396 protein-coding genes, 13 tRNA genes, 1 pseudogene and 1 riboswitch (2 of these 411 only partly in view) are annotated in these 461,373 nt (G+C 57.0%); of the genes and pseudogenes, 242 read left to right on the forward strand and 168 right to left on the reverse strand.

The window, feature by feature from the left end:
- The 21 genes from trmJ to U5A05_RS04955 form a co-directional block, all read left to right on the forward strand.
- A protein-coding gene (gene trmJ, locus U5A05_RS04855; RefSeq protein ID WP_261741053.1) for a tRNA (cytosine(32)/uridine(32)-2'-O)-methyltransferase TrmJ crosses the window boundary here: on the forward strand, positions 1–126 show its final stretch. It extends 645 nt beyond the left edge of the window; the window shows 126 of its 771 coding nt (coding positions 646–771); its start codon lies beyond the left edge, outside the window; it ends in the stop codon at positions 124–126.
- Positions 127–128: 2 nt separating this feature from the next.
- Entirely contained in the window at positions 129–905 is a 777-nt protein-coding gene (gene cysE, locus U5A05_RS04860; RefSeq protein ID WP_261741054.1) for a serine O-acetyltransferase, read from the forward strand.
- Positions 906–1,183: 278 nt separating this feature from the next.
- Complete coding sequence (iscR, locus tag U5A05_RS04865; RefSeq protein WP_261741055.1) at positions 1,184–1,675, forward strand: Fe-S cluster assembly transcriptional regulator IscR; 492 nt, start codon at positions 1,184–1,186, stop codon at positions 1,673–1,675.
- A gap of 49 nt (positions 1,676–1,724) precedes the next feature.
- Complete coding sequence (locus U5A05_RS04870) at positions 1,725–2,939, forward strand: IscS subfamily cysteine desulfurase (protein ID WP_261741056.1); 1,215 nt, start codon at positions 1,725–1,727, stop codon at positions 2,937–2,939.
- A 95-nt stretch (positions 2,940–3,034) separates the two neighbouring features.
- On the forward strand, positions 3,035–3,421 hold the full coding sequence (gene iscU, locus U5A05_RS04875) for a Fe-S cluster assembly scaffold IscU (RefSeq protein ID WP_261741057.1): 387 nt from the start codon (positions 3,035–3,037) through the stop codon (positions 3,419–3,421).
- Between the two features lie 66 nt (positions 3,422–3,487).
- Positions 3,488–3,811, forward strand: a complete 324-nt coding sequence (gene iscA, locus U5A05_RS04880) for an iron-sulfur cluster assembly protein IscA (RefSeq protein ID WP_048359112.1) — start codon at positions 3,488–3,490, stop codon at positions 3,809–3,811.
- 8 nt (positions 3,812–3,819) lie between these two features.
- Entirely contained in the window at positions 3,820–4,341 is a 522-nt protein-coding gene (hscB, locus tag U5A05_RS04885) for a co-chaperone HscB (protein ID WP_261742377.1), read from the forward strand.
- Between the two features lie 50 nt (positions 4,342–4,391).
- Entirely contained in the window at positions 4,392–6,254 is a 1,863-nt protein-coding gene (gene hscA / locus U5A05_RS04890; protein WP_321835868.1) for a Fe-S protein assembly chaperone HscA, read from the forward strand.
- Between the two features lie 3 nt (positions 6,255–6,257).
- On the forward strand, positions 6,258–6,599 hold the full coding sequence (fdx, locus tag U5A05_RS04895; RefSeq protein ID WP_003443365.1) for an ISC system 2Fe-2S type ferredoxin: 342 nt from the start codon (positions 6,258–6,260) through the stop codon (positions 6,597–6,599).
- 59 nt (positions 6,600–6,658) lie between these two features.
- A complete protein-coding gene (gene iscX, locus U5A05_RS04900) occupies positions 6,659–6,859 on the forward strand; it encodes a Fe-S cluster assembly protein IscX (protein ID WP_016779607.1) in 201 nt (66 codons plus the stop codon).
- Between the two features lie 94 nt (positions 6,860–6,953).
- Entirely contained in the window at positions 6,954–7,379 is a 426-nt protein-coding gene (gene ndk / locus U5A05_RS04905) for a nucleoside-diphosphate kinase (RefSeq protein WP_003443361.1), read from the forward strand.
- 28 nt (positions 7,380–7,407) lie between these two features.
- Positions 7,408–8,556 carry a dual-specificity RNA methyltransferase RlmN gene (gene rlmN / locus U5A05_RS04910; protein ID WP_261741059.1) on the forward strand — a complete coding sequence of 383 codons (1,149 nt, stop codon included), beginning with the start codon at positions 7,408–7,410 and terminating at the stop codon, positions 8,554–8,556.
- A gap of 12 nt (positions 8,557–8,568) precedes the next feature.
- On the forward strand, positions 8,569–9,327 hold the full coding sequence (pilW, locus tag U5A05_RS04915) for a type IV pilus biogenesis/stability protein PilW (RefSeq protein WP_321835869.1): 759 nt from the start codon (positions 8,569–8,571) through the stop codon (positions 9,325–9,327).
- Positions 9,327–10,304, forward strand: a complete 978-nt coding sequence (locus tag U5A05_RS04920) for a RodZ family helix-turn-helix domain-containing protein (protein ID WP_321835870.1) — start codon at positions 9,327–9,329, stop codon at positions 10,302–10,304. Before pilW ends, U5A05_RS04920 begins: the two co-directional genes overlap by 1 nt.
- Positions 10,305–10,307: 3 nt before the next feature.
- Positions 10,308–11,417 carry a flavodoxin-dependent (E)-4-hydroxy-3-methylbut-2-enyl-diphosphate synthase gene (gene ispG / locus U5A05_RS04925; RefSeq protein WP_048359105.1) on the forward strand — a complete coding sequence of 370 codons (1,110 nt, stop codon included), beginning with the start codon at positions 10,308–10,310 and terminating at the stop codon, positions 11,415–11,417.
- Between the two features lie 22 nt (positions 11,418–11,439).
- Entirely contained in the window at positions 11,440–12,729 is a 1,290-nt protein-coding gene (hisS, locus tag U5A05_RS04930; protein WP_261741062.1) for a histidine--tRNA ligase, read from the forward strand.
- Positions 12,730–12,769: 40 nt separating this feature from the next.
- Positions 12,770–13,411 carry a YfgM family protein gene (locus U5A05_RS04935; protein ID WP_261741063.1) on the forward strand — a complete coding sequence of 214 codons (642 nt, stop codon included), beginning with the start codon at positions 12,770–12,772 and terminating at the stop codon, positions 13,409–13,411.
- On the forward strand, positions 13,404–14,555 hold the full coding sequence (bamB, locus tag U5A05_RS04940; protein ID WP_261741064.1) for an outer membrane protein assembly factor BamB: 1,152 nt from the start codon (positions 13,404–13,406) through the stop codon (positions 14,553–14,555). Before U5A05_RS04935 ends, bamB begins: the two co-directional genes overlap by 8 nt.
- A gap of 136 nt (positions 14,556–14,691) precedes the next feature.
- Positions 14,692–16,161, forward strand: coding sequence for a ribosome biogenesis GTPase Der (gene der / locus U5A05_RS04945; protein WP_261741065.1), 1,470 nt, complete (start codon positions 14,692–14,694; stop codon positions 16,159–16,161).
- A gap of 123 nt (positions 16,162–16,284) precedes the next feature.
- The gene (locus tag U5A05_RS04950; protein ID WP_261741066.1) at positions 16,285–17,433 is read left to right on the forward strand and encodes a pyridoxal phosphate-dependent aminotransferase; all 1,149 of its coding nucleotides are present in this window, start codon (positions 16,285–16,287) and stop codon (positions 17,431–17,433) included.
- Entirely contained in the window at positions 17,421–18,212 is a 792-nt protein-coding gene (locus U5A05_RS04955) for an amidohydrolase (protein ID WP_261741067.1), read from the forward strand. Before U5A05_RS04950 ends, U5A05_RS04955 begins: the two co-directional genes overlap by 13 nt.
- A gap of 234 nt (positions 18,213–18,446) precedes the next feature.
- Here U5A05_RS04955 and leuA read toward each other — a convergent pair whose 3' ends face one another.
- Positions 18,447–20,126: a 2-isopropylmalate synthase gene (gene leuA, locus U5A05_RS04960; protein WP_261741068.1), complete on the reverse strand. Its 1,680-nt coding sequence runs from the start codon at positions 20,124–20,126 to the stop codon at positions 18,447–18,449.
- A gap of 579 nt (positions 20,127–20,705) precedes the next feature.
- Here leuA and U5A05_RS04965 point away from each other — a divergent pair.
- The 6 genes from U5A05_RS04965 to U5A05_RS04990 all read left to right on the forward strand — a co-directional run bounded on the left by U5A05_RS04965 (position 20,706) and on the right by U5A05_RS04990 (position 27,931).
- The gene (locus U5A05_RS04965) at positions 20,706–21,467 is read left to right on the forward strand and encodes a hypothetical protein (protein WP_261741069.1); all 762 of its coding nucleotides are present in this window, start codon (positions 20,706–20,708) and stop codon (positions 21,465–21,467) included.
- Positions 21,468–21,529: 62 nt separating this feature from the next.
- On the forward strand, positions 21,530–22,054 hold the full coding sequence (locus U5A05_RS04970; RefSeq protein ID WP_261741070.1) for a fimbrial protein: 525 nt from the start codon (positions 21,530–21,532) through the stop codon (positions 22,052–22,054).
- A gap of 147 nt (positions 22,055–22,201) precedes the next feature.
- Positions 22,202–24,709 carry a TcfC E-set like domain-containing protein gene (locus U5A05_RS04975; protein WP_395246865.1) on the forward strand — a complete coding sequence of 836 codons (2,508 nt, stop codon included), beginning with the start codon at positions 22,202–22,204 and terminating at the stop codon, positions 24,707–24,709.
- Between the two features lie 79 nt (positions 24,710–24,788).
- Complete coding sequence (locus tag U5A05_RS04980; RefSeq protein ID WP_321835872.1) at positions 24,789–26,063, forward strand: hypothetical protein; 1,275 nt, start codon at positions 24,789–24,791, stop codon at positions 26,061–26,063.
- Between the two features lie 528 nt (positions 26,064–26,591).
- Positions 26,592–27,410, forward strand: a complete 819-nt coding sequence (locus U5A05_RS04985; protein WP_261741073.1) for a transcriptional regulator — start codon at positions 26,592–26,594, stop codon at positions 27,408–27,410.
- Positions 27,410–27,931: a hypothetical protein gene (locus U5A05_RS04990; protein ID WP_321835873.1), complete on the forward strand. Its 522-nt coding sequence runs from the start codon at positions 27,410–27,412 to the stop codon at positions 27,929–27,931. Before U5A05_RS04985 ends, U5A05_RS04990 begins: the two co-directional genes overlap by 1 nt.
- Here U5A05_RS04990 and U5A05_RS04995 read toward each other — a convergent pair.
- Both U5A05_RS04995 and xseA read right to left on the reverse strand, forming a co-directional pair.
- Positions 27,928–28,752: a M23 family metallopeptidase gene (locus U5A05_RS04995; RefSeq protein ID WP_261741075.1), complete on the reverse strand. Its 825-nt coding sequence runs from the start codon at positions 28,750–28,752 to the stop codon at positions 27,928–27,930. The genes U5A05_RS04990 and U5A05_RS04995 overlap by 4 nt on opposite strands.
- A gap of 3 nt (positions 28,753–28,755) precedes the next feature.
- On the reverse strand, positions 28,756–30,135 hold the full coding sequence (gene xseA / locus U5A05_RS05000) for an exodeoxyribonuclease VII large subunit (protein ID WP_321835874.1): 1,380 nt from the start codon (positions 30,133–30,135) through the stop codon (positions 28,756–28,758).
- An 80-nt stretch (positions 30,136–30,215) separates the two neighbouring features.
- On the opposite strand from xseA, the gene U5A05_RS05005 reads away from it, so the two are divergent.
- The 5 genes from U5A05_RS05005 (at position 30,216) to U5A05_RS05025 (ending at position 36,470) form a co-directional block, all read left to right on the forward strand.
- Positions 30,216–30,962, forward strand: a complete 747-nt coding sequence (locus tag U5A05_RS05005) for a sulfite exporter TauE/SafE family protein (RefSeq protein ID WP_261741077.1) — start codon at positions 30,216–30,218, stop codon at positions 30,960–30,962.
- Positions 30,963–31,029: 67 nt separating this feature from the next.
- Complete coding sequence (locus U5A05_RS05010; protein WP_261741078.1) at positions 31,030–31,578, forward strand: sugar ABC transporter ATPase; 549 nt, start codon at positions 31,030–31,032, stop codon at positions 31,576–31,578.
- 216 nt (positions 31,579–31,794) lie between these two features.
- Positions 31,795–33,264, forward strand: coding sequence for an IMP dehydrogenase (gene guaB / locus U5A05_RS05015; protein ID WP_261741079.1), 1,470 nt, complete (start codon positions 31,795–31,797; stop codon positions 33,262–33,264).
- A 103-nt stretch (positions 33,265–33,367) separates the two neighbouring features.
- A complete protein-coding gene (gene guaA, locus U5A05_RS05020) occupies positions 33,368–34,945 on the forward strand; it encodes a glutamine-hydrolyzing GMP synthase (RefSeq protein ID WP_048359089.1) in 1,578 nt (525 codons plus the stop codon).
- 307 nt (positions 34,946–35,252) lie between these two features.
- Positions 35,253–36,470, forward strand: coding sequence for a tyrosine-type recombinase/integrase (locus tag U5A05_RS05025; RefSeq protein ID WP_003443327.1), 1,218 nt, complete (start codon positions 35,253–35,255; stop codon positions 36,468–36,470).
- Between the two features lie 23 nt (positions 36,471–36,493).
- Here U5A05_RS05025 and U5A05_RS05030 read toward each other — a convergent pair whose 3' ends face one another.
- Positions 36,494–37,324 (reverse strand): helix-turn-helix domain-containing protein, encoded by an 831-nt coding sequence (locus U5A05_RS05030; RefSeq protein WP_003443326.1) that lies wholly within the window; start codon positions 37,322–37,324, stop codon positions 36,494–36,496.
- A gap of 109 nt (positions 37,325–37,433) precedes the next feature.
- Between U5A05_RS05030 and U5A05_RS05035 the strand changes: the two genes are divergently transcribed.
- Positions 37,434–37,661 (forward strand): helix-turn-helix transcriptional regulator, encoded by a 228-nt coding sequence (locus U5A05_RS05035; RefSeq protein ID WP_003443325.1) that lies wholly within the window; start codon positions 37,434–37,436, stop codon positions 37,659–37,661.
- A gap of 108 nt (positions 37,662–37,769) precedes the next feature.
- Entirely contained in the window at positions 37,770–38,882 is a 1,113-nt protein-coding gene (locus U5A05_RS05040) for a replication initiator protein A (protein WP_003443324.1), read from the forward strand.
- A 153-nt stretch (positions 38,883–39,035) separates the two neighbouring features.
- Here the strand turns inward: U5A05_RS05040 and U5A05_RS05045 are convergent, their stop codons facing one another.
- From U5A05_RS05045 to U5A05_RS24245, 5 genes are all read right to left on the reverse strand, one after another.
- Positions 39,036–40,013, reverse strand: a complete 978-nt coding sequence (locus U5A05_RS05045; RefSeq protein WP_106117532.1) for an IS5 family transposase — start codon at positions 40,011–40,013, stop codon at positions 39,036–39,038.
- Positions 40,014–40,732: 719 nt separating this feature from the next.
- Positions 40,733–41,047, reverse strand: a complete 315-nt coding sequence (locus U5A05_RS05050) for a hypothetical protein (RefSeq protein ID WP_047282256.1) — start codon at positions 41,045–41,047, stop codon at positions 40,733–40,735.
- Positions 41,044–42,717 (reverse strand): P-type conjugative transfer protein TrbL, encoded by a 1,674-nt coding sequence (gene trbL / locus U5A05_RS05055; protein ID WP_003443313.1) that lies wholly within the window; start codon positions 42,715–42,717, stop codon positions 41,044–41,046. Before trbL ends, U5A05_RS05050 begins: the two co-directional genes overlap by 4 nt.
- A 195-nt stretch (positions 42,718–42,912) precedes the next feature.
- Positions 42,913–43,653: a P-type conjugative transfer protein TrbJ gene (trbJ, locus tag U5A05_RS05060; RefSeq protein ID WP_003443308.1), complete on the reverse strand. Its 741-nt coding sequence runs from the start codon at positions 43,651–43,653 to the stop codon at positions 42,913–42,915.
- The gene (locus U5A05_RS24245) at positions 43,650–43,883 is read right to left on the reverse strand and encodes a TraK family protein (RefSeq protein ID WP_003443306.1); all 234 of its coding nucleotides are present in this window, start codon (positions 43,881–43,883) and stop codon (positions 43,650–43,652) included. Before U5A05_RS24245 ends, trbJ begins: the two co-directional genes overlap by 4 nt.
- A 373-nt stretch (positions 43,884–44,256) precedes the next feature.
- On the opposite strand from U5A05_RS24245, the gene U5A05_RS05065 reads away from it, so the two are divergent.
- Both U5A05_RS05065 and U5A05_RS05070 read left to right on the forward strand, forming a co-directional pair.
- Positions 44,257–44,631: a plasmid mobilization protein gene (locus tag U5A05_RS05065; RefSeq protein WP_095036014.1), complete on the forward strand. Its 375-nt coding sequence runs from the start codon at positions 44,257–44,259 to the stop codon at positions 44,629–44,631.
- Positions 44,632–44,732: 101 nt separating this feature from the next.
- Positions 44,733–49,612, forward strand: a pseudogene (locus tag U5A05_RS05070) (DEAD/DEAH box helicase).
- Between the two features lie 1,147 nt (positions 49,613–50,759).
- On the opposite strand, the gene U5A05_RS05075 reads toward U5A05_RS05070, so the two are convergent.
- The gene (locus tag U5A05_RS05075) at positions 50,760–51,635 is read right to left on the reverse strand and encodes a LysR family transcriptional regulator (protein WP_010655639.1); all 876 of its coding nucleotides are present in this window, start codon (positions 51,633–51,635) and stop codon (positions 50,760–50,762) included.
- Between the two features lie 132 nt (positions 51,636–51,767).
- On the opposite strand from U5A05_RS05075, the gene lldD reads away from it, so the two are divergent.
- The 3 genes from lldD (at position 51,768) to U5A05_RS05090 (ending at position 55,412) form a co-directional block, all read left to right on the forward strand.
- Positions 51,768–52,907 (forward strand): FMN-dependent L-lactate dehydrogenase LldD, encoded by a 1,140-nt coding sequence (gene lldD, locus U5A05_RS05080; protein ID WP_003443295.1) that lies wholly within the window; start codon positions 51,768–51,770, stop codon positions 52,905–52,907.
- A gap of 13 nt (positions 52,908–52,920) precedes the next feature.
- Positions 52,921–53,949, forward strand: coding sequence for an FUSC family protein (locus U5A05_RS05085; protein WP_003443292.1), 1,029 nt, complete (start codon positions 52,921–52,923; stop codon positions 53,947–53,949).
- 806 nt (positions 53,950–54,755) lie between these two features.
- Positions 54,756–55,412 carry a serine protease gene (locus U5A05_RS05090; RefSeq protein ID WP_321835875.1) on the forward strand — a complete coding sequence of 219 codons (657 nt, stop codon included), beginning with the start codon at positions 54,756–54,758 and terminating at the stop codon, positions 55,410–55,412.
- A gap of 68 nt (positions 55,413–55,480) precedes the next feature.
- On the opposite strand, the gene treR is transcribed toward U5A05_RS05090, so the two are convergent.
- Positions 55,481–56,185: a trehalose operon repressor gene (treR, locus tag U5A05_RS05095; protein ID WP_261741081.1), complete on the reverse strand. Its 705-nt coding sequence runs from the start codon at positions 56,183–56,185 to the stop codon at positions 55,481–55,483.
- Between the two features lie 207 nt (positions 56,186–56,392).
- On the opposite strand from treR, the gene treP reads away from it, so the two are divergent.
- The 7 genes from treP (at position 56,393) to tadA (ending at position 65,665) form a co-directional block, all read left to right on the forward strand.
- On the forward strand, positions 56,393–57,835 hold the full coding sequence (treP, locus tag U5A05_RS05100) for a PTS system trehalose-specific EIIBC component (protein WP_261741082.1): 1,443 nt from the start codon (positions 56,393–56,395) through the stop codon (positions 57,833–57,835).
- A gap of 31 nt (positions 57,836–57,866) precedes the next feature.
- Positions 57,867–59,510, forward strand: a complete 1,644-nt coding sequence (gene treC, locus U5A05_RS05105; RefSeq protein WP_321835876.1) for an alpha,alpha-phosphotrehalase — start codon at positions 57,867–57,869, stop codon at positions 59,508–59,510.
- Between the two features lie 78 nt (positions 59,511–59,588).
- Positions 59,589–60,812 carry a maltoporin gene (locus tag U5A05_RS05110; RefSeq protein WP_321835877.1) on the forward strand — a complete coding sequence of 408 codons (1,224 nt, stop codon included), beginning with the start codon at positions 59,589–59,591 and terminating at the stop codon, positions 60,810–60,812.
- Positions 60,813–60,871: 59 nt separating this feature from the next.
- Complete coding sequence (gene ptsP / locus U5A05_RS05115; RefSeq protein ID WP_321835878.1) at positions 60,872–63,397, forward strand: phosphoenolpyruvate--protein phosphotransferase; 2,526 nt, start codon at positions 60,872–60,874, stop codon at positions 63,395–63,397.
- Positions 63,398–63,399: 2 nt separating this feature from the next.
- Positions 63,400–63,675 carry a PTS sugar transporter subunit IIB gene (locus U5A05_RS05120; protein ID WP_321835879.1) on the forward strand — a complete coding sequence of 92 codons (276 nt, stop codon included), beginning with the start codon at positions 63,400–63,402 and terminating at the stop codon, positions 63,673–63,675.
- A 122-nt stretch (positions 63,676–63,797) separates the two neighbouring features.
- On the forward strand, positions 63,798–65,174 hold the full coding sequence (locus U5A05_RS05125; RefSeq protein ID WP_321835880.1) for a multicopper oxidase family protein: 1,377 nt from the start codon (positions 63,798–63,800) through the stop codon (positions 65,172–65,174).
- Positions 65,174–65,665: a tRNA adenosine(34) deaminase TadA gene (tadA, locus tag U5A05_RS05130; RefSeq protein ID WP_261741088.1), complete on the forward strand. Its 492-nt coding sequence runs from the start codon at positions 65,174–65,176 to the stop codon at positions 65,663–65,665. The genes U5A05_RS05125 and tadA overlap by 1 nt, the downstream gene beginning before the upstream one ends.
- 114 nt (positions 65,666–65,779) lie before the next feature.
- Here tadA and cmoB read toward each other — a convergent pair whose 3' ends face one another.
- From cmoB to lon, 6 genes are all read right to left on the reverse strand, one after another.
- The gene (gene cmoB / locus U5A05_RS05135) at positions 65,780–66,736 is read right to left on the reverse strand and encodes a tRNA 5-methoxyuridine(34)/uridine 5-oxyacetic acid(34) synthase CmoB (protein ID WP_261741089.1); all 957 of its coding nucleotides are present in this window, start codon (positions 66,734–66,736) and stop codon (positions 65,780–65,782) included.
- Positions 66,733–67,476, reverse strand: a complete 744-nt coding sequence (gene cmoA, locus U5A05_RS05140) for a carboxy-S-adenosyl-L-methionine synthase CmoA (RefSeq protein WP_261741090.1) — start codon at positions 67,474–67,476, stop codon at positions 66,733–66,735. The genes cmoB and cmoA overlap by 4 nt, the downstream gene beginning before the upstream one ends.
- An 83-nt stretch (positions 67,477–67,559) precedes the next feature.
- Positions 67,560–68,195 (reverse strand): lysoplasmalogenase, encoded by a 636-nt coding sequence (locus tag U5A05_RS05145; RefSeq protein ID WP_261741091.1) that lies wholly within the window; start codon positions 68,193–68,195, stop codon positions 67,560–67,562.
- A 1-nt stretch (position 68,196) separates the two neighbouring features.
- Positions 68,197–68,589, reverse strand: a complete 393-nt coding sequence (locus tag U5A05_RS05150) for a protease inhibitor I42 family protein (RefSeq protein WP_321835881.1) — start codon at positions 68,587–68,589, stop codon at positions 68,197–68,199.
- A 75-nt stretch (positions 68,590–68,664) separates the two neighbouring features.
- On the reverse strand, positions 68,665–69,159 hold the full coding sequence (locus U5A05_RS05155; RefSeq protein WP_261741093.1) for a hypothetical protein: 495 nt from the start codon (positions 69,157–69,159) through the stop codon (positions 68,665–68,667).
- A gap of 215 nt (positions 69,160–69,374) precedes the next feature.
- Positions 69,375–71,798, reverse strand: coding sequence for an endopeptidase La (gene lon, locus U5A05_RS05160; protein WP_321835882.1), 2,424 nt, complete (start codon positions 71,796–71,798; stop codon positions 69,375–69,377).
- A gap of 499 nt (positions 71,799–72,297) precedes the next feature.
- Between lon and U5A05_RS05165 the strand changes: the two genes are divergently transcribed.
- On the forward strand, positions 72,298–74,640 hold the full coding sequence (locus U5A05_RS05165) for a bifunctional diguanylate cyclase/phosphodiesterase (protein WP_321835883.1): 2,343 nt from the start codon (positions 72,298–72,300) through the stop codon (positions 74,638–74,640).
- A gap of 132 nt (positions 74,641–74,772) precedes the next feature.
- On the opposite strand, the gene U5A05_RS05170 is transcribed toward U5A05_RS05165, so the two are convergent.
- The 5 genes from U5A05_RS05170 to U5A05_RS05190 all read right to left on the reverse strand — a co-directional run bounded on the left by U5A05_RS05170 (position 74,773) and on the right by U5A05_RS05190 (position 83,785).
- A complete protein-coding gene (locus U5A05_RS05170) occupies positions 74,773–75,936 on the reverse strand; it encodes an MFS transporter (RefSeq protein WP_321835884.1) in 1,164 nt (387 codons plus the stop codon).
- A gap of 65 nt (positions 75,937–76,001) precedes the next feature.
- Positions 76,002–77,237: an aminotransferase class I/II-fold pyridoxal phosphate-dependent enzyme gene (locus U5A05_RS05175; RefSeq protein WP_321835885.1), complete on the reverse strand. Its 1,236-nt coding sequence runs from the start codon at positions 77,235–77,237 to the stop codon at positions 76,002–76,004.
- Positions 77,238–77,549: 312 nt separating this feature from the next.
- Positions 77,550–79,967, reverse strand: a complete 2,418-nt coding sequence (locus tag U5A05_RS05180; RefSeq protein WP_321835886.1) for a glucose/quinate/shikimate family membrane-bound PQQ-dependent dehydrogenase — start codon at positions 79,965–79,967, stop codon at positions 77,550–77,552.
- A gap of 129 nt (positions 79,968–80,096) precedes the next feature.
- On the reverse strand, positions 80,097–81,479 hold the full coding sequence (locus tag U5A05_RS05185) for a carbohydrate porin (protein WP_321836489.1): 1,383 nt from the start codon (positions 81,477–81,479) through the stop codon (positions 80,097–80,099).
- Between the two features lie 269 nt (positions 81,480–81,748).
- Complete coding sequence (locus U5A05_RS05190; RefSeq protein WP_261741099.1) at positions 81,749–83,785, reverse strand: TonB-dependent receptor; 2,037 nt, start codon at positions 83,783–83,785, stop codon at positions 81,749–81,751.
- 219 nt (positions 83,786–84,004) lie between these two features.
- Here U5A05_RS05190 and U5A05_RS05195 point away from each other — a divergent pair, with 219 nt between their 5' ends.
- Together U5A05_RS05195 and U5A05_RS05200 are read left to right on the forward strand one after the other, a co-directional pair.
- Positions 84,005–84,235: a VF530 family protein gene (locus U5A05_RS05195; RefSeq protein WP_003443274.1), complete on the forward strand. Its 231-nt coding sequence runs from the start codon at positions 84,005–84,007 to the stop codon at positions 84,233–84,235.
- Positions 84,236–84,242: 7 nt separating this feature from the next.
- Positions 84,243–84,881, forward strand: a complete 639-nt coding sequence (locus U5A05_RS05200) for a Pr6Pr family membrane protein (RefSeq protein ID WP_261741100.1) — start codon at positions 84,243–84,245, stop codon at positions 84,879–84,881.
- 46 nt (positions 84,882–84,927) lie between these two features.
- Here U5A05_RS05200 and U5A05_RS05205 read toward each other — a convergent pair whose 3' ends face one another.
- From U5A05_RS05205 to U5A05_RS05215, 3 genes are all read right to left on the reverse strand, one after another.
- Positions 84,928–85,713 (reverse strand): siderophore-interacting protein, encoded by a 786-nt coding sequence (locus U5A05_RS05205; protein ID WP_321835887.1) that lies wholly within the window; start codon positions 85,711–85,713, stop codon positions 84,928–84,930.
- Positions 85,710–86,288, reverse strand: coding sequence for a PadR family transcriptional regulator (locus U5A05_RS05210; RefSeq protein WP_261741102.1), 579 nt, complete (start codon positions 86,286–86,288; stop codon positions 85,710–85,712). The genes U5A05_RS05205 and U5A05_RS05210 overlap by 4 nt, the downstream gene beginning before the upstream one ends.
- A 219-nt stretch (positions 86,289–86,507) precedes the next feature.
- Positions 86,508–89,615: a transglycosylase domain-containing protein gene (locus tag U5A05_RS05215; RefSeq protein ID WP_395246856.1), complete on the reverse strand. Its 3,108-nt coding sequence runs from the start codon at positions 89,613–89,615 to the stop codon at positions 86,508–86,510.
- 394 nt (positions 89,616–90,009) lie between these two features.
- Here U5A05_RS05215 and U5A05_RS05220 point away from each other — a divergent pair, with 394 nt between their 5' ends.
- The gene (locus tag U5A05_RS05220; RefSeq protein WP_261741104.1) at positions 90,010–91,422 is read left to right on the forward strand and encodes an amino acid permease; all 1,413 of its coding nucleotides are present in this window, start codon (positions 90,010–90,012) and stop codon (positions 91,420–91,422) included.
- Positions 91,423–91,561: 139 nt separating this feature from the next.
- Here U5A05_RS05220 and U5A05_RS05225 read toward each other — a convergent pair whose 3' ends face one another.
- The 3 genes from U5A05_RS05225 to U5A05_RS05235 all read right to left on the reverse strand — a co-directional run bounded on the left by U5A05_RS05225 (position 91,562) and on the right by U5A05_RS05235 (position 99,758).
- Positions 91,562–92,662, reverse strand: coding sequence for an OpgC family protein (locus tag U5A05_RS05225; protein WP_321836490.1), 1,101 nt, complete (start codon positions 92,660–92,662; stop codon positions 91,562–91,564).
- 274 nt (positions 92,663–92,936) lie between these two features.
- On the reverse strand, positions 92,937–97,943 hold the full coding sequence (locus tag U5A05_RS05230) for a dermonecrotic toxin domain-containing protein (protein WP_321835888.1): 5,007 nt from the start codon (positions 97,941–97,943) through the stop codon (positions 92,937–92,939).
- Positions 97,944–98,138: 195 nt separating this feature from the next.
- Positions 98,139–99,758: an FMN-binding glutamate synthase family protein gene (locus U5A05_RS05235; RefSeq protein WP_261741106.1), complete on the reverse strand. Its 1,620-nt coding sequence runs from the start codon at positions 99,756–99,758 to the stop codon at positions 98,139–98,141.
- Positions 99,759–100,064: 306 nt separating this feature from the next.
- Between U5A05_RS05235 and U5A05_RS05240 the strand changes: the two genes are divergently transcribed.
- From U5A05_RS05240 to U5A05_RS05250, 3 genes are read left to right on the forward strand one after another with little or no spacing between them, the layout of a single operon-like run.
- Positions 100,065–100,514 (forward strand): NUDIX hydrolase, encoded by a 450-nt coding sequence (locus U5A05_RS05240; protein WP_261741107.1) that lies wholly within the window; start codon positions 100,065–100,067, stop codon positions 100,512–100,514.
- Complete coding sequence (locus tag U5A05_RS05245; protein ID WP_261741108.1) at positions 100,511–101,149, forward strand: LysE family translocator; 639 nt, start codon at positions 100,511–100,513, stop codon at positions 101,147–101,149. The genes U5A05_RS05240 and U5A05_RS05245 overlap by 4 nt, the downstream gene beginning before the upstream one ends.
- A gap of 12 nt (positions 101,150–101,161) precedes the next feature.
- Positions 101,162–101,674 (forward strand): GNAT family N-acetyltransferase, encoded by a 513-nt coding sequence (locus U5A05_RS05250; RefSeq protein ID WP_321835889.1) that lies wholly within the window; start codon positions 101,162–101,164, stop codon positions 101,672–101,674.
- Positions 101,675–101,861: 187 nt separating this feature from the next.
- On the opposite strand, the gene metR is transcribed toward U5A05_RS05250, so the two are convergent.
- Positions 101,862–102,779 (reverse strand): transcriptional regulator MetR, encoded by a 918-nt coding sequence (gene metR / locus U5A05_RS05255; protein ID WP_016779668.1) that lies wholly within the window; start codon positions 102,777–102,779, stop codon positions 101,862–101,864.
- A 107-nt stretch (positions 102,780–102,886) separates the two neighbouring features.
- Here metR and metE point away from each other — a divergent pair, with 107 nt between their 5' ends.
- The 3 genes from metE (at position 102,887) to U5A05_RS05270 (ending at position 112,448) form a co-directional block, all read left to right on the forward strand.
- On the forward strand, positions 102,887–105,199 hold the full coding sequence (gene metE, locus U5A05_RS05260; RefSeq protein ID WP_321835890.1) for a 5-methyltetrahydropteroyltriglutamate--homocysteine S-methyltransferase: 2,313 nt from the start codon (positions 102,887–102,889) through the stop codon (positions 105,197–105,199).
- Positions 105,200–105,529: 330 nt separating this feature from the next.
- A complete protein-coding gene (locus tag U5A05_RS05265) occupies positions 105,530–108,385 on the forward strand; it encodes a Tc toxin subunit A (RefSeq protein ID WP_321835891.1) in 2,856 nt (951 codons plus the stop codon).
- A 16-nt stretch (positions 108,386–108,401) separates the two neighbouring features.
- Entirely contained in the window at positions 108,402–112,448 is a 4,047-nt protein-coding gene (locus tag U5A05_RS05270) for a Tc toxin subunit A-related protein (protein ID WP_321835892.1), read from the forward strand.
- Between the two features lie 70 nt (positions 112,449–112,518).
- On the opposite strand, the gene U5A05_RS05275 is transcribed toward U5A05_RS05270, so the two are convergent.
- The 6 genes from U5A05_RS05275 to U5A05_RS05300 are packed head-to-tail and all read right to left on the reverse strand — an operon-like array spanning position 112,519 to position 119,752.
- Positions 112,519–113,910, reverse strand: coding sequence for a sigma-54-dependent transcriptional regulator (locus U5A05_RS05275; protein WP_321835893.1), 1,392 nt, complete (start codon positions 113,908–113,910; stop codon positions 112,519–112,521).
- Complete coding sequence (locus tag U5A05_RS05280) at positions 113,907–115,667, reverse strand: sensor histidine kinase (protein WP_321835894.1); 1,761 nt, start codon at positions 115,665–115,667, stop codon at positions 113,907–113,909. Before U5A05_RS05280 ends, U5A05_RS05275 begins: the two co-directional genes overlap by 4 nt.
- Positions 115,667–116,791 (reverse strand): GNAT family N-acetyltransferase, encoded by a 1,125-nt coding sequence (locus U5A05_RS05285; protein WP_321835895.1) that lies wholly within the window; start codon positions 116,789–116,791, stop codon positions 115,667–115,669. Before U5A05_RS05285 ends, U5A05_RS05280 begins: the two co-directional genes overlap by 1 nt.
- A gap of 15 nt (positions 116,792–116,806) precedes the next feature.
- The gene (locus tag U5A05_RS05290) at positions 116,807–117,673 is read right to left on the reverse strand and encodes an alpha/beta hydrolase (protein ID WP_261741116.1); all 867 of its coding nucleotides are present in this window, start codon (positions 117,671–117,673) and stop codon (positions 116,807–116,809) included.
- Positions 117,670–119,064: an aspartate aminotransferase family protein gene (locus U5A05_RS05295; RefSeq protein WP_321835896.1), complete on the reverse strand. Its 1,395-nt coding sequence runs from the start codon at positions 119,062–119,064 to the stop codon at positions 117,670–117,672. The genes U5A05_RS05290 and U5A05_RS05295 overlap by 4 nt, the downstream gene beginning before the upstream one ends.
- Positions 119,057–119,752, reverse strand: a complete 696-nt coding sequence (locus tag U5A05_RS05300; protein ID WP_261741118.1) for an MtnX-like HAD-IB family phosphatase — start codon at positions 119,750–119,752, stop codon at positions 119,057–119,059. Before U5A05_RS05300 ends, U5A05_RS05295 begins: the two co-directional genes overlap by 8 nt.
- Before the next feature lie 227 nt (positions 119,753–119,979).
- On the opposite strand from U5A05_RS05300, the gene U5A05_RS05305 reads away from it, so the two are divergent.
- Entirely contained in the window at positions 119,980–120,744 is a 765-nt protein-coding gene (locus tag U5A05_RS05305; protein WP_261741119.1) for a MipA/OmpV family protein, read from the forward strand.
- A 35-nt stretch (positions 120,745–120,779) separates the two neighbouring features.
- Here the strand turns inward: U5A05_RS05305 and U5A05_RS05310 are convergent, their stop codons facing one another.
- The 14 genes from U5A05_RS05310 to U5A05_RS05375 form a co-directional block, all read right to left on the reverse strand.
- Positions 120,780–121,199: a DMT family transporter gene (locus U5A05_RS05310; RefSeq protein ID WP_261741120.1), complete on the reverse strand. Its 420-nt coding sequence runs from the start codon at positions 121,197–121,199 to the stop codon at positions 120,780–120,782.
- Between the two features lie 11 nt (positions 121,200–121,210).
- Positions 121,211–121,585 (reverse strand): DMT family transporter, encoded by a 375-nt coding sequence (locus U5A05_RS05315; protein WP_261741121.1) that lies wholly within the window; start codon positions 121,583–121,585, stop codon positions 121,211–121,213.
- On the reverse strand, positions 121,582–122,502 hold the full coding sequence (locus U5A05_RS05320) for an arginase family protein (protein ID WP_321835897.1): 921 nt from the start codon (positions 122,500–122,502) through the stop codon (positions 121,582–121,584). The genes U5A05_RS05315 and U5A05_RS05320 overlap by 4 nt, the downstream gene beginning before the upstream one ends.
- A 173-nt stretch (positions 122,503–122,675) precedes the next feature.
- Positions 122,676–123,002, reverse strand: a complete 327-nt coding sequence (locus tag U5A05_RS05325) for a GlpM family protein (RefSeq protein ID WP_261742380.1) — start codon at positions 123,000–123,002, stop codon at positions 122,676–122,678.
- A gap of 8 nt (positions 123,003–123,010) precedes the next feature.
- Positions 123,011–124,336 carry a two-component response regulator AauR gene (aauR, locus tag U5A05_RS05330; RefSeq protein WP_321835898.1) on the reverse strand — a complete coding sequence of 442 codons (1,326 nt, stop codon included), beginning with the start codon at positions 124,334–124,336 and terminating at the stop codon, positions 123,011–123,013.
- Positions 124,333–126,237: a two-component sensor histidine kinase AauS gene (gene aauS, locus U5A05_RS05335; RefSeq protein WP_261741123.1), complete on the reverse strand. Its 1,905-nt coding sequence runs from the start codon at positions 126,235–126,237 to the stop codon at positions 124,333–124,335. The genes aauR and aauS overlap by 4 nt, the downstream gene beginning before the upstream one ends.
- Before the next feature lie 159 nt (positions 126,238–126,396).
- The gene (locus U5A05_RS05340; protein WP_016779681.1) at positions 126,397–127,131 is read right to left on the reverse strand and encodes an amino acid ABC transporter ATP-binding protein; all 735 of its coding nucleotides are present in this window, start codon (positions 127,129–127,131) and stop codon (positions 126,397–126,399) included.
- On the reverse strand, positions 127,128–127,802 hold the full coding sequence (locus U5A05_RS05345) for an amino acid ABC transporter permease (RefSeq protein ID WP_261741124.1): 675 nt from the start codon (positions 127,800–127,802) through the stop codon (positions 127,128–127,130). Before U5A05_RS05345 ends, U5A05_RS05340 begins: the two co-directional genes overlap by 4 nt.
- Complete coding sequence (locus U5A05_RS05350; protein WP_261741125.1) at positions 127,802–128,548, reverse strand: amino acid ABC transporter permease; 747 nt, start codon at positions 128,546–128,548, stop codon at positions 127,802–127,804. The genes U5A05_RS05345 and U5A05_RS05350 overlap by 1 nt, the downstream gene beginning before the upstream one ends.
- A 202-nt stretch (positions 128,549–128,750) precedes the next feature.
- A complete protein-coding gene (locus U5A05_RS05355) occupies positions 128,751–129,680 on the reverse strand; it encodes a glutamate/aspartate ABC transporter substrate-binding protein (protein WP_261741126.1) in 930 nt (309 codons plus the stop codon).
- Between the two features lie 384 nt (positions 129,681–130,064).
- Positions 130,065–131,603: a glycerol-3-phosphate dehydrogenase gene (gene glpD / locus U5A05_RS05360; protein ID WP_321835899.1), complete on the reverse strand. Its 1,539-nt coding sequence runs from the start codon at positions 131,601–131,603 to the stop codon at positions 130,065–130,067.
- 275 nt (positions 131,604–131,878) lie between these two features.
- Entirely contained in the window at positions 131,879–132,634 is a 756-nt protein-coding gene (locus U5A05_RS05365; protein WP_261741128.1) for a DeoR family transcriptional regulator, read from the reverse strand.
- Between the two features lie 136 nt (positions 132,635–132,770).
- Positions 132,771–134,276: a glycerol kinase GlpK gene (gene glpK, locus U5A05_RS05370; protein WP_261741129.1), complete on the reverse strand. Its 1,506-nt coding sequence runs from the start codon at positions 134,274–134,276 to the stop codon at positions 132,771–132,773.
- 89 nt (positions 134,277–134,365) lie between these two features.
- A complete protein-coding gene (locus U5A05_RS05375; protein WP_261741130.1) occupies positions 134,366–135,217 on the reverse strand; it encodes an MIP/aquaporin family protein in 852 nt (283 codons plus the stop codon).
- A gap of 369 nt (positions 135,218–135,586) precedes the next feature.
- Here U5A05_RS05375 and ybaK point away from each other — a divergent pair, with 369 nt between their 5' ends.
- Positions 135,587–136,057: a Cys-tRNA(Pro) deacylase gene (gene ybaK / locus U5A05_RS05380; protein ID WP_261741131.1), complete on the forward strand. Its 471-nt coding sequence runs from the start codon at positions 135,587–135,589 to the stop codon at positions 136,055–136,057.
- 27 nt (positions 136,058–136,084) lie between these two features.
- On the opposite strand, the gene U5A05_RS05385 is transcribed toward ybaK, so the two are convergent.
- Together U5A05_RS05385 and argF are read right to left on the reverse strand one after the other, a co-directional pair.
- A complete protein-coding gene (locus tag U5A05_RS05385; protein WP_321835900.1) occupies positions 136,085–137,194 on the reverse strand; it encodes an ABC transporter ATP-binding protein in 1,110 nt (369 codons plus the stop codon).
- On the reverse strand, positions 137,191–138,111 hold the full coding sequence (gene argF, locus U5A05_RS05390; RefSeq protein ID WP_321835901.1) for an ornithine carbamoyltransferase: 921 nt from the start codon (positions 138,109–138,111) through the stop codon (positions 137,191–137,193). Before argF ends, U5A05_RS05385 begins: the two co-directional genes overlap by 4 nt.
- 432 nt (positions 138,112–138,543) lie before the next feature.
- Between argF and grxD the strand changes: the two genes are divergently transcribed.
- Positions 138,544–138,885, forward strand: coding sequence for a Grx4 family monothiol glutaredoxin (gene grxD, locus U5A05_RS05395; RefSeq protein ID WP_016779691.1), 342 nt, complete (start codon positions 138,544–138,546; stop codon positions 138,883–138,885).
- Positions 138,886–138,976: 91 nt separating this feature from the next.
- On the opposite strand, the gene bfr is transcribed toward grxD, so the two are convergent.
- A complete protein-coding gene (gene bfr, locus U5A05_RS05400) occupies positions 138,977–139,447 on the reverse strand; it encodes a bacterioferritin (RefSeq protein WP_016779692.1) in 471 nt (156 codons plus the stop codon).
- A 198-nt stretch (positions 139,448–139,645) separates the two neighbouring features.
- Positions 139,646–139,864, reverse strand: a complete 219-nt coding sequence (locus U5A05_RS05405; protein WP_019823547.1) for a bacterioferritin-associated ferredoxin — start codon at positions 139,862–139,864, stop codon at positions 139,646–139,648.
- A gap of 280 nt (positions 139,865–140,144) precedes the next feature.
- On the opposite strand from U5A05_RS05405, the gene U5A05_RS05410 reads away from it, so the two are divergent.
- Entirely contained in the window at positions 140,145–140,747 is a 603-nt protein-coding gene (locus tag U5A05_RS05410; protein ID WP_003443181.1) for a peroxiredoxin, read from the forward strand.
- Between the two features lie 77 nt (positions 140,748–140,824).
- Here the strand turns inward: U5A05_RS05410 and rnt are convergent, their stop codons facing one another.
- Entirely contained in the window at positions 140,825–141,499 is a 675-nt protein-coding gene (rnt, locus tag U5A05_RS05415; RefSeq protein ID WP_019823542.1) for a ribonuclease T, read from the reverse strand.
- Complete coding sequence (pyrC, locus tag U5A05_RS05420; protein WP_261741134.1) at positions 141,496–142,542, reverse strand: dihydroorotase; 1,047 nt, start codon at positions 142,540–142,542, stop codon at positions 141,496–141,498. Before pyrC ends, rnt begins: the two co-directional genes overlap by 4 nt.
- Before the next feature lie 155 nt (positions 142,543–142,697).
- On the opposite strand from pyrC, the gene U5A05_RS05425 reads away from it, so the two are divergent.
- Positions 142,698–143,603 carry a flagellar protein MotY gene (locus U5A05_RS05425; protein ID WP_321835902.1) on the forward strand — a complete coding sequence of 302 codons (906 nt, stop codon included), beginning with the start codon at positions 142,698–142,700 and terminating at the stop codon, positions 143,601–143,603.
- Between the two features lie 127 nt (positions 143,604–143,730).
- Positions 143,731–144,948 (forward strand): argininosuccinate synthase, encoded by a 1,218-nt coding sequence (locus U5A05_RS05430; RefSeq protein WP_133075884.1) that lies wholly within the window; start codon positions 143,731–143,733, stop codon positions 144,946–144,948.
- 58 nt (positions 144,949–145,006) lie between these two features.
- On the opposite strand, the gene U5A05_RS05435 is transcribed toward U5A05_RS05430, so the two are convergent.
- Positions 145,007–145,807, reverse strand: a complete 801-nt coding sequence (locus tag U5A05_RS05435; RefSeq protein ID WP_321835903.1) for a hypothetical protein — start codon at positions 145,805–145,807, stop codon at positions 145,007–145,009.
- Between the two features lie 979 nt (positions 145,808–146,786).
- On the opposite strand from U5A05_RS05435, the gene U5A05_RS05440 reads away from it, so the two are divergent.
- On the forward strand, positions 146,787–147,413 hold the full coding sequence (locus tag U5A05_RS05440) for a response regulator transcription factor (RefSeq protein WP_029611271.1): 627 nt from the start codon (positions 146,787–146,789) through the stop codon (positions 147,411–147,413).
- Positions 147,414–147,501: 88 nt separating this feature from the next.
- Here U5A05_RS05440 and U5A05_RS05445 read toward each other — a convergent pair whose 3' ends face one another.
- The 4 genes from U5A05_RS05445 to metG form a co-directional block, all read right to left on the reverse strand.
- Positions 147,502–147,684 carry a PA3496 family putative envelope integrity protein gene (locus U5A05_RS05445; protein ID WP_321835904.1) on the reverse strand — a complete coding sequence of 61 codons (183 nt, stop codon included), beginning with the start codon at positions 147,682–147,684 and terminating at the stop codon, positions 147,502–147,504.
- Between the two features lie 106 nt (positions 147,685–147,790).
- Positions 147,791–148,429: an endonuclease III gene (gene nth / locus U5A05_RS05450; RefSeq protein WP_261741138.1), complete on the reverse strand. Its 639-nt coding sequence runs from the start codon at positions 148,427–148,429 to the stop codon at positions 147,791–147,793.
- A gap of 68 nt (positions 148,430–148,497) precedes the next feature.
- Entirely contained in the window at positions 148,498–149,490 is a 993-nt protein-coding gene (gene rsxB, locus U5A05_RS05455; protein WP_321835905.1) for an electron transport complex subunit RsxB, read from the reverse strand.
- 196 nt (positions 149,491–149,686) lie between these two features.
- Positions 149,687–151,738, reverse strand: coding sequence for a methionine--tRNA ligase (gene metG, locus U5A05_RS05460; protein ID WP_261741140.1), 2,052 nt, complete (start codon positions 151,736–151,738; stop codon positions 149,687–149,689).
- A 181-nt stretch (positions 151,739–151,919) separates the two neighbouring features.
- Here metG and apbC point away from each other — a divergent pair, with 181 nt between their 5' ends.
- Positions 151,920–153,014 (forward strand): iron-sulfur cluster carrier protein ApbC, encoded by a 1,095-nt coding sequence (gene apbC, locus U5A05_RS05465; RefSeq protein ID WP_261741141.1) that lies wholly within the window; start codon positions 151,920–151,922, stop codon positions 153,012–153,014.
- A 172-nt stretch (positions 153,015–153,186) separates the two neighbouring features.
- Here the strand turns inward: apbC and U5A05_RS05470 are convergent, their stop codons facing one another.
- Positions 153,187–153,396 carry a cold-shock protein gene (locus tag U5A05_RS05470; RefSeq protein ID WP_002554837.1) on the reverse strand — a complete coding sequence of 70 codons (210 nt, stop codon included), beginning with the start codon at positions 153,394–153,396 and terminating at the stop codon, positions 153,187–153,189.
- A gap of 352 nt (positions 153,397–153,748) precedes the next feature.
- On the opposite strand from U5A05_RS05470, the gene dcd reads away from it, so the two are divergent.
- Positions 153,749–154,315, forward strand: a complete 567-nt coding sequence (gene dcd, locus U5A05_RS05475; protein ID WP_048359020.1) for a dCTP deaminase — start codon at positions 153,749–153,751, stop codon at positions 154,313–154,315.
- A gap of 93 nt (positions 154,316–154,408) precedes the next feature.
- Entirely contained in the window at positions 154,409–154,615 is a 207-nt protein-coding gene (locus U5A05_RS05480) for a hypothetical protein (protein ID WP_261741142.1), read from the forward strand.
- A 12-nt stretch (positions 154,616–154,627) separates the two neighbouring features.
- On the opposite strand, the gene U5A05_RS05485 is transcribed toward U5A05_RS05480, so the two are convergent.
- From U5A05_RS05485 to U5A05_RS05515, 7 genes are all read right to left on the reverse strand, one after another.
- Positions 154,628–155,749 (reverse strand): succinylglutamate desuccinylase/aspartoacylase family protein, encoded by a 1,122-nt coding sequence (locus tag U5A05_RS05485; protein ID WP_321835906.1) that lies wholly within the window; start codon positions 155,747–155,749, stop codon positions 154,628–154,630.
- Between the two features lie 62 nt (positions 155,750–155,811).
- Positions 155,812–158,274: a penicillin acylase family protein gene (locus U5A05_RS05490; protein ID WP_321835907.1), complete on the reverse strand. Its 2,463-nt coding sequence runs from the start codon at positions 158,272–158,274 to the stop codon at positions 155,812–155,814.
- A gap of 219 nt (positions 158,275–158,493) precedes the next feature.
- Positions 158,494–159,135, reverse strand: coding sequence for a glutathione S-transferase N-terminal domain-containing protein (locus tag U5A05_RS05495; RefSeq protein WP_261741145.1), 642 nt, complete (start codon positions 159,133–159,135; stop codon positions 158,494–158,496).
- 173 nt (positions 159,136–159,308) lie between these two features.
- Positions 159,309–159,518 carry an SEC-C metal-binding domain-containing protein gene (locus U5A05_RS05500; protein ID WP_019823514.1) on the reverse strand — a complete coding sequence of 70 codons (210 nt, stop codon included), beginning with the start codon at positions 159,516–159,518 and terminating at the stop codon, positions 159,309–159,311.
- A 7-nt stretch (positions 159,519–159,525) separates the two neighbouring features.
- Complete coding sequence (locus U5A05_RS05505; RefSeq protein ID WP_321835908.1) at positions 159,526–160,011, reverse strand: LEA/WHy family protein; 486 nt, start codon at positions 160,009–160,011, stop codon at positions 159,526–159,528.
- Between the two features lie 34 nt (positions 160,012–160,045).
- Positions 160,046–160,522, reverse strand: coding sequence for a YchJ family protein (locus U5A05_RS05510; RefSeq protein WP_261741147.1), 477 nt, complete (start codon positions 160,520–160,522; stop codon positions 160,046–160,048).
- A 4-nt stretch (positions 160,523–160,526) separates the two neighbouring features.
- Complete coding sequence (locus U5A05_RS05515) at positions 160,527–161,024, reverse strand: DUF6231 family protein (RefSeq protein WP_261741148.1); 498 nt, start codon at positions 161,022–161,024, stop codon at positions 160,527–160,529.
- 148 nt (positions 161,025–161,172) lie between these two features.
- Here U5A05_RS05515 and U5A05_RS05520 point away from each other — a divergent pair, with 148 nt between their 5' ends.
- The 3 genes from U5A05_RS05520 (at position 161,173) to U5A05_RS05530 (ending at position 163,031) form a co-directional block, all read left to right on the forward strand.
- The gene (locus U5A05_RS05520) at positions 161,173–161,862 is read left to right on the forward strand and encodes a PA1041 family peptidoglycan-binding anchor lipoprotein (protein WP_321835909.1); all 690 of its coding nucleotides are present in this window, start codon (positions 161,173–161,175) and stop codon (positions 161,860–161,862) included.
- Between the two features lie 139 nt (positions 161,863–162,001).
- On the forward strand, positions 162,002–162,280 hold the full coding sequence (locus tag U5A05_RS05525) for a DUF1145 domain-containing protein (protein WP_261741150.1): 279 nt from the start codon (positions 162,002–162,004) through the stop codon (positions 162,278–162,280).
- Entirely contained in the window at positions 162,273–163,031 is a 759-nt protein-coding gene (locus tag U5A05_RS05530) for a collagen-like protein (RefSeq protein ID WP_261741151.1), read from the forward strand. The genes U5A05_RS05525 and U5A05_RS05530 overlap by 8 nt, the downstream gene beginning before the upstream one ends.
- A gap of 180 nt (positions 163,032–163,211) precedes the next feature.
- Here the strand turns inward: U5A05_RS05530 and U5A05_RS05535 are convergent, their stop codons facing one another.
- The gene (locus U5A05_RS05535) at positions 163,212–163,676 is read right to left on the reverse strand and encodes a CopD family protein (RefSeq protein ID WP_321835910.1); all 465 of its coding nucleotides are present in this window, start codon (positions 163,674–163,676) and stop codon (positions 163,212–163,214) included.
- 98 nt (positions 163,677–163,774) lie between these two features.
- Between U5A05_RS05535 and dinG the strand changes: the two genes are divergently transcribed.
- The 6 genes from dinG (at position 163,775) to U5A05_RS05565 (ending at position 172,375) form a co-directional block, all read left to right on the forward strand.
- Complete coding sequence (dinG, locus tag U5A05_RS05540) at positions 163,775–165,919, forward strand: ATP-dependent DNA helicase DinG (RefSeq protein WP_261741153.1); 2,145 nt, start codon at positions 163,775–163,777, stop codon at positions 165,917–165,919.
- A 95-nt stretch (positions 165,920–166,014) separates the two neighbouring features.
- On the forward strand, positions 166,015–168,366 hold the full coding sequence (locus tag U5A05_RS05545; protein WP_321835911.1) for a beta-galactosidase: 2,352 nt from the start codon (positions 166,015–166,017) through the stop codon (positions 168,364–168,366).
- 253 nt (positions 168,367–168,619) lie between these two features.
- On the forward strand, positions 168,620–169,765 hold the full coding sequence (locus tag U5A05_RS05550; RefSeq protein WP_261741155.1) for a serine hydrolase domain-containing protein: 1,146 nt from the start codon (positions 168,620–168,622) through the stop codon (positions 169,763–169,765).
- A 109-nt stretch (positions 169,766–169,874) separates the two neighbouring features.
- Positions 169,875–171,047 (forward strand): OmpA family protein, encoded by a 1,173-nt coding sequence (locus U5A05_RS05555; protein WP_261741156.1) that lies wholly within the window; start codon positions 169,875–169,877, stop codon positions 171,045–171,047.
- A gap of 23 nt (positions 171,048–171,070) precedes the next feature.
- Positions 171,071–171,718, forward strand: coding sequence for a pyridoxamine 5'-phosphate oxidase (gene pdxH / locus U5A05_RS05560; RefSeq protein ID WP_321835912.1), 648 nt, complete (start codon positions 171,071–171,073; stop codon positions 171,716–171,718).
- A 192-nt stretch (positions 171,719–171,910) separates the two neighbouring features.
- Entirely contained in the window at positions 171,911–172,375 is a 465-nt protein-coding gene (locus U5A05_RS05565; protein WP_095002981.1) for an outer membrane lipoprotein, read from the forward strand.
- Positions 172,376–172,449: 74 nt separating this feature from the next.
- Here U5A05_RS05565 and U5A05_RS05570 read toward each other — a convergent pair whose 3' ends face one another.
- Together U5A05_RS05570 and nhaA are read right to left on the reverse strand one after the other, a co-directional pair.
- On the reverse strand, positions 172,450–173,049 hold the full coding sequence (locus U5A05_RS05570; RefSeq protein ID WP_261741158.1) for a hypothetical protein: 600 nt from the start codon (positions 173,047–173,049) through the stop codon (positions 172,450–172,452).
- Between the two features lie 96 nt (positions 173,050–173,145).
- A complete protein-coding gene (nhaA, locus tag U5A05_RS05575; RefSeq protein WP_261741159.1) occupies positions 173,146–174,327 on the reverse strand; it encodes a Na+/H+ antiporter NhaA in 1,182 nt (393 codons plus the stop codon).
- A 250-nt stretch (positions 174,328–174,577) separates the two neighbouring features.
- On the opposite strand from nhaA, the gene U5A05_RS05580 reads away from it, so the two are divergent.
- Entirely contained in the window at positions 174,578–175,672 is a 1,095-nt protein-coding gene (locus U5A05_RS05580) for a PLP-dependent cysteine synthase family protein (protein WP_321835913.1), read from the forward strand.
- 168 nt (positions 175,673–175,840) lie between these two features.
- On the opposite strand, the gene U5A05_RS05585 is transcribed toward U5A05_RS05580, so the two are convergent.
- From U5A05_RS05585 to U5A05_RS05595, 3 genes are all read right to left on the reverse strand, one after another.
- On the reverse strand, positions 175,841–177,451 hold the full coding sequence (locus U5A05_RS05585) for an NAD(P)/FAD-dependent oxidoreductase (RefSeq protein WP_321835914.1): 1,611 nt from the start codon (positions 177,449–177,451) through the stop codon (positions 175,841–175,843).
- A 90-nt stretch (positions 177,452–177,541) separates the two neighbouring features.
- Entirely contained in the window at positions 177,542–178,213 is a 672-nt protein-coding gene (locus U5A05_RS05590) for a COG3650 family protein (RefSeq protein ID WP_261742382.1), read from the reverse strand.
- Between the two features lie 152 nt (positions 178,214–178,365).
- Complete coding sequence (locus tag U5A05_RS05595) at positions 178,366–178,965, reverse strand: short chain dehydrogenase (RefSeq protein ID WP_261741162.1); 600 nt, start codon at positions 178,963–178,965, stop codon at positions 178,366–178,368.
- 104 nt (positions 178,966–179,069) lie between these two features.
- Here U5A05_RS05595 and U5A05_RS05600 point away from each other — a divergent pair, with 104 nt between their 5' ends.
- Positions 179,070–179,978, forward strand: coding sequence for a LysR family transcriptional regulator (locus U5A05_RS05600; protein ID WP_261741163.1), 909 nt, complete (start codon positions 179,070–179,072; stop codon positions 179,976–179,978).
- 64 nt (positions 179,979–180,042) lie between these two features.
- On the opposite strand, the gene U5A05_RS05605 is transcribed toward U5A05_RS05600, so the two are convergent.
- The 5 genes from U5A05_RS05605 to U5A05_RS05625 form a co-directional block, all read right to left on the reverse strand.
- Positions 180,043–180,744, reverse strand: coding sequence for an ABC transporter ATP-binding protein (locus tag U5A05_RS05605; protein ID WP_261741164.1), 702 nt, complete (start codon positions 180,742–180,744; stop codon positions 180,043–180,045).
- A complete protein-coding gene (gene livG, locus U5A05_RS05610) occupies positions 180,745–181,512 on the reverse strand; it encodes a high-affinity branched-chain amino acid ABC transporter ATP-binding protein LivG (protein WP_261741165.1) in 768 nt (255 codons plus the stop codon).
- Positions 181,509–182,765 (reverse strand): high-affinity branched-chain amino acid ABC transporter permease LivM, encoded by a 1,257-nt coding sequence (locus tag U5A05_RS05615; protein ID WP_261741166.1) that lies wholly within the window; start codon positions 182,763–182,765, stop codon positions 181,509–181,511. The genes livG and U5A05_RS05615 overlap by 4 nt, the downstream gene beginning before the upstream one ends.
- On the reverse strand, positions 182,762–183,685 hold the full coding sequence (gene livH / locus U5A05_RS05620) for a high-affinity branched-chain amino acid ABC transporter permease LivH (RefSeq protein ID WP_261741167.1): 924 nt from the start codon (positions 183,683–183,685) through the stop codon (positions 182,762–182,764). The genes U5A05_RS05615 and livH overlap by 4 nt, the downstream gene beginning before the upstream one ends.
- Before the next feature lie 248 nt (positions 183,686–183,933).
- Positions 183,934–185,061 carry a branched-chain amino acid ABC transporter substrate-binding protein gene (locus tag U5A05_RS05625; RefSeq protein ID WP_261742383.1) on the reverse strand — a complete coding sequence of 376 codons (1,128 nt, stop codon included), beginning with the start codon at positions 185,059–185,061 and terminating at the stop codon, positions 183,934–183,936.
- A 359-nt stretch (positions 185,062–185,420) separates the two neighbouring features.
- On the opposite strand from U5A05_RS05625, the gene U5A05_RS05630 reads away from it, so the two are divergent.
- Positions 185,421–185,726, forward strand: a complete 306-nt coding sequence (locus U5A05_RS05630; protein ID WP_261741168.1) for a DUF2288 domain-containing protein — start codon at positions 185,421–185,423, stop codon at positions 185,724–185,726.
- 440 nt (positions 185,727–186,166) lie between these two features.
- Here U5A05_RS05630 and rapA read toward each other — a convergent pair whose 3' ends face one another.
- Positions 186,167–189,013: an RNA polymerase-associated protein RapA gene (gene rapA / locus U5A05_RS05635; protein ID WP_261741169.1), complete on the reverse strand. Its 2,847-nt coding sequence runs from the start codon at positions 189,011–189,013 to the stop codon at positions 186,167–186,169.
- 171 nt (positions 189,014–189,184) lie between these two features.
- On the opposite strand from rapA, the gene U5A05_RS05640 reads away from it, so the two are divergent.
- The 3 genes from U5A05_RS05640 (at position 189,185) to ccoM (ending at position 189,995) form a co-directional block, all read left to right on the forward strand.
- Complete coding sequence (locus U5A05_RS05640) at positions 189,185–189,496, forward strand: aspartate-semialdehyde dehydrogenase (RefSeq protein WP_321835915.1); 312 nt, start codon at positions 189,185–189,187, stop codon at positions 189,494–189,496.
- Between the two features lie 78 nt (positions 189,497–189,574).
- Positions 189,575–189,736 (forward strand): hypothetical protein, encoded by a 162-nt coding sequence (locus U5A05_RS05645; protein ID WP_261741171.1) that lies wholly within the window; start codon positions 189,575–189,577, stop codon positions 189,734–189,736.
- 148 nt (positions 189,737–189,884) lie between these two features.
- Positions 189,885–189,995 carry a cytochrome c oxidase subunit CcoM gene (ccoM, locus tag U5A05_RS05650; RefSeq protein WP_016779744.1) on the forward strand — a complete coding sequence of 37 codons (111 nt, stop codon included), beginning with the start codon at positions 189,885–189,887 and terminating at the stop codon, positions 189,993–189,995.
- 263 nt (positions 189,996–190,258) lie between these two features.
- Here the strand turns inward: ccoM and U5A05_RS05655 are convergent, their stop codons facing one another.
- Positions 190,259–191,731 carry an inorganic phosphate transporter gene (locus tag U5A05_RS05655; protein WP_261741172.1) on the reverse strand — a complete coding sequence of 491 codons (1,473 nt, stop codon included), beginning with the start codon at positions 191,729–191,731 and terminating at the stop codon, positions 190,259–190,261.
- A gap of 344 nt (positions 191,732–192,075) precedes the next feature.
- Positions 192,076–192,276, reverse strand: coding sequence for a hypothetical protein (locus U5A05_RS05660; RefSeq protein ID WP_261742384.1), 201 nt, complete (start codon positions 192,274–192,276; stop codon positions 192,076–192,078).
- A 689-nt stretch (positions 192,277–192,965) separates the two neighbouring features.
- On the opposite strand from U5A05_RS05660, the gene pcaR reads away from it, so the two are divergent.
- The 9 genes from pcaR (at position 192,966) to pcaC (ending at position 202,470) form a co-directional block, all read left to right on the forward strand.
- Positions 192,966–193,808 (forward strand): pca regulon transcriptional regulator PcaR, encoded by an 843-nt coding sequence (gene pcaR / locus U5A05_RS05665; RefSeq protein ID WP_261741173.1) that lies wholly within the window; start codon positions 192,966–192,968, stop codon positions 193,806–193,808.
- Positions 193,809–194,105: 297 nt separating this feature from the next.
- A complete protein-coding gene (gene pcaK, locus U5A05_RS05670) occupies positions 194,106–195,452 on the forward strand; it encodes a 4-hydroxybenzoate transporter PcaK (RefSeq protein ID WP_321835916.1) in 1,347 nt (448 codons plus the stop codon).
- A 152-nt stretch (positions 195,453–195,604) separates the two neighbouring features.
- Positions 195,605–196,462 carry a CoA transferase subunit A gene (locus tag U5A05_RS05675; RefSeq protein WP_088379144.1) on the forward strand — a complete coding sequence of 286 codons (858 nt, stop codon included), beginning with the start codon at positions 195,605–195,607 and terminating at the stop codon, positions 196,460–196,462.
- Complete coding sequence (locus tag U5A05_RS05680; protein ID WP_261742385.1) at positions 196,459–197,241, forward strand: CoA-transferase subunit beta; 783 nt, start codon at positions 196,459–196,461, stop codon at positions 197,239–197,241. Before U5A05_RS05675 ends, U5A05_RS05680 begins: the two co-directional genes overlap by 4 nt.
- Positions 197,238–198,443: a 3-oxoadipyl-CoA thiolase gene (pcaF, locus tag U5A05_RS05685; RefSeq protein WP_261741175.1), complete on the forward strand. Its 1,206-nt coding sequence runs from the start codon at positions 197,238–197,240 to the stop codon at positions 198,441–198,443. Before U5A05_RS05680 ends, pcaF begins: the two co-directional genes overlap by 4 nt.
- Before the next feature lie 118 nt (positions 198,444–198,561).
- The gene (locus U5A05_RS05690; protein ID WP_261741176.1) at positions 198,562–199,854 is read left to right on the forward strand and encodes an MFS family transporter; all 1,293 of its coding nucleotides are present in this window, start codon (positions 198,562–198,564) and stop codon (positions 199,852–199,854) included.
- Between the two features lie 48 nt (positions 199,855–199,902).
- On the forward strand, positions 199,903–201,255 hold the full coding sequence (locus tag U5A05_RS05695) for a 3-carboxy-cis,cis-muconate cycloisomerase (RefSeq protein ID WP_321835917.1): 1,353 nt from the start codon (positions 199,903–199,905) through the stop codon (positions 201,253–201,255).
- 11 nt (positions 201,256–201,266) lie between these two features.
- Positions 201,267–202,067, forward strand: coding sequence for a 3-oxoadipate enol-lactonase (pcaD, locus tag U5A05_RS05700; protein WP_321835918.1), 801 nt, complete (start codon positions 201,267–201,269; stop codon positions 202,065–202,067).
- Between the two features lie 10 nt (positions 202,068–202,077).
- Complete coding sequence (gene pcaC / locus U5A05_RS05705; protein WP_048358970.1) at positions 202,078–202,470, forward strand: 4-carboxymuconolactone decarboxylase; 393 nt, start codon at positions 202,078–202,080, stop codon at positions 202,468–202,470.
- A gap of 181 nt (positions 202,471–202,651) precedes the next feature.
- Here pcaC and U5A05_RS05710 read toward each other — a convergent pair whose 3' ends face one another.
- The 3 genes from U5A05_RS05710 to U5A05_RS05720 are packed head-to-tail and all read right to left on the reverse strand — an operon-like array spanning position 202,652 to position 208,410.
- On the reverse strand, positions 202,652–204,103 hold the full coding sequence (locus tag U5A05_RS05710; protein ID WP_261741180.1) for an AdeC/AdeK/OprM family multidrug efflux complex outer membrane factor: 1,452 nt from the start codon (positions 204,101–204,103) through the stop codon (positions 202,652–202,654).
- On the reverse strand, positions 204,100–207,255 hold the full coding sequence (locus U5A05_RS05715) for an efflux RND transporter permease subunit (RefSeq protein ID WP_261741181.1): 3,156 nt from the start codon (positions 207,253–207,255) through the stop codon (positions 204,100–204,102). The genes U5A05_RS05710 and U5A05_RS05715 overlap by 4 nt, the downstream gene beginning before the upstream one ends.
- 3 nt (positions 207,256–207,258) lie before the next feature.
- Positions 207,259–208,410: an efflux RND transporter periplasmic adaptor subunit gene (locus U5A05_RS05720; protein WP_261741182.1), complete on the reverse strand. Its 1,152-nt coding sequence runs from the start codon at positions 208,408–208,410 to the stop codon at positions 207,259–207,261.
- 265 nt (positions 208,411–208,675) lie between these two features.
- Here U5A05_RS05720 and U5A05_RS05725 point away from each other — a divergent pair, with 265 nt between their 5' ends.
- The 3 genes from U5A05_RS05725 to U5A05_RS05735 all read left to right on the forward strand — a co-directional run bounded on the left by U5A05_RS05725 (position 208,676) and on the right by U5A05_RS05735 (position 211,055).
- Entirely contained in the window at positions 208,676–209,332 is a 657-nt protein-coding gene (locus U5A05_RS05725; RefSeq protein ID WP_261741183.1) for a TetR family transcriptional regulator, read from the forward strand.
- Positions 209,333–209,724: 392 nt separating this feature from the next.
- Positions 209,725–210,423, forward strand: a complete 699-nt coding sequence (locus U5A05_RS05730) for a CoA transferase subunit A (protein WP_321835919.1) — start codon at positions 209,725–209,727, stop codon at positions 210,421–210,423.
- A gap of 2 nt (positions 210,424–210,425) precedes the next feature.
- A complete protein-coding gene (locus tag U5A05_RS05735) occupies positions 210,426–211,055 on the forward strand; it encodes a CoA transferase subunit B (RefSeq protein ID WP_321835920.1) in 630 nt (209 codons plus the stop codon).
- A gap of 218 nt (positions 211,056–211,273) precedes the next feature.
- Here the strand turns inward: U5A05_RS05735 and fdxA are convergent, their stop codons facing one another.
- Positions 211,274–211,597, reverse strand: coding sequence for a ferredoxin FdxA (fdxA, locus tag U5A05_RS05740; protein ID WP_003443045.1), 324 nt, complete (start codon positions 211,595–211,597; stop codon positions 211,274–211,276).
- Between the two features lie 129 nt (positions 211,598–211,726).
- Complete coding sequence (gene mutS, locus U5A05_RS05745; protein WP_321835921.1) at positions 211,727–214,306, reverse strand: DNA mismatch repair protein MutS; 2,580 nt, start codon at positions 214,304–214,306, stop codon at positions 211,727–211,729.
- A 187-nt stretch (positions 214,307–214,493) separates the two neighbouring features.
- On the opposite strand from mutS, the gene U5A05_RS05750 reads away from it, so the two are divergent.
- From U5A05_RS05750 to recX, 5 genes are all read left to right on the forward strand, one after another.
- Positions 214,494–215,228 carry a LexA family transcriptional regulator gene (locus U5A05_RS05750; protein WP_321835922.1) on the forward strand — a complete coding sequence of 245 codons (735 nt, stop codon included), beginning with the start codon at positions 214,494–214,496 and terminating at the stop codon, positions 215,226–215,228.
- 297 nt (positions 215,229–215,525) lie between these two features.
- Complete coding sequence (locus tag U5A05_RS05755; RefSeq protein WP_261741188.1) at positions 215,526–215,870, forward strand: phage holin family protein; 345 nt, start codon at positions 215,526–215,528, stop codon at positions 215,868–215,870.
- Between the two features lie 54 nt (positions 215,871–215,924).
- Positions 215,925–216,425 (forward strand): CinA family protein, encoded by a 501-nt coding sequence (locus tag U5A05_RS05760; RefSeq protein WP_321835923.1) that lies wholly within the window; start codon positions 215,925–215,927, stop codon positions 216,423–216,425.
- 83 nt (positions 216,426–216,508) lie between these two features.
- Positions 216,509–217,615, forward strand: coding sequence for a recombinase RecA (gene recA, locus U5A05_RS05765; protein WP_261741190.1), 1,107 nt, complete (start codon positions 216,509–216,511; stop codon positions 217,613–217,615).
- A gap of 8 nt (positions 217,616–217,623) precedes the next feature.
- A complete protein-coding gene (gene recX / locus U5A05_RS05770; RefSeq protein WP_261741191.1) occupies positions 217,624–218,091 on the forward strand; it encodes a recombination regulator RecX in 468 nt (155 codons plus the stop codon).
- A gap of 138 nt (positions 218,092–218,229) precedes the next feature.
- Here the strand turns inward: recX and U5A05_RS05775 are convergent, their stop codons facing one another.
- Complete coding sequence (locus U5A05_RS05775) at positions 218,230–219,342, reverse strand: LOG family protein (RefSeq protein WP_261741192.1); 1,113 nt, start codon at positions 219,340–219,342, stop codon at positions 218,230–218,232.
- 231 nt (positions 219,343–219,573) lie between these two features.
- Entirely contained in the window at positions 219,574–219,984 is a 411-nt protein-coding gene (locus U5A05_RS05780) for a quorum-sensing-regulated virulence factor family protein (protein ID WP_261741193.1), read from the reverse strand.
- 245 nt (positions 219,985–220,229) lie between these two features.
- Between U5A05_RS05780 and U5A05_RS05785 the strand changes: the two genes are divergently transcribed.
- The 3 genes from U5A05_RS05785 (at position 220,230) to U5A05_RS05795 (ending at position 222,377) form a co-directional block, all read left to right on the forward strand.
- On the forward strand, positions 220,230–220,985 hold the full coding sequence (locus tag U5A05_RS05785; protein WP_321835924.1) for a tRNA-uridine aminocarboxypropyltransferase: 756 nt from the start codon (positions 220,230–220,232) through the stop codon (positions 220,983–220,985).
- Between the two features lie 303 nt (positions 220,986–221,288).
- Positions 221,289–221,939 carry a response regulator transcription factor ErdR gene (gene erdR, locus U5A05_RS05790; protein ID WP_261741195.1) on the forward strand — a complete coding sequence of 217 codons (651 nt, stop codon included), beginning with the start codon at positions 221,289–221,291 and terminating at the stop codon, positions 221,937–221,939.
- A 75-nt stretch (positions 221,940–222,014) separates the two neighbouring features.
- Positions 222,015–222,377 (forward strand): diacylglycerol kinase, encoded by a 363-nt coding sequence (locus U5A05_RS05795; RefSeq protein WP_261741196.1) that lies wholly within the window; start codon positions 222,015–222,017, stop codon positions 222,375–222,377.
- On the opposite strand, the gene U5A05_RS05800 is transcribed toward U5A05_RS05795, so the two are convergent.
- Positions 222,374–223,300, reverse strand: a complete 927-nt coding sequence (locus U5A05_RS05800) for a LysR family transcriptional regulator (protein WP_095029105.1) — start codon at positions 223,298–223,300, stop codon at positions 222,374–222,376. The genes U5A05_RS05795 and U5A05_RS05800 overlap by 4 nt on opposite strands.
- A 117-nt stretch (positions 223,301–223,417) precedes the next feature.
- Between U5A05_RS05800 and fpr the strand changes: the two genes are divergently transcribed.
- Positions 223,418–224,197, forward strand: coding sequence for a ferredoxin-NADP reductase (fpr, locus tag U5A05_RS05805; protein WP_003443014.1), 780 nt, complete (start codon positions 223,418–223,420; stop codon positions 224,195–224,197).
- A gap of 119 nt (positions 224,198–224,316) precedes the next feature.
- Here fpr and tsaA read toward each other — a convergent pair whose 3' ends face one another.
- The 5 genes from tsaA to rimO form a co-directional block, all read right to left on the reverse strand.
- Positions 224,317–225,012 (reverse strand): tRNA (N6-threonylcarbamoyladenosine(37)-N6)-methyltransferase TrmO, encoded by a 696-nt coding sequence (gene tsaA, locus U5A05_RS05810; RefSeq protein WP_261741197.1) that lies wholly within the window; start codon positions 225,010–225,012, stop codon positions 224,317–224,319.
- Between the two features lie 138 nt (positions 225,013–225,150).
- Positions 225,151–225,612: a YehS family protein gene (locus tag U5A05_RS05815; protein ID WP_261741198.1), complete on the reverse strand. Its 462-nt coding sequence runs from the start codon at positions 225,610–225,612 to the stop codon at positions 225,151–225,153.
- Positions 225,613–225,688: 76 nt separating this feature from the next.
- Entirely contained in the window at positions 225,689–226,399 is a 711-nt protein-coding gene (locus U5A05_RS05820; RefSeq protein WP_261741199.1) for an rRNA pseudouridine synthase, read from the reverse strand.
- A 71-nt stretch (positions 226,400–226,470) separates the two neighbouring features.
- The gene (locus U5A05_RS05825; RefSeq protein ID WP_321835925.1) at positions 226,471–226,935 is read right to left on the reverse strand and encodes a GNAT family N-acetyltransferase; all 465 of its coding nucleotides are present in this window, start codon (positions 226,933–226,935) and stop codon (positions 226,471–226,473) included.
- A 104-nt stretch (positions 226,936–227,039) separates the two neighbouring features.
- Positions 227,040–228,377, reverse strand: coding sequence for a 30S ribosomal protein S12 methylthiotransferase RimO (gene rimO / locus U5A05_RS05830; RefSeq protein WP_261741201.1), 1,338 nt, complete (start codon positions 228,375–228,377; stop codon positions 227,040–227,042).
- Positions 228,378–228,719: 342 nt separating this feature from the next.
- On the opposite strand from rimO, the gene U5A05_RS05835 reads away from it, so the two are divergent.
- Complete coding sequence (locus tag U5A05_RS05835) at positions 228,720–230,621, forward strand: potassium transporter Kup (protein WP_261741202.1); 1,902 nt, start codon at positions 228,720–228,722, stop codon at positions 230,619–230,621.
- A gap of 157 nt (positions 230,622–230,778) precedes the next feature.
- Here U5A05_RS05835 and U5A05_RS05840 read toward each other — a convergent pair whose 3' ends face one another.
- The 5 genes from U5A05_RS05840 to U5A05_RS05860 form a co-directional block, all read right to left on the reverse strand.
- Entirely contained in the window at positions 230,779–232,059 is a 1,281-nt protein-coding gene (locus U5A05_RS05840) for a virulence factor family protein (RefSeq protein ID WP_321835926.1), read from the reverse strand.
- Positions 232,059–234,701, reverse strand: coding sequence for a bifunctional lysylphosphatidylglycerol flippase/synthetase MprF (gene mprF, locus U5A05_RS05845; RefSeq protein WP_321835927.1), 2,643 nt, complete (start codon positions 234,699–234,701; stop codon positions 232,059–232,061). The genes U5A05_RS05840 and mprF overlap by 1 nt, the downstream gene beginning before the upstream one ends.
- 266 nt (positions 234,702–234,967) lie before the next feature.
- Positions 234,968–235,044: transfer RNA gene (locus U5A05_RS05850), tRNA-Met, on the reverse strand.
- A 161-nt stretch (positions 235,045–235,205) separates the two neighbouring features.
- Positions 235,206–235,282 (reverse strand) — tRNA-Met (locus U5A05_RS05855).
- Positions 235,283–235,643: 361 nt separating this feature from the next.
- Positions 235,644–235,720, reverse strand: a tRNA-Met gene (locus U5A05_RS05860).
- Between the two features lie 289 nt (positions 235,721–236,009).
- Between U5A05_RS05860 and dinB the strand changes: the two genes are divergently transcribed.
- On the forward strand, positions 236,010–237,071 hold the full coding sequence (dinB, locus tag U5A05_RS05865; RefSeq protein WP_261741205.1) for a DNA polymerase IV: 1,062 nt from the start codon (positions 236,010–236,012) through the stop codon (positions 237,069–237,071).
- Between the two features lie 67 nt (positions 237,072–237,138).
- Here dinB and U5A05_RS05870 read toward each other — a convergent pair whose 3' ends face one another.
- The 4 genes from U5A05_RS05870 to U5A05_RS05885 form a co-directional block, all read right to left on the reverse strand.
- Positions 237,139–238,092 carry a hypothetical protein gene (locus tag U5A05_RS05870; protein WP_261741206.1) on the reverse strand — a complete coding sequence of 318 codons (954 nt, stop codon included), beginning with the start codon at positions 238,090–238,092 and terminating at the stop codon, positions 237,139–237,141.
- A 17-nt stretch (positions 238,093–238,109) separates the two neighbouring features.
- On the reverse strand, positions 238,110–239,825 hold the full coding sequence (locus U5A05_RS05875; protein ID WP_321835928.1) for a proline--tRNA ligase: 1,716 nt from the start codon (positions 239,823–239,825) through the stop codon (positions 238,110–238,112).
- A 103-nt stretch (positions 239,826–239,928) separates the two neighbouring features.
- Complete coding sequence (locus U5A05_RS05880; RefSeq protein WP_261741208.1) at positions 239,929–241,473, reverse strand: AmpG family muropeptide MFS transporter; 1,545 nt, start codon at positions 241,471–241,473, stop codon at positions 239,929–239,931.
- A 42-nt stretch (positions 241,474–241,515) separates the two neighbouring features.
- A complete protein-coding gene (locus tag U5A05_RS05885; protein ID WP_261741209.1) occupies positions 241,516–241,869 on the reverse strand; it encodes an MGMT family protein in 354 nt (117 codons plus the stop codon).
- Between the two features lie 151 nt (positions 241,870–242,020).
- Here U5A05_RS05885 and U5A05_RS05890 point away from each other — a divergent pair, with 151 nt between their 5' ends.
- Positions 242,021–243,034 (forward strand): DUF481 domain-containing protein, encoded by a 1,014-nt coding sequence (locus tag U5A05_RS05890; protein ID WP_261741210.1) that lies wholly within the window; start codon positions 242,021–242,023, stop codon positions 243,032–243,034.
- Positions 243,035–243,218: 184 nt separating this feature from the next.
- Here the strand turns inward: U5A05_RS05890 and U5A05_RS05895 are convergent, their stop codons facing one another.
- A complete protein-coding gene (locus U5A05_RS05895; protein ID WP_261741211.1) occupies positions 243,219–243,977 on the reverse strand; it encodes an SDR family oxidoreductase in 759 nt (252 codons plus the stop codon).
- Positions 243,978–244,030: 53 nt separating this feature from the next.
- On the opposite strand from U5A05_RS05895, the gene U5A05_RS05900 reads away from it, so the two are divergent.
- The 4 genes from U5A05_RS05900 (at position 244,031) to groL (ending at position 247,527) form a co-directional block, all read left to right on the forward strand.
- On the forward strand, positions 244,031–244,756 hold the full coding sequence (locus tag U5A05_RS05900) for a HugZ family pyridoxamine 5'-phosphate oxidase (RefSeq protein WP_321835929.1): 726 nt from the start codon (positions 244,031–244,033) through the stop codon (positions 244,754–244,756).
- 71 nt (positions 244,757–244,827) lie between these two features.
- A complete protein-coding gene (locus tag U5A05_RS05905; protein ID WP_261741213.1) occupies positions 244,828–245,298 on the forward strand; it encodes an FxsA family protein in 471 nt (156 codons plus the stop codon).
- Between the two features lie 242 nt (positions 245,299–245,540).
- Positions 245,541–245,834, forward strand: a complete 294-nt coding sequence (locus tag U5A05_RS05910; RefSeq protein ID WP_019827816.1) for a co-chaperone GroES — start codon at positions 245,541–245,543, stop codon at positions 245,832–245,834.
- Positions 245,835–245,883: 49 nt separating this feature from the next.
- Entirely contained in the window at positions 245,884–247,527 is a 1,644-nt protein-coding gene (gene groL, locus U5A05_RS05915; protein ID WP_019827814.1) for a chaperonin GroEL, read from the forward strand.
- 156 nt (positions 247,528–247,683) lie between these two features.
- On the opposite strand, the gene U5A05_RS05920 is transcribed toward groL, so the two are convergent.
- Positions 247,684–249,633 carry an LTA synthase family protein gene (locus U5A05_RS05920; RefSeq protein WP_261741214.1) on the reverse strand — a complete coding sequence of 650 codons (1,950 nt, stop codon included), beginning with the start codon at positions 249,631–249,633 and terminating at the stop codon, positions 247,684–247,686.
- 203 nt (positions 249,634–249,836) lie between these two features.
- On the opposite strand from U5A05_RS05920, the gene colR reads away from it, so the two are divergent.
- The 5 genes from colR (at position 249,837) to U5A05_RS05945 (ending at position 253,609) form a co-directional block, all read left to right on the forward strand.
- Entirely contained in the window at positions 249,837–250,520 is a 684-nt protein-coding gene (colR, locus tag U5A05_RS05925; protein ID WP_261741215.1) for a two-component system response regulator ColR, read from the forward strand.
- Positions 250,510–251,790, forward strand: a complete 1,281-nt coding sequence (locus tag U5A05_RS05930) for a sensor histidine kinase (RefSeq protein ID WP_321835930.1) — start codon at positions 250,510–250,512, stop codon at positions 251,788–251,790. Before colR ends, U5A05_RS05930 begins: the two co-directional genes overlap by 11 nt.
- A gap of 197 nt (positions 251,791–251,987) precedes the next feature.
- Positions 251,988–252,668, forward strand: coding sequence for a class I SAM-dependent methyltransferase (locus U5A05_RS05935; RefSeq protein ID WP_261741217.1), 681 nt, complete (start codon positions 251,988–251,990; stop codon positions 252,666–252,668).
- 3 nt (positions 252,669–252,671) lie between these two features.
- Positions 252,672–253,388, forward strand: a complete 717-nt coding sequence (locus U5A05_RS05940; RefSeq protein WP_261741218.1) for a lipopolysaccharide kinase InaA family protein — start codon at positions 252,672–252,674, stop codon at positions 253,386–253,388.
- Positions 253,388–253,609, forward strand: a complete 222-nt coding sequence (locus U5A05_RS05945; RefSeq protein WP_321835931.1) for a hypothetical protein — start codon at positions 253,388–253,390, stop codon at positions 253,607–253,609. The genes U5A05_RS05940 and U5A05_RS05945 overlap by 1 nt, the downstream gene beginning before the upstream one ends.
- Before the next feature lie 169 nt (positions 253,610–253,778).
- Here the strand turns inward: U5A05_RS05945 and U5A05_RS05950 are convergent, their stop codons facing one another.
- From U5A05_RS05950 to U5A05_RS05985, 8 genes are all read right to left on the reverse strand, one after another.
- Positions 253,779–254,876, reverse strand: a complete 1,098-nt coding sequence (locus tag U5A05_RS05950; protein WP_321835932.1) for a DUF1513 domain-containing protein — start codon at positions 254,874–254,876, stop codon at positions 253,779–253,781.
- A gap of 14 nt (positions 254,877–254,890) precedes the next feature.
- Positions 254,891–255,955, reverse strand: coding sequence for an imelysin family protein (locus U5A05_RS05955; RefSeq protein ID WP_321835933.1), 1,065 nt, complete (start codon positions 255,953–255,955; stop codon positions 254,891–254,893).
- Between the two features lie 26 nt (positions 255,956–255,981).
- On the reverse strand, positions 255,982–257,409 hold the full coding sequence (locus U5A05_RS05960) for a di-heme oxidoreductase family protein (protein WP_321835934.1): 1,428 nt from the start codon (positions 257,407–257,409) through the stop codon (positions 255,982–255,984).
- Positions 257,410–257,894: 485 nt separating this feature from the next.
- Positions 257,895–258,437: a hypothetical protein gene (locus U5A05_RS05965; RefSeq protein WP_321835935.1), complete on the reverse strand. Its 543-nt coding sequence runs from the start codon at positions 258,435–258,437 to the stop codon at positions 257,895–257,897.
- 315 nt (positions 258,438–258,752) lie between these two features.
- A complete protein-coding gene (locus tag U5A05_RS05970; RefSeq protein WP_261741224.1) occupies positions 258,753–260,099 on the reverse strand; it encodes an imelysin family protein in 1,347 nt (448 codons plus the stop codon).
- A gap of 160 nt (positions 260,100–260,259) precedes the next feature.
- Complete coding sequence (locus U5A05_RS05975; protein ID WP_261741225.1) at positions 260,260–262,311, reverse strand: putative bifunctional diguanylate cyclase/phosphodiesterase; 2,052 nt, start codon at positions 262,309–262,311, stop codon at positions 260,260–260,262.
- Between the two features lie 259 nt (positions 262,312–262,570).
- Positions 262,571–263,167, reverse strand: a complete 597-nt coding sequence (locus U5A05_RS05980) for a superoxide dismutase (RefSeq protein WP_019827796.1) — start codon at positions 263,165–263,167, stop codon at positions 262,571–262,573.
- Positions 263,168–263,414: 247 nt separating this feature from the next.
- Positions 263,415–264,017 carry a LysE/ArgO family amino acid transporter gene (locus U5A05_RS05985; RefSeq protein WP_261741226.1) on the reverse strand — a complete coding sequence of 201 codons (603 nt, stop codon included), beginning with the start codon at positions 264,015–264,017 and terminating at the stop codon, positions 263,415–263,417.
- A 103-nt stretch (positions 264,018–264,120) separates the two neighbouring features.
- Between U5A05_RS05985 and U5A05_RS05990 the strand changes: the two genes are divergently transcribed.
- Genes U5A05_RS05990 through U5A05_RS06000 form a run of 3 tightly spaced genes read left to right on the forward strand, consistent with a single transcriptional unit; the run spans position 264,121 to position 266,905 of the window.
- On the forward strand, positions 264,121–265,017 hold the full coding sequence (locus tag U5A05_RS05990; RefSeq protein WP_321835936.1) for a LysR family transcriptional regulator ArgP: 897 nt from the start codon (positions 264,121–264,123) through the stop codon (positions 265,015–265,017).
- A 38-nt stretch (positions 265,018–265,055) separates the two neighbouring features.
- Positions 265,056–266,054 (forward strand): NAD-dependent epimerase/dehydratase family protein, encoded by a 999-nt coding sequence (locus U5A05_RS05995; RefSeq protein ID WP_321835937.1) that lies wholly within the window; start codon positions 265,056–265,058, stop codon positions 266,052–266,054.
- Between the two features lie 29 nt (positions 266,055–266,083).
- Positions 266,084–266,905 (forward strand): ATPase, encoded by an 822-nt coding sequence (locus U5A05_RS06000; protein ID WP_261741229.1) that lies wholly within the window; start codon positions 266,084–266,086, stop codon positions 266,903–266,905.
- Positions 266,906–267,038: 133 nt separating this feature from the next.
- Here the strand turns inward: U5A05_RS06000 and U5A05_RS06005 are convergent, their stop codons facing one another.
- Together U5A05_RS06005 and pobA are read right to left on the reverse strand one after the other, a co-directional pair.
- On the reverse strand, positions 267,039–268,559 hold the full coding sequence (locus tag U5A05_RS06005; RefSeq protein ID WP_321835938.1) for an MDR family MFS transporter: 1,521 nt from the start codon (positions 268,557–268,559) through the stop codon (positions 267,039–267,041).
- Positions 268,560–268,617: 58 nt separating this feature from the next.
- Positions 268,618–269,802, reverse strand: a complete 1,185-nt coding sequence (gene pobA, locus U5A05_RS06010) for a 4-hydroxybenzoate 3-monooxygenase (protein ID WP_261741231.1) — start codon at positions 269,800–269,802, stop codon at positions 268,618–268,620.
- A gap of 172 nt (positions 269,803–269,974) precedes the next feature.
- Here pobA and U5A05_RS06015 point away from each other — a divergent pair, with 172 nt between their 5' ends.
- Entirely contained in the window at positions 269,975–270,856 is an 882-nt protein-coding gene (locus tag U5A05_RS06015; protein WP_261741232.1) for a helix-turn-helix domain-containing protein, read from the forward strand.
- Between the two features lie 506 nt (positions 270,857–271,362).
- On the opposite strand, the gene U5A05_RS06020 is transcribed toward U5A05_RS06015, so the two are convergent.
- A complete protein-coding gene (locus U5A05_RS06020) occupies positions 271,363–272,268 on the reverse strand; it encodes a LysR family transcriptional regulator (RefSeq protein ID WP_261741233.1) in 906 nt (301 codons plus the stop codon).
- Positions 272,269–272,380: 112 nt separating this feature from the next.
- Here U5A05_RS06020 and U5A05_RS06025 point away from each other — a divergent pair, with 112 nt between their 5' ends.
- Together U5A05_RS06025 and U5A05_RS06030 are read left to right on the forward strand one after the other, a co-directional pair.
- Positions 272,381–273,265, forward strand: a complete 885-nt coding sequence (locus tag U5A05_RS06025) for an MBL fold metallo-hydrolase (protein ID WP_261741234.1) — start codon at positions 272,381–272,383, stop codon at positions 273,263–273,265.
- Between the two features lie 46 nt (positions 273,266–273,311).
- The gene (locus U5A05_RS06030; RefSeq protein ID WP_321835939.1) at positions 273,312–273,926 is read left to right on the forward strand and encodes an NAD(P)-dependent oxidoreductase; all 615 of its coding nucleotides are present in this window, start codon (positions 273,312–273,314) and stop codon (positions 273,924–273,926) included.
- A 15-nt stretch (positions 273,927–273,941) separates the two neighbouring features.
- Here the strand turns inward: U5A05_RS06030 and U5A05_RS06035 are convergent, their stop codons facing one another.
- The gene (locus U5A05_RS06035) at positions 273,942–274,820 is read right to left on the reverse strand and encodes a LysR substrate-binding domain-containing protein (RefSeq protein ID WP_261741236.1); all 879 of its coding nucleotides are present in this window, start codon (positions 274,818–274,820) and stop codon (positions 273,942–273,944) included.
- 112 nt (positions 274,821–274,932) lie between these two features.
- Here U5A05_RS06035 and U5A05_RS06040 point away from each other — a divergent pair, with 112 nt between their 5' ends.
- Entirely contained in the window at positions 274,933–276,564 is a 1,632-nt protein-coding gene (locus U5A05_RS06040) for a 5-guanidino-2-oxopentanoate decarboxylase (protein WP_321835940.1), read from the forward strand.
- Here U5A05_RS06040 and U5A05_RS06045 read toward each other — a convergent pair.
- Complete coding sequence (locus tag U5A05_RS06045) at positions 276,559–277,488, reverse strand: AraC family transcriptional regulator (protein WP_261741238.1); 930 nt, start codon at positions 277,486–277,488, stop codon at positions 276,559–276,561. The genes U5A05_RS06040 and U5A05_RS06045 overlap by 6 nt on opposite strands.
- 319 nt (positions 277,489–277,807) lie before the next feature.
- On the opposite strand from U5A05_RS06045, the gene U5A05_RS06050 reads away from it, so the two are divergent.
- A complete protein-coding gene (locus U5A05_RS06050; protein WP_261741239.1) occupies positions 277,808–278,122 on the forward strand; it encodes an antibiotic biosynthesis monooxygenase family protein in 315 nt (104 codons plus the stop codon).
- A 34-nt stretch (positions 278,123–278,156) separates the two neighbouring features.
- The gene (locus tag U5A05_RS06055; RefSeq protein ID WP_016779817.1) at positions 278,157–278,390 is read left to right on the forward strand and encodes a hypothetical protein; all 234 of its coding nucleotides are present in this window, start codon (positions 278,157–278,159) and stop codon (positions 278,388–278,390) included.
- Positions 278,391–278,407: 17 nt separating this feature from the next.
- On the opposite strand, the gene U5A05_RS06060 is transcribed toward U5A05_RS06055, so the two are convergent.
- Both U5A05_RS06060 and U5A05_RS06065 read right to left on the reverse strand, forming a co-directional pair.
- Positions 278,408–279,028 (reverse strand): flavin reductase family protein, encoded by a 621-nt coding sequence (locus tag U5A05_RS06060; RefSeq protein ID WP_261741240.1) that lies wholly within the window; start codon positions 279,026–279,028, stop codon positions 278,408–278,410.
- 326 nt (positions 279,029–279,354) lie between these two features.
- Positions 279,355–279,651 (reverse strand): hypothetical protein, encoded by a 297-nt coding sequence (locus U5A05_RS06065; RefSeq protein WP_261741241.1) that lies wholly within the window; start codon positions 279,649–279,651, stop codon positions 279,355–279,357.
- A 377-nt stretch (positions 279,652–280,028) separates the two neighbouring features.
- Between U5A05_RS06065 and U5A05_RS06070 the strand changes: the two genes are divergently transcribed.
- Entirely contained in the window at positions 280,029–280,784 is a 756-nt protein-coding gene (locus tag U5A05_RS06070) for a COG4705 family protein (RefSeq protein ID WP_321835941.1), read from the forward strand.
- A 61-nt stretch (positions 280,785–280,845) separates the two neighbouring features.
- Here the strand turns inward: U5A05_RS06070 and U5A05_RS06075 are convergent, their stop codons facing one another.
- From U5A05_RS06075 to U5A05_RS06085, 3 genes are all read right to left on the reverse strand, one after another.
- Entirely contained in the window at positions 280,846–282,168 is a 1,323-nt protein-coding gene (locus U5A05_RS06075; RefSeq protein ID WP_261741243.1) for an MFS transporter, read from the reverse strand.
- Positions 282,169–282,337: 169 nt separating this feature from the next.
- Positions 282,338–283,672 carry a sigma-54-dependent transcriptional regulator gene (locus U5A05_RS06080; protein ID WP_321835943.1) on the reverse strand — a complete coding sequence of 445 codons (1,335 nt, stop codon included), beginning with the start codon at positions 283,670–283,672 and terminating at the stop codon, positions 282,338–282,340.
- A gap of 3 nt (positions 283,673–283,675) precedes the next feature.
- Positions 283,676–285,430 (reverse strand): sensor histidine kinase, encoded by a 1,755-nt coding sequence (locus U5A05_RS06085; RefSeq protein WP_261741245.1) that lies wholly within the window; start codon positions 285,428–285,430, stop codon positions 283,676–283,678.
- A gap of 134 nt (positions 285,431–285,564) precedes the next feature.
- On the opposite strand from U5A05_RS06085, the gene U5A05_RS06090 reads away from it, so the two are divergent.
- Entirely contained in the window at positions 285,565–292,179 is a 6,615-nt protein-coding gene (locus tag U5A05_RS06090) for an NEL-type E3 ubiquitin ligase domain-containing protein (protein WP_321835944.1), read from the forward strand.
- 24 nt (positions 292,180–292,203) lie between these two features.
- Here U5A05_RS06090 and U5A05_RS06095 read toward each other — a convergent pair whose 3' ends face one another.
- Entirely contained in the window at positions 292,204–292,947 is a 744-nt protein-coding gene (locus tag U5A05_RS06095; protein WP_261741247.1) for a 4'-phosphopantetheinyl transferase family protein, read from the reverse strand.
- 132 nt (positions 292,948–293,079) lie between these two features.
- Between U5A05_RS06095 and U5A05_RS06100 the strand changes: the two genes are divergently transcribed.
- The 3 genes from U5A05_RS06100 to U5A05_RS06110 all read left to right on the forward strand — a co-directional run bounded on the left by U5A05_RS06100 (position 293,080) and on the right by U5A05_RS06110 (position 296,889).
- Positions 293,080–293,757, forward strand: a complete 678-nt coding sequence (locus tag U5A05_RS06100) for a response regulator (RefSeq protein ID WP_261741248.1) — start codon at positions 293,080–293,082, stop codon at positions 293,755–293,757.
- Complete coding sequence (locus U5A05_RS06105; RefSeq protein WP_261741249.1) at positions 293,754–295,106, forward strand: ATP-binding protein; 1,353 nt, start codon at positions 293,754–293,756, stop codon at positions 295,104–295,106. Before U5A05_RS06100 ends, U5A05_RS06105 begins: the two co-directional genes overlap by 4 nt.
- Positions 295,107–295,554: 448 nt before the next feature.
- On the forward strand, positions 295,555–296,889 hold the full coding sequence (locus U5A05_RS06110; protein WP_261741250.1) for a dicarboxylate/amino acid:cation symporter: 1,335 nt from the start codon (positions 295,555–295,557) through the stop codon (positions 296,887–296,889).
- Between the two features lie 49 nt (positions 296,890–296,938).
- Here the strand turns inward: U5A05_RS06110 and U5A05_RS06115 are convergent, their stop codons facing one another.
- Together U5A05_RS06115 and U5A05_RS06120 are read right to left on the reverse strand one after the other, a co-directional pair.
- Positions 296,939–297,433 (reverse strand): SprT family zinc-dependent metalloprotease, encoded by a 495-nt coding sequence (locus U5A05_RS06115; RefSeq protein WP_261741251.1) that lies wholly within the window; start codon positions 297,431–297,433, stop codon positions 296,939–296,941.
- A gap of 192 nt (positions 297,434–297,625) precedes the next feature.
- Positions 297,626–298,228, reverse strand: coding sequence for a Yip1 family protein (locus tag U5A05_RS06120; RefSeq protein ID WP_261741252.1), 603 nt, complete (start codon positions 298,226–298,228; stop codon positions 297,626–297,628).
- Between the two features lie 267 nt (positions 298,229–298,495).
- Between U5A05_RS06120 and ttcA the strand changes: the two genes are divergently transcribed.
- Both ttcA and U5A05_RS06130 read left to right on the forward strand, forming a co-directional pair.
- Entirely contained in the window at positions 298,496–299,320 is an 825-nt protein-coding gene (ttcA, locus tag U5A05_RS06125; RefSeq protein WP_261741253.1) for a tRNA 2-thiocytidine(32) synthetase TtcA, read from the forward strand.
- 19 nt (positions 299,321–299,339) lie between these two features.
- Entirely contained in the window at positions 299,340–300,011 is a 672-nt protein-coding gene (locus tag U5A05_RS06130) for a DNA-3-methyladenine glycosylase I (protein ID WP_261741254.1), read from the forward strand.
- A 36-nt stretch (positions 300,012–300,047) separates the two neighbouring features.
- Here the strand turns inward: U5A05_RS06130 and U5A05_RS06135 are convergent, their stop codons facing one another.
- The 3 genes from U5A05_RS06135 to arsC are packed head-to-tail and all read right to left on the reverse strand — an operon-like array spanning position 300,048 to position 301,409.
- Positions 300,048–300,461, reverse strand: a complete 414-nt coding sequence (locus tag U5A05_RS06135) for a DUF2069 domain-containing protein (RefSeq protein WP_261741255.1) — start codon at positions 300,459–300,461, stop codon at positions 300,048–300,050.
- Positions 300,454–301,059: an NAD(P)H:quinone oxidoreductase gene (gene wrbA, locus U5A05_RS06140; RefSeq protein ID WP_261741256.1), complete on the reverse strand. Its 606-nt coding sequence runs from the start codon at positions 301,057–301,059 to the stop codon at positions 300,454–300,456. The genes U5A05_RS06135 and wrbA overlap by 8 nt, the downstream gene beginning before the upstream one ends.
- Complete coding sequence (arsC, locus tag U5A05_RS06145) at positions 301,056–301,409, reverse strand: arsenate reductase (glutaredoxin) (protein WP_321835945.1); 354 nt, start codon at positions 301,407–301,409, stop codon at positions 301,056–301,058. Before arsC ends, wrbA begins: the two co-directional genes overlap by 4 nt.
- A gap of 126 nt (positions 301,410–301,535) precedes the next feature.
- Between arsC and U5A05_RS06150 the strand changes: the two genes are divergently transcribed.
- On the forward strand, positions 301,536–302,000 hold the full coding sequence (locus U5A05_RS06150; RefSeq protein WP_261741258.1) for a TlpA disulfide reductase family protein: 465 nt from the start codon (positions 301,536–301,538) through the stop codon (positions 301,998–302,000).
- 90 nt (positions 302,001–302,090) lie between these two features.
- On the opposite strand, the gene U5A05_RS06155 is transcribed toward U5A05_RS06150, so the two are convergent.
- The 4 genes from U5A05_RS06155 to U5A05_RS06170 are packed head-to-tail and all read right to left on the reverse strand — an operon-like array spanning position 302,091 to position 306,793.
- Entirely contained in the window at positions 302,091–302,495 is a 405-nt protein-coding gene (locus U5A05_RS06155; RefSeq protein WP_261741259.1) for an META domain-containing protein, read from the reverse strand.
- Positions 302,492–302,929, reverse strand: a complete 438-nt coding sequence (locus U5A05_RS06160) for a hypothetical protein (protein WP_321835946.1) — start codon at positions 302,927–302,929, stop codon at positions 302,492–302,494. Before U5A05_RS06160 ends, U5A05_RS06155 begins: the two co-directional genes overlap by 4 nt.
- Positions 302,930–302,980: 51 nt before the next feature.
- Positions 302,981–303,970 carry a 2-hydroxyacid dehydrogenase gene (locus U5A05_RS06165; protein WP_321835947.1) on the reverse strand — a complete coding sequence of 330 codons (990 nt, stop codon included), beginning with the start codon at positions 303,968–303,970 and terminating at the stop codon, positions 302,981–302,983.
- A gap of 57 nt (positions 303,971–304,027) precedes the next feature.
- The gene (locus U5A05_RS06170) at positions 304,028–306,793 is read right to left on the reverse strand and encodes a response regulator (RefSeq protein WP_261741262.1); all 2,766 of its coding nucleotides are present in this window, start codon (positions 306,791–306,793) and stop codon (positions 304,028–304,030) included.
- Positions 306,794–306,994: 201 nt separating this feature from the next.
- Here U5A05_RS06170 and U5A05_RS06175 point away from each other — a divergent pair, with 201 nt between their 5' ends.
- From U5A05_RS06175 to U5A05_RS06205, 7 genes are all read left to right on the forward strand, one after another.
- Positions 306,995–307,723, forward strand: a complete 729-nt coding sequence (locus U5A05_RS06175) for a response regulator transcription factor (protein ID WP_261741263.1) — start codon at positions 306,995–306,997, stop codon at positions 307,721–307,723.
- The gene (locus U5A05_RS06180; RefSeq protein WP_261741264.1) at positions 307,713–309,074 is read left to right on the forward strand and encodes a sensor histidine kinase; all 1,362 of its coding nucleotides are present in this window, start codon (positions 307,713–307,715) and stop codon (positions 309,072–309,074) included. Before U5A05_RS06175 ends, U5A05_RS06180 begins: the two co-directional genes overlap by 11 nt.
- 216 nt (positions 309,075–309,290) lie before the next feature.
- Positions 309,291–310,193 carry a cysteine synthase CysM gene (gene cysM, locus U5A05_RS06185; protein ID WP_261741265.1) on the forward strand — a complete coding sequence of 301 codons (903 nt, stop codon included), beginning with the start codon at positions 309,291–309,293 and terminating at the stop codon, positions 310,191–310,193.
- The gene (gene rlmD / locus U5A05_RS06190; RefSeq protein ID WP_321835948.1) at positions 310,193–311,545 is read left to right on the forward strand and encodes a 23S rRNA (uracil(1939)-C(5))-methyltransferase RlmD; all 1,353 of its coding nucleotides are present in this window, start codon (positions 310,193–310,195) and stop codon (positions 311,543–311,545) included. Before cysM ends, rlmD begins: the two co-directional genes overlap by 1 nt.
- Positions 311,546–311,664: 119 nt before the next feature.
- A complete protein-coding gene (gene relA / locus U5A05_RS06195) occupies positions 311,665–313,917 on the forward strand; it encodes a GTP diphosphokinase (protein WP_261741267.1) in 2,253 nt (750 codons plus the stop codon).
- A gap of 129 nt (positions 313,918–314,046) precedes the next feature.
- The gene (gene mazG / locus U5A05_RS06200) at positions 314,047–314,880 is read left to right on the forward strand and encodes a nucleoside triphosphate pyrophosphohydrolase (RefSeq protein WP_261741268.1); all 834 of its coding nucleotides are present in this window, start codon (positions 314,047–314,049) and stop codon (positions 314,878–314,880) included.
- 22 nt (positions 314,881–314,902) lie between these two features.
- A complete protein-coding gene (locus U5A05_RS06205; protein ID WP_019827734.1) occupies positions 314,903–315,448 on the forward strand; it encodes a DUF2058 domain-containing protein in 546 nt (181 codons plus the stop codon).
- A gap of 141 nt (positions 315,449–315,589) precedes the next feature.
- On the opposite strand, the gene U5A05_RS06210 is transcribed toward U5A05_RS06205, so the two are convergent.
- The 4 genes from U5A05_RS06210 to purM all read right to left on the reverse strand — a co-directional run bounded on the left by U5A05_RS06210 (position 315,590) and on the right by purM (position 318,473).
- Positions 315,590–315,772, reverse strand: coding sequence for a hypothetical protein (locus U5A05_RS06210; RefSeq protein WP_261741269.1), 183 nt, complete (start codon positions 315,770–315,772; stop codon positions 315,590–315,592).
- A 270-nt stretch (positions 315,773–316,042) separates the two neighbouring features.
- On the reverse strand, positions 316,043–316,756 hold the full coding sequence (locus U5A05_RS06215) for a DUF3108 domain-containing protein (RefSeq protein WP_261741270.1): 714 nt from the start codon (positions 316,754–316,756) through the stop codon (positions 316,043–316,045).
- 8 nt (positions 316,757–316,764) lie between these two features.
- The gene (gene purN / locus U5A05_RS06220) at positions 316,765–317,415 is read right to left on the reverse strand and encodes a phosphoribosylglycinamide formyltransferase (RefSeq protein WP_261741271.1); all 651 of its coding nucleotides are present in this window, start codon (positions 317,413–317,415) and stop codon (positions 316,765–316,767) included.
- Positions 317,415–318,473 (reverse strand): phosphoribosylformylglycinamidine cyclo-ligase, encoded by a 1,059-nt coding sequence (gene purM / locus U5A05_RS06225; RefSeq protein WP_321835949.1) that lies wholly within the window; start codon positions 318,471–318,473, stop codon positions 317,415–317,417. The genes purN and purM overlap by 1 nt, the downstream gene beginning before the upstream one ends.
- 383 nt (positions 318,474–318,856) lie before the next feature.
- Between purM and U5A05_RS06230 the strand changes: the two genes are divergently transcribed.
- Both U5A05_RS06230 and U5A05_RS06235 read left to right on the forward strand, forming a co-directional pair.
- Complete coding sequence (locus U5A05_RS06230; RefSeq protein ID WP_261741272.1) at positions 318,857–319,891, forward strand: DUF2066 domain-containing protein; 1,035 nt, start codon at positions 318,857–318,859, stop codon at positions 319,889–319,891.
- A 35-nt stretch (positions 319,892–319,926) separates the two neighbouring features.
- On the forward strand, positions 319,927–321,000 hold the full coding sequence (locus U5A05_RS06235) for an AI-2E family transporter (RefSeq protein WP_261741273.1): 1,074 nt from the start codon (positions 319,927–319,929) through the stop codon (positions 320,998–321,000).
- A 101-nt stretch (positions 321,001–321,101) separates the two neighbouring features.
- Here U5A05_RS06235 and U5A05_RS06240 read toward each other — a convergent pair whose 3' ends face one another.
- Positions 321,102–323,864: a polysaccharide lyase family 8 super-sandwich domain-containing protein gene (locus U5A05_RS06240; RefSeq protein WP_321835950.1), complete on the reverse strand. Its 2,763-nt coding sequence runs from the start codon at positions 323,862–323,864 to the stop codon at positions 321,102–321,104.
- Between the two features lie 359 nt (positions 323,865–324,223).
- Between U5A05_RS06240 and hda the strand changes: the two genes are divergently transcribed.
- From hda to U5A05_RS06255, 3 genes are all read left to right on the forward strand, one after another.
- A complete protein-coding gene (hda, locus tag U5A05_RS06245; RefSeq protein WP_261741275.1) occupies positions 324,224–324,928 on the forward strand; it encodes a DnaA regulatory inactivator Hda in 705 nt (234 codons plus the stop codon).
- Between the two features lie 224 nt (positions 324,929–325,152).
- Entirely contained in the window at positions 325,153–325,779 is a 627-nt protein-coding gene (locus U5A05_RS06250) for a C40 family peptidase (RefSeq protein WP_261741276.1), read from the forward strand.
- A gap of 145 nt (positions 325,780–325,924) precedes the next feature.
- Positions 325,925–326,464, forward strand: a complete 540-nt coding sequence (locus tag U5A05_RS06255; RefSeq protein ID WP_261741277.1) for a C40 family peptidase — start codon at positions 325,925–325,927, stop codon at positions 326,462–326,464.
- A gap of 108 nt (positions 326,465–326,572) precedes the next feature.
- On the opposite strand, the gene U5A05_RS06260 is transcribed toward U5A05_RS06255, so the two are convergent.
- Entirely contained in the window at positions 326,573–327,880 is a 1,308-nt protein-coding gene (locus tag U5A05_RS06260) for a PQQ-dependent sugar dehydrogenase (RefSeq protein ID WP_261741278.1), read from the reverse strand.
- 128 nt (positions 327,881–328,008) lie between these two features.
- Positions 328,009–328,251, forward strand: a riboswitch (cobalamin riboswitch).
- Between the two features lie 76 nt (positions 328,252–328,327).
- Here U5A05_RS06260 and cobO point away from each other — a divergent pair.
- The 14 genes from cobO (at position 328,328) to U5A05_RS06330 (ending at position 339,713) form a co-directional block, all read left to right on the forward strand.
- Positions 328,328–328,939 carry a cob(I)yrinic acid a,c-diamide adenosyltransferase gene (gene cobO, locus U5A05_RS06265; protein WP_016779866.1) on the forward strand — a complete coding sequence of 204 codons (612 nt, stop codon included), beginning with the start codon at positions 328,328–328,330 and terminating at the stop codon, positions 328,937–328,939.
- 10 nt (positions 328,940–328,949) lie between these two features.
- The gene (locus tag U5A05_RS06270; RefSeq protein WP_321835951.1) at positions 328,950–330,263 is read left to right on the forward strand and encodes a cobyrinic acid a,c-diamide synthase CobB; all 1,314 of its coding nucleotides are present in this window, start codon (positions 328,950–328,952) and stop codon (positions 330,261–330,263) included.
- Positions 330,260–330,910 (forward strand): 5,6-dimethylbenzimidazole synthase, encoded by a 651-nt coding sequence (gene bluB / locus U5A05_RS06275; RefSeq protein WP_261742386.1) that lies wholly within the window; start codon positions 330,260–330,262, stop codon positions 330,908–330,910. The genes U5A05_RS06270 and bluB overlap by 4 nt, the downstream gene beginning before the upstream one ends.
- Positions 330,907–331,815 (forward strand): adenosylcobinamide-phosphate synthase CbiB, encoded by a 909-nt coding sequence (gene cbiB, locus U5A05_RS06280; protein WP_321835952.1) that lies wholly within the window; start codon positions 330,907–330,909, stop codon positions 331,813–331,815. The genes bluB and cbiB overlap by 4 nt, the downstream gene beginning before the upstream one ends.
- A complete protein-coding gene (gene cobD, locus U5A05_RS06285) occupies positions 331,808–332,800 on the forward strand; it encodes a threonine-phosphate decarboxylase CobD (RefSeq protein WP_261741281.1) in 993 nt (330 codons plus the stop codon). Before cbiB ends, cobD begins: the two co-directional genes overlap by 8 nt.
- A complete protein-coding gene (locus U5A05_RS06290; RefSeq protein WP_321835953.1) occupies positions 332,797–334,248 on the forward strand; it encodes a cobyric acid synthase in 1,452 nt (483 codons plus the stop codon). The genes cobD and U5A05_RS06290 overlap by 4 nt, the downstream gene beginning before the upstream one ends.
- An 82-nt stretch (positions 334,249–334,330) precedes the next feature.
- Positions 334,331–334,852, forward strand: coding sequence for a bifunctional adenosylcobinamide kinase/adenosylcobinamide-phosphate guanylyltransferase (gene cobU / locus U5A05_RS06295; protein ID WP_321835954.1), 522 nt, complete (start codon positions 334,331–334,333; stop codon positions 334,850–334,852).
- The gene (gene cobT, locus U5A05_RS06300; protein ID WP_321835955.1) at positions 334,849–335,904 is read left to right on the forward strand and encodes a nicotinate-nucleotide--dimethylbenzimidazole phosphoribosyltransferase; all 1,056 of its coding nucleotides are present in this window, start codon (positions 334,849–334,851) and stop codon (positions 335,902–335,904) included. The genes cobU and cobT overlap by 4 nt, the downstream gene beginning before the upstream one ends.
- Entirely contained in the window at positions 335,901–336,479 is a 579-nt protein-coding gene (gene cobC, locus U5A05_RS06305) for an alpha-ribazole phosphatase family protein (RefSeq protein WP_261741285.1), read from the forward strand. The genes cobT and cobC overlap by 4 nt, the downstream gene beginning before the upstream one ends.
- Positions 336,479–337,216, forward strand: a complete 738-nt coding sequence (locus U5A05_RS06310) for an adenosylcobinamide-GDP ribazoletransferase (protein WP_321835956.1) — start codon at positions 336,479–336,481, stop codon at positions 337,214–337,216. Before cobC ends, U5A05_RS06310 begins: the two co-directional genes overlap by 1 nt.
- Positions 337,217–337,310: 94 nt before the next feature.
- A complete protein-coding gene (locus U5A05_RS06315; protein WP_261741287.1) occupies positions 337,311–337,724 on the forward strand; it encodes a MarR family winged helix-turn-helix transcriptional regulator in 414 nt (137 codons plus the stop codon).
- A 52-nt stretch (positions 337,725–337,776) separates the two neighbouring features.
- On the forward strand, positions 337,777–338,985 hold the full coding sequence (locus U5A05_RS06320; protein ID WP_405046624.1) for an MFS transporter: 1,209 nt from the start codon (positions 337,777–337,779) through the stop codon (positions 338,983–338,985).
- Complete coding sequence (locus tag U5A05_RS06325; RefSeq protein WP_261742536.1) at positions 338,982–339,107, forward strand: hypothetical protein; 126 nt, start codon at positions 338,982–338,984, stop codon at positions 339,105–339,107. Before U5A05_RS06320 ends, U5A05_RS06325 begins: the two co-directional genes overlap by 4 nt.
- Positions 339,108–339,161: 54 nt before the next feature.
- The gene (locus U5A05_RS06330; RefSeq protein ID WP_261741288.1) at positions 339,162–339,713 is read left to right on the forward strand and encodes a glutathione peroxidase; all 552 of its coding nucleotides are present in this window, start codon (positions 339,162–339,164) and stop codon (positions 339,711–339,713) included.
- An 85-nt stretch (positions 339,714–339,798) separates the two neighbouring features.
- Here the strand turns inward: U5A05_RS06330 and U5A05_RS06335 are convergent, their stop codons facing one another.
- From U5A05_RS06335 to U5A05_RS06345, 3 genes are all read right to left on the reverse strand, one after another.
- Positions 339,799–341,070, reverse strand: a complete 1,272-nt coding sequence (locus U5A05_RS06335) for an OmpP1/FadL family transporter (protein ID WP_321835957.1) — start codon at positions 341,068–341,070, stop codon at positions 339,799–339,801.
- 145 nt (positions 341,071–341,215) lie between these two features.
- Positions 341,216–341,695, reverse strand: coding sequence for a hypothetical protein (locus tag U5A05_RS06340; RefSeq protein ID WP_321835958.1), 480 nt, complete (start codon positions 341,693–341,695; stop codon positions 341,216–341,218).
- A gap of 264 nt (positions 341,696–341,959) precedes the next feature.
- A complete protein-coding gene (locus U5A05_RS06345; RefSeq protein ID WP_003442709.1) occupies positions 341,960–342,184 on the reverse strand; it encodes a hypothetical protein in 225 nt (74 codons plus the stop codon).
- A 1,004-nt stretch (positions 342,185–343,188) separates the two neighbouring features.
- Here U5A05_RS06345 and U5A05_RS06350 point away from each other — a divergent pair.
- Positions 343,189–343,512 carry an SEL1-like repeat protein gene (locus tag U5A05_RS06350; RefSeq protein WP_321835959.1) on the forward strand — a complete coding sequence of 108 codons (324 nt, stop codon included), beginning with the start codon at positions 343,189–343,191 and terminating at the stop codon, positions 343,510–343,512.
- A gap of 172 nt (positions 343,513–343,684) precedes the next feature.
- Positions 343,685–345,049 (forward strand): DNA recombination protein RmuC, encoded by a 1,365-nt coding sequence (locus tag U5A05_RS06355; protein WP_261742388.1) that lies wholly within the window; start codon positions 343,685–343,687, stop codon positions 345,047–345,049.
- 115 nt (positions 345,050–345,164) lie between these two features.
- Here the strand turns inward: U5A05_RS06355 and U5A05_RS06360 are convergent, their stop codons facing one another.
- Positions 345,165–348,635 (reverse strand): hybrid sensor histidine kinase/response regulator, encoded by a 3,471-nt coding sequence (locus tag U5A05_RS06360; RefSeq protein ID WP_321835960.1) that lies wholly within the window; start codon positions 348,633–348,635, stop codon positions 345,165–345,167.
- A 240-nt stretch (positions 348,636–348,875) separates the two neighbouring features.
- Here U5A05_RS06360 and U5A05_RS06365 point away from each other — a divergent pair, with 240 nt between their 5' ends.
- Positions 348,876–350,027, forward strand: a complete 1,152-nt coding sequence (locus tag U5A05_RS06365; RefSeq protein ID WP_261741293.1) for a TDT family transporter — start codon at positions 348,876–348,878, stop codon at positions 350,025–350,027.
- Positions 350,028–350,162: 135 nt separating this feature from the next.
- Positions 350,163–352,037, forward strand: coding sequence for an MFS transporter (locus U5A05_RS06370; RefSeq protein WP_261742389.1), 1,875 nt, complete (start codon positions 350,163–350,165; stop codon positions 352,035–352,037).
- 97 nt (positions 352,038–352,134) lie between these two features.
- Here U5A05_RS06370 and sugE read toward each other — a convergent pair whose 3' ends face one another.
- From sugE to rdgC, 3 genes are all read right to left on the reverse strand, one after another.
- Positions 352,135–352,449, reverse strand: coding sequence for a quaternary ammonium compound efflux SMR transporter SugE (gene sugE, locus U5A05_RS06375; protein ID WP_261741294.1), 315 nt, complete (start codon positions 352,447–352,449; stop codon positions 352,135–352,137).
- A gap of 118 nt (positions 352,450–352,567) precedes the next feature.
- A complete protein-coding gene (locus U5A05_RS06380) occupies positions 352,568–353,533 on the reverse strand; it encodes a bile acid:sodium symporter family protein (protein WP_261741295.1) in 966 nt (321 codons plus the stop codon).
- Positions 353,534–353,692: 159 nt separating this feature from the next.
- Positions 353,693–354,613, reverse strand: coding sequence for a recombination-associated protein RdgC (rdgC, locus tag U5A05_RS06385; protein ID WP_261741296.1), 921 nt, complete (start codon positions 354,611–354,613; stop codon positions 353,693–353,695).
- 160 nt (positions 354,614–354,773) lie between these two features.
- Between rdgC and U5A05_RS06390 the strand changes: the two genes are divergently transcribed.
- The 4 genes from U5A05_RS06390 to U5A05_RS06405 all read left to right on the forward strand — a co-directional run bounded on the left by U5A05_RS06390 (position 354,774) and on the right by U5A05_RS06405 (position 355,335).
- Positions 354,774–354,849, forward strand: a tRNA-Val gene (locus tag U5A05_RS06390).
- A gap of 19 nt (positions 354,850–354,868) precedes the next feature.
- Positions 354,869–354,945: transfer RNA gene (locus U5A05_RS06395), tRNA-Asp, on the forward strand.
- A gap of 218 nt (positions 354,946–355,163) precedes the next feature.
- Positions 355,164–355,239: transfer RNA gene (locus U5A05_RS06400), tRNA-Val, on the forward strand.
- Between the two features lie 19 nt (positions 355,240–355,258).
- Positions 355,259–355,335 (forward strand) — tRNA-Asp (locus U5A05_RS06405).
- A 220-nt stretch (positions 355,336–355,555) separates the two neighbouring features.
- Here U5A05_RS06405 and U5A05_RS06410 read toward each other — a convergent pair.
- The 8 genes from U5A05_RS06410 to rloA form a co-directional block, all read right to left on the reverse strand.
- The gene (locus U5A05_RS06410; RefSeq protein ID WP_321835961.1) at positions 355,556–357,994 is read right to left on the reverse strand and encodes a TonB-dependent siderophore receptor; all 2,439 of its coding nucleotides are present in this window, start codon (positions 357,992–357,994) and stop codon (positions 355,556–355,558) included.
- A gap of 76 nt (positions 357,995–358,070) precedes the next feature.
- Positions 358,071–359,057, reverse strand: a complete 987-nt coding sequence (locus U5A05_RS06415) for a FecR family protein (RefSeq protein ID WP_261741298.1) — start codon at positions 359,055–359,057, stop codon at positions 358,071–358,073.
- Between the two features lie 7 nt (positions 359,058–359,064).
- Positions 359,065–359,583 (reverse strand): sigma-70 family RNA polymerase sigma factor, encoded by a 519-nt coding sequence (locus U5A05_RS06420; RefSeq protein WP_261741299.1) that lies wholly within the window; start codon positions 359,581–359,583, stop codon positions 359,065–359,067.
- Between the two features lie 267 nt (positions 359,584–359,850).
- Positions 359,851–360,585 carry a phosphoadenylyl-sulfate reductase gene (locus U5A05_RS06425; protein ID WP_095030642.1) on the reverse strand — a complete coding sequence of 245 codons (735 nt, stop codon included), beginning with the start codon at positions 360,583–360,585 and terminating at the stop codon, positions 359,851–359,853.
- Positions 360,586–360,653: 68 nt separating this feature from the next.
- The gene (gene pabB, locus U5A05_RS06430; RefSeq protein WP_321835962.1) at positions 360,654–361,997 is read right to left on the reverse strand and encodes an aminodeoxychorismate synthase component I; all 1,344 of its coding nucleotides are present in this window, start codon (positions 361,995–361,997) and stop codon (positions 360,654–360,656) included.
- 152 nt (positions 361,998–362,149) lie between these two features.
- Complete coding sequence (locus U5A05_RS06435; protein ID WP_261741301.1) at positions 362,150–363,133, reverse strand: alpha-L-glutamate ligase-like protein; 984 nt, start codon at positions 363,131–363,133, stop codon at positions 362,150–362,152.
- Positions 363,133–364,665, reverse strand: a complete 1,533-nt coding sequence (rloB, locus tag U5A05_RS06440; RefSeq protein WP_261741302.1) for an osmotic stress tolerance membrane protein RloB — start codon at positions 364,663–364,665, stop codon at positions 363,133–363,135. The genes U5A05_RS06435 and rloB overlap by 1 nt, the downstream gene beginning before the upstream one ends.
- 5 nt (positions 364,666–364,670) lie before the next feature.
- Positions 364,671–365,207, reverse strand: a complete 537-nt coding sequence (gene rloA, locus U5A05_RS06445; RefSeq protein WP_261741303.1) for a retropepsin-like aspartic peptidase RloA — start codon at positions 365,205–365,207, stop codon at positions 364,671–364,673.
- A 280-nt stretch (positions 365,208–365,487) separates the two neighbouring features.
- Between rloA and U5A05_RS06450 the strand changes: the two genes are divergently transcribed.
- The 6 genes from U5A05_RS06450 to prpD all read left to right on the forward strand — a co-directional run bounded on the left by U5A05_RS06450 (position 365,488) and on the right by prpD (position 373,917).
- Positions 365,488–366,207 carry a GntR family transcriptional regulator gene (locus U5A05_RS06450; RefSeq protein ID WP_261741304.1) on the forward strand — a complete coding sequence of 240 codons (720 nt, stop codon included), beginning with the start codon at positions 365,488–365,490 and terminating at the stop codon, positions 366,205–366,207.
- Positions 366,204–367,091, forward strand: coding sequence for a methylisocitrate lyase (gene prpB / locus U5A05_RS06455; RefSeq protein WP_261741305.1), 888 nt, complete (start codon positions 366,204–366,206; stop codon positions 367,089–367,091). The genes U5A05_RS06450 and prpB overlap by 4 nt, the downstream gene beginning before the upstream one ends.
- 148 nt (positions 367,092–367,239) lie before the next feature.
- On the forward strand, positions 367,240–368,367 hold the full coding sequence (prpC, locus tag U5A05_RS06460; protein ID WP_261741306.1) for a bifunctional 2-methylcitrate synthase/citrate synthase: 1,128 nt from the start codon (positions 367,240–367,242) through the stop codon (positions 368,365–368,367).
- A gap of 75 nt (positions 368,368–368,442) precedes the next feature.
- The gene (gene acnD / locus U5A05_RS06465; protein ID WP_261741307.1) at positions 368,443–371,034 is read left to right on the forward strand and encodes a Fe/S-dependent 2-methylisocitrate dehydratase AcnD; all 2,592 of its coding nucleotides are present in this window, start codon (positions 368,443–368,445) and stop codon (positions 371,032–371,034) included.
- A gap of 47 nt (positions 371,035–371,081) precedes the next feature.
- Positions 371,082–372,272: a 2-methylaconitate cis-trans isomerase PrpF gene (gene prpF, locus U5A05_RS06470; protein ID WP_321835963.1), complete on the forward strand. Its 1,191-nt coding sequence runs from the start codon at positions 371,082–371,084 to the stop codon at positions 372,270–372,272.
- A 160-nt stretch (positions 372,273–372,432) separates the two neighbouring features.
- Complete coding sequence (gene prpD, locus U5A05_RS06475; RefSeq protein WP_321835964.1) at positions 372,433–373,917, forward strand: 2-methylcitrate dehydratase; 1,485 nt, start codon at positions 372,433–372,435, stop codon at positions 373,915–373,917.
- A 106-nt stretch (positions 373,918–374,023) separates the two neighbouring features.
- Here prpD and ppsR read toward each other — a convergent pair whose 3' ends face one another.
- Entirely contained in the window at positions 374,024–374,842 is an 819-nt protein-coding gene (gene ppsR / locus U5A05_RS06480) for a posphoenolpyruvate synthetase regulatory kinase/phosphorylase PpsR (RefSeq protein ID WP_261741310.1), read from the reverse strand.
- Between the two features lie 176 nt (positions 374,843–375,018).
- Between ppsR and ppsA the strand changes: the two genes are divergently transcribed.
- The 9 genes from ppsA (at position 375,019) to U5A05_RS06525 (ending at position 384,282) form a co-directional block, all read left to right on the forward strand.
- Entirely contained in the window at positions 375,019–377,400 is a 2,382-nt protein-coding gene (gene ppsA / locus U5A05_RS06485; RefSeq protein ID WP_261741311.1) for a phosphoenolpyruvate synthase, read from the forward strand.
- 104 nt (positions 377,401–377,504) lie between these two features.
- Entirely contained in the window at positions 377,505–378,449 is a 945-nt protein-coding gene (locus U5A05_RS06490) for an alpha/beta fold hydrolase (RefSeq protein ID WP_321835965.1), read from the forward strand.
- Positions 378,450–378,720: 271 nt separating this feature from the next.
- On the forward strand, positions 378,721–379,212 hold the full coding sequence (rraA, locus tag U5A05_RS06495) for a ribonuclease E activity regulator RraA (RefSeq protein WP_261741313.1): 492 nt from the start codon (positions 378,721–378,723) through the stop codon (positions 379,210–379,212).
- A 24-nt stretch (positions 379,213–379,236) separates the two neighbouring features.
- Positions 379,237–380,232 carry a CorA family divalent cation transporter gene (locus U5A05_RS06500; RefSeq protein ID WP_321835966.1) on the forward strand — a complete coding sequence of 332 codons (996 nt, stop codon included), beginning with the start codon at positions 379,237–379,239 and terminating at the stop codon, positions 380,230–380,232.
- Between the two features lie 63 nt (positions 380,233–380,295).
- Positions 380,296–380,541 carry a CrfX protein gene (locus tag U5A05_RS06505; RefSeq protein WP_261741315.1) on the forward strand — a complete coding sequence of 82 codons (246 nt, stop codon included), beginning with the start codon at positions 380,296–380,298 and terminating at the stop codon, positions 380,539–380,541.
- 2 nt (positions 380,542–380,543) lie between these two features.
- The gene (locus tag U5A05_RS06510) at positions 380,544–381,368 is read left to right on the forward strand and encodes a mechanosensitive ion channel family protein (protein ID WP_261741316.1); all 825 of its coding nucleotides are present in this window, start codon (positions 380,544–380,546) and stop codon (positions 381,366–381,368) included.
- Between the two features lie 91 nt (positions 381,369–381,459).
- The gene (gene sigX / locus U5A05_RS06515) at positions 381,460–382,050 is read left to right on the forward strand and encodes an RNA polymerase sigma factor SigX (protein WP_029611289.1); all 591 of its coding nucleotides are present in this window, start codon (positions 381,460–381,462) and stop codon (positions 382,048–382,050) included.
- Positions 382,051–382,156: 106 nt separating this feature from the next.
- Positions 382,157–383,134, forward strand: a complete 978-nt coding sequence (locus U5A05_RS06520; protein ID WP_261741317.1) for an OmpA family protein — start codon at positions 382,157–382,159, stop codon at positions 383,132–383,134.
- A 122-nt stretch (positions 383,135–383,256) separates the two neighbouring features.
- Positions 383,257–384,282, forward strand: a complete 1,026-nt coding sequence (locus tag U5A05_RS06525) for a quinone-dependent dihydroorotate dehydrogenase (protein ID WP_261741318.1) — start codon at positions 383,257–383,259, stop codon at positions 384,280–384,282.
- Between the two features lie 128 nt (positions 384,283–384,410).
- On the opposite strand, the gene rmf is transcribed toward U5A05_RS06525, so the two are convergent.
- Complete coding sequence (rmf, locus tag U5A05_RS06530) at positions 384,411–384,626, reverse strand: ribosome modulation factor (RefSeq protein ID WP_261741319.1); 216 nt, start codon at positions 384,624–384,626, stop codon at positions 384,411–384,413.
- Between the two features lie 143 nt (positions 384,627–384,769).
- Positions 384,770–384,985, reverse strand: a complete 216-nt coding sequence (locus U5A05_RS06535) for a hypothetical protein (RefSeq protein ID WP_321835967.1) — start codon at positions 384,983–384,985, stop codon at positions 384,770–384,772.
- A 181-nt stretch (positions 384,986–385,166) separates the two neighbouring features.
- Between U5A05_RS06535 and rlmKL the strand changes: the two genes are divergently transcribed.
- Entirely contained in the window at positions 385,167–387,437 is a 2,271-nt protein-coding gene (gene rlmKL / locus U5A05_RS06540) for a bifunctional 23S rRNA (guanine(2069)-N(7))-methyltransferase RlmK/23S rRNA (guanine(2445)-N(2))-methyltransferase RlmL (RefSeq protein WP_321835968.1), read from the forward strand.
- Positions 387,438–387,628: 191 nt separating this feature from the next.
- On the opposite strand, the gene dacB is transcribed toward rlmKL, so the two are convergent.
- Positions 387,629–389,095 carry a D-alanyl-D-alanine carboxypeptidase/D-alanyl-D-alanine endopeptidase gene (gene dacB / locus U5A05_RS06545; protein ID WP_261741322.1) on the reverse strand — a complete coding sequence of 489 codons (1,467 nt, stop codon included), beginning with the start codon at positions 389,093–389,095 and terminating at the stop codon, positions 387,629–387,631.
- Between the two features lie 233 nt (positions 389,096–389,328).
- Here dacB and U5A05_RS06550 point away from each other — a divergent pair, with 233 nt between their 5' ends.
- Complete coding sequence (locus tag U5A05_RS06550) at positions 389,329–389,673, forward strand: YggL family protein (RefSeq protein ID WP_261741323.1); 345 nt, start codon at positions 389,329–389,331, stop codon at positions 389,671–389,673.
- 151 nt (positions 389,674–389,824) lie between these two features.
- Here the strand turns inward: U5A05_RS06550 and U5A05_RS06555 are convergent, their stop codons facing one another.
- Entirely contained in the window at positions 389,825–390,583 is a 759-nt protein-coding gene (locus U5A05_RS06555) for a hypothetical protein (protein WP_261741324.1), read from the reverse strand.
- Positions 390,584–390,913: 330 nt separating this feature from the next.
- Between U5A05_RS06555 and U5A05_RS06560 the strand changes: the two genes are divergently transcribed.
- The 11 genes from U5A05_RS06560 (at position 390,914) to U5A05_RS06610 (ending at position 404,244) form a co-directional block, all read left to right on the forward strand.
- Positions 390,914–390,989: transfer RNA gene (locus U5A05_RS06560), tRNA-Glu, on the forward strand.
- 2 nt (positions 390,990–390,991) lie between these two features.
- Positions 390,992–391,067 (forward strand) — tRNA-Gly (locus U5A05_RS06565).
- 101 nt (positions 391,068–391,168) lie between these two features.
- Positions 391,169–391,244, forward strand: a tRNA-Glu gene (locus tag U5A05_RS06570).
- Between the two features lie 2 nt (positions 391,245–391,246).
- A tRNA-Gly gene (locus tag U5A05_RS06575) sits at positions 391,247–391,322 on the forward strand.
- Positions 391,323–391,423: 101 nt separating this feature from the next.
- Positions 391,424–391,499: transfer RNA gene (locus U5A05_RS06580), tRNA-Glu, on the forward strand.
- A 5-nt stretch (positions 391,500–391,504) separates the two neighbouring features.
- Positions 391,505–391,580: transfer RNA gene (locus tag U5A05_RS06585), tRNA-Gly, on the forward strand.
- Positions 391,581–391,825: 245 nt separating this feature from the next.
- Positions 391,826–392,848 (forward strand): ABC transporter substrate-binding protein, encoded by a 1,023-nt coding sequence (locus U5A05_RS06590; RefSeq protein WP_321835969.1) that lies wholly within the window; start codon positions 391,826–391,828, stop codon positions 392,846–392,848.
- 21 nt (positions 392,849–392,869) lie between these two features.
- Positions 392,870–393,721: an ABC transporter permease gene (locus U5A05_RS06595; RefSeq protein ID WP_321835970.1), complete on the forward strand. Its 852-nt coding sequence runs from the start codon at positions 392,870–392,872 to the stop codon at positions 393,719–393,721.
- The gene (locus U5A05_RS06600) at positions 393,718–394,548 is read left to right on the forward strand and encodes a quaternary amine ABC transporter ATP-binding protein (RefSeq protein ID WP_321835971.1); all 831 of its coding nucleotides are present in this window, start codon (positions 393,718–393,720) and stop codon (positions 394,546–394,548) included. The genes U5A05_RS06595 and U5A05_RS06600 overlap by 4 nt, the downstream gene beginning before the upstream one ends.
- 121 nt (positions 394,549–394,669) lie before the next feature.
- Positions 394,670–399,337: a dermonecrotic toxin domain-containing protein gene (locus tag U5A05_RS06605; protein WP_321835972.1), complete on the forward strand. Its 4,668-nt coding sequence runs from the start codon at positions 394,670–394,672 to the stop codon at positions 399,335–399,337.
- Between the two features lie 122 nt (positions 399,338–399,459).
- On the forward strand, positions 399,460–404,244 hold the full coding sequence (locus U5A05_RS06610) for a dermonecrotic toxin domain-containing protein (protein ID WP_321835973.1): 4,785 nt from the start codon (positions 399,460–399,462) through the stop codon (positions 404,242–404,244).
- On the opposite strand, the gene U5A05_RS06615 is transcribed toward U5A05_RS06610, so the two are convergent.
- Positions 404,241–404,867, reverse strand: a complete 627-nt coding sequence (locus tag U5A05_RS06615; protein WP_321835974.1) for an alanyl-tRNA editing protein — start codon at positions 404,865–404,867, stop codon at positions 404,241–404,243. The genes U5A05_RS06610 and U5A05_RS06615 overlap by 4 nt on opposite strands.
- 87 nt (positions 404,868–404,954) lie before the next feature.
- Here U5A05_RS06615 and U5A05_RS06620 point away from each other — a divergent pair, with 87 nt between their 5' ends.
- Entirely contained in the window at positions 404,955–405,899 is a 945-nt protein-coding gene (locus U5A05_RS06620) for a LysR family transcriptional regulator (protein ID WP_321835975.1), read from the forward strand.
- 119 nt (positions 405,900–406,018) lie between these two features.
- Here U5A05_RS06620 and U5A05_RS06625 read toward each other — a convergent pair whose 3' ends face one another.
- Positions 406,019–406,435, reverse strand: a complete 417-nt coding sequence (locus U5A05_RS06625) for a PA2817 family protein (RefSeq protein WP_261741332.1) — start codon at positions 406,433–406,435, stop codon at positions 406,019–406,021.
- Between the two features lie 63 nt (positions 406,436–406,498).
- The gene (locus U5A05_RS06630; RefSeq protein ID WP_321835976.1) at positions 406,499–408,946 is read right to left on the reverse strand and encodes an acyl-CoA dehydrogenase; all 2,448 of its coding nucleotides are present in this window, start codon (positions 408,944–408,946) and stop codon (positions 406,499–406,501) included.
- Positions 408,947–409,097: 151 nt separating this feature from the next.
- Here U5A05_RS06630 and U5A05_RS06635 point away from each other — a divergent pair, with 151 nt between their 5' ends.
- From U5A05_RS06635 to U5A05_RS06645, 3 genes are all read left to right on the forward strand, one after another.
- Entirely contained in the window at positions 409,098–409,724 is a 627-nt protein-coding gene (locus U5A05_RS06635; RefSeq protein WP_261741334.1) for a glutathione S-transferase family protein, read from the forward strand.
- Positions 409,725–409,857: 133 nt separating this feature from the next.
- Positions 409,858–410,790, forward strand: a complete 933-nt coding sequence (locus U5A05_RS06640; protein WP_261741335.1) for an ABC transporter ATP-binding protein — start codon at positions 409,858–409,860, stop codon at positions 410,788–410,790.
- On the forward strand, positions 410,787–411,566 hold the full coding sequence (locus tag U5A05_RS06645; protein WP_261741336.1) for an ABC transporter permease: 780 nt from the start codon (positions 410,787–410,789) through the stop codon (positions 411,564–411,566). Before U5A05_RS06640 ends, U5A05_RS06645 begins: the two co-directional genes overlap by 4 nt.
- Positions 411,567–411,851: 285 nt before the next feature.
- On the opposite strand, the gene U5A05_RS06650 is transcribed toward U5A05_RS06645, so the two are convergent.
- Positions 411,852–412,367, reverse strand: a complete 516-nt coding sequence (locus U5A05_RS06650; RefSeq protein ID WP_261741337.1) for a DUF2062 domain-containing protein — start codon at positions 412,365–412,367, stop codon at positions 411,852–411,854.
- A gap of 145 nt (positions 412,368–412,512) precedes the next feature.
- Here U5A05_RS06650 and U5A05_RS06655 point away from each other — a divergent pair, with 145 nt between their 5' ends.
- The 7 genes from U5A05_RS06655 to murB are packed head-to-tail and all read left to right on the forward strand — an operon-like array spanning position 412,513 to position 418,823.
- Positions 412,513–414,717: a DNA internalization-related competence protein ComEC/Rec2 gene (locus U5A05_RS06655; RefSeq protein ID WP_321835977.1), complete on the forward strand. Its 2,205-nt coding sequence runs from the start codon at positions 412,513–412,515 to the stop codon at positions 414,715–414,717.
- A 48-nt stretch (positions 414,718–414,765) separates the two neighbouring features.
- The gene (locus U5A05_RS06660; protein WP_261742390.1) at positions 414,766–415,401 is read left to right on the forward strand and encodes a MotA/TolQ/ExbB proton channel family protein; all 636 of its coding nucleotides are present in this window, start codon (positions 414,766–414,768) and stop codon (positions 415,399–415,401) included.
- Positions 415,398–415,826, forward strand: coding sequence for an ExbD/TolR family protein (locus U5A05_RS06665; protein ID WP_321835978.1), 429 nt, complete (start codon positions 415,398–415,400; stop codon positions 415,824–415,826). The genes U5A05_RS06660 and U5A05_RS06665 overlap by 4 nt, the downstream gene beginning before the upstream one ends.
- On the forward strand, positions 415,826–416,830 hold the full coding sequence (gene lpxK, locus U5A05_RS06670; RefSeq protein ID WP_321835979.1) for a tetraacyldisaccharide 4'-kinase: 1,005 nt from the start codon (positions 415,826–415,828) through the stop codon (positions 416,828–416,830). Before U5A05_RS06665 ends, lpxK begins: the two co-directional genes overlap by 1 nt.
- A gap of 30 nt (positions 416,831–416,860) precedes the next feature.
- On the forward strand, positions 416,861–417,046 hold the full coding sequence (locus U5A05_RS06675) for a Trm112 family protein (RefSeq protein WP_019827923.1): 186 nt from the start codon (positions 416,861–416,863) through the stop codon (positions 417,044–417,046).
- Complete coding sequence (gene kdsB / locus U5A05_RS06680) at positions 417,043–417,807, forward strand: 3-deoxy-manno-octulosonate cytidylyltransferase (protein WP_261741341.1); 765 nt, start codon at positions 417,043–417,045, stop codon at positions 417,805–417,807. Before U5A05_RS06675 ends, kdsB begins: the two co-directional genes overlap by 4 nt.
- Positions 417,804–418,823 (forward strand): UDP-N-acetylmuramate dehydrogenase, encoded by a 1,020-nt coding sequence (gene murB / locus U5A05_RS06685; protein WP_321835980.1) that lies wholly within the window; start codon positions 417,804–417,806, stop codon positions 418,821–418,823. Before kdsB ends, murB begins: the two co-directional genes overlap by 4 nt.
- A gap of 78 nt (positions 418,824–418,901) precedes the next feature.
- On the opposite strand, the gene rne is transcribed toward murB, so the two are convergent.
- Positions 418,902–422,111, reverse strand: coding sequence for a ribonuclease E (rne, locus tag U5A05_RS06690; RefSeq protein WP_482219527.1), 3,210 nt, complete (start codon positions 422,109–422,111; stop codon positions 418,902–418,904).
- A gap of 712 nt (positions 422,112–422,823) precedes the next feature.
- Between rne and rluC the strand changes: the two genes are divergently transcribed.
- Genes rluC through sppA form a run of 3 tightly spaced genes read left to right on the forward strand, consistent with a single transcriptional unit; the run spans position 422,824 to position 425,445 of the window.
- A complete protein-coding gene (gene rluC / locus U5A05_RS06695; protein ID WP_261741344.1) occupies positions 422,824–423,783 on the forward strand; it encodes a 23S rRNA pseudouridine(955/2504/2580) synthase RluC in 960 nt (319 codons plus the stop codon).
- Positions 423,770–424,435: an HAD-IA family hydrolase gene (locus U5A05_RS06700; RefSeq protein ID WP_261741345.1), complete on the forward strand. Its 666-nt coding sequence runs from the start codon at positions 423,770–423,772 to the stop codon at positions 424,433–424,435. Before rluC ends, U5A05_RS06700 begins: the two co-directional genes overlap by 14 nt.
- Before the next feature lie 20 nt (positions 424,436–424,455).
- Complete coding sequence (sppA, locus tag U5A05_RS06705) at positions 424,456–425,445, forward strand: signal peptide peptidase SppA (protein ID WP_261741346.1); 990 nt, start codon at positions 424,456–424,458, stop codon at positions 425,443–425,445.
- 233 nt (positions 425,446–425,678) lie between these two features.
- Here the strand turns inward: sppA and U5A05_RS06710 are convergent, their stop codons facing one another.
- A complete protein-coding gene (locus tag U5A05_RS06710; protein WP_321835982.1) occupies positions 425,679–426,257 on the reverse strand; it encodes a Maf family protein in 579 nt (192 codons plus the stop codon).
- A 105-nt stretch (positions 426,258–426,362) separates the two neighbouring features.
- On the opposite strand from U5A05_RS06710, the gene U5A05_RS06715 reads away from it, so the two are divergent.
- From U5A05_RS06715 to U5A05_RS06835, 25 genes are all read left to right on the forward strand, one after another.
- Positions 426,363–426,890, forward strand: coding sequence for a YceD family protein (locus U5A05_RS06715; protein ID WP_261741348.1), 528 nt, complete (start codon positions 426,363–426,365; stop codon positions 426,888–426,890).
- Positions 426,891–426,903: 13 nt separating this feature from the next.
- The gene (gene rpmF / locus U5A05_RS06720; RefSeq protein WP_003442519.1) at positions 426,904–427,086 is read left to right on the forward strand and encodes a 50S ribosomal protein L32; all 183 of its coding nucleotides are present in this window, start codon (positions 426,904–426,906) and stop codon (positions 427,084–427,086) included.
- Positions 427,087–427,090: 4 nt separating this feature from the next.
- Positions 427,091–428,101, forward strand: coding sequence for a phosphate acyltransferase PlsX (plsX, locus tag U5A05_RS06725; protein WP_261741349.1), 1,011 nt, complete (start codon positions 427,091–427,093; stop codon positions 428,099–428,101).
- Between the two features lie 126 nt (positions 428,102–428,227).
- A complete protein-coding gene (gene fabD / locus U5A05_RS06730; protein ID WP_261741350.1) occupies positions 428,228–429,166 on the forward strand; it encodes an ACP S-malonyltransferase in 939 nt (312 codons plus the stop codon).
- A 16-nt stretch (positions 429,167–429,182) separates the two neighbouring features.
- Positions 429,183–429,926: a 3-oxoacyl-ACP reductase FabG gene (gene fabG, locus U5A05_RS06735; RefSeq protein ID WP_261741351.1), complete on the forward strand. Its 744-nt coding sequence runs from the start codon at positions 429,183–429,185 to the stop codon at positions 429,924–429,926.
- A 191-nt stretch (positions 429,927–430,117) separates the two neighbouring features.
- Complete coding sequence (gene acpP, locus U5A05_RS06740) at positions 430,118–430,354, forward strand: acyl carrier protein (protein ID WP_016779952.1); 237 nt, start codon at positions 430,118–430,120, stop codon at positions 430,352–430,354.
- Between the two features lie 111 nt (positions 430,355–430,465).
- Complete coding sequence (gene fabF / locus U5A05_RS06745) at positions 430,466–431,710, forward strand: beta-ketoacyl-ACP synthase II (protein WP_261741352.1); 1,245 nt, start codon at positions 430,466–430,468, stop codon at positions 431,708–431,710.
- The gene (gene pabC / locus U5A05_RS06750; RefSeq protein ID WP_261741353.1) at positions 431,710–432,528 is read left to right on the forward strand and encodes an aminodeoxychorismate lyase; all 819 of its coding nucleotides are present in this window, start codon (positions 431,710–431,712) and stop codon (positions 432,526–432,528) included. Before fabF ends, pabC begins: the two co-directional genes overlap by 1 nt.
- Positions 432,529–432,531: 3 nt before the next feature.
- Complete coding sequence (gene mltG / locus U5A05_RS06755; RefSeq protein WP_261741354.1) at positions 432,532–433,626, forward strand: endolytic transglycosylase MltG; 1,095 nt, start codon at positions 432,532–432,534, stop codon at positions 433,624–433,626.
- Between the two features lie 12 nt (positions 433,627–433,638).
- Positions 433,639–434,271 carry a dTMP kinase gene (tmk, locus tag U5A05_RS06760; RefSeq protein WP_261741355.1) on the forward strand — a complete coding sequence of 211 codons (633 nt, stop codon included), beginning with the start codon at positions 433,639–433,641 and terminating at the stop codon, positions 434,269–434,271.
- The gene (locus U5A05_RS06765; protein ID WP_321835983.1) at positions 434,264–435,250 is read left to right on the forward strand and encodes a DNA polymerase III subunit delta'; all 987 of its coding nucleotides are present in this window, start codon (positions 434,264–434,266) and stop codon (positions 435,248–435,250) included. The genes tmk and U5A05_RS06765 overlap by 8 nt, the downstream gene beginning before the upstream one ends.
- Before the next feature lie 32 nt (positions 435,251–435,282).
- On the forward strand, positions 435,283–436,065 hold the full coding sequence (locus U5A05_RS06770) for a TatD family hydrolase (RefSeq protein ID WP_261741357.1): 783 nt from the start codon (positions 435,283–435,285) through the stop codon (positions 436,063–436,065).
- Between the two features lie 447 nt (positions 436,066–436,512).
- Positions 436,513–437,163 (forward strand): TetR/AcrR family transcriptional regulator, encoded by a 651-nt coding sequence (locus U5A05_RS06775; protein WP_261741358.1) that lies wholly within the window; start codon positions 436,513–436,515, stop codon positions 437,161–437,163.
- 115 nt (positions 437,164–437,278) lie between these two features.
- Positions 437,279–438,247 (forward strand): GTP 3',8-cyclase MoaA, encoded by a 969-nt coding sequence (locus tag U5A05_RS06780; RefSeq protein ID WP_321835984.1) that lies wholly within the window; start codon positions 437,279–437,281, stop codon positions 438,245–438,247.
- A gap of 179 nt (positions 438,248–438,426) precedes the next feature.
- The gene (locus U5A05_RS06785; RefSeq protein WP_321835985.1) at positions 438,427–439,032 is read left to right on the forward strand and encodes a DUF4823 domain-containing protein; all 606 of its coding nucleotides are present in this window, start codon (positions 438,427–438,429) and stop codon (positions 439,030–439,032) included.
- Positions 439,033–439,047: 15 nt separating this feature from the next.
- The gene (locus tag U5A05_RS06790) at positions 439,048–439,611 is read left to right on the forward strand and encodes a DUF1285 domain-containing protein (RefSeq protein ID WP_261741361.1); all 564 of its coding nucleotides are present in this window, start codon (positions 439,048–439,050) and stop codon (positions 439,609–439,611) included.
- A 270-nt stretch (positions 439,612–439,881) separates the two neighbouring features.
- Entirely contained in the window at positions 439,882–440,700 is an 819-nt protein-coding gene (locus U5A05_RS06795; RefSeq protein WP_261741362.1) for an SDR family oxidoreductase, read from the forward strand.
- Between the two features lie 60 nt (positions 440,701–440,760).
- Entirely contained in the window at positions 440,761–441,765 is a 1,005-nt protein-coding gene (locus tag U5A05_RS06800) for a substrate-binding domain-containing protein (RefSeq protein ID WP_321835986.1), read from the forward strand.
- Positions 441,766–441,773: 8 nt separating this feature from the next.
- Complete coding sequence (gene araG / locus U5A05_RS06805; protein WP_321835987.1) at positions 441,774–443,276, forward strand: L-arabinose ABC transporter ATP-binding protein AraG; 1,503 nt, start codon at positions 441,774–441,776, stop codon at positions 443,274–443,276.
- Positions 443,277–443,301: 25 nt separating this feature from the next.
- Complete coding sequence (gene araH, locus U5A05_RS06810) at positions 443,302–444,270, forward strand: L-arabinose ABC transporter permease AraH (RefSeq protein WP_261741365.1); 969 nt, start codon at positions 443,302–443,304, stop codon at positions 444,268–444,270.
- A gap of 203 nt (positions 444,271–444,473) precedes the next feature.
- Positions 444,474–445,463, forward strand: coding sequence for a 2-dehydro-3-deoxygalactonokinase (locus tag U5A05_RS06815; RefSeq protein ID WP_321835988.1), 990 nt, complete (start codon positions 444,474–444,476; stop codon positions 445,461–445,463).
- A 1-nt stretch (position 445,464) separates the two neighbouring features.
- The gene (locus U5A05_RS06820) at positions 445,465–446,094 is read left to right on the forward strand and encodes a 2-dehydro-3-deoxy-6-phosphogalactonate aldolase (RefSeq protein WP_261741367.1); all 630 of its coding nucleotides are present in this window, start codon (positions 445,465–445,467) and stop codon (positions 446,092–446,094) included.
- A 40-nt stretch (positions 446,095–446,134) separates the two neighbouring features.
- Positions 446,135–447,283, forward strand: coding sequence for a galactonate dehydratase (gene dgoD, locus U5A05_RS06825; protein ID WP_261741368.1), 1,149 nt, complete (start codon positions 446,135–446,137; stop codon positions 447,281–447,283).
- Positions 447,284–447,428: 145 nt separating this feature from the next.
- Positions 447,429–448,739: an MFS transporter gene (locus tag U5A05_RS06830; RefSeq protein WP_261741369.1), complete on the forward strand. Its 1,311-nt coding sequence runs from the start codon at positions 447,429–447,431 to the stop codon at positions 448,737–448,739.
- A 68-nt stretch (positions 448,740–448,807) separates the two neighbouring features.
- The gene (locus U5A05_RS06835; RefSeq protein ID WP_261741370.1) at positions 448,808–449,593 is read left to right on the forward strand and encodes an IclR family transcriptional regulator; all 786 of its coding nucleotides are present in this window, start codon (positions 448,808–448,810) and stop codon (positions 449,591–449,593) included.
- A 58-nt stretch (positions 449,594–449,651) separates the two neighbouring features.
- On the opposite strand, the gene U5A05_RS06840 is transcribed toward U5A05_RS06835, so the two are convergent.
- Positions 449,652–450,716 (reverse strand): NAD(P)-dependent alcohol dehydrogenase, encoded by a 1,065-nt coding sequence (locus U5A05_RS06840; protein WP_261741371.1) that lies wholly within the window; start codon positions 450,714–450,716, stop codon positions 449,652–449,654.
- 179 nt (positions 450,717–450,895) lie between these two features.
- Between U5A05_RS06840 and U5A05_RS06845 the strand changes: the two genes are divergently transcribed.
- A complete protein-coding gene (locus U5A05_RS06845) occupies positions 450,896–451,789 on the forward strand; it encodes an AraC family transcriptional regulator (RefSeq protein WP_261741372.1) in 894 nt (297 codons plus the stop codon).
- Between the two features lie 207 nt (positions 451,790–451,996).
- Here U5A05_RS06845 and U5A05_RS06850 read toward each other — a convergent pair whose 3' ends face one another.
- The gene (locus tag U5A05_RS06850; protein WP_321835989.1) at positions 451,997–453,661 is read right to left on the reverse strand and encodes an electron transfer flavoprotein-ubiquinone oxidoreductase; all 1,665 of its coding nucleotides are present in this window, start codon (positions 453,659–453,661) and stop codon (positions 451,997–451,999) included.
- 560 nt (positions 453,662–454,221) lie between these two features.
- On the opposite strand from U5A05_RS06850, the gene U5A05_RS06855 reads away from it, so the two are divergent.
- The 9 genes from U5A05_RS06855 to U5A05_RS06895 all read left to right on the forward strand — a co-directional run.
- Positions 454,222–454,971 carry an electron transfer flavoprotein subunit beta/FixA family protein gene (locus tag U5A05_RS06855; RefSeq protein ID WP_321835990.1) on the forward strand — a complete coding sequence of 250 codons (750 nt, stop codon included), beginning with the start codon at positions 454,222–454,224 and terminating at the stop codon, positions 454,969–454,971.
- A 2-nt stretch (positions 454,972–454,973) separates the two neighbouring features.
- Positions 454,974–455,903, forward strand: a complete 930-nt coding sequence (locus U5A05_RS06860) for an electron transfer flavoprotein subunit alpha/FixB family protein (protein ID WP_321835991.1) — start codon at positions 454,974–454,976, stop codon at positions 455,901–455,903.
- A 140-nt stretch (positions 455,904–456,043) separates the two neighbouring features.
- The gene (locus U5A05_RS06865; RefSeq protein ID WP_321835992.1) at positions 456,044–456,862 is read left to right on the forward strand and encodes a substrate-binding periplasmic protein; all 819 of its coding nucleotides are present in this window, start codon (positions 456,044–456,046) and stop codon (positions 456,860–456,862) included.
- A 9-nt stretch (positions 456,863–456,871) separates the two neighbouring features.
- Positions 456,872–457,228 carry a DUF4398 domain-containing protein gene (locus U5A05_RS06870; protein ID WP_261741377.1) on the forward strand — a complete coding sequence of 119 codons (357 nt, stop codon included), beginning with the start codon at positions 456,872–456,874 and terminating at the stop codon, positions 457,226–457,228.
- Complete coding sequence (locus tag U5A05_RS06875; protein WP_261741378.1) at positions 457,225–458,040, forward strand: OmpA family protein; 816 nt, start codon at positions 457,225–457,227, stop codon at positions 458,038–458,040. The genes U5A05_RS06870 and U5A05_RS06875 overlap by 4 nt, the downstream gene beginning before the upstream one ends.
- 318 nt (positions 458,041–458,358) lie before the next feature.
- Complete coding sequence (locus tag U5A05_RS06880; RefSeq protein WP_261741379.1) at positions 458,359–459,831, forward strand: aminotransferase-like domain-containing protein; 1,473 nt, start codon at positions 458,359–458,361, stop codon at positions 459,829–459,831.
- Positions 459,832–459,902: 71 nt separating this feature from the next.
- The gene (locus U5A05_RS06885) at positions 459,903–460,376 is read left to right on the forward strand and encodes a translation initiation factor 2 (RefSeq protein WP_261741380.1); all 474 of its coding nucleotides are present in this window, start codon (positions 459,903–459,905) and stop codon (positions 460,374–460,376) included.
- Between the two features lie 153 nt (positions 460,377–460,529).
- Positions 460,530–460,784 (forward strand): YkgJ family cysteine cluster protein, encoded by a 255-nt coding sequence (locus tag U5A05_RS06890; protein ID WP_048358771.1) that lies wholly within the window; start codon positions 460,530–460,532, stop codon positions 460,782–460,784.
- Between the two features lie 47 nt (positions 460,785–460,831).
- A protein-coding gene (locus U5A05_RS06895) for an START domain-containing protein (RefSeq protein WP_261741381.1) crosses the window boundary here: on the forward strand, positions 460,832–461,373 show its 5' portion. Its footprint extends 67 nt past the window's final position; 542 of the gene's 609 nt are visible here — the first part of the coding sequence; it begins with the start codon at positions 460,832–460,834; the stop codon falls past the right edge of the window.

Here is a 461,373-nt window from a genome sequence, read left to right on the forward strand (position 1 = left end):
ATGGCGCGCTTGCGTCGACTGTACGGGCGTAGCTCCGTTAGTCGGGCAGAAATGAACATTTTGCGTGGCATTCTCACCGAAACCCAAAAAGCAGCCCGTGGCGAGCTGCTCAAGCGCAAGGATTAAAGATGTTCGAGCGTCTGCGTGAAGATATCCAAAGTGTGTTTCATCGTGATCCTGCAGCGCGCAACGCTTTCGAGGTGTTGACGTGCTATCCGGGGATGCATGCGATCTGGATTCACCGCTTGTCGAGGCTGCTGTGGCAGGCCGGCTGGAAGTGGCTGGCACGTCTGGTGTCGAACTTCGGACGCTGGCTGACCGGGATCGAAATTCATCCGGGGGCCAAGGTGGGGCGTCGATTCTTTATCGATCACGGTATGGGTATTGTGATCGGCGAGACCGCCGAGATCGGTGATGACGTAACCCTCTATCAGGGTGTGACGCTGGGCGGCACAAGCTGGAACAAGGGCAAGCGCCACCCGACGCTGGGAGATGGCGTTGTGGTCGGGGCGGGCGCCAAGGTTTTGGGGCCGTTCACGGTGGGTGCCGGGGCCAAGGTTGGTTCCAATGCGGTGGTGACCAAGGCGGTTCCGGCGGGTGCGACTGTGGTGGGCATTCCGGGGCGGATCATTGTCAAAAGCGATGATGAGGTCGAGGCCAAGCGCAAGGCGATGGCCGAGAAAATCGGTTTTGATGCCTATGGCGTCGGTGAGGACATGCCGGATCCGGTGGCGCGTGCCATTGGTCAGTTGCTGGATCACTTGCAGGCGGTCGACGGCAAGCTTGATGGGATGTGCGGTGCGCTCAAGGATCTGGGTAGCCCTTACTGTGCGAAAGATCTGCCTGAGCTGCGCGAAGAAGACTTCGCCTGCGTCAAGGACAAGGACGAAAGCAAGGCGGTGTGAAGGTGCTGTAGCCGCTGCCGCAGGCTGCGATCGAGCGCGAAGCGGTCGTGCTTTTGAGGTCGAAGGAAAGTCCTGTGGCCTTTGTCGCAGCCTCCGGCAGTGGCTACAGGGTTTGACGAGTGTTTGGCGTGGCTCCATGTGCCATTACGCCGCAGACCCTGCTACAATGCGCGCGCTCTTTTGCGGGTAATCCCGACTAAAGTACTAGGTCTAATAGTTGACTTAAATAGTCGGGAATAGCATACTCGTCTCCATTCCGAATTCCGTGGTACCTGTCCATGAGACTGACTACAAAAGGCCGTTACGCCGTAACTGCAATGCTCGATTTGGCGTTGCACGCACAGCACGGGCCGGTGTCCCTGGCCGATATTTCCGAGCGCCAAGGCATCTCTCTTTCCTACCTTGAGCAACTGTTTGCCAAATTGCGCCGCAGCAGCCTGGTTTCCAGTGTGCGTGGCCCGGGTGGCGGCTATCAGCTGTCGCGCGACATGCAGGGCATCCAGGTGGCTCAGGTTATTGATGCCGTGAACGAGTCGGTCGACGCAACACGTTGCCAGGGCCTTGGCGACTGCCATGCCGGCGACACTTGCCTGACCCACCACTTGTGGTGCGACCTCAGCTCGCAAATACACGATTTTCTCAGCGGTATCAGCTTGGCTGACCTTGTCACTCGCCGTGAGGTACAAGAGGTAGCCCAGCGTCAGGATCTGCGCCGCTGTAATGGCAAGGCGCCGCACCTGGATAAGATCGAAGCGTCCGCCGTCGATTGATTGCATAAAAACGACGGTGCGCCAGCCAGCCTGATTTAGGAGATAGTCCATGAAATTGCCAATTTACCTCGATTACTCAGCCACTACCCCGGTTGATCCGCGTGTTGCTCAAAAAATGAGCGATTGCCTGTTGGTTGACGGGAACTTCGGTAACCCGGCTTCGCGTTCCCACGTGTTTGGCTGGAAGGCTGAAGAAGCGGTTGAGAATGGTCGCCGTCAGGTTGCAGATCTGGTTAATGCCGACCCGCGTGAAATTGTCTGGACCTCCGGTGCTACCGAGGCCAACAACCTGGCAATCAAGGGTGCTGCGCATTTCTATGCCACCAAGGGCAAGCACCTGATCACCGACAAGATTGAACACAAGGCCGTCCTCGACACCATGCGTCAGCTGGAGCGCGAAGGCTTTGAAGTGACCTACATCGAGCCGGGCACCGACGGTCTGGTAACGCCAGCCATGGTTGAGGCCGCCATGCGCGACGACACCATCCTGGTTTCGATCATGCATGTGAACAACGAAATCGGCACCATCAACGACATCGCTGCCATTGGTGAGCTGACTCGCTCGCGCGGCGTGTTGTTCCATGTTGATGCGGCACAGTCCACTGGCAAGGTTGAGATCGACCTGGCCAAGCTGAAGGTCGACATGATGTCGTTCTCGGCTCACAAGACCTACGGCCCTAAAGGCATCGGCGCGTTGTACGTAAGCCGCAAGCCTCGCGTACGTATCGAAGCCACCATGCACGGCGGCGGTCACGAGCGCGGCATGCGTTCGGGCACCTTGGCCACCCACCAGATCGTGGGTATGGGCGAAGCGTTCCAGATTGCCAAAGAAGAGATGGCGGCGGAAAATATCCGTATCAAAGCGTTGAGCGATCGCTTCTTCAAGCAGGTTGAACATCTTGAAGAGCTGTACGTTAACGGCAGCATGACTGCCCGCGTTCCGCACAACCTGAACCTGAGCTTCAACTACGTTGAAGGCGAGTCGCTGATAATGGCGCTCAAGGATTTGGCTGTGTCGTCCGGTTCGGCTTGCACCTCGGCCTCTCTGGAACCGTCCTACGTGTTGCGTGCCCTGGGCCGCAATGACGAATTGGCTCACAGCTCGATTCGTTTCACGTTCGGCCGCTTCACTACCGAAGAAGAAATCGATTACGCCGCGCAGAAGGTTTGCGAGGCTGTCACCAAGTTGCGCGCTCTGTCGCCGCTGTGGGACATGTACAAAGACGGCATCGACATCTCGAAAATCGAATGGGCGGCGCACTAACAATTTAAGTCGCCGTAAGTAGACGCTGTAGCGTAGCGAACAGCAGCTTTTACAGCGTCTCGAGAGCGACTCTCTGATGAGTGAGGATTAGTACCATGGCTTACAGCGAAAAGGTCATTGACCACTACGAGAACCCGCGCAACGTCGGCAAGATGGACGCGGAAGACCCGGATGTCGGTACCGGCATGGTCGGCGCTCCGGCGTGCGGCGACGTGATGCGTTTGCAGATCAAGGTCAACGATCAGGGCATCATTGAAGATGCCAAGTTCAAGACCTATGGTTGCGGTTCGGCAATTGCTTCCAGCTCCCTGGCTACCGAGTGGATGAAAGGCAAGACTCTGGATGAAGCAGAGACCATCAAGAACACTCAGCTGGCCGAAGAACTGGCTCTGCCACCGGTAAAAATTCACTGCTCGGTACTCGCTGAAGACGCCATCAAGGCGGCTGTTCGCGATTACAAGCAGAAGAAAGGTTTGATCTGATCTTCGACCCCGTGCCGGTAACGGCATGAGCGTGGTGAAGATACTGGCGATATGTAAGGAGTCCTGATGGCTATCAGCATGACAGAAGCGGCGGCTCGGCATATTCGTCGTTCCCTTGATGGGCGCGGCAAAGGTGAGGGGATTCGTCTGGGTGTTCGCACCACGGGCTGTTCCGGTCTTGCCTATGTGCTTGAGTTTGTTGACGAGGTTGGCAGCGACGATCAAGTCTTTGAAAGTCATGGCGAAAAAGTGATCATCGATCCTAAAAGCCTGACCTATCTGGACGGGACCGAGCTCGATTTCGCCAAGGAAGGGTTGAACGAAGGTTTCAAGTTCAACAACCCCAACGTGCGCGGTGAATGTGGCTGCGGCGAAAGCTTCAATATCTGAGGCTACTCGTGGGTACTCCTTGTCATTTCGCATTATTTGAACTGCAGCCGGGCTTTTCGCTCGATCTCGAGCAGTTGGCTACGCGCTACCGTGAGTTGGCGCGTGGTGTTCATCCAGACCGGTTTGCTGATGCTTCCGAGCGTGAGCAGCGGCTGGCGCTAGAGCAATCCGCCAACCTCAATGAGGCCTACCAGACGCTCAAGAGCCCACCCAAGCGCGCGCGTTACCTGCTTGCGATGAATGGGCGTGAGATGCCGCTGGAAGTGACGGTGCATGATCCCGAGTTTCTGATGCAGCAGATGCAATGGCGCGAAGAACTTGAAGATTTGCAGGACAGCGCCGATATGGCAGGTATTGCAGCCTTCAAGCGTCGGCTTAAAGTCGCTCAGGATCAATTGAACGACAGCTTCGCTGCTTGCTGGGATGATGCTGCGCAACGTGAACAGGCCGAACGCCTGATGCGGCGCATGCAGTTCCTCGACAAGCTCACTTACGAAGTGCGCCAGTTAGAAGAGCGCCTCGACGATTAACCCCGTGCTGCCCTGGTTGCACGCCTGATTACAGATAAGCCCTGATTACGATGGCCCTACTGCAGATCGCCGAACCCGGCCAAAGTCCTCAACCGCACCAGCGACGTCTGGCTGTGGGGATCGACTTGGGCACTACCAATTCGCTGGTTGCTGCATTGCGCAGCGGTCTTTCCGAGCCTCTGGCTGATGCTGAAGGCAAGGTCATTTTGCCGTCTGCGGTGCGTTATCACGCCGATCGCATCGAGGTGGGTGAGTCTGCTCGTCTGGCGGCTTCCAGTGATCCTTTCAATACCGTGTTGTCGGTCAAGCGCTTGATGGGTCGTGGTCTGTCCGACGTCAAGCAATTGGGCGAGCAGTTGCCTTACCGCTTTGTTGGCGGTGAGTCGCATATGCCGTTTATTGACACCGTGCAGGGTCCTAAAAGCCCGGTAGAGGTGTCGGCCGATATTCTGAAGGTGTTGCGCGAGCGTGCCGAGAAGACCTTGGGCGGCGAATTGGTGGGTGCGGTGATTACCGTTCCGGCTTATTTCGATGATGCCCAGCGTCAGGCTACCAAGGATGCTGCTCGGCTTGCCGGGCTCAATGTGTTGCGTCTGCTTAATGAGCCAACGGCTGCTGCCGTGGCCTATGGTCTGGATCAGCACGCCGAAGGCGTGGTCGCTATCTATGACCTGGGTGGTGGTACGTTCGATATCTCAATCCTGCGTTTGACCGGTGGTGTGTTTGAAGTCCTGGCGACCGGCGGCGATACCGCGTTGGGTGGCGATGACTTTGACCATGCGATTGCCAGCTGGATTGTCGAGCAGGCGGGCTTGTCCGCTGATCTTGATCCGGGCACTCAGCGCGAACTGCTGCAAATTGCCTGTGCGGCCAAAGAAGCTCTGACCAACTCGTCTTCTGTATCGGTTGCCTTTGGCGACTGGCATGCAGAGCTGACTCGTGAAGCCTTTGATGCCCTTATCGGGCCAATGATTGCGCGCAGCCTCAAGGCTTGCCGTCGTGCGGTGCGCGATTCCAACGTTGAGTTGGAAGAAGTCCAGGCAGTGGTGATGGTTGGTGGGTCTACCCGAGTACCTCGGGTGCGCGAAGCTGTAGCCCAGATGTTCGGCCGTCAGCCGCTGACCGATATCGACCCGGATCAAGTGGTCGCCATTGGCGCGGCGATCCAGGCCGATACCTTGGCGGGCAACAAACGTGATGGTGGCGAACTGCTGCTGCTTGATGTTATTCCGTTGTCGCTGGGTCTTGAGACCATGGGCGGGCTGATGGAAAAGGTCATTCCGCGCAACACCACGATTCCGGTGGCTCGCGCTCAGGACTTCACTACCTATAAAGACGGCCAGACGGCCATGATGATTCATGTGTTGCAAGGTGAGCGCGAACTGATCAGTGATTGCCGCTCCCTTGCACGCTTTGAATTACGCGGTATCCCGCCGATGGTGGCCGGTGCCGCGAAAATTCGCGTGACCTTCCAGGTGGATGCCGATGGCCTGCTGAGTGTGTCGGCTCGCGAGCTGGGTTCAGGCGTTGAAGCCAATATCCAGGTCAAGCCGTCCTACGGTCTGACCGACGGCGAAATTGCCAAAATGCTCAAGGATTCGTTCCAGTACGCCAGTGACGACAAGGTCGCCCGCGTATTGCGTGAGCAGCAGGTGGATGCCCAGCGGCTTATCGAGGCCGTGCAAGCGGCTCTTGAGGTCGATGGTGAACGCTTGCTGGACGCTGAAGAGCGCATGGTCATTGAGCTGCAAATGCAGGAATTGTCCGAATTGTTGAAAGGCACCGATGGTTATGCCATCGAGCAGCAGACCAAGCGTCTGTCGCAAGTGACTGATGCCTTTGCTGCCCGTCGCATGGACTTGACCGTCAAGGCCGCCCTTGCGGGTCGCAACCTGAATGAAATCGAGGAATAACTGATGCCGCAGATCATTTTTCTGCCACACGCCGAGCATTGCCCGGACGGTATGGTTGTAGAGGCTGAGACCGGCAAGACCATTCTCGAAGTGGCTCACGACAATCACATCGAAATCGAAAGTGCCTGCGGTGGCGTTTGCGCCTGCACCACGTGTCACTGCGTGATTCGCGAGGGTTTTGACTCGCTGAACGAAGCTGACGAGCTGGAAGAGGACTATCTTGATCGGGCATGGGGTCTGGAAGCGACTTCGCGCCTGAGCTGTCAGGCTCGCGTTGGGACTGAAGACATTACCGTCGAGATTCCAAAGTACTCGCTCAACCATGCTGCCGAAGCGCCGCACTGATAGCGCTGAACGGCTACAAGGTTTTGAGTGGCCTCAGAATTTGCTTATAAGGAATTGTCATGAGCCTTAAATGGGTTGATGTGCAGGAAATCGCCATACAACTGGCTGAAGCTCACCCGGATGTCGATCCGCTCTCGGTGAATTTCGTCACGCTACGCAATCTGGTCATGGCACTGCCTGAGTTCGACGATATCCCTGATCGCGGCGGAGAGAAGGTTCTCGAAGCCATTCAGGGTTTGTGGATCGAAGAAGCCGACTAAGCTTGTAATCGACGTAATTATGAAATACCCAAGAACCCGCGTATAATTCGCGGGTTTAATTTTTCGCTTAAATCACTGTTTCTGGAGTTACACCATGGCTGTTCAACGCACTTTCTCCATCATCAAGCCTGACGCTGTTGCAAAAAACGTTATCGGCGAGATCACCACTCGTTTTGAAAAAGCCGGCCTGAAGGTTGTAGCTTCCAAACTGAAGCAACTGTCCAAAGCAGAAGCTGAAGGTTTCTACGCTGAGCACAGCGCTCGTGGCTTCTTCGGCGACCTGGTTGCTTTCATGATCTCCGGTCCAGTTGTTGTTCAGGTTCTGGAAGGCGAAAACGCTATCGCTCTGAACCGTGAGCTGATGGGCGCTACCAACCCTAAAGAAGCAGCTGCTGGCACTATCCGTGCTGACTTCGCTGAATCCATCGACGCTAACGCTGTTCACGGTTCCGATTCTGAAGCAGCTGCTGCTCGTGAAATCTCGTACTTTTTCGCAGCTACTGAAGTAACCACTCGCTAAGTATTAGCTTGTGAGTGAGGGTGAAGACATGATTGCAACGACTGGCAAAACCAACCTGTTGGGTTTGACTCAACCGGAAATGGAGAAATTCTTCGACTCAATCGGGGAGAAGCGTTTCCGTGCCGGTCAGGTCATGAAGTGGATTCACCACTTTGGCGTCGATGATTTCGACGCCATGACTAACGTCAGCAAGGCCTTGCGCGACAAGCTCAAGGCTATTGCTGAGGTTCGTGGACCTGAAGTCGTCAGCGAGGATATTTCTACCGATGGCACCCGTAAGTGGGTGGTCCGCGTAGAGTCCGGCAGCTGCGTCGAGACCGTTTATATTCCCTCGGGCAAGCGTGGCACTTTGTGCGTTTCGTCCCAGGCTGGCTGTGCCCTGGATTGCAGTTTCTGCTCCACCGGCAAGCAAGGCTTCAATAGCAACCTCACCGCCGCCGAAGTTATTGGCCAGGTGTGGATTGCCAACAAATCCTTTGGTAGCGTCCCGGCAACCATCGACCGTGCCATCACCAACGTGGTGATGATGGGTATGGGTGAGCCGCTGCTGAACTTCGACAACGTTATTGCCGCCATGCATCTGATGATGGATGACCTGGGCTATGGCATCTCCAAGCGCCGGGTGACCCTGTCTACCTCGGGCGTGGTGCCGATGATCGATGAGCTGGCCAAGCACATCGACGTCTCTTTGGCGTTGTCGCTGCATGCACCCAATGACGAATTGCGCAGTCAGTTGGTGCCGATCAACAAGAAGTACCCGCTCCAGATGCTGCTCGAGTCTTGCCGTCGCTATATGTCGACCCTTGGCGAAAAGCGTGTTTTGACCGTTGAGTACACCATGCTCAAGGACGTGAACGACCATGTCGATCACGCTCGCGAAATGATCGAGTTGCTCAAGGACACTCCGTGCAAGATCAACCTGATCCCGTTTAACCCGTTCCCGCATTCTGGCTATGAGCGTCCAAGCAACAACGCCATTCGCCGTTTCCAGGAGCTGTTGCAGCAAGCCGGGTATAACGTGACCGTTCGCACCACCCGTGGTGAAGATATCGACGCGGCGTGCGGGCAACTGGTCGGCCAGGTCAATGACCGCACCCGTCGCAGTTCGCGCCTTATTGCGGCGCGTGAGCTCAGCGCCGATGCCGAATCAGCGCAAAGCGCTGCCTCTGCACCCTGAGAGAGGACATCCATGATCTTGCGCGCCGCGCTCCCCGTCGTTTTGGTCAGCTTGTTGGCTGGCTGCGTGTCATCGGGCGATTCAAGCTCGATGACCGGCGACAAGGGACGTAGCGAAGCGCGTGAGGCTTATGTTCAGCTGGGGTTGGGTTATCTGCAGCAAGGGATGACCGAACAGGCCAAAATCCCATTGCGCAAAGCCCTTGAACTCGACAAGGCTGACCCGGACACCAACGCTGCACTGGCCTTGGTGTTTCAGTCCGAAATGGAGTTTGAGCTGGCCGAGCAGGCATTCCGTACTGCGTTGAACGGTCGCCCTGGCGATGCTCGCATCCTCAATAATTACGGCAGCTTTCTGTTTGCGCAGCAGCGCTATCAGGAAGCCCGGGTCCAGTTTCAAAAAGCGGCGGCAGACAACCTTTACCCGGAGCGTTCCCGAATCTACGAGAACCTGGGTATGACGTCGCTTCAATTGGGGCAGCGTGAGACAGGTCGTCAGCAGCTCGAAAAAGCTCTGCGCCTGAACCCGAGGCAACCGCGCGCGCTGCTCGAAATGGCTGAGATGTCATATCAAGACAGACAATATGTATCTGCACGTGACTTTTACGATCGTTTTAGCCTGCTTAGCGGGCAAAATGCACGTAGTCTATTGCTCGGTGCGCGACTGGCGAGTGTTTTCGACGACCGCACCCCAACTGCCAACTTTGGCCAGCAACTAAAACGACTCTATCCCGGCACGCCGGAATATCAGCAATACCTGTCGGAGCAATGATGAAAGCGGCGCACCCCGAAGTTCTAGCAGCGACTCGTGTCAATCCCGGTGAGACTCTGCGTCAGGCCCGTGAAAACAATGGATGGACGTTGGCTGAAGTCGCCTTGAAACTCAATCTCACGGCCAGCTCCTTGAGCAACCTTGAGACCGGAGCGTTCGACAAGCTGCCGGGGCATACCTTTGCTCGCGGCTACATCCGTGCTTATGCAAAATTGCTGGGCATGGACCAGGCCAGCCTGGTACGTGAATTTGACCTTTACACCGGCACAGATGCCAATGGCAGCAATGTGCACAGCCTGGGCCGTATAGAAGAGCCGGTGCGGGTATCCCATACCATTTTGCGCATCGTCAGCCTGTTGTTGCTGATCGCCGTGATCGGTGGCGGTTTTATCTGGTGGCAGGATCAAACGTCCATGCGCGCCAAGGACCTGGTTGGCCTGGCTCCGGAACACGTTGAAGTTGAAGGGGCTGACGGTACAACCCGGATCCACCCGATTGATGAGCCTGAAGATCAGGCTGTGGCCGAGGCCGCAGTTGAAGGGCAAGCGCCTGTTGCAACTGAAGGTGCTCCTGAGCAATCTGCAACAACTGCGCTGGCACTGCCATCCGCTCCGGCAGCGGCGCCTATGACGCCAGCCGCCACCCCGCTGACTCAACCTGCGCCAGCGCCAGCTGTTGCGGCACCGGTAGCACCTGCTGTTGCCCCGGCAACGCCTGCTGCAGCGCCGGCCGCCGGTGCAGGCAAGGTCAATGTGCAATACACCGCTGACTGCTGGACCCAGGTAACCGACGCCACGGGCAAAGTGCTGTTCGGTGGCCTGAAACGCAAAGGCGAAAATCTAGAAGTGAGCGGCAAGTCTCCACTGACTCTGCGTCTGGGTTACGCCCGCGGTGCGCAGGTAAGCTACAACGGTCAGTCTGTGGATATAGCTCCTTTCACCAGTGGCGAGACTGCTCGTCTGAAATTGGGTCAATAAGTCATGCACGGCGAATCTCCAATCAAACGTCGCGAATCGCGCAAAATCTGGGTCGGCAATGTACCCGTAGGTGGCGACGCCCCTATCGCTGTACAGAGCATGACCAACAGTGACACCAATGATGTCGCTGCAACCGTTGCTCAAATCAATCGTCTGGAAGCAGCAGGTGTCGATATCGTGCGGATTTCCGTACCGGATATGGACGCGGCTGAAGCTTTTGGCCGAATCAAGCAACTGGTCAAGGTGCCATTGGTTGCCGACATCCACTTCGATTACCGGATCGCTCTGCGCGTAGCGGAATTGGGTGTGGATTGCCTGCGAATCAATCCGGGCAACATCGGTCGTGAAGACCGTGTGCGTGCGGTGGTTGATGCGGCCCGCGATCGTGGGATCCCGATCCGCATTGGCGTCAACGCCGGTTCGCTCGAAAAAGACCTGCAAAAGAAATATGGCGAACCAACGCCTGCCGCTCTGGTCGAGTCGGCGCTGCGTCACGTTGAACACCTCGAGCGCCTTAACTTCAAGGACTTCAAGGTCAGCGTAAAGGCTTCCGACGTGTTTATGGCCGTTGAAGCCTACCGTCTGCTGGCCAAGGAAATCGTCCAGCCACTGCACTTGGGTATTACCGAAGCAGGTGGTTTGCGCTCAGGCACAGTGAAATCTGCCGTGGGCCTAGGTATGCTGCTCGCCGACGGGATTGGCGATACCATTCGCATTTCCTTGGCTGCAGACCCGGTAGAGGAAGTAAAAGTCGGTTACGACATCCTCAAGTCCCTGCACCTGCGCTCGCGCGGCATCAACTTTATCGCGTGCCCAAGTTGCTCGCGGCAGAACTTCGACGTGGTGAAAACCATGAATGAACTCGAAGTGCGGCTTGAAGACCTGCTGGTGCCGTTGGATGTCGCGGTGATCGGTTGTGTGGTCAACGGCCCAGGCGAAGCCAAGGAAGCCCATGTGGGGCTGACCGGTGGTACACCTAACCTGATTTACATCGACGGCAAGCCGTCGCACAAGCTGACGAATGAAAACCTGGTGGATCATCTCGAAAAGCTGATCCGGCAGAAGGCGGCCGAAAAGGTCGAAGCTGACGCAGCAGTTATCGCGCGCGGCTAACCAGACGAATAAAGGATTTATTGTGAGCAAGTCTTTGCAAGCCATTCGTGGCATGAACGACACCCTGCCGGAGCAGACGCCTCTGTGGCGCTATCTTGAAAGCAAGGTTTCGCGTTTGCTGGATAACTACGGTTACAAGCAAATCCGTATGCCGATCGTCGAATTCACCGAGCTGTTCAAACGCTCGATCGGTGAAGTGACCGACATTGTCGAAAAAGAGATGTACACCTTCGAAGACCGCAACGGCGATTCGCTGACCTTGCGCCCTGAAGGGACTGCGGCGTGCGTGCGTGCTGTACTTGAACACGGCCTCACGGGCGGCGGTCAGGTGCAAAAATTGTGGTACATCGGCCCGATGTTCCGCCACGAGCGTCCGCAAAAAGGCCGTTATCGCCAGTTCCACCAGATCGGGGTCGAGGTGTTCAACCTTGATGGTCCGGACATCGATGCCGAGCTGATCGTGCTGACCTGGCGCCTGTGGGGCGAGCTGGGCATCCGTGATGCGGTCAAGCTCGAACTCAACAGCCTTGGCACCAGCGAAGCGCGTGCACGCTACCGTGCGGCACTGGTCGAATACTTGTCCTCGCGTCTGGGCGAGCTTGACGAAGACAGCCAGCGTCGCTTGAAATCCAACCCCTTGCGCGTCCTCGACACCAAAAATGCCGATACCCAGGCGGTTTTGGTCGATGCACCGAAGATGGTGGATTACCTCGATGAAGAGTCCCGCGTGCACTTCGAGGGCCTCAAGGCGCGCCTCGATACCGCTGGCATTCCATACACGATCAATCCAAAACTGGTTCGTGGCCTGGATTACTACAGCAAAACCGTATTTGAATGGGTCACCGACAAACTGGGCGCTCAGGGCACCGTGTGTGCTGGCGGTCGTTATGACGGTCTGGTCGAGCAAATGGGCGGCAAGCCCACTTCGGGCGTTGGCTTTGCCATGGGCATCGAGCGTTTGATCCTGATGCTTGAAACCCTTGAGCAAATCCCGGAAGAAATCGCGCGTCAGGTTGATGTTTACCTGTGCGCTTTCGGTGAGGCCGCCGAACTGGCAGCCTTGGCTTTGAGCGAACGTGTTCGCGATCAGCTCCCGAACCTGCGCTTGCAGATCAATGCCGGTGCAGGCAGCTTCAAAAGCCAGTTCAAAAAGGCTGACAAGAGCGGCGCGCTGTACGCGCTGATCCTGGGTGACGACGAATTGGCCCAGCAAGTGGTAGGTGTCAAACCCCTGCGTGGCCAGGGCGAACAACAAACGATTGCCTGGGATGCTCTTGCTGAGCACTTGGCCACCTGCATCGTGCAGGGTTGAAGCTGTAAAACAGCCGATTTAGCGAAAAAGGAGTGTTGGGGTGTCGAGTAACGAAGATGATCAGCTGGGCGAGTTGAAAGACTGGTGGCAGCGCAACGGCAAACCCCTGGTCACTGGCGGCTTGCTGGCGCTGGTGGTGGTGTTCGGCTGGCAGGCTTGGCACAAATATCAGAGCAATCAGTCGCAGGGTGCGTCGATTCTCTACCAACAATTGCTTGAAACCACGCTCACGCCTGACGGTCAGCCCGATGTGGCCCGTGTGGCTGACTTGGCCAACAAGCTGAAAAACGAGTACGCCGGTTCGGCCTACGCGCAATTTGGCGGTCTGTTTGTGGCCAAGGTCGCAGTGGACAACGGCAAGCTGGATGACGCGGCAACTGAGCTGAAAGCCATTGTCGACAAACCTGCCAATGCCACCCTGGGTGAAGTGGCGCGTCAGCGTCTGGCTCAGGTTCTGGCGGCGCAGGGCAAGGTTGATGATGCCCTTAAGTTGCTTGAAGGTGATTCGGACAAGGCATTCCTGGCCAGCCGTGAAGAGCTCAAGGGCGACTTGCTGGTACAGCAGGGTCGCACCGACGACGCACGCGCAGCCTACGAAAAAGCCAAGGCTGGATTGTCGGATGAGGCAGCAGTAGGCGGTTTGCAAATCAAGCTCGATGACCTGGTCAAAGGGGATGCGTGACGTGATGCGTTGGAAACATGCGGCACTGCTGGCTCTGGTCATTTTGGCCGCGGGTTGCAGCAGCAACAGCAAAAAAGAACTGCCACCGGCTGAGCTGACCGACTTCAAAGAAGAAGTTGTGCTGCAAAAGCAATGGAGTCGTTCGATCGGTGACGGCCAGGGCAAAACCTACAACATGCTGGTTCCAGCTGTTGAAGGTAACAACATCTACGCCGCTGACGTAACGGGTGTAGTGATGTCCCTGGACCGCATGAACGGCGACGTCGAGTGGAAAAAAGACCTCGAGCTGCCTGTTTCCGGCGCTGTAGGCCTGGGCTATGGTCTGGTCATGCTCGGCACCTTGCAAGGTGACGTGATTGCCCTGGACGCCAGCACTGGCGAAGAAAAATGGCGCTCTCGCGTTAACAGCGAGGTGCTTGCACCGCCTGCGACCAACGGCGATATCGTTGTGGTACAGACTCAGGACGATCGCCTGATCGGTCTGGATGCTGACACCGGTAATCAACGCTGGACGTATGACAGCACGCCAGGTGTGCTGACCTTGCGCGGTACTGGCGCACCACTGGTGACCAATCACCTGGCAATTGCCGGTCTGTCGACTGGTAAAGTGGTTGCCCTTGATACGCGCAACGGTGTGCCTGTGTGGGAGCAACGTGTTGCTATCCCGCAAGGTCGCTCCGAGCTTGAACGCATTGTCGATATTGACGGTGGCCTGCTGATGTCTGGCGGTACACTGTACGTCGCCAGCTACCAGGGCCGCATGGCGGCACTGGAAATGGAATCGGGTCGTGTGCTTTGGCAACGCGATGCTTCCAGCTATGCCGGTGTCGCCCAAGGTTTTGGCAGCGTCTACATCAGCCTGGCGTCGGGCACCGTAGAAGGCGTTGACGAGCGTTCGACCACCTCACTGTGGAGCAATGATGCTCTGGCTCGCCGTCAATTGTCGGCACCGGAAGTCTTCTCCAGCTACGTGGCGGTCGGTGACATGGAAGGCTATCTGCACCTGTTAAGCCAGGTCGATGGTCGTTTCGTGGGCCGTACCCGCGTTGACAGTGACGGCCTTCGGGCACGTCCGCTGGTGGTCGGTGACATGATTTACGTGTTTGGTAACAGCGGCAAACTGGAAGCCCTGACCATTCGCTAAGGCGTCTATGCTTGAGGCTTCAGTCTCAGGCAGCCTTGCTCTGGCAAGGTTTGCGGCACATTTGTGCTGTTCCGAACTCTGGCCGCTGCCTTGCAGCGGCTTTTGTATTTTCTGAAATAACGAAGTGGAGAGCCGCATGGTTCCCGTAATCGCCCTGGTGGGCCGACCAAACGTCGGCAAGTCCACCTTGTTCAACCGCCTGACCAGGACTCGTGACGCCATCGTTGGCGACTTGTCCGGTCTGACCCGTGATCGCCAATACGGTGAGGCCAAGTGGCAAGGGCGTTCCTACATTCTGGTCGACACCGGCGGTATCTCCGGTGACGAGCATGGTATGGACGAAAAGATGGCCGAGCAGTCGCTGCTGGCTATCGAAGAAGCTGACGTCGTTCTGTTCCTGGTAGATGCAAAAGCAGGCTTCACCGCCGCTGACCAGATGATCGGCGAACACCTTCGCAAGCGTAACAAGCGTTCCTACGTGGTTGCCAACAAGGTCGACAACATCGACCCGGAATTGGCGCGTGCAGAATTTGCACCGTTGGGCATGGGCCATGCGATCCCGATCGCGGGTGCTCATGGCCGTGGTATCACCCAGATGCTGGAAATCGCCCTGAGCGACTTCCCTAAAGATCCGGAAGAGGAAGAAGAAGGCGAAGCCGAAGTCGTTCTTGAAGGTCAGGAAGCCAAGCGCATTCCCGGTCCCAGCGAAAAAGACGGCATCAAGATCGCCATCATCGGTCGTCCTAACGTCGGCAAGTCGACCCTGGTCAACCGCATGCTCGGTGAAGATCGGGTTATTGTTTATGACGAGCCAGGCACCACGCGCGACAGTATCTACATCCCGTTCGAGCGTAACGACGAGAAGTACACGCTGATCGACACCGCCGGTGTGCGCAAGCGCGGCAAGATCCACGAAGAAGTTGAAAAATTCTCCGTGGTCAAAACCCTGCAAGCGATCAAAGACGCCAACGTGGTGATCTTTGTGATGGACGCCCGTGAAGGCGTGGTCGACCACGACCTCAACCTGTTGGGCTTTGCACTGGAGGCCGGTCGTGCTCTGGTCATCGCGATCAACAAGTGGGACGGCATGACCCCGAGCGAACGTGATTTCGTCAAGGTCGAGCTGACTCGTCGCCTGTTCTTCGTCGACTTCGCTGACATTCACTTTATCTCGGCCCTGCATGGCACTGGCGTGGGTAACCTGTACCAATCGGTGCAGAATTCCTTCAAGTCCGCGGTTACCCGCTGGCCGACCAACCGTTTGACCCAGATTCTGGAAGACGCGGTTGGCGAGCACGCGCCGCCGATGGTCAATAGCCGTCGAATCAAGCTGCGTTATGCTCACTTGGGTGGTGCTAACCCGCCGATTATCGTGATCCACGGTAACCAGGTTGAGAAGGTTCCGAAGTCTTATGTCCGTTATCTCGAAAACACCTACCGTCGTGTCTTGAAGCTGGTCGGTACGCCGATCCGCATCGAGTTCAAAGGTGGCGAGAACCCGTACGAAGGCAACAAGAACTCGCTTACCGACCGTCAGGTCAACAAGAAGCGCCGCATGATGTCGCACCACAAGAAAGCCGAGAAAAACCGCAAAGACAAACGCTAATAGCGCAAGCTTAAAGCGTAATGAGAAAGGGTCCGAAAGGGCCCTTTTTCGTGTCTGATGTTTGGGCTATTCTCGGTGGGTCCTGTGCCGCAGTCAGTGCCGGGAACTCAACAGGGAACGGCCATGATCACCAGCAAGTTGCCAAACGTCGGCACAACTATTTTCACACGCATGTCGCAGCTCGCCACAGAAACCGGTGCACTCAACCTGTCTCAGGGGTTCCCCGATTTTGACGGCCCGCAGGCATTGCGTGATGCAGTCGGCCAGCATATTGCCAATGGCCACAATCAATATTCGCCCATGACCGGCCTGCCTGCATTGCGTCAACAGGTGGCGGCAAAAATCGCCCGCAGTTACGGGGTTCAGGTGGATGCCGACACCGAGGTGACGATCACCCCCGGCGCAACCCAGGCTATTTTCTGCGCGATCCAGGCCGTGATTAATGCCGGCGATGAAGTGATCGTCTTTGATCCGTGCTACGACAGCTACGAGCCCTCGGTTGAACTGGCTGGCGGTCGTTGCGTGCATGTGCAACTGGGGTTGGATGACTTCTCGATTGACTGGCAGAAACTGGAAGATGCGCTGAGCCCGCGCACGCGCATGATCATTCTCAATAGTCCGCACAATCCAAGTGGAGCCCTGATCAATCGTGCCGAGCTGGATCAGTTGGCCAAGCTGATTGCCGACCGCGACATCTACCTCGTCAGCGACGAGGTGTATGAGCATCTGGTGTTCGATGGCGTGCCCCACGTCAGTGTTTTGTCCCATCCTGAGTTGTACCATCGAGCTTTCGTTGTCAGCTCATTCGGCAAGACCTACCACGTGACAGGCTGGAAAACCGGTTACGTCGTCGCACCGCCTGCCCTGACCGCCGAGTTGCGCAAGGTTCACCAGTACGTCAGTTTCTGTGGTGTGACACCTTTGCAGTATGCGTTGGCGGACTTTATGGCCGCTCACCCTGAGCACGTTGAAGAGTTGCCCGGGTTTTACCAGGCCAAGCGAGACCTGTTTTGTGATTTGTTAAGCCCATCGCGTTTTACCTTCAAACCGGTGGCAGGGACTTATTTCCAGTTGGTGGATTACTCCCGAATTCGTCCGGACCTGAACGATGTCGACATGGCTGTATGGCTGACCCGCGAACACGGCGTGGCGACTATTCCGGTGTCGGTGTTCTACCAGACCCCGCCCGCAGGGCAGCGGCTGGTTCGACTATGTTTTGCAAAACGCGAGGAGACGCTGCGTGAAGCAGCAGAAAAACTATGCGTGATCTAAGTGGTTTACCCGATCTAGCTGTGGCGCTGGTGCAAACCACGCTGGCATGGCATGACCGCCAGGCTAACTTCGAGCATTTCGACGAGCTGCTTGAGCAGGCTCGGGGCGCCGATCTGGTGGTGCTGCCGGAAATGTTTACCACCGGGTTTAGCATGGAGTCCAAGACTCTGGCTGAACCTGAAAACGGCCCGAGCACTGACTGGCTGCGCAAGCAGGCTAAAAGGTTGAATGCCGTGGTGACGGGCAGCGTGATTGTGCAGGCTGCGGATGGCAGTCATCGCAATCGGTTGCTGTGGGCGCGCCCCGATGGCGAAGTGCTGCACTACGACAAACGGCACCTGTTTCGAATGGCGGGTGAGCATGAGCACTTCACCCCGGGTGAGCGTCAGGTTCAGTTCGAAGTCAAAGGCTGGCGGATTCGCCCGCTGATTTGCTATGACCTGCGTTTTCCGGCGTGGAGCTGCGACCCGCATGACACCGACGTGTTGCTGTACACCGCCAGTTGGCCAGGTGCGCGTCGATTGCACTGGAACCGTTTATTGCCTGCACGGGCCATTGAAAACCTGTGTTATGTCGCGGCAGTGAATCGGGTGGGCACCGACGGTAAAGGGATGGTTTACACGGGGGACAGTCACATCTTCGACTTCCAGGGCGAGTCGTTGCTCAGTGCAGGGGAGGCGGATGGTGTTTTCACCATGAGCCTGAATGCAGCCGAGCTGGGGGCTTATCGCGAGCGCTTCCCCGCGTACCTGGATGCAGATGATTTCGAGCTGCGCTGACTGTTGAACGCTCCGTAGCAGCTGCCGAAGGAACGAGGCTGCGTTCGGCGGCGAAGCCGTCGTAAGATCGGACACTGCGGTGTGCCAGGTAAACAGGGAACTCAGGATTTACGGCCGCTTCGCGCCCGAACGCAGCCTCGCTCCTTCGGCAGCTGCTAAAAGGCGTTGTGTATTCAGGCCAATAAAAAGCCCCCAAGGCTCTCGCCTTGGGGGCTTTTGTGTTTCTGGCGATGCTTACGCAGCTTTCGCTTCAACTTCACTCAGCGAACGGTTCAGGGCGCTGAACAGGGCCTTGAAGCTTGCTGTGGTGATGTTTTCATCAATGCCCACGCCATGTACTGCACGTCCGCCATCGACTCGCAGTTCAATGTAGGCCGCGGCCTTGGCGTTGGTGCCAGCGCCAATCGCGTGCTCGTTGTAGTCCATTATTTCGGCATTAACCGGCAGGCCGGCTACCAGCGCTTCCAGCGCGCCGTTGCCCTTGCCGCTCCAGCGCAGGTTGGTTTCGCCATCGCCCTTGGCCGACACTTCAACCTCGACAGCACTGTGGCCGTTCTCTTCCTGCAAGCGGTGGCTGACCAGCGCGTACGGCGTGTTGGCCTGCAAATACTCAGTGCGCAGCAAGTTGTGAATCTGCTGAGCGGTCATTTCCAGACCCAGACGGTCGGTTTCACGCTGCACCACCTGGCTGAACTCGATCTGCATCCGGCGCGGCAAGTTGATGCCGTATTCCTGCTCCAGGAGGTAAGCAATCCCGCCTTTGCCCGATTGGCTATTAACCCGAATCACGGCTTCGTAGCTGCGGCCAATATCAGCCGGGTCGATTGGCAAGTACGGCACTTCCCACAAGGCATCCGGTTTTTGCTGGGTGAAGCCCTTGCGGATAGCGTCCTGGTGCGAGCCGGAGAACGCGGTGTGGACCAGGTCGCCGACATACGGGTGACGTGGGTGAACCGGGATCTGGTTGCACTCTTCGACGACTTTGCGCACGCCGTCGATGTCCGAGAAGTCCAGTTGCGGGTCCAGGCCCTGGGTGTACATGTTCAAGGCCACAGTCACCAGATCGACGTTACCGGTGCGCTCACCGTTGCCGAACAGGCAGCCTTCAACGCGATCGGCACCGGCCATCAGGCCCAGTTCGGTAGCAGCAACACCAGTACCACGGTCGTTGTGGGTGTGCAGGCTGATCAATACGCTGTCACGGCGATTGATATGGCGACCGAACCACTCGATCTGGTCGGCGTAGATGTTCGGGGTCGCGCACTCAACGGTTGCAGGCAAGTTGAGGATCATCTTGTGCTCTGGCGTCGGGTTCCACACCTCGATCACCGCGTCACACACTTCCTTGGCGAACTCCAGTTCGGTGGCGCTGAACGTCTCTGGCGAGTACTCAAAGGTCCAGTGGGTTTCAGGCTGCTGAGCGGCGTATTTGACGAACAGCTTGGCGGCGCTGACCGCGATTTCCTTGATGCCGTCCTTGTCCTGATTGAACACGATGCGGCGGAAGGCAGGGCAGGTGGCGTTGTACAAGTGAACGATGGCTTTTTTCGCCCCGCGCAACGACTCGAAGGTGCGCGCGATCAAGTCTTCACGGCCCTGGGTCAGCACCTGGATGGTGGTGTCATCAGGGATATGGCCGTCTTCGATCAGAGTGCGCACGAAGTCGAAGTCGGTCTGGGACGCAGCCGGGAACGACGCCTCGATTTCTTTAACGCCAACGCTGACCAGGGTCTTCCAGAAACGCAGTTTCTTCACCGCATCCATCGGCTCGATCAGCGACTGGTTGCCGTCGCGCAAATCGGAGCTGCACCAGATTGGCGCGCTGGTGATGGTTTTCGAAGGCCAGGTACGGTCAGGCAAATCAATGACCGGGAAGGCGCGGTATTTGGAAGATGGGTTTTTGAGCATGGTCATCAGGCAATCCTTTATGTGCGGGCCGACTAATCAGATGCGGCCAGCCGGAAAAATACAAAGCAGAAGGCGAGGCACCGCAATTAGCTTTGCAGTCGTGCACTGACCAAGCAAAGGCTGCGATGTTGGCGAAGCAGAATGAGGGTATGAGATGTGTTCATGACCTCAACCCTAACCATTGGTGAGAAGGATGGCAAGTAGGCAAATAACATTGAGATAACTGCTCGAATATGGCGAATATTTGGATTTTTATCGCGATATTTTCTTCAGGTTGCATAATTTATTGCGCAGCAAAAGTGTCGGGCATACATCGGGTGCTGTTTGCCGCAGGTAATAACAGTCGGTGCCGGTTGAACCCTGGGAGGGTGCGTGCTGACGGTCAGGAATTTTGGTGCCTCAAAGCTGTGACAGGCTCCGTCATCAATCGTGAAAACCTGTGAAAAGCCTTGTTTTACGGTGCTAAGGCATGATCACTGATGAGGGTTTTCACTTCATCAGTCCAATCCTCGTAATACTTGATTCCGCTTCCACAGCAGTGTCACACGCTCTGTAGGGACCTGTTATCAGCCGCCAGGTATTACGATGCGTATTTACAGCTATCTCTTTCTGTTGATGGGTTGCGTTTGGGGCTTGAGTGCCTCGGCAATCGCTTCGCCAGCCATCAATCCGGGGCCGATGTTCGGCTTTTTGGAGGATGGTAAAAGCGCCGTCCTGAAACGTATTTATAACTCCGGGACCAGCACTGCATTCGTCAAGGTAGTGGTGCAGGAAATCATCTATGACGCTCAGGGCCAGCCTGTCGAGCAGCCGCCAAAAGCGCTCTCAACTGCGCCGTTGGCTGAGCAGGACACATTGCTGGCCAGCCCGGCACGGATGATTATTCCTGCTGATGGCATGCAGTCGACGCGTCTGTTGTTTATGGGCCGTCGGGACCACGAGCGGTATTACCGGGTTCGCTTTATTCCCGTGTTGCCGTCCAGTGCCGACAGTTTTGACCAGAGTCCGGATGATCAGCAGGCCTACAAGAAAGACTTGGCAGCGCAAGTAACCCTGTTGACCGGGTTCGGCACGCTGCTGTTTGTCAGACCGGACAAGGTCACGTTCGATACCCGGCTTAAAGATGACAAGGATACGTACAGCGTTCATAACGCAGGCAATAGTGTTGTAGCGCTGGACTTCGTTAAAAGTTGCCATGCCGATAAAGCCAACGAATGCTCGAATATTATTCAGCACTACGTATTGCCCGGTACAACTTATACCTTCACCAAAGAGCACAACAAGGTCCATAGCTTTGTCCTTCAAGAGGGGACGGCCAAGCGCACGGTTTCATTTACTCGCGTTTGAATTTGAATTGCACATAAATGATGTATCACCCCTGACGATAAACCTGAAAAAGGATGTAAAACATGCACCGTACTTTTATGGCTACTGTTAGTCCGTTGGCCCTCGCTTTGCTTGCCACTCTGGGCGCCACTCACGTATCGGCTGCTGATCCAGTCGATGTACAAATTCAATTGATCGCCAGTATTCCATCGGACAACTTCTATGTCGTGCCCGCAGAAACCGGCTGGATTAGTGTGCCGCAACGTATGGAGTGGACGCCCAATATGGGCACGGGATATGGCCAGTTGAGCACTCTGCGCAAGGCTTTTGATGTCAAAAACAGTTCAGGTGCGATTGCCGCGCGTCTGACCGATGCCGGCGGACCTTATCTGTCGAGTGGCACTGATGTGGTTCCGCTCTACGTTCATATCAATAACAAGGAGCTTACTGCTACAAGCCAGGAATTTATCAACGCCACTGAAGCCGCTGCCGGTAAACGTGTTGACCTGACCATTGCCGCAGCCGATATAGGCCGGGATTATGCTCCGGGTGAATACAGTGCCATCGTCAATATGACCTTCGATGCCGTTGCCCCGGTCACACCTTAAACCGTCTTTAGTATGACCTGAGTTCTAAAACTTGCTTTCCGGGTGGTCGAACAGCGATCGATGTTTTCGGCTGCCTGGAAAGTGTAGTTGTGAGGGTTTTACATAAACGATGTCAGTTTGTCTGGATACCAACTATTGAACTCTGTAATGGGTCGTGCCCTGACTGTTTGCTGTTCGATTATATTATCGACTGGCCTTAACGCTGAGGTTAATTCACCGTCAAAATTAGGTGTGTTAAGTCAGGCAGAGTCTTTGCCTGATGGTTTTCAGGAGCACTTCTTCGATGTGCCTCTGGCCGTGCGCATCGATGTGAATGCCAAGTTGCTTGGCGATGCCCTGGTGATCCTCGGTCGTGATGAGAAAATTCGACTGTTGAGCTTTACCGATACACAAGAAAGCGCATTACCTGAGGCAGAGCGTGCCGAATGGCTGGCTCAGTTGTCCATGCCGACTGCGCTGGGTAGCTGTACCAGCAACTGTGCAAATGGCCTGGTGGCCTTGCATTACAACCTGCAAGACTCTCTATTTTCGATTTTGACCGATAACGCCGAACGTGAAGGTGTTTCTGCGCAATATCACAGCCTCCCTGAAGACGGCAGTGCTGGCCTGATTCTGCACAATCAGTTGAACATTGCCCGAGGTGGTGGCTCCGCAGCCAGCACGGCAGCGCGTTACAACGTTCAGGCCAGCAGCAGCATCGGTAACTGGACACAGGTGGCTTCGGCTGAGCTGGCGCGTACCGGTGAACCCGACTCTCCCACCTATCACTCACTTAACCAGCTCTACGGCCAGCGTGAATTTGCCGGCAATTTTTTCCGTCTGGGGTATTTCACCCCGGATGCGTTAGGGGTTTATCGACGCCCGCGCAATTTTGGCGCCAGCCCCGATACCACCCTCGGTTTCATGTACGGCACCAGCGACAGCCTGGCCGTCAACGACTCAAGCCCCAGCACTTATCCCGTCTATGTCACTCCCAGCCGCCAGGGCCTGGTTGAGGTCTATCGCGACGGTGTTCTGATTTACAGCCAGGCCGTTGCCAGTGGCTTGCAAACACTCGACACCCGGCGCTTGCCCGGCGGTATTTACCCGGTCCAGGTGCGCTTGATCGAGGACGGTCAAGTGACCTCCACAACCGAAGAGGTGATCTACAAACCCAACAATTGGCGCAATGCCGATCAACCCTGGCGCTATAGCGTGTTCGGTGGCAAACGACGCCAGTTGTTCAACAACTGGGGCGATGACATTCAATATGATCAAGGCTTGACCTACGGCGTCCTGGTCAATTACTTGCTGCACCCGCGAGTCATTCTTGGGGTGGACGCCCAGCGTGTGGCGCAAAAAATGCAATTCGGCAGTTCCATCGATTGGAGCCTGTCGGACAGAATCAGTCTCAACAGCAATGTGTATCAAACGGCGGGCTACGGTACCGGAATGGACATTCAGGCCCGTTATCAATACCACGGTGGTAGCGTGATGTTTTCTCACTCGCGCTCCTGGCTTGATACCCGAAACGACCTCGATTATCTGGACACCGTCGCGATTCGCCCGAAAAACCGCTACAACGGCCGAACTCAAAGCACCTCGCTCGCGCTTTCCCAGCGCCTGAGCCTGACCAGCAGCCTGACGGGTAGGGTTAACCACAGCAGCGGCAATACCAACGGCACAGGGGTGGATCTGAGCTGGTTGCGCAGCAGCACGCTGTTTGGCAGTGATGTGAATTGGCAACTGTCGCTGTTTGACCGCCCTTCGAGCATCAGCACCGGGAGCCAGCGTAATCGCGGGATCGACCTGAGCATCAACCTGGCGCTGGGCAAACCGGGTGGCAATCTCACGGCCAGTATCGGCAGCCGAACCTCCCGTGATGGCGAGCGCGAACTCAATGGCTCAGTGGGTTACAACAAGACTCTCGACGGTGCTTTTTTCAAAAGCTACTCGACCAGCCTCACGGCCGACAGTTACGGCGCAGGTTTGAACGGCGCCACGCAATTTGAAACCCTGATGCTCAATGGCGACGCCTATGCTCAGCGTTCATCCTATAACGGCGAGGTCAGCGGTGGTTTGAACCTCAGCAGTACCGTAGCGGTGGGTGGCGGAACAGTGGCTGCCAGCGGTAGTTTTTATGGGGGCGACGGCGCAATGATCGTCGACCTGGATTCGGACATCGACAACCTTGTATTAAGCGCTGATGACTTGGGCGGCAGTTTTGGCGCTGCGCTTAAACCCGGCAGAAATGTAGTGCCGGTGGGCGCTTATAAAAGTGGCACGGTGCACTTCGACTTCACCGGCAATGATGCTCACGCCGCGTCGATACAACCTGCGCAGGCGCGCTACCACCTCAATAAGGGCGGGGTGATGTATCAGAAAGTGCGCGTACTCAAAACCTTGTCCGTGCTTGGGCGCCTTGTTGATCCACAGGGCCGTCCCATGGCGGGCGCACATATTGTTAATCATGCCAGCAGCGGTGTGACTGAGGCCGACGGGTTCTTTGTACTGGAAATGAGCGAATCGTCTCCCAGCCTGCAAATTAATCATCGGGGGCAGCCAGCATGCAGTGTCCTCCTGGAGCCGGGCAAACATAAGCGCGAAAACAATGTGCTGCTGGTGGCCGATATTGTCTGCCATCCCTCTTCGGTGGGCGTTGCGAAAGGGCCGTGAGAGGCCATGTCGCGGCCATGCAGGTGCTACAGGGTGCACAAGGAGCGTGTGATTTATCATTTTGAACTGAGTAATTATTATGCGGATCTCGTTACTTGTTAATGCTCAAGTCTTCACCCGTTACGGGGTGGCACTGATATTGATGTGCTGCGTGTTACCGACGTCAGCCTATGAAAAAACCATTGAGGCGGTCTATACACCGGATCCGAACAACCCAATGAAGAATACATTCGTCCTGCAAACGCCCGCCGAAGGTCATTGCGGGATGCCTTCAACGTGTAGCGGGGCATGGGGCATGCTCTGGCCGGTTATATTTGAATCGCCGACGGGTATTGATCCTGCAGCGAACGCGAACGATCAACGGCAAGGGGCCTATATGAAGATCCCCCTGAGTTGGCGCAGCGTGATGTTGGTCAACACTAAAACAGGCTCGCAGGCAGAGCTGAAAGTTCGGGCAACTGCGATAGGCGGGCGCTACGTTTTAACCAGGCCTGCGGCAGAACTGTCCCCGGGAGGCCCGACGGCGCCCTACCTGGGACACGGGTTGCTCTGGCAAGGAGGCACGTGGCATGAGGTGTCGCCGTGTTATTCGTCGAGGCTGTGGTATTTGGTCAGTACCATCCATGAGTTTTTTTGGGAGTATCGCAGCAAGGACACGTGCACCAAGAAAGCGCTGTACGACATCCCCGGCCCTTTTATTTATGAGCGGGTTCAAACCGCGTTTGAATTTGTAATGCCTAACCCGCTGGATATGGAGCCGGGTGATTATGCTGCCAGCACACTCTATAGCGTGGGGCCGGGTCAGGATTATGACCTCGGTGAACTGATGCTGCCCTCCGATAGCCAACTGGTGCTTGATTTCAAATTTGTCGTGAACAGTGCATTAAGCGTGGACTTCCCGCCCGGTTCTCAGCGGGCCGTGTTGCAACCCAGGGAAGGCTGGCAGGGCTGGCTTAATTCGGGGCGCAAAGCACCAGGGTTGAGTGCGTTTCAGAACTTTAAACTGTCCACCTCCAGCAATTTTAAAATGTACCTGGACTGTCAATACTCGGTCGGCACCGACTGCGCTATTTACGCAGAGTCGGCCACGAAAAATGCTCAGGTGGCGGTGGTAGATACTATGGTGAGTTTTCCAGCCGGTATTACATTAGCGCCCGGTAAGCGTACGGCTATTAAAGTGCCCCTGGCACAGGGTATACACCATGCGGTGAGCTTCGACGTTGAGGGGGTCCAAGTGTCGCGTGGAGCCACCATGAATTATGAAATAAAGCCTGAGGTGACGGAACTCATGGTCGATAACCCCGGCAGTACTTACACGGGGGTGGTGACGATCATATTTGATGTCAATACCTGACATACGATAGAAACATTGTGATTGTTTGATTACAGTGATAGTCAGTGCTTGAGCGTTGTATTTAATAAAACTACTGATGACGGCAGCATGTGCGCGGGTCCCCGCGAACCCTTCACATAATAATTATGTTAATACAGTACCGGTGTCGGGTTGTTGCCCGACTTGACTCGGTCAGCGTGCCGCTTCACTCTGCGCACATTTCCCCTATGTGACGTGTCTGGATAACAATCAGGTCGACGCCCTGTGCACAGCAGGTCAGTTTGTTGAGGGTGCGGTCTGTTTGTTTTAATGTCGAATCATTGAAATTTCCTACTTATACCCTGATTCCAATCACTCGATTGACGGGGATATCGCAAGCGTTGGTTTATTGTGTGTAGGGATCAAGCGGGAGTTGATGCTTAATCAAGGATCAGACGGGTGAGTGAGATATCGCAGCGCTAAATGATTGATGTAGAGTGTTGTTTAACTCGGGAGTTGAACGGGCGGACGCAGGCAGTCCGTCTACTCATTTTATAAGGCTGTAATACTATGGCCCGTTATTTGATAGCTGGCGTAATGTTATTTGATGATGAGTTGTATGAAGTATCCGGTGTCGGTGGCGTTGTTCAGGCCGTGGTGCTGGGAGCCGCAGCCAGTCGTTGTTTCTCGACATTACTTGAGGCCCAGGGCGCCATAGTTACTAAAAAGGAGTTGCTGCATGCGGGGTGGGAGCGTTACGGGCAGCAGGTGTCTGCCAACAGCGTCAACCAATCCATTGCCCAGATCCGCCGCTGTTTATCCACCGTGGGGCATTGCGATTACGTGGTCACGGTGCCGCGCATTGGTTACAAAGTCAGCGATGCTTTATCGATTGAGAAACTGGGTGACGGTACGCAACCTCTGTCGAGTGATGCCCATGGCTGCGGGCGCAATATCACGCCATTGTCGGTGATGCCGGGTGATCAGCCTGGTGTGCCGGCACAGAAAAATTTCAGCAGCAGACGCAAGTATCTATCTCTTGCCGGGTTGCTGTTGTGTAACGCGTTTGTGGCGTTTGGCTGGCATACGTTGACGTTGAGTTCGCCGCTGTCTCCGGCAATCGAATTAACCTACTTACCGGTGCCGGGGGCGTACAACCTGCATTTGTTTTCGGCACCGGGTTTAAACGTAAGCCCTGAACGAATCAATGCCCATATGCTCAAGTTGAAGGAAAAACCGCCTGCATTCACGACCTTGGCGAGTTATGGGTATGTGTATTTGAATGGAGCGCTTAGGGATGACGTTTATGGGTACTTTCTATGCCGGGATCCGATAGAAGTCAGTGTTTCAGGGTGTATTTCCTATTTTATTGTGGAGGGGGCCGAATAATGGCCATCGTAAAGTCGAGTGTGCCGGGGATGATGTTTATCGCACTCATCGCTTTGCCTTGGCTGGTCTCTACGTGGTTCTACTCTGCGGGGCGAGTGGTATGGGAGTGTCATCTGGACTTTGAAATGCTGGTGAGCTCTCCCGATCAAACCGCGGAGCGTACCCTGGGTTCATACAGTCAGTTTTTTTATGGTAACAACCTGGGTTTTTCAAGGATCAGTGGCCGTAAGGTACGCACCTTGAAAAACGGTCAAACCCGAGTGCACAACTTTAATCGTTTTATTGATTTCAAGTATGTGCAAGCGGGTCCTTATTTGAAAAACAAGGTCACTAAAGTAACGCGCAAGCAGGGTGACACGCTTGATGATGATCAGCATCTGGCATTTATGAGCCCGCCAGGTGAGGACGTCTATGTTCAAGTGTTGAAACTGGGCCCCAGCACTTATTCGTTTGGCCGCCTCGGCATGCCACGCCAAATCTGCCAGGGCAGACAAGGGTGGCTGATGCCGCGTTTGCGTTAAGGCTGGAAGGCACCGATAAAGATCGCCGGATCAACCCGTGCGTCGTTCAGGCTGACGTTCCAGTGCATGTGCGGGCCGGTGGCGCGGCCAGTGGAACCGACCTTGCCCACCACATCACCACGGGCCAGTTGCTGGCCAACCTTGGTGTCGATTTTCGACATATGGCAGAACATGCTGATAAAGCCCTGGCCGTGGTCGACAAATACGGTGTTGCCGTTGAAAAAATAGTTGCCGATCAGAATCACTTTGCCCGCCGCCGGGGTTTTGATCGGCGTGCCCGCTGGCACCGCAAAGTCGAGGCCCGCATGGGGGTTGCGCTCTTCGCCGTTAAAGAAGCGGCGTACGCCGAATTTGCTCGACAGCGGTCCGTTGACCGGTTTGTCCAGCAGCAGGTTGCTCGGGTTGTTGGGGCTGAAGGTGCGGTAAGCCTTGATCTGAATCGCCAGCTCGTTGTCGATGCGTTTGATATCCGCCGGGTTGGGATTGACCTGGCGCTGGTTTTTTAGCGTGATGCGCTGTTCGGGGTATTTCTTGTTGCCCACCGTAAAGCCTAGTTCACGGCCGCCGCTGCTGATCTGCTGGGCCCCGGGTTTGACTGTCAGTGGAATGCCGACAATCGCCCGCCAGGTATCCTGTTCTTTGATCACCAGCACAGGCTTGCCGTCGTACGTGGCCTTGGGCGCTTGCGCGCCGGTGCCCAGCTCAATTACGGCTACGCCGCCAGGCACCGGTTTGTTCAATAAACGAGTGATGTAGCTGTCAGCAGCGTGCGCATTGAGGGTCAGGCACAGTAACAAGACGGCAGAGAGAAAACGCGGCATCAGTTAATCCAGTAAAGAGAGGGTGACGGGCGTGAGGTGATTGTCCTCAACGCGGACTTGCAGCTCGCCTTCGCCCAGTTTGGCCTTCAAACGCTGACCGTTATGGGTCTGCCCGGCGCTGCGAATGGCGTTGCCGCGTTCATCCAACAAGATGCTGTAACCGCGGCCAAGAGTCGCCAGCGGGCTGACCACATGCAGGGTTTGCATCTGACTTTGCAGTTGTAGGCGCCGTGCTTTCAGCCCTTCGCGCATGGCCCGGGGCAAGCGCTCGGCGAGGCTGTCCAGGCGCTGGCGCAGCATGCTCAGCTGGCGGCCCGGATGCTGCGCCGCGAGGCGGGTTTCGAGGCGGATCAGACGTTCGCGGCGGGTATTGAGGCTGCGTTCGAAAGCGCGGCGCATGCGCATGTCCAGATCATCTAGGCGTTGGGCTTGCTGGCGCAGGCGTTCGCCGGGGTGACGCAAGCGACGGGCCAGGCCGTCGAGGCGCAGTCGGTCGCGCATCAAGCGGTCGCGAATGCGCATCACCAGACGTCGGTGCAGGCTGTCGATACGCCGTTGCAGATCGCTGGAGTCCGGTGCCAGCAACTCTGCGGCCGCAGACGGCGTTGGCGCCCGTACGTCAGCCACGAAGTCGGCAATGGAGACATCGGTTTCGTGACCTACAGCACTGACGATTGGCGTCACACAGGCATCAATGGCGCGGGCCACGGCTTCTTCGTTAAAGCACCACAGGTCTTCCAGCGAGCCGCCACCGCGGGCCAGAATCAGTGCGTCGAAGCCGCGTGCATCGGCCAGCTTCAAGGCGCGGACAATCTGCGCCGTCGCTTCTCGGCCTTGTACGGCGGTGGGGATCAGGGTCAGTTCGACTTGCGGGGCCCTGCGGCGAAACACGCTGATGATGTCGCGAATCACCGCGCCCGTTGGCGAACTGATAATTCCGATGCGTTGCGGGTGAGCGGGCAGGGCGACTTTGCGTTCGGGGCTGAACAGGCCTTCGGCGCTGAGTTTTTCTTTCAGCGCATCGAACGCCAGGCGCAGCGCACCATCGCCTGCGGGCTCTACAGTGTCGAGGATCAGTTGGTAGTCGCCACGCCCTTCAAACAACGACACCTTGCCGCGAACCTTGACCGCCAGGCCGTCTTTCAAGGCCTGGCGCACCCGCGCAGCGCTATTGCGGAACAGTGCGCAGCGCACCTGGGCGCCACTGTCCTTGAGGGTGAAATACACATGGCCAGAGGCCGGGCGGGCGAGGTTGGATATTTCGCCTTCAACCCAGATGTTGCTGAACACGTCTTCGAGCAACACCCGCGCCCGGCCATTGAGCTGGCTGACGGTCAGGACTTCTCGGTCGAGGTTGAGTCTTGCAAAGGGGTCTTTAATCATGGGCCTCATCATAAGGGCGGATTGTTATCACTGCACCTGTCTGATAGAAGTCTGCGCACTAAAAACAGGGAAGCTGAGCAATGGATTTGCCTTTTAGCGGTAGTGAATGGGTGTTGCTGGAGCTGGCCATTGCGCTGGCGTATATCGTGTTTGGCGTGGCCGGGTTTGGTACGGCACTGGTCGCAGGTCCGCTGCTGATCCTGTGTCTGCCCTTGTCGAAAATCATCCCTTTGCTGGTGCTGCTGGATTTTGTCGCAGCATTTGGCAACTGGTTGCCTTCGCGCCGCGATGTTGCACGGCCTGAGTTGCTGCGTTTATTACCGTGCATGGCCATAGGTTGTGTCATCGGTGTGGTGTTTTTACTTAACCTCAAGTCCGACCTGTTATTGCTGTTGATGGGGATTTTTATCACCGCTTATGCCTTGTACAGCCTGGCGGTGAAGGTCAAGCCGACGCAGGTCGCTGCCGGCTGGGCCATCCCCACCGGCATCACGGGCGGGTTGTTTGGCGCCCTGTTCGGCAGCGGTGGGTTTCTGTATGCGCTGTATCTGAATGCACGCTTACCGAAGGATGCGGCTCGGGCCACCCAAAGTGCGCTGATCAGTTGCAGCACTGTGGTGCGCTTGAGCTTGTTTGTGATTGCCGGGGTGTATGCCGATGGCGCGTTGCTGTTACTCGCTGCCTGTCTGTTGCCGGCGATGGCTTTGGGGTTGTGGATTGGCCGACGGTTGACCCGCAAATTGTCCCGTGAGGCTTTTGTGCGGCTGGTAACGTGGTTGGTACTGGCCAGTGGAATTGCGCTGATTGCGCGATACCTGAGCGCTTGACCTCAGAAGTTGAGGCTTTAAGCTCCCACAGACAGCAGGTTTTCATCTCCCAACATGTGCCGTACCCATGAATTCGCAGAGCATCATCGTCCCTAAAATTTCCACCTTGCCGGTTCATGAGCCGCGCGCCCGAGCCATCGTGCGCTGGCTGGTACGCAAGAACATCATTGAACAAGAATTGACTACTTGCGGGCGCACTGGCAACGGTATGGCTTACGCCATCGCAGCGGGCGCCCGAGAGGTGGTATTGCACCCCGAGGCGTTGCCATTTGGTCAGCCGGTCAATGGTCTCGAGATCATCACCAAACGCTGTATCTACACCCCGTCCAAGGGCTTTCTTGAAGAGGCTGGCTGTGCCGAGTGCCGCAAGGAAGTGGGCGAGGCGCTGTTCGACAGCCTTGAAGACTGGATGCCGGGCCGCACCGACAACTTCATCTGCCCGCTGTGCGCTCATGAAGACGACATCAATGGTTTCCTGTTTTTGCAGCCTTGTGCGTTTTCCAATCTGGGCTTTATTTTCAATAACTGGGCCGAGGCGGGTTTCAAGCAAAGCTTCCTTGACGAGTTCGCCGATTGGCTCGATCAGCCGGTGGCGTGGGTGAAGGTGGAGCTGTAAACCTGTAGATGCTCTGTTCCTGTGGGAGCGAGCCTGCTCGCGAATGATCTTCGCGAGCAGGCTCGCTCCCACGGTTGAAGTATCTGGGCGGTTCCTGCCCTGCGGGTCAATAAATCATGGCCCTTAGCGCAAAACTCTCTAAAGGTTTACGTTGAGAGACGCAGGTGTTTTGAGTACAATGGCGCGCTTCCATTTTCCCGCTCGGGAGCCCCAGCGATGCTGCGTATCAGCCAAGAAGCACTCACATTCGATGACATCCTTCTCGTCCCCGGTTATTCCGAGGTTCTCCCGAACGAAGTCAGTCTAAAGACTCGTTTGACCCGTGGCATTGAACTGAATATTCCTCTGGTTTCCGCCGCAATGGACACCGTAACTGAAGCCCGTCTGGCAATTGCCATGGCTCAGGAAGGCGGTATCGGCATCATCCACAAGAACATGACCATCGAGCAGCAAGCTCATGAAGTTCGCAAGGTCAAGCGTTTCGAAGCAGGCGTGGTTAAAGAGCCAATCACCATCGAGGCTGATGCCACGGTACGTGAACTGCTTGAACTGACCCGCCAGCACAACATCTCCGGCGTTCCTGTACTGCACAATGGCGACCTGGTCGGCATCGTGACGTCCCGTGACGTGCGCTTTGAAAACCGTCTGGAAGCTACCGTCCGTGATGTGATGACGCCTAAAGAGCGTCTGGTCACGGTCAAGGAAGGCGCCGACAAGGACGAAGCCCGCGAGTTGTTGCACAAGCACCGCATCGAGCGCGTGCTGATCGTCGACGACAAGTTTGTCCTCAAAGGCATGATGACCGTCAACGACATCGAAAAAGCCAAGGCTTACCCGCTGGCCAGCAAGGACGACCAAGGTCGTCTGCGCGTAGGCGCTGCGGTCGGTACTGGCAAAGATACTGCTGATCGCGTTGCTGCCCTCGTGGCTGCAGGCGTTGACGTGGTGGTTGTCGACACCGCTCACGGTCACTCCAAAGGTGTGATCGACCGCGTTCGTTGGGTCAAGCAGAACTTCCCAGAAGTTCAGGTGATCGGCGGCAACATCGCCACTGGCGCTGCTGCCCTGGCCCTGGCTGAAGCCGGCGCTGACGCAGTCAAGGTCGGTATCGGCCCAGGCTCGATCTGCACCACCCGTATCGTTGCCGGTGTTGGCGTTCCGCAAATCAGCGCGATTGCCAATGTTGCCGCTGCCCTCGAAGGCACTGGCGTACCGTTGATCGCTGATGGCGGCATCCGTTTTTCGGGTGACCTGTCCAAGGCCATCGTTGCCGGTGCATCCTGCGTGATGATGGGTTCGATGTTCGCCGGTACTGAAGAAGCACCGGGCGAGATCGAGCTGTACCAGGGCCGTTCGTACAAGGCCTACCGCGGCATGGGTTCGCTGGGTGCGATGTCGCAATCCCAGGGTTCCTCCGACCGTTACTTCCAGGACTCCTCCGCGGGTGCCGAGAAGCTGGTGCCGGAAGGCATCGAAGGTCGCGTGGCGTACAAAGGCTCGTTGACCGCCATCGTGCACCAACTGATGGGCGGTCTGCGCTCTTCGATGGGTTACACCGGCTGTGCCGACATCGAGCAAATGCGTACCAAGCCTGAGTTCGTGCGTATCACTGGCGCCGGTATGGCTGAATCCCACGTCCACGACGTGCAGATCACCAAGGAAGCTCCAAACTATCGCGTAAGTTGATAGTGATCGCACCCAGGCCAAAACCCGGGTGCGATACGAATTTAATCACCGGGGCTGTTTGATTCAGCCCCGTGTCGTTTCTGAAATTAATCGAGATTTTGTCATGGCCCTCGACATTCACGCTCACCGCATCCTGATTCTGGACTTCGGTTCCCAGTACACCCAGCTGATCGCCCGCCGCGTGCGCGAAATCGGCGTTTACTGCGAACTGCACCCGTTCGATATGGATGACGCAGCGATCCGCGAATTCGCCCCTAAAGGCATCATCCTCGCCGGTGGCCCGGAATCCGTGCACGAAGCTGGCAGCCCGCGCGCGCCACAAGCTGTATTTGACCTGGGCGTACCGGTTTTCGGTATCTGCTACGGCATGCAGACCATGGCTGAACAGCTGGGTGGCAAGGTTGAAGGTTCCGAGCTGCGTGAGTTCGGTTACGCCCGTGTAGACGTAGTCGGCAAAAGCCGCCTGCTGGACGGCATCGAAGACCATATCGACGCGGACGGCCTGTTTGGTCTCGACGTGTGGATGAGCCACGGTGACAAAGTCACCAAAATGCCATCCGACTTCCACGTTCTGGCCAGCACTCCAAGCTGCCCGATCGCTGGCATGTTCAGCGACGAGCGCGGCTACTACGGCGTGCAGTTCCACCCGGAAGTGACCCATACCAAGCAGGGCGGTCGCATTCTGTCGCGCTTTATCCTCGATATCTGCGGCTGTGAAGCCTTGTGGACGCCGTCGAAAATCGCTGAAGACGCAATTGCCAACATCCGCGCTCAGGTCGGCACCGACAACGTATTGCTGGGTCTGTCCGGCGGCGTTGACTCCTCGGTAGTTGCGGCTTTGCTGCACAAGGCTATCGGCGATCAGTTGACCTGCGTATTCGTGGACAACGGCCTGCTGCGCCTGCACGAAGGTGAGCAAGTGATGGCCATGTTCGCCGAGAACATGGGTGTCAAAGTGATCCGCGCCAACGCTGCCGAACAGTTCCTGGGCAACCTGGCTGGCGAAAGCGATCCGGAGAAGAAGCGCAAGATTATCGGTCGCACCTTCATCGACGTGTTCGATGCCGAATCCTGCAAGCTGGACAACATCAAGTACCTGGCCCAGGGCACCATCTACCCGGACGTTATCGAGTCGGCTGGCGCCAAAAGCGGCAAGGCTCACGTCATCAAGTCGCACCACAACGTGGGCGGCCTGCCGGACGAGATGAACCTCAAGCTGGTTGAGCCACTGCGTGAGCTGTTCAAGGACGAAGTCCGTCGTCTGGGTCTGGAACTGGGCCTGCCGTACGACATGGTCTACCGTCACCCGTTCCCGGGCCCGGGCCTGGGTGTGCGCATCCTGGGTGAAGTGAAGAAGGAATACGCCGACATCCTGCGTCGTGCTGACCACATCTTCATTGAAGAGCTGCGTAAGGCCGACTGGTATCACAAAGTCAGCCAGGCATTCGTGGTGTTCCAGCCGGTCAAATCGGTTGGCGTTGTAGGCGATGGCCGTCGTTACGCTTGGGTTGTTGCCCTGCGTGCCGTAGAAACCATCGACTTCATGACCGCACGTTGGGCGCACCTGCCTTACGAGCTGCTTGAAACCGTGAGCGGCCGGATCATCAACGAAATCGAAGGCATCTCCCGCGTAACGTATGACGTGTCGAGCAAGCCGCCGGCAACGATTGAGTGGGAATGATTGGACGTCCGGCACTGACCGGCACCAACTAGCAAGAAACACCCTGAAGCCCGCGTAATTGCGGGCTTTTGGTTTTTTGGGTCTGGCAAGTTCTGGCAGCTTTGTGCATCGCCAAGCACCGTGTTTATGTGGCATGGTACGGGGCATTGACTGAGCCAAATGCCATGCTCGGTGTTCGATACCATGTCGCCTTTGTGGGTAAGGGCATGGTATCAAGACTCATAATCCACCCGGTTTTATTGGGTTTTCTCGCGGTTTTGGGTGTGTTTCTGAGCATGGTATTTTTTGAACGGAATTCGCGAGCCTCATGCTGACCGATACCAAGCTACGTAATCTCAAACCGAAAGAAAAACTCTACAAAGTGAACGACCGTGATGGACTTTACGTAGCTGTCACGGCTGCGGGCGCAATCTCGTTTCGCTACAACTACTCCATCAATGGACGACAGGAGACGATCACGTTTGGTCGCTATGGTGTAGGTGGAATCACGCTTGCAGAAGCGCGAGAGCGGCTTGGTGAAGCCAAAAAGATGGTTGCGGCTGGCAAGTCACCTGCCAAGGAGAAAGCCCGTGACAAGGCACGTAGCAAGGGAGCAGAAACGTTTGATGCCTGGGCCGAGAAATGGCTTCGCGGGTATCAGATGGCTGACTCGACCCGTGATATGCGGCGCTCTGTTTATGAGCGTGAGCTGAAACCGAAGTTTGGTAATCAGAAGCTGGTGGAAATCAACCATGAGGACCTGCGAGCGCTGACCGATGCAATCGTGGAGCGAGGTGCTCCAGCAACGGCGGTGCACTCCCGTGAGATCGTAATGCAGGTTTTCCGATGGGCGATTGAGCGTGGCCAGAAGGTCGAGAACCCGGCCGATCTGGTACGTTCTGCGAGCATCGCTAAATTTGAGCCTCGTGACCGCGCTTTGGGTCCAGACGAAATCGCGTTGATGTACCAGTACTTGGACCGTATCGGCACCGCCTCCTCCGTGAGAGCGGCGGCTAAACTGCTGTTGCTCACCATGGTTCGAAAAAGTGAGCTGACCAACGCCACCTGGGATGAGATCAATTTTAGTGAAGCCCTGTGGACCATTCCGAAAGAGCGGATGAAGCGACGCAACCCCCATTTGGTGTTCTTGTCTCGGCAGGTGCTGGATTTCTTCATCGCGTTGAAGACGTTTGCCGGTGGTTCAGAATACGTCTTTCCTTCCCGGTACGATTCTGATCTGCCAATGAGTACCGCAACCATCAATCAGGTACTGACGCTGAGCTATCGGCTCGCGCAGAAAGAAGGGAAGCCGCTGAGTAAGTTCGGACCGCATGATTTGAGACGGACAGCTAGCACGCTGCTGCACGAGGCGGGCTACAACTCAGACTGGATTGAGAAATGTCTTGCACACGAGCAGAAGGGTGTTAGGGCTGTCTATAACAAGGCCGAGTATCGAGAGCAGCGTACTGCGATGTTACAGGACTGGGCCGATATGATTGATGAGTGGACAGCCAATCGGCCCCGTTCGGGCGACGGTTACAGATAATCAAGTTAGAGCTTCGGTCGTTTTTATCTCATTGCCTGTTTTCGCCCCCGTCGCTTGATGGCGGCAGAAACTGCTTGGCGTGATACGCCAAGTTGGCGGGCGATTTCCGCTTGATTCGTAATGCCTTGGTTTAACAAATCATCCATTGAGCTTGTTGGTGACTTGAGTGCCTGGAGCTGGTTATAGGCATTTTTCCTGACTTCTGCCCATGTCTCGATATCCCACCTAGGGAGGACGGCAGCTCCTTGGGACCAGATTTTTTCAATTAAATCCTCATACTCTAGTGTGAACCTCCGGTCGCGCTGGTAAGCGCGGCGAGCTTCATCGCTACGCCGCGGATTGTGAACTTCACAGTAGAGTTTACTCGGTCTCGCTGCGCCCTCGGGATGGGCCGGTAGGGCTGAAGGCCGCAGTAATTCGCCGTGGCGTGCCCAAGTAGAAACCAGCATTCGGCGCTCCACATGCTCACGGAATGCTGCGACCGAAAAGTCCCCGCGCAACTCCTGCATGTCGCAGTATCTCCCCAGCATGCGCGGGGGTTCGTACTTGCCGAACTCTCCCTTCAATGCTCGTTCATAGCGAGCCACCAAGGTATCGGTTTTTTTCCGGGCTTCTGTACGAATAGATTCTGTTAGCGGCACTGCTTTGATATTTCCGCGTTTTAGACGCTTGAAGACCTTTGGCGCCGCCATGCTGATCGCATATTCGGTAGATCGCCAGCATAGCTCGCAGAAGCACCACTCGTAGTGGTTGCTCAACTTCGCACGGATGCGATCAGACGATGTATCGCTTTCTCTAACCAGCACTTTCAGAAGCGGATCGTATGTGCTCGACGCTTTTTCATATTTTCCCATCGCCCGATGATAGCTCTGGATGACAACTAAATTCTAACTTTTTTGCGTCCTGATTCTGGCGTTAGAAGGCATTGTCAAGCATCTGATAACTCTGAAGGAAAGTGACCTCATGGAGAACAAGCCAAAGAGTAAGACGCTCATCAACCGCAAGAAATTGCACGCGATGATCCCGCTTGCTGAGCGCACCATCTACAACATGGAGCAGCGGGGCGAGTTCCCGCGCCGTATCGCACTAACCAGTCGGAACGTTGCGTGGGATCTGACTGAAATCGAAGAATGGATTGACGCGCGCAAATCGTCGGGCACTCACGCTATTCGCCCAGGAATGGGGGTTTAGCCGTGGCGAGTGATGTACTGGCGGTGTCCGGGAATGAACCGCTTGTGCTGAGTTTTATGCTGCCGGTTGTAGATGGATCTGAACTTGATTGCGGGATGAGCTGTTGGCATGCATCGCGTCATATGCTGGGCCAATCCCTTGACTAGCGGCGGCCATGGGCAACTTCTAGTTGGCAGTCTGTTGTCACGGATCGAAGAAAATCACGCCGCGTACCGCAAGAAGCTGGAGGCCGCAGCACTTCCGGGCGAGTCGATTAGGGAAATAGAGGAGCGACTGCGTACCGAAGAAAAAAAGAGGCCTCCACGCCAGGATCTGCCAACGCCAAGGTCGCCAGTTGCAGCTAAAAAGGCGATACCTTGCCCGCGTGAACACGAAAGGCAGGCTGATTCCGTTGTACCTTCGCGGTACGAAGTAAGCGCCCGCGATAGCCGCAGCATGATGGATGTGGCTGTGTTCCGAATATCCAAGCAGAAAAAACGGGCGGGAGAAATCAGCCGCTACAACCTTTCAGACGGTTACGTCGAGGTCACAGCTGGCCCATATGGCATGGCGTCAATTTGGGATTATGACATCGTGCTAATGCTGATTTCTTATCTAACAGAGGCTATGAATCGCTACCGAGAAGGGAAGGGTGAGAAGCCGTGTCGTGTGTTCAAATCGCACGTGTCTGACATTTTGAAATTCTGCCGGAAGGGCGACGGAAGCCGCCAATTTAAAGAAGTAGAGGGTGCTCTAGATCGCCTCAAAGGTACGACTATCAAAAGCGTGCGGGAAAGCTCCCCACGAAACGGTAAGCGCAGCATGCGGGAGGTAGAGTCCGAGGGATTGATTAGCCACTATCGCGTAATTTCGCGTACTGACACCGGCAAGGTGGCCAGTGTCGAGATTGAGGCACCTAACTGGATATATCGGGAAGTCACTTCGGGGGCAAAGCCGGACATTCTGACAGTGCACCCTGATTATTTCCTGATCGAATCGGGAATAGGGCGTTTTGTCTACCGATTGGCGCGCCGTGCCGCAGGTAAAGACGATGCAAAGTGGGCATTTAAAACTCTATATGCGCGTAGCGGCAGCACCGGGACGCTCAAAAAGTTCTCGGAGAACCTGCGCAAGGTCATCGCAACAGATGATTTACCCGAGTACGGCTTGGTGGAAGAAGTTGGCCTGAGTGGGCCGCAGCTTGTAATGATGCGTCGATCAGATAAGAAAATACTGAAATAAGGTCCCTAAGGAAGGTCTGAAGTAAGCAGCCGTTTTTAACGGTCTCGCTGTCTGAGGTGCAAAAAACACCGACTTAATCGAAAAACAGACCTTTCCTCCTGTCAGTTCACTATTTTTTGCGGAAGAGCACCTTTTCAGGGCTCATTGTCCACATCACAGGCGCACCTCGCCTGCATTCAATAGTCGTTTTCGCATCATCCAAAGGTTCGATAAGGCAAACAGTGTGGTCTGCTGCGCGGTGTTTTTCACCAAGCCTCGGAAGCGGACTTTCGTATAACCAAACTGGCGCTTTATTACCCGGAAGGGATGCTCAACCTTGGCCCGGACTTGGGCTTTCGCGTATTCGATTTTGCGGCGCATGCGACCGATCAGGCTCTTTTTTGCATGCTTCTTATAGCTGCTGGGTCGCGCTGCGATCGACCAGATCATCTGGCGATGTTGATGCTCCGCACGCTTCTCCACGCCGGTGTAACCGGCATCGCCAGAGACGTAAATTTCCTCGCCATGCAGCAACTGATCGACCTGAGTCACGTCCGCCACATTCGCCGCCGTACCCACTACGCTATGCACCAGACCGGATTCAGCATCGACACCGATGTGCGATTTCATCCCGAAATAGTACTGATTTCCTTTCTTTGTCTGGTGCATTTCGGGGTCGCGTTTACCGTCCTTGTTCTTGGTCGAACTGGGCGCATGAATGATCGTCGCATCGACCACAGTTCCTTGACGTAGCAGCAAACCTCGGTCGCCCAAATAGCCGTTGATGACCTGCAAAATCCCACCGGCCAGCTCATGTTTTTCCAACAGCCGGCGGAAGTTGAGGATAGTGGTTTCATCCGGAATCCGATCCAAATGCAGCCCGGCAAACTGGCGCAGAATCGTGGTTTCGTAGAGGGACTCTTCCATCGCCGGGTCGCTGTAGCCGAACCAGTTTTGCATCAGATGAACCCGCAGTATGGCCATCAACGGATACGCCGGACGACCGCCTTCACCCTTCGGATAATGCGGCTCGATCAACGTAATCAGGCCTTTCCAGGGCACGACCTGATCCATCTCAATCAGGAAACGCTCACGGCGGGTCTGCTTACGTTTGCCTGCGTACTCGGCATCAGCGAAAGACATTTGCTTCATCGGGGCTCAACCGTTCAGTTCGTGGGACAGGCGTATTTCACCAGACTTGGAAGTCTTTTTCAGAGTTTCCCTAATAGACGGTACTCCAGAACACTAAAGGCCCGGAGATGGCCATTTTTCCGTTTGAATGTGTACTCCTGTGGATAGACCGTCTATTGGGGGCCATTCACCGTCCATTAGGGGCTGATCCACCGTCTATTAGGGGGCGCATCACCGTCTATCAGGGACTGCATATTGTTGTAAGTGATTGAAATCAATGGGTAATAAAACCGTTTTTCTTCCTAAATCTTTATTTAAATCTATTAAATCTCTTAAAGCCTATTTTGCTTTGGCAGTGTCCGTCCTCTAAGCACCTGCCCTCTCTGATATGAAAAAGCGTTCCCTACGCTCACAAACTGTTGCTTGAGATCGACTGCGGCCGTCGTAGCGCACATCCATATCATCGAACCAGATTCCGGCAGGTCTGCCACCAGACAGATCGTAGAGAGCAACGACGGACACCAAAAAGAGAGCATGTGAGCGATTTCAGGTAATTTGGCAGCCAAGCAGCCAGCACCGACTATTACGTAACACACTGGACGAGCTCTCGATCTATTCAGTGATTTCATTGGCAATGCAAGGGCGCACTTTCTGGCTCGGGCTTCGCACAAGATGGTCTAGAGAGTCTTGGTGGTGTGTAATAGACGGGAATAAAAAGCCCCGCAAAGCGGGGCATGTCATCAATGCTTGGATTCGTTGAGCCTCTGCTGTTCAGCAAGCAGGTCCAGCCGGATTTCGTCGAGGTGCTTGCGTTGACGTCTGGAACCAAAGAATGGCAACAGATGAAGATCGCCCAAGTCGGAAAATGTCTTTATCCCCACAGGTACCATCCCCAGTTGCACCTCCGCGTGTAGGCGGATGTAACGTCCGTCAAGCGTATCTAGTAAAGGGCCATGCCCTTTGGCTCGCAGAAGTCGTCCAAGCGCCCAGAAACCTACACCAAGAACGAAGAAGCTACCCAGCATGAAAAAGCCAAACAGAATGTCTGCAATCATGATTGTTCACCCGGTGATTGAGTCTTAGGCGACGGAGCCGCTTCTTTGGTGCCGCTTTCAGTTTCTGCAGCTGTGGCCAAGTCAGCTCCATGTATTACGTTTGCAGGCTCCCTTCCTTCTCCGTTGTCCACGTTGTCACCACCTGAGTTAGGAACAGCTTGTGGAGTACCGGCGCCCAGCGAAATTCCTGCGGTCCCCTCCATACCGGGCACAGACATAGCGGCCATGAGTCCAACTGCTCGGGTTGCGGCTGATGCCACGTTATGGGCAGACAACCCTCCACCATTGTCTTGCGCACCTCCTGCGTACTGCTGAGAGGCTTGCAAGGTCGATTGCAAACTACTGCCGCCCTGATCCTCTTGTGGATTCGTCTGCGGCTGCGCGGCGGCTTTGCCCTTGGAATCGTCGCCGTTGCCTAGCGCAGCTTTCGCCGCCTTTTTGGCTGCCTGCTGCACGCCTTGGCTTGGCTGCGTCAGTGGGCTGCCGCCGCTAGGGCCACTAGAGGCGCTACCGCCGATTTTAGCTCCGGCTGATTTAGCGGCAGAACTACCGCCAGTGCTGGACCCGAGGCCCGAGCTAATAGCGCCAGTGCTGGCTGTGCCACCACCACCGGCAAAGCTGGAGTTGATTGCGCTGGCCAGACCTCCGGTGCCAATACCCCCGGGCGCGGCCGCTACACTTGCGCCACTACCACTACCACTCGCACCGATTGCCCTGGCCGCTGCCGGAGCTAATGCGCCTGCCGTGGCAATGGTAGCCGCCGCGGCTGCTGCACCAGCTACACCAGCCGCGGCCATGCCGCCAATCGCACCGCCGCCACCCGAAGAAACGCCGCTAATCATGCCCGCGATCAGTTCGGGAATGGTCTTGGTCAGGTAGGCGCATACCAGCGATAACCCCACCAAGGTCATCAGAGAGGCTTCGTCATTGGTATAAGCAACCTGCCACTTCTTCGCGACAGTCAGAATCAAGCCGACTATCAACGTCACCATAAATAGCTTGGCACCCACGGAAACTGCGTAGCGAATAACAGCCATCGTGTATTCCCGTGTCCACTGCGATGCGCCGAAAGCCATGAATAGAACAGAGGCGTTGATAACGACATAAGCCTCGACCAATGTCACAAAAATGAATGCCGCGATGAAAGCAAAAGCCATCAGAACGAGGATGGCAGCCAAGGCAACGACGATACTCTGCGAAGGGTTGAAAACGCTCATTCCGGTCAGGATGGCACGAGAAAACTCGACCGCCGTCGCAAACATATCTCCTGGCATTAGCTCAGGGCTTGGCAAGCCTGCTGCATGTGCCCCAGCTTGTCGGAAACTGTTCACAACCGCGCTTGCCCACTCCGTTGAGTGATCGAGCAGTATCAGGAAAAAACCGATGACCATGATGAAGCGGATTAGCTCGCCAACTAGCTCGCCGAAGTCGACTTGTTTGAATACCATCGGGAAGAATGTCCACACAAACTGGATGAGTGCCAGACTCCAAAATAGGTTCACCGCATAGCCATGAAGGCGAGGGGCCCATTCGTTAGAAGCCTCAAGAATCATGTCCAGCAAGCCCTGCATTGAGGTGTCGCTTTGGGCTAGATCGACTCCTGCAGCTGCACTCCCTGCAAGCAGCATTAGAAATAGTCCGCTGCAGCCAGCAATCATAGGTACGCGCATGTCAGTACCCCTTGGCGCCACCGCGACTGTTCGGGCGCTCATTGAATTGTTTGTCGGCGGCATGAGACTGGTTGATCTTTTCGGTAACCACTATGCGGTCATTAGAGATGGAACATATGATGCCGACCAGAGCTGCCCCTCCAAGTCCAGATGCTACACACAGCACAATAAGAAGCCATTTAGAGAACTTCATAGTCAGTACCCCTTCGCGCCGCCGCGAGTATTTGGGCGCTTGTTGAATTGCTCGGAGGCGGCGTCGCCGACCGACTGACGCGCGGTTTCTTGGGCTATGTAATTGCCCTGCAGGGTAATTTGAGTCGCCACCAAGTCGCGCAGTTTCTGAAGCTGCTGCACGTTTGAAGCGGCAATCTCGTTCCCAGCTTGGATGGCCTGCATCCGACCCGATGATGACTGCGAACGGTTCACCAGTTGTTCCAAGTGTGCATCTTCCGTCTCAAATGTGCTGGTATTCATGCCTGCTGCCTGCATAGCTCTTTTTGCGTTATCAAAGCCTTGCGCCGACCATTTTTCGTAGCGATCCGGCATTACGTCAGTCGCCTTACTGCTCGACTGGAGAAATTTCTGCAAATACGCCTCATACCCGGGAAACTGCGTATTGAATTGCGAATCGAGATTCGCCACATTGCGGCCTAATGACTGCGCCCTGTTGTAGATGCTTGTTACACGCTGCATGTCTTGGGTGATCCGGCCAAACATGCTGTTTGGCAACGGAGTCCCCTGCGTGACCATATTGTTGTATTGCTGAACTTGTGTCGAAAGCTGCTCTGCAGTGTTCAACGCCGTATTGACTGCTTCTGCGTACTCGAACATCTGTTGATAGAATGTAGAGCAGTTTGTGCAGTAGATAGCAAAGGCGTTCTGCCATGTAAAAAGCAAAGTAAAAACTGTTATTAATAATCTCCATCCATTTATCATTTTTGTCTCCAATGCGAGCCTGTCATGATAAATGAACGCGATTGCTTGCAATAGCGAGCGACGTAACGTGTGAACTGCACATATCCAAAGCTAAATCGATCAGCGTATTCGGTGTAGAGCCGAGTAAGGGGGTGGCCGAGCAGTATTTTCGTTTCTAACTCCTTCCTGATCGAGAAGAACTCAGCACGGCCAGCTCTTCTTTTGATAGGCTTTAGACTATTACTTTGCATCGACTTTCTCCGTTTGTTCCTATTGGTTTTAGCACGGATAAAAGCCTAGGGAAACATACAATAACTGCGCAGCTAAAATTAATGAAATTTAGCGTGATTGTATGCAGCTCAAGGAAGTTTAAGGCAACTCTAGGCAATTCAATGCGACTGTATGCGATTTAGCGAAATTCAAAGCGATTGATGAGTTTTTAGTTTTAAATCGCATTAAATCGCTTACAACAGTATGGCAAGATGTGTGTTGTACGGGTACGGGCAAGCCCGAACCCATCCAACACCGCCCCTTATTCGCCTGCGGCTCAACGGTATCTTGCTCTGCGAGGCCCGCCGCCGCTGCCTCGTCTAAGAGCGAAAAGCAACAACAGGAGCAGAAGCAATGACAGAGGACACCAAAGGAAAAGCCCAGCCTCGACGGCGCGGAAAGCCGATAGAGGTGTGGGTTACAGATGAGGAAAAGGCGACCATCAGTGAGCGTGCCGAAGAGGCTGGTATGTCCCGCTCCGGTTACCTCCGAGCATTGGGTCTGAATACACCCATTCGCTCGGTCGTCGATCTGAAAGCGGTGGCTGATCTTTGCAGAATTAACGGCGACTTGGGGCGGGTTGCCGGTTTGTTGAAGCTGTGGCTTTTGGAGAAAAACGGGCAGGGAGCAAGCTCGGTCGAGATCGAGCGGATGATGGTCGAGTTTCGAGAGCTGCAGGCGGGTGTTCGGGAAAAGATGAGCGCTGTCGTTTTTGTTAGAAAAGCGTAGGGCTTGACGCCGAAACTCTTTGGATTGTGCAATCCAATTCAGTGCTGAAAGTTGCTAGAATTGCGCATTTTTCCCGTTAGCCGCTTTGAAAGGAAATGCACATGTCGGCTCTTGCTGCGCTTTTGGATTCTTATCGTTCTGCCTCTGTCACCGAGCGCGAGAAGGGCACCTACTTTGAGGAACTGATCTGCGTTTACTTGCGCAATGAAGCGACCTACCGCGATCTGTACGATCAAGTATGGACGTATGCCGACTGGGCCAAGGAGCAGGGCTTGAGTGGTAAGGATGCAGGCATTGATCTTGTGGCTCGTACCCAGGGCACCGGCGAGTATCACGCCATCCAGTGCAAGCTGTTCGCCGAGGACTACAAAGTCCAGAAGAAGGACATCGACAGTTTCTTCACCGCCTCGGGCAAAGCGCCGTTCTCGCACCGCATCATCGTTACCACCACCAACAACTGGAGCGAGCACGCCGAGGATGCCTTGCAGGGCCAACAGCCTCCGGTCAGCAAGATCGATCTGCAAGCCTTGGAAGACAGCCAGATTGACTGGGCCAAGTACCAGTCCAGCAAAGCGGTCGCACTCAAATCCAAGAAGCAACTGCGTGAGCACCAGCAGACAGCATTGAATGCTGTAGCCGCAGGCCTCAAGGATGCTGAGCGCGGCAAGCTGATCATGGCTTGCGGCACTGGCAAAACCTTTACTAGCTTGAAGATTGCTGAGCGCCTAGCTGGTAAGGGCAGCGTGTGCTGTTTTTGGTGCCTAGCTTGTCCCTGCTGTCGCAGACACTAACGGAGTGGACGCAGGAAACTGAAACCCCGCTGCACAGCTTCGCAGTCTGCTCTGACAGTGACGTAGGCAAGAAGCGCAAGGCCGAGGATGACGCGGTTCAGGTGTTCACCCACGAGCTGCGCTACCCGGCCACCACCAAGGCGGATCGTCTGGCTGCGGAAATGCTCAAGCGTCATGACGCGGAGCACATGAGCGTGGTGTTCTCCACCTATCACTCAATCGACGTGATCAGCCGTGCTCAGCATGAGCATGGCTTGGCTGACTTCGATTTGGTGATCTGCGACGAAGCCCACCGCACCACTGGCGCGACCTTCGGTGACGACGACGAAAGCAATTTCGTACGGATTCACGATGGTGCCGATATTCGCGCTGCCAAGCGCTTGTATATGACAGCCACGCCACGCATCTACGGTGACACTGCCAAGGTCAAGGCTGAATCCGGCGAAGTCACGCTTTGCTCGATGGATGACGAAGCCCTGTACGGCAAGGAGTTGTTCGTCATCAACTTCTCCGAGGCTGTCCAGCGTGGCCTGCTCACCGATTACAAGGTGCTGGTACTCACCGTCGAGGAGAGCACTATCAGTCGCCGCCTTCAAGACATGCTGAAGGACGAGAACAACCAGCTCAAAGTAGATGACGCGGCCAAGATCGTCGGCTGCTGGAAGGCGTTGGCCAAGCAGGGCCTGCATGAGCAGCTACTCGGTGATGATGAGCCGATGAAGCGTGCGGTCGCGTTCTGCCAGGTCATCTCGCCCAATTACAAGGGCACCAAGCACAAGGTCAGCTCCGTCAACATTGCCGACATGTTCCAGTCGGTCGTAGAGGCTTATCAGGAGTCCGAGGAGATCGACGAGGCTGCGCGTCTGACCTGCGAGGCCGAGCACGTTGATGGCGGCATGAATGCCAGCCAGAAGGAAGCCAAGCTGAAATGGCTGAAGGCTGAAGCACCTGCCAATACTTGCCGTATTCTCAGCAACGTGCGCTGCCTTTCTGAGGGCGTGGATGTGCCGGCATTGGACGCGGTTCTGTTCCTCACCCCGCGTAACTCCCAGGTTGATGTGGTGCAGTCCGTTGGCCGGGTGATGCGCAACGCGCCGGGTAAGAAGCGTGGCTATGTGGTGTTGCCGGTGGTTATCCCGGCCGGCATGGAGCCTCACGAAGCGCTCAACGACAACCAGACCTACAAGGTGGTCTGGCAGGTGCTCCAGGCGCTACGCTCGCACGACGACAGCTTCGACGCCATGGTCAACAAGCTCGATCTGATTGGCTCAGACCCGCGCAAAATGGAAGTCATCGCCATCACCGACAAGGCTGAGAAAAAGGCCAAGAAAGCCACTGGCACGAGTAACGGCAAGGCAGGTAAAGGCCAGTACGGCATCGGCAGCAAGAACCATGATGCTCCCGGCCAGATGACTCAACAGGCCGAACTGACCTACGAAGTAGGCGAAATCGAGAAGGCCATCTACGCCAAGATCGTCGAGAAGTGCGGCAACCGCCACCACTGGGAAGACTGGGCCAACGACATTGCCAAGATCGCCCATACCCACATCGACCGTATTCAGGGCATTCTGGAGAACCCGGAATACACCAACGAAAAAGCCACTTTCGAAGCGTTCGCCGCCGAGCTACGCGACGACCTCAATGACAGCATCACTGATGGCGAGATTGTCGAAATGCTCGCTCAGCATCTGGTTACCAAGCCAGTTTTCGACGCATTGTTTGATGAGTACAGCTTTGCCAGCCACAACCCAATGTCAAAGGCCATGCAAGGCGTTCTTGATGCACTCCACGAGCACCACCTGGCCAAGGAAGCGGATACCCTAGAGAAGTTCTATGCCAGTGTGCGTCAGCGCGCAGCGGGTATCGACAGCGCTCAGGGCAAACAGAAAATCATCGTCGAGCTATATGACAAGTTCTTCCGCAACGCGTTCCCAAAAATGACCGAGCGGTTGGGCATCGTCTACACCCCGGTCGAAGTGGTGGATTTCATCCTCCACAGCGTCAACCACCTGCTGCAACAGGAGTTTGGCCAAACCCTTGGTAGTAAGGGTGTCCATATCATCGATCCGTTCACCGGCACCGGCACTTTCATTACTCGCCTGATCCAGTCGGGTTTGATCAAGTCGGATGAGCTGCCACACAAATACCGGCATGAAATACACGCCAACGAACTTGTACTGCTGGCCTATTACATTGCCGCGATCAATATCGAGGCGGCCTACCACAGCGAAGTTTTAGCCGACTACACACCGTTTGAAGGTATCTGCTTGACCGACACCTTCCAAATGTATGAGAAGGACGATCTGGTAGATGTACTGCTGGAGGACAATAGCGCCCGGCGCAAGCGGCAGAAAGCACTGGATATTAGGGTAATTGTAGGGAATCCGCCGTATTCAATTGGTCAAGGTAGCCAGAACGACAATAACCAGAACGTTAGTTATCCTTCTTTGGATAAGCGCATCGAAGAAAGCTACGTTGCGCGCTCTGAAGCAATCCTGTCCAAAGGGATGTACGATAGCTATATCCGGGCAATTCGTTGGGCTAGTGACCGGGTTGGTGATGCAGGTATTATCGGATTTGTCACCAATGCGGGCTTTCTCGAGGCTAATACCGCAGATGGTTTGCGTAAGTGCCTAGCAGATGAGTTCTCCAGTCTTTATGTATTTCATCTGCGTGGTAATCAGCGCACCAGTGGTGAAATCTCGCGCAAGGAAGGCGGCAAGATTTTTGGCAGTGGCAGTCGTGCACCCATTGCCATATCAATATTGGTAAAGAATCCTAGCTCACAGGCCTCTGGACAGATTTACTTTCATGATATTGGGGATTACCTGAGTCGCGAAGAGAAACTGGAGAAAATCGGTAGCTACGTCAGCGTGGCAGGTATTCCGCAATGGCAGCAAATCAATCCCGATGAACACGGCGATTGGCTAAAGCAACGTGATAACAGTTTCAGTCAGTTCATTGTATTAGGTGACAAGAAGGGCGATGCACCTAAGCTATTCGAGAATTTCTCGCTCGGGGTGGTAACTAATCGCGATGCCTGGGCTTATAACTCCAGCTCGAAAAAGCTGGCGACCAACATGAGTAATATGATTGGATTTTATAATGCTGAGTCTGAGAGTTTTAATCTAGTTAATAAAGAGTTGGATACAAAGGCTCGGCAGAAGAAGGTAGATGAATTTATTGATACCAATCCGGCTCGTATTAGTTGGTCTCGGGGTCTTAAGCAAGCTGTTGCTCTAAATAAGCGATATCAGTTCGCCCCGGAGCTTATTGCCCGGAGCGTAATCAAGCCCTTCTCAAGGCAGTGGCTGTACTTCAGCAGGGACCTCAATGAGATGGTGCTGCAAATGCCGAAAATTTTTCCAAATGAATCTGCGAATAATAGCGTTATTTGCGTTCCTTCATCCGGCGGCACCGTTGGGTTCAGTGTGATGATTGCAGCGTCTGTCGTGAATCTAAAGTTCGTCGGTGATGGTGGTACTCAGTGTTTCCCTCTCTACCTATATGACGAAGCAGCTCAGGCCTCAGATGACGACCTTTTTGGCGAGCCGCTTGAAGGCGGCCTGCGCCGCCGTGATGCTGTCACCGACGTGGGTTTGGCGCATTTCCAGAGCGCCTATCCCGGCGAATCGCTTAGCAAAGAAGACCTGTTCTACTACGTTTACGGCATCCTTCATTCGTCGGACTACCGGCAACGCTATGCAGACAATCTGAGTAAGGAACTGCCACGCATTCCGGCAGTGAAGAAGGCCGCCGACTTCTGGGCTTTCAGCAAGGCTGGCCGCACATTGGCTGAGCTCCATCTGGACTACGAAACTGTCGAGCCGTATCCACTGACCATCGAAGCCAAGGCTCCGCTCACCAATGCCGACTACCATGTGGAGAAAATGAAGTTCGCCAAGAAGGGCGACAAGAGCACGGTCATCTATAACCAGCGCATCACCCTCAAGGGCATCCCCGAGGCGGCCTGGGACTATGTGGTGAACGGCAAGGCCGCACTGGAATGGGTGATGGAACGCCAGGCGGTGCGTACCGACAAGGCCAGTGGAATCGTCAATGATGCGAATGATTGGGCTGTCGAGACTATGGGTAATCCCAAGTACCCGCTAGAGTTGTTCCAGCGAGTAGTGACCGTGAGCCAGAGAACCCAGGACATCGTGAACGGTTTACCGGCTCTCGATATCTGACCATTGAGCGTGTGATGCGCCGAGCAGAATGCAGAGGTAGCGATGAAAGACCGTAGTCACGATGAGGCAATGGCAGAGCTTTTCCAGGCTGATCCGTCATATGCGGCGGAACTGCTAGCCGAGGTTGTTCGTTATGGTAATGCGGGTGAGTTGGTCATCCTGGAACGGCAGCTATCGGCAGCTTTTGCTACGAGAGAGGCTAACCCTGCTTCTTGAGCGGGGTTTGACTCTGTATGGCATTTTCCATGGTTTTTTCATTTTGTTATGTCTGAATGTATTGTTTTATAAGGCGTTTATTGGTCGATTGATAATAGAGTGGGAGTTAGCCTGAAGTTGGTATATGCGAACTTAGTCGTTTTCTGATGTATATAGGGCCCGCGAATTGCGGGCCTTATTTTTGCAAGTCTGTAGTGAGGCGAGTATTCCCATTGTTGTGAGCTGTGCCCAGCGTTGGCTTGATTTTGGTTAGCCTAAACCGGTGTGAGTACCTGGTTGCTAAATTCATGAGCGCTTATCTGCGGAGTTTGATCGCAGTGTAGTCATATATGCCTCGTAAGTTGGCGCTGTTTTCTAACTCCATCTTAAAGGCACTCGTCATGCGATAAGATGTCATGGTTATTCGCGGGTTATTCGCGGGTGACAAGGTCAATGACTTCAACACCAAGAAGGTTTTTAATGGCAGTCGGGAAGCAGGAAATTTAGACTCCAATACTAGTAGTGCGCGGACATCCTTTATCTGCGAATGCGCAAGTAGTACTGCCTCCATCACAGTCCGGTATTTTACGCACTGGAACAGGCCTCTAGTGATATCGGGGACCGAAGAGATTGAGAGGGGGTTGTGTGCTACGAAATCCTTTAATTTCTTATGGTGCTCGCTTTCACCTCCTCCGGCGATTTGACAAGCCAACTCAAGAGCGTGCGAGAAATCGGTTTCGGTCAGTTCAAGGTCTAAAGTTTTTAGGACCTTGTCCCATTGTGGAAACGTAAAAACGTGATTGAGTTCGGCTTTGACAATTACCTGCTTCTGATGGCGGGGCAGAGTAGCGAACTCTTCTTCCTTAACTAAAAACCACCCGACCCCTTCACCAGGTAGGCCGGTGTTTTTATTGACTACCAGCGCTTGGATATCCGAGCAAAAGCCATTGCACTATCTCAGCTCTTTGGCCAGATCTAACCAAGCCATTGCAGCCGGAGGCAAATGCGCACCGGCACGCCAAGCGAGTGCAATATTCCAATCCGTGTGTGGCTCTTCAAGAGGTACTAGAGCGATGCCCGCATGTTTATGTTTTTGCGCAAGCATTCGCGGTAAAAATGCCACCCCTAAACCTGCAGCTACCAGGTCGGCGATGAAATCAATCTGCCCGCTGCGGGCCGTCACCCGGGGCACAATCCCTCTTCGATCACAAGCGGCCATAATTAATGCGTTAAGCGCAAACCCCTCATCAAAGAGGATGAATGGCGAATCCGCCAGATCACTGAAGTTCATTCGCTTGCGTCGCGAAAGCGAATGGGCGCTAGGCAGCACAACCACTAAAGGCTCGTTGCGCACTTCCTGATAAGCGAAAGTTTCATCGATCGGAATCAGTAGTGCTGCCAAGTCCACCTCTCCGGCCTCCAGGCACTCACACAGTTTCTTACTACCGTGCTCTATCAGTTCTATATTCACCATCGGATAGCGGCTGCGATAAGTAGCAAACATCTCAGCGAACAATACCCCGGAGCCTACAGGCGGCAAGCCGATCCGCAGCGTACCGCCCTTCAGGTCGCGCAGTTCATTGATCTCTGCGATCAGATCGTTCCGCTCTGCGAGTAATACCAGTGCGCGCCGATAGGCAATCTCACCTGCGGCCGTCAACTCGCTTTTATGGCCGATACGGTTCAGCAGTGGCGTACCTAGCTCATCCTCGAGCGTCCTGACTGCCTTGCTGACTGAGGACTGAGTCAAAGACACAACCTCCGCAGCTTGGGAGAAACCTCCCTGGCGCACCACTTCTACAAACACCCGCAGCGTTCTGAGATTCATGTGTATTCCAATAGCGACTCAATTCGAGTAGAAAAAGTTATTTTTATCATACTCAACAATCCCTTATCGTGAAATTCACTCAGCAACGTCCTACGTCGCTGAAATTTTCTAGAGACCTAGGAGTTGTAGATAATGATTATTTCATCGGCATCCGACTATCGAGAAGCCGCGAGACGCAAATTGCCGCGATTTCTGTTCGACTACATCGACGGCGGCGCCTATGCCGAACACACAATGCGTGCCAATAGCGCTGACCTCGCCAGCATCAGCTTGCGTCAACGCATCTTGAGAAATGTTGACAGTTTGAGTCTCAAGACGACGCTCTTTGGAAAGGAACAGAGTCTGCCGATCATCCTCAGCCCCGTCGGACTGACCGGTATGTATGCCCGTCGTGGTGAAGTACAAGCGGCCAAGGCTGCGGCCACGAAAGGCATTCCCTTTTGCCTGTCCACAGTATCGGTCTGCTCGATTGAAGAGGTTAGTTCCCAGAGTTCGCAATCGATCTGGTTTCAACTCTATGTGCTCAAGGATCGCGGATTTATGCGTAATGCCCTAGAGCGTGCTCAAGCAGCCGGCGTTACCACGCTGGTGTTCACCGTAGACATGCCGACGCCAGGCGCTCGTTACCGTGATGCCCACTCGGGCATGTCTGGGCCACTCGCAGCTTCACGGCGCATCCTGCAAGCCACCACTAGGCCGGATTGGGCGTTTAATGTCGGTATCCTCGGTCGTCCGCATGATTTGGGCAACATCTCCAAGTACCTGGGCAAAGCCACCACCCTGGAAGATTATGTTGGCTGGTTAGGCAATAACTTCGACCCCTCTATCAGCTGGAAGGACCTGGAATGGATCCGCGAGTTTTGGAAGGGCCCGATGATTATCAAGGGCATCCTTGATCCACAGGACGCCAAGGACGCAGTAAGTTTCGGCGCTGATGGCATCGTGGTCTCCAACCACGGCGGTCGCCAATTGGACGGTGTGCTGTCCACCGCTAGGGCTTTGCCTCCCATCGCCGAAGTAGTGGGTGATGACCTGACGGTGCTGGTGGACTCTGGCATTCGTTCCGGGCTGGATGTTGTGCGCATGCTCGCCTTAGGCGCCAAGGCATGCCTGCTGGGGCGCTCGACGGTTTACGCTCTGGCCGCCGACGGACAGCACGGGGTAGAGAATATGCTGGATATCTTCTCGCAAGAAATGCGCGTGGCAATGACGCTCACTGGTGTTACCTCGATTGACAAGATCGATCGAACCGCATTGGTTCCAGTTGAGTAATGAAGGTTCGATCATGTCGCAATCACTGACCGTTAAGATGTTGGAAGCGGTACGCAATGTACCGATTGGCTACGTAGTGTGTGGTGGTGTTGTCTGTACTGTGCCGGCGCTCCTCGCGGCTCGCTTACACAACCCCTTGTTCTGTTGGTCAGCGATTGCCGCATTCTGGAGCTATCTGTCGATTCCGAGCGATAAGTCCCCAAAGGGTTGTATCTTCGGCCTGGTTTTCGGCATCACCGGCGCCGTGGCGTCAGGGCTAGGTGCTTGGACGATGGTATGGCCGCAACTGGCTATAGCACTGTCGGCCCTCTTTGCGTTTGCTGGCGCTTACGCCCAGGTTTGCGGCGCGCGCATTAGCATTCCCGCTTTGCTGACAGCGACGGCATTTGCGGTATCCACTGCATTCCCGGCAAAGGACTTTGCCCAGGGATTTGCTTATGCACGTTACTTTCTATATGGCAGCCTATGGGCTACAGGCTCCGCATTGCTGTTCCAATGGTGTCAGTACGACCAGCCTGATGCTGCAAAGCGGCCAGTTTTATGGTCGGCACTCAGAACAAATTTCACACCGAAATCTAACTTCTTTCTGCATGGGCTTCGCGTTGCGCTGTCGGGAGCACTGTCAGTTTGGTTGGTTCAATTGTGGTCGTTGCATTACGGATACTGGATGACCCTTACGGTGTTTCTGATCATGCAGCCCTACATGCATTCAACGTTGAGGATGTCTCTGGAGCGAGTCGGCGGCACCTTCTTAGGGGGAGCCATTGCTGCCGTTCTTGGTTACGCAATCCATGATCCGTTTTTGTTGGCTGCACTGATACTGCCTGTTTCTATTGGCACCCTGGCAGGGCGCTCTGTGAGCCACATCAGCTATTTGATGTTCCTCACTCCACATTTCATACTGGTCGCGCAGGTTGGCCAGTCAGGAGGATCGGAGCTGGATTTGGTATTTCTACGAATGCTCTACAGCACCGGTGGTGCACTTTTAGCGATCATCGCTTCGCTTGTGATTTTTCCTCGCTGGCAAACGGCTGAGCCGTAGAGGACTAGGGGAGTGTTTCCTAGACCGCCGGTTTGAAAGCCCCTTCCCGTGCAGCCAACCAGTAACACCGCGCAAAAACTCAGTAATAGGCTCCGCGTGAACATGGCGTTCTTCCTCATGGTTTGACTCGGATGTTTGTAGGCCCTGATCGTGCCGTAGTCACGTGCGCCCTATCAAAGAGCGCTATACCCCCTCTACAGGTGCTTGTCATGCGATGAGAGGCGGGAGGGCTGAGCATCTAGAGCGTCGTTCGGGAATGGTTCTTTTCATGGTATGCCTTTTGTTTTGTTTGATAGTTATCTGCTTTTAAAGGTTTTATTGCGCTTGTTGATAATAGAGTGGGAATAAGTCTGGCCGGGCAACCGGCTTGATTTAAAAAGGCGGTCAACACCCTGTGTTGACCGCCTTTTTTGTTTAAGCCGCCCGAAAATCCCGTAGATACTCTGTTCCAGGTCAAGCCCCTTGTGGGAGCGAGCCTGCTCGTGAATGTTCTTCGCGAGCAGGCTCGCTCCCACGCTTGAAGTATTATCGCTGAAGCGCGCAGTCAGGCTGCACAGCAGTCGTGGAAATGCCCACGTCTTTAATTAATTTCGGTGTTTTTACGGCGCCAATTATTTGATGTATACAAATTGCTAAAAAGGCAATTGAACCTAGTTCGATTGATTCATACGGGTGATTAAAAACTGAGCCATAAGTTATTTAACGGTCAATCAGCGTAATTGTTTTGGAGCACTGCACTTTGACAAATACAAAAAGCTGACAACAACAAAACAGTCATGCTCGCCCTATTAAATTGGTGAAAAATCATGATCAAGATCATGGTCTACTTTTTTATAGGAGTTGTCATTGCAGGATGCAACGGAATCGTACAGCCCGACTTGGCGGGCCCCCATAGTGATTCATACTTTACAGTTTTTTCGGGCTTCCCTGCGCCGCTTCTATATATGGCATCGGCCGTGCAATGGAATGATGACTACGCCGTCACTGTCCGCCACACCCCTTTCATTACCGACGTGAAACACGTTTGCAGCACAAACTGCGATCTCGTCTTTATTCATAAAAAGGCCAAGGGTCGTTGCCCATCATGGCGCCCACGACGTACGGGAGAAAATATAACGGCTGTGGGAACCAGCCCTTACCTGGTGACCACTACCGGGGTTGGCAAAGTCTATGAAACTCCCTTTCTGGATACTGCAGAGGAGAGCGGTGATCATTATGCCATTCATGATGCCCCGCTGGTCGTGGGCATGTCGGGTGGGCCGGTCATTGGCAGTGACGGTAAGGTTATCGGTATCAATACCGGTTTCTACTCGACTTCAATGAATGAAAAGATCACTCAGCCGGGCTTGAAGGGGGCGTTGAGGGTCAGCATATTTATCCCTTACACGATCATTAAACGCGAGTGGGATATTCATGTGGCACATCTGGACTTTCCGCCCGACACGAAGTGCACCACGAAGTAACGCGCGGCCATGTTAAACCCCTTGCACCCGCTCTTCGGCAGAGTGTTGGACTCAGGGGGTTTTTGATATCAGCGCCGCGCCACATCCGAAAAGTAAAACTTGTCCAATGTATGCCGCGACTCGGTGTATTCAAACTGGCGCCCATCCTGCAAAAACGTCTGGTTACTCACCACGATCACATGGCTCTGGCCGTCGAGGTCCAGGTGCTGTTGGTCGTCCTTGCTGCGCGGCACCGCTTCGATGGTGCGTTGGGCGTAGCTGATCTGCAGGTTCAGGGTTTTCTCGATGTAGGCATAAATCGAGTGCTGGGCAATGTCCTGATCCAGCCCTGGGATCAGATCGCTGACGAAATGGTTAATGTCCAGAATCACTCGTTTGCCATCAATGCGGCGCACCCGTTTGATCCGGGTGATCAGGCTGCCTGCTTCGACGTCGAACTTCTCGCACAGCGCACCTTCAAGCGGGAATTGGCTGAATTCGACCACGTCAGTGCTGACGTTATCGCCCAGACGTGGGTAAGTTTCCTGAAAGCTGACGATACCGCCCAACTGAAACTCGATCGGGCTCGATGACAGGACAAAGGTGCCTTTGCCATGAATTTTTTGCGCAAAACCGCGTTCCTGCAATTGTTCAATCGCCTTGCGTACGGTGCCGCGGCTGGCCTGATAACTGGCCATTAACTCGGCTTCGGAGGGCAAGCGCGCGCCGCGTGCCAGGCGTTCGGTGGTGATGCTGGCAAGCAGATCGGTATAGATCTGATTGTATTTAGTCATGGCGAGGGCTCTATGCCGTTGGGGCTCAGGGCCCGAACCTTAAGGGCAGGGGGTAGGCAGCGCAAGCCCCGGGACCAAGGCGGCAAGGAAAAATATATAAACTCGTCTGTACCAGTTGTTGCTTTAACTGGTACAGACGAGTATTTTTCGTTTCGGCGTGCTGCCAAAACGACGCTCCATAATAAAAATCCAAGCGGAAGACAACGCATGAGCCACGACTATTCCAAGATCGCCAGCGAGTTGCTGCACAGCCTCGGTGGCGCCGATAACGTTGAGCAGGCCGCCCATTGCGTCACGCGTTTGCGTCTGGCGCTCAAGGACCCAAGCCGGGTCGACAGTGCCACCCTTAACCAGATCGATCTGGTCAAAGGCTCCTTCTTCACCGGCGGCCTGTATCAAGTGGTGATTGGCCCCGGCGAAGTCGAAAAGGTCTACGCCGCCTTGCGCGAGCAGACCGGTCTGGCTGCTGCCACCATCGCCGACGTCAAGCAACAGGGCGCCGATAAGGCCAACCCTATGCAGCGTCTGGTGCGGGTGTTCTCGGATGTGTTTATGCCCATCCTGCCCGCGCTGATCATTGCCGGCCTGCTGATGGGGGTTAACAACCTGCTCGGCGCCAAAGGCATGTTCATTGCCGACAAAACCTTGCTCGATGCCTATCCGCAACTGGACGGGATATGGAGCCTGATCAACTTGATGGCCAACACCTCCTTCGTATTCCTGCCCGCACTGGTGGGCTGGTCGGCGGCCAAGCGTTTTGGCGGCAGTGAAATTCTCGGCATTGTGTTGGGCCTGATGCTGGTTCACCCCGACTTGCTCAATGCCTGGAACTACGGCAAGGCCGTGGCTGGTCTGGACGGTCAGAGCCTGCCGTACTTCGATATTCTGGGCCTGTTCCAGATCGAGAAGGTGGGCTACCAAGGGCAAATCCTGCCGATTCTGATGGCGGCCTATGTCATGAGCGTGATCGAAAAATGGCTGCGCGCACGGGTGCCTAATGCGATTCAACTGTTGGTAGTGCCGATTACCACCATCGTCATCACCGGCGTGCTGGCGCTGGCAATCATTGGTCCAGTGACCCGCCACTTGGGGATTCTGATCACTGAAGGCGTCGTCATGCTGTTCGACCTGGCGCCCGTGCTCGGCGGGATGATTTTCGGCCTGCTGTATGCACCGCTGGTGATCACCGGGATGCACCACATGTTCCTGGCCGTTGACCTGCAACTGATCGCCAACCATGGCGGCACGTTTATCTGGCCGATGATCGTCATGTCCAACCTGGCCCAGGGCAGTGCTGCCCTCGGCGTGTTCTACATGAGCCGCAATGTACGTGAACGCAGCATGGCTTCGACCTCTGCCGTCTCCGCGTATTTCGGCATCACTGAACCGGCCATGTTCGGGATCAACCTGCGCTACAAGTTCCCGTTCTATGCGGCGCTGATCGGCTCGGCGCTGGGCAGCATCTTCCTGTCGTTGAACAAGGTTCAGGCCTCGGCCATCGGGGTCGGTGGCTTGCCGGGCTTTATCTCGATCATCCCGCAATACATCCCGATGTTTGTGATCGGGATGCTGGTGGCCATTGTCGTGCCGTTTGTCCTGACCTGCGCCCTGAGCCTGAAAATCATTCGCCCCGGTTATCGCGTCGCCTGATCGACGATCCTCCGTTTTAAGGAACCCCCACATGCAAGACTGGCAGCGCTCGGTGATCTATCAGATCTACCCAAAAAGCTTTTACAGCCACGCGGGCAACGCGACCGGTGACTTGCTGGGGGTGGTCGACAAACTTGATTACCTGCAATGGCTGGGTGTCGACTACCTGTGGCTGACACCGTTTTTGCGCTCGCCCCAGCGCGACAACGGCTATGACATCAGCGACTACTACACCATCGATCCAAGCTACGGCAGCATGGCCGACTGCGAATTGCTGATCCGCGAAGCCAACGCTCGCGGGATCAAGCTGATGCTCGATATCGTGGTCAACCACACGTCCGTTGAACACGAGTGGTTCCAGCAGGCGCGCAGCAGTCTCGACAACCCGTACCGCGACTTTTACATCTGGCGCGATCAACCGAATAACTGGGAGTCCAAGTTCGGTGGCTCGGCGTGGGAATACGAGGCGCAAACCGGCCAGTACTTTTTGCACCTGTTTGACCACACCCAGGCCGACCTCAACTGGGATAACCCCAAGGTGCGGGCCGAAGTCTACAAACTGATGTGCTTCTGGCGCGACAAGGGCGTGGGCGGTTTTCGCCTGGATGTGATCAACCTGATCTCCAAGCCGGCCAATTTCCCGGAAGACAGCAGCGACGGGCGCCGTTTTTACACCGATGGCCCCAACGTGCATGAGTACCTGCAAGAGATGCATCGCGAAGTGTTCGCCGGCCATGATCTGGTCAGTGTTGGTGAGATGTCGTCCACCAGTCTTGAACACTGCATTCGCTACTCGCGACCTGCCAGTGAAGAGCTGTCGATGACCTTCAACTTCCATCACCTGAAAGTCGATTATCCGAACATGCAGAAGTGGGTGCGGGCTGATTTCGACTTTTTGCAGCTCAAGCGAATTTTGTCGGATTGGCAAGTCGGTATGCAGGCGGGCGGGGGCTGGAACGCTTTGTTCTGGTGTAACCACGACCAGCCGCGGGTGGTCTCGCGCTTTGGTGATGACGGCGAGCATCGTGTGGTCTCGGCCAAGATGCTCGCCACTGCCTTGCACTTTCTGCAAGGCACGCCGTATGTGTATCAGGGCGAAGAGATCGGCATGACCAATCCGGGGTTCGAAAACATCGAGCAGTACCGCGATGTCGAAACCCTGAATATCTATCGTCTCAAGCGTGAAGCGGGCATGTCGCACGACGAATGCATGGCTGCGATCAAGCAAAAATCGCGGGACAACAGCCGTACGCCGATGCAATGGGATCACCAGGCAAATGCCGGTTTCAGCAGCGCCGAGCCGTGGATCGGGATCCCTGAGAACGCGGCCTTTATCAACGTTGAAGACCAACGCAATGACCCGGCTTCGGTGCTGCATCACTACCGTCACCTGATTGCCTTGCGCCGCGAAGAGCCGCTGCTGCAACACGGCGAGTATCGCCAGTTGCTGCCTGAACATTCGCAGGTGTGGGCCTATCTGCGTCAGGGCGAGGGCGAAGCGTTGCTGGTGCTCAGCAACTTCTATGGCTCGGCGTGCGACATCGAATTGCCCGAAGGTGTGATTGGCGAAGGCATGGAGCAACGGTTGCTGATCAGTAACTACGACGATTGCCCGGTGCGCCGCAACCGTATTTCGCTGCGTCCGTATGAGTCTTTTGTCCTGCACCTTAAATAACCCTCTGCGGGAGCGAGCAGGCTCGCTCCCGCAGAAGCAACCACCGGTTCTACCCATAAAAATAAAAAAGGTCGCTCAATGAAATCTTCACTCAACCACAGCATCTGCATCGCCAGCCTGTGCCTGCTGGCACCGCTTTCAGCCAGCGCTCTGGAGTTCGCCGGTTACTTGCGCAGTGGCGTGGGCAACTCGCTCAATGGCGGCAAGCAATCCTGTTTCAAACTGCCCGGCGCCGAGTCCAAATACCGGCTGGGCAACGAGTGCGAGCAATACGCCGAGCTGGAGCTGCGCCAGGACGTTTACAGCTTCGACGATGGCTCGGTGCTGAGCGTCGACGGCATGGCCTCGTTGTACAACCAATATGATCGCGCGCTGACCTTTCAGGGCGATAACGGCTCGGCCCGCCTGCCGCAGTTGTATGCGCAGTGGTCCAACCTGCCCAGCCTCAACGGCGGCTCGCTGTGGGCCGGGCGGCGCTATTACAAGCGTAACGACATCCATATTTCCGATTTCTACTACTGGAACCAGAGCGCCACCGGTGCGGGTATCGAAGACGTACTGATCGGCGGGTTGAAATACAGCTACGCCCTGTCGCGCAAGGACAGCCTCTATCAGGAAGATTACGTAACCCGTCATGACTTCAACGTAGCCGGTTTCGATACCAACCCCGGTGGTCAGCTGGAGTTTGGTCTGAGTTACCTCGACAAGCCTGAACGCACCGATGCCCACAGCGGCTGGGCGATCACTGCGCAGCACGTGCAAAGCGAATTTTTGGGCGGTAAAAACAAGTTTGCCGTGCAGTATGGCGAAGGCTCGGGCACTGGTTTGGGTTACACCGGCGATACCCGACTGGATAACAGCAGCAAGCGCTATCGGATCGTCGAGTTCTTTGACTGGCAGATGACGCCGCGTTTCGGCGGGCAGATCGAGGCGGTGTACCAGAAGGATTTTCGCCCTGACGGCGGCAATCAGGAATGGCTGTCCCTGGGCGTGCGCCCGACCTATGCGATCAGCGAGCAGTTCAAGTTGGTCACCGAACTGGGGCACGATCAGGTCAAGGCTGCGGACGGTACGCGCAAGCTGAGCAAGTTTACCTTTGCGCCCACCTGGTCGCCCAAGGGGCCGGGTTTCTGGACGCGCCCCGAAGTGCGTTTGTATTACACCTATGCCAGTTGGAACGCTGCGGCACAGCGTGCGGCCAATGAATTCGATGCAGGGTCTGCGCTATCCGATAGCGGCGCATTTGGTTCGGCCCGGCATGGTTCAAACGCAGGTTTGCAAGTCGAGTACTGGTGGAAGTAAGCGAGCTGTCGGGGCTCGCGCTCCATCGGCATTTAACCGAATCAACCGCAGGTGAAGTCATGGTCACATCCCAACAACTGCAATTGCTGGCGCCGCTGTCCGGTGTGCTGATGGCGCTGGATAACGTACCGGACCCGGTGTTTGCCAGCCGCCTGATTGGCGACGGTCTGTGCATCGACCCGACCTCGCAAGTGCTGTGCGCGCCGCTGGCCGGGGTGATCAGCAACCTGCAGCACACTGGTCACGCCATCAGCATCACTGGCGAGAATGGCGTGCAGGTGTTGCTGCACATCGGCCTGGATACGGTGAACCTGGGCGGTAAAGGTTTCACGCCGCTGGTCATGGAGGGCCAACAGGTGGCTGCCGGGCAGGCGCTGATCGAGTTCGACGCGGACTACATCGCCCTGCATGCCCGCAGCCTGTTGACGTTGATGCTGGTGGTCAGCGGCGAACCGCTTGTGCCACTGGAGCCGGGTAGCGGTCTGGTTGAATGTGGCCAGCCGTTGCTGCGTTTGCAACTGGCCGCCACTGAGGCTGTAGCTGAGGATCAAACTGGCGCCGCGCAGTTCTCGGAGCCTCAAATCCTGCCCAACGCCAACGGCCTGCACGCCCGCCCGGCGGCGGTGTTCGCCCAGGCAGCGAAAGGCTTTGCTGCGACCATTCGCCTGCACAAACAGCAAGGCAGCGCCAATGCCAAGTCGCTGGTCGCGATCATGGCCTTGCAGACGGTACACGGTGACAGTGTTCATCTCAGCGCGGCGGGGGTTGATGCCGAGCAGGCGCTTACGGTGCTGTCCGAACTGTTGGCGTCGGGCTGCGGCGAAACGGTCACGGCCGTGGCGGTCGAGCCGCAGGCGATTGCAGCCCCTGAGCAGGCAGCGACCGATGTGCTGCGGGGGGTGTGTGCATCGCCAGGTTCGGCCTTCGGTCATGTGGTTCAGCTGAGCGAAAGCGCGCTGCAACTCGCCGAGTTTGCGGCGGACTCACACAGCGAGTGCGAGCGTTTAAATCAGGGCCTGGCAGAGGCCGCCGGGGCGCTGCAAGTTCTGTGCGATAACGCCCCTGGCAAGGCCCAGGCTGAAATTTTCAAGGCGCATCAGGAACTGCTGCAAGACCCGGACTTGCTGGAGCAGGCCTTTGCGCTGATCGAGCAGGGCAAGAGCGCAGCCTTTGCCTGGCAAAGTGCAACGCAGGCGACCTCGGCGCTGTTTAAAAGCCTGGGCAACCGCTTGCTGGCTGAGCGCGCACTGGATCTGGAGGACGTCGGCCAGCGGGTGCTCAAATTGATGCTTGGCGTGCAGGACAGTGCGCTGGTGTTGCCTGACCAGGCGATCCTGATTGCCGAGCAATTGACCCCGTCACAGACCGCCGGGCTGGATACTCGTAAGGTTGCGGGCTTTGCCACCGTTGGCGGTGGCGCCACCAGCCATGTCGCGATTCTGGCCCGGGCGTTGGGCTTGCCGGCGATTTGCGGGATATCCGCGCAGGTACTGGCGCTGGCCAATGGCACGCCGGTCGTGCTCGATGCTGATCTGGGCACGTTACACCTGCAACCGGCCCCGGAGCGCATCAAACAGCTGGATAATCTGCGCGAGCGCCAGCACCAGCGTAAGCAGCAAGACTTGCAGCAGGCGGCTCTGGCGGCCTGCACCCGTGACGGCCAGCGTATTGAAGTCAGCGCCAATATCGCGTCCCTGGCCGAGGCTGAGCAAGCCGTGACCCTGGGGGCAGAAGGGGTGGGCTTGTTGCGTTCGGAGTTCTTGTATCTGGACCGCAGCAGCGCTCCGAGCCACGACGAGCAGGTGGCCACTTACAGCGCCATCGCCCGTGCCGTGGGTACTGAGCACAATCTGGTGGTGCGCACCCTGGATGTGGGCGGCGACAAACCGCTGGCCTACGTGCCGATGGATCACGAGGCCAACCCATTTTTGGGCATGCGCGGGATTCGCCTGTGTCTGGAGCGCCCGCAACTGCTGCGCGAACAATTCAGTGCGATCCTCGCCAGCGCCGACCTGACCCGCCTGCACATCATGTTGCCGATGGTCACCCAGCTGTCCGAGTTGCGCATGGCCCGCCAGTTGCTCGAAGAGCAGGCGCTGGCGCTGGGGATCAAGGCCCTGCCAAAACTGGGGATCATGATCGAAGTCCCGGCAGCAGCGTTGATGGCGGATCTGTTTGCCCCCGAAGTCGATTTTTTCTCGATTGGTACCAACGACCTGACCCAGTACACCCTGGCGATGGACCGTGACCATCCGCGTTTGGCCAGTCAGGCCGACAGCTTTCACCCGGCGGTGCTGCGCTTGATCGCTACCACGGTCAAGGCCGCCCATGCTCACGGCAAATGGGTCGGCGTATGTGGTGCGCTGGCCTCCGAGACGCTGGCGGTGCCACTGTTGCTGGGGCTGGGTGTCGATGAGCTGTCGGTGAGCGTGCCGCTGATTCCTGCGATCAAGGCCCGGGTGCGGGAGCTGGATTTTGCAGCGTGCCAGACCCTGGCGCAGCAAGTGCTGGGGCTGGAAAGTGCTGAGCAGGTGCGAGCCGCCTTGTTGCCATTGCAGCAACCCATGACCGTGTTGGAGTACTGAATATGTTCGATAAAGTGCGCAAGGCGTTTTGGAAGGCCCTGACTCCGGATCTGGTGGCGGATGCGCCCGCCAAGTCTGCTTCGACCCTGGATGAAGCGATATTGGCGGCTCTGGGCGGTGCCAGCAATGTCAAATCCGAACAGCGGGTAGCCCTGACCCGTATTCGTGTAGAGCTTGACGATATCACCCGCCTAGACCCGCACGCCCTGCGCTTGGCAGGGGTGCCGGGGGTATTGAGCCTGCCGGGCGGGTTGGTGCATTTGGTGGTGGGCTTGTAATCCCCAGGCTCCGTAGCCGCTACCGTGCAGCTATTGCCCTTACTGTTTCCCAATTGCAGGTGTATCGTATTCGCCTTTTGCGGGTTCAACGCCCGCGCCGGATACGAGAGGTAGTTGAACCCATGTCCTTTACCCGTCGACAAATACTCGGTGGTCTGGCCGGCCTGGTAGTGGTGGGTGTTGGCGCAGGAGGCGCTTCGCGTTACTGGCTGGGCAAGGTGGCCGCCGAGAACGCTGGCCACGATTACGAGCTGATTGCAGCGCCTTTGGACGTCGAGCTGGTGCCCGGTCACACAACCGAAGCCTGGGCCTTTGGCCCTTCGGCGCCCGGTACCGAACTGCGTGTGCGTCAGGGCGAGTGGCTGCGGGTGCGTTTTATCAACCATCTGCCGGTCGCGACCACCATTCATTGGCACGGTATTCGTCTGCCGCTGGAAATGGACGGTGTGCCCTACGTCTCGCAACTGCCGGTGCTGCCCGGTGAGTATTTTGACTACAAATTCCGCGTGCCGGATGCTGGCAGCTATTGGTATCACCCGCACGTCAACAGCAGCGAAGAGCTGGGCCGTGGTCTGGTCGGGCCGTTGATTGTCGAAGAGCGCGAGCCCACCGGGTTCAAGCACGAACGCACCCTGAGTATCAAAAACTGGCACGTGGACGAAGAGGGCGGTTTTGTGCCGTTCAGCATCACTCGCGAAGCCGCCCGTGGCGGTACGGCCGGGCGCCTGTCGACGATCAATGGGGCTCATGTGCCGACCATAGAGCTGCCAGCTGGGCAGATCACCCGAGTGCGCATTCTCAACCTCGATAACACCCTGACCTATCGCCTGAATATTCCTGGCGTGGAGGCCAAAATCTACGCGCTGGACGGCAACCCCATTGAGCCAAGGCCTTTGGGCAAGGATTACTGGCTGGGCCCGGGCATGCGCATTTGCCTGGCAATCAAGGCTCCGGCTGCGGGCGAAGAGTTGTCGTTGCGCGACGGCCCGGTACGTTTGGGCACCTTACTCTCGGTTGCCAGTACCGACGCACCGGGCGAATGGCCGCCGGCGTTGCCCGCCAACCCGGTTGCCGAGCCCGACGTGGCGAATGCCGAGAAGCTCAACTTCAACTTTGAATGGGTCGGTTCGGTCTCCGAGGACCTGGGCCCTGACCAGCCGCCGAGCTTGTGGCAGATCAACGGTGTGGCCTGGGACATCAAGGACAAGACCTGCGCCGACCGGCCCATTGCCAAACTCAAACTGGGCCAGAGTTATATCTTCGAGTTGAAGAACATGACCCAGTACCAGCACCCGATCCACTTGCACGGCATGAGCTTCAAGGTGTTGGCGTCCAATCGCAAAAAGATCATTCCGTACTTCACCGACACTTATCTGTTGGGCAAAAACGAGCGTGCCCGCGTGGCGCTGGTGGCGGATAATCCCGGCGTGTGGATGTTCCACTGCCATGTGATTGACCACATGGAAACCGGCCTGATGGCCGCTATTGAGGTTTCCTGATGCGACAAGGGCGTCAACCCCAGATCATCGATCGCAGCCGCGATCAAGACTTTATGCGCGAAGCACTGACCCTGGCCGCTCAAGGTGCGGCACTGGGTGAAGTGCCGGTGGGCGCGGTGCTGGTGCAGGGCGGTGAAATTATCGGTCGTGGCTTCAATTGCCCGATCAGCGGCAGCGACCCCAGCGCCCATGCCGAGATGGTTGCCATCCGCGCGGCAGCCGCAGCGGCCAGCAACTATCGGCTGCCCGGCAGCACGTTGTACGTGACGCTGGAGCCGTGCAGCATGTGTGCGGGGCTGATCGTGCACTCGCGTGTGGCGCGGGTGGTCTACGGCGCGCTGGAGCCCAAGGCCGGGATAGTGCAAAGCCAGGGGCAGTTCTTCACCCAGGGGTTTCTCAACCACCGGGTGTTGTTCGAAGGTGGGGTGCTGGCCGAAGAATGCGGGGCGATCCTCAGCGAGTTTTTCAAGGCCCGAAGAGCCAAATCCTAGGTACATCAACCACCCAACCTGTGGGAGCGGGCTTGCTCGCGATGCAGGCGGCGCGGTCAATCTGGATTCGCGCGGTGATGCTATCGCGAGCAACCCCGCTCCCACAGGTCGTGGTTATTTCCTGGCGATGATCACTGCGCGCATCGGCGCGGGCAGGCCTTCAATGGTTTTGCTGTGATCATTGGGGTCGAGGTAGTCGCTCAGTGACTGGAATTTCATCCATTCGGTGGCGCGCTGTTCTTCGACCGTCGTGACGCTCACGTCAACACAGCGCACATCGCTGAAACCAGCGCGGCGCAACCAGCGCTCAAGCGCCGGGATCGAGGGCAGGAACCACACGTTGCGCATCTGCGCGTAGCGGTCTTCAGGCACCAGCACTTGATTCACGTCGCCTTCAATCACCAGCGTTTCCAGCACCAGTTCGCCGCCTTTGACCAGGCAGTCTTTCAATGCCAGCAAATGCTCGATGGGCGAACGGCGATGGTAGAACACGCCCATGGAAAACACCGTGTCAAAGCCTTCAAGGTTTGGCGGCAGGTCTTCAAACGGGAAGGGCAGGTGCCACGCGGCCTCTTGCTGCAAAAAGCGCTGCACCGCCTGGAACTGACAGAAGAACAGCCAGTTGGGGTCAACCCCGATCACGCTGTGGGCACCGGCACCGAGCATGCGCCACATGTAGTAGCCATTGCCGCAACCCACATCGAGGATGCGCTTGTGCTTGAGGTTGATGTGCGGCGCAACCCGCGACCATTTCCAGTCCGAGTGCCATTCGGTATCGACGTGTACACCAAACAGGTCGAACGGGCCCTTGCGCCAGGGTGACAGGCCCATCAGCGCCTGACGCATCTGCGCACGGGTTTCGTCGTCGCAGTCGGTGTCCAGAGTCAGGCCGTTGAGCAGATCGATCTCGGTCGGCATAACGTCAGGCAGCGCATCCAGCGCACTTTGCCAGCGCTCCAGATCGCCGTGGCCTTTGTCCATTTTGACGTCGAGCTGGGCTTGCAGGGTGTTGGCCCATTCAGCCAGTGGAGTGCCGGCCAGACGCCGGGCAAGAGGGGACAAATCAATCATGGCAAGGCAATCAACGAGGCAAAGTTAAGACACTGGAACCACGGCACGACTTTCGAGAACCCGGCCGCCAGCAGGCGTTCGCGGTGTTCTTCGAGGCTGTCGGGCTTCATGACGTTTTCGATGGCGCTGCGCTTTTGCGCGATTTCCAGATCGCTGTAGCCGTTGGCGCGCTTGAAGGCAACGTGCAGATCGGTCAGCAGCGCGTGTTCTTCGGGATCACTGAAGCGCAGTTTCTCCGAGAGAATCAGAGCACCGCCCGGCAGCAGCGATTGGCGGATACGACTCAGCAGTGCCAGACGCTCCTCTGGAGCAATAAACTGCAGGGTAAAGTTCAACGCCACCACCGACGCGGGCTCAAACGCCAGTGCCAGGATGTCGCCTTCGATCACTTCAACCGGCAACAACTCCTGGAACATCGAGTTTTGCCCATTGAGGTATTCGCGGCAGCGCTCGACCATCGCCGCCGAGTTGTCTACCGCGATCACCTTGCAGCCGTCGGTACGCACATGTCTACGCAGTGCCTGGGTGACTGCACCCAACGAGCTGCCCAGGTCGTACAGAACGCTGTCGGGCTGGGCAAACTGGGCTGCGAGCACACCAAGGTTTTCGACAATGGTGGGGTAGCCGGGCACCGAGCGCTTGATCATGTCCGGGAACACCCGCACCACGTCTTCGTTGAAGGCGAAGTCCGGCACCTGGGCCAGGGGCTGGGCGAAAATACGGTCGGGTTCTTTGCTCACGGCGGTTCCGGCGATGGAAATTTTAAAGGGGCGGCATTTTAGCCAAGTTAGCGCCGGGATGCGCGGTCTGTCTGATAAACCGTTCAGCGCTTGCCCTGAGAAAACACCGAGGCAGTAATGCCCCATTGGCCAAGCCAGTAACTGAGAATGATCAGGTAGGGTGCAGCGCCGAAGGGCAGAACAAAACGATCAATGCCAATCAGGCTGTCCGAGACCACGAATGCCAGCGCGCCGGCGGCTGCCAGCCAGGCTGAACCCTTGGAGATGCGGGTGCCCAGGCGGGCGAGGGCGCGCCACAGCATGGCACTGATGGCCAGAGCGTAGACCGCCACCGGAATCAGTAAATCGCCCAGGCCCTTGGCCGCCATCACACTGAACAGGCTAACACCTGCCAGCAGCGCCAATGCCAAGGCAAGCAAGGCCGGGCGACGGCAGTCCACGAGGTAGGCCTTGAGGTAAGCCAGGTGGGCGAACAAAAATGCGCCAAGCCCCCAAACAAACAGGTCCTGTGGCCAGGCCAGCAGAATGTCGCCCAGCAGGGAAAACAACAGGCCGAGGCTGATCCAGCGTCGATAGGGGCTGGGGCGAGCATCTTGCAGCCAGCCGAGCAATGCCAGTACCGGCACCGGTTTGCTCAGCAAACACAGCAACGTGGCATGCAGGCTGAGCCCGTACAGGTAAGTGCCAGCGCCCATTACCGCGAGGATCAGCCAAGCCATATCAGTTCACCGTGATTGGGCAGTCGAATACCTGGGCCGGTTCTGCCTCGGGTTCCCAGGGTTGTTGAGAGGTCAAGCGCAGGCGCCCGCTGCCAGCGGCAAACACCTGGAAACGCCAGGTCGAGAGCCCGCCGCTGCCCAGCAACTGACCATCGTCGCTGCTGCTGTAAACCTCCGGGCCGAGGCTGCGCAGCACGCCGCCAGCGGAGTCCTGAATGGCCCAACGGTAACCGGTGGTGGGGTTGCTTGGCAGCGACACAATCAGGTGCTGGCCAACGTGCAGTAGCTTGGGGCAGTCGCTTTGTTCTTCGACGGTAACGTTGTGTGCAGGCTGTTGCGCACAGGCCGTCAGCAGGCTGAGGCCGAGCAGAGGGATAAAACGTGCAAGGGGCATTGAAGGCTCCGGTCAGACAAACACAATGACGCAGCATAACCCATGATGGGCGCGGCGCCATTTGTCGGCTGCGGATCAGAAAGAGGCATGCGGCGGGCTGATCGTGAAATCGCCACACATCTCCAGGCTATTGCCGTTGTGGTCCAGGCATTCCATTGTGAACAGTCGGGCGCTGTAGCAGCTCTCGACCACACTCAGGTGCAGGGTGCCAATGTCGGCCTGGTTCAAGTGATAGAGCTCACGCCCGGCCACTTCAACGCATTCGATGTACGACATCGAGTGAACGGGGCCGTGTTCGCCTTTTTTGAACAGGTAAGTGCCGGACTGGATGTTGATGTCCAGGGTCAGGGAAACAGCACGATATACGGTTGAACCGAAGTCATCGAACTCGCCGGTAATGACAATTTTTTTCTGGCTGCTGGCAAAGGTCATTTCCTGAGCGGCAAACGCAGGGCGGTCGAGCAGCTCGGCTTTGAGTTCTCCCCGTGTTCTGGGGTTGAACACCTTCTGGCCTGACTCTTTTTGCCTGAGGACATCCGGGTTTTCAAACGCAGGATGATGAAGTGGCATGGTCGTCGGCTCCTGCGTTATTTTTGTGGGATTAGACTCTATTAGCGGCGGGAAACACTCAGGCGTCTACTGTCAGAAATGACAGTAGAGCCGTTTAAAGCACAACAGGTATGACACATAAAGGCTGTAGCCGCTGCCATTGGCTGTGATGGGCCGCGCAACGGCGAAGGCCCTTTGGTCTTGTCGCAGCCTGCGGCAGCGGCTACAGGGTTGTTTTAAAACAACACTTTGGCTACATCGGTAAAGCGTTTGGCGAAGTGCACGGTGATGCCTTCTTTCAAGTAATCGGGCAGTTCTTCGAAGTGGCCCCGGTTAGGCTCGGGCAGGATCAGTTCGTGAATTTTCTGCCTGCGCGCCGCAATTACTTTTTCACGCACGCCACCAATCGGCAAAACATGCCCGGTCAGAGTCAGCTCGCCAGTCATGGCAATGCCTTTCTTCGGCGGTTGATTACGTGCCAGTGACAGCAGCGCACTGGCCATGGTCACGCCTGCGCTCGGGCCGTCCTTGGGGGTTGCGCCTTCAGGCACGTGCAAGTGTACGAAGGCCTCATCGAAGAACTTGGGATCCCCGCCAAACTGCTTGAGGTTGGAGCTGATATAGCTATAGGCGATTTCGGCAGACTCTTTCATGACCTCGCCCAGTTGCCCGGTCAGCTTGAAACCGCGATTAAGGGTATGAATGCGCGTTGCCTCAATCGGCAACGTCGCGCCGCCCATGCTGGTCCAGGCCAGGCCGGTAATCACCCCGGTGCCGCTGATCACCTGCTCGTTACGGAACACCGGCATGCCCAGTGATGCTTCGAGATCCTTGGGCGCGATCTTGATCACCGCTTGCGGATCGTCGAGCAACTTGATCACCGCCTTGCGCACCAGTTTGCCCAACTGCTTCTCAAGCTGGCGCACCCCGGCCTCGCGGGCATAACCGTCGATCACCGCACGTAGGGCGCTGTCGCTGATGCTCAGGCTATTTTTGGATACCCCGGCTTTTTCCAGCTGTTTTGGCCACAGGTGACGCTTGGCGATCGCGACCTTTTCTTCCGTGATGTAACCCGAGAGGCGAATCACCTCCATGCGGTCGAGCAAGGGACCCGGGATCGAGTCCAGAGTGTTGGCAGTACAGACAAACAGCACCTTGGACAGGTCCAGGCGCAGGTCCAGGTAGTGATCGAGGAAGTCGACGTTCTGTTCCGGGTCCAGGGTCTCGAGCAAGGCAGATGCCGGATCACCCTGGAAGCTTTGGCCCATCTTGTCGATCTCGTCGAGCATGATCACCGGGTTCATCACTTCGACATCCTTGAGCGCCTGCACCAGCTTGCCCGGCTGAGCGCCAATGTAGGTACGGCGATGGCCTTTGATCTCGGCCTCATCGCGCATGCCACCGACGCTGAAGCGGTAAAACGGACGGCCCAGGGACTCGGCAATCGACTTGCCGACACTGGTTTTACCCACACCTGGCGGGCCTACCAGCAGCACAATCGAACCGCTCACCGAACCTTTGTAAGCGCCCACGGCGAGGAATTCGAGGATTCGGTTTTTGATGTCGTCCAGCCCGGCATGGTGAGCATCAAGCACTTTGCGCGCGTGCTTGAGGTCGAGCTTGTCCTGACCGAATACGCCCCATGGTACTGACGACGCCCAGTCCAGGTAGTTGCGGGTGACGGCGTACTCTGGCGATCCGGTTTCCAGGATCGACAACTTGTTGATCTCGTCATCGATACGCTTTTGCGCCTGGGGCGGCAGCGTCTTGCCTTCAAGGCGTTGCTTGAACTGCTCGATATCGGCGCTGCGATCGTCCTTGGTCAGGCCCAGTTCCTGCTGGATCACCTTGAGTTGTTCCTTGAGGAAAAACTCGCGCTGATGTTCGCCGATCTTGAGGTTAACCTCGGCCGAAATCTCTTTTTGCAGCCGCGCAACTTCGACTTCCTTGCGCAGCATGGGCAGCACTTTTTCCATGCGTTTGAGGATCGGGACGCAATCGAGCACCTGTTGCAGCTCGTTGCCGGTGGCTGACGTCAGCGCAGCTGCGAAGTCAGTCAGGGGCGATGGATCGTTGGGGCTAAAGCGATTGAGGTAGTTTTTCAGTTCTTCGCTGTACAGCGGATTGAGCGGCAGCAGCTCTTTGATCGCATTGATCAGCGCCATGCCGTACGCCTTCACCTCGTCGGAAGGATCCTTGTGTTGCTGCGGGTATTCGACCTCTACCAGATAGGGTGGGCGGTGATGTTTGAGCCAGGTGCTGATGCGCACGCGGGTCAGGCCCTGGGCCACGAATTGCAATTTGCCGTTTTCGCGGCTGGCGTGATGAACCTTCACCAACGTGCCGTATTCCGGCAGGCTTTTGGTGTCGAAATGGCGAGGATCATCGGGTGGTGTGTCGACAAAAAACAGCGCCAACGAGTGATGAGGCGACTTGCTGACCAATTCCAGGGTTTCGGCCCAGGGCTCTTCATTGACGATGACCGGCAGGACTTGTGCCGGGAAGAATGGCCGATTGTGGATCGGGATGATGTACACCTTGTCCGGCAGGTTCTGCTCAGGCAACGCCAGTTCAGTGCCTCCAGCGTGCGGTTGGTGTTCGGAGTGTTCTACCTCGGTGTATTCAGCGGTGTCGTCCGGAAATTCTTGCTGGTCGCTCATAGGGCACCTGCGCAATTGGGTATGGGTATTAGATGGGGCGCGGTGCCAGTGGTTTCAATGGTGAACAGAGTTTCATGATCAATTGGCGGCACAAGCGGTAGCTGGGTGAAGAAATTCTGTAGTCGCTGAGGAGCGTAGCGAGGCTGCTTCCGAGGCGCAGTCCTCGTACACCCGGTAAACGCAGTGTTTCTGAATTAACGGATTGAATGGTTGATGACTGCTGCGCAGCCGGACGCAGCCTCGCGGGGCTCGTCAGCGACTACAAGGTTTTGCATATTTCCCGATTGAAGAAATAAATAAGCAACCCCCCTGCGCTAGGCCTTTGTCGCCAACAACTTGACAGTAGACGGCCTGTATTTATTGGGTGATCTTCTTTGTGCGGCAGTTGGATCCCTAACAATAAAGATGGACTGAAAGGTCACTGGTCTGGCTTTTTCAAGGAAGTCGAGGGAACGCTTATGTGGGTATTGGCATTCACTCAATGGATTGAGGGCGCAGCATGAAGTTGCGTAACAGTTTTCAGGCGCGTATCAGCGTGTTTCTTGCGCTGCTCCTGTTATTGGTCATCGGTGCGGTGTACTTCGCCGTTAAAGCCGTGACCATTTCGGTGTCCCGCGATCAGGCGCAAGAACAGCTTAAAACCGGCACGCGGGTGTTTGAACGGTTTATGGATTTGCGCTGGAACCGCATTCAGTACGGCCTTGATTGGTTGACCAACGACTCGGGGTTTCGTGAAGCGACCATCAATGGCAGCCCTTCGTTGATAGAGCGTGTCTTGGCGGAGTTCGAATCGAGCCTGAAGGGCAGCGAGCTGTTTGTGCTGGATCTCGACGGCAGGCTTATCACCAGCACGCTCAAAGCCCTGCCGGCAGGGCAAGTGTTTCCTTATGCCGAGGCCTTGAAGCGGGCGCGTCGTACTTCTCAAACCATGGTGATCGGCATACTTGCTGGCAGGCCATACATGATGGTGCAAAGTGCGGTGCTGGCGCCGTTGCCCGTAGTGCGAGTGGTGTCGGGAATGCCGATGGGTGAAGCGTTCGCCCATGAGTTGAGCTCACTCAGTAACCTGCAGGTGTCGTTCCTGACGGTTAAACAAGGCGAGAGCGGAATACTGAAGGGGACTCAGCCGGACTTTATGAGTGCCAGTATTATCAAATGTGTAGACGAGCATACGCCGAGTTCAATGATCCATTTCAGCGAGATTCACGGTAAACGCTTTCTTGGGCAACTGTTGCAACTGGCCAATACCGCAGACCCGGGCAATGGGCAGGTGCTGGCGGTTTTACAAAGCCCTCTGGATGAGTCCATACAGGCGTTCAATTCGCTGGATCGCAAGTTTCTCTTGATCCTGGGGGCGGCGCTGCTCGCTTCATTGCTCGGCGCATTATGGCTGGCGCGTGCAGTTTCACGGCCAGTCAGCCTGCTGGCCGAGGCTGCGCAGCGCATTGGGCGGGGTCATTACGAAACTCCGGTGGAGCTCAAACGCAAGGATGAGCTTGGGTTTCTGGCCAGCGCAATCAATGCCATGCAAAGCGGGATTGCTGCACGGGAACAGCAACTGGTGCATAACACCCTGCACGACTCAGTCACAGGCTTACCCAATCGTACCTTGGTCATGGAACGTCTGGGCAGCGCCATCAGTGCACGACGCAGTGTGGTGTTGATCCATTTGAGTATCGAAAACTATCGTGTGATCAAGGACAGCACTGGCCCGGAGGGGGTAGAGCTGATCATGCGTGAATCCGCTCGCGTGATGCGCGAAACGCTACGCGAACACGATACGGCGGCATGCATCACGGGCAACGAGTTTTTGCTATTGCTCGAAAGCACCCAGGTTGATGCAGGTGTTGCGATGGCTGACCGGCTATATGCGTTATTGAGCTGTCCGCTGAGTATTGATGGGCATGAGGTGGTGCTGGAAATCTGCATGGGTATTGCCGCATACCCGCTTAACGGGCAAAGCGTTGATGAGCTGACCAGTCGTGCTGCAATTGCGTGCCGCGATGCCGCAGCCTTGCCGGGTTACTTGCAGGTATATCAGCAGGATCGCGACCTGGTTTATCAGCGGCAAATCCAGCTGATCAGGGACTTGCGCAATGCCGCTGATGACGGCCAGTTGTTTTTGCATTACCAGCCCAAACTGGATATTCGCAGTGGCCTTGTACGCCAGGCAGAAGCGCTGCTGCGCTGGCAGCACCCGGAACTGGGTCTGGTCTCACCGGCTGAATTTATCCCGCTGGCCGAGCGTACGGGCAGCATGTTGTTACTGACAGGGTGGGTGATTGAGGAAGGTATTCGTCAGTTGGCTGAGTGGAATCACAGGGGCTTGCATCTGCAACTGTCATTGAACATCTCTGCGGCGGATTTGCAGGGCGAAGATCTGTTGGTAGCCGTTGAAGGCCTGCTCAAGCGCTATGCGCTGTCTGCCGAACAGCTGATTTTCGAAATCACCGAAAGTACGGCCATGCACGACCCGGAACATTCGCTCAGCGTGCTTGAGAAACTGCGCGATGCCGGTATCAGTTTGTCGGTGGATGACTTTGGCACGGGTTATTCGTCGCTGGCTCACCTCAAGCGACTGCCAGTGCAAGAGCTGAAGATCGATCAATCGTTTATCCGTGACCTCGACGAAACCAGCGAAGACGCGGTGATCGTACGTTCAACCATCGAAATGAGCCACAACCTGGGGCTTAAGGTAGTGGCTGAGGGCGTTGAGTATCAACATACCCTTGACCTGCTGCAGCGCTGGCACTGCGACACGGCGCAGGGCTACCTGATCAGCCGCCCGCTGGATGCAGCGGCGTTTGAGGTCTGGTTATCGAACTCAAGTGCGATAGTTTGAGCTGTTGGGCAAGCTCAGTGCTACCCGACGATAAAGCCCGTTCACTCAAATCCGTGTGCCCACAACTGTGGGAGAGAGCCTGCTCGCGAAGGTCCACAGATGCACCGCCGACTTAACTGAACAGCATTGCGCTCATGAGTTTGGTTGGGTGATGTTCAACACGCGCACCAAAACCGTCATTAGTAGGCAGAGAGTGGCCAGATAAAGTGGATTTTGAACACTGAGCAGGCTGACGGTAAGTCCAACGAAAGCAGCTACCAGTTGATGAATTAATCCGCACAACGCCATTGAATAAGGCCCCTTGACTGGAGAGTGAGCACTGGCGGTGGACAAACTGATGGGGTAACTGATGGCTTGGCCGAGCACAATTAAACAGTAAGGCACCCATAGCAGCGCGGCAAATGTGGTATTAGCAATGACACCAAGCACCATCACGACACTGCCAGCTACCATGATACTTGTGGCGATGGCGCTCAGTTGCGATTGCCCACGGATCAAAACGTAGCGATTGACGATAAGCGATCCCAACACATAAGCCAGACTCATTGCCCATCCCAATGCGCCATACTCACTGACCGACCACTCATAAGTTGTCTGGAAAACCGAAGGGGCGGCCGTGTTGAAGCCAATAATGATTCCGTAACCCAGTCCACCAATCAGCGTAGGGCGCAGGAACGGCGCATGACGAAATATTGTCAGGTAATGCCTCCAGCAAACGGGTGTGCTACTTGCCTGGCGAGCACCTGAAAGCCAGCGATAAACACATCCGGCCTGAAGGGTGGCACCAATGGCCAAGCACCAGAAGGTAGCGGGCCAGCCAAAAGTGCTCATTAAAATTGCCCCCGCGTATTGCCCAACCCCTAATGAGATAACAAACGCGATGGATAGCCACGAAAGTGCTTTGGCGACTTGATTACCCTTAAAGTGTTGTGCCACAAGCGATCTGGCCATAACTGACATGCCGCTTGCAGCAAGTCCCTGCAAAAATCGAAGGGAGAGAAAGGTCTCAATCTGTACACAAGCGGCCAGCAGCGCGTTAGTCAAACTGAATATTAATAACGACGCAATCAAGACCGGTTTTATCCCCCATGCAGCTCCCCATTTACCCCATAGCAACATAGGCATAGCCATGCCCACCAGATAAGTCGGCAGTGATAAAGAAGCCAGGTTTTGCGTAGTGTTCAGTGAGAGGGCTATAGACGGCAGCGCTGGCAAGTACATCATCATGCCCAGTTGCGCCAGGAAGACGGTCAGGGAAGATAAGCTGATTAACAATGACGTCTGTAAGCACAGCATCCATATCACTCTTGAAAGGGGGAGGGGGCAATATTTGTACAGTGTGAGTGGGCAGAGGGAGGTCGTTAAGTGAGTGTTGGTAAGTTATTGTCCTGCCAGTACCTATGGACGAGATGACAAAAATTTTTTATCAGCTCTTGGGTCATGTCCGCGCGTAGAGTTACTCTTATTGCAGCTTGGTCTTTGGCCACGACTGGAAAAAATACAGAGGCCGTAAAAAAACCATTATTAGCAAGGTAGGAGACTGCATGAGTTGCTGTTTCAGGCTGTCCGCAATGGATAAGTCGAATGGCTGTAAAATTTCCCTGCTGCTTTGTTTTTACTAGGCTGTCGAAGAGTGCAGTGTTCGCTCTTAATTTATGTTGTAGTTGGTCTAATTCATCAGTGTAATGTAGCAAAATAGACGCTCGACCAGCACCAATGGCTGCACTGTTAAGACTTTGTGACCAGTTGCTGGGACCACCGTAGCGCAACGTTTTTTGTTTGTGTTCGGAGTTTCCGAACATGACGACGCCTCCACTAGCACCAAACGATTTTGCGAGAGATGCAACAATTATTGAGTTGTTGTCCAGCTCTTTAAGGTTTGATCTGATGTGTCCGGTGCCCTGCTTGCCTGTTGCAGATAGTGAGTGTGAGTCATCTATGTAAATAAACATGTTGTATCGGTCTTTCAAATACTGAATGGCCTCAATGTTTGCGACGCCTCCCATGCTGTATACACCATCGGCAATATAGGCGACACGTTGGTGTTTTTTGCACAGGTCCTCTAGGTAATTCATGTCGTTATGCGGGCAAGTTATAACCTCGGTTTCATCGGCGCAAGCAGCTTTTAAATGATTCATTGAGTAGTGAGCGTTTTTGTCAAAACACATAAGAGGAGCTGAGTTGTGGGTGAACGTCCCGGAGGCCAGCAAGGGGAGGATGCTTGCACTTGCTGCGCTGCATGAAAGTGTTGTGAGGCAGTGAGCGGAAAAAAGAGTTGATAGTTCTTGTTCGTAGAGTTCAAGGATATTAAGTTTGCAGCGATTTTTAGAGTTTGGGATGCGTAATGATCCGGTGTTTTTTAGCGCTTCAATAGCACCATTCAGCAGTGCAGGATGGTAATCGAGTCCAAGGTAAGAAGTAGTACAGAAATGATGAAATGTTCGGTTGTGCTGATCTCTGAAATGGTTGGTGCCCTCGATTATGACGTTAAGGTTGGATATTTTATTTAGATCGGCATTTTTCCAGTGGGTATCTGCCGTGGATATCATTTTTTTGTAGTTGCTGAATTTGTTTTTTTGATCCTTGCTGTCGGCCATCTTTGTTTTGCTCCTTGAAGAGTTCGAAGGCTTTTCCAAGGGCGTATTCTTAGCTTTCAGTGTTCGATGTGTATGTGGGAGGGTAGAGTTTTTTTTGTAAGAATTTGCTGGTTATATTGTGCAGCACTACTATAAGTAGAGGCGCTAAGTGAGGTTTTTCTTGGGGGTGCTGTTTTTATGGCCGTTCTAGTAATGCATTTTATGCGCCCATTGAATGATGCTCGTTTTGGTGAGCTTGTTTAATCGTGACAACACCCACAAAAAAGGCGGCTATCTCTCGATAGCCGCCTTTTTCATAACTCGCTGTAAAACTTACTCAGCCAGTTTAAACGCCATTACATAGTCACCTTTTTTGGTGCCCAAACCGCCATGACCACCCGCCATGACCAGCACATATTGGGTGCCGTCCTTGCCGGTGTAGGTCATTGGGGTGGTCTGGCCGCCAGCTGGCAGACGACCTTCCCACAGTACTTTGCCGTTGTTTACATCGTAAGCACGCAGGTACTGGTCAAGGGTACCGCTGAGGAAGGCAACGCCACCTGCGGTGGTGAAGGTCCCGCCCAGGCTTGGAACGCCCATCGACAATGGAATCGGAACCGGCGAGCTGTCACGCACGGTGCCGTTTTTGTGCTTCCAGATCACCTGGTTGTTGGTCAGGTCGACTGCTGCAACATAACCCCACGCCGGTGCTTGGCATGGCAGGCCCAGTGGTGACAGCAGAGGCTCCAGAATCACACCGTAAGGTGCGCCTTTGTTCGGTTGAACGCCGGAGGTTTCGCCTTTGCGTGGGCCCATGGCAGCTACGTCCGCCTGGGGAACCATTTTGGAGGTGAAAGCCATGTAGCTCGGGTTCAGGAATGCGATCTGGCGAACCGGGTCAACCGAGATGCCGCCCCAGTCAAATACGCCGAAGTTGCCTGGATACACGATCGAACCTTGCAGCGAAGGCGGGGTGTACATGCCATCGTAACGCAGGGATTTGAAGTGGATCCGGCACAGCATCTGGTCAAACGGGGTCACGCCCCACATGTCACGTTCGGTCAGAACCGGCGGGATCATGTTCAGGTCCGAACGAGGCTGGGTCGGCGCCGTGTGGTCGCCTTCTACTGCGCCGCCAGGAGCCGGGATCTCGTTGATCGGCACGATGGCTTCGCCGGTGCGACGGTCCATCACGTAGATGCTGCCTTGCTTGGTGGAAGCCAGCAGAGCCGGTTTCACGCCATCAGCGGTTTTCAGGTCCATCAGTGTTGGTTGACCACCTACGTCCATGTCCCACAGGTCATGGTGAGTCAGCGGACGATACCAGCGGACTTTACCGGTGTTGATGTCCAGGGCAGTGATGCCAGCGGCATAACGCTCGGAGTCTTCGGTACGGTCGCCACCATATTGGTCAGGCGTTTGGTTGCCCATCGGCAGGTACAGCATGCCGAGGTTTTCGTCGACGGCGAACATCGACCACATGTTTGGCGAGTTACGGGTGTAGGTTTCGCCTTCAGCAATCGGTGTGGTTTTTTCCGGGTTGCCGCTATCCCAGTTCCAAACCAGCTTGCCGGTACGTACGTCGTACGCACGGATCACGCCCGATGGCTCGTCAGTGGAGATGTTGTCGGTCACGTGGCCGCCAATCACCACCAGATCTTTGGTCACGGCAGGTGGCGAGGTGGAGTAGTAACCACCTGGTGCGAAGGTGCCGATGTTGTGACGCAGGTCAACTGCGCCATTGTCACCAAACTCTTCACACACTTTACCGGTGTCGGCGTTCAGGGCGATCAGACGGGTGTCAGCAGTCGGCAGGAACAGGCGACGCGGGCACGAGTTGCTGGATGTGGCAGCAGCAGGCTCGGCAGCGCTTTGTTCGGTGCTGACTTTGGCGTAGGCGTTTTCGTCGTGGTAAGTCACACCACGGCAGGTCATGTGCGCCCAGCCTTTGAAGTTGGCAGCGTTCTGAGTGCTGATCTTCGGGTCGTAGCGCCAGATTTCCTTGCCGGTGTCGGGGTCAAGAGCAATCACCTGGCTGTGTGGAGTACACACGTACAGCATGCCGTTGACTTTCAGCGGGGTGTTCTCGGCCGTTGTTTCGCCGGGATCGCCTTCGCCAGGAATGTCACCGGTGCGGAATGTCCAGGCTGGAACCAGCTTGTGGGCATTTTGCGGAGTGATTTCCTTGAGCGGTGAGTAGCGGTCACCAAAGGCGGTACGACCGTAGGACTGCCAGTCGCCATCCGGCATGGCCGGTGCGGCATTGGTCATGCCAGGTACGGCATCACGGTCCAGTTGCCCCTTGATTTCTCCAGGGCTGGTGAACTGGCTGGCCAGAGCAGCTAGGCCGGCCAATACCACGGCAATGCTCAGCGCGCCGGTAGCCATAGGTGCCGACTGACCGCGCAGAACCGGGCGACGGAACCATGGCAGCAGCAGAACGATACCGATAGCGAACCATACGGCCAGACGTGGCACCAATTGCCACCAGTCCAGACCCACTTCCATCAGTGCCCATACGGTGCTGGCGAACAGCACCAGAGCGTACAGAGCCAGTGCCGCACGGCGCCCTGCAATCAGCAGTGCACCCGACAAGCCAAAACCGATACCGGCCAGCAGGTAGTACCACGACCCGCCAAGCGTGACCAGTTTGATACCCCCGGCCAACATGGCCAGGCCCATTAGCAGCAGCAGGATACCGAGAAGGCTCGGTAGCAGGCGGCTTCGACTGAAAGCACCTTCAGTGCTCATAGTGTGGTTCTCCGTTGCGTTTGAGGTATTCCCGCGGGGGTGGGTCTTGAGGGACGAACCATCGCGGGAGTGGATCAGTTAAATAAGTGTTTGGTCGCAACCTTAAAGGTTGCTGTTGCAGCCCGTTGGTCAGAACGAACTTTGAATTTTCAGACCGCCAATCAACGCGTCATCCAGTTGGCTGACGCCACCGGGGTGGCGGATGTATTGCAAGTTCGGTCGAACGGTCAGCCAATTGGTCACGTGCACGCCGTAGTACAGTTCGGCGCTGTATTCCGTGTCCTGGGGTGGCAGGTAGTCAGGGTTGTCGAAGTCGTAGAGGGTGCGGGCCTGGTTGCTGGCCTGGGCGTTCTTGCGATAAGCCGGGTTGACATGAACCCGCGCCATGGCAAAGCCGATATCGTCCTTGGGACGGGCATCGAACACGCCTTTGTAGACGACGCCCGCCTGAACATAGTTGTCCACGGCGTTGGTCTTCTTGTCGTGCATAGTGGCATTGGCGAACACACTCAAGCCCCTCGACTGATCGCTGGCGCGGGTAGTGAGCTGTTGTTGCACGCCCAGCCATATCCCATGTTTGCTCGAACTGCTGCGATACGCCTCGCCGGTCAAGGCCGCGGGCTGGCCGTTGGCATCTTTGTAAACATCTGTTGCCTTGGCATTACTGTAGTAGTACCCCGCACGATATTCCCCTGGCAGGCCATTAATTTTTGGCGTCCACACCAGTTCAATCGGCAGCACTGCGCCTTGGGTGCCGCTACCGCTGAGTTTGAAACCGTTGCCGCGATCCAGGTTCGACGGGTTCTGCTCATAGGCGCCGACCTGTGCGTACAACTCGGGCGTCAGATGATATTTGACCCGCAGGGCCCATTGGCTGACAGGCCAGTTGTACCAAATGCTGCCGGCCCAGTTGCCGACCTGCGAGCCGCAGAATGCCAGGTTCTGGAAGTCACACGGGAAGCTGTTGAAGTCTTCGCCCTGGCCGAAACGACCGACCTTGATGTCGAGCTTCTGATCGAGGAACTTCTGCTGGTACCACATCTGGGTCAGGCGCGTGGTTTGACCGCGCCCCCAGACTTCCTGGGCCGAGGTGAAGCCGCCGACGCGTGGGTCGTTGATGCGGTCATTACTGATGTTGTTGCCGCTGCGCTGGGTAATCGTCAGTTGAAACTCGGCGTCATCCCAGCCCAGGATCTTCTGCAAGTCCAGGTGCGTGCCCAAACCGAACTGGTCGCTATAGCGCGCTGTACGGTCATGGTCGTAGCCGCCGTGCAGGTTCGAACCTACTTCGCCTACGTAGTCGAGGGAAAAGGAGTAACCCTTTTTTTCCAGTTCACTACGGGTGCCGCCCCAATCACCGAGCATCCACTTGGAGTCGCTGTCGAAGGCAGGAGCTGCCTGTACGCAGGTGGCCAGGCCAAAAGCGGTAATGCCGCCGATCAGAGTCAGGGCTTTTTGCCCGGCCATAGGCAATAGCGCGCTGTGCTTGCGCAAGTTCAGGAATGTGGACATAGGTCGAAATAGTGAGTCTTTATAGGTATGGCTGTGGCTGTGGGTAGCGCTGTCTTTGGAGGCAGGACTCACACATAGAGATTCAAGGGCCGGGTGAATCGTTTAAGCCCTTGGTGATGAAATGATAAAGGGATGAATCGTTTAGAAACAGCACTTTAAGTGACATGCATCATTTCGGATTCGGTAACAGTGTGCTGCGACCGTTCGCCCCAGGGCGTTTTTGTCGCGGCCTCCCTTGATTGGAGGCCGCGTATTTACTGATGTGCAGCTTAAAATGTGGTGCGTAGGCCGACTTCGATACCGCGTCCTGGCGCGGGTGCTATGTCACGCAAAATAGAACTGGCATAACGCACGGTCTGGTTGGTCAAATTGTCGCCTTTGACGAATGCCAGCCATTGGCTGCTACCGACATCAAAGTGATAACCGGCGCTGGCGCCCAGGGTGGTGTAGCCGTCGGTGCCGGATTCATTGGCCGGCACGCGGCCCTGATTGCTGGCGTGTTCGACATCGACCCTTGCCTGCCAGCGGTCCAGCTCCCACAGCAGACCACTGCTCAGGCGCAAGGGGGCAATACGTGGCAATGCTTCGCCGGTATCGAGGTTGGTGGCGCGGGTGTAGTCCCCCGACAGCTCAAGGGCGAACTTACCGTAAGCGCTTTCACCCAACTTCCAGTGATCCTTGGCTTCAAAGCCAGTGAAGCGTGCCCGTACCCCGGAATAGGTGTATTCGGGAATGCCATCTGCGTCAGGTTCACCTTCGTCATTCAGGGTGCGACCTGTGCCCAGCAAGCCGATGTAATTGGAGAAGTGGCTGTAGAACACGCCGACACTGCCTTTGTGGGTGCCATTGTCAAAGCGCAGTGCCAGATCGCTGGAGACGGCTTTTTCTTTCGCCAGATTGGCGTTGCCCACTTCATAGGTGCCGGTGGCGACGTGGGCGCCATTGGCGTACAGCTCGTAGAACGTTGGTGCGCGTTCGGTGTAGCCCAAGGTAGCGGCCAGCGACCAGATCGGGGTGAGGGTGAACACGGCGCCTGAAGACAGGCTGCCCGAGGTGAAGCTTTTGGAACTGTCGGCCGCCGCAAAGCGCTCGTTGCCCTTGGCATCGGGGTCGACCACGGTGTGTTCCAGGCGCCCGCCGAGGCTGAGCTTGAGTCGGTCGGTGGCTTGCAGTTCTTCGAGAATAAACAGTGCGCCGCTGTTGGTGTCGGTCTGCGGCACGAAAGCCTCTTCGCCCAGGGCCGAAAACTCATTGCGATTGACCTGTGCTCCGACGATGCCTTCGAGCGGGCCAATGGGTACATGGCGCGCTTCAACGCGGGCTTCGTAGCCTTTGTTTTTGAAGGTAGTACCGACTTCGCCGCCCTCGATTTCACGGTGTTCGTAATCGGTGTAACCGGCGTCCATTTTCAGTGAGCTGAAGGGGCCTTGCAGATTGCGGATTTCCGAGGCGAAGGCGTAGTGATCCTGCTTCATGCGGATGCGTACGTCCTGCTCGGCCGGTGATCCGTAGTTGGCGTCGTAAGTGCTGTAGGACAGACCTGCGTAACCATCCTCCCAAGTGTAGGAGCCGCCCACGGCACCCCCGTCCTGACGGCCATTACTGTTGCCCAAACGGCCTTTCTTTTCGTCGCCATCGTCGCTTTCAGGGGCATGACGGCTGCGGGCATAGCCAGGGATTTTCAGGTCATTGAACTCGCGGGCGTTGGCATCCAGATGCAGGGCGAAGGTGCCATCACCGGCTTCCAGTTTGCCGGCACTGCTGCGGGTTGTGTCAGCGCCGCCGTAGCGCAGTTCGCCCGCGCCGTGAATGCCGTCGATAGCGGCGGTGGGGATGCGGTTGTCGAAGGTGTTGACCACGCCACCAATGGCATTGCCGCCGTACAGCAGGGCTGCCGGGCCGCGCACTATTTCGATGCGTTCAACGTTGACCGGGTCCAGCGGTACGGCGTGATCATATGACAGCGACGAGGCATCCAGTGCTCCGACACCGTTGCGCAGGATGCGGATACGGTCGCCATCCAGTCCGCGAATGATCGGTCGGCTGGCGCCTGGGCCGAAGTAGGAAGAAGACACGCCCGGCTGCTTGTTGAGGGTTTCGCCCAAGCTGCCTTGCTGCAGCAGGGTAAGGTCGTCGCCTTCCAGCACGGTGGTTGGCGAGGCCAGTTGGCTGTTGCCCAGTGGGTTGCCGGTAATCACTTGCGGTTGCAGTTCAAGGGCGTAGGCCGGGGAGGCGAGGAGCAGTGCAGTGGCGAGTGGTGTTAGACGAAGACGTCGCAGGTGACGCGGGAAGGCAGGGGAGGACATTGCAAGTTCCTTGGCAAGGGTGGAGAAGAAAGCGGCGCTGAGCGCTCTTTGAATCGAAAGCTATAGTTACAATATAACATTACTTTCATGCTCTCCTAGCGGAACTTTCATTCGTGCCTCGAGTCAGGGCTAGACTTGCTCCGTACCGAATGCACTTCCCCCTGAGCAGGTGCTCGGCTAAGGTGCGCGGCTTTCTCTCTTTTGCTTTAAAGGCCCGGCATGACTGAACCCAACAACAACCCATTGCACGGCGTGACGCTGGAACAGATCCTCACTGCGCTGGTGGCGCATTACGAGTGGGAAGGTCTGGCCGAGCGTATTGATATTCGCTGCTTCAAGAGCGACCCGAGCATCAAGTCGAGCCTGACGTTCCTGCGTAAAACGCCGTGGGCGCGGGAAAAAGTTGAAAAACTGTATGTGAAATACGCTCGCACCAAACGCGAGCTTTGATCTGCGTATGAGTGCAGTGACAAAGCACAGACTTTGCGTCGCGATGGCGATCCTGGGCTGGAGCGGTTTGGCGATTCAGCTTGAACTGGTGCTGTTCGCTCGCTGGGCGAGCGGCGCAAGTGTGGTGGGCGGGCTGGTGAGTTACTTCAGTTTTTTTACCATTCTGACCAACACCCTGGCGGCCACCGTACTGACTTATGCGGCAGACACCAGGGTATCCAGGGGCAGGACGTTTTTCTTGCAGCCGTGGGTCGGTAGCGGTATTGCCGTCAGCATTATTGTGGTGGGTGCGGCGTATAGCTTACTGCTGCGCCAGCTCTGGCAGCCTGAAGGTTTGCAGTGGCTGGCCAACGAAATACTGCACGATGTGATGCCGCTGCTGTTTGCGTTGTACTGGTGGTTTTGTGTGCCCAAGGGTTCATTGCGGGCCTGTCATATCGGGCTTTGGGTTGTGTATCCGCTGATGTATTTCGCCTACATCCTGCTGCGAGGGCACCTGCTGGGTGTGTACCCATATCCGTTTGTAGATGTCGAAAAGATTGGCTATGCGCAGACGTTTATCAATGCCAGCGGGATCTTGGCGGGGTTTGTTGCGGTGGCGCTGGTAGTGATGGCGGTGGATCGTCGGTCTGGAACACGCGCGTAGCCGCTGCCGAAGGAACGAGGCTGCGGCTACAAGATGTCGAGAGCAATTACTCTTCTGTACTACCATCCAACCGCCAGTAGCCAACAGCTTTGACGAACTCTTCGTTCAAACCGTGGGTGTCCAGTAGGACTCTGCGCACTTTGCGCGACAGGCCGCTTTCCGTGGCGACCCAAGCGTACAACTCGCCAGTCGGGATGCTCAGGCCCTCAACCGTGTTGAGCAGGTCCTGCTCAGGGGCGTCGCGATGTACCCAGATCACCTCAACCGATGCAGCGCTGTTCAGTGGTTGTTCCTCAAGGGCGTTCTCCACCTCGACCACCACTAAAGCACGGCGATTGGCTGGCAGTTCTTCCAGGCGTGGGGCGATGGCTGGCAATGCGGTTTCGTCACCGATCAGCAGGTAACTGTCGAAGATGTCCGGCACCACCATCGAACCGCGTGGTCCGCCGATATGCAGGAGTTGACCGGGTGCGGCCTGAGCGGCCCAGGTAGCGGCTGGGCCGTCCCCGTGCAGTACAAAGTCGATATCCAGCTCAAAGCTGTTCAAGTCATAACGACGCGGGGTGTAGTCGCGCATCGGCGGCATGGCGTTGCCTTTTTGACCTGCGCTCAATTGCAGATTTTCCAGGGCTGTCTGTTCTTCAGCGTTTTGCGGGAAAAACAGTTTTACGTGGTCATCGCTGCCCAAGCTGATAAAACCTGCCAACTCAGGCCCGCCCAGGGTAATGCGGCGCATGCGCGGGGTCAGGTCGACGACTCGCAGCACTTCAAGTTTGCGACGTTTGATTTCATGCATGACCCGGTGAATGGTCTGTGGGTTTGCGGCATTCATTCAGCGTTCTCCTGCGTAGGCTGGGCAGTAACAGGGCCATCGACGATGGCTTTGGCGGTGTTGTTGAGCAGATCGCGCACCCGCAGGATCTCTTCGGGGCTCCAGCGACCGTGGTGCATTTGCAGGGCATGGCGCAGGTTGTGCACCGCCTCGTGGATTTCTGCGGGGCGATCATGGCCGCGCAAGGAGCGTTTGCTGACATCGATGCGCATGCGCACGCCGTCCAGGGCAATAGCTTGGTCGGCCAGGGACTGGCGGCCAAGGTCGGTCACGCAATAGCGTTTTTTCCCGCCTTGCGCGTCGCCTTGAATCATTTCGCTTTCTTCAAGAAAGGTCAGTGTGGGGTAAATCACGCCGGGGCTCGGGCTGTAGGCGCCGTCGAATAAACCTTCGATCTGGCGGATCAGGTCGTAGCCGTGGCAAGGCTGCTCGGCGATCAGTGCCAGCAGCAATAATTTCAAATCACCAGGGGCAAATACTCGGGGGCCGCGGCCGCCACGTTCGCGACCGGTACGCTTCTCAAAACCGTCCTGGCCCGTGCCATGTTCGCGATGATGGGGATGATGTTCGCTCATTTCTCTTCGTCCTCTTTTTAAGTTAGATACAACTTAAGATATATCTTAAGAAATGTAAAAACTCGGACGACGAACGGTAATTATTCTCAACTGTGTTGCGAAACCCTGTAGCCGCTGCCTCAGGCTGCGAAAGGTTGCGCAGCGACCTCTGCTTTTGGATCTGAAGCGAAGGTCCTGCGGCCCTTATCGCAGCCTGCGGCAGCGGCTACAGGCAGGGTTTTAATTGCTTGCGGTTTGTACCGCCACAGGTGCATGACACAAGGTATTGGTGCCAGGTTGCAGATAAGGCGTAAGGATCGGGGCCATGCCCTTGAGCACTTGTACCGGTAACGCTGAGGTGAATTTGAAGGCCTCGGCCGAGCGCCCAGGGACAAAGGCGGTCAAGGTGCCGAAGTGATGCTCGCCAATATAAAACACGAAGGTGGCTGTGCGATTGATTGACTTGGAACTGAGGATTCGTCCGCCAGCGCCCATGCTCTCTATGCGGTTGTCGCCGGTGCCGGTTTTGCCGCCCATGGCCAGCGGTGAACCATCGTCAAGTTTGAAACTGCCTGAGACCCTGCGTGCAGTACCGGCATCCACCACCTGCGAGAGGGCGTCACGTACGGCTGTGGCGACTTCGCTGGGCATTACCCGTTCACCTTTGTCAGGGTCGTTGGTCAGGCGGGTTTCGTAGGGCGTATTTGCGGCGAAATGCAGGGTATCAATACGTAATACCGGCAAACGTACGCCATCGTTCAGTATGATTCCCATCAGCTCGGAGAGTGCCGCCGGACGATCCCCGGAGCTGCCCAACGCGGTGGCAAGGGAGGGCACCAGATGGTCAAACGGGTAGCCGACTTTTTGCCAGCGCTGATGGATATCGAGGAACGCTTCAATTTCCAGCATGGTGCGGATACGACTGTCGCGAGCGCTCTTGTGTCGGCTTTTAAACAGCCAGCTGTAAACTTCCTGCCGTTCATGCTCGCTCGCGGCCACGGCTTGCTGGAAGGTGGCCTGCGGGTTATTGAGCAAATATCCCAGTAACCACAGATCCAGCGGATGGACTTTGGCGATATAGCCTTGGTCGGGCAGGTTATAGGCTCCTGGGCCGTAACTTTGATACAGCTTGGCCAGGCGCTCGTCAGGGATTTTGTCGCTGCTCAGGTGTGAGCGCACAAAGCGGTCAAACGTGGCCTGGTCAGCATTGGGGAACAGGTAGCGGTGTACCGCAGACATGCGGATGGCGGTGGGGTGCATGCTGTCCAAAAAGGTGTCGAGGCGAGCCTTGGATTCTTTGCCTTTGTATTTTTTCCAGAACTTGAGCATGAAGGTCGTGCCTTCGCGATCGGCGAACCGGCTCAGATATTCCTGGCGAAGCGGGTTGAGATCGTCCCTGAGCAGCTCGGCGTTGTTGGTCGGCGATTGATAGCTGGTGTAACGCACCACATCACGCATCAGACGTACAAATGGCAGGTTGATCGATTCGCGTATCGCGTCGCGCAGCGTCGGGCTGCGGTTGTTGTCCTGATTGCGGAAGTTATGGAAGTGATGCATGCCGCCACCGGTGAAGAAACCCTCGCCGGGGTTGGCTGAGTATTGGCGATCAAGCGCGGCATCGAGCATTGGCGCCAGGTTTGAGCCAGGATTCTGGATCATGTAACTCAGTGCCCAGCGGGTCAGGGGATCCTGGTCAGTGATCTGGATTTTTTTCAACGTGACACTGGGCTGGCTGGCGTAGCGCTCGTGCAACTCTGAAATGATTTGCAGATAGGTGGTCAGTACCCGCAATTTTGCGGTGGAGCCCAGTTCCAGCTTGCTGCCTTCATTGATGTCGAAGGGCTGGTCGGTGCTGTCGGTTTGTACGCGTGCGCGTGCACCGTCCGGGGTGAGCTCGAACAAGGTGAAGCTGTAACGTACTTGGGCCGTACTGGTGGCGGTCAACAGGTAGGGGCCCAGCAGGCCCATTTTTCCAGCGAAAGCAGGGTCAGCCAGTTGGCGCAGGTAGTCACTGACCTGGCGCTGCAAATCGCCCTGCAAGGTACTGGTGGCCGACAGGTCAAGGCGATCAAGGTCATACAGCGGGCGCTTGAGCAGGACTGAAAGCCGACTGCGGGCAACGCTGATGCCCTTGTTGGTTTCGTTGGGTTGCATCGTTGGCGCCAGCGTCCAATCGCGGTAGGTAACGTGACTGGCCAGTGCGGCGTCAGTCAGCGCGGGGGTGATCACGTTGTTTAGTGCCAGCAGGCGAATATGGCTGTCGGTCAGTTGCGCCAGTTCGTCGCGGCCTCTGGCCAGATAGTGCGAGGGCCTGCGCTGGGCAATCATCAACGACAGTACTTCGCGCAAGGCCAGCCCGCGTTGCGCCAGGCTTTTGGGGTCAGTGGCGGTACTGCTCAATTGCTGGTTGACCTGATTGAAGTCTGCGCCGTACCACACCCGTAACCCTTCAGCCATGCCGTGGACTTCACCGTGACCGGGCACGGCCGACAGCGGTACGCTGTTGAGGTAATCACGCACCACCTGTTGTCGTGCGGGGAGTGTTTGGGGGCCGTCCTGGTAGGCGCGCACGCTGGCCGAGATCATCTGGCGCAATTTTTCGCTGCCCGACAACGTCAGCCCATCCGGTGAGTGCCGATACTTTTCCAACTGAGTGGCCAGAGTACTGCCACCCGCGGATTGCCCCGGCAGATGCAGTAACTTGGCTGCCTGGGAGTAAACCGCCATGCCAAAACGCGGCCAGTCCACAGCGGGGTTCGCCAGCGGTTCTTTAGGGTCAAGCAGGTCGCGGTTCTCGATAAACAGCAAGCTGTGTACCACCAGCGGCGGAATACTGGCAAAGCTCGAATACAGCTGCTGCGGGTAGTTGTACTGATACAACGCGCTGCCCGCGCAATCGGTGATCGAGAGTCCTGCCTGAATCTTCTCTGGGTAGGGTACGAAAAATCCTTTCTCGCTATAACTCAGTAACGCTGGCGAAAAGCGAGTTTGCTGGGTTATCACGTAGTCACGTTTTTGCAGGCGCGGCAGAAAGTAACCCAGTGAGCTATAGCCTAAACGCTTGTCGAAAGGCCCTTCGCCGGGATACAGCATCGAGTCGGTAGGCCCCGGGTGCATCGAATAGCTCAGCGACGCGGCAAAGCGGCTGAACTCGCGGGCCTGCAGCCTGGAGCTGCGCACCTCTTGGGCAATTGCAAACCCCAATACGACCAGTCCGATCAGTACTAATAGCCCGAACAGAAGCCATCCATAGCGCTTGCGCCGAGGCGGCGGCGGGGGCGCAATATCGTCCATTACCCCTGATGGCGCCGTCGTGTTACTGGAGTTTGGATGCCTCAGTACGCCCATAGTCGACAGGTCCATGTACGCATATTGGTTGCGCTTGATTGAAGCGTAGACGCTGACAGATACAGGCGAAAAATTTGTGAGTCATATCTGACAATATTGTGGGCAAGGATTATTGAAGGACTTTGATCTACGCCGCATCCGGCGACAGCAACAGATCCCCCTGAATCCTGAGTGTGGGAATAGAGCCTTCAAACTAGGTAAATACGTCTTGGGTAGGGGCATGACTGTGCACCAATGCTGTGCAATACTCGCCGCCGATCTTAGTAGGGCATCTCCTTTTTGATCTGTCGGCCTACAAGGTCGTGGCTGATCAAGAGGCAAGACAGGTGATCCTCCCGTCTTTCTCGAGCGCTCTGCTGATGTATATCCAATAACAATACGAGGTTGTACTTTTATGCCAGTCGGCAACCACCAGCCCCACGGTGAAACCGTGCAAGGCGGTCCACTCAAACGCGAACTTGGCGAACGCCATATTCGTCTGATGGCGCTTGGCGCCTGCATTGGTGTCGGCCTGTTTCTGGGTTCGGCCAAAGCAATCGAAATGGCCGGTCCGGCCATCATGCTGTCCTACATCATCGGTGGCCTGGCCATTCTGGTGATCATGCGCGCACTCGGCGAAATGGCCGTGCACAACCCGGTTGCCGGCTCGTTCAGCCGCTATGCCCAAGACTACCTTGGCCCGTTGGCCGGTTTTTTGACCGGCTGGAACTATTGGTTCCTGTGGCTGGTGACCTGTGTCGCCGAAATCACCGCCGTGGCGGTGTACATGGGTGTCTGGTTCCCCGATGTACCGCGCTGGATCTGGGCCCTGGCGGCGCTGATCAGCATGGGTTCGATCAACCTGATCGCGGTCAAGGCGTTTGGTGAGTTCGAGTTCTGGTTTGCGTTGATCAAGATCGTCACCATCATTGCGATGGTACTCGGTGGCATTGGCATCATCGCGTTTGGCTTCGGCAATGACGGTGTTGCGCTGGGTATTTCCAACCTCTGGACCCACGGTGGCTTTATGCCCAACGGCATCCAGGGCGTGCTGATGTCGCTGCAAATGGTGATGTTCGCCTACCTCGGTGTCGAGATGATCGGCCTGACCGCCGGTGAAGCCAAGAACCCGCAAAAGACTATCCCTAGCGCGATTGGCTCGGTGTTCTGGCGCATTCTGTTGTTCTACGTAGGCGCCCTGTTTGTCATCCTGTCGATCTACCCGTGGAACGAAATCGGTACTTCGGGCAGTCCGTTTGTAATGACCTTCGAGCGTTTGGGGATCAAGACGGCGGCCGGGATCATCAACTTCGTGGTGATTACCGCAGCTTTGTCGTCGTGCAATGGCGGGATTTTCAGCACCGGTCGCATGCTTTATAGCCTGGCGCAAAACGGCCAGGCTCCGGCCAACTTCGGCACCACCTCAAAGAACGGTGTTCCGCGTCAAGCGTTGCTGCTGTCGATTGCCGTGTTGCTGTTGGGTGTCGTGCTTAACTACATGGCACCTGAAAAGGTGTTTGTCTGGGTGACGGCCATTGCGACCTTTGGCGCGATCTGGACCTGGCTGATGATCTTGCTGGCGCAATTGCGTTTCCGCAAAAATCTGAGCCCGCAAGAAGCCGCCGCCCTGAAGTACCGCATGTGGCTGTTCCCGTATAGCTCGTACGCGGCATTGGCATTCTTGTTGATGGTGGTAGGGCTAATGGCCTACTTCGAAGAGACGCGAATCGCTTTGTTTGTAGGCCCGGCATTCCTGATCCTGCTGACCGTGCTGTTTTATGTGTTCAAGTTGCAGCCGACTCAAGCGACAGCTTCCGAAGCGCGTTAACGGATACTCGCTCCCACAGCCTTTGTGGGAGCGAGCCTGCTCGCGATCGCATCACTGCGGTCTACCTCACAGACCGCAGCGCCTGCATCGCAGGCAAACCAGCTCCCACAAAAGCTAAAAACTACCCTCCATTCTTGCGTCAGGCTTTGCCCAGACGCTTGTTCCAGTCCAGCCATGCTGCCAGGACTGCCATGATGCCTACGCCCATCAACGCGCTGAATAGCTGCATCACCATTGCGTCACCGCCCAGCGCATTGAGCATGTCAGCCAGCGGCGCCAGGATCACGCCCAAGCAGAACACCTCCAGTGAATAGCGACCCATACGACAGGTTTGGCGAGCAAACCAGTTGTTAAGCCAGTCACTGTGGGGCACCACTTTGGCTACCACGTAAGCCAGGGCCAAAAAGTGCAGCAGGCGGACTGGTGACAGGTTGGTCTTGCTGATCGGATACAAATGCTCGCCCAGCCACAGCGGCATAAGAGCATCGTGAAGCTGCGGCCATTTCCATGACAAAGCCAGCAAACCAGTGAGCAACAAGTACACCGCTGCCGCCAGAAACAAAGGCTGGCGCGATAATGGCCGGGTTTCAGGAGCCTTGGCCCGTTGCCCTTGGATCGCCGCCGCACCGCCCAGAATAAACAGGAACTGCCAGGCCATGGGATTGAAAAACCACACGCCACCTTCCTGTGCCGAGAAGTTCCATACCGGCGCCAGCAGGTACAGGGCCAGTGATGCGCCAACCACGTACACGGCCTTGCGCAGCAGCATCGGCAGCACCAGCGGCAAACCGAGCAGCAGCACGATATACAGCGGCAGCGGGTCCATCAGGTTGGGCTTGAAGCGCAGCAGCAACTCGTCGGTCAGCGCCTGTTGTGGGTTGCTCAGGAAGTACTGCAAGCCCATTTCCTGCACCAGATCACGGGTTTCGACGTGGCTGTTGGCATAAAAGACGATGCCCATGAGCACCGCCAGCAGAAAGATATGCACCACGTACAGCACCCAGGCGCGGCGCAGGATTTTCACGCTGGCGACCAGAAATCCATCGCGTTGAGCAATTTTGCCGTAGGCCAGTACGGCGGCATAACCGGCCAGAAATACAAAGATCTCCGCCGCGTCACTAAACCCGAAATTGCGTACGGTCAGTTCGGCCAGCGGGTTGTGCGGGATGTGATCCCAGAAGATAAAAATCAGCGCCAGCCCGCGAAAAAAGTCGATGCGGTGGTCGCGTCCGTTAAGTATCACTGCAAGTACTCAGGTCAAGATTGAATAAAAAAATGGCGCTGTGGTGATTGCGCGCCACCTGATGGCGGCGCGCAGGGTGACGTTAATAGAACTTAAATGCAAAGGTCGTACTGTTCACTTAAGTTTCGAGTGAACCCGGCTGTGGGAGTGAGCCTGCTCGCGACGGTTTCAACAACATCACGGTTATTCAGCAACCACGCGGTATTGTTAACGACCTTCGCGAACAGGCTCGCTCCCACAGAAGCATTGCTTTGTGATCAAGGGGTAGGGATCACTCTTCGATAATAGTCTCCAGCGGTTTTTTATCGAGAATTCGCTGGGTAATGCGCTCCAGGGTTTTCTTCTTCTGCTGGTCCATTTTTTCAAGCTCGGCGTAATAGTCGGTATCAGGCATGGGGGCACGGCCGAAAACCCGGGCCTCATCGATAACCAGTCTTTGCGCCAGTTGCTTCAAGTCGCTTTGCAATAGCCTGCGGGCGGCGGTGTCATTACTGCCGGTGGTATCCACCCACAGCTGCTGTTTTTCCTGAAGGGCTTCCAGGTCGTGATGGCGCTGTTCTACAAGTGCGTTACTGGTTCGTATATCGTCGCTGTAGGCAGTTTCGATGAAGTCACGCCAAATGCTTTCTTCGAGCAACTTTTTGGCCATGTAACCGGGTACGGCTTCCTGGTTGAGCACGATCTGATAGGCCTCCTCGATTTGCGCCGGGGATATTTTTGCCATGTCCCGAAACAGCATATGCGACGGCTGCCAGGGCAGATCAAGGCGTTGCGCCAAGTCCACCTGATAGACCAGCTTTACCTCAAGCTCGTCAGGTTTAAGTCTTTGTATTTCGGGGGGTGATAACACGCCTTCGCTCACGGCCGATTCGTATGCATGGGTCTGCAAGGCAATTTGGGTTTGGGCAATGTCATCCAGCTCAAGCAAACGCACTCGACCTTTCATAAGCGTGAGCAGCTTGCTTTCCTTGACGCTGCCTTCAGCCAGCAACGCTTCGCGCAGCAACAGCTTGAACCCGAAGCGGCTGAAAATGGTCGAGGTGCGATCGACGCAGGTTTCGTTTTCCTGGGAGTTGGCAAAGACCTCTTCTCGATACCCTGCGTCTTCGGCAGTGGTCTCAAGTACTTTCCAGACTCTCTCGGTCAACAGTGGGCGAGCGCGTTCGAAGTCCGCTGAAGCTACGAGATCGCGAATGATCCTGAAGAAGTTCTCAGCGTGTGGCTCTGCCTCCAGAGCCGCCCACAGCTCGCTTCTCAGAGCACGCTCTGGCTCGTCCAGGTTGAGATCGAGCCACAGATTGGCGCGGTTGACCGGCTCGGGCACATGGACGCGATTTTCCAGGGCAAGCCCCAGGCGAGTTCGGTATGCATTGACCGCGGCAAAGGTCGAGTTATCCAAAGGATTGTCGTGCAAAAAGGTATTTCTCAGCCTTTGCGCCGGTATCTGGAAGTAACCCTCTGGCACGGTTGTCAGGTTGTTATCGCGCAGATCGAGATGCATCAGCCGCTCCAGCTGTTCAATGCCTGCTGGCCACTGTGTGAGCCCGGTGTTTTTCAGGTTCAGGCGCGCCAACTCGCTCATTTGCGTGAAGCCCGGTATGACCCCGAGCGGGTTGTTGCTCAAGTTGAGCACCCTGAGGTCTTTCAAGGTTGCCAATTTGTCTGCGGCTTCAGCAGTGAGGGTGATGCGGTTATTCGACAGGTGAAGCTGTTTCAAGGCCTGCAAGTTGAACAATGAAGGCGGGAGTTCTTTCAGGTGGGCCGATTCGAATTTCAGCTCTTGCAGATTGGGGAACTGGGCCAGGAACGGGTCAATGCTGTGGTGCAGGTACATATCGTTCATTTGCAACGAGGTGACGTGACTGAAGTCGGCATTTATGGGAGGTAATCTGGCCAGATCCATATCGCTGATATTGAGTATGGTTCCAGGATGCTCCCCACCGAGCCCGGAGCTGCGTTGCCAGCATCTGATGATTTTGTTGGCGGCACGGGTCTTGTCGCGGATATGCACGGGGCGTATGTGCGACTCGCTGATCTGGACCATTTCCAGAGGCCCGTTGATCCAGTCGACCAGGGTGTCCTTGAGTACCTTGTATTCTTTATTCAGCGCCTCAAGCCGGGCCAGTCCTGCTCGACTGTAGAGGCTTTGAAGTTCCAGAAAGTCCTCAACGACCTCATAGGTATGCATGGGAAAGAGCTTGGACTTCAGATGCCGGATCCTTCTCGGATTGGCTGGCATGCACGCAAAAGGCGCCCGGCCACAGCGTGCGGGTTGTATATCCAACGCTGGATAACCAGCACGGCCTTTGGCCAGTTGCATAGGGGACTCGGCTTTGAGGGTAGTCGGTTGCAGGCCAAGAACCTTTCTCAGGGTTTGTCGCGCCATCGGCGCACGTTCGGCCAGCGCCTCCTTTAGGGCCTGGCCTTGACCTGTATGAGGGAAACCCAGTGCTGCCCGTTGCTCGTCTGGCAGTGCATGGAGCACCGAGGCGTAGATGTCATCCAGGCCGTGGAGCATTTGTTCGTGGCCGTTGTAGGTGGTGTAGCGATTGCCCTCATTGACCAGAACTTTGCGGATCGGCGCATCTGTGGGGCCAACATGATCAAGCAGGCGCCCGGCAAGCGTGCGCTCGCGTACTTCCAGGCGCAGGTCGGCTGGCCAGCCGGGCATTTGCTCAAGGCTGTGCAAAATCAGTTTTTGCGTATCCGGCGTGGACTGGTAACCAAAAAAATAACTGTCGTATGCTCGCATCAGCCGAGCTTCCTGGGCAAATGTCCGGGCTTCTTCCTGCAGGCGCAGAGGTACGCGGACGCCGTCCTGCAGTTGCCGGATTTCAGTCGAGGTTGCAGCGCTGATCATTTCATTGGCGGCGGCAACCGGCAGCTCTGGAAATACATCGGCAAGCTGTTTTACCAGAGGGTTACGGGACCGTTGTGTCAGCTCATACAGGGACGTAAACAAACCTTCGCGCAGGCGCTCGGCATGCTCGGCAATCCTGGTGCTCAGTTGCTGAACTTGCGCGTCAAGGTCGTACACCACGGAGCCTGTTACGGGGTCGGGTCCGATCAGAAATCTTGTTTCGGCGGTGTCCAGTGATTGCAGTACGGTTTTTAGCAAATGCCCTTGGCGCACCTGACTGTCGAGTATTTGAATGACGGGTAATTTGAGAGAGGTTGTGTTGCCGTACTCCACGATGGTGTTGCCCAGGTTGTCGATACAGCGCAACGCCTTGGTGCGGGGCCAGGTGTCTGCCTCAACCAGTACGTGTAGTTGCAGAAGTGGATCGGCCGCTACATTGCCAGTGCGCATCTGCGCGATAAAATGGTCCAGGGTTTGATTGGCATCAAAGCGCTTGATGCAATCTTCCAGCAACGCAGGAGGCGGCTGCTGGTCGATAAAGCTCTGGCGCAGTTGGCCTGCATCCGTGTTCGAGGCATGGAACATGTCGAGTGCCTGCTGGTCGCTCAAGTCGTGGACTGAAGGATCAAGACGGCGCACAAATGTGGGGTCGTTCCACTGTTCAAGCTCTTCAACTTCATGCACCCAGGCGCCTTGGCCGTTAGTACGGATTACCGGTGTATAGGCCTGCGGGGTTGTAGGGTGTTGCAAGCGGTAGCTGCCATCGGCTGCGGTTTCGACTTGATAGTGCTTGCCCTCGAGTTTCAGGTAGTTCTTTTCCTCGTGGCGATACAATCCGTGCTTGTCGGCTTTTATCGATGAATCAAAACTGATTTCGTGCTCATAGGGTTTGAGGTCGGGCTTCCACAGTTGAGTCTTGCCCTGGGCCAAGGTGATGACATCCAGCTCTTCAACAAAGGGCGATATCTCAATGGGCACCGGTTTGACCACTTCGCTGGCCAGCTTGCCCGCCGCTGCTACCAGGGCTGCGTTGATCAACACACTTCGGGTATAGGCCCAGGCAAGGGCTTTTTCATCCTGTTCCCAGGCTTCAATGCCGTGATAAATATCGGTCATGACCTGAGCCGCAAAGACCACCGCCATCAGCTCCCCCACGCCGGGCACAAACAGGGCTGCTACATTCAGAACATTCAGTGCGGTATCAAAGTAGTGCTCGATACGGTCAATCAGCGACACGCGATTGATAGCGGCGGTGGGTACCGCAAGGAAGTAAGCGTCGCGCAGGAGTTGTTGTTTTTTCTGCGCGTATAAATACTCAAAGAGGTTGCTCGCGACGGGGTTGAACTGCATTTCCAGAGGGTCCCGGCTGGCATCGACAAAGCGTCTGTTCAAGCGTTTTGTCAGTTTCAGTTTTTGATATTGAGGCGCCAGATGAATAAAGAAGTTCCGGTAGTTTTTGTCTTGCAGTTTTTCTTCCAGATCGGCAGCCGCATCGCGGACACTAGGGTATTCCTTGAGGCAACTTACAGGGTCGCCAGGTATATACACGATGCAGCGCTGCCCCTGCTCAATTGGCGAGCCATGCGCCAGAATCATTGAAGTGAACGGTATATCGTCAAGGGCCAATGAGTTACACGTCATTGGCAGGTCGTTAAATAACGGATTATGTTGGCCGCGACAGTAACTTATCAGCGTTGCATGGGTACGTTCAGTAATATCCCCTTTCATCAGGGCACTCTGTGCCTGCAGCATCAATACATGACGCTCATGCTGGACAAAGGCCTGGTCCAGGGTTGTTTTTATAGCCACATCTGACGGGTTAAAAAGCGTATTCAGGTGGGTCTGATATTGGCCGCCGATATCCAGGTCCCGGCACAGGCGGGCAAAGGCAACCGGTTCTATCTCTAGACGTTTGGCCGGAGGATCGCTGGGGCGCAGCGATTGGTAGTCCCAAAGGTTTGACCTGCGTGGGATACCGCCGGGCTCGGCCTGTGCGGCGTTAAAATTATGCAGTGCTGCTTGCAGGAGGGTCTGGGTCGTCGAGCTTTCAACCTCTTGGGTAAACCGGTTGAGTGTGGTGATGGTGATCACATTTTTTTTGACGTCGCAGGTAATCCCGAAAGTAGCCTTTAAGGCGTGTTCCAGTAAGGGCGCGGCAAAAGATTCGACCGTACTGATCTGCTCCAGATAGGTGCTGACCGCGCTGAATGACTGATCATTGAGTTGTTGTGTGTGCTTTAAATCATGACGTTGCTGGGGTGTCGCGTGGGTAAACCATTGAGGAAGGCTGAAGGGGGAGTTGTTTAAGTGTTCTATCAAGTAAGGGGGTAAGTATTTAACGGATGTTTTTATAAAGTCATGGTGGATGCCGACTTTGCGCAGGTCAGCGTCGTCAAGCGGCGGGTTTGCGTCAGGCATGGGTCAATATCCGTATCGTTAAGTGTCCTCAGAGTCTATGAAGTAAGAAGGTCGCTAAAAAGTCTAAATAGTGGTTGTTCTGGTGGGTCGGACAATCAAGTATTCAATACTGATAAATAACCATGTAATACCTTTAGTTTAATAAAACAGTAGCCGGACGGTGTTCTCCCATCCGGCGTGCGTGCAGCAGGCGGTTTAGGCCGCAGCTATTTCGTTGGCTTCAAAACTGTCCGCCCGAGCCATTTGCCACATGCGCGAATAGAACTCGCCGTTGACTTCGCCAGTCAGCAGTTCACCGGGTTTGAGGAACACATGCAGCTGCGAGAACAGTTTGATTTCGGTGGCGGACATGCGTCGCACCAGGTGCTTGGCCTTGAGTTGCGCCGGGTGTTCCAGGCCTGCCGCCGCCAGCATCTCGGCCAGGGCTTTAAGGGTATTACGGTGGAACTGAAATACCCGCTGAGCCTTGTCCGGCACCACCAGAGCACGTTGGCGCAGAGTGTCCTGGGTGGCCACGCCGGTAGGGCATTTATTGGTATGGCAGGACTGCGACTGAATGCAGCCGATGGCGAACATAAAGCCCCGGGCTGAGTTTGCCCAATCGGCGCCAATGGCCAGCACGCTGGCGATGTCGAAGGCGCTGACAATTTTGCCGCTGGCGCCCAGCTTGATCTTGTCCCGCAGGTTCAGACCCACCAGCGTGTTGTGCACAAACAGCAAGCCTTCGCGCAACGGAGCGCCAATGTGGTCGGTGAACTCCACGGGGGCGGCACCTGTACCGCCTTCCTTGCCGTCGATGACGATAAAGTCCGGCAGGATGCCGGTTTCGAGCATGGCCTTGGCGATCCCCATGAACTCCCACGGATGGCCCAGGCAAAACTTGAAGCCTACGGGCTTGCCGCCGGACAACTCACGCAATTGCGCAATAAATTGCATCAGCTCTATCGGGGTCGAAAACGCGCTGTGACGCGACGGGGAAATGCAGTCCTCACCCATTGGTACACCACGGGTTTCGGCAATTTCCGCGGTCACCTTGTGCTTGGGCAAGATACCGCCATGGCCCGGTTTGGCACCCTGGCTCATCTTGATTTCGATCATTCGCACTTGCGGCGTTTGGGCTTGGGCAGCAAAACGCTGTGGGTCGAAACGCCCGTCTGTGGTGCGGCAGCCGAAGTAGCCGCTACCCAGTTCCCACGTCAAGTCACCACCGTTCTCACGGTGATAGCTGCTGATACTGCCTTCGCCCGTATCGTGGGCAAAGTTACCGAGTTTGGCCCCCTGGTTCAGGGCGCGAATCGCGTTGGCGCTTAGTGAGCCAAAACTCATGGCTGAAATATTGAAGAGCGACGCCGAGTACGGCTGACTGCATTGCGGGCCGCCCACCACGACCCGAAAGCTGCTGGGGTCAGTCAGTGGGGCAGGGCGCATGGAGTGGCCGATAAATTCAAAGCCGGGCTGGTACACGTCAACCAGGGTGCCGAAGGGTTTGTCGGCGCTTTCATTCTTGGCTCGAGAGTACACAAGCGAACGTTGAGCGCGTGAGAAGGGCAGCGCGTCGCTGTCAGACTCCAGCAGGTATTGGCGAATTTCCGGGCGGATAGCTTCCACCAGATAGCGAATATTGCCCAGGATCGGGTAGTTGCGGCGTACGGCGTGGGGGCTTTGCAGCAGATCGAAAATCCCCAGCAGGCTCAAGCCCAGGGTCACTGCAGTAAAGGGCCATAACCACTCATGGTGCATAAACGGCAGGCTTGCGAGGGTGAAGATGACGCAAAATGCAAAAAACGCATAACGGCTTAACAGTGACAGGCTCATACGGTTTCCTGTTTCAGGCTGGTCTGTTCCGTCAGGCGGTTGTGCCTGAAGAGGTCGAGAACAGAAAAAGGACAATAGAACCCTCTCTTTGAGTCGGAGGTTTGCAGGGGAAGTGTTGGTCATGTATCACGCAAATGCCATCTTCCCGTCAGATTATTCATTGAACGGGATTTTGAATGTTGTGCCATCCCGACCAAAGTCGGGCACTTCATACAGAAGGCGCGAGCAAAAGCGCCATCTGTGTATTTGCAGGCATGTTGGGCCATGTGATCCTGTGCGAACTTTCTTTCCGGTTGGCTGAATTTAGTGACTTCTGCAGAACACTTCTCTGACGTAACACCTAAAACCATTCGTATTGCTGCCGCAGTACTGATTGGCCCCGATGGCCGCACCCTGCTGGTGCGCAAGCGTGATACCCAGGCTTTTATGCAGCCCGGCGGCAAGATCGAAGCCGGGGAGCCGCCGATCAGTGCATTGGCCCGTGAGCTCGAAGAAGAACTGGCGCTGGTGATCGATCCGGCAAGTGCGACCTATCTGGGCAACTTTTCAGCTGTGGCGGCCAACGAGCCGGGGTTTGAAGTGCAGGCCGAGTTGTTTCTGCTGCATATCAGCGAGACCGTATCAGCGGCAGCCGAAATTGAAGAAATACAGTGGATCGATCCCAACGGTGATGGCGGCCTGGTGCTGGCGCCTTTGACCCGGGACCAGATTTTGCCGTTTTATCGCAATGCTTTTCTGACAAGGAATGCCCCATGATACCAACGCATGATTTGCTGATTTTCGCTGCTGCCTGCTTGCTGATGGTCTTGACGCCGGGACCTAACATGATTTATTTGATTTCCCGTTCGATCTGTCAGGGCCGTAAAGCCGGGGTCACGTCTTTGCTCGGGGTGGTGGCGGGGTTTTTTGTTCATATGTTTGCTGCTGCCGTGGGCCTGACTGCGGTGTTTTTGGCGGTGCCGATGGCCTATGAGGCGCTGAAGTGGGCCGGTGCCCTGTACTTGTTATGGATGGCCTGGCAAGCGGTCAGGCCGGGTGCCCGGTCACCGTTTGAAGCTCAGGAACTGGCCCCCGACTCATCGTCAAAACTGGTAATGATGGGGTTTATGACCAGCGTGCTGAACCCCAAGGTGGCAGTGTTCTACCTGTCGGTTTTCCCGCAATTTATCAGCCCTGAACACGGTTCGATGTTTACCCAGAGTATTGTGCTGGGCCTGACCCAAATCAGCGTCAGCTTCACTGTTAACCTGCTGATCGCGCTGTTTGCTTCCGGCATCGCCGTCTGGTTTGTACGCAACCCGTTGTGGTTGGCCGTGCAGCGTTATGTGATGGGCTGTGTGTTGGCTGCACTGGCAGTGAGGTTGATGCTGGAGCAACGTAAAACCGTATGACCTGGACCTGTAATGGCTATAGAACTGCTTGACCCCTCACATGCCAAGGCCTATCGCCAGTTGATGCTTGAGGCTTATGCGCTGCACCCGGAGGCATTTGTGTCCACCATAGCTCAGCGTGAGAAATTGCCGTTGAGCTGGTGGGAGGCGCAACTGGATGATGAACTCAGTGCTCTGTTCGGCGCCTTTGTCGATTGCCGACTGGTGGGGATCGTCGGCCTGGCTTTTGAACCCTGGGAAGATGCCCGGCACAAGGCCACGCTGTTTGGCTTGTACGTCACCCAAGCCTTTCGCGGGCAAGGGTTGGGCGAACACCTGGTGCAAGCGGTGCTGTCACTGGCCGGGCAAGAGCCTGAAATCAAACTGATCCAACTCACCGTCAGTGCCAACAGCTCGGCCGCGCTGGCGTTGTACCAGCGCTGTGGGTTTGAGCAATCGGGGTTGGAAGACTGCGCGATCCGGGTGGGGGAGGAATATTACGACCGGGTGCATATGCGCCGGTTGGTAAATATTGAGGACAGCTGAAGTAGAGGGTGAACGGCCCGTAGCAGCTGTCGAAGGAACGAGGCTGCGTTCGGCTGCGCAGCAGTCGTAAAATCAGGTCATGCGTTTTTACAGAAAAACCGCATATTCAGGGTTTACGATCGCTTTGCAATCGGACGTAGCCTTCGGCAACTGCTACACGATTTTCTTGCAGATATGCACGGTTCTACTACCGAACCGCACTCACCCCATCCAGCGTCGAGAACGATGTGTCTTTGGCGGTCAGCAAAAAGTCGCGCATATACGGCGCATCCAGCATGTCAGCCCGGATCGCGGCGTAGAGCGTCGCAAACAATCCTTTCTCGCCCAGACGCTTGGCTTTTACATATCCGCGTGAGCTGTATTCATGCAACGCCCAGTGCGGCATCCCGCATACACCGCGGCCACTGGCTACGAGCTGCATCATCATTACTGTCAGTTCTGACGTGCGTACCTGCGCCGGTTCGACGTCGGCAGGTTCCAGGAAACGGGTGAAGATATCGAGTCGATCGCGTTCCACCGGGTAGGTGATCAGAATCTCGGTACTCAGATCCTCAGGCACGATAAACGGCTTGCTGGCCAATGGATGCTGATTGGCCACAGCCAACATGGCTTCGTAGGTAAATAGCGGCACATAGGTCAGGCCGGCAATTTCTTGCGGATCGGACGTTACCACCAAATCCAGATCACCCCGGGCCAGTGCCGGTAACGGTGCGAAGGCAAAACCGGACGCCAGGTCCAACTCGACTTCGGGCCAGGCATCGCGGAACTGATCGATGGTCGGCATCAGCCACTGGAAGCAGCTGTGGCATTCGATAGCCATGTGCAAACGCCCGGCCGTACCGCCGACCAAACGGGCGATATCACGCTCGGCACCGCGCAGCAGCGGCAGCATAGCGTCGGCCAGTTGCAGCAGGCGCAAGCCGCCGCTGGTGAAACGTACCGGTTTGGTTTTACGCACAAACAGCGGCATGCCCATGCGCTCTTCGAGCTCTTTGAACTGGTGGGATAAAGCGGACTGCGTCAGGTGCAGGCGTTCAGCCGCTTCGACCAGGCTGTCTGACTCGCGCAACGCGTGCAGGGTTTTGAGGTGACGAATTTCCAGCACAGTGGCTCCATGAGTAAATTTGATGATCAACACGAAAACGTTGAGTTTGTCTCATGTTGCAGTGAGTGTCGATAATTGTGCCATTACTTACACGAAGGAATGTCGTCATGGCCTTGGCCCACAATCTTGGTTTCCCCCGCATCGGTGCAGACCGCGAGCTGAAAAAAGCCCTTGAAGCCTACTGGAAGGGCGATATCGATCAGGCCGCGTTGGAAGACGTTGGCCGCCAATTGCGAGCCAAACACTGGCAGCTGCAAAAAGATGCAGGCATCGATTTGCTGCCCGTCGGTGACTTCGCCTGGTACGACCAGGTCCTGACCCACTCGCTGACTTTCGGCGTCATCCCTGAGCGTTTTGCCAGCACCCTGGACGAGCAGCGCCGTCCAACCCTGGGCACTTTGTTCGGCATGGCGCGCGGCGCCAGCCAGAGCTGCTGCGGCGGCGAACACAGTAAAGGTCAGTACGCTCAGGAGCTGACCAAATGGTTCGATACCAACTATCACTATCTGGTGCCGGAATTCAGCCTGGACCAGCGCTTTGAACTGAGCTGGAACCAGTTATTTGAAGAAACTGGTGAAGCACTGGCGCTGGGCCATAAGGTCAAGCCTGTCATCATCGGCCCGCTAACCTACCTGTGGCTGGGCAAGGCCAAGGGCGACGAATTCAACAAGCTCGAGCTGCTGGAAAACCTGTTGCCGGTTTACGCTGAAATTCTTTCCCGCTTGGCTGAGCAGGGAGTGGAATGGGTTCAGATCGACGAGCCGATCCTGTCGCTCGACTTGCCGCAGGAGTGGAAAAACGCCTTTGAGCGCGCTTATCACATTCTTCAGTATTCGCCACTGAAGAAGCTGGTTGCCACCTACTTCAGCGGCCTGGAAGACAACCTCGGCCTGGCTGTCGGGCTGCCGGTAGATGGTTTGCACGTCGACCTGGTGCGTGCTCCCGACCAGTTGCATGCCATTCTGGATCGTCTGCCGACCTACAAAGTGCTGTCGCTGGGCCTGGTCAATGGGCGCAACGTATGGCGCTGCGATCTGGAAAACGCCCTGGCGCAATTGCAGGAAGCCGAAGAACGCTTTGGCGACAACCTGTGGGTTGCCGGTTCTTGCTCGCTGCTGCATAGCCCGGTGGATCTGGACCGCGAAACCAAACTGGATGCCGAACTCAAAAGCTGGCTGGCCTTTGCCAAGCAAAAGTGTGACGAAATTGCCGTGCTGCGTGATGCGCTGAATATTGCGCAAGACCCCAAGGTACAAGCAGCACTGGCTCAAAGCCGCGCCGTACAACAAAGTCGGGCCAATTCGCCGCGAATTCACAAGCCAGCAGTGCAGGCTCGTATCGAAGCGATTACCGAGGCTGACAGCCAGCGCCAGTCACCGTTTGCCACCCGTATTGAGTTGCAGCGCGCCCGACTGAATCTGCCAGCGTTTCCGACAACTACTATTGGCTCGTTCCCACAGACAACTTCAATCCGTCTGGCACGCCAGTCGTACAAACAAGGAAAACTGTCGGCCAGCGAATACACAGACGCCATGCACAGCGAGATCCGTAATGCCGTACAAGTCCAGGAGCGTTTGGGCCTGGACGTACTGGTACACGGCGAAGCCGAGCGCAATGACATGGTGGAATACTTCGCCGAGCAGTTGGATGGCTATGTATTCACCCAATATGGCTGGGTACAGAGTTACGGTTCGCGTTGTGTGAAACCGGCGATCATTTTCGGCGACCTGAGCCGTCCGCAAGCCATGACCGTGGAGTGGATAAAATACGCTCAGGGCCTGACCGACAAGGTGATGAAGGGCATGCTGACCGGCCCGGTGACGATGCTGATGTGGTCGTTCCCGCGCGAAGATGTATCGCGCAAGGTTCAGGCGCAGCAATTGGCACTGGCGATCCGCGATGAAGTGGTGGACCTGGAACAAGCCGGGATCAAGATCGTGCAGATCGACGAAGCGGCTTTCCGCGAAGGCTTGCCGTTGCGTCGTGCACAGTGGCAGGAGTATTTGGACTGGGCAGTAGAAGCGTTCCGTCTGTGTGCATCTGGCGTGGGTGATGAAACCCAGATCCACACCCACATGTGCTACAGCGAGTTCAACGATGTGATCAAGTCGATTGCCGAGATGGACGCCGACGTGATCACCATCGAAACCTCGCGCTCGGACATGGAGCTGCTGGATGCATTTGAAGCGTTCGACTATCCGAACGACATCGGTCCAGGTGTGTATGACATCCACTCGCCACGGGTGCCGGACACGGCCGAAATGGTCAAGTTGCTGAGCAAGGCCGCCAAACGTATTCCTGCCGAGCGTTTGTGGGTCAACCCCGACTGCGGTCTTAAAACCCGCGCCTGGGCCGAGACTGAAGCCGCATTGATCAACATGGTTGCGGCCGCACGGCAGTTGCGCGCCGAGGTGGCTTAAGCCCGTTTAAAGCATGGGGGGCGGAGCATCGCAATGATGTCCGGCCCCCGGTTTCGCTTTCGTTAACCGCTTCAATGGCAACACTTCCCCCCCTCCAGGATCCCCATAGCCTGGCGTCAGAAAACCAAATACCACGTGCCAACCATTCTGATGAATGGCTGCTTGCTCTGTTACTTCTGACAGTAGGCAGGCCACGTCTCAAAGCGCGTAATTAATCCCAATAGAGTCAGTTATCAGGCTCATAAACACCGGTTTTCCGGCCATGCGTTGGCCGACAGCCGGGGATGGTTCCTGCCAGTGCGGATACGCAATCCGCTTGAGGTTATGGTCATGGCGAGCAAAAAATCTTCAGGGAAATCTGAAACCGGGAAAGGCGTCGGCAAGGCGGCCAATAAAGAACAGGTCGCCATCACCGGGCAATCGTTTACCGACCCACCGCAGGATGAAGAGCCTGCACTAGAGATCATTGTCATTGGGGATGAACCACCGCTGGATGATAAGCCCGCGCAAGGCGACGAGCCTGCGCCAGACCTTGAGTCTGAAAGCGATATCGCGGCCCGCGAATCCTTGATGGTGTTGCACGAGCAGCTCACGAGTCTTGGTTTTAGCTCCGTGTTCGACGTGGTACGTGATGGCCGTACAGAGGTCCTGACGAAAGTAAAACAGTTGTCGAAGCTTGTAGATAACGGCCCGACTGAAGCGTTTTATGAACAAGCCCAAGCCCGTGCCGCCAGCCTGACCCGGCGTTATGCACAGCTCTGTGCACGCGGTGAGCCGGCCTTGCATGCGGTACTCAAGCTTGAGGCGCCCGAAGATCGCTCCTGGATGTTGCGATCGCTCAGTAGTGGCGGCAATTACGCCAGTTGGTTTGTGCAAACCAATAGCGGTGGGTTCTCCCATCCTGACTCGGCAGGCTCATTGTTTTCCCCGGCCAGCTATCTGACTGACCTGTATCGGGCTGCCAAGCCGCTCCATCCGGTCAGCAACGGCCTGCAACTGAACCAGCGGCGGCCTGACCTGGGCCAGTTGACGCTTAGCGATGCCAACCTCAATGAAGAAGTCAGCACCCTGGCGCTGACCCTGGAAGTGTTGGAGGCGGGTATTACAGGCGATGTGGACGAGGTACTGCGTACTGCCCTGTACCCGATGAACCTGCCTTACAACCATGCCAGTGAACAGATACTGCAAGGCATGGCAGCCAGCAAAAGCAGCCCGGCCGAACTCTGGTCGGTGTTGAAGGATTACGAAGGTCAGGCACTGACGCGCGAAACCGATCTGCGCAGTTGGGCGAACAAGATGCCAGCGGCCTATGCGCGCGATGCGTTGGGTATGTCTCCGGAGTTGGCAGGCATCATGACTGAGGCCAGAAACACCACCGATGCCTCGGTCGCCCGATATTTTGGTTACAGCTCGTTCGGTCAAATGCAGTATTCATCGAGCCTGCAAACTGCACTCCAATTGCCAGAGGAAACCATCGTCCTGGCGCTGGGAGGCGGGCCTTTTTACAACCTGTCGTCGCGGGATATCGTTCCGACCCAGACCTACGGCGCCCGCTATCTCAATGGCTGGTCAGACGGTACGCAAAACCCGGCCAAACCACTCTATTGGTATGTCGGTGCCGCCCTCGGTCAGCCCGTGCCTCAGCCAGCCAACAGTCCGTCCAACAGTGGTCTGTATAACCGTAATGGCCGCGCCTTCGAGCGCCTGAACCGCATCTTTCGCTTGCAACAGCATGTGAAACAACTGTCTTTCGAGGAACTGGACTGGCTGATCTGCCAGGCCAGCGATGATCTCAGCGCTCACCCCCTGACCCAGGCCTTGCAGGCACTGGCGGTCTATATGCCGTTACGCCAGCGCTATGGCATGACGGTCGACAGTTTTGGCGCCTGTCTGCACCTGCTCAATACCTTCCATGCTGGTGGCAAGCCCTCGTTCTACAGCGCCTTGTTTGGCGAGGCTGAACTGATCGGTTCAAGCAATATCGACTTCCAGCAAACAACCCTCAGTCAAACTTCACTGCGTGCTAGGGCCAGCCTGTGTCAGGGCCTGAAGGTAGACGATGCAACCCTCACTTTGCTGGCGCAGTACCTGCCAGGCATAAGCGCCAATGGCGTGTTACCGGAGTTGGGGCTGGAGCAGATTTCTGCGTTGTACCGGCTCGTAGCGATACCTCGGCTGTTTGGCCTGAGCGTGGCCCAGGCCTTGCACTTATGGGACTTGCTGGCCGCGCCCGAGGCAGTTGTCCGCGCCCTGGCTCAACCCAAACCCAACCAGGTCGCGCAGGGGGTGCTGATACGCACTGGTTATCTGGTCGACTGGATGCACGCCGCACAGCTGGATCCGGAGCAGCTTATCGCGCTGACCAGTCGCCGCTATCCGGCCCAGAGCACACCCGAACTGCAAACCTTTATTGAAAACATCTACAGCACACTGGCTGGTCGTACCGCTGCTGAGGCGGCAGATGGCGAGGTATTACGGGCGCAATTGGCGCGCCATATCGGCGCCGAATTCAACCTGAAACCCAATATCGCCACTGCCGTAATGGCTTGGGCCGACGCTGTGGCCAAGGACATGGCTCCCACACTGGAGGGTTATGGCCTGCTGAACTTCTGGGCCGATATCGAACGCGTCTGTCAGGGCATTACCACGTTGGACGACGTATCCCGTGCCGTGCAGTACGCCTACTTGTTACGCCAGTTCGTCCAGGTCTGCCATTGGGCCCAGCTTGGCGAGCAGGATTTGCAGGTGTTGATGCCTGCGGGGGCGGGCCAGCCTTCAGCGCTGACCGGCGCACTGACGGCCCCTCAATTGACATTGGATGTACTGCTGCTGTTGTCACGCTATCGCAGTTGGCAGCGGCGGCTGACCGGCACAGTGGCCGAGGCCCGTGGTTTTATCCTGCGTGCTGCTGCGCAGGATCCGGCACTGACGCTGCAGGTCGCCGCGAAACAGCTCAGCGACCTGCATGGCTGGGACCTGACGCAAACCCTGGTGTTGATGAATGACGCCGTGCCACGCAACTTTGTGGCATTGCTGCCGCTACTGCAAAAAACGCAGTTCTGCCAACGGCTTGGGTTGTCGCCTACGGATTTGCAGTGGGTCGGCAAACTGACTGAAACCGCCACAGTTGATCAGGCCACGCTCACTTTGATAGCCGCCAAAGTTATCGCAGCCGCACGCGGCTAACCCGGGAGAAAATGTGATGAACGAGAAATTAATGGCCGGTCTGAACGAATCCCGGCGTGATGCAATGGTGCCGTATTACCTCAAGTATGTGATCCCCGCGCGTAATCTTGGCACGTTGGCTGAGAAGATCACCACCGCGGAAGATCTGTACGAATACCTGCTGCTTGATCCGAAGGTGTCCGGGCAGATCAAGACCAGCCGTATTGCCGAAGCCGTGGCCAGTACCCAGCTGTATCTGCACCGTTGTCGCGAACAGTTGGAGCCAAATACCAACATGGTCGCGATGCAAGACGCTTCGCGCGACAACGGCTATTTCAGTCGCTGGAACGCTTACAACAAACGCTATGCTACCTGGGCCGGTCTGCAGCGGCTGTTGTACTACCCGGCCAGTTATATTGATCCCGAACTGCGTTACAGCAAGACTCAGTTATTCAAGGAACTGGAGTCAGCCATCAATCAGGGCCGTATTACCGAAGAGCGCGTCGAACAGGCCTTTACCCAGTACGTGAGCGGCCTGCGCACTGTGCTCGATATCCGTTATGACAGTGGTTATCAGGTAGAACCAGCCAGCGAGAAGGGGGCGGCGTATTTCTGCGGCAGCATACCCGGAACAACGGGTGAGTATTACTGGCGCCGAACGGATTACACCGACTTTGGCACAAACGCTAAAGTACGCAATGCAGCCTCCTGGAGTGAATGGCTGAAGATTGATGCGCCGTTGCAGCCGATACCAGGCACCACACCGTCGATTGTGTTCTTTGCCAATCGCTTGCATGTGTTGTGTGTGCATCAATATAACGGTGGTGTTACTGCAGTCGGTACCCAAGGCGACACCGAATTGAATATGCTGCAGGAATTGCAGATTGCCACACTGAGGCCCAGTGGGCAGTGGAGTATTCGCAGTTGGCCTCTTACCATTAGCCCAGCAGGTGTTTTTGCGGCTGAATTACGTGATCCCGAGAAAAAAAGCGAGCCGGTCTTGGGGGTGTTTTTTGATACTCCAGAGGGGCTTAGTCTGTATCGTTTCAGTAAAATATTGCAGATGGTTGATTCACTCGGAAATAATGCAAAATTTGATTTTATTAATAAAAATAAAACGTTCAGCGATTATCACGATATACCGGTATTCCAACCGCTGCTTGTTTATCCTCCTACGGGTCCAGCGCTCAATTCAATCACGACTCAATATGTTTTTCAGCAAAAGTTCGATGCTTATTACTGTAAGTTCTCGAACTTCGTTTTTTTCAATAAAGACGGATTGCTGAGCATCTCTATAGACGGAGATGTACATATGCCCAATGGTCAGCTAACCCGACTCATGATTTACAGGTCTGGCGAGCTATTGGGTTTCTATAATGTTTATAGCTCTGGTCAGTGGAAAAGAACTGAGGTGATAAATACGCCATTCCCATTCGTTGAGTTTGTACAAGATTATTCATATAGCGCAAGATTTTCCTATTGGTTAAATGTGGATGAAGTGCCGTTGAAAAGAACGGTTGTAGGCACACTAACAACACTGACCAATTTCGTAGCCAATGCAAGTTTGTGGATCCCTACCGCCCACAACGGCGCTGGCCGTACACAAATGCTGTACACCAAACCTGGCAATGCCAGCGAGTACGTGCTCACCACGTTGGCTGGGCCGCTGCTGGAACAAAAAATGCTGGAGGACGTGCAGGCACTGCTGTCGTGGGATGTGCAACAGACCAAGGTCGATCCCAGTGGATATAACGGCAGCAATATTTCTCGAATTACCAGTTTCGAAGGGGGCGTTGGGCTCTATACGTGGGAGTTGTTCTTTCATGCCCCATTTCTGATTGCCAATCGTCTGCTGGCCGAGCAGCGTTTTGATGAGGCCGATCTCTGGTTCAAACGCATTTTTGATCCGGCGGGTTATCGAGACTCAAAAGGTGTATTGCAAACAGAGAACTCCAAGCCGCGCTACTGGAATGTACGACCGCTGCAAGAAGATCTTACCTGGGGCTCTGCGGCGCCGATCGATACCGACGATCCGGACGTGATCGCCACGGCCGATCCGATGAACTACAAACTGGCGGTTTTCTTGCGTGGGCTGGAGCTGTTGGCTGCCCGGGGTGACCAGCTGTATCGCCAGCAAACGCGCGATAGCTTGAGCGAGGCCAAGATGTGGTACATGCAGGCCTTGCAATTGCTCGGTACACGCCCGTTACTGCCGCTGGCCCTGGCCTGGGATGCGCCGACGCTGGAGGCCGCCAGCAGTAGCAACAATCTGCGCCTGCTGGAGCTGGAAACCCTGGTCGAGGAGCGGCAGGCGCTGCTGGCACCTGCTTCGCTGCGACAGGTCGTGGTAGCCAACGGGCCGTTTCGGCCACCGGTCGATACGGCGGTGCTGGCTTACTGGGATCGCTTCGAGGGGCGTCTGTATAACCTGCGTCGGCACCTGTCCATCGATGGTCAGCCGCTGTCGTTGGCATTGTTCGAACCTGCGGCGGACCCGCGTTCGCTACAGCTTGCTCGTCAGGCCGGTGACGGTGCCGGTGGCCTCCAGGCCGGATCGGCCCCGGCACTGTGGCCGCAACGCTTTATGGTGCTGCTGGATCGGGCGCGCAATGCTGTGCAGCAGGTGGTTCAGTTTGGCGCCAACCTGCAAGGTGTACTGGAACGGCGTGACGCCGATGCCTTGAGCGTCTTGCAACAAACCCAGCAGGGCGGCTTGCTGGCCCTGATGCGCGAAGCCCATATGGCCAATCAGGCTTCGTTGCAACATACCTTGAGCGGGCTGGAAGGTAGTCAGGCAGCGATCCTGGCGCGTCAGCAACATTATGATGCGCTGTTCGAGGAAAATATTTCCGAACGTGAGCAGCATGCGATGGATTTGCGCAGCGACGCCAACTACCTGGATTACACGGCAGGAGCCTTGCGCTTGGTTGCCGGGGGGCTTAATGCCCTGCCGACCATGGCAATGGCGGGTGCGGGAGCCGGAGTCGCTTTTGCCTTTGGGATGGGGGGCGCAGGCTGGGGCAAACTGGGCAGCGTGGTTGACGCCAGCAGTGATGTACTGCGCCTGGCGTCCGGGATCATGCAGGGCGAAGCCGCCAAGGTGGATGTCTCCGAGCAATACCGTCGTCGGCTTCAAGACTGGGGTTTGCAGCGGGATCAGGCGCTGCATGAGGGCAAGGTGATCACGAGCCAGATCGATGCCCTCAAGGAACAGATCACGATGGCCGAAAAACAACGCCAGCAGACCGAAATGGAACAGGCCAATAACGACGTGGTGCTGGAAATGCTGGGCACCCGCTTTACCGGCAAGGCCCTGTTCAACTGGCAGGCTGCTCGACTGTCGACGCTGTATTACCAGCTCTACGACTCGGTGTCTTCGCTGTGCGCGCAGACCCAAGCCAGCCTGCACTGGGAAACCCGCGACAAGCGCAATTACCTGCGCCCCGGTAACTGGAGCGATCTGTATCAGGGCCTGCTGGCCGGCGAGAGCCAGTTGCTGAGCCTGCAACAGATGGAGGCGGCTTACCTGAGCTGGGACCAGCGTACGCTGCAGGTGCGTAAAACCGCTTCGCTGCGCACTCTGGACGCCACGCTGATCAACCGGATCAAGCAACTGCTTGCGCCTGACAGTCTGGTCAACGTGGACCTCGACACTACCCAATCGAAAGTACAGGTGGTGCTCGACAGCAACAGTAACCTGAGCCTGAGCTTCAAGCTTGATGACTTGAACATTTTGGGTGATTACCCATCAAGCCTTAACCTGGGCAGCAGTCGCCTGATCAAGACCTTTAGCGTGACGCTACCGGCTTTGTTGGGCTCGTATGAGAACGTGCAGGCCTTGTTGCGCTATGACAGTAGCCAGCCGTTGGCCAATGGCTGCAAGGCCGTGGCCTTGTCCCATGGGCTGGATGACAGCGGGCAGTTTCAGCTGGACTTCAATGATGGCAAGTACCTGCCGTTTGAAGGCTTACCGGTCGAGAAAGGCTCATTCTCATTGGTGTTTCCAAATGCTCAACGCGGCCAGCAGGCGATGTTGCTGAGTTTGAACGACATCATTTTGCATGTCGGCTACACGATCCGGTAATCGCATAGCAGTGAAGATACAAATCTGTAGCCGCTGGCGCAGTCGGTGCCAGCGGCTACTTTTTTGGACGTTACCTGACGATTTTATCGACATGGATATCGAGTTTTTTCAGGCGATACCAGAAGCTGCGCTCTGAAATACCGATCAACTGCGCAGCAGCAGCCTGCACGCCTTGGGCTTGTTGTAATGCGGCAAGGATGTAGGTTTTTTCGACTTCAGCCAGGGCTGCTTCCAGATCGGGCGGTACGCTCGGCCCCGGTGTGAGCAGCGCGTTGCTTTGGCCGGGTTGGGCACTGAACAGGTAGGGCGGCAGGTCGCTGTCCTGGATGGTGTTGCTGTTGGCCACAATGGTGGCGCGTTCGACGCAGTTCTGCAGCTCGCGAATGTTGCCCGGCCAGCCGTACTCGGCCATTGCCTGCAAGGCGCTGGGGCTGAAGCCGGTTATCCGTTTACCTGCCGTGGCACCCAGAATATGGGCAAAGTGCCGCGCCAGCGGGGTGATGTCTTCAACGCGTTCGCGCAAGGCGGGCAGCGGGATCGGAAACACATTCAGGCGGTAGTACAAGTCTTCGCGAAACTCTTTGTTGGCTACGGCCTCCAGCAAGTTCTTGTTAGTGGCCGCAATCACCCGCACATCGACCTTGCGCTCTCGCGGATCACCCACCGGTTCAATCACCCGCTCTTGCAGGGCCCGCAAAATCTTGGCTTGTAACGCCAGGGGCATATCGCCCACTTCATCGAGAAACAGCGTGCCTTTGTCTGCCTGCATAAAGCGACCGACGCGATCCGCCACGGCGCCGGTAAACGCGCCTTTGCGGTGGCCGAACATCTCACTTTCAAGCAGCCCTTCAGGAATGGCCGCACAGTTGACCGCGACAAAAGGTTTGTCTGCGCGGCTGCCGTGTTTGTGAATGGCGCGGGCGACCATCTCTTTGCCGGTGCCGCTTTCGCCGGTCAGCAGGATGGTGGCGTTGCTGTCCCGAACCGAGTCGATGGCCTGCAGCACCCGACGAAAACTCGGGCTGTCGCCAATCAGGCTGTCGATGTGCTGGTGCTCGTCCAGTTCGGCGCGCATGCGGGCGTTGTCGCGCAGGATGTCGCGAAATTGCAGGGCCTTGCTGACCGTAATATCCAGTTCGTCGATATCAAAGGGTTTGGCGATGTAGTCGTAGGCGCCGTTACGCATGGACTGTACGGCGTTTTTCACCGTGCTGTAGGCGGTCATTACGATTACTGGCAGATGCGGGTAGTGCAGTTTGACCTCGGCCAGTAACTGCGGCCCGTCCATACCGGGCATGCGCCAGTCGCTGATCACCAGGTCGATGTCTTCCTGTTCCAGAATCGCCAGCGCCTGCAGGCCGTTGCCTGCAGTGAAGACCTGTATTTGGTTTTGACTCAGTGCCGAGCTGAGCAGGTCGCAGAGTTTGGGTTCGTCATCGACCACCAGCACGTTATGACTCATGTCTCATCCCCTCCGTGGGCCGGAATGTACAGATTGAAAGTGGCACCGGCGTCTTTTTCGCTGATGCATTCGATGCGTCCATCGTGGCTGTCCATGATCGAAAAGACCTTGGCCAGACCCAAACCGGTGCCTGAGGCTTTGGTCGTCACAAAGGGCGTGAAAATACGTTCGAGCATGTCGGATGCTATCCCTTCGCCAGTGTCGGCAATACCAATCACGGTGTACTCGTTTTCGCGGGCAATGCGCACGGTCAGGCAGCCCCCTGTGGGCATGGCATCTATGGCGTTGATGATCAGGTTCAAGCACGCCTGTTTCAATTGCCCGGCATCGGCATACAGGGTTGCGTCTGGCGCCTGATCGTCGATGCGGGCATCAATGTTGTGGCTTTCCAGTTCCGGTTTGCAGAAACCCAGAATCTCTTCAACCAAAGGCCGCGCAGCCTGTTGTGCGCGGACGGGGGCGCTGGGTTTGGCGAAGTCGAGAAACTCGGTGATCAGGTCGTTGATCCGGGTGACTTCGCTGACCACGTATTCCAGATGGCGCTTGTCGGTATCGCCCAGGTCGGCGCGGCGGTGCAGCAGTTGGGTCGCGGTCTTGATAATGCCCAGCGGATTGCGAATTTCGTGCGCCAGGCCCATGGCCACTTCGCCCAGGGCATGCAGTCGGTCGCGACGGCGCAGCTGGGCTTCGAGATGGTGCAGTTGGCCCAAGCGGGCCGCCATGTGGTTGAAGGTGCTGCTGAGCTCGGCCAGTTCATCGTTACCTGATACGGCCACGCGCTGGTTGTAATCCCCGGCGGTCACGGCCCGTACACCCGCCGACAGGCCGCGCAGCGGGCGGGTAAGTCGCTCGGACACCAGCCAGCCTACGGTCAGCGACAGCAGCGAACCCAGCAGAAAAATCAGCGCGAACAGGTTGGTCTGGTTGACCAACCCCACCAGGCTGGTATGACGCAGCAGGCCACTGTAGATCACGCCTTGCAGCTCACCGGTGTCGTTGAGGATCGGCCAGTACAGGCCGCTGTAACGGCTGGTGAATTGCTCGCTGGGTAATTTTGTTTCGCGCAAGGTCTGTTCAATGGCGCGGGAAACAGTGGGCTGGCGGTCTTCAAAACGCTGGCTGGAGAATATTTCGGCGAACCCGCTGTTGTTGTGCAAGTACAGGCGCAGATCGAGGGAGTGCACCTCAGCGACGCTGGTCAGAAAGCTGCTGTCCAAGTAGGTGGCCACCAGCAATTGGTAGTCGACGCCGTCCTGGCTGGTAGGAAAAGTCGAAACTACGGTGCCGGTGGGAACTTCGCCTACGTTGATGGTTTGCAAAACCGCATTCGGCTCCAGGCTGATCTGGCTGACGATGCTATCGCTGGCGGTGCTGAACACCACTTTATGGTCGCTGTCGCGAATCAACGCCACCACATCGATGCCCATCGCATCGGCGATGTCGGCAGTCAGTCGGTCATGGCGGATTGCTTTATTGGACGTTGGCGGATGGGTGTATTGCAAAAACAGCTTGGCGACCCTGGCGTTGTCCGCAAGGATTTCGCTGATCTCGTCCTTGACGATCTTGGTCGACTCCTGCAACCAGACCCGCACGTTGCTATCGAAAATTTGCGACAGGGTAGTCGCGGCCAGTTCGGCGGCAATCATGGTCGGAATCACGCTGACCAGCCAAAAGGCCAGCACCAGCTTGCGCTGCACTGTCCAGCGCGACACTTTGAAGGGTTGAGGCTGGTTCGATTTGGCAGGCGTGCTGGGCATTAATACTCGCTTATCGCAGCCGCCAGGGCAGGGTCATGGCGGTCAGGGCGGATGAACAGTTTGACCATCTTGAGTACGTTGTTCAGCAGCCAGTTACGGTGGCGGAAAAACAGCATATTGCTCTGAAAGGTACAGCCCAGACGTATCTTGCTGGCGTAGCCAGCCTGGCCGCATTCGTACAATGCGATCTTGTGTCGAATGCAGTAGTCGACGTTTACCAGCCAGCTTCTGAAGTACAGATTGTAGTCGCGGGTCAGCTCAAGGTCGTGGCCGAAAAACTTGTCGATCAGCCTGTTTTCGTCAATCAGTACCAGATTGAACGCCACCAGTTGCTCGTCGACCCAATACAGTACGCACAATGCCCGATCGCCGAGCTGTTGGAGAATACCCGTGAAATATGTCGGTGGTAAGCGCTCCAGTTGCAGATCACTGCGTTCCAGGCTGGCCTCGTACAAACGCATGACTTCGGGCAAAACGTCATCGATGGCGCTGCGCCATTCCACCCGTGGCCCTGGAGCGCGCAGCTTGCGGCGCATGTCTTTACGGGTGGACTTGCCCAGTGAGCCCAGATAACCCTCTACCGAGCCAAAGGGCACCGCCAGCATCGCGCTGGGCAGGCCGGGCATCGACTGAAAACCTGCAGTCTTGCAACTGTGTGCCCAGTCTTCGTCATGGCGAGGTACGTCCTTGACGGCGATCAGACCGATGCCCAGCCGAGCGGCGTCCTTCTGGGCCAGTGCCAGCAGTCGGGCGAGCAAGGCAGGGCGCAGCGCCCCCGGAATATGGCTGGCCATACCCGCGCTGCACTGTTCGGTCACCGGCGAGCCGATGGCGTACAGCTGCAGTTGCACCAGCGCCGGCAGCACCCGGTTGAGTGTTTCGGTGAAACGTTTGCTGAGCCCTTGAACCGTGGTGTCGAGGCGATAGCAGGTCGTAAATGCAGTCGCTACGGCGATCAGGGTCTGGTCTTGGAATAGCGTCAGGTATCGCCATTCGAAGCCTTCGATGCTGGCCTCTTCAACCGCCACAATGTAGTCCCAATCCTCAAGGGCACCCGGAAAACAGTCATTCCAGGCCGCGCGGTCGATCGCCTGGATGGATGAAAAGGCTTGGGCAGTAATCATGAGGCGTCCTTTGGCTCAGGCCCGCTGTAAATGCTCTACAGGAGCCAGCGCAGCGATGCTGTTTTTCTTGATGAACGCGTCACTCAGTTCGATCACCCGGCGGTATTGCAGGTCGACAGTGATCATGTGATAGCAGTTGTCGAGCAGCACTTTGGTCACCTGCCCGCCCAGATGGCGCTCGACATAATCGGCGTTCCAGCGGCTGGTGATGTCGTCTTCGATGGAGTGCACTACCAGCGCCTTGGTGGTGATCGACGGCATGCGTTGTTTCACCACGGCATTCATCCGGTGCAATTCGCGCACGGTGACGCCTTCCATCGTCAACAGTCCGGCATTACTGCTTTCGCCGGCTTTCATCTGACGCTCGACGATGGCGCGCAAACGCTCGTTTTTGATCCCGTAAGGCGGTTTTTCTTCAAAGCTGCACAGGCGCACGCCAAAGGGGATTTTCATCAGCAATGGGGTCAAAAAGGCCAGCTTGTTAATACTCCAGCCGTCGTAACGCAGGGTGGTGGAGTACATCAACAAACCGGCGATTTGGTCCGGGTGTTCGGAGGCGAGGTACATCGACATCACCGCCCCCATCGATAAACCGCCGACGAAAATCTGTTGGTGGCGCTGGCGGATGCCGACGAAGGTTTTGCGTACACCTTCGTACCAGTCCAGCCAGCCAGTGGCTTGCAGGTCGCTGTTGTCACCGCAGTGCCCGGCCAGGGTGGGCACGTACACCGTGCACGTCCCATCCTTGGCCAGGCCCTGGGCCACCCGACGCAACTCCGTCGGGGTGCCGGTGAGGCCGTGGATCAACAACACCGCGACCTCACCTGTGCCGAGAACGAAACCGGCGTCGCCTTCGCCCAGATCGATCTCTGGCGCGTTCACCGTTTCATGGCTCGGGCCAGCAGGCGGTCGAGCAGGGCGATACCCAGGTCGATTTCGGCGTAGCTGATTTCCAGCGACGGGGCCAGGGTGATCACGTTCTTGTAGTAGCCGCCCACGTCCAGAATCAGACCCAGACGCTTGCCGTCGATTTCGATGTCGCCCTTCATGCCTTCTTCAACCATGAAGTCCAGGGTTGCCTTGTCCGGAGTGAAACCGTCCGGGCCGCAGATTTCGCAGCGCAGTGCCAGGCCCAGGCCGTCGACGTCGCCGATGATCGGGTAACGTTTTTGCAGGTCCTGCAGGCCGTCCAGGAAGTACTTGCCCTTGGCCATGACCATCGCGCCATAGTCGACTTCGCTGGTCATCTTGAACATCTCCAGACCTACCGCCGTGCCCAGCGGGTTGGAGGCGAAGGTGGAGTGAGTCGAGCCCGGAGGGAAGACTTTCGGGTTGATCAGCTCTTCACGGGCCCAGATGCCACCCAGCGGGTTGAGGCCGTTGGTCAGTGCCTTGCCGAACACGATTACATCGGGTTTGACGTCGAAGTGTTCAATCGACCACAGCTTGCCGGTGCGCCAGAAGCCCATCTGGATTTCGTCGACCACCATCAGGATGCCGTGTTGATCCAGTACTTGCTTGAGCTCGCTGTAGAAGTTCATCGGTGGAATTACATAACCACCGGTGCCCTGGATCGGCTCGACGTAAAACGCTGCGTATTCGCACTGATTGGTTTTTGGGTCCCAAACGCCGTTGTATTCGGTCTCGAACAAACGAGCAAATTGCTGCACGCAGTGGCTGCCGTACTCTTCCTTGGTCATGCCTTTAGGGCCGCGGAAGTGATACGGAAACGGAATGAAGTTGGCGCGCTCGCCAAAGTGGCCATAGCGGCGGCGGTAGCGGAAGCTGGAGGTGATCGACGAGGCGCCAAGGGTGCGGCCGTGGTATCCACCTTCGAACGCAAACATCAGGCTTTTGCCGTTGCTGGCGTTACGCACCACTTTCAACGAGTCTTCGATGGACTGTGAACCGCCGACGTTGAAGTGCACGCGACCGTCGAGGCCGAACTTGTTTTTGGCATCCACCGCGATGCGTTCCGACAGTTCGATCTTGCCTTTGTGCAGGTATTGGCTGGCGATCTGCGGCAGGGTGTCGATCTGTTGCTTGAGCGCGTTGTTCAGGCGTGGGTTGGAGTAACCGAAGTTGACGGCCGAGTACCACATTTGCAGGTCGAGGTAGGCCTGGTCTTCAGTGTCCCAGACGTAGGAGCCTTCACAACGGCTGAAAATACGTGGTGGTTCGATGTAGTGAACGGTGTCGCCGTACGAGCAGTACTTGGCTTCTTTATCCAGAAGAATCTGGTCTTCAGGCGTAGCGATTCGGATATCAGACATGATTGAAGAGTTCCTGCTGTTCACGAGAGTAGTGGGGAGCGTTAGCGGCGTTGCTCGGCAATTTGGCGAGCAGGGCCGGCAGTTCGGCGAAAGAGTCGAAGCGGGCGTAGGGGATGCCGTTGCGTTCGCAATGTTCGGCCAGGCTGTCTTTGGCGAACACAAAATCGGCGCTGGAGGCCACGCACATGTCGGAGCGGCCATCACCGATCACCAGCACGCGCTTGCCGCTGGGAGTGGATTTACATTTGCAGTTGCCCGCGGCCGCACGGCAGGCGTCGCTGGAGTACGGGAAGTCGATGCGCCAGCTGTTCTGGTCGACCTGGCGCAGGCGGTTGGCAAGAATCGGCAACAGGCTCACGTAGTTGCGGGCCAGGATACGGGCGATGCCTTGTTCGATGCCGTCGCTGACCACTTCAAGAGTGGCGCCGAGGCCGATGACGTGGTCCACGAAATCGGGAAAGTCCGGGTCAATCTCAACCGTGTCGAAATAGGCCAGCAGTTCGGCTGGCGAGGCTTTGACCAGCGACAGCTGGCGGCTCAGGCATTCACGCGAACCAATCTCACCTTGCAACCATTGATCTTCGATCGCTTCCCAGCTGGGGTCGGCGAAGCGTTGAAGAATGTTGTCGATGACGTCGGTGCGGGTAATGGTCCCGTCGAAATCACACACAATATGCCATTGCATCATCTGCATTGTCCTGTTGAGTAGGTGCGCTTTTTGCGCTTGCTACAGGACATTGCATTGATTGTGCCAACCCGCGTAAGCCCAGCGGGCCGGGGCCCTTCGCAGATATGGCGGTGTGTTCAGGCTTTGCAGCTACAATTTTTGTAGCTTGCTACAAACAACATCAGTGCTTGCCTCTGCTGCTTGAAAAAGAGATTGATGCGCGTATGAACTTTAATGGAACTTTTGTCATGAAAACCTCCGGTTGTATTTTTTTGCTCCTCACTTTGCTAGGGGGTACTGCTGACGCGTACGCCGCAGACGGCCCGAGTGGAGAGGTGGGCGTGGGGGTTGGCTATCAGCCGTACGATCCGAGTGCCAGTCGCTATGAGACGGTGCCCTTGCCGTACTTTGATCTGGACTGGGGGGATGTCAGCCTCAATACCGATGACGGCCTGACCTGGAGCGCATTCAATGTCGATGGCTGGAGCGCGGGTCCGTTTATCAACTATCTTTCGGGACGTGATGCCGATGGTTCGTTGCGCGGTTTACGCGATGTGTCTGATATGGCTGAGCTTGGCGGCTTTGTGCAGTACAGCCCGGCCGAGTTCTGGCGAGTGTATGCGCAGTTGGGGCAGGCAGTGGGTGGCGGGGGCGGTCAGGGCGGCGTGTTGGGGCAGGTCGGCGGTGAGCTGGGGTATCCGCTGGGGCTGGGAATTATTGGCAGCAGCCAGTTGGCGGCGCACTTTGCGGATGCTCGACAGATGTCGACGTTCTTTGGTGTGAGTGACAGCGAGGCTCAGGCCTCCGGTATTTCGTCCTACAAGGCCAGTGGTGGATTTCAGAGCGTGACCCTGACCCAGAATTTTGACTTCCCGCTGGCTGAGCACTGGTCGCTGGTGGCCAGCGCCAGCTGGACTCATCTGCTGGGCTCGGCGGCACACAGCAGCATCGTCAGGGAACAGGGCGATGTGAATCAGGGGTCGGTGCAGACGGCGATCAGCTATAAGTTCTGACGTCTCCCAACCCCTGTAATGTATCGATGCAACTGTCAGTGTTCCGGCTCGCCGTCCGCCAGCACGGCAATCCCGGCAATAATCACCGCGACGCCGATCCAGTGCAACGTACTGATGTGTTCGCCCAAGCCTAGCCATGAGCCTAGTAAAACGCCGACAAACACCAGTGAACTCAAGGGGAATGCCAGCGACAGGCTGCTGCGGCGCAGGATCAGCATCCAGACGAAAAACGCGCCGATATAACAGGCAATCGCGATCCATACCCCGGGGTTGAGCATCACTGCGTGGAGCCATTGCAGAGTGAAGTCCATCTGTCCCAATTGATCACCGCCGACTTTGGTGGCTATTTGCCCTGAGCTTTCGAGGGCGATCAACAATGCCCACAGCACAATCGTACCCAGGCGGCCATGCAGCCAGCCGTGGTCTGCCAGTTTCAGCGTGTCAGTATTTTCCATTGCTCAACTCCTCAAGCCCCGGCGATGCAGACGAGCATCACGCCAAGGGTAATCACCAAGGTGCCCATCCAGCGCCGACGGCTGACGTGTTCGCCAAGGAACACCTTACCGGCGAACACCGCTCCGCAATACGCCAGCGCCGCGGCCGGGAACAGCAGGCTTAGCGGTGCCCGCGAGAGGGCCTGGAGCCAGACGAAAAACTCGATCACGTAGGCGCCGATCCCGGCCCACAGCAGCGGTGCATTGAATACCTGGCCCCAGAACGCATTGAGGCGAAAGCCACCCTCCAGTTCAGGCAACCGGTCCAGGCCGATTTTGAAACACAGTTGGCCAATCACATCGAGCACGATGGAGAACGCCACCAAGGCAATCACGATCAAGGTCACGGAAACAGCTCCTCAAACAATTCGAGCAGCGCTGCATTGGTGATCGAGTTACGCAGCAAATCACTCTCGCTCCATCGCTCAGGTGCAGGCTGGTCGGACTTGGCCTCCCAACGTTTAAGCAGATTGTGGTGGGGCGCCTTGGCGAATTCGCCGCAGATGTCGATGCCCAGCACGCGTTTGCTGGTGGCGAGGGCGCGGATGGCCTGGAGCAAGTGGTTCAGGCGCATCCCGCCCTGGTCCCAGTTGGTGGCGGCGTCTTCACTGGCAAGCACGTCTTTGTCCACGGTGATCCAGATTGCTTCCGTGGGCAGGCTCTGGATCAGATTGTCGAGGAAGCTCGGCCAGTCCTGATCGGCGAGATTGCGCCAGTGCAGGTGGTTCTCGCGCTGTTCGTGTCCGGCGCCATCGCCGATCCTGCCCCAGACTTTGGTGGGGGCGTGTTGCCAGGGAAATAACTGCAAATCGCCACGGCGCAGAGCTCCCAGGTTACCGCCCTTCAATTGCGGGTTTTGCAGGTCGTCACTGCATGGGCCGAGGGTGACGATGCGCTTGATGTTCGGCAGTTTCAACGCGCGATTGATCCACGAACCGCAGTGACGGCGGGGGGCAAAGCGTACCCAGTCGGGGTGGTTGTCGAAGTGGATCAGGGTTATGGGTTCGGGCAAGTTGCTGAGCAAGGCTGGTGTCAGGTGGTGATAGTCACCGGAGCCGACGAAGAACACTTCAGGCCGCTGTGTAGAGCGCTTTGGGCGCTGCTGCAGGCGCTGGGTGAAGCGTTGGTAATTGCGTTCGGTGGACCACAGACGCAATTGCGGGCCCAGTTCCAGCAAGTCCAAACGTGTCGCGCGACCATCGGCCAGGCGCTGCACAATGGGCTCTTGGGCGGTCAGGCTGTGATCAAGATCGAGAATATTCAACGTGTCATTTACCCCATTAAATCGCCGCCGATTGAGGCAGGGCGGGCTTCAGGGGGTAAATGCAAGGGGCGGGCCAATGTGGCGTTTAATCACGTGACCTGTGGGAGCGAGCCTGCTCGCGAAGATCTCAAGAACTCCTCGAGCAGGCTCGTCCCCACACATATAAAAGCGCGTTAGTGCAAGCGCACCCACACGCTGACCAGTACGGTCGCGGCCATCAGCCAGGCCACGGCTGCCAGCGCCAGTGACGCTTCAAGGCGCATGCGGTCGACCAACACATACAGCGTTGCAAGGTAGACGAAGTAGGGAATGATCGACCACATGCCGAAGACAATGGTGGTTTTCAGGTCGTCCACTGAACGGCCTTTGCCGACGATGTAATGCGCAATCAGGGCAAAGGTCGGGAACAAGGGAACCAAACCCGCGATGTAGTAGTTTTTGGTCTTGGCCAGCATCGCCAGAACGATTACTACGGCGGCGCCCAAAGCTGCTTTCAGAATCAGATCCATCAGTGCGCGAGCCCGTATTTTTTGACTTTGTCGAACAGGGTGGTCTTGGCCATCCCCAGTTCCAGGCTGGCCTGGGTCAGGTTACCGCCACTGCGTTGCAAAGCGTCATTGAGCAGGTTGCGTTCGAACGCTTCCACCGCCTCGGAGAACCCCAGCCCCTGTGCCGCGTTGCTCCCCGGCTTTTTAAACGCAGGCAGGCCCAGGGCGAAACGCTCGGCCACGTTGCGCAGCTCACGTACGTTGCCCGGCCAGTCATGGCTCATCAGGCTCGACAGGGTCTGGTTGTCCAGCTCGGGGGCCGTGCGGTCGAAACGCAGGGACGATTGCTGCAGGAAGTATTCGAACAATTGCAGGATATCTTCGCGACGTTCGCGCAATGGCGGCAGTTCGAGGGTCACTACGTTCAGCCGGTAATACAGGTCACTGCGAAACTGGCTGGCTTTGCTCAGTTGGTCGAGGTCGGATTTGGTGGCCGCGATCACTCGGCAATCGACATCAATGCTCTGGTTGGAACCCAGGCGCTCCAGCGTGCGCTCCTGCAACACCCGCAGCAGTTTTATCTGCAGGTTAAGCGGCATGCTTTCAACTTCATCGAGAAACAGTGTGCCGCCATGAGCGTGTTCGATTTTGCCGATGCGGCGTTTGCCTGCGCCGGTGAAGGCGTTGGCTTCGTGGCCGAAAATCTCGCTTTCAAACAGGTTTTCCGGCAAGCCGCCGCAGTTGAGGGCGACAAACTGTTGGGGCTGGCGTCGGCTGAAGTCGTGCAGGCAGCGGGCGACCAGTTCCTTGCCAGTACCGGTTTCGCCTTCAATCAACACGTTGGCAGATGTATCGGCGACGTTGGCGATCAGTTCGCGTAATTGCTGCATGGCTGGTGAGCGCCCGATGATGCGGCCCTCGAGCGAGTCGCGTTCGGCCAATTGGCGCCGCAGCGACCACACTTCTCGCGCCAGGCTGCGTTGCTCCAGTGCGCGGCGGGCCACGTCCACCAAGCGTTCGGGGGAAAAGGGTTTCTCCATAAAGTCATAGGCGCCGTCACGCATGGCACCCACCGCCATGGAAATATCACCATGACCGGTAATCAGTACCACCGGCAGGCTGCGGTCGCGGGCCTTGAGGCGCTTGAGCAGCTCGAGACCATCAATCCCAGGCAGACGAATGTCGCTGATGACTATGCCGGGGAAGTTATCGCCCACCAGAGCCAGCGCCTGTTCGGCAGTACTCACGCCTTCGCTGCGAATGTCTTCGAGTGCCAGCGCCTGTTGGCATCCGAGCAGGACATGGGGGTCGTCTTCAACAATCAGGACGGTCAGGTCGTTATTCATATCGGCTCGGCCTTAGCGGGTTGCACCAGCGGTAAAAGAAGGACAAATGCGACACCACCAATGGCCGGGAACTCAACGCTGAGGTTGCCGCCAGCGGCTGCGGCCAGACTGGCTGACAGGGTCAGGCCCAGGCCCAGGCCCTGCTCGCCGGGTTTGGTGGTGAAGAACGGTTCGAAGAGATGTTTGCGGGCTTCGGGGTCAATCCCGGGACCGTTATCACGTACGCGCAAACGGTATTTGTCGTCACTGAATTCGCCCGTCAGCCACAGCTGGGGCGGCGTTGGCTGCCCCTGCATGGCGTCCAGCGCGTTGCCGATCAGGTTAACCAGAATTTGTTCCAGTCGGGTTTGATCGATCTTCAGCAGTTCATCATTGAGGTCACGATGCAGTTGCACCCCCGACTCTTCCATACGGTTGGCGAGCAATTGCAGAGCTGCGTCGACGGCCTTGCCCAGGCTGGCCTGGCCATGATCATCGCCACGGCGGGCGAACGAGCGCAGGTTGGCGGTAATGCGCCCCATGCGGTCGACCAGATTGTTGATAGTGCCGAGGTTGTCTGCGGCGACCTTGAGATCTCCGCGCTCAAGAAAGCGCACGGTGTTGCCCGACAGTGTGCGCAGGGCCGCTAACGGCTGATTCAGCTCGTGGGCAATGCTGGTCGACATCTGTCCGATGGCCGCCAATTTACCTGCCTGTACCAGTTCATCCTGGGCTCGGCGCAAGGTGTCTTCGGCCTGACGGCGCTCGCGAATCTGACCTTTGAGCCGTTCGTTGCTGGCCCGCAGGTGGGTGGTGCGTTCAGTGATCTTGCGTTCCAGCTGGTTGTTGGCTTCTTGCAGGGCTTCACGTGCGGCCAGGCGGGTGGCGATTACTTTGCGCCGCTCATTCCAGGCAATCAGCAAAAAGGCCAGCAGGGCAAACGCCACTGCTACCAGCATTCCCTGATTCGCCGCTTCACGGCGCAGGTCTTGCAGTGGTGTAAGCAGAGTAATGTCCCAAGGCGTGTCGTTGAGCCTGCGGGTTTGCGCCAGGTAGCTGACTTCCTGATGATCGGTGACGACTTCGCTGTTGTTGGCAAAGGTGACTTTCTCGACCCCTTCGGCCAGGCTCTCGCGCTCCAGTGGTTGCAGCTCGTTGAGCGGCCACCAGTAGTATTGAAGGCTGCGCGCCAGCCGCTCCTTGGTGTCGGCGCTGAGTGGGCGAATTGACTTGAGCCGTCTGCTCGGATCGCTGGACAGAATGATGATGCCATTCTCGTCGCTTACATAGGCTTCGAGGCGGGCGCGTTGCCAGCGCTCTTCAAGGGCTTCGAGACGGACCTTGATCACGGCTACGCCAATGATTTTGCCTTGCTCTTCAAGGCCGTGAGCCAGGTAGTAACCCGGCTCGCCAGAGGTGCTGCCGATGCCATAAAAGCGCCCCGGCTGACCGCGCACGGCGTCCTGGAAGTAAGCACGAAAAGACAGGTCTTCCCCAAGGTAGCTGTCGGTATCACGCCAGTTGCTGGTGGCCATCACACGGCCGGTGGTATCGAGTACATAGATAGCCCGGCTGCGGCTGCGGCGGTTCAGGCCTTCGAGGTACTGATTGACGGTGACCCGGTTTTGCGCGCTCGGGTCGGCCAGCAATTGAGAAACGCTGGACTCCAGTTCCAGCAGGCTGGGCAGGTAAGTGTATTTGCCCAGCTCACTTTCGACGGTGCGGGCGTGGAGTTCAAGCTGGCGTTCGCCGGTTTCGCTGAGGGTGCGGATGCCGAAATGTTCGCTGATGCGATAGCCGGCGTAACCCAGGCCAATCGTCAGCAGGATGATCAGCAGCGGCAACAGAAAGTGACGGAGCAGACGAGGTTTCACGGCAAGTGAGGGCGGAGCACCGCGATAAAGAATGGGGTCGCATTTCATCACAGATGCCTTGTCGCGATAAGAGGCACGCGAAAACTGTAGCCGCTGCCGCAGGCTGCGATGGGCTGCGATGCAGCCCTGCTTTGTTTAAAAGCGAAGCCCCTTCGGAGCTTGTCGCAGCCTGCGGCAGCGGCTACAGGTATTTTACTTACGCCGGACTTAGTGCTGCAGGATCTTGGCGAGGAAGTGCTGTGCACGCTCGGAGCGGGCACTAACGTCGCCGAAGAACTCTTCTTTTTCACAGTCTTCGACGATTTTGCCCTGGTCCATAAAGATCACTCGGTTGGCCACCTTGCGCGCAAAACCCATTTCGTGGGTTACGCACATCATGGTCATGCCTTCGTTGGCCAGTTGCACCATGACGTCGAGTACTTCGTTGACCATTTCCGGGTCAAGCGCCGAGGTCGGTTCGTCAAACAGCATGACGATCGGGTCCATGGCCAATGCGCGGGCAATTGCCACTCGCTGTTGCTGACCACCAGAAAGTTGGCCGGGGTGCTTGTGGGCGTGTGCCGACAGGCCGACGCGTTCCAGCAGTTCAAGGCCTTTTTTGGTGGCCTCGGCCTTGCTGCGACCCAGTACCTTGACCTGTGCAATGGTCAGGTTTTCGGTGATGGTCATGTGCGGGAACAGTTCGAAATGCTGGAACACCATGCCAACGCGCGAACGCAGTTTCGGCAGGTTGGTCTTTGGGTCGGCAATGGACGTGCCATCAACCACGATGTCGCCTTTCTGGAACGGTTCAAGGGCGTTGACGCACTTGATCAGGGTCGACTTGCCCGAGCCGGACGGGCCACAGACTACGACCACTTCACCCTTTTTGACTTCAGTACTGCAATCGGTCAGTACCTGGAAGTCCCCGTACCACTTGTTGATGTTCTTGATCGAGATCATACGGCAAACCTTTTTTGCAGACGCTTGACCAGCAGCGAGGCGGAAAAGCTGATGATGAAATACACCAGACCGGCGAAGATCAGGAACTCATTGGAGCGGCCGATGATGTCGCCACTGGAACGCGAGGCATTGAGGAAATCCACCAGGCCAACTGTGTACACCAATGAGGTGTCCTGGAACAGGATGATGCTCTGTTGCAGCAGCAATGGGGTCATTTTACGAAATGCCTGGGGCAGGATGATCAGGCGCATGGCCTGGCCATAACTCATACCCAGCGCTTTGGCTGCGCCCATCTGGCCTTTCGGAATGGCCTGTACGCCCGCTCGGACGATCTCGCAAAAATAGGCGGCTTCGAACATGACGAAGGCCACCATGCACGACTCGAAAGCGCCGATCGGAGTGTCTTTACCGGTGATCCAGCGCAATACGAAGGGTACGGCCAGGTAGAACCAGGTAATCACCAGCAGCAACGGGATCGAACGGAAGTAGTTGACGTAAGCGCCTGCCAGATTGGCCATCCACTTGCTTGACGACAAACGCATCAATGCCAGCACAGTGCCCAGCGCGACACCACCGATAACACCCAGGATCATGAGTTTCAAGGTCATGACCATGCCGTTCCACAGGCCTGGCAGGGCGGGAACAATCCCGCTGAAATCGAAGAAGTCCATTATTTACCCCCCAAAGACATCAGACCGGGCACCGCTACTTTCTTCTCGATCAGACGCATCAGCAACATCAGGCTCATGTTCAGGGTGAAGTAGATCAGAGTGGCCAGGGTGAAGGCTTCAAACAGGTTGGCGGAAAACTCGGCGGTCTGTTTGGTTTGTGCCAGCAGCTCCATCAAACCGATCAACGAAGCCACGGACGAGTTCTTGAACACGTTGAGGAATTCGGAGGTGAGCGGTGGAATGATGATGCGATAGGCTTGTGGCAGCAGTACGTTCCAGTAGATTTGCATCATGCTGAAACCCATAGCGCGGGCGGCAGCTTCCTGGCCTCGCGGCAGTGCTTCAATACCGGTGCGTACCTGTTCGCAAACCCGTGCTGCGGTAAACAGGCCCAGACACACGACAACGCTCAGGTAAGCCGAGGTGGTCGGGTTGAGGTCTTGCTTGTACCACTCCTGCAAATCCGGTGGCAGCAAATCGGGTACCAGGAAGTACCAGATAAACAGCTGCACCAGCAGCGGAACGTTACGGAAGATTTCCACGTAAACCGTGGCGATACCCGCGATAAAACGGTTGGGCAGCGTGCGCATGACGCCCAGCAGCGAACCCAGGATCAACGCGACTATCCAGGCGACAACAGCGATAGCGATGGTCCAGCCCAAACCAGAAATAAACCAGTCGAGATACGTCTCGCTGCCTACGCCGGTGGACTTGAAGAACACGCTCCAGTCCCAGTTGTAATTCATGCAGGGTCTCCCCTCAGATGGGTCTATAAACAAGCACTTGCTTCAGGGAATCCGTTCCTGTCCGACAGGGTCGTCGGGCACGCAGAACCCGCTCGATAACCAGCGGTCCGAGTGTTCTCTAATGCAATAAGAAGCTCAGTACAAAGGTGGTCGACAACTCCGGGCGTGATGGCTCACGCCCGGAAGTGTCAGCAGCCAGAAATCAGGATTTCTTTTCTTCTGCCGGCTTGTCGTCTGCAGCCTTGTCGGTCGGGTTGGCAATCAGCGCCTTGAGCTCGTTGCTCATAGGGAACATCAGGTTCAGGCCTTTAGGTGGAATAGGCGACTGGAACCATTTGGTGTAGGTGTCGTTGATCTTGCCAGACTTGTAGTAGGCAACGATTGCGTCATCCACGGCCTTTTTGAAATCCGGGTCGCCTTTGCGCACCATGCAACCGTAGATTTCGTAGGACTGAGGCGTACCTGTAACGGCCCAGTCAGTTGGCTTCTTGGCCTTGGCCATTTCACCGGCCAGCAGGGCGTCGTCCATCATGAAGGCTACGGCGCGGCCCGACTCAAGCATGTTGAAAGCTTCGCCGTGGTCTTTTGCCGAGATCACGTTCATGCCCATCTGCTTGTCGGCGTTCATCGCCTTGAGGATGCGCTCGGAGGTAGTACCCGCGGTAGTTACGACGTTTTTGCCTTTCAGGTCAGCAAAGTCCTTGTAAGGCGAGTCCTTTTTGGACAGCAGACGTGTACCGATTTCGAAGATGCCAACCGAGAAGTCGACCTGTTGCTGGCGTTCAACGTTGTTGGTGGTGGAACCACACTCAACGTCAACGGTGCCGTTTTGCACCAGCGGGATACGGGTCTGGGAAGTGACCAGGTTGTACTTGACCTTGAGGTCGGGCATGTCGAGCTGCTTTTTCAGCCCTTCGACAATGGCCAATTGAACATCGTGGGAGTAGCCAACCGGCTTGCCGGTAGCGTCCGCGATGTAGGAAAACGGAATGGAGGAGTCACGATGCCCGAGGGTGATAGTGCCGGATTCTTTGATTTTCTTCAGTGTGCCGGTCAATTCGGCTGCAAAAACTGGAGTGCTAATCAGAGCTGCAGCAATTGCTGCGCCCAAAAGTTGCGGAACGATGCGCATCGTTGTTTTCCTCGACATTGTTTTTTTTATTAAACCCGTTCGTGGGCTCTTTTGTACTTCAAATGTCTTAACAGGCGAGACGCACTGTTTCAGCATTCGGTCTAGAGTGTAGAGCATGAGTCGTGCCAGACATTGTGTTTATGTCTAACGTGCTGATTTATAAGGGTTTTTAGTTTGTTTCCGAAGGGGCATAAACACAGCGGTGCCCGGAAAGCCGAATCCGACAGGCTTGGGGCGTTCGGAAAACCGAATGAAAGGCGGGGCGAGCTGCTGGCGATTCGGGCGCTCAAGTTTTTTACAGTCGAGGTTGTAGGCGCGAGCAAGTCGAGTCTTCGCACCGCCGACCCCACAAGTGATGTGAAACCTGTGGGGCGGGTAAGGTGCTTAAGCTGCTTCTATTTTGCGGTGCCTCAGGCCCAGGTTGGTCATGTATTGCGCCAGATGGGCCTGCTCTTCAGCGGTGGTGAACAGCCCCAGTTTGGTCCGGCGCCACAGAATATCCTGTGTTTCCAGTGCCCATTCCTGACTGCACAGGTAGTCAACTTCACGGCTATAGAGGCCGCTGCCAATGTGCTCGCCCATGTCACTAAGGCCTTGCACGCCGTCCAGCAAGCGCCATGAGCGGCTGCCGTAGGTGATTGCCCAGCGTTTGGCAATCGCGGCATCCAGCCAGCTGTGCTGGCTGACCAGGGCTGCGCTCAAGGCTTTTGGCGTAGTCATGTCTTCGCCGCCGGGCAGCGTCGCGCTGGCTGTCCAGCTTGGCTTGATCAGGGGGAAGTACGGGGTCAACTGGGCCATGGCCGATTCGGCCAGCTTGCGGTATGTGGTGAGTTTGCCACCAAACACCGACAGCAGCGGTGCCTCGCCTGGCGCGCCAGACAGGGCAAGAGTGTAATCGCGTGTCACGGCGGAAGGGTTGTCGGACTCGTCATTACACAACGGACGCACACCGGAGTACGTGCGCAGGATATCGGCGCGGCTTACTTGCTGCTTGAAGTGGGCGTTGACCACATTGAGCAAGTAATCGGTCTCTTCTTCGGTGATGCTGACCTTGGCCGGATCACCGGTGTATTCACGGTCGGTTGTGCCGATGATGGTGAACTGGTCCATGTACGGAATGGTGAACACAATTCGCTGATCTTCGTTTTGCAGAATGAACGCGTTAGGGGCGTCATACAGCTTCGGCACGATCAGGTGACTGCCTTGAATCAGGCGGATGCCGTAAGGCGAATCCAGCTTGAGGTCGTCCTTGATGAATTTGGCTACCCAAGGACCGGCGGCATTGACCAGTGCTTTGCTGCGAATCGAAAACAGGCTGCCGTCTGCGCGCTCCAGGTTTAGTTCCCACAGCCCTTTGTTACGGCGCGCACCTACACAACGAGTCTGGGTGTGAACATGGGCGCCTTTTTCCCGTGCGGCCATGGCGTTGAGTACTACCAAGCGTGCGTCATCTACCCAGCAGTCAGAATATTCAAAGCCCTTGGTGATTTCTGCCTTTAATGGGCTGTCAGCACCGAACTTGAGACTGGTTGAACCAGCGAGTTTTTCGCGTTTGCCCAGGTGGTCATACAGGAACAGCCCGGCGCGGATCATCCACGCCGGGCGCAGGTGCGGGCGATGCGGCAATACAAAACGCATGGGTTTGACGATGTGCGGGGCCTTCGCCAGCAGCACTTCACGTTCAGCCAGGGCTTCGCGCACCAAGCGGAACTCATAGTGTTCAAGGTAGCGCAGGCCGCCGTGGATCAGCTTGCTGCTGGCGGACGAGGTATGGCTGGCCAGATCGTCCTTTTCGCAAAGGAACACCGACAGGCCGCGACCGGCTGCGTCTGCCGCAATCCCGACGCCATTGATTCCGCCGCCAATAACGGCAACGTCGTAAACCTCAGCGAGGGGAGTGGCAGGCAAGGTGGTCAGGGGCATGTGTTGGCCTCGCGTTCTTTACGCATATTTGAATTCGAACATTAATGTTCATTTGCGAAAATATTAGCGGATAAGGGCGAGCACATCCAGCACCGTTCGATTGAAAAAACTCATCGGGTGGGGCTAAAAGGAATAATTTCGAACATTTCGGAGTGGAAGTGTTGATTCTATGGGAGCGGGCTTGCTCGCGATGGAGTCACCTCGTAGTGCCAGGCGCACTGCGTTGCCTGTATCGCGAGCAAGCCCGCTCCCACAAAAAACCTGACCAGCCCTGTTTAAACCACTTCCAGGCGAATCTTGTTCTGGGCCAGCAACTGCGCAAGCTCGGGCACCGGCGGCTGGTCAGTGACCAGGCAATCAATCAGGGTGATCGGGCCGAGGCGCACCATCGCATTGCGGCCGAATTTGCTGGAGTCGGCTGCGAGAATCACTTGTCGAGCATTGGCGATAATTGCCTGTGATACGCGGACTTCCTGATAGTCGAAGTCCAGCAGGCTGCCGTCTGAGTCGATACCGCTGATACCCACCAGTGCGAAGTCGAACTTGAACTGGTTGATAAAGTCGACGCTGGCCTGGCCCACGATACCGCCATCGCGGCGTACGTTGCCGCCGGCAATCAGCACTTCAAAGTCATCCTTGGCACTCAGGATCGAGGCCACGTGCAGGTTGTTGGTGATGATTTTCAGATGGTTGTGGTTGAGCAGCGCCCGGGCAATCGACTCGGTGGTGGTACCGATGTTGATGAAAATCGAGGCGTGATCAGGGATTTGGGCGGCGATGGCCTCGCCAATACGGCGTTTTTCATCGCGCATTTGGTCGGCGCGCATGGCGTAGGCCGTGTTTTCGACACTGGAATCATAGGCAGCCCCACCGTGGTAGCGGCGCAACAGATCGGCTTCCGCCAACTGATTGATGTCACGGCGAATGGTCTGCGGTGTAACGACGAACAACTGAGCCATTTCCTCGATGCTGACATAGCCGCGCTCGCGAACGAGTTCGAGGATCTGCTGCTGGCGTGGAGGCAGATTCATGGAGTTTCCTTTGGGCGGCGAAGCAAAATTCGCCCATGATGCCGCAGGAAAGCGCCGTCTGCTACTTGCAGGTGCCATCAAGCCCATAAGCAGCTGCGCGCGCCAGTGGCGCCCGCAGCTGTCATTACCCTGGGCCTTAGTTGCTTTCTTCGTGGGGTTCCCAGTCGCGGGTGCGGCTCACGGCTTTTTTCCAACCTGCATAAAGCTTCTCTTTGCTGGCTTCGTCCAGTGCGGGTTCGAATTCGCGCTCGATCACGGCCTTGCCGCGCAATTCGTCCAAACTGCCCCAGAAACCGCAGGCCAAACCGGCCAGGTACGCAGCACCCAGCGCCGTGGTTTCGCGCATTTGCGGGCGCTCAACCCGGGTGCCGAGAATATCGGCCTGAAATTGCATCAGGAAGTTGTTGGCTACGGCTCCACCGTCTACGCGCAGGGCTTTGAGGCGTTCGCCCGAATCCTGCTGCATGGCGTCCAGTACGTCGCGTGTCTGGTAGGCAATCGACTCCAGTGCTGCACGAATGATGTGATCTACGCGTACGCCTCGAGTCAGGCCGAACAGTGCGCCACGGGCATACGGGTCCCAGTAAGGGGCGCCGAGGCCGGTAAATGCGGGTACCAGATACACGCCGTTACTGTCTTTGACCTTGCCCGCGAAATATTCGGTGTCGTGAGCGTCGTTGATGATCTTCAGTTCGTCGCGCAGCCATTGCACGGTGGAACCACCGTTGAATACGGCGCCTTCCAGGGCGTAGGCAACTTCGCCGCGTGGGCCGCAGGCGATGGTGGTCAGCATGCCGTGGCTCGATTTGACGGCTTTGGAACCGGTGTTCATCAGCAGGAAGCAGCCGGTGCCGTAGGTGTTTTTGGCCTGGCCCGGCTCGACACACATTTGGCCAAACAACGCAGCTTGCTGGTCGCCTGCAATACCGGCAATAGCGATACCGCTTTTGGTGCGGCCGTAGATCTCTGAAGACGACTTCACTTCAGGCAACATTTCGCGGGGGATATCCAGCACCTCCAGCATCTTGGTATCCCACTCCAGGGTGTGGATGTTGAAGAGCATGGTGCGCGATGCGTTGGTGTAATCGGTAACGTGGGTTTTGCCGCCGGTAAATTTCCAGATCAGCCAGCTGTCGACGGTGCCGAACAGCAACTCGCCATTGCGCGCACGTTCGCGGCTGCCTTCGACGTTGTCGAGGATCCACTTGAGCTTGGTGCCGGAGAAGTACGGGTCGGTGACCAGGCCTGTGGTGTCGCTGATGTACTGCTCGTGCCCGTCGCGTTTGAGTTGTTCGCAAATTTCGGTGCTGCGGCGGCACTGCCAGACGATGGCGTTGTAGATCGGGCGACCGCTGACCTTGTCCCATACCACGGTGGTTTCGCGCTGGTTGGTGATGCCGATAGCGGCAACCTGGTCATGGTGCAGACCGGCTTGAGCCAAGGCTTCGACCATCACGGCGCTTTGGGTTGCGAAAATTTCCATCGGGTCGTGTTCAACCCAGCCCGGTTGCGGGTAGTGCTGTTGAAACTCGCGTTGCGCCGTACACACCACGTTGGCGTCACGATCAAAGATGATCGCTCGCGAACTGGTGGTGCCTTGGTCAAGCGCGATGATGTAGTTCTTATTCTGAATGTCGGTCATGTGAAGTTGCCTTGCAGAATGAGGGAGGTTGCGGGCGCGAGACAGGTAATGGGCAGTAGGTCTCGTGCGCCCCGTTTCATAAGTCGGTATCAGGAAGCCTGGGTTTTCACTTGAGTTGCGGCTTGGGTGTCTGCGGCCACCGGTGTTGCCTCAGGCAAATGGCGGGCTATCAGCCCGCGATAAATGGCTGCACCCAGGCAAGCACCCACAATCGGCGCAAAGATTGGAATCAGGAAATAAGGAATATCGCGTCCGCCAGTGAACGAAATTTCACCCCAGCCGGCAAAGAAAGTCATCAGCTTAGGCCCGAAATCACGAGCAGGGTTCATCGCAAAGCCGGTTAGCGGTCCCATCGAACTGCCAATGACGGCAATCAGCAAGCCGATCAGCAGCGGTGCCAATGCGCCACGCGGCAAGCCGTTCTTGTCGTCGGTCAGGGCCATGATCACGCCCATAAGGATAGCGGTGATCACCATTTCGACGAGGAAGGCTTGCAGGGTGGTAAGCGCGGGATGCGGGTAGGTCGAGAATACCGAGGCCAGCTCCAGGCTTGCCTGGCTACCGCGGACCATTTGATGGGTTTGTTCGTAATCGAAGAAAAGGTTGCTATAGAGCGTGTAAACCAACGCAGCGGCGCAGAAGGCCCCCGCGACTTGCGCAAGGATGTAGAAGGGTAGTTTGCGCTTTTCAAAGTCGGTGAACAGGCACAGCGCAATGCTGACCGCCGGGTTCAGGTGTGCGCCGGAAACGCCTGCTGTCAGGTAAATCGCCATGCTGACGCCAATGCCCCAGATGATGCTGATTTCCCATAAGCCAAAACTGGCGCCCGCGACCTTGAGGGCTGCGACACAACCGGTGCCAAAGAAAATTAAAAGTGCGGTACCGAGAAACTCGGCCATGCATTGGCCTGAAAGCGTAGGGTGCTGCGATGCAGTCGACATGTGAAACCTCGTTATTGTTGTTTTTTGACGTCGTCAATCAGGGTGGTAGTGCGTCTTGGTCCGGGCCGGGAGTTGCGCATGTCTGATTTTCACGGCCAGGCAAAGTCGTTCGAGTATATTCAGATTCGAAAAAATATAGACAAGAAACGCTGCTGTCAAAGGTCGAAAGTGAACGGGTATTCACATTCTGACTCGGGACCAGTTCTTTGGTATTGGTTTTTGTGTAATCAAACACTACAAATTGGTAGGCCTTGATGTAGCGTTTCAGCTAAAAACACAGCGCTAACCCTCGGCCTAGCGCCTTTTTGCAGGCCAATAGCCTAAAATTGGCGATCGGTTATCTCTTCCTTATTCAAGACTGGAGCTGCTATGACGCCTGCATTGGATCTGCTGAAAAAAGTTCGCGCCGAACATCGGGTACACAGCTACGAGCACGACCCAAAGGCTGCGTCCTATGGGTTGGAAGCCGCAGAGAAGCTTGGCCTGGAGCCTGCCCAAGTGTTCAAGACGTTGTTGGCCAGCAGTGAAAAGGGTGAGTTGTTAGTCGCCGTTGTACCGGTCGTCGGAAGTCTTGATTTAAAAGCACTGGCACATGCTGCGGGAGTAAAGAAAGTCGAGATGGCGGACCCGGCGGCGGCTCAGCGTTCCACAGGGTATTTGTTGGGCGGGATCAGTCCGTTGGGGCAGAAGAAACGCCTGCGTACCTTTATTGATAAAAGCGCTGAAGGGTTTTCGACTATTTTTGTCAGCGCCGGACGACGCGGGCTGGAAGTTGAACTGGCGCCTGCGGTGCTGGCAGAGCACACGCAGGCGAAGTTTGCAGGGGTAGGGCGGGCTTAAGCATTCCCACAGGTAATGTGAGCGTTTTTAGTGAGCTGTACTGAAGCGCCTGACGCCGGTTTCAGAGTGAGGGATTTGTGCTGCAATGCTGCCGCTGGTTTGAAACATCACCAGATGTTCAGCCGCAACGCGAATCCCTACCTCGGCGCCGGGTAAATGGTCGGCGTGGCTCGGAAAGATCGACTCGAGCTGGCAGCCTGTCGGCAGTTGCAGGCGATACAAGGTGGAAGCACCCAGGAATGTCTTGCCGATAATCCGGGCTTTTAAATCGCTGTCGGGCGCGTAAACGATATCGTCCGGGCGCAGCAATACATCAACCGCGGCACCGGTTGGCCAGGTATAAGCCCGATTACCGCGTAAAACCCCCAGCTCGGTCTGTACCGACTCAGGGCTCAGCAACTGCCCTCGAATGAAGTATCCCTGACCGATAAAGCTCGCTACAAACGGTGTCTGCGGCTCGTGGTAGAGGTTGTAGGGCGTATCCCACTGTTCAAGACGACCTTCCTTGAAGACGCCTACGTGGTCGCTGACAGCGAAGGCTTCTTCCTGGTCGTGTGTCACCAAAATCGCACTGGTACCGCGAGCTTTCAGGATGTCGCGCACTTCATGGCTCAGTTTGCGTCGCAACTCGCCATCAAGGTTGGAAAAGGGTTCATCCAGCAACAGTAATTGCGGCTCGGGTGCCAATGCGCGGGCAAGGGCAACACGCTGTTGCTGACCACCGGAAAGTTCGTGGGGGAAACGTTTACCGAGGTTTTTGAGATTGACCAGTTCAAGCAGCTCTTCGGTCACTCGGTCTTTGTTCGGGTGTTTGCGAATTCCGAACGCAATGTTGTCGGCCACGCTCAGGTGCGGAAAGAGGGCGTAGTCCTGAAACACCATGCCGATACGACGTTTCTCGGGTGCCAGGGTAAAGCCGGCACTGGAGATAACTTCACCTGCCAAACGGATCTCACCCTGATGCACCGGCTCAAAACCGGCGATCGCCCGCAGAGTGGTGGTTTTTCCGCAGCCCGAAGAGCCCAGCAAGCAGCCAATATCTCCGGCGTTGAGGTGCAGGTTGAGATTTTGTACAACGCTCTGGCCCTGATAACCACAGGCCAGATCGCTTAGGTTGAGCAATAACGGTTGACTCATGCGGGTTGGTACGCCGGTTGGACAAGGAATTCGAGCAGCGCTTTTTGCGCGTGCAGACGGTTTTCGGCTTGATCCCATGCCACGGAGCGCGGGTCGTCCAGCAGGTCTAGGCTGATTTCTTCGCCGCGGTGAGCCGGCAGGCAGTGCATGAAAAGCACGTCGTCGGCAGCAAGGTCGAGCAGGGCGCAGTTGACCTGATACGGGGCGAACAGCTCCAGACGTTTGGCGGTTTCTTCCTCCTGGCCCATTGAGGTCCACACATCGGTGCTTACCAGGTGGGCACCCATTACTGCATCACGCGGGTCGCGTACGATGGTCACGCGATCACCGGCTTGCGCTACGAATTCGGGGTTCGGCTCATAGCCTTCCGGGCAGGCAACCCGCAACTGGAAGTCGAACTGGATGGCCGCTTCTATATAGCTGTTGCACATGTTGTTGCCGTCGCCGATCCAGGCCACGGTTTTACCCTTGATCGATCCACGATGTTCCTGGAACGTCTGCATGTCGGCCAGCAACTGGCACGGGTGCAAGTCGTCTGACAGACCGTTGATTACCGGTACGCGGGAATTGGCCGCGAATTCGGTCAGGGTGCTGTGGGCAAAGGTACGGATCATGACGGCGTCGAGCATGCGCGACATTACGATGGCGCAGTCGCCAATCGGCTCGCCACGGCCAAGTTGGGTGTCGCGTGGCGACAGAAAAATTGCCTGGCCACCCAGCTGGATCATGCCGGCTTCGAATGACAGGCGGGTGCGGGTCGATGATTTCTCGAAAATCATGCCCAGTACGCGACCTTTCAGGGGTTCGAAGAGAACGCCGCGTTGACGCAGGTCCTTCAGCTCGATACCGCGACGAATCACGCTGACTAGCTCTTCGGGCGTGCAATCCATCAGGGAGAGAAAGTGCCTTGCGCTCATCATTAACTACCTTTTTTGCAACGACCGCAGATGCTCAAAGCCGGGGTTTTCGGAAAAACGGGCGAGACCTGCGGCGAAAGCCGCACGGGGCGACGAAATAGGGGAAGGCGCGATCTTATAAGGAAATGTCGCGTCTTGCCAATAAGGGTCACGTGTATAGAGGTTTGAGCGAGTCTTGCGCTGCATGAGCACGCGGCCGGAACCACGATCAAGTGGTTTGCCTCACCTCAGCTGCTCATTTGTACACTGCCCTGACGTTGCTTGGCAATTGTGCGGGTTTTGTTACCGTTACGTTATCGGCAGCGACTACAGATTTTTGCATAGGCAGGGCCGACGATTGTCTGTCGGGGAGGCCGAGCGTGATGCTCGGCTTTCCGTTACAATGCGCCACCGTGCCGACAACTGAGTCGGAAAGTTCAGCCGAGGTGCTCCATGGATATCATCGAAACTATTAAAGACCAGATTGCCAACAACACCATTCTGCTCTACATGAAAGGCTCCCCGAATGCCCCGCAGTGCGGCTTTTCGGCTAAAGCTGCTCAAGCAGTCATGGGCTGTGGCGAGAAGTTCGCTTACGTGGACATTCTCCAGAACCCGGAAATTCGCGCCAATCTGCCGAAATACGCAAACTGGCCAACCTTCCCACAGCTGTGGGTCGGTGGTGAGTTGGTAGGCGGTAGCGACATCATGGCTGAAATGGCCGCCGATGGTTCCTTGCAAGCTTTGATTAAAGAAGCTGTAGAGAAAGCGGCTGCAAACAAGACTGAAGCCTGATCTCAGTCGCGTCGTTACAGTTGTTATGTAGCGCGCATAAAAAAGCCCCGCCTCTGTGATAAACAGGGCGGGGCTTTTTAGTGGGTGTTAGTTACTCACCCATTTGCGATTGCAGGTAATTCTCAATGCCAACTTTATCGATCAGGCCCAACTGAGTTTCCAGCCAGTCGATATGTTCTTCTTCAGACTCGAGAATATCTTCGAGCATTTCGCGGCTGCCAAAGTCACCGACAACTTCGCAATGGGCGATAGCTGCTTTGAGGTCGGCGTGGCCGGTCTTCTCAATGCGCAGGTCGCACTCCAGCATTTCCTTGGTGTGCTCGCCGATGTGCAGCTTGCCCAGGTCCTGAACGTTTGGCAGGCCTTCAAGGAACAGAATGCGCTTGATCAGCTTGTCCGCATGTTTCATCTCGTCGATGGATTCGTGGTACTCGTGCGCACCCAACTTCTCCAGGCCCCAATCCTGATACATGCGTGCATGCAGGAAGTATTGATTGATTGCGACCAGTTCGTTGCCGAGAATTTTATTGAGGTGCTGAATAACTGAAATGTCGCCTTTCATGGCTGGGGCCTGCCTTATTTAACTGTATATAAGGCAGAGTTTGATCCGCAGGTTGCTGACTGTCAAACCTAAGTATTTGAATAATAAATGAAAATTAATCGGAATAAGAATGTTTGTGTTCCGCGTCTTGAGGCTAACCACTTGAATTTCGGGCATAAAAAAACCGAACGCTAAGTCCGGTTCTTTGGAATCTATTAATTAAGCGGCTGAAAATTCTGCCGGGAAACTCATTACGGCCTGGCTGGTTTGCAGCGAAGCCAGGGTTTCTCGAACCACTTGCTTGGCCAGGCAGGCACATTTACCGCATTGGCTTGCGACACCTGTTGCTTCGCGCACTTCACGATAGCTGCAGCAACCGTCGTAGATTGCGTCGCGAATTTTTCCATCGGTCACGCCAGTGCAAAGGCAAACGTACATAAATAAGAACCATCACTGGTTGGGATTCAATGACAGGATCTTAATGTTAACGAGAATGATTGTCAAAGTCCCTTGGGCCTCAATTGATGCCCGCCAGCGTCGTGCTGACGAACGGTCTTGAAGGGGCTGCTGCTCGATGTTGAAAAAGGGTTGAGGCCCGTCCAGACGCGGCGGTGTATGATGGACGGTCATTTTTACGCAGGAACGGGTCAAAAGACTGCTGTTACAGGGCCGTCATGACCAGATTCTGTTCTTCACGCAGCACACCAGGAGATATCCAATGAGCGTACTCGTAGGCAAACAAGCCCCTGACTTCACCGTCGCCGCCGTACTTGGCAATGGCGAAATCGTTGACAGCTTCTCGCTGTCCACTGCCATCAAAGGCAAATATGGCCTGGTGTTCTTCTACCCGCTGGACTTCACTTTCGTTTGCCCGTCCGAGCTGATTGCTCTGGATCACCGCATTCCTGAGTTCCAGGCGCGTAACGTTGAAGTGGTTGCTGTGTCCATCGACTCCCATTTCACTCACAACGCATGGCGCAACACTCCAGTGAACAATGGCGGCATCGGCCAGGTGAAATACACCATGGCTGCCGACATCAATCACGCTATCTGCAAGGCCTATGACGTTGAAACCGAAGGCGGCGTTGCACTGCGCGGCGCGTTCCTGATCGACGACAAGGGCGTTGTACGCTCCCAGATCGTTAACGACCTGCCACTGGGTCGTAACATGGACGAGCTGCTGCGTCTGGTTGACGCTCTGCAATTCCACGAAGAGCACGGCGAAGTTTGCCCTGCCAACTGGAAGAAAGGCGACAAAGGCATGACCGCATCGACTGCTGGTGTTGCAGCGTACCTGACCGAGAATGCTGACCAGTTGTAAGGGTCAGTTTGAGGCATAAAAAAACCGGACCCAGTGTCCGGTTTTTTTATGGGGCGTGGTAAGCCTCAGCGACAGGATCAGTCGTTGAAGTCTTTCCAGCCGCCCATTTGTTTCCAGCGGTTGACGATGCCACAGAACAGTTCAGCGGTTTTCTCGGTGTCATAACGAGCCGAGTGCGCTTCGCGTCCATCAAAATCGATGTCGGCGGTCTGACAGGCTTTGGCCAGTACCGTTTGGCCATAGGCCAGACCCGCGAGGGTCGCGGTGTCAAAACTCGAGAATGGGTGAAACGGATTGCGTTTCATGTCCAGACGCGCGACAGCGGCGTTGAGGAAGCCCAGGTCGAAGCTGCTGTTATGGCCCACCAGGATGGCGCGTTTGCAGCCATTGGCTTTCAGAGCCTTGCGTACGCCACGGAAGATATCGGTCAGGGCTGTTTCTTCACTAACGGCCATGCGCAGCGGATGATCGAGCTTGATCCCGGTAAATTCCAGAGCAGCGGCTTCGATGTTGGCGCCTTCAAACGGCTCTACACGGTGGAAATAGGTGTGTTCCGGGAACACAAAGCCTCTTTCGTCCATGCCGATCGTTACAGCGGCGATTTCCAGCAAGGCATCGGTGGCGCTGTTGAAACCACCGGTTTCAACATCGATTACGACCGGTAGATAGCCGCGAAAACGCTCGGCCATCGGGTGGCGTGATCCGCCGCCATGGCCGCCTTCGTGTTCGTCATCATAATGGTCGTCACTCACAGCTGTTCCTCCAGCAGGCGCCAGCGCAGTTTTTCACCGGCGCGCAGCGGGATTACGGTCAGCGCGCCGAAAGGCAGGCTGGTAGGGGCGGTCCACTCCTGGCGAACCAGGGTGATTTGTTCGGTGCTGGCAGGCAATCCGTAGAAGCGCGGGCCATTCAGGCTGGCAAAGGCTTCCAGTTTGTCCAGCGCATTACGCTGTTCAAAGGCTTCTGCGTACATCTCAATGGCCGCATAGGCGGTGTAGCAACCTGCGCAACCGCACGCAGCTTCTTTGGCGTGCTGGGCATGTGGCGCCGAGTCGGTGCCCAGGAAGAACTTCTCGCTGCCGCTGGTGGCCGCATCCAGCAGGGCTTCCTGGTGGGTGTTGCGCTTGAGGATCGGCAAGCAATAGAAGTGCGGGCGAATACCGCCAACCAGCATGTGATTGCGGTTGTAGAGCAGGTGATGAGCAGTAATGGTTGCGCCAACGTTGGCTGAAGCCTCGTTGACGAACTGCACTGCTTCTGCAGTGGTGATGTGCTCAAACACGACTTTAAGCGTCGGGAAGCGATCTACAACGCGGCGCATATGCTCGTCGATGAAGATTTTTTCGCGGTCAAAGACGTCCACGCCAGCGCGCGTGACTTCACCGTGGATCAGCAAAGGCATGCCAACTTCAGCCATGACTTCAAGAACCGGGAAGATCGCGTCGATGCTGGTCACGCCAGAGTCGGAGTTGGTCGTTGCCCCAGCCGGATACAGCTTGGCGGCATGGACGAATCCACTGGCCTTGGCCGTACGAATATCTTCCGGCTGTGTTCGATCGGTGAGGTACAGCACCATCAGCGGCTCGAAACGGCTACCGGCCGGGCGAGCAGCCAAAATGCGCTGGCGGTAGGCATCGGCTTCGGCAGCGTTACGCACCGGAGGTACCAGGTTGGGCATGATGATGGCGCGGCCAAAAGTGCGCGCAACATCCGCGACAGTGTGAGGCAACACAGCACCATCGCGAAGATGTATATGCCAGTCGTCGGGACGCAGCAGGGTCAGGCGGTCAGACATTGGGGATTCCAGGCGGGTCAAACTGATGTGAATGCTACCGGAAAAGACTCTATCAGGCACTCGCTATCAAGTTTTGTGATTGCTAACCGATATCTCATGCGTAAGCCGTATATCGGTTCTCGGTTTTTTTGCAGTGCAAGCCTTTGGAGCCACCCGTGCGCCAGCGTTATTTCATCCTGCTCAGTATGTTTGCCAGCCTGCCGGCCATGGCTCTGACTTTCCAGACGCGGCTGGAGAATATCGAGTGGAAAGTGGAAGGTGACAAATTCGAATGCCGCCTGATTCAGCCCATTACCGATTTCGGCTCAGGAGCGTTTGTACGTCGCGCAGGAGAACAGGCCGTTTTCCGCCTCAATGCCTCTAATTCGATGCTCGGCGAGGGTTCTGCAAAACTGTTGGCCGCCGCTGCACCGTGGCAACCGGGCAGAGGGGATATTGACCTGGGGTCGGTGCGCATAGGGCGTGGGCAGATACTGTTCAACAGTTCCCAAGCCCAGGCTGCAAGTTTGTTTCGCGGGCTGCTTGAAGGGCGTAGCCCGTTGCTCAGGCACTACTCCCGAGAGGGTAGCGTCTCGGAAGTGCGCCTGCTGCCGGCAAGGTTTCGCCAGGCTTATGGGGATTACGAGGCCTGTACGGCAAAGCTTTTACCCAAAAATTTCGAACAGGTCAGGCAAAGCCGGATTGGGTTTCCTGGTGGCGGTACCGAGCTGGACGCCACTGCCCGGATCAGCTTGCAAGTCATGGTGGAATACTTGAGAGCAGACCCAACGGTCAATCACGTCTCATTGGACGGCTATTCGGACAATTTGGGTAATCGCCTGACCAATCGTGAGCTGTCACGACGCCGGGCACTGGCTGTTATGGATTACTTCAAGGAACATGGTCTGCAGGAGTCGCAGATCACGGTTCGCTTCCATGGCGAGCAATACCCGCTGGTCCCTAATAGCAACCGAGCCAATCGTGCCAAAAACCGCCGGGTCAGTGTCCGTCTGGAGCGACTTCCCATGCCAGAAAAAGCTGCTCCGGCACAGGGTGTTACCAACCCTGCAGCGATTTCCTGAGGTAGCGGTCTCGTCGCCCCTTTGACATAAACTGTCGCTTTGTCGTCTTAAGCTGTCGCGCCTCTGTAAATTAATGGATATGGGCGGTAGACTGTTCGGCTTTTCGAACAACCCGTGGAGTGATGGCATGGCGGACGTAAACAAGGTCGTTTTGGCTTATTCGGGCGGCCTGGACACTTCGGTGATCCTGAAGTGGCTGCAGGATACTTATAACTGTGAAGTCGTAACCTTTACCGCTGACCTGGGTCAGGGCGAAGAGGTCGAACCTGCACGTGCCAAGGCGCAAGCCATGGGCGTTAAGGAAATCTACATTGATGACCTGCGTGAAGAGTTTGTTCGAGACTTCGTTTTCCCGATGTTCCGTGCCAACACCGTTTACGAAGGCGAGTACCTGCTGGGTACCTCAATCGCTCGTCCGCTGATTGCTAAACGCCTGATTGAAATCGCCAACGAAACTGGTGCAGATGCCATTTCGCACGGCGCAACGGGTAAAGGGAATGACCAGGTTCGTTTTGAACTGGGCGCCTATGCCTTGAAGCCAGGGGTGAAGGTTATTGCTCCTTGGCGTGAATGGGATTTGCTCTCCCGTGAAAAGCTGATGGATTACGCTGAAAAGCACAATATCCCGATCGAGCGTCATGGCAAGAAGAAGTCTCCTTACTCGATGGACGCCAACTTGCTGCATATCTCTTACGAGGGCGGCGTGCTGGAAGATACCTGGACCGAGCATGAAGAAGACATGTGGCGTTGGACCAAGTCGCCAGAAGACGCGCCTAACACGCCGACTTATCTGGAACTGACTTACCGCAACGGCGATATCGTTGCTCTTGACGGTGTTGAAATGACACCCGCCACCGTATTGGCAACGCTTAACCGTATCGGCGGAGAGAATGGTATCGGTCGTCTCGACATCGTTGAGAACCGTTACGTCGGCATGAAGTCCCGTGGTTGCTACGAAACCCCGGGTGGCACCATTATGTTGCGTGCTCACCGTGCCATTGAGTCGATTACTCTGGATCGTGAAGTGGCTCACCTCAAAGATGAGTTGATGCCTAAGTACGCCAGCCTGATCTACACCGGGTACTGGTGGAGCCCAGAGCGCATCATGCTGCAGCAAATGATTGATGCTTCTCAGGCCCACGTTAACGGTGTCGTTCGCCTCAAACTGTACAAAGGCAATGTGATCGTGACAGGTCGCAAGTCTGACGAGTCGTTGTTTGATGCAAACATTGCAACGTTTGAAGAAGATGGCGGAGCCTACAATCAGGCCGACGCAGCCGGCTTCATCAAGTTGAATGCCTTGCGCATGCGAATTGCGGCAAACAAAGGCCGTAAGTTGTTCTGATACGACCCGAATTAAAAAAGCCCCGGCCATTTGGTCGGGGCTTTTTTTTGCTTGGAATTCAGTAGTTTATCGAAAGAGAGGGCGGGTTTACGATGTTGAGTATATGCGTGTCAGTGTTGTAGGTGATGACGGTAGATTGAGGCGTAAATAGTAGGTTTTTAGAGAGGGCAATAGAGCGCTTTAGCGTCTCTGGCGGAATGTCGGACTGCCTGTTTGTTAATAAAAAAAGCAGGTCATTTTTAGACGTGTTGTTTTTGTGCTTGTGTGGCGTTTTGCAATGCGTATGGAGTGCCTCCAGGATGTTCGATGTGTTGTTTAGTCGTTGCAGGGGTGGATGGCTAAGGTTTAACAAATGAATATTTTTAAATGCGGAGCTCTCTATGAGCACGTACTTAGGTAGCGGTCGATTTGCAGATGTGTTGTTTGTCCAGTTGGACGCTGTTGGTGTGGAATCGTAGGTTCTGTGGCCTTGTGGAAGAAAAGTAAAAGCAGGTGGGCTGAAAGAGTGAAAGCTCGTGCCGGGGTGATGATGTCGTGAACAGGCCAGTGCCGGAACTTTCGTGCTCTTGAATGTTAGCGTTTGTCCTGCATAGGCGGCAGGGGTATACGTTGTCGTTTTGGGGTGGCTGTCAGCCTTGGATAAGTCGGAGGGCGTGTAAAGTGTTTTGTTGTTGAAGTTCAAGGTCAGGAAAAATAGCGTAACTAGAAGCGTTGGGAATACAACAAGGAACCAGATGTATATATTCTGATGCTCAATATCTATATAGGGCAATGAAACGGCAGCGGAAGCCTCGGTCAACATCGAGAAAATGGCGATCACTGTGAGTGGGTTGTTGATTTTTAAATTATTTTTAATCATGAGGAAGGCCATAGTTATGTAGTTTAAAAGTGTTGGGCTAGTGAAGGATAGCTAGTGCGCGATTGCGCGGTGGACTGAAGGGCGAAGAATCTTGATTTTTATGGCAGGGTTGCTTTGAAGTTAGACGCATTTTTTTGAAATCGCAAATGGGATGTAAGTGTTACTCGTCATGTTAATGGGTGGGGCTTTTGGTTTTGTTGGTTGCTTGAATATTGTGTAGGCGTTTTGGTGTTATCTGTGGTGAGTTCTATAGGAGTGGTTAAGGCTGGGGAGTAGGGCGCTGTAAGTTTTTTATGAGTGGCTCGAGTGTGGCTGGAGGTGCGGTGTTTTAAGTTGTTTGTTGGTGGGTTTTTTTATCATTTTTTATGTTCTTGTTCGGTCGCTTGTTTTTTGAATTGACTTGGTGTGAGTCTTTTTTTTTGATATGTTTTAATTTGGGGTGTTTTCTGATTGATCTGTAGTCCTATTCTGTAAGTACAAAATTGTAATATTTTTCTCTGGAAAAATAGTAGATTTAAGTCTCGCTGGATGTTGAGAGGTTTGGGGCTGAGGTTTTGTTGATTTTTGATTGGCCTGTGTGGTGATTTCCGAACAGAGGGGATACTCTGTAATTAAGTTATTGTTGTGCTGAGGTATTTATATATCAAGGAGGGTTTTGTAGGGAGTCAGTATTTATTTTGGGTTTTTGTTTGTTTTAAGGGTTTTCTGCTAATTGTGAGAAGGTGCGCCAGTGATCATGGGGCTTGTGTTTTAAATATTAAAGTGGTCTTGCAGTAGTGATTTTTGCATGTGAGGCTATTTGCGTTAGCGTGAAATATAGGCTTAGTTTTAATGGGCTATTTCTGTAGGGTGATTCTTCAATATCTGTAGGAAGTGTCTTTGGTTGTTGATGCTTGGGGGGGACACTATGCCCAGGTTGTTATGACTAGGCTATTGTGCTGGTTCTAAAAATTCGAACAGCGATAAATTGGAATTGCCCATGAATAAAGTGCTGATCGTGGATGATCATCCTGTAATTCGTCTGGCTGTGCGTATGCTCATGGAACGACATGGCTATGAAGTCATCGCAGAGACGGACAATGGAGTGGATGCTTTACAGCTTGCGCGTGAGTACGCGCCTGACATTGTGATTTTGGATATAGGAATACCTAAACTTGACGGGCTTGAAGTTATAGCTCGGTTGTCTACGCCTGCAGTGCCTATTAAGGTGTTGGTGCTAACCTCACAAGCGCCAGGTCACTTCTCCATGCGCTGCATGCAGGCCGGTGCAGCAGGTTATGTGTGCAAACAGCAGGATTTAACCGAACTGTTGAGTGCAATCAAGGCTGTGCTGTCAGGCTATAGCTACTTCCCTAATCAGGCGCTGCACTCTGTGCGATCAAGTCTGGGGAATGCCAGTGAGGCTGATATGGTCAATCGGCTTTCAGGGCGCGAGATGATGGTTCTACAGCAGTTAGCAAGGGGGAAAAGTAACAAGGAAATCGCAGATGGGATGTTTCTGAGTAATAAAACGGTAAGTACCTACAAAACGCGCCTTTTATTGAAGCTCAATGCTCGCTCACTCGTTGATTTGATCGAGCTTGCACAGCGCAATGGTCTGGTATGAGGGAGGGGGGGTGAGGGTGTGATCCCCCCACCAGCCTCTGAATAAAAGCCTCCGCTAAAGGAGGCTTTTGAGGGTTTTGTGCAAGGGATTAGAGATCGTACCCATAATCTTCGAGCTCTTTTCTGAGCCGTTTTTCTTCTAGAAGCGCGTCAATAGTACGACGTTTAGCCAAATTGGTTTTAGCCACCTCGACAACAGGCTCCACGATCTCTTCCGGATCGGCGATTGCAAAATCTTCTTCTACTTCCAGTTCTTCTTTGCCAGTGCTCATTCAGTTCACTCCAGGCTAAGACAGTCAATGGCGCCCCTTATAGCGATAATCACTGCGCGGGTAAAAAAGATTTTCTCAATCGATCAGTCCATAAAATCTCTATCGGTCAATCATCAGAGGTTTTTTCCTTGAATTCGCACAGGTCTTCTATGCGACAGCTTCCACAACGAGGCTTGCGCGCCTGGCAGACGTAGCGCCCATGCAGGATGAGCCAGTGATGGGCGTCCAGCAGATACGGTTTGGGTACGTGCTTCATCAGGTTCTTTTCTACTTCCACCACATTCTTGCCTGGCGCAATTGCGGTTCGGTTGCTGACCCTGAAAATATGGGTGTCTACAGCCATTGTCAGCTGTCTGAAGGCTGTGTTGAGAACGACATTTGCAGTTTTGCGGCCTACACCAGGAAGCGCCTCAAGCTCTTCTCGCGTCTGCGGAACCTGACTGCCATGACGTTCAATCAATAAACGGCAGGTTTCAATCACGTTTTTGGCCTTGCTGTTATACAAGCCAATGGTCTTGATGTACTGCGACAGCCCATCTACTCCCAGAGCGTAGATGGCTTCTGGTGTATTGGCGACTGGAAACAATTTGGCCATTGCCTTGTTGACGCTTACGTCAGTGGCTTGAGCGGACAAAATTACCGCAATCAACAGCTCAAACGGAGATGAGTAGGCCAGCTCTGTTTTGGGCTCAGGGTTGTCTTCGTGAAACCGGCGAAATATTTCAAGGCGCTTTGCGGCATTCATGGGTAAAAACGTTTCCTGAGTAGCTGTCCGTTAAACGAAGGTTGGCTTGCCTGATGATCAAAGACCCTTCAAATATTGGCGGGGTCCAGCGCGTTAAGTACCAATTCTGCCTGTGTGACAGCCTCAGTCAAAAGCGTTAATTGAGCGTTGGGCTGCTCTTGGTTAATGGCTTTTTTAAGCTCGGCGCGACGCATGGCAAGTTGGATTTTTGCGCGTTTGAGCTCTGCGTTGTTTGGCGCGGGTGCAGCGATAGAAACCTCAGGGCCAGATTCCAGTTGAGCCAAAACCTGCTCTGCTGATTCAAACTGCTTTTGCAGGATCACCAGTTGAGATTGTTGCTGTGCGGTTGGAGGATGGCCAAACGCTTTGAGCGATTTGTTTAATTGCGCACGCGCCATGGCGAGTGTGACTTTGGCCTTTTTAAGCGCAGCGTCGTTGAGGTTGGGCTGTTCTGCTGTCTGGCTCTCAAGACGAGTGCCGCTGTCAGTGGCTGCCGGAGCTCGTTGGGCGCGCGCGAGGCGTTCAGCTAGTCGATGCTGCTCTTCTCGTCGCAGCCGCTCGTCACGCAGCTCGTAGCGACGCCGGGCATGGTCACGCTTGTGGTTGCGCGCGTTGTACTGCTCTGCTTCGTGAGCGAGCCCACCGACAATCGGGATTACATTGGCAGGTAGAGGTCGCATCTCAATGCAGTCGACAGGGCAGGGGGCGACGCAGAGGTCGCAACCGGTGCACTCATCGACGATGACAGTGTGCATGAGCTTGGCTGCGCCGAGAATGGCATCGACCGGGCAAGCCTGTATGCATTTGGTGCAGCCGATGCATTCGGCTTCACGGATATAGGCCACTTGTGGCGGCGCCGTTCCGCGCTCGGTATCCAGTGCCAGTACGGGAATATTGAGTAAGGTGGCAAGTGCTGCAATGGTTTCAGCGCCACCGGGCGGGCACTTGTTGATTGCTTCGCCTTGGGCGATGCCTTGCGCATAGGGTTTGCAGCCTGGATGGCCGCATTTTCCGCATTGAGTTTGCGGTAATAAAGCGTCAATTCGTTGAATCAGGCTCATGGTGTGATCAGTCCAGGTACGGCGGGTCGCATCTGGGGCGACGCTCAACATGCGCAAAGATAAATAAAGGCGTGGCGGTCAAGCGCACATGCAAGATCGGTCGGGTCCAGCAAATGCTGCTGATTATCCGGCATGTCGGGAAGGGCGGCCAGCGTCTGGCGACCTGCCGGCCACCAGACGTTGCAAAGGGACGGTGTTATTTGATGCGTTGACCTGGCTTGGCGCCGCTGTCCGGGCTCAGCAGGTAAATTTCTTCACCACCAGGGCCAGCAGCCATCACCATGCCTTCAGACATGCCGAAGCGCATTTTACGTGGCTTCAGGTTGGCAATCATCATGGTCAGGCGGCCTTCAAGTTCAGCCGGGTTCGGGTAAGCGCTTTTGATCCCGGAAAACACGTTGCGTTGCTCGTCGCCGATATCCAGCGTCAAGCGCAGCAGCTTATCGGCACCTTCAACAGCTTCTGCCTTGAGGATCAGCGCAACACGCAAGTCGACTGCGGCGAAGGTGTCGAACTCGATCTCTGCAGCCAGCGGTTCCTTGACCAGCTCGCCGTTACCTTGCGGTGCGGCGCTGCCGGTGTCGGTCTGGCTGGCAGCCAGGTCTTCTTTCGAGGCGTCGGTCATGGCTTGAACCTTGACCGGGTCGATACGGGTCATCAGTGGCTTGAAGGCGTTCAGCTGATGATTGACCAACAACACGTTGTGATCGTTCCAGGTCAAGGGTTCGACATTCAGGAATGCCTCAGCGTCGGTTGCGAGTACTGGCAGCACCGGTTTGAGGAAGATCACCAGTTGGCGGAACAGGTTGATGCCCAAAGCGCAGACGGCCTGAACTTCAGCTTGCTTGCCTTCGACCTTGGCCATTGCCCAAGGCGCCTTGTCAGCGATCCAGGCGTTGGCGCGGTCGGCCAGCCCCATGATTTCACGCATGGCACGCGCAAAGTCGCGGGCCTCATAGGCCTCGGCAATGCTTGGCGCGGCGGCCAGGAATGCCTCGGTCAGCTCGGGAGCGGCATTGCCCTCGACCATTACTCCGGCGTTACCCTTGTGGATAAAGCCCGCGCAACGGCTGGCGATGTTGACCACTTTACCGACCAGATCCGAGTTGACCTTCTGTACGAAGTCTTCCAGGTTCAGGTCCAGGTCATCCACGCCGCGACCGAGCTTGGAGGCGTAGTAGTAGCGCAGGTATTCCGGTGCCAGGTGATCCAGATATGTGCGGGCCTTGATAAAGGTGCCGCGCGATTTGGACATTTTCTGGCCGTTGACGGTCAGGTAGCCGTGAACGTTGATGGCGGTAGGCTTGCGATAGCCTGCACCTTCGAGCATGGCTGGCCAGAACAGGGCGTGGAAGTTGACGATGTCCTTGCCGATAAAGTGGTACAGCTCGGCGGTGGAGTCCTTGGCCCAGTACGCGTCGAAGTCCAGTTCAGGACGGCGTGCGCAGAGGTTCTTGAAGCTGGCCATGTAGCCGATAGGTGCATCCAGCCAGACGTAGAAGTACTTGCCTGGTGCGTCCGGGATCTCGAAGCCGAAGTACGGCGCATCACGGGAGATATCCCACTGTTGCAGGCCGGCATCCAGCCATTCGGCGATCTTGTTGGCTACTGCATCTTGCAGGGCGCCGCTGCGGGTCCAGCTTTTGAGCATGGCGTCGAAGTCGGGCAACTTGAAGAAGAAATGTTCGGAATCCTTGAGCACCGGAGTGGCGCCTGAGATTGCCGACTTCGGGTTCTTCAGGTCAGTAGGTGCGTAGGTGGCACCGCATTTTTCGCAGTTGTCGCCGTACTGATCTTCAGTGCCGCATTTAGGGCAGGTGCCCTTGATGAAGCGATCGGCCAGGAACATTTTCTTTTCCGGGTCGAAGTACTGGGTGATCGAACGGGTGGCGATATGCCCAGCTTCGCGCAGCTTTATGTAAATCGCACTCGACAGCTCACGGTTTTCTTCGGCGTGGGTCGAATGAAAGTTATCAAAATCGACGAGGAACTCGGCAAAGTCGGCGCTGTGTTCAGCCTGGACATTGGCGATCAGTTGTTCGGGGGTGATGCCTTCTTTCTCGGCGCGCAACATGATGGCCGAGCCGTGGGCGTCGTCTGCGCAGACATAGGTGCATTGATTGCCGCGCAGCTTCTGGAAGCGCACCCACATATCGGTCTGGATGTACTCAAGCATATGGCCAAGGTGAATTGAACCATTGGCATAGGGCAGGGCGCTGGTGACGAGGATCTTGCGTGGCTCGGACATGGGGCTCGGCTACTTGATGAGACGGTGGTCGGCCACTATAAAGCGCCGAGCAATATATTTCACCCTGTGGTCGCGTATCTGATCGTTTGTGCTGTTTTTGATCATTTCAAAAGCCTGCTGCCTGCGGTTTATTACAGGTAGGATAGCGGCCTGTTTTACTCAGTCTTTACGGGAGTTGCCCATGAGCGCAGTCAATCGCGCAGCGGTGGAGGCCGTCCTCCGCCAGTACACCGACCCTTATTTGAATCAGGATCCGGTGAGTGCCGGATGCATCCGCAATATTGAAATTCAGGGCGAACGCGTCAGTGTTCAGCTCGAGTTGGGCTATGCCGCCGGCTTGTTCAAAAGCGGGTGGGCGCAAATTCTGCAAATGGCCATCGAGAATATGGATGGCGTGACCTCGGCCAAGGTTGAAGTCAATTGCGTGATTGCTGCGCACAAGGCCCAGGCGCAAATCCCGGGTCTGGCCAATGTGAAGAACATCGTTGCCGTAGCTTCTGGCAAGGGAGGGGTGGGTAAATCCACTACTGCAGCCAACCTGGCACTGGCGCTGGCTCGTGAAGGTGCGCGGGTCGGGATTCTGGATGCAGATATCTATGGTCCGAGCCAGGGCGTGATGTTTGGCATCGCTGAAGGCACCCGGCCGAAGATTCGCGATCAAAAGTGGTTTGTGCCCATTGAAGCCCATGGCGTTGAAGTCATGTCGATGGCGTTTCTGACCGACGACAATACGCCGATGGTCTGGCGCGGTCCGATGGTGTCGGGTGCGCTGCTGCAGCTAGTGACGCAAACGGCCTGGAACGACCTTGATTACCTGGTTATTGATATGCCGCCGGGTACCGGTGATATCCAGTTGACCCTGGCACAGAAAGTCCCGGTAACGGGATCGGTGATTGTGACCACTCCGCAGGATTTGGCCTTGCTGGACGCGCGCAAGGGTGTCGAGATGTTCCGCAAGGTGAACATTCCGGTGCTGGGCGTAGTGGAGAATATGGCGGTACACATTTGCTCGAACTGTGGTCATGCAGAGCATCTGTTTGGCGAGGGCGGTGGCGAGAAGCTGGCGACTCAATATGGCGTTGAGGTACTGGCCTCGCTGCCGTTGTCGATGGAAATCCGCGAGCAGGCCGATAACGGTAAGCCAACGGCGATTGCCGACCCAGATAGCCCGATTGCACTGATCTATCAGGAATTGGCCCGTCAGGTGGGCGCACGTATTGTTTTGCATGAAGCTGCTTCGCAGGCCATGCCGACCATTACCACCAGCGACGACTGATTCTTGCTTGATACGGGTTTGCCTGATGCATCGAGGTGATGCTATCGCAGGCAAGCCCGGCTCCCACTGGAATTGCCATACCCATGACAGCGGGTATTGGTGGGGGCGGGTTATTGCGGGCATAAAAAAACCCCGCTTTTAAGGGCGGGGTTTTTTACTGGATCAGAACAAGTTAGATAACTTGAACTTCCTCAGCTTGCATGCCTTTCTGACCGCGGGTAGCGATGAAAGAAACCTGTTGGCCTTCTTTCAGGCTTTTGAAGCCGTCGGATTGGATTGCTTTGAAGTGAACAAACAGGTCGTCACCGGATTGTGGAGTGATGAAGCCGAAGCCTTTTTCATCGTTGAACCACTTAACGGTACCAGTTTGGCGATTAGACATGGTGTAACTCCTTGAACAAAGATAACTGCGACGCAGGAAAAGCCCTGGCCGAGACTGAGTGCAAAGAGCAGGAAAAATTCTTGGAGATGGTTGGATCGAAATTCAACATATCGTGTAGAGATTCTCAGTGACACAAGCAACACAGTGGCGCCACCTTAACGCTTTTTTACGAACGTGCAAAGGGTCTTTGCGAAGGATTGTTTAAAAACGTGACTGACGGTTGCCTCTGCGCCCTGTATTCACGGCATCTACAGCTATTTTTGATATTTTTGTCCCATACTTTTGAACCGGACCCTAGGGGGCGGTAAGATGCCCGACAGAATTTTCTACCTCGCTATTCAGGACACCCGCCATGAGCATCAAACCGGACAAGTGGATTCGCCGCATGGCGCAAGAGCACGGCATGATCGAACCTTTCGTCGAGCGTCAGGTGCGTGAAGAAGGCGAAAACCGCCTGATTTCCTACGGCGTATCGAGTTACGGCTACGACGTTCGTTGCGCAAATGAATTCAAAGTGTTCACCAATATCAATTCGGCGACCGTTGATCCGAAGAACTTCGACGCGGGCAGCTTTGTTGATGTCATCAGCGACGTGTGCATCATTCCGCCCAACTCCTTCGCGCTGGCGCGCACCGTTGAGTACTTCCGTATTCCACGTAACGTGCTGACCATCTGCCTGGGTAAAAGCACCTACGCACGTTGCGGCATCATCGTTAACGTGACGCCGCTTGAGCCCGAGTGGGAAGGCCATGTAACGCTGGAGTTCTCCAACACCACGACATTGCCAGCCAAGATTTACGCCAACGAAGGCGTGGCGCAGATGCTGTTCTTCGAATCGGATGAAGAATGTGAAGTGTCGTACAAGGACCGTGGCGGCAAGTATCAGGGCCAGCGCGGCGTGACTTTGCCACGCACCTGACGAACAGAAGGAATTCTTGAGCGATAAAGCACTCTATTGAGTGTATTTCCGGTTACGCATCCAGCGAGCCGGATCATCGCTCAGGAGTGCCTCATGAAGATTGATCCGAGTATCCGCGCCCAAATGGCAAGCCTTGAGCCTAATCAGGTAGGGTTACTGGCGTGGTCTCTGCTCGCCTTTCCCGAGTTACATGCAGGTGGCATCCCCGGCCAGCCTGACCCTGATACCCCGCAACCGATCGAACCGGAGCCAGGCGTGCCCACACTGCCTGACGAGCCACCACCTGCCCCGATTGCCTGAACCTGTATTGCCTCAAGGAGAGAGTAGATAACCACTGCGATAAGCTTCTTGGCCCGCCACGTGGGCAATCACCATGCCTGCGGTGGCCATTCGCTGAAGCGTGCGGGCGTAGAGCAATCCAGCGTTGGTGCAGTACACCGGGGTGAGTCGGTCGCTGATCGGGTCAATGACCTCTGCAATCAGTTGGCCAGCGTTGAGGTAGTCCCCAGGTTTGGCACTGAACACCAGTAACCCGCCAACAGGGGTCGCTACTGGCTCTACGCCAGCCAGGGGCGTCGCGGGGTAGAGCAGGGCAGGCAAAGGGCTGGACTCACCGTCAATCGCGCCAAAATCGATCAGGTAGTCAATCAGCGCCTGACAGTCGTGCTCGGCATGCTTGTGGCTGACGTCGGCCAGACCACGCAATTCCAACGTGACGGAAAAACCACCTTGCGGAATGGCGAAACAATGCTCGAAACGTTGTTGTAATTTCCACCACAGCAGGGTGAAACACTCATCGAACGACAGACCGCCGGAGTCCGTCGCCAGCAGGCTGGCTTGGGCTCCGAGGTAGCGCGCCAGCGGTTCGACCTGCTGCCAGGCCTCGGGGGTGGTGTACAGATGAGCCACAGCCTCATAGTCGCAATGCAGATCGAGCACCACATCAGCGTCGCAGGCCAGCGTTTGCAATATCAGGCGTTGCGAATGCAGCTGTGTTGTTGGCACTTGCGCGGCCAACACCTCGCGTAAGTGGCGACGAATCAACTGCAGATTGTGCGCGGGATCGTTGTTTAACTTTCCTTCAAGCTCATCACCGATTTGCTCACTGAGATCCAGGAAGTTTCGATTGAAATTTTGCCCGCTTTGCAGCTCATAACGGCCCAGCGGGATATCCATCAGCACCTGGTCCAGGCCCGCCGGATTGGCCACCGGTACCAGCACTATTTCACTCCGTAGTCGCCCCGCCGCTTCCAGTTCGGCCAGGCGCTGCTTGATGTGCCAGGCCACCAGCATGCCCGGCAGCTCATCAGCATGCAGCGAGGCCTGAATATAGACCTTGCCCTGCGGCAGGGAAGGTCCGTAGTGAAAGCTGTGAATATGCCGTTCAGTACCCGGCACAGGCGCCAGCAAGGGGTGAATTTGATGTCGCTGCATGGTGACGTCCTTGTGAGCCGGGTGGGACAGCGCTTGCCAGCCATTTGTGCAGTAAAGGTCAGTTACTTTCCGGGCACCAGGGTCAGGCGGGTCTTGCCGTAGGCTTTGTCGAAGTTCTGCGGCTGCATCGGGAAGCTGATGTACTGCCCTTTGAGCCACGGGTCTATGCCGTCGGTGTAGTGCGGGCTGGCCGGGTTGCTGGATTGCCCGGTGCTGTTTTGCCCCATCATCGGTTCGATTTGCCCGAAGTCGACGATCATGCGCATTGCCGGAATCAGCGTAGCGTCGAAGCTTGAGCCCGCGATGTTGTAAGCCGCGGTGTTCAGCGTGGTGTGATCGCCGCCTGCCATGACCGGGCCGTAAACCGTCTGGCCATTGGCATTACTCCACACGTAGCGATGTAACTTGCCCCACTGCCACGCCCTGTGGTCGCTGCCCAGCAACGTGTCGCCGGTGCTGATGGCGCCAGCCAGGCTGCGGGCCAGAATGGCTGGTTTGTCTTCTTTTTGCGGGGTGCGGATGTCGTCCCAGAAGGGGCTGTCCTCGCGGCCGAGCAAGTGGTCTGCCAGAGCCGAGTACGACAGATTGCTGTTGGCGACAAATGCCTTCCAGCTGGCGCTGCTCTCGGGGCCCAGTTCATCAAGGAAGATTTGCCGGGTACTTTCCTGCAAAAACAGTTCGTACAAAGCTGCATCGGCCGAGGTAGGGCTGAGTTTTCCGTCGAAAGCGATCAATCGGCCAAGAGCTTCGCGGGCTTTCGCCTGCTCGGCTGCGGGCATTGCCGCGATCGCCTGTTTGAGTGGTTGCGCCATGCCGGGTGCGGCCAGCATGGTTTTCAGCTTGGCCGCAAACAGGGTGGTTTGGTCGTACTGCATCGCGATCATGCTGCGTGCATCCTGCTTGCCGCTGCCTGCCAACTGCGCAAGGCGCTCGCCGCGTTCAGGCGCTAGCCACGAGTTGGACAGTTGCATGCCGTAGCCATAGGCGGCCGTGCGCTGGTTGGCCGTGCCCAGCCAGCCTTGGGCCGGGTCCTGATCGTAGGGGTGCAGCATCGGGTCGGCGTAACCCTCCCAGTCGTAGCGGCTGTCCCAGCCCGGGGACGGGAACAGGCCAAGGCCTTCGCGGCGATTGGGGTAGAGCCCGGTCACTTGCCAGCCAATGTGATTGGCGTCGGCGTACATTAAATTCAGCGCTACAGCGCGGATTTCGCGACTGGCGTCCGAGGCTTTTTCGCTGTCCTGGGCGCGGGACAGGTCGAAAAATGCATCAAGCGACTTGTCGCCCTTCAAGTCCGGTGTTTGCAGGGCAATGCCAAGGCTGCTGTTCAGCGCATTGGGGCTGCCTACGGCGCTATTGAGCAGCGGCCCGTGGCGGGTTTCGTAAATGGCCTCGCGAATCGGGCGCTGGCCTTTGACGAAGAAGGTTTCGTTGCGCACCGTTGCCGGTAGCCATTTTCCGTCAGCCAAGTAGTACAGACTGTTGCCTTGGCGTTTGAGTTTTTCCAGGAACACGTCCTGGTTGTCGCCCATGGCCATGCTCATGCCCCATGCCACCTTGCCGTTGAAACCGGCAAACAGGGTCGGCAAGCCTGCGATGGTTGCCCCCGCAGCCTGGTATTTAGGCGCGCGAATTTGTACGTAAGTCCATGCCGAAGGTACGCCGATGGGCTGGTGGATATCGTTGGCCAGCAGGCTTTTGCCACTGCGGCTGCGCTGCGGGCCAATTGCCCAGTCACTCGATGCTGTGACCCCGGGCAGGCTCAGTTGTGTCACCTGTTCAAGGGCTTGGGCCACTGCATTCAAACCTTGCAGCTGGCTACCCAGGGCCAGGCCTTTGAGCTTGTCGGCTTCGCCGGTGGGCAGGGCTTCGTTGGGATAGGTCGGTGTCAGCCACGCCAGTTTTTCAGTACCGGCTTTTTGTGCCAGTACCAGCGAGTTGAGTTCTTCTTGCAGATTGACCGACATCCCGAAGTTCAGCAGGCTGAAAATCAGCGCCGAGTCTTCAGGTTTCCAGTATTCGACTGTATAGCTGGCTTGCGCGAGATCAGCCGGGAGCTTGTCGCGGTAGCGGAACAGGTAGGCGTTGACCCCACGGGCGTAGACCTCGAAAAACTTTTTAAGGCGCGGGGACGAACTTTTATACAGTTCGTCAGCGTTCTTTTTCAGATTGATGCTGCGCATCAACCGGTCGCTTTCCAATGCATCGGCACCGTTCAACTCGGCCAGCCTGCCTTGTGCCAGCAAGCGCAAGCGCACCATCTGGCTGATACGGTCGCCGGCGTGTACGTAACCCAAGGTGAACAGGGCGTCATGAAAACTGCTGCTTTCGATCAGCGGCATACCCTGGCTGTTGCGGCGCACCGAGACATTTTGCGCCAGCCCTTTGAGCGGTTGCATGCCAGAGGTTGGCACCAGGCTTTCAACGGAATGAGTGTTTATCTGGCAACCGGTCAAGCCCAACAGGCTGGCCACTGCCGCGGCAACGCCGAACCGGGGTAGAAAATGAGTAAGGGCTGGCGAGGCCATGGCAAAGCTCCTGCGGGGGTGGTGTCATCGAAAGCCGCTACGTTAGTGAGGCCGATGACACCGTGCAAGCGCTATCTTGGGGTGTTGAAGTGCCTTGCCGTGCGCGAAAACTGTAGCCGCTGCCCAATGCTGCGATAAGGTCCTAAGGGCCTTCACATCACAGAGCCGCTCCGCGGCCCATCGCAGCCTGCGGCAGCGGCTACACACAGCCTGATTTGGTTACTTGGGCGGGTTGATTTTATCTACCAGCGCGTAGGCACGTTCTGTTGCTGGGCGCGCCTTGACGCGGTGGAACCACACCTTCAATGCCGGGAAGTCATCCAGGTTCTGGCCCTGGAATTCATGGGGCACGATCCACGGGTAAATCGCCATATCGGCGATGCTGTACTCGGCTCCAGCGACAAATTCCCGGCCTTCCAGCTGTTTGTTCAAAACGCGATACAGGCGGGCGGTTTCATCGGTGTAGCGTTTGATCGCATAAGGGATTTTTTCAGGCGCGAAGCGATTGAAGTGATGATTTTGCCCGGCCATTGGCCCCAGGCCGCCCATCTGCCAGAACAACCACTGCAGTGCCATTTGCCGACCGCGCAGATCCTGGGGCAAAAACTGCCCGGTTTTTTCCGCGAGGTATAACAGGATGGCGCCGGATTCAAACAGCGACAGCGGTTCGCCGCCATCTGCCGGTGCCTGATCGACAATGGCCGGAATACGATTGTTCGGGGCAATCTTGAGAAAATCCGCAGCAAACTGTTCGTTTTTGCCGATATTGATCGGGTGAACCTTGTAGGGCAGGCCAGCTTCTTCAAGAAACAATGAGACTTTGTGGCCGTTGGGCGTGGTCCAGTAATAAAGATCGATCATGAAGGGCTCCAGAAGGGGATTTTCGCGCAGCTACATGGGCTGTCAGTTTTACTCCCAAAAGCGCGTCGGATGAAAGCAAGTGCTGGCTTCTGAAGCGGATTTTTCATAAAGCAAAAACACAAACGCCGCACGTGCTCAAGGCAGGTGCGGCGTGTGCAGGGCTTCCGGAAGGATCAGGCGCCGTGGCACTTCTTGAATTTTTTGCTGCTGCCGCATGGGCATGGATCGTTGCGGCCAACGTCTTTCAGCTCGTTGCGCACAGGCTCTTGAGGTGCATGGCCGCAATGCGGGCCATGTACATGACCGTTGTCGTGGTCATGGGTGTGACCATGATCATGATCGTGGTTGCAGTCGGGGCCATGAACGTGGGGTTGTTGGGTCATTGCTCAATCACTCTGGAATAAAATCGCCGGGGATTATCTCGCCTTTACGCGTCAGGTGCACGTCGTAACCGTAGAACAGGCCGGTTTCCAGCGTGCCCTCGAATCGATAGGGGATGGGCCGGTCAGGTGATTCCAGCAATTTGACCAGCGGGCGCACCTGTGGCCAAAGATTGGTACGCACAGGGATCACGAGATCTGCGTGGCTGTTGGGCTCCACGCTGAACCACTTTTCATGCTCGCCTTCAGTCAGTTTTATCGTGCCCAGGTACACGGTGTAGCTCAAGCTGCGCACCGTGAGGGTCGAGTCATTCGGGTTGTCTACCCGCAAATGCAGCTTGAAGCGTTGCTCCAGCAGCTTGGCCTGAACCAGTTCAACCTTCACCAGGTGCACGTCAGGGTCTTTGTTGCCTGAATCGAACCAGGAGCTGCATCCCGGCAGCATCAGGATCATCGCCAGGGCAATTGTTTTTGTTATTCGAGCCCGAGATTCCATTCCTTACTCCTGAGAGAACGTGCCCCTGATCAGTCTATTGACCGAAAAAGCCGGCACAGCATTTTTTGAATTTTAGGCCACTGGAGCATGGGCAGGCATCGTTGCGCCCGACCTTGAGCGGTACGGTGGGGTCGATGAAGAACCAGCGCCCTGAACTTTGTACAAATGACGAGCGCTCGCGATGGCTGTGTTCACCGTTGGCGTCGTGCCAGCGCGCAGTGAAGGTCACAAACCCATGCTCAGGCTGACCGCCGAACACTTCGCTGTTTTCAACGGTCAACCCCAGCCAGGTGCTCTGCGCGCTCCAGTCGGCAATAGCCTGGAGATCCAGCCCGGCTTGCTGCACAGGCAATGTGGTGCTGACCAGATAATCAATCAGCCCCAACACATAGGCGCTGTAACGCGAGCGCATCAGCGTTTCTGCGCTTGGGGCCGGGTGCCCGTCGTGATAATGCCCACAGCAGGCGTCCAGCAAATTGCCGCTGCCACAGGGGCAAATGGATGTACTCATCGGGTTACCACCAATACTTGCCGAAGTTTTCCGGGTTGGCCCAAAACCTGGCATTGAGCCAGTCTGGTACTTGTTTGTACTCGCGTAGGTCGTAAGTAAATAGGGTCAGTACTTGTTCGTCACGCTGAAAACGCTCATTGCTTTGTAGGGCAAGAGAGAAGAAGTCGGTTTCTTTCCAATCGCAGGCTGCCAGGTCTGCTAGTACGGCGATGCGACTGGCATTCAGGTTGCGAATTCCGCCCAGCAGTTCCAGCCCTGTGCGCTTTGGCAGGTGTTCCAGGCAATCGATCACCAGTGCCAGGTCAAAGCGTTGTGCCGCCAGGTCCTGTGGCAAGGCGCCGGGGGCTGCTTGGGCGACCAGTGCCTCGGGGTGCGCGGCCTGAAAGGCGGCCAGTGCCGGGAAGTTGCTGGCGCCGACGACCAGCAGGCGTTGTGGCGCATAGCGATCAAGCAGTGCTGCCAGCGCTTGTTGGGGCGTACGCGTGGAAATATCGAGCGTCATTGAAAATCCTCAATCAGAGTGCCCAAGACTAGCCTGTGCGGGCCTCGCGGCCTAGACCCGTACTGTCACGATGCTGGCGCTTCCTTCAACCCGGGTCTTTACTTTCGGAGCATCGGCCAAACGCCGACCCCTCAGGAGAGACCCTAATATGAGCATCATCAGGACAGCAGTACCTTTGATTGTTCTCACCAGTGTGTTGACGGGCTGTGCCGGTTTACAAAAAACCGACTGGCCTACCTGTGCCGCAGTCGGTGGTGTAGGAGGAGCGGCGTTGGGCGCAATAAAAAGCTCCGCCTGGGCCGGGGGTGGCGCCGTGTTTGGTGCGGGTATGGCCGCAGCGTATTGCTGGGTACACGGCGACGGCGATGCGGACGGTGATGGCGTCCCTGACAGCCGCGACAAGTGCCCTGACACGCCTAAAGGGGTGACAGTCGATGCCGCGGGCTGCCCGATAGTGGCAGTGGTTGTGGTTGAAACCGTGGTGGTTAAGGAGGAAACCATCGTGGTGCGTGACGTTCATTTCGAATTTAACTCCGCCAAACTGACCGCTGCCGACAAGGACAAACTGAATGTCATTGCCGCACGTCTGAAAAAAGACGCTGCCAATGCTCAGCTTAAAGTCACGGGTTATACCGACAGCGTCGGTAGCGACAGCTATAACCTGAAACTGTCCAAAGAGCGCGCCCACTCGGTGGTCGAGTACTTGATCGACAGTGGCATCCCGCGCAGCCAGTTTGTCTCCGTGGCCGGTGCGGGCGAGTCGAACCCGATTGCCAGCAACCACACCCCGGAGGGTCGTGCCCAAAATAGACGGACCGAGATTCAGATCATTCGTTAAAAAGGCACTGGGTGACAAGGTTCGCCGCAAGCTTGATCGGTAAGGTCAAACCCGCGGCGAATCTTTTTGTAAAGGTATCTGGCGTCGTGCTCCTGCAAGCCGTTAATGTGCGTCCAAAGAAAAATGCGAAGGCGGATATATGAAGGTGCTTTGGGGGCTGGGGAAGGCATTGACGCTGATGTTTTGGGGGCTGGTACTGATCAATCTGTTCAAGCCCTTGATCAACCCGTTCGATTTATTGATTAACCTCGTCGGTAGCCTGTTGCTGCTGGTTCATGTGCTTGAGGTACTGCTGTTCAAAAGCCGCCTGCAGGGTCGCCCGCATCCCTGGCGTGATCGCCTGCTGATGCTTGTGTTTGGTTTTTTCCATGCTCATATCCTTCCAACCTCCTGCGAACGAGACGCCAGCCATGCGTAAGTTGTGTTTGTTGGCCGCCTTGTGCAGCCCTTTTGCCCACGCTGATGTAGTACTGGTTGCAGCCAACTCGCTGATGCGCCTGCCCGCTAATGCCAGTGTGTTGCACCTGGAAAAACTGGATGTAGCTGACTACGGCACGTTGCTGATTCCGGCCGGAGTTACCCAGGTCAATATCGACCAGCTGCAGTTGGGCCGTGAAGCACGTATCACCCTGGTGCCGTCCGAGCGCGCAATCGAGTTGCGCGTGGCTCACGCGCAATTGGGCGAAGGCAGCCAAATCAATGCCCGTGGCGCTCCCGGGACCTTCGAAAAACCTGCTCGGCCAGCGCGTGATCTGAGCTTGCGCATTGAGTCGCTGCAAGCACCGCAACTGTCCATCGATGCCCGTGGCGGTACGGGCGCGCCGGGTTTTGTCGGACTTGATGGTGGTAACGGTGATGAGCCGGGTTGCACTTGGGGTTCGGCGGGTTCCGGAGCCGATGGCGACAACGGTGGCAATGGTCATCCGGGTGCGGCTGGGGGACAGGTACGAGTCGAACTGCCTCGCGACTACCCGGCCGAGCAGGTTAGCGTGCGGGTAGACGGTGGTGCGGGCGGTAAACCCGGTGAGGCAGGGCGCCCGGGCGCAGGCGGAAAATCCAAAGGCTGTATTGTCTACAGCACCGATGGCGGTAAATCGGGTCGCGCAGGCCTGGTCGGGCAACCGGGTGACGTCGGTACAGCCGGCGCGGTGACTATTCAGCGGTTGTAACCCGTGCCGTACGCAAAAAATGTGTAGCAGCTGCCGAAGGAACGAGGCTGCGTTCGAGCGCGAAGCGGTCGTAAACCCTGAGAGTCGGGTTTAACTGATATAGCGCAATTTCTGATTTTGCGACTGCTTCGCAGCCGGACGCAGCCTCGTTCCTTCGGCAGCTGCTACAAGTTGTTATTCTTAAAACCCCGGCCGTGCCGCGGCAATCGTCACCAACACCAGCCCCACAATCAGGTTGCACCCCACCAGGCGCCGAATCCGGCCCATCACCGCAGCTCCTTCAGCCCACGCCTGAGCTTCGACGGCTTTGCGCAATTCAGGCAGTTGCAGTGACTGAATGCGGATAAACAAGGCCACCATCACGATGTACAACCCCATCATGATTTGCACATAGCGCGGGGCCGTTTCAAAACCGTTAAAGCGCATCTGCAACAGGCCCACACCGCTTATCGGCAAAATCACCACCGCGATCCATACCCAGACAAAAAAACGTTGAAACACTTCAACCCACAGCTTTAACCGCGCAGGGCCTTCAAGGGCCGTGATAGCCGCTGGGCGCAGGATCATCCAGGCGAAAAACATGCCGCCCACCCAGATCAAGGCGGCCAATACATGCAGGCTGTAGGTGAGAGCAAAGGCAGTCATGGGGGTACTCCGTTCGGCGCGGGATGAATTAGCGGGGTATGATAGCGGCCATTCGAACCACTGAAAATTTATCCAGCGTTTCTTGCGCCCGAAGAATCATGATTAGTACCGAACTCAAAACCCAGATCCAGGGCGCTTACTCGCGTTTTCTCGAATCCAAGAGCCTCAAGCCACGTTACGGTCAGCGGTTGATGATCGCTGAAGTGGCGAAAGTGCTGGGCGATATCGACACCGACGAAGAAAACCACCGCAGTGGCGACCCGGCTGTGGTCGCCGTTGAGGCGGGCACCGGTACCGGTAAAACCGTGGCTTACTGCCTGGCAGCGATTCCTGTGGCCAAGGCTGCAGGCAAGCGGCTGGTAGTTGCCACGGCGACCGTCGCGCTGCAAGAACAGATCGTCTACAAGGACCTTCCCGACCTGATGCGTAACAGCGGGCTGAATTTCAGCTTTGCGCTGGCCAAAGGTCGTGGGCGCTATATGTGCCTGTCCAAACTCGACATGCTGCTGCAAGAGGGCCACGCGCAAACCGCGACGGCGCAGCTGTTTGAAGAGGAAGGCTTCAAGATTGAAGTCGATGAGGCCAGCCAGAAGCTGTTTACCAGCATGATCGAGAAGCTGGCCGGCAACAAATGGGACGGCGACCGCGACAGCTGGCCCCAGGCACTTGAAGATCAGGACTGGGCGCGTCTGACCACCGATCACAGTCAATGCACCAACCGTCACTGCCCCAACTTCGGCCAGTGTGCCTTCTACAAGGCCCGTGAAGGCATGAGCAAGGTGGACGTGATCGTCACCAACCACGACATGGTGCTGGCGGACCTCGCCCTGGGCGGCGGCGCGGTGTTGCCTGACCCGCGTGACACGGTCTACGTGTTCGACGAAGGCCATCACCTGCCTGACAAGGCCATTGGCCATTTCGCCCATTACACCCGTTTGCGCTCTACGGCCGATTGGCTTGAGCAAACCGCCAAAAACCTCACCAAACTGCTTGCCCAGCATCCGTTGCCGGGCGATCTGGGGCGTTTGTTGGAGCAAGTTCCGGAGCTGGCCAAAGAGATCAAGGCCCAGCAACAGTTCATGTTCACAGCCTGTGAGCAAATTGCCGACTTTAAAGTAGGCGAAGAGCCTGAAGGCCGTGAGCGCCCGCGCCATCGCTTTATCGGCGGCTTGATTCCCGATCACATGCGTGAAATGGGCATCGAACTGAAAAAGGGCTTTTCGCGCCTGACCGATCTGTTCACCCGGCTGACCGAGATTCTCAAGGACGGCATGGACGGTGAGGTCAACATCGGCATCACCAGCAACCAGGCCGAAGAGTGGTATCCGCTGTTTGGCAGCCTGCTGTCCCGTGCCCAGGGCAACTGGGAGTTATGGACCGCGTTTACCGTCGAAGACCCTGAAGACAACCCGCCAATGGCTCGGTGGCTGACCTTGGCTGAAAGCGGTTCGCTGTTTGATATCGAAGTCAACGCGAGCCCCATCCTGGCTGCTGAAATGTTGCGCCGTAACCTGTGGAACGTGGCCTATGGGGTGCTCGTTACATCGGCTACCCTGACTGCGCTGGGCACTTTCGATCGATTCCGCATGCGTGCGGGTCTGCCAAAAACCGCTGTAACGGCGGTGGTGCCAAGCCCTTTCCATCACGCCGATGCAGGGGTGTTGCGAGTGCCGGACCTCAAGGCTGACCCGCGCGACGCCACAGCCCACACGGCGGCGATCATTCGCGAGCTGCCTGGTCTGGTCGAAGGCTCGCGGGGCACGCTGGTGCTGTTTTCATCGCGCAAGCAAATGCAGGACGTATTCGACGGCCTGGAGCGTGACTGGCGTAAACAGGTGTTTATCCAGGGCAACCTGTCCAAGCAGGAGACCCTCAACAAACACAAGGCGCGGGTCGATGGCGGAGACTCCAGCGTGCTGTTCGGGCTGGCCAGTTTCGCCGAGGGTGTGGACTTGCCCGGCGCCTACTGCGAACACGTAGTGATTGCCAAAATTCCGTTTTCGGTGCCGGATGATCCGGTCGAAGCGGCCTTGGCCGAGTGGATCGAAGCGCGGGGCGGCAATCCCTTCATGGAGATTTCGGTGCCCGACGCTTCGCTCAAGCTGGTACAGGCTTGCGGGCGTCTGCTGCGAACCGAACAGGACCGCGGCACCATCACTTTGCTGGATCGGCGACTGGTCACTCAGCGCTACGGCAAAGCGATTCTTAATGCACTGCCGCCATTCAGGCGCGAAATTTCTTAAGCGCGAGTCGGCGTTATCGTCGACTTTGCTGTCTATGCTTTGACTTTCACCACCTCACAGGTCCGTTTTCGGCCGTTTGGGAGAACCAGATCCATATGATTCGCCGTTCGCTGTCTGCTGTTTTTGCGTTGCTGGTTACGACCCCGTTACTGGCGGCGCCTGCTGGTCAACAAACCCTGTTCAATTTCGTTCGCCCGGCCGATGTAGTGCAAGTGGCAACCGTGGATGCGAGTTTGCCGCAATACAATGCGGAGCAAACGGCCGAAGGCGAAGTGCTGCGTCGTGTGATCTTTAACCCGGCTGCAGCGCCAAGCCTGCGTTTAACGCCGCAAACCGGGGTGTGGGACTGGTCGCAGTCGGGGATGATGACCCTGCGCATCCAGAACGCCATGAACTGGGCGCTCACTCTGGACGTGACCGTACAAAGCAGTAACGGCAAAACCCTGATCAGCCGCGTCGAACTGCCTGCAGGCCCGGCGCAGACGCTGTTGTTGCCATTGAAGGCCAATACGCCGCATAGCCAGGGCATGCGCGCTGGTCCGCCGATGCCGATGACAGTTGATGGTCAGCGCATTTTGCTGGCCAGCAGCCAGGGTGAAATTGATCTGAGCCAAGTGGTCTCGGTGAGCTTGTCGATACCGCAACCGACCGCCGCGCAAAGTATTCTGCTGGAGCGCTTTGGGGTGCAGGACGGCGATGGCGTGATCAAGGCCGTGTATGGCTCGATTGTCGACGGCTATGGCCAGTCGACCCGGGCCAAATGGCCTGAGCGTATTGCCAATGACGACCAGCTCAAGGCGGCGGCAGCCAAGGAACAGCAGCAAATCAAGGGTTGGCTGGCCAGCCGTGCTGACCAGGACAAGTTTGGCGGCTGGCTCAAGGGCCCGGCATTTGACGCGACTGGTTTCTTTCGTACCGAAAAACGCAATGGCCGCTGGAACCTGATCACTCCTGAAGGCCACCCGTTTTACTCGTTGGGCCTGAACTCAGTAACGGCCAGCGATAGCCAGACCTACGTTGCAGGGCGTGAATGGATGTTCACCGACTTGCCAAAGGACGGTACTGCACTGGCCGGCTATTACGGTGCCGGGAACAATAACAACGGTAATGGTGCCTCGCAGGGACGTGGTTTTAACGCTGGGCGCTGGTACAACTTCTATGGCGCCAACCTGCAACGGATCTATGGCGAGCCTTGCGTAACAGCCAAGACAGAACCAGGCAGTGACCCTGCCATTCCGTGTGCGCCGCAAGTCTTTGATGCCAAACGCTGGCAAACCCATACCCTGGATCGCCTGCAAGCCTGGGGGTTCAACACGATTGGTAACTGGAGCGACCCGCAACTGGGCCTCAATGATCGTGTGCCTTACACCTTGCCGTTGTCGATTGTTGGCGACTACACCAGCATCAGCACCGGTACTGACTGGTGGGGCGGCATGCCTGATCCGTTTGACCCGCGCTTTGCCATGGCCACCGAGCGTGCCGTGGCCATTGCCGCGCGTGACCATCGGGATGATCCCTGGTTGATTGGCTACTTTGCCGACAACGAACTGGCCTGGGCTGGCCCGGGAGATGACCCTAAGTCGCGTTATGCGCTGGCCTTTGGCACTCTGCGCATGACCACCGACGCACCGGCCAAGCGTGCATTTCTCAAGCAGTTACGCGACAAGTACCGCAACCAGCAAGGTCTGTCCAAGGCCTGGGGTGTCGATATTCCGGCGTGGGAACTGATGGAAGATCCGGGCTTCGAGGCGCCTTTGCCTAATGCCGAGCACCCGGAAATCGAAGCTGACTATAAGTACTTCCAAAAAGTTTTCGCCGACACCTACTTCAAGACCATTTCCGATTCGCTGAAATGGCATGCCCCGAATCACTTGCTGCTGGGCGGGCGCTTCGCCGTCAGCACCCCAGAAGCCGTAGAATCCTGTGCCAAGTACTGTGATGTCCTGAGTTTCAACTTCTATACCCTGCAACCGCAGGACGGCTACGACTTCGCCAAACTGCGCGAGTTGGACAAACCGGTGATGATTACCGAGTTCAACTTTGGTTCCCGCGACCGTGGCCCGTTCTGGGGGGGTGTGACCGAGGTGGCCAACGAAGATGCCCGTGGCCCGGCTTACAGTAAATTTCTCAAACAGGCCGTGGCTGAGCCATCGATTGTCGGCGTGCACTGGTTCCAGTATCTGGACCAGCCTGTAACCGGCCGCTTGCTGGATGGCGAGAACGGCCACTTCGGCATGATCGGCATTACCGACTTGCCGTTTACCGGCTTTGTTGACAGTGTGCGCAAGGCTAACCTGCAAGCTCTTGACCAGTTGAGCCAGGACGCAGCAAAAGCTCAGACCCAGGCTGAAAAAACAGTAAAAGCCCCGGTGCATGCCTCTGACGATGGCAGTGGCGGGAGCTCTGGCGCGGGACATGCTGGGGGGCACTCGGGTAAAGGTCACTAAGCCTGCAGCCATGCGTTATGGCTTGGGCACCAAAAAATCTGCAGCGCGGGGTCTACGCCTCGCTTTAAGCGGGATTTGTGCCCGGCAGGGTTTACCTTTTTCACAAAAAATCCACTCCGGTGCTGATACTTTGCGCGCCGACTCATCAGCGCACAAAAATTGTGCGCTCTGAGCTGTTTGCTCTGTTTCAAAATCTTACTGGTGCTGGAACAATGCACGCCTTGTAGAGCCATGCTTGATCCAGGAGGTGCGGGTGCAGATTCAGGGTTTTCACGACCTTAAGTTCGAAACAGTACGCGAAGCGTTTGCCGATCTTTTTAATGATCCGCAAGAGCGCGGCGCAGCACTGTGCATCCAGATCGGTGGCGAAACAGTACTCGACTTGTGGGCCGGTACGGCTGACAAGGACGGTGAGCAACCGTGGCATACAGACACTATTGCGAATCTGTTTTCCTGTACCAAAACCTTTACCGCTGTCACCGCGCTGCAATTGGTGGAAGAGGGCAAGCTGGAACTCGATGTTCCCGTGGCTCGCTACTGGCCTGAGTTTGCGGCTGCGGGCAAAGAATCCATCACGCTGCGCCAGTTGCTGAGCCATCGGGCCGGCTTGCCGGCGTTGCGTGAGTTAATGCCGCCTGCGGCGTTATATGAATGGCAGACCATGGTTGATGCGCTGGCCGCTGAAGCTCCTTGGTGGACGCCTGGCGAAGGTCACGGTTATGCCGCGATCACTTATGGCTGGCTGGTGGGCGAGTTGATTCGTCGTGCCGACGGTCGCAGTGCCGGTCAGTCGATCATGGCGCGCACAGCCCGGCCGCTGGGGCTGGACTTTCATGTCGGGCTGGCGGACGAGGAGTTTTACCGGGTGGCCCATATTGCTCGGAGCAAGGGCACTATGGGGGATGCGGCAGCGCAGCGTCTGTTGAAGGCGATGATGAACGAGCCGACATCCATGAGCACTCGGGCGTTCACTAATCCGCCCTCGATCATGACCAGCACCAATAAGCCGGAGTGGCGCCGGATGGAACAGCCTGCCGCCAATGGGCATGGCAATGCCCGTAGCCTGGCTGGTTTCTATAGTGGTTTGCTCGATGGCAGCCTGCTCGAAGCCGAGATGCTTGAGCAACTGACCCGCGAGCATAGCCTCGGCGAGGATAAAACCCTGCGCACCCAGACCCGTCTTGGACTGGGTTGCATGCTGGATCAGCCGACCGTGCCTAACGCGACCTTCGGCCTTGGTCCAAAGGCTTTTGGCCATCCTGGTGCGGGTGGGTCGATCGGCTTTGCCGACCCGGACCGAGAGGTAGCCTTTGGTTTTGTGACTAATACTCTGGGGCCTTATGTCTTGATGGACCCACGGGCGCAAAAGCTGGTGAGTGTCTTGGCTCAGTGCCTATAACAGGAGATTTGTAGGCCGTAGGTCGGAACTCTGTAGCTTTTCTGTTTTCAATACGTTTTTTATGTGGGCTTAGCGCCTCTTTATTCCTAATTCATTGTGTGGATATTCAATGTCATCTAATAAGACCCTCGCTCTGGCTCTTTGCCTGGCTATTACCGGTTGCGCACAAACTCCACAGAATGACGCCGAAGGCGGCCACAAATGGTGGCAGTTGGGTTCGTCCGACCAGGCGTCGACTCCAGCAGATAAAGGCGTCAGTGCTGCAGCCAAGCCAGCAGATACTAAAGTGACCCCGCCAGTTGCCAAGACTGCCGCGGCTCCAGCGCCAGTCGCCAAAACCGCTGCTGCCCCAGTGCCAGTTGCAAAAAATGCGGCTGCACCGGCAACCGTTGCCAAAGACAGCGGTTCTAGCTGGTGGCCTTTTGGTTCTGACTCCTCGAAAAAAGACGCCCCGGTTGAAAAGGCCAAAGTAGCGGACGTCGCCCCAGTTGCTGCAACCTCTACCAAGAACTGGTGGTGGCCGTTTGGTAGCGATGCCAAGGACTCCAAAGGCGCAACGGTTGGCGTGATCCCGATGCCGGATCCGAAAATCACCCAAGCCTGGTTGGATGAATACGAGCCACGCCTGCGTATCGCCATCAAAGACACCAACCTGCAATTGGAGCGTCGCGAGAACCTGCTGGTGATCGTGGCCGCGGCTGACAGCTCGTTCAAGGCTACCCGTCCGGATTTGCTGATGCCGTCGATGCTTGGCCCGTTCACCCGTGTGGCTAAAGTAGTTGAAGGCGATCCCAAGACTGCCGTACTGGTACTTGGCCATGCGGACTCCGCAGGCGCCATGGCTTCCAATACCCGTCTGAGCCTGGATCGTGCCAAGTCGGTCGCGGCGATCTTCCGCATGAGCGGTTTGCAAAGTAACCGTCTGACCTTGCGCGGCATGGGTTCCGTGATGCCGCGTGCAGCCAACGACAGCAATGAAGGCCGTGCGTTGAATCGCCGGGTTGAAATCCTTATGACCCCGCAAGCCACCATGGTCGCGCTGGTCAGCAAGTACAGCCAGCCAGCCCTGTCGCCAGCCGATCTGGTCGCGGTACAGCCTGCAGTGGCACCTTCGGTTGCCAAGAAGAAGGCAGCGGCACCGGCTAAAAAAGGCGTCGTAGCGAAAAAATCTGCACCGGCGAAAAAGGCGGCAAAGCCGGCTCCAGCCAAAAAGTCAGTAGTCGCTAAGGCCAAACCCGCTGCAGACAAGAAAGTGGCAGCCAACGATCAGGCCAAGAACTGATTGATTCAGGAAAGGATTGCGTCATGACTCAAACACTGGCCGATATGCGGCGTGATTACACTCGCGACGGGCTGACCGAGGCTCAGGCCCCGGAAGAGCCTTTTGCGCTGTTTCATCAGTGGTTCAACGACGCGGTCAACACCGAGCAGCCGCCGGTCGAAGCGAATGCCATGACCCTGGCAACAGTAGATGGTGAGGGGCGCCCGCATTGCCGGGTGCTCTTGCTCAAAGGTCTGGATGAACAGGGTTTTACCTTTTTCACCAATTACACCAGCGCCAAAGGCCAGCAGTTGGCTGAGCGTCCGTTCGCGGCAATGACCTTTTTCTGGCCAACCCTGGAGCGCCAGGTGCGTATCGAGGGGCAAGTGGTCAAGGTGACGCCGCAAGAGTCCGATGCTTATTATCAAGTGCGCCCCTTGGGTAGCCGGATCGGGGCCTGGGCCTCGCCGCAAAGCCAGGTGATTGCGGATCGGGACGAGCTGGTCGAGTTGCTTGAGGCCACGCAGGCGCGCTTCAGCGACACCCAACCGCATTGCCCGGAACACTGGGGTGGTTACCGGCTACTGCCGCAACGGATCGAGTTTTGGCAGGGCCGTCCAAGTCGTTTGCACGACCGTCTTAACTATCGAAGTGACGGCAGTATCTGGACGCGTGAGCGGCTGGCGCCCTGAAAGCGTAAGCTGCGCCGCACGCGCGCAGTGCAAAATGGCTGTTACAAGCTACGCTTTGCGCAAGTTTTGAAATGGAAGAAGGCTCTGTTTTTACTGTACAGGGCCTGAATAGAGCTTTTTTATCCGCGCTGAAACGTGACAGGTGACTGGCTGCGGAGTTTAATGAATCCCTGATCTTTTGGAGTTGATCCTATGCGTAAATCCGTTCTGTTAGTTGCAGCCTTCTCAACCATGACTGTCTTGTTGGGCGGCTGCACCTCCAGCTTGACCGGCGACACCTACTCGCGTGACGAAGCTCGACGTGTACAGACCGTTCGTATGGGTACTATCGTTGCCTTGCGTCCTGTACAAATCGAAGGCACCAAAACCCCAATCGGCGCCGCGACTGGTGCCATCGTGGGTGGTGTTGGCGGCAGCGCCATCGGCGGCGGTCGTGGCAGCATCGTGACAGCTGTTATCGGCGCAGTAGCCGGTGGCCTGTTGGGTTCGGCAGCCGAATCGGGTCTGACCAAGACCCAGGGTGTAGAAATCACCGTACGTGAAGACGACGGCAGCACCCGCGCTTATGTACAACAGGTTGAGCCGAACCAGGTATTCCGTACCGGCGAGCGCGTGCGGATCATGACCGTTGACGGTACTAGCCGCGTTACCCAGTAAATCGGGTTACAGCGCTAAAACAAAACCCCGGCCAGTGCGAACTGGCCGGGGTTTTTTTACGTCTCTAAAACGGCTCAGGACGAATGTTTGAACGCCTGATCTGCCCCGGATAGCGATATGGCTATGCGGTCCAGCAAACGTTCAGCCGTGTATTTAGGCAGGCAGTTGAACGCCAGCACCACTGCCAGCCCCATCACCAAAGCGGGCCGCGGGATGTTACTGATGTCGTGTTTTTTCAGGCTGAACAAAAATACACACGCGGCAACCGAGCCGATCAGGGCACCTGCTATGGCTTCTGGCAGTGGGTGGATGGTATGGGCCACGTAATTGATGGCGAACCACCAGGTCGCCAGCAACCCCGCCCCGAGCACAGGCCAGCGCAAGCGTTGATCGAGCTGTTGGCACAACAGGTTGAGCATCACGGTGAAGACCAGGCAGGCGTTCATCGCGTGGCCGCTGAAGACCGCAATGCCCAGATCATGCAGGCCAATGCCCCAGCCCTTGAACAGGATCTTGCTCACGCCCACGATCAGGTACGCAGACACCAGCACGCCCAACCACAAAAGAGCGATTTTTTTCGACGCGGCAGACCATAGCCAGGCAGCAATGACCAACGCTGCCGGAAACATCACGGTAATGCCCGCGTATTGCACGATCTGAAATTTTTCGGCCACGATTTTCTCTTTTGGCGGTTTACAAGCAACAAGGGCAACGCAGGTAATGTGCGTTGCCCTTATTGCGGTCCAGCCCGCTCCCACATTAAAGCAGGGTCACGCTACCGGTTGTTTACGGCTGAAGAACAGCGTCACGGAATAGCCGATCAACGCTGCCAGGATCGAGCCGGTCAGGATACCCATGCGGTCCATGCCCACATAGTCGCTGCTGCCCGCTACGAACGCCAGCGAGCCAACGAACAGGCTCATGGTAAAGCCGATGCCGCACAGAATGGCCACGCCAAGTACCTGGCCCCAGTTGGCCCCTGCTGGCAGTGTTGCCATGCCGATCTTGATGGCGATCCAGGTCAAGCCGAAGACACCTACGGTCTTACCGATCAGCAAGCCCGCAGCAATGCCCATCGGCACATGGCTGACGAAGCTGTGCATGCTGACGCCCGTCAAGGATACCCCGGCATTGGCGAATGCAAACAACGGCAGGATCGCATAAGCCACCCACGGGTGCAGCGCATGCTCGATGGTCAGTAACGGAGAGGGTTCGGAATTTTTGGTCCGCAGCGGGATACAGAACGCCAGGGTCACACCCGCCAGCGTGGCATGCACACCGCTTTTGAGTACGCAAACCCAGAGGATCAGACCGATGATCATATAAGGCGCGACCTTGATCACCCCCATGCGATTCATCGCAATCAGAGCTACCAGGCACGCGGCTGCCAGCATCAACGACACACCGGACAGTTCGCTGGAATAGAACACCGCAATCACGATGATTGCGCCCAGGTCATCGATGATCGCCAGGGTCATCAGAAACAGCTTGAGCGATACCGGCACACGTTTGCCGAGCAAGGCCAGCACGCCGAGGGCGAAGGCGATGTCGGTGGCCATGGGGATCGCCCAGCCACCGAGTGCGTCCGGGTAGTCCTTGTTGATGTACCAGTAGATCAGTGCCGGTACGACCATCCCGCCAATCGCGGCTGCACCGGGCAGCACGACTTGCGAGGGCTTGGACAGCTGGCCATCGAGGAGCTCGCGTTTGACCTCCAGGCCGATCAGCAGAAAGAACAAGGCCATCAGGCCATCGTTGATCCACAGCAGCGAAGGTTTGGCGATTTGCAGGGCGCCGATCTGTACCGCTACCGGTACGTCCAGAAAGGCCGTGTAGTAGTGGGAAAGCGGTGAGTTATTGATGATCAGAGCCAGAGCGGCCGCGGCAATCAACAGCAGACCGCTGGCAGCTTCCAACTGAAAGAAACGAGTGAAAGTGCTACGCAGAGGCAAGGTCGCTCTCCATCGATTAAGTAAAGGGTGCGACACCCTAACCTGTGGGGATAGTTGTTAAAACAAAAACTATATTCTTTTTTGTTATAAGCGGGAGCTTGATCTCACATCGCTAAAGAGCCTAGCAGTTGTGTGTCAAATTGAGTCTGTTTTGTGTCTGTAGCGGCCGTAGGAAATGCCTTAGGATTAGTTGTTCTTTACTGCACGCGCTGCTGTGCTTTCCCTTCTTGTTACCACCGAGCCACCCTCAATGAACCAAGATCGCCAGTGGGCCCGCGAAGCCATTCGTACGATTGAAGCGGATTTTCAGCGTTGCGCTGACACCCATCTGATTCCTGTGTCGCTGCCGGGGTTGCCGGGTATCGAGTTGTACTTCAAGGACGAATCTAGTCACCCCACGGGCAGCCTCAAGCATCGTCTGGCGCGCTCGCTGTTTTTGTATGCGCTGTGTAATGGCTGGCTAAAAGCCGGCTCCCCGGTCATTGAAGCTTCCAGCGGTTCAACGGCAGTGTCTGAAGCCTATTTTGCCAGGCTGCTGGGTTTGCCCTTTATTGCCGTGATGCCTGCCAGTACCTCGCCCGCGAAGATTGAGCAAATTGCCTTTTATGGCGGCCAAAGCCATCTGGTAGAAGATCCGACGCAAATTCACGCCGAGTCCGAGCGTCTCGCACTGGAGACCGGCGGCCATTTTATGGACCAGTTCACCTATGCCGAACGGGCCACGGACTGGCGGGCGAATAACAACATCGCCGAGTCAATCTTTCAGCAACTGCGCTTTGAGCGTCACCCAGAGCCGAGCTGGTTGATCTCCAGTCCGGGCACGGGCGGTACTACCGCGACGTTGGGGCGCTATGTGCGCTATCGCCAGCACCACACTCGCGTACTGTGCGCAGATGCCGAGCGTTCGGTGTTCTTCGACTACTACCTGAGTGGTGATGCCAATTTGCGTCTGGACTGCGGTTCACGTATCGAAGGTATTGGTCGGCCCAGGGTTGAGGCTTCGTTTTTGCCGAAAGTGATCGATGCGATGGTCAAGGTGCCAGATGCCTTGTCGCTGGCGGCCATGCATTATCTGGCGCAGCGCATGGGGCGGCGGGTCGGAGGGTCGAGCGGAACCAATCTGATCGGCGCACTGATCGCGGCGCACCATATGGTTGCGAGCGGCGAGAGCGGATCAATCGTGGCTATTTTGTGTGATGGCGGCGAACGTTATGCCACCACCTACTACGATGCGCAGTGGCTCAAGGCCCAGGGTTATGAGCTGGATGGCTTGATCGGCGCGGTCAAAGCCTGTGTGGAGCAGGGCGCGGCATTGCCTGCTGGAGTGTTGCGGGCGGGGATTTGAGGATGCTCTTGTAGCAGCTGCCGCAGGCTGCGTTCTGCGGCGAAGCCGTCGTAAAATCAGCGACCCCGACTTATCAGTTATACGCCGGGTTCAGGTTTTACGATTGCTTCGCAATCGAACGCAGCCTTAGGCAACTGCTACAAGTATTGAGCAAGCCTCGACTGGGCCTTACGCTTCGATGCCCAGAATGTCGCGAGCCACAGCTTCGGCAATCCGGATCCCGTCGACACCTGCCGACAGAATCCCGCCTGCGTAGCCTGCGCCTTCGCCTGCCGGGAACAAGCCCTTGACGTTAAGGCTTTGCATTGACGTGTCACGGGTCATGCGCAGCGGCGACGAGGTGCGGGTTTCGATCCCGGTCAGGATCGCGTCATGCATCGAGAAGCCTTTGATCTGCTTCTCGAACGCCGGCAAGGCTTCGCGGATGGCTTCAATGGCGAAGTCCGGCAGAGCCAGAGCCAAATCACCCAGGGATACACCCGGCTTGTAGGACGGCTCGACACTGCCCAGTGCCGTGGACGGCTTGCCGGCAATAAAGTCGCCGACCAGTTGCGCCGGAGCCTCGTAGTTGCTACCGCCCAGGACGTAGGCGTGGGCCTCCAGGCGTTCCTGCAGTTCGATCCCGGCCAATGGCCCGCCCGGGTAGTCTTCTGGCGTGATGCCGACCACGATGCCCGAGTTGGCATTGCGTTCGTTACGCGAGTACTGGCTCATGCCGTTGGTCACAACGCGACCCGGTTCGCTGGTGGCGGCAACCACGGTGCCACCAGGGCACATGCAGAAGCTGTAAACCGAGCGGCCGTTTTTGGCGTGGTGTACCAGTTTGTAATCGGCAGCGCCCAGCTTCGGGTGACCGGCGTACTTGCCCAGACGGGCGCTGTCGATCAGCGACTGCGGGTGTTCAATGCGGAAACCCACCGAGAACGGTTTGGCTTCCATGTACACGCCACGACCGTGGAGCATGCGGAATGTGTCACGGGCGCTGTGGCCCAGGGCCAGGACGACATGACGCGAGTTCAGTTGCTCACCGTCAGCCAAGACGACACCGGTCAGTTGACCGTCGTCGATCAGTACGTCAGTCACACGCTGTTGAAAGCGTACTTCGCCGCCCAGCGCAATGATTTGCTGGCGCATGTTCTCGACCACACCGGTCAGACGGAATGTACCGATATGCGGTTTGCTGACGTAGAGAATCTCGTCCGGTGCGCCGGCTTTGACAAACTCGTGCAGCACTTTGCGGCCGTGGTGTTTCGGGTCTTTGATCTGGCTATAGAGCTTGCCGTCCGAGAACGTGCCTGCGCCGCCTTCGCCAAACTGCACGTTGGACTCGGGGTTGAGCACGTTTTTGCGCCACAGGCCCCAAGTGTCCTTGGTACGTTGGCGAACTTCGGTGCCGCGTTCAAGAATGATCGGCTTGAAGCCCATTTGTGCCAGCAGCAGCCCGGCGAAAATACCGCAGGGGCCAAAGCCCACCACAATCGGGCGTTCGCTCAAATCCTGGGGGGCCTGGCCGACAACTTTGTAGCTGACGTCTGGCGCTGGATTGACGTTACGGTCGTCCGCGAACTTGATCAGCAGCGGTGCTTCATCGCGCACGCTCAGATCGATGGTGTAGATAAAGCACAATTCGGACGATTTTTTACGCGCATCGTAGCTGCGCTTGAACAAGGTGAAATCGAGCAGGTCATCACTTTCAATACCCAGGCGCTGCAGGATGGCAGGGCGCAGGTCTTCTTCGGGATGGTCGATCGGCAGCTTGAGTTCGGTAATTCGTAACATGACAGTGTCCAGTATCGGGGGGCCAGGTAAACCCTGGCAGAACCGCCAATTGTAAGCTGCTTCGAGGCAATATGCGGCAACAGTTGTCGGCTAGTCGTTACGCGCGCCACCGAAATAACCGCAACCGCGCTGGATCTGACCGTTGATCCGCAGCTCGGCACCCAGATGCTGCACGCTGCCGTTGCTACTGTCGGTGCAACGTTGTGGGGCAACCCACAGCTCGATGTGCTGGTTGTTGGCTTCAGTGGACAGGGAGAAACGGCCATCACCGACCTGTTCTTCAACGTACGGCAGAGCCAAGTCTGGCTGGCCTTCGCGTTTAAGCACCATACCCTTGCCCCCGGCCTGTATTTCCCACGCTGGGCCATTGCCGTTGGCGTGAACGGTCAGTTGCTTGAAGTTCGGGTCCTGGCAGGCGCTGTTGCTGCGCTCCAGGCGATAGAGCTGCTGCAGCTCGACCTCACCGTCAGTGCCGGGTGTCTGGCTGGCGACAAAGCGGCCGCGAATATCGGCGAACAACTTGCCCGGAGAATTGGGCATGTAAGACGCGTCTTGCACCAGGGTGGTATTGGCGCTGTCGCGTACGACGTAGCGCTGTTGGCCGACGCACGGTTGAAACACGAGCTGGTCATTGGAAGAAACCAGCTCACCTTGCAAGCGGGTCAGACCAGCGTTGGTGTCAGCAGGTTTGCTGTTAAGCAGTTGGCAGCCCGCAAACACGGGCAGCAGGGCAAACAAAACCAAGGGACGAACAGCACGCATCATTGGGACTCCTGACTGGAGCCGCCACGTTACTCAGGCTCGCCGTGCATCACAAGGGGGGAGGGTGGATGGGGAGGGTTTCTCGACCATGTGGGAGCGGCGGTGCGATGACTCCCACACGGGTTCATGGAGTCCAAACGTTGGGTTTTGGGTCAGCCGACTGGATAGGTTTGCCCGGTGTGCAGGCCTTCTACGCTTTTGGCGTAGGCCAGGGCCACATCGGCGCCCGCTACGGGCTTGAAGCCGCGAAAGTACGGCGCGTAGTGTTCCATTGCTTCTTCCAGCACTGTAGGGCTTACGGAGTTAACCCGCAGCCCGCGTGGCAACTCAATGGCGGCAGCTTTTACGAAACCGTCGAGTGCCGCGTTGACCAGTGCCGCCGAACTGCCTGTGCGGATCGGCTCACGGCTGATGACGCCACTGGTGAAAGTGAACGATGCACCATCGTTGGCAAACTCGCGACCGATCAACAGCAAGTTGACCTGGCCCATCAGTTTGTCCTGCAAGCCCAGGGCGAAATCTTTCTCGCTCATCTCCATGAGTGGCACAAAGCTGACATTGCCAGCCGCGCAGATCAGTGCATCGAAGCGTCCGGTTTGTTCGAACAGTTGGCGAATTGATGCGCTGTCGCTGATATCAACCTGAAAATCGCCGCTTTTGCGGCCTATGCGCACGATCTCGTGGCGCGGTGACAGTTCGCGATCAATAGCTGAACCAATCGTACCGTGAGCGCCAATCAACAGGATTTTCATGGTGTGTACCTTTATGGATGAGGTGAGCGCTCAGTCTAGGGGTGGTTTTTTAGCGCGATAAGCGCACTAATAGGCAACCTTTGGTTTTCATATGGAAACAATCCATGAGCGAAATGGATGACTTGGCGGCGTTTGCGGTATTGATCGACGCGGGCAGTTTTACTTTGGCCGCTCAGCAATTGGGTTGCAGCAAGGGACAACTGTCCAAGCGCATCAGTCAGTTGGAGGCACAGTTCTCAGTGGTGTTGCTGCACCGCACCACAAGGCGTTTGAGCCTGACGGCTGCGGGTGCAGCGTTATTGCCTCAGGCCCAGGCACTGGTCGTACAAGTGGAGCGTGCGCGTCAGGCATTGGCCCGACTCAAGGACGATATGGCTGGCCCGGTGCGTATGACCGTGCCTGTGTCTTTGGGCGAAACCTTTTTTGATTCGCTGCTGCTGGAGTTCTCCCGCGAGTACCCGCAGGTGCAAATCGAGCTTGAACTCAATAACAGTTACCGCGACATGGCGCGGGAGGGGTTTGATCTGGCGATCCGCTCGCAGGTTGCCAGCAACGAGCGACTGGTGGCCAAGCTGGTACTTAACTGGCACGAAATTACCTGCGCCAGCCCCGCGTATCTTGAGCAATACGGCGAACCAACCACGCCTCAGCAACTGGCCGAGCACCGTTGCCTGCTTAACAGTCACTACAGCGGTCGCGAAGAATGGCAGTACCACCGTCAGCATGAACTGCACCGGGTGCGGGTTTCGGGACCGTTTGCCAGCAATCACTACAGCTTGCTGAAAAAGGCCGCCGTGATCGGTGCTGGCATCGCCCGGCTACCCTCGTACATGCTCAGTACCGAATTGGCGGATGGGCGTTTATGCGGGTTGTTGCGTGACTATCAAACGCGTAGTAATCCCATGTATCTGGTTCACCCTTATCAGGGCGGCTTACCCAAACGCACCCAGGTATTGGCGGATTACCTAGTGGGTTGGTTTCAGCGCAGTGGTGAGGCCATTAACCAGCTTTAACCAAAACGCTGCCTTCAGGGCAAAAAAAACGGCCCCGAAGGGCCGTCCTGTATCGCAGGCAGGTTTAGCCGCCCAGATACGCGTCGCGCACTTTCGGATCGTTGAGCAATTGCTCGCCAGTGCCTTGCATGACCACACGGCCGTTTTCCAGCACGTAGGCTCGGTCAGCAATTTTCAGTGCCTGGTTGGCGTTTTGCTCCACCAGAAACACGGTTACGCCTTCATCTCGCAGTTGTTCGATGATGTCGAAAATCTGCTGGATAATGATTGGCGCCAACCCCAGTGACGGTTCATCAAGCAACAGCAGCTTGGGTTTGCTCATCAGCGCCCGGCCAATCGCGAGCATTTGCTGTTCGCCCCCGGACATGGTGCCGCCGCGCTGAATGAAGCGTTCCTTCAAGCGTGGGAACAAGTGCAGAACCTTGTCCATTTGCTCTTCGTACTCATGCTTCTCGGTAAAGAAACCGCCCATGGCGAGGTTCTCTTCCACGGTCAAGCGAGCAAATACCCTACGTCCTTCAGGTACAACGGCGATGCTTTTGCGCATGATCTGCGCCGAGGTCAACCCCACCAGCTCTTCGCCCATATAACGAATGCTGCCGCTGTGAGCTTGCGGCGAACCGCACAACGTCATCATCAGGGTTGATTTGCCAGCGCCGTTGGCGCCGATCAGGGTGACGATTTCGCCCTGGCGTACCTCGACATTGACGCTGTGCAGGGCCTGGATCTTGCCGTAAAAGGTCGAAACGTTTTCAAATTGCAGCATTTACGCTTCCCCCAAATAGGCTTTGATCACTTCAGGGTTGTCACGGATCTGTTCCGGCGTCCCGTCAGCCAAAGGTGTGCCCTGGTTGATCACCACGATATGGTCGGAAATGCTCATGACCAGTTTCATGTCGTGCTCAATCAACAGCACGGTGGCGTTATGCTCATTGCGCAAAATGCTGATCAGCGCTTTGAGGTCTTCGGTTTCCTTGGGGTTCAGGCCCGCTGCCGGTTCGTCGAGCATGAGGATGCGCGGACGCGTCATCATGCAACGGGCGATTTCCAGGCGTCGTTGTTGGCCATAGGCCAAGGTGCCCGCCGGGCGGTTGGCGAACTCGGTCAGGTTGACCTTGTCCAGCCAATACGCAGCGTAATCCATGGCATCGCGTTCGCTTTTACGGAACGACGGGGTTTTGAACAGGCCCGACAGGAAGTTGGTGTTGAGGTGACGATGCTGGGCAATCAGCAGGTTCTCAACGGCCGTCATGTCCTTGAACAATCGCACGTTCTGGAAGGTACGAACGACCCCTTTGCGCGCAATTTCATGGCCAGCCAACCCTTGAATAGGTTGGCCATCGAGCAGGATCGTGCCCGCCGACGGTTTGTAAAAACCGGTCAGGCAGTTGAACACGGTGGTCTTGCCGGCGCCGTTAGGGCCGATCATCGACACTACCTGTTTTTCCTTGACGGTCAGGGCCACGCCGTTCACCGCCAACAAGCCGCCAAAGCGCATGCTCAGGCCGCTGACTTTCAGTATCTCGCGGCTCATTTTCGCAGCTCCAGGTGAGGACGTTGCATTGGCAGCAGACCTTGCGGACGCCAGATCATCATCAGCACCATCAGGGCTCCGAACAGCAGCATCCGGTATTCGCTGAATTCACGCATCATTTCCGGCAACAGGATCATCACCACAGCTGCCAGGATGACACCCAGTTGCGAGCCCATACCGCCGAGTACCACGATGGCCAGAATGATCGCCGACTCAAGGAAGGTGAACGATTCCGGTGTTACCAGGCCTTGGCGTGCGGCAAAGAAGCTGCCAGCAAAACCTGCAAAAGTAGCACCCAAGGTGAAGGCTGACAGCTTGATAACTGTCGGATTCAAACCCAAGGCGCGACAGGCGATTTCGTCTTCACGCAGTGCTTCCCAGGCGCGACCGATTGGCATGCGCAGCAGGCGGTTGATCACGAACAACACCAACAGCACCAGCACCAGTGCGATCAGGTACAGGAAAATGACCTTGTTGATCGAGTTGTAGGCGATGCCAAAGTACTCGTGAAACGTTTGCATGCCTTCGGCGGCGGTTCTGTCGAAACTCAGACCGAACAGCGTTGGTTTCGGGATGTTGCTGATACCGTTTGGCCCACCGGTGATATCCGTCAGGTTACGCAGGAACAAACGGATGATTTCACCGAACCCCAGGGTCACGATAGCCAGATAGTCACCGCGTAAACGCAGCACCGGGAAGCCAAGCAGGAAGCCAAAGGTTGCCGCCATCAATCCAGCCAATGGCAGGCAGATCCAGAAGCTCAGCCCGAAGTAATGCGCGAGCAGCGCGTAGGTATAGGCACCCACGGCATAGAACCCGACATAACCCAGGTCGAGCAGACCCGCCAGGCCGACCACGATGTTCAGGCCCAGGCCGAGCATGACGTAGATCAGGATCAGCGTGGCAATGTCCACTGCACCGCGCGAACCGTAGAACGGCCAGATCAATGCAATGACCACCAGGCCCAGGATGATCCAGCGTTGAGTGCTGGGCAGGGTCAGGAAGTAGCTGGCCTTGGTAGGCACTTTCGGCAGGCTGGGTGAGTTCTTCCAGGCTGTGGTCAGTTGCTGGTTGAACAACACGCGCACAAACATCAGCAAGGAGCAGATCGCAATCACGCTCAGGGTGAAGGTGCTGGTGTTGTGAACTTCAATGTTGATCCCGACGATAGTCAGTTTCAGACCGAGTACCGGGTAGGCGACGGCCCAGACCAACAGGGCGCTGAAGAGCGCCGACTTAAGATTCCTAGTCATACTTTTTCAATCTCCGGACGCCCCAGAATGCCGGTCGGACGGAACAGAAGCACCAGCACCAGCAAGCCAAAAGCCACAACGTCTTTGTATTGGTCGCCGAAGATATCGGCACCAAAGGCTTCAGCCACACCGAGTACCAGGCCACCGAGCATCGCGCCAGGAATACTGCCGATCCCACCCAATACCGCAGCGGTAAAGGCTTTAAGGCCTACCAGGAAACCTGCGTTGGGGTTGATCACGCCGTACTGCACGCTGATCAGCACCGCAGCAACGGCTGCCAGGGCAGCACCGATCACGAAGGTCAGCGCAATCACGTTGTTGGTGTTGATACCCAGCAAGTTGGCCATTTTCATGTCTTCGGCACAGGCGCGGCAGGCGCGGCCCATACGTGAACGAGAAATGAAGATGGTCAGGCCGAGCATTGCGAGGAAGGTGACGACGAAGACCACAATTTGCATGTAGGAGACGATAACTTCGCTAGCGCCTCCTGGGCCAAAGGTGAAGCCGCCAGGGATCAGGTTGGGGATTGATTTGTCTTTTGAGTCTTGTGCCAGTAGTACGGTGTTTTGCAGGAAGATCGACATGCCGATGGCAGAAATCAGCGGAATAAGCCGATTACTGCCACGCAAGGGACGGTAGGCAACCCGTTCGATGCTGTAGCCGTAGGCGCTGGTAACCACAATGCTGGCGAGAAACGCGGCAGTCAGCAGAAGTGGCACGCTGTCCAGACCCATCATGGTCAAGCCGGCGATGGCGATAAACGCAATATAGGAACCAATCATGTACACCTCGCCGTGGGCGAAGTTGATCATTCCAATAATGCCGTAAACCATCGTATAGCCGATGGCGATCAGGGCATAAGTGCTGCCAACGTTGAGGCCGTTAACCAGCATTTGGAAGAAGTGATAGATGTCAGGCATTACAAAGCTCCTAAAAACCTGAGACGCATTTCACTGGTGGAGTCATTTTCCGGCCTGGGCTGTATGGGTTTTCACCCACTTTGAACACAGGTCTTCTGCCAGCGAACCGCTGGTGACGGTTTTAAAGATTTTCAGGTGGGCAGGCTTTCGGATCACGAAAGCGCGGCCCCATTTCCATGAACCGCCGGCCTTTAAAACAAAACCCACCGCGGGCGCAGTGGGCTTCGTTGTTAGGCCAGGACCAACCCTTACTGAGGGCTTACTTCAGTTTTAGGCTTACCGAAGTGCCATTCGTAAACTACGAATTTGAAATCTTCCACGTCGCCTTTGGCGTCAAACTTCAGGTTGCCGGTAGGCGTCTTGAAAGTACCTTTATGGATGGCTTCAGCAACTTTGGCCGGGTCTTCGCTTTTCGCTTGCTCGATACCGCCAGCAATGACTTCAACTGCTGCGTATGCCGGGAACACGAATGGACCGGTAGGGTCTTGTTTCTTGGCAGCAAAGGACTCAACCAGCGCCTTGTTGGCCGGGTCTGCATCAAATGCTTTTGGCAGAGTCACCAGCAGGCCTTCGGAAGCACCTTGAGCGATTTGCGAGATGGACTCGTTGCCCACGCCCTCAGGGCCCATGAACTTGGCGTTCAGGCCTTTTTCTTTGGCTTGGCGCAGGATCAGACCCAGCTCTGGGTGGTAGCCGCCGTAGTAGACGAAGTCGACGTTGGCTTGCTTGAGCTTGGCAATAACAGAGGAATAGTCTTTTTCGCCAGCGTTGACGCCTTCAAAGACTGCGACTTTCACGCCTTTGTCTTCCAGGGTCTTTTTAACGGCGGTAGCGATGCCTTCACCGTATTGCTGTTTGTCGTGCAATACCGCAACGATTTTCGGCTTCACGTGATCCGCGATGTAGTTACCGGCTGCAGGGCCTTGGGCGCTGTCCAGACCGATAGTACGGAAAATCATCTTGTAACCGCGAGCGGTGATTTCCGGGCCGGTAGCGGCCGGGGTAATCATGATGATGCCTTCGTCTTCGTAAATGTCCGAAGCAGGCTGAGTGGAGCTGGAGCACAGGTGACCGACTACAAATTTAATACCGTCATTGACCACTTTGTTGGCAACGGCAACCGCTTGTTTCGGGTCGCAGGCGTCATCGTAGTCAACCGCTTCAAGCTTTTTGCCATCAACGCCGCCCTTGGCGTTGATTTGTTCGATAGCCATTTTTGCGCCAGCAAACTGCATGTCGCCGTACTGAGTCAGAGGCCCGGTTTTCGGACCCGCGATACCGATCTTGATGGTGTCTGCGGCAAATGAATGGCTGGCGAACCCGGCCAAAACCATAGCGGCAAACAGTTTAGTAATCTGCTTTGTAGCCATCTTTATTGGTGCTCCACTCTTATGTTGTAATTTTTATAGTCCTGGAAGCCAAGGCAGCCGGACCGGGTTTTCTTGTAACGAAATTCCCGGTCAATCCCCCCTGCAACTGTACCGGTACAGTGTAGAGCGCCGGTTCAGCGCTTGAATAGCGTACTGGCGGGGGAAAAAACAGGAAATGTCGCTTAAACGTAAGAAAAAGACAGAATGGCGGCGGATTAGGCTGTTGATAGTTATCAGAATGTTGCTAAATCAACGCACCAGTCCTTGGCCTTCTACTCTTTTCTCGCTTTTTTACCTGAAAAGCCGGGTTTTTCTACCGGGTGTGCGGCGTTATCATTGCGCCGATATTTTTCCCGGTGAATCCCATGAATCAAGAACCTAGCACCCTCTATGCCAAGCTGCTTGGCGAGACCTCAACTATTGAATGGAAAGCCCTGCAACCCTTCTTCGCCAAAGGTGATTTGTTGTGGGTTAAACCCGAGCTGGACTTGATCGAAGCGGCGCAGGCAGTGACTCAGGATGATGCAGAGAAAGTCTCGGCCTGGATGGCGTCCGGGGTGCTTGGCAAGATGACTGAGGAGCAGGCGCTAGACGTTCTTGAACGTGACCCGCAGCTATGGGCGGTGGTGGTTTCGCCTTGGGTTATGGTCCAGGAAAGGGCGCAAAAATAACCTCGCGCACCAAACGGGAGCATTTTTTTGCACTGAATTGAAGTGCCGGGAGTGTGTAGCTCAGTAACCCGGCTCTGAGTAGTGGCAATTTGCCGTGGAGAAACGCCACAGTTGGTACGGTGGCGTTTTTTTGTGCCTGCAATACAGATGCCCCGCTATGGGCACTTTGAGTGCAAAAGTGGCGCAATAGGGAGTCAAGGAAGGGAGTTGATAGTTGCGGGTATTGAGGGGGGGGCTTGTAGATACTCTGTTCCAGGTCAAGCCCAGTGGGAGCGAGCTGCTCGCGAATGATCTTCGCGAGCAGGCTCGCTCCCACGCTTGAAGTATCTCTGCCGCTGGTAAAGGCTGCGCAAAGATCTGCAGGATCTTCACCAGCCTTCCAGGCATTGGGCCAGCCGGGCAAGCCATCGCAGCCTGAGCCAGCGGCTACAAGTGTTGTTTTAACCGGCGACCAGCACGCGAATGGCTTCAAGGCGCAGGGCGGCTTTTTCAAGCATGGCCAGGCTTTGTTCGCGTTGTTTGCGCAAGGCCACCAGTTCGCTGTCGCGTACGCTCGGGTTGACTGCCTGCAAGGCGGTCAGGCGTGCCAGCTCTTCTTCGGTATCGGCAGCCAGGCGGCGTTGCGCTTCGGCCACGCGTTCTGCGTGACGTGGCGCGATCTTGGCTTCACCGGCGTTGATCTTCGGCGTCAGCTGGTCGCGCTGGGCCTGAACGAACTTGTTGGCGCTGGCGCGGGGTACGCTTTCCAGTTGTTCGTTCAATGTGTCGAAGGCTACTCGCGACGACAGGTCGTTACCGTTGGCATCGAGCAGGCAGCGCAGGGCCGCCGGGGGCAGGTAGCGACCCAGTTGCAGTGAACGCGGGGCAACCACTTCACTGACGTAAATCAGCTCGAGCAGCACAGTGCCGGGCTTCAGGGCCTTGTTCTTGATCAGTGCGACGGCGGTGTTGCCCATCGAGCCAGACAACACGAGGTCCATGCCGCCTTGCACCATCGGGTGTTCCCAGGTGATGAACTGCATGTCTTCGCGTGACAGGGCCTGGTTGCGATCGTAGGTGATGGTGACACCTTCGTCGTCGCCCAGCGGGAAACTGGCGTCGAGCATTTTTTCGCTGGGCTTGAGGATCAGCGCGTTTTCGGAATGGTCTTCGCTGTCGATGCCAAAGGCGTTGAACAGGGTTTCCATGTAAATCGGCAGGGTGAACTGGTCGTCCTGCTCAAGGATCGCCTCAACCAGTGCTTCGCCTTCGCCCGAACCACCGGAGTTAAGCTCCAGCAAGCGGTCGCGGCCAGTGTGCAATTCCTGTTCGAGACGCTCGCGCTCAACCCGTGCTTCGTCGATCAGCGCTTGCCATTCTTCATCGTCTGCGGCTTCCAGCAACGGCAGCAGGCGCGGGCCGAACTGGTGTTGCAGGGCGTTGCCGGTCGGGCAGGTGTTGAGGAAGGCATTCAGCGCTTCGTGATACCACTGGAACAGGCGCTGTTGCGGGCTGGTCTCAAGGTATGGCACGTGAACTTCGATGATGTGCTTCTGGCCGATCCGGTCCAGACGGCCAATACGCTGCTCCAGCAAGTCCGGGTGGGCTGGCAGGTCGAACAGCACCAGGTGGTGAGCAAACTGGAAGTTGCGGCCTTCACTGCCGATTTCGGAACAGATCAGCACTTGGGCGCCGAATTCTTCATCTGCGAAGTAGGCCGCAGCACGGTCGCGCTCAAGAATGTTCATGCCTTCGTGGAAGACCGTTGCAGGAATGCCGGAACGCACGCGCAGGGCGTCTTCCAGATCCATCGCGGTTTCGGCGTGGGCACAGATCACCAGCACCTTGGTGCGCTTGAGCATTTTCAGGGTGTCGGTCAGCCATTCAACCCGAGGGTCGAAGCGCCACCAGCGTTCTTCATCACTGGCGTCTGGCTGTGACTGGAAGCTGACTTCTGGATACAGCTCGGCATGTTCACCCAGCGGTAACTCAAGGTATTCGGCCGGGCACGGCAGCGGGTAGGCGTGCAGTTTGCGTTCAGGGAAGCCCTGGATTGCGGCACGGGTGTTACGGAACAGCACGCGGCCGGTGCCGTGGCGGTCAAGCAACTCGCGCACCAAGCGGGCGCTGGCTTCGGCATCGCCATCATTGACGGCAGCCAGTAGGGCATCGCCTTCGGCACCGAGGAAACCGTGGATGGTTTTATGCGCTTCAGGTGACAGGCTGCCTTTATCCAGCAGCTCCTGTACGGCTTGAGCGACCGGGCGATAGTTTTCGCTCTCGGCGCGGAAAGCGGCCAGGTCGTGGAAGCGGTTCGGGTCGAGCAGGCGCAAGCGTGCAAAGTGGCTGTCTTGACCCAGTTGTTCCGGGGTCGCGGTGAGCAGCAATACGGCCGGGATCACGCCAGCGAGTTGCTCGACCAGGCCGTATTCAGGGCTGACGTTGTCTTCATGCCACACCAGGTGGTGTGCTTCGTCGACGACCAGCAAGTCCCAGTCGGCGTCGAACAGCGCGGCCTGGGCCTTGGGGTCGTCAACCAGCCATTCCAGGGCAACCAGGGCCAGTTGGCTGTCTTCGAAGGGGTTGCTGGCATCGCTCTCGATAAAGCGCTCTTCATCGAACAGTGCCACTTCGAGGTTGAAGCGCCGACGCATTTCGACCAGCCATTGGTGCTGCAGGTTTTCCGGGACTACGATCAGTACACGGTTGGCGCGGCCGCTGAGCAGTTGGCGATGAATCACCAGACCCGCTTCAATGGTTTTACCCAGGCCTACTTCGTCGGCCAGCAAAACCCGCGGTGCGATTCGGTCTGCCACTTCGCGGGCAATGTGCAGTTGGTGTGCAATCGGTTGCGCACGCACGCCGCCCAGGCCCCACAGCGGCGATTGCAGCTGGCGGCTGGTGTGTTCCAGGGTGTGGTAGCGCAGCGAGAACCAGGACAGCGGGTCGATTTGCCCGGCGAACAGACGGTCACTGGCCAGACGGAACTGGATAAAGTTCGACAGCTGGGTTTCTGGCAGGGTGACGGTTTCGTTTTGTTCGTTGAGGCCGTGATAGACCAGCAGGCCATCGGCGTCATCAACTTCGCGCACGGTCATCTTCCAGCCTTCGAAGTGGATGATGGTGTCACCCGGCGAGAACCGTACACGCGTAAGCGGTGCGTTGCGCAGCGAATATTGGCGGGTTTCGCCAGTGGCCGGATAGAGCACGGTCAACAAGCGACCGTCCTGTGCCAGAACGGTGCCTAAACCTAGCTCTGCTTCGCTGTCACTAATCCAGCGTTGCCCCGGTTGATACTGCTGCGCCATGCTGCCTGACTCCCGCTTTGAAAAAGCCGAGTATATTAACGGATCAAAGGCCTCAGTCCAAAGGACTCTCATAAAAAGCTGCCGGGCTTAAAATTAGCCGGGGCAGTAATCGACGAACGGCTGACCTCGACGGGCTGCCGCTGACAGACTGACGACAGGAGAACATTAACCATGTTGCCGTCAATTTTGCCGCTTGGCGCAGTAACCGTTACCTGCGGCCCTGTCCGTCCTCGACCCGAGATCCCGCCCGTGGTGCCAACGCAAGCCAGCTCCAGTGAGTGTGCGATCGATCTGAAACACAGCGATGACGATCAGGCCACGCTGCTGTTACGCGAAGAACAGCAGCGCCAACACGACAAGCGCCGTCGCGAATCCCTGGAGCAGAACCCAGGGGCAGAGGCGGGCACTGATGACGGTGCGCCGGATGCGCCCCTGATTGATGGCATGCAGCGTCAGGGGTTGTGGGTCGATATAAAAGTCTAGATGGTTTTTTCTGGTCAGCGCTGAATACGCGTCGCATTATTGGCGCACTGAAACACACTGACAGTGGTCTGATTTTTTATGAGCCAAGACACCAAGCTGGTTGATCTGGGCGCCGAGCGCGCCAAACGGGTACACGACCTCAATGAAAAGCGCTTGAACGAAGTTCGCCTGGCATTCGAGCAGGCAATGCCTTTGGTAAAAGCAGCGAAGAAACCAAAGAAAAAACCGAAAAAGCGCTGAGCTGCTGCGATTCCGCTGACCTGAGTCAATTATTCCCATCAACTTCGAGCTGGCCGTGGATCTCTATTGATCCCGGTCAAGTTGTGCGCCTGCGCGTCTGGTTAATCTAGCTTCAACAGACACAATCAGACAAACGCAGGAGGCCGTCATGTTTCTCGATAATGTGGTTATCGCCGGAGTACTTACTGTCGGCCTCATGGTTTTGTTCTTCGCCGGTCTGGGCATTTTTATCTGGAAAGACTCCCAGAAGCGCAAATAGCGCCGAGTCTTTTCAGGGAATGAGCACGCAAGGCATTTTGGGCGACTTCGGTCGCCTATTTTTTTGCCTGTGTGTTTTGTCTACAGCTTGAACCCGTCTGTGGGAGCGAGCCTGCTCGCGAAGGGTGTAAGTATCAGCGTGTATTGACTGGAAAATCGCGATGTTCTTGGGGGCTTCGCGAGCAGGCTCGCTCCCACAGCTTATTACTGCACAAAAAAAAGGTACGGCCCGTGAGGGACGTACCTTTTTTGTTCGGCGCAGAATCAGGCCAGCGCTTTGGACGCCAGCCAGAACAGCGTCGCAGACAGCGCGATGGTGGCCGGTAAGGTCAGCACCCATGCCATCAGGATGGTCTTGATCGTGCCGCCTTGCAGGCCGCTCTTGTTGGCGACCATGGTGCCAGCAACGCCTGACGACAGGATGTGCGTAGTCGATACCGGCAGGGAGAAGATGTTGGCCATACCGATTGCGAAGGCAGTGGTGATCTGTGCCGCCATGCCCTGAGCATAGGTCATGCCTTGCTTGCCGATCTTCTCACCGATGGTTTTAACCACCCGCTTCCAGCCAACCATGGTGCCCAGGCCCAAGGCCAGTGCTACTGCCAGAATCACCCAGAACGGGGCGTACTCTGTGGTTGCGGTCAGGTCTTTGCGCAGTTTGTCGAGGTCGGCTTTTTCGCGCGAATCAAGTACTGGCAGCTTGCTGACTTTCTTTGCAGTGTCATCCAGGCAGAGCAGGTAGCGACGGATCTCGATACGCTTTTCAGCCGGGATCGAATGGTAGTCTGCCACGCCTTTCAATGAGCCAAGCAGCGCTTCAATGGTCGGTTCGGTTTGCTGCGGGTTGCAGCTGAACTGATCAGGCAAGTCGCCTTTGATGCTTTTGCCCAAGGCCAGAAACTCGCTCAGCGAAGCGTTGTTGCGCTGGTAGAACTGGTTCAGGTGCAGGGTGGCGTCACGAGTACGCTCGATCTGATACGTGGTGCTGTTCAGATCCAGTACGAAGGCACTTGGCACGATGCCGATCAGGACCAGCATGATCAGGCCGATGCCTTTCTGGCCATCGTTGGAGCCGTGAACAAAGCTCACTGCCATGGCCGAGATCACCAGAACCAGGCGGTTCCAGAACGGCGGATGCTTCTTGTCGTCCAGCTTGCGGCGCTGCTCTGGCGTCTTGTGCATCTTGGACGCCGGACGCCACCACTTCAGGGCGATCAACACCAGGCCGGCAATCAGGAAGCCCGCAATTGGCGAGAACACCAGCGAGGCACCAATGTCGATTGCCTTCTGCCAGTTAACCCCTTCGCTCACCGGGATTCCGCTGATCAGGGCATTGGCCAGGCCGACACCCAGGATCGAACCGATCAAAGTGTGCGAGCTTGAGGCCGGAATCCCGAAATACCAGGTTCCCAGGTTCCAGGTGATGGCTGCTGCAAGCAGTGAAAACACCATGGCCAGGCCATGTCCGGTGTTTACATTCACCAGAAGCTCTACCGGCAGCAGGTGGACGATGGCATAAGCCACGCCGACCCCGCCCAGCAGAACGCCGAGGAAGTTGAACACACCGGAAAAGAACACCGCCAGGTGAGGCGGCATGGCTTTGGTGTAGATGACAGTCGCTACCGCGTTTGCGGTGTCATGAAAGCCGTTGATGAACTCAAACGCGAGAACAAAGGCTAGGGCGAAGAAGAGGCTGATAAGAACCCAGGCGTCCAATCCGCTTAATAGATCGATCATGAAGGTTTTCTGACACGGTCATAAAGGGGGGCGGATTATGCCAGAAAACCCTGCTAATCAATGCACTAGCTGCCCGTTGGTAACATCTATAAATGAAAAAACTCGTCAGAGTATTCTGAAAGAACGCGTAGGCACATTCCCTCAAGCCACTGATAGCAAAGGCTATGAGGGCTTTCAGGGGGCAAACTTTACCCCTTGTCGAGGCCCTGATTCGAGCACATGAAATATCTCGAATCGGAGGTTGAGCCGGACTGGTTTCAGCTCTGACACAGCAAATAGCCATACCCGCTCGTGCAAATGGCAAGCAAGCAAGGGTGGCAGCAGGCTATTTTCAGGCTCTCAGGTCAGGGCTCTTCGGCATTGAGCTCTTTTTCAATTTTCTGAATTTCTTGAGAGAAAGCCTGATCGAGCAGGCTGGCACGTTTGCGCCAAGGTTTACGCTCTGGCTCTGGGCGAGCGGCGTAGGTCGTCACTTCACCGCCGTAAACATCCTTGAATCGTTGTTCCTGACGCTCAAGTTCTGCGCGCAGTTCGTCTTTCGTCACTGTGTTACCTAATTGAGTTAAGTTTAAATCTGGTGAATCACCGTGCAGGGGCGGTTGATTCATTTGACGAATGATAGGCGATAAGGCAATTGCCTATTTACAACGTCACATTTAAATACGCCACGCGATGCACACCGCCACGTCATCAACTAACACATGACCGTCGCCGTTTGTAAGTGTTCACCCCCACTGGGCCACAACACACAATGCACTTGGGTTAAGCCGCGAGGGCCGATTGAACTCAACGAATTGGCTGGATCCAATCTGTCGCACAGGCTTGACCTTGTGCTCTCGATCACTTGCACTCCTCCAAGGCGGAGGAGAATCACTACTATCGCCGAATAACTTCGGGCGCGTCAACTTCCAAGTGCGTGACGAGTTATGAATAGTCATGAATTACAGCGCAGGATGCTCGGCGCACTCTATTAATACGGTCGCCGGCTAATTGCCGAACCAAGTTATTTAACCGCCGGGCTGGACTTAACCGGATTACATATAAAGCAGACGTTTTCTATCACTGAACGGATTGATTGTGTGGGGCGCTTGATTTTAATAAACCTCACGCCAAGGGGCAGCCTGTGAATCTTTAGCTTGCGTCCAGGTTGATGGGTGGATTGCGATTATCGGCTGACGGTTCGATAATCGCCCGGCATGTAATAACTATAAGCAGCTGAAGCTGGGGGTTGGGAATGAGTGATCAACTGCGTAATGCCGTTGCCAGTATCGCACCGCCGATTGTGGCGTCGCCGGCCAAGCGGATTCAGGCGTTTACCGGTGACCCTGACTTTATGTCGTCACTGGCCCGAGGTTTGGCAGTGGTGCAGGCGTTTCAGGAGCGCAAGCGGCATCTGACCATCGCTCAGATCAGCCATCGCACTGAAATTCCACGGGCAGCGGTGCGCCGGTGTTTGTACACCCTGATCAAGCTTGGCTACGCGACCACTGATGGTCGGACCTACTCCTTGTTGCCCAAAGTGCTGACCCTGGGCCACGCCTATCTGTCTTCGTCGCCGCTGGCGGTGTCGGCCCAGCCGTATCTGGACCGTATGAGTGAGCAATTGCACGAAGCGTGCAACATGGCCACCCTCGAAGGCGACGATATCCTCTATATCGCCCGCTCGGCTACCACCCAGCGCCTGATCTCGGTGGACTTGTCGGTAGGTGGCCGCTTGCCTGCGTACTGCACGTCAATGGGCCGCATCCTGCTGGCGGCGCTGGACGATGTGACGCTGAACGAGTACCTGGCCCATGGCGAGTTCCAGGCCAAAACCAGTCGCACCTTGCATACCCCAGAGGCGTTGCTTGAGTGTTTGCAGCAGGTACGCGCACAAGGCTGGTGTGTCGTTGATCAAGAACTGGAGCAAGGGCTGCGCTCGATTGCCGTACCGGTGTATGACGCGTCGGGCCAAGTGCTGGCGGCTCTGAACGTCAGCACCCACGCCGGGCGGGTGACACGTACGGAGCTGGAACAGCGCTTTTTACCGATCATGCTCAACGCCAGCCGTGAGCTGAGCACCCAGTTGTTTAGCTGAATCAGAGGGAACTAAGCGTTCGATAAACGCACAGTTAAGCGTTTATCGAATTGCGCGCTGGCAGTGCGCTGATTAATGTCGCTTCAGCGCCCCGGTTCGAAGCCCGCTCAAGCGTTGCTCAGGACTTGGCCAAAATAATAATGAAGAGGCTATACGCCATGAACATCCCCAACTGCCCGTCACTGACCGAGTCACTGCGCAGTCGCCCGAAGATCCGCTGATCCCCGATAGCTTTTAGTGTGACCCTGGCCGTTAGCCGGTTTTCGTTCGCCCTGGTTTTTACTCGGTATAAAAATAATGAATTCACCTCAGTCTTCTGTCGGCAGCTGCCTCGATGTGCAGTCCTTCATCAACGCTCAACCGCTGTCGCGTTACCAATGGCGCGTGGTGATCCTGTGTTTTCTGATCGTTTTTCTCGATGGCCTGGACACTGCGGCAATGGGCTTTATTGCCCCAGCTCTGTCGCAGGACTGGGGTATTGACCGCGCCAGCCTGGGCCCGGTCATGAGCGCCGCGCTGATCGGCATGGTGTTTGGTGCCCTGGGTTCGGGGCCCTTGGCGGACCGCTTTGGTCGCAAAGTGGTGCTGGTGGTGGCGGTGTTGGTGTTTGGCGGGTTCAGCCTGGCGTCGGCCTACAGCAGTAACGTTGACCAGTTGCTGGTTCTGCGATTTTTGACCGGCCTGGGGCTGGGCGCCGGGATGCCCAATGCCACCACCTTGCTGTCGGAGTACACCCCTGAGCGGCACAAGTCCTTGCTGGTGACCAGTATGTTCTGCGGCTTCAACCTCGGCATGGCAGGCGGCGGGTTTATCTCGGCCAAGCTGATCCCGATGTATGGCTGGCATAGCCTGCTGCTGATTGGCGGGATTTTGCCGCTGATTCTGACCCTGGTCTTGGTGGCGTGGTTGCCTGAGTCTGCGCGTTTTCTAGTGGTGCGCAATCGCAGCATTGAGCTTATTCGAAAAGCACTGGCCCCAATAAACCCGGCAATTGTGGCTCAAGCGGCAAGCTTCAGCGTACCGGAGCAAAAGACCGTCAAGGCCCGCAACGTATTCGCAGTGATTTTCTCCGGCACTTACAGCACCGGCACCCTGTTGCTCTGGCTCACCTACTTTATGGGCCTGGTGATTGTTTACCTGTTGACCAGCTGGCTGCCGACGCTGATGCGCGACAGTGGTGCGAGCATGGAGCAGGCCGCGTTTATTGGCGCGCTGTTCCAGTTCGGCGGGGTACTGAGTGCGGTAGGGGTGGGCTGGGCGATGGACCGGTTCAACCCTCATAAAGTTATCGGCATTTTCTACCTGCTAGCTGGGGTATTTGCCTACGCGGTAGGGCAGAGCCTGGGCAATATCACCCTTCTCGCCACGCTGGTGCTGGTGGCCGGTATGTGTGTCAACGGTGCGCAATCGGCGATGCCGTCTCTGGCTGCGCGTTTTTATCCGACCCAGGGTCGGGCCACAGGTGTGTCGTGGATGCTCGGTATTGGCCGCTTCGGCGCCATTCTAGGCGCCTGGATGGGGGCAACTCTGCTGGGGCTGGGCTGGAACTTCGAGCAAGTACTGACCGCGTTGGTGATCCCGGCTGCCCTGGCAACCGCTGCGGTATTGATCAAGGGCATGGTCAGCCATGCGGATGCAACCTGATCGTTATCACGCTAACTATGTGTTCGATTAACGAACACATAGTCGATTATCGGATTGTTTGGCCGAAAGCCGCGGCTTAATCTGCTGAACATCCGGTGCTAGCGCACCTTCTTCAACTGCAGCGGCCTACAAAAAAAACGGGAGCTACCCAGATGGCAGACATCATTTCGTTACACGACGCGGTGAAACAATTTGTGAGCGACGGTGACACCGTTGCTCTCGAAGGCTTCACTCACTTGATTCCGACTGCTGCGGGTCATGAAATCATCCGCCAGGGCAAGAAAGACCTGACCCTGGTGCGGATGACGCCTGACTTGGTCTATGACCAGTTGATCGGTGCCGGTTGTGCGCGAAAGTTGATCTTTTCCTGGGGCGGTAATCCGGGTGTCGGTTCCTTGCACCGTTTACGCGATGCCGTCGAGAAACAGTGGCCGCAGCCGCTGGAAATCGAAGAGCACAGCCACGCCGACCTGGCCAATGCCTACGTCGCAGGCGCTTCGGGCCTGCCGTTTGCGGTACTGCGTGCCTACGCCGGTTCAGACCTGCCCAAGGTCAATCCGCTGATCAAGACCGTGACTTGCCCATTCACCGGCGAAGTATTGGCCGCCGTGCCAGCAGTGCGCCCGGACGTGACGGTGATTCATGCACAAAAGGCTGACCGCAAAGGCAACGTGCTGCTGTGGGGCATTCTGGGGGTGCAGAAGGAGGCGGCACTGGCGGCCAAGCGTTGCATCGTCACGGTTGAGGAAATCGTCGATGACCTGCAAGCGCCGATGAACGCCTGTGTGCTGCCGACCTGGGCCCTGAGCGCGGTGTGCCATGTGCCGGGCGGTGCGCATCCGTCCTACGCTCATGGATACACCGAGCGTGATAACCGTTTCTATCAGGCGTGGGACCCAATTGCCCGCGACCGCGAGACCTTTACCGCCTGGATCAATGAATACATCCACGGCACTGCGAATTTCAGCGAGTTCCAGGCCAAGCTGGCCCGCGCTTCGGAGGCAAAATAATGGCTTACTCCACCAATGAAATGATGACTGTCGCCGCCGCTCGCCGTTTGAAAAACGGCTCGGTGTGTTTTGTCGGCATCGGCCTGCCTTCCAAAGCGGCCAATTTGGCGCGTCTGACCTCTTCACCCGATGTGGTACTGATTTACGAATCCGGTCCGATTGGTGCCAAACCTTACGTCTTGCCGCTGTCGATTGGCGACGGCGAGCTGGCCGAAACTGCCGACACAGTAGTGTCCACCAGCGAAATCTTCCGTTACTGGCTGCAAGGCGGCCGGGTCGATGTGGGCTTTTTAGGTGCGGCCCAGGTTGACCGCTTCGGCAATATCAACACCACCGTGGTCGGTGACTACCATCAGCCAAAAGTGCGCCTGCCGGGTGCCGGTGGGGCACCGGAGATCGCCGGGTCGGCGAAAAGCGTGCTGATCATTCTCAAGCAGTCGGCCCGTTCATTTGTCGATAAACTGGACTTCATCACCTCTGTCGGCCACGGCGAAGGCGGCGACTCGCGTAAACGCCTGGGCCTGCCAGGTGCCGGTCCGGTCGGGATCATCACTGATCTGTGCACCATGGAACCCGAGGAGCAAACCAACGAATTCGTGGTAACGGCCTTGCACCCTGGTGTGACTCGCGAGCAAGTGGTCGCCGCTACCGGCTGGGCGATTCGCTTTGCCGATAACGTGCAACAGACGGCCGCACCGACCGAGGTTGAGCTCACCGCCTTGCGTGACCTTGAGGCTCGAACTGCACTGGCTCACGGCCAGGCACCGGGAGAAGCGTGATGCGTGAGGTCTTTATCTGTGACGCGATTCGTACACCCATTGGCCGTTTTGGCGGTGGCCTGGCCAGCGTTCGTGCTGACGATCTGGCTGCTGCGCCGATCAAGGCGCTGATCGAGCGCAACCCAAACGTGAACTGGAGCGAAGTCGACGAAGTGTTCTTCGGCTGCGCCAACCAGGCCGGTGAAGACAACCGCAACGTGGCCCGCATGGCGGCGCTGTTGGCCGGTCTGCCGGAAACCATTCCTGGGGTAACCCTCAACCGCCTGTGTGCCTCGGGTATGGATGCAATCGGCACCGCCTTCCGGGCAATTGCCAGTGGCGAGATGGAGCTGGCGATTGCCGGTGGCGTCGAGTCCATGTCGCGAGCGCCGTTTGTGATGGGCAAGGCCGATGCGGCGTTTTCGCGCAACATGAAGCTGGAAGACACCACCATCGGCTGGCGCTTCATCAACCCGCTGATGAAGGCCCAGTACGGGATCGATCCGATGCCGCAAACCGCGGATAACGTGGCCGACGATTACCAAATTTCCCGCGCCGATCAGGACGCTTTCGCCCTGCGTAGCCAGCAACGTACCGCCGCCGCTCAGGCTGCTGGTTACTTTGCCGAAGAAATCGTACCGGTACGTATTGCCCACAAAAAAGGCGAGACCATCGTTGAACACGATGAGCACCCGCGTGCCGACACCAGCCTGGAAACCCTGGGCAAACTCAAGCCGGTCAACGGCCCGGACAAGACTGTGACCGCGGGCAATGCCTCGGGGGTGAACGATGGCGCGGCAGCCTTGATTTTGGCATCGGCCGAGGCGGTTAAACGCCATGGTCTGACCGCCCGAGCTCGGGTGCTGGGAATGGCCAGCGCCGGTGTTGCGCCGCGGGTGATGGGCATCGGCCCGGTACCTGCGGTACGCAAGCTGGTGGAGCGCCTGGGTTTGGCGGTCAGCGATTTTGATGTGATTGAACTCAACGAGGCTTTCGCCAGCCAAGGCTTGGCTGTATTGCGCGAGTTGGGCCTGGCTGACGACGCACCGCAGGTTAACCCCAATGGCGGAGCGATTGCCCTGGGCCATCCGCTGGGCATGAGTGGTGCACGTATCGTGATGACCGCCTTGCACCAGTTGGAGAAAACCGGCGGCAAGAAAGGCTTGGCAACTATGTGTGTCGGTGTCGGCCAAGGTTTGGCATTGGCTATCGAACGGGTCTGATAGCGCTACAGTTAAAGCCGGGCGACTGTGACCTCAGTCGTTCGGCTTATTGCGGTTACGGCGCTATGTGTTGCAAGGTGTGTCCGATTGCAACTAAAAACCTGATGAGTAAATAAACATGACAACAGAAACTCACTACACAGGAGAGGAGCGTAAAAAAAGGATCTTTGCGATTGTCGGTGCGTCCTCCGGCAACCTCGTCGAATGGTTCGACTTTTACGTTTACGCCTTCTGCGCGATCTATTTCGCGCCTGCTTTCTTCCCCTCCGATGACCCCACGGTGCAGTTGCTCAACACTGCCGGCGTGTTTGCGGCTGGTTTTTTGATGCGCCCCATTGGTGGCTGGCTGTTTGGCCGGGTCGCTGATAAACACGGGCGCAAGAATTCAATGATGATTTCGGTGCTGATGATGTGCGCCGGCTCGCTGGTTATCGCCTTTCTGCCGACCTACGCCTCGATTGGCGCCTGGGCTCCGGCCTTGCTGTTGATGGCGCGGCTGTTTCAGGGCCTGTCGGTGGGGGGCGAGTACGGCACCACGGCAACCTACATGAGCGAAGTTGCGCTCAAGGGGCAGCGCGGTTTTTTTGCCTCGTTCCAGTATGTGACGCTGATCGGCGGGCAACTGCTGGCGGTATTGGTAGTGGTGATTCTTCAGCAGTTCCTGTCAGAAGATGAACTGCGGGCCTGGGGCTGGCGCGTGCCGTTTGTGATCGGTGCCATAGCGGCGCTGATCTCGTTGCTGCTGCGTCGTACCCTGAAAGAAACCACCAGCGCCGAAACCCGCCAGGACAAGGATGCAGGTAGCGTGGCGGCGTTGTTCCGTGACCATAAAGCGGCGTTTATTACCGTGCTGGGTTACACCGCCGGCGGCTCGCTGATTTTCTACACCTTTACCACCTACATGCAGAAGTATCTGGTGAACACCGCTGGGATGCATGCCAAAACCGCCAGTTACATCATGACCGGCGCCCTGTTTCTTTATATGTGCATGCAGCCGTTGTTCGGCATGCTGGCGGACAAGATCGGTCGACGTAACAACATGCTCTGGTTTGGCGCGCTGGGTACGCTGTGTACCGTGCCGATCCTGCTGAGCCTGAAAACCATCACCAGCCCGTTTCTGGCCTTTGTGCTGATTACCTTGGCGCTGGCGATTGTCAGCTTTTACACCTCGATCAGCGGGTTGGTTAAAGCCGAGATGTTCCCGCCCCAGGTTCGGGCGTTGGGCGTCGGCCTGGCGTATGCGGTAGCCAACGCGATCTTTGGTGGTTCGGCGGAATACGTGGCACTGGGCCTGAAGTCGATGGGCATGGAAAACACCTTCTACTGGTACGTGACGGCCATGATGGCAGTCGCCTTCCTGTTCAGCTTCCGGTTGCCCAAACAACCCAAGTACCTGCACCACGATTTGTGATGTACCTGCGCGCGCCCCTTTATGGCGCGCGCCTTCTAAGGAAGGTTTATGAGTAATCAGCTGTTCGATGCGTACTTTACGGCCAAGGCTATGGGTGAGGTGTTCAGCGATCATGGCCGGGTGCAGGCCATGCTCGACGTCGAAGCGGCTCTGGCCCGGGCGCAAGCTGGGGTTGGGGTGATTCCTCACTCGGCACTCGGGCCGATTACAGCGGCATGTCGAGCTGAACTCTACGATTTTTCAGCCTTGGGCCAGGCTATAGCCAGTGCCGGCAATTCGGCAATTCCTCTGGTGAAAGCCTTGGGTAAACAGATTGCCAGCAGCGCGCCCGAGGCCGAGCGTTATGTACATTTGGGGGCTACCAGTCAGGACGTAATGGACAGCGGGCTGGTGCTGCAATTACGCACTGCCCTGGGATTGATCGAGCGTGATCTGACGCAGTTGGCCGATGTGCTCGCCGCCCAGGCTCAGCGTTATGCCACTACCCCTTTGGCCGGACGGACCTGGCTGCAACAGGCGACCCCGGTCACGTTGGGGATGAAAATCGCCAGTTGGCTGGGCGCCGTGACCCGTAGCCGCCAGCGTCTCAATGAGCTGAAACCGCGTCTGCTGTGCCTGCAATTCGGCGGAGCCTCGGGCACCCTGGCGGCACTGGGTGAACAGGCGATGCCGGTGGCGCACGCGCTGGCCGACGAACTGGGCCTGAACCTGCCTGAGCAACCGTGGCACACCCAGCGTGACCGACTGGTGGAGTTCGGCGCGGTGTTGGGCTTGATCGCCGGTGGGCTGGGCAAGATTGGCCGGGACATAAGCCTGCTGATGCAGACCGAGGCCGCTGAAGTATTTGAACCGTCGGCGCCGGGCAAGGGCGGTTCGTCGACCATGCCGCACAAGCGCAACCCTGTGGGTTCGGCGGTATTGATCAGCGCTGCGACGCGGGTTCCGGGTTTGCTGAGCATTCTGTTCAGCGCCATGCCCCAGGAGCATGAACGCAGCCTGGGCCTGTGGCACGCCGAATGGGAGACCTTGCCCGAGATTTGCTGTGTGGTCTCCGGGGCGCTGGTGCAGGCGCTGAATATTGCCCAAGGGCTGGAAGTGGACCCCGAGCGTATGGCGCGCAACCTCGACCTGACGCACGGGCTAGTACTGGCCGAAGCCGTGAGCATTGTGCTGGCCCAGAGGGTAGGGCGCGAAACCGCGCACCATCTGCTGGAGCAATGTTGCAAACGTGCGGTGGCCGAGCAGCGCCATTTACGTGCGGTGCTGGGCGATGAACTGCAAATCACCGCGCACCTGAGTGCAGACGAACTGGATCGCTTGCTCGATCCGGCTTATTACCTTGGCCAAGCGACGACGTGGGTCGAGCGTGCGCGGGCTGAACATTTTGCGTTGGTCCTCTAAAGGAGAAGCTCGTGGGACGTGTACAACTCGCTGAAGGTGAACTCAATTACCGCCTGGACGGCCCGCAAGGCGCGCCGGTGCTGGTGCTGTCCAATTCGTTGGGCACTGACCTGGGGATGTGGGACACACAGATTCCGGCGTTCGCCGAGCATTTCCAGGTGTTGCGCTACGACACTCGTGGCCACGGCCAGTCGCTGGTAACCGAAGGGCCGTACAGCATTGAGCAACTGGGCGGCGATGTGCTGGCGCTGCTGGATGCACTACATATCGAACGGGCACATTTTTGCGGGCTGTCGATGGGCGGGCTGATTGGCCAGTGGTTGGGCATCAATGCCGGTTCGCGTTTGCACAAACTGATTGTGTGCAACACCTCCGCCAAAATTGGCGAGCCTTTGATGTGGAACCCGCGAATCGAAATGGTGTTGCGTGACGGCGCGGCGGCGATGGCCGGGCTGCGTGACGCATCGATTGCGCGCTGGTTTACCGCAGATTTTGCCCAAGCTAACCCTGAGCAGGCCAAACGCATTACCGACATGCTCGCCGCCACTTCCCCCCAAGGCTACGCCGCCAACTGCGCGGCAGTGCGCGATGCGGATTTTCGCGATCAACTGGGAGCAATTGACGTGCCCCTGCTGGTAATCGCAGGCACGGAAGATGCTGTAACTCCGCCTGCGGGCAGCCATTTCATCCAGGAACATGTACGCGGTGCGCAGTACGCCGAGTTTTATGCCGCGCACCTGTCCAACGTGCAGGCCGGGGATGCCTTCAGCCAGCGCGTGTTGGACTTTTTGTTAGCCGGTAAAGCGGTTTAAGGAGCTGTTTGTGGACGAGAAACAACGTTACGACGAAGGTATGCAAGTACGCCGTGCGGTGCTCGGTGACGCCCATGTTGATCGCAGCCTCAATGCTTTGACCGAGTTCAATAGCGAATTTCAGGAAATGATTACCCGCCACGCCTGGGGTGATATCTGGACCCGCCCTGGACTGGCGCGGCATACCCGTAGCCTGATTACTATTGCGATGCTGATCGGCATGAATCGCAATGAGGAGCTGAAACTGCATCTGCGTGCGGCGGCCAACAACGGCGTGACTCGTGCCGAGATCAAAGAAGTGATCATGCAGAGCGCCATCTACTGCGGCATCCCGGCGGCTAACGCGACCTTCCACTTGGCTGAGTCGGTGTGGGATGAGTTGGGGGTTGAGTCGCGGGTGTAACCGCTCTTCCTTGTAGCCGCTGCCGAGGAACGAGGCTGCGATAAGGACCGAAGGGCCTTCAGTTGCCGGGGCTGCTACGCACCCCATCGCAGCCTCGCTGCGCTCCTCGGCGGCTACAAAACTGGCATCACACAAACAACAAACCCGCCAAAAGGCGGGTTTGTTGTTTACGCGGTACGTATCACGCCTTTGGTGGCTGATCCGAAACCGGGCGGTTCTGCCCGGTCTGTTCGTACCAACCGCCACCCAATGCCTTGTACAGCGTGACTTCGCTGGTCAGCTGCGAAAGACGATCGGTGATCAACGATTGCTGCGCGCTGAACAACGAGCGCTGGGCATCGAGGAAGGTCAGGTTGCTGTCGATGCCAATCCGATAACGACGCTCGGCTAACCGGTAGTAATCCTGGTTGGCGTTAACGAAGTCGGTTTGTGCCTGCAACTGCTGGTTGTAGGTCTGACGTGCCGCCAGGCCATCAGAGACTTCCTGGAAGGCGGTCTGGATCGTTTTCTCGTACTGAGAAACGGTGATTTCCTTCTGGATTTTCGAGTAGTCCAGGCTGGCGCGCAGGGCACCTGCGTTAAAGATCGGCAGGTTGATTTGCGGCGAGAACAGCCAGGTGCCCGAACCGCCCTTGAACAGCCCCGACAGGTCAGGGCTCAAGGTCCCGGCATTGGCCGTAAGGCTGATGCTTGGGAAGAACGCTGCCCGCGCCGCGCCGATGTTGGCGTTAGCGGCCAGCAACTTGTGTTCGGCTTCGAGAATGTCCGGACGACGTTGCAGCAAGTCTGATGGCAAGCCAGCCGGTACTTCGTTCAACAGGTCAGCTGCCAGCGGTTTGGCTGCAGGCAGGTTGTCCGGGATGGTGGTACCAAGCAGCAGCGCCAAACTGTTCTGGTCCTGAGCTACCTGACGGGTGTACCTGGCCAGTTGTACCTTGGCGTTTTCCACCGAGGTACGCGACTGGCTTACGTCCAGTGCCGAGGCGACACCCACTTCATTGCTGCGCAAGGTGAGCTTGTAGCTCTCGTCGAACGCTTTGAGGGTGTCTTCAGTCAGTTTCAGCAGCTCTTTGTCAGCCTGCCAGGTCAGGTAAGCATTGGCGACGCTGGCCACCAGACTGATCTGAGTCGTGCGTCGGGCTTCTTCGGTTGCAAAGTAGTTCTGCAACGCTTGATCGCTCAGGCTGCGAACCCGGCCGAACAGGTCCAATTCGTACGCGCTGACCCCAAGGGTCGCCGAATAAGAACTGGTAATGCCCGACTCGCCGGTTTGCGACATGCTTGCCGGGGTGCGTTGACGGCTGCCGCTGCCAGTGGCCGAGACCGCCGGGAACAGATCGGCCCGCTGGATGCGGTACTGCGCGGCATAGGCGTCGATGTTCAGCGCCGCGACACGCAGGTCGCGGTTGTTGACCAGAGCGGTCTGAATCAGCTGCTGCAGCGCCGGGTCATGGAAAAACTGACGCCAGCCTTGTTCTGCAGCGGCCTGATTGGCCGCCTCTGTAGGGGAGTAGGCCGGGCCTTGCGGGTACTGCGCCGCTACCGGCGCTTCAGGGCGCTGGTAGTCGGGGATCAGCGAGCAGCCGCCCAGCGTAAACGCTGCGATGGCTACTGCGAGAAGCGACTTGCTCATTGGCCAGCCTCTTGGTTTGGAGTTTTAGTCAGGTCCACTTTCTTTTCGGAATCTTTTTTGCTGCCGAAGGACGATACGGCCACAAAGAACAGCGGTACCCAGAACACGGCCAGTACGGTGGCGGTGATCATGCCACCGATAACACCCGTACCAATAGCGTGCTGGCTGCCCGAGCCTGCGCCCGAGGAGATGGCCAGCGGGATCACACCCAGTACAAACGCCAGCGAGGTCATGATGATTGGACGCAGACGCATGCGGCACGCCTCGATCGCGGCCTCGCTCAGTGTTCGTCCTTGTTCATGCAACTCTTTGGCAAACTCGACGATCAGAATGGCGTTTTTCGATGCCAGACCGATGGTCGTGAGCAAGCCCACCTGGAAGTACACGTCGTTGGACAACCCTCGCAGGCTGGTCGCCATCAGTGCACCGATAATCCCCAGCGGCACCACGAGCATGACTGCAATCGGGATTGACCAGCTTTCGTACAGTGCTGCAAGGCACAGGAATACCATCAGCAAGGATATAGCGTACAGGGCAGGTGCTTGCGAACCAGACAGACGCTCTTCGAATGACAGCCCGGTCCAGGAAATACCCACGCCCGCTGGCAGCTTCTTGGCCAAGGCTTCTACTTCAGCCATGGCCTGACCACTGCTGTAACCCGGAGCTGGAGCACCCAGGATTTCCATGGCCTCTACGCCGTTATAGCGTGACAGCTTGGGCGGACCGTAGATCCACTTGCCTTTGGCGAATGCCGAGAACGGAACCATGGTTCCTTCACTGTTACGCACGAACCACTTCTTCAGATCTTCCGGGTTCATCCGGGAGTCGGCTGTACCTTGCAAGAACACCTTCTTCACTCGGCCATGGTCGATGAAGTCGTTGACGTAGCTGGCGCCCAGGCCGATCGACAGCGTGTTGTTGATGTCGCTCAGGTCAACGCCCAGGGCGCGAGCTGCTTCGTCGTCAATTTCCAGTTGGTACTGCGGCTCATCGTTCAAGCCGTTTGGACGTACGCCTGCCAGGATCTTGCTTTGCGCAGCCATGCCCAGGAACTGGTTACGGGCCGCCATCAGCTTCTCGTGACCAATACCGGAACGGTCTTGCAGGTAAACGTCAAAACCGGTGGCGTTACCCAATTCCATTACTGCCGGCGGGGCAAAGGCGAAAACCATTGCATCGCGGAAGGTGGAGAAGTGCGCCTGAGCGCGGGCAGCCAGTGCAAACACGCTGTTGTCCGCATCTCGCTCACCCCAAGGCTTGAGCATGATGAACGCAAGGCCGGAGCTTTGACCGCGACCGGCGAAGTTAAAGCCGTTTACGGTAAACACCGAAGACACCGCGCCCGACTCTTCTTTCAACAGGTACTCACGCATCCTGTCGATCACATCCTGGGTGCGTTCTGCAGTGGTGCCTGCTGGGGTCTGAACCTGTGCAAACAGTACGCCCTGGTCTTCTTCGGGAAGGAAGGAGGTAGGGATACGGGTAAACAGGAACACCATGCCGACCACGATCAGTACGTAGGCCAGCAGGTACGGCGCCTTGTGACGCAGGATGCTGCCCACACCTTTCTCGTAGCGCTTGACGCCACTGTCGAACGTGCGGTTGAACCAGCCGAAGAAGCCGCGCTTGTTCTCGCCGTGATCACCCTTCTGGATTGGCTTGAGCATGGTGGCGCACAAGGCCGGGGTGAAGATCAGAGCAACCAGTACCGAGAGCGCCATGGCCGAAACAATGGTGATCGAGAACTGTTTGTAAATCACACCGGTGGAGCCGCTGAAGAAGGCCATTGGCAGCAGTACCGCCGACAGCACCAAGGCGATACCGACCAGAGCACCCTGGATCTGCTCCATGGATTTCTTGGTCGCCTCCTTGGGCGGCAGGCCTTCTTCGGACATCACCCGCTCGACGTTTTCAACCACCACAATCGCATCGTCCACCAGCAAGCCGATGGCCAATACCATACCGAACATGGTCAGGGTGTTAATGCTGAAACCGGCCGCGGCCAGGATGCCGAATGTGCCGAGCAATACTACCGGCACAGTCATCGTGGTGATGATGGTGGCGCGGAAGTTCTGCAGGAACAGGAACATCACCAGGAACACCAGTACAACGGCTTCAACCAGGGTTTCAACTACGCCCTTGATCGAGGCCGAGACCACAGGAGTGGTGTCGTACGGGTAAACGACTTTCATGCCTTGCGGGAAGAAAGGTTCCAGGTCACCGATGGTTTTGTGCAGTGCTTTTGCGGTGTCCAGGGCGTTGGAGCCCGGAGCCAGCTTGATCGCCAGACCCGAAGACGGCTTGCCGTTGAACTGGGCGCTGATGCTGTAGTTCTCACCACCCAGAGCAACCTCGGACACATCGCTCAGGCGAACCTGAGAACCGTCGCTGTTGACCTTGAGCAGGATCTTTTTGAACTGCTCGGCGGTTTGCAGGCGGGTTTTACCGATAATGGTAGCGTTCAGCTCCTGACCTTTGACCGCAGGCAGGCCACCCAGTTGTCCGGAGGACACCTGTACGTTCTGTGCGCTGATGGCCGCTTTCACGTCCACCGGGGTCAGGTTGTATTTGTTCAGCTTGGCCGGATCGAGCCAGATACGCATGGCGTACTGGGCACCGAACACCTGGAAGTCGCCCACACCTTCGGTACGGGAGATCGGGTCCTGCATGTTGGAGACGATGTAGTTCGACAAGTCGTCCTTGTTCATGCTGCCGTCTTCAGACACCACGCCGATTACCATCAGGAAGTTTTTCACTGCCTTGGTAACACGGATACCTTGCTGCTGAACTTCTTGAGGCAGCAGTGGGGTCGCCAGGTTTAGCTTGTTCTGTACCTGCACCTGAGCGGTGTCGGGGTCAGTACCTTGCTCGAACGTAGCGGTGATGGCCATGCTGCCGTCAGAGTTGCTTTCAGACGACACATAACGCAGGTGGTCAATACCGTTGAGCTGTTGCTCGATTACCTGGACCACGGTGTCCTGCACGGTTTGCGCCGAAGCGCCCGGGTAGGTCACGGAGATCGAGATTGCCGGTGGCGCGATGCTCGGGTACTGGTTGATCGGCAATTTGAGGATCGATAGAGCCCCGACCAGCATGATCACAAGGGCAATTACCCAGGCGAAAATCGGACGGTCGATAAAAAATTTCGACATGGTTTACTCCCCTTTACTGCCTGCAGCTTTTTCAGTTGCCGGGGCAGGTGCCGGGGTTTCGCCTTGTGGCTTGTCCATGATCTTGACTTCAATGCCAGGCTTGATGAACTGCAGGCCGTCAGTAATCAGGCGGTCGCCAGGGTTCAGGCCTTTCTCGACCAGCCAGTCGCTGCCGACTGTGCGCGAAGCTTGCAGCACGCGCATTTCAACCTTGTTGTCCGGCCCAACGATCAAGGCAGTGGGTTGGCCCTTGAGGTTGTGGGTCACGCCAATCTGAGGTGCCAGGATCGCATTGCTGTCGATACCTGCTTCCAGTTGTGCGTGGACAAACATGCCTGGGAGCAGTACTTCGTCAGGGTTCGGGAACACGGCGCGCAGGGTGACGGAGCCGGTGGCTTCATCCACTGAAACTTCGGAGAACTCAAGACGACCTTCTTGCGGGTATTCACTGCCGTCCGGCAGGGTCAACTTGACCTTGGCGGAGTTATCACCGGCCTTCTTCAAGCGGCCACTGGCCAGATCGCGGCGCAGTTCGAGCATTTCCACCGAGGATTGGGTCACGTCAACGTAGATCGGGTCCAGTTGGGTGATCACGGCCAATGCGTTCGCCTGACCACTGGTGACCAGCGCACCTTCGGTGAACAGCGAGCGACCGATACGACCGGTCAGCGGCGCCAGCACCTTGGTGTAGCGCAGGTTGACCTGGGCAGTGTTCAGGGCAGCTTCGGCTTCGAGGCGTGCGGCTTCGGCGTTGTCGTATTCCTGACGGCTTACGGCTTGCTCTGCAACCAATTGCTTGTAGCGATCAGCCAGGGATTTTGCCGATTGCAGAGTGGCACGAGCGCTGAGCACGGCGCTTTCATAGATCGCTGGATCGATTTGATACAGCTGCTGGCCGATTTTTACGTCGCTGCCTTCTTTAAAGAGGCGCTTGAGGATGATGCCGTTTACCTGAGGACGAACTTCAGCCGAACGATAGGACGCAGTACGACCCGGCAGGTCGGTGGTCAAGGTAAAAGGCTGGGTTTTTAGCGTCACGACGCCGACCTGAGGGATTTGCGGGGCAGGTGCTGCCTCTTCCTTTTTGCATCCGCTGAGCAGCGAAGCTAGGGCGATGGCAGCAACCAGAGCGGTAACAGCTGGCTTGAATTGCATGAAAATCCTCGGGTCAGGCACGCGAAAGCGCACAAGAATAGTGGAAGGGTAAAGAAAGCTGTTCCGGGTGGATAAGTAGCTTGCTAAGGAATATACTTACATTCGTGTCTGTTTGTAAATAGCGGGAACGTGTCTCGCTACGTCCTGCAGAGCCATTTTTAAAGTATGAAGTAGACCGGGATAAGGCATAACAAGCGCCACCCGATGTTGGTCCTGGCGAGTGATCGCAACTGCCCGGACCCTCCTGATTGAGGTTTTTATTGCCATGGTGCGTCGTACCAAAGAAGAAGCGCTTGAAACCCGGAGCAAAATCCTCGAGGCGGCCGAGCAGGCCTTTTACGAGCGGGGTGTCGCACGCACGACGTTGGCTGATATTGCCGCGTTGGCGGGTGTCACCCGCGGTGCAATTTACTGGCACTTCAGCAACAAGGCCGATCTGGTGCAGGCCATGCTCGATAGCCTGCATGAACCGCTGGATGAAATGGCCAAGGCCAGTGAAAACCAGAACGAAATTGATCCGCTCGGCTGCATGCGCCAATTGCTGATTCATTTGTTTCGCCAAGTTGCCATTGATCCAAAAACCCGGCGTATCAATGAAATTTTGTTTCATAAGTGCGAATTCACAGACGAAATGTGTGATTTTCGGGCTCAGCGCCAGGTTGCGATGGTTGATTGCAACAGCAGAATCGAACTGGCCCTTACCAATGCCATTCACCGTCAACAACTCCCTGTAACGCTGGATGTTCGCCGTGCTGCTATTTGCTTGCATGCCTATATCGACGGAATTCTCGGGCAATGGCTGCTGGTTCCTGACAGCTTCGAGCTTTTCAAGAACGCTGAGTCCTGGGTCGATACGGGTCTGGATATGCTGCGTTTAAGCCCAACATTACGAATTAGCGCCAATATCCGAGAGGGAGTCTAGTAGGCTCGGGCAATAAGGCGAGTGAAGATTTGCCCTCTGGAGCATTTGCTGGCTAACGGCATTTATATACGTCTAGCCTGCAGGTTTAAAGTTAGCGAGCTAAGTATTTTGTAGCTAAATTGTGATGACTCAGTGAAATGCCCCACAGTCATCGATAAACAAGCTATAGGCAACGGGTTTTAAGTACTACATGACTTCGGCATCTTTCTTGGTTATTTCTCCCATTTAACCCTTCTCACGTCGGCTTCCCCTACACTTGAGCAACGCTTTGGCCGCAGGCCAGAGCAGCCAAAATCGGGGAGCGGGCGACGGCCAAAGTGTTGGCCCTCTCTCGACTAAAGCAAACAGACCACGATGGTGTTGTGTGTCGTGGGCAATTCGAGGAATAACAAGTGAACAAGATTTACTCGAGTGCTGAATCCGCTTTGCAGGGGCTGGTCGAAGACGGCATGACCCTGGCTGTCGGCGGCTTTGGATTGTGCGGGATTCCGGAAGCGCTGATTGCTGCCCTGCGTGACACTGGCAAGCGCGAGCTGACGGTCATCAGTAACAACGCCGGGGTTGATGGTTTCGGCCTTGGGCAACTGCTGACGACGCGTCAGATCCGCAAAATGATTTCTTCCTACGTGGGCGAGAACAAAGAGTTCGAACGTCAGTACCTGGCTGGCGAACTTGAACTGGAGTTCACCCCTCAAGGCACCCTCGCGGAAAAACTGCGGGCGGGCGGGGCGGGTATACTGGCATTTTTCACCAAGACCGGTTACGGCACTTTGGTGGCTGAAGGCAAGGAAACTCGTGAGTTTGATGGCGAGTGGTACGTCATGGAGCGTTCACTGCGGGCCGATGTGGCCTTGGTCAAGGCCTGGAAAGCCGACAAGTCCGGCAACCTGCTGTTCAACAAAACCGCACGCAATTTCAATCCATTGGCCGCAATGGCGGCCAAGGTGTGCGTGGTGGAAGTGGAAGAAATTGTCGAGATTGGCGAGATCGAGCCCGATCAGGTTCATTTGCCCGGGATTTACGTGCAGCGGCTGGTGCTCAATGCCTGCCCGGAAAAACGTATCGAACATCGCACTGTACGGAGCGCCTGACCATGGCCTGGACTCGTGAAGAAATGGCGCAGCGCGCCTCCCAAGAACTGCAGGACGGTTTTTACGTCAATTTGGGCATCGGTTTGCCGACCCTGGTGGCCAACTACATTCCCAAGGGCATGGATGTGTGGCTGCAAAGTGAAAATGGCCTGCTCGGGATTGGCCCGTTTCCGACCGAAGATGAGGTCGATGCCGATCTGATCAACGCGGGTAAACAAACTATTACGACCCTGCCGGGCAGCAGTTTTTTCAACAGCGCCGACTCGTTTGCGATGATTCGCGGTGGGCATATCAACCTGTCGATTCTTGGCGCGATGCAAGTCTCCGAGAAGGGCGATCTGGCCAACTGGATGATTCCGGGCAAGATGGTCAAGGGCATGGGCGGGGCGATGGACCTGGTGGCCGGGGTCAAGCGCGTGGTGGTGCTGATGGAGCACACGGCCAAGGGTGGCACCCATAAACTGCTCAAGCAGTGTGACCTGCCGCTGACCGGCGTGGGCGTAGTTGACCGGATTATTACCGACCTGGCGGTGCTCGATGTGACGGAGCAAGGGCTCCAACTGGTTGAGCTGGCCGCGGGGGTTAGCCGCGAGCAACTGCAAGAAGCAACCGGTTGCTCAATTAACGGCTGAATACACGCCTGTAGCCGCTGCCGAGGTACGAAGGCTGCGATCGGGGGCGTAGCAGTCGCAAACCAGAAGCCTCGATTTGGCGGATATATTGGGGGCTCAGGATTTGCGGGCACTGCGCCCCCGATCTCAGCCTCGCGTAGCTCGACAGCGGCTACAGGTTTTTTGTCAGGCTCAGAAACACAAAAAGCCCCAAAAGGGGCTTTTTGCTGCAGCGTGAATCAGCGTTCCAGATCTTTGATCTTGCCTTTCACACCATCAAACTCTTCCGCGTCCGGCAGAGCGTCTTTCTTCTCAGTGATGTTTGGCCAGATTTCAGCCAGCTCAACATTCAACTGAATAAACTCTTGCATGTCCGCAGGCACTTCATCTTCAGAGAAGATCGCCTGTGCAGGGCATTCAGGCTCACAAAGCGCGCAGTCAATGCACTCATCCGGGTGAATCACCAGGAAGTTCGGGCCTTCGTAAAAGCAGTCCACCGGACAGACTTCTACGCAGTCGGTGTACTTGCACTTGATGCAGTTGTCGGTGACGACGAAGGTCATTTCTAATTCTCTCCTCAGGCGGCGGCAGCGAAACCCTTCCAGGTCGGGTTCACCGGGTTCGGGAGTGATATCTAATGACCAGGCTAAAAGGTCACTAGCATCCCGAACCGCGCGCGATTCTAGCAGCTTTTAAAGGCGTGTCTTTAATGTGTAGAGCAAATCAAGCGCTTTACGTGGCGTCATGTTGTCCAGATCCAGCTTGGAAATATCATCCAGCACCGGGTGAGGCAGGCTGGCAAACATGTCACTTTGCTGTGGTACCGACTTTTTACCGGTGGTCGGACCCGGCACTTCATGGGGCAGGCTGGTGGTCTCCAGGCGGCTCAAGTGCTCGCGGGCACGGGTGATGACTTCGGTCGGCACGCCCGCCAATTGCGCCACGGCCAAGCCATAACTCTGACTGGCCGGGCCCGGTAATACATGGTGCAGGAACACGATGCGTTCGTTGTGCTCGGTCGCACTCAAGTGCACGTTGGCCACCAGCGGTTCGTTTTCGGGCAGTACCGTCAGTTCGAAGTAGTGGGTGGCAAACAAAGTATAGGCGCGTAATTGGGCGAGACGTTCTGCCGCAGCCCAGGCCAGCGACAAACCGTCGAACGTGCTGGTGCCGCGGCCCACTTCATCCATCAGGACCAGGCTGCGTTCGGTGGCGTTGTGCAAAATGTTCGCGGTTTCACTCATCTCGACCATAAAGGTCGAACGGCCGCCCGCCAGGTCATCGCTGGAGCCGATCCGGGTAAAGATGCGGTCAACCAGCGACAGCTCACAGCTCGCTGCCGGAACAAAACTGCCGATATGGGCCAGCAGCACGATCAATGCGGTCTGGCGCATGTAGGTCGATTTACCGCCCATGTTAGGACCGGTAATCACCAGCATGCGGGTATCGTCATCCAGCGCCAGATCGTTGGCCACAAATGGCGTGGTCAGTACTTGCTCGACCACCGGGTGGCGGCCTTGGCTGATACGCATGCACGGCTCGTCGACAAAGCGCGGGCAGTTCAGGTCCAGGTTCAGTGCGCGCTCTGCCAGGTTGCTCAGTACATCCAGCTCGGCCAGTGCGGCGGCAGTGTCTTGCAGCGGCGCCAGATGGCTGATCATTTCTTCGAGCAATGCTTCGTAGAGCATCTTCTCGCGGGCCAGGGCGCGGCTTTTAGCCGACAGGGCCTTGTCTTCGAAGGCTTTGAGCTCCGGGGTGATAAAGCGCTCGGCGCCTTTGAGCGTTTGGCGGCGGATGTAATCGGCCGGTGCCTGCTCGGCCTGCTTGCTTGGCAGCTCGATAAAGTAGCCGTGTACCCGGTTGTAACCGACCTTCAGGTTGGCCAGGCCGGTACGGGCTTTTTCGCGGGCTTCCAGGTCAATCAGGAACTGACCGGCGTTTTCGCTCAGCGACTGCAACTCGTCCAGTTCGGCGTCATACCCGGTCTTTAACACTCCACCGTCGCGGATCACGGCGGGCGGATTATCGTTGATCGCTTTTTCCAGCAGGGCTCCCAGCTCGGGATAAGTGCTGGTGGTTGTAGCCAGCTGCTGCAGGTGCGGCGCTTCGAGGCCGATCATCGCGTCTTGCAGTTGCGGTAATGCGTTCAAGGCATCGCGCAGCCGTGCCAGGTCGCGGGGGCGGGCATTGCGCAGGCCGATACGGGCCAGAATGCGCTCCAGATCGCCGATTTCCTTGAGCTGTGGCTGCAGCTTTTCAAAGCGATAGCCGTCCAGCAGGCAGGTGATCGACGACTGGCGTGCCAGCAGTACGCTCAAGTCGCGCAACGGGCGGTTCAGCCAGCGGGTCAGCAGGCGGCTGCCCATCGAAGTCTGGCAACGATCGACCACGGACTGCAGCGTGTTGTCGCGCCCACCGGCCAGGTTGGTGTCCAGCTCCAGGTTGCGACGGCTGGCGCCGTCCAGGACCACGGTGTCATCCAGACGCTCATGGCGCAGGCTGCGCAAATGGGGCAGGGCGGTACGCTGGGTTTCCTTGGCGTAACTGAGCAGGCAACCGGCGGCGCCAATGGCCAGGGTCAGGTTTTCGCAGCCAAAACCTTTAAGGTCTTGGGTTGAGAACTGTTGGCACAGGCTTTTCAGGGCCGAGTCGCGCTCAAAATCCCACGGTGCGCGGCGACGTACGCCACGGCGTTTTTCGGCGGGCAGACCTTGTGGCCAGTCGTCCGGGATCATCAATTCAACCGGGTTAATGCGCTCCAGTTCAGCCAGCAGGTTTTCCCAGCCCTTGATCTCCAGTACCGAGAAGTTACCGCTGGTAATGTCCAGCACGGCGAGGCCAAACAGGCGCTCATCGCCGAGCACGGCAGCAATCAGGTTGTCGCGGCGCTCATCCATCAGCGCCTCGTCACTGACCGTACCCGGAGTGATAATGCGTACTACCTGACGATCCACCGGGCCTTTGCTGGTGGCCGGGTCTCCGACCTGTTCGCAAATCACCACCGACTCACCGAGCTTTACCAGCTTGGCCAGATAGCCCTCGGCGGCATGGTAAGGAATCCCGCACATCGGGATCGCCTGGCCTGCAGACTGCCCACGGGCCGTGAGTGTGATATCCAGCAACTTGGCGGCTTTCTTCGCGTCTTCGTAGAAGATTTCGTAGAAATCGCCCATGCGATAAAACATCAGCTGATCAGGGTGCTGGTTCTTCAAGCGCCAGTACTGCTGCATCATCGGCGTGTGGCTGGACAGGTCGGAGGTATTTTTACTCATCAGGACTTAGGCGGATTCGTTCAGAAGTGGGGAAAGACAGGCCGTAGCCTGAGGTTTTCGCAATGGACGCAAGGTTAACATGTCAGCCCCCTGCACCTACAGGTGTGCTCGGGGTGCGCTGACACGCAGCTATAAATAGAAGAAATAGGATTTGCCTTCGATAAACACGCTCAGCACTATTGCTCTCATGTCCAAACGAACTGTTTCAACCGTCCTCAAGGAACTGCTTACCCACCACCAGATCAGCGCCATGGCGCTGCACCGGAGCACAGGGGTGCCGCAGTCCACACTCTCGCGCATTTTGAGCGGTAAAATTGTCGACCCTTCCGACAGACAAATCTCCAGGATCGCCGAGTATTTCAACATCAGTACGGATCGCTTGCGTGGCCGGGGCGATATCCACACGCCTGCAGTGTCTGAACCCGAGCTGCGTCACCCTGAGCTGCGTGACATTTGCCTGTGGGATGACGATACTCCGGTGGCGGATGATGAAGTATCCATTCCATTCTTGCGTCAGGTTGAACTGGCGGCCGGTTCCGGGCGCTTTGCCATTGAAGAGAGCGAGCGCGCCAAGCTGCGTTTCGGCAAGCGCAGCTTGCGCCACAACGGCGTGGAGTTCGATCAGGCCAAGTGCGTGACGGTTCGTGGTGACAGCATGCTGCCGGTGTTGCGCGATGGTGCAACGGTTGGGGTCAATGCCGGCAAGCGCACGCTTGATGAGGTCATCGATGGTGATCTGTATGCGGTCAATCACAATGGCCAGTTGCGGGTGAAACAGTTGTATCGCCTGGCAGGCGGCATTCGCTTGCGCAGCTTCAATCGTGATGAGTTCCCGGATGAGGACTACGCCTACAACGATCTTGAGGATGAACAGTTGGTCATCCTTGGTCATGTGTTCTGGTGGGGCATGTACGCCCGCTAGCCGTTAGTTTCTGAAAATACTGTGGGAGCGAACCTGCTCGCGAACAAGTCTTCGCGAGCAGGCTCGTTCCCGTGGCAGTTTTTTTAGCCATTAAGAAGACAATTCTCACTGTATTTGTTGGCCTTGGCCGACTTGCTGCAATCGCCTGAATAAATATATGCACTGGTGCATTGACTGTATATCCATACATGCATAGTCTTTGTTGCATGACGACCAACGATGGATCTCGGGCAGGGGTGTGACGTTACAGTCGGGCCGGAAATTGGCGCTTATCAATAAGGACATAGGAGTGATGACATGATGAATGAACCGCAGGCTTTGCTGGAAATGCCGGTTTTACTGGTCATCCTTCTTGCCCTGGTGGGCGGCATTTTTGGTGAGATGTGGCGGGCGGACAAAGATGGCGCTAGCGGATGGCCACTGATGCGGCGCCTTGCACTGCGTTCGGGAGCCTGCATGGTGTGCGGCGTATCGACCTTCATGCTGCTTTACTCAGCCGGGATGTCCATCCTGTCGGCCGGTGCATTGGGTTGCCTGACCGCGTTGGCCGGTGCAGATGCGGCCATCAGCCTGTATCAGCGTTGGGCTGCGAAGCGGCTTGGAGTCGACGGTTCGCCTGGCGACTCGCGGATCGAGCCGTAGCAGGCGCTTTTTTGGTGTAGGTTATGGCGCAGAACCGCCCATCAGGAGAGGATCGTGGATCAAATATCTCAACTTGCGGCTGAACTTGGGCTGCTGTTACAGGCTCTTAATGCCCAGGTGACGACCGCCGAGTCTTGCACCGGAGGCGGCATTGCAGAGGCCATCACCCGCATTGCCGGCAGCTCCGCCTGGTTTGAGGCGGGCTTTGTGACCTACTCCAACCAGCAAAAAACCAGACAGCTGGATGTTCCTGAGTCTTTGTTCACTCAAGTGGGGGCCGTCAGCCGCGAGGTGGTTGAAGCCATGGTGCACGGTGCTCAAGCGCAGAGTGGGGCGCGATTTGCCGTTGCGGTGAGTGGCGTGGCCGGGCCGGGCGGCGGCTCACCAGAGAAGCCGGTTGGCACCGTCTGGCTGGCGTGGGGGGCTGGTGACGAAGTATCGACCGAGCGCAGACACTTTCCGGGCAACCGCGATGAGGTCCGCCAGCAAACGGTGATTGCTGCCCTGGAAGGCTTAATACGCCGAACGGTACGAGAAATAAAAAATCAGGGGTAGGCGATCCTCTAACCCTGTGGAATAATACTGGCTACTTATACAGTTATCGGCCGTCGGGCCTTATTGATTACGAGAGGACTTTAATGGACGACAACAAGAAGAAAGCCTTGGCTGCGGCCCTGGGTCAGATCGAACGTCAATTCGGCAAGGGTGCCGTGATGCTGATGGGCGACCAGGAGCGTCAGGCTGTTCCGGCGATCTCTACCGGTTCGCTGGGTCTGGATATCGCACTGGGCATTGGCGGTCTGCCAAAAGGCCGTATTGTTGAAATCTACGGTCCAGAGTCTTCGGGTAAAACCACACTTACCCTGTCCGTGATTGCACAAGCGCAAAAGGTCGGTGCAACCTGCGCCTTCGTCGATGCCGAGCACGCCCTGGACCCTGAATATGCAGCCAAACTGGGTGTAAACGTCGACGACCTGCTGGTTTCCCAGCCGGACACCGGCGAGCAGGCACTGGAAATCACCGACATGCTGGTGCGTTCCAACGCGGTTGACGTGATCATCATCGACTCCGTAGCTGCACTGACCCCAAAAGCTGAAATCGAAGGCGACATGGGTGACACACACGTTGGCTTGCAAGCCCGTCTGATGTCGCAAGCGCTGCGTAAAATCACCGGTAACATCAAGAACGCCAACTGCCTGGTTATCTTTATCAACCAGATCCGTATGAAGATCGGCGTGATGTTTGGTAGCCCGGAAACTACAACCGGTGGTAACGCACTGAAGTTCTACGCCTCGGTACGTCTGGATATCCGCCGCACCGGCGCGGTGAAAGAAGGCGACGTGGTAGTGGGTAGCGAAACCCGCGTTAAAGTGGTCAAGAACAAGGTGGCACCGCCGTTCCGTCAGGCTGAGTTCCAGATCTTGTACGGCAAGGGCATCTACCTGAATGGTGAGATGATCGACTTGGGCGTGTTGCATGGCTTCGTCGAAAAAGCCGGCGCCTGGTATAGCTACAACGGCAGCAAAATCGGTCAGGGCAAGGCCAACTCCGCCAAGTTTCTGGACGACAATCCGGACATCAAGGACGCGCTGGAAAAGCAGCTGCGTGAGAAGTTGCTGGGGCCAAAGACCGACGCTGAGATGGCAGAAATCAAAGTTATGCCAAAACTGAGCAAGGCTGCCAAGGAAGCTGCTGCACTGGCTGAAGCCGAAGAAATGGAAAACGCTACCGACAGCGATAACTGATAGACATCATGATCGCCGTCCTGGATACCCCCGTCGCGGTGCGACGGACTGCAATGGACCTGCTCGCGCGACGCGAGCACGGTCGAGTCGAGCTGACGCGCAAATTGCGTCAGCGTGGGGCTTGCCCCGACATGATCGACGCAGCCCTTGACCGTCTAACGGAAGAGGGATTGTTGTCGGAGTCGCGCTATCTCGAAAGCTATATCAACTACCGTGCCGGTTCCGGTTATGGCCCTTTGCGTATTCGCGAAGAGCTTGGCCAGCGTGGCTTGGCGCGTGGGGATATAGAAGAAGCATTGCGCGAATGTGGTTTCAACTGGCAAGAGCAGTTGGAAGACACCTGGCGTCGCAAGTTTTCCGGTCAGTTACCTGCAGATGCAAAGGAACGTGCTCGCCAAGGGCGCTTCTTGAGTTATCGGGGGTATCCGCTTGAAATGATCGGCCGCTTGTTGAGCGGCCGAGAGTTTGATGACTGAAAGCGCAAACTGGCGGCTCTTACGCAACCTTCTGTAGCCGCTGTCGAGGTACGAGGCTGCGATGGGCTGCGTAGCGGCCCCTTCCTTTAAAGGCCCTGCGGGCCTTATCGCAGCCTGCGGCAGCGGCTACATTGGTTCTCATTCAACCGATATACGCTGTTCTGGCGTAGTCACGTTATCTATTGCAGCCCAGTTCTGTGGCTGGTTGATAAAGTTGACCAACTCACGTAACCGTCCCTGATTGCGGCCGCTGAATGCAAAACTCAGGCAGGTAAGGTGGTTAAGCTTGGGGTCATCATGCTCAAAACCGCAGTACCCCTGTTGCTGGAAACCATTGCTGAGGCAGATATCGGCAAAATTCTGCTGTATCTCCTTAAGGGCTAAAACACTGACAGGCCGTTTCATGCGGATCACGAAGGTTTTGTTCAGCCAGCGGCTTGAGTGGAAGTTGTTGTAGAACTGATTGATTTCAGCAAGGGCCTCTTCGGCGCTGTACACCAGGCGCATCAGCTTCAAATCGTTGGGAAGAATGTACTGGTTGGCTTCCAGCTGGTTATGTATGAAGTCCAGCGCACCCTGCCAAAATGACCCGCCAGGCACGTCCAGTAAAACCACCGGTACCAACGGCGTTTTGCCTGTTTGCATCAGGGTCAGCACCTCCAGCACTTCATCCAGCGTGCCAAAGCCTCCCGGGCACATCACCAGGGCATCTGCTTCTTTGGTAAAAAACAGTTTGCGGGTAAAGAAGAAATGGAATGCCAGCACATTGGCAGTGCCGTTGATGGTCGGGTTGGCCCGTTGTTCAAACGGCAGGGTGATGTTGAACCCCAGGCTGTGATCCAGGCCTGCACCCTCGTGGGCCGCGGCCATGATGCCGGCACCGCCGCCGGTGATAACCATCATGTCTGATTTTGCCAGGACGGCACCCATTTCGCGGGCCAGTGCATACAGTGGGTGTTCGACCGGGGTTCTTGCCGAGCCGAATACCGTAACTTTGCGTCGCCCCTTGAACTGCTCCAGTGTCCGAAAGGTTTTCTCGAGTTCACGGATGGCTTGCAGGGTGATTTTGGCATTCCAGCGATCAAAGTCGTCGTGGGCCATGCGCAATACGGTCAGTAACATCTCGCGGTAAAGCGCCCGGTTCGGGCTATTGGGTGCGACTCGTTGCAACTGCTCGTCCACTTCATGAGCAAGATCCAGGCCCTGTTCCTGAAAGTGCAGCGTCAGGGTGTCATTGGATTGATCAGGCATGTACTTCTCCTTCTGCACAACATCCTTGAAAGCGCCGCACTACAGGCGGGCGCTGAGACACAGAGTGTCAACCATGATGGTTCGATGATGGTCCTGCGATGTCTTGGCTGGCAATAGCTAATTGCCTGACATACATGAAGTTTAGCGAAAGGGAGCAGGGTAGGGAGGCGTGCGGGCTGAGCCCGATGGTGGGGCTTATACGCCGTACGGGGTACGGCGTGGCAAGGGATGTTACTTTTTGCGCTGGCAGTTCTCGGCTCGGAAATCCTGGATCAGGACCGGGTTGTTGGTCTTGTATTCCTTGAAGCTGTAGCGCAACGTCGCCCCTTGAGCCATCAGGGTGCGGAAACCTGCGTTGCTGCACACGCTGCGACCAAGTTGCGGCACAGTTTCTTCGGGGTTGGAGCGCATCTGGGCGGCCAATGTCGGGCTGGCTTCCAGGTTGTTGATCAGAACAGTGCCGTCTACCGTAAAGCCTTTATCCAAAAGGTCCGCATTGATTGCCCGCGGTTTGCCTTCGTTGCTTTTCTCGGCAACCTTGAGCAGGTTTTTGTTCAGCTCAAAATCCTTGAGAGAAGCGGCTTGTGCGGCCAGAGGCAGTGCAAGCATAAGAGCGACGGTCGGAATGATATGGCGCAGCATGAAACTCTCCTGATTTCAGTGACGCAGGTTGGACCGGCCACGTATCTATGCGTTCAGTGACGCAGGTTTAGACCGACCACATATCTGTGCGTTCAGTGGCGCGGGAGTATAGGTCAGCATGACCTGGCAGGAAATGCCAAAGGTCATGGATTCGCACCTCTGTTAAACTTGGCGCCTTTCTCTTGTGAATCCGTGCGTGCGCCAACCTTGGCGAATAGACGGTTGGCGCCTTTAAGTAAAAATCCATGACCCTGACGACCTTTTCCCCGAATGCTGTAGCCCGTTTGCGAGACGAGCGTGAAGAGGAGAGCACCAAGCCCTATTTGGCGCGCGGCTCACGAGCTCCGCGTTGTCATACCTGCCGTGTGATTGAAAGCCACTGCCTGTGCAACTGGCGACCCAAGGTCAGTGCGCGCTCGGGTGTATGCTTGGTCATGACTAAAAAGGAAGTATTCAAGCCCAGCAATACAGGCTGGTTGATTGCTGACGTAATAAGCGACAACTTTGCCTTTATCTGGTCGAGGACCGAAACCGACGAGGCTCTGCTGGCGTTGTTGTCCGACCCGCAGTGGCAGCCATACCTGGTATTTCCCGGCGAGTACGTTGAGCCTGAACGGGTAACCCACACCGTGGAGATCGACAGCAGCAAGCGGCCGCTGTTTATTCTGCTCGACGCAACCTGGACTGAAGCGCGCAAGATCTTCCGCAAAAGTCCGTACTTCGATGCCTTGCCGATTTTGAGCCTGCTGCCGGAGAGACTTTCGCGCTACCGCTTGCGCCGCTCCACACGCAGTGAGCACCTGTGTACCGCGGAAGTGGCGAGTTTATGCCTCGAACTTGCGGGCGATACCGAGGCCTCAAGTGCGCTGGATGCCTATTTCGACGTGTTCAGTCAGCATTATTTGGACGCGAAAAATCAGTTGCCGATGAATGAAGCCAGCGTGGCACATCAGGAACTGGGTGTTTTTGTAAAAGACCTTCCCCGGAATCGGGCTCAATAGACTAAAGAAGTAGCGCTACAATTTTCGGACAGATGTAAGCGAGCGTCATTGTTCGTTTTTGGACGATGGCGTTGTGATGGCTTCTGCGTGGACCCAGGTGTCAGGTTTTCAACTTGACCCTCCCCGTTTCGCTGGGCATGCTTGGCGCCGATTCGGCAGCTGCTGCTGTTAAAACACTTATATTTGCCGACGTTTAGCGTAAATCGCGCCCTTTGACCCACAGTCTTTGAGCTATTGCTCGAGTTGCCTTAGCGAGTGCTGGAATTCATCAGGGCTCGCCTGAAAAACAGGATCATTTAAAAAATGGCCACATACGAAATCCTGATTGCCGACGACCATCCGCTGTTTCGCAGTGCGCTGCACCAGGCTGTCAGCCTTGGGCTGGGTTCTGATGTTCGCCTGGTTGAGGTCGCCAGTATCGCCGAGCTTGAAAAACAGCTGGCGATCAAGGCTGATTGGGATCTGGTACTGCTCGACTTGAACATGCCGGGTGCTTACGGTTTTTCCGGGCTGGTGTTGCTGCGTGGTCAGTACCCGCAAATTCCGGTGGTGATGGTGTCGGCCCAGGAAGAGGCGTCGATCATGGTGCGTTCGCGCGAGTTCGGCGCCAGTGGGTTTATCCCTAAATCCAGCTCGCTGGACGAGATTCAAAAGGCCGTTCGTGCGGTGCTCGATGGCGATGTCAGCTGGCCGCCTCAGGCCTTTGAAGAGGTTCAGGTTTCGGCTGAGGCCAAGGCGGCAAGCGAAGGCCTGGCCAGCCTCACGCCTCAGCAGTTCCGGGTGTTGACCATGGTCTGCGAAGGTCTGTTGAACAAGCAGATCGCGTACGAACTGAGTGTTTCCGAGGCGACCATCAAGGCTCACGTTACGGCCATCTTCCGCAAACTGGGGGTTCGCACACGAACCCAGGCCGCGTTACTCTTGCAGCAACTTGAATCAATTTCGAGCCATTAACCTGCCAGTCTTCACGCTTTTTTGACGAAGCGTGAACTAGCGTTCCCCTCTCTTTTTTTATGCAGTTGCCTATCTATGTCGCCTTTCAAGGGTAAAACCGGATTTAAACGGATTTTGAATGCTGGCGGTTACTCGCTGGACGGTTTGCGTGCAGCCTTTACTGGCGAGGCCGCTTTTCGGCAGTTGGTGCTGCTAAACGTGATCTTGATCCCGCTGAGCTTTTTTCTGAATGTCAGCCGAGTAGAGCGCGCATTACTGATTGCAGTATGCCTGTTGGCATTGATTGTCGAATTGTTGAACTCGGCGATTGAGGCGGTGGTTGACCGCATCTCCCTCGACCTGCACCCATTGTCGAAAAACGCCAAGGACATGGGCAGCGCCGCCCAGTTTGTGGTGCTGACCATGATTGCCGTGGTGTGGGCGGTCATTCTGCTTTAAGCGATCGTCGGCAATACGATCTCGTCGCTGCGCTGAACCCCTGCGGTGAAGGCGCGGCACAGTTCCAGAAATTCGCGCATGGCGGATGTCTGATACTTCTTTTTATGCCAGATAAAGTAAAACTGCCGGGCCAGATCCAGCTCGGGGGTTTCCACGGCTACCAAGCTGCCGCGTCGAAAGGCGTCGCGCAACGCCAGGCGTGAGATGCAGCCAATACCAAGGCCCGACTCCACGGCGCGTTTGATCGCTTCGGTGTGTTCCAGCTCCAGACGAATATTGAGTGCCGTTTGGTGATGGCGCATGGCCTGGTCGAACGTCAGGCGGGTGCCCGAGCCTTGCTCGCGCAAGATCCACGCTTCGCGGGTCAACTCCTCCAGTGTCGCGTGGCCCCGAGCGGCCAACGGATGCTGCGGGGCGCAAAACACTACCAGTTCATCCTCGACCCAGCTCTGCACTTCGATGTCCGGGTGAGCGCAATCGCCTTCGATTAGACCTAGATCAATTTCGTAGTGGGCGACTTGTTGCACGATATGTGCTGTATTTTGCACCACCAGCTTGACCTGGCTTTCAGGGTGCGCCTGCATAAAACTGCCGATCAGAAGGGTCGCCAGATAATTGCCGATGGTCAGAGTCGCGCCCACGGTCAATGAGCCAAAGCCGGACTTGCCGTTGAGCAGGTCTTCGATTTCCTTGGCCTGATCGAGCAGGGCGACGGCCTGTGGCAGCAGTTGGCGACCCAGTGCATTGAGGCTCAAACGCTTGCCCGCACGGTCGAACAGTTGGCAGCTGGTTTGGCGCTCCAGTTCGGTAATCGAAGTACTGGCAGCAGATTGTGAAAGGGCCAACAAGCCAGCAGCGCGAGACACGCTCTCTTGTTGGGCGACGGCAACGAACACCTGGAGTTGTCTGAGAGTAAATCGCATATCTATATAACCGATAACCCTTATCTTGATAATTCAGTTAACAGATATTGTCGCCGCCATTAGAATGCTGTGCAATCGCGCCCATAGTCAGCGCAGGCGAATTTAGGAGCCCCGTACATGAGCAACATGAACCACGAACGTGTCCTCAGTGTTCATCACTGGAACGACACCCTGTTCAGCTTCAAGTGCACCCGTGACCCGGGCTTGCGCTTCGAGAACGGTCAGTTCGTGATGATCGGCCTGCAACAGCCCAATGGCCGTCCGCTTATGCGTGCCTACTCGATCGCCAGCCCTAACTGGGAAGAGCATCTGGAGTTCTTCAGCATCAAGGTGCCGGACGGCCCGCTGACCTCCCAGTTGCAGCACTTGAAAGAAGGCGACGAGATCATCATCAGCAAAAAGCCTACGGGTACGCTGGTGCTGGACGACTTGAAGCCGGGCAAACATCTGTACCTGCTCAGTACCGGTACTGGCTTGGCGCCATTTATGAGCGTGATCCAGGATCCGGAAACCTACGAGCGTTTCGAAAAAGTGATCCTGTGCCACGGCGTGCGTTACGTCAATGAAGTCGCTTACCGTGAATTCATTACCGAACACCTGCCGCAGAACGAGTTTTTCGGCGAAGCGCTGCGTGACAAGCTGATCTACTACCCAACTGTTACCCGCGAGCCATTCGAAAACGAAGGCCGTCTGACCGACCTGATGCGCAGCGGCAAGCTGTTCAGCGACATCGGTCTGCCACCGATCAACCCGCAGGACGACCGCGCCATGTTGTGCGGCAGCCCGAGCATGCTCGACGAAACCAGCGAAGTGCTTAACAGCTTCGGTCTGAAAGTTTCGCCGCGGATGCGTGAGCCGGGTGATTACCTGATCGAGCGTGCCTTCGTCGAGAAGTAACAAACGCGGATCAAAAAATGTGGGAGCGAGCCTGCTCGCGATTACGGTCTGTCAGTCACCTTTACAGTGACTGGCATTTCACAATCGCGAGCAGGCTCGCTCCCACATTGCGTTTCAGGTTACTTCTTGGGAATCACTTCCAGCACACGGATCACGCCAGGCTCGGGGTAATGCCAGCGCACGTCCAGATCCCAGAACTGTGCGCCGTACTCTCGTTCGGCTGTAGGCGTTTGGTAGGCTGGGCGCGGGTCTTGCGCCAGGCACTGCTCGATCAGCTCCACCAGCGGCTCCTGGAGGCGCATGGCTTGTGTATGTGCCTGTTGTAGGGCGGTGTCAGCCCAGTGCACAGGAATCAATACCGGTGCAGCACTGGCCATGCCATTGCTGGCTTCGGTGATGATGTCTGCGTAAGGCACATACGGCTTGATATCGAGAATCGGCGTGCCGTCGAGTAGGTCGATTCCGGAAATCCACAGGCGATTGGCTTCAACCTTGTCCAGCTTGACCACGGACTGGCCGATGCCATTCGGGCGATGGGTCGCACGGGTGGCAAACACCCCCATGGACTTGTTGCCACCCAGGCGCGGTGGACGCACCTTGAGGCGGGGTTTGTCTTCCAGCGCCTGGTGGAACACAAACAGCAACCAGACATGGCTAACCTGCTCCAGACCTTGCACCGCATCGCCCTGATCGAATGGCGCGACCAGTTCCAGCACGCCACGGGCAGCCGGGGCCAGTTGTGGCTGGCGCGGGATGGCGAATTTCTCCTTGAAACAGGAGCGCACAAAGCCGATGGGAGAGACGGTGTAGGACATTTACGGAAACCTTGTAGCCGCTGCCGCAGGCTGCGATGGGCAGCGCAGCGGCCCCTGTCTATAAGGCCTTGAAGATCTTTCAGATCTTGTCGCAGCCTGCGGCAGCGGCTACAAAGGCTTTGTCAGTGCAACGGTAACTCAGTCGCGAACGCGCAGGGTCAGACCCTTCAGGAAGTTGCGCAGCAACTGGTCGCCACAGGTGCGGTAGTTGGTGTGGCCGAATTTGCGGAACAAGGCGCTTAGCTCAGGCTTGGACACCGGAAAGCCGGCTGCCTTGAGGATGGCGTGCATGTCGTCTTCCTTGAGTTCGAAGGCTACACGCAGTTTTTTCAGGATGATGTTGTTGGTCACCGGCAGTTCAACAGGCATCGGCGCACGGCTTTCGTCCTTGCCACGCTTGAAGACCACCAGGCCATCAAGGAAGTGCGCCATCACTTCGTCCGGGCAACGGACAAAACCTTCTTCTTCATCTTTTTTCAGGTAGGTCAGAACGTCTTCCTTGGTCACGTCCAGGCCACCAAGCTTGATGATTTCGACAACCTTGTTGTCGCTGATGTCGAGCATGTAGCGCACGCTGCGCAGTACGTCGTTATGAATCATGTGGGCAATCCTGATATTCAGCAGTGAGCACCGCAGGCATTGCTGCGGTGTCTAAATGTGCGGGGTAGTTCTGTTTTTAGAACTTTTCTTTGGCGCTCATGTAGCGCCATTGGCCAACGGGCAGCTTGCCCATCGACACACCGCCAATACGAATACGGCGGATCGAGATAACGGTAAGGCCGACGGCCTGACAGAACAGTGCAATAACGCCCGGCTGCGGATTCTTCATCGCAAAGCGTAGGCGGTTTTCACTCTGCCAGCTGGCTTTGACCGCAGGCAGCTCGCGACCTTTGTAGGTCATACCGTGATTGAGACGGTTCAAGCCGTGGGGTGCCATCTCGCCAGAGACTTCAACCACGTATTCCTGCTCGATCTTGTTAGCATCGGCAGTCAGCTTGCGCACGATTTTCCAGTCCTGGGTGAACACCAGCAGACCGCTGGCGTTGGCCTGCAGTTCGTTGCCCATGCTCAGGCGCAGGAAGTGCCCCTTGAGCGGGCGTTTGCCGAAACGGTGCTCATCGCTCAGAGAATCCGGGCCGATCAACGCCATGGCGCTATCGGCATCAAGGCCCGCCGGGGCGTTCAGCAAAATGGTCACAGGTTCGGGCGCGGTGGCCTTGGCTTCAGGGTCCAGCTCGACTTTTTGGTTGTCGACCTTGAATTGCGGCTCGTCGATGACTTCGCCATCTACCGTGACCCAGCCACCTTCAATGAACAGTTCGGCCTCACGGCGGGAGCAGCCGACGAGTTCGATGAGGCGTTTGGAGAGACGTATCGGTTCAGACATGACAGGGGCCGTAAAGGAATTGGGCGGCTATTGTACCCGCCTGGCGCCGGTTAAGCCCGGCAACATTTGCCTTATGCGCGTGCTGGGCGTTTATACCGCAGGTGCAGCAGTGGATAAGGCTGCCCCAGGCCGTCTTTTTCGCCGCGTCCAATCACCTCAAAACCTTGTTTGAGGTAAAAACCAATGGCTTGCGGGTTCTGCTCATTGACGTCGAGCCGTTCGGCGTTCAGTTCGTCGATGGCGAACCTGAGCAGGACCTTGCCAATGCCTTGTCCTCGGTAATCAGGGCGGATAAACAGCATTTCAACCTTGCCTGCCGCTATGCCGGCAAAGCCACAGATGCGTTTGCTGGTCGGGTCCTTGCAGCAAATCAGCATCACGGCGTCCAGGTATTGGTCTTTGACCAGGGCGCGCAGCAGATGGATATAGCTGTCGGGCAAAAAATCATGGGTGGCGCGTACCGATGCTTCCCAAACGTTGGTGAGTTCTTCGAAGTCCGCAAGGCGTGGCGTATGGACGACCCAGTGTTGTTGCATCGTGTGTGTCTCCTGACACTGATGATGGAAGCGATGGGCTAACAATAGTCGTAAAAAAAGCCCTGACGCGAAGGCGGCAGGGCTTTTTGCGAGGCTGTCGCGGTTTAGATCACTTCAGCCCACAAGTCATACTCGTCGGCGTCGGTGACGCGGCACATGATCTTGTCACCCGGCTTGATGTCTTGCTCGGTGGCGATAAACACGTTGCCGTCGATTTCCGGAGCGTCGAAGAAGCAGCGGCCAACAGCGCCTTGCTCGTCGACTTCGTCGATCAGGACTTCGATTTCCTTGCCGATTTTCATCTGCAGGCGTGCGGCGCTGATGGCCTGTTGATGGGCCATGAAGCGGTCCCAGCGATCCTGCTTGACGTCGTCCGGCACGATGGCCGCGTCCAGCAGGTTGGCGGGTGCGCCTTCGACTGGCGAGTACTGGAAGCAACCCACGCGATCGAGCTGTGCTTCGGTCAGCCAGTCGAGCAGGTACTGGAAGTCTTCTTCAGTTTCGCCCGGGAAGCCGACGATAAAGGTCGAACGGATGATCAGGTCCGGGCAGATAACGCGCCAGTTCTTGATTCGGGCCAGGGTCTTGTCTTCAAACGCCGGGCGTTTCATGGCCTTGAGCACTTTCGGGCTGGCGTGCTGGAACGGGATGTCCAGGTACGGCAGGATCTTGCCGGCCGCCATCAACGGGATCAGCTCGTCAACGTGTGGGTACGGGTAGACGTAATGCAGACGCACCCATACGCCCAGCGAGCTCAGGGCTTCGCACAGTTCAGTCATGCGGGTCTTGACCGGCGCGCCGTTCCAGAAGCCGGTGCGGTACTTCACGTCAACGCCGTAGGCGCTGGTGTCCTGAGAGATAACCAGCAGCTCTTTCACGCCAGCCTTGACCAGGCGCTGAGCCTCGTCGAGGACGTCGCCAACCGGACGGCTGACCAGCTTGCCGCGCATCGACGGGATGATGCAGAAGCTGCAGCTATGGTTACAGCCTTCGGATATCTTCAGGTACGCATAGTGACGCGGTGTCAGCTTGACGCCTTGTGGTGGCACCAGATCGATCAGCGGGTTGTGGTTCAAGTTAGGCGGTACGGCATCGTGAACGGCGTTGACCACTTGCTCATACTGCTGCGGGCCGGTGACGGCGAGCACGCTCGGGTGAACCTTGCGGATGGCGCTTTCTTCCACGCCCATGCAGCCAGTCACGATGACCTTGCCGTTTTCCTTGATAGCTTCACCAATCACTTCCAGCGATTCCGCTTTGGCGCTGTCGATGAAGCCGCAGGTGTTGACTACCACGACGTCAGCGTCCTGGTAGGTGGAGACGACGTCGTAGCCTTCCATACGCAGCTGCGTAAGGATGCGCTCGGAGTCGACCAGAGCTTTTGGGCAACCCAGGGAGACGAAGCCGACCTTTGGGGCGGCTGGCGTGGTAACGGTGGACATGGCGAACCTCGGTATGTAGTGACGTTACATGCCCGTAAAGGCTGCACGACGAGCGGGCGCTTTGGGTCTGTTGGCGCTTTGTTGAGGTTATCAACCAAGCGGTAACAGACTCTTGTGCGCCTCTGATCAAAAAAAGTGCGCAATTTTAGCTATGGTCAACGCACTTGACCAGCGTTATACGGGGATTTACGACGAGTGCTGCGCTATGCTGCGCGCCGTCGCGAAAATAGGGTTTTTAATCACCCATATTTCGAGGGCCAGAGTCAGAAAATCAGCGCATGCTGCTGATCAAATGTAGCGCAAACCATTAAGAAACGCGGTCCATGGTCGTAGGGGTGGTTGATGGGGCAGGCAAGTAGTCAGGCGGCAGAAGACGGTCACTCAAAGGCCAAGCCGATAGGGATGCTGGTTGCAGCGGTCGGTGTGGTGTATGGCGATATCGGTACGAGCCCCCTGTACACCCTTAAAGAGGTGTTTTCCGGTGGGTATGGGGTGCAAGTCAACCATGATGGTGTGTTCGGTATTTTGGCACTGATCCTGTGGTCGTTGATCTGGGTGGTCTCGATCAAGTACGTGCTGTTTATTCTGCGCGCCGACAACGAAGGCGAGGGCGGAATCATGGCCCTGACTGCGTTGGCGCGCCGGGCCGCTTCGCCCTATCCCAGGCTGCGTTCGGTACTGGTGATTCTGGGATTGATCGGGGCTGCGCTGTTTTATGGCGACAGCATGATCACCCCGGCGATCTCGGTGCTGTCGGCCGTGGAAGGGCTTGAGCTGGCATTTGATGGGCTGGAACGTTGGGTCGTGCCGTTGGCCTTGATTGTGCTGGTCCTGCTGTTTTTGATTCAACGCCATGGTACGGCCAGTATCGGCAAGCTGTTCGGGCCGGTCATGGTGGTGTGGTTTGTGGTGCTGGGGGGGCTGGGAGTCAACGGCATCATGCAGCACCCGGAAGTGCTCAATGCGTTGAACCCGGTGTGGGGCGTGCGTTTCTTTGTTTCTCATCCGGGTATGGGCGTGGCCATTTTGGGCGCCGTAGTGCTGGCGTTGACGGGTGCTGAGGCGCTGTATGCCGACATGGGGCACTTTGGGCGCAAGCCGATTGCCCGGGCCTGGTTCATCTTGGTCTTGCCAGCGCTGGTGCTTAACTACTTCGGTCAGGGCGCCTTGCTGTTGGAAAACCCGGACGCGGCCCGTAACCCGTTCTACCTGCTGGCCCCCGCCTGGGCGCTGATTCCTTTGGTGGGACTGGCCACGCTGGCGACGGTGATTGCTTCCCAAGCGGTGATTTCAGGGGCTTTCTCCCTGACCCATCAGGCGATCCAGCTCGGTTACATCCCGCGTATGCATATCCAGCACACCTCCAGCGCCGAGCAGGGGCAGATTTACATTGGTGCGGTGAACTGGTCGCTGATGGTCGGGGTTATTTTGCTGGTGCTGGGCTTTGAGTCCTCGGGTGCCCTGGCTTCTGCCTACGGGGTAGCAGTAACCGGGACCATGCTGATTACCAGCATTCTGGTGTCGGCGGTCATGTTACTGCTGTGGAAATGGCCGCCTGTTCTGGCTGTGCCGGTATTGATCGGCTTTCTGCTGGTAGACGGGCTGTTCTTTATTGCCAACGTCCCGAAAATCTTTCAGGGCGGGGCATTCCCGGTATTGGCGGGGATCGTGCTGTTTATCCTGATGACCACCTGGCGGCGTGGCAAGCAACTGCTGGTGGACCGACTTGATGAAAACGCGTTGCCGCTGCCGCTGTTTATCAGCAGCATTCGAGTACAGCCGCCGCATCGCGTACAGGGTACTGCGGTATTTCTGACAGCTCGTCCGGACGCCGTGCCCCATGCCCTGTTGCACAACCTGTTGCATAACCAGGTATTGCACGAGCAGGTGGTGTTGCTCACTGTGGTCAACGAAGACTCACCCCGGGTGCCCACCTCGCGGCGTTTTGAGGTGGATGCCTATGGTGACGGGTTCTTCCGGGTGATCCTGCACTTCGGCTTTATGGATGAGCCGGATGTTCCTGAGGCGTTGAAGTTGTGCCATCTGGATGATCTGGATTTCAGTCCGATGCGCACCACTTATTTCCTCAGTCGGGAAACGGTGATCGCCTCCAAGCTGGTAGGTATGGCGCGCTGGCGCGAAGGGTTGTTCGCCTTCATGCTCAAGAACGCCAACGGCAACCTGCGGTTCTTCAAGCTGCCGGTCAATCGGGTGATTGAGCTGGGTACTCAGGTCGAGATGTAGGGTCGCTGGCAAAGGCCTCTAACCCTCTCCCGGAAGGAGAGGGGACTGACCGAGTTGATGCAGGATTCAACTCAGTACCATCAGGCTGCAGGGATTCTGAAATATCCCCCAATCGGCATCCTCTCCCTCCGGGAGAGGGGTGGGTTGAGGGTACTGCTTACTCGGCAGTGGCCTGATGCTTCTTGATCAGGTCCACCAGGCGCTGGGCCAGGGCCGGATAGTTTTCATCGAAGTGGTGCCCGCCGGGCAGCTTCAGGCTTTCGCCGACGGCTGTCTTGGCGGTACAGCCACTTTCATCGACCTCTTCTGCGCCATAGATGCACACCACTTTGCTGGCGGGCAGCTTGGACATTTCTTCACCGGTATCAGCCTCTGCGCCAGCTTTGCCAAGCCAGCCATCGACGTGGATCTCAAAGCTGCCACTGCGGGCAAAAGCCAGCAACATGATCGAGTCGACCCGCTTTTGCTCGGCTTCCGGCAAGCGGTTGTAGGTGGCAGGCAGTACGTCTGCACCAAACGAGTAGCCGACCAGTACAAAACGCTGGGTGCCCCATTTCTGACGGTAGTGCTGCATCAGCTCGGTCAGGTCGGTGGCGCTTTGTTCGGGGGTCTTGTGCTGCCAGTAGTAACGCAGCATGTCGATGCCGACGACCGGATAACCGATCTTGGCCATTTCACCGGCCACGTCGCGATCCAGGTCACGCCAGCCGCCGTCACCGGACAGGAACAGGGTTACGGTGCTGTTCTGCTGGCCAGCAGGGACTTCAACCACCGGCATGCTCAAGCCACCGTTTTCATCGCCCACCAGGATTTTGCGCAACTCGTTGCTCAGTACCTGCGGGTAGTGAATGTCGTAGTCGCTGATGCTGGTCTGAGCGTTAGGCTGATCACGTACGAAAGCAGCACTAGGATCGTCAGGGTTATCGTTCCAAGCGACCAGCCAGCTACCGTGGGCAGCCGCTTTTGGGACGGGCAGGGCGCAGCCGGGTTCTTCAAGCTTGAAACCTACCGACACAGCCTTGGCCTTGTCGTTGGTTTGCTCAGCCAGCCAGCGCCAGGCCAAGGTAGCTCCAGGGCCGATACCGCTGACCAATGTCGCCGGGCCCTTGAGTTGTTGCAGCGCGGTTTGCAGCGCTTGCTGCTGCAGCGTGCAATCGTCCTTGGGCAGGATCACTTGCACCAATTGCGCTTTGCCACCACGGCTCAAGGCCAATAATTGCTTGTCGTTTAGCGCTTCTTCGGCGGGAGTGGCGATCACCACCTGAGCCTGGGCCTTTTGACCGGGAGTGACTTTGGTCAGTGTCGAGCCATCAGCCTGGTTCAGGTGTTCGATCACAGGTTCTGGCGCAGGGCGATTCCAGAACCAATAGCCGCCTGCTGCAAGCGCGACCAGAACTATCAAGGCAAGCAACAAAAACCGCCAGGAACGATGTTTCATTAACGTTTCACCAATCCAGTCAAGCCGCCTGCAATCAGGGCGGCGGTATCAGCCAGCGCGACCAGCGGATCAAGTCCGGCGGGCACGGCCATATAACGAGGTTCCCAGTCGGGCTGGAATTTGTCTTTAAAGCGACGCAAACCCTGGAAGTTGTACAGGTGCTCGCCGCGCTGGAACAACATCGACCCCAAACGCTGGGTCAAGGGTGCGCCACGACGCGGTTGCAAGCCGGACAGAGGTACCATCCCCAGGCTGAAACGTGCGTATCCATGCTTTTTATAATGCTGAATCAGGCCGACCATCATGAACTCCATGGTCAGCTTTGGGGCATCGGGGTGGGCGCGCATCAGGTCGAGGCTCGACAGCTCGTGGCTGTGAGTCTCAAGCAGGTTGGCGAAGGCCACCGGTTTGCCTTCAAAGCGAATAATCGCCACGCGAAAGTGCTTGATGTATTCCTCGCTGAAGCGTCCCAGCGAGAAGCCTTTTTCACGCACATTCTTGCCGGTAAGCCAGGCATCCGAAATGACCTTCAGCTCATCCATCGGAGCTTCACCCGGCTCGTGGATCTCCAGTGACAGGCCGTCACGGGTGCCACGGTTCCAGGTGTAACGCAGGTCTTTCATCTCTTTGCCTTTGGCTTCGAGATCAAAGCGGTGCAAGTCGACCCTTGCTTCTTCGCCGAGCTTGATCGCGGTCAGGCCGATGTCCATATAGAACGGCAGGTTCTCGGCGCGTACCTGATAGAACACGGGGCGGGCATGGACGGTGTCGCACAGGTCGCGAAACTGCCAGATCAACTCGGCACGCTGTTGCGCCGGCCCGATCGGATCGTATAGCGCCACCAGGCTGCGCCCTCTACGGGCGTACATCAGGAAGGCGTTGTCATCCGGATGGAACAGCAGGGCCTTGTCGCCGGTCAGCGCCAGGCCGCCATCGGGTTGGTCGGAGGCGAGGATGATTTTTCCGGCTTTTTCCAGCTCGGCGGCATCGGGCAGGTGGATCACCGGGCGTGCGGTGCGCAACAGCCAGGTCAGCGAGACGACTACCAGCAGCACTGCTGCACCCAGCAACGAGCGCAGACCCCGTGGGGCATCAGAGTCGAGGGTAAACTGCCACCACAGTTGATGGCTGTAAGGAACGTCCTGATAAGCGAACAGCAGTAGCCAGATCGAGGCGCCTAGTACGCAAACGCTGGCCACCAGATACAGCGGCGAAAACGGCAGCTCGGTCAGGCGGCTCGGGCGGTAGAACGAGCGGCGGAACAAGCCCAGCAGGCTGGCGGTCAGCACCAGGACCGTGGCTTCCTCCCAGTCAAAGCCTTTCAGCAGGGAAAGCACGGCGCCGACCAGCAGCAAGATCGTGGTCAGCATCCAGGCGGCTGACAGGCGTCGACGCAGGCCTTGTGCCAATAGCAAGCAAAGCACGCCGACCAGGCTGGCGCCAAAGTGCGAGGCATCAATCAGGCGATGAGGGATCAGAAAGCCGATGTGTTCAAGGCGTGTGTCGATCTCGGGTGTGGCGCCGGAAAACAGCAACACCACGCCGGACATAAACACCAGAATCGCCAGCACCGGAGCCGCCAGGCCTGAGGCAACCCGCAGGCTTTGCCGGGTGTGAATCAGGCGCTGAGCTTCGTTCATCAGCAGCATCAGGCAGGCGATCAGGAGCGGCAGGATCACATAGATCATGCGATACAGCAGCAGCGCGGCAGCCAGGGGGGCCGCGCCGAGCTTGTCGGCAAAGGCTGCCAGCAAGATCGCTTCAAAAACCCCGACCCCGCCAGGCACATGGCTGAGCACGCCGGCAGCCAGTGCCAGCAGGTACACCAGCATAAATGCGCCGAAAGGCGGTGCTTCGGGCAATAGTAAGTACAGCACGGTGGCCGCGGCGGCGACGTCCAGCGCAGTAATTACCAGTTGCAGGAACGTCAGGCGCGGGCTTGGCAGGCGCAATGTACGACGTCCGGCCTTGACCAGCAGGTTATCCGGGATAGGTTGCTCGGGCAGGCGTCGGCGATAAATACCCAGCGCCAACAAGGCAAACAGTGCCAGAACCGCAAAAGCTATCGCCCCCAATATATAGGCAGGGATATTCAGGGCGGCAGAAGCGGCGGGCAAATTGCTCAGCGTCGCCAGTGCGGCTAGAGGCGGTAGGGCACAGCCCAGCGACAGGCTGGCGAACAGCGACATATGGGCGACTTCGGATGCGCCGACGCCATGACGTGCATACAGGCGATAGCGCACCGAGCCGCCGGAGAGCAGCGACAAACCGATGGCATTGCCAATGGCAAAGGCCGTGAAACCACCCAGGGCCAGGGTTTTAGGTGGCAGCTTGACCCCTGCATAACGGCTGGCGGACCACTCATAGCCGAGCAGAATCAGGAAGCCCACTGCAGTTGCAGCCACGGCGCCGAGGAGGGCGGGCTTGGGGACTTCCAGAATCGAGTCGTGCAGAGCGTACAGGTCAAGTTCGCTGAGCAGGTGGCGACAAGCAATCAGCGCTATCGCAAACAGCAGAAGAGTGAGTGCGAGGCCAATGGGTTGGCGATACTTGCTCAGCAAATCCAGCCAGCGCAAACGGGTCGCGGCAATCGGGTGGGCTGCTGTAACGGCTTCTTTAAGTTCTGGCGAGTTATCGGGCATCAATCACCTCGTGGATCGTGCGCGATAGGATGGAGGCATAGGCTCAAGTTACCAATCCTTTTGGTCAAAATATTTCTAAATATTTTCAGCTGTTTGCCTGATGTTCAGGTTCGGGGTGTGAAAAAAAGGTAATTGTGGTCGTTCAGCTTAGCGGGTGGAGATGTCCCGTGCATGACAGGCATGACAGGCATGACAGGCATGACTTGGGGGTACTTTTCGAGCACGCACAAAAAAGGCCACTCTTTCGAGTAGCCTTTTTCGATGTTTGGTTGCGGGAGCCGGATTTGAACCGACGACCTTCGGGTTATGAGCCCGACGAGCTACCAGACTGCTCCATCCCGCGTCTGTGTGGGCGCATTCTACAGAGGATCGCCGGGGTGTCAACCTTAAATGTCGTAAGCGGTTGAAATACCCGGCTTTAATCCTTTTCCCCTGAATGTGCAGCAGAGGGCAAAAACACTCAGGCACAAAAAAGGCCACTCTTTCGAGCAGCCTTTTTATGTTTGGTTGCGGGAGCCGGATTTGAACCGACGACCTTCGGGTTATGAGCCCGACGAGCTACCAGACTGCTCCATCCCGCGTCTGTGGAGCGCACTCTACAGTGCTGGGTGGGGGAGTCAACCTTTAATCTACAAATACCGTAAATAAGATCAAAATAGGCATGAATTTTGGATGTGGGCAGAATCTTTTGTGGGCGGAGCCCTGACAAGGCCTTAGTCGGGCCTGTAGCAGCTGCCGAAGGAACGAGGCTGCGTTCGGCGGCGAAGCCGTCGTAAAACCTGAGCACTCAATAAGCCTGACACCCCAGGGCGCCTGATTCACGACGGCTTCGCCGCCGAACGCAGCCTCGTTCCTTCGGCAGCTGCTACAACAAGCAGGACTGGGCTACAAAACACGCGCGCACAAAAAAGGCCACTCTTTCGAGTAGCCTTTTTCGATGTTTGGTTGCGGGAGCCGGATTTGAACCGACGACCTTCGGGTTATGAGCCCGACGAGCTACCAGACTGCTCCATCCCGCGTCTGTGTGGTGGATTCTACAGCGATACGCTGGGCTGTCAAACGTTAATTTAGAAAAAGTCGTTCTGCTTCAACTGCTTAGCTATAAAGTTAAGCTATAAAAATGGCTGCAGGCCATGTTCTGTATGGGCTGTAGCTCTATTGATGCTTCCAATTCGATTGAAAAAACAAATTCATCATCGAAAATTCCCACGTCTGTCGCTCAGAATCGAGACTACTGGTGCTATATACAGTTCGCAGTGACATACTTGCGCTGAGCATTGCCTACTCCCTTGAAGAACACCGCCTTACATGACGCAGCGCAAAATCATCCACGTCGATTGTGACTGTTTCTATGCCGCTATTGAGATGCGTGATGACCCGAGCCTGGCGAACAAGCCCATGGCCGTCGGGGGCTCGGCTGATCGACGCGGTGTGATCTCAACCTGTAACTATGAGGCGCGGGCCTATGGTGTGCGCTCGGCGATGGCATCGCGGCATGCGCTCAAGCTGTGTCCGGACCTGATCATCGTCAACGGCAGAATGGACGCCTATAAAGAAGCGTCCAAAGAAATTCACGGCATCTTGCGCGATTACACCGAGTTGATTGAGCCGCTGTCCTTGGACGAGGCCTACCTTGATGTATCTGACAGCCCGCACTTTGCCGGCAGTGCCACGCGTATTGCTCAGGATATCCGGCGGCGGGTCTCCAATCAGTTGCATATAACTGTGTCGGCCGGTGTGGCGCCAAACAAGTTTCTGGCCAAGATCGCCAGTGACTGGAGAAAGCCCAACGGGCTATTCGTCATTACGCCGGATCAAGTTGAAGATTTCGTATCTGCATTGGCGGTTAATAAACTGCACGGTGTGGGCAAGGTGACAGCTGACAAGCTTGGGCGATTGGGAATCGAGACCTGCTTACAGCTGCGTGACTGGAACAAACTGGCCTTGGTGCGTGAATTCGGCAGTTTTGGTGAGCGGTTGTGGAGTTTGGCCCGAGGAATAGATGAGCGTCTGGTGCAGAGTGATAGTCGGCGTCAGTCGGTTAGCGTGGAAAACACCTACGATACCGACTTGCCAGACTTGGCGAGCTGCCTGGAAAAGCTCCCGGAGTTGCTTGAAACACTGAGCCGACGCATTGCGCGTATCGACAGCAGTTACCGGCCAGGCAAACCGTTCGTCAAAGTGAAATTCCACGACTTCACCCAAACCACCCTGGAGCAGTCTGGTGCCGGGCGTGATCTTGAAAGTTATCAGGGGCTGTTGAGTCAGGCATTTGCACGCGGCGCCAAGCCCGTTCGATTGCTCGGGCTTGGCGTGCGCTTGCAGGATTTGAACAGCGGGCATGAGCAACTGGAGTTGTTCAAGCGCTAGTAGATGAGTGTAAACACTGAATTTCGTAGCAGCAGCCTTGTTCCTGCGGCAGCTGCCTCGGTGCTCTTCAACTGACGCCCGGATCCGCCACCAGTCGCCCGGCATTTTTGGTCAGGGACTGAAGGAATTCACGTTGTAGCTCAGGGTCGTTACGCGTGAGTTCGATCAGGCTCTGTTCCAGTTCACTGGCTTCCTCTTCCAGCCCCAGTTCCGACAAGCGCTTGACCCGATGTACCCATTGGTTGACGTCGTCACCCTCCAGGTCGTCGTAGATCAGGTTGTGCGCTTCGAGCAACTTGCCACGCAAACTGCTGCTGATCGACAGGGTCGAGTCCGAATGGGTTTCGTCCTGGGCGTCTTCAACCATGATCGTCAGTTTGCCGATGTGATTGAGGTCCTGCTCGGCAAAAGGGCTGTCCAGCAGGTTGAGGCGCAGCACACCGTTGCGATCCGTGGTCAGCTCATGACTCTGTTTGCCGGCCTTGACCACAACCGGTCGTTCGGCCCACGGCAAGCTTGAATACTCCAGACGCTTATCGCGCTGAATATCGTCAATGCCAGCCAGATTCTGCTCGGCGCGGCCATGGGACTGAACGTTCATGGCCGGGTTTATGCCTGCGAAGCCGTAGTTGATCCAGTCTTTGGTCACGCTGTCGGGCAGTTGGCCGAACATGAAGACGTTGAGCACATTGGCACCCACCCCCGCGACAATTGCCACTGCGCCCAGCGGCACTTCATAGATCTCGCGCCACGGCTGGTAAGGCGTATAGCGGTCGTAATGCCGGGTGACATCGAACTCTGTGACCTCAAAGGTCTTTTGTTCGTTGATCCGCACACGGCGTTGCGGCAGCTCAAGCACCGAAGGTGAGCCGACATCTATCTGGAGGCTGTGGGCGAGCAGTTTGCGCTCGATGCGCTCCTCGTGTTCGCTGCGTTGCGACATGTGATTGGCACAGCCGCTCAACAGCAGGGCGCCGCACATGGCGGCGCCCCCGAGGGTTAAGGTGTTTCGATTGAACATGGCGTCTCTATCTGGATTCAGCGACGGATACGCGCCTGAAGGAATGCAAGTACATCAGCAACTGGCAGGGCTTGTGGCTCTGCTTCGGTGCGGCTCTTGTATTCCAGGTTGCCTTCGGCGAGACCGCGATCACTGACGACGATCCGATGCGGGATGCCGATCAGTTCCATGTCAGCGAACTTGATGCCCGGGCTGGTTTTCTTGTCGCGATCGTCCAGCAGTACTTCAAAGCCTGCGGCCGTCAGTTGGGCGTACAGGTTGTCAGTGGCTTCGCGAACAGCTTCGGTTTCGTAACGCAGTGGCACCAGTGCCACCTGGAACGGAGCCAGAGCATCGCTCCAGATAATGCCGCGCTCGTCGTTGTTCTGCTCGATGGCTGCGGCAACAACGCGAGAAACCCCGATACCGTAGCAACCCATTGCCAGCGTCACCGGCTTGCCGTTTTCGCCCAGCACTTGGCACTTCATCGCTTCGCTGTACTTTGTGCCCAGCTGGAAGATGTGACCGACTTCGATGCCGCGTTTGATTTCCAGCGTGCCCTTGCCGTCCGGGCTCGGGTCGCCGGCGACCACGTTACGCAGGTCGGCAACGGTTGGTACTGGCAAGTCACGTTCCCAGTTCACACCGAAGTAGTGCTTGTCATCGATGTTGGCGCCCACGCCAAAGTCGCTCATCAGCTCGACCGAACGATCGATGATGCACGGCAATGGCAGGTTCAGCGGGCCCAAGGAACCAGCGCCAGCGCCGATGGCGTCACGCAGTTCTGTGTCAGAAGCCATGGTCAGCGGGCTTGCTACCAGCGGATGGTTACCAGCCTTGATTTCGTTCAGTTCGTGATCGCCGCGGATCACCAACGCGATCAGCTTGCCTTCTTCGGCAGCGTGAACGATCAGGGTCTTGACGGTTTTTTCGATTGGCAGGTCGTAGCCTTCTACCAATTGAGCAATGGTCTTGGCGTCAGGCGTGTCGACCAGGCGCAGCTCTTGGGTAGCAGCAGGGCGCGAGGTTTCGACTGGAACTGCTTCGGCTTTTTCGATGTTGGCCGCGTAGTCGGAGCCATTGCTGAATACGATGTCGTCTTCGCCGGACTCTGCCAGAACGTGGAACTCGTGGGAGCCCGCGCCGCCGATGGAGCCGTTGTCCGCTTCAACCGGACGGAAGTTCAGGCCCAGACGGGTGAACACCTTGCAGTAGGCCTCGTGCATGCGGTCATACGTGACCTGCAGCGAAGCGTTGTCAACGTGGAACGAGTAGGCGTCCTTCATGATGAATTCGCGGCCGCGCATCAAACCGAAGCGCGGGCGTGTTTCGTCACGGAATTTGGTCTGGATCTGGTACAGATTGATCGGCAACTGCTTGTAGCTGTTCAGCTCGTTGCGGCACAGGTCGGTGATGACTTCTTCGTGGGTCGGACCCACGCAGAACTCGCGACCGTGGCGATCTTTCAGGCGCAGCAGTTCGGCGCCGTATTCTTCCCAGCGACCGGACTCTTGCCACAGCTCAGCCGGCTGGATGCTCGGCATCAGCACTTCCAGAGCGCCTGCAGCGTTCATTTCTTCGCGAACAATGGCTTCAGCCTTGCGCATGATACGCAGGCCCATGGGCAGCCAGGTGTACAGGCCGGAAGCGAGTTTGCGAATCATGCCGGCGCGCAGCATCAGCTGATGGCTGATAACGACCGCATCGGAAGGCGTTTCTTTCTGTGTGGCGAGCAAATATTGACTGGTGCGCATGGTTAGCCGTTGCCGTTGCTGAAGACGAGTAATAACGGGCCATTGTACGGGCGAGATGTGCTTGCGTACAGGGCAGGCGGGGGAGTGGGGCTCCCCCTAGTATTTACGGGTGTTTTTCGAGGTCGACCACGGGTTTTTGGCGGGCCCGGCGACTTTCCTGATACCAGTGCAGGCTGATCAGAAGCAACGTCGGGATGCCCATCAGCGCGGTGATGATAAAGAACTTGTGATAGCCAAATTTCTCGACCATGACGCCCGAGTAGCCGCCCATCAAACGTGGCAACAGCAGCATGATTGAGCTGAGCAGGGCGTATTGGGTCGCGGAAAATTTGAGGTTGGTCAGGCTGGACAGGTAGGCCACGAACGCAGAGGTGGCGAGGCCGGAGCTGAAGTTGTCGAGTGAAATCGTGACAACCAGCATTTCCAGGTTAGGGCCCATGTCGGCCAGCAGCATAAAGAGCAGGTTGGTGCCTGCCGAGGTCGCGCCACCAATCAGCAGGATCGGCAAAATGCCGAAGCGCACGATCAGCAAGCCGCCCATGCCAGCGCCGACGAGGGTCATGATCAAACCGAATATCTTGCTGACACCGGCAATCTGATCCTTGGTGAAGCCTTGGTCGATATAAAACACGTTGGCCATTACGCCCATGACCGTGTCAGACATCCGATAGGTGGCAATCAGGCCGAGTAGCAGCAGAGCTTGCCAGCGATAGCGCAGGATGAAGTCATTTACCGGCGTAAGAACCGGGGCCAACCCGCGTCGTCCCATCGATGAAAGGCACAGCACCGTCAGCAGGGTGTACAGAATGGCGCGCAAAAAGGCCCGATCTTCGAGTACCAGATTCATCGGGCTGACGCCTTCAAACAGCACGCCTGCAAAATCGGTGTTGTAGAGCTGAGTGAACATGGCCGGAACTGAAACCAGCAACACGATCAGGACGAAAACAGATGCCAGTTGGTGACCAAAACTGTAGCGCCCGGCTGACAGTTGGGTGCGCAGCGGCACCGGCGGTTCGCGCATGAACAAGGTGGTGAGCAGCGCCGGTACCATCAGCAAGCCGAACAGCACGTAAGTGCCGGTCCAGGCTGAGTGCTTGTAGTTGAAACCCGTAGAACCGAAGCCTTCGGCAAAGAACAGGGCGCCTGCCGTGGCCAGCAGGGCGGCCACGCGATAACCGGACATGTAACTGGCGGCGAGCGCGGCCTGTCGGTTGTCTTCGGCGATTTCCAGGCGATAGGCGTCTACGGCAATATCTTGGGTCGCTGATGCGAAGGACACGACAACCGCAATGGCGATCAGCCAGGAAAGGTGTTTTTGTGGATCACAAAAGCCCATGCCAATCAGGCCCAGGATCACCAGCGTCTGTGACAGCACCAGCCACGAGCGACGCCTGCCAAGTTTTCCGAGCAGCGGTAAACGCCACTGGTCCAACAGCGGAGACCACACCCATTTAAAGGCGTAGGCGAGTCCGATCAGGCTTGCATAACCAATGGTTTCACGGGCCACACCGGCTTCGCGCAGCCATACGGAAAGCGTTGAAAATACCAGCATGTACGGTAAACCGGCGGCAAAACCGAGCAGTAACAGCACAAGGGTTGAGGGGCTGGAATAGGCAGCTAGCGCTTCGCGCCAGGTTTTACGGGGCATGGACTGGAGTCTGCCTCTGGTTGCGGAAACAAAGGGCGCACTCTAACCGTAGTGCTCTATCTGGCGCCAGCCATGACGTCGCATATCCACGCGATTATTCATAATGCTCAAGCCTTCGGCACGTAAACGCGCACGCTGCTCGTCACCCGACGGCGTACCTGCTGGCAAACTGATACGACCCCCGGCGCCAAGCACCCGATGCCACGGCAGGCGCGAGCCTTCGGGGAGTTGGCTGAGCGTTCGTCCCACCCAGCGCGCCGCCCGGCCCAAGCCTGCCATTTCGGCCAGTTGCCCATAGGTCACGACATGCCCGGCCGGCACCAGCATCAAGGTTGAGTACAGTGCCGTGCGGCGAATCTCGGCAGGGGTTAGCGGGGTGTCGGTTGGTATGCTCACGGCGGACTTCTGATCAGAGGGGCCTGGATCGGTACTGTTGGCTGAACTATAGAAGGAACTCCAACTCAATGAGTCGGTCTTTGTTCCTTAAGGGCGTATCCATCGGGATAATGCCGCCATTCTTTCGCACTCCTGAGTTTCGCATCTGCTTATGTTGTCCAGAACCCTGTTATGCCTTGCTGTCTTGAGTGTGTCTACGCCGTTGCTTGCCGATACGGTGTGGTTGAAAAATGGCGATCGCCTGACCGGCAAGATCAAGGTGTTTGATGGCGGCAAATTACTGATTCAGACCGAGTATGCGGGTGCCGTCCCGATTGACTGGAAGCAGGTCAAAACGCTTGAGAGTGATCAGGAACTACTGGTCAAACAAGATGCTTATACCGGTGAAAAAGCCAAATCGTTGTTGGCTGCCGAAGATGGCAGCGTGACCCTGGCTAATGGCGAAGCGCCAAAGACAGTTGCGTTGGCCAGCATCCAGCAAATCATCAAGCCCAAACCGCTGATTGAAGACATGGTCTGGAAAGGCAATATTGATGTGGCGCTGGACTACAAGCGGGCGGACAAAGACACCGACGACTACGATATCGACTTCAAAACCACGGCTCGCCACGGCGCCTGGCGTCATCACGCTGAAGGCGAATACAACCGCGAGTTTCAGAACGACGTCGTAACGGCTGACAACTGGACTGCCGAATACGCGCTTGATCACTTCATTGATGACAAGTGGTACTGGCAAGGTCGGCTGACCTATAACCGCGACCGGGTTGAAGACATTTCCCGCCAACGCACCGTAGGTACAGGCCCGGGCTATCAGTTTTGGGATGACGAGCTGGGCGCGTTTTCGCTGGGTTCACTACTGAACCGCACCGACTATGAATATTCTGACGGCAAGAAAGACAACTTCTACTCGTTGGCCATGAAGTGGGATTACAACCGTTATTTGCTGGGCAAAACGGTCTCGATCTTCACCAATGGTGAGTTGGGCAAGTCACTGGAAGGGGCCTCGGACTACAGTCTCGATTCTGAAATCGGCTTGCGCTACAAAGTGACCGAATGGGCATCGCTCAACCTTAAAGCCGAGAAAGACCTGATAGGCAGCTCCAGCGGGTCTGATAATGCCCTTAACAAAACCCGCTATACCGTTGGGTTTGGGGTGCTCTGGTAAGGGCCATCAACAAATATCCGTAGCAGCTTCCGAAGGAACGAGGCTGCGTTCGGCGGCGCAGCCGTCGCAGAATCAGGCACTGCGGTGTACCAGAAAAACCTCGTTCTCAGGGTTTACGACGGCTTCGCCGCCGAACGCAGCCTCGTTCCTTCGGCAGCTGCTACAGGTCGATTTGTGTCGGGGCTTAGATCCGTAAGCCGCCATCGAGCTCCAGAATCCGCCCGGTGTAGTAATCGTTCTCAAAAATATATGCCGCCGAGTGGGCGATTTCTTCAACCTTGCCCATGCGTTTGAGCGGGATGCCCGACGTCATCTTTTCGAGTGCTTCGGGCTTCATGCCCAAGGTCATTTCGGTTTCGATAAAGCCCGGCGCAATCCCGGCCACACGAATACCGTAACGAGACAGCTCCTTGGCCCAGGTTACGGTTGCGGCGGCTACTCCGGCCTTGGCCGCCGAGTAGTTGGTCTGGCCGACGTTGCCTGCACGCGAAATCGACGAGATATTGATAATCGCGCCCTGACTGTTCAACTCGATCATTTTCGCCGCCACCTCACGGGTGCACAGGAAAACCCCGGTCAGGTTGACGTCGATCACGGCCTGCCATTGCGCCAGGCTCATTTTGGTCATGACCCCGTCCTTGACCTTGAGCAGCAGCCCATCACGCAAAATCCCGGCATTGTTGACAAGACCATTGATCGCGCCAAAATCTTCTGCAATCCGGGCTACGGTTTGCGTAACCTGTTCTTCGTCGGCGACGTTGCACAGGTAGGCGCGTGCTTCGACACCTTGCGCCTGGCAAGCCGCAACCGCCAGCTCGAGCTTTTCCGGGTTAAGGTCGACCAGTGCCAGCCTGGCACCTTTGGCAGCCAGATACTCGGCCATGGCGCGACCCAGCCCCTGGCAGCCGCCAGTAATAATGATTACTTTGTCTTTTAGTTGCATGAGTGCCCTGATCTCGACCGTTATCGACGGATTTTTTATTAAGGAGTCATAAGTTGAGCGTTGAAGCTGCCAAGCATGCCCGAGAATTACTGCTCAAGGAATACCGGGGGGCCTTGTCCACTTTGTCCAAGGCCATGCCGGGGTTTCCGTTTGGCTCCGTGGTGCCTTACTGCCTGGATGAGCAGGGGCGGCCGCTGATTCTGATCAGCCGCATTGCCCAGCACACCCATAACCTGCGCAAGGACCCCAAGTGCTCCTTGATGGTCGGTGAGCGCGGGGCTGAAGATGTCCAGGCCGTTGGGCGCCTGACTTACCTGGCCGAAGCCGAGCAACTGACCGATGCCGCAGCGATTGCAGCTGCTGGCGAACGTTATTACCGCTACTTCCCTGAAGCGCGGGGCTACGACACCGCGCATGATTTCGACTTTTGGGTGCTAAACCCTGTTCGCCACCGTTATATAGGCGGATTCGGAGCCATCCACTGGCTGGACCAGGTCACGATTCCCAACCCTTTTGCCGGGCAAGTTGAAGCGCGCATGGTCGAGCACATGAATAGCGACCACGCCAATGCGCTTGAGCACTACGTGAAATTAACCGGGTTGCCGCAAACGGGGCCAGCTAAACTGGTGGGTATCGACAGCGAAGGCATGCATTTGCGGGTGGGTGAAAGTTTGTACTGGTTGGGCTTCCCAGAACCTTGCAACACTTCGACACAGGTGCGCGAAGCCTTGGTTTTATTGGCTCGTGCAAGCGAGTGGCCGAAAAAACAGACGGTATAGCCTTGAATTTGTACAGGCGCGCCATCATTTAGGTTGGGTTGGAAGATATTCTTCCGGAGAGGAATCATTTGATGCGCGCTTTTCTATTGCTCTTTCTGTTGTTTCCAGTGCTAGAGCTGTACGTCTTTTTCAAGGTCAGCACCGCTATCGGGTTTTTCCCTGCGTTGCTGCTGATCATTGCCGGTTCCATGCTGGGTGTTCTGGTCGTTCGCGTCGCAGGTTTGGCCACGGCGCTCAGAGCGCGCGAAAGCCTCAATCGCGGCGAACTGCCTGCTCAACAAATGCTTGAAGGCCTGATGCTGGCGTTGGGTGGCGGCTTGCTGGTGCTGCCAGGTTTTATCAGCGATGCAGCTGGCTTGCTGTTGCTGTTCCCGCCGGTTCGTCGATTTTTGGTCAACCGTCTGCGCAAGCGTGCAGAAGAACAAGCTATTCGCCAGCGTGCATTTGCTGAAGATTTTGAAGCCGCTCGTCCACGGTCCCAACAGCCTCTGGGGCGTGAGCCCAATGTAATCGAAGGCGAGTTTGAGCACCGCGATAAATAAGGCATAGAGCGTGATCAACACGGCACCTTGGGTGCCGTGTTTGTTTTCTGCGACACGCAAGGTTAAAAATTTCATGGGTGCGCCCTTGTAATAAGTGGATGCGCCCTTATGTAACGGACACCGCAGGGTTTTACTGGCAACAGCACTACCCCTTCAGCGAATCGCACCCGGCATTTCCGGATTTGCAAACCCAGCCGGTATTGACACCGGCCGATGAACACCACAATTAGGAGAGATCGACAATGAAGCTTCGTCCTCTGCATGACCGCGTCGTAATCCGTCGCAGCGAAGAAGAAAAGAAAACCGCTGGCGGTATCGTTCTGCCGGGTTCTGCTGCCGAAAAAGCCAACAGCGGCGAAATTCTCGCTGTCGGTACCGGCCGCGTGCTGGACAACGGTGAAGTACGTGCGCTGGCCGTGAAAGTGGGTGACAAGGTTGTGTTCGGCCCTTACTCCGGCAGCAACACTGTGAAAGTTGACGGCGAAGACCTGTTGGTTATGGCTGAGAACGAGATTCTCGCTGTAATCGAAGGCTGATCTCCCGCTCCTTTTCCCGTTACTACAAAGTATTTAAGGAAGAACGAACATGGCTGCTAAAGAAGTTAAATTCGGCGACTCCGCCCGTAAAAAAATGCTGGCCGGTGTTAACGTCCTGGCTGACGCAGTAAAAGCGACCCTGGGCCCTAAAGGCCGTAACGTGATCATCGAGAAGAGCTTCGGCGCTCCGACCATCACCAAGGACGGCGTTTCCGTTGCCAAAGAAATCGAGCTGAAAGATCGCTTCGAAAACATGGGCGCGCAGCTGGTTAAAGACGTTGCCTCCCGTGCCAACGATGACGCTGGTGACGGTACTACCACTGCAACCGTTCTGGCTCAGTCGATCGTCAACGAAGGCCTGAAAGCCGTCGCTGCCGGCATGAACCCGATGGACCTGAAGCGCGGTATCGACAAAGCGACCATCGCCATTGTCAAAGAGCTGAAATCCCTGGCCAAGCCATGTGCTGACAGCAAGGCAATCGCTCAGGTAGGTACTATCTCTGCCAACTCCGACAGCTCCATCGGCGACATCATTGCCGAAGCCATGGAAAAAGTCGGTAAAGAAGGCGTGATCACTGTTGAAGAAGGCTCGGGCCTGGAAAACGAACTGTCTGTTGTTGAAGGCATGCAGTTTGACCGTGGCTACCTGTCCCCGTACTTCGTCAACAAACCAGAAACCATGACTGCCGAACTCGACGGTCCTCTGATCCTGCTGGTCGACAAAAAGATCTCCAACATCCGTGAACTGCTGCCAGTTCTGGAAGCTGTTGCCAAAGCTGGTCGCCCACTGCTGATCGTATCCGAAGACGTTGAAGGCGAAGCCTTGGCGACTCTGGTTGTGAACAACATGCGCGGTATCGTGAAAGTGGTTGCTGTTAAAGCACCTGGCTTCGGCGATCGTCGCAAGGCAATGCTGCAGGACATCGCTGTTCTGACTGGCGGTACCGTTATCTCCGAAGAGATCGGTCTGAGCCTGGAAAGCGCTACCCTGGAACACCTGGGTAATGCCAAACGCGTCACCGTAACCAAAGAAAACACCACCGTTATCGACGGTGCCGGTGTTGAAGCTGACATCCAGGCTCGTGTGACTCAGATCCGTGCCCAGGTAGCTGACACCACTTCGGACTACGACCGTGAAAAACTGCAAGAGCGTCTGGCCAAGCTGTCTGGCGGCGTTGCAGTGATCAAGGTTGGCGCTGGTTCCGAAGTAGAAATGAAAGAGAAGAAAGCCCGCGTTGAAGACGCCCTGCACGCAACTCGTGCAGCCGTTGAAGAAGGCGTGGTACCTGGCGGTGGCGTGGCACTGGTTCGCGCTCTGCAGGCCATTGCTGATCTGAAAGGCGACAACGCTGATCAGAACGTTGGTATCGCATTGCTGCGTCGTGCTGTTGAAGCACCTCTGCGCCAGATCGTTGCCAACTCCGGTGACGAGCCAAGCGTAGTTGTCGACAAGGTTAAGCAGGGTTCGGGTAACTACGGTTACAACGCAGCCACTGGCGAATACGGCGACATGATCGAAATGGGTATCCTTGACCCAGCTAAAGTGACTCGTTCGGCTCTGCAAGCGGCTTCGTCGATTGCCAGCCTGATGATCACCACTGAGGCGATGATCGCTGAGATCCAGGACGACAAGGCAGCTGGCGGCGGTATGCCAGACATGGGCGGCATGGGTGGTATGGGCGGCATGATGTAAGCCAGCCTTACCCCGATACGCAAAAGCCCCGCCTGAGTAATCAGGCGGGGCTTTTTTGCTTTGTGGGAGCTGGCTTGCCAGCGATAACATCAGTGCGGTGAGTCAGGCAGACCCAGCCGCCTGCATCGCCAGCAGGCTGACTCCCATGGATTCAAATTACTTCGCTGCAGTCTGCACCGGCGCCACCTGCACCGGCTTCCAGCCTAACAGTTGCTGCTTGTAGTCATGACTGGCGGCTTGGTAATAGGTGATCGCCCGTTCAATCAACGGATCGGTCGCCGGTACGCGGGACTCAATGCTGGTGGTCAGCGCTTCATCGTGGCGACGCAGGCCCTGGCGTGGGCTGAGAATGGCCAGATCTTTACCGTCAAACAAACCCAGGTGCTGATAGTTGCCCACCACCACACGCGGCGGTAGCGGATTTTCCTGCAGCAGGTTACGGCCAAAGAAAGTCGACTGGTAATCCAGGTTCAGCAACCCGAGCAATGTCGGTGCCAAATCGATCTGGCTGGCCAGTTGTGAGTCTTCACGAGCTTCGATCAACTTGGGCGCATAGATAAACAGCGGGATCTGATAGTTGGTGATCGGCAAGTCTTCCTTGCCGGCACTGCCTGCCGTGTGGTCGGCCACGAAAATGAAGATCGTGTTATCGAACCAGGGCTTTTGACGCGCATCCTTGAGGAATTGGCCAATGGCGTAGTCGGTGTACTTCACCGCACCGTCACGACCGTTGCCTGATTTGATGTCAATCCGGCCTTCAGGGTAAGTGTACGGGCGGTGGTTCGAGGTGGTCATCAACTGCAACAGGAACGGCTTTTGTTGCGCATAGTTGGCATCGGCCAGCTTCAGGGTTTCGCGGTACAGGTCTTCGTCAGCCATGCCCCACGCATTTTTGAAGTGGATATCGGCTTCATTGACGCTGCTTTGGTCGACGACGCGGTAACCATTGCCGCTGAAGAACGCATTCATGTTGTCGAAATAACCACGGCCGCCATACACGAACACGCTGTCATAGCCTACGCCCTTAAGCTGTTGGCCCAGGCTGGCGAAACCGCTTTCACGGCCGATGCGCTTGACGATGGAGCGTCCAGGCGTCGGTGGGATGGCCAAGGTAATCGCTTCCAGGCCGCGGTCGGTACGAGTACCGGTGGCATAGAAATTATTGAAGTACAGGCTCTCTTTGCGCAGTTGATCGAGGTTTGGCGTCAGATTGCGGCCATCGCCGTTGCTGCCCAGGTACTTGGCGCTGAGGCTTTCGATGGTCACCAGAACGATGTTGGGCTGACGTGCCGTGCCCGGGTTGTCGATATTGCGACGGATATCCAGCGGGTCCTGGCCAACAAAAGTTGCGTTGGGCTCGGCCAGCTCGGTGCGTAATTGCTTTGCGACAACGTCGGTTGGCAGGCTGGCGTAAAACTGCTGGTAATCCAGTTCGTTATTGCGGAACGCTGCGAAGAACTGATACGGGCCATTGCTCGCCAGTTCATGCTGATAGGCGTTGCCGCCCTGGCCGCGAGGACCGTCCTGATCGAGCAATTGCATGCTCAAGCCCGCGACCAGCAACAAACCGGCAAAGGTAGCAAGGCGAGCGCCAAAGGCTGGTAGCGGTGCGTTCATGGCTGCGTTGAACGGCTTGCGCAAGGCAAGGCTCAATACGATGGCTGCCAGGGCAATGGCACTGAGCAGGATACCGATCGGGTAGGACTCCAGTACGTTGTTCAGCACTTCATCGGAGTAGACCAGATAGTCCACAGCGATAAAATTGAAGCGTACGCCGAACTCATCCCAGAACAACCACTCAGCCACGGCCGTGAACAACATGGCAAACAGGCTTACAGTGAGCAGACCTTGCAAGAACCACTGATGACCACGACGACGCCACAGCGCTGGCGGGCACAACAACAGGTACAGGCCCAGCGGCAGAGCGGCATAAGTCAGAAAGCCGAGGTCGTAAAGCATGCCAATGCCAAACACCGGCAGCCAGTTGTTACCTGCCTCTCCTAGATGGGTGACCAGCAGAACGCCTCGGGTAATTAGAAAGGTCGCCAGCCAACAGCCAGTCAACAGAAGGAGGTAGCGCATTGGCGCGGTGTGCAGCAGACGCATTAGTTGTTTTTCCTTAAACGCGGGGGTGCGAGAGTGTGCTGGCGCCACTGTATTGAGTTTGTGAACCGTTAGTAAAAAAAATGTCATTTTTGCGCATAACCTAACTAAATGGCTTCAGCGCCCTGCGGTGCTGGCTCTGCGCGGTGCTTGGCCTTAAGCTGCGCGGGCCAAGACGGCCGTAACTGTGAACGGAGAGAATGCCCATGCGAATTTTATTGGTAGAAGACAACCGCGATATCCTCGCCAATCTGGCCGACTACCTGGGTCTCAAGGGCTATACCGTTGACTGTGCGCAAGACGGTTTGTCCGGCCTGCATCTGGCGGCTACCGAGCATTACGACCTGATTGTGCTCGACATCATGTTGCCCGGGATCGACGGCTACACCCTGTGCAAGCGCCTGCGTGAAGACGCCCGACGCGATACCCCGGTGATCATGTTGACCGCCCGGGACCAGTTGGATGACCGCCTGCAAGGCTTCAAGTCCGGCGCTGATGACTATCTGCTCAAGCCGTTTGCCCTGTCGGAACTGGCTGCTCGGATCGAGGCTGTATTACGCCGCGCTCAAGGCGGGGGGCGGCGCGAGTTGCAGGTCAGTGAGTTGCGTTATGACTTGGATACCCTTGAGGTTACCCGTGAAGGCCGCCTGCTCAAGCTCAACCCGGTAGGCCTGAAATTGCTGGCGGTTTTGATGCAAAAAAGCCCCCACGTGCTGCGCCGCGAAGTCCTCGAAGAAGCCTTGTGGGGTGATGATTGTCCCGATAGCGACAGCCTGCGTAGCCACGTGCACCAATTGCGGCAGGTGATCGACAAACCGTTCGACAAGCCTCTGTTGCAAACCGTGCATGGTGTGGGCTACCGCCTCGCCGAGATTCGCGATGGAGTTTAAGCAAAGTCTCGCCCAGCGGATCATCATTGCCTTTGCATTGATGAGTGCATTGGTCGCGGGAACATTCGCCGTAGGCATTATTGCCACCGTACACCTGGTCGAAGAAAAGCTCATATCAGCCGGTCTGGGCGGCGATTTGCAGCGTTTGTTGCTGATGGACAATGGTGCAGACTGGAACCATCGGCCCAAGCCAAGCCAACTGTTTTACTTCAGTGGCGGGCATGGTGATTTTGCTTTGCCCAAGGATCTACGCCACCTGGATCCGGGTTTTCATGAAGTGTTTCGGGATCAATTGTCGTACCACGCGATGGTTGAAGTGGTCGATGGCCGGCGTTACGTGCTGCTGCAGGATCAGAGTGATTTCGAAGAACGTGAGCGCGTGCTGTTTGCCGTGGTCGTGGTCGGTTTCGTGCTGGCGCTGGCGCTGGCGGTCTTTTTAGGCTGGACCTTGGCCCGTCGGGTGATGGCGCCAGTAGTCCGCCTGGCCCGCCAGGTTCGTCATCGCGATCAATTGCTGGGCCTGGCACCGCCTCTGGCGCCGGATTACGCTGCCGATGAAGTGGGCGAGTTGGCGGTGGCGTTCGATGCCACGCTGGGTCGTTTGCGGGACACCCTGACGCGCGAAAGGCTGTTCACCAGCGACGTGAGCCATGAGCTGCGCACTCCGTTGATGGTATTGGCCAGCTCCTGCGAACTGTTACTGGAAAACCCGGCGCTGGATCAGCGCAGTCGTTCACAGGTCGAACGAATATCGCGAGCATGCGAAGAGATGCGGGAACTGGTGCAGACCTTCCTGATGTTGGCCCGAGCTCAGCATCAAGACGCCAGTATGTCGCCCAAGGTGACACTGCCAGTCGTGGCCGAAGGCCTGATCAGCCTGTGGCGTGAGCCCATCGAGGCTAAAGGCCTTGAACTGATTTATGACCCCGGCAATACGCTGGACACTTGCTATAACGCCACCTTCCTGCATGCAGTCATGGGTAACCTGCTGCGCAATGCACTGCACTACACCGACACCGGTTTTATCCGATTGACCCTTGAACCCGGCGGCTTTGTGGTGGAAGACAGTGGAGTCGGCATCCCGGAAGAGAAGCGTCAGGCAATGTTCCAACCCTTTGTTCGTGGCAGTGAAAAACGTGGCGAAGGGCTCGGGTTGGGCCTGTCACTGGTTCAGCGCATCTGCGATAGCCAGGGCTGGCGGGTTACCCTCACCACGATGGAGCCCAATGGTTGCCGCTTTCACGTCGAGCTTGACCCGGCTGACGCCTGAAACCCCTCAAGCGGCCTGCGCCCTGCAGGCCGTGTCAGCCGATGTTTTATGCATAACTGGCCCCGCGCCAGCATTCGCGGCCTGTAAAACCTTGCAACGTTTGTGTAGGACGCATACACGGAATTTTCACTTGCTGATGACCTGATGCATACGTTTTCCTGATTAAGGTAGTGCTTATATGCTTCAGGAGCACTTCCATGAATCCGATCATCAAACTCAAGTTTTCTGAAAAGTACGACCAGCAACACGCTGCCGATTACCTGATCAAGCACCAGGATGGACTGGCCCGCCGTCTCTCGCACAAACGCGACGAGCAGTTGGCACGCCGCGCTCTGCACTTGGCGGGTGAGCCTGCGGTCGTCCTGGATTTGCCGTGCGGTGCAGGCCGTTTTTGGCCGTTGCTTGCGCAAATGCCAAACCGTGAAATCATTGGTGCGGATAACTCTGCATCGATGCTGGAGGTGGCTTCGCTGGCGCAACCGGCCGATGTGGTGAAACGGGTACGGCGATTGCAGACCTCTGCATTTGAAATAGATATGCCAGACAACTCCGTGGACAGCATTTTTTGCATGCGCCTGCTGCACCATATTGGTGATGCAAGCCATCGGATGGCTCTATTACGCGAGCTTCATCGCGTCAGCCGGGACAGTCTGATTATTTCATTGTGGGTCGATGGCAATTTCAAGGCCTGGAAACGCAAGCGTCTTGAGCACAAACGGACTACAGAAACAGAACAGGACGGTTACCAAAACCGTTTCGTGTTACCTGCTGTTACAGTGGAGTCGGAGTTTAAAAAGGCCGGCTTCACCATTCAGGATCATCTGGATTTTATTCCGCTCTATGCGATGTGGCGGGTTTACGTATTACGAAAGAGATAAGTCATGACCGTTGATTTTGTACAGCAATCCCCCTCTGCGTCTGAAGACCAATTTGAGTTTTACTGGAATCAAAAAGGCGAATGGGTTGAAGAGCCCAATCAGCGTCGTGGCGGGGAGAGTGGTGTACAACGGGTTCACGATGCCAGCGGACGCCTGCTCTATGTCAAGCGTCAGGTCGGGCACACCTACCGTAGTTGGCGTTACCCGCTGGGTCGCCCAACAGTATTGCGCGAGCGTGATGCGTTGCTCGCCTTGAACCATTTATCGGTCGGTGTACCTGAACTGGTGTACTGCGGGGCTCAACAAGCGGCAGACAAACAATGGCGGGCACTGTTGGTGACTGTCGCTCTGGACGGTTTTGTCGAGATCGACAACTGGTATGCCGCCGGTGAACGCGAACGCCTGGGTGAAGCGGTGCATGAGCGTGTACTTCAAGCGATTGGTCAAACCCTGGCGCGTATGCATCTGGGGCGCTGGCAACATGGCTGCCTCTACGCCAAACATGTGTTTGTACGAGTCATCGGCCAGGGCGATAGCGCACAGATAAGCGTGGCTCTGCTGGATCTCGAAAAAAGCCGGCAACGCCTGACAGCTCATAAGGCAGCCTCCCACGATCTTAAACAACTGCGCCGCCATTCGTCGTGGAACTCCACGGACTGGGACAGACTGATCTACTTTTATAAGACGGTGTTTGGCAGCGCTATCAAAGGTTTACGGTGATGAAGCGAGAATTAGCACGAAGTTTGTTTTTTCTGGGTGCTCTGACCATTGCTGGCGTGGCATTTGCTGCATGGGAGCAGCCTGTGACCCAAGTGTTGGGTGGGACGCAAGAGGGGGTTCATTGCCCGCTGCCGCGCGTAGTCAAGGTGGCGGTAGCGGAAAAACCCGATCACGACCTGTTGCTGTTTATGTTTGGAATGAGTCAGGGGCTGAAGAAGTAAGGGTCCCTGTAGCAGCTGCCGAAGGAACGAGGCTGCGTCCGGCTGCGCAGCAGTCGTAAACCCGGTAAGCACGGTGTGTCAGAAACACCAAAGCTGAATGGTTTTACGACTGCTGCGCAGCCGAACGTAGCCTCGCACTACTCGTCAACTGCTACAGAATTTTGCAGCTCTACATAACATGTAGATGGTTGTCCCACAGCCCGGAGGGTAATTCCAAAGGCTTGGCCATCAGGTCGCTTTGGCGGCAATCGTAGAACCGGCAACGACCTTGGCCGGACGTAACTACAAACCCATCCTTCACCGCACCCACCCCAGCACAATCGGGTAACGGCGCATCCAGACGCAAGGCACCGCTGTCCAGATCCCAGACAAAGAACCGATTGCCCCGCGGTGCGGTCAGCGCGACCAGCCGCAAGTCGCTGTGTACCGCGACACTGGCCGTGTAATGGCCCATGGCACGCAGTTGTTGCTCGGCCACCGGGAAGGGTTCAAATGGCTGGCCGGGACGCTTGATGGCCAATAACTCGGACAACTCATGGGCATCGCCCATAAATTGCTGGCAGGCCACGATAGTGCCGTCACTGGCGATACCCAAGTGCCGAACGCTGTTCATCTGCTGGCTCAGGGTTTCCTTGCTGAGCAAGGTCCCGTCGCGCTGCATCAGTACCAGGCTGGGCTCCATCGCATTCAGGTTCATTTCGACCCGGCTTTCGGCCTCGGTACGAATCCCGCCGTTGGCCACCACCAGTGTCTCGCCGTCCGGCATCCACGACACCTGATGCGGGCCCACGCCGTGGGTGGGGATTTCTCCACTGTGGATCAGGCGTTCGCCTTCAAAGCGATAAACCCCCAGCAGGCCGCGCCCCGGATCGGTGGTGTCGTTTTCGGTGGTGTACAGCCACTCGCCGTCTTTATGGATCACCGCGTGACCATAAAAATGCCGATTGGGCAGGGAAGTCAGGGTTTGCAGCAACTGCCCATCAGCCAGGTTGATCAGGTAGCTTTCGGTGCCGGGGCGCCGAGCTACAAACAGTGCAATGGGCAGTGTCGGGTGGTTGATGATGTCATGGCAACGCTGGCCAACCCGGGTGCTGAACACTTGAGTGCCATCCAGGCGATAACCGACAGCAAAGTGATTACCGTCCACATCGTCACGGGCACTCAACAACATCGGGCTTTGGTCTTTGTGCTTGAACAGTGACCAGCCGCCCAGCGTGACGGCACTGAGCAATAAACCACCGAGCTTGAGAGCTTGCCTGCGCATCATCGAACCTTCCTTCATCAATCGCCGTCGTTGGCGTTAAAGCCCAGCTGGATGCCCAGGGCCTTGGCCAGCTCGCCTTCGTGCAGGCGGTGAACCACATTCAGGCTGTCGTAGATAGCATTCAGTTGAGCGCGCCCAGCGTCATCTGCCAGCAGTTCGTTCAGAGTGTGCTGATTGTCATTGAGCAGCTTGAGCGAGGCGGCATACGCAGCATCGATCTTGTCAGCCAATGGTTTTTGTTCGGCAGGCAACAGACCGCGCAAACCCTTGTTGTCGACACCCACCCATACGGTTTGAGCACCCGCCAGGCTGGCTGCCAGGCTTTTGAGTGACGACTCGCTACGCCAGGCATCAGCCTGGAATGGCTGTGGAATGCCCTTGCTTTGGCGACCCATTGGCGTGCCGAGTTTTTTCTTCAGGGTATCGAGCGCGGTTACCTGCACGCGCAGCACGTCAGCGATGGCTTCGTGGGAGTCGGCATAGCGCTGGTTCGGGAACTTGCTCATTTGAGCGAGCATGCCGTCAGTGCTGTTCCAGCTGGCCAGGATTTCTTCGGCCAGTTGCTTTTGACGTTCGCCGATGGCGATCAGCAGTGGGCAGTAGCGGGATTTTTGCGCATCGTCAGCAAGGTTGATATTGCTGTCGAACAGAATGTATTCATAAGCCGACAGGCCCTGCACCACAACACTGGACTTGGCCAGTGCGGTGGCATCGATCTGCGGCTGGGCAACCACCAACTGCTCAACCTGACGGCCGACCAGGTTCTTTTTGTCTGGCCAGAACTGCACCTGCCACGAACGATTGCCTTCGGCCAGAGGCCCGATCAGCAAAGGCTGCAGCTCTGCCCAGGCTTTTTGCGCGTGCAAGAAGTCGGCTTTGGCAGTCTCAAGGTTTTCCTTGCCCTGGCAGTAAGCCAGAGCGCTGACCGCCAATTGGCGATCGGCTTCAACCCAGCGACTGTAGGTTGGCAAGATTACTTGCTTGGCAATGGCTGCCGAGGTGACGGCCTGCGGGTCTTGTGGCGAGCATGCAGCCAAGGCGATAGCGGCAAGGCTGGTGAACAAAAGCTTGGGTCGAAACATGTCGGGGTCCCCGATCTTGTAAGGCGTTAAAGAGAGTTCAGGAACGCCAGCAGCGCAGCGCGCTGCTCGGCATTAAAACGTAAAACCTGTTGCCTCGAAGGCTCAGCCTCGCCGCCATGCCACAGTACGGCTTCCAGCAGGTTGCGTGCACGGCCATCGTGCAAAAACTGAGTGTGACCGCTCACCGCCTGGGTCAAGCCAATGCCCCATAGCGGAGGGGTGCGCCAGTCGCGGCCGGTGGCGGCGAACTCGGTGCGATTGTCGGCAAGGCCCGGGCCCATGTCGTGTAGCAAGAGGTCGCTGTAAGGATGAATGACCTGGTTGGCCAGTTCAGGCTCGGCCGCGTTGGCTGAAGTGGTGAACGTCGGCGTATGGCACGATGTGCAACCGGCCTGGTAGAACAGGTTTTTACCGGCCAGTACTTGCGGCGCACCGACATCACGCCGGGCGGGCACGGCCAGGTTGCGGGTATAGAACTCCACCAGGCGCAGAATGTTGTCGCTGACCTCGGGTTCGCCATCCGGGCCATTGCCGTTGGGTGCTTCGAGGCAGGCCGTTTGAGCCTTGGTGCAATCATCGAAGGGTCTCAGGGAGGTCGTGAGGCCCATATCACCAGAAAAGGCGTGAACATTTTGTTGGTTGAGGTTGGGTTGCCCGGCTTTCCAGCCAAAACGGCCTAAAACTGTCTTTTGTTGAGCGTCATCCCATACCCAATTCGGGCGTCCGGTGATGCCGTCGCGGTTTTTGTCCTGAGGGTCGGCATTGGCCAGAATCGCTTCGTTCGGGATGGCTTCGAGCAGCCCCAGGCCAATCATCGGCGGCGCGATGCGCGCCGAGAAACGGGTGTCGGGGTGCATCGGGCCATAACCCAATTGGGTGATTTGCAACATTGGCTTGCGCAACTCGACTTCAGTGCCGTCCTTGAAGCTCACAGTGACGGGTTCGTAATCGACCCGCACCTTGCCCTCAGGGGCTACGCCAGGCACGGCCATGTCCTGCAACTGACCACCATATACCGGCTCGGGCACGATGCCGGATTGCTCGATCAACGTGGCATAAGTGGGGTCGTTGGGGATCGACAGGCGTACCAGCATCGACACCGAGTTTTTGGCGCCGGGAGCGGGAGGGTGGCCACGGCCATCCTTGATATGGCAGTTCTGACAGCCATTGGTATTAAACAGCGGACCAAGGCCGTCACGTGCGGTGGTGGTGGACGGGGCTATGACCCAGGGGCTGCGAAAAAAACTGTTGCCGACGCTGAAATCCAGACGCCGGGTGGGCGAAAGGTTGGCGGAGGGCATGGAAAACGCATTCTGATCGGTTTTGCGCACCGTAGTAGCCCCGCCGGAGCGGGCTTCGCCGGGCTCGGGTTTGGTAAAGCGCGGGGCATCATCACAACCGCCAAGGCTTAGGGCCACCAGCAGCAGGGACAGGCGAAGAGGCAGCAAAGGCATCAAGCGTCCAGATCAGTGAGCAAAATCGAGGGCGCAAAGTTTATCAGGGAAGGTGAATTGAAATAAGAGGGATTAGCGTTTGGTTTGGCTTGTGGCAGCCAAATTCACGAGAACGAGCTTGCTTGCGATGGTGGCCAGTACGGTCTAGAGGTTAAATCGATCATGATTGAAAATGCCAATCAGCTTGACTGACTGGCATTAGGCTTGCCATTAACTCGCATGAGTTAAATCCTACATGACTTCGTAATACAAAAGGTATTTCCCACAGAGTAATCAGAGATAAACGATATGCAGTTTTTCCTTGGAATACTATGCTTTCCAAAAAAACGGAGTAAGTATGAAAACGCTTTTGACAGTGTTTATATTGGTCGCGATTTCTGGCTGTGCAAACGGTCGGCTATTTCCTAAAGGATATAGCCCTGAACTTGCTTATAAGTGCCAGACTGACCCGTACGGTTTTTATTGTCTGCACCCTCCAGCGGTATTTAAAAATTAATGGTGCCGCAAATGGTTGGTCGAGGCGGGGTTGGTGAGTTAAAACTCCCATAAGGTAAACGGTACTCCGTTCGGTAGTATGTTGACCACGGTGAATGTTCTTTTTGGCATGCGACCTGGAGTAAACCCAAACCGAGCCCAACATAGATTTCCTGTGCGTTGATCATATATGACCAAATTCCCATCGTTTTGTATGACCATGCACGCGTTGTACCAGAGCGATTTATCAACGCTGTGAGTGCTTTCAGCAATCCACAAGCGCCTTCTGGACGGATCATAGAGAAAACCACTATTGCTGATGACGAAATGAAGGTGTTCGCGCATTTTTTTGCGCTGCAAAGTTTTGCTGTAAGCCTGATATCGGCCATCCAGACGATCGTTTCACCCTCTTTAATTACCAGGTTTCCATCGGCTTGTAGTACCAGTCTAAAATGTCCGTTTTCGGACATAAGATATTGCCCTGGCGACATCATTTGATTTGGTGGAAGTAAGGGGGTGCCGCTAGTTTGGAAAGGGGTGTAGTTAATAGCCATGCGTTACTCGTTCAGTAAGTTGTTGGGCTTTAATTGAATCAGGTTTAAATGCAGTGATGGCTATGCATATGTATTGTCTATAGCAATATTGGCGCTTGATTCCAAGTGCATCAAAGTTGTGTCTGTGTGACGAAAGTGCCTTTGCGTAAGGCTTAAGCCCATAGAAAGCGCGTTGCGCATAATATGCAAAAACTAAAAACGCTGATGCTTCGTGCGAGACTGCAGCCATCGATAGTGACTACGCCTACATGATAGAGCGCACAAAAAAGGCGACCCGAAGGTCGCCTCATTTTTCACTGACTCAAACGCGGCAGATCAAAACTCGTGATCGGCGTTGTCCGGGTTCAGATCGCTGATGCCCAGCTTGCCAGCGGCTTGCTCGATAGCACCGGTCTGCTTGACCAGAGCGGCGATGGCATCACGTACCACCTGGTTGCCCGCAGTATTGTCGGCTGCGATCAGTTGGTCGTAGTGTTCGCCCTTGTTGGCACGGTCAACCATGACCTGGATCTTGGCTTCTGTGTCGGCCAGATCGGACTTCAGCGTAGCGTCTGTGGCCGGGTCAATGACCACTACCAACGATGACAGGCTTGGACCGGTCATTTTAGTGCCGTCAGCACGCAGGTATTCGCCCAGGTACACATTACGGATGCCCTTGGCATCGTAGAAGTGCGAGTTGTGGGTGTTGTCGCTGAAGCAATCCTGCTCGTCTTCCGGCGAGTTGGCTTCCAGAGACACTTTCATGCGCTCGCCAGCCAGTTCGCCCAGCGACAGGCTGCCCATGCCGAACAGCATTTTGCGCAGTCCGTTTTGTGCCGGCTCGGCTTCCAGCGTAGCGCGGTAGTTGTCGGCAGAGTTCGGTGCCCAGTTGCCGACCATTTCGTTGAGGTCGTTCACCAGCAGTTGGGTTACGGCTTTCAAGTAAGCGCGACGGCGATCGTTATGGCCGCCGGTTGCGCCTTCACCTTCAAGGTAGTCAGAAGCAGGGCGGTTGCCTGCACCCGGGCCTGTACCGTTGAGGTCCTGGCCCCACAGCAGGAATTCGATGGCGTGGTAGCCGGTAGCCACGTTGGCCTCGGAACCGCCCAGCTCGTTCAGGCTGGCCAGGGTTTCAGGGGTGATTTCGGTCACGTCGACTTTGTCTTCGCCGACCTGGATCTGGGTGTTGGCGATGATGTTGGCGTTAGCACCAGGGTTACCCAGTGCGCCAGCGTAGTTGGCGTCAACGTAGTCGATCAGGCCTTCGTCCAGCGGCCAGGCGTTAACTTGGCCTTCCCAGTCATCAATGATGGTGTTGCCGAAACGGAAAACTTCGCTCTGCAGGTAAGGCACTCGGGCTTCAACCCAAGCGGCACGGGCGGCCTTCAGTGTGTCGTCGTTGGGTTTGGCCAGGAACGCATCGATAGCGCTTTGCAGCTTTTTGGCGGTGGTTTCAGCATCGCTGAACACGGCGTGAACAATGTCCGCGTAATGTGCGACGACGGCCTTGGCTGCAGCTTCGTCAACTTTTGCCGCGCTGATGTCAGCGGCAGGGGTCGCGGTGCTGGTTGCAGCTGCTGGCGCAGGAGCTGCGGCGGTTTTTTCCTTGTCCTTGTCGCCACAACCGGCGAGTGAGATAGCAATGGCCAGCAGACTGGCGGTTGCCAGAGGCATACGAATCATGGCGAAAATCCTGCTTCGAGAGGTGGGACAAGCGTGCGGCTGCACGCAAAACTGCCACATAATGCGAAAGATATGCATTTTGTGTAAAGGGTTACTGTTGGAAATATTTCTTATTTACCCAGCTCTGCAGCGGATCTTTCGCGAAAGATGAAACATGGAATTACATAATGACGGTCTTGCGCCGCTTGGCCTGCTTCAGATAAGCGAGCAATTCCCGCGCGCCAAGGGGTTTGCTGTACAGATAGCCTTGGCCTTCATGGCAGCCCTCGCCGATGACATAGGCTTCTTGCTCGGTGGTTTCGACGCCTTCGGCAATGACCTGCATGCCGAGGCTTTTACCGAGCTGGATGATGGCACGCACGATGGTTGCATCGTCGCCATCATCAATCAGGTCCTGAACAAAACTCTTATCGATCTTGATTTTGTCCAGTGGCAGGCTTTTGAGGTAGCTCAATGACGAGTAACCGGTGCCGAAATCATCAATCGCGATCAACGCTCCGGAGCGGCGCAGGCTCAGCAGGTGTTGGGCGGCGGTGCTGATGTCTTGCATCAGGCTGGTCTCGGTGACTTCCAGTTCCAGGCTGCGCGCTGGCAAACGGTAGCGCTGCAACAGGTTATTGACCACTCGCGGCAGTTCAACGTGGTGTAACTGCACGGCGGACAGATTGACCGCCATGCGCAGTTCACTGAAGCCCTGATCGTGCCATTCGCGCAGTTGGCGGCAAGCCTGGTCCAGAGCCCATTCGCCGATGGCGATAATGCTGCCGTTTTTCTCGGCCAGCGGAATAAACAGATCGGGCGGGACCATGCCGTGCTCCGGGTGCTGCCAGCGCAACAGGGCTTCGACCCCGACCACGCAGTGGTCGCTGTAGCGGATCTGTGGTTGGTAGACGAGGTAGAGCTGGTTGCAGATCAGGGCTTCGCGCAGGTCTTTTTCCAGCTCGCGCATACGCCGCATTTCGCGGTCTACGCTGGCGATATAAAACTGGTAGCGGCTGCGCGAGTAGCTTTTAGCCAAAGTCATGGTCTGCTCGGCCTTTTGCAGCAGCTGTTCGGTGGTGTCGCCGTCTTCGGGAAACAGCGTTATGCCGATGGTGGCGCGCAAGCGGATGTTTTGTTGATCAAGGGTAAACGGTATCTCCAGATCATCCAGAATGCTTTGGGCCAGCTCGGCAGCTTCGTAGGGCTGCTCAATATGGGCCTGAACCAGAGCGAACTGATCACCACCCAGGCGCGCCAGCGCACCCAGGCTGCCGCTGTGGGCACGCAAACGATCGGTCAGGGCCTGCAACAGCTGGTCGCCGGTTTGATAACCAAACTGCTCGTTGATCCCTTTGAAGTCGTCGAGGCCAACACATAACACCGCGACCCGGCGTTGCAAGCGGCCAGCATCGGTGAGGATCTTGCCCAGTTGACCTTGAAGTTGCTGGCGATTGGGCAGGCCGGTCAAAAAGTCGTACTGAGCCATGCGCAGCAGTGAGCTTTCGGCTTCGTGGCGTAATCGGGTGTTGCGTTCAATCGAGGCCAGCAACTGATTGGAGGTATTGACCCAAACCCCCAGCTCGTTGTGTTCGTGGCCTTTAAACAGAGGGATCACATGCTCGCTGGGGCGATCCGGGTTGATGCTGGTCAGGTGGCCGATGATTTGTGACAGCGGCTTGGTCAGCAGCCAATGGTAGACCAGGTACAACACCAGCCCCATCAGCAGGGCGCGCAACATACCGGATAACAACATGATCGCGGCATCGGCCAGGAAGCCTTCGCCGTAAGTGGCGGTGTCGAGGGTAATGCTCAGGTCGCCGTAGTACTCGCTGTAAGGCCCCTGACCCACCAATGGAGTGCTGAAAGTGTGCTCCTTGCCTAAAATTGGGTCGGTCAGCCAGCGGCTTGACGAAGCTTTCAGCTCGCGTGTCTTTTGCGCGAGGTTCGTTTCACTGGGGTGGCCGATAGTTGCCTGGCGCACGGCATCATCCTGGAACAGGCCTTCGATGACCTGCATCGCCATTTCACGGTCCAGGCTATATAGCGCCTGAGTTGAAGGATCGCGAAACATGCCCAGGATGCGCTCAGCATCAATCGCGACGGCTTGTCGGACTTTGTAAGCGTCAAACACAATTTGAGCGCAACTCAGCACCGCCCCGACGACGACTGCTGACAGCAATACGATCCGGAGTAACTTCAGTGACAAGCTGTTCTTGAATTGCCGCTTCAAAACGCTATTCCTTGTTCCTTGCCGATAATGCCTATGGCCTTTCTTTTATGTGGCAATTTTTATTGCAGGTATACAAGCAGCAATCGTGCAACGTTCACGATCGCTACTGTGTCGGTATAGGTATCTCGAACTTGAGGCGCGGAATAAAAAAACCGACGTTCTCATATTAGCTGGCCCGGATTAGTCGGGCGGGTCAATTGGCACTTTTAATCGAGCCAAAAAAAACCCGGCAATGCCGGGTTTTTCCCTGGAGTCAGGCTTAGGCAGTGAAGGCTTTACCTTCGAACTGCTCAGCAACGAACTTCCAGTTAACGAGGTTCCAGAATGCTTCAACATACTTCGGACGCACGTTGCGGTAGTCGATGTAGTAAGCGTGTTCCCAAACGTCGCAGGTCAGCAGCGGGGTGTCGCCGCTGGTCAGCGGGTTACCGGCGCCGATGGTGCTGGCCAAAGCCAGGGAACCGTCAGCTTTCTTCACCAGCCAGCCCCAGCCGGAGCCGAAAGTGCCGATGGAGGTTTTGCTGAATTCTTCTTTGAACTTGTCGAACGAGCCGAAGGCTGCGTTGATGGCATCAGCCAGCGCGCCAGTTGGTTCGCCGCCGGCGTTTGGCGCCAGGCAGTTCCAGTAAAAGGTGTGGTTCCAGACCTGAGCGGCGTTGTTGAAGATACCGCCCGAAGAGGTTTTAACGATCTCTTCCAGGGTTTTGCCTTCGAACTCGGTGCCTGGCACCAGGTTGTTCAGGTTCACGACATAGGTGTTGTGGTGCTTGTCGTGGTGAAACTCCAGGGTTTCTTTGGAGATGTGCGGCTGCAGGGCATCGTGTGCGTACGGCAGCGGCGGCAATTCGAAAGCCATGATGATTCTCCTAATCAGGTCAGTTGCGATGAGCGCAAGGCCGATCACGGGCGGCCAAACACGCGCCGATGAGTTTTTACTCTTTGCGGCGCAGGGTCAGGATCATAGCACCGGGGTGACGGCATAACCACGCGACAACTGTGTGGGATAGACGTTTCAGCTCGATTGATAGAAAAAGCCGATCAGTTTTGGCCTGTATGTTCAGTGCTGAATTTGAGCCTGCCAAGTATTTCCAGCGGGGTTAATCTCAGCCCGAAACAATCAATTGCACTGCCACCGCGTACATCATCACCGCCACCAGCAAGTCCAGTATGCGCCAGGTGTTTGGTCGTGCCAGCCATGGCGCAAGCCAAGCGGCGCCCAATGCGAGGGTGAAAAACCACAGCAGCGAAGCACTGGCCGCGCCCACCACATAGGCCCCTGGCACGCTCTGTTGCGCGCCGAGAGAGCCAATCAGCAATACCGTGTCGAGATACACGTGAGGGTTGAGCAGGGTGACGGCCAGCGCACTGAGCATCACGGCCTTTAGCGAGCGGGCAGTCTGGCCAGCGGTATGCTCAAGGCTCGACTTTGAAAACGCGCGGCGCAGCGCCTGAGTGCCGTACCACAGCAAAAACACCGCGCCCCCCCAGCGAGCAACGCTGAGCAACAACGGGTTTTGCGCCAGAATGGTCGCCAGGCCAAACACCCCGGCCGCCACCAGCAAGGCATCGCACACCACGCAAAACGCCGCCACGGGCAGATGGTGCTCACGGCGTAGGCTTTGCGCCAGCACGAAGGCATTTTGGGTGCCGATAGCCATAATCAGGCCGAACGCGACCAACAGGCCATTAAGGTAGCTTTGCCACATAAGAGTTACTCGTCGTACAGCAGGCGGGGTTGCTGCTGGCTATTGTCAGGTGCTTGGCTGTATAAGAAAAACCAATATTGCTGATCGCTCATTAGGAAAACTGATGTTCGACTATAAATTGCTTTCGGCCCTGGCCGCGGTAGTAGAACAGGCTGGCTTTGAACGGGCTGCGCAGGTGCTTGGCCTGTCGCAATCGGCCGTCTCCCAGCGCATAAAATTGCTTGAGGCGCGTATCGGTCAGCCGGTGCTTGTGCGTGCCACGCCACCTAGCCCGACCGAGATTGGCCGGCGCTTGCTCAACCACGTGCAGCAAGTGCGCTTGCTGGAGCGTGACCTGCAAAGTGCAGTGCCGGCGCTGGACGATGAGGGCTTGCCCGAACGGCTGCGGATCGCCTTGAACGCCGACAGCCTAGCCACCTGGTGGGCGCAGGCAGTGGGTGATTTCTGCGCCGAGCAGCACCTGTTGCTGGACCTCGTGGTTGAGGACCAGACCGTTGGCCTCAAACGCATGCGTGCCGGTGAAGTGGCAGCTTGCCTGTGTGCCAGTGAGCGACCGGTTGCCGGAGCCCGCAGCGTGTTGCTGGGGGCCATGCGCTACCGGGCACTGGCGAGCCCTGCTTTTATTGCGCGGCATTTTCCTCAGGGCGTGAGCGCCGCGCAGCTGTCGAAAACACCTGCGCTGGTGTTCGGCCCGGATGATTTCCTGCAACATCGTTATTTGGCTGCCTTGGGCGTTGATGGCGGGTTCGAGCACCACCTGTGCCCGTCTTCCGAAGGTTTTATCCGCTTGACCGAGGCTGGTCTGGGTTGGGGGCTGGTCCCTGAGTTGCAGGTGCGCGAGCAGCTTGAAAGCGGAACGCTGGTAGAGCTTTTGCCAGATAAACCCATCGACGTGCCACTGTACTGGCATCATTGGCGCAATGGCGGAGAACTGCTGAGGCAATTGACCGAACATTTGTCTCGTTCGGCTAGTGCCTTTGGCCTGATAGCCAGCGTTTAAAGAGCAAGCAGCAAGAATTACAGCATTTGGAGTGATTGATGAAGATTCTGGTCACCGGCGCAAGCGGCTTTATTGGCGGACGCTTTGCGCGTTTTGCCTTGGAGCAGGGCTTTGACGTACGGGTCAGCGGGCGACGGGCTGAGGGTGTTGAACACCTGGTGCGGCGCGGGGCTGAATTTATCCCGGGTGATTTGACCGATGGTTTACTGGTGCGTGACTTGTGTGTCGATGTCGACGCTGTGGTGCATTGTGCGGGCCACGTGGGCGCCTGGGGGCGTTATCAGGACTTCCACCGCGACAACGTGCTGGTGACCGAAAACGTGGTTGAGGCCTGCTTGAAGCAGCGGGTGCGGCGTATGGTGTACTTGTCCTCGGCCTCGTTGTACTTCGATGGTCGTTCGCACACGCAATTGACTGAAGAACAGTTGCCCAAGCGCTTCAGTCACCCGTATGCCGCGACCAAAAACCTGGCCGAGCAAAAAGTCTTCGGTGCTCAGGAATTCGGTCTTGAGGTGATTGCCCTGCGTCCACGCTCTGTCACGGGGGCAGGGGACATGAGTATCTTCCCGCGGTTGTTGAAGCTGCAGCGCAAAGGGCGTTTGGCCATCGTTGGCAACGGTCTGAACAAGGTCGACTTCACCAGCGTGCAAAATCTCAACGAGGTGCTGATGAGCAGCTTGCTGTGCAGTGGCTCGGCCTTGGGCAGGGCCTACAACATCACCAATGGCACGCCTATTCCGTTGTGGGATGTGGTCAATTATGTGATGCGCCAGATGAACGTACCGCAAGTAACCCGTTATCGCGGCTACGGCCGTGCCTACGCTATGGGCGCGCTGAGCGAGGCCGCCTGTAAGCTGTGGCCCGGTCAACCCGAACCGACGCTCTCGCGTTTGGGGGTGCAGATCATGGACAAAGACTTTACCCTCGACATTAGCCGCGCCCGGCACTACCTCGACTATGACCCAAAAGTCAGTCTGTGGGCCGCGCTTGATGAATTCTGCGGCTGGTGGAAGGCTCAGGAGTCTCCGTACCGCTAACCACTTGCCGCTATTTTTAAAGGTTTTCCATGCGTAACGATGCCCGTGACGATTTTGACAACGTGCCAACCCTGCGTGCTGATGCCCATGACCACGATGAATTGGGGTCAACAGCCGGAGCACGGGAGCGCACCACGGTGTACTCGCGCAACACGCCGGTGATCAAGGTCAAGGGCCCTGCTACCGGGCCATTGTGGACGTTGATCTGTGCCTTGCTGCTGGCTGTTGGTGGGCTGGCTTGGTGGAGTTTTCAGCAAATTTCACTGATGGAGCAGCAGTTGGTGGCGACCCAGGAGAGCTTCGCCCGTATCAGCGAAGAAGCTGCGGGGCGTTTGCAGGCTATTTCCGGCAAAGTGGTGGCCAGCGAATCGACGATCAACAACGGCAGCGAAGCCTTGAAGTTGCAGATCAAGCAGCTCGAAGAGCAGTTGCTTGAGCAGAGCAAGCGTCAGCAAGGCCTGGTGGTCGGGCAGCAGGGCGATCTGGATCAGCGTTTTGAGCAAATCAATGCCGCGATGTTGTTGCAGGTGACGGCCCAGAAAGAAACCCAGACCCGCCTCGAGGCCGAGATCAAAGGCCTTGGCAGCGAGCTGTCGACGCTCAAGGCCAGTGTTGGGCAACAGGCGGTCGACGTGGCGGCCTTGAAAAAACAAGGTAATCCGAGCGCTGCTGTCGAGCGTCTGGAGCAAGACATGATCGTGCTCAAAAGCGAACTGGAAAACCGTCCGGCATCGGCCCAAGGCGCCAATGCCGCCGAGTTCGATGTGTTCCGCGCGCAGATGACACGCAACATCAATACCCTGCAAAGCCAGATTCAGAACTTGCAGAAGCAGATCAGCGCCAGGCCTTGAGTCTGCGTTGACAGTTTTGCCTCTCGATTTAAGCGTGCGCAACATATGTGGGAGCGAGCCCGCTCGCGAAGGTCGAAGTAACCGCGAGGCTCTGGAGACCTTCGCAAGCCTGCTCGCTCCCACAGTTGAGGATTTACTCCCGCGCCTTGTCTTCACGCCCGCGCAGTTCTTGATTGGGCATGGCGATCGCCGCAGCCAGCCCCAGCAGTGAAATCACCGCGCTGATGCTCAGCAGATGGCGGAAGGTCAGCAGCAGTTCAGCCCGCAGGCTGTCCAGCGCCGGGCCTTGTACGGCATTCAGCCCGTCCAGCAACACATTGCCCGAACTGCCTTCCCCCAGCAGTGGCTGACCGCCAACAGGCGCCAGTAGCGAGTCGTGCAGCAATGCCAGCAACAGGGCCGACATCAAGGCCACCCCCATCGCACCGCCCAATGCTCGAAACAGGTTGGTGGTGCTGGTCGCCACACCAATGTCGTGCTGGCGCACCGAGTTCTGCGCCCCCACCAGCGATGTCGGGAACTGCATGCCCGAAGCGATCCCGCTGAATAGCATAAACACGCCACTCAACAGCTCCGCGCTCGGCGGGCTGAAGGCCATGCCGAGAATGGACAGGGGCATCAGCACCGCCCCACTTACAATCATTGGTTTGTAGCGCCCGGTTACCGAGGTCATGCGCCCGGCAAAATAGGCCCCCATCGGCAGGCCTATGGCCAGGGGCAACAGGTGCAGGGCCGCGCTGTCGGCACCCGCGCCGGTGATGCTCTGATAGCGTAGCGGCATCAGCACAATCAGCGAAATGGCCTGAAAGCTGGTGAAAAATACCGTGCACCAGCACAGCACCGCATTGCGGTTGGCAAACAGGTGCATCGGCAACAGCGGCTCTAGCGTGCGTCGTTCATGCCAGACAAACAGCCCCAGCGCGATCAACGCAACCGCCAGAAGCCCGGCGACCTGATCGTCGCGCCAGCTCTGACCCTGACCGATAAAGGTAATGCTCAGCAGCAATGAGGTCAGGCCCAGGATCATCAGCATCGTGCCCAGGTAGTCAATAATCGGCTTGCGTTGCGGAACAGGCAGCCCGACCAGAGTGCGATAGGAAATCCACCAGGCAGCCAGGCCCAGCGGCAAATTGATCAAGAACACCCAGCGCCATGACAGGTACTCGGTCATATAGCCGCCCAGTACTGGTCCGGCGACACTGGCCAGCGCATACATGCCGCTGAAGTAGCCCTGATAGCGCCCGCGTTCGCGGGGCGGCACGATGTCGCCGATGATCGCTTGGCTGACCGAAATCATCCCACCCGCGCCTATCCCCTGAATGATCCTGGCCAGAACAAGCTGCTCCATGTTCTGCGCCAGCCCGCAAAACAGCGAGGCCACGGTAAACAGGCCCATGCCAAACAGCATCAGGCGTCTGCGCCCGTACAAGTCGCCGAGTTTGCCGTAGATCGGCACAGCCACGGTCATGGCCACCATATAGCCCGAGATCACCCAGGCCAGTTGGCTGACATCCTTGAACTGGGCGGAAATGGCGGGCATGGAAACAGCGACGATGGTTTGATCCAGCGCCCCCAGGAAAATCGCCAGCATCAGGGCGATCAGAATGCTGCGTATGGCGGGCTTGGTCTGGGGTGGCTGATTCAGACTGGTCACGAAACACCTGTGGGCGGCAAACCTGTGGTGGAATGCCGCTAGTCTACTCGATAGCCTGCTATTCGATAGCCTCGTAAGGGAGCCCTACGTAATTTTCTGCAATGGTCGTGCGACCTGCTTCGGAGTCGACGAAATACGCCAGTTCACTGTCTGTAATGCGTTGGCTGAAGCTGTCGCTGTCGGGAAAGCGATGCAGCATTGAGGTCATCCACCATGAGAATCGCTCGGCTTTCCAGATGCGCCGCAGGCACACCTCGGAGTAGCGTTCCAGCAGGTCGGTGCGCCCCTCGGCGTAGACCTTGAGCAAAATGTTGAACAGCGTGCTGACATCGCTGGCTGCCAGGTTCAAGCCCTTGGCGCCGGTGGGCGGTACAATGTGCGCGGCGTCGCCGACCAGAAACATACGGCCGTACTGCATCGGCTCCACCACAAAGCTGCGTAACGGCGCGATGCTTTTCTCGATGGACGGCCCGGTTACAAGCCGCTCGGCCAGCGCCTTGGGCAGGCGGGTCTTCAACTCGTCCCAAAAGCGCTGATCGGACCAGTCCTCGACCTTTTCTTCGGACGCAACTTGCAGGTAGTAGCGACTGCGCGTGGCCGAGCGCTGGCTGCACAGAGCAAAGCCCCGGTCGTGTTTGGCATACACCAGTTCGTCGTTGACCGGCGGAGTGTCGGCCAGGACGCCGAGCCAGCCAAAGGGGTATACCCGCTCGAAAACCTTCAGCACATCGCTCGGAATAGACTGACGCGCTACGCCGTGAAAACCATCGCAGCCTGCTATGTAGTCGCAGTCCAGACGCCAGCTTTCGCCGTCTTTATCGAACGTGACGTAAGGTGCGTCGGTTTTCATTCCGTGGGGCTGGACATTGCTGGCGCTGTACAGGGTTTGTGCCCCGACTTGCTCGCGTGCAGCCATCAGGTCGCGGGTCACTTCGGTCTGGCCGTAAACCATCACGGTTTTGCCGCCGGTCAGGCCCTTGAGGTCGATATGCACCTGGCGGTCATCCAGCGCCAGCTCAAAGCCATCATGGACCAACCCTTCAGCGTCCATCCGCTGGCTGACGCCGGCCTGTCGCAACAGGTCGACCATGCCTTGTTCCAGCACCCCGGCGCGAATTCGGCCGAGTACGTAGTCGCCGGATTGGCGTTCAATGATGACGTTATCGATCCCGGCGTTATGTAGCAGTTGGCCCAGCAGCAGACCCGAAGGGCCGGCGCCGATAATAGCGACTTGAGTTTTCATTATTGTTCTCTCGCGCAGCCTCGACCCTGTGGGGCGAGATGGTTCTTATAAAGTTGTGCCTGTATTTTTCGCTTGCGAGATAGGCAATAGAAGGTGATAACGACGTCATTACCGGTACTTTTCGATAATCAGTGCGATTATCGGTTTTCTGCAATTTCCAGGCTCAGCGGCAATGAATCCTTCAATCCCGGTGTTCAAGCTTTATGGCGAGCAGCAAGACTGGCTCAGCCCCGATTTGCTGCACTGCGAAACCATTTCGCTGCGCAGCCGCGTCCACGACTGGGAAATTCGCCCCCACCGGCATGCCGACTTATGCCAGTTGCTCTATGTGCACAAAGGTCGGGCGCAGGTTGAGGTTGAAGGTCAGCGCCATGTGCTGGAGCAGTCGGCGATTCAGGTGATTCCGCCTTTGTCTGTGCACGGGTTTCAGTTTTCACCGAACGTTGAAGGATTTGTACTGACCCTGGCCGCGCCGCTGGTGGCCCAGTTGCAAGCACAGCTGGGCGGGTCGATCAGCTTGCTGCAACGGGTCGCCAGTTATCCGGCAGGCAAGGATCGCGATTACCTCAATAACCTGTTCAGTGAGCTGCAAAGCGAATATGTCGGCACACAGCCCGCCCGCGAAATGCTCTTGCAGTCGCTGATCAGCGTGCTGTTGGTGTGGGTCGCGCGCCAAGTGATACAGCGCCGCGAAGCACGGCAGTTACCGGCACGCGGGCGCGAGTACCTGAGCCTGTTCAATCAACGGGTCGAGGCATTGTTTCGTGAACAGCCGAATGTTGAGCAACTGGCGCATCAGGTGGGTATTTCAGTGGCGCACCTGAACAGTATCTGTCGCGAGCTGGCGGGGCAGTCGGCGTTGCAGATCATCCATCAGCGGCTGTTATTGGAGGCCAAGCGGCATTTGATATACACGCCGATGACCATCAGCGAAGTGGCTGACAGCTTGGGGTTTGCTGACCCGGCGTACTTTGCGCGGTTTTTTCGGCGCCTGACCGGGACTTCACCCAGTGCATTTCGAACAGGACGGACTGACAGCATCAATCCGCCCTGATGCTCCGGGGCTTCCTTACCTCAGAGCGCTGAACATGGCATTGCAATGCGCGCCAGAGCAACTGGCGGTAACAGCGACTGCTTGCCGGGTTTGCTCGGCGCGATAGCAAGCGCTTGCAAACAAAACAGCGGCAGCAAAAACGATAAACACGGTCATGCATCTGGTTTTTGTTTTAGTGGTCATGGCATTCACTCCCTTGACTTCACACCCTTGAGGCTAGTTCAGACCTTGGTAGTTGCCATGCCAGTTGTACGAGTGGTCATGCTCGGCTTCATCCCTCAAATGGACTAGTTGAGTAAACTCTGTTGCCGTTCGAACACGAAACCTCTGTAGCCGCTGCCGAAGGAACGAGGCTGCGTTGGCGTGGTGCGGCACTCCGACGAAGTCGTCGTAAATTCAGGCGGTGGGGTGTGTCAGACAAAAAGTGCACTCAGAATTTACGATTGCTTCGCAACCGAACGCAGCCTCGTTCCTTCGGCAGCTGCTACGCAGATTGGTGCATTCGGTTACAAGCCCTTGTCCCACCCGGGCTCGTCGGTAAAGCGTGCGGCCAGAAAGTCGAGCATGCTGCGCAACGTGGCGGGCATGTGTTTGCGTGAGGCGTAGACCGCGTAAATGTTCATCAGACGCGGTTCGGCGTCGGGCAGCAGGCGCACCAGTTCACCGCCTCGCACATACTCCCCGGCCTGATAGCTGGGCAGCAGTGAAACCCCTGCGCCAGCCAGAGTGGCACTCAATAGCGTACTGGCTTCGTTGGCGCTGATATTGCCCTGCACCGGGACGGACGTTTCCTCACCGTGTTGGGTGAAGTGCCACAGGCTCTTGCCGTAATAAGAGTGGGTCAGGCAGTTGTGCTGGCTGAGGTCGTCGACCTGTTGCGGGGCCGGGTGTTCGCGCAGATACACCGGGGATGCGCAGAGCACCGAGCGACAAACGGTCAGCTTGCGGGCGATCAAACTCGGGTCCAGATCGTTACTGGTACGAATCGCCAGGTCGATGCGCTCGTCCACCAGGTTCACCGTGCGGTCGAGCATTTGCAGGTCGATGCTGACCTGCGGGTAAAGCCGAACGTAGTCGGTGACCGCCGCAGCCAGTTGCGCCTGGCCGAACGAAGTACTGACGCTGATGCGCAGCAACCCGCGCGGCGCATCACTGGGTACATCCACGGCCGCTTGCATGTCATCTGCCAACTCCAGCAATTGCCGGCAGCGGGGCAGGGTTTCGTAACCTGCCGCGGTCAGGCTCAGCTTGCGCGTGGTGCGGTGCATCAAGCGTGCGCCCACCCACTCTTCAAACTCGGCCAGATAACGCGACACCACAGGGCGCGACAGGTCCAGGTGGTCGGCTGCCGCTGACTGGCTGCCGAGGTCGACGACGGTGACAAACACCCGCATTGCAATAAGACGATCCATGATCTGCCCGATATCTGAAACAAACTATGTTCAAGCATCGCATTTTTAGTTCTCGATCGTGCAACTAAGCTTTGTCCATTGCCGACCTTGGCCGCTGACTCAGGAATTACCCATGACCGGATTTTCGACCCTTCGCCGTTTCGTCCTTAGCGCTGTTGTACTGGGCTTTGCAGCGCATGCCGCCGCTGCGCCGGGGCCATTGACCCTGGACGTTTACAACCCTGGAGCAGCGGCGATTTTCCCGGTGTCTTCAGTGCTGGTCAGTGGCGACAAGGACGCCATCCTGGTCGACGCCCAATTTGGCAAGAGCCAGGCCGAGCAAGTAGTCGACAAAATTCGCGCCAGCGGCAAGCACCTGACCACCATCTACATCAGTCACGGCGACCCGGATTACTACTTTGGCCTTGAAACTCTGACCCAGGCGTTCCCGGACGCCAAGGTCGTGGCTTCGGCGCCGACGGTAGAACACATCAACCAGACCAAGGATGCCAAGTTGGCGTTCTGGGGCCCGAAAATGGGCGCCGATGTACCGAGTAAGGTGATTGTGCCGCAGGCCCTGCAGGGCAATACCCTAAACCTTGAAGGGCGTGAACTGGACATCGTCGGCCTGACCGGGCGCCAGCCGGGGCGCACTTTTGTCTGGATTCCATCGCTTAGAGCCGTGGTCGGTGGCGTGGTAGTGGCCGATAACCTGCATGTATGGATGGCCGACACCCAAACGCCGCAATCGCATAAGCAATGGCTGGCGACCCTCAAACGCATCAACAGCCTGCAACCTAAAATCGTGGTGCCGGGCCATTACCTGGGCGAGAGCGATCGTTCGTTGAATGCTGTGCACTTCACCCGCGACTACATCAAGGCGTTTGACGAAGAAACCCTCAAAGCCCGGAACTCGGACGAACTGATTGCAGCAATGAAAAAACGCTACCCGGACCTGGGCGAAGAGTCTTCGCTTGAGCTGAGTGCCAAAGTGGCCAAGGGCGAAATGAAGTGGTGAAACAGCTTACGTGTCCAACGGTAAAACCTACTCACTGGAGAGCATCATGAGCAAAATTGCAATTATCGGGGCGACCGGTCGTGCCGGCAGCCAATTGCTGGAAGAAGCCCTGCGTCGCGGCCACAGCGTTACCGCCATTGCCCGCAACGCCTCCAAATTGGGGGAGCGTGCCGGTGTCGTTACCAAAGACGTCGACATCAACAATGCCCAGGCCCTAAAAGACGCAGTGGCGGGGCATGACGTGGTGCTCAGTGCGGTGCATTTCTCGACTCAGCCCGCTTCGGCAATTATCGAACCGGTGAAAAAAGCCGGGGTTAAACGCCTGCTGTTTGTGGGCGGGGCGGGTTCTCTGCTGTTGCCAGGCGACAGCAGGGTAATCGACAGTCCGGGTTTCCCTGACGAATACCGGGCGGAAGCCTCGGCTGGCTGCGTCTACCTCGACACCCTGCGTGCCGAGAAAGACCTGGACTGGAGCTTCCTGTCACCGTCTGCCGAGTTTGTTGAAGGCGAGCGCACGGGTAAATTCCGTTTGGGCACCGATCACCTGCTGATCGGTACTGAAGGTAAAAGCTGGATCACCTTCGCCGACTTCGCCATCGCCATGCTCGATGAAGTCGAACAACCCAAGCATTCCCGCCAGCGGTTTACTGTGGGGTATTGAGTTTTACTTCGGCAGTTAAGGCTCTGTCTGCTGCACCAGCCAGTCCAGCAGTTCTCGCAGCGGTGCCGATGGCTCGCTGCGCGGTGAGCACACCAGCAAGTAGGCGGCGCCGGTCCGCACTTTGAAATCAAAAGGCATGGCCAGTCGGCCAGCTTTCAGGTCATCGCCAATCAGTGACCAGTCGCCTATGGCCACGCCGTTGCCTTGGGCGGCCACGGTCATGGCCAGGTCCAGGGTGTCGAAGTACTGGCTCTTGCGGATAGCCGATACATCTCCCCCAGCCGCATTCAGCCAATTGGTCCAGTCCTGTTGATCACGGCTGGGGTGCAGCAGGGTGTGTTGCGCCAGGTCACTCAGCTGGTTGATGGCGTCGTGGCCATCCAGCAGATGCGGTGCGCAGACCGGGGTCAGTTGTTCGTCGAACAGGTGGCGCCCTACGCGTTTTGGCCCAGGTAGCGGGCTGTAGACCACGGCAGCATCGAAAGCTTCACGACGAAAATCCACGCCGTGCTGCATGCTGCTGGTGAGTTCCACTGGCACGTCCGGGCGCAGCGTTTGCCAGTGCAGCAACTTGGGCAACAGCCAGCGCAACATGCAGGTCGGGGCCTTGATTTGCAGCGGGGTACGGCGAATGCTGGCGTGCTCGATGGCCTCGCCGATCAGGTCAAATGCCTGTTCGATACGCGGATACAGCGCCTGGCCTTGTTCGGTCAGGCTCAGACCGCGTGCCTGGCGATGGAACAACGCATAGCCCAGATGCTCCTCAAGCCCGGCTATTTGCCGGCTTACCGCCCCTTGGGTGATGTGCAACTGCTCACCGGCACGGGTGAAGTTGCAACATTGGGCCGTGATCAAAAAAGTATGCAGCGCGGGAAGTGGCGGTAGGCGTTTCATCAGTCGTCAGCCATGAATCCAGGACATGGCTAGTATGAGCACGTTTACGTTGTGCGTACCACATCCGACCGCTTCAATGGTTCATTCCAGAACAAGAAGAGGAGCAGGACACATGGCGACGTGCGGCGAAGTATTGGTCAAGTTACTGGAGGCCTACGGGGTTGAGCAGGTGTTCGGCATCCCGGGGGTGCACACCGTCGAGTTGTATCGTGGGTTGGCGGGTTCGGCCATCAACCACGTAACCCCGCGTCATGAGCAGGGTGCAGGCTTTATGGCCGACGGTTATGCCCGTACCAGCGGCAAGCCGGGCGTGTGTTTCATCATCACCGGGCCGGGCATGACCAATATCACCACGGCGATGGGCCAGGCCTATGCGGACTCGATTCCGATGCTGGTGATCTCCAGTGTGCAGTCGCGCAGCCAGTTGGGCGGCGGGCGCGGCAAGTTGCACGAATTACCGAATCAGGCCGCGCTGGTAGCTGGTGTGGCGGCGTTTTCCCACACGCTGATGTCAGCGGCGGAGTTGCCGGGCGTGCTGGCGCGGGCGTTTGCGCTGTTTCAGGCCGGGCGGCCACGGCCAGTTCATATCGAGATCCCGTTGGACGTGCTGGTGGAAAACGCCGATGCACTGCTCGCCAGTCACCCCGTCCGGATTGCCCGCCCCGGCGCCGCGCCTGCTGCCATCGAACAGATGAGCCAACTTTTGGCCCAAGCCAAACGCCCGTTGATTCTGGCCGGTGGCGGCTCGATTGATGCGGCGCCCGCGCTGTTGCAACTGGCCGAACGACTCGGCGCGCCGGTGGCCCTGACCATTAACGCCAAGGGCATGCTGCCCTCGAAGCATCCGCTGCTGATCGGTTCGACCCAGACCCTGGTTGCCACCCGGGCGCTGGTGGCCGAAGCGGACGTAGTATTGGCTATTGGCACCGAACTGGCCGAAACCGATTACGACGCCACCTTTGCTGGCGGCTTCGAGATTCCCGGCGCCTTGCTGCGTATCGATATTGACCCCGACCAGACCGTGCGTAATTACCCGCCGACTCTGGCCCTGGTGGCCGATGCGGATCTGGCGACCCAGGCCTTGCTGGCGAGCCTTGGGCAATTACCACCACGGGATACGCAGTGGGGCGTAGCGAGGGTCAGTCGTTTGCTGGCGCTGGTGGAAAGTGAATGGGATGCCCCGACCCGGGCGCAAACTCGCTTCTTGCAGGCCGTGTTCGATGTGCTGCCGGATGCCGTGTGCGTGGGCGATTCGACCCAACCGGTGTACACCGGTAACTTCACCTTTAACCCGGAGCAGCCACGGCGCTGGTTTAACTCCTCAACCGGTTACGGCACCCTCGGTTACGCCCTGCCTGCAGCGGTGGGTGCCTGGCTGGGGCGTTGCGCAGAAGGCAAGACGGGTGGCCCGGTGTTGTGCCTGATCGGCGACGGCGGCCTGCAATTTACCTTGGCCGAATTGGCCAGTGCGGTGGAAGCGCAAACGCCGATCATCGTGTTGTTGTGGAACAACCAGGGTTACGGTGAAATCAAAAAGTACATGCTCAATCGGGCCATCGAGCCTGTGGGGGTCGATATCTACACCCCGGACTTCATCGGAGTGGCCAAGGCTTTGGGCTGTGCCGCACAGGCGGTGGAGGGCGAGGCGCAATTGCGCATGGCCCTGGCCAATGCCGCCGATCGCCAGGGGCCGAGCGTGATCGAAATCGATGAGCTGAACTGGCAGCAATCGCTCGGCCTATAGGCTCATGCGCAGGCGCGCCAGGTCCCGTACCGGTGGCGCGCCAAATTGCCGGCTGTACTCGCGGCTGAATTGAGAAGGGCTTTCATAGCCAACGCGATAACCCGCGGCCGATGCGTCGAGGCCCTCGCTAAGCATCAGTCGCCGGGCTTCGTTGAGACGGAGTTGCTTTTGGTATTGCAGCGGGCTCATGGCGGTCATGGCCTTGAATCGGTGGTGCAACGTCGACACGCTGAGATTGGCCTCTCGCGCCAGGCTGTCGATACGCAGTGGCTGTTCGAAATTACCGTTAAGCCAGGAAATCGCCCGGCTTACGCGGTGGTTCTGACTGTTCTCGCTGGCAATTTCATACAACCGATGGCCCTGCGGACTGCGTAACAGGCGATACAAAATTTCGCGGCGAATCAAGGGTGCAAGCATCGCGATATCTTTGGGTGTATCGAGCAGGCGTGTCAGGCGCAGTAATGCGTCGAGCATTGGCTGGTCAATGGGCTCAACGTACAGCCCGCGCCCGGTAGGTCGCGACGGCACGCCCATAGGCCCTGCATCGCTGATCAGGGTGTTGATTTCCACCGGGTCAATATCCAGGCGCAAGGCCAGCACCGGCCGCTCGGGGGATATTTCCAGTACTCGGCCACTGATCGGCATTGACACCGAAACCACCAGATAATTAAGCGGGTCGTAGGCGAAGTGCTCATCTGCCAAACGCACCTCTTTACGGCCTTGGGCCATGATGCACAACGCGGGTTTTGGCAGGCTTGGAGCGAAATCGCTGGGCTGGCTGTAGCGCGACACAAACAGCGCTTCGACCCCTGTATTGAAGGTGCCGTCTTCAGGGGCGTGGCGATAAATCAGGTCGGCCAGTTCCACACGCTGTTTTTCTAGCGCGGGGTCGAGCGCGGGCCGCAATGGTTGCGACAGTGTCATGGGGCGCATCCTTAATAAAAGCAGCGGGGCAGGCACAGCTTAAGTTTGTGCAAGGCCAAGGGGTAGCTGATTTCTGCTGTTGTATTGCCTGATCCTGTCATTGCCGGAGATCAAGTGCCTGCCAAACCCGTTGCAGACGCAGAGCCTTGCTCGATATCAGGATCAGTGGGCGCCAGGCCAAATGGTCAAAGGAGAGGGTGCGCAGGTGAGGTTTTGCAGAATCGTGCAAGCCTGGGGCAGGAATCGACTAACGGTGTCAGAGGTCGGGCTTTAAAATTTCAATCTTCCCCCAACGCCACTTTCCTTTGTGGAGGCCAGCATGCCCCAGTCCAATGCCGTCAGTCATATGACCTTGGTTCGCGCCCGCGTAGGGTGTTCGGCCCAGGTTGAGGCTTGTCTGAGCCAACTGATCGAACCGACACTTCAGAGGCCCGGTTGCCTGCACTTTGCCTTGCAGCATTGTCAGAGCGACCCGTTGCTGTGGCAGGTCGCGGGTTATTGGCAGGATGAACCCTCGATGCAGGCGTACTTCAACTCATCGCTGATGGATGTTTACGGCGTGCTGTTACACCAGCAAGTGGTGGATAGCCTCGATTTTCAGACCTTCAGCGATGTGGGCGGGTTGAACAGGTAGAATGCCGGTTTTTCCATAGGCCGGGAGTTGAAGCATGGCACGTAAAGAGTTTGCACAGTTTGAAGCCGTATCAGCCGTGGTTCCGGTTGAACCCGGGGTCTATCACGCGGCGATTGCGGTCAAAGCCTTGTACGAAGGTGGAACGCCGCGCTTTCATAAAATACTGATCGAGCAAACGTTCAAAACAGCAACCGCCGCCGATGCTGCCGCGGCGGAGCAACTCGAAGCCCTGCAGGGCGTCACTGAAGACGCCGAGCTGGTCTGGTAACCGAGAGTAAGTACCCTCTATCGTGGGCGGTGCATTTTGAACAGGGCTTCGGGGCCTAGCTGAAAGTAATCCGCCGGGCCGCCGCCGCGCAAAATCGGTTCGGCGCCAGCGGTGTCGTAAATCCCGTCCTTGAGCAGCGACCTGGCGATATGCACCGCCACCACTTCCCCCAGAATCAGCCAGCTTGGCACCCGTTCTTTATCGGCTCGCTGCAGTTGAATGATCTGCGTGACCTTGCACTCAAACGACACCGGCGTTTCGGCCACCCGCGGCACGCTGATCACCCGTGAAGGTACGGTTGTCAGCCCTGCCAGTTCAAACTCGTTTACCTCAGGCCCGACCATCGCGCAGCTCTGGTTCATCGCCTCGGCCAGGGGGCGCGTGGCCAGGTTCCAGACGAATTCGCCGGTTTGCTCGATATTATTGAGGCTGTCTTTGCGACCCACACTGCAAAAACCGATGATCGGCGGAATGTAGTTGAACGCGTTGAAAAAGCTGTAGGGCGCAAGGTTCAGCCGACCTTGGGCATCTTGCGAAGAAATCCAGCCAATCGGACGAGGGCCAACAATGGCATTGAACGGATCATGGGGCAGGCCGTGGCCCTTTGAAGGTTCATAAAAGTGAATGTCGTCATGCATGGGATTGGTCCGCAAACGGCTGAGATAGAGGGCCCATATAGTGCAAGGCATTTGGGTGAATGACAAAACATCTGTGCTTGATCTAGCCCTCCGTAGCAGCTGCCGAAGGAACGAGGCTGCGTTCGGTTGCGAAGCAATCGTAAATTCTGAGTTCTCGATCTGCCTGATACACCCAGGAGCATGATTTCACGACGGCCTCGTCGGAGTGCCGCACCACGCCAACGCAGCCTCGTTTCTTTGGCAGTTGCTACAGATTTGTGCAGTTTGCTTTCCCCCAAAAACGACTAAGCCCGGCCGAGGCCGGGCTGGAGTGCCTGCTTCAGGTGTTAGCTGAAGTGGGCGCCGTGGGTGCGATCGTAGCCATCAGAAGCGAAGGTGTCCGATTTGGTGCGGCTGAAACCGTCTTCGGCGAAGGTGGCTGAACCGGTTTTGTCATAGCCGTCCTCTGCAAAAGTGGCAGAACCTGTGCGGTCGTAGCCATCGGCGGCAACTGCAGCAGAACCTGTGCGGCTGTAGCCGTCTTCAGCAAAGCTCGACGAGTGGGTGTGGTCGAAACCATCGGCGGCAAAAGCGTTGAAAGCCAGGGCGGAGAAGGCGGCGGCGAGGATAATTTTGGTTTTCATGATGAAGCTCCTTGTTTCGTGTTTGGGATGTTCAGTGGCTATGGGTTTAAGACTACGCTGATTAATTTGATTAAAAAGCGCAAAAAATAGCGTTAAATAATCTATTTATTCGATGTATACGCCCGCGTAAAAACAGGCTTCACACGTTGTCCTGCTTCCCGTTGGCGGCTGCTCAAGTCAGTCGACCCGAGAGGTCTTGCTGAGATTGATAGTGGACTAACAGTATTAACTGACAATTAATTCGGAAAAATCATACGTACAGACAGGCTTTTCATCTGTCCGCTACCTATTTTTCACCCTGTAAGTACCAGTCTTCAGCCTGCAAAAAGCCGGCACCCAGAACGGCTTTTCCCTTTGAGTCCTGGAGCCTTGACCGAATGAACAAACTTCCTCAGATCACCCTTGCATTTTGGGTGATGAAAATTTGCGCCACTACCTTGGGCGAGACAGCGGGCGACTTGCTGTCGATGACCCTCAATGTGGGCTATGCCGTCAGCTCAATGATCCTTATCAGTGTGTTTGTCCTGACTCTGCTGACTCAGTTGTTCTCCAAAACCTACAACCCAGTGCTGTATTGGCTGGTCATTCTGTCGACCAGTACAGCCGGGACCACCATGTCCGACTTTATGGACCGCACGCTGGGGCTGGGCTATGCCACTGGCTCGTTGATTTTGGTGTCGATTCTGGTCGCGATTTTTGCGCTCTGGAAATGGAGCGGCGAATCATTAAACGTCAGCCAGGTGCAGAGCCCGCGTGGCGAGATGTTCTATTGGATGGCGATTCTGTTTTCCAACACGCTGGGCACGGCTTTAGGCGATTACCTTGCGGATGATTCAGGGCTTGGTTTTGCGGGGGGCGCGCTGTTTATCGGGGCGACCATTGCAGTCGTGGTGCTGGCGCGCTACTTCACCAAAATATCGTCGGTGGTGTTGTTCTGGATAGCGTTCGTACTGACGCGCCCATTTGGCGCAACCTTGGGCGATTTCCTGACCAAACCCCTTGAAAAGGGCGGGCTGGACTTCGGTACTATCGGTTCATCGCTGGTGTTGGCGGGGATATTGGTGGCAATGATCGCCGGGGCGGCATACGCCAAAAACAGACAAGCTCAACCTGGGATGGCTGAGCTGTCCTGACCTTTAGCCGTTACCAAACGTGGGAGTGAGCCTGCTCGCTCCCACAGAGGCCGCTGCGCGGTTAGTCGGTTTCGATTCGCGAGTGCTTGCGGGTGTCTTTCATGGTTGCGTATACCGCCAGCGAGCAGGCGATACAGGCAGTCACATACCAGTAGTAACCGGTTTCCATGCCTGCACTCTTGAACCACAGCGCAATGTATTCAGCTGTACCGCCGAAAATCGACACGGTTAGTGCGTAAGGCAAGCCTACGCCCAGTGCGCGAATTTCCGTTGGGAACAGTTCAGCTTTCACCACGGCGTTGATCGAGGTGTAACCGCTGACAATGATCAGCGCGGCCATGATCAGGAAAAACGCACCCCACCAGGTGGTGATGGTGTGCAACGTGGTGAGGATCGGCACGGTGAACAAGGTCCCGAGCACGCCGAAAGCGATCAGGATCGGACGACGACCGATCTTGTCCGAAAGCGCGCCCACCAGCGGCTGAATACACATGAACAGGAACAGTGTCGCAGCCGAAATGGTGGTGGAGTCCGAGATACTCATGCCCACCGTGTTCACCAGGTATTTCTGCATGTACGTGGTGTAGGTGTAGAACGCCAGCGTGCCGCCCATAGTCAGGCCGACTACGGTCATCAGCTCTTTAGGGTGACGCATCAAGGTGCGCATGGCGCTTTCCTTGGGCTTGACCCTGGTCTTTTTGAACGACTCGGTTTCTTCCATGCCACGACGCAGGTACAGCGCGACGACGGCACATAGGGCGCCGATCACGAACGGTACGCGCCAGCCCCAGCTGTACAGCTGTTCTTCGGTGAGGGTTTGTTGCAGCACGATCAACACGCCCAGCGCGATGAGCTGACCCGAGATCAGGGTCACGTACTGGAAGCTGGAGAAGAAGCCGCGACGTTCCTTGGTTGCCATCTCGCTCAGGTAGGTAGCCGAGGTGCCGTATTCGCCACCCACCGACAAACCTTGCAGCAAACGGGCGAAGACCAGCAGGACCGGGGCCCACACGCCAATGGTTTCGTAACCTGGCGACAGGGCGATAACCAGCGAGCCGAAGCACATCAGCAGCACCGAGGCCATCAGTGCGGCTTTACGGCCTTTACGGTCAGCGTACAGGCCCATCAGCCAGCCGCCGATCGGGCGCATCAGAAAGCCTACGGCGAAGATCGCAGCCGTGTTGAGCAGTTGTGCGGTGGTGTCGCCCTTGGGGAAAAAAGCCTTGGCGAAGTACAGCGAGAATGCGGCGTAAACGTACCAGTCGTACCACTCGACCATATTGCCGACGGAACCACTGAAAATCGATTTGATACGGCTGGAGGTGGTCTTTTCTTTAGGGGCCGCAGACACGGACCCGGCAGGCAGGGTGCTGGAGTTATCCATTAAATGGATCCTTCTTTCATTGTTTTTTTATAGCGCGTCAAAACGCGAGCTTACTGAGCTATAGCAGGAGTTGTGCCAAGGCTGGAGGGCCCGGTTTACAAGGGGGGAGGGGTATTAATGAGCGGGAATCCGCTGATGCTCGGTGTGGCGATAAGCGGAAAACCGCCGACTACGTGGTTTGCGTAAACGCTTCACGCACCAACCCGTGACGCTGCATTTTTTCATTCAGGGTCCGGCGCGGCAGTTGCAGTTCGTTGAGCACAGCTTTGATGTCGCCTTTATGCCGGGTCAGCGCTGCACGCAAGCATTGCGCCTCGAAGGCTTCCTGTTGTGCCACCAGTGATTGCCCTGCGCCGACGTCTTCAAATTGCGGTTCGCTCAAGCCCAGAATATCCCGTTCGGCCACGTTGGCCAGTTCGCGCACGTTGCCCGGCCAGTCGTGGCTCAGCAAGCGCGACAGTTGCGGCCCGCTCAACACTTGTGCGCTGCGGCCAAGGCGTTCGGCGGCGCTGCGCGAAAAAGCGTCGTACAACAACGCAATATCTTCGCGGCGCTCGCGCAGTGGCGCCAGGCGCAGCTCGGCCACGGTCAAACGATAGGCCAGGTCTTCGCGAAAACGCCCTGCGCGGGCCTCTTCGAGCAAGTCGGGCTTGGTGGCAGCAATTACCCGCAGGTTCACGCTGATGCTTTGGTTGGAGCCCAAACGCTCCAGCTTTTGCTCCTGCAACACCCGCAGCAGTTTGGCTTGCTGGGCCAGCGGCATGCTTTCGATTTCATCCAGAAACAAAGTCCCGCCGTCGGCATACTCCAGCTTGCCGATGCGCTTGCCCTGGGCTCCGGTAAACGCGCCGCTTTCGTGGCCGAACAGCTCGGCTTCAAACAACTGCTCGGGGATCGCCGAGCAGTTGAGGGCGACAAAAGGTTTGTCGGCACGCGGGCCAAAGTCATGCAGGCAGCGGGCGACCAGCTCTTTGCCGCTGCCGGTCTCGCCACGGATCAACACGTTGACTGGCAACGGTGCCAGCTCCAGCACCTGGCGGCGTAAGGTTTGCAAGCTGCGCGATACACCGAGCAGGCATCCGTCGATCTGCTCGCGCAGGTCTGCCTGTTCGTGCAAACGGCGGTTTTCCAGCACCAGTTGGCGCTTTTCCAGGGCTCGTCGCAGACTGCTGAGCAGCGCCTCGGGGCTGAAGGGTTTTTCCAGGAAGTCGTATGCACCATCACGCATGGCCTCGACGGCCATTGGCACATCGCCGTGCCCGGTCAGCAGGATCACCGGCAAGTCCGCGTCCAGTTGCTGCAAGCGGGTCAGCAGGGCCAGGCCGCCCATCCCTGGCATACGCACATCGCTGACAATCACCCCGGCAAAATGCGCGGGCAACTGGCTCAGGCAATCCTCGGCGCAGCTGAACAACTGCACGTCAAAGCCGCTTAAGCTCAGCCATTGTTCCACGGCATTACGAATACTGGCCTCATCATCGACCACGATCACCGAGTTGAGCATGTGTCAAAATTCCTGTGCGACGGGCAGCGTCAGCGTGAATTGCGCGCCATCAGCCTGGTTGCAGGCGGTCAGGCGACCGCCGATTTCGTGAACAATGGCGTAAGACACCGCCAGGCCCAAGCCTAATCCGTCACCCACGGGTTTGGTGGTGAAGAAAGGGTCGAAGATTTTGCCCAAATGCTCCTCGCCAATTCCGCCGCCGCTGTCGCTAACGGTCAAGTGCCACAGTTGTTGATTGGCCTCGATGCGGATCTCCAGGCGCTTGCGTGATTTGTCTTGCATGGCGTCCAGGGCGTTGCGCAGCAGGTTGATCAACACTTGCTCCAGACGGATCGCGTCGCCGCGAACCCAGGCCGGGCGTACCAGCTTGGTACTCAGCTCGATGGCTTCACCTTGCAGGCGCGGCTCCAGCAGTTGCAGGGCCTGATCGACCACGCTCGCCAGATCCAGCCGTTCGCGCAAGCCGCCGGGGCTTTGTCGGGCGTAGGTTTTCAGATGACCGGTAAGTGCTGCCATGCGTGTCAGCATCTGTTCCAGCGGAACCAGAGCTTTATAGGCATCGTCGATCCGGCCGTGATCAAGCAACAGGCGCATGGTCGCCAATTGCATGCGCTGGGCAGTCAGTGGCTGGTTGATCTCATGGGCCAGTGCCGCTGACATTTGCCCCAGCGCCGCGAGTTTGGCTGATTGCACCAGGCCATCTTGGGCAGTGCGTAAATCCCGGGTGCGGGCTTCGACCAGTTGTTCGAGTTCTTCGCGATTGCGCTGACGCAGGCGCGCCAGTCGCCAGCGCTGGAGTAAAAATAGCCCCAGGAACACCCCTGTCAGCCATAGGCCAATTGCAGCCAGTGCAGCATTGCGGCTGTCTTCAGCGGCTGCCATCGGGCGGCGCAACAGGTGCAGCGTCCAGCCTTCAGCACTGAGCGGCAACGAGTCCCATAAATAGTCTGCCGGGCCGTTGGGGCCTTCGACGCGGGTCAAGTAGCTGTTTTCACCAAAGCTGCGCAGGGTGTGGGTCTTCATCAACGTTAGCGGCTGATTATGGTACTGGCGGGTGGTGGCAATTTCGCTGCGATCGCTGTCACTCAATGGGCGCAACAGGCGATAGCGCCAGCCGGGTTGGTTGGCAATAAACACAATGCCCCGTGCGTCGCTGACCAGCAGCGTGTCGTTGCCCTGGCTCCATTCGCGCTCAAGCTGCGGAAACTCCAGCTTGACCACCATCGCGCCCAAAAACTGGCCGTTGGCATCGAGTACTGCACTGGACAGGAAATAGCCTGGAATCCCGCTGGTCACGCCTACGGCATAAAAGCTTCCGGCGCCCTTGCTGCGGGTCTGGCTGAAGTAAGGCCTGAAACCATAGTTATGGCCCACATAGCTGTTGGAGGTATTCCAGTTGCTGGCGGCGACTGCCAGGCCGGTGCTGTCGAGCAATTCCAGGGTTGAGGACTGCGCCGCACCATTGATGCGTTCGAGTTTTTGATTGAGCGCCGCCTGGACTTGCGCGGTCATGGGCTTGCTCAGGGCCGCCACCAGCTCCGGGTCCAGCGCCAGTACGGCGGGCAGGGCGCGATAGCGTTCGATCAGGGTGTGCAGCGAGTTGGCATACAGGCTCAGTTGCTCGGGCCCACGCCTGGCGCTTTCTTCCAGCGCATGTTCCTGGGCCTGACGCATCGCCCAGCCGCCAGCCACAGCCGCACCGGCCAGAATCAACACGCAATACAGCGCCAAACGCAGGGCGCGAGACGTCACAGGCATAGTAGCAAACCGCTCGAAAGGGGGGCGCGAACCATAGCATGACGCCAGCGCCTTGGCCGCGCAGGGATATCTATCTACCGCGGCGCAGATTTTCTCAGGGGTATCTTGGATTCCACCCCAACGGAATCAAACACATGATCACGAATTTACCCCCCGTGCGCGGTCGAGCGCCGTTGCTGCTGTCCAATCTGCAGTGGGCTCAGAGAGAAGCGCTTTCTTATATATCTTCGCTCGCGCAGGCCAATTTTGCCGGGTTGAGCGAAGCGCAAAAATTCAGTTACCCCGTGCTTTATCGACAGGCGCAGGCAGCCCACAAGGCGGTCGATGAGGAACTCACGCGGGTCAAGGCCGATTTCAAGTCGGCGCATCTTGCGGTGCTCAAGTCCGAGCTTAAAACACTGCTGGGCGTGGATGTCGACCCCGAGCACGCCCGGATCTACACCCGCTATCGCGAAAATACCGAGGAGGATCTGTTTGAGTACATGGCGCGTATCAGCGGTGGGCCGCCTGTTGCCCGCGAGCCCAAGTTCACCTTCAGTCCTTCGCGTGAACCACGTGCACTGGACCAGTCCAGATTCATTGAACACCTTCGCTCCGCCTCGTTGTGGGAGGCCGCTTGCGAGAACTTCAGCTACCGAACCGACTCGGTGTTACTCCGGCCCTACAGTTTTGAACAAGCCAGTTACATCGACTATGCCGAGGGTTTTACAGGCAGGCCTGCGGCCCCGTTTATCAAGATTGTGCGAACACTGGATTTGGGCACGAAGCTCAAGCATGCACTTGATCAGGCTACAGGGGCTGACGGCTCTTTGATGCTGCTGGTAGTCGCAGCGGCTAAAGCCAGTCTTGAGTTCGATCTACTGGAGGCTTACCGCAACAGCTTTGCGTCAAAGGTCAATCGTACGGATTACGAACGATTGCTCAGCATGTTGAAAGGCGACTCAACGCCTCATATATGGCCGGTTTCAATGGGGCTTAAACCCCTGATACCGAAGCTTTACCCCCACGAGGCGACAGGCACGCGTGATGACGCCAACCTGTTGTTTGGCAACGACAGTAGTCTGGGGCTGGTGGGTACGGGCGAAGTTTCCCTGCCTTTGTTTCTTGTAAAAGTGCCGGAGGTGTCAGGCGTTTTCAGCTATTTTCCGCAGCGCCTGGGCGGTGCGTTGTTATGGCACAAGGATGTCGATCACGGGTTCAAGCAGTTTGTGCAGCAACTCAGGCACGACCACAGCAAAGGCCAGCTTGGTTGGTTCATCAGGCATCTGGCGCTGAAAGACCTGGGGTTTTTTAACACGCTGCTGAGTGACGAGCCCAGGCCTACAGGCATGACGTGGCTTGCAGGGGTTTTGCATGACAGTTTTCGCAGTACCTTCCCCGAGCCCGACTTGAACAGTTTGCAACTGTATGTCGATATGCGCTCAAGCGGCTCTCAGCCTTTGGCCAAGAGGGTTGGAGAGCAGCAGACGCAGCGCTTGCGTTCCAATCTGGAACTGCTGGCCACCAGCAAGTCGGCATTGGATTGGCAAGCGTTCAAGGAGGCATTGTCCGACCTTGGCAGTGAGGTGCTGACAATGCTCATCACCCCCATGCCGGGTGGCGTCCTGGGGCTCAATAAAATCATGCTGGCCGCCATATTCGGCTCCCTGACCTACAGCCTTGTGCAAGGGGTGAAGGACGCCAGTGGCGGGCAGGCCAATACCTTCGCCAGTTCATTGGCCGACAGCGCAGACTTGCTGATCAGCGCTCGTTTGATGGGGGTTGCCACCAAGGCGCAGCGCCTGCGCAGGCAAAAAGTGTGGAGCACTCTTGGCCAGCCGCGAAAGGTTGTCGACCGGGCCGGTAACGTCGAACTGTGGCGGCCGGACCCGAGTGCTTACCCGCATTTTTCGGCTGCGTTTCTCGAAGGCCGGGTAGCCAATGCCCAGGGTGTACACGAGATCAATGGAAAGCTGTATGCCAAGGTCCAGCAGGGCGACACTATCCTCGCAGTTGAAGTCATCCATGAGCCCCAGGCTCGGCATTACCTTCTCAAGACCGATAACCCCAGGGCATTCAGGCCGCCGGTGGCCTTTGATTCCGGCCAGCAGCTGTGGCGTCTGGCACTGGATGATGTGCAGAGCCTGGACGATAAACAGTTGCTGCAGCGCATGTTGCCGTCGGACGTGCCTGATTCGGCGCTGGCAGACATTGAACGGATGCTGAATATTACCGGCACCACCCGTGAGCACTTGCAAAATGCCTGGCAAGGCCAGTTGATTCCCGGCCCGCTGGCCGATGGCGTTCGTCGATTGCAGGCTGACCGGCTGCTTGAGCAAATCGTCAGTGATTTGCCGCGTCGCGGCGAAATGCCGGTCAACGCTGACAACACGGTCTTTTGCCTGTTGACCCAACTGCAACACTGGCCAGGCAACACGGTGCTCGATGTATTCAGCCAGCAAGGGCAACTGCTTGAGTCCTATGGCAAGGATTACCGGCCCGGCACTTCGTTGAGACATATCGAGATCAAGCGTCTGGACCACGGCTCGTATGTGGCCAAAAACGATGTCACCCAAGGCAGTGCCCAGGTGGAGCAACTGTTCACGTTGATCCTCGACCAATTGCCAGAGGCTTCAGCACTTGGCCGCGACAACAATCCGCATCTGAGCCGGGCTGGGCGCATTGCCTCGGTACGCGAGCAAATTGCGCAGTTGGCCCGAGAGGACAAAACCCTGCTGTTCAAGGCGCTCACAGTGCTGGACGGGCATAAACGCAGCGACCCGATTGCCAGCGCAGACCCCAGCAGAAAGTATTTGCCGCTGAGCTGCCCGCCACTCCATGACACCACAACCCCATTGCTGGTCAAGCTTCATCAGCTTAATGACGGACTGTCGATAGAAAGTCTTGAACCCTTGCTGGCTGCGCACCCGTTCAGTCAGGCCCAGATTACGCAGGCTCTGGAGCACAGCGCACAGCCGTGGGCATTTACCCGCGCAGCCGGGCAATTGCAGACCAGGTTACGGGTGGATGCGGCGCTGGACGGGATTTATCACCGACGAGCCTACAACCCCGATATGGATTTGTGGGCCCGTGAATTTGCCGCAGGTGTTTTGCGCGACAAGCTCAATCGCAGATTGGTGGTGATTGATCTGCCTGCCCCGACTTCCAAGGACTACATATCCACCGGGCCAGACGACCCCACAATCGTACTGCGCCATCACGGCAATGGTCTCTATGAAGTGGCTGACTTTCGTCGCGGGGAAGCGGCCACTTTTGGTTTGACCCCTGACAGTTTCTATCTGGCGATCAATCAGGTGCTGCGCCATCAGGAACGCATCGACTTGGGTGTAAATGGCCCCAGCGTACAGGGCCTGCGCCAGATTCTGGGCGATGCCATGCTTGCCCGGCGCCAGGCTGATGGCAAGGTTGATTTGTGGGACAACACTACTTTTCAATATGAGCGCAATGTAGTGGTGCCGCGTGATCAGCGGCCCGGCGAGGCAGGCCTTTACGATATCGGCGGCAACTACTATTTGCCTTTATATGGCGCGGTTTATCAGGTCGGGTTTGACACTACGATCAACAAATGGCGCATGAAACACCCGAATAAAGTGGGGGTTAACGAGCCGACGCTGGAGCACAATTACGACGGCGCATGGCGCCAAACTATTGAGAATCCGTTGCAGTGGGCGGGGCTCAAACTGTTGCGAAGGCTACGCGCCCGGCCCGAGTCGATCAGTGATGAGATGGGCCATAAAATCATGGCTGTGAGCAATATCGACGAGGGCGTTTTGCGTCAGGTACACATCAACAACCTCACGCCACCGCCTTTGTTGATTGATACCTGGAAGCGTTTTCAGATCGAAAACGACATTCAGCGCTTCGTCCACCAAATGCAGGCGCATCACTCCCTGGCCGAAGCTCGCAGCGATCTTCCCCTGTTGCTGATCCCCGACTTACCCGGCTGGCCAACTGACAAGGTGCTGCACTTTGTCGACCGGCAAGGCAATACCCTGCAGGAGTATGGCGCTGTCCTGAACAGCAGCGCGTCTCGGATCAGGCTGACGATCAATGAAACCGATAACGCCAGCCTGCTGTTGCGCGCGTTGCTCTCGCGCATGAGCCAGCCCGATACGTTGAGCCTGCTGGGCGAGTACAGCCCGGTTATCGAGATGCGGATGCTGGCGCTGGCTAAAAAAGTTGCCGCTCGTGTGCTCGAGCGCCAGACCAACGTGTTCAATTCGCTCTATGGACGGCAGGAGCGCAGCGCGGATCCCCACGTGACTCTGGTTCAAAAAAGCTATCCGCAACTGCCCAAGAGCGTGATCGAGCACTTGCTCACGCATACCACGGGGCCAGAGCGAGCCAACTACTTCGATAAAGACATGATTGCGCCGCGTTTCTCGGAACAGGTCGGTTGGACGGCAAGGGAGATACGCTTGACCCGCGCTTATGAAGGCTTGTTCCTGGGGGCCACAGCCACGCCTGACAGTGAAATGCTTTCCCTGCATATGCTGCAGTCATTGCCGGGCTGGCCGGCAAGCGTGAGGGTCGAAGTTCGGCGCAATGCAATCAGCGGTGAGCTGCTCGACAGTATCGGGGGGGCAGAGGCTGCCAGCGTGCGAGTGTTGGTCAAGCACGGTGAGCAGTATCTGGCTTGCTCGCCAGAGGGTCAGGCGCTCAATGCGCAGTCGGTGAACGACAACAATTTGCTGTCTTCGATTCTGCATGTGCTTGCACCGCAAGAGCGTGCGGCCATTGGGGTCAAGGATGTTGGCGACACCCCAGGCCTGGCAAAGAAAATCAGTGACCGGGCAATCAGTGACCGGGTAAATGTTCGAACGCTGCTGGGGCTGGAGCCACCAGCATCACCGCGTAAACCGCCGATGAATGTGGATATGTCGTTTGTCGCGTATCCATTGACGCTCAGTATTGGCCACTCGGATCACTCCTTGTACTTGATGCGCGAAGTACAGAACCTTTACCCGGCATGGAGCTACGCAAAAATTGTCAGTTATCTGGATGCGCTGGGGGGCACTGAGGTTTCCCGGCGGGCACTGGTGGCGTCAAGCACAGCACAATTCAAGGCGATGCAGGCCGAGCTGGATGCCTGGGAGCAAATCCAGCTTTACCCTACGGGTACTTCGCATATGGGCATGGCGGCGCCTGGCCACAGGCGCCAGGTCTGCGAGCGAATCAGGCGGGCATGGCGCAGGGAGTTGCAAATTGCCCGGGATACTGACGGCAGTACTATTGGGCCGATACTCGACTTTTATGGCCTTGATGTAGGCGACCTGCCCGCACTGAGCGGTGACTTGAGCCATGTCCGGGTGCTGAGAATGGACAGCATGAGTTTGCGTAACGGCTCGAACGAGTTTTTGGGCGGTTTTACGCAACTGCACACGCTTAACATGTCCGGCAATCGACTGATCAGCATACCTTCTGCTATCGCTGGCATGACGCAGTTGAGGTCGCTGGATTTGTCGAGCAACCGGATTGTGCTCACCGCCCAGACTGCTCAGCAGCTTGCCACGGGTTCATTGCTTGAGGTACTGCATCTCAATGACAACCCATTGGGCGCTACACCGGATGTGAGTCAAATGCCGGCTTTACGCAATCTGAGCCTGCAAAACACCAACATTACCCAGTGGCCCAACGGGCTGTGGGCGCTGACTCACGTGCAATGGGCAAACCTTCGCAATAATCTGATCAGCAGCATCCCCGAGTCAGTATTTACTGCGCCCCAGGAGGCTACCGCCAATGCTGTTACCAGCATCGCGGGCAACCCGATTTCTGTACAAAGCCGTGATCAGATCATCGCTTACTGGGTCAGAGGCGGCAGCGATTTTGGCTACGGCCCATCGATTGCCCATGCCATGGATTTGGCTCAGGCCCAATCGTCGACAAACAATATTGCGCCATGGCTGCCCCCAAACCTGACCGATACCCAAAAGCAGGCAAGGACGCAGCAGTGGACGTTGCTGCAGGCGGCGGGAGGCGCAGTTAAGGATTTTTTTGAAACTGTCGCTTTATTTACCACCAGTCAGTTTTTGATGACGCCGCCTGCGTGGGAGCAACTGACAGGCCGGGTATGGACACTCGTCGAGCAAATGCTGGCGAATACCCAGCTGCGTGACTCGCTGCTGAGCAGAGTATTTCGTGAGGAGCGAAGCTGCGGTGATGGCGCCATGGTGCTGTTGGAAAACATGGAAGTCCAAGTGCTGATTCATGAGGCGCTGAATAATGCAGGCGAGGTAGGACGTGAAGCTGAGCTTTTCAAACTGGCCAAGCGGTTGTTCCGTCTAAGGCAAGTCGACCAGTTTTCCGACGCCGAGGTCAGGAAGCGCGTAGCGGCGGGTGGCAACCCCGATGCGGCCGAAGTCATACTTTTCTTTCGGGTAAAACTGGCTGAGACGCTTGATTTACCGACCCGGGCGAGGTCAATGCTGTACGAATCCACGGCGGGGGTTTCTGCCCAGCAGCTTGCCGAGGCCCGAGACAGTGTGCTGGCTCTGGATGGTAGCCCGGCGTTCATGCACTCGATCATGTACGAGGTTTTTTGGCGGCGTTTCCTGGAAAGTACTTATGCCGACCGCTTCGCTGCCATCGAAGCCGACTTCCAGCGCGATTACCAACAACTCTCCGAGGAGCCCGGACTGTCGGACGAAGCAGAGTTGCAAAGAGGTTCAGAACTCGCATCTGTCCGGGATCAGAAGCTCAATCTGCTGATCGAAGAGCTGACTCGGCGGGCTTATCAGGCCAGCGAATAATTGAAGCTGTGGCCGGTCCCGAAATCAGGCGACAGGGTGGGTGTTCCCCCTGATCGCCACCACACTCAGCAACTGCCCTTCAAACAGACAAAATTGCGCGTCCAGCTCGCGCCCGTGTTGCCACTCTGGCGACAGGTCGGTGAGCAAGCGCAGGCGTACCTGGCCTTCGGGTGACCAACTCAGTACTTCAGCGTGTTCAAAGTAGAAGCGTTTTTGCACCAGCGGGAACAGTGCCTTGAACAGGCTTTCCTTGACCGAAAACGTCAGTGTGACCAGTAGGGCGATCTGCTCGGCAGGCCCGGCGGCCATCCGCACAAGTTCGTCCGGGGTGAGGATTTCCTTGGCCAGACGCTGGGCACGCTCGGTACTGAGCAGTTTTTCCAGATCTATGCCCAAGCCTTGCCAGTCACGTTTAAGAGCGACGATAGCCGCCGCGCGGCCGTTACTGTGGGTAATGGCGCCAGTGATATGTGTTGGCCAGACGGGGGCTCGGTCTTCGCCAATGCTCGGAGTGGCGCGGGTGTCGTCCAATTGCAGCAGGGCTGCGCGGGCGCAGAGTCGCCCGGCCAGAAATTCGGCTTGGCGTTTGGCCACCGAGCGTTGAATACTCGCAGGCATTTCAATGGCGCTACGGGCAAAGTCGCCAGTTGCGAGTTGTGAAGGATTGAAGTCGGTGCTCAGCCATACGCTGGCGGGCAGTGCCTGAGGCAATGGCCAGTCAGCGCGCAGCGGCGTGCAGCAGGCAGGCAGGGCGGGAAGTCGGTTCATGCCGAGCATTGTGCCGGGGCTTGGTCCGGCTGTGCAATTGTTCAGAGTATGTTCAGGGCGTACGACTTACTGTGTAGCTAGGCTATAGAGGACACACGTCCTTCGTGACGCGGATTGGCTTGGGAGAGCGCGATGAAATTGCTGGTGGTTGAAGATGAGGCGTTGCTGCGCCATCACTTGCAAACCCGTCTGACAGAAAGCGGTCATGTGGTCGAGTCGGTAGCCAATGCCGAAGAGGCGTTGTACCAGACCGAGCAGTTCAATCATGACTTGGCGATGATTGATTTGGGCTTGCCGGGGCTCGGTGGCCTGGAACTGATTCGACAGCTGCGCGCCCGGGGCAAGACGTTTCCGATCCTGATTCTCACGGCACGGGGCAACTGGCAGGACAAGGTCGAAGGGCTGGCTGCGGGGGCTGACGATTACGTGGTCAAACCGTTTCAGTTTGAAGAGCTTGAAGCGCGTCTCAATGCGTTGCTGCGCCGCTCCAGTGGCTTTACCCAGTCAACCATCGTGGCGGGTGCACTGGTGCTGGACATCAACCGCAAGCAAGCAGTGCTCGATGGTGAGCCGCTGGCGTTGACTGCTTATGAATACCGGATTCTTGAATACCTGATGCGCCATCACCAGCAAGTGGTGGCCAAGGACCGACTGATGGAACAGCTGTACCCGGATGACGAGGAACGTGATCCGAATGTGATCGAGGTGCTGGTCGGGCGCCTGCGACGCAAGCTTGAGGGGGCAAACGGCTTTAAGCCAATCGATACGGTTCGCGGTCTGGGGTATCTGTTTACTGAGCGCTGCCGATGATTCGTTCGCTTCGCGTTCGATTGATGCTGGCGGCAACCTTGTTGGCCGTGTTGTTTATGCTGGCGTTGCTGCCAGCGATGCAGGGAGCGTTCAGTTTGGCGCTCAAGGACGCTATTGAGCAACGTTTGGCGTCAGATGTAACCACGCTGATTTCAGCGGCAAAGATGGAGAAAAATCGCCTTAAAATGCCGGAGCTGTTGCCGGATGAGCAATTCGACCTGCCGGACAGCCGCGTGCTTGGCTACATCTATGACCGCGAGGGGCACCTGGTGTGGCGCTCGCGGGCGACGCAAGAAGAAACCATCAACTACAGGCCGCGCTATGACGGGCGCGGCAACGAGTTTGCGAGTATTCGCGAAGACAATGGCGAAGAGTTTTTTGTCTACGATGTAGAGGTCAAGTTGCTAGGCGGCAAGAGTGCCGCCTTCAGCTTTGTTGCCTTGCAACCGATGCGCGAATACAACCTGACACTGGCAGGCTTGCGCGAAAATCTTTACCTGGGCTTCGGCGCCGCTTTGGTTGTGCTGCTGGCATTGCTATGGATTGGTCTGACGTGGGGGTTACGTGCCTTGCGACGTTTGAGTCAGGAACTGGATGAAATCGAGACTGGCAAGCGCGAGAGTCTCAGCGAGCAGCACCCTCGGGAGTTGTTGCGTCTGACCGGCTCGCTGAACCGTTTGCTGCAAAGCGAACGCGAGCAGCGTACGCGTTATCGCGATTCGCTCGACGACCTGGCCCATAGCCTGAAAACGCCCTTGGCTGTATTGCAGGGGGTGAGTGAAAGCATGGCTCAGCGCCCGGCAGAGCGTGATCAGGCCTGGGTACTGCAAAGCCAGATCGAGCGCATGAATCAGCAAATTGGCTATCAGTTGCAACGGGCCAGCTTGCGTAAAAGCGGTCTGGTACGTCATCAGGTCGAGCTGCTGCCGGTGGTGCAAAGCCTGTGCAACACGCTGGACAAGGTGTACCGCGACAAGCGGGTCAAGATCAGTTTTGACATTCCGGAGCTGAGCCATGTACCAATCGAGCAGAATGCCTTGCTGGAACTGTTGGGTAACCTGCTGGAGAACGCCTACAGGCTGTGTCTGAGCCAGGTACGCATCAGCTTTCACCGTAATATTCACGGGATTGAGGTGTGCGTGGAAGACGATGGCCCGGGTGTGCCGCCGGATCAGCGCGCGCGGATCCTGCAACGCGGCGAACGCCTGGATCGTCAGCATCCGGGGCAGGGCATTGGTCTGGCAGTGGTCAAGGACATCATTGAAAGCTATGACGCCACCTTGACCCTGAATGATTCGTCGTTGGGCGGGGCGGCGTTCCGGATTCATTTTCCGGCGGTGGTCCTGTAGCAGCTGCCGAAGGAACGAGGCTGCGTTCGATTGCGAAGCAATCGTAAAATCTGTGTCCGCGGTTTAACTGAAAGACCGTGATCTCTGGTTTTACGACGGCTTCGCCGCCGAACGCAGCCTCGCTGCGCTCCTCAGCGGCTACAGAGATACTTCAAGCCTGCTCGCGAGGCGGATATCCGCCATCTAACCTGCCCCCACGACCTGAATGGGCGGAATCCCGCCAAATGCTGTCCTACAAAATCAGTCTGTAATTTCCTACAAGATCAGGCGCTATAGGCCATTGAGGGGTTTTTGCCCAATGTGGCCCACGGCTTGCAATAAGTGCGAGAGGTCTGCCGTAAGAGCAGCTCCAAAAACAAATCCCTCCAAGTACAGGAGGGTTCGCGCTTTAGGTATCACCAGTCTCAGACGGAATGATGATTGAGTGACGCACTTGAGGAACTTAGCAATGACGACTCGTCAGCCACTGTACAAATCACTGTATTTTCAAGTAATCGTAGCTATTGCGATCGGCATCTTGCTGGGCCATTTCTACCCGCAAACCGGTGTTGCACTTAAACCGCTGGGTGATGGTTTCATCAAACTGATCAAGATGGTCATCGCACCCATTATTTTCTGTACGGTGGTAAGCGGTATTGCCGGTATGCAGAGCATGAAATCGGTCGGCAAGACCGGCGGTTATGCGTTGCTTTACTTCGAAGTCGTGTCGACCATTGCCCTGTTGATCGGGTTGATTGTAGTTAACGTGGTTCAGCCGGGCGCTGGCATGCACATTGATGTGTCCACGCTGGACGCAAGCAAAATTGCTGGCTACGTGACAGCTGGTGCGGACCAGAGCATCGTTGGCTTTATCCTCAACGTGATCCCGTCGACCATTGTTGGCGCCTTTGCCAACGGTGACATCCTGCAAGTGCTGATGTTCTCGGTAATCTTCGGTTTCGCCCTGCATCGCCTGGGTGCTTACGGCAAACCGGTACTGGACTTCATCGACCGCTTCGCCCATGTGATGTTCAACATCATCAACATGATCATGAAGCTGGCGCCACTCGGTGCGCTGGGTGCGATGGCTTTCACCATCGGCGCTTACGGCGTAGGTTCGCTGGTGCAGCTGGGCCAGTTGATGATCTGCTTCTACATCACTTGCGTGCTGTTCGTGCTGATCGTGCTGGGCGGTATTGCCCGCGCTCACGGTTTCAGCGTTCTGAAGCTGATCCGCTACATCCGTGAAGAGCTGTTGATCGTACTGGGCACGTCTTCGTCGGAATCAGCCCTGCCACGCATGCTGGTGAAAATGGAGCGCCTGGGCGCGAAGAAGTCGGTAGTAGGTCTGGTGATCCCGACCGGCTATTCGTTCAACCTCGACGGTACTTCGATCTACCTGACCATGGCGGCCGTGTTTATCGCTCAAGCGACTGACACCCACATGGATATCACGCACCAGATCACTCTGCTGCTGGTGTTGTTGCTGTCGTCCAAAGGCGCTGCAGGCGTGACCGGTAGCGGCTTTATCGTGCTGGCTGCAACCCTGTCGGCTGTAGGCCACTTGCCGGTGGCAGGCCTGGCGCTGATTCTGGGTATCGACCGCTTCATGTCTGAAGCCCGCGCGCTGACCAACCTGATCGGTAACGCTGTGGCAACTCTGGTTGTGGCCAAGTGGGTTAATGAGCTGGACTCCGACACGCTGCAAACAGAGCTGAACTCCGGCGGTCGCCCGCTGGAAGATACTCGCCCGCAAGATGACCTGGGTGTGGCCGAAGGCCCGGCCCCGGTGTTGTTGAAGTAAGTTTGAGCGCATAAAAAACCCGTCTTCGGACGGGTTTTTTTATGCCTGCTTATTCGACTCGGGTTTGGCCGCTGAACACCAAGGTCTGGCGGCAGCGTCGGCACAGATAGCCGCGGCCTTGCCTGACCAGTGCGTGACGCTGGGCCGAAAACGCGAAGTCGCTGTCCGGGCAGGGGCAACGGTAGATATAGCGCGTGGCGCTGCGCCGTTTGATTGCGTAGGTATGACAGCGATTGGGGGGCAGTTCGTACACCCCGCGCATGATCAATTGCCATTCTTCGCCGTGGGGTGCGATGCGCTCGCCAAACAGTTGATGGGCAATCAGGTGCGCCACTTCGTGGGGGACGGTTTGCTTGAGGAAATCTTCACTGTTTTCGCGGTACAGCTGCGGATTGAAGCGCAGCAGGTTTTCGTGCAGATGGGCGACACCGGCTTTTTGCCCGCGCAGCTTGAAGCTGACGACGGGGCGTTTGAAGGGGCGTTTGAAAAACACTTCAGCCTGTTGGAAACAGTCTTCGACGCGGGTATTGAGTGACTCGGGCATTCGATTCGGTTCTCCAGAGCAGGCGATTATGCCGCAAGCCGTGGTGGTTCCGAAGTATTGAGGTGCCGAATGGTCATGACGCAAAACCTGTAGCCGCTGCCGCAGGCTGCGATAAGGGTCGAAGGACCTTCAAAAATCAGGTCCGCTGCGCGACCCATCGCAGCCTGCGGCAGCGGCTACAGGTAGTGTCTGCTAATTGGTATACACCGGCCCTACGCCCAGCCCCCAGACAATCACGGTAAACGCCATGATTGCCACCAGTACCACCAGACCTACTGCCAGCACCGAACTTGAAAACAGAAAGCCTTCATCCGGATCGATGCTCATAAAGGTCGGCAAGCCGACATACAGCAAATACACCGTGTAGCAAATGGCTGCGGTGCCTACCACCATACCCAGCCACATATGCGGATACAGCGCCGCCAGCCCGCCAATAAACAGCGGTGTAGCGGTATAGGTGGCAAAGGCCACGCAACGCTGAAGGCTGGGTTGGGCATCGTAAGTACGGGCCATCCAGTGGACAAACGTGCCCATTACCGCGACGCCCGCAAGCATTGCGATGTATGACATCAGGGTCATCCACAAAGCGCTGTCGAGGGTCAGCATCACCGGTGCGCGATTACCGATGACCCAGCCCACCTGGGTCGTGCCAATAAACGCAGAAATGGCCGGAATCGCAGCCAGGATCAGCGTGTGAGTGAAGTACATATGGCCGATGCTTTCTTCTGCATCAGAACGGATCTCGCGCCACTCTTGATCGGGGTGGGTGAAAAGGCCCACTACGTGATGGATCATGGCTGTCGCTCCTGTATGAGACGCATCGCCCCCAGTGGGACGCGTGCCGGTCGCGCAGCCAGAACGTATGAACAACCAGGCAGGCATGCGGCCTTAAACGCAAGTATAGGAAACCTGTCAGACAATAGAACCGGCCCTTTAGAGCATATTGTGCTGTCAGATACGGGCTTATCGCATTGGCGTCTTTAGGCGGCAAAGGGTTCGTTGGTTGCGTTTTTTTCGGTAAAATCTGCGGCTTTTGGTCTTAACTCGCGGAATTGAAGCGCTATGGGCACTCTTTCGGTCTCTCAAAACAAACTCCAGAAACGCCTGCGTCGATTGACCGGTGAGGCTGTGGCCGACTTCAAGATGATTGAGCACGGTGACAGGGTGATGGTGTGCCTGTCGGGCGGCAAGGACAGCTACACGCTGCTCGATGTGCTGCTGCACCTGCAAAAGGTCGCGCCGATCCAGTTCGAGATCATTGCCGTGAACATGGACCAAAAGCAGCCGGGCTTCCCCGAGGATGTGCTGCCGGCCTACCTCAAGTCGCTGGGCGTGGAATATCACATTGTTGAAAAGGACACCTACTCGGTGGTCAAGGAACTGATCCCCGAGGGCAAGACCACCTGCTCGCTGTGCTCGCGCTTGCGTCGTGGCACCTTGTACACCTTTGCCGATAAAATCGGCGCGACCAAGATGGCCTTGGGTCATCACCGCGATGACATCATTGAAACCTTTTTCCTTAACATGTTCTTCAACGGCACCCTCAAGGCAATGCCGCCCAAGCTGCGTTCCGATGACGGGCGCAATGTGGTGATCCGTCCGCTGGCGTACTGCAACGAGATGGACATTCAGGCCTACTCCGACTGGCAGCAGTTCCCGATCATTCCTTGTAACTTGTGCGGTTCGCAGGAAAACCTGCAGCGCCAGGTGGTCAAGGACATGCTCAAAGAGTGGGACCGCAAGACGCCGGGCCGCACCGAGAGTATCTTTCGCAGCTTGCAAAATGTGATGCCGTCGCAGTTGGCGGACCGTAACCTGTTTGATTTCGCGAGCCTGAAGATCGACGAAACCGCCGCGTCGCGATTCGTCAATCTGCTCAACCTGTAAATTGCCGAGAGGAGAGGGCATGCGCGACTACAAATGGCTGCACGAATACTGTTTGAATCGCTTTGGTTCGTCAGCCGCATTGGAAGCCCAGTTACCCGTCCCGAAAACTGCGGAGCAATTGCGCCATATCAGCGATGATCGCTACCTGTCGACCCTGGCCCTGCGCGTTTTTCGAGCCGGGCTCAAGCACAGTGTGGTCGATGCCAAGTGGCCAGTGTTTGAAGAGGTGTTCTTTGGCTTTGATCCTGAAAAAGTGGTGCTGATGGGGGCCGAGCATCTGGAGCGGTTGATGCAGGATGCGCGGATCATTCGCCACCTGGGCAAGCTCAAGAGCGTGCCGCGCAATGCGCAGATGGTGCTCGACATTACCCATGAGCACGGCAGCTTTGGTGCGTTTATCGCGGATTGGCCGGTGACCGATATCGTGGGGTTGTGGAAGTACCTGGCCAAACATGGACATCAGTTGGGCGGTTTGTCGGCGCCGCGCTTTTTGCGCATGGTCGGCAAGGACACCTTTGTGCCCAGCTATGACGTGGTGGCCGCGTTGAGCGCGCAGAAGCTGGTGGACAAGGCACCTACCAGCCTGCGGGACCTGGCGATCGTGCAGAACGCGTTCAACCAGTGGCACGCAGAAAGTGGCCGGCCGATGTGCCAGTTGTCACAGATGCTGGCGCTTACGGTGAATCACTAACACCGCAAATCCCTGCGGCAGCGGCTACAAGGGAGGTTACGCGCCTTCGCCTTTCAGGCGCCGATCCAGCTGGTAACGCCAGCGCACAAACAGCATCGCACTGACAAACACTGCCACGCTGGCGGCGATTTCCAGGATGCCGAACACTTGGCGGTTCGGGTCGAACGCGGCCAGCGCCCCCTTGATCAGGTACAGGTTGACCACGTAGCAGGTGAACGAGTGCCCGCGTGCACTGCCTTTGAGCATGCCCGGCACCAGCAGCATCAGCGGCACCAGTTCAATCAGCAGAATGACCCACGGGCGTGCGCCATGCAGGTCGGCAAACACCAGGTAGTAAGCGCATAACAGGCCGATCAGACCAAAGAAGCACACCAGGCTCAACACCCGCATCAGCCGTACCCGTGGCTCCAGCCACTCGATGGACGGCAGCACTTTTGGCTTTTTAGCCACGGTTGTTCTCCAGTTTCAGGGCGATAGTGGCCAAACGCTGACCCAAAGCCCGGCACAGGGTCACTTCGTGTTCGTCCAGCCCGCGTTTGCCATCGGCGCCCGCATGATGGCTCGGTCCATAAGGCGTACCGCCCGCCGTGGTGTGCAGCAAGGACGTCTCGCTGTAGGGCAGGCCGGTGACCAGCATGCCGTGGTGCATCAACGGCAGGAGCATCGACAGCAGGGTACTTTCCTGGCCGCCGTGCAGGCTGGCGGTGGAGGTGAACACGCCAGCCGGTTTGCCGACCAGCGAGCCCGTTAGCCAGAGCGTGCTGGTGCCATCCAGAAAGTATTTAAGTGGCGCGGCCATATTGCCGAAGCGTGTCGGGCTGCCCAAGGCCAGTCCCGAACAGTTTTTCAAGTCGTCGAGGCTGGCGTACATGGCGCCTTGATCCGGAATGGCGGGGGCCACGGCTTCGCATTCGGTGGAGATGGCGGGCACGGTACGCAGGCGCGCCTCAAGGCCGCCTTGCTCGATGCCACGGGCAATTTGCCGGGCCATCTCACTGGTCGAGCCGTTGCGGCTGTAATACAGAACCAGAATGTAAGGCGCGCTCACGGCAGGATCTCCAGGACTTTTTCCGGTGGGCGGCCAATCACGGCCTTGTCGCCTACGACCAGGATCGGCCGCTCGATCAGCTTGGGGTGCGCAGCCATTGCGTCGATCAGCTGTGCTTCGCTAAGGCTGGTATCCGCCAGGTTGAGGGCTTTGTACTCGTCTTCACCCGTGCGCAGCAATTGCCGTGCGCTGATAGTTAGCTTGGCCAGCAGCTCGCGCAGTTGCGCGGCGTCCAGGGGCGTTTCGAGGTAGCGCACCACCGTGGGGGTCAGGCCTCGGGCTTCGAGCAGTTCAAGCGCACCGCGCGATTTCGAGCAGCGCGGGTTGTGATAAAGCGTCAGATCGGTCATGTGCGGGTCGCATCTTGCGTAAGGTGGCGGCTATTCTACCCGCCTGACGGGCGCGCCTGAACCGTATGCGGTAAATGGCCGCTCGCTGATGGCTTTTTGTATGTATTCATCGAGAAGGATCAACACATGTTAAAGCGACTCATGGCAGTAGCTGCCGTCACTGCCACGTTATTGTTGGCTGGCTGCGGAAATGATTATGGGGTCGATCAACACGGACAGAAGATCGCCTCCGAGCGTCTGGATAAACAATGGAAGGTCATCAACTACTGGGCGGAGTGGTGCGGGCCGTGCCGCATAGAAATCCCTGAGCTCAACGCGTTGGAAAAACAGCTCCAAGGGCAGTCGGTTGGGGTGTTCGGGGTTAATTTCGATGGTTTGCAGGGCAAGGAACTGAGTGACGCGAGCAGTGCGCTGGGTATCACCTTTACCGTGCTGGCGCAGGATCCGGCTGAAGTGTTCGATCTGCCGCGCAGCGAAGCATTGCCGGTGACTTACATCATTGATGACAAGGGCAAGGTACGTGCGACCTTGATGGGTGAGCAGACGGCGGCCGGGGTGTTGGCCAAGATCAAGGAATTGAAGGGGGTTTGAGTGATGCCATCGCGGGCAAGCCCGCTCCCACAGCGTTCTGCGCTAATCATGTGGGAGCGGGCTTGCCCGCGATTCAGGCGCCGCGGTGTATCAGCCTTCTTCTGGCCACAGCCGTAGCGGCTTGCCTTCAGTTGGCCAGAAACGCACCTGCTCAACCGGCGAGATGTCCCAGCGTTGTACGGTCTGCAGTGCTTCGAAAAACCGATGCTCCTGCTCCATCAGCGCCGGGGCGCAGGCTTTGCGGGTGCTGCCCACGCCACCAAAGGTCAGCTTGTCGCCGTCCAGGGTGTAAGGCGCGAACCAGTGATTGCAACCACCACTGCCATAGGCCCGGCCAGCATTGTCCAGGGTCACGGTCAGGTGGCTGCTGTCGATCAACGGACGTTCGCCGATCCACTCCAGGACGTAGGTTTGGTTCTGCTGCAACTTCACCGGATCACCTGCACAGCCCGCCAGGCTTGCGCCTAGCACAGCCAGCAGGATCAGGCGTTTCATGGCGCGGCCTTTTGGCATTGCGGGCACACGTGCTTGCTGCCTTCAGTGCTCCAGCCCAATTCGGCAATACGCGCCGAGGCTGCCGGTTTTTGCACCTTGGTACCCAGTTTTGCGTCGACCGCAAACTCGAACTTCAACTCTTTGGCGCACGTGTCACAGTTGACCTGCCACTCGTGAATCGCCAACTCGCCGAAAACCGGACCTTTGGTCACGGCAACCCACTGGCCACGCGGGTTGATCAGGTGGCGGACCTTGTCGACGCTCAGGCGCATGGACAGGGTCTTGCTGCCTTTGAGGGTGACAATCAGCACGTCACCGGCTTGAATCGAACCACCGTTGCCGGTGACTTGATACAGGCCTGGCGCCAGAGCGCGGCATTCAATCAGGGTGTGCTGCGGGTTAAGCAGGCTGTAGCGAAAATCGTGTTCGACCATGGGTCCTCCAAGTAAGCCGCTATGCTAGCACGCAGATATCAAAGTCCAGGATCAACCTTCGATCAGGTTTTGCGCCGTACCGTTTTTCCAGGCCGCGATATTGCTCAGAGTAGTGGTGGCAATCGCACTCAGCGCTTCACGGGTCAGAAATGCCTGATGGGCGGTGATGATCACATTGGGGAAGGTCAGCAGCCGCGCCAGCACATCATCCTGCAAGGGCAGATCGGAGCGGTCTTCGAAGAACAGCTGCGCTTCTTCCTCGTATACATCCAGCCCCAAATAGCCCAATTGGCCGCTTTTCAGCGCTTCGATCAGCGCTGGAGTGTCGACCAGTGCGCCACGTCCGGTGTTGATCAGCATGGCGCCGTGTTTGAGGGTGGCGAGGCTGGTGGCGTTGATCAGGTGCTTGTTGTCTGCGGTCAACGGGCAGTGCAGGGAGATGATGTGCGACTCGGCCAGCAACTCGGGCAGGCTTACGTATCGAGCGCCCAGAGCCAGCAGTTCGGCGTTTGGGTATGGATCAAAGCACAGCAGCTTGCAGCCGAAACCGGCCATGATTTTGCCAAAAGTGGCGCCGATCTGACCGGTGCCGACCACGCCCACGGTTTTGCCCACCAGATCAAAGCCGGTCAGCCCGTGGAGGGTGAAATCGCCTTCGCGAGTGCGGTTGTAGGCACGGTGCAGGCGTCGGTTAAGCGCAAGAATCAAAGCCACGGCATGTTCTGCGACGGCGTGCGGGGAGTATGCAGGCACGCGCACCACGCTCAAACCCAGGCGTTTGGCCGCTGGCAGATCAACATGGTTGTAGCCGGCCGAGCGCAGGGCAATCAGTCGTGTGCGGCCTGCGGCCAGTTGCTCCAGTACTGGAGCGCTCAGGTCGTCATTGATAAATGGGCAGACCACTTCGTAATCATGGGCCAGCGCCGCGGTGTCTAAGGTCAGGCGCGCCGGCTGGAAGTGCAGCTCGTTACCGTCAGGTTGTTCGGCGGCGGCGAAGCTGTCGCAGTCGTAGGTCTGGCTGCTGAAAAGGATTGTGCGCATGGGGTCTTCCTTGGTGGGTGTACACAGACCGTCTGTGAGAGCGGGCATGTGTTTGTTTTATGCGCTACTGCGCGCTTCCTTGGCCAGGCGGATGATGGCCACGTCCAGTTCTTCAAGGGCCGCGCTGGCGTTAGGGCTTGCCTGTTTGAGCAGGGTTTCACTGCGCTGGCAGGCCGCCCGCAATTGCGGGACGCCGCAGTAGCGCGTGGCGCCGTGCAACCGGTGCACGCGCTCAATCAGCGCGTTGTTATCTTTTGCGTTGCGCGCCTGCTGGATGGCGTCGCGGTCAGCTTCCAGCGAGGCCAGCAGCATGGCGAGCATATCGATGGCCAAATCCGGCTTGCCAGCGGCCAGGCGCAAGCCTTCTTCGTGATCGAGCACAGGCAATTGCGCGTTGTTGCGGACCGGTTCGTGGTGGTTTTCGCTGACTTGATTGCGCAAGGCCAACCCGGTCCACTTCAACACCACTTGGGCCAGTTGACGTTCGCTGATCGGCTTGGTCAGGTAATCGTCCATACCGCTTTGCAGCAGGGCACGTTTTTCGTTGGCCATGGCGTGGGCCGTCAGCGCGACCACCGGCAGCGGTGTGCACTGGCGCTCGCTTTCCCACTGGCGCAGGACTTCGGTGGTTTCGCGCCCGTCCATGCCGGGCATTTGTACGTCCATCAGTACCAGGTCGAAGTCTTGCGTCTTGACCGCTTCAATTGCGCAGTAGCCACTGTCTGCGGCGGTTACTTTGGCGCCCATGCCTTCAAGCAGGGTTTGTACCAGCAGCAGGTTGGCCGGGTTGTCATCGACACACAAGATTCGCGGGGCGCGGCTGGCCAGTGGTTCACCGGGTTCGGCCCGGGCTTGTCGGGGGCTGACCAGATCGGCCAGGGCCCGGCGCAATTTGCGCGTGCAGGCGGGCTTGGCTTGAAGCTGGCCGTGGGGGGCGGTGACTACGGTGTTAAACAACCCCTGCTCGGTGGTCGGGCACAGCACCAGTACCTTGCAGCCCATGTGTTCAAGGTCCCAAATGTGCTGGTTGAGACGCTCGGGCGGCGTGTCATTGGCCGTGACGCCGATCACCGCCAGGTCTATCGCCAGGGAGGTCTGATGGGCGCCAGTCACGCAGTTGGTGAGGTTTTCGAGGGTGGTGCAGGGCGTGACTTCCAGCCCGCAGTCTTCCAGTTGGTGGTGCAGGGCCTGGCGGGCCAGATCGTGTTTTTCCAGAATTGCTACACGGCGGCCCAGCAATGGCGCGCAGGGCAGGTCCTCGACATCATCGCGGGCTTTGGGCAGTCGCACGCTGATCCAGAACACCGAACCTTCACCGGGCGTGCTTTCTACGCCGATTTCACCGCCCATCTGTTCCACCAGCCGCTTGGAAATCACCAGCCCCAGCCCGGTCCCGCCGGGTTGGCGCGACAGTGAGTTGTCAGCCTGGCTGAAGGCCTGGAACAGTGCCCGGATGTCCTGGGCTGTGAGGCCGATGCCGGTGTCCTGCACGCTGATGCGCAGTTGCACGCTGCCATCGGTTTCGTTTTCGTCCTGGTCTTCAAGCATGGCGCGCACAGCGATGGTGCCTTCGCGGGTGAACTTGATGGCGTTGTTGACCAGGTTGGTGAGGATTTGCCTGAGCCGCAACGGGTCGCCGATCAGCGACAGAGGCGTGTCGCGATAGACCAGGCTGACCAGTTCCAGCCCTTTGTCGTGGGCCGAGGGTGCGAGGATGGTCAGGGTGTCTTGCAACAGGTCACGCAGGTTGAACGGGATCGTGTCGAGCACCAGCTTGCCGGCCTCGATTTTCGAAAAATCGAGAATCTCGTTGATGATTCCGAGCAGGTTATCGGCCGATTTTTCAATGGTGTTCAAGTAGTCGAACTGGCGCGGGGTCAGTTCGCTTTTTTGCAATAAATGGGTAAAGCCAAGGATGCCATTGAGCGGGGTGCGGATTTCGTGGCTCATATTAGCCAGAAACTCGGACTTTATACGGCTGGCTTCAAGGGCCTCCTTGCGCGCCAGGTCGAGCTCCAGGTTTTGGATTTCAATGGTCTCAAGGTTTTGCCGTACATCTTCGGTGGCCTGATCGACGCTGTGTTGCAGTTCTTCCTGGGCATTGTGCAGGGTTTCGGCCATGCGGTTGATCCCCGACGCCAACTCGTCCAGCTCGTGACTGCCCAGTGGTGGCAAACGGGTTTCAAGGTGGCCGTCCTTGAGCTGCGCCACGGCCTGTTTGATTTGGCCCAGAGGTGCATTGATGGTGCGGCTCATGCGCAGTGCCAGCAGGGTGGTCAGCACCAGTCCGGTAACAATCAGCAGCAAGCTGGCGAACAGGTTGCGATAGCTGCGCAGCAACATGCCGTTGTGGGACAGCTCCAGCTCGACCCATCCCAGCAAGCGGTGCGCTTCGTTGGGGATCACATCGCCGGCCAGGTTGCGATGGCGGCCAAATACCGGCAGTAGATAGCGCGTGGCATCGTAGTCGGTACGCTGTTGCAGATGCGTGCTGCTGCCCAGCGGTGCCTGATTGAGCATGATCGGCCCGGCATGGGCGAGCGGCTCGTGGTTGGCATTGAGGAACGCTACGGCCCGAACGTCCTGCTGCTCGAGGGATTCGGTGGCGATACGGGCCAGCAATGCGGTGTCATGGCGACCCATGGCCGGAGCCACCAGCGGGGCGAGTTGCTCGGCAATCATTTCGCCGCGCTGCAGCAACTGGGATTGCAGTTCGGACTGTTGCAGCCAGGTGAAGTAGCCACCGAGTACGCTTGCCATCAAGCTGACGGGCAATAACGTAAGCAGCAATACGCGGCCTTTGATACCGAGGTTTTTAAGCACGCAACTCTCCAGCCCTGCATTTTTTAAGAGTGACCCGGGCATTCCGTTCAGGCCAGGTGGCAGTGTAGCCACTTGGTGCCTGGCAAATCTTTGAAAATTTGCCATCAATTTTCGATTATCGGTCCCGCTAAAGTCCGTGCCGGTTGCCCGCAGTGGCTCAATCTTGAATAATCAATGATTGAGAATTACTTGCAGACGCTAATGAATCCCGTAGCTGTTAGCCCCTCGCGCCTTCTGGCTATTGAAGACGACCCCATTTTGGGCGCCTATCTGCAAGAGCAGTTGGTGCGCAGCGGGTTTGACGTAATCTGGTGCCAGAACGGCCAGGAGGGGTTGACCCGTGCCCGCCAAGAGCACTTTGATGTGGTGCTGATGGATATCCTGCTGCCCGGCATGAATGGCTTGCAGGTGCTGACGCAATTGCGCCAGACCCACGCCTTGCCGGTGATCCTGATGTCCGCGCTGGGCGCCGAGGCCGACCGCATCAGCGGCTTTCAGCTGGGGGCCGATGACTACCTGCCCAAGCCGTTCAGCATGGCTGAGCTGCGGGTGCGCATCCAGGCCATCCTGCGTCGCGTGGCCCTGGACCGCATGCCTGGTGCCCGGGTTCCGGAGGATCAACCTCCGGCCGACAGCGGGCTGCTGTTCGACGAAGATGCGTGCGATGTGCGCTGTGGCGAGCAATGGGCCGGGTTTACCCGCAGCGAATACCGCCTGTTCGATACCCTGCAACGTAATGCCGACGAAGTGTTGAGCAAGGCGTTTCTCTATCAGCAGGTGCTGCAACGCGGCTATGCAGCCCATGATCGTAGCCTGGACATGCATATCAGCCAGATCCGGCGAAAACTCAAAACCATCGGCTACCACCAGCGTGAAGTGCGCACCGTGTGGGGCAAGGGTTATGTCTTGAGCGCCAGCGATGCCCTGTAAGGTGCCCGGCAAAAAATCGGTGTTCTGGAAGCTGGCATGTTTGCTGGTGGTCTTCTGTCTGTTGATGATTTGGCTCAGTTGGTCCTGGGGCCGCTACATGGACAAACGCACCGGGTTTTTATCCGAGCAGGCCCACGGCACGCTGGTGCGCTATGCCGGTGAGGCTGAACGCGCCTGGGAGACCGGCCAGCAAACGGGGGTCGATCAGTGGCTACAGGCGATGGGGCACAAGGAACCCGGCTGGGTCGGAGTGATTGGCCAGGATTTGCAATCGCTTAGCAGCTACCCGCTGAATGATCGTGAAAGTGAGCGTTTGACATTTTTGCGCGGTCTGGACTGGCCCATCAGCCATATCAAGACGGCCCGCCCGTGGATCAAGGTGCCATTTCCCAAGGATCCATCGGCGGGCAGCCTGGTGATCGAATTGCCGCAGCGCTTTATGCCGGGGCGTTCACAAGTACTCTGGCGGATCGTTACAAACGGCGTGATTCCCGGCTTGCTGACGTTACTGCTGTGCGTGGGCCTGTACCGCGTACTGATCGTGCCGCTGAACCATTTGCGCGAGCAGGCCAACGCTTGGCGGGCCGATCAGTTGGGGGCCCGGCTGTCGAGCCAGACCACCAGCCGTCAGGATGAGCTAGGCGAACTGGCCCGTGCCTTCGATCAAATGTCCGAGCGCTTGCAAAGCACCGTGAGCCAGCAACAGCAATTGCTCCGCGATCTGTCCCATGAACTGCGCACGCCCTTGAGCCGACTGCGGGTGGCATGTGACAGCGAGCAAGACCTCGAGGCCCTGCGTGAGCGCTTGAGCCGTGAAGTTGACGGCATGCAGCGGCTGGTTGAAGACACCCTGCAATTGGCCTGGCTGGATGCCGAGCGCGGGCCGTTGCCGGTCGAGGACATTCAGGTACAGGCGCTGTGGGAGATGTTGACTGAAAATGCCCGTTTCGAAAGCGGCTGGCCGCAATCGAGGTTGCCCTGCCTTGTCGATGAGCAATGCTGGGTGCGTGGGCACCTTAATAGCCTGGCCCAGGCCCTGGAGAACATCCTGCGCAATGCCATCCGGCATTCGCCGCCCGAGGGTATTGTCAGTCTTGGCGGGCAGCGCGAAGGCGACATGTGGCACCTATGGCTCGATGATCAGGGTGGTGGCGTGGCGCCTGAAGAGCTGGAGCGGATTTTTGCGCCTTTTACCCGCCTTGATGGTTCACGCCCTGGCGATGGTGGCTTTGGCCTGGGTTTGAGCATTGCGCGCAATGCGTTGCGGTTGCAGGGCGGAAGTTTGTGGGCCGAGAACCACGGGGCAGGGTTGCGGGTGCATATCCGGCTGCCGGTAAAGTTGCCTCTGTAGCCGCTGCCGTAGGCTGCGATAAGGTCTGCAGGACCTTCTGCTTCAGGGGCTGCTGCGCAACCCATCGCAGCCTTCGGCAGCGGCTACAGAGTATCTACAAGGGAGCTAAGGGTGCCCTTATAGCTTTTAGCCATAAGCTTCGTACTTTGCGTGATATGGGCTGTCGGCGTTTGTCGGTATGATGTGCGGCCCCGCGGTCTGGATTGCGAATACGCCATGACATTGCAGTACCCAACTATCGCCGATTGCGTCGGCAACACGCCTCTGGTGCGCTTGCAGCGCCTGGCAGGAAACACCACCAATACCTTGTTGCTCAAGCTCGAAGGGAATAACCCTGCAGGCTCGGTCAAGGACCGCCCGGCTCTGTCGATGATTGCTCGCGCTGAAGGGCGCGGTCAGATCCAGGCCGGCGATACCCTGATCGAAGCCACCTCGGGCAATACCGGGATTGCACTGGCCATGGCTGCAGCGATCAAGGGCTACAAGATGATCTTGATCATGCCTGACAATTCCAGCGCCGAACGCAAGGCAGCCATGACTGCCTATGGTGCCGAGTTGATTCTGGTCAGTCAGGAAGAGGGCATGGAAGGCGCTCGCGACCTGGCCGACAAGATGCAGGCCGAAGGCCTGGGCATCGTGCTCGATCAGTTCGCCAACGGTGATAACCCTGAGGCGCACTACACCGGCACCGGTCCGGAAATCTGGCGTCAGACCAACGGTACGATCACCCACTTCATCAGCTCGATGGGCACCACCGGTACCATCATGGGCGTGTCGCGCTACCTCAAGGAGCAGAACCCGGGCGTGCAGATCGTCGGTTTGCAGCCGATGGAAGGTGCTGCCATTCCGGGTATCCGCCGCTGGCCGACCGAGTACCTGCCGAAAATCTATCAAGCCGACCGCGTTGACCGCATCGTTGATATGGCCCAGCGCGAAGCCGAAGACGTCACCCGGCGCCTGGCCCGTGAAGAAGGCATCTTCTGTGGTGTGTCCTCGGGCGGGGCGGTGGCAGCAATGCTGCGCCTTAACCAGGAAGTCGAAAACGCGGTGATGGTCGCGATCATTTGTGACCGTGGCGACCGTTATCTGTCGACCGGCATTTACGATGCGCCCAACTGATGGCCAAGCAAGAGAGAGGCCTGCGCTTCCAGCCTGCTGGCGGCACCAAGGCTGCGCAAGTGCCTGCGGGCAAAAAACAGCGTTTGAACATCGAGCGTTTGGCCAACGACGGCCGGGGTATTGCCTTTATTGAAGGGCGTACCTGGTTTGTGTCGGGGGCACTGGCCGGTGAAGAAGTTGAAGCGCGGGTATTGGGCGCTCACGGCAAAATCGTAGAAGCCCGAACCGAGCGAGTGTTCAAGGCCAGCGACATGCGGCGCGTGGCTCCCTGTGCCCATGCGGGCAAGTGTGGCGGTTGCAGCGTGCAGCATTTGCCCCATGAGGAGCAGCTTGCACTGAAACAGCGCATGTTGGCCGAGCAGCTGTCTCGTGTGGCGGGTGTCGAACCTCAAGAGTGGGCGCCGCCCCTGACCGGCCCCGAGTTTGGTTACCGCCGCCGGGCGCGTATTGCAGTGCGTTGGGATGCGCGGGCCAAGCATCTTGAAGTGGGTTTCCGAGCCGCCGGTAGCCAGGATATCGTGGCGATTGATCACTGTTTGGTCCTGGTACAGGCCTTGCAACCTATCATGACGGGGCTGCCCGCCATGTTGCGGCAACTGGGTAACCCCAAGGCCCTGGGCCATGTGGAGTTGTTCAGCGGTTCAGCGATTGCGGTTTTGCTGCGGCACATGGCACCGCTCACCGATGCCGACATGAAGGTCTTGCAGGATTTTTGCCGTACCCATGATGCCCAACTGTGGCTGCATGGCGAAGGCGAGCCACAGCCGGTCGATTTGACTCAGACCCTGGGCTACCGACTGGAGCAGTGGGATCTGGGGCTGGCGTATCGTCCCGGTGATTTTGTTCAGGTCAATGCTGGCGTCAATGAAGCCATGGTGGCTCAAGCAATTAAGTGGCTTGCACCACAAGCTGACGAACGGATTCTTGACTTGTTCTGTGGGCTGGGTAACTTCGCATTACCACTGGCGCAACAGGTGCGCGAAGTGGTGGCCGTGGAAGGTATTGCGACCATGGTCGAACGCGCAGCGCAAAACGCGGTCAGTAACAACCTGCATAATGCAGCGTTTTTTCAGGCTGACTTGTCGCAGCCGCTGGTAGATGCAGCCTGGGCCAAAGAGGGTTTTTGTGCCGTGCTTCTCGACCCGCCCCGCGACGGCGCCTATGAAGTGGTGCGCAAGCTGTCTGGCCTGGGGGCCAAACGTTTGGTGTATGTGTCGTGCAACCCGGCCACGCTGGCGCGCGACACGGTTGAGTTGATGAAACAGGGTTACCGGTTAAAACGTGCCGGAATTCTCGATATGTTTCCGCAAACCGCGCATGTCGAGGCGATGGCGTTATTTGAAGCAGACTAGGACGGTCTGTCTATTTCGACGGGCCCGCAACCCGCGCAGTTATGCCCTGTAGCGTGCGGTTGGGATTAGGGCCTGTGATTTCGGCGCACTAGATGTGCGCTGTAGGGAAGGTAAGCAAGATGGTACAGGTCAGAGCACACCAGCCGATCAACACCGATGGCAGTCTCAACCTCGAGGCATGGCTCGATCATGCGGTGAGTGTCGATGTGGCGCTGGACCGTGAAGCCTTGAAAGAAGCGTGCGAGTTTGCACGCGAGGCCGAGCAGCAAGCCAATGCCGCGAAAAACCTGTGGGCCGAGGGCACATCAAGCTTTCGCACCGGGTTGGAAATCGCCGAGATCCTGGCCGATCTGAAACTGGATCAGGACTCTCTGGTTGCCGCGATTCTCTATCGTTGCGTGCGCGAAGGGCAGGTGCTGTTGCCTGCCGTCAGCCAGCGCTTCGGCCCCGTGGTGGCCAAACTGATTGATGGCGTATTGCGCATGGCCGCCATCAGCGCCAGCCTCAGCCCTCGACAATCCATGGTGCTGGGGACTCAGGGCCAGGTCGAAAACCTGCGCAAGATGCTGGTCGCGATGGTTGATGACGTGCGGGTTGCACTGATCAAGCTGGCCGAGCGTACCTGTGCGATTCGCGCCGTCAAAAATGCCCCGGACGAGAAGCGCAACCGCGTCGCCCGTGAGGTGTTCGATATTTATGCGCCATTGGCGCACCGCTTGGGCATTGGTCATATCAAGTGGGAGCTGGAGGACTTGTCCTTCCGCTACCTCGAGCCCGAGCAGTACAAACAGATTGCCACCTTGCTCCATGAGCGCCGCCTTGACCGCGAGCGCTTTATCAGTGAAGTGATGAACCAGCTGCGTACCGAACTGGTGGCCACCGGGGTTGATGCGGATATCAGCGGCCGGGCCAAGCACATCTATTCCATCTGGCGCAAAATGCAGCGCAAGGGTCTGGCCTTCAGCCAGATCTATGACGTGCGTGCGGTACGGGTGCTGGTGCCGGAAATGCGCGACTGCTACACCGCGCTCGGCATTGTCCATACTTTGTGGCGCCACATCCCCAAGGAGTTTGACGACTACATCGCCAACCCCAAGGAGAACGGCTACCGCTCGCTGCACACCGCTGTGATCGGGCCTGAAGGCAAGGTACTGGAGGTGCAGATTCGCACCCACGCCATGCACGAAGAGGCCGAGCTGGGGGTTTGTGCGCACTGGCGCTACAAGGGCACCGACGTCAAAGCCGGTTCCAACCAGTACGAAGAGAAAATCTCCTGGTTGCGCCAAGTGCTTGAATGGCACGAAGAGCTGGGTGATATCGGCGGCCTGGCCGATCAATTGCGGGTCGATATCGAGCCTGATCGGGTGTACATCTTTACCCCGGACGGTCATGCCATTGACCTGCCCAAGGGCGCGACGCCGCTGGACTTCGCGTACCGGGTGCACACCGAAATTGGCCATAACTGCCGTGGTGCCAAGATCAACGGGCGCATTGTGCCGCTCAACTACAGCCTGCAAACCGGTGAACAGGTCGAGATCATCACCAGCAAGCACGGCACGCCTAGCCGCGACTGGCTGAACCCGAACCTGGGCTACATCACCACCTCGCGGGCACGGGCGAAGATCGTTCACTGGTTCAAGTTGCAGGCTCGCGACCAAAACGTCGCCGCCGGCAAAACCATGCTCGAGCGCGAACTGGGCCGTTTGGGCCTGCCTGCGGTGGACTACGAGAAGCTCGCCGACAAAGCCAACATGAGAACCGCCGAGGACATGTATGCGGCGCTCGGTGCCGGTGATTTGCGTCTGGCGCAACTGATCAATCTGGCGCAGCAACAGGTCGAGCCGGAGCGCGGCAGCGAGCAGATGGAGCTGATCCCGCGCAAGGCCACGGGCTACAAGCCGGGCAAGCGCGGCGACATCCAGATCGAAGGCGTCGGCAACCTGCTGACCCAGATGGCTGGCTGCTGCCAACCGTTGCCGGGGGATGCAATTGTCGGTTACATCACCCAGGGCCGTGGCGTGAGTATTCACCGTCAGGACTGCGCCTCGGTACTGCAACTGGGCGGCCGTGAGCCGGAGCGGATGATTCAGGTCAGCTGGGGGCCGATACCGGTCTCGACGTATCCGGTCGATATTGAAATCCGTGCCTACGACCGTTCCGGTCTGCTGCGAGATGTGTCGCAGGTACTGCTCAACGAGCGGATCAACGTGCTGGCGGTCAATACCCGCTCGAACAAGGAAAACAACACCGCGTTGATGACCTTGACCATCGAGATTCCGGGGCTGGACGCGCTGGGGCGTTTGCTGGGGCGTATCTCGCAATTGCCAAACATCATCGAAACCCGCCGGATCGGGCGCAGCGAAGCACGCTGATCTGTAGCCGCTGCCGCAGGATGCGATAAGGGCCGAAGGATCTTCTCTCTCAATTCGATGGAGGGGGTCGCTACGCAACCCATCGCTGCCTGCGGCAGCGGCTACAGGTTTTATCCAAAGGGATTACTGATGTACAACCTCGACGACCTGCTGCACCTCATGGCCCGCCTGCGTGACCCGCAGTACGGTTGCCCGTGGGATATCAAACAAACGTATGCCACTATCGTGCCTTACACCCTTGAAGAGGCCTACGAGGTCGCTGACGCCATTGAACGCGGCGATTTCGAGCATTTGCAGGGTGAGTTGGGCGATTTGTTGTTCCAGGTGGTGTATTACAGCCAACTGGCCCGCGAAGAAGGCCGTTTTGAATTCGCCGGGGTCATCGATAGCATCACCCGCAAGCTGATCCGCCGTCATCCCCATGTGTTCCCCACCGGCGATCTGTATGCGCCGCTGGATGTGCCACGCCTGAGCGAAGAGCAGGTAAAGCAGCGCTGGGATGAAATCAAGGCCGAGGAGCGCGCAGAAAAGTCCGCCGCCCCCGAGCAGTTGTCGTTGCTCGATGATGTTCCGGCGGCGCTGCCTGCCTTGTCCCGCGCGGCCAAGTTGCAAAAACGTGCTGCCCAGGTCGGCTTTGACTGGCCAGCCGCGTTGCCGGTACTGGACAAGGTCCGCGAGGAGCTGGACGAAGTGCTGGAAGCGATGGCCGATAACGATTCGGCGGCCATCCATGACGAAATTGGCGACCTGCTGTTTTCCGTGGTCAACCTGGCCCGGCACCTCAAAGTGGACCCTGAAACCGCCTTGCGTGGCGCCAATGCAAAATTTGATCGACGTTTCCGGTTTATCGAGCAGGCATTGCGCGATACCCTGCGTCCCATTGAAAGTTGCACCCTTGAAGACCTGGACGCCCTGTGGGGCGAAGCCAAGCGCCAGGAAAAGAATTTGCCCAGCTGCGGCTGAGTTTGCCTAAGTGAGTAAGTAGATGAGCATTTCCCTACGCGACCAGTTGCTCAAAGCCGGACTGGTTAACGAGAAGCAGGCCAAGCAGGCCGGTAAAGAAAAGCAGAAGCAGCAGCGTCTGGCCCATAAAGGCCAGATCGAACTGGACGACACTCAGCAGCGTCTGGCTGCCGAAGCCAAGGCCGAGAAGGTCAAGCGCGACCAGGAGCTGAACCGTCAGCAACAGGAAAAGGTCGAGCAAAAGGCCCGCGCCGCCCAGATCAAGCAATTGATCGAAGTCTCGCGCCTGCCCAAGCTGACTACCGAGGATTACTACAACTTCGTTGATGACAAGAAGGTCAAGCGCCTGTCGGTCAACACGTTGATGCGTAACAAGCTGGCCAATGGCTCGCTGGCGATCGTGCAGCACCAGGGCGGTTACGAAGTCATTCCGCGTGAGGCGGCGCTGAAGATCCAGGAACGCGATCCGCGTCGGATCGTGCAGTTGAACATCCTGGTCGAGCCGAAAACCCCGGAAGAAGACGATCCGTACGCGGCTTATCAGATCCCTGACGATTTGATGTGGTAACACTCAAAACCCGTGGGAGCGAGCCTGCTCGCGAACGCTTTCGCGAGCAGGCTCGCTCCCACAGAGTTTTGCGTTAGCGCATAACAAAACAAACCCCGCTTCGGCGGGGTTTGTGTTTTTCAAGACTGTAGTTGCAGTAGTTCAGGCTTGGTGTTTCTGCGCTTCCAGCTTTTCCAGCTCAGCCTTGTAGCTGTGAGCGTCGCTTTCGCGGTGGAACATACCAACCAGTACGTCTTCTTGATGTACATCCCACAGGTGTACACCGTGGGCTACCAGCTGGTGAAACATACGTGAATCGTCGCGCTCAGTTACTTTGATAGTCATCTGCTTGCTCCAAATTCTGATAAGGGCCTGCGGCAAGGCGTCGCAGGACTTCTTTATAGAATCTGTTAGCTTCCTAAGTAAATAGCTAATTGTCGGGCTGTCATGTCGTTAAAAACCGCAAAACTCTGCAGCCCTTGAAAGACGGGGTGTTTACGGATTTTGCCGATAGTTTTATGACAAAAGTTTCATGTTTTAGGGCTATTTTAAGGCCCAAAAAAACCCCGCCGAAGCGAGGTTTTGTCTTACAGCTTGCAGCTAAAGGCTTGTCGCTTAGTTGCCCTTGACCGTTTTGCCATTCACCGTGCCGTCCAGCAGCATGATGTTGTATTCCTTGCCGTCTTTTTCGACCTGGCGCAGTTTGACCAGCAGCGAATCCCAGTTCTTGGCGAACCACATTTCAGTGATGCGCTTGTTCTGCGTCGGATCGCGTACGCGCTCAACCTTGATAGCGTCTACCTTGCCCGCCTTGGTTTCGACCACTTCAGGGCCGATCACACGAAAGTCATAGGTGTCTACGTCGTTACCATCAACCACCTGGTAGCTCATGGACTTTTTACCGGCCTCTACATCACGCTGCAGCGCCAGCTGGTAGGTGGATTTGTCGAGCATGCCAGTCAGTAGCGGCACTTTGACTGCGTCGCCCTGATCGGTGCCAGTGACCATTTTGGTCGCCCAGTCGAAATCCAGGTCGATCTTTTTCGCTTTGCCCAGACCGCCACGTTCAAAGTGGTAGGTCAGCGGGATCAGCGTGTTTTTCTCGATCTTGAGGGTGCTTTCTTCGTTCAGACTGGCCACCAGCATCGAAGCCTTGAAGTTCAAGGTCCAGACACCGTTGTCGCTTTTGGTCAGGCTACGCTCGGCGGAGCCGCTCATTGGCAACTGTTTCCAGTCGGCGGTATAGCTGGCCTTGAAAGGCTGAAGATCGGCCGCCTGGACTGCTGGGAACGCCAGCAGGCCAAGGGCGAGAAACAGGGCACGACGCATAAGTTCTCCTAGGTTCGTATCAAGTGGCCGCTGGCCGCGAGTAATTGACCGTCCAATAATGCGCCTTGCTCGTCAAGTGACAAGCGACCTTCGGCAAACCAGCGCACTGCAAGCGGATAAATCCGGTGTTCCTGGGTGTGAACCCGTTGCGCCAGACTGTGCGGCGAGTCATCGGACTCTACCGGTATCACTGCCTGTACGACCAGAGGTCCGCCATCGAGTTCCTCGGTCACAAAGTGCACGCTGCAGCCGTGCTCGCGATCTCCCGCTTCCAGCGCCCGCTGATGCGTGTGCAAGCCTTTGTATTTGGGCAGCAGCGAGGGGTGGATGTTGAGCAGGCGACCCTGATAGTGACGTACGAAGTCTGCGCTGAGAATGCGCATGAATCCGGCCAGAACCACCAGTTTCGGATTGAATTCGTCGATGACCTTGATCAGTGCAGCATCGAAGGCCTCGCGGCCCTCGAATGCTTTGTGATCCAGTACGCGGGTATCGATACCCGCGTCTTTGGCGCGTTGCAGGCCGTAGGCATCTGCGCGGTTGGAGATTACCGCGCGGATTGTTGCCGGGCTGGCCTTGACGTCATCGCTGTCGATCAAGGCCTGCAAGTTGCTGCCGGTGCCGGAAAGCAGCACCACTACATCACAGGTATCAGGCATTAGTGCGCCTTGAGGTTTTGCAGCTCAACTTGTGGAGCGCCTTCGGCGGCCGTTGCAATCTGGCCAATGACCCAAGGTTGCTCGCCTGCTTCGCGCAGTACGTTCAGCGCGGTTTCAACGTCAGCCTGAGCCACGCAGATCACCATGCCAACGCCGCAGTTCAGCACGCGATGCATTTCGTTTTCGTCCACGTTGCCTTTCTCTTGCAGCCAGTCAAAGACTGCAGGGCGCTGCCAGCTGGCAACGTCAACGACTGCTTGAGCGCCTTTTGGCAGCACGCGCGGGATGTTGTCGAGCAGGCCACCACCGGTGATGTGGGCCATGGCCTTAACAACGCCGGTGTCCTTGATCAGCTTGAGCAGCGGCTTGACGTAGATACGGGTCGGCGCCATCAGCAGGTCGGTCAGCGGCTTGCCGTCGAGCTGGATGTTTTCGATGTCGGCACCGGACACTTCGATGATTTTGCGGATCAGCGAGTAACCGTTGGAGTGCGGGCCCGAAGATGGCAGGGCGAGCAGAGCATCACCGGCAGCAACCTTGGAACCGTCGATGATTTCGGATTTTTCTACAACACCGACGCAGAAACCGGCCAGGTCGTAGTCTTCGCCTTCGTACATGCCTGGCATTTCAGCGGTTTCGCCGCCTACCAGCGAGCAACCGGACAGTTCGCAGCCAGCGCCGATACCGGTAACCACTTGGGTCGCGGTTTCTACGTTGAGCTTGCCGGTGGCGTAGTAGTCGAGGAAGAACAGAGGCTCTGCGCCGCATACGATCAGGTCGTTAACGCACATGGCAACCAGATCGATACCGATGCTGTCGTGTTTGTTCAGGTTCAGTGCCAGGCGCAGCTTGGTGCCAACGCCGTCAGTGCCGGAAACCAGTACAGGCTGCTTGTAGCCAGCCGGGATTTCGCAGAGGGCGCCAAAACCGCCGAGGCCGCCCATCACTTCCGGGCGTGCAGTGCGCTTGGCCACGCTCTTGATGCGTTCGACCAATGCTTCACCGGCGTCGATGTCTACACCGGCGTCTTTGTAGCTCAGGGATGGTTGCTTGCTCATAATCCAGGCCTTTAGGGGGGATTCGGGGGTATCGACCGAGTTCAGCGGGCAGGCTTGCAAGTGCTCAATGATTGCAACAGAGCAATTGCAGGGTGTCCGGCTGTTGGCGGTCTGCGAAGGCGCGCGATTTTATCAGGCTTGAGGGGCAGCGGCCATCCTCGGGCCGACAGGCAGGGTTATATCTGTCGAAAAAAACCTTTTTTAGTCGTACTTGGGTCTGCGCGCGGGCCTGTATAAGGTATAGCTAATTGGTTTTGAGTTTTTATGACCGCATGAAAACTGCGAGATGAGCGTGAATGATTCGGCTGTGGCCGTGTCTGAAGTGTGTTCGAGTGTTTTTATGGCGTCCTTTCCAGGCTGCTTTTTGTCATCGGGAATTTTTCATGCGTTTTAGTCAATTTTTAGCCGTGGGCTGTTTGTCATTTTTTAGCCTGGCGAGTCATGCCGAAATTCTGACGGGTCTTTATCAGGTGCATGAGCCGGTCACCAGTCAATCGCCGGATGAGCGTACCCAGGCCACGCAAAAGGCCTTGGAAACCCTGGTGCTTCGTCTTACCGGGGACGCCAAGGCGATTCAAAGCCCGGGGCTTGAGGCGATTCGCAAGGATCCGCAGCAAATCATCAGCCGCTACGGCTATGACGCGGGGCCGCCGGAAAGCCTGCAGGTGGACTTCGACCCGGTGAGTACTGATCGTGCGTTGCGCCAGGCCGGTCTGTCGTTGTGGGGCAGTAACCGTCCGGCATTGCTCGGCTGGTGGTTGAACGACTCGGTCGATGGTTCGAGCCTGGTCGGTGACGGTCAATCAGCGGCAGAGCCATTGCGCCGAGCGGCGCAGCATCGCGGATTGCCGTTGCGCCTGCCGTTGGCAGATTTGAGTGAACAGCTGGTGGGTACAGCAGAAAATCTTGAGGGCAGCAATCCTGCACCTTTAAAGGACGCTTCCGAGCGCTATGGCGCGGATGCGCTGCTGGCGGTGCATGCGCATGATGACGCCGGACAGTGGAGCGCCAAGTGGCGTCTGTGGGTCGGTGATCAGCAGGAGCAAGGCAGCGCTCAGGCTTCCGATCAAGCTGCGCTGGCCGATGCCGTGATGCTTGCAGTGAGTCAGCGTCTGGCCCCGCGTTATGCGGTGAAGCCCGGGGTTTCCTCCGAGCAGTTGCTCGAAGTTCAGGGCATGACGCTGCAACGCTATGCGCAGCTTGGGCATTTGCTGGAACCCTTCGGCGCGCAACTAAAGAGTGTCGACGGTGATCGTATTGTGTATCTGGTAAACGGCAGTACTGAGCAATTGCGTTCGCAGCTGGGGTTGGCGCAGTTGCAGGAAGTGCCTGCCGGTCAGGTGTCTTCCGGGGCTGACGCAGGGCAAGCGCCCGGTGTGACGCCAGCGCCAGCGGCGCAACTGCGGTTTCGCTGGTAGGTTTTGATCTTCTTTATATAAGGATGGGGTAGCTCATGGCAGATTCGCGACGGTGGGTGTGGTGGGGTGTGGCGCTGGGGTTCGTCCTGTTTGTGTATTTCCTGCACCCGATACTTACGCCTTTTCTGGTCGCGATCGTTCTGGCCTATATGTTCGACCCTGTGGTTGATCGGCTGGAAAGGCTCGGGCTTTCAAGAACCTGGGGCACGATCACGGTTTTCACGTTGTTCACTGTCATTTTGATGACATTGCTGCTGGTGTTGGTACCGCTGCTGGCCAAGCAACTGTTGAAGCTCTACCAATTGGCGCCGCAGGTTCTCGACTGGTTGCAGCACACGGCAATGCCGTGGGTGCAAGCCAAGCTCGGCCTGAGCGACAGTTTCTGGAAGTTCGACAAGATCAAGGCGGCAATCACCGAGAACATGGGGCAGGCCACTGACATCGTCGGTATCGTCCTGTCGCAGGCAACGGCTTCCAGCTTGGTGTTGATCGGCCTTTTGGCAAATCTGGTGTTGATTCCGGTGGTGGCGTTTTACCTGCTGCGCGACTGGAACATCATGATGGCCAGGATTCGCGACCTGTTGCCGCGTTCACGGGCCGACCAGATTGTGTCGCTGGCCAAAGAATGTCACGACGTGCTCGGCGCATTCGTGCGTGGCCAGTTGCTGGTGATGCTGGCGTTGGGCGTGATCTATTCCGCCGGTTTGATGCTGGTAGGGCTTGAGTTAGGGCTGTTGATCGGCTTGATGGCCGGTCTGGCGGCCATCGTGCCCTACATGGGGTTTATTATCGGTATCGGTGCTGCCCTGGTAGCCGGGTTGTTCCAGTTTGGTGGCGACTTGTATCCCATGATCGGCATTGTCGTGGTGTTTATGGTTGGCCAGGCACTGGAGGGTATGGTGCTGACGCCGCTGCTGGTGGGCGACCGAATTGGCCTGCACCCGGTGGCGGTGATCTTTGCGATCCTGGCGGGGGGTGAGCTGTTCGGTTTTACCGGGGTGCTGCTGGCATTGCCGTTAGCGGCGGTGATTATGGTGCTGGTGCGCCATGTGCAGGATTTGTACAAAGACTCCCAAGTCTATAAAGGCAGTGAAGACCCTCAGTTATAACTTGGCCAATAAAAGCCCAGGGCACTGGATGACCAACGTGTAGTAGACCATTAAGTGCTCTGGTTGCATGTTGTCTTGGAAGAGCGTTACTCGTGTGTTTTTCAAGGGATGAGATACGCATGCGTAACGCTTTTTCCAGCTAGGTCATCAGAGGGCAAGGGAATAGTGATGATCTGCTCCGCTCTGGTATCAGCCAGTGTGCCTTGCGCAGGAAATGTAATGATAAATCGAGCCTCTTCAAGTTGTTGGCTCGGATCAGCACAAGTGAAATGCAGATAGCCCTCGCGCTCCTCAATTATGAAGGACACAGCATCCAACGGTGTGACTGACAGTGCGTTGCCGAGCGGGATATCGAGTTTGACGCTGGCGTCGAACAGAGTACCTATGGCTTTTGCGGGTGAGTAAAACAATGCCATATGGACAGTATCACTGTAGATCCGCTGGCACTCATTGCTGGGCACCTCGATATTGCCTAATTCGTAGGCGTACGTTCCGTGTGTACCTTTGGAGTGATTGATCCATACGGTAAATACTGGCTCTTTCAGGATGTTCAGACTTCCTGATGTATTGATCGAGCGCCAGCTACCTGATTGCTCAGCCAGTTGCAGTGTTACTTCCTGAGCATCTTCTTTTCTGAATCGATAGTAGAGCCCGTCATGCTCGATTTGCGCGATATCAGTGGAGGATATCTTAAAGGGAATGGATGGGTTAGAGCGGGATCCATCATGTAACGTTACAGTAACTTCCCCTTTCAGGCGGCATTGGTTGACCGTGGTGGTGACCGGATGAGTCGTCGTTATCGTGTTAATGGCAGAGCCCAGAAAAACAGCGCCCTCGCTCAGTGCAATGACACTTTTATGGGAGTTGGCGATCTGATTTTTTGCCAGTTTCATGCTGTTGATTCCGCAATGCCCATTGCTGGCGCCGCCGGCAAAAGGATGGCTCCCCCATGCCCTGTTTCCCCAGTTAATGAGTGGGAATTTGAAATCTGGAACCTGCTCCACCGTGGTGCCGGGGATTTTTTGCCAGTCCCAGACGGGTTGTATGTTGCGATACTCATCTCCGTGCTTGACAACGAAACAGGATCCCGTTCCCAGGTAATATCCCTTCAGGTTTTCCCCGTTTCCACTTTCAGAACCTACGCTTCTGTCCGAGATCATTTTAGCGAACAGACAAAAATTCGGGGTTATGTGGGACATGTAATCGTTGACCCAAAATACCCTGTTGCCGATGAAGTACTGATTGTCTGCCTCGTTTCCATTGGCACGGCTGATGAGTTCCAGCAAAACTTCAGGGTGCTTTGCCCCTTGGTTGATAAGTTGCTGGGCCCAACCTGCCAGCGATGAGTTTGTCGGTGTGTTTCGGCTCAGGGCCCGGCCGCAGGCATGAAAGTCATACACTTTGGCATACCCCATCCAGGCCATTCCCTGAACAAGGAACTCTTCGATCGACGTCACGGCTTCCCGGGTAAAGGAGAAGATCCCATTTGAGACTGAGATACTTTGAAATATTCTGGAAAGCAATTCCTGTCCGTAAGAAGCGCCATACAGTTGCGAGTACTTACCAGACTCTGGATTGTGCTGGCTGTAGGAGTAGTCGACACTGATTCCCTCTCCTTCTTCTTTACCGTGACGATGGACCGGAAAACAAAGTGAGGAGAGCACCTGGTAGGCCGCATAAGTGTTTCCAAGCTCTGCGCTGTCCGCAGATGTTTTCCATGCGGCCAAGCTCCATATCAGTTGGATAAAGCAATAGTCGGCAAGGTTGGCGCCGGTTTCGGGTGCCTCGGCGTTCGTCACCTGCCTGATGTAGTCGAAGAACATGTTCAGCTTGTTGTTGCGAACGACGGTGGACAATAGGAGAGCTGCAATCGAAGCTCTTTTTCCCAGTCCGATATTGAGATCCCACCAGTTGGCAGGGTCATAATTTTGCTGGCTGTAAAAATTCAAGGCATCGACGGCGCATTCAATATACCGCTCGGGGGCAGAAGCTTGATTTCGGGCAATATAGTTGGCAATGCTTTGCGCCCTTTGTAAGTGAGTGTAAAGAGGTGCAGGGTTAATTTTTTTCCCCGAGGGGTATTTGATATCCGAGAAACGGCCGCTGTTAAACATGGAAATCCAGTGGTCAATTTCTGATTGGCCGGGTGGGGTGGATCGCAGTTTGTAAATCAGGTCGCCATGAACCGTATTTGCGCTGGTTTTGACTTGCTCTGCGAGGGCATGCTCAAGAGTGACAGTCAATGCACTGTGAGCAGGCAGCCAGAGCGTATTTTCATAACTGCTAAACAGGGGGGTTATGAGCCTTGTTTCCAGGTTTTTTTCTCCTGCGCGCAGGAAGACACTGTTGGTATTGATGAAATGACTGAGAAAGAATGGCCAGTTATATTGGGTGGATTCACTCTTCGTTGGATGAAAGGTCAACGTCTCAAGTATGTGCCCGGTCGAACTGTCTTTCACTTTGATGATGATGGAGGAGTCTGGCAGCAAGTTGGCTGCTGATTCAATCGATCCGGCGGTTATCCAGTTATCCAAATGACAGGCCGTCGTAAATACGCGTATGTCACACAGATTCGAATGCCAGAGCTTATTGGGATAGCCGCTGTCATGAGTTTTGAATGTCTCGCCGATTTTTTTGCCTGCACGGATTGAGTCTGAGGCTTGGTTAATCGTGTCCGAGAAAAATTTTGGCCACCTATAGTGACCCATTTGCGCATCCGAAGGCTGGTAGTGGACCAGGCTTAACACCTGACCGTTATGATTATTTATGGCGCAGGCATAGAGCGACTCACCTTTTAGTGTGTCCCGATCTGAAATGATGGATGCGCCATTCATCTCGATCCACATTTCCAGTTCATTATTCATGGGGGCCTCGGCTGGTACGGAGTGCGTGATTGGTTTTTTCGGCAGTGTGTGGTTTTAACTTTATCTGTGATTTTTCTCGGTCGGTTACTGCCAGAATTGATAGGTCCTGCAGCGATGCGTAGGCGAAAGCGCTCGTTTCGGGCGTCAAGCCGGGCGAGGAGGAGGGGTGGGGAAGGTTTTCGAAGCTGGGGGGTATCAGTGCCAGCTCGCAATCAATAAACTCGTTGTGGCTCAAAGAGATAATGCAAACCTTTGATTTTGCTCGTGGTCTGTTACATTGTGTGCCCGGCGAGACGGGTATAAACTTTTCAAACCTTACACAGAGGCCACTAACGGTTCGTTTGAACTGTTCAGTCAGCATGAAACCGATTCAGCTGCCCCTAGGTGTGCGTCTGCGTGATGACGCAACCTTCATAAATTACTATCCAGGCGCCAATGCCGCTGCACTCGGCTATGTCGAGCGTCTGTGCGAAGCCGACGCCGGCTGGACAGAAAGCCTGATCTATCTGTGGGGCAAGCATGGCGTCGGGCGTACGCACTTGCTACAGGCCGCCTGCCTGCGCTTTGAACAGATGGGTGAGCCGGCGGTGTACCTGCCACTGGCCGAGTTGCTGGATCGCGGCATTGAGATCCTCGATAACCTTGAGCAATACGAACTGGTCTGTCTGGATGATCTTCAGGCAGTGGCCGGTCGTGCTGACTGGGAAGAAGCGCTGTTTCACCTGTTCAACCGTTTGCGTGACAGCGGGCGTCGCCTGCTGATTGCTGCCTCCACCTCGCCCCGTGAATTGCCAATCAAGCTGGCGGACCTCAAGTCCCGCCTGACCCTTGCACTGGTCTTTCAGATGCGCCCCTTGTCCGATGAAGACAAGCTGCGTGCCTTGCAGTTGCGCGCATCGCGTCGTGGCTTGCACCTGACCGACGAGGTTGGGCACTTTATTCTCACGCGCGGCACCCGCAGCATGAGTGCGCTGTTCGATTTGCTCGAACGTCTCGATCAGGCGTCTTTGCAAGCGCAGCGCAAGCTGACCATACCGTTCTTGAAAGAAACCCTGGGCTGGTAGCTCGCGCCTTTAAAACCGTAGCCTGCAGACCTTTCCGGCAATTTTTAGGCGGCACAAAGCCTGCGTCGCAGAATGGTTGCGCGCGCAAAGTCGATTGTCAGAGGTGTAAAGCCTTAGATGCATCGAGAAAACCCTTGAGTCACATTTAGATCGATTGAATTTGCAAATGAGGATCATAGAAGGCATAGTCGCGGCTACTTTTCCTACAAGCCACGGTCGTGCCCATGCTAAAGCGCTTCGCACCCCTCGTGCCCCTAGCACTCGTTACCCTGTTGTTTGGCTGTGCTGCTCACACTCCTGTGTCGCAACAAGTCGTCGAACGTCAGGCTCATAAGTCATCCTCGGTATCGCAATCTTCCGCTATTTATCAGGAAGAGCTGGCAACCGAAAAAGAACTGGCTGACTTCTCCGCCAACAGCAAGCCTTACGAACTGCCAGCTTTGGCTGACAGCATCCTTGAGCGTGGCATGGCCTTGATCGGTACGCGTTACCGTTTTGGCGGCACCTCTGAGGCAGGCTTCGATTGCAGCGGCTTCATCGGTTATCTGTTCAAAGAAGAGGCGGGCATGCAATTGCCGCGCTCAACGCGTGAAATGATCAACGTAAATGCACCGTTGGTCGCACGAAACAATCTGAAACCAGGTGATTTGCTGTTCTTCAGCACCAATGGTCGTGGTCGTGTAAGCCATGCCGGGATTTACCTGGGCGATGACCAGTTTATCCACTCCAGCAGCCGCCGCAGCGGTGGTGTACGGATTGATAACCTGGGTGACAGCTACTGGAGCAAGACCTTTATTGAGGCCAAGCGCGCACTCGCGATGGCACCTTCGAGCGTAGTAGCTCGCAAGTAAAGTTAATGTCTTACTTGAAGTTCTGTTGCTAAGCGCTAGAATTCAGTCGCATTGTTAAATTCCTGAAGCCGCGAAGGTGCCCCCTGTCGCGGCTTCGGGTTTCGCGGCCAGAGTTGCCGTATCCAGAATCAGGAACATTCTGTTTATGTCGATCATGGCCCGCGTTGCACTTTTGACTCTAGCAGCACTGCTCAGTGCCTGCGCGAACCGCACGGCACCGCCTCCCGTTGCGCAAAAGCCGCTTGTATTTATCAGCCACCCTGAAGAAACCTCACCGATTGCCGCAGACGTGCTGTTTCGCGCTTTGGGGCTGGTTGGCACGCCTTATCGCTGGGGCGGCAATACCCCGGATTCGGGTTTTGATTGCAGCGGCCTGATCAAGTACGTGTACAACGACGCAGCGGGTATTTCGCTGCCGCGCACCACCCGCGAGATGATCGTGATGCAGGCGCAGAATATTGGTCAGGACAAGCTGCAAACCGGCGACCTGCTGTTCTTTGCCACCAATGGTGGCTCCCAGGTCAGCCACGCCGGGATCTACGTCGGCGAAGGCCGCTTTGTACACGCGCCGGCCACGGGCGGTACGGTCAAGCTGGACAGCCTCAACAAAGCCTACTGGCAAAAAGCCTATCTGAACGCCAAGCGGGTCCTGCCGAACGAGCAGCATCTGGCGCGTTTGCCGTAACCGCAAACCTGCTGTAGCCGCTGATAAGGTCCGAAGGGCCTTCAGGATATGGGGCTGCTAGGCAGCCCATCACAGCCTCGTTCCTCGTCAGCGGCTACAGCCAGGCTTTTACTTGCCTGACACCCGCCAGATCTTGTTGCCGACATCATCGGCCACCAACAAATCCCCTTGCTTGTCGATGACCACGCCCACCGGCCGGCCCATGGCCTTTTCGTCTGCGTTGAGAAAACCGGTCAACACATCGATCGGCATGCCTGTGGGCTTGCCGTCCGCGAAGGGCACAAAAATCACCTTGTAGCCACTGTGCGGCTTGCGGTTCCAGGAGCCGTGCTGGCCTATAAAAGCGCCTTCAGTAAAGTCGGGGAGTTTGCTTCCTGCGGCAAAGCTCAGGCCCAGAGACGCGGTGTGCGGGCCCACTGCGTAGTCCGGGGCAATGGCCTTGGCCACCAGTTCCGGGTTTTGCGGGTTGACCCGTACATCCGCATGCTGGCCGTAATAGCTGTAGGGCCAGCCATAGAAGCCGCCGTCCTTGACTGAGGTGATGTAGTCGGGCACCAGGTCGCTGCCGATTTCGTCGCGTTCGTTGACGGCAGTCCAGAGTTTTCCGGTTTTGGGCTCCCAGTCCATCCCGTTGGGGTTGCGCAGGCCTGAAGCGAAAATCCGGTGATTGCCGGTGGCGCGATCAACTTCCCAGATTGCGGCGCGACCTTGCTCCTTATCCATGCCGTTCTCGCCGACGTTGCTGTTGGAGCCGACACTGACATACAGCTTGGAGCCGTCGGGGCTGGCGATGACGTTTTTGGTCCAGTGGTGATTCAACGGCCCGCCCGGCAGGTCGACGACTTTGGTGGGTGGGGCGCTGATGCTGTTTTCGCCTGCCTGATAAGGGAAGCGCAACAGCTTGTCGGCGTCGGCGACATACAGATCATTGCCCACCAGCGTCATGCCAAAGGGCGAGTTCAGATTCTCGATAAAAACCGTACGGGTTTCGGCTACGCCGTCGTGGTCAGCATCGCGCAACAAGGTAATCCGATTCGCGCTTGGCACTCCGGCCCCGGCGCGGGCCATCACCTTGTCCGCGATCCAGCCCTTGATGCCCTTGCTGTCATCCGGTTTGGGCGGTGAATTGGTTTCTGCCACCAGTACGTCGCCGTTGGGTAATACGTAGAGCCAGCGCGGGTGGTCAAGGTTTTCGGCAAAGGCTGTTACTTGCAGGCCTTGGGCGGCAATTGGCGTGGCACCGTCAGGCCAGCCGATCGCCGGGGCGATATTGACGGTCGGGATGAGTGTCTTGTTCGGTTCGGGCAGTTTCGGCGTAGGTCCCGTGCCATCACTCACTTGCAGGGTCGAATTCTCGCCGCAGGCAGCCAACCCCGTCGCAAGTACGATGACAATAGCGTGCTGGCGCTTGAACATGTGTATCTCCATGAGGTTTTGGTCTTGTAAGTCATAGAGAAGCGTAGCCGCTTAAAGGTTCAGGTCAGAGCCTTGTATAAAGCGTTTTGGTGCCACCTTTAATTGACGCTCCACCCCCAACCCTCTAACCTTCGCGGCTTGTTTCAGGTGCTCTATGGTCCCGGATCGATAGAGTGAAACAGGGAAGCCGGTGAGGGCGTGTTTGACCCACACAACCGCCATGATCCCGGCGCTGCCCCCGCAACGGTAAATGAGTCAAAACCACGCTGAGTGCCACTGTGTTTTCGCACGGGAAGGCGCGTGGTCAGGGGTTGTCCTTCGGGATGGAACCGCTTGTGAGCCCGGAGACCGGCCTGATCCATCCAGCATCCTCGCGGCGGGCGATGGTGTGTTGTTTATTGTCCCCCGCCTCCCGTTTGCATCATTGAGCCCCAACGGAGAGCTGCCATGAACGAATCCCCCGAACGCGACGAACGTCATCAGGCGCGCATGCTGCGCAAAAAAGCCGTTATGGACGAGCGCATTGCCAGCTCGCCCAATGAGTGCGGGCTGCTGCTGGTATTGACCGGCAACGGCAAAGGTAAAAGCAGTTCCGCTTTTGGCATGTTGGCCCGGGCCATGGGCCACGGCATGCAGTGCGGTGTGGTGCAGTTCATCAAGGGTCGCAACAGCACCGGCGAAGAGATCTTCTTCCGCCGCTTCCCCGAGCAGGTGCGTTATCACGTCATGGGCGAAGGCTTTACCTGGGAAACCCAGGATCGTCAGCGTGATATCGCCGCCGCTGAAGCCGCGTGGGAAGTGTCCCGCGAGATGCTGCGTGACCCGTCCATCGGGCTGGTGGTGCTGGATGAGCTGAATATCGCGCTCAAGCACGGCTACCTCGACCTTGAGCAGGTACTCGCCGACCTGCAAGCCCGTCCGCCGATGCAGCATGTGCTGGTCACCGGGCGCGGCGCCAAACCTGAACTGATTGATCTGGCCGATACCGTGACCGAAATGGGTGTGGTGAAACACGCCTTCCAGGCCGGGATCAAAGCCCAGAAAGGCATCGAATTGTGAGTGTTGAAGTATGAGAGCGTCACGTCATTGCCCGGCGGTGTTGATCGCCGCACCGGCTTCCGGTCAGGGCAAGACCACCGTTACCGCCGCCCTGGCCCGGTTGCATCGCAATCAGGGGCGCAAGGTGCGGGTGTTCAAATGTGGCCCGGACTTTCTCGACCCGATGATTCTTGAGCGCGCCAGCGGTGCGCCGGTGTATCAGGTGGATTTGTGGATGGTGGGCGCCGATGAAAGCCGCCGTCTGCTGTGGGAGGCTGCTGCAGATGCGGACCTGATCCTTATCGAAGGTGTTATGGGGCTGTTCGACGGCACACCGTCCAGCGCCGATCTGGCGCGGCATTTTGGTGTGCCAGTCTTGGCGGTGATCGATGGTACCGCGATGGCCCAGACCTTTGGTGCACTGGCCTTGGGCCTGGCGCGCTATCAGCCGGATCTGCCGTTTGCCGGTGTGCTGGCCAATCGGGTCGGCACGGTGCGCCACGCGCAGTTGCTCGAAGGCAGCCTGACCGAAGGCTTGCGTTGGTACGGCGCGCTGTCCCGCGAGACCGGGATCGAGCTGCCGAGCCGTCACCTGGGGTTGGTCCAGGCCAGTGAGCTGAACGATCTGGATGTACGCCTCGACGCGGCGGCGAATGCCTTGGCCAGTACCTGTGAGGTAGCGCTGCCGCCCGCGGTCGAGTTTAAGGCGCCTGAACCGGTTGCGGTCGAGCCGTTGCTGGCCGGGGTGCGGATTGCCGTGGCCCGTGACGAAGCGTTTGCCTTCACCTATGGTGCGAGCCTGGATCTGTTGCGGGCGATGGGCGCTGAGCTGGTGTTTTTCTCGCCAATTCGCGATGTCCGCTTGCCCGAGGCTGACAGCCTGTATTTGCCGGGCGGTTATCCCGAGTTGCATCACCTTGAGCTGTCGCGCAATACGCCGATGCTGGAGGCGATTCGTGCCCATCACGTTGCGGGCAAGCCGCTGCTCGCCGAATGCGGCGGCATGCTTTACCTGCTCGATGCCTTGACCGATGTTGAGGGGCAGCGTGCTGAACTGGTGGGTTTGCTGGCTGGGGAGGCGACGATGCAAAAGCGTCTGGCTGCGCTGGCGTTGCAAGCCGTGGACATGCCCGAAGGGTTGCTGCGCGGTCACACCTATCATCACTCGCTGACCAGTACCGAGCTTGAGCCCATTGCCCGCGGCCTGAGCCCTAACGGCGGGCGTGGCGCTGAAGCGGTATATCGCGAAGGGCGGATGACCGCCTCTTATGTGCACTTTTACTTCCCGTCCAATCCTCAGGCCATTGCCGCGTTGTTCGCGCCATGCGCCGTGAAGGCGCCATGACCGACAACGCATTTAGCCCTGAAGAACGCGCAGCCGTGTACCGCGCCATTGCCGAACGCCGCGATATGCGGCATTTCAGCGGTGGCAGTGTGGCGCCCGAGTTGTTGTCGCGTTTGCTGGAAGCGGCGCATCAGGCCCCGAGTGTGGGGTTGATGCAGCCGTGGCGGTTTATCCGCATCACCGACCGCGAGCTGCGTGGCAAGATCCAGGGCCTGGTCGAAGACGAACGGGTGCGCACCGCCGAGGCGCTGGGCCAGCGCTCCGATGAGTTCATGACGCTCAAGGTCGAAGGCATCAACGATTGCGCCGAGGTGCTGGTGGCGGCGTTGATGGACGACCGCGAAAAGCACATTTTTGGCCGACGAACACTTCCGGAAATGGATATGGCATCGTTGTCCTGTGCCATTCAAAACCTGTGGTTGGCGGCACGTGTCGAGGGCTTGGGCATGGGCTGGGTATCGTTGTTCGAGCCTCAGGCGTTGGCTGATTTGTTGGGGTTGCCCGCAGGCGCCAAGCCGCTGGCTGTGTTGTGCCTGGGCCCGGTCGAGGCTTTTTATCCGGCGCCGATGCTGGTGCTGGAAGGGTGGGCGCAAGCGCGTCCACTGAGTGAATTGGTGTATGAGAATTATTGGGGAGTGAGTCCATGAGTGTGGCGTTGCTGTGCGTCGCCGGGGTGGCGCTGGATGCACTGTTGGGTGAGCCCAAGCGTTGGCATCCGCTGGTGGCGTTTGGCCGGATGGCCGAGCGTATCGAGCAGCGTTTCAATTCCGGTGGTCGTGGCTGGCGCAGTCATGGTGTGACGGCGTGGGTGCTGGCGGTATTGCCGCTGACGGTTCTGGCCACGGCACTGTCGTGGCTGCCTTATATCGGTTGGTTGGTGGACATTCTGGCGCTGTATTGCGCGCTGGGCATGCGCAGCCTCGGGGAGCATGTGCAACCGGTTGCCCAGGCATTGCGCGCCAATGATCTGGATGAGGCGCGCACCCGGGTCGGGTATCTGGTCAGCCGCCAGACCAGCGAGCTGGACTCGACTGAAGTGGCCCGCGCCGCCACCGAATCGGTACTCGAGAACGGCAGCGATGCGGTGTTTGCGGCGATTTTCTGGTTTGCCGTGGCCGGTGCGCCGGGCGTGGTGCTCTATCGTTTGAGTAATACGCTGGACGCGATGTGGGGCTATCGCAACGAACGCTTTGAGCGATTTGGTTGGGCCGCTGCCCGGATCGACGATGTTCTTAACTATATTCCTGCAAGGCTGGTTGCTCTGACTTACGCCGTACTGGGTAAAACCCGACTGGCCTTGAAGTGCTGGCGCAAACAGGCCCCGCTGTGGGACAGCCCCAATGCTGGCCCGGTCATGGCCGCAGGCGCCGGTGCGTTGGGTGTTGAGTTAGGTGGCCCGGCGATTTATCACGGCGAACTGCATGAGCGTCCGCAGTTGGGTGAAGGTGTACCGGCAGATGCCGACTCGATTGGTCGTGGCTGGCAACTGGTGCAGCGTGGCGTGTGGCTGTGGCTGTTGATTCTGTGTGTGTGGAGTGAATTCTATGCTTGAGCACGGCGGGCGTTTGCGCAGGGCAGCGTTGCATTACGGCATTGCCGAAGCCGACTGGCTGGATTTGTCCACTGGGCTGGCGCCTTGGCCATTTGCTATTCCGCCGATACCTGAACGTGCTTGGGCGCGCTTGCCTGAAACCGACGACGGTCTTGAGCAGGCAGCCTGCGCCTATTACGGCGCACTGAATGTGCTGCCGGTGGCGGGTTCGCAATCAGCCATTCAGTTACTGCCGCGCCTGCGCCGCAGTGGCAAGGTTGGCGTGCTGTCGCCGTGTTACGCCGAGCATGCGCATGCCTGGCGGCACAGTGGGCATATCGTGCGTGAAATCATGGAGCAGGAAGTCGATTTCTACCTCGACAAGCTGGACGTATTAGTCGTGGTCAATCCCAACAATCCTACGGGGCTGAGCCTGACCCCTGAGCGTTTGCTGGAATGGCATGCGCGGCTGGTGCAGCGCGGTGGCTGGCTGGTGGTGGACGAAGCCTTTATGGACAACACGCCAGAGCTGAGCCTAGCGGCACAGAGCCAGCGTACTGGGCTGATTGTGCTGCGCTCGTTTGGCAAGTTTTTTGGTCTGGCCGGAGTACGGCTGGGTTTTGTACTGGCCGAGCAAAAGTTACTCAAGTTACTGGCCGAGCAAGCTGGACCCTGGGCCGTGAGTGGGCCGACGCGCATTGTCGGTCAGGCCTGCCTGCTCGACACCGCCGGCCATGCTCGCCAGCGCGAACGCAGCGAGTTGGCTAGCGGGCGGCTGGAACGGTTGCTGGGCTTGCATGATTTACCGCCGCAAGGGGGCTGTGCATTGTTCAAGTGGCTGATCACGCCCCATGCTGACCGTCTTTACGAATTTATGGCGCATCGCGGCATTTTGCTGCGCCTGTTTACCCACAACAGCAGCGTGCGTTTTGGCCTGCCTGCTGCCGAGGCTGACTGGTTGCGCCTGGAGCTGGCATTAGCGGCGTACACCAAGGAAACCCTATGAGTACGTTGATGGTGCAAGGCACCACATCTGATGCCGGTAAAAGCACGTTGGTGACGGCCCTGTGCCGTTGGCTGACTCGCCAGGGTGTGGCAGTGGTGCCGTTCAAGCCGCAGAATATGGCACTCAACAGCGCGGTGACCGCCGAAGGTGGCGAGATTGGTCGCGCCCAGGCGGTACAAGCTCAGGCTGCAGGGCTGGCGCCGCACACGGACATGAACCCGGTGTTGCTCAAGCCCAACAGCGATACAGGTGCCCAGGTGATTATTCATGGTCGTGCCGTTACCAGCATGAACGCGGTGGCGTATCACGACTACAAGGCCATCGCCATGCAGGCGGTACTGGCCTCGCACCAGCGTTTGAGTGCGGCGTATCCGGTGGTGATGGTCGAGGGCGCGGGTTCTCCGGCCGAGATCAATCTACGGGCCGGTGATATTGCCAACATGGGCTTTGCCGAAGCGGTGGACTGCCCGGTGGTGTTGATCGCTGACATCAATCGCGGTGGGGTGTTTGCGCATCTGGTTGGCACCCTGGAGCTGTTGTCCGAGTCGGAACAGGCGCGGGTCAAAGGTTTTATCATCAACCGGTTTCGCGGCGATATCGCCTTGCTCCAGCCCGGTCTTGACTGGCTGGAACAGCGCACCGGCAAGCCGGTAATCGGTGTGTTGCCCTATGTGATGGACTTGCACCTCGAGGCCGAGGATGGCATCGATCAGCGCCAGACCGACAAGGTCGAGCAGGTGCTCAAGGTGGTGGTGCCGGTACTGCCGCGCATCAGCAATCACACGGATTTCGACCCGCTGCGCCTGCATCCGCAAGTGGACTTGCAGTTTGTGGGGCCGGGCCAGCCGATTCCGCCCGCTGATTTGATCATCTTGCCCGGTTCCAAAAGCGTACGCAGTGATCTGGCGTATTTGCGCGCCAATGGCTGGGATGCGGCCATCAGTCGTCATCTGCGTTACGGCGGAAAGCTGCTGGGGATTTGCGGCGGCCTGCAGATGCTCGGCGAGCAGATTCATGATCCGCTGGGCCTTGAGGGCGCGCCGGGTTCCGGTGCCGGCTTGGGTTTGCTGGCGTTCAGCACCGAGCTTGCAGCCGAAAAGCAGCTGCGCAATGTACGCGGGCACCTGGTTCTCGAAAACGCCGAAGTCAGTGGCTATGAAATCCACGCGGGGGTGACCACCGGTGTTGCTCTGGAACAGCCTGTGGTGCGGCTGGATGATGGGCGCTGTGATGGCGCACAAAGTGCGGACGGGCAAATTCTCGGCACCTACCTGCATGGCGTGTTCGAGTCGCCTGCGGCTTGCAGCGCATTGCTGCGCTGGGCCGGTTTGCAGGATGTGCAGGAAGTGGACTACCACGCCCTGCGCGAGCGGGATATCGAGCGGCTGGCGGACCTGGTGGAAAACCACCTGGATACGGCCTACCTGCGTGAGCTTTGCGAAATATAAAGCTGTGGGAGCGAGCCTGCTCGCGAAAAACATTACTTCGCGAGCAGGCTCGCTCCCACAGCAGATCCAGAGGTTTATCGACATGCTGCAACTGATTTTGGGCGGCGCCCGCTCGGGCAAAAGTCGCCTGGCTGAAAAGCTGGCGGCCCAGTCTGGCTGCGCCGTCACCTATATCGCCACCAGCCAGCCGCTGGACGGCGAGATGAGCGAGCGCGTGCGCCATCATCGCGAACGTCGTCCAGTCGAGTGGGCGCTGATTGAAGAGCCTGTCGAACTGGCCCGGGTACTGCGCGATAACGCTCGCGCCGATGCTTGCCTGTTGGTGGACTGCCTGACGCTGTGGATGACCAATCTGTTGATGCTTGAAGACCCGCAGCGGTTGATTACCGAACGTGATGCACTGCTGGAATGCCTGGCTGATCTGCCGGGCGAAATTGTGTTTGTCAGCAACGAAACCGGAATGGGTGTCGTGCCGCTGGGCGAATTGACTCGCCGCTATGTCGATGAAGCCGGTTGGTTGCATCAAGCCCTGGCCGAGCGCTGTCAGCGAGTAGTGCTGACGGTGGCGGGCCTGCCCCTGACGTTGAAAGGAACTGCACTATGAACACCCCGTGGTGGCTGACCCCCTGCAAGCCCGTTGACCGTGACATGCAATTGGCTGCAGCCGCACGTCAGCAGCAATTGACCAAACCGGCGGGTTCGCTGGGCCAGCTTGAGGCATTGGCGGTGCAATTGGCCGGGCTGCAGGGGCGGCTCAAACCCCGTGTTGATCAGTTGTGGATTGCGATTTTTGCAGGTGATCACGGCATAGTCGACGAAGGCGTTTCGGCCTACCCACAAGCAGTCACCGGGCAAATGCTGCACAACTTTGTCAGCGGCGGTGCGGCGATCAGCGTGTTGGCCCGGCAGTTGGGCGCGCAGTTGGATGTGGTGGATCTGGGCACGGTCACGCCGATGCTGGAGCTGGAGGGTGTGCGTCATTTGCAGTTGGGCGCAGGTACGGCCAATTTTGCGCTGGGCCCGGCGATGTCCGACAGCCAAGGATTAAAAGCCTTGCAGGCGGGACGTGACAGCGTATTGCGGGCGCAGGCAGTGGGCAGTGAGCTGTTTATTGGCGGCGAAATGGGCATCGGCAACACGGCGTCTGCCAGTGCCGTGGCCAGTGCGCTGCTCGATTGCCCGGCTTCGCAGTTGACCGGGCCGGGTACAGGTCTGGATGCCGCCGGTGTGAGCCATAAGGCGCGGGTGATCGAAGGGGCGCTGGCGTTGCATGCAGGCCATCTCGATGATCCGCTGCAGACCCTGTTTCGCCTGGGTGGTTTTGAAATTGCAGCTCTGGTCGGGGCCTATGTGGCCTGTGCCCAGGAAGGCATCGTGGCGGTGGTCGACGGTTTTATCTGCACCGTCGCGGCGATGGTCGCCGTACGTTTGAATCCTGAATGTCGAGAATGGTTGGTTTTCAGTCATCGTGGGGCTGAGCTGGGTCATCGTCATGTACTGCAAAGCTTGCAAGCCGAGCCGTTGCTCGATTTGGGCCTGCGCCTGGGTGAGGGCAGCGGCGCGGCGTTGGCGGTGCCGTTGATGCGCCTGGCGTGTGACCTGCACGGGCAGATGGCAACATTTGCCGAAGCTGCCGTTGCAGATCGTCCGGCATGACAGTGCAACTGGATTTGCTGCGTCATGGCGAGACCGAGTTGGGCGGTGGTTTGCGCGGCAGCCTGGATGACGCCTTGACGCCGTTGGGCTGGACGCAAATGCGTGAGGCCGTTAAAGGCCAGGGGCCGTGGGATCGGATTGTCAGTTCGCCGTTGCAGCGTTGCGCATTGTTTGCCCGGGAGTTGAGCGCACAGCTCGATTTGCCTGTGTCGTTCGACAAGAACCTGCAAGAACTGCATTTTGGTGCCTGGGAAGGGCAGAGCGCCGCGGCGTTGATGGAAGTCGATTCAGAAGCTCTAGGTCTGTTCTGGGCGGATCCCTACGCTTTTACCCCGCCCGACGGCGAGCCGGTACTTGAGTTTTCGGCGCGGGTGTTGTCTGCCGTCAGCCGTATGCAGCAGGAATTTTCCGGTGAACGGGTACTGGTGGTGTGTCATGGCGGAGTGATGAAGCTGCTGCTGGCTCAGGCCCGCGGCTTGCCCCGCGAGCAATTGCTGCAGGTGCCGGTGATCCATGGCGCGCTGTTCGGGTTGCAGGTTGGCGCGAAGGGTCAGTTGACCGAGGTCGTCGGCTAATGTTGCCGTTCTGGATTGCCTTGCAGTTTTTAAGCAGCTTACCGATTCGCTTGCCGGGTATGCCGCAGCCCCAGGAACTGGGGCGTTCACTACTGTTTTATCCGGTGGTGGGGCTGCTGTTTGGTCTGCTGCTGTGGGGCCTCAATGGATTGCTGGCCGATGCGCCATTGATGCTGCATGCGGCTTTGCTGCTGACGGTTTGGGTGCTGCTCAGTGGCGGGCTGCATCTGGACGGTCTGGCCGACAGTGCAGATGCCTGGCTGGGCGGCTTTGGTGACCGCGAGCGCACGCTGACCATCATGAAAGATCCGCGCAGCGGGCCGATTGCGGTGGTGACGCTGGTGTTGGTGTTGTTGCTCAAGTTCTGTGCGTTGCTGGCGTTACTTGAGCAGCGCAACGGCGCAGCTTTGCTGATCGTGCCCTTGATCGGGCGCAGTGCCTTGCTGGCGGTGTTTCTGACCACGCCATACGTGCGTGCCGGTGGTTTGGGCCAGGCGCTGGCCGACCATCTGCCACGCAAGGCGGGCTGGTGGGTATTGGGGCTGGGTGCCGTGGCCTGTGTGGTGTTGGCCGGGTCTGCCGGGCTGTGGGCATTGGCGCTGGCAGCCGTAGGGTTTGTATGGCTGCGCCGGGTGATGATGCGCCGTTTGGGCGGCACCACAGGCGATACCGCTGGGGCGTTGCTGGAGTTGCTTGAAGTGCTGGTGCTGGTGGGATTGGCGCTGATGCAGCAATGACCTGACGCTTGCTTCGCGAGCAGGCTCGCTCCACAAAGAAGTAAGTCCTGTATTAAATCTTGATTCTATTTTATTGCGGGTATATACATACAAAATGTTACCAACCCAGTGTTTATGTACCAATCTGCGGCGTGCGGCACGTGGCGTGAGCAGGCATTACGACGGCGCTCTCGATGGCTTCGGGATCAACGTTGCCCAGTATTCTTTGCTGTGTAATCTCAAGCGTCTTGATCAACCGAGCATCTCCAGCCTGGCAGAAGCCATGGGGCTGGATCGCAGTACGTTGGGGCGTAACGTGCGAGTGCTTGAGGGTGCAGGCCTGCTGAAGATGACTGAGGGCGCTGACCAGCGTAACCGGCTGGTATGCCTGACTGAGGCGGGCGATCAGTGCTTGAAGGCCGCCTTGCCTGCCTGGGAAGCGGCACAACAGCGCTTGATGGATCGTTTGGGTGAAACCAAGCGTGCACAACTGTTACAGCTATTGGATGAGTTGGCAGGTACTGACTAAAAGCCAGTAGCTCGATTATAAATGGGTATATACCCGCTCCCGGAGAACAACAATGACATCGGTGTGGCGTAACAGCGGTTGGGTCCTTCTTGGCAGCGCACTTATTTTGGCGTTGTCGTTAGGTGTAAGGCATGGATTCGGGTTGTTTCTGCCGCCCATGAGTGCGCAGTTTGGCTGGGGGCGTGAGGTGTTTGCATTTGCTATCGCCTTGCAAAACTTGATCTGGGGACTGGCTCAGCCTTTCACTGGGGCACTGGCAGACCGCTTTGGTGCCGCCAAGGTAGTGATCGTCGGCGGTGTGCTGTATGCCGTGGGGCTGCTGTTTATGGGGTTGTCGGATTCACCGTTGTCGCTGTCCTTGAGCGCGGGGCTGTTGATCGGGATCGGTCTGTCCGGCACCTCGTTTTCGGTGATCCTGGGCGTGGTCGGTCGCGCATTGCCTGCTGAAAAACGCAGCATGGGCATGGGGATCGCCAGCGCTGCGGGTTCATTTGGTCAATTTGCCATGCTGCCCGGCACTCTCGGTTTGATTGGCTGGCTCGGCTGGTCGACGGCGCTGCTGGTGTTGGGTGTGCTGGTGGCGCTGATTGTGCCGCTGGTCAGCATGCTCAAGGATCGTCCGTTACCCAATTTGGGCGGCGAGCAAACCCTTAAAGAGGCACTGCGTGAGGCGTGTTCGCACTCAGGTTTCTGGCTATTGGCCTTTGGCTTTTTTGTTTGCGGCTTTCAGGTGGTCTTTATCGGTATCCACCTGCCGGCTTATCTGGTGGACCAGCACTTGCCCGCAACGGTGGGCACCACCGTGCTGGCACTGATTGGCCTGTTCAATATTTTTGGGACTTACACCGCCGGTTGGCTAGGTGGGCGCATGTCCAAGCCGCGCTTGTTGACGGCGTTGTATCTGGCGCGGGCCGTAGTGATCGTATTGTTTTTGTGGGCACCTGTGACGCAATTCAGTGCGTACCTGTTTGGCATGGTCATGGGCTTTTTGTGGCTGTCGACGGTACCGCTGACCAATGGCACGGTGGCCACCATGTTTGGCGTGCGTAACCTGTCGATGCTGGGCGGCATCGTATTCCTCTTCCATCAGCTGGGAGCATTCCTGGGCGGCTGGCTGGGTGGCGTGGTCTATGATCAGACCGGTAGTTACGCTCTAATCTGGCAAGTGTCGATTTTGTTGAGCCTGTTGGCGGCCGCGCTGAACTGGCCGGTGCGTGAGCGTCCGGTAGCCCGCTTGCAGGCGCAGGGGAGTATGGGGTGAATTCATCAACCTTGATCTGGTTAGGTGCAGTCAGTACCGGTGCGTTGCTGCTGGCTCTGATCTGGTGGGGCTGGCATCAGGGTGGGTTAGCCTTGATGCAGTTGGGTATGGGTGCTTGCTAGTGCAGCAGCGGGTGAGTAAGTTCTAAGCCTGCCACTTTTTTAAGGACACCGATGATGCTCAAGCGCTGGATTGCGATGCCTGTACTGCTGTTGGCCTGCGCCGGTTCGGTGTGGGCGGCAGAATGCCCGCCTTTGCTGGAGGGCTCATTGCCCAAATTGCGGGCCAAGGAATCGATCGATCTGTGCCAGCGTTTTGCTGGTAAGCCGCTGTTGATCGTCAATACGGCGAGTTTTTGCGGCTTTGCCCCGCAGTTCAAGGGGCTTGAAGCGCTTAATCAGCGCTACAAGGGGCAAGGGCTGGAGCTGATTGGTGTGCCGTCGGATGACTTCAAGCAAGAGGCCAAGGACGGCGAGGAGACGGCCAAGGTTTGTTACGTCAACTATGGCGTGACCTTCACCATGATCGATCCGCAGCATGTACGCGGGCCTGACGCGGCGCACATGTTCAAGGTGCTGGCTGAGCAGAGCAGCGCTCCGAAGTGGAACTTCTATAAATACGTGGTTGATCGCCAGGGCAATGTGATTGCCAGCTTCTCCAGTCTGACCAAGCCTGATAGTCCGGAATTGATCGAGGCTATCGACAAGGCCATTGCTTCAAAACCTTGAATCGCAGCCATTAAAAATCCCCGCCTCGGTAACGAGAGCGGGGATTTTTTTGATTCGGTGGGCGAGGGGTTAGCCTCGCGGCGAATCAGAACTTGTAGGTTGCACCTACACCAAAACCATTTGCGCTGTTGTGGTAGCTGGCATTGTAGTTACCTTTGCCAGTGCGATTGACGTTAACCGACTCTTCCTTGAGGTAGGAGTAAGCCACGTCGATGGTCAGGTCGTCCGTTGGGCTCCAGCCAGCACCAAAGCTGATCGCTTTACGGTCGCCGGTAGGGATTCGAACCGAGCGGTCAGTGTTGTTGGTAGGCGATTGGTCGACTGACAAACCGGTACGCAATGTCCACTGTTTGTTGATCTTGTAAGCAGCACCGATAGCCGAAGCCCAGGTGTCGTGCCAGTTTTGCTCTTCTTTGATTGTACCGATCGGGCCTGCGCTGCCACCCAGGAATCCTGGGACGCCGCTGTTCTCAACGGTAATATCTTTCAGGCGGCTCCAGCGAGTCCAGGTGCTGCCCGCATACAGAGTCCATTGGTCGTTCAGCTCGTGAGTAACAGAGAAGTCGACGGACTCGGGAGTGGTGATATCCAGGCCTGCATCGAACTTGGCTCCATTGGCTGGTCCGAAACCTACGCCCGAGATCTTGGTGTGACCATCGAGGCTGTATTTGACCTTGGAGTGGTAAGTTAAGCCGACGCGAGTGCTATCGGTGGCTTGAACCAGGATACCGGCATTAAAGCCAAGAGCCGTGTCATCGCCCTTGATTTTAACTTCGCCATCGTTACGGCCATATGTAGGCAGATATGGGGTGGCGGAAGTCAATTTGCCGTCAATGCGGTTGATGGTTGGGCCGAAGCCGATCGATACCACATCGTTGAATGCGTAGCTGACGGTTGGTTGGAAGGTTACGACTTGAACCTCACTCTTTTTACCGTAATAGCGACCGGCGAAACTGCTTTCGTAGTCAGTGATCAAACCGAATGGAGCATACACGCCTACGCCGAATGCCCAATGCTCATCGATTGGTTTAACGTAGAAACCCATCGGAACAGCGGTTAAAGGGACCATGTCGCCTTTGTTGGTACCGCCCGGAGCACCACCACTGGTGTGCTTGATGTCGGTGCTTGCGTCGATGGCTGCGATGCCGCCAGTGACTTGCTCACGCTTGATGCGGGACATACCGGCAGGGTTGCCAAAAACGGTGCTTGCATCCTCGGCAGAAGAGGAGCGGCCGGCAAAACCAGTCCCCATACCGCTGATGCTTTGTTCGTTAAGTGCGAAGCCGCTGGCGAAAATCTGGCTGGAAGCCAAAGTGACAGCGAGGCCAAGTGTGGTCTTGAGCATTACTTTTTTCATTATTAGAACTCCTTATGATCACCGGAGGAAAACTACCAACATTTTTGTAGAAGCGCTATAGGCTAAATCGCAGAAGATAGCGATGTTTTGTAGGACAATCCGACCGGTTTGAGGTTATTTGCAGAATTTCAGGATTATAGAAATCTCAAGTCACAAGGTTGAGAGGAGAAACACAGGTGCGCCAAGCCTGTGCGAAATCGCGTAAACGCCCATGTGGTTCAAAGGCTTGACGCCAGATTCTTGCCATCCCGAGCAGGTCGTCAGCGGCAGGAATAGCTATTTTCTGTTGTTCGATAAGAAGCCAGGCAATGGCGGTGGCATAACGTAAATTAACCGTGAGTTCCAAGTGAGGGCTGCGCAAGAATGCGTGCTGGCTGGCCAGGCCGCGAACCAGGCTCGCCAGGTCTGGGTCATGGGCAAGGTACTCCTCCCACAAGGCGGCATGCCGAGGTTCGCGTATGCAATAGAGGCCGTGACCTCGTCGGTCATGCAGGGCCGAGCCCAAGCTTGATTGGCTGGCCGCAATACCCAACAACAGAGCTTCTGCATCCGGGTTGTTTTGGCCCAGATACAAAAGCGTTGGCCGAATTACGTAAAGGCTCAACTCCCTGGCTGCGATACCCATAAAGTCCTCGGGGCCTGAAAATGACCAGCGATACCCAGAGCTTGGCAGCATGAATCGAGAGGGTTCGCCGGGAGCGGGTTGTGCCGCTCGAGTTGAAGTGTAGTGTCATATCTTTGCTGTAACGGTCTGTTTTTAAATCATTTCAGGCTTCGAGCTGTTGGTTATATATCCGCAAGGACTTAAGCAATGCCGAATGTTTCTTAAATTGCAGGCAACAAAAAGCCCTGCTGATCAGGCAGGGCTTGTTGTGTAGCGCTCAGGCTTTCAGGCTATCAGGGCCTGGCGAGTACGCTCGATCACAGCTTGCAGAGGTGCTGCGCTGGAGTATTGATCGGGGTACAGGCGTTCGCTGTGACGAGCGATGCCGTGTTCGTTGACCAGAGTAAAGCTGAAGCATCCTTTGCGAGCGGCCATAATCAGGCAGTTCATTGGAGCAAAGGCGTTGGTTAGGGTGCGAATGGCATCCTGAGTATGGATTTGAGTAGACATAGTTATTAGGTGTTCCTACAAATGACACGGTTTAGAACCGTGCTGCGTTAAAACGTTCCAGTGACGTCGAGCCATTCTTTGGCTGGACGAAGAACCTGACTGGAACAAAGCCGCCAGTTGTAGCGCATTAAGTATGTGGCGCTTGGGCTGGCAGGTAGGTACTTAGGAGGGCAGGCAGTCACAACAGGAGCTAAGGTTCCGTGCTCCGGGTGAAGATCCTGATCAATTTGCAGGTTGGTTCGGTCAGAGTAAAAGAACTTCGCGATACCCTGTGCGTTTGTGCAAAGGCCGTATCGTCGCAAGGTTTACCTGGAAACCATCTAGGGGGTCGATCCCGTTTTTCAGCGCTTCTTCTTTGCTTTACGCAAGGTGGCTGCAGGGATTTGTTCGGCCCGAATTGACTTTCAGCTTGGTACTAACGCTGCGGATACTAACTGGTTGAATTTTTAAACGCAAGTGTGCTAGCGAAAAATACATTCTGTAGCCTCTATTCAGGCTGGCAAAACCTGCTGGTCTCGCCAAGTCCGGCGGGTATTTATCTACGGTATTAGCCCACTTTTGATAATTTGCCAGCGCACCTCGAGCAGGGGGGGGATCGCTGACAAACGCCCTTGATGACGCGCCGTAGCGGTGCGTAGGCCTGCGTTTCATGCTCGGTTACGGTCCGCTTTGTTGCTCTGAATGTGAACTTGTGCACATTTGCAGTGCTGCTGACAAAATCAGCGCAGATACCCGTATTGAAGTCTTCCTAGCCTGTCCTGTAAATTTAAGTCAATGAAAAACATCGTTTTTTTTAATTGGTGAAAAAATCGACAGTTTGACCGTAGCCCCCGTAGGGTGGGCGTTTGCGGAGCTTAAAGCAGGGTTGTCCACTGACTTATCCACAGGTTCTGTGGATTGTCCCAAGCGCTTGCTCTAGATCAAGGGTGTAGACTTTTTTCGACTTTACCCAAACGAAAAAAGGAGTAGAGTGGCGCGCCTTCTGTTCTGCCCTACAGTGTCGTATGAAGTTCCGCACAGCTACTTCCTCTGTTACTCGCCCCAATACACCTCCTGAAGCTCCCAAGCGCTTTTCTTTGCGGGTTGCTATCTGGCTGCTGGATAACCCTCGTCTGAGCGCTAACCCTAGCGTCAAGCACGTGGCCGGTCATTTGCTCAAACAACCTGCGCGCCAAGGTGTGGTGCTGGCGCAGAGCCGTTTGGGTCAGTTGATGTGCCGTGAGTGCGGCAGCGCCCGCGATCAACGTATCGGCCATGAATTGCTGCGCCTGGCAGCCCGTGCCGGCGACCGTGTTGCCCAGCAGGAATTGAACAAGACCGAAGACTGAACTGTCTTCGGCGCTGACTGTTGGTTAACCTTGCTCTTTTACCTCGTGTGGAGGGGTTATGGCCCTGGATCTGAGCAGTCTGTTGCTTGGCCTGGCAGTAGCAGGCGTGCCGTTGTTGGCGTTTATCTGGCAGTTGCAGCGCCGTGCCAGTGGTCATCACGCTGAGCTTGCGTTGCTCGGTGAGCGTCTTGCTACAGCCCAGCTATCCCAGGAAGGCCTGAGTGCCCAGCTGGATGCCTGTCGCGACGAAGTCAGTGATCTGGGGCAGGCCAATGCGGTCAAGCAAGCAGAGCTGGCTGCGCTGCGCCGTGAGGTCGAGTTGTTGCAGGTTGAGCGCGACAATGGGCGCGATGCTGCCCATGCGTGGAACCTGGAGCGCAATCAGAAAGAAATTGAGCTACGCCGCCTGGATGCCCACGCCTCTGGATTGGCTGCCGAGTTGCGCGAGCAGCAGGACAGTCATCAGCAGCGGCTCAATGACCTGCAAGGTTCGCGTGACGAACTGCGGGCGCAATTTGCCGAACTGGCGGGCAAGATTTTCGATGAGCGTGAACAGCGTTTCGCCGAAACCAGTAACGAACGCCTTGGGCAGTTGCTCGACCCCCTCAAGGAGCGCATTCAGTCATTTGAAAAGCGTGTCGAAGAGAGCTATCAGCAGGAATCGCGCGAGCGTTTTTCGCTGGGTAAAGAGTTGGAGCGTTTGCAGCAACTGAACCTGCGCCTGAGTGATGAGGCGACCAACTTGACCCGCGCCCTGAAAGGCCAGAAAACCCAAGGCAACTGGGGGGAGTTGATTCTGGAGCGGGTTCTGGAACACGCAGGGCTTGAGAAAGGCCGCGAATACCAGACCCAAGTCAGCCTCAAGGGGCCGGACGGCGAGCGTTTCCAGCCGGACGTGCTGATCATGTTGCCGGGTGACAAACAGGTAGTAGTCGATTCCAAGGTCAGCCTGACGGCGTATCAACAGTATGTAGGTGCCGATGACGACGTGATTGGGCAGGCTGCGCTCAAACAACATGTGTTGTCGCTGCGCAATCATGTAAAGGGTCTTGCCGGCAAAGACTACAAACGTCTGGAAGGGCTTCACAGCCTGGACTTTGTGTTGTTGTTTGTACCGATTGAAGCGGCATTTTCGGCGGCGTTGCAGGCTGAACCGAATCTGTTTCAAGAGGCGTTTGATCGCCATATCGTGATCGTCAGTCCGACCACGTTGCTTGCAACTTTGCGGGTGATCGACAGCCTTTGGAAGCAAGAGCGCCAGGGGCAGAATGCCCGTGAAATTGCCGAGCGCGCGGGTTGGCTGTATGACAAGTTTGTATTGTTTATTCAGGATCTGGATGAAGTCGGCAACCGCCTGCAGCAGTTGGATAAGGCCTACAGTTCAGCCCGTAACAAGCTCACCGAAGGCCGGGGGAATCTCGTCAGTCGCAGCGAGCAGCTCAAGCTCCTGGGGGCACGAGCCAGCAAAAGCTTGCCGGCTGATCTGCTGGAGCGGGCCATGACCGACGCTGATGGTGTGGCGCATCCGGCGGAATAACACCGAACTTCTGTAGCCGCTGCCGCAAGCTGCGAAGGGTTACGTAGCAGCCCTGGAATTTCGAAGGCTCTGCGGTCCTTGTCGCAGCCTGCGGCAGCGGCTACACCCTTTCAATTCAGAGCGGCACATGCCTGCTCAGCAGCGCTCGTAGAACCGCAGGCTTGACCGGCTTGGGCAGATACTCCAGCCCGGCCGCGTGCACCTCGGCAATCATTTCCGGTCGGCCATCGGCGCTGATCACCACGCCCGGCACCGGTTCGCCCAGCTGTGTACGCAACCAGCCCATCAATTCGGTCCCGACTTCGCCGTCATCCAGGTGGTAGTCAACCAGTACCAGTTGCGGGCGCACGCCTTCATTGAGCAATACCGCGCACTCCTCACGGTTGCGGGCGGTCCATACACGGCAGCCCCAGCGTGTCAGCAGGCTCTGCATGCCGATCAGGATGCTGTCTTCGTTATCGACACACAGCACCTGAGCGCCAGTCAGGGGTTGACCGTTCTGTTCGGCAACGACTGGTTGCGGTGCGGCCTGGCTCTTGGCCATCGGCACGCTGACGCTGAACACGCTGCCAAAACCGGGCCATGAGCGCACCCGCAGGGTATGTCCGAGTACGTGACACAAGCCGTCGGCAATCGCCAGGCCCAGGCCCAGGCCTTTTTCGGCACGGGTCTGGTGGCTATCGAGACGTTTGAACTCTTCGAAAATGACCTGCAGTTTGTCTTCCGGAATGCCTGGGCCGCGGTCCCAGACCTCAAGGCACAATTCGCCGCCGCGTCGACGTACACCCAGCAATACCGGGCCCTTGGCGTAGCGAAAGGCATTGGTCAGGAAGTTCTGCAAGATCCGGCGCAGTAATTTGATATCACTGTTAACCCGCACACGGCTACCGCGAACCCTGAAGTTCAGTCCCTGTTCCTGTGCTTGTGCGGTGAATTCATTGCCCAAGGTGTCGAACAGATCGTTAATGGCGAAAGGTTTGATGTCGGGAGTTATTTTGCCGTTTTCCAGGCGTGAAATATCCAGCAGGTCGCTGATCAGGTCTTCAGCGGAGCGCAAGGAGCTGTCCAGATGCCGCACCAGCTTCTGGGCTTCCGCACTCAAGCCTTCTTCCTGGTGGGAGAGGGCGGCCGAGAACAGTCGTGCCGCGTTCATCGGCTGCATCAGGTCGTGACTGACCGCGGCCAAAAAACGGGTTTTCGACTGGCTGGCTGTTTCAGCCACACCTTTGGCTTCGGTCAATGCCTGGTTCAGCTGCGACAGTTCGAACGTACGCTCGGCGACTCTTTGCTCCAGCCCTTCGTTGGCTTCCGTCAGGGCCTGTTCGGCCTCACGGAACGCAGTAATGTCGGTGAAACTCATGACGAAACCACCGCCCGGCATGGGATTGCCAATCAGCTCGATCACGCGACCATTGGGGAACAGGCGTTCGGAGGTGTGCGCCCGGCCCTGGCGCATCCAGTGCAGTCGGCGGGCCACATGCACTTCGGCTTCGCCGGGGCCGCATAGGCCGCGTTCGGCATTGTGACGAATGATGTCGGCAATCGGGCGTCCTACGCTGATCAGCCCGTCGGGATAGTTGAACAGCTCCAGATAGCGGCGATTCCAGGCCACCAGTTTGAGTGACTGGTCGACCACGCTAATCCCTTGGGTGATGTTTTCAATCGCGCCCTGAAGTAATGCGCGGTTGAACTGCAATACTTCCGAGGCTTCATCCGCAATGCGTACTACGTCCTCTAATTGCATTTCCCGGCCTTCAATGGCCGCTTTTACCACTGCCCGGGTAGAAGAAGCACCGAGTACCCCGGCCAGTAGCCGTTCAGTGTGAGCGATCCACTCGCCATTGGCGTTCTGATTAGGGTTAAAGCCTTTGCCCTGGCGGTAGGCGAAGCGAATAAAGCTCTGGTGAGCGCGTTCTTCACCGACAAAACGTGCCGCGAGGGCCAGCAGATCGTTGACTTGTACCGAGAGCATGGAACGACCGCTGGGGTGGCTGCTCAGTTCCTGGCCGATGAAGCGCCCGGCCTGCCAATGCTCCGACACGCGGGTGCGCGACAGCACCGAGACCCAGGCAAACAGGGTGAAGTTACCAGTCAGCGACAGCACCACGCCTTGAGTCAGTGGGGTGATCGACAGCCCCAGTGGATTGCTGTGCAGCCACGCCAACCCCGGGAAGTGGCTCAGGTGCCAGCCAAAGCTGTGAGCGATGATCGGCAGTACCAGGGTGTAAAACCAGATAAAGGTGCCTGTCGCCAGCCCGGCAAATACCCCGCGGCGGTTGGCCTGCTTCCAGTACAGGGCGCCGAGCATGGCCGGGGCCAGTTGAGTGACGGCAGCGAAGGCGATCTGGCCGATGGTGGCGAGGCTGGCGGTGGAGCCCAGCAGGCGGTAGCTGACATAGGCCAGAAGCAGAATCACCACAATCGATACGCGACGTACCGAGAGCATCCAGTGGCGAAACACTTCAAACGGGCGCTCGGCGTTTTTGTGCCGCAGCAGCCACGGCAGCAGCATGTCGTTGGAAACCATGGTCGACAACGCAACACTGGCCACGATCACCATGCCGGTGGCCGCCGACGCGCCGCCAATAAACGCCAGTAGTGCCAATGCCGGGTGAGCCTGCGCCAGCGGCAGGCTGATCACAAACGAGTCGGGCAATACCGAGCTGGGCAGCAGCATTTGCCCGGCCAGTGCAATCGGCACCACGAACATTCCCGCCAGGATCAGGTAGGCCGGGAACACCCATTTGGCCAGTTGCAGGTCTTGCGGCTCGATGTTTTCAACCACCGTGACGTGGAACTGACGGGGCAGGCAGATAATTGCCATCATCGCGACGCCGGTCTGGACCACCATCGAAGGCCAATTGACGGTCTCTTTCCAATACTCTTCAAGTCGCGGTGCGAGCATGGCCTGACTGAACAGATCGTCGAACCCGTCGTACAGGCCATAGGTCACAAATGCGCCGACAGCGAGAAAGGCGAACAGTTTGACCAAGGATTCAAAGGCAATCGCCAGTACCATACCCCGGTGGTGCTCGGTGGCATCGAGGTTGCGTGTACCAAACAGGATGGTAAACAGCGCCAGGATCAACGTCACAATCAGTGCCGTGTCCTCGACCCGGGAACCGGTGGCGTCTGCGCCTGCCCCGATCAGCAGGTTAACCCCGAGCACAATGCCCTTGAGTTGCAGGGCAATATAAGGCAACACGCCAACCAGGCAGATCAGCGCCACCACAATGGCCAGTGACTGCGATTTACCGTAGCGGGCGGCGATAAAGTCGGCAATCGAAGTGATGTTTTCCTGCTTGCTGATCATCACCATCTTTTGCAGCACCCACGGCGCGCATACCAGTAGCAGTACCGGCCCCAGGTAAATTGGTAAAAACGCCCATAATTGTTCGGCAGCCTGACCGACGGCGCCGAAGAACGTCCAACTGGTGCAGTACACCGCCAGGGACAGGCTGTACACCCACGCGCGAACCCGCGGCGGCAGCGGTTTGCTGCGCCGGTCACCATAAAAGGCAATGGCGAACATGATGGCCATATAGGCCAGGGCGACGGCGGCGATCAGCCCGCTGGACAACGACATGGACACTCCTGAAGGTATAAGGCGGCTGCAAGCCCGCAGCAGCAGGCTAGTCTCGCATGATGTTCGGGGCGCGTCAGTGTCGACCATGGTCGATGCGTGGCCAGGTGTCGCAGGATTTGAAGTGGTGCGCAATGATCATATATAGGCGTAATAGATAACAGTTAGAGATATTACCCGTTATATAGATATTCGATTTGGTTCTACTCTAAGCCCACCTCAAATGAGGATCAGGAGTAACCCATGACTTGCCCAAACAAAACCCAAGCCGGATTTCGGCCATTCAGTCATTTGCAGCACCCGCGTGAAGTGATTCGCCAGTTCACCCCGAACTGGTTTGCCGCGACCATGGGCACGGGGGTTTTGGCGTTGGCGCTGGCTCAATTACCGGTGCATATCCCCGGCTTGCATACCTTTGCCGAGGGGTTGTGGCTGTTTAATATCGGTTTGTTCATTCTGTTCAGCGTGTTGTATGGCGCACGCTGGGTCCTGTATTTCCATGAGGCACGGCGGATTTTCGGGCACTCCACGGTGTCGATGTTCTTTGGCACCATCCCCATGGGCCTGGCGACCATCATTAATGGTTTTCTGGTATTCGGTGTGCCGCGTTGGGGGGGCGACATGGTGCAGGTGGCCGAGGTGCTGTGGTGGATTGATGTGGCCATGGCGTTGGGCTGCGGGGTGCTTATTCCCTATCTGATGTTCACCCGTCAGGATCACAGTATCGATCAGATGACTGCAGTCTGGCTGTTGCCGGTGGTAGCAGCAGAAGTCGCGGCGGCCAGTGGCGGGCTATTGGCGCCCTACCTGAGCGATACCGTCGCGCAGTTCCATGTGTTGATTACCAGCTACGTGATGTGGGCGTTTTCGGTGCCGGTGGCGTTCAGTATCCTGACCATTTTAATCCTGCGCATGGCGCTGCATAAATTGCCCCACGAGAGCATGGCCGCGTCCAGCTGGCTGGCGCTTGGACCTATCGGCACCGGTGCCTTGGGCCTGCTGTTGCTGGGGGCCGATGCTCCGGCGATCTTCGCTGCCAATGGCCTGGCGCGGATCGGTGAAATTGCCGAAGGTCTGGGGCTGATCTCCGGGATCATTTTGTGGGGGGTTGGCCTGTGGTGGATTGTGATGGCGGTGTTAATCACGGTTCGCTACTTCCGCGCAGGCATTCCATTCAATCTCGGCTGGTGGGGCTTTACCTTTCCGCTGGGGGTGTACTCATTGGCCACCTTGCGTCTGGGCAGCATGCTGCACCTGAGCTTCTTTGATGTGGCCGGTTGTGTGCTGGTGGCGGCGCTGGTGCTGATGTGGCTGCTGGTTGGCACCCGTACCGTGCAAGGCGCTTATCGCGGTGAGCTGTTTGTATCGCCGTGTATTGCAGGTTTGAAGAAGTAAGACGTGTGCTCGGGTTCTGTGTGAAATCGGCTAATAGGCCGTGATCGCACACAGAACCCGAGCAAGGTTGTGTCCTGAGTGTTACAACGGCCCTCCAAAGAGAAAGCCCATCAGCGCAACGTGAGTACATGGATGATGAGTCACCCCTCGCAATTCAGTTTGCTAAGCAAGCGCCGCTTCCTGCCTTTCTTCGTGACCCAGTCCCTGGGTGCTCTCAATGACAACCTGTTCAAACAGTCGCTGATTCTGGCCATCCTTTTTAAGTTGAACATAGAGGGTGACCGTGGGATTTGGGTCAACCTCTGTGCGCTGCTGTTTATTGTGCCGTTCTTTTTGTTCTCGGCGCTGGCGGGGCAGTTTGGTGAAAAATACCCCAAGGACCGCCTGATTCGTCTGATCAAGCTCGGCGAAATCGCAATCATGATCGTCGCAGCCATAGGGTTTGCCTTTGATCACCTGGCGTTGATGCTGGTTGCGCTGTTTGCCATGGGTACTCATTCCGCCCTGTTCGGGCCGGTGAAGTACTCGATCCTGCCGCAAACTTTGCATCAGGACGAACTGGTCGGGGGCAATGGTCTTGTAGAAATGGGCACCTTTCTCTCGATTCTGGCGGGCACCATTGGTGCGGGAATCATGCTCTCGTCCGGCAATTACACAGTAATTGTCTCGGTAGTGATCATCTCAGTGGCAGTACTGGGTTATCTGGCCAGCCGCGCCATTCCCGGCGCACCGGCTGACACACCGCAGCTGCGGCTGAACTGGAATATTTTCAGCGAGTCCTGGGCTACTTTGCGTATGGGGTTGAATCAGACGCCTGCCGTGTCGCGCTCTGTGGTGGGCAACTCGTGGTTCTGGTTTGTCGGTGCGATTTATCTGACGCAGATCCCGGCGTACGCCAAAGAGTGGCTGTATGGCGACGAAACCGTGGTGACGCTGATTCTCACCGTGTTCTCGGTGGGTATCGCGCTGGGCTCACTGCTGTGCGAGAAACTCTCGGGGCGCAAGGTCGAGATTGGCCTGGTGCCATTTGGCTCGTTTGGCCTGACCGTATTTGGCCTGCTGCTGTGGTGGCATTCGGGGTCGATGCCGCAAAACATCCAGCCCAACGACTGGCTGAGCGTGTTGGGATTCAGTCAGGCCTGGTGGGTGTTGTTCGATATTCTCGGGCTTGGCGTATTTGGCGGCTTCTATATTGTGCCGCTGTACGCACTGATTCAGTCGCGCACAGCGCCAAGCGAGCGGGCGCGGGTCATTGCAGCCAACAACATTCTTAATGCGCTGTTTATGGTGGTGTCGGCGCTTATCACCATCCTGCTGCTAAGTGTGGCCAAGCTGACGATTCCCGAGTTGTTTCTCGTAGTGTCGTTGATGAATATCGCGGTCAACACTTACATCTTCAAAATCGTCCCTGAGTTCAGCATGCGTTTTATGATCTGGCTGCTCAGTCATTCCATGTACCGCGTGCAGCACAAGAACCTGGAACTGATCCCGGATGAAGGCGCGGCGTTATTGGTGTGTAACCACGTATCGTTTGTTGACGCGCTATTGATAGGCGGCGCGGTGCGTCGTCCGATTCGTTTTGTGATGTATTACAAAATCTACAACCTGCCGGTGCTCAATTTTATCTTCCGCACGGCGGGTACTATTCCGATTGCCGGGCGCGGCGAAGACGAGGTGATCTACGAACGGGCGTTCGACCAGATTGCCAAGTATCTGAACGATGGCGAGTTGGTGTGCATCTTCCCTGAAGGCAAGCTCACCACAGATGGGCAGATCGATGAGTTCAAGGCGGGTGTGACGCGCATTCTGGAGCGCACGCCGGTGCCGGTGATTCCGATGGCATTGCAAGGGTTGTGGGGCAGCTTCTTTAGTCGTGACCCGAACAAGGGCTTTTTTCATCGACTATGGTCGCGGGTAACGCTGGTTGCGGGTGTGCCGATAGCGGCCGGGGATGCTACGCAAAAGGTATTGCGTGAGCGGGTGATGGCGTTGCGCGGCTCTAATCGGTAAATAAAACGCAATGTGGGAGCGAGCCAGCTCGCGATGGGATCAGTTGTTAACTACGTCGATCCAATCGCGAGCAGGCTCGCTCCCACAGTTGTTGGTGTTATGCGCTGATTTTAAGGCCAACCAAGCCGGCAATGATCAGTGCAACGCTGGCCAGTCGGAACAGCGCCATCGATTCACCAAACAGGATGATCCCGGCGATTACCGTACCCACCGCGCCGACACCAGTCCAGATTGCGTAGGCAGTGCCCAGCGGCAGATCTTTCATGGCCAGACCCAGTAAGCCCAGGCTAATAACCATCGCGCCGATGGTCAGGGTTGTTGGCAGCGGACGGGTGAAGCCTTCGGTGTATTTCAGGCCGACGGCCCAGCCAACTTCAAACAGGCCAGCGAAAAACAGGATGATCCAGGGCATAAATATATCCATCAATTGATGGGGTCGTCCCCGAATAATCGCTCAACTGAGTCACGAGGTCGTCCTCGTGATGCGCAGTATAGTGCACATTATTCGTTAAAAGGGCAACCCTGTGTGTTCACTCTAGTTCGGATTTTGCTGCCGCCATGCGATCTTCTTTCTCGCTCATACGGCGGAAATACGTCGACAGCAGCGCCCCCGAGATGTTGTGCCACACGCTGAACAGCGCACTGGGTACGGCTGCCAGAGGCGAGAAGTGTGCGCTGGCCAATGCCGCGCCCAGCCCTGAATTCTGCATGCCGACTTCCAGTGCCAAGGATTTGCGTTGGGCCAGCGGCAGCTTGAACAGACGACCTGTAAAGTAGCCGAGCAAATAGCCGAAGCTGTTGTGCAACATCACCACGGCCATGATCAGCAAGCCGGACTTGGCAATTTGTGCCTGGCTGGCCGCGACCACTGCGGCGACGATGATCACGATGCTGACCACCGATACCAACGGCAGCACGTCGACGGCAAAGCGCACGCGTGCGCCAAGCAGGCGCTGGGCCAGTACGCCGAGCACAATCGGCAGCAGCACTACTTGCAGGATCGACCAGAACAGCTCCATGAACGAAACCGGCAGCCAGGCTGAAGCCAGCAGCCAGATCAGCGCCGGGGTCAACAAGGGGGCGAGGAGGGTGGTCACGGCGGCAATCGCCACAGACAGCGCAAGGTCGCCCCGTGCCAGCCAGGTCATGACATTGGATGAGGTGCCGCTTGGGCAGCAGCCGACCAGAATCACGCCAACGGCGATTTCGGGTGGCAGGTGGAATACTTGGCAGAGTAACCAGGCCACGCCGGGCATGATCACGAAATGAGCAACCACGCCCAATGCCACGCGCCAGGGATGGCGAGCGACTTCGGCGAAGTCTTCGAGTTTTAGGGTCAGTCCCATGCCGAACATCACCAGGCCCAGCAGCGGCACGATGAAGCCTTTAAGGCCGACGAACCAGCCGGGTTCAAGAAACGCCAGTACGGCGAAGATCAGCACCCAGTAAGCAAAGGTATTACCGACAAAGCGGCTTAAAGCAGCGAGTGCGCGCATGGTGTTCCTTTTTATGATTATGGTAAGTCCTGGCATGGAACCTGTAGCCGCTGCCGCAGGCTGCGCCGGGTTGCGCAGCATCCTCTGCTCTCTATATAGGAGGCGAAGGTCCTGCGGCCCTTGTCGCAGCCTGCGGCAGCGGCTACATGGATGGGGCTTTTAGATCCCCTGCGGAATCTCTTCGCCGCCCAGTGCTTCAAACAGCTGTGGCAAGAATTCGCCGAAGGTCAGCATCATCAGAGTAAAGCTGGCGTCCTGCTGGCCCAGGTCGTCGTCACCGCCGTCCTGTTCTGCCTGGTCTTGCAGCAAGTCTTCGAACTTCAGGCGTTTGACCACCAGTTTGTCGTCCAGAACGAACGACAGTTTGTCCTGCCAGGCCAACGACAGTTGAGTAACTACTTTGCCAGTGCTCAAGTGCAGCTGGATTTCGTCACTGGTCAGGTCCTGACGCTTGCAACGGATGATGCCGCCGTCTTCGTGGGTGTCGCGCAGCTCGCATTCGTCGAGAACGAAGAAGTTGTCTGCCGCTTTTTGGGTTTTGACCCACTCGGTCATGACGGCGCTTGGCGCGATTTTGACCGCGAGCGGGCGAACCGGCAGCGAGCCGATCACTTCACGCAGGGTGGAGAGCAAGTCTTCGGCACGTTTCGGGCTGGAAGCATTGACCAGAATCAGGCCCTGTTTAGGCGCGATGGCGGCAAAGGTCGCCGAGCGACGAATGAAGGCGCGTGGCAGGAAGGCCTGGATGATTTCATCCTTGAGCTGATCGCGCTCCTTCTTGTAGACCTTGCGCATCTGTTCGGCTTCGATCTCTTCGACCTTTTCCTTTAATGCATCACGCACAACGCTGCTTGGCAGGATGCGTTCTTCTTTGCGGGCAGCGATCAGCAGGAAGTCCTGGCTGACGTGAACCAGCGGCGCGTCTTCGCCTTTGCCGAACGGGGCAACGAAACCGTAGGTGGCTACTTCCTGGCTTGAACACGGGCGTGCCAGTTTGGTGGCCAGTGCAGTTTCCAGCACCTGTGTATCAAAAGGCAGATCTTGGGTCAGGCGATAGATAAGCAGGTTTTTGAACCACATGGGGTGAATCACTCCTATATACAAAGACGCATTATTCGCTTGATCAGCTTAATAGGCCAACCCTGCGCTAAGCCTTTGTCACCGTTAGAAAAATTATTTTAAAAAGTGCTTGCCAGACTATAGGTCGCTACGTAGAATGCGCGCCACACCGAGAGTGAAAGGGTGATTAGCTCAGCTGGGAGAGCATCTGCCTTACAAGCAGAGGGTCGGCGGTTCGATCCCGTCATCACCCACCATTCGCTCACAGTGTTACGCGCAGCGGTAGTTCAGTCGGTTAGAATACCGGCCTGTCACGCCGGGGGTCGCGGGTTCGAGTCCCGTCCGCTGCGCCATTTTTTGTACCACAAGCCCCTTGAACGCTTGTGGTTAGGTTAAACCAGCTGAATGCAGGTTTTTCCTGAAAGGCTTCGATTTTGTAGTTCGCTACGAAATCAAAGATGCAGGGCGTTGGAAACGGTAGTTTTTAAGGGTTTTGAAAAAAACTTAAATAAAAACAACCACTTACACGAAAAGTGTGAGAGAATGCGCCCCGCAACGAGAGTGAAGTAAAGGGTGATTAGCTCAGCTGGGAGAGCATCTGCCTTACAAGCAGAGGGTCGGCGGTTCGATCCCGTCATCACCCACCACTTGCTTTCAGTGTTACGCGCAGCGGTAGTTCAGTCGGTTAGAATACCGGCCTGTCACGCCGGGGGTCGCGGGTTCGAGTCCCGTCCGCTGCGCCATATTAGAGTCACAAGCCCCTTGAACGCTTGTGATACGCAAAGAAGCCTGCCTAGTGCAGGCTTTTTTGTGCGCGTGTGTTTTGTCGGTTATCCAAAAACCTGTAGATACTCTGTTTCAGATCAAGCCTCCTGTGGGAGCGAGCCTGCTCGCGAACTGAACTTCGCGAGCAGGCTCGCTCCCACTATTTAGGTATCTCAAGCTGCTGCTGCAGAGGTTTTCTTAGAAATCCCAGCGCGTGCTGACCATTACGTTGCGCGGATCACCGTAGTACGACGAGTTGTAGAAACCGATGTTGGTGTAATACGCCTTGTCGAACACATTGTTCAGGTTGACGGTGGCCGACAGGTTTTTCGAGATCTGATAACGCGCCATCAGATCAACCAGCCAGTACGGGTCCTGGGAGAACTTCTCCACGGTGCCGCCTTTGTTCCAGTTGCTCAGCATCTGCCAGCCCGTGCCCTGCCAGCGAACGCCGCCGCCCAGGGTCAGTTTGTCGAGATCACCGGTCAGCTTGTAGCGGGTGTACAGGTTGATCTGGTCTTCAGGTTCCCAGGTCGAGACCTTTTTACCGCCCTGATCACGGCTGATCTTGTGTGTATAGCCCGCCTGCAATTGCCAGCCGGGCATCAGCTCGCCAGAAATTTCTGCTTCGTAACCTTTGGTCGTGGCCTTGATGCCTTTGTAGGCGTAGTCAATGTCCGGATTGGTCGGGTTGCCGTTGTAGGCTGTGTCTGCTTCAGGGCGGTTGTCTTGATGCACTTCGAAGTACGCCAGGCTTGAATTCAGACGTCCGTCAAAGAACTCGCCTTTTAGGCCCAGCTCATAGTTGGTGCCTTCATCGGGCTCAAGCATCTTGTTGTCGCGGTCGCGATAGTACGACTGCGGCAGGAAAATCTCGGTATAGCTGGTGTAGGCAGAAATATTGTCGTTGATGTCGTAGATCAGGGCGGCATAAGGCAGCACTTTGCCCGTGTCTTTGGCGTGGCTGGTGCCGGTCAGGGTGTAGTTGGCCACTCGGGTGCCGAGCATCAGCTTCAGGTCGTCGGTCAGGCTGAAGCGGCCGGTCACGTATGTACCGGTCTGACGAGTCGTCTCATCATTGTACGAAGTGACATTGCCCCAGTCGGGCTCAAGGCTGTCGCCTTTCCAGTTGTAGTAGTCATAGGCGTTGTTGACCATATTGGCGTTGGTGTAGTCCTTGCCGGTCCAGTGTGACTTGGAGACCGAACCGCCAATGACCAACTCATGCTCGCGCCCCAGCAGGCTGAACGGGCCGGTGGCAAACAGGTCACCGCTGTCGCTGACATATTCGCCGGTGTACTTGCGGGCCAGCATTTTTGCCAGGCCGGTGGTCGCATCCGGGTCGAGCAGCGCGCCGAGAGGGGCGTTATAGCCGTTGATCTGGTGGTTGTATTGGCCTTTGACTACCCAGCCATTGTCAAAGTTGTGTTCCAGGGTCGAGAACACCGTGCGGGTGTACTGCTTCCAACTGCTCCATTTCGCGCCGTTGTTAAACGAGCGTGGAGTGCTGATTCGGTCACCTTTGGAGTTGAACAGCGAAGCGCTGCCCGACCAGCTTGAGCCTGTAGGGTTATTGTCCTGATAGTCGGCGCCAAGGGTCAGCAGGGTGTCAGGAGTCAAGTCCACTTCAAGAATGCCGTAGTAGACCTCGCTGTCGCGCTTGTAGTGGTCCATGAACGAGTGCTTGTCCTGATAGGCCGCTACGGCCCGGCCTCGCACATTGCCGCTTTCGGTTAATGGCCCGCTGACATCGATCTCGGAACGGTAGTTGTCCCATGAACCTGCGCCCACATCGATATGGGCCTTGAATTCGCGAGTGGGTTTTTTACGCACCATATTGATCGTGCCGCCCGGACCGCCCGCACCGGTGAGCAGGCCGGTTGCACCCTTGAGAATCTCGACCCGGTCATAGATCGCGGTGTCGGTCAGGGTGTGCCCGGCAGAATATTGTGGGTCTTGCAGGATCGGGATGCCGTCGTACTGAAAGTTCTTGATCGCAAAACCACGGGAATAATAGCTGGTGCGATCACTGTCGTAGGTGGCCACAGTGATGCCAGGGGTGTGACGCATCACGTCATCAATTGAGTTGAGGCCGAAATCGTCCATCGCCTGGCGCGTCACTACGGAAATCGACTGCGGTGTTTCTCTGGGCGTCAGCACCATGCGGGTTGCGGTTGCGATGGAGCCGGGGGTGTAGGAGCCGCTGCCTTCGGTAATAGTCCCGAGTTGGTTGGCGCTGACTTGTGTGGCGCCCAATTCCAGGGCACCGCCGAATGCGGGCAGGGCGTTGAGCATGTAGCCATTGGCACTTTTGACTGCGGTATAACCGCTACCGCGCAGCAATGCCTCGAATCCGCTCTGTTCGTTATAGGCGCCCTGCAAACCGGGTGTCGACTGGCCTTCCAGGTCGCTCGACTGAAAAATAATCGCCACACCGGCCTGTTGCGCAAAGCGATTAAGGGCGCTGCTCAACGGGCCTGCGGGAATGTCGTAGCGTTGCACAGACGCCGATTGCGCCTGAGCAGTCGAAGCGCATACCAGTCCAGTTGTCGAAGCAACAACCAAGTGAATGGCCAGGGCTAGCGGCGTGCAGGTACGAGGCCTGAAGCGTCCTCGAGATGTGTAGGAAGTCAGCATGAAAGGCGCAGTCCTTTATGAGTCGATGTATCTAACTTGACGGCTGACTCGAGAAAAGCGGAACGAATGGGAATTATTATTTTTTAGGCGGTTGCAGTTGGCTGATCACAATCAGCCACGGGGTATAGGTTTTGATCTGCAGGGGGAGGGTTTCGGCGATCAGTTGCAGCGCCCGGTCGGTATCGTCCAGAGGCAGTACGGCCGAGATGCGCAGGTCGGCCAGGGATTTGCGATCAAACTGCAGATGGCCGCGTCGATGACGGGAGATTTCATCGAGAACCTGGGGCAGGGGCTGATTTTCAACCACCAATTGATGGCGCTCCCAGGCTTGATTGATGCTGGCCGGGGAGATAGCCCCACCGAGTTCGACCGAGTCGCTGCGAATCAGGGCCTGTGAACCGGCTCCCACTTCCAGGGTTTGTTGCTCGTTTGCACTTTGCGCCGCGACCCGAGACTGCAACATGCTTAGCACCGTGGTATCGCCCTGGCGTTTGACCACGAAGCGGGTGCCCAGGGCGCGCATGCTGCCTTGGGCGGTCTGTACGAAAAAGGGGCGGGAATTGTCATGGGCGACGTCGACCAGTACTTCACCCTGGAGCAATTCGATACGCCGCTCCTGGCCGTCAAAATGGACGTTGAGCGCGGTGGTGCCGCTCAGGGTAATGGTTGAATTGTCAGCCAGGCGCTGGGTCTTCCAGTCAGTGGGGCCGGTACTGATATCGGCCATCCACTGCTCTGGATAATGGCTTTTCATGACCAGCGTGATCGGCACTGCCAGGCAACCGGCAATCAACAGCGCGCGCAGGATCTGTTTGCGTTGGGTTGCTGGTTTTCGCCCGTTGAATGCTGCGTTCAGAGCCGCTTTGGCCGGGGCCGATTGCTCACGCAATGACTGCAGGCGGTTGATCACTTCCTGCATGCGCAGGGCCGCCGCTGCGTGCTGTGGGTTTTGTTGTTTCCAGCACTCGAATTGCGCGCGCAACGCATCGCTGAAGTCTTCTTCGTGCAGACGAAGAATCCATTCGGCGGCTTGTTCATCAATACTTTGGCGCTGCTCGGACATGGCTGGATCAGGTGTCCAGGCTATGGCTGCAATGCAGCAAGGCCTGGATCAAATACTTGCGCACCGTGCGGTCAGACAATTCCAGTTGTCGGGCAATCTCGCTTTGGGTCAGGCCGTCCAGGTAATACAGCACAAAAGCCTGGCGCGCTTTGTCCTGCATGCCCTCCAGAATAAATGCGATCTGTTCCAGAGCTTCCAGTGTCGTGAGAATCTGCTCGGGTGATTGAAAACCCTCGAGTGCTTCAGCGGTTAGGGCAAGCTCTTGCAGGTAGGCGTTTTCTATTTGTTTACGGCGCACCTGATCAATGATCAGTCGGCGTGCTGTAGTGCTCAGAAAGGCTCGGGGTTCACGCAGTGTCGCCACAGACTCGCGGGCATTGAGGATTCGGGTGAAGGTGTCCTGTGCCAGATCGGCGGCATTCTGAGCGCAACCGAGCTTTCTACGCAGCCAGCCAAACAGCCAGCCATGATGCTCGCAGTACAGTTCTGTAATGGCGGCCTGGTAGGGCGGTTCACCCGAAGACATAGGACATTGCCTAAACGTTATTGAGAATAATTACCAATTCTTAACGAAAGTCGTGGGTAAACGCAAGTTGAGCGATGGGCAGGAACAAAGAACTCAGTAGCAGCTGCCGAAGGAACGAGGCTGCGTTCGGCGGCGCAGCCGTCGTAATACTTGGGTGCTGGTTCTAAATGACACACCGCAGAGCCTGATTTCACGACGGCTGCGCCGCCGAACGCAACCTCGTTCCTTCGGCAGCTGCTACGAGGATCTGCGTGCCTACAGGGTTGTCTAGTTTTTCGCGATCAAGTTGCCGGCATGCAGCCCGCATTCTTTTTGCGTGGCTTCTTCCCACCACCAGCGGCCTTCGCGTTCGTGCTGGTTGGGCAGTACCGGGCGGGTGCATGGCTCGCAGCCGATGCTGATAAAACCGCGCTCATGCAGGCTGTTGTAGGGCAGCTCCAGCATGCGGATATAGCCCCAGACTTCTTCGCTGGTCATCTGTGCCAATGGGTTGAATTTGTACAGCGTGCGCTCGGGTGTCGAGAACGCGCCGTCGATTTCCAGCGCGGCCACCTGGCTGCGGGTGCCAGGGCTCTGATCGCGGCGCTGGCCGGTGGCCCAGGCTTTGACTGTCGACAATTTGCGGCGCAGCGGCTCGATCTTGCGCACGCCACAGCATTCGCCGTGCCCATCCTTGTAGAAGCTGAACAGGCCCTTTTCCTTGACGAAGGGTTCAAGCTTGCTTTGATCGGGCGAGATCAGTTCGATCTGGATCTTGTAGTGCTCGCGCACTTGCTCGATAAACCGGTAGGTCTCGGGGTGCAGGCGGCCGGTGTCGAGGCTGAACACCTTGACGTTCTTGTTGAGCTTCCAGGCCATGTCCACCAGCACCACGTCTTCGGCGCCGCTGAAGGAGATCCAGAGTTCGTCGCCAAAGTGTTCAAAGGCGAGTTTGAGTATGTCTTGCGGGGACTTGCTGGCGTATGTCGCTGCGAGTTCGGCGACGTCAAACGGATGGCTCATCAGGCGGCTTCCTACAGTGAATGGCGCTTGGCGCTCTCTAGTGACGCGATCTTAGCAAAAAGCGCGGGCTACAGGGTTTGCAGCGTATCGAGCAGCACCTTCACCTTGGTGATCGATTCCTGGTACTCGTCCTGCCAGTCGGAGTCGGCCACAATGCCGCCGCCGCCCCAGCAACTGACCTGTCCGTCCTTGACCAGCAGGCTGCGGATGGCGATGGAGCTGTCCATTTCGCCACGCACGTCCAGGTACAGCAGCGAGCCGCAGTAAATACTGCGCCGGGTTGGCTCCAGCTCGTCGATGATCTGCATGGCGCGGATTTTCGGAGCGCCGGTGATCGAACCGCCGGGGAAGCTGTCGCCGATCAGATCCAGTGCGTCTTTGCCGTCGGCCAGCTCGCCGATAACGCTGCTCACCAAATGATGCACGTTTGGGTAGCTTTCGAGGTTGAACAGTTCAGGCACGCTCACCGAGCCGGTGCGGCAAGTGCGCCCCAGATCATTGCGCAGCAAGTCGACGATCATCAGGTTTTCCGCGCGGTCCTTGGGGCTGGCCAGCAGTTCGGCGGCGTTGGCCGCATCTTCGCTGCTGTCTTTGCCCCGTGGGCGAGTACCTTTGATCGGCCGGGTTTCGACTTGATTCTGGCTGACTCGCACAAAGCGTTCCGGTGACAGGCTGAGGATAGCGTTGTCGCCCGTCAGGCTCATAAAGCCTGAAAACGGTGTCGGGCAGGCTGCCCGCAAGGCGCAATAGGCAGTCCATGCATCGCCCTGGCACTGGGCGCTGAAACGCTGGGTGTAATTGACCTGATAACAGTCGCCCGCCTGGATATAACGATGGATCTGCTCAAGTGCCTGCTCGTACTGGCTGGCGCTGATATCCGGCTGCATGGGCTGCTTGAGCCTAAAAGGCGCATTGCACGCGGGTGAGGCGTGGCTGAACAACTGGATCAGGCGCTCACGCTCTTGTGTCTCGAGGCGTGGGTGAAATACAAGCTGGCTGGTAGCTGCATGATGGTCACTGATCAGCGCCCAGGCATGCAGGCCCAATTGCGCTTCGGGCAGTTGCAGGTCGTTGTTGGCCTGCGCTGGCAGGTGCTCAAGCAGGCGGCCGAAGTCGTAACTGAGATAGCCGATCAGGCCGCCAGCGAAAGGCAGTTCATACGGCGCGGGCAGTACGGCATGGCCCAGTTGCTTCAGGTTGTCGCGCAGGCGCTGTAGAAACCCCCGACCGGTTTCTCCGGCCTGAACCCGCAGTTCCTGAAGTGGCCATGCGCTCATCAGGTCATAACGGCCACGCTCGGCAGTGGGGCGGCCGCTGTCGAGCAGCACGGCACCGGGCGCATGACGAATCGCCGAAAAGTACGCGCCAGGGTTGGCGTGGTAAGGCAGGGGGTGTACGGAGCAGGTCAACATGCGAAGCAAATCAGCCATCGGAGCGGGGGGCTGATTGTAGTCCTGTGCAGGACTGCAAATCTATGTGGATCGCAGCTAGAGAGCGCCACAAACCGTTGTAGCAGCTGCCGAAGGAACGAGGCTGCGTTCGGCAGCTGCTACGGTTTTCGCGATTATTCGGATTGGTGAATATGCCCGAACAACTCCTGGGCAAAGCGCACGCGCTCTTCAGGGGATTCCTTGATGCCTTTGGCCGCCAGTTCTTCGATGTGGGCTTCTACCGCATGGGTGCGCAGGGTCAGGCCGCAGTCGTTGGCAATCTGGATATTCAGCCCCGGGCGGGCGTTGAGCTCCAGAATCAGCGGGCCTTTATCCTGATCGAGCACCATGTCGACACCGATATAACCCAGGCCGCACAACTCATAACAACCGGCCGCCAGCTTCATGAAACCGTCCCAGTTGGGCAGTTGCACGCCGTCTACTGCGTTGGTGGTGTCCGGGTGTTTGCTGATGATGTTGTTCAGCCAGGTGCCACGCAGAGTCAGGCCGGTAGCCAGATCGACACCCACTCCGATTGCGCCTTGGTGCAGGTTGGCCTTGCCGCCCGACTGACGGGTCGGCAAGCGCAGCATGGCCATCACCGGGTAACCCATCAATACGATGATGCGGATATCCGGCACACCTTCGTAGCTGATGCTTTTGAAGATCTGGTCCGGTGTGACCCGGTATTCGATCAGCGCCCGATCACGGTGACCACCCAGGGAGTACAGGCCAGTCAGGATGCTGGAGATCTGATGTTCGATTTCTTCATGGCTGATGATCTTGCCCGAGACCGTGCGAAAACGGTCTTCGAAGCGATCCGCGATCACAAGAATGCCATCACCGCCAGCACCTTGTGCGGGCTTGATCACGAAGTCGCTGCGACCGCCGATGATTTCATCGAGCTTGTCGATTTCCTTCTCGGTGGAAATCACCCCATACATTTCCGGTACGTGAATACCGGCCTTGATGGCGCGTTCCTTGGTGATGATTTTGTCATCCACAATCGGGTAAAGGCTGCGTTTGTTGTACTTGAGTACGTAGTCCGCATTACGCCTATTGATGCCCATGATGCCCCTGGCTTCGAGGGCCTTCCAGGTCTTCCAGAAGCCAAACATCAGGAGTCAGCCTTCAAGAACGCTTTGAAACGCACCAGCTCGGTCAGGCGGTAGCCGCGATAGCGACCCATTGCCAGCATAAAGCCGACCATGATCAGCAGGATCGCCGGGAAGGTAAACACGAAGTACACCAGTTCCGGGATGCTCATGACCAGGTACGCCAAAGTAGCTGCGAACAGTGTGCCGATCGCGACTTTCATGGCATGCCCGCCACCACGCTCTTCCCAGGTGATCGACAGGCGCTCGATGGTCATGGTCAGAATCACCATCGGGAACAGTGCCACCGAGAGTCCGCGCTCCAGGCCCAGCTTGTGACTGAACAGGCTGATGGCTGCAATTAGTATCACCACAAACGTCAACACGACTGACAGACGCGGCAGCATTTGCAGCTTCAAGTGTTCCAGGTAGGAACGCAGCGTCAGTCCGAGCGCGGTAATCACCGTAAACAGGATGATGCCGAAGCCCAGCTGGGTTTCGCGGAAGGCCAGGGCGATCAATACCGGGGTAAAGGTACCCAGGGTCTGCAGGCCGATCAGGTTGCGCAGGATCAGGATCACCAGCACGCCAATCGGGATCATCACCATGATCATGAAGGTTTGCTGGGTCTGCAGTGGCAAGCCGTACAGCGAGTATTCAAGGAAGTTGGCGTCGGTATTTTCGTCCGTCAGCTTGGCCAAGCGAATGGCGTTCATTTCGCTGTTGTTCAGGCTGAACGTGACGTTGGGTTTTTTACCGCCATCGACCGTGACCATTGGCTCATCGCCGATCCACCACAACAGGCGGTCATTGGGCAGGCCTTGCTCGCCGGTCTCGGGGTTGAAGTAGAGCCAGTCATTGCCGTTAAAGCTGCGCAGCCACAACTCCGGATTTTGCGGCTGATCGGCCACCAGGCGGATGGTGTGGACTTTTTCCATGGGCACGTGGGCAATCGACAACAGCAGTTCAATAACCTGAGCCTTGTGTGCGGTCGATGGATCGCCCGCCAGCAGCAGCTTCACGTTGTCGTCGTTGGGGTTGCTGACGCGCTTGATGGTCTCGCTGATAAAGGTTTCGACATCGGCCGAGTGCTGGCGAATAGGTGCCAGCAAGGCTTCGGCGGCGATTTTTTCCGGGCCTTCGACGGCAATACTGTCACGGAAAACCGGGCCTTTGACCTTGGTCTTGTCGCCCGAATAGCGCTTGGTCAGCACCAGTCGGTAGTAGAGCGTCTGCTTGCCACTGACTCGGCGGGCCGACCAGGTGACTTTGCGGTTGCCATCAACCCGGTTGACGCTCACTCCGTAGTTATTGGAAATAAAGCTCTCGTTCAGACTGACGTAGTCGCGGTTCAGCGGCGGTACGAACATCTGGATCTTGACCGGGTCTTTGGAGCTGGCGACGAATTCGACTTTGGCGTCGATATTCCACAAGTCGTCCGTGGCGTCTTCGGTCACAGGAATGCCGAGGGCGAAAATCTGGTAGGCCGTAATCGATATGCCCAGCACCACAAGGATGGTGATCAAGATTTTCAGGTGAAGGGTAAGCGCGCGCATTTCAATTACTCTGCGGTTTGAGCGTTAGCGACGCAGGCAGGTTTGCCAGCAGCGTATTTAAGACTTGGGTCAACCAGCGCATCAAAGCGTTTTAGCGCTTCGGAGCCGATCAACAGCGGGTATTGGAACGCACTTCTATCGGTCAAGTTCACTTCGATGGTGCGCAAAGCCTTGCCCATGCAAATTTCCAGGGCAATAACCGGGCGTGAGGTGTAGTTCTTGTCCGCCTGCGGGTCGTAGTCACCCGAGCGGCGCTTGATCTTGCTGACGCGTGCCAGCGGCCGTTCGATAGGGTGCGAGTGGGCATCATCGATGGCCAGGTAGAAACGTACCCAGCTCTCGCCATCACGTTTGAAGCGCTTGATGTCACGGGCACTGAGTGAGGCGGTTTTGGCTCCGGTGTCGAGTTTGGCAGCCACTTGCAGATCTATGCCTGCCAGTTCGGCGTATTCATTGAGGCCATACACGGTTTTTTCGCCAGCCAGGCTCAAGCCCGGTACACACAGCAGGCAAGCGAGGATGTAGAAGGGGGCAAATTTCATAAATCGGTGCACGTCTCTTGCAATCTTCAGTTCAAGGCACTGGCAGTACAGAGCAAGTTTCCTCGTGCGGCTGCTCTATGGATGAGAGCAGGGCGGATGCGGTCGGCATTCTAACATGATGGTTTTATGACGCCAGCGCCGGGGTGCTTTGTACAGGGGGAAGTCCTGCGGGTCCGACCAAGGTCTTATTAGACGATTGTCGACAATATCTATTTATTCTTTGACTAGTAAGGTCGAAATGGCTAGTTTTGGCACTATTGATTTGCAAGGTGTCGACAATATGCTGCAAGCACTAGAGCCAGCCATGATCCCTCAGGACGATTCGGAAACCCTTTCCGAGAACGTCTTTCGGCGTATTCAGGCGGCTATTGTCAAAGGCGAAATCGCCCCCGGCAGCAAAATCTCCGAACCTGAACTGGCGCGTACCTACGGCATCAGCCGAGGGCCTTTGCGCGAAGCCATTCACCGCCTTGAAGGCCAGCGCTTGCTGGTGCGGGTGCCCCATGTCGGTGCTCGGGTCGTGTCGCTGAGCCACGCAGAGCTGATTGAACTCTACGAAATTCGCGAATCCCTTGAAGGCATGGCCTGTCGCTTGGCTGCTGAACGCATGAGCGATGAAGACATCGCCGAGTTGCGCCAGGTACTTGAAACCCATGAGCGCGACGAGGCGTTTCAGGCCGGTGTCGGCTACTACCAGCAGGAAGGCGACTTCGATTTTCATTACAAGATTATTCAGGGCAGCGGCAACCGCACCCTGACGCAAATGCTCTGCGGCGAGTTGTATCAATTGGTGCGCATGTACCGCATCCAGTTCTCCACTACGCCCAATCGCCCGCATCAGGCGTTTGCCGAGCATCACCGTATTCTCGATGCCATTGCCGATCGCGACGGCGAATTGGCCGAGTTGTTGATGCGCCGACATATCGGCGCCTCGAAACGCAATATTGCGCGTCACTATCAAGACGCCCAGCAGACAGCCACTCCACGAGGTGAGTCATGAGCAATAAGAACAGTCCAGGCCAGCGTTTCCGTGATGCAGTCGCCAGTGAGCATCCTTTGCAGGTGGTGGGCGCGATCAACGCCAATCACGCGTTGCTGGCCCAGCGTGCCGGTTTCAAGGCGATCTACCTGTCGGGTGGTGGCGTCGCGGCAGGGTCTTTGGGCGTGCCGGACCTGGGTATTACTGGCCTGGACGATGTACTGACTGATGTACGGCGCATTACCGATGTATGTGATCTGCCGCTGCTGGTAGACGTGGATACCGGCTTTGGCTCCTCGTTCTTCAACGTGTCGCGTACCGTCAAATCGATGATCAAGTTTGGCGCTGCAGCGATTCATATCGAAGATCAGGTGGGTGCCAAGCGTTGCGGCCATCGCCCGAACAAGGAAATCGTCTCGCTGCAAGAGATGGTCGACCGTATTAAAGCTGCGGTCGATGCGCGCACCGATGACAGCTTCGTGATCATGGCACGTACCGATGCGCTGGCGGTGGAAGGCCTGGAGTCTGCGCTGGAACGTGCAGCAGCCTGCGTTGAAGCGGGCGCGGACATGGTCTTCCCGGAAGCCATTACCGAACTCGAGATGTACAAGCTGTTCGCCAACCGGGTGAAGGCACCGATCCTGGCCAATATCACCGAGTTCGGTGCAACGCCGCTGTACACCACTGAACAACTGGCTGGCGCTGACGTATCGCTGGTGCTGTACCCGCTGTCGGCATTCCGTGCGATGAACAAGGCGGCCGAAAATGTGTACTCCGCCATCCGCCGCGACGGCACCCAGCAAAATGTGATCGACACCATGCAAACCCGCATGGAGCTGTATGACGCGATCAACTACCACTCGTTTGAGCAGAAGCTCGATGCGGTGTTTGCCGCGAAGAAGTAACAGAACACGGTGATCCTGTGGGAGCGAGCCTGCTCGCGAAGTTAACGCTGGTATTGACGACGTTCGCGAGCAGGCTCGCTCCCACAGTGGTATGTATTGAATCAAGTAGTTGCCGAATCCCTAACAAATTCAAGATTGGAGAAGCGCAATGGCCGAAGCAAAAGTATTGAGTGGTGCCGGGTTACGCGGCCAGGTCGCCGGGCAAACAGCCCTGTCCACCGTAGGTCAGGAAGGCGCGGGCCTCACTTATCGTGGATATGACGTACGCGAACTGGCAGCCGATGCCCGCTTTGAGGAAGTGGCTTACCTGCTGCTGTACGGCGAACTGCCTACCAAAGCCGAATTGGCTGCATACACGACCAAACTGCAAAAGCTGCGAGATCTGCCACAAGCACTGAAAGAAGTGCTGGAGCGCATTCCCGCTGACGCTCACCCGATGGACGTGATGCGCACCGGATGTTCGTTCCTGGGCAACATCGAGCCGGAGAAAGACTTCTCCGAGCAGCATGACAAGACCGACCGACTGCTGGCCGCTTTCCCGGCGATCATGTGCTACTGGTATCGCTTCAGCCACGATGGCAAACGTATCAACTGCGTGACCGACGAAGAGTCCATCGGTGGCCACTTCCTGCACTTGCTGCACGACAAGAAGCCGAGCGAGTTGCACGTTAAAGTGATGAACGTGTCGCTGATCCTCTACGCCGAGCACGAATTCAACGCCTCGACCTTCACCGCGCGGGTGTGTGCATCGACCCTGTCCGATCTGTACTCGTGCATCACGGCAGCCATCGGTTCGCTGCGCGGCCCGTTGCATGGTGGCGCCAACGAAGCAGCTATGGAAATGATCGAGCGCTTCGGTTCTGCGCAAGAGGCGGTGGAAGGCACCCTCGGCATGCTGGCGCGCAAGGACAAGATCATGGGCTTTGGCCACGCGATCTACAAAGACAGCGATCCGCGTAACGAGGTGATCAAGGGCTGGTCGAAAAAACTGGCAGACGAAGTGGGCGACACCGTGTTGTTCAAGGTTTCCGAAGCAATCGACAAGACCATGTGGGAGCAAAAGAAGCTGTTCCCCAACGCCGACTTCTACCATGCCTCGGCGTACCACTTCATGGGCATCCCGACCAAGCTGTTCACTCCGATCTTTGTCTGCTCACGCCTCACCGGCTGGGCTGCGCATGTGTTCGAACAGCGCGCCAACAACCGCATCATCCGTCCGAGCGCCGAGTACATCGGCGTAGAACAGCGCAAGTTCGTGCCAATCGAGCGTCGCTGAGTGAGGAAGCTGGCTTGCGCTGATTGCGCAAGCCAGCTCCCCCTTTTGTAACTACCGTGATCGAGTCCTGCGCCAATGAATACTGAATTTCGCAAAACACTACCGGGCACCCGGCTGGATTACTTCGACACCCGCGCGGCAGTCGATGCGATCAAGCCCGGCGCTTACGACACCCTGCCTTACACCTCCCGCGTACTGGCCGAAAACCTGGTGCGCCGCTGTGATCCGGCAACCCTGAATGCCTCGCTGAGCCAGTTGATTGATCGCAAGCGCGATCTCGACTTTCCATGGTTCCCGGCACGCGTGGTGTGCCACGACATTCTGGGCCAGACCGCGCTGGTCGACCTCGCCGGTTTGCGTGACGCCATCGCCCAGCAAGGCGGTGACCCGGCCCAGGTCAACCCGGTGGTGCCGACCCAACTGATCGTCGATCACTCGCTGGCGGTGGAATGCGGCGGTTACGACCCCGAAGCGTTTGAAAAGAACCGCGCCATCGAAGATCGTCGTAACGAAGACCGTTTCCACTTTATCGAGTGGACCAAAAAGGCCTTTAAAAACGTCGACGTGATCCCGCCAGGCAACGGCATCATGCACCAGATCAACCTGGAGAAAATGTCTCCGGTGATCCAGGTGCGCGACGGCGTGGCCTTCCCGGACACCTGCGTGGGCACTGACAGTCACACCCCGCACGTCGACTCCCTGGGCGTGATCGCCATTGGGGTCGGCGGCCTTGAAGCTGAAAGCGTGATGCTTGGCCGTGCTTCGTGGATGCGCCTGCCGGAAATCGTCGGTGTTGAGCTGACCGGCAAGCTGCAACCGGGCATTACCGCCACCGATATGGTGCTGGCACTGACCGAGTTCCTGCGCCAGCAAAAAGTGGTCGGTGCCTGGCTGGAGTTCTTCGGTGAAGGCGCCGCCGCGCTGACCCTGGGCGACCGTGCAACCATCTCCAACATGGCCCCGGAATACGGCGCCACGGCAGCGATGTTCTACATCGACCAGCAAACCATCGACTACCTCAAACTGACCGGTCGCGAAGACCAGCAAGTGCAGCTTGTAGAAAACTATGCCAAGGTCAGCGGCCTGTGGGGCGACAGCCTCAAGGGCGCGCAATACGAGCGTAATCTGAGCTTTGATCTGTCATCCGTGGTGCGCAACATGGCTGGCCCGAGCAACCCGCACGCTCGCGTCGCAACCTCCGATCTGGCCGCCAAGGGCATCGCCGGTCAATGGGACGACGTGCCGGGGCAAATGCCCGACGGCGCGGTGATCATCGCGGCCATCACCAGTTGCACCAACACCAGCAACCCGCGCAACGTGATTGCTGCGGGGCTGATGGCACGCAACGCCAACAAGCTCGGTCTGGCTCGCAAGCCGTGGGTCAAAACCTCGCTGGCGCCAGGCTCAAAAACCGTTGCCCTGTACCTCGACGAAGCCGGCTTGACCCACGAACTGGAGAAGTTGGGCTTTGGTGTAGTGGCGTTTGCCTGCACTACATGCAACGGTATGTCCGGCGCACTGGACCCGGTTATTCAGCAGGAAATCATCGATCGCGACCTGTACGCCACCGCCGTACTGTCGGGTAACCGCAACTTTGACGGGCGAATTCACCCGTACGCCAAGCAGGCGTTTCTCGCCTCGCCACCGCTGGTGGTGGCCTATGCGATTGCCGGGACCATCCGTTTCGATATCGAAAAAGACGTGCTGGGCCTGGATGCCGACGGCAAGGAAATCCGCCTGAAAGACATCTGGCCGAGCGACGAAGAAATCGACGCCGTGGTCAAGGCTGCGGTCAAGCCGGAGCAGTTCCGCAAGGTGTATATCCCGATGTTCGCCATTCACGAAGACACCGGTCCGAAAGTCGAGCCGCTGTATGACTGGCGCCCGCAGAGCACTTACATCCGCCGTCCTCCGTATTGGGAAGGTGCGCTGGCCGGTGCGCGTCCACTCAAAGGCATGCGCCCACTGGCAGTGCTGCCGGACAACATCACCACCGACCACTTGTCGCCGTCCAACGCCATCATGCTCGACAGCGCTGCAGGCGAGTACCTGGCGAAAATGGGCCTGCCGGAAGTCGACTTCAACTCTTACGCCACTCACCGTGGCGACCATTTGACCGCCCAGCGCGCAACCTTTGCCAACCCGAAACTGTTCAATGAAATGGTGATCGAGGACGGCAAGGTCAAGCAGGGCTCGCTGACCCGACTTGAGCCCGAAGGCCAGGTGATGCGCATGTGGGAGGCCATTGAAACCTACATGGAACGCAAGCAACCGCTGATCATCATTGCGGGCGCCGACTACGGCCAGGGCTCTTCCCGTGACTGGGCGGCCAAAGGTGTGCGCCTGGCGGGTGTCGAAGCCATTGCTGCTGAAGGCTTTGAGCGTATTCACCGCACCAATCTTGTAGGTATGGGTGTATTGCCGCTGGAATTTATGCCGGGTACCAACCGTAAAACCCTGCAGATCGACGGCAGCGAAACCTACGACGTGATCGGCGAGCGCACTCCGCGTGCCACGCTGACCCTGGTGATTACCCGCAAAAATGGCGAGCGGGTCGAAGTGCCCGTGACTTGCCGTCTGGACACGGCTGAAGAAGTTTCGATCTATGAAGCGGGCGGCGTGTTGCAGCGCTTTGCCCAGGACTTCCTGGAATCAGCCACCGCGTGATCACTGCGCCGGGGCCCTGTGCCCCGGCCTTAACAGGACTGTGCTTTATGGCCTATGCAGCGCAAATCAAAATCCCCGCGACTTACATGCGCGGAGGCACCAGTAAAGGCGTGTTTTTCAGTCTGCTCGACTTGCCGGCCGTGGCCCAAGTGCCGGGTGCGGCCCGTGATGCCTTGCTGTTGCGGGTAATCGGCAGCCCCGATCCCTATGAAAAGCAAATTGACGGCATGGGCGCGGCGACTTCCAGCACCAGCAAAACCGTGATCGTAAGCAAAAGCCTGCACGCCGATCATGACGTGGACTACCTGTTCGGTCAGGTAGCGATCGACAAGCCTTTCGTGGACTGGAGCGGCAACTGCGGCAACCTGTCGGCGGCCGTGGGCTCGTTTGCCGTCAGCAGCGGTCTGGTGGATGCCAGCCGAATTCCGCTTAACGGTACGGCTGTGGTGCGTATCTGGCAGGCCAATATCAGCAAAACCATCATTGCCCATGTACCGATCACTGACGGTGCGGTGCAGGAAACCGGTGGTTTTGAACTCGATGGCGTGACCTTTCCGGCAGCCGAAGTTCAGCTGGAGTTCCTTAACCCTGCGGCGGATGAAGAGGGCGCAGGTGGTTCGATGTTCCCGACTGGCAATCTGGTAGATGACCTTGAAGTGCCGGGTGTGGGCACCTTGAACGTAACCATGATCAATGCCGGGATTCCGACGATTTTCGTTAATGCGCGGGACATCGGTTACACCGGTGCTGAACTGCAAAACGACATCAACAGCGATCCGAAAGCCTTGGCCATGTTCGAAACCATTCGCGCTCACGGCGCGTTGCGCATGGGTCTGATCGACAAGCTTGAAGATGCCGCCAAGCGCCAGCACACGCCCAAGGTCGCGTTTGTGGCACCGCCAGTGGCTTATGTGTCATCCAGCGGCAAGCCGGTGGCGGCACAGGACGTGGACTTGCTGGTGCGGGCCTTGTCGATGGGCAAGTTGCACCACGCGATGATGGGCACTGCTGCGGTGGCAATCGGTACGGCGGCGGCGATTCCAGGCACGCTGGTCAATCTGGCTGCGGGCGGCGAGTTACGCAGTGCCGTGCGCTTCGGACATCCGTCGGGCACCTTGCGCGTGGGCGCTGAAGCACGGCAGGTCAATGGCGAATGGGTCGTGACCAAAGCCATCATGAGCCGCAGCGCGCGAGTCTTGATGGAAGGCTGGGTGCGAGTGCCGGGCGATTCGTTTTGAATGCGTGAATCCTTTGCCCTCACCCCAATCCTCTCCCTTTGGGAAAGGATTGGGGTGAGGGCTTTTGATTTGGATACATCAAGCGGGCACTCCAGACCCGCAAAAGCACGATGACCCTGAGGATGGAACACGACACTTACCCACTCTTTGGAGAAACCCCATGAGCGCCAACGTCGACCTCAACAACCGCCCGGACTATGACCAGGTTTTGCAGGACATAGCCGATTATGTCCTGACCTACAGAATTACCTCTCCCGAAGCCCTTAACACCGCGCGCAACTGCCTGATGGACACCTTGGGCTGCGGCCTGCTGGCGTTGCGTTTCCCGGAGTGCACCAAACACCTGGGGCCGATTGTCGAGGGTACGGTGGTGCCGTTTGGTGCACGGGTGCCGGGTACTTCGCATCGTCTCGACCCGGTCAAGGCTGCATGGGACATTGGCTGCATCGTGCGTTGGCTGGATTACAACGACACCTGGCTGGCGGCGGAGTGGGGGCATCCTTCGGACAACCTGGGCGGTATTCTGGCGGTGGCCGATCACCTGTCGCAAAAGCGTGTAGCCAATGGAGAAGCGCCGCTTACGGTACGGGCAGTGCTCGAAGCCATGATCATGGCCCATGAGATTCAGGGCGTGATTGCCCTGGAAAACTCCTTCAACCGTGTCGGTCTGGACCATGTGTTGCTGGTCAAGGTCGCCTCAACGGCGGTCTGCGCCAAGCTGATGGGGGCCAATCGCGAGCAGTTGCTGTCGGCCTTGTCCCACGCTTTTGTGGATGGGCAGGCACTGCGTACCTATCGTCATGCGCCGAACGCGGGGTCGCGCAAATCCTGGGCAGCCGGGGATGCGTCAAGTCGCGGCGTGCGCTTAGCCGATATCGCGCTGCGAGGCGAGATGGGGGTTCCCGGGGTGCTTACGGCACCGCAGTGGGGTTTTTACGATGTGCTGTTCAGTCATACCAACAAGGATCTGGCGCTCAAGCCCGAAGGTCAGCGCCAGTTCAGTCTGAGCCAGCCCTATGGCACGTATGTAATGGAAAACGTGCTGTTCAAGATCAGCTTTCCGGCCGAGTTCCATGCGCAGACGGCGTGCGAAGCGGCGGTGACGCTGCATCCGCAGGTCAGGAATCGTCTGCATGAAATCGAAAAAATCGTGATTACAACCCATGAATCGGCGATTCGGATCATTTCCAAGCAAGGCAAATTGGCCAACGCAGCGGACCGGGATCATTGCATTCAATACATGACGGCCGTGCCGCTGGCCTTTGGCAATCTGGTAGCCGAGCAATATGAAGATGACTTTCACGCGGCGCATCCGATCATCGATGAGTTGCGCGAGAAGATGGTAGTGGTCGAAGATCCGCGCTACACCCGCGAGTATCTGGAGGCCGATAAGCGCTCGATCGCCAATGCGATTCAGGTGTTTTTCTCCGATGGCACCTGCACTGAGCAAGTGGTGGTGGAGTATCCAATTGGCCATCGCCGGCGTCGGGCAGAAGGGATTCCATTGCTGGAAGACAAGTTCAAGGCCAATTTGGCGACCCGTTTCGTGGGTCAGCGTTGTGCTGAAATTTTCGCGCTGTGCAAGGACCAGGCTGCGTTGGAGGCGATGCCGGTTAACCGGTTTGTGGACCTGCTGGTGATTTGAATTTTGTAGCCGCTGCCGAAGGCTGCGATAAGGGCCGAAGGAGCTTCAGGGCGCTGCGCACCCCATCGCAGCCTGCGGCAGCGGCTACACGCAGGCAGTGCTGCGATTACTTGAAGCGCCGCTCCACGCCTTTTTCGACCAGGATCTTGGCCGAGATTTCTTCTACCGAGAAGTGTGTGGAGTTGATGTGCGGGATGTTTTCGCGCTGGAACAGGCGCTCTACTTCGCGGACTTCAAATTCGCACTGGGCAAAACTGGAATAGCGGCTGTTGGGCTTGCGCTCGTTACGAATGGCCGTCAAGCGGTCCGGGTCGATGGTCAGGCCAAACAGCTTGTGTTTGTGCTCGCGCAGGGCCGCAGGCAGCTTGAGGTTTTCCATATCGTCATCGGTCAGCGGGTAGTTGGCTGCACGGATGCCGAATTGCATGGCCATATACAGGCAGGTTGGGGTTTTACCGCAACGCGATACGCCCACCAGAATCAGGTCGGCCTTGTCATATTTGTGAGTGCGGGCGCCGTCGTCGTTGTCGAGGGCAAAGTTCACCGCCTCGATACGCTCCATATAGTTGGAGTTATGCCCGATAGAGTGGGATTTACCCACCGAGTAGGAGGAGTGCTCACCCAGTGCCTGTTCCAGTGGCGCCAGGAAGCTGGAGAAGATGTCGATCATGAAACCATTGGACGTGGCGAGGATCTCGCGAATGTCCTGATTGACGATAGTGTCGAAAATTATCGGGCTAAAGCCGTCTTTTTCGGCGGCGTTATCGATTTGTTGTACCATCGCCCGGGCTTTTTCCACGCTGTCTATATAGGGGCGTGTGAACTTGCTGAAGGTCACATTTTCGAATTGTGCCAACAAACTTTGACCGAGGTTTTCGGCCGTAATGCCGGTGCCATCGGAGATAAAGAAAGCAGATCGTTTCATTTGCGCCTAGGCCCTTAAGCTGGTGACGATTCTTGGATATGATAGGCGCGATTTTGTCGCGCTACATGGCAGGCAGTGTCACTTATTTTCCGGGTCCAGGCCACAATCGCTGCGATGCCTCATGATGAGGGTCCAGCGCCCTGAGCTTTTCCAACACAGTTAGTGGAGAGATCACCTTGGTAGAGTACGTAGTTTCCCTCGATAAGCTCGGCGTCCATGATGTAGAGCACGTGGGGGGCAAGAACGCATCCCTCGGCGAGATGATCAGTAATCTTGCAGGCGCTGGTGTTTCAGTTCCCGGTGGCTTCGCCACTACTTCTCAGGCATATCGTGATTTTCTTGAGCTGAGTGGTTTGAACGACCAGATCCATGCTGCGCTGGATGCGCTGGATGTTGATGACGTTAATGCTTTGGCAAAAACAGGTGCCCAGATCCGTAAATGGATCATGGAAGCCGAGTTCCCGGAGAAGCTTAACGCCGAAATTCGTACCGCCTTTGCCACCCTGTCCCAAGGCAACCCGGACATGGCTGTTGCCGTGCGTTCCTCGGCTACCGCCGAAGACTTGCCGGATGCGTCCTTTGCCGGTCAACAAGAAACTTTCCTGAACATTCGTGGCGTTGAAAACGTGATTCGTGCGGCCAAGGAAGTATTTGCCTCCTTGTTCAACGACCGTGCGATTTCTTACCGCGTGCACCAGGGCTTCGACCACAAACTGGTCGCCCTGTCGGCAGGCGTGCAGCGCATGGTGCGCTCTGAAACCGGCACCGCTGGCGTGATGTTCACCCTGGACACTGAGTCGGGCTTCCGTGATGTAGTGTTTATCACCGGCGCCTACGGCCTAGGTGAAACCGTCGTACAAGGCGCGGTAAACCCGGACGAGTTCTACGTCCACAAACAAACTCTGGAAGCGGGCCGCCCGGCGATTTTGCGTCGCAACCTGGGCAGCAAAGCCATCAAGATGATTTACGGCGCCGAAGCCACGGCCGGTAAATCGGTCAAGGTGATCGACGTAGACAAAGCCGATCGTGCACGTTTCTGTCTGACCGACGCTGAAGTCAGCGAACTGGCCAAACAAGCGATGATCATCGAAAAGCACTACAAGTGCCCGATGGACATCGAGTGGGCCAAAGACGGTGATGACGGCAAGCTGTACATCGTTCAGGCACGTCCTGAAACCGTGAAAAGCCGCAGCACCGGTAACGTCATGGAGCGTTACCTGCTCAAGGAAACCGGCACCGTGCTCGCTGAAGGTCGCGCCATTGGCCAGCGTATTGGTGCGGGCAAGGTTCGCATCATTAAAGATGTGTCGGAAATGGACAAGGTCCAGCCGGGCGATGTGTTGGTGTCGGACATGACCGACCCGGACTGGGAACCGGTAATGAAGCGTGCCAGCGCCATCGTGACCAACCGTGGTGGTCGTACCTGCCATGCGGCAATTATCGCTCGCGAGCTGGGTATCCCGGCTGTGGTGGGCTGCGGCAACGCGACCCAGCTGTTGAAAGACGGCCAGGGCGTTACTGTTTCGTGTGCTGAAGGCGATACGGGCTTTATTTTCGAAGGCGAGTTGGGCTTCGATATCAAGAAAAACTCCGTGGATGCCATGCCTGATCTGCCGTTCAAGATCATGATGAACGTCGGCAACCCGGATCGTGCGTTTGACTTCGCGCAACTGCCGAACGCCGGTGTGGGCCTGGCCCGCCTTGAGTTCATCATCAACCGCATGATCGGTGTGCACCCCAAGGCGCTGCTGAACTACGACGGTCTGCCGCAGGAAATCAAGGACAGCGTCGACAAGCGCATCGCGGGCTACAACGATCCGGTTGGCTTCTACGTTGAAAAACTGGTTGAAGGCATCAGCACCTTGGCTGGCGCGTTTACCCCGAAGAAAGTGATTGTGCGTCTGTCGGACTTCAAGTCCAACGAATACGCCAACTTGATCGGCGGCAAGCTCTACGAGCCGGAAGAAGAAAACCCGATGCTGGGCTTCCGTGGTGCTTCGCGTTACATCAGCGAAAACTTCCGCGATTGCTTCGAGCTGGAGTGCCGTGCGCTCAAGCGCGTACGCAACGAGATGGGCTTTACCAACGTTGAAATCATGGTGCCGTTCGTACGCACCTTGGGTGAAGCGAGCCAGGTGATCGATCTGCTGGCTGAAAACGGTCTGAAACGCGGCGAAAACGGTCTGCGCATCATCATGATGTGTGAATTGCCGTCCAACGCGATTCTGGCTGAAGAGTTCCTTGAATTCTTCGACGGCTTCTCCATCGGATCCAACGACCTGACTCAGCTGACCTTGGGGCTGGATCGTGACTCCGGTGTGATCGCGCATCTGTTTGACGAGCGCAATCCTGCGGTCAAAAAGCTTCTGTCCAACGCCATTCAGGCGTGCAACAAGGCTGGCAAATACATCGGTATTTGCGGCCAGGGCCCGTCCGATCACCCGGATCTGGCGCTGTGGTTGATGGAGCAGGGCATTGAAAGTGTTTCCCTGAACCCGGACAGCGTGCTGGAAACCTGGTTCTTCCTGGCAGAAGGTCAGGCTCAGGCTCAGGCATAAGTCGTTGAGAGAGGGGCAGGGCAGCCACACGGCTGCTCTGCTCTTTATAAGCAGTGGTAGGGCGAGTTCCTGAGTGAAGTCGCCCTTTTTTGTGCAAGAGCATTATGCAAAGCAGCAGTCTCCTTTTTCCCGTTGCCCTGATTAGCGCTGAGCGTCGGGGCGATTTGAGCGAAGACGTTTATCGCTTGAAACCCGCCAACAGCCCGGATATTTCCGTTGAGCTGGTGGTGACTCGACTGGGCATGGCCGACGATAGCCAAGTGCGGGGCGTGCCGGTCATCCTGTTACATGGCAGCTTTTCCAATCGACGTTTCTGGTACTCGCCTAAAGGCGTGGGGCTCGGGGCGTTTTTGGCTCGTGCCGGGTTTGATGTGTGGCTGCCTGAAATGCGCGGTCACGGTCTTTCGTCGCGCAATATTGCCTGGGGCAAAAACCGCGTGGCGGATTACGCTCGCTACGATTTGCCTGCCATCGTGGCATTTGTGCGCGAGTTGAGCGGTCAGGTTCCGCACTGGATTGGTCATTCCCAGGGCGCCATCAGTTTGGCCGCGGCTCTCGGGGGGCAATACCTGAACGATAAGGACGTGGCGTCGGCAGCGTTCTTCGGCTGCCAGATCAATCGCCGCTATTGGTCGCTGAAAATTCCGCCGGTGCAGTGGGGCGCTTATTTGTTGTTGAAGCGCTTCAAGCAGCTATCAGGTACGCGGCTTAAGCGTGGGCCGGAAGATGAGCCGATCAGCATCGCTCTGGAAGCCTTGCGCTGGAATGGCTTTATGGGGCGTTTCAAGGACGCCGAGCAAGACTGGTGGGCAGGGTTGGCCGAGGTTCAGGTACCCGCTCTGGTGGTGGCCGCTGTGGGTGATCGGCAAACACCGGAGTGGGCATGCCGAAAGTTGTTCGATCAATTGGGTTCAGAGCAGCGCAAGTTCGTGTGCCTAGGGCGTGAGCACGGTTTCAGCTCTGACTTCAGTCATGTCGGAATGCTGGTCAGCCAGCCCGCTCAGCAAGAAGTGTGGCCGTTGGTGCGTAATTGGTTGAGCGAGCTGTAGTCGCTGCTGCTTCGCAGGCAGGAGTAACAGAAAATTTCAACCGTGGGAGCGAGCCTGCTGGCGAACGACTTTCGCGAGCGGGCTCGCTCCCACAAGAGTGGTTGATTTGTGACGCGATTAGCGAGTTTGGTCATACTTTGTTGCTTTAATCCAAACTGGCTCTCATGGTGGGGTGCTGTGAATCTATAAAGCCAGCCTTCACCAAAGCGTCTATAACCATAGTGCTACCGTTGTTTTCACTGTTGTGCCCACCCTGAACAGGAGATTTCCCGTGAATCACTACATCACTCCCGATCTGTGCGATGCCTACCCTGAGTTGGTACAGGTGCTTGAACCGATGTTCAGCAACTTTGGCGGGCGCGACTCCTTTGGTGGAGAGATCGTGACCATCAAGTGTTTCGAGGACAACTCCCGGGTCAAGGAACAGGCAGAGCTCGAGGGTCAGGGCAAAGTGCTGGTAGTGGATGGTGGAGGCTCTCTGCGCCACGCCTTGCTGGGCGACATGATTGCCGAGAGGGCCGCGAAAAATGGCTGGGAAGGCATAGTGATTTACGGCTGTATCCGCGATGTCGATGTGCTCGCTCAAACTGATCTCGGAGTGCAGGCCTTGGCCAGTCATCCGCTCAAGAGCGTCAGGCGCGGTGTGGGTGATGTGAATGTGCCGGTGACGTTTGCCGGCGTCACGTTCCGCCCCGGAGAATTCATTTATGCCGACAACAATGGCGTTATCATTTCGCCAACTGCTCTGAAAATGCCGGGCTAAACGTATTACTACTAAGGATCACGGATGTTTGAGGACGAAAACGCTCAATGGGGGCTGGTGCATGCGCTGGTGTTGGATGGGGAAGGCGGTGCGCGTGCGATTGCACGTACCGAACTGAACGATCTGCAGTTGCAGCCTCACGAAAGTGTCTGGTTGCACTGGGATCGCAGTCACCCGCAGACCCAGAGCTGGCTCCGTGATTCGAGCGGTTTAAGTGATTTCAGCTGTGATTTGCTGCTTGAAGAAAATACCCGTCCGCGCTTGGTGTCGTTGCCCAACAATGAGCTGCTGCTGTTTATGCGTGGGGTCAACCTGAACCCTGGTGCAGAGCCGGAAGACATGGTTTCACTGCGTATTTTCGGCAGTGCGCAGCGGGTTATCTCGCTGCGCATGCGTCCGTTGCGGGCTACCGATGAGCTGCTCGGTGAGTTTTCCCAAGGTGAAGGCCCGAAAACCCCTTCTGAGTTGATCCTGTATCTGGCCCAGCACCTGACGTTAAAGGTGCAGGATTTGATCGGAGATCTATCAGAAATCGTCGACGACGAAGAAGATAAGATAGATGCCGACGAACGGTATACCCCCGACCACAACTCCATTTTGCAGGTTCGTCGAAGGGCTGCCGCCTTGCGTCGTTTTCTGGCCCCGCAGCGGGATATTTTCGGACAGCTAACCCGTATCAAATTGCCGTGGTTTAGCGCAGATGATTCCGACTACTGGAACGAATTGAACAACAGCCTGACCCGCTATCTGGAAGAGCTTGAGCTGACCCGCGAGCGTGTGGGGCTGGTGCTGGAGTCTGAAGACCGGCGTTTGAACGTGCGCATGAGCCGCATCATGTATCGCTTCGGCGTACTCACGGGGATCTTCCTGCCGATCACCTTTATTACCGGTTTGCTGGGGATCAATGTGGGGGGCGTACCGTTCTCCAATGACCCTTATGGTTTTGCGGTGACCTGCAGTGTGATGCTGATTATCGGAGCAGGGCAGTGGTGGTTTTATCGCCGCTTGCAATGGCTTTGAGTGGGGCGAATGTGACCCCGGTAAAAGTCCCTGCGTCTTTTACTGACTTACCGAGAGGTGCTTATGCACGATCCGTTTGAACAGTCTTTACGTGAAATGCTCAAAGCGCCTACGTCAAATCGTGACGACGACGCTTGCCTGGGCCGCGTACTGAAAACCGCTAACCGTCAGGTTGGCGCGGGAGACCTTTTCAGTCTGCTGGGGCGTTGGGTGCAAGCACTGATGATTGCTTTGAACAGCGGTTCGGCTCATATTGCGCCCGTTTCGCGGCGCAAACCTGCTGCTCGTCCTGTTGATAAGGCTGATTGAACATGGAATTGAATGTCTGGACCCAAAGCCTGGTCGCGGCAATGACTGCCTTGTGGACCAAGATTGCCAACTTTATTCCCAACCTTTTCGGGGCGTTGGTCGTGGTACTGCTGGGCTTCGTGGTTGCAAAACTGCTTGACGCCCTGCTGTCGAAGTTGCTCGCCAAATTGGGCCTTGATCGCCTGATGGGCGGGACGGGTCTTACCAAAATACTGGCGCGGGTCGGTATTCAAGTGCCGATTTCGACGTTGATCGGCAAAATCGTGTACTGGTTTGTGCTGTTGGTATTTCTGGTTTCGGCGGCGCAGTCACTGGGCCTCGATCGAGTGTCGTCTGCGTTGGACTTGCTGACGGTATATCTGCCCAAGGTCTTTGGTGCGCTGCTGGTCTTGCTGGCCGGTGTGCTGCTGGCACAGGTGCTCAATGGCCTGGTACGCGGGGCTGCCGAAAGTGTAGGTTTTGATTACGCCGGTGGTCTGGGTCGGGTTACTCAAGGCCTGGTCATTATCATCAGTATATCGGTGGCTATTAGCCAGCTAGAGGTCAAAACCGACCTGCTGAACCATGTCATCGTGATCGTGCTGATTACCGTTGGTCTGGCCATTGCTCTGGCAATGGGGCTGGGTAGCCGGGAAATTGCGGGGCAGATACTTGCCGGGATCTATGTGCGTGAGTTGTATCAAGTTGGGCAGGAAGTACGAGTAGGCGGGGTCGAAGGGCAGATCGAAGAGATCGGCACGGTTAAAACCACGTTGCTGACCGATGAGGGTGAGCTAGTCTCCCTCTCGAATCGGATCTTGCTGGAACAGCACGTAACCAGTCGCTGATGCGGCAAACCCTGCTAATGTACGCCGCCGCGAAAAAGCCTTGATTTACAGGCTGCGGCGGACATTGACCTGACTGTTGGCACAACTCGTTTTGAATAAAGCCCAATCGCTATCCATGCGCTATGACCCCCGCGAGCTCTCTGATGAGGAGCTGGTGGCGCGCTCGCATGATGAGTTGTTTCACGTGACGCGCGCCTATGAAGAGCTTATGCGGCGTTACCAACGAACTTTGTTCAACGTTTGTTCAAGGTATTTAGGGAACGATAGGGACGCTGATGATGTCTGTCAGGAAGTAATGCTTAAAGTGCTGTACGGTTTGAAAAATTTCGAAGGCAAATCGAAATTCAAGACATGGCTATATAGCATCACTTACAACGAATGCATTACGCAGTATCGCAAGGAACGGCGAAAGCGTCGCTTGATGGACGCATTAAGTATTGACCCCCTCGAGGAAGCGTCCGAAGAAAAGGCGCCGAAACCTGAGGAAAAGGGCGGACTTGATCGCTGGCTGGTGCATGTGAACCCGATTGATCGGGAAATTTTAGTGCTGCGTTTTGTCGCAGAACTGGAATTTCAGGAAATCGCAGACATAATGCATATGGGTTTGAGTGCGACAAAAATGCGTTACAAGCGCGCTCTAGATAAATTGCGTGAGAAATTTGCGGGTATTGCTGAAACTTAGTTCAGCGCAAATGGCTCTACGTGTAGGCAAGGTCTGATAGACTTGCCGCCGAGTTGTCCCCCGGTATGTGGGACTGCTTTACAATCACCAGATGGGGATTTAACGGATGAAACTGAAAAACACCTTGGGCATTGCCATTGGTTCCTTTGTAGCCGCAACTTCGTTCGGTGCCCTGGCACAAGGCCAAGGCGCGGTCGAGGGTGAACTGTTCTACAAAAAACAGTACAACGACAGCGTCAATCACGTAGAAGACGGCTTCAACCCAGGCGCATCGATCGGTTACTTCCTGACCGACGACGTTTCGTTGAACCTGACCTACGACAAAACCAACCACACCCGTTCGAATGACGGCACTGGCAACCAGAAAATCAAAGGCGACAACTTTGGTCTGAACGCTCAGTACCACTTCGGCACCGTAGGCGACGCTCTGCGTCCATACGTTTCCGGTGGTGTTGCTCACAAGAGCATGACCAACGTTGAGGCTGATGGCCACAGCGGTCGCGATCACTCTACTTTCCTGACTGCAGGCGCCGGTGTTAAGTGGTACATCACTGACAACCTGTTCGCCCGTGCAGGCGTTGAAGCTGACTACAAACTGGACAACGGCAAGTGGGACTACGCTCCTACTGTTGGCCTGGGTGTGAACTTCGGCGGCAACGGCGGTAAAGTAGCTCCTGCTCCAGTTCCAGCTCCAGCACCAATCGCTGAGCCAGAGCCAGAAGCTCCGATCGCTGAAGTTGTTCGCGTTGAACTTGACGTGAAATTCGACTTCGACAAGTCGGTTGTTAAATCGCAGTACATGCCTGACATCAACAACGTTGCTGATTTCATGAAGCAGTACCCTGCGACCAACACCACTGTTGCTGGTTACACTGACAGCGTAGGTCCAGACGCCTACAACCAGAAACTGTCGCAGCGTCGTGCTGACGCTGTTCGTGCAGCTCTGGTTAACCAAGGTGTTGCAGCTAACCGTGTAGACGCAGTCGGCCACGGTAAAGCCAACCCAGTTGCAAGCAACGCAACTGAAGAAGGCCGTGCTCTGAACCGTCGCGTAGAAGCTACCGTTCAAGCAGAAGCTAAGTAATTTTTTAGCTCGGCTGTTCAGAAAAACCCGGCTTAGGCCGGGTTTTTCTTTGCCTGTGATTTAGCGGGCCGCACAGCTATAATTGCGTTCTTTTCAAACTACCCTTTGAGTCCAATCAGCCCATGTATAACCTGGCCCGCCAGTTGCTCTTCAAACTCTCCCCTGAAACCTCTCACGATCTGTCTTTGGACTTGATCGGTGCGGGCGGCCGTCTTGGGCTTAACGGTTTGTTGTGCAAGGCGCCGGCAAGGTTGCCAGTGACGGTGATGGGGCTCGATTTTCCGAACCCGGTCGGGCTGGCCGCGGGGCTAGATAAAAACGGTGCAGCCATCGATGGTTTTGCACAGCTGGGCTTTGGTTTCGTTGAGGTTGGCACGGTCACGCCGCGCCCTCAGCCGGGCAATCCAAAGCCACGAATTTTCCGCTTGCCTGAAGCGCAGGCAATCATCAATCGCATGGGTTTTAACAACCTCGGGGTTGATCACTTGCTGACGCGGGTTCAGGCAGCCAAGTACAAGGGCATTCTTGGGATCAATATCGGCAAGAACTTCGATACCCCGGTGGAGCGTGCAGTCGATGACTACTTGATCTGCCTGGACAAGGTGTATGCCCACGCCAGCTATGTGACGGTGAACGTCAGCTCGCCGAACACGCCTGGTCTGCGCAGCCTGCAATTTGGCGATTCGCTCAAGCAGTTGCTCGAAGCCCTGCAGTTGCGTCAGAACGAACTGACGCAGCGCCACGGAAAGCGCGTACCGCTGGCGATCAAGATTGCCCCGGACATGACTGACGAAGAAACCGTGCTCGTGGCTCAGGCGCTGCTTGAGACGGGTATGGACGCAGTTATTGCCACCAACACCACCTTGAGTCGTGTGGGTGTTGAGGGTATGGAGCATGGTGACGAGGCGGGTGGCTTGTCGGGTGCGCCAGTACGGGAAAAAAGCACTCACACGGTCCAGGTGCTGGCAGGTGAACTGGCAGGCCGGATGCCGATCATTGCTGCAGGCGGGATCACTGAAGGCAAGCACGCAGCAGAGAAAATCGCTGCGGGTGCGAGCCTGGTGCAGATCTACTCGGGCTTTATCTACAAAGGCCCGGCCTTGATTCGCGAAGCAGTCGATGCCATTTCTGCCTTGCCTCGCAAATAAGTAGCGACGTAACAGACAGGCAATAAAAAGGGCTCCCCTAAGGAGCCCCTGGGCCGAAGCCCGCCGCCTGGATAGGGCGGCAAGGTTGAGTCGTTACAGCTTAGAGGTGATGTCGGATTTGCCCAGAGTTAGCCGACGGCGTGAAGTTCGTTGAGTTTGTGGATGCCCGCAGTGCCAGTCATACCGTCCCAGTTGTCGCCGCGTCCTTCGCGCCAGCCGTTAATCCAGGCTTGGCGTACCGACGGTAGAGTAAAAGGGCAAAGCTCACGGGATTTTCCGTTAACACCGTATTGATATCCGCGTAAGAAAGCTTTTTCCAACGGATCACGCTTAAGTCTTCTCATAGGGTATTGCCCTCACTTGTTGACTGTTTTGTTTAGCGTCGACCTGACTGAGGTCGGGGCAGAGTGTTCTGCCGTTGGTGTGCTCGCTGCCGGCGTGGCGAGCATTTTGTTATGGCCTGTGCGGCGATAACCTGTGTTGAGTTCTAACCAATGCGCCAAGGCGTGTGAATGATCGTTTTGTCATAAGGACGTAACGATATTGGTGTTATGGCCATAAGTAAGGTCGTTTTTTCGCCGCCGAAAACGGCCAAAGCCTGATAGGGCGAGTGTTTACAAAGATGATGCGTTTCATTCTCTGCTGCGAATGTCCGCCTGTTTTGCTGGGGCACTATTCGACGAAGGGTCTGAATATCACTCATCGTTTCTCCATGAATGACCTGCCTCTGCGTCTAAACTCTTCGTGCCTCAGGGCATGAATGACGCCTCGGTGGAATGGCACAGTTTCGTGCCACACGAGCGCTCTTCAAGAAAAGCGCTTGATTGAAAACGGAGCAGGCAATGCGTTGCCTTCTCACTGATAGCTAAAAGCCCAGGAATCCCATGTCGGATCGTTACGAACTCTTCCTTACCTGCCCCAAAGGCCTTGAAGGCCTGCTCCTCGAAGAGGCCACCGGCCTTGGCCTTGAGGAAGCTCGCGAGCATACCTCGGCCATTCGTGGCATGGCGGATATGGAAACTGCCTACCGCTTGTGTCTGTGGTCGCGCCTTGCAAACCGTGTGTTGCTGGTGCTCAAGCGCTTCCCGATGAAAGATGCGGAAGACCTGTACCACGGCGTTCTGGACATTGAGTGGCATGACCATATGGTCCCGGATGGCACGCTGGCCGTTGAATTCAGTGGCCACGGCTCGGGCATCGACAACACCCACTTTGGCGCCCTGAAAGTAAAAGACGCCATCGTCGATAAATTGCGTACGCCGTCTGGCGAGCGTCCATCCATCGATAAGATCAGCCCCGACATGCGCATCCATTTGCGTCTGGATCGCGGTGAGGCGATTTTGTCCCTGGATCTGTCGGGTCACAGCTTGCACCAGCGTGGGTATCGTCTGCAGCAAGGTGCTGCACCGCTGAAGGAAAACCTCGCGGCGGCCATCCTGATTCGTGCAGGCTGGCCACGTCTGGCTGCCGAAGGCGCAGCCCTGGCTGACCCGATGTGTGGTGTGGGTACGTTCCTGGTTGAAGGCGCGATGATTGCAGCCGACATGGCACCCAACCTCAACCGCATTCACTGGGGTTTTGATGCCTGGCTCGGTCACGTGCCGGCCATCTGGAAAAAACTTCACCAGGAAGCGACTGAGCGTGCAGAAGCCGGTATGGCCAAGCCGCCGTTGTGGATTCGTGGTTATGAAGCTGACCCGCGCCTGATTCAGCCAGCGCGCAACAACATCGAACGTGCGGGCCTGAGCCACTGGATCAAAATCTACCAGGGTGAAGTGGCGACATTTGAGCCGCGCCCGGACCAGAACCAGAAAGGCCTGGTCATCTGCAACCCTCCGTACGGCGAACGTCTGGGTGACGAGGCGAGCTTGCTCTACCTCTACCAGAACCTTGGTGAGCGTCTGCGTCAGGCCTGTTTGAACTGGGAGGCTGCGGTGTTTACCGGTGCCCCGGATCTGGGCAAGCGCATGGGCATCCGTAGCCACAAACAGTATTCGTTCTGGAACGGCGCGTTGCCGTGCAAGCTGCTGCTGATCAAGGTTGTGCCGGATCAGTTCGTGACGGGTGAGCGACGTACCCCTGAGCAGCGTCAGATCGATCGCGAGCAGGCTGAGTCGGATCTGCCGTCGAACATCGAAGCGCCAGGCAAGTACGAGAAGTTCAACAAGAACGGCAACCCGATCAAGCCGGTTCCGGTGGTGATCGAGCAGCCGCGCTTGAGTGAAGGCGGGCAGATGTTTGCCAATCGCCTGCAAAAGAATCTCAAGGCACTGGGCAAGTGGGTCAAGCGCGAAGGCATCGATTGCTACCGTATATATGATGCCGATATGCCTGAATACTCGATGGCTATCGACCTGTATCACGACTGGGTTCACGTCCAGGAATACGTGGCACCGAAATCAATTGACCCGGTAAAAGCCTCTGAACGCATGTTTGATGCCCTGGCGGCCATTCCGCAGGCGCTGAACATCGACAAGAACCGCGTGATCGTCAAGCGTCGCGAGCGTCAGAGCGGCACCAAGCAGTACGAGCGTCAAAGTGCTCAGGGCAAGTTCACCGAGGTCAATGAAGGCGGCGTTAAGCTGCTGGTGAACCTCACGGACTACCTGGACACCGGTCTGTTCCTGGATCACCGCCCAATGCGCATGCGTATTCAGAAAGAAGCTGAAGGCAAGCGCTTCCTCAACCTGTACTGCTACACCGCAACGGCCAGTGTGCATGCGGCAAAGGGCGGTGCGCGTAGCACTACCAGCGTCGACTTGTCGAAAACCTATCTGGATTGGGCGCGTCGCAACCTGTCCCTGAACGGCTTCTCGGACAAGAACCGCCTGGAGCAGGGCGATGTGATGGTATGGCTGGATGCCTGCCGTGAAGAGTACGACCTGATCTTTATCGATCCGCCGACCTTCTCCAACTCCAAGCGCATGGAAGGCATCTTCGATGTGCAGCGCGATCACGTGCAATTGCTGGATCTGGCCATGGCGCGTTTGGCGCCGGGTGGCGTGCTGTATTTCTCGAACAACTTCCGCAAATTCATCCTCGATGAAAATCTGGAAGCGCGTTATGCGGTCGAAGAAATTACTGCCAGCACTATCGATCCGGACTTTGCTCGCAACGGAAAAATCCACCGTGCCTGGAAAATCATGGCCCGCTAAGGGTGTGTGAGTGCTGGCCTGCCTGCTTCTTGTAGAGGTGGGCCTTTAGTGGGAGCGAGCCTGCTAGCGATGGCGTCACCTCGGCTTTGCGTCTAACCGAGTCGCCTGCATCGCGAGCAGGCTCGCTCCCACAATAAAAAACGCCCCTGATCTTGCGATCAGGGGCGTTTTTTTATTGCCTGGCAAACGCCTTATTGCGCGATGGACACCGCACTGTTGGCTACTTGCGGCTGGCGATACAGGTCGAGCAGTACTTGGTCGAGAATCGCCGAAGCGCCCCATGGGCGGGGGTCGTTGAGGATGGCGACCACTGCCCATGTGTTGCCGTTGCTGTCGCGGCTAAAGCCGGAAATTGCGCGCACTGTATTGAGCGTGCCGGTCTTGATATGTGCCTGGCCGTTCATGGCTGTGGTTTTCAGGCGTTTGCGCATGGTGCCGTCTTTGCCGGCAATCGGCATGGAGCTGATGAACTCGGCAGCGTAGGGGCTTTTCCAGGCTGCCTGGAGCATTTGTGCCATTTCACGGGCACTGACGCGCTCGGCCCGCGATAGGCCCGAACCGTTCTCCATGACCAGGTGCGGGGCGGTAATGCCTTTCTTCGCTAGCCATTGGCGCACGACACGCTGGGCCGCTTTGGCGTCGTCACCGTCGGCATCGTTGCGGAACTGTGCTCCGAGGCTCAGGAACAACTGCTGGGCCATGGTGTTGTTGCTGTACTTGTTGATGTCGCGAATGATCTCGGCCAAGTCTGGCGAGAAGGCCCGCGCCAGCAATTTGGCATTTTTTGGCACGCTGGCCTGACGGTCCTGGCCCTGAATGCTGCCGCCCAGCTCTTTCCAGATGGCGCGTACCGCTCCAGCGGTGTAGGTCGCATGATCAAGCAGTGACAGATAGGTCTGCGAGTTGCAGCCATCGGCCAGTTGTCCGCTGACGGTGACCAGTACCGAGCCGTCAGCTTGCGTTACCGGGTTGTAGCGTACGTCACCGGTGCATTGCTTGGAGTTGAGGGCTTTTACCTGGTTGTCGATCTTGATGCTGGCAATCGGCGGCTCAACCGAGATCAGGACCTTGCCTGAGTCGTTGCGTGCCACGAAGCGCAGGGCTTTAAGGTTGACCATCAGTGAGTCGGGTTTGACCAGGAACGGTTTGTTCTTGTCATTGCCGTCGTCGTTGAATGCCGGGAGTTGCGGTTGTTCGAAGAAGTTGCGATCAAGCACCAGATCGCCGGTGACCTGCTGCACGCCATTGGCGCGCAGATCGCGCATCAGCAGCCAGAGCTTTTCCATGTTGAGCTTGGGATCGCCGCCGCCCTTGAGGTACAGGTTGCCTTGCAGGATCCCGTTGTTCAGGGTGCCATCTGTGTAGAACTCGGTTTTCCATTGATGGGTCGGGCCAAGCATTTCCAGAGCGGCGTAGGTGGTCACCAGCTTCATGGTGGAGGCCGGGTTCATGGATACATCGGCGTTGTAAACGGTTGGGATGCCGGGGCCGTTGAGTGGCAACAGGACAAGAGACAGTGCATCGTCCTGCAGTTTGTTGGTCTTGAGTGCTTGCTGAACTTTGGGCGAAAGAGTGGTGTTGACAGGGGCGGCGTTGGCGCCGAAGGCCAGTGGCAAAAACAGGCTGGCAAGAAACAGTGGCCGTAAAGATTTGATCATATGAAGTAAAACCCTGCAGGCGAGGGAAAAAAATAAGAGGGTATGATAATAAGTTCCCTCAATGGTCTTAAAAGTGTCGGCATTATGCCCCAAGCTTGTCGGGCTTGTGCATCCACCTGTTGCCGGGTTTGGCGGTTTAAGTATAGAAAACGATGAACCGTTCGCACGGAACCGGGCAAGGGTTCTCTTAAACTGCTAAAGTGCCGCCCGTTATTACTTAAGAGGATTGTTCAATGGCTACTAATCGTTCCCAGCGTCTGCGCAAAAAACTGTGCGTTGATGAATTTCAGGAGTTGGGTTTTGAGCTGAACCTGGATTTCAAAGAAGACCTGTCGGAAGAGGCTATCGATGCATTCCTGGCAGCTTTCCTGGCTGAAGCCATGGAAGCTAACGGCCTGGGTTATGTTGGCGGCGACGACTACGGTCTGGTTTGCCTGCAAAAGCGTGGCTCGGTCAGCGAAGAACAGCGTGCAGCTGTTGAATCCTGGTTGAAAGCGCGCCCAGAGCTGAGCAGCGTTGAAGTTAGCCCGCTGTTGGACGTGTGGTACCCGGAAAAGCCGATCAATCCGGTAGCCTGACGTCAAATATAAAGGCAGCCCAAGGGCTGCCTTTATATGTTTGCCCCTCTGACCTGTCCTGGGTCGAGCATCGAATTCCTTGGCCCTACTGCACGCAATGATCTGCGTGATTTCGCGTGGGCCAGTGTTTCGTAGCAGCTGCACATATGCCTCAGTCGTAGATGGACTTTTTCTTCCAGTCAGCATCGGTGTCGTCTGTTTTCAGGCCTTCGGTCAATTCGTTGACTTCTTCCGTAGTCGGCTCAAGAGTGCTCAGCACCTGTGCGTTGGCGCGTGCCAGTTGCGCTTCGAAATCCTTTATCTGAGCGTTGTACATGGCGGGTACCGGCTGTTTGCGCAAGTACTGCACGGCGCGCTCAAAGGCCAAGCGTGCTTGTGCTGGCTGGTCCTTCTGCAGGGCGATTTTGCCCAGATTGTTAAAAAATTCGATATGCACAACGACCAGCAGGTGGCGGATCTCCTTGATCCACTGTTTGGCTTCGTTGGTCGGTAAATACCCATCCTTGGCCGCCCGGGTAATCTGACCGTGCAGGGTCTCAAGCAAAAAGCGCACGTCCTTGGCTTTGGCTTCAGTCAGGATAGGATTCGGCGGGTTGTTGACAGGTATCGACTCGCCTTTGGCAATCAGCCCATTGAGTTCGGTTACCTGGGCTTTTAGCGCCGCGCTGGATTTTTGCAGGAGCAGCAGGCGCTGTGTCGCATTGAGCTCAAGGCGTGTCAGCAGCAGCTTGAGGCCAGGTGACATCAGTTGCCCGGGAAAGGTCTCGTTGACCTCGCTGCAGCGACGTATACGGTCGTTGAACTCGACCTTGAGGCGAGCTTTTTCCAGTTTGTTGTTTTCCACAACATGGTTCATGTAGACGATAGCGATCAATAGTGCGATCCCGACGACGACAAGCAGGGCGATCATGGAAGGCGTCAACGTTAAAACCTCTTCTGGGTGTGGATGCGCTGTCTCGGTGAGATCTGCCAGCCTGACTATATAGAGGCTTAGGATCGATGTGCAGCAAACTGCCATCACTGAGGCCCGGCAATCATAGCGCCTTGTAGGGTGTCGGAATATAGGCGCCAGGAGCTTGGCTTGCGCCTATGTACGAAAATGCCTTAATAGTCGGGAAGTCATTGATTTCAATATATTTTCATATTGGGGTTGACGACCTTCCAATCCATCCCTAGAATGCGCGCCAATTGCAGCGTAAAGCGAACAGCCAAACGCATGTAACCAGTGAAGTTGTAGCGTGTCCCCTTCGTCTAGTGGCCTAGGACACCGCCCTTTCACGGCGGTAACAGGGGTTCGAGTCCCCTAGGGGACGCCATTGCGGGAATAGCTCAGTTGGTAGAGCACGACCTTGCCAAGGTCGGGGTCGCGAGTTCGAGTCTCGTTTCCCGCTCCATTTTTAAGCAGCTTTGCTCTCGGGCGAAGTTGAGTGAAAGCCAAGACATCAGCTTTTGTTGATGATCTGGCACTGAAACGTACTTGTATGTTTCGGGCAACGTCCCCTTCGTCTAGTGGCCTAGGACACCGCCCTTTCACGGCGGTAACAGGGGTTCGAGTCCCCTAGGGGACGCCATTGCGGGAATAGCTCAGTTGGTAGAGCACGACCTTGCCAAGGTCGGGGTCGCGAGTTCGAGTCTCGTTTCCCGCTCCATTTTTAAGCAGCTTTGCTCTCGGGCGAAGTTGAGTGAAAGCCAAGACATCAGCTTTTGTTGGTGATCTGGCACTGAAACGTACTTGTATGTTTCGGGCAACGTCCCCTTCGTCTAGTGGCCTAGGACACCGCCCTTTCACGGCGGTAACAGGGGTTCGAGTCCCCTAGGGGACGCCATTATTGCGGGAATAGCTCAGTTGGTAGAGCACGACCTTGCCAAGGTCGGGGTCGCGAGTTCGAGTCTCGTTTCCCGCTCCAAATTTTGTTTTTTGGAGCTACGCAGTTTCAAAAAACACACAGAAAGCAGCCTTAGGGCTGCTTTTTGCGTTTCTGCGTTTCTATTTTCCAGCGAGCATCCGTTCGGTGTGCTCTGAATCGCTATCTGAATTTCAGCGGCTACGCTACAGGTGTGGCGGGGATTCATTTGCCCGACTGTTGAGTGCGCGCAAGGAAATGCTACTTGCTTAATCACGCCTCTTGGGCGGATCAACAAGAGAATCTGTATGAACAATGTGAAGAAGTGGCTCGGCGGGCCGCTATTGGCGTTTTTGCTTCTCACGCAGCCGGTGCTGGCCGACAACTCGGCAGCGCCGGTTCACTTCGGTGACATTACCTGGGAGAGCGGCAGCCTGATTACTGAAGTGCTGCGCCTGATCACCGAAAAAGGCTACGGCGTTGCAACCGACACCTTGCCCGGCAGCACCGTGAGCCTGGAGGCCGCCCTGGCCAAAAATGACATTCAAGTCATTGGCGAAGAGTGGGCCGGGCGCAGCCCCGTGTGGATCAAGGCTGAAGCCGAGGGCAAGGTTTTCGGTTTGGGAGACATCGTCAAGAACGCCAGTGAAGGCTGGTGGGTGCCCGAATATGTGATCAAGGGCGACCCGGAAAAAGGCATCAAGGCGTTGGCCCCGGACTTGAAGTCGGTAAATGATTTGGCCCGCTACAAAGAAGTGTTTCGCGATCAGGAAGACCCGACTCGTGGTCGCTTCCTCAATAGCCCTACCGGTTGGACCTCCGAAACTGTGAACAGCCAGAAGCTCAAGGCTTACGGGCTGGACAAGGATTTCGTCAACTTCCGCACCGGATCAGGCGCGGCGCTGGATGCCGAAGTCAGCTCCTCGATTCGTCGTGGCAAGCCGGTGTTGTTCTACTACTGGTCACCGACCCCGCTGATCGGGCGCTACAAATTGATCAAGCTCGAAGAACCAGCCTTTGACGCCGAAGCCTGGAAGACCCTGGCTGACGTCAACAACCCCAACCCCAAGGGCACGCGCTCATTACCGGCAAAGCTGGCGATTGGCGTATCAGCACCTTTCAAAGCCCAATACCCGCAATTGGTCGAGTTTTATCAAAAGGTCGATTTCCCTATTGAGTTGCTCAACACGACCCTGGCCCAGATGAGCGAGAAACGCACCGAGCCGCGTAAGGCCGCCGAAGCCTTTTTGCGCGAACAACCGCAAATCTGGCATGCCTGGGTGACCCCGCAAGCGGCTGAAAAAGTCGATGCAGCGCTCAAGTCCAACTAACCCATTGAACACGAGCACGGCATGTTTCCTGACAATCTGACGTTTTCCATCGCTGGATGGGTCAATGACGGGGTCGATGCGCTGGTCAGCAACTACGGCGATGTGTTCCGGCACATCTCCGAAACGCTGCTGTGGGCCATCATCAATCTCGAGCATCTGCTACGCATAACGCCCTGGTGGCTGGTGCTGGCCATCGTTGGCGCGATTACCTGGCATGCCACGCGTAAAATTCTCGGCACGCTGTTGATTGTCGGTCTGCTGTTTCTGGTGGGCGCGGTTGGTCTGTGGGACAAGTTGATGCAAACCCTGGCGCTGATGATGGTGGCCACGGTTATTTCGGTATTGCTGGGGATCCCTCTGGGAATCCTGGCGGCACGTAGCAACCGCCTGCGTTCTGTATTGATACCGCTGCTGGATATCATGCAGACCATGCCCAGCTTCGTATACCTGATTCCGGTGCTGATGCTGTTTGGTCTGGGCAAGGTTCCGGCAATCTTCGCCACGGTGATTTATGCCGTACCGCCGCTGATCCGTCTGACCGATCTGGGCTTGCGTCAGGTTGACCGTGAAGTGATGGAGGCGATCAACGCCTTTGGGGCCAACCCTTGGCAGCAGTTGTTTGGCGTGCAATTGCCATTGGCCATGCCCAGCATCATGGCCGGTATCAACCAGACCACCATGATGGCATTGTCGATGGTAGTGATCGCTTCGATGATCGGTGCCCGAGGCCTGGGCGAGGATGTGCTGGTGGGCATTCAAACCCTCAATGTTGGCAAAGGGCTGGAAGCCGGATTGGCTATCGTCATTCTGGCAGTGGTCATTGACCGTATAACCCAAGCGTATGGCCGACCTCGGCATGGAGGCCAACAATGAGTGAAGTGGCGATCAACAAGATCGAAGTACGTAACGTGTTCAAGGTGTTCGGCAACCGCGAGAAGGAGGTGCTGGCACTGATCCGGGATGGCAAGAGCAAGGATGAGGTGTTGGCCAGAACCGGCTGTGTGATTGGTATCAACGATCTGTCGCTGTCGATTCGCGCCGGTGAAGTGTTTGTCATCATGGGCCTGTCCGGTTCGGGGAAATCCACGCTGGTCAGGCATTTGAACCGTTTGATCGACCCTACCAGCGGCCAGATTCTGGTGGATGGAGAGAATATTCTTGAGTACGACATGCCTGCCTTGCGCCATTTTCGGCGACACAAAATCAGCATGGTGTTTCAAAATTTCGGCCTGCTACCCCATCGCAACGTCTTGGAAAACGTCGCTTATGGCCTCAAGGTGCGGGGCGAAACCCAGGTCCGGTGCGATGAGCGGGCGCGACACTGGGTGTCGGTTGTAGGGCTACAAGGCTATGAACAGGCCTTTATTCACCAGCTGTCGGGTGGTATGCGCCAGCGCGTCGGGCTGGCGCGGGCACTAGCGACTGACACCGATATCATCCTGATGGATGAAGCCTTCAGTGCTCTTGACCCATTGATTAGGGCCGAGATGCAGGATCAATTGCTGGCGCTGCAACGCACGCTGCAAAAGACCATCGTTTTTATCACCCATGATCTGGACGAGGCGCTGCGCATCGGCAATCGCATCGCCATCCTCAAGGACGGGCAACTGGTTCAGGTGGGCACCGCACAGGACATTCTGCTGACGCCTGCCGATGACTATGTCGATCGTTTTGTTCAGCGTCGTCGCGTCAGCGCTTAGCGCCATATATCCGGCTACTACCTTGCAGGTCGCTGCATTGCGTTGAATCGCGAGATCAGGTTTGGCAGACACACTCGTTAAAAGCCAGGCCGCCTCTTGTGATTCAAACAATGGATTGGCCATGAAAACACTCTCTTCAACGCCTGACTTGATTGCCCGCTACTCGCTGCTGGGCAGTTTTGCCGAGCATGACTTTGCTCTACGCCCCACCTTTCAAGGCGTGATTGCCCAGCTCTTCAAGAGCCTGCTGCAAGATCAGTATCCGAACCTTGATACTGGCAGTGCGGTGCTCTGGATAGCCGAGCCGCTTGCGAACCAACCCCATGGTTTTCGGTTTATGGCACTGGCTGACGTGCTGATGCAAAGCTATATCGATGCCACACCCGTAAGCCTGATAAAGGGCTTTCATCGCTTGACCACTGACTTGACAGTGCTGGCCCCGCAGCCCTTGCCGGTTGATCTGGAGCAGGTGCAAAAACTGGTCAATGACTGCGCGCCGTTGGTGGTTGATGTCTATCAGCAGGCGTTGGCACAGTTCTGGAGCGAAGCCAATCCCCTGTCCATCAGCCCGTTTCAATGGTTGCAGGAGGTCCTGCAGGTGGGGCTGCACGTAACCATCCCATTGTTGGACTTGCCTAATGAACAGTCGGCAGCATTAGCCGTCGCAGCACATTTCCCCTATAAAACGGCCCGCTCGAAAATGGCCGAAGAAACCCCGTTGCATACCTGGCTGGTCAATATTCAGTGTGTCCAGGCAACGGAGACACTGAATTTCCAGTTGCCCGGAACGGTTTTGATTACACGGCAAATGTCAGATCGCCTGTTGATCCTCAGTTACTCGCTGAGCCGCGGAGTCGAGGTGTTTGACTCAATGCAGCAGTTTGCTGGCGTCTTGAGCCGACGCTTGCAAGGGACACTCATGGGGCCGTCATTTACCTGGTCGTTGCAAGAGCCGGACGGAAATCTCTTTACCAGCCTGGCACTGACGCTGCTGGATGAACAATTACGGCACTTGGCCCAGTTAGGGCAAACCGCTCAGGAGCAGCTCTGGAGTGTAGGGCGACTGGAACTAGCGCTGGATGCTGCGGGAGGAATGTTTGGGTTTTTCAGCCAGCAAGAGCGCTCCGAGTTCGAACGGGTGATGTCCAAACTACCGCTGTGGCTCCAGCAGGCTACGGGCCAGGAGCAATTGGCTTACAGCAAGCTGATGGCCGCTCAAGCGAACGGGCAAATGCAGAGCCGGGGCCAAACTTTTCTGGACGACATTGCATTATTGCCGCAATACGCCGTTCAGACGCTTGCCACGCGGATTCGGCGGGACCAGCCGCATTCAACGCTGGATGTATCGAAAGTCGAGATCCATGACGTGTCGATCGAAAACCTGCAATTGGGGTTACTGACGGAAGAGGTCATCCCACTGACTGAGTTTGCGCTGAAATACATCGGCGGCAAACCGGCGGGGCTGATGACCGTGAGTATTCAAGGGGGGCAGCCCGTACCTGTCTGGTTGACCTCGCGTTACGTAAAAGGCCTGCTGGAAGAGCTTGATATTGGCAGCCAGTACATCGCATTGCTCAAACGCCTGCTGATTGATGATCGGGTTGAATCGGCGCGGCGTCAGGTGTTGTACAAGCGCCAGTTGAGTACTCAATTACCCATGCTTGCGCTGGAAAAAAAGATCAGAGGGCAGGCTGGTTTCACGGATAACGGCTGGCAGATGCTTGATCACCTGCTCAATTTTGATCCGGCATCGTTATGCGTCAGGCCATTGGGTTTTCACGCCTACGAGGGGGCCGGGGTGGATTATGTCGCGAACATGTTTGTATTCGGATCGCGTGACATCCAGATTGGCCCCTTTGTGCTTTATCGACCCTTTGCCGCTGATGCGTTGCTGGAGTTCCCTACGTGGGCTGCATTGATGGCGGCCATCAAGCAGCCCGGTGAATTGCAAGAACTGGTGCTGGCCTGGCTTGATGATGAAGCGCGCGGTTTTTACGCCGATGGTGGTTTTGAACGGCCACACCTGGAAAGCGTAATTCTGGAAGGGGCTTTGGCGTTCTTACCGCGCAGTGCGGCCACCCTAAGTACTCAATACGTAGTAGGCGATATTTTCGAAGCACTGTTCCAGGCAAATGCCGAAGCCCTGATCACCCTGTCAGACAGGCAGACCGTGTCACGCTCAGAGCGTCGCTGGGTTTTGCTCAAGCGTTATGCATGGGATGTGTTTAACGGTTTGACGTTTTTTGTCAGCGGCCCCCTGCAAAAAGCTGCCTGGCTCTTTCAAACCCTGATCAGTCTTCACAGTGGCTTACAGGCCCGCATAGACGGTGATAAAGAAGCCGCGAGGCAAACAATCATTGATCTGTTGCTCAATATCAGTCTGACGTTACTGCATGAGGGGCTGCGATTTAAAGCCCAGGCCAATGATGGGTTGCGCCGCAAAGCTCCCATTGATGAGCCGATGTTCACCTTGAGCGAGGATGAAAAGCCCGCGACAGTAGCGGCCCCGGAAGCCGCTCCTCTGAGGCAGAGAAAGGTATCCGAGTTTGAGGACCTCGACCGTTTTTCAACGTTGGACTTCTCCTGGTTCGGGCCTTCGCTACAGCTGACCGATAGCCAGCGCATCCATCTGGAGACGTTTGTGGCGGACGTTGATCTGAGCCGCGAAACACCCATGCAAACGGGGCCCTTGAGAGGCGTGATCCAGCATCAGGGCAAGTCCTTTATACGGCTGGACGGCAAGGCCTACCGCGTCACTCGCCAGGCAGACAGTCTGGTGCTGCAGGATAATTTACAGCCGCAAAGGCTCGGGCCGCCTCTTAGGCAGGACGCCTCGGGACAGTGGGTCCTTGATCTGCGATTGGGGTTGCGTGGTGGCGGGCCGAAAAAGCGTATTCAAGCGTTGCGTGATGATAAAAACCTGAAGCTGGCGGCACTCTTCGAGGAGGAGTCGCGTTTACTGGCTGACCTTAAAAAGCGCGACTCGGTGCTGGTGCTCACCGAAGAACTGCTCAAAAACAATCCTGACCGGCAAGGGCCACTGCTTGAGCGTCTTGAAACCGAAATCGGCTTGTGGCGAAAAGGGATGCTGGAACTTATAAGGATCAACACCAAATGCAATAAAATATTTCCTGTTGCCGCCTATGAACAGCGAGTCCAGGAAACGTGGATACAGTTGGTGATGAAACTGTTCATGTTGCAGAATTTTCTGGAGGAAGCACTGCGGGCATTACCTGTTACCAATGACCGGCGCACCTATATCCCGGAACTGATTGAGCTGGTGGAGGATATAAAATCGGGATCGAGCGTCGCTTATGAGCAATGGGTGACGAAATTAAAAGATGCACAGCAGATTGAAGCACGGTTGTTTAAAAATTCGGTCTACGAAAGTGCGGCGATCACCGAAATCCTGAAACGACCTTTACCAAAAGACAGTGCGCTGAAGAGTATTAGCGATGTCTACCGGCGCCAGTACTTTGATCGTCACTGGGGAGCGGTGTATCTGGCAACTCTGAGTGAGTTGTTGATACGGCGTGATGCGACTGATCTGATGCCTGAAGAGCAGTTTGCCTTCGATATGTTTGGGCAAGGAACGCTGGCAGAAACTGCCTGGTCTCAGATACACATGCGCTTTTATGACGTCCTGTACAGCAATGAGCATCTGGATTTTTTTGACAATGCCATCCAGCAATACAACTCGGCCGAGGGGGTTTGCCGCAACTTGATGGAGCTGGGTTCAGAGCATTTTCGCAATGAGTATTTGATCGATACCATGAGCGTGATTCGGCATCTGCGAGATTTTGCAGAGTTCCAAATGGAATCACTGATTCGCGAGTCTGAAAGCTCGTCCTCGGAGCAGGATGAGCCTCGGCCAGGACCAAGTCGGTTGGCTGGCGCACCGAGCAGCACTGCCAGGTTGCCGAACCCGCGGCAGAAGATCATAAAAACCACGCGAAAACAGACGTTGGTCGGTATCAAGCGCGAACCGGTCTCTGATGCTGACAGCGAAATTGTCGATGTCAGCGAAGGTATTGATGGTCTGAATTTCCGCTCTTATCGCCAGGTCGAAAGCGGCGAATGGGAGGAGTTTGGCAGTACCCGGCCGCCGATCCTGCAGGTCTCTCACAGCAAAAACCTGGTTAAACTTGAAGCCGATGCGCGGATGTTGCTGGGGCGTTTCACCCGCGCGATTCTGGATAACCGGGAGAGCGCCGCCACCTCGAGAATCCCGGTGGAAATCGAGGAAATCCTGGTCTACAAGGCTGAGTCCATGGAGGACGTGGCCAATCAGATCGAGCAAATAGTCATGGCCACTCCAGTCGAGAGCGAGTCGTTGACCGATGAGCGCAGAACTGTGGTACTGGCGCTGAGTGCCGAGCTTAAGTCCAGCGCTGTACAGTTGCGTAACGAAGGCAGAAGCCTGCGTATTCAGATCATCAAGCGACTGCCGCCGACGGGGCCGAACGTCGAATATTTGCACACTCAAGGGGATGTCACGGTCTCCCGGGCAGGGCCGAGGCGGCATTTAGCCAAAGGCCAGCGCAAGGATTATCTCCAGGAGTACGCCATCAACGACAAGGACGGCAAGGCGTTATGGTTTGCCCACTTCCATTACGCAGAGTCGCAAACCCCTGCCGAAAACTTTGAAGTGGCGCATCTGAAAACGGCCGAGCAGCGTACCTGGAGTGAGCAAGGGCTCTACGCCAAAGCCAGGACCGCGCATGAATACATCCAGGTGTACCGCGCGAAGCTGGACAAGGCCCTGGCCCTACGGTTGTTTTTGTCTTAAGCCAAATATCCTGTTACCACCTTTGAAAAATGTTCATTGGATTTAATCACCGGCAAAGGTTTGGCCTGGGCGTTCAAGTTCGGGCCCGACCGCTCTGTGATGACTAACGCAATGGACAGCCCATGAACACACACTCGTCAACGCCCGACCTGATGCCGCGCGATCTTGGCATAAGCAGTTTTGCCGCCCGGACATTTGCGCCGCACCCCAGCTTTCAAGGCGTAATCGCTCAACTGTTCAAAGAGCAGTGGCTAGAGAAATACCCTTCCAGGGATGTGCACGTCGGCCAGCTCAAGCTGGTTGAACCCATCCCTTATCCGGATCTTTTCGAGACCGAATCTGCCAGCCTTTCCCCCCGTTTTCGATATATGCCCGTCGTGGATGTGATGATTCAGGGTTATATCGACGCACAGCCGGTTCGCCTGATACAGGGCGTCCACTATCTGGTCGCCGATGATGATGTCGAAGACCTGTACCTGCTGAGCGTGGACATGGCGCAAGTGCAGGTAATGATCAACGACTGTGCTGCGTTGTTGATTACAGCGTATCAACACGCACTGGCCCGGTATTGGAGCGAGAACAGTGCAGGCAACATCAGCCCGGTTGAGTGGTTGAAGCGGGCCTTGCAGGCGGGTGTGAGCAGCTTCGTACCCAATTCAGCTCGAGGTTCGGCACTCTCGAATGAACAGGCTGCTGCCCTGGCCGTGGTGGTTAGCTTTCCCGACAAGGCCGAGCGTCTACAAGTCAGCGCTGAAACCCCTTTGCATGCTTATCTGGTTGCTGTTGAAAGCACTCCAAACAACCTTTCCGGCTTTGTTCAACTGCCAGGCATGATGCTGGTGACGCGACAAATGACAGATCGATTGCTGATCTTGAGTTATTCGCAAGACAAAGGGGTTGAGCTGCACGACACCTTGCAGTCGTTCGGGGCTTCCTTGAGCCAGTATGTGCAAGGTGTGAGTGCAGGGGGCGTGTTTGACTGGAGCTTGTACGAGCCGGAAGGTCATTTTTTTACCGCCCTGGCTCTGAGCCTATTGGATAAAAAGCTTCAAGACATTGGCGTCACAGGCCCAAGAGCCCAGGCTGAACGCTGGAGCGTGGAGCGCTTGGTATTGACTCTCGATGATGCCTGTTCTGTATTCCCTTTTTTCAGCCCGGCGCAGCGGCTTTACTACGACCACATCATGTCCCGGTTGCCCTTGTGGTTGAAGCAAGCCAGCGCGTTGGACCTGTTGGCTTACAGCAAACTGATGATCAAGCAAGTCATCTGGCACTCGCGGACCAAAGGGCAAACGTTTCTGGAGGGCATTGTTGCGCTGCCTGTTTTTGCTGAGCAGTTGCTTGCGGCCCGTATCAAGGCGCAATACCCACAATCTGCAGTGGATGTAACGCAGATCACTGTCCAGGAAGTGATCATTGAAAACATTGCATTGGGGCAGGTTGCCCAAACAGCCATGCCTTTGACCGAGTTTGCATTGGCGTATATCGGTGGCAAACCTTCAGCGCTGATGAATGTTGCGGATCGGGAGAGTGAGGTTTTGCCGGGCTGGTTGAGCGTGGACTACGTCAAAAACCTGGTGGATGAACTGGATATTGGCACTCGTTACATCGAACTGCTCAAACAAAAGCTGATCGAGGACACCACCGAGTCAACCGGCCGATTGGCCCTGTATAAAACCCAGATGAGCATTCAATTGCCCATGCTCGCACTGGAGAAAAAGATCAAGGGCGAGTGCGGATTTACCGAGGCTGGTTGGCGAATGCTGCAGCGCATGCTTCGCCCGGACGCGCAGTTGTCCACCGGCAACAGCCACTTGTGTGTTCGGCCCTTGGGCATTTATGCCTATGAAGGTGCCAGTGTTGATTTTGTATCAACCATGTTTGTTTTCGGCTCCAGCACGATTGAGTCAGGCCCGTTCATTCTTTACATGCCTTTTGTCAGTGAGCCATTGCAAGAATTTCCCACATGGACGGCGCTGATGGCGGCCATCAAGCAGCCTGGTGAGTTGCAAACCCAGGTCCTGGCATGGCTCGACGATGCTGCACGTAGTTATTACATCGACGGTGGGTTTGAGCGCCCGCATCTGGAAGGCGTTTTGTTGGAAGGGTTCTTGCGTTTGTTGCCCCGTAGCCCGGCAATGCTGAGCAATCTGCATCTGGAGGGGGATTACCTTGAAGCGATGTTCAAGGACCATGCCGCAGCACTGGTCACCTTGACCGACAGGCATACGGTGTCAACCTCCGAGCGCCGCTGGAATCTTTTAAAGCAATGCGGATGGACAGTGTTTAATGGCCTGACGTTTTTCATTACGGGCCCCTGGCAACAGGCAGCGTGGATCTTTCAGACCTTGATGAGTCTGAAATCAGGCCTGCTGGAGCTTCAGCAAAGCGATAAGGAAGCCTTTACGCAAACGGTTATCGACGTGCTGTTTAACATCAGCCAAGCGTTGTTGCATGCACACCTGAATCTCAATGCCCGGGCCAATGATCAACGGCTCTTGAAAGCGCCTGTTGATGAACCGATGTTCTCGATTTTTGACGATCAAGTGCCAACGCCAGTCGAACCACCACGGGTCAAGGCACTGATTGCGCAAAAACTGCCTGAGAGCGATCCCGGCGCCGCACAACAACATTCGGCGCTGGACTTTGCATGGTTCAGTCCGGCTCAGGTATTGACGCAACGTCAGCGTGCAAGCCTGGATACCTTTGCGGTGGATATTGACTTGAGCCGTGGCCAAAAAATCGCAATTGGCCCGTTGCAAGGCCTTATCACATTTCAGGACAAGACCTACGTACAGCTGGATGGCAAAGCCTATCGGGTAACGCGGCTGGTCGAAGGGCTGGTGATTCAGGATGCCCAAGACCCGCAACGGTTCGGCCCGCGTTTGCGCAGTGATCAACCCGCTCAGTGGCACCTGGACTTGCGCCTGGGGCTGCGCGGTGGAAGCCCGCAAAAGCGGCTTGAGCAAGCCCGCGATGAGAAAGTCAAAATGTTGGATGACATTATGGTGCGGGCTGTGCAGTTCAAGCTTCAGGCTGTCCGGCTAGAGGTCCCATTGACGGTGACAGAAAATTTGCTGGATTCGGGCGGAGAACTGCGACCCGACTTTGTCACTCGTTATGAAGCAGACCTTGAGCCGTGGGCGACCAGCGTGCGGGAGAAGTTGGGCCTGTTGGCAAAACTCGATGAGGAGCTCTCGGTGCAGGGCGTTAGCCAACAAATACAGGATGGTTGGGCTCAGTTGGGTCGGCGCTATTTCAAATTGCACGATTACCTTGAAAAACAACTTAAAACGTTGCCGTTGGGAGGTTCAAGTACGACGTATTTCGCTGCTCGCACGAAAGCGCTTGACGCAGTCAAGGCGGGTGATAATGCAACCTACTTGCAGTGGATTGAAGAGATCAGGTTGAATGAAACGCTGGAAAAACGACTGTTCAAGCAAGCGGACAACCAACTTGAAGTTCTGAACAAGTTGCGCAAGGAGTCAATGCCCAGAGACAGTGAAATCTTGCGGTTACTGCGGTTGCCCATGCGTGATTTGTTTACCCGTAACTGGGTCGTACGTTATCTGGAAACCCTCAGCGAACTGGTGCTTAGAAAGGATTCCCCCGGTGTTACCGTTGAGGAGCAGCATGCGTTCAAAGTGATCAGTGATATTTCACTTGTCGATACTGCCTGGTCTCAAATCAGCCTGCGTCGGGAAGGTGAAAGTTATGCACCAGAGCACTTTTCCTTGCTTGAAAGCGCCATCAAAACCTATCGCAAAGTTGAAAGCATTTGCCTGAACCTGCAAACACTGCAGTCGGAGAATTTCAGAAATGAGTATCTGGCCGGGCTGGGTGAGGTGGTCACGTATTTGCGCAAATTTGCTGAAGTCCAATTGGCCATGGTGATTCGCGACTCTGAAAGCTCATCCTCAGAACTGGATGAACCGAGGCCGGGGCCCAGCCGGCTGATGAAGCCGGTGCGCAGTAAGGTCGCGGCTGGCAAGTCGCGGCAAAAGTTCTTCAAGACCACCGATAACACAACCTTGGTCGGAACCATACGAGAGCCTGCTGCAGGGGCCACTGACGAAATAGTCGATGTGGGTGAAGAGGCGGAGGGTGGCAGACGTCAGCCCTTGACCTCCTATCGCCGTCTTGAAAGGGGAGAGTGGGTGACGATCAGCGCCACCAAAACACCTCAACCGATCCCGGTATTGATCTCTCAAAGTAAAAATCTGTCGAGGTTGATGATCGACGGCAGGGCTTTGCTGGCGCGAGTGGATGGCGCGATCCTGGAGAACAGGGCGCGGGCAGTGGCCTCAAAAATACCGATCGAACTTGAAGAAATCATGGAGTTCAAGGCGCGTTCGCTGGAAGACATTGCTCAGAAAATTGATCAAGTGGTGGCCACCGACAGTGCGGAATTTACCGCGTTGGAGCAGGAGGACAAGACCGCAACGCCGACGTTGAGCCACGAACTCAAGGCCAGCGCCCTCCGTTTACGAGCGGAAGGACGAGCATTGCGGATCAGTCTGATTAAAAAACTGCCGCCCACCGGTACCGGTGTTGAATACCTCAAGGCTCAGGGGGAGGTGAGTATCGCGGCTGAAGGGCCACGTCAGCATCTGTTCAAGGGACCACGCAAGGACTACCTGCAAGAGTTCAGCATCAAGGATCGTGATGGCAGCCCATTATGGTTTGCTCATGTTCACTACAAGGCTCAGGGCTCTGCGGTGAATGATTTTGAGGTGGCGCATCTGAAATTTGCCGATCAGCGTTTTTTGAGTGAGAAGGCCCTGTATGCCAAGGCCCGGAACCCTGACGACTACATCGCGGTATATCGAGCGAACATGGACCGCGATTTGGTTAATCGGGTTTTCTTTGCCGTACTCAAGGACGTTCAGCCAAGAGAAAGCCCTTAATCGAGATGGTAGCGAACCGAGAGCACGCCTTTTTTCAGGGTCACGGACAGCACACTGACAGCCTGTAGTTCACCCAGCGAGCGCACATGGGTACCGCCGCACGGATACCCCGGCAAGTCGCCAAAGCTGATGGCCCTTTGCTGGGAGTCGAGGTTCAGCTGACGCGGCAAGTCTGCACTGATCCAGCGTTCAAGTTGTTGCTCGATGGCTAGCGCTTCCAACGGTTGAGCGTCATCGCCGGGGGTGAAGCTGACACGGCATTCGCCTGGCCAGTGATGTGCCTTGGTCGGCAGCCAACCGGCCTGTTCCCCCACCACACCAATCAAGTGCCCGGCGCTGTGCAGCCGAGCGTTGAGGTGGCGGCGGGGGGCGTCCACCTGCGCACGGGCCGGGCCAAGTGCTACGACCTGTTTGACGTAATGCACGATGGCGTCTTGCTCTTGCAGCACTTTGACCACTTCACTGTCACCGATATGGCCCAGGTCGCATTGCTGCCCTCCACCTTGAGGATGAAAAGGGGTGGCTTGCACGGTGACGGCAAATCCGTCTTCGTGGGGGGTGCAACTGATCACGTTGATATCGGCAATCAGTGCATCGTCGGTAAAAAACAGGCGTTGGGTCATTGCGGTTTCCTGGTCGGTTTCTTTTTTTAGTATAGAGTTGCGCCTCAATTGTGATAATCCGCCTAAATTTCAATGGACCTGTGCGCTGTGAGCATAAATCTACCTGTGTCGTTACTGGCCGAAATGGTGATGTTTGTGAAGGTGGTCGAGGCCGGTAGCTTCTCCGAAGTGGCGCGTCAGCTAGGGACTTCGCCCTCGGCGGTCAGTCGTAGTGTTTCCCGTCTGGAGAAAGCCCTGGCGATCCGTTTGCTACAACGCACCACGCGTAAATTACGCCTGAGCGATGAGGGTGAAGAGGTCTTCAAACGCTGCTGTGAGGTGGCGGGGGCTGCGCAGTCAGTGATGGACCTCAGTGGGCGTTTTACCCAGAGTGCCGAAGGCCTGATTCGGGTCAGCGTGCCCAAGGCGGTGGGGCGGTATGTGATTCACCCGCATATGCCCGAGTTTTTGCGGTGCTACCCAAAAGTCGATGTGCAATTGATTCTGGAAGACCGCTATGTCGACCTGATTGATGACAACGTTGACTTGAGTATTCGTATTACCGACCAGCCGCCACCAGGGCTGGTGGGGCGTCAGTTGTTCCCGATCGAGCATGTGCTGTGTGCCACGCCCTCTTACCTGGCAGAACACGGGGTGCCGACGCAGCCTGAAGACTTGCGTGGGCACAGCTGTATTTATCTGGGGGAAACACCAGCCGATGCGCGATGGAAATTCAAACAGGGCGCCAGAACGGTTACCGTTGGAGTGCGCGGGCGTTATGCGGCCAACCACACCGGGGTGCGACTGGATGCGGTATTGCAACACATAGGGATTGGAAGCTTGCCGTATTTCACGGCGCGCCAGGCGCTGGAACAAGGGCAGGTCGTGCAAGTGTTGCCCGAGTGGAGTTTTATTGCTTCCTACCACGGCGGAGCATGGTTGCTGCATGCCCCTTCGCGTTACCTGCCGCCAAAAATGCGGGTGTTTATCGATTTTCTGGTGGAGCGACTGGCGCAGGAACCAACCCTGGAAATTTGGCGTTCGCGGTTGTAGCCGCTGAGGAGCGCAGCCTTCGTGCCTCGGCAGCGGCTACAGGGCTTTCGAGTTTTGGCCGTAGCAAAAAAAAAGCCCGCCAGGTAAACCGGGTGGGCTTTGAATATTCAGTAGGGCAATCAGTGCTTCGGGCTGTCTTCAGACACAGGCATCGCCATCAGCTGTTTTTCCTGATTCCAGTCGAACGGTTCATCGTTCTGTTCAGCTTCGTGACGACGCTCTTCCAGCGCCTCATACATGTCCAGCTCCTCATCCGACAGGAAGTTGAAGCAGGCGCCGCCGAAGTACCACAGCAGGTCACGCGGGACGAGGTGGGCGATCTGTGGGTAGCGTTCGATAACCTGGCACATGATGTCCTGGCCCAGATACTGGCTGTTGATCGGGTCAACCGGCAGCGAACTGCGCATATCGTCAAAGCGTTCCAGAAACAACGCGTGGCTTTCCTCAGGGATCTGCTCAGCGTCACCGACAGCAACCAGAATGCTGCGCAGAATGTCGAGCAAGACGAGGTTGTGGTTCAGATCGTTGGTGGCCATTGCGGGTGTCCTCTAGAGCAAAACGGGCGCCGGAGTATAAAGCCCCCGGCGCCGGTTGTCCTGTTAGCGAATCTTTCCTTCGCTGTGGCTCAGTTCCTCCTTGGAGAAGTCATCCACATCAATCACCTTGCGACGCGCGGCTTCTGCGGTGCGCAACGTCTGGGCTTCAGCCGGTTGCAACACCCCGGCTTGCAGCGCCGCATCGATGGACGGTTCTCCTGCCGCCGGTTTGACCTGACCGCTTTTCAGCGCATCGTGGAGTTTTTTGTGCAGCGGGCGCGCCTCGTTGAGCAGGTCGCAGGCATGCTGCAGAGCACCCACGGCGTCATCCGGCGATTGCGGGCGATAGCAACCCGCGAGCACCGCCTCAAGGGTTGGATCACCTTTGGCACGCCCCAGTACCGCCGCGACTTCAGCATCCAGTGCGTCTGAAGGCCCGGTATGGCGTCGGCCAAACGGAAACACCACACCGCGCAGTAAAAAGCCCAGAACGCGGCTTGGGAAGTTTTTCAGCAGTTCATCCAGTGCGCGCTCGGCATGCCCCAGGCTTTCCTCCATGGCCCATTTGAACAGCGGGTCGAGGTGTGCAGGTGAGTCGAGGTCGTGATAACGCTTGAGCGCAGCGCTGGCCAAGTACATATGGCTCAGCACATCACCCAGCCGCGCCGACAAACGCTCGCGGCGTTTCAACTCGCCGCCCAGCAGCATCATGCTCAAGTCGGCGAGCAGTGCAAAAGCGGCAGCCTGACGGTTCAGTGCGCGGAAATAACCCTGGCTCAAGGCGTTGCCCGGTACATGCTCAAAACGACCAAGGCCCAGGTTCAAGACAAAGGTGCTGGCTTTGTTGCTGATCGCAAAACCGATGTGCTTGAGCAGCAGGGCGTCAAATTCCAGCAAGGCCTGATCTTTGTCTTCGCGCGCCGCCAGGGCCATTTCTTTCAACACAAAGGGGTGACAACGGATGGCGCCCTGACCAAAAATCATCAGGTTGCGCGACAGAATGTTCGCGCCTTCCACGGTGATAAAGATCGGCGCGCCCTGCCAGTTGCGGCCCAGGTAGTTGTTGGGCCCCATGATGATGCCCTTGCCACCGTGAACATCCATTGCGTGGCTGATGCATTCGCGGCCGCGCTCGGTGAGGTGGTACTTGAGAATCGCCGACAGTACCGAAGGTTTTTCGCCAAGATCCACCGCGTTGGCGGTGAGCATGCGTGCGCTATCCATCAGCCAAGCGTTGCCGCCAATGCGCGCCAAGGCTTCCTGGATACCTTCGAAAGCGGCCAGTGGCACATTGAATTGCTCGCGCACCTGAGCGTATTGCCCGGTTACCAGACTGGTGAACTTGGCGGCGCCGGTGCCCACCGCAGGCAGTGAAATAGAGCGCCCGACCGACAGGCAATTCATCAGCATCATCCAGCCTTTGCCGAGCATTTCCTGGCCGCCGATCAAGTAGTCCAGCGGGATAAACACATCTTTGCCCGAGTTCGGGCCATTCATGAACGCTGCGCCCAAAGGCAAATGGCGACGGCCAATCTCAACCCCGGGGGTATCGGTGGGGATCAAGGCCAGGCTGATGCCCAAGTCTTCCTTGTCGCCCAGCAGGTGCTCCGGGTCGTGGGCCTTGAACGCCAGCCCAAGCAGGGTCGCGACCGGGCCGAGGGTGATGTAGCGTTTTTCCCAGTTCAGGCGCAGGCCGATGACTTCTTCGCCTTGCCACTGGCCTTTGCAAATAATCCCGGTGTCGGGCATTGCCCCGGCATCGGAGCCTGCCAGCGGGCCGGTCAGGGCAAAGCAAGGGATGTCATCGCCACGGGCCAGGCGCGGCAGGTAATGGTTGCGTTGCTCGTCGGTGCCGTAATGCAGCAACAGTTCGGCCGGGCCCAGGGAGTTGGGCACCATCACGGTGGAAGCAAGGTCGCCGCTACGAGTGGCCAGCTTCATCGCGACCTGGGAGTGGGCGTAGGCCGAGAAGCCCTTGCCGCCGTAGGCTTTGGGGATAATCAAGGCAAAGAAGCCATGTTCCTTGATATGCGCCCAGGCGTGCGGTGGTAAATCCATGGCCTGACCGATTTCCCAGTCGCTGACCATCGCACACAGCTCTTCAGTGGGGCCATCGATAAAGGCTTGTTCTTCTTCGGTGAGCTGGGCCTTGGGGTAGGCCAGCAGTTGGTTCCAGTCGGGGCGGCCGCTAAACAGCTGGCCATCCCACCAGACCGTGCCGGCGTCTATCGCATCGCGCTCGGTTTGCGACATCGGCGGCAGGGTTTTTTGAAACCAGTTGAATAACGGGGCGGTAAACAGTTTGCGCCGCAAGTCTGGTAACAGCAGCAGAGCGGTGGGCGCTGCCAGCAACAGCCAAAGGATCACCAGCAACCACCCCGGCACATGGCCGATAACACCCATCGCCAGCAAATACACTGCGACCACGGCAATGGTCGTCAGGGGGGCGATGCGTCGATGCGCCATATAGGCGATGCCAACAATCAAAACCAATATCCACAACAACAGCATATTCAATCCTCCATGAAACCAGGGGCGTGCACCCTTGTGAGCTTAGTCGCAACTTTCGATCAGGGTCGTAAGGATAGTGACCATGCGTTGGAGACGGAGTTCGTCATCCCGGCGTAGACTCCTTCGGCGTCTATCAATCAGGAGCCAGATCATGCTGAAAGTGTGGGGTCGCAAGAATTCGTCGAACGTTCGAAAAGCATTGTGGTGTGTCGAAGAGTTGGCGTTGCCGTATAGCCGGGTAGAGGCGGGCGGTGCATTTGGCGTCGTCAACAGCCCTGAGTATCGGGCGTTGAACCCTAATGGCCAGGTGCCGGTGATCGAGGAAGACGACGGTTTTGTGCTGTGGGAATCGAACACCATTGTGCGTTATCTCGCGGCCCGATACGGGGCGGACACGTCCTGGTACCCGACCGATGCCCGTGTCCGGGCTCAGGCTGACAAGTGGATGGACTGGACCAGCACCTCGTTTGCCGGGGTTTTTCGCACGGTGTTCTGGGGTGTCTTGCGCACGCCTGCCGAGCAGCAGGACTGGGTGGCCATTAACGCTGCGATTAACGCCTGCGCTGAGTTGCTGGCTATTGCGGATCGGGCTCTGGCGGAAAAACCCTACTTGTCCGGTGATGAAATCGGCATGGGCGATATCCCGCTGGGCTCTTTCATTTATGCCTGGTTTGAAATGCCCATCGAACGCCCGGCCCTGCCGCATTTGGCTGCCTGGTATGAGCGCCTGAAGCTGCGTCCGGCCTACCGAAATGCAGTGATGACCGCGTTGACTTAATAGCCACTATTAATACGGGCGACTGTACTTGTGCGGCGAGGCCAAGCACCATACGGCCTTGTCGGACTTGCCCTACAGGCTGTTCGCCCTTATTTATACCTCCCCCTTTCCCCATCTTGGTGCGTAATCCGATATGAGTTCCGCTCTGTCCATACGGCAGCTAACCAAAACCTACGGCAACGGTTTCCAGGCCCTGAGTGGTATCGATCTGGATGTTGCCGAAGGTGACTTTTTTGCCTTGCTCGGGCCTAACGGTGCCGGCAAATCCACCACCATCGGCATTCTCTCGACCCTGGTAAACAAAACCGGCGGTACGGTGAATATCTTTGGCCATGACCTTGATCGTAATCCGGCCGCGCTTAAACGCTCGATTGGCGTGGTGCCGCAAGAGTTCAACTTCAACCAGTTTGAAAAGACGTTTGATATCGTTGTGACCCAGGCGGGGTACTACGGCATCCCGGCGAAAGTCGCCAAGGAACGTGCCGAAAAGTACCTGACGCAATTGGGGCTTTGGGATAAGCGTGATACGCCTTCACGCTCATTGTCCGGCGGCATGAAGCGCCGTTTGATGATTGCCCGGGCGCTGGTGCACGAGCCACGTCTGTTGATTCTCGATGAGCCCACTGCTGGCGTGGACATTGAGCTGCGTCGCTCGATGTGGAGCTTCCTCACGGAGCTGAACGAGCAGGGCACCACCATCATCCTCACCACGCATTACCTGGAAGAGGCTGAGCAGTTGTGCCGCAATATCGGGATCATCGATCACGGCATCATTGTTGAAAACACCAGCATGCGCCAACTGCTGGGCCAGTTGCATGTCGAGACCTTTTTGCTCGACTTGAAATATCCCCAGCATGCGACTCCGCAGTTGATCGGCTATCCGAGTCAATTGCTCGACGCCACTACGCTGGAAGTGCAAGTCGACAAAGCCGTGGGTATTACCGGCCTGTTCACTCAGCTGGCAGCGCAAAGCATCGAAGTGGTGAGCCTGCGCAATAAAACCAATCGCCTTGAGGAGTTGTTCGTGTCGTTGGTCGAAAAAAACCTGGCAAAGGTGGCGATATGAGCTCGGAGCTGCGCCCCAACCTGATTGCGTTGAACACCATTGTTTACCGCGAAGTTCGACGCTTTATGCGGATCTGGCCACAAACCCTGCTGCCGCCAGCGATTACCATGGTTCTGTACTTTGTGATCTTCGGTAATCTGATCGGTCGGCAAATCGGTGATATGGGTGGTTTCACCTATATGGAGTACATCGTACCGGGCCTGATCATGATGTCGGTCATCACTAACTCCTACGGCAACGTGGTGTCGAGCTTCTTTGGCGCCAAGTTCCAGCGTTCGATTGAAGAACTGATGGTTTCGCCGGTTTCGCCCCACACCATTCTGATCGGCTTCACTGTTGGCGGCATTTTGCGCGGGTTGATCGTGGGTTTGATCGTGACCCTGCTGTCGCTGTTCTTCACTCACCTGCAAGTGCATCACCTGGGTCTGACCATTGTGGTCGTGGTGCTGACGGCGACGATCTTCTCGTTGTTGGGGTTTATCAACGCCGTATTTGCACGTAACTTCGACGATATTTCAATTATCCCGACCTTCGTGCTGACACCGCTGACGTACCTGGGGGGGGTGTTTTATTCGATCACGTTGCTGCCGCCATTCTGGCAGAGCGTGTCACTGGCCAACCCGGTGCTGCATATGGTCAACGCATTCCGTTACGGCATTCTGGGTGTTTCGGACATCAAGATCAGCGTAGCGCTGACCTTTATGGTGGTCGCAACGATCGTGCTGTACTTGGGCTGCGCCAAGCTGCTGGTCAGCGGCCGCGGGATGCGTCAGTAATATCTGATGTGGGAGCGAGCCTGCTCGCGAAGATCTCAAGTGAAGTGCGTCTTCGCGAGCAGGCTCGCTCCCACAGGTAAATAAGAAAGGCCCCTTTTCGGGCAATGTTGTTCACTTAAGCGATTTTTGCCTCTGTGGGAGCGGGCTTGCTCGCGATGGTCGTAAACGATGACGCGTATTTACTGAGTAAATGCGGCGTTCTGAAGACCATCGCGAGCAAGCCCGCTCCCACACTTGAGTAGCGTTGCTCTTAAGTGAACAACATTGCCCTTTTCGGGGCCTTTTCTATTGGCGCTGGTTTTTGCGGCTTTTCCACTTTCGGCTGACCCACCAGCGCCAATAGAGCATGGTCAGGCAGTAGGCCAGAGTCCCGAGCACCACGCCGCAAACTACAGAGCCCAGTAAAAATGGCTGCCATACGGTTGAAAGTTGGCCGCTGATCCACTCCCAGGTCAATTCATCAGGCAGGGCGCGTGCAGGCACATTCATCAGCCAGGCGCCCATCTTATAGGTGCAATAAAACACCGGCGGCATGGTGATCGGATTGGTCAGCCATACCAGCCCTACAGATATCGGCATATTGCTGCGCACGTTTATCGCCAGGAAGGCGGCCAGCAGCATTTGAAACGGCATAGGGATAAAAGCGGCAAAGATCCCTACTGCCATCGCTCGGGCCACGGAGTGACGATTGAGGTGCCAGAGGTTGGGGTCATGCAGCAAGGTGCCCAAAAATCGTAAGGACTTGTGTTCCCTGATCAGGGCCGGATCTGGCATGAAACGTTTGATTAAACGCCGTGGCATGGGCCTCTCCCTAGGTCAAGGGGGCAGTATGCCCAAATTCGACAGGATGCCTATTCAGACTTTGTGACAATTTCTTAAGCGCGCGTCCCCGATTCCAACTAATCCGAGTCAAAGGGATAAGTTGAGTATAGGCATGTATACAGGGATGTTTGCGCTCGCATCGGGCCTGATTGCGCTGCGGTTTTTACCCGCGTTGCCCTCAGCGGGCTGGTTGCTGCTGATGCTGTTGGCGGGGCTATTGCTCTTGGTCTCGCGCGCCTGGCAGGTGGGGCTTTTTGTGCTTGGGTTGAGCTGGGCCTGTGTTCAGGGGCAACGGGCGCTGGATGATCGCCTGGCGGATTCACTTGATGGTCGCACCCTCTGGATTGAAGGGCGAGTGGTCGGGTTGCCGCAACACACTGGCGCCTCAGTACGTTTTGAATTGCAGGGCGCCATGTCGCGCCACGGCACATTGCCCACGACCATCAGGTTGAGCTGGTATGGCGGGCCGCCCGTCAACAGTGGCGAACGTTGGCGGCTGGCGGTCAAGCTCAAGAAGCCCAGGGGTTTGATTAACCCCCAGGGTTTTGATTATCAGGCCTGGTTGCTGGCGCAACGGATTGGTGCGACAGGTGTGGTCAAGGATGGTCGGTTACTGATGGCAGCCAGTCATGCCTGGCGTGACGGTTTGCGCCAGCGCCTGTTGCAGATCGATGCCAATGGTCGAACGCCTTGGCTGGCGGCACTGGTCATGGGCGACAGTTCGGGGCTGAGCCGTGACGACTGGGCGCTGCTGCAAGCGACCGGCACGGTGCATTTACTGGTGATCTCGGGGCAGCATATCGGGCTGTTTGCCGGGTTGATCTATGGGTTGATAGCCCTGATGGCGCGTTATGGTGTGTGGCCACGGGTTTTGCCGTGGCTGCCCTGGGCCTGCGGTCTGGCGTTTGCGGGAGCTACTGGGTATGGCGCACTGGCGGGCTTTGAAGTGCCGGTGCAGCGCGCCTGCGTCATGCTGGGGCTGGTGCTGATATGGCGTTTGCGGTTTCGTCATCTGGGCGTGTGGCTGCCTTTTCTGTTGGCCCTCAATGCGGTATTGCTCGTGGAGCCGCTGGCAAGTTTGAGGCCGGGCTTGTGGTTGTCGTTTGCTGCCGTTGCAGTGCTGATTTTTACCTTCAGTGCGCGTTTGGGGGCGTGGAGCTGGCGGGCTGCATGGTTGCGACCGCAGGGGCTGATTGCTCTGGGCTTGTTTCCGCTGCTGTGGATCCTCGGTTTGCCCATCAGCCTGAGCGGGCCGCTGGCTAATTTAATGGCCGTACCCTGGATCAGTCTGGTGGTGCTACCGACAGCGCTGCTGGGTACGTTGCTACTACCTGTGCCCGTGCTGGGTGAAAATCTGCTGTGGCTGTCGGGCGGCTTGCTCGACGTATTGATTCAAGGGCTGCACCTGCTGGGCGGTGTTTTTAATCCCTGGTCGCCTGCAGTCGCGCCGATTTACATTTGGCTGCTGACAGCCCTTGGAGTCCTGCTCCTGTTGCTGCCTGCCGGGGTAGCACTCCGGCCGTTGGGTTGGCCGTTGGTCCTGTTGGCGGTATTTGCGCCCCGTGAGCAGACCCCCCATGGTCAGGTCGAGGTACTGCAACTGGATGTCGGGCAGGGGCTGGCGCTGGTCTTGCGCACCCGCAATCACACGCTGTTATATGACGCAGGCCCGAAGGTCTGGAATTTCGATCAGGGCGAGCGGGTCGTGGTCCCTGCGTTGCGTTCATTGGGGGTTGGGGCATTGGATGTGATGCTGCTCAGCCACGCCGACGCGGATCATGCGGGCGGTGCGTTGGCGGTGCAGCGAGCATTCAGTGTGGGCCGGGTGCTCGGGGGTGATGTGCCAGGGCTGCCAGAGCAATTGCAGGCGCAGCCGTGCGTCAGTGGGGAAGGCTGGGAGTGGGATGGCGTCAAGTTCTCGCTCTGGCAGTGGGCTGATGCGACTGACAGCAACCAGAAATCCTGTGTGCTGCAGGTGCTGGCAGGTACTGAGCGGCTGCTGCTGACGGGCGATATCGACGCCCGCGCCGAGCACGCCCTGCTGAAAAGCTCGCTGGCCGTTCCTACCCGCTGGTTGCAATCGCCACACCACGGCAGCAAGACCTCGTCGTCGATGGCTTTTCTCAAGGCGCTGGCGCCGCAAGCAGTGCTGATTTCCCGGGGGCATGCTAATAACTTTGGTCACCCCCATCCGCACGTGATGGCCCGTTACCAGGTGCTGGGGTTGCAGGTGTGGGACAGCGCCGAGCAAGGTGCGGTGTGGTTTCGTTTGGGAGCGAACGGCAAGGCCGAGAGCATGCGCGACCAGCACCGGTTCTGGCGCGATTGATAGTGTCCCTGTGGTAGAGTGGCGCACTTTTTCGAGGGGATTGTCACTGTGTGGGAACTGGTCAAATCCGGCGGCTGGATGATGCTGCCGATCATTCTGAGCTCTGTTGCCGCGCTGGGCATTATTGTCGAGCGCCTGTGGACCCTGCGTGCCAGTCGCGTGACCCCGGAGCATCTGCTCGGCCAGGTCTGGGTCTGGATCAAAGACAAACAGATGGACAAGGAAAAACTCAAATTACTGCGCGCCGACTCGCCTTTGGGTGAGATTCTGGCCGCGGGCCTGGCCAACTCAAGGCATGGTCGCGAGATCATGAAAGAGTGCATCGAAGAGGCTGCCGCCCGGGTGATTCACGAGCTTGAGCGCTACCTCAATGCGCTGGGTACGATTGCTGCGATGGCGCCGTTGCTGGGCCTGCTGGGCACCGTGTTGGGCATGATCGATATTTTCAGCTCCTTCATGGGCTCGGGCATGACCACCAACGCCGCCGTGCTGGCGGGGGGGATTTCCAAGGCGCTGATTACTACTGCCGCTGGTCTGATGGTGGGCATCCCCGCAGTCTTCTTCCATCGCTTCCTGCAACGTCGGGTTGACGAGCTGGTGGTCGGCATGGAGCAAGAAGCGATTAAGCTGGTCGAAGTGGTACAGGGCGACCGCGAAGTCGATGTGGTCGGGAGCAAAGCGTGAAATTTCGCCGCAAGCCACGGGAAACGGTCGATATCAACCTCGCGTCATTGATTGACGTGGTGTTTATCCTGCTGCTGTTTTTTGTCGTGACTACCACCTTTACCCGCGAAACCCAGCTGCGCGTCGATCTGCCAGAGGCCGTAAGCGGCTCGCCCGCCGACGACCAGAACGCCAAGCAACTGGATATCGCCATTAGCGCGGACGGTGTGTTTTCGGTTAACAACCAGTTGTTGCCGAAGAACGATCTGACGAGCCTGATGGAGGCTCTGCAGAAAGAATCCGGCGGTGATACCAGTCTGCCGTTGTCGATCAGCGCCGACGGTAAAACCCGGCATCAGGCGGTCATTACTGCGATGGACGCGGCCGGCAAGCTCGGCTTCAGCCATTTGCGCATGACCACTGTTGAGGCGCAGGCGACTCCCTGATGGCCATGTCCGATCGTTTGTTGCGCGCTTGGTACACCGGGCACCCGCTGCTGACCCTGTTACGCCCGCTTGAATGTCTTTACCGTCGAGTGGTGGAGCGCAAACGGGCACGTTTTGTCGCCGGTGAGGGCCAGATTTACCGCGCCCCGGTGCCGTTGGTCGTGGTGGGGAACATCACGGTCGGTGGCACCGGCAAAACACCGCTGATTCTGTGGCTGATCGAGCATTGTCAGCGCAAGGGGCTGCGGGTCGGTGTGGTCAGTCGCGGTTATGGCGCCACGCCTCCTCAGTTTCCCTGGCGTGTGAGCGCTGAGCAAAGTGCCGAGCAGGCGGGGGATGAACCCTTGTTGATCGTGCAGCGTACCGGCGTGCCATTGATGATCGATCCGGACCGCAGTCGTGCGGTCAAAGCGTTGTTGGCCAGCGAATCGCTGGACCTGATTCTGTCTGACGATGGCATGCAGCATTACCGCCTGGCTCGAGATCTGGAGCTGGTGCTGATCGATAATGCCAGAGGTCTGGGTAACGGCCGCTGCCTGCCTGCTGGGCCATTGCGCGAACCGGTCGAGCGCCTGCAAAGTGTCGATGCGGTGTTGTATAACGGCGCTTGCAGCGACCCGCAGGGCGGTTTTTCCTTTGAGCTGAAGCCCACTGCGCTGATTAACCTGCTCACTGGTGAACGTCAGCCGCTGGACTATTTTCCTGCTGAACAAGCGCTGCATGCGGTGGCCGGGATCGGCAATCCACAGCGTTTCTTCACGACTCTTGAAACGCTACACTGGCGGCCAATTACCCATGCTTTTGCCGATCACGCGCTCTACAGCGCCGAAGCGCTGAGTTTTACGCCGCAGCTGCCCGTGGTCATGACCGAAAAGGACGCGGTGAAGTGCCGCGGCTTTGCGTCACCCGACTGGTGGTATCTGGCCGTTGACGCAGTGCCGTCGGCAGCTTTCGTTCTATGGTTTGATCAACGGCTGCAGGGTCTTTTGCCCGATCACGTTTGATCTGACTCATCTTTATCCAGGGGAACCCTTATGGACACCAAATTGCTCGATATCCTTGCTTGCCCTGTTTGCAAAGGCCCGCTCAAACTCAGCGCCGACAAGACCGAGCTGATCAGCAAGGGCGCAGGTCTGGCCTATCCGATCCGTGACGGCATTCCGGTCATGCTCGAAACCGAAGCCCGCACCCTTTCAGCTGATGAGCGTCTGGATAAATGATTCCGGTTTTCACAGTTGTTATCCCGTCGCGCTATGCCTCGACCCGTTTGCCAGGCAAGCCGCTGCAAATGATCGCCGGCAAGCCGATGGTCCAGCACGTCTGGGAGCAAGCCTGTAAAAGCAGCGCGCAGCGGGTGGTGGTTGCCACTGACGATGCGCGCATCGTCGAGGCCTGCAAGGCGTTTGGCGCCGAGGTGCTGCTGACCCGTGCCGATCACGAGTCCGGTACTGACCGCCTGGCCGAAGTGGCCACGCAGTTGGGCTTGGCTGACGATGCCATCGTGGTCAATGTCCAGGGCGACGAGCCGATGATTCCGCCGCAGGTGATTGATCAGGTTGCCGTCAACCTGGCCGCCCACAGCGAAGCGAGCATGGCGACTCTGGCCGAGCCGATCGACGATGTCGAGACCCTGTTCAATCCCAATGTGGTCAAGGTGGTCAGTGACATCAATGGGCTGGCGCTGACATTCAGCCGGGCCACGTTGCCGTGGGCACGGGATGATTTCGCTCAACACCCGGACAAACTGCCAGCGGGCGTGCCCTATCGTCGGCATATCGGCATCTACGCCTATCGTGCAGGCTTCCTGCATGACTTCGTGAGCTGGGGGCCTTGCTGGCTTGAAAATACCGAGCGTCTGGAGCAACTTCGAGCGCTGTGGCATGGCGTGCGCATTCACGTGGCTGATGTGCTTGAGGCCCCGCCTGCCGGAGTGGATACCGTAGAAGACCTCGAGCGCGTTCGGCGCTTACTGGAGTCATGAGTTTGGATCTGCAGGTCAATGCGTCGCTTAAGCCTTTCAACAGCTTTGGCGTTGATGTGAAGGCGAGCCTGTTTGCGCAAGCCCACAGCGATGCCGATGTGCGTGAGGCGTTGCTGTGTGCGGCCGATCACAAGTTGCCGTTGCTGGTCATTGGCGGCGGCAGCAATTTGCTGCTGACCGGTGATGTTGCGGCGCTGGTTTTGCGCATGGCCAGTCGCGGCATTCGCGTGCTGGAAGAAGACGGTGATCGGGTTGTGGTTGAGGCCGAGGCGGGCGAGGTCTGGCATGCCTTTGTGCAGTGGACCCTGGCGCAGGGTTTGTCGGGGCTCGAAAACCTAAGTCTGATCCCTGGCACCGTGGGTGCCGCGCCGATGCAAAACATTGGTGCCTACGGCGTCGAGATCAAGGATGTATTCGCCGGGCTTACGGCGCTTGACCGGCAGACCGGCGAGCTGCGCGAATTCAGCCTGGCCGAGTGCAATTTTGCCTATCGCGACAGCCTGTTCAAGCAGCAGGCCGGGCGCTGGTTGATTTTGCGGGTGCGCTTTGCCCTGAGTCGGGCTGTGCATCTGCATCTGGAATACGGCCCTGTGCGTCAGCGCCTGGCCGAGCAGGGCATTGAACAGCCGACAGCCAGTGATGTCAGTCGGGCGATCTGCAGTATTCGCAGCGAAAAACTGCCGGATCCGGCAGTGTTGGGCAATGCTGGCAGCTTCTTCAAAAACCCGCTGGTATCGGCGGTGTTGGCGGCTGAGTTGAAAGTGGCGCACCCCGGCCTGATTGGTTATCCGCAAGCCGATGGGCAGGTGAAGTTGGCGGCGGGCTGGTTGATCGAGGCGGCGGGCTGGAAAGGCTTTCGCGAGGCGGATGCAGGCGTGCATCGTTTACAGTCGCTGGTACTGGTCAACCATGGCTCAGCTACGGGTTTGCAGTTGCTAGCGCTGGCGCAGCGGATTCAGGCAGACATTCTGCAGCGTTTTTCAGTGCAGTTGGAGATGGAACCCAACGTGTACTGAGGTTCGCAGTTGAAATTGAAAGCATAAAAAAAGCCCCGCCAGTTCAGAACTGGCGGGGCTTTTTAGTGGCCTACGGAATTACGCGAGGGGTTTGGACTCGTGTTCTTCCTGGGCTACGGCTTCGCTTGCAGGTGCCTGAGCAGCGGCAGCGGCTGCAGCAGCCTCTTCACGCTTGCGGCGACGTACTTCACGCGGGTCGTTAGGTGCGCGGCCATTGCTTGGGGCGCTGACAACCGGAGCGGCTGCCACTACAACCTCAACCACTTCTGTTGCCACAACAGCTTCAACCGGAGCTGGCTGTGCGGTGACTGCGGTTTCGACTACAGCTTCAACCGCTACCACTGCAGGTTCAACTGCAACAACGGGTTCAGGTGCGGCTTCAACAACGGCGGGTTCTGCAACTGGCTCGCGTACAAAGCGGGCTTCCTTGACAGGTTCCGGTGCCTTTTCGGCGACTGGCGCTTCGATAGCCGGTGCTTCAACGACCGGGGTTTGCACCACGGCTTCGATGACAGGCTCTGGAGCAGCAACAACCGGCTCGGCAACGACCTGGACTTCAGGCTGTGCTTCTTGAACCGGAGCCACTTCAACTTCAGGTGCCTTGATCACGTCGATCGGAGTGACAGCTTCTACAACCGGTGCTTCAACAACGGTGGCTTCAGCAACTGGCGCTTGAGCAGCAGGCGCTTCGACAGCGATGACTTCCTGTGCAGCTTCTACGGCAACTGCGGTTTCAGCCGGGGCCGATTCCTGGGTTGCTTCAGTAGCGCGCTCTGCTTGCTGATGAGCCTGGGCTTCAGCAGGAGCGCTGATTACCGAGCTGGCAACAGCTTCAGTCACGGCCAGACCGGCGGCGATTTCAAGGGTGGTTGCAGGAGCGTCTTGGGCGTTGCCTTCTTCGCTGTTCTCTTCCGAGCCTTCAATCACGTTGCCGTTGGCATCACGCTGACGTTCACGACGGTTGCTGCGACGACGCTGACCACGGGAGCGGCGACGTGGACGATCGCCTTCGGCGTTGTCCTGGTTCTCGTCCTGGGATTGCTCTTCGCTGGACAGCGCTTCTTCGTCTTCAACAGCGGCTACAACCTGCTCTTCGCGTGGAGCACGCTCTTCGCGAGGTGCGCGCGGCTGACGTTCTTCACGCGGTGGGCGCGGTGCGCGCTCTTCAGCGACTACTGCAGTGGCAGCAGCTACGGCAGGCGCGGCATCCAGAGGTTCGCGCAGTTCGCGGACGCGTTCTTCACGGCCTTCGCCACGAGGTTTGCGGTCTTCGCGCGGTGCACGTGGAGCACGCTCTTCACGCGGTGGACGCGGAGCGCGTTCTTCGCGAGGTGCTTGAGCAACAACCGGGGTTTCTTCGCGAGGTGTGCGCTCTTCACGTGGTTCACGAGCAGCACGTTCTTCACGTGGTGCACGCTCTTCGCGCGGTTTGCGTTCTTCATCACGGCGACCGTTGCGGTTGCGGCTTTGCTGGCGGCCGTTGCGACGCTCTTCGTTGCGAGCAGGGCGCTCAGGGGTTGCAGGCTTCTCGACTACGGTCGGAGCAACAGGCTCTTCCTTGGAGGCGAACAGGCTTACCAGCGACTTGACCAGACCTTTGAACAGGCTTGGCTCGGAGATGGTTGCAACGGGTGCAGGTGCTGCAGGAGCAGGTGCAGCGGCGGCTTCGGTAGGTACCGGGGCCGAGGTGCGCGGCGGTGCTGTTTTGACCGCGGCTTCCTGGCGAACCAGAGTCCGGGTGGCAGCAGCCGGCTGGACTTCTTCCACTTCAGCAGCAGCGGCAGCTATTTCATAGCTGGACTGGTTGGTGTGGGCTTCCGGGCTGTCATCACGCAGGCGCTGAACTTCGAAGTGCGGCGTTTCGAGGTGGTCGTTCGGCAGAATGACGATGCGAGCGCGTGTGCGCAGTTCGATCTTGGTGATCGAGTTGCGTTTTTCGTTGAGCAGGAATGCGGCAACCGGGATTGGCACCTGGGCACGTACTTCGGCAGTACGGTCCTTCAGGGCTTCTTCTTCGATCAGGCGCAGGATGGCCAGCGACAGCGACTCAACATCACGGATGATGCCAGTGCCGTTGCAGCGTGGGCAAACGATGCCGCTGCTTTCACCCAGGGATGGACGCAGGCGCTGACGGGACATTTCCAGCAGGCCGAAGCGCGAGATACGACCCACTTGTACGCGGGCACGGTCTGCTTCCAGGCATTCGCGGACTTTCTCTTCCACGGCGCGCTGGTTTTTGGCAGGGGTCATGTCGATGAAGTCGATGACGATCAAGCCGCCGATGTCGCGCAGGCGCAATTGACGGGCGATTTCTTCAGCCGCTTCAAGGTTGGTCTGCAGTGCGGTTTCTTCGATATCGCTGCCTTTGGTGGCACGGGCCGAGTTGATGTCGATAGACACCAGGGCTTCGGTCGGGTCGATAACGATGGAGCCGCCGGAAGGCAGTTCAACGACGCGCTGGAAGGCGGTCTCGATCTGGCTTTCGATCTGGAAACGATTGAACAGCGGAACGCTGTCTTCGTAGAGTTTGATTTTGCTGGCGTACTGTGGCATCACCTGGCGAATGAAGGTCAGGGCTTCGTCCTGGGCTTCAACGCTGTCGATCAGTACTTCGCCGATGTCCTGGCGCAGGTAATCACGGATGGCGCGGATGATCACGTTGCTTTCCTGGTAGATCAGGAATGGCGCGGAGCGATCCAGCGAGGCTTCTTTAATGGCGGTCCACAATTGCAGCAGGTAGTCGAGGTCCCACTGCATTTCTTCGCTGCTGCGGCCCAGGCCTGCAGTACGTACGATCAAGCCCATGTCGGCAGGGGCGATCAGGCCGTTCAGCGCTTCACGCAGTTCGTTACGCTCTTCACCTTCGATGCGACGGGAGATACCGCCAGCACGTGGGTTGTTAGGCATCAGAACCAGATAACGGCCAGCGAGGCTGATGAAGGTGGTCAGGGCTGCGCCCTTGTTGCCACGCTCTTCTTTCTCGACCTGCACGATAACTTCCTGGCCTTCGCTCAGGACGTCCTTGATGTTTACGCGGCCTTCAGGGGCTTTCTTGAAGTACTCGCGGGAGATTTCCTTGAGTGGCAGAAAGCCGTGGCGCTCAGAGCCGAAGTCGACAAAGGCAGCCTCAAGGCTTGGTTCGATGCGAGTAATACGGCCTTTGTAGATGTTGGCTTTCTTCTGCTCGCGTGCACCCGACTCGATGTCCAGGTCGTAGAGGCGTTGGCCATCTACCAGTGCTACGCGCAACTCTTCAGGTTGAGTTGCATTAATCAGCATTCTTTTCATGTTGTACCGTCGGTTTCCGGGCTACCGGAAACGGCGTTCGGCACACACGACTTCTCATGGTCGGTGTCAGGTGCGTCAGGAGTTGTTGGCCACTCCTGTGTACAACGAGGTTCGGCCCTTGGGGACGAAGTCGTGACTTACGCTTCCTGCTTGCTGTGGTGCTAAAGCACCTCTTAAGCAAAAGTCTGGTCAGGAGGAGGAATCAACCGGCGGCTGTGGACGAGATGAAGCGTCTTGATAAAGCCTATTGCTACACAGTCCGGCGGTTGTGCATCTCCACCCTACACGTATCCCTGATAATTCGGGTGCTGCCGCGCGCAGAATCCGCAGCGGGTTGGCATTTACCGTGTTCTCCAAAAGGGGAGTTCACGCATCATGGCTAATAAAGGCGATGTTTCCGAAGCTTTCGCTCGAAATTCCCGAAGCTGACTGCACTTTGTGAACTGGCCGTGAATGTCGGCGCAAAAGGCGAGTTTTCACTCCGCTTTCCAGGCTCGCTTCAGGCCTCATGTCACCTGCGCTTGTTACAACTCCGGGTCTTGCGTGTGTAGCAAAAGCCCCGTGGGACGGCCTCGCGTCCTTGTTAAGAGCGTTGGTCAGGGCCGGTTATTCACCGTTAATCCTCTGTCCAGGCCGCTTTTGGCGGCGTTCGCGACTATAGCAGCAATGATTAAGTGCTTCAATTCCATAAAAAATTGTTATCATCCGCGGCATGACGACGACTACCCCCCCGACCCCCAGCGTCCAGCTGCTTGAGGTCTCGCCGGAATATGCCGGCCAACGCATTGACAATTTTTTACTTGCCCGGCTCAAGGGTGTTCCCAAGACCTTGATTTACCGCATTTTGCGTAAAGGCGAAGTGCGTGTGAACAAGGGGCGGATCAAGCCCGAGTACAAGCTGCAGGCAGGCGATATCGTGCGCGTGCCGCCGGTTCGCGTGCCTGAGCGCGACGAGCCGGTGCCTGTGGCGCAAGGTTTGCTGTTGCGCCTGGAGGCGGCCATTGTCTACGAAGACAAGGCGCTGATTGTGCTGAACAAGCCTGCAGGTATCGCCGTGCATGGTGGCAGCGGCCTGACGTTTGGCGTAATTGAAGCATTTCGTCAGATGCGCCCCGACGCCAAGGAATTGGAGTTGGTGCACCGTCTGGATCGCGACACTTCCGGTCTGCTGATGATTGCCAAAAAACGCAGCATGCTGCGTCACTTGCACGAAGCGCTGCGTGGCGACGGTATCGACAAGCGTTACATGGCGCTGGTACGTGGCAATTGGGCTGCTTCGATCAAGCAGGTGCGTGCGCCGCTGATGAAAAGCAACCTGCGTTCAGGTGAGCGCATGGTCGAAGTCAACGAAGAAGGCAAAGAGTCGGTAACCGTGTTCAAGGTGCTGCGCCGCTTCGGTGATTTCGCAACCATGGTTGAGGCGCGGCCGATCACCGGTCGTACTCACCAGATCCGCGTGCATACCCTGCACGCCGGGCATTGCATTGCCGGTGATACCAAGTACGGCGATGAAGGCTTCTCCAAGGAGATCCGTGATCTGGGCGGCAAGCGGCTGTTTCTGCATGCCTATATGCTGACCGTGCCTATGCCAGATGGCGGTGAAATGAAATTCCAGGCCCCGGTAGATGAGATGTGGGCCAAGACCGTGGAGCGACTGAGTGTCCCCTACTGAGTACAAGCTGCTGATCTTTGACTGGGATGGCACGCTGGCCGATTCCATCGGTCGTATTGTCACCGCGATGCAAGTTGCGGCTCGGCGTGCTGATCGCCCGGAGCGCGATGCGGACTCGGTAAAGGGGATTATTGGTCTTGGCTTGCCTGAAGCGATTCTGACGCTTTATCCGGATATGACGCATGAGCAGGTAATTGCCTTTCGCCAGCATTATGCGGATGTCTACATGGCCATGGATGCCGAGCCCTCGCCGCTGTTTGCTGGGGTCAGGGAGTCGCTTGAAGTATTCCGTGCCCAGGGCTATCGCCTGGCAGTTGCTACTGGCAAGGCGCGTCGCGGTCTTGATCGTGTGCTCAAGGCTCACGGTTGGGAGGAGTTTTTCGATATCACCTGTGCGGCAGATGAGACGGCAAGCAAGCCTGATCCTTTGATGCTGAACCGGATTCTGGCTCATTGCGATGTGCGCCCGGAGCAGGCGCTGATGGTGGGCGACGCTTCCTTTGATTTACTGATGGCGCGCAATGCGGGCATCGATTCCGTTGCGGTAGGTTATGGTGCTCAGTCAATGGAGCGCTTGCTGACGTTCGAGCCGAAGTTGGCGATTGATAGTTTTCCCGAGTTGCGCGCCTGGCTGGGTCGCCAGGCTAATTAAGATTTTTGCTGGGGTAGTGCATGGTTGATCAATGGAAGGCGCCCTCTGCGGCTGAGCCGGCTGTCGGTGACGACAAGAGTTGGAAGTTGCTGGAAAAAACCTTGTTGGCAGGTGTTCAAGAGCAGCGTCGTGCGCGTCGCTGGGGCATCTTCTTCAAAGTGTTGACGTTCTGCTATCTGATCACGGTATTAGTGCTTTTTACGCCGCTGCTGGATATGGAGCGTACAGCCGTCAGCGGCTCCGGCTATACAGCGCTGATTGATGTGCGTGGGGTGATTGCTGACAAAGAGGAGGCCAGTGCCGACAATCTGGTCACCAGTCTGCAGGCGGCTTTTGAGGATCCCAAGGTCAAGGGTGTGGTGCTGCGCATCAACAGCCCTGGCGGCAGTCCAGTGCAGTCGGGTTATGTTTACGATGAAATTCGTCGTTTGCGCGGCCTGCATCCGGACACCAAGGTGTATGCGGTGATCTCCGATCTGGGTGCTTCCGGCGCTTATTACATTGCCAGTGCGGCCGACGAGATTTACGCCGACAAGGCCAGTCTGGTGGGGTCGATTGGCGTGACGGCGGCAGGCTTTGGTTTTGTCGGTGCGATGGACAAACTGGGTATTCAGCGTCGCGCTTACACTTCGGGTGAACATAAGGCGTTTCTGGATCCGTTTGAGCCTGAAAAGCCGGACGAAACCAAGTTTTGGCAGGGCGTTCTGAATGTGACGCACGAGCAGTTTATTGCCAGCGTCAAGCAGGGGCGTGGTGATCGTTTGAAAGACAAGGAGCACCCGGAGTTGTTCTCGGGGCTGGTCTGGACCGGTCAGCAAGCGCTGCCATTGGGTCTGATCGATGGGCTGGGTAATGCCAGTTCGGTCGCTCGCGATGTAATCGGCGCCAAGGAGCTGGTGGACTTCACGGTTCAGGAATCCACTTTCGACCGCTTCTCGAAAAAGCTCGGTGCCAGCGTGGCTCAGCAATTGGCAATGTGGATGGGCTTTCAGGGGCCGACCCTGCGCTGATTGTTGAGTGCTTCAAAAAAACCGGCCTGTGAGAGGGCCGGTTTTTTTATGTGTGGCAAAAAGGTTGGTCGTGTAGCAGCTGCCGTAGGAACGAGGCTGCGTTCGGCGGCGAAGCCGTCGTGAAATCAGCTGGCGCGATGCATCAGTTGAATCGCGATCGCCGGGTTTGCGACGGCTTCGCCGCCGAACGCAGCCTCGTTCCTTCGGCAGCTGCTACGGATATCCTTGTTCATTTAGGGAATATCGACGCCTTCGGCGAGCAGCATGCTTACCAGGCGAATCAGCGGCAGGCCGACCAGGCTGGTTGCGTCATCGCCTTCGGTGCGCTGAAACAGGCTCACGCCCAAACCTTCGGCTTTGAAGCTGCCTGCGCAGTCGTAGGGTTGTTCGGCGAGCAGGTAGCGCTCGATCTGTTCTGTGCTTAGCGTGCGCATGTGTACGGTGAAGGATATGCAGTCGGTCTGGTGGAGGCCGGTATGGCTGTTGAACAGGCACAGGCCGGTAAGGAAGCTGACGCTGTTGCCACTGGCGTTCATCAGTTGCTGGCGCGCCTTGTCGTGGGTATGGGGTTTGCCTATGATCTGTCCGTCGAGAACGGCGACCTGGTCCGAACCAATAATCAGATGATTCGGATGGCTGGCAGAAAGTGCTCGGGCCTTCTCCAGAGACAGGCGCTTGACCAGCTCAATGGCGCTCTCGCCAGGGCGGTGGCTTTCGTCGATATCAGGCGAGCTGCAACTGAAAGGCAGGCGCAGGCGAGCCAGTAAATCGCGGCGATAAACCGAGCTTGAAGCAAGTAATAAAGGCAGCATGCGCGACTCCTGTGGTGGGCCGAAGATTCTAACGGGCGCACGGGATGTCGCACAGGCACAATTTCCTTTGACAGGTGAGGGGGTCGTCCCTAAAATGCTGCGCCTATGTTGAATGACCCGATTCCACCTCACGTTGACCCGCGCAAATTAGCTGATCGTGGCACTACCCTTCAAGGTGAAGTGCTGCTGGCTGATTTGGAGAGACTCTGCGACCCGCTTTCCGATACTCTCGGAACGGTCCAGGCGAAGTTTATTTTTGAACGAGATGAACGTAGATCTGTGGTCATCCACAGCTCTATCGACACCGAGGTCAAAATGGTTTGCCAGCGCTGTCTTGAGCTGGTCACCCTGCCGATCCACAGCGAGTGCAGTTATGCTGTGGTGAAAGAGGGTGCAAATACCCAGTCGTTACCGCAAGGTTATGACGTGCTGGAACTGGGCGAAGATCCTTTGGATCTGCTGGCACTGATCGAGGAAGAGCTTTTGCTTGCCTTGCCCATTGTGCCTGCTCATCATCCGGAAGAATGCCAGCAGCCGGCGGGTCTCGATGAGCCCGAACCGAGCGAGGACGAGGTAACGCGGTCCAACCCGTTCAGTGTATTGGCGCAGTTAAAGCGTGACCCAAACGTTTAGGAGTTAATTAATTATGGCTGTTCAGCAGAACAAAAAATCCCGCTCTGCCCGTGACATGCGTCGTTCGCACGATGCTCTTTCGGCTAGCACTCTGTCTGTAGAAAAAACCACCGGTGAAATTCACCTGCGTCACCACGTATCGCCAGAAGGCGTATACCGTGGTCGTAAAGTGATCGACAAGGGCGCTGACGAGTAATCACTTGTCCGCTCAGGTCATCGCGATCGACGCAATGGGCGGGGACTTCGGTCCCCGCAGCATTGTTCAGGCCTGTATTGCCTGCCTGTCTGCAACTCCCTCGTTACACCTGACCCTCGTCGGTCAACCCTCCGTACTTGAAGCTCTGATCGCCGGCCATTCGGCTGTGGATCGCTCGCGCCTGACAATTACCCCTGCTTCAGAAGTGATTGCCATGAATGAGCGGCCTTCGCATGCCTTGCGCAGCAAGCCGGACTCGTCCATGCGTGTTGCGTTGGAGCTGTTGCGTGATGGCAAGGTGCAAGCTTGTGTGAGCTCCGGTAACACCGGTGCGCTGATGGCGTTGTCCCGGTATGTGCTCAAGACCTTGCCGGGAATTGATCGTCCGGCGATGGTGGCGGCGGTTCCGACCCAGACTGGCTACTGTCAGTTATTGGACTTGGGCGCGAATGTCGATTGCACGGCCGCGCAGTTATTCCAGTTTGCGGTGATGGGGTCTGTGGCGGCGCAGGCGCTGGGTGTTCTGCGTCCGCGGGTTGCCTTGCTCAATATCGGCACCGAAGACGTCAAGGGTAACCAGCAGGTCAAGGAGGCCGCGGCGTTATTGCAGGCAGCGCCGGGGCTGCATTACATCGGTTTTGTCGAGGGCGACGGGGTGTACCGTGGCGAAGCAGATGTGGTGGTGTGCGACGGTTTTGTCGGCAACATCATGCTCAAATCCAGCGAAGGCCTGGCGACGATGATTTCCAGTCGGCTTGAGGCAGTGTTCAGGCGCAACCTGTTCAGTCGCTGCGTGGGGATGCTGGCGTTGCCGTTGATGCGGCGTTTGCAGGCCGACCTTGCTCCGGCGCGGCATAATGGTGCGAGCTTTCTCGGGTTGCAGGGAATTGTGGTCAAGAGTCACGGTTCGGCAGGTGCTCAGGGCTTTCAGAGTGCGATAGAGCGCGCACTGATTGAAATCCATGAAGACCTGCCAAAGCGTTTGTATGGACGCCTGGAAGGGTTGTTACCGTAGGCGTTTTACCGGGCGGGTGCTTAAATGTGACCGCTTGGTCTAATCAGCCATCCAACTGTCAGTTTCTTGCGTCCACCTCGGTAGGACGTCAATTCTCCGACGACAAGATTATTAGGGGCTTGTTACATGTCTACATCCCTCGCATTCGTCTTTCCAGGGCAGGGTTCGCAGTCCCTCGGCATGTTGGCCGAGCTGGGCGCGGAGCATCCGCTGGTCCTGGAAACATTTAAAGAAGCTTCCGATGCTCTGGGTTACGACCTGTGGGCGCTGATCCAGGAAGGTCCTGTAGAGAAGCTGAATCAAACTGATATTACCCAGCCTGCCATTCTCGCTGCCTCGATTGCCCTGTGGCGTCTGTGGTTGGCTGAAGGCGGCAAGCGCCCCGACTTCGTCGCGGGTCACAGCCTGGGCGAGTACAGCGCGCTGGTCGCTGCCGAATGCCTGACATTGGCTGAGGCGGTCAAGCTGGTTGAGCGTCGCGGCCAACTGATGCAAGAAGCGGTGCCGGCCGGGCAGGGTGCCATGGCGGCAATCCTGGGCCTGGAAGATGCTGACGTGCTGGCAGCCTGTGCCGAAGCGGCGCAAGGTGAAGTGGTCAGTGCGGTTAACTTCAACTCGCCGGGTCAGGTCGTGATTGCTGGCTCCAAAGCCGCTGTTGAGCGCGCCATGGAGCTGTGCAAGGCCAAAGGCGCCAAGCGTGCGCTGCCGTTGCCGGTGAGCGTGCCTTCGCACTGCGAGCTGATGCGTCCTGCTGCCGAGCGTTTCGCCGAGTCCATCGAAGCGATTGACTGGAAAATGCCGAGCATTGCGCTGGTGCAGAACGTCAGCGCTGCTGTGGCGGCTGACTTGCCAACCCTCAAGCGCGATTTGCTTGAGCAGCTGTACAAGCCTGTACGCTGGGTTGAGTCGGTGCAAGCATTGGCAGCTGCAGGTCCCGTTGATCTGGTTGAATGCGGCCCGGGTAAAGTCCTGGTGGGCATTAGCAAGCGTTGCGCTGAAGGCGTAACCACTCACAATTTGAACACTCCGGATGCCTTCGCCGCTGCGCGATTGGCTCTGGCCTGAATCAGGAGAAGCCTGCATGAGCTTGCAAGGTAAAGTTGCACTGGTAACGGGCGCTAGCCGTGGCATTGGCCAGGCTATCGCATTGGAGTTGGGTCGTCAGGGCGCCATTGTCATTGGTACTGCGACTTCGGCTGCCGGTGCCGAGCGCATTGCTGCCACCCTGAAAGAAAACGGTGTTCAGGGCACTGGCATGGAACTCAATGTCACCAGCAACGAATCGGTTGCTGCGGTGTTGGCGAGCATTCAGGAACAGTTCGGCGCGCCGGCAATCCTGGTCAATAATGCCGGTATCACCCGCGATAACCTGATGATGCGCATGAAAGATGACGAATGGCATGACGTTATCGATACCAACCTGAACAGTCTGTATCGCCTGTCCAAGGGGGTTTTGCGCGGCATGACCAAGGCCCGTTGGGGACGAATTATCAATATTGGCTCTGTTGTGGGTGCCATGGGCAACGCAGGCCAAGTAAACTACGCCGCCGCCAAGGCAGGTCTTGAAGGTTTCAGCCGTGCGCTGGCACGTGAAGTGGGCTCGCGCTCAATCACTGTCAACTCGGTGGCTCCAGGTTTTATCGATACCGATATGACCCGTGAGTTGCCACAAGCACAGCGTGACGCCTTGCAGACACAGATTCCGCTGGGCCGTTTGGGCCAGGCTCAAGAGATCGCAAACGTGGTCTCTTTCCTGGCATCTGACGGTGCAGCCTACGTGACTGGGGCTACAATCCCAGTCAACGGCGGGATGTACATGAGTTAAATGTGACGGATTGCTTCAAAAAAATGTCATACGAGCTGTCTAAAATCCGTTATAAAGCTGCAATCTATTTATAGGCAGCCGGTTGTTGCGGTGTGAGTGCAAAGCTTTCAGTTGAAAAACTGAAAAGGCTTTCGATACACTTGCCCACTGGCCAGCTGCCTGAATTTGTCCATTAGGAGTGAAAACAAGGTATGAGCACCATCGAAGAGCGCGTCAAGAAAATCGTTGCCGAGCAACTGGGCGTTAAAGAAGAAGAAGTGACCAATGCCGCTTCCTTCGTTGAAGACCTGGGTGCCGACTCCCTTGACACCGTTGAGCTTGTGATGGCTCTGGAAGAGGAATTCGAGACTGAGATTCCTGACGAAGAAGCTGAAAAGATCACTACTGTACAAGCAGCTATCGATTACGTTACTAGCCACCAGGCGTAATAGTTTGTAATCGTTGCTCGCTGTCATGGAAAAACCGCACTGCCGCTCTGGCGTGCGGTTTTTTCTTTAGGTGTGATGCAAAGTGTCGTCAATAGAATAAAGGAGAGTGCTGTGTCGCGTAGACGCGTCGTAGTCACCGGTATGGGGATGTTGTCGCCACTGGGTGCGGATGTACAAACCACCTGGCAAGGCATTCTGGCAGGCCGAAGTGGCATTGGTCTGATCGAACACACGGATCTTTCTGCCTATTCCACCCGTTTTGGCGGCTCGGTACAGGGCTTTAACGTTGAGGATTACCTCTCCGTCAAAGAATCCCGAAAACTTGACCTGTTTATTCAGTACGGTTTGGCAGCTGGGTTTCAGGCTGTGCGTAATTCCGGCCTTGAAGTAACCGACGCCAATCGTGAGCGCATCGGTGTGGCAATGGGTTCGGGTATTGGCGGTTTGACCAATATCGAAGAAACCAGCCGTACCCTGCACGAGCAAGGCCCGCGACGGATTTCTCCGTTTTTCGTGCCCGGCTCGATCATCAATATGATTTCCGGTTTTCTGTCTATCCATCTGGGTACACAGGGGCCTAACTACGCCATTTCGACGGCCTGTACCACGGGCACGCACTGCATCGGTATGGCCGCACGCAACATTGCTTACGGCGAAGCCGATGTAATGATTGCCGGCGGCGCCGAAATGGCTGCCTGTGGTCTGGGCATGGGCGGCTTTGGTGCCTCCCGTGCGCTGTCGACCCGCAACGACGATCCGGCTCGTGCCAGCCGTCCGTGGGACAAGGGCCGTGATGGTTTTGTGTTGTCTGACGGTGCCGGTGCGCTGGTGCTTGAAGAACTTGAGCATGCCAAGGCGCGTGGGGCGACCATCTACGCCGAGTTGATTGGTTTCGGGATGAGCGGTGACGCTTTCCACATGACCTCGCCACCGGCTGATGGTGCGGGCGCTGCTCGCTGCATCACCAATGCATTGCGCGATGCTCAGCTGAACGCTGACCAGGTGCAGTACATCAACGCCCACGGTACTTCGACACCTACCGGTGACCTGGCAGAAGTTGCGGCAATCAAGTCGGTGTTTGGCGATCACGCCTACAAGTTGGCCGTGAGTTCGACCAAGTCCATGACTGGTCACCTGTTGGGTGCGGCGGGCGCGGTTGAGGCGATATTCAGCGTACTGGCAATCAACAGCCAGATCGCTCCGCCGACCATCAACCTCGACGAGCCTGATGAAGGCTGCGATCTGGACTTCGTGCCGCATACCGCGCGCGAAATGCCGATCGACGTGGTGCTGTCCAACTCGTTCGGCTTTGGCGGAACTAACGGTTCGTTGGTTTTCCGTCGGTACGCCGACTGATGCAAAGCTGGGTCGACGGTCAACCGGCGAACGCTCTGGCGTCGCTTAAAGACCGTGGGCTGGCCTACGGCGATGGTCTATTCGAGACCATCGCGGTCAAGGCTGGCGCGCCGTTGTTGCTGGAGCTGCATTTGCAGCGTCTGGCGCAGGGCTGTTCCCGGTTGGCAATTGTTGCGGATCAACCCTTGATCCGCAGCGAATTGCTGGCTTATGCGCAAGCGATGGGCGAGGGCGTCCTCAAGCTCATCCTGACCCGTGGCGACAGCCTGCGTGGTTATGGCGCATCCCCCGAGGCTTTACCTCGAAGAATCCTGCAAGCCAGTCCGGCTGCTGCTTACCCTGAGGCCTATGCGCTGCAAGGTATTGCGCTATTTGACTGTGCCACCCGTTTGGCCGAGCAACCGCTGTTGGCGGGGCTCAAACATCTCAATCGACTCGAACAGGTAATAGCGCGCTCCGAATGGCAAGACCCGGCCTACGCCGAGGGCTTGATGCGCGACACCTCGGGACGGGTGATCGAAGGTGTATTCAGTAATTTGTTTATGGTGCGCGACGGGGCTCTGCTGACCGCCGACCTGCACCGCTGTGGCGTGGCAGGCGTGATGCGGGCCGCACTGCTGGCCGAGGCCGAGCGTCTGGGCATCCCTTGTCATGTCACTGACATCAGCCTTGCGCAACTGCAGCAGGCCGATGAAATCTTCCTCTGTAACAGCGTGTATGGCGTTTGGCCCGTACGTGCATATGCAGACCTGAGCTGGCCGGTGGGGCCACTCACCCGTAAACTGCAAGGCATTGCTCGCACCCTATTGGATGTTTGATTCGTGAAACGTAAATTCTTGGTGCTGCTGGAGACAGGTCTGGTGCTGGCGGGCTTGTTGCTGGGCGCTAGCGCCTGGAAGCTCAATTCGGCGCTGGAACAACCGCTCAACCTGACGCAGGAACAATTACTCGACGTACCGGCAGGCGCCACGCCGACCGGCACGTTCAATCGTCTGGAAGCTGACGACACCCTGCGCGATGCCTTTTGGTTGCGCTTGTACTGGCGCTTCAACCTCGAAGGCCAGCCCTTGCACAGCGGCGAATACCGCATGACCCCGGGCATGACGGCCCAGGACCTGATCGGCCTGTGGCAGCGTGGTGAAGTGGTGCAATACAGTCTGACTCTGGTTGAAGGCTGGAACTTTCGCCAGGTGCGCAGCGCTTTGGCCAAGCATGAAAAAATCGAGCAGACCCTCGACGGCCTGAGCGATAGCGAAGTCATGGCGAAACTGGGTCATGGTGGCGAATTCCCTGAAGGTCGATTCTTTCCTGACACCTATCGCTTTGTGCGCGGCATGACCGATGCCCAACTGCTGGAAAAAGCCTACGACCGTCTGGATAAAGTGCTGGCCCAGGAATGGGCGCAGCGTGACCCGGATGTGCCCTATGCCAATCCTTATCAGGCGCTGATCATGGCTTCCCTGGTAGAAAAGGAAACTGGAGTGCCGCAAGAGCGTGGGCAAATTGCCGGGGTTTTTGTGCGCCGGATGAAAATCGGCATGCCGCTGCAAACCGATCCTACGGTGATCTATGGTCTGGGCGAACGTTACAACGGCAAGCTGACCCGAGCTCATTTGCGCGAGCCGACGCCGTACAACACCTACACCATTCCCGGCCTGCCGCCGACACCGATTGCGATGGTCGGACGTGAAGCCATTCATGCCGCCTTGCACCCGGTCGGGGGCACCAGCTTGTACTTTGTGGCCAAGGGCGATGGTAGCCATACGTTTTCCGATGACCTGGATGCGCACAACAATGCGGTGCGCGAATTCCAGATCAAGCGTCGGGCCGATTACCGTTCGAGCCCTGCGCCGACCCCTGCGCCCGAACCGGCGAGCACCCCGGTCGAGCCGCAAGGCCCGAAAGACACTGATTAAGGATTGCTGCCTGTGACTGGCTTGTTTATTACCCTGGAAGGCCCCGAAGGCGCGGGCAAAAGTACCAACCGTGAATACCTGGCAGAGCGTTTGCGCGCCGAAGGTATCGACGTGGTGCTGACCCGTGAACCTGGCGGCACGCCGTTGGCAGAGCGTATCCGCGAACTGCTGCTGACGCCCAGTGATGACGCCATGTGCGCCGATACCGAGCTGTTGCTGGTATTCGCAGCCCGTGCCCAGCATCTGGCCGAAGTCATTCGTCCGGCTTTGCAGCGTGGGGCGGTGGTGCTATGTGATCGCTTTACCGATGCCACGTACGCCTATCAGGGCGGCGGTCGGGGCTTGTCGCATGAACGCATCGCGACCCTTGAAACCTTTGTTCAAGGGTCGTTGCGGCCTGATCTGACCCTGGTGTTTGATCTGCCGATTGAGGTCGGTATGGCCCGGGCCAGTGCGCGTGGACGACTGGATCGCTTTGAGCAGGAAGGTCGCACGTTCTTCGATGCGGTGCGCAGCACCTATCTCGGCCGTGCCGCTGTAGAACCTGCACGCTATCGCCTGATTGATGCCGCGCAAACCCTGGCGCAGGTGCAGGGACAGCTGGATGCCTTGTTGCCAGAACTGCTGGGCATGCACCGTGGCTGAGGCCTATCCGTGGCAAGACAACCTGTGGCAGCACATGGCGGGGCGCGCGCAACATGCTCACGCCTATTTGCTGCACGGGCCTGCGGGCATTGGTAAGCGGGCGCTGGCCGAGCGGCTGATGGCCAGCCTGCTGTGTAAACAGCCGGTCGGGCTTGAAGCCTGTGGCGCGTGCAAGTCCTGTTCGTTGTTGGCGGCCGGGAGCCATCCCGACAACTACATTCTTGAGCCGGAAGAGGCGGACAAGGCGATCAAGGTCGATCAGGTGCGCGATCTGGTCAGCTTTGTGGTGCAGACCGCCCAATTGGGCGGGCGCAAGGTGGTGCTGGTCGAGCCGGTGGAGTCGATGAACATCAACGCCGCCAACGCCTTGCTCAAAAGCCTTGAAGAGCCATCGGGCAACACCATCTTGCTGTTGGTCAGCCACCAGTCCAGCCGATTGCTGCCGACCATTCGCAGCCGTTGCGTGCAGCAGGCTTGCCCGCTGCCGAGCCGGGAGTTGAGCCTCGAATGGCTGGCCAAGGCGCTGCCTGACAGCAGTGATGCCGAGCGGGTTGAGTTATTGACCCTTGCCGCCGGTTCGCCGCTGGCGGCGGTCAAGTTGCAGGCCCAGGGTGTTCGCGAGCAGCGTGCAGCGGTGGTGGACGGGGTTAAAAAGTTGCTCAAGCGCGAGCTGTCGGCCAGTCAATTGGCTGAAAGCTGGAAAGCTATCCCGCTGCTGTTGTTGTTTGACTGGTTTTGCGACTGGTCGAACCTGATCCTGCGTTATCAACTGACTCAGGACGAAAGCGGTCTGGGGCTTGAGGATATGCGCAAAGTGCTGCAATACCTGGCGCAGAAGACCCCGCAGGACAAGGTTCTGAGCATTCAGGACTGGATTCTTGCCCAGCGCCAAAAAGTGCTGAGCAAGGCCAACCTTAATCGTGATCTGTTGATCGAAGCGTTACTGGTGCAGTGGGCTGGCCTGCCCGGCCAGCGCTGATTTGACTGAATTGATAAACAGGTAATTTTTGTATGCTGGTTGACTCCCATTGCCATCTCGATCGTCTTGATCTGAGCGCCCATGACGGCTCGCTGGACGCCGCCCTTGAAGCTGCGCGCCAGCGTGGTGTCGGGCATTTCCTGTGTATCGGGGTAAGTGCCGACAACGCGGCCGATGTCAAAGCCCTGACCGATCGGTATGCCGATGTAGATTGTTCGGTGGGCGTCCACCCGCTGGATGTCCAGCCGGGTGCGGCGCCAGCGCTGGACTGGCTGCTGGGCGAGTTGAATCACCCACGGGTGGTGGCGATTGGCGAGACGGGACTGGACTACCACTACGAGCCCGAAGCTGGCGAGTTGCAGCAATTGTCGTTTCGGGTGCATCTGGAGGCGGCTCAACAGACCGGCAAGCCGGTAGTGATTCATACCCGTGGTGCTCGCGCCGATACACTGACCATGCTGCGTGAGGCGGCATTGCCCCAAGCCGGTGTGCTGCACTGCTTCACTGAAGACTGGGACATGGCCAAGGCCGCGCTGGACATGGGCTATTACATCTCGTTGTCGGGGATCGTAACCTTCCGCAACGCCGACGCCCTGCGCGATGTGGCCCGTCAGGTGCCCGCCGATCGCTTGCTGGTCGAGACCGATTCGCCTTACCTGGCCCCGATTCCGTATCGTGGCAAACCGAACCTGCCGCAGTACGTACGTGAAGTGGCCGAGTTTCTGGCTATGTTGCGCGGTGAGTCCTACGAACGTTTTGCCGAGCAGACTACAGAAAACTTCAAGCGCCTGTTTCCGCTGGCACGAGTCGGATAATTCTGTAGCCGCTGCCGCAGGCTGCGACAAGGGCCGCAGGACCTTCGCTAATGGCGGCCCCCCTGCGGGCCCGATCGCAGCCGGCGGCAGCGGCTACATTTAAGGCATGCGGCATATTTTTAAAGCAAAAAAAACCCGGGCTCTGGGGAATCCGGGTTAAGACCATTAGGAGTAAAACAGTGGCACGCACTCCGTTGGTGCCAATATCGGCGAAACACTTTGGGGGGGATGTTGCGCCGACATGTTAAGTATTGGTCAGCTTTGTCGAACGTCCAGTCAGGATTGATCGTTTTTTAAACAGATTTGGAATACCCGAGCTTCGCTTGAGTGCTCACTTTCCCTTGGGTAAATCGTTTGAACGTATCGATATGCAGGATGATCCGTGCAATTTAGCGTGACTAATGCATAATACTCCGCTTCTATTTTGACCCAAACAGACCTTTTCTTATGCACAAAGAACCCCGTAAGGTCCGTGAGTTTCGTCGCCGCGAGCAGGAAATTCTCGATACCGCGCTCAAGCTGTTCCTCGACCTGGGTGAAGACAGTGTCACCGTCGAGATGATTGCTGATGCCGTAGGTATCGGCAAAGGCACGATCTACAAGCACTTCAAGTCCAAGGCCGAGATTTACCTGCGCCTGATGCTCGACTACGAGCGTGATTTGAATGAGCTGCTGCATTCTGCTGATGTGGATAAAGACAAAGAGGCGCTGTCGCGTGCCTACTTTGAATTTCGCATGCGTGACCCGCAGCGCTACCGGTTGTTTGATCGCCTTGAAGAAAAGGTCGTCAAGGGCAATCAGGTGCCTGAACTGGTCGAAGAACTGCACAAGATTCGCGCATCCAACTTTGAGCGCCTGACCCTGCTGATCAAGGGTCGTATCAGCGAAGGCAAGCTTGAAGACGTACCGCCTTACTTCCATTACTGTGCGGCCTGGGCTCTGGTGCACGGCGCGGTGGCGCTGTATCACTCGCCGTTCTGGAGCAATGTGCTGGAAGATCAGGAAGGCTTTTTCCAGTTCCTGATGGATATCGGCGTGCGCATGGGCAACAAGCGCAAGCGTGACCCTGAGACCCCGGCTGTAGAGTCAGGGCAGTAAGCATTTCCTTCATGGCTTATGGCCTTGAAGCTTATACTCAGGCTTGGGTCTTGCTAAAACTTGATTTATGAGTCAGGTTTTGGCGCGCCCCATTTTCCCCGTGCCGGAGTCATCCATGATCGTTGATCGCCAAGGCAGACGTTTTCGCAATTTGCGTCTTAGTCTGACCTCTGCCTGCAACTATGCCTGCACCTACTGTGTGCCCAACGGCAAGCGGCTGGTTGCAGCGCAGGATGAGCTGTCGGCCGAAGCGATGGTGCGCGGGGTGGCCTATCTGATTGAGGCCGCAGGCATTGAACGCTTGCGTATCACCGGGGGTGAACCGCTGGTCAGCCCCAAGCTTGAAACCTTTATGCGCGAAGTCGGGCGGTTGGGTTTGAGCGATATCAGCCTGACGACCAATGGCCAATTACTTGCGCGCAAATTGCCGCTGTTGCTGGACGCGGGTATTCGTCGCATCAACGTCTCCCTCGATACGCTTGATGCTGACGCATTTCGCCGTATTGCTCGGGGTGGCGACCTGCCAACCGTGCTCGACGGCATGCAGCAGGCCGGTGACGCGGGGATCAAGATCAAGGTCAATATGGTTCCCTTGCGCGGACAGAACCTGGATCAGGTCATGCCGCTGCTGGAGTATTGCCTGGAGCGCGGCTATGAACTGCGCTTTATCGAACTGATGCGCATGGGGCATCTGGCCAGTGATGGCAATGCCTTCCTGCAACAGTTTGTCAGCCTGCAACAGCTGTTGGCGCTGATTGGCGAGCGCTACGAGTACTTGCAGGCCGATGCGCCAATTGATGCCACGGCGGTGCGCTACCAGATCCCAGGTCAGGGTTATTTTGGGGTAATTGCCAACGAAAGCGTGCCCTTCTGCCGAACCTGCTCGCGTTTGCGCCTGTCTTCCACGGGATGGCTGCATGGTTGCCTGTCGTCGAGCAATCGCCACTATGTTGGCGACCTGCTGAACAAGCCGCGCCACCAGGCCCTGCCTGCGCTGCAAGGCTTGCTGATGAAAGCCCTGGGCGACAAGCAGGAAGTCGCTTTCTCTGGCGGCGCCACCGTGATGAAGATCATCGGCGGCTAAAGTACTCGCGGCGGCAGAGATACATCAAATGTGGGAGCGAGCCTGCTCGCGAAGATCATTCGCGAGCAGGCTCGCTCCCACAGGGGCTTGACCTATCTACTGTTCCGCTAAAACTGGCGCGCAATCTGCATCACGCGACTATTCGCCGGTTTTCTGTCACCGGCCATCGGGAGAGCGGGATGCGTGGTCTGATTATTTGGCTGGCTTTTTTGGCACTGGGCGGCTGCATGACGGTCAGCGATCTGGGCGAAGGTGCGCGCTATCAGATGAGTGACGCGGGCCTGCTTGATCACAGCAACACTCGGCGCAGCAACTCGCTGCGCATCCAGCCGGATTCCTTTATCTACATCGCCCAAGGGGCATTTGCTCCGGTCGGTGATCCCAATGTGCGGCCCAATGTGGTGGCTGAAGAAGCCTATAACGGCTTTGTCGAATACTTCCCGATGGTGCGCCGTGCCAAGCAGCCGTTGGGGCTCGACCAGGCAATGACCGAGGCCCGCAGCTTTGGCGCACACTATTTGCTGTACACCCGCTTTGCCCGGGCGGACGACCGGATCGGCAACAGCGATGAATGGCTCGACCAGGAAGAAATCAGCCGTCTGGGAATCGACAGTGGGGTGATCCAGGTGATGCTGATCGAGACCAGTACCCAGTATCTGATCGACACTGCCACCATTCGCAGTCGCGGTGGTTTGCTGACGTTCCATGACAACAAGCCCGCCGACCTGATCGGCCCGCCGCTCGCCAAGTACGCCCGCAGCTTGATAGGCTTGAGCGATCAATAAGTCGAGGAGAGCACCATGAGTGAGCCGGTAGACGTCAGCAATTTGTTGGCGCAAATCCCCAGGGCCGACAAGGGCCTGCCACCCGTTCATTTGTGGGATACCGCGTTTTGCGGTGACATCGACATGCGCATCGCCCGCGATGGCACCTGGTACTACATGGGCACGCCGATTGGTCGCAAGCCCATGGTCAAACTGTTCTCGACCATCATTCGCCGCGACGGCGATGATTATTTCCTGATCACTCCGGTAGAGAAGGTCGGCATCAAAGTCGATGACGCGCCCTTTGTCGCGGTTGCCCTGGATGTGGACGGTGAGGGTGAGCAACAAGTCCTGCGCTTTACCACTAATGTCGACGAGTCGATCAGTGCCGGCAGCGAGCACCCGCTGCGGATTGTCATCGACCCCGTTACTCAGGAACCCGCGCCCTACCTGCACGTGCGGCGCAATCTCGAAGCCCTGATCCATCGCAATGTGTTCTACCAACTGGTCGAGCTGGCGGTGGTGCGCGAAGTCGACGGGCAAAACTGGCTGGGTGTCTGGAGCGCAGGCGAGTTTTTCACCATCGGGCTTGAGCCCTGAACCAGTCGGTTGTACCCGACTCGCAATAAAATCCCTCAATATGGGATGTAAAATTATATATTGAGATTTAATTCTCCCTGGGTTTATAGTCGGCCTCAGCTCTACGCACTCACACTTAAAAAAACAAAACAGGTGAAGTGATGCCGAACTATCCCAGGGTGCTTCTGCGCGCAGGCGCGTCTGCACGTCCTACCCGATCCCCCATGTTTTTTAACCGGTCATCGACAGATGCCCGGTTTTCGTCGTGCCTGTTCCCAGGAGTCCTGATCAATGGCTGAAGCTCTATCCTTGCCGCCGGTTGCCGAGCCGCCCCGTGGCGAACGCCTGAAGAACAAAGTGGTCGTCTTGACTGGCGCCGCTCAGGGCATTGGCGAAGCCATAGTCGCCAGTTTTGTGTCGCAGCAGGCAAAACTGGTCATTAGTGATATTCAGACCGAGAAGGTGGAAAAGGTCGCTGCCCATTGGCGTGAACTAGGGGGTGACGTGCAGGCGATCCGCGCCGACGTGTCCTGTCAGGCAGACCTGCATGCGATGGTGGCGCTGGCGCTGGAACTGCATGGCCGGGTCGATGTGCTGGTCAACTGCGCCGGGGTCAACGTGTTCCGTGATCCGTTGCAGATGACAGAGGAAGACTGGCGTCGCTGTTTCGCCATCGACCTGGACGGTGCCTGGTATGGCTGCAAGGCGGTACTGCCACAGATGATCGAGCAGGGCGTGGGCAGCATCATCAACATCGCCTCCACCCATTCCAGCAACATCATTCCCGGCTGCTTTCCGTATCCGGTGGCCAAACACGGCCTGCTCGGCCTGACCCGTGCCTTGGGCATCGAATACGCGCCCAAGGGCATCCGGGTCAACGCTATCGCGCCGGGCTATATCGAGACTCAACTCAACGTTGACTATTGGAACGGTTTCGCCGACCCGCACGCCGAGCGTCAGCGCGCCCTCGATCTGCACCCACCGCGCCGCATCGGCCAGCCGCTGGAAGTGGCAATGACCGCCGTGTTCCTGGCCAGCGATGAAGCGCCGTTTATCAACGCCTCGTGTATCACCATCGATGGTGGGCGTTCAGTGCTGTACCACGATTGAACCTGTGCCTGGACGAAGCAGGCTCTCAAACACTTCAAAAACAATAACAAGGGGTTTGCCATGAAATTGCGTCCCGTTATCCGTTCCCTGTGTTGTGCAGCATTGGCCGTCAGTGCCATCGGCCTGAGTAGTGCGCTGCTGGCCGCCGAGCAAGTCAAGATCGGCTTTTTGGTCAAGCAGGCTGAAGAGCCTTGGTTCCAGACCGAATGGGCGTTTGCTGAAAAAGCCGCCAAGGACAAAGGCTTCACCCTGATTAAAATTGCCGTACCGGATGGCGAGAAAACCCTGTCGGCCATCGACAGCTTGGCCGCCAACGGCGCGCAGGGTTTTGTGATCTGCCCGCCGGATGTGGGGCTCGGTCCTGCGATCATGGCCAAGGCCAAACTTAACGGCCTGAAAGTGATTGCCGTGGATGACCGCTTTGTCGATGCCAGCGGCAAGTTTATGGAGGATGTGCCGTACCTGGGCATGGCGGCGTTCGAAGTCGGCGAGAAACAGGGCAGTGCGATGGTCGCTGAAGCGAAAAAGCGCAACTGGGACTGGAAAGACACTTACGCCGTCATCAACACCTTTAACGAACTGGATACCGGCAAAAAGCGCACCGATGGCTCGGTCAAATCCTTGAAGGCCGCGGGCCTGCCAGACGATCACATTCTGTACTCCGCGCTTAAAACCCTCGATGTGCCTGGCAGCATGGACGCCACCAACTCGGCGCTGGTCAAACTGCCCGTCGCGGCGAAGAACCTGATTATCGGCGGGATGAACGACAGCACCGTGCTCGGTGGCGTGCGCGCCACGGAAAGTGCCGGTTTTGCGCCAGCGAATGTGATCGGTATTGGCATTAATGGCACTGACGCCATTGGCGAACTGAAAAAGGCCAACAGCGGCTTCTTCGGCTCAATGCTGCCCAGCCCGCATATCGAAGGCTACAAGACCGCGACCATGATGTTTGAGTGGATCACCGAGGGCAAAGAGCCGCCGCTGTACACCGCAATGGATGAGGTGACGCTGATCACCCGAGACAACTTCCAGGAAGAGCTGACCAAGATTGGTCTGTGGAATTGAACTCGTTAATGAGCAGTACCGCCAGCCTGCAGTTCAGCGGGATAGGCAAACAGTTTCCCGGGGTGCAGGCGCTGGCCGATATCAGCTTCATAGCCCATCCGGGGCAGGTGCATGCGCTGATGGGCGAAAACGGCGCGGGTAAATCCACGCTGTTAAAGATACTCGGTGGGGCATATCAGCCCAGCAGCGGCCATTTGCAGATCGGTGAACAGTCGCTGACCTTCAAGTCCACGGCTGAAAGCATCGCCAGCGGGGTGGCGGTGATCCACCAGGAGCTGCATCTGGTGCCGGAAATGACCGTGGCCGAGAATCTGTTCCTGGGGCATTTGCCTGCGCGTTTTGGCCTGATCAACCGCCGCGTACTGCGCCAGCAAGCGCTGGACTTGCTCAAGGGCCTGGCCGACGAAATCGACCCGCAGGAAAAGGTCGCGCGCTTGTCGCTGGGCCAGCGCCAATTGATCGAAATCGCCAAGGCGCTGTCCCGTGGCGCCCATGTAATTGCTTTCGATGAACCGACCAGCAGCCTCTCGGCGCGCGAGATCGATCGGCTGATGGCGATCATTACCCGTCTGCGCGACGAGGGCAAAGTGGTGCTCTACGTGTCCCATCGCATGGAAGAGGTGTTCCGTATTTGCGATGCGGTCACGGTGTTCAAGGACGGTCGTTACGTGCGCACTTTCGAGCAAATGAGTGACTTGAGCCACGACCAGTTGGTGACCTGCATGGTGGGGCGCGATATTCAGGATATTTATGACTACCGGCCGCGTGAGCACGGCGAGGTGGCGCTCAAGGTGCAGGGGCTGCTCGGCCCTGGGTTGCGCGAGCCAGTGAGTTTCGAGGTGCGCAAGGGCGAGATTCTGGGCCTGTTCGGGCTGGTGGGGGCAGGGCGTACCGAGTTGTTGCGCCTGCTCAGCGGGCTGACCCCTTGCCGCGCCGGAAGTCTTGAACTGCAAGGCCGCGAACTGAGGCTGCGCTCACCCCGCGATGCAATTGATGCGGGGGTACTGTTGTGCCCGGAAGACCGCAAAAAGGAGGGCATCATCCCGCTCGCCAGCGTCGCGGAGAACATCAATATCAGCGCCAGGGGCGCGCACTCGAGTCTGGGTTGCCTGCTGCGCGGAGGGTGGGAGCGCAGCAATGCCGACAAGCAGATCAAGGCGCTGAAAGTCAAAACCCCAAGCGCAGCGCAGAAAATCATGTACCTGTCCGGCGGCAATCAACAGAAGGCCATTCTCGGCCGCTGGTTGTCGATGCCCATGAAAGTGCTGCTGCTCGACGAGCCGACGCGGGGCATTGATATCGGCGCCAAGGCCGAGATCTACCAAATCATCCATGCCCTGGCAGTCAGCGGTATTGCGGTGATTGTGGTGTCCAGCGACCTGATGGAAGTGATGGGCATCAGCGACCGCATTCTGGTGCTGTGTGAAGGTCGGGTATGCGGCGAACTGCCTCGCGACCAGGCTAATGAATCCAACTTGTTGCAAATGGCCTTGCCAGGCCGGCGCGGCTGAAGGCGTGATCCACTGAGAGGTTTTTATGACAATGCAAAATACGTCACTGCCCGCTGCGCGCAAACCCTTGGATCTGCGACGCTTTCTCGATGACTGGGTAATGTTGCTGGCGGCGCTGGCGATCTTCCTGCTGTGCACCTTGCTGATCGACAACTTCCTGTCGCCGTTGAACATGCGCGGCCTGGGGCTGGCGATTTCCACCACCGGGATTGCCGCCTGCACCATGCTCTATTGTCTGGCGTCGGGGCATTTCGACTTGTCAGTAGGCTCGGTAATCGCCTGTTCCGGGGTCGTGGCGGCGGTGGTCATGCGTGACACCGACAGCGTGTTTCTGGGCGTTAGTGCAGCGTTGGGCATGGGGCTGATTGTCGGCCTGGTCAACGGCATCGTGATCGCCAAATTGCGGGTCAATGCATTGATCACCACGCTGGCGACCATGCAAATCGTGCGTGGCCTGGCGTATATCTTCGCCAACGGCAAGGCGGTCGGGGTGTCCCAGGAGTCGTTCTTCGTCTTCGGCAACGGTCAGTTGTTTGGCGTGCCGGTGCCGATCCTGATCACCATTGTGTGCTTCCTGTTTTTTGGCTGGCTGCTGAACTACACCACCTATGGTCGCAACACCATGGCCATTGGCGGCAACCCGGAAGCGGCGTTGCTGGCGGGAGTCAATGTCGACCGAACCAAAATCATCATCTTCGCCGTACACGGGCTGATCGGTGCGCTGGCGGGGGTGATCCTCGCATCGCGCATGACCTCGGGCCAGCCGATGATTGGGCAGGGCTTCGAACTGACCGTGATCTCGGCCTGCGTATTGGGCGGAGTGTCGCTGAGCGGCGGGGTTGGGATGATCCGGCACGTGATTGCGGGGGTGTTGATCCTGGCCATTATCGAAAATGCGATGAACCTCAAGAACATCGACACCTTCTACCAGTACGTGATCCGCGGTTCGATCCTGCTGCTGGCGGTGGTGATCGACCGGTTGAAACAACGCTGATAGCTCAGGGGGCGGCGGCTTGCTCCCAATGCGGGCTACTCGGTGCATTTGCCTGATCGCGGTGATTCTATCGCGATCAGACAAAAGCTTGAATCCCTATATATGAGACTGCATTTTATATGTTGAGATTTATAGCGGCCTCGGTTTATAGTCTCTTGCACTGATTGACGGCATTCACTGCTAAAAACAAAACAGGTGAAGCGATGCAGGCGCAATTGATCGCGCTCGATTGGGGGACGACCTCCCTTCGTGCTTATTTGCTCGGCTGCGCCGGGCAAGTGCTGAAAACACGCTCGCTGGCCAGCGGGATCATGCAGTTACCGAACGCGGCACGGTTGGTCGCAGGTCACTGGTGCACTGATGGCTTTGAGCTTGCATTCGATGACGCATGCGGTGACTGGCTGGATGCCAACCCCGGTATCTCGGTGATTGCCTGCGGCATGGTTGGCAGCGCCCAGGGCTGGCGTGAAGTGGCGTACCGCGAAACACCGGCCAGCCTCAATGCCTTGAGCACTGCCCTGCAGACGGTACGCAGCGTACGCGGGGTTGAGGTGCATATCGTGCCGGGGGTGATCCAGCACTCGGTCCTGCCCAACGTGATGCGCGGCGAAGAAACCCAGGTACTGGGCGTCCTGCAAACGCTGCCCCATCTCAACGATTGCCTGATCGGCCTGCCGGGTAGCCATTCCAAATGGGTGCAAGTACAAGACGGCTGCCTGGTGCATTTCGATACTTTCATGACGGGCGAGTTGTATGCCGCCGTCTGCGCCCACACGATCCTGGGTCGCACCCAGCAGCACAGCGCGCAGTTTGATCTGGCCGCGTTCGAGCGCGGCGTGCAGGTGGCGTTGTCGCCCGCAGGCCAGCTCGGCCCGCTGTCGACTCTGTTCAGTGCACGCACTCTGGGCCTGACCGGGCAACTGAGCGCCACGCAGCAGCCTGATTATGTCTCCGGCCTGCTGATCGGCCATGAACTGGCGGCGCTGAGCACTGTGCTGCGTCAACACCTGGGTGAGCAGCCGTTACCCACCATCATTCTGATCGGCAATTCCCAATTGTGTGAACGCTATCAACGGGCGCTTGGCGCCTGCGGGTTTGCCGATGTGAGCCTGGCAGAACAGGCCACCGAACAGGGTTTATGGCATTTGGCCCAAGCGGCCGGATTGCTCCAACACACTCATCTGGAGGCCTGAGATGCTCAAGCAAGCACTGGCACAAAACGGATTGATTGCCATCCTTCGCGGTCTGCGTCCTCAAGAGGCGCAAGCTATCGGAAAAGTGCTGTATGACGAGGGGTTTCGTACCCTTGAAGTGCCGCTCAATTCTCCCGAGCCCTACGAGAGCATCCGTATTTTGCGCAGCACCTTGCCCGCCGACTGCCTGGTCGGCGCGGGGACGGTGCTGACGCCGGAGCAGGTCGCGCAAGTCAAGGCCGCAGGCGGGCAGGTGATTGTCATGCCCCACAGCGATCCGAAAGTGCTGCGTGCGGCCAAGGCGGCTGGTCTGTACTTGTCGCCGGGTGTCGCCACGCCTACCGAAGCCTTTGCTGCGCTGGCCGAAGGTGCCGACGTGCTGAAGATGTTTCCGGCCGAGCAAATGGGCCCGGCCGTGGTCAAGGCCTGGCTGGCGGTATTGCCTGCCGGGACGTTGCTGATCCCGGTCGGCGGGATTACCCCGGACAACATGCAGGTGTTTGTGGATGCCGGCGTCTCCGGTTTCGGCCTGGGCTCGGGTCTGTTCAAGCCAGGGATGAGCCCGGACCAAGTGGCGGTTTGCGCCAAGGCCTATGTACACGCCTGGAATACCCGGCGTCAGGCCAACTGACTGGCGCTGCGGCGCTCAATAGAACAAGAGAGATAACACGATGAAAATCACCAAACTGACAACCTATCTGGTTCCGCCGCGCTGGTTGTTCCTGAAGATCGAAACCGATGAAGGCGTGACTGGCTGGGGCGAGCCCGTGGTCGAAGGCCGTGCCCATACCGTGGCAACTGCGGTAGATGAGCTGTCGGATTATCTGATCGGAAAAGACCCGCGCAATATCGAAGACATCTGGACCGTGCTCTATCGCGGCGGTTTTTACCGTGGCGGGGCGGTGCACATGAGCGCCCTGGCCGGTATCGATCAGGCACTGTGGGACATCAAGGGCAAGGCGCTGGGAGTGTCGGTCAGTGATCTGTTGGGTGGACAGGTGCGCGACAAGATCCGCGTGTATTCGTGGATCGGTGGCGACCGCCCGGCCGACACCGCCAAAGCGGCCATGGAGGCTGTCAGTCGGGGCTTTACCGCGGTCAAAATGAACGGCACTGAAGAGCTGCAATTTGTCGACAGCTTCGAAAAAGTCGACCTGGCACTGGCCAACGTTGCTGCCGTGCGTGATGCGGTCGGGCCTAATGTCGGGATCGGCGTGGACTTTCATGGTCGCGTGCACAAGCCAATGGCCAAGGTGCTGATGAAGGAGCTGGACCCGTACAAGCTGATGTTTATCGAAGAGCCGGTGCTCAGCGAAAACTATGAAGCACTCAAGGAACTGGCGCCGTTGACCAGTACCCCGATTGCCCTGGGTGAGCGGCTGTTTTCGCGCTGGGACTTCAAGCGGGTGCTCAGCGAAGGTTATGTCGACATCATCCAGCCGGATGCATCCCATGCGGGCGGCATCACCGAAACCCGCAAAATTGCCAACATGGCCGAGGCCTATGACGTGGCGCTGGCCTTGCACTGCCCGCTGGGGCCGATTGCGCTGGCGGCGTGCCTGCAACTGGATGCGGTTTGCTACAACGCGTTTATCCAGGAGCAAAGCCTGGGTATCCATTACAACGAAAGCAACGACCTGCTCGATTACGTCAAGGATCCAGCTGTATTCGACTACGACAAGGGTTTCGTCAAAATCCCCAACGGCCCAGGCCTGGGCATTGAGATCAACGAAGAATATGTGCGCGAGCGAGCGCTGGTAGGCCACCGCTGGCGCAACCCGATCTGGCGCCATGCCGATGGCAGCTTTGCCGAGTGGTAATGCCACTCATGTAGCCGCTGCCGCAAGCTGCGAAAAGGGTCGAAGGCCCTTCAAAACAGGGTTGCTTCGCAACCCACCGCAGCCTTCGGCAGCGGCTACAGGTGTCAGTCAACGACCTCAATAACCATAAAAAAGAGGCATGCCCATGTCATCTTCAAGCACTGTCGCGCCTGCGATTTTAGTGGCGCCTAGCCGTAAGCGTTTTTTCATCATGGTGCTGTTGTTTATCACCGTGGTGATCAACTATCTGGACCGTAGCAACCTGTCGATTGCCGCCCCCGCACTGACCAGCGATCTGGGGATCGATCCGATTCATGTCGGCCTGATTTTCTCGGCATTCGGCTGGACCTACGCCGCCATGCAGATACCCGGTGGTTGGCTGGTGGACCGCGTGCCGCCGCGCATTCTCTACAGCGTTGCCCTGCTGCTGTGGTCGGTGGCCACGGTGATGCTCGGCTTTGCGGCGAGCTTTATCGCCCTGTTCGTGTTGCGTATGGCGGTGGGCGCGCTGGAAGCCCCGGCGTACCCGATCAACAGCCGCGTGGTGACCACCTGGTTTCCTGAACGCGAACGCGCCACCGCTATTGGCTTTTACACCTCCGGACAGTTTGTCGGGTTGGCGTTTCTGACCCCGGTCCTGGCCTGGCTGCAGCATCAGTGGGGCTGGCACATGGTGTTTGTCAGCACCGGTGTGGTGGGGATTCTCTGGGCCGGGATCTGGTACGCGGTGTACCGAGAGCCCCGTGACTTCAAGGGCGTCAACCAGGCTGAAATCGACCTGATCGCCGAGGGCGGCGGGCTGGTGGATATCCAGAGCCAAACCGCCGAGCGCAAGGCACCGTTCAGTTGGCTGGACCTGGGCATTGTGCTGAGCAAGCGCAAGCTGTGGGGTATCTATCTGGGGCAGTTCTGCCTGAACTCGACGCTGTGGTTCTTCCTGACCTGGTTTCCGACCTACCTGGTTAAATACCGTGGCATGGACTTTATCAAGTCCGGCTTGCTGGCTTCGCTGCCGTTTTTGGCCGCGTTTGTGGGGGTGCTATGTTCGGGGTTCTTCTCCGACTGGTTGATCCGTCGCGGGTACTCGGTGGGCTTTGCCCGCAAGCTGCCGATCATTTCCGGGCTACTGATTTCGACCTCGATCATTGGCGCCAACTTTGTCGATTCAACGCCGCTGGTCATTGCGTTCCTGGCCTTGGCGTTTTTCGGTAACGGGCTGGCCTCGATCACTTGGTCGCTGGTCTCGACCCTGGCTCCGGCACGGCTGCTGGGGCTGACCGGCGGGGTGTTCAACTTTATCGGCAACCTGTCAGCGATCACCACGCCAATCGTGATCGGCTTTCTGGCCAGCGGCGACTCGTTTGCTCCGGCAATTACCTATATTTCGGTGCTGGCGTTGCTGGGGGCTCTGTCTTACATCTTGCTGGTGGGCAAGGTTGAGCGGATCGAACTGTAGAAGTCAGCCCGCCGGGCGACCATAATGCTGCCCGGTTCTCCCCCCCCCTCTCAATGGAAAGGCTGGCTATGCAGGACGACTCCACAAAAATCGCACCCACCGGTACTCAAACCTTGCTCCGCGGGCTGGCGGTGGTGCAGGCCGTGGCCAATGGCGCGCGCGACCTCAAGGACATCGCTCGGGTGATCGGGACCACGCGCAGCACTACGCATCGTCTGGCCAGTTGCCTGGTGGATGAACGTTACCTGCGGGTGTTGCCAAAAGTGGGGTATCTGCTGGGGCCCAAACTGATCGAGCTGGGTTTTCAGGCCCGTGAAGAGTTGCCGCTGGTGACGCTGGCGGGACCATATCTGGACGAGTTGTCGGTGTTGACCGGCGACACCATTCATTTGGCGGTGCGTGAGGATGATGAAGTGCTGTACCTGCACAAGAACCCGGGGCGCAATGGCCCGGAAATGCGTTCGCGGGTAGGGCATCGCATGCCGTTGGCGCGAACCGGGATCGGCAAGGCGATGTTGCTGGATTCCCCTCTGGACGAGTGGCGACGGTTGTATGAAGCCGGGCAACTGGCAGGCGGTAAAAATCCGCTGTGGCCAGATCATCAGGAGCCTTCGTGGGAGCAGTTCGAGGAGCGCATGCGCAGCTATGTAGCGGGCGGCTATGCGTTTGACCTGGAAGACAACGAACCGTCGATCCGTTGTGTGGCGGCGCCGATCCGTGATGCCAGCCGCAACATCGTGGCTGCGATCAGTATCGCCAGCACCGTGCCTTACATGTCACTGGAGAAGATGACCGGGTTGATCCCGGTCATTACCCATGCAGCGCAGCAGATATCGGCGGAGTTGGGCGGGTAAAGCGCACTGCACACAACGGTGGGAGCGAGCCTGCTCGCTCCCACAAACGCTGATACGCTTAGGCCTTCAGCGTTTTCATGTCGATCACGAAGCGGTACTTCACGTCGCCTTTAACTACGCGTTCAAAGGCTTCGTTGATGTTTTTGATGTCGAGCATTTCGATGTCACAGGTAATCCCGTGTTCAGCACTGAAATCCAGCATTTCCTGGGTTTCAGCGATGCCGCCGATCAGCGAACCGGCCAGTACGCGGCGCTTGAACACCAGGTTAAAGGCGTTCAGTGCTGGCTCAACCGGCTCGATCAAACCCACCAGAATATGCACGCCGTCAAACGCCAGGGTTTCGAGGTACGGGTTCAGGTCGTGCGGCACCGGAATGGTATCCAGCAGGAAGTTGAAGCTACCGGCCGCGGCTTTCATCTGCTCCGGGTCGGTGGACACGATCACGTGGTCGGCACCTTGACGGTAGGCTTCTTCGGCCTTGGCTTGGGAGCGGGTGAACAGGGTCACTTCAGCGCCCATGGCCTTGGCGAACTTGATGCCCATGTGGCCCAGGCCGCCCATGCCCAGAATCCCGACCTTGTCGCCCGGCTCTACGCCGTAGTGTTGCAGTGGCGAAAAGGTGGTGATACCGGCACACAGCAGCGGTGCGGCGCTGGCCGGGTCGAGGTTTTTCGGGATGCTCAGTACGAAGTGCTCGCTGACTACCATGTTGCTTGAGTAGCCACCCATGGTCAGCGTGCCGTCAATGCGGTCCGGGCTGGCGTAGGTCTGGGTCATGCCTTCCAGGCAGTATTGCTCCAGGTCTTCCTTGCACGCCGAGCAGGTGCGGCACGAATCGACCATGCAGCCTACACCGACCAGATCGCCGACCTTGTGCTTGGTGACGTTGCTGCCGATCGCGGTTACTTTGCCGACGATTTCATGGCCCGGCATCAGCGGGTAAGTCGCGAAGCCCCAGTCATTGCGAGCCTGGTGAATGTCGGAGTGACAAACGCCGCAGTACAGCACTTCGATGGATACGTCATCCGGGCGCGGGGCGCGGCGGTTGAACTGCATCGGGGCCAGAGGTGCCTTGGCATTCTGAGCGGCATAACCGATAGCGTTATAAGTGACAGTGGACATGAGAACCTCGCGAAACGTTAACTGTGAAGAGGAGGCGATTTTGCGCCTTGATGCTTTGCAGGACTATGACGATTCCTCCGCAAGTCATGCCTAATACTCCGGCGTCGCGTGCGAACTGTCGCTTTATTGACCAATTCTGCGAAGATGCGGCTGTCTAATCCTCTTGTGAAACTTTATCCATGTTTTTGACTCGTCACCGAGATGAGAATGCCGCGCTGGTGTCTTTGATCGAACCATTGGCGACACAAACCGGTTTTGTGTCGACTCTGCTGCCTGAAGTTCGGGTGGTTTCTGCATGCCGGGTGGTGGCCCGTATGCCGCAGATCTATGAGCCTAGCCTAATGGTGATTGCCCAAGGCAGTAAGTTGGCCTATCTGGGGCAGCGCACTCTGGAGTACGGCGCCGGGCATTATCTGGTGCAGGCACTTTCGGTGCCTTTCGAGTGTGAAACCTTTGCCAGCGAAGAGATGCCATTGCTGGGAGTTGCGATCAGTATCGATCGCGCCGTACTGGGGGAGTTGGTGCTGGCGATGGGTCTGGCTCCTGACCGCAGTGCAGTGGCGCAGACGCCGGAGTCGATGACCTCGGCGGTTTTGGATGACGCCATGCGCGAGGCGGTCGAGCGTCTGCTGCGCTGCCTGCATGATCCGCTGGAGTGCCGGATCATGGGGCAGGCGCGGTTGCGTGAGGTGCTGTTCGCGGCATTGCGCGGACCGCAGGCAGGTGTGTTGCGCGCGTTGGTCGAGCAGCAAGGGCAGTTTGCGCGGGTGGCGGCGTCGTTGAGTTATTTGCACGAGCATTTTGCGCAGCCGCTGAATGTCGAGACGCTGGCCCGTTGCGCAAATATGAGCGCATCCACCTTTCATGAGCATTTCAAGCGCAGCACCTTGCTGTCGCCGGTGCAGTACCTCAAGCGCCTGCGCCTGTTGCGGGCACAGCAGTTGCTGTTGAGTGAAGGGCTGGGTGTAGCGCAAGTGGCGGAGCGCGTGGGCTATCAAAGTACTTCGCAGTTCAGTCGTGAGTACAAGCGCTACTTTGAGCGCAGCCCTGGGCATGAAGGGGTGGGGTGTTAACAGGCTGGCGATCACTTGTAGCAGCTGCCGAAGGAACGAGGCTGCGTTCGGCGGCGGAACCGTCGTGAGATCAGAGTCTGCGGTGTATCAGTTAAGGCGTAGATTCAGGCTTTACGATCGCTTCGCAATCGAACGCAGCCTCGTTCCTTCGGCAGCTGCTACAGGATTGGGTGGTAATAAAAAGGCTCCCGAAGGAGCCTTTATGAGTTACATGTTCGGGTAAGTCGGGCCGCCGCCACCTTCCGGGGTAACCCAGGTGATGTTCTGCGATGGATCCTTGATGTCGCAGGTTTTGCAGTGAACACAGTTCTGCGAGTTGATCTGGAAGCGCTTCTCGCCACTTTCCTGGGTGATCACTTCGTACACGCCAGCCGGGCAGTAACGCTGTGCAGGCTCATCGTACAGCGGCAAGTTGACGCTGATTGGAATGCTCGCATCACGCAGCTTGAGGTGGCACGGCTGCTCTTCTTCATGGTTGGTGCTGGAGATGAACACCGAGCTGAGCTTGTCGAAGCTGAGCTTGCCGTCGGGTTTCGGGTAGTCGATCTTCTTGCAGTCCTTGGCCAGCTTCATGCACGCATAATCTGGCTTGGTGTCGTGCAGAGTGAACGGCAGTTTGCCGCCGAAGATGTTCTGATCCATCCAGTTGAAGCCCGCGCCCATGATCGGACCGAACTTGTGCATCGCCGGGCCGAAGTTGCGGCTGGCGAAGAGTTCGTCGAACAGCCAGCTGGCTTTGAATGCTTCTACGTAGGTGTTGAGTACGTCACCGCCTTCGGAGTCAGCCAGCAGCGAATCTGCCACAGCCTCTGCCGCCAGCATGCCGGACTTCATCGCCGTGTGGCTGCCCTTGATCTTGGCCACGTTCATGGTGCCCAGATCGCAACCGATCAGTGCGCCACCGCTGAAGACCATTTTCGGCAGTGAATTGAGGCCGCCTTTGGCCAGGGCGCGGGCGCCGTAGCTGATGCGCTTGCCGCCTTCCAGGTATTGCTTGAGCACTGGGTGATGCTTGAGGCGCTGGAACTCGTCGAACGGCGACAGGAAGGTGTTGCTGTAGGACAGATCAACGATCAGGCCGACAACGACCTGGTTGTTTTCCAGGTGATACAGGAAAGAGCCGCCGGTGTTTTCGCTGCTGATGATATCCAGCGGCCAACCAGCCGTGTGAACGACCAGACCTGGCTGATGTTTGGCCGGATCGATTTCCCAAATCTCTTTCAGGCCGATGCCGTAGTGCTGGGCATCAGCTTCGCTGTCGAGCTTGAAGCGTTCGATCAGTTGCTTGCCAAGGTGGCCACGGCAGCCTTCGGCGAACAGGGTGTATTTGCCACGCAGTTCCATGCCGGGGGTGTACAGGCCTTCTTTCGGGTTGCCTTCGCGGTCAACGCCCAGATCACCGGTGATGATCCCGCGGACCACGTTGTTTTCGTCGAACAGGACTTCTTGAGCGGCAAACCCCGGGTAGATTTCTACGCCCAGGTTTTCGGCCTGTTGCGCCAACCAGCGGCACAGATTGCCCAAGGAGATGATGTAGTTGCCTTCGTTGTGCATGGTTTTAGGCACAAACAGGTCAGGCACCTTGGTCGCGGTGCTGTCGCTGCGCAGTACATAGATATCGTCGCGGGTCACTGGAGTGTTGAGCGGTGCGCCCAGTTCTTTCCAGTCCGGGAACAATTCGTTCAAGGCGCGAGGTTCGAAAACAGCACCAGATAGAATGTGAGCACCGACTTCGGAGCCTTTTTCAACCACGCAGACGCTGATTTCTTTACCGGCTTCGGCGGCCTTCTGCTTTAAGCGGCAGGCGGCGGACAAACCGGCAGGGCCGGCGCCGACGATGACCACGTCGAATTCCATGTATTCGCGTTCCACAGGCTATCTCCTACTCAAGGCTCAACGGTATTTTTCTAATTGGAGGTTTGGCGCTTCATCCATTATTCCCTCGACCCTGAGGTTGAAGATGCAATGGATGACGCACCGCTCTCTCTGATGGGCGGGCATTATATCTACACCACTAGCAGCGTCCAATACAAACGTTTGTTTGAATCCGCTGCAAGCCAGATAAATCAAAGACACGCGGCTCAAAACTGGCCCATTTGCTGTATTGACCGCAAAAGGCGTTCCGGTCAAGATACGGGCGGTTTTGCGCTCGCCGTAGGCTGATTGTTGGTTTCAAGAGCACCTCTAAAGACAGGGCATAGGCACAAGCCTGTAGGAGCCTGCCATTTTTTGAGCGGAGTTTACACGTCCTTTTGGTGTATGACTTGTTAGTCACACCTGATAGGCGGTCGCAAGAGAAGGACTTGGCACTCGTCATTCTTTATATAAGAAGGGCATTGCAACGATCTTTGGAGGTGCCCTTGTGCTGATGAGCATCAACCGCCAGGTTCGCCTAGGCGACTTTCTTTTCACCGGAGAGTAACGAGGAATCCATGAAGGTTCTTGTAGCTGTCAAACGAGTGGTCGATTACAACGTTAAAGTACGCGTCAAAGCGGACAACTCCGGCGTTGACCTCGCCAACGTCAAGATGTCGATGAACCCCTTCTGCGAAATCGCTGTGGAAGAAGCCGTACGCCTGAAAGAGAAAGGTGTTGCGACTGAAATCGTCGTCGTCTCCATCGGCCCGACCACTGCTCAGGAACAGCTGCGTACCGCGCTGGCACTGGGTGCAGATCGCGCCATTCTCGTCGAGTCCGCCGAAGACCTGACCTCGCTCGCCGTGGCCAAGCTGCTCAAGGCAGTGGTCGACAAGGAACAGCCTCAGCTGGTGATCCTGGGCAAACAGGCCATCGACAGCGACAACAACCAGACCGGCCAGATGCTGGCTGCGCTGACCGGTTACGGTCAGGGCACTTTCGCGTCCAAAGTTGAAGTGGCGGGCGACAAGGTTGCCGTGACCCGTGAAGTTGACGGTGGCGCGCAAACTGTTTCGCTGAGCTTGCCAGCGATCATCACCACGGATCTGCGTTTGAACGAGCCGCGTTATGCGTCCCTGCCAAACATCATGAAAGCCAAGAAGAAGCCGCTTGAAGTGCTGACGCCAGAAGCGTTGGGCGTTTCCACTGCTTCGACCAACAAAACCTTGAAAGTCGAAGCGCCTGCTGCACGCAGCGCGGGTATCAAGGTCAAGTCGGTGGCTGAACTGGTCGAGAAACTGAAAACCGAAGCGAAGGTAATCTAATCATGACTATCTTGGTAATCGCAGAACACGACGGCAAAACGCTGGCTCCGGCCACGCTGAACACCGTAGCCGCTGCCGCTAAAATTGGTGGCGATATCAACGTTCTGGTCGCAGGCCAGGGCATTGGTGCTGTAGCTGAAGCTGCTGCAAACATTGCTGGCGTGGCTAAAGTCCTGGTGGCTGACAACGCGGCTTACGCGCATCAGTTGCCTGAGAACGTTGCCCCGCTGGTAGCTGAGCTTGCTGCTGGCTACAGCCATATCCTGGCTGCTGCCACCTCCAACGGCAAAAACATCCTGCCGCGCGTTGCTGCGCAGTTGGACGTTGACCAGATCTCCGAGATCATCTCGGTCATCAGTGCTGACACCTTCACCCGTCCGATCTACGCCGGTAACGCCATTGCCACCGTGCAGTCCACTGCACCGGTCAAAGTGATCACCGTGCGAGCCACCGGTTTCGATCCGGTTGCCGCACAAGGTGGTTCGGCAGCGGTTGAAGCGGTTGCAGCGGTTCACGATGCAGGCACTTCGTCGTTCGTTGGCGAAGAGCTGGCCAAGTCGGACCGTCCTGAGCTGACCGCAGCCAAAATCGTCGTTTCCGGCGGTCGTGGCATGCAGAACGGTGACAACTTCAAACTGCTGTACACCTTGGCCGACAAGCTGGGCGCTGCTGTTGGCGCTTCTCGCGCAGCCGTGGACGCAGGTTTTGTACCCAACGACATGCAGGTCGGTCAGACCGGTAAAATCGTTGCGCCACAGCTGTACATCGCCGTTGGTATTTCCGGCGCGATCCAGCATCTGGCCGGTATGAAAGACTCCAAAGTGATCGTTGCGATCAACAAGGACGAAGAAGCACCGATCTTCCAGGTGGCCGATTACGGTCTGGTAGCGGACTTGTTCGAAGCAGTACCTGAGCTGGAGAAGCTGGTTTAATCCAGCTGCTTCACTTATAAAGAGCCCGGTTATCGGGGCTGTGGGGCAGGGCAGAACACTCAGTGTTTTGCCCCGTTCTTCACGGCCTGGGTGACCGGGTTTTTTTATGCGTGTCAATTGCGTGGATGGAGCGAAGGGGTATGGATATGCGTCAGTTGAGCAGGCTGCTAGTGGGATTGGCATTTTTGCCACTGCTGTCTGAGGCGGCGGGCAAGTGCGAGCGCCTGATCGTCACTGGCAGCCCTGATGCACCGCCTTATCTGTGGCGCGACCCGGCCGACCCGGCGCACTTGATCGGCGCCAGTGCCGATCTGATACAACTGGCAGGCCAGGAGTTGGGGATCAAGGTTGAAGTGCTCTATGGCGGCAAACGCGCCCAGGCCCAGGACGAAGTACGTACCGGGCGTATGGACATGCTGCTGGATGCGCCGCTGACGGTCAGCGGGCTGTCATCGTTCGACTACATTCACCCCCCGCTGGTGCGTAACGATTATTTGGTGTGGACCCGCAAGGGCTCGCCCCTGGCCTACGAAACCCCGGCTGACCTGCATGGCCATGCAGGCGCCGTTTCGGAAAAATCCCGTTTAAGCGACACCTTCAACGAATTTGCCCAGCACCAACTAACCCTGGAGCGCCTACCAGGCCTGACCCAGGCGTTTCAGCAGTTGTTGCTTGGCAATGCCGAATACGTACTGGCAGGCCGCTATGCTGGTATGGCTACTGCGCAAACCTTGGGCATCGTCGATGACCTGGTAGCGCACCCGCAGCCCATTGATCAACCGGGGCTGTTTTTGGCGATTTCCCATGACTCGGCCTGCAATGAGCCCTGGTTGCGCGGACAGCTCGCCAAAAAGATGACAGAATTGCCCGCGTCCGGCCTGACCGAGGCGGCAGTGCAACGCAATCTAGAGCGGTGGAAAGCCCAGTTGCTACAACCGCTCAGCGCCCCAAAACAGTAGGAATTCCTAGTGACAATTCGACCTCTTTTCGCTGCCCTGGCCGTTTTGGCTCTGGCGGGTTGTGCAGCCGATCCTGCGCCGAATGAACAATTGCGTTTGACCGAACAAGCCCTGGAACAAGCCAAGGCCGTAGGTGCGAAAGCCGATGATATGGCTGAGCTGAAGCAAGCCGAAGACAAGCTGGCCCAAGCGCTGGCAGATATGGCAGATGAATCCTACAAAGACGCGCGCATGCAGGCTGAACAGGCTGAGCTTGATGCCCGATTGGCCGAAGCCCGCGTGCTGACGCAAAAAAGCCAGGAACAATTGAACGTGCTCAATACCCGTATTTCGCGCTTGCGCAAACAGCTGGCGGAGGCCCAATGAGCCTCAAGTCCAGAGCTTTCATGGGTGTGCTGGTGGTGGGTTGCGTCAGCCTGGCCGGGTGTGCCGGGCATCACAACAGCGCTCAGGCCTTGCAACAGGCCAGTACCGATTTTCAGGCCGTAAAAGAAGACACCAATGTGTTGCGCATCGCGCCCAAGGACGTGATTCGTGCAGGCGAATCCCTGGCCCGCGCCGACCGATTGTCCAGCTACTGGGGCAGTGGCGAAGACGTGGCGCATTACGCCTATGTGAGCCAGCGCTACAGTGAAATTGCCCGCGAGCATACGCAGCAGGTGCTCAACGAAGAACGTGCGGCCAAGCTCGAGCTCGAGCGTCAGCGCCTGCAGCTGGCCTTGCGCGAAGCCAAGTTGTTGAGCGTTCAGCAACAGGGCCAATGGCTGGAAGAACAAATCATTAGCCTGGCCACTACCCAGACTGATCGTGGTTTGGTCATGACCCTGGGCGACGTATTGTTCGACACGGGCGAAGCCGATTTGAAAAACTCGGCCAACCGTACGGTGCTCAAACTGGTGCAGTTTCTGCAGCTGAACCCCAAGCGCATCGTGCGCATCGAGGGTTACACCGACAGCACTGGCGGCAAGGAGGACAACCTCACGCTGTCGCGTGATCGTGCGCAGGCTGTGGCGGATGTGTTGGTTGACCTGGGGATCGACGAAAAGCGCATCCAGGTTGAAGGCTATGGCGATCAGTACCCGGTGGACGTAAACGCTACCGAACGCGGTCGGGCCCAGAATCGCCGTGTCGAAATCGTTTTTTCTGACGACAAAGGTCAGTTGGGCGCTGCTCGCTAAAGCGCGCAGCGAAGGGCTTCATTGAAGCCCTGTAGCAGCTGCCGAAGGAACGAGGCTGCGTTCGGCGGCGCAGCCGTCGTAAACCTAAGTACTCAATATCGCTGACACACCGAGGTGCCTGATTTGCGACGACTACGTCGCCGAACGCAGCCTCGTTCCTTCGGCAGCTGCTACGTGGGTGGCTAATCCGCACCCATACAGTTCCCACCCGCGCACACCCTGTACGGCTTAGTTAAGTGACAACTGTGCCCGTACACTTCTAAACTGTTCCGGTATTGTTCTCCACAAAAATAAAGCCTGAACATCGAGTGCTGCGCCATGACCAACCTTTTGCTCTATCAACGTATCGCTCAGCAGTTGGCTGAGGATATTCGGCGTGGCGTTTATCAGCCAGGCGAGCGCGTGCCTTCGGTACGCAAGATGAGCTCTCAGCTCAACGTCAGCCATGCCACGGTGTTGCAGGCATACGCCAATCTGGAAGATCAGGGTTTGATTCGGGCGCGGCCGCAGTCCGGTTATTACGTGCACCAGACCCCGGCCCTGACCGCTCCCACCCCGGATATCGCCCGTGTAGAGCGTCCAGGCCTGGTCACTCGGAGCAGTATCATCCAGCAGGTATTGGTCGAGTCCCGCCGTGAAGGCGTGTTCCCGCTGGGTGCGGCCGTGCCCAGTGTCGATTACTTGCCTGTGCGGGCGCTGCATCAGCAACTGGCCAAGGTCACGCGCTTTCACAGCCCGCGGGCGTTCAGCTATATGTTCAGCCCGGGCTTTGAACCGTTGCGGCGCCAGGTGGCAATTCGCATGCGCGATGCTGGCGTGGTGGTTGACCCTTCGGAGGTCATCATCACCCACGGCTGTGTCGATGCCCTGCAAATGTCACTGCGCGTGCTGACCCGCCCCGGCGACCTGATTGCGGCGGAGTCCCCCACCTACTACGGGCTGCTGCAACTGGCTGACCTGCTGGGCTTGAAAGTCATCGAAATCCCCAGCGACCCAGCGACCGGCATGAGCCTTGAAGCCCTGCAACTGGCGGCCAATCAATGGTCGATCAAGGCCCTGGTGTTGACCACGCGGCTGAGTAACCCATTAGGCGGGACGATGCCCGAAGAGCGGCAAAAGCAGTTGCTGCGTCTGGCTTCCGATTTTGATATCCAGATCGTCGAAGACGACATCTATGGCGAGTTGATGTTCGAGGTCGGTCGTACCAAGGCCTTGAAAGCCTACGATCGCCTGGATCGGGTGATTTACTGCTCGAGCTTTTCCAAGACCTTGTCCCCCGGTGTGCGTATTGGCTGGATGATCGCGGGCAAGTTTCAGCAGGAAATCCAGCGCCTGCAAACCTTCACCACCCATTCGGCGTGCAGCGTGACGCAGATGGGCGTGGCGGCTTACCTTGAAAATGGCGGTTACGACCGCCATTTGCGTTTCATCCGCCAGGAATACAGGAAGAACCTGAGTGCGTTCCAACTGGCTGTTCAGCAGCACTTTCCTGAAGGCACACAGATGTCACGCCCTAGCGGAGGCTTTATCCTGTGGGTCAGCTTGCCGGGCCGGGTCAATACTCAGGAACTGCATGTGCGGGCGCTGCAACAAGGCATCAGTATCGCGCCGGGGCTGATCTTCAGTAACACTGAGCAGTTCAATCACTGCATACGACTAAACTGCGCCATACCCTGGAACCGCGAAGCCGATCGGGCCTTGATGACCTTGGGCATGCTTGCCAACCAGCTCTGCCAGGAAGCCTCGGGCCTCTACGGAGGAAGCGCGGCAGCCGCAGGGATGGCCTTTTGACCATAATCACCTTGTCACCCTGTGCGTAAAGCGCGAGCATACGCACCTGAACGGTTAAAACTGTGGGAGTTATGAAAGCGACATATTGTGTGGGCCTGCTGTTAGTGGGCGTTTTGAGTGCGCTTAATGCTGTTGTTGCGACAGCGGCCCAAGTGCAACCTGTAACGACCTCCGCGGAGAAAAAAACGGTCCATTCACCCGCAAAGCCGGTGGCCAGCGAGAAAAAAGCTCCGGTCAAGAAGCGTGCGCCCGTGGCCTCAAAATCCAGGTCGGCCCATGAGATCGCCAAAAATCCTTTGCCCGCCGCACACCTCGATTTGCGACTGCCCCCCGAAATGGTCAAGCAGCTCCATCCTCTTGGCGCTGTCCCGATGCCCGCGCACAAACCATTACTGCCTAACATGTTTGGTGAGAAAGCAGCCGAAGAAAGCCCTTTTCAGCTCAACGGACGCCTGCTCAGTAATGAGATGAACCTGCAATTGCGCAATGAAGCCCGGCACAATGAAATCGAAGGCGCAGCGCTGGATTTCGAGTTCAAACAATAAGTGTCGAGCGCTGAAAAACGGGCTTCTAAACTGACTATTCAGTCACTGTCATTTATCGGCACATTCTGCTGAACGGTCAATTTCAAACACCTGTTCCAGCGAGTACTATCCTTTGTCATCAACACACTTTGCCCCGAATGAGGTGCTAACGTCATGAATTGCCGTGAAGGCTGTGGCGCTTGCTGCATAGCCCCTTCCATCAGTACACCGCTGCCAGGTATGCCCAATGGCAAGCCTGCCGGGGAACGCTGCCTGCATCTTTCTGTCGACTACTTGTGCGGTTTGTTCGGTCAGCCTGAGCGTCCCGCGGTGTGTGGCGACTTCAAGGCAGACATCGAGGTGTGCGGCAGTAACCGTGAAGAAGCCATCAACCTGATCGGCTGGTGGGAGCAGATGACCGCGGCGTAGTGTGTTTGTGTCCAGTGAACAGACCTTCAACAATAAGGAATAAGACAATGGGTTCGTTGCATCGAGTGGCATTGGTATGTGGTTTGAGCGTTCTGCTGGTGGGCGTGGCTCAGGCTGAAAACTGGAAGGTCGCCAAGGATCAGGACGGCATCAAGGTGTCGTTGAGCGAAGTTGCCGGCTCCCAGTACAAGGCTTATCAGGGGGTGACCACCATCAAGGCGCCACTGGCCAAGATCAGCAAATTGCAGGAAGACGTGGCGAGCGCCTGTGCCTGGATTCATGAGTGCCAATCGCAAAAGCTGCTCAAGCATGAAGGCGACCAGAGCTGGACCTACACCCAGTTCAAGACGCCGTGGCCGGTAACCCCGCGTGACTCGGTGTTGCTGGTGACCACTGTTCAAGGGGCCGATGGCAGCTTGACCCGTACCCTCAAAGGGCAGCCGACCTACATCCCGGAAGAAAAGGGCTTTGTACGGGTTGCCCAGGTCGATGGCTTCTGGAAGCTTGTGCCCAAAGGCGACAACCTGACAGAAGTGACTTATCAGGTGCACACCGAGCCGGGTGGCAGCGTGCCGTCCTGGTTGGCCAA

Origin of the sequence: Pseudomonas kulmbachensis, from assembly GCF_963681935.1 — a bacterium.
GTDB lineage: Bacteria > Pseudomonadota > Gammaproteobacteria > Pseudomonadales > Pseudomonadaceae > Aquipseudomonas > Aquipseudomonas kulmbachensis.

What these genes read in the sequence shown, in the direction of transcription:
- U5A05_RS05880 (WP_261741208.1), bottom strand. Translation starts at nt 241,473, where the DNA reads ATGCCCCGTAAAACCTGGCGCGAAGCGCTAGCTGCCTATTCCAGCCCC.
- U5A05_RS05905 (WP_261741213.1), top strand. Translation starts at nt 244,828, where the DNA reads ATGCGCGCTTTTCTATTGCTCTTTCTGTTGTTTCCAGTGCTAGAGCTG.
- U5A05_RS06240 (WP_321835950.1), bottom strand. Translation starts at nt 323,864, where the DNA reads ATGAATAATGAACTGGAAATGTGGATCGAGATGAATGGCGCATCCATC.
- U5A05_RS06610 (WP_321835973.1), top strand. Translation starts at nt 399,460, where the DNA reads ATGAACACACACTCGTCAACGCCCGACCTGATGCCGCGCGATCTTGGC.
- U5A05_RS04970 (WP_261741070.1), top strand. Translation starts at nt 21,530, where the DNA reads ATGCACCGTACTTTTATGGCTACTGTTAGTCCGTTGGCCCTCGCTTTG.
- bluB (WP_261742386.1), top strand. Translation starts at nt 330,260, where the DNA reads ATGACCGACAACGCATTTAGCCCTGAAGAACGCGCAGCCGTGTACCGC.
- ccoM (WP_016779744.1), top strand. Translation starts at nt 189,885, where the DNA reads ATGTTTCTCGATAATGTGGTTATCGCCGGAGTACTTACTGTCGGCCTC.
- U5A05_RS05305 (WP_261741119.1), top strand. Translation starts at nt 119,980, where the DNA reads ATGAAAACCTCCGGTTGTATTTTTTTGCTCCTCACTTTGCTAGGGGGT.
- U5A05_RS06505 (WP_261741315.1), top strand. Translation starts at nt 380,296, where the DNA reads ATGCACGATCCGTTTGAACAGTCTTTACGTGAAATGCTCAAAGCGCCT.
- leuA (WP_261741068.1), bottom strand. Translation starts at nt 20,126, where the DNA reads ATGACCATGCTCAAAAACCCATCTTCCAAATACCGCGCCTTCCCGGTC.
- rluC (WP_261741344.1), top strand. Translation starts at nt 422,824, where the DNA reads ATGACGACGACTACCCCCCCGACCCCCAGCGTCCAGCTGCTTGAGGTC.
- prpC (WP_261741306.1), top strand. Translation starts at nt 367,240, where the DNA reads ATGGCCGAAGCAAAAGTATTGAGTGGTGCCGGGTTACGCGGCCAGGTC.
- U5A05_RS05875 (WP_321835928.1), bottom strand. Translation starts at nt 239,825, where the DNA reads ATGCGCACCAGTCAATATTTGCTCGCCACACAGAAAGAAACGCCTTCC.
- iscA (WP_048359112.1), top strand. Translation starts at nt 3,488, where the DNA reads ATGGCTATCAGCATGACAGAAGCGGCGGCTCGGCATATTCGTCGTTCC.
- U5A05_RS06830 (WP_261741369.1), top strand. Translation starts at nt 447,429, where the DNA reads ATGTCATCTTCAAGCACTGTCGCGCCTGCGATTTTAGTGGCGCCTAGC.
- U5A05_RS06790 (WP_261741361.1), top strand. Translation starts at nt 439,048, where the DNA reads ATGAGTGAGCCGGTAGACGTCAGCAATTTGTTGGCGCAAATCCCCAGG.
- U5A05_RS06130 (WP_261741254.1), top strand. Translation starts at nt 299,340, where the DNA reads ATGCGCGACTACAAATGGCTGCACGAATACTGTTTGAATCGCTTTGGT.
- araH (WP_261741365.1), top strand. Translation starts at nt 443,302, where the DNA reads ATGACAATGCAAAATACGTCACTGCCCGCTGCGCGCAAACCCTTGGAT.
- U5A05_RS04920 (WP_321835870.1), top strand. Translation starts at nt 9,327, where the DNA reads ATGAAAGCGGCGCACCCCGAAGTTCTAGCAGCGACTCGTGTCAATCCC.
- bamB (WP_261741064.1), top strand. Translation starts at nt 13,404, where the DNA reads ATGCGTGACGTGATGCGTTGGAAACATGCGGCACTGCTGGCTCTGGTC.
- U5A05_RS05470 (WP_002554837.1), bottom strand. Translation starts at nt 153,396, where the DNA reads ATGTCTAATCGCCAAACTGGTACCGTTAAGTGGTTCAACGATGAAAAA.
- pilW (WP_321835869.1), top strand. Translation starts at nt 8,569, where the DNA reads ATGATCTTGCGCGCCGCGCTCCCCGTCGTTTTGGTCAGCTTGTTGGCT.
- U5A05_RS05835 (WP_261741202.1), top strand. Translation starts at nt 228,720, where the DNA reads ATGGGGCAGGCAAGTAGTCAGGCGGCAGAAGACGGTCACTCAAAGGCC.
- U5A05_RS06370 (WP_261742389.1), top strand. Translation starts at nt 350,163, where the DNA reads ATGAGTCACCCCTCGCAATTCAGTTTGCTAAGCAAGCGCCGCTTCCTG.
- U5A05_RS06380 (WP_261741295.1), bottom strand. Translation starts at nt 353,533, where the DNA reads ATGCGCGCACTCGCTGCTTTAAGCCGCTTTGTCGGTAATACCTTTGCT.
- U5A05_RS06260 (WP_261741278.1), bottom strand. Translation starts at nt 327,880, where the DNA reads ATGTTCAAGCGCCAGCACGCTATTGTCATCGTACTTGCGACGGGGTTG.
- U5A05_RS05500 (WP_019823514.1), bottom strand. Translation starts at nt 159,518, where the DNA reads ATGACCCAACAACCCCACGTTCATGGCCCCGACTGCAACCACGATCAT.
- U5A05_RS06095 (WP_261741247.1), bottom strand. Translation starts at nt 292,947, where the DNA reads ATGAACCGACTTCCCGCCCTGCCTGCCTGCTGCACGCCGCTGCGCGCT.
- U5A05_RS04985 (WP_261741073.1), top strand. Translation starts at nt 26,592, where the DNA reads ATGGCCCGTTATTTGATAGCTGGCGTAATGTTATTTGATGATGAGTTG.
- U5A05_RS05980 (WP_019827796.1), bottom strand. Translation starts at nt 263,167, where the DNA reads ATGGCTTTCGAATTGCCGCCGCTGCCGTACGCACACGATGCCCTGCAG.
- treP (WP_261741082.1), top strand. Translation starts at nt 56,393, where the DNA reads ATGAGCCACGACTATTCCAAGATCGCCAGCGAGTTGCTGCACAGCCTC.
- U5A05_RS05780 (WP_261741193.1), bottom strand. Translation starts at nt 219,984, where the DNA reads ATGCTGCGCCATATCATTCCGACCGTCGCTCTTATGCTTGCACTGCCT.
- aauS (WP_261741123.1), bottom strand. Translation starts at nt 126,237, where the DNA reads ATGAAATGCGACCCCATTCTTTATCGCGGTGCTCCGCCCTCACTTGCC.
- U5A05_RS06595 (WP_321835970.1), top strand. Translation starts at nt 392,870, where the DNA reads ATGTTTCCTGACAATCTGACGTTTTCCATCGCTGGATGGGTCAATGAC.
- livG (WP_261741165.1), bottom strand. Translation starts at nt 181,512, where the DNA reads ATGAGCCGCGAGATACTGAAAGTCAGCGGCCTGAGCATGCGCTTTGGC.
- pobA (WP_261741231.1), bottom strand. Translation starts at nt 269,802, where the DNA reads ATGAAAACTCAAGTCGCTATTATCGGCGCCGGCCCTTCGGGTCTGCTG.
- U5A05_RS06770 (WP_261741357.1), top strand. Translation starts at nt 435,283, where the DNA reads ATGCTGGTTGACTCCCATTGCCATCTCGATCGTCTTGATCTGAGCGCC.
- U5A05_RS05520 (WP_321835909.1), top strand. Translation starts at nt 161,173, where the DNA reads ATGAGCATCATCAGGACAGCAGTACCTTTGATTGTTCTCACCAGTGTG.
- U5A05_RS04955 (WP_261741067.1), top strand. Translation starts at nt 17,421, where the DNA reads ATGCGTGATCTAAGTGGTTTACCCGATCTAGCTGTGGCGCTGGTGCAA.
- U5A05_RS05205 (WP_321835887.1), bottom strand. Translation starts at nt 85,713, where the DNA reads ATGAATGCCGCAAACCCACAGACCATTCACCGGGTCATGCATGAAATC.
- U5A05_RS06210 (WP_261741269.1), bottom strand. Translation starts at nt 315,772, where the DNA reads ATGACTATCAAAGTAACTGAGCGCGACGATTCACGTATGTTTCACCAG.
- U5A05_RS05935 (WP_261741217.1), top strand. Translation starts at nt 251,988, where the DNA reads ATGAATCCGATCATCAAACTCAAGTTTTCTGAAAAGTACGACCAGCAA.
- U5A05_RS05785 (WP_321835924.1), top strand. Translation starts at nt 220,230, where the DNA reads ATGACCCTGACGACCTTTTCCCCGAATGCTGTAGCCCGTTTGCGAGAC.
- ttcA (WP_261741253.1), top strand. Translation starts at nt 298,496, where the DNA reads ATGGGCACTCTTTCGGTCTCTCAAAACAAACTCCAGAAACGCCTGCGT.
- U5A05_RS05175 (WP_321835885.1), bottom strand. Translation starts at nt 77,237, where the DNA reads ATGGCCGACAGCAAGGATCAAAAAAACAAATTCAGCAACTACAAAAAA.
- recX (WP_261741191.1), top strand. Translation starts at nt 217,624, where the DNA reads ATGATCGCCGTCCTGGATACCCCCGTCGCGGTGCGACGGACTGCAATG.
- rmf (WP_261741319.1), bottom strand. Translation starts at nt 384,626, where the DNA reads ATGAGAAGACTTAAGCGTGATCCGTTGGAAAAAGCTTTCTTACGCGGA.
- U5A05_RS06590 (WP_321835969.1), top strand. Translation starts at nt 391,826, where the DNA reads ATGAACAATGTGAAGAAGTGGCTCGGCGGGCCGCTATTGGCGTTTTTG.
- trbL (WP_003443313.1), bottom strand. Translation starts at nt 42,717, where the DNA reads ATGCGCGTACCTATGATTGCTGGCTGCAGCGGACTATTTCTAATGCTG.
- U5A05_RS05565 (WP_095002981.1), top strand. Translation starts at nt 171,911, where the DNA reads ATGCGTAAATCCGTTCTGTTAGTTGCAGCCTTCTCAACCATGACTGTC.
- acnD (WP_261741307.1), top strand. Translation starts at nt 368,443, where the DNA reads ATGAATACTGAATTTCGCAAAACACTACCGGGCACCCGGCTGGATTAC.
- U5A05_RS06315 (WP_261741287.1), top strand. Translation starts at nt 337,311, where the DNA reads ATGTTACCAACCCAGTGTTTATGTACCAATCTGCGGCGTGCGGCACGT.
- U5A05_RS06605 (WP_321835972.1), top strand. Translation starts at nt 394,670, where the DNA reads ATGAAAACACTCTCTTCAACGCCTGACTTGATTGCCCGCTACTCGCTG.
- U5A05_RS06510 (WP_261741316.1), top strand. Translation starts at nt 380,544, where the DNA reads ATGGAATTGAATGTCTGGACCCAAAGCCTGGTCGCGGCAATGACTGCC.
- U5A05_RS05675 (WP_088379144.1), top strand. Translation starts at nt 195,605, where the DNA reads ATGGCAGACATCATTTCGTTACACGACGCGGTGAAACAATTTGTGAGC.
- colR (WP_261741215.1), top strand. Translation starts at nt 249,837, where the DNA reads ATGCGAATTTTATTGGTAGAAGACAACCGCGATATCCTCGCCAATCTG.
- U5A05_RS05890 (WP_261741210.1), top strand. Translation starts at nt 242,021, where the DNA reads ATGTTGTCCAGAACCCTGTTATGCCTTGCTGTCTTGAGTGTGTCTACG.
- U5A05_RS06115 (WP_261741251.1), bottom strand. Translation starts at nt 297,433, where the DNA reads ATGCCCGAGTCACTCAATACCCGCGTCGAAGACTGTTTCCAACAGGCT.
- U5A05_RS05590 (WP_261742382.1), bottom strand. Translation starts at nt 178,213, where the DNA reads ATGCGTGCTGTTCGTCCCTTGGTTTTGTTTGCCCTGCTGCCCGTGTTT.
- U5A05_RS06070 (WP_321835941.1), top strand. Translation starts at nt 280,029, where the DNA reads ATGAACAAACTTCCTCAGATCACCCTTGCATTTTGGGTGATGAAAATT.
- purN (WP_261741271.1), bottom strand. Translation starts at nt 317,415, where the DNA reads ATGCCTGATACCTGTGATGTAGTGGTGCTGCTTTCCGGCACCGGCAGC.
- U5A05_RS05585 (WP_321835914.1), bottom strand. Translation starts at nt 177,451, where the DNA reads ATGTTACGAATTACCGAACTCAAGCTGCCGATCGACCATCCCGAAGAA.
- der (WP_261741065.1), top strand. Translation starts at nt 14,692, where the DNA reads ATGGTTCCCGTAATCGCCCTGGTGGGCCGACCAAACGTCGGCAAGTCC.
- guaB (WP_261741079.1), top strand. Translation starts at nt 31,795, where the DNA reads ATGCTGCGTATCAGCCAAGAAGCACTCACATTCGATGACATCCTTCTC.
- U5A05_RS06045 (WP_261741238.1), bottom strand. Translation starts at nt 277,488, where the DNA reads ATGACACTGTCGCAACCATTGCGGCCCGCGCTCGACCCCGCGCTAGAA.
- U5A05_RS24245 (WP_003443306.1), bottom strand. Translation starts at nt 43,883, where the DNA reads ATGCAAAGTAATAGTCTAAAGCCTATCAAAAGAAGAGCTGGCCGTGCT.
- U5A05_RS06630 (WP_321835976.1), bottom strand. Translation starts at nt 408,946, where the DNA reads ATGCTGTTGTTGTGGATATTGGTTTTGATTGTTGGCATCGCCTATATG.
- U5A05_RS06795 (WP_261741362.1), top strand. Translation starts at nt 439,882, where the DNA reads ATGGCTGAAGCTCTATCCTTGCCGCCGGTTGCCGAGCCGCCCCGTGGC.
- U5A05_RS04995 (WP_261741075.1), bottom strand. Translation starts at nt 28,752, where the DNA reads ATGCCGCGTTTTCTCTCTGCCGTCTTGTTACTGTGCCTGACCCTCAAT.
- U5A05_RS06415 (WP_261741298.1), bottom strand. Translation starts at nt 359,057, where the DNA reads ATGTCCGAGCAGCGCCAAAGTATTGATGAACAAGCCGCCGAATGGATT.
- U5A05_RS06100 (WP_261741248.1), top strand. Translation starts at nt 293,080, where the DNA reads ATGAAATTGCTGGTGGTTGAAGATGAGGCGTTGCTGCGCCATCACTTG.
- U5A05_RS05005 (WP_261741077.1), top strand. Translation starts at nt 30,216, where the DNA reads ATGGATTTGCCTTTTAGCGGTAGTGAATGGGTGTTGCTGGAGCTGGCC.
- U5A05_RS06155 (WP_261741259.1), bottom strand. Translation starts at nt 302,495, where the DNA reads ATGAAACGCCTGATCCTGCTGGCTGTGCTAGGCGCAAGCCTGGCGGGC.
- U5A05_RS05515 (WP_261741148.1), bottom strand. Translation starts at nt 161,024, where the DNA reads ATGACGCTCGATATTTCCACGCGTACGCCCCAACAAGCGCTGGCAGCA.
- U5A05_RS05755 (WP_261741188.1), top strand. Translation starts at nt 215,526, where the DNA reads ATGATGAATGAACCGCAGGCTTTGCTGGAAATGCCGGTTTTACTGGTC.
- U5A05_RS05985 (WP_261741226.1), bottom strand. Translation starts at nt 264,017, where the DNA reads ATGTGGCAAAGCTACCTTAATGGCCTGTTGGTCGCGTTCGGCCTGATT.
- rpmF (WP_003442519.1), top strand. Translation starts at nt 426,904, where the DNA reads ATGGCTGTTCAGCAGAACAAAAAATCCCGCTCTGCCCGTGACATGCGT.
- pyrC (WP_261741134.1), bottom strand. Translation starts at nt 142,542, where the DNA reads ATGTCTGACCGCCTGACCCTGCTGCGTCCCGACGACTGGCATATACAT.
- U5A05_RS05495 (WP_261741145.1), bottom strand. Translation starts at nt 159,135, where the DNA reads ATGATCGATCTTTATTACTGGACCACGCCCAACGGCCACAAAGTCTCA.
- erdR (WP_261741195.1), top strand. Translation starts at nt 221,289, where the DNA reads ATGGCCACATACGAAATCCTGATTGCCGACGACCATCCGCTGTTTCGC.
- fpr (WP_003443014.1), top strand. Translation starts at nt 223,418, where the DNA reads ATGAGCAACATGAACCACGAACGTGTCCTCAGTGTTCATCACTGGAAC.
- U5A05_RS05165 (WP_321835883.1), top strand. Translation starts at nt 72,298, where the DNA reads ATGAAGTTGCGTAACAGTTTTCAGGCGCGTATCAGCGTGTTTCTTGCG.
- U5A05_RS05195 (WP_003443274.1), top strand. Translation starts at nt 84,005, where the DNA reads ATGACTGAACCCAACAACAACCCATTGCACGGCGTGACGCTGGAACAG.
- U5A05_RS06655 (WP_321835977.1), top strand. Translation starts at nt 412,513, where the DNA reads ATGTTTGCGCTCGCATCGGGCCTGATTGCGCTGCGGTTTTTACCCGCG.
- U5A05_RS06020 (WP_261741233.1), bottom strand. Translation starts at nt 272,268, where the DNA reads ATGGATCGTCTTATTGCAATGCGGGTGTTTGTCACCGTCGTCGACCTC.
- U5A05_RS06715 (WP_261741348.1), top strand. Translation starts at nt 426,363, where the DNA reads ATGTTGAATGACCCGATTCCACCTCACGTTGACCCGCGCAAATTAGCT.
- U5A05_RS05615 (WP_261741166.1), bottom strand. Translation starts at nt 182,765, where the DNA reads ATGACTAGGAATCTTAAGTCGGCGCTCTTCAGCGCCCTGTTGGTCTGG.
- U5A05_RS06015 (WP_261741232.1), top strand. Translation starts at nt 269,975, where the DNA reads ATGAATCCTTCAATCCCGGTGTTCAAGCTTTATGGCGAGCAGCAAGAC.
- U5A05_RS06845 (WP_261741372.1), top strand. Translation starts at nt 450,896, where the DNA reads ATGTTTTTGACTCGTCACCGAGATGAGAATGCCGCGCTGGTGTCTTTG.
- U5A05_RS06350 (WP_321835959.1), top strand. Translation starts at nt 343,189, where the DNA reads ATGAAGTTCCGCACAGCTACTTCCTCTGTTACTCGCCCCAATACACCT.
- U5A05_RS05725 (WP_261741183.1), top strand. Translation starts at nt 208,676, where the DNA reads ATGGTGCGTCGTACCAAAGAAGAAGCGCTTGAAACCCGGAGCAAAATC.
- U5A05_RS06860 (WP_321835991.1), top strand. Translation starts at nt 454,974, where the DNA reads ATGACTATCTTGGTAATCGCAGAACACGACGGCAAAACGCTGGCTCCG.
- cobT (WP_321835955.1), top strand. Translation starts at nt 334,849, where the DNA reads ATGAACACCCCGTGGTGGCTGACCCCCTGCAAGCCCGTTGACCGTGAC.
- iscR (WP_261741055.1), top strand. Translation starts at nt 1,184, where the DNA reads ATGAGACTGACTACAAAAGGCCGTTACGCCGTAACTGCAATGCTCGAT.
- mazG (WP_261741268.1), top strand. Translation starts at nt 314,047, where the DNA reads ATGTACAACCTCGACGACCTGCTGCACCTCATGGCCCGCCTGCGTGAC.
- U5A05_RS06365 (WP_261741293.1), top strand. Translation starts at nt 348,876, where the DNA reads ATGACTTGCCCAAACAAAACCCAAGCCGGATTTCGGCCATTCAGTCAT.
- U5A05_RS06435 (WP_261741301.1), bottom strand. Translation starts at nt 363,133, where the DNA reads ATGTTTGGCTTCTGGAAGACCTGGAAGGCCCTCGAAGCCAGGGGCATC.
- U5A05_RS06360 (WP_321835960.1), bottom strand. Translation starts at nt 348,635, where the DNA reads ATGTCGTTGTCCAGCGGGCTGATCGCCGCCGTCGCCCTGGCCTATATG.
- U5A05_RS05235 (WP_261741106.1), bottom strand. Translation starts at nt 99,758, where the DNA reads ATGAGCCTGTCACTGTTAAGCCGTTATGCGTTTTTTGCATTTTGCGTC.
- U5A05_RS05655 (WP_261741172.1), bottom strand. Translation starts at nt 191,731, where the DNA reads ATGATCGATCTATTAAGCGGATTGGACGCCTGGGTTCTTATCAGCCTC.
- U5A05_RS05490 (WP_321835907.1), bottom strand. Translation starts at nt 158,274, where the DNA reads ATGGCCTCGCCAGCCCTTACTCATTTTCTACCCCGGTTCGGCGTTGCC.
- dinB (WP_261741205.1), top strand. Translation starts at nt 236,010, where the DNA reads ATGACGCAGCGCAAAATCATCCACGTCGATTGTGACTGTTTCTATGCC.
- U5A05_RS05930 (WP_321835930.1), top strand. Translation starts at nt 250,510, where the DNA reads ATGGAGTTTAAGCAAAGTCTCGCCCAGCGGATCATCATTGCCTTTGCA.
- U5A05_RS05185 (WP_321836489.1), bottom strand. Translation starts at nt 81,479, where the DNA reads ATGTCCACATTCCTGAACTTGCGCAAGCACAGCGCGCTATTGCCTATG.
- ptsP (WP_321835878.1), top strand. Translation starts at nt 60,872, where the DNA reads ATGGTCACATCCCAACAACTGCAATTGCTGGCGCCGCTGTCCGGTGTG.
- lon (WP_321835882.1), bottom strand. Translation starts at nt 71,798, where the DNA reads ATGAGCGACCAGCAAGAATTTCCGGACGACACCGCTGAATACACCGAG.
- U5A05_RS05170 (WP_321835884.1), bottom strand. Translation starts at nt 75,936, where the DNA reads ATGCTGTGCTTACAGACGTCATTGTTAATCAGCTTATCTTCCCTGACC.
- U5A05_RS06775 (WP_261741358.1), top strand. Translation starts at nt 436,513, where the DNA reads ATGCACAAAGAACCCCGTAAGGTCCGTGAGTTTCGTCGCCGCGAGCAG.
- U5A05_RS05995 (WP_321835937.1), top strand. Translation starts at nt 265,056, where the DNA reads ATGAAGATTCTGGTCACCGGCGCAAGCGGCTTTATTGGCGGACGCTTT.
- ybaK (WP_261741131.1), top strand. Translation starts at nt 135,587, where the DNA reads ATGACGCCTGCATTGGATCTGCTGAAAAAAGTTCGCGCCGAACATCGG.
- U5A05_RS06290 (WP_321835953.1), top strand. Translation starts at nt 332,797, where the DNA reads ATGAGTACGTTGATGGTGCAAGGCACCACATCTGATGCCGGTAAAAGC.
- rapA (WP_261741169.1), bottom strand. Translation starts at nt 189,013, where the DNA reads ATGGCGCAGCAGTATCAACCGGGGCAACGCTGGATTAGTGACAGCGAA.
- U5A05_RS06785 (WP_321835985.1), top strand. Translation starts at nt 438,427, where the DNA reads ATGCGTGGTCTGATTATTTGGCTGGCTTTTTTGGCACTGGGCGGCTGC.
- U5A05_RS06615 (WP_321835974.1), bottom strand. Translation starts at nt 404,867, where the DNA reads ATGACCCAACGCCTGTTTTTTACCGACGATGCACTGATTGCCGATATC.
- U5A05_RS05555 (WP_261741156.1), top strand. Translation starts at nt 169,875, where the DNA reads ATGTCATCTAATAAGACCCTCGCTCTGGCTCTTTGCCTGGCTATTACC.
- bfr (WP_016779692.1), bottom strand. Translation starts at nt 139,447, where the DNA reads ATGAAAGGCGACATTTCAGTTATTCAGCACCTCAATAAAATTCTCGGC.
- U5A05_RS05340 (WP_016779681.1), bottom strand. Translation starts at nt 127,131, where the DNA reads ATGATCTCGATCAAGAACATCAACAAGTGGTACGGGGACTTCCAGGTA.
- argF (WP_321835901.1), bottom strand. Translation starts at nt 138,111, where the DNA reads ATGAGCGCAAGGCACTTTCTCTCCCTGATGGATTGCACGCCCGAAGAG.
- U5A05_RS06640 (WP_261741335.1), top strand. Translation starts at nt 409,858, where the DNA reads ATGAGTTCCGCTCTGTCCATACGGCAGCTAACCAAAACCTACGGCAAC.
- U5A05_RS05250 (WP_321835889.1), top strand. Translation starts at nt 101,162, where the DNA reads ATGGCTATAGAACTGCTTGACCCCTCACATGCCAAGGCCTATCGCCAG.
- U5A05_RS05180 (WP_321835886.1), bottom strand. Translation starts at nt 79,967, where the DNA reads ATGAGCACTGAAGGTGCTTTCAGTCGAAGCCGCCTGCTACCGAGCCTT.
- U5A05_RS05275 (WP_321835893.1), bottom strand. Translation starts at nt 113,910, where the DNA reads ATGAGTCATAACGTGCTGGTGGTCGATGACGAACCCAAACTCTGCGAC.
- cysE (WP_261741054.1), top strand. Translation starts at nt 129, where the DNA reads ATGTTCGAGCGTCTGCGTGAAGATATCCAAAGTGTGTTTCATCGTGAT.
- U5A05_RS05435 (WP_321835903.1), bottom strand. Translation starts at nt 145,807, where the DNA reads ATGATTAAAAATAATTTAAAAATCAACAACCCACTCACAGTGATCGCC.
- U5A05_RS05840 (WP_321835926.1), bottom strand. Translation starts at nt 232,059, where the DNA reads ATGAAACATCGTTCCTGGCGGTTTTTGTTGCTTGCCTTGATAGTTCTG.
- U5A05_RS06160 (WP_321835946.1), bottom strand. Translation starts at nt 302,929, where the DNA reads ATGGTCGAACACGATTTTCGCTACAGCCTGCTTAACCCGCAGCACACC.
- U5A05_RS05505 (WP_321835908.1), bottom strand. Translation starts at nt 160,011, where the DNA reads ATGGAATCTCGGGCTCGAATAACAAAAACAATTGCCCTGGCGATGATC.
- U5A05_RS05065 (WP_095036014.1), top strand. Translation starts at nt 44,257, where the DNA reads ATGACAGAGGACACCAAAGGAAAAGCCCAGCCTCGACGGCGCGGAAAG.
- U5A05_RS06815 (WP_321835988.1), top strand. Translation starts at nt 444,474, where the DNA reads ATGCAGGCGCAATTGATCGCGCTCGATTGGGGGACGACCTCCCTTCGT.
- U5A05_RS05870 (WP_261741206.1), bottom strand. Translation starts at nt 238,092, where the DNA reads ATGTTCAATCGAAACACCTTAACCCTCGGGGGCGCCGCCATGTGCGGC.
- U5A05_RS05795 (WP_261741196.1), top strand. Translation starts at nt 222,015, where the DNA reads ATGTCGCCTTTCAAGGGTAAAACCGGATTTAAACGGATTTTGAATGCT.
- U5A05_RS05510 (WP_261741147.1), bottom strand. Translation starts at nt 160,522, where the DNA reads ATGAGTACATCCATTTGCCCCTGTGGCAGCGGCAATTTGCTGGACGCC.
- U5A05_RS06215 (WP_261741270.1), bottom strand. Translation starts at nt 316,756, where the DNA reads ATGCGTCGTGCCCTGTTTCTCGCCCTTGGCCTGCTGGCGTTCCCAGCA.
- U5A05_RS05075 (WP_010655639.1), bottom strand. Translation starts at nt 51,635, where the DNA reads ATGAATCTCAGAACGCTGCGGGTGTTTGTAGAAGTGGTGCGCCAGGGA.
- pcaR (WP_261741173.1), top strand. Translation starts at nt 192,966, where the DNA reads ATGAGTGATCAACTGCGTAATGCCGTTGCCAGTATCGCACCGCCGATT.
- U5A05_RS05210 (WP_261741102.1), bottom strand. Translation starts at nt 86,288, where the DNA reads ATGAGCGAACATCATCCCCATCATCGCGAACATGGCACGGGCCAGGAC.
- prpB (WP_261741305.1), top strand. Translation starts at nt 366,204, where the DNA reads ATGAGCAATAAGAACAGTCCAGGCCAGCGTTTCCGTGATGCAGTCGCC.
- U5A05_RS05645 (WP_261741171.1), top strand. Translation starts at nt 189,575, where the DNA reads ATGAGCCAAGACACCAAGCTGGTTGATCTGGGCGCCGAGCGCGCCAAA.
- U5A05_RS05200 (WP_261741100.1), top strand. Translation starts at nt 84,243, where the DNA reads ATGAGTGCAGTGACAAAGCACAGACTTTGCGTCGCGATGGCGATCCTG.
- U5A05_RS05820 (WP_261741199.1), bottom strand. Translation starts at nt 226,399, where the DNA reads ATGTCTGAACCGATACGTCTCTCCAAACGCCTCATCGAACTCGTCGGC.
- U5A05_RS06425 (WP_095030642.1), bottom strand. Translation starts at nt 360,585, where the DNA reads ATGAGCCATCCGTTTGACGTCGCCGAACTCGCAGCGACATACGCCAGC.
- U5A05_RS05350 (WP_261741125.1), bottom strand. Translation starts at nt 128,548, where the DNA reads ATGAATTACAACTGGGACTGGAGCGTGTTCTTCAAGTCCACCGGCGTA.
- U5A05_RS06625 (WP_261741332.1), bottom strand. Translation starts at nt 406,435, where the DNA reads ATGGCCACCAACGATCTGAACCACAACCTCGTCTTGCTCGACATTCTG.
- U5A05_RS06550 (WP_261741323.1), top strand. Translation starts at nt 389,329, where the DNA reads ATGGCTACTAATCGTTCCCAGCGTCTGCGCAAAAAACTGTGCGTTGAT.
- U5A05_RS05545 (WP_321835911.1), top strand. Translation starts at nt 166,015, where the DNA reads ATGATTCGCCGTTCGCTGTCTGCTGTTTTTGCGTTGCTGGTTACGACC.
- U5A05_RS06820 (WP_261741367.1), top strand. Translation starts at nt 445,465, where the DNA reads ATGCTCAAGCAAGCACTGGCACAAAACGGATTGATTGCCATCCTTCGC.
- rlmN (WP_261741059.1), top strand. Translation starts at nt 7,408, where the DNA reads ATGATTGCAACGACTGGCAAAACCAACCTGTTGGGTTTGACTCAACCG.
- U5A05_RS05375 (WP_261741130.1), bottom strand. Translation starts at nt 135,217, where the DNA reads ATGTCGACTGCATCGCAGCACCCTACGCTTTCAGGCCAATGCATGGCC.
- U5A05_RS06875 (WP_261741378.1), top strand. Translation starts at nt 457,225, where the DNA reads ATGAGCCTCAAGTCCAGAGCTTTCATGGGTGTGCTGGTGGTGGGTTGC.
- U5A05_RS05630 (WP_261741168.1), top strand. Translation starts at nt 185,421, where the DNA reads ATGAATCAAGAACCTAGCACCCTCTATGCCAAGCTGCTTGGCGAGACC.
- U5A05_RS05245 (WP_261741108.1), top strand. Translation starts at nt 100,511, where the DNA reads ATGATACCAACGCATGATTTGCTGATTTTCGCTGCTGCCTGCTTGCTG.
- U5A05_RS06645 (WP_261741336.1), top strand. Translation starts at nt 410,787, where the DNA reads ATGAGCTCGGAGCTGCGCCCCAACCTGATTGCGTTGAACACCATTGTT.
- U5A05_RS04950 (WP_261741066.1), top strand. Translation starts at nt 16,285, where the DNA reads ATGATCACCAGCAAGTTGCCAAACGTCGGCACAACTATTTTCACACGC.
- lldD (WP_003443295.1), top strand. Translation starts at nt 51,768, where the DNA reads ATGATTATTTCATCGGCATCCGACTATCGAGAAGCCGCGAGACGCAAA.
- pabB (WP_321835962.1), bottom strand. Translation starts at nt 361,997, where the DNA reads ATGTTGACCTGCTCCGTACACCCCCTGCCTTACCACGCCAACCCTGGC.
- U5A05_RS05595 (WP_261741162.1), bottom strand. Translation starts at nt 178,965, where the DNA reads ATGAAAATCCTGTTGATTGGCGCTCACGGTACGATTGGTTCAGCTATT.
- U5A05_RS05800 (WP_095029105.1), bottom strand. Translation starts at nt 223,300, where the DNA reads ATGCGATTTACTCTCAGACAACTCCAGGTGTTCGTTGCCGTCGCCCAA.
- U5A05_RS04980 (WP_321835872.1), top strand. Translation starts at nt 24,789, where the DNA reads ATGCGGATCTCGTTACTTGTTAATGCTCAAGTCTTCACCCGTTACGGG.
- U5A05_RS05920 (WP_261741214.1), bottom strand. Translation starts at nt 249,633, where the DNA reads ATGCGTCTGCTGCACACCGCGCCAATGCGCTACCTCCTTCTGTTGACT.
- U5A05_RS05815 (WP_261741198.1), bottom strand. Translation starts at nt 225,612, where the DNA reads ATGATTCATAACGACGTACTGCGCAGCGTGCGCTACATGCTCGACATC.
- U5A05_RS05035 (WP_003443325.1), top strand. Translation starts at nt 37,434, where the DNA reads ATGGAGAACAAGCCAAAGAGTAAGACGCTCATCAACCGCAAGAAATTG.
- U5A05_RS05345 (WP_261741124.1), bottom strand. Translation starts at nt 127,802, where the DNA reads ATGGACTTCTTCGATTTCAGCGGGATTGTTCCCGCCCTGCCAGGCCTG.
- sppA (WP_261741346.1), top strand. Translation starts at nt 424,456, where the DNA reads ATGGTTGATCAATGGAAGGCGCCCTCTGCGGCTGAGCCGGCTGTCGGT.
- U5A05_RS06120 (WP_261741252.1), bottom strand. Translation starts at nt 298,228, where the DNA reads ATGATCCATCACGTAGTGGGCCTTTTCACCCACCCCGATCAAGAGTGG.
- araG (WP_321835987.1), top strand. Translation starts at nt 441,774, where the DNA reads ATGAGCAGTACCGCCAGCCTGCAGTTCAGCGGGATAGGCAAACAGTTT.
- ppsR (WP_261741310.1), bottom strand. Translation starts at nt 374,842, where the DNA reads ATGAAACGATCTGCTTTCTTTATCTCCGATGGCACCGGCATTACGGCC.
- prpD (WP_321835964.1), top strand. Translation starts at nt 372,433, where the DNA reads ATGAGCGCCAACGTCGACCTCAACAACCGCCCGGACTATGACCAGGTT.
- U5A05_RS05050 (WP_047282256.1), bottom strand. Translation starts at nt 41,047, where the DNA reads ATGATTGCAGACATTCTGTTTGGCTTTTTCATGCTGGGTAGCTTCTTC.
- purM (WP_321835949.1), bottom strand. Translation starts at nt 318,473, where the DNA reads ATGAGCAAGCAACCATCCCTGAGCTACAAAGACGCCGGTGTAGACATC.
- U5A05_RS06600 (WP_321835971.1), top strand. Translation starts at nt 393,718, where the DNA reads ATGAGTGAAGTGGCGATCAACAAGATCGAAGTACGTAACGTGTTCAAG.
- U5A05_RS05025 (WP_003443327.1), top strand. Translation starts at nt 35,253, where the DNA reads ATGCTGACCGATACCAAGCTACGTAATCTCAAACCGAAAGAAAAACTC.
- U5A05_RS06040 (WP_321835940.1), top strand. Translation starts at nt 274,933, where the DNA reads ATGGCGACGTGCGGCGAAGTATTGGTCAAGTTACTGGAGGCCTACGGG.
- kdsB (WP_261741341.1), top strand. Translation starts at nt 417,043, where the DNA reads ATGATTCCGGTTTTCACAGTTGTTATCCCGTCGCGCTATGCCTCGACC.
- U5A05_RS05960 (WP_321835934.1), bottom strand. Translation starts at nt 257,409, where the DNA reads ATGCCTTTGCTGCCTCTTCGCCTGTCCCTGCTGCTGGTGGCCCTAAGC.
- U5A05_RS06310 (WP_321835956.1), top strand. Translation starts at nt 336,479, where the DNA reads ATGTTGCCGTTCTGGATTGCCTTGCAGTTTTTAAGCAGCTTACCGATT.
- U5A05_RS05030 (WP_003443326.1), bottom strand. Translation starts at nt 37,324, where the DNA reads ATGGGAAAATATGAAAAAGCGTCGAGCACATACGATCCGCTTCTGAAA.
- treR (WP_261741081.1), bottom strand. Translation starts at nt 56,185, where the DNA reads ATGACTAAATACAATCAGATCTATACCGATCTGCTTGCCAGCATCACC.
- U5A05_RS05440 (WP_029611271.1), top strand. Translation starts at nt 146,787, where the DNA reads ATGAATAAAGTGCTGATCGTGGATGATCATCCTGTAATTCGTCTGGCT.
- U5A05_RS05125 (WP_321835880.1), top strand. Translation starts at nt 63,798, where the DNA reads ATGTCCTTTACCCGTCGACAAATACTCGGTGGTCTGGCCGGCCTGGTA.
- fabD (WP_261741350.1), top strand. Translation starts at nt 428,228, where the DNA reads ATGTCTACATCCCTCGCATTCGTCTTTCCAGGGCAGGGTTCGCAGTCC.
- fdx (WP_003443365.1), top strand. Translation starts at nt 6,258, where the DNA reads ATGCCGCAGATCATTTTTCTGCCACACGCCGAGCATTGCCCGGACGGT.
- U5A05_RS05045 (WP_106117532.1), bottom strand. Translation starts at nt 40,013, where the DNA reads ATGAAGCAAATGTCTTTCGCTGATGCCGAGTACGCAGGCAAACGTAAG.
- livH (WP_261741167.1), bottom strand. Translation starts at nt 183,685, where the DNA reads ATGCCTGACATCTATCACTTCTTCCAAATGCTGGTTAACGGCCTCAAC.
- U5A05_RS06450 (WP_261741304.1), top strand. Translation starts at nt 365,488, where the DNA reads ATGCTGCAAGCACTAGAGCCAGCCATGATCCCTCAGGACGATTCGGAA.
- U5A05_RS06840 (WP_261741371.1), bottom strand. Translation starts at nt 450,716, where the DNA reads ATGTCCACTGTCACTTATAACGCTATCGGTTATGCCGCTCAGAATGCC.
- aauR (WP_321835898.1), bottom strand. Translation starts at nt 124,336, where the DNA reads ATGAATAACGACCTGACCGTCCTGATTGTTGAAGACGACCCCCATGTC.
- metE (WP_321835890.1), top strand. Translation starts at nt 102,887, where the DNA reads ATGGCCTTGGCCCACAATCTTGGTTTCCCCCGCATCGGTGCAGACCGC.
- U5A05_RS06065 (WP_261741241.1), bottom strand. Translation starts at nt 279,651, where the DNA reads ATGAAAACCAAAATTATCCTCGCCGCCGCCTTCTCCGCCCTGGCTTTC.
- dacB (WP_261741322.1), bottom strand. Translation starts at nt 389,095, where the DNA reads ATGATCAAATCTTTACGGCCACTGTTTCTTGCCAGCCTGTTTTTGCCA.
- U5A05_RS06635 (WP_261741334.1), top strand. Translation starts at nt 409,098, where the DNA reads ATGCTGAAAGTGTGGGGTCGCAAGAATTCGTCGAACGTTCGAAAAGCA.
- U5A05_RS05525 (WP_261741150.1), top strand. Translation starts at nt 162,002, where the DNA reads ATGAAGGTGCTTTGGGGGCTGGGGAAGGCATTGACGCTGATGTTTTGG.
- U5A05_RS06880 (WP_261741379.1), top strand. Translation starts at nt 458,359, where the DNA reads ATGACCAACCTTTTGCTCTATCAACGTATCGCTCAGCAGTTGGCTGAG.
- guaA (WP_048359089.1), top strand. Translation starts at nt 33,368, where the DNA reads ATGGCCCTCGACATTCACGCTCACCGCATCCTGATTCTGGACTTCGGT.
- mprF (WP_321835927.1), bottom strand. Translation starts at nt 234,701, where the DNA reads ATGCCCGATAACTCGCCAGAACTTAAAGAAGCCGTTACAGCAGCCCAC.
- U5A05_RS06090 (WP_321835944.1), top strand. Translation starts at nt 285,565, where the DNA reads ATGATCACGAATTTACCCCCCGTGCGCGGTCGAGCGCCGTTGCTGCTG.
- ispG (WP_048359105.1), top strand. Translation starts at nt 10,308, where the DNA reads ATGCACGGCGAATCTCCAATCAAACGTCGCGAATCGCGCAAAATCTGG.
- U5A05_RS04965 (WP_261741069.1), top strand. Translation starts at nt 20,706, where the DNA reads ATGCGTATTTACAGCTATCTCTTTCTGTTGATGGGTTGCGTTTGGGGC.
- U5A05_RS06410 (WP_321835961.1), bottom strand. Translation starts at nt 357,994, where the DNA reads ATGCTGACTTCCTACACATCTCGAGGACGCTTCAGGCCTCGTACCTGC.
- relA (WP_261741267.1), top strand. Translation starts at nt 311,665, where the DNA reads ATGGTACAGGTCAGAGCACACCAGCCGATCAACACCGATGGCAGTCTC.
- U5A05_RS06835 (WP_261741370.1), top strand. Translation starts at nt 448,808, where the DNA reads ATGCAGGACGACTCCACAAAAATCGCACCCACCGGTACTCAAACCTTG.
- cbiB (WP_321835952.1), top strand. Translation starts at nt 330,907, where the DNA reads ATGAGTGTGGCGTTGCTGTGCGTCGCCGGGGTGGCGCTGGATGCACTG.
- U5A05_RS05775 (WP_261741192.1), bottom strand. Translation starts at nt 219,342, where the DNA reads ATGCCTGATCAATCCAATGACACCCTGACGCTGCACTTTCAGGAACAG.
- cobU (WP_321835954.1), top strand. Translation starts at nt 334,331, where the DNA reads ATGCTGCAACTGATTTTGGGCGGCGCCCGCTCGGGCAAAAGTCGCCTG.
- U5A05_RS05640 (WP_321835915.1), top strand. Translation starts at nt 189,185, where the DNA reads ATGTTGCCGTCAATTTTGCCGCTTGGCGCAGTAACCGTTACCTGCGGC.
- U5A05_RS06525 (WP_261741318.1), top strand. Translation starts at nt 383,257, where the DNA reads ATGTATAACCTGGCCCGCCAGTTGCTCTTCAAACTCTCCCCTGAAACC.
- U5A05_RS06800 (WP_321835986.1), top strand. Translation starts at nt 440,761, where the DNA reads ATGAAATTGCGTCCCGTTATCCGTTCCCTGTGTTGTGCAGCATTGGCC.
- U5A05_RS06035 (WP_261741236.1), bottom strand. Translation starts at nt 274,820, where the DNA reads ATGAAACGCCTACCGCCACTTCCCGCGCTGCATACTTTTTTGATCACG.
- U5A05_RS05285 (WP_321835895.1), bottom strand. Translation starts at nt 116,791, where the DNA reads ATGATTACTGCCCAAGCCTTTTCATCCATCCAGGCGATCGACCGCGCG.
- cysM (WP_261741265.1), top strand. Translation starts at nt 309,291, where the DNA reads ATGACATTGCAGTACCCAACTATCGCCGATTGCGTCGGCAACACGCCT.
- U5A05_RS06890 (WP_048358771.1), top strand. Translation starts at nt 460,530, where the DNA reads ATGAATTGCCGTGAAGGCTGTGGCGCTTGCTGCATAGCCCCTTCCATC.
- U5A05_RS06175 (WP_261741263.1), top strand. Translation starts at nt 306,995, where the DNA reads ATGAATCCCGTAGCTGTTAGCCCCTCGCGCCTTCTGGCTATTGAAGAC.
- fdxA (WP_003443045.1), bottom strand. Translation starts at nt 211,597, where the DNA reads ATGACCTTCGTCGTCACCGACAACTGCATCAAGTGCAAGTACACCGAC.
- arsC (WP_321835945.1), bottom strand. Translation starts at nt 301,409, where the DNA reads ATGACCGATCTGACGCTTTATCACAACCCGCGCTGCTCGAAATCGCGC.
- U5A05_RS06075 (WP_261741243.1), bottom strand. Translation starts at nt 282,168, where the DNA reads ATGGATAACTCCAGCACCCTGCCTGCCGGGTCCGTGTCTGCGGCCCCT.
- pabC (WP_261741353.1), top strand. Translation starts at nt 431,710, where the DNA reads ATGCAAAGCTGGGTCGACGGTCAACCGGCGAACGCTCTGGCGTCGCTT.
- glpD (WP_321835899.1), bottom strand. Translation starts at nt 131,603, where the DNA reads ATGCCCCTGACCACCTTGCCTGCCACTCCCCTCGCTGAGGTTTACGAC.
- rloB (WP_261741302.1), bottom strand. Translation starts at nt 364,665, where the DNA reads ATGCGCGCGCTTACCCTTCACCTGAAAATCTTGATCACCATCCTTGTG.
- U5A05_RS06345 (WP_003442709.1), bottom strand. Translation starts at nt 342,184, where the DNA reads ATGTCTACTCAAATCCATACTCAGGATGCCATTCGCACCCTAACCAAC.
- U5A05_RS06055 (WP_016779817.1), top strand. Translation starts at nt 278,157, where the DNA reads ATGGCACGTAAAGAGTTTGCACAGTTTGAAGCCGTATCAGCCGTGGTT.
- murB (WP_321835980.1), top strand. Translation starts at nt 417,804, where the DNA reads ATGAGTTTGGATCTGCAGGTCAATGCGTCGCTTAAGCCTTTCAACAGC.
- U5A05_RS05090 (WP_321835875.1), top strand. Translation starts at nt 54,756, where the DNA reads ATGATCAAGATCATGGTCTACTTTTTTATAGGAGTTGTCATTGCAGGA.
- U5A05_RS05695 (WP_321835917.1), top strand. Translation starts at nt 199,903, where the DNA reads ATGAGTAATCAGCTGTTCGATGCGTACTTTACGGCCAAGGCTATGGGT.
- U5A05_RS05270 (WP_321835892.1), top strand. Translation starts at nt 108,402, where the DNA reads ATGAACGAGAAATTAATGGCCGGTCTGAACGAATCCCGGCGTGATGCA.
- prpF (WP_321835963.1), top strand. Translation starts at nt 371,082, where the DNA reads ATGGCCTATGCAGCGCAAATCAAAATCCCCGCGACTTACATGCGCGGA.
- U5A05_RS05965 (WP_321835935.1), bottom strand. Translation starts at nt 258,437, where the DNA reads ATGGCTATTAACTACACCCCTTTCCAAACTAGCGGCACCCCCTTACTT.
- tadA (WP_261741088.1), top strand. Translation starts at nt 65,174, where the DNA reads ATGCGACAAGGGCGTCAACCCCAGATCATCGATCGCAGCCGCGATCAA.
- groL (WP_019827814.1), top strand. Translation starts at nt 245,884, where the DNA reads ATGGCTGCTAAAGAAGTTAAATTCGGCGACTCCGCCCGTAAAAAAATG.
- U5A05_RS06855 (WP_321835990.1), top strand. Translation starts at nt 454,222, where the DNA reads ATGAAGGTTCTTGTAGCTGTCAAACGAGTGGTCGATTACAACGTTAAA.
- rimO (WP_261741201.1), bottom strand. Translation starts at nt 228,377, where the DNA reads ATGTCCACCGTTACCACGCCAGCCGCCCCAAAGGTCGGCTTCGTCTCC.
- U5A05_RS05150 (WP_321835881.1), bottom strand. Translation starts at nt 68,589, where the DNA reads ATGCCCCTTGCACGTTTTATCCCTCTGCTCGGCCTCAGCCTGCTGACG.
- U5A05_RS04975 (WP_395246865.1), top strand. Translation starts at nt 22,202, where the DNA reads ATGGGTCGTGCCCTGACTGTTTGCTGTTCGATTATATTATCGACTGGC.
- hscA (WP_321835868.1), top strand. Translation starts at nt 4,392, where the DNA reads ATGGCCCTACTGCAGATCGCCGAACCCGGCCAAAGTCCTCAACCGCAC.
- grxD (WP_016779691.1), top strand. Translation starts at nt 138,544, where the DNA reads ATGGATATCATCGAAACTATTAAAGACCAGATTGCCAACAACACCATT.
- U5A05_RS06710 (WP_321835982.1), bottom strand. Translation starts at nt 426,257, where the DNA reads ATGCTGCCTTTATTACTTGCTTCAAGCTCGGTTTATCGCCGCGATTTA.
- U5A05_RS05300 (WP_261741118.1), bottom strand. Translation starts at nt 119,752, where the DNA reads ATGATGCAATGGCATATTGTGTGTGATTTCGACGGGACCATTACCCGC.
- U5A05_RS05480 (WP_261741142.1), top strand. Translation starts at nt 154,409, where the DNA reads ATGAAGATTGATCCGAGTATCCGCGCCCAAATGGCAAGCCTTGAGCCT.
- iscX (WP_016779607.1), top strand. Translation starts at nt 6,659, where the DNA reads ATGAGCCTTAAATGGGTTGATGTGCAGGAAATCGCCATACAACTGGCT.
- U5A05_RS05280 (WP_321835894.1), bottom strand. Translation starts at nt 115,667, where the DNA reads ATGCCCAGCACGCCTGCCAAATCGAACCAGCCTCAACCCTTCAAAGTG.
- U5A05_RS06520 (WP_261741317.1), top strand. Translation starts at nt 382,157, where the DNA reads ATGAAACTGAAAAACACCTTGGGCATTGCCATTGGTTCCTTTGTAGCC.
- apbC (WP_261741141.1), top strand. Translation starts at nt 151,920, where the DNA reads ATGAGCGCAGTCAATCGCGCAGCGGTGGAGGCCGTCCTCCGCCAGTAC.
- treC (WP_321835876.1), top strand. Translation starts at nt 57,867, where the DNA reads ATGCAAGACTGGCAGCGCTCGGTGATCTATCAGATCTACCCAAAAAGC.
- U5A05_RS06230 (WP_261741272.1), top strand. Translation starts at nt 318,857, where the DNA reads ATGCGTTTTAGTCAATTTTTAGCCGTGGGCTGTTTGTCATTTTTTAGC.
- U5A05_RS06085 (WP_261741245.1), bottom strand. Translation starts at nt 285,430, where the DNA reads ATGCCTGTGACGTCTCGCGCCCTGCGTTTGGCGCTGTATTGCGTGTTG.
- U5A05_RS05710 (WP_261741180.1), bottom strand. Translation starts at nt 204,103, where the DNA reads ATGAGCAAGTCGCTTCTCGCAGTAGCCATCGCAGCGTTTACGCTGGGC.
- ndk (WP_003443361.1), top strand. Translation starts at nt 6,954, where the DNA reads ATGGCTGTTCAACGCACTTTCTCCATCATCAAGCCTGACGCTGTTGCA.
- glpK (WP_261741129.1), bottom strand. Translation starts at nt 134,276, where the DNA reads ATGACCGACATTCAGAATAAGAACTACATCATCGCGCTTGACCAAGGC.
- pdxH (WP_321835912.1), top strand. Translation starts at nt 171,071, where the DNA reads ATGACTCAAACACTGGCCGATATGCGGCGTGATTACACTCGCGACGGG.
- U5A05_RS06500 (WP_321835966.1), top strand. Translation starts at nt 379,237, where the DNA reads ATGTTTGAGGACGAAAACGCTCAATGGGGGCTGGTGCATGCGCTGGTG.
- U5A05_RS05265 (WP_321835891.1), top strand. Translation starts at nt 105,530, where the DNA reads ATGGCGAGCAAAAAATCTTCAGGGAAATCTGAAACCGGGAAAGGCGTC.
- rsxB (WP_321835905.1), bottom strand. Translation starts at nt 149,490, where the DNA reads ATGAGCCTGATTCAACGAATTGACGCTTTATTACCGCAAACTCAATGC.
- U5A05_RS06025 (WP_261741234.1), top strand. Translation starts at nt 272,381, where the DNA reads ATGACCGGATTTTCGACCCTTCGCCGTTTCGTCCTTAGCGCTGTTGTA.
- U5A05_RS05405 (WP_019823547.1), bottom strand. Translation starts at nt 139,864, where the DNA reads ATGTACGTTTGCCTTTGCACTGGCGTGACCGATGGAAAAATTCGCGAC.
- U5A05_RS06780 (WP_321835984.1), top strand. Translation starts at nt 437,279, where the DNA reads ATGATCGTTGATCGCCAAGGCAGACGTTTTCGCAATTTGCGTCTTAGT.
- metG (WP_261741140.1), bottom strand. Translation starts at nt 151,738, where the DNA reads ATGTCCGAGCCACGCAAGATCCTCGTCACCAGCGCCCTGCCCTATGCC.
- rlmD (WP_321835948.1), top strand. Translation starts at nt 310,193, where the DNA reads ATGGCCAAGCAAGAGAGAGGCCTGCGCTTCCAGCCTGCTGGCGGCACC.
- U5A05_RS04990 (WP_321835873.1), top strand. Translation starts at nt 27,410, where the DNA reads ATGGCCATCGTAAAGTCGAGTGTGCCGGGGATGATGTTTATCGCACTC.
- U5A05_RS06490 (WP_321835965.1), top strand. Translation starts at nt 377,505, where the DNA reads ATGCAAAGCAGCAGTCTCCTTTTTCCCGTTGCCCTGATTAGCGCTGAG.
- U5A05_RS05690 (WP_261741176.1), top strand. Translation starts at nt 198,562, where the DNA reads ATGACAACAGAAACTCACTACACAGGAGAGGAGCGTAAAAAAAGGATC.
- U5A05_RS05720 (WP_261741182.1), bottom strand. Translation starts at nt 208,410, where the DNA reads ATGCAATTCAAGCCAGCTGTTACCGCTCTGGTTGCTGCCATCGCCCTA.
- fabG (WP_261741351.1), top strand. Translation starts at nt 429,183, where the DNA reads ATGAGCTTGCAAGGTAAAGTTGCACTGGTAACGGGCGCTAGCCGTGGC.
- rdgC (WP_261741296.1), bottom strand. Translation starts at nt 354,613, where the DNA reads ATGTGGTTCAAAAACCTGCTTATCTATCGCCTGACCCAAGATCTGCCT.
- U5A05_RS06330 (WP_261741288.1), top strand. Translation starts at nt 339,162, where the DNA reads ATGCTCAAGCGCTGGATTGCGATGCCTGTACTGCTGTTGGCCTGCGCC.
- dinG (WP_261741153.1), top strand. Translation starts at nt 163,775, where the DNA reads ATGATTAGTACCGAACTCAAAACCCAGATCCAGGGCGCTTACTCGCGT.
- U5A05_RS05085 (WP_003443292.1), top strand. Translation starts at nt 52,921, where the DNA reads ATGTCGCAATCACTGACCGTTAAGATGTTGGAAGCGGTACGCAATGTA.
- U5A05_RS05190 (WP_261741099.1), bottom strand. Translation starts at nt 83,785, where the DNA reads ATGTCCTCCCCTGCCTTCCCGCGTCACCTGCGACGTCTTCGTCTAACA.
- U5A05_RS05940 (WP_261741218.1), top strand. Translation starts at nt 252,672, where the DNA reads ATGACCGTTGATTTTGTACAGCAATCCCCCTCTGCGTCTGAAGACCAA.
- U5A05_RS06535 (WP_321835967.1), bottom strand. Translation starts at nt 384,985, where the DNA reads ATGAGTGATATTCAGACCCTTCGTCGAATAGTGCCCCAGCAAAACAGG.
- U5A05_RS05430 (WP_133075884.1), top strand. Translation starts at nt 143,731, where the DNA reads ATGGCGGACGTAAACAAGGTCGTTTTGGCTTATTCGGGCGGCCTGGAC.
- U5A05_RS05310 (WP_261741120.1), bottom strand. Translation starts at nt 121,199, where the DNA reads ATGGAAAATACTGACACGCTGAAACTGGCAGACCACGGCTGGCTGCAT.
- U5A05_RS05355 (WP_261741126.1), bottom strand. Translation starts at nt 129,680, where the DNA reads ATGCGCATCGTTCCGCAACTTTTGGGCGCAGCAATTGCTGCAGCTCTG.
- U5A05_RS04870 (WP_261741056.1), top strand. Translation starts at nt 1,725, where the DNA reads ATGAAATTGCCAATTTACCTCGATTACTCAGCCACTACCCCGGTTGAT.
- U5A05_RS06320 (WP_405046624.1), top strand. Translation starts at nt 337,777, where the DNA reads ATGACATCGGTGTGGCGTAACAGCGGTTGGGTCCTTCTTGGCAGCGCA.
- dcd (WP_048359020.1), top strand. Translation starts at nt 153,749, where the DNA reads ATGAGCATCAAACCGGACAAGTGGATTCGCCGCATGGCGCAAGAGCAC.
- U5A05_RS05445 (WP_321835904.1), bottom strand. Translation starts at nt 147,684, where the DNA reads ATGAGCACTGGCAAAGAAGAACTGGAAGTAGAAGAAGATTTTGCAATC.
- U5A05_RS05895 (WP_261741211.1), bottom strand. Translation starts at nt 243,977, where the DNA reads ATGCAACTAAAAGACAAAGTAATCATTATTACTGGCGGCTGCCAGGGG.
- pcaK (WP_321835916.1), top strand. Translation starts at nt 194,106, where the DNA reads ATGAATTCACCTCAGTCTTCTGTCGGCAGCTGCCTCGATGTGCAGTCC.
- cobD (WP_261741281.1), top strand. Translation starts at nt 331,808, where the DNA reads ATGCTTGAGCACGGCGGGCGTTTGCGCAGGGCAGCGTTGCATTACGGC.
- U5A05_RS06675 (WP_019827923.1), top strand. Translation starts at nt 416,861, where the DNA reads ATGGACACCAAATTGCTCGATATCCTTGCTTGCCCTGTTTGCAAAGGC.
- U5A05_RS05120 (WP_321835879.1), top strand. Translation starts at nt 63,400, where the DNA reads ATGTTCGATAAAGTGCGCAAGGCGTTTTGGAAGGCCCTGACTCCGGAT.
- tsaA (WP_261741197.1), bottom strand. Translation starts at nt 225,012, where the DNA reads ATGTCCTACACCGTCTCTCCCATCGGCTTTGTGCGCTCCTGTTTCAAG.
- cmoB (WP_261741089.1), bottom strand. Translation starts at nt 66,736, where the DNA reads ATGATTGATTTGTCCCCTCTTGCCCGGCGTCTGGCCGGCACTCCACTG.
- U5A05_RS05750 (WP_321835922.1), top strand. Translation starts at nt 214,494, where the DNA reads ATGTCCAAACGAACTGTTTCAACCGTCCTCAAGGAACTGCTTACCCAC.
- recA (WP_261741190.1), top strand. Translation starts at nt 216,509, where the DNA reads ATGGACGACAACAAGAAGAAAGCCTTGGCTGCGGCCCTGGGTCAGATC.
- U5A05_RS06060 (WP_261741240.1), bottom strand. Translation starts at nt 279,028, where the DNA reads ATGCATGACGACATTCACTTTTATGAACCTTCAAAGGGCCACGGCCTG.
- U5A05_RS06000 (WP_261741229.1), top strand. Translation starts at nt 266,084, where the DNA reads ATGCGTAACGATGCCCGTGACGATTTTGACAACGTGCCAACCCTGCGT.
- U5A05_RS05535 (WP_321835910.1), bottom strand. Translation starts at nt 163,676, where the DNA reads ATGACTGCCTTTGCTCTCACCTACAGCCTGCATGTATTGGCCGCCTTG.
- rloA (WP_261741303.1), bottom strand. Translation starts at nt 365,207, where the DNA reads ATGAAATTTGCCCCCTTCTACATCCTCGCTTGCCTGCTGTGTGTACCG.
- hda (WP_261741275.1), top strand. Translation starts at nt 324,224, where the DNA reads ATGAAACCGATTCAGCTGCCCCTAGGTGTGCGTCTGCGTGATGACGCA.
- U5A05_RS05230 (WP_321835888.1), bottom strand. Translation starts at nt 97,943, where the DNA reads ATGCCTGACGCAAACCCGCCGCTTGACGACGCTGACCTGCGCAAAGTC.
- U5A05_RS05735 (WP_321835920.1), top strand. Translation starts at nt 210,426, where the DNA reads ATGGCCTGGACTCGTGAAGAAATGGCGCAGCGCGCCTCCCAAGAACTG.
- U5A05_RS05825 (WP_321835925.1), bottom strand. Translation starts at nt 226,935, where the DNA reads ATGCAACAACACTGGGTCGTCCATACGCCACGCCTTGCGGACTTCGAA.
- U5A05_RS06250 (WP_261741276.1), top strand. Translation starts at nt 325,153, where the DNA reads ATGCTAAAGCGCTTCGCACCCCTCGTGCCCCTAGCACTCGTTACCCTG.
- U5A05_RS06205 (WP_019827734.1), top strand. Translation starts at nt 314,903, where the DNA reads ATGAGCATTTCCCTACGCGACCAGTTGCTCAAAGCCGGACTGGTTAAC.
- U5A05_RS05040 (WP_003443324.1), top strand. Translation starts at nt 37,770, where the DNA reads ATGCATCGCGTCATATGCTGGGCCAATCCCTTGACTAGCGGCGGCCAT.
- U5A05_RS06340 (WP_321835958.1), bottom strand. Translation starts at nt 341,695, where the DNA reads ATGGGTATCGCAGCCAGGGAGTTGAGCCTTTACGTAATTCGGCCAACG.
- U5A05_RS06885 (WP_261741380.1), top strand. Translation starts at nt 459,903, where the DNA reads ATGAAAGCGACATATTGTGTGGGCCTGCTGTTAGTGGGCGTTTTGAGT.
- U5A05_RS06180 (WP_261741264.1), top strand. Translation starts at nt 307,713, where the DNA reads ATGCCCTGTAAGGTGCCCGGCAAAAAATCGGTGTTCTGGAAGCTGGCA.
- U5A05_RS05605 (WP_261741164.1), bottom strand. Translation starts at nt 180,744, where the DNA reads ATGCTGCAATTTGAAAACGTTTCGACCTTTTACGGCAAGATCCAGGCC.
- U5A05_RS06420 (WP_261741299.1), bottom strand. Translation starts at nt 359,583, where the DNA reads ATGTCTTCGGGTGAACCGCCCTACCAGGCCGCCATTACAGAACTGTAC.
- U5A05_RS05215 (WP_395246856.1), bottom strand. Translation starts at nt 89,615, where the DNA reads ATGGGCGTACTGAGGCATCCAAACTCCAGTAACACGACGGCGCCATCA.
- U5A05_RS06150 (WP_261741258.1), top strand. Translation starts at nt 301,536, where the DNA reads ATGTTAAAGCGACTCATGGCAGTAGCTGCCGTCACTGCCACGTTATTG.
- nth (WP_261741138.1), bottom strand. Translation starts at nt 148,429, where the DNA reads ATGAATGCCGCAAAGCGCCTTGAAATATTTCGCCGGTTTCACGAAGAC.
- U5A05_RS05715 (WP_261741181.1), bottom strand. Translation starts at nt 207,255, where the DNA reads ATGTCGAAATTTTTTATCGACCGTCCGATTTTCGCCTGGGTAATTGCC.
- U5A05_RS05950 (WP_321835932.1), bottom strand. Translation starts at nt 254,876, where the DNA reads ATGATGCGCAGGCAAGCTCTCAAGCTCGGTGGTTTATTGCTCAGTGCC.
- U5A05_RS05385 (WP_321835900.1), bottom strand. Translation starts at nt 137,194, where the DNA reads ATGAGTCAACCGTTATTGCTCAACCTAAGCGATCTGGCCTGTGGTTAT.
- U5A05_RS06555 (WP_261741324.1), bottom strand. Translation starts at nt 390,583, where the DNA reads ATGATCGCCCTGCTTGTCGTCGTCGGGATCGCACTATTGATCGCTATC.
- U5A05_RS05410 (WP_003443181.1), top strand. Translation starts at nt 140,145, where the DNA reads ATGAGCGTACTCGTAGGCAAACAAGCCCCTGACTTCACCGTCGCCGCC.
- mutS (WP_321835921.1), bottom strand. Translation starts at nt 214,306, where the DNA reads ATGAGTAAAAATACCTCCGACCTGTCCAGCCACACGCCGATGATGCAG.
- U5A05_RS06105 (WP_261741249.1), top strand. Translation starts at nt 293,754, where the DNA reads ATGATTCGTTCGCTTCGCGTTCGATTGATGCTGGCGGCAACCTTGTTG.
- cobC (WP_261741285.1), top strand. Translation starts at nt 335,901, where the DNA reads ATGACAGTGCAACTGGATTTGCTGCGTCATGGCGAGACCGAGTTGGGC.
- acpP (WP_016779952.1), top strand. Translation starts at nt 430,118, where the DNA reads ATGAGCACCATCGAAGAGCGCGTCAAGAAAATCGTTGCCGAGCAACTG.
- U5A05_RS06255 (WP_261741277.1), top strand. Translation starts at nt 325,925, where the DNA reads ATGTCGATCATGGCCCGCGTTGCACTTTTGACTCTAGCAGCACTGCTC.
- U5A05_RS06110 (WP_261741250.1), top strand. Translation starts at nt 295,555, where the DNA reads ATGACGACTCGTCAGCCACTGTACAAATCACTGTATTTTCAAGTAATC.
- dgoD (WP_261741368.1), top strand. Translation starts at nt 446,135, where the DNA reads ATGAAAATCACCAAACTGACAACCTATCTGGTTCCGCCGCGCTGGTTG.
- U5A05_RS05990 (WP_321835936.1), top strand. Translation starts at nt 264,121, where the DNA reads ATGTTCGACTATAAATTGCTTTCGGCCCTGGCCGCGGTAGTAGAACAG.
- U5A05_RS05295 (WP_321835896.1), bottom strand. Translation starts at nt 119,064, where the DNA reads ATGTCTGATATCCGAATCGCTACGCCTGAAGACCAGATTCTTCTGGAT.
- cobO (WP_016779866.1), top strand. Translation starts at nt 328,328, where the DNA reads ATGAACGAATCCCCCGAACGCGACGAACGTCATCAGGCGCGCATGCTG.
- U5A05_RS06335 (WP_321835957.1), bottom strand. Translation starts at nt 341,070, where the DNA reads ATGAAAAAAGTAATGCTCAAGACCACACTTGGCCTCGCTGTCACTTTG.
- U5A05_RS06865 (WP_321835992.1), top strand. Translation starts at nt 456,044, where the DNA reads ATGGATATGCGTCAGTTGAGCAGGCTGCTAGTGGGATTGGCATTTTTG.
- xseA (WP_321835874.1), bottom strand. Translation starts at nt 30,135, where the DNA reads ATGATTAAAGACCCCTTTGCAAGACTCAACCTCGACCGAGAAGTCCTG.
- U5A05_RS06650 (WP_261741337.1), bottom strand. Translation starts at nt 412,367, where the DNA reads ATGCCACGGCGTTTAATCAAACGTTTCATGCCAGATCCGGCCCTGATC.
- U5A05_RS05580 (WP_321835913.1), top strand. Translation starts at nt 174,578, where the DNA reads ATGAACCAAGATCGCCAGTGGGCCCGCGAAGCCATTCGTACGATTGAA.
- rne (WP_482219527.1), bottom strand. Translation starts at nt 422,111, where the DNA reads ATGAAAAGAATGCTGATTAATGCAACTCAACCTGAAGAGTTGCGCGTA.
- rlmKL (WP_321835968.1), top strand. Translation starts at nt 385,167, where the DNA reads ATGTCGGATCGTTACGAACTCTTCCTTACCTGCCCCAAAGGCCTTGAA.
- U5A05_RS05955 (WP_321835933.1), bottom strand. Translation starts at nt 255,955, where the DNA reads ATGTTTCGACCCAAGCTTTTGTTCACCAGCCTTGCCGCTATCGCCTTG.
- U5A05_RS05110 (WP_321835877.1), top strand. Translation starts at nt 59,589, where the DNA reads ATGAAATCTTCACTCAACCACAGCATCTGCATCGCCAGCCTGTGCCTG.
- sugE (WP_261741294.1), bottom strand. Translation starts at nt 352,449, where the DNA reads ATGCCCTGGATCATCCTGTTTTTCGCTGGCCTGTTTGAAGTTGGCTGG.
- U5A05_RS05010 (WP_261741078.1), top strand. Translation starts at nt 31,030, where the DNA reads ATGAATTCGCAGAGCATCATCGTCCCTAAAATTTCCACCTTGCCGGTT.
- iscU (WP_261741057.1), top strand. Translation starts at nt 3,035, where the DNA reads ATGGCTTACAGCGAAAAGGTCATTGACCACTACGAGAACCCGCGCAAC.
- U5A05_RS05365 (WP_261741128.1), bottom strand. Translation starts at nt 132,634, where the DNA reads ATGAATCTGCCTCCACGCCAGCAGCAGATCCTCGAACTCGTTCGCGAG.
- U5A05_RS05970 (WP_261741224.1), bottom strand. Translation starts at nt 260,099, where the DNA reads ATGATTCGTATGCCTCTGGCAACCGCCAGTCTGCTGGCCATTGCTATC.
- U5A05_RS06270 (WP_321835951.1), top strand. Translation starts at nt 328,950, where the DNA reads ATGAGAGCGTCACGTCATTGCCCGGCGGTGTTGATCGCCGCACCGGCT.
- trbJ (WP_003443308.1), bottom strand. Translation starts at nt 43,653, where the DNA reads ATGATAAATGGATGGAGATTATTAATAACAGTTTTTACTTTGCTTTTT.
- U5A05_RS05485 (WP_321835906.1), bottom strand. Translation starts at nt 155,749, where the DNA reads ATGCAGCGACATCAAATTCACCCCTTGCTGGCGCCTGTGCCGGGTACT.
- U5A05_RS06165 (WP_321835947.1), bottom strand. Translation starts at nt 303,970, where the DNA reads ATGCGCACAATCCTTTTCAGCAGCCAGACCTACGACTGCGACAGCTTC.
- U5A05_RS05220 (WP_261741104.1), top strand. Translation starts at nt 90,010, where the DNA reads ATGCCAGTCGGCAACCACCAGCCCCACGGTGAAACCGTGCAAGGCGGT.
- U5A05_RS06080 (WP_321835943.1), bottom strand. Translation starts at nt 283,672, where the DNA reads ATGCTCAACTCGGTGATCGTGGTCGATGATGAGGCCAGTATTCGTAAT.
- U5A05_RS05910 (WP_019827816.1), top strand. Translation starts at nt 245,541, where the DNA reads ATGAAGCTTCGTCCTCTGCATGACCGCGTCGTAATCCGTCGCAGCGAA.
- U5A05_RS05145 (WP_261741091.1), bottom strand. Translation starts at nt 68,195, where the DNA reads ATGGCTTGGCTGATCCTCGCGGTAATGGGCGCTGGCACTTACCTGTAC.
- U5A05_RS05530 (WP_261741151.1), top strand. Translation starts at nt 162,273, where the DNA reads ATGCGTAAGTTGTGTTTGTTGGCCGCCTTGTGCAGCCCTTTTGCCCAC.
- lpxK (WP_321835979.1), top strand. Translation starts at nt 415,826, where the DNA reads ATGGCCATGTCCGATCGTTTGTTGCGCGCTTGGTACACCGGGCACCCG.
- U5A05_RS06050 (WP_261741239.1), top strand. Translation starts at nt 277,808, where the DNA reads ATGCCCCAGTCCAATGCCGTCAGTCATATGACCTTGGTTCGCGCCCGC.
- U5A05_RS05600 (WP_261741163.1), top strand. Translation starts at nt 179,070, where the DNA reads ATGAGCGAAATGGATGACTTGGCGGCGTTTGCGGTATTGATCGACGCG.
- U5A05_RS06235 (WP_261741273.1), top strand. Translation starts at nt 319,927, where the DNA reads ATGGCAGATTCGCGACGGTGGGTGTGGTGGGGTGTGGCGCTGGGGTTC.
- U5A05_RS05155 (WP_261741093.1), bottom strand. Translation starts at nt 69,159, where the DNA reads ATGCCACTTCATCATCCTGCGTTTGAAAACCCGGATGTCCTCAGGCAA.
- U5A05_RS06030 (WP_321835939.1), top strand. Translation starts at nt 273,312, where the DNA reads ATGAGCAAAATTGCAATTATCGGGGCGACCGGTCGTGCCGGCAGCCAA.
- U5A05_RS05945 (WP_321835931.1), top strand. Translation starts at nt 253,388, where the DNA reads ATGAAGCGAGAATTAGCACGAAGTTTGTTTTTTCTGGGTGCTCTGACC.